The sequence below is a fragment of the Enterococcus sp. LJL90 genome, from assembly GCF_056924355.1.
This window is the reverse complement of the sequence record NZ_JBXPBQ010000001.1, coordinates 403,700-865,072: the sequence shown is the minus strand read 5'-3', so window position 1 is coordinate 865,072 and position 461,373 is coordinate 403,700. Positions and strand designations below refer to the sequence as shown.

Annotated in this window: 414 protein-coding genes, 1 other RNA gene, 4 pseudogenes, 2 riboswitches and 3 other annotated features (2 of these 424 only partly in view); of the genes and pseudogenes, 102 read left to right on the top strand and 317 right to left on the bottom strand. The window is 40.5% G+C overall.

Annotated features, from left to right (window positions below; all coding sequences use genetic code 11):
• The 7 genes from AC1Z3S_RS03955 to AC1Z3S_RS03925 all read right to left on the bottom strand — a co-directional run.
• A protein-coding gene (locus AC1Z3S_RS03955) for a WxL domain-containing protein (protein WP_461739255.1) crosses the window boundary here: on the bottom strand, positions 1-200 show its beginning. Its footprint begins 607 nt before the window's first position; only the first 200 of its 807 coding nucleotides appear in the window; it begins with the start codon at positions 198-200; its stop codon lies off the left edge, out of view.
• A gap of 18 nt (positions 201-218) precedes the next feature.
• Positions 219-1,031 carry a WxL domain-containing protein gene (locus AC1Z3S_RS03950; RefSeq protein WP_461739254.1) on the bottom strand — a complete coding sequence of 271 codons (813 nt, stop codon included), beginning with the start codon at positions 1,029-1,031 and terminating at the stop codon, positions 219-221.
• Positions 1,032-1,118: 87 nt separating this feature from the next.
• Positions 1,119-1,922, bottom strand: a complete 804-nt coding sequence (locus AC1Z3S_RS03945) for a WxL domain-containing protein (protein WP_461739253.1) — start codon at positions 1,920-1,922, stop codon at positions 1,119-1,121.
• A gap of 29 nt (positions 1,923-1,951) precedes the next feature.
• Complete coding sequence (locus tag AC1Z3S_RS03940; RefSeq protein WP_461739252.1) at positions 1,952-2,662, bottom strand: WxL domain-containing protein; 711 nt, start codon at positions 2,660-2,662, stop codon at positions 1,952-1,954.
• Positions 2,662-2,916: an LPXTG cell wall anchor domain-containing protein gene (locus tag AC1Z3S_RS03935; RefSeq protein ID WP_461739251.1), complete on the bottom strand. Its 255-nt coding sequence runs from the start codon at positions 2,914-2,916 to the stop codon at positions 2,662-2,664. Before AC1Z3S_RS03935 ends, AC1Z3S_RS03940 begins: the two co-directional genes overlap by 1 nt.
• A gap of 13 nt (positions 2,917-2,929) precedes the next feature.
• Positions 2,930-6,868 (bottom strand): pectate lyase-like adhesive domain-containing protein, encoded by a 3,939-nt coding sequence (locus AC1Z3S_RS03930; protein WP_461739424.1) that lies wholly within the window; start codon positions 6,866-6,868, stop codon positions 2,930-2,932.
• A 34-nt stretch (positions 6,869-6,902) separates the two neighbouring features.
• A complete protein-coding gene (locus AC1Z3S_RS03925; protein WP_461739250.1) occupies positions 6,903-7,667 on the bottom strand; it encodes a winged helix-turn-helix domain-containing protein in 765 nt (254 codons plus the stop codon).
• Positions 7,668-8,848: 1,181 nt separating this feature from the next.
• Between AC1Z3S_RS03925 and AC1Z3S_RS03920 the strand changes: the two genes are divergently transcribed.
• A complete protein-coding gene (locus AC1Z3S_RS03920) occupies positions 8,849-10,375 on the top strand; it encodes an AcpB/EbpR/MafR family transcriptional regulator (RefSeq protein ID WP_461739249.1) in 1,527 nt (508 codons plus the stop codon).
• Between the two features lie 101 nt (positions 10,376-10,476).
• On the opposite strand, the gene lepB (AC1Z3S_RS03915) is transcribed toward AC1Z3S_RS03920, so the two are convergent.
• The 7 genes from lepB (AC1Z3S_RS03915) to AC1Z3S_RS03885 all read right to left on the bottom strand — a co-directional run bounded on the left by lepB (AC1Z3S_RS03915) (position 10,477) and on the right by AC1Z3S_RS03885 (position 15,454).
• Positions 10,477-11,400 carry a signal peptidase I gene (lepB, locus tag AC1Z3S_RS03915; protein WP_461739248.1) on the bottom strand — a complete coding sequence of 308 codons (924 nt, stop codon included), beginning with the start codon at positions 11,398-11,400 and terminating at the stop codon, positions 10,477-10,479.
• A gap of 287 nt (positions 11,401-11,687) precedes the next feature.
• On the bottom strand, positions 11,688-12,299 hold the full coding sequence (locus AC1Z3S_RS03910) for a hypothetical protein (protein WP_461739247.1): 612 nt from the start codon (positions 12,297-12,299) through the stop codon (positions 11,688-11,690).
• A gap of 54 nt (positions 12,300-12,353) precedes the next feature.
• The gene (locus tag AC1Z3S_RS03905) at positions 12,354-13,094 is read right to left on the bottom strand and encodes an HAD family hydrolase (protein ID WP_461739246.1); all 741 of its coding nucleotides are present in this window, start codon (positions 13,092-13,094) and stop codon (positions 12,354-12,356) included.
• 109 nt (positions 13,095-13,203) lie between these two features.
• Positions 13,204-13,743, bottom strand: a complete 540-nt coding sequence (locus AC1Z3S_RS03900) for a cysteine hydrolase family protein (protein WP_461739245.1) — start codon at positions 13,741-13,743, stop codon at positions 13,204-13,206.
• Positions 13,744-13,797: 54 nt separating this feature from the next.
• Entirely contained in the window at positions 13,798-14,490 is a 693-nt protein-coding gene (locus AC1Z3S_RS03895) for a 5'-methylthioadenosine/adenosylhomocysteine nucleosidase (RefSeq protein ID WP_461739244.1), read from the bottom strand.
• Positions 14,491-14,539: 49 nt separating this feature from the next.
• The gene (macP, locus tag AC1Z3S_RS03890; protein WP_265455838.1) at positions 14,540-14,857 is read right to left on the bottom strand and encodes a cell wall synthase accessory phosphoprotein MacP; all 318 of its coding nucleotides are present in this window, start codon (positions 14,855-14,857) and stop codon (positions 14,540-14,542) included.
• Positions 14,858-14,881: 24 nt separating this feature from the next.
• Entirely contained in the window at positions 14,882-15,454 is a 573-nt protein-coding gene (locus AC1Z3S_RS03885; protein WP_461739243.1) for an NUDIX domain-containing protein, read from the bottom strand.
• 234 nt (positions 15,455-15,688) lie between these two features.
• Between AC1Z3S_RS03885 and AC1Z3S_RS03880 the strand changes: the two genes are divergently transcribed.
• On the top strand, positions 15,689-16,360 hold the full coding sequence (locus AC1Z3S_RS03880; protein WP_461739242.1) for a 5-bromo-4-chloroindolyl phosphate hydrolysis family protein: 672 nt from the start codon (positions 15,689-15,691) through the stop codon (positions 16,358-16,360).
• Positions 16,361-16,480: 120 nt separating this feature from the next.
• A complete protein-coding gene (locus AC1Z3S_RS03875; protein WP_461735367.1) occupies positions 16,481-17,671 on the top strand; it encodes a toxic anion resistance protein in 1,191 nt (396 codons plus the stop codon).
• Positions 17,672-17,741: 70 nt separating this feature from the next.
• Here the strand turns inward: AC1Z3S_RS03875 and AC1Z3S_RS03870 are convergent, their stop codons facing one another.
• A complete protein-coding gene (locus tag AC1Z3S_RS03870) occupies positions 17,742-19,022 on the bottom strand; it encodes a hypothetical protein (protein ID WP_461739241.1) in 1,281 nt (426 codons plus the stop codon).
• Complete coding sequence (locus AC1Z3S_RS03865; RefSeq protein WP_461739240.1) at positions 19,023-19,508, bottom strand: RNA polymerase sigma factor; 486 nt, start codon at positions 19,506-19,508, stop codon at positions 19,023-19,025.
• A 134-nt stretch (positions 19,509-19,642) separates the two neighbouring features.
• Between AC1Z3S_RS03865 and AC1Z3S_RS03860 the strand changes: the two genes are divergently transcribed.
• Positions 19,643-20,128 (top strand): cupin domain-containing protein, encoded by a 486-nt coding sequence (locus AC1Z3S_RS03860; RefSeq protein WP_461739239.1) that lies wholly within the window; start codon positions 19,643-19,645, stop codon positions 20,126-20,128.
• A 91-nt stretch (positions 20,129-20,219) separates the two neighbouring features.
• Here the strand turns inward: AC1Z3S_RS03860 and AC1Z3S_RS03855 are convergent, their stop codons facing one another.
• From AC1Z3S_RS03855 to AC1Z3S_RS03810, 10 genes are all read right to left on the bottom strand, one after another.
• Positions 20,220-21,617: an amino acid permease gene (locus AC1Z3S_RS03855; protein WP_461739238.1), complete on the bottom strand. Its 1,398-nt coding sequence runs from the start codon at positions 21,615-21,617 to the stop codon at positions 20,220-20,222.
• 16 nt (positions 21,618-21,633) lie between these two features.
• Complete coding sequence (locus AC1Z3S_RS03850; protein WP_461739237.1) at positions 21,634-22,497, bottom strand: GRP family sugar transporter; 864 nt, start codon at positions 22,495-22,497, stop codon at positions 21,634-21,636.
• Positions 22,498-22,611: 114 nt separating this feature from the next.
• Positions 22,612-23,760 carry a glycerate kinase gene (locus tag AC1Z3S_RS03845; RefSeq protein ID WP_461739236.1) on the bottom strand — a complete coding sequence of 383 codons (1,149 nt, stop codon included), beginning with the start codon at positions 23,758-23,760 and terminating at the stop codon, positions 22,612-22,614.
• 111 nt (positions 23,761-23,871) lie between these two features.
• On the bottom strand, positions 23,872-24,900 hold the full coding sequence (sapS, locus tag AC1Z3S_RS03840; RefSeq protein WP_461739235.1) for a two-component system sensor histidine kinase SapS: 1,029 nt from the start codon (positions 24,898-24,900) through the stop codon (positions 23,872-23,874).
• Between the two features lie 40 nt (positions 24,901-24,940).
• Positions 24,941-25,615 (bottom strand): two-component system response regulator SapR, encoded by a 675-nt coding sequence (sapR, locus tag AC1Z3S_RS03835; RefSeq protein ID WP_461735359.1) that lies wholly within the window; start codon positions 25,613-25,615, stop codon positions 24,941-24,943.
• A gap of 352 nt (positions 25,616-25,967) precedes the next feature.
• Positions 25,968-26,174 carry a hypothetical protein gene (locus AC1Z3S_RS03830; RefSeq protein WP_265455859.1) on the bottom strand — a complete coding sequence of 69 codons (207 nt, stop codon included), beginning with the start codon at positions 26,172-26,174 and terminating at the stop codon, positions 25,968-25,970.
• 17 nt (positions 26,175-26,191) lie between these two features.
• Positions 26,192-27,703, bottom strand: a complete 1,512-nt coding sequence (locus AC1Z3S_RS03825) for a phosphohexomutase domain-containing protein (protein ID WP_461739234.1) — start codon at positions 27,701-27,703, stop codon at positions 26,192-26,194.
• 22 nt (positions 27,704-27,725) lie between these two features.
• Entirely contained in the window at positions 27,726-28,178 is a 453-nt protein-coding gene (argR, locus tag AC1Z3S_RS03820; RefSeq protein ID WP_461739233.1) for an arginine repressor, read from the bottom strand.
• Between the two features lie 338 nt (positions 28,179-28,516).
• Positions 28,517-29,275 carry an ABC transporter permease gene (locus AC1Z3S_RS03815; RefSeq protein WP_461739232.1) on the bottom strand — a complete coding sequence of 253 codons (759 nt, stop codon included), beginning with the start codon at positions 29,273-29,275 and terminating at the stop codon, positions 28,517-28,519.
• Complete coding sequence (locus AC1Z3S_RS03810; RefSeq protein WP_461739231.1) at positions 29,256-29,900, bottom strand: ABC transporter ATP-binding protein; 645 nt, start codon at positions 29,898-29,900, stop codon at positions 29,256-29,258. Before AC1Z3S_RS03810 ends, AC1Z3S_RS03815 begins: the two co-directional genes overlap by 20 nt.
• A 144-nt stretch (positions 29,901-30,044) precedes the next feature.
• Here AC1Z3S_RS03810 and AC1Z3S_RS03805 point away from each other — a divergent pair, with 144 nt between their 5' ends.
• From AC1Z3S_RS03805 to AC1Z3S_RS03795, 3 genes are read left to right on the top strand one after another with little or no spacing between them, the layout of a single operon-like run.
• A complete protein-coding gene (locus AC1Z3S_RS03805) occupies positions 30,045-31,076 on the top strand; it encodes a GtrA family protein (RefSeq protein WP_461739230.1) in 1,032 nt (343 codons plus the stop codon).
• 33 nt (positions 31,077-31,109) lie between these two features.
• Positions 31,110-32,069 (top strand): phosphodiester glycosidase family protein, encoded by a 960-nt coding sequence (locus AC1Z3S_RS03800; RefSeq protein ID WP_461739229.1) that lies wholly within the window; start codon positions 31,110-31,112, stop codon positions 32,067-32,069.
• 19 nt (positions 32,070-32,088) lie between these two features.
• On the top strand, positions 32,089-32,463 hold the full coding sequence (locus tag AC1Z3S_RS03795) for a hypothetical protein (RefSeq protein WP_461739228.1): 375 nt from the start codon (positions 32,089-32,091) through the stop codon (positions 32,461-32,463).
• A gap of 55 nt (positions 32,464-32,518) precedes the next feature.
• Here the strand turns inward: AC1Z3S_RS03795 and truA are convergent, their stop codons facing one another.
• The 33 genes from truA to rpsJ form a co-directional block, all read right to left on the bottom strand.
• Positions 32,519-33,265, bottom strand: a complete 747-nt coding sequence (gene truA / locus AC1Z3S_RS03790; RefSeq protein WP_461739227.1) for a tRNA pseudouridine(38-40) synthase TruA — start codon at positions 33,263-33,265, stop codon at positions 32,519-32,521.
• 142 nt (positions 33,266-33,407) lie between these two features.
• Entirely contained in the window at positions 33,408-34,205 is a 798-nt protein-coding gene (locus tag AC1Z3S_RS03785; RefSeq protein ID WP_461739226.1) for an energy-coupling factor transporter transmembrane component T family protein, read from the bottom strand.
• Positions 34,195-35,064: an energy-coupling factor ABC transporter ATP-binding protein gene (locus AC1Z3S_RS03780; protein ID WP_461739423.1), complete on the bottom strand. Its 870-nt coding sequence runs from the start codon at positions 35,062-35,064 to the stop codon at positions 34,195-34,197. The genes AC1Z3S_RS03785 and AC1Z3S_RS03780 overlap by 11 nt, the downstream gene beginning before the upstream one ends.
• Entirely contained in the window at positions 35,040-35,879 is an 840-nt protein-coding gene (locus AC1Z3S_RS03775) for an energy-coupling factor ABC transporter ATP-binding protein (RefSeq protein WP_461739225.1), read from the bottom strand. Before AC1Z3S_RS03775 ends, AC1Z3S_RS03780 begins: the two co-directional genes overlap by 25 nt.
• A 355-nt stretch (positions 35,880-36,234) precedes the next feature.
• On the bottom strand, positions 36,235-36,615 hold the full coding sequence (gene rplQ, locus AC1Z3S_RS03770; RefSeq protein ID WP_461739224.1) for a 50S ribosomal protein L17: 381 nt from the start codon (positions 36,613-36,615) through the stop codon (positions 36,235-36,237).
• 21 nt (positions 36,616-36,636) lie between these two features.
• Positions 36,637-37,575 (bottom strand): DNA-directed RNA polymerase subunit alpha, encoded by a 939-nt coding sequence (locus AC1Z3S_RS03765; protein ID WP_265455880.1) that lies wholly within the window; start codon positions 37,573-37,575, stop codon positions 36,637-36,639.
• A 79-nt stretch (positions 37,576-37,654) separates the two neighbouring features.
• A complete protein-coding gene (gene rpsK, locus AC1Z3S_RS03760; protein ID WP_265455882.1) occupies positions 37,655-38,044 on the bottom strand; it encodes a 30S ribosomal protein S11 in 390 nt (129 codons plus the stop codon).
• 27 nt (positions 38,045-38,071) lie between these two features.
• On the bottom strand, positions 38,072-38,437 hold the full coding sequence (rpsM, locus tag AC1Z3S_RS03755; RefSeq protein WP_265455884.1) for a 30S ribosomal protein S13: 366 nt from the start codon (positions 38,435-38,437) through the stop codon (positions 38,072-38,074).
• A gap of 17 nt (positions 38,438-38,454) precedes the next feature.
• Positions 38,455-38,571 (bottom strand): 50S ribosomal protein L36, encoded by a 117-nt coding sequence (gene rpmJ, locus AC1Z3S_RS03750; protein WP_013773089.1) that lies wholly within the window; start codon positions 38,569-38,571, stop codon positions 38,455-38,457.
• 32 nt (positions 38,572-38,603) lie between these two features.
• Positions 38,604-38,822, bottom strand: a complete 219-nt coding sequence (gene infA / locus AC1Z3S_RS03745; RefSeq protein WP_010756460.1) for a translation initiation factor IF-1 — start codon at positions 38,820-38,822, stop codon at positions 38,604-38,606.
• A 182-nt stretch (positions 38,823-39,004) separates the two neighbouring features.
• Positions 39,005-39,652: an adenylate kinase gene (locus AC1Z3S_RS03740; protein WP_461735348.1), complete on the bottom strand. Its 648-nt coding sequence runs from the start codon at positions 39,650-39,652 to the stop codon at positions 39,005-39,007.
• A 153-nt stretch (positions 39,653-39,805) separates the two neighbouring features.
• The gene (secY, locus tag AC1Z3S_RS03735) at positions 39,806-41,101 is read right to left on the bottom strand and encodes a preprotein translocase subunit SecY (RefSeq protein WP_461739223.1); all 1,296 of its coding nucleotides are present in this window, start codon (positions 41,099-41,101) and stop codon (positions 39,806-39,808) included.
• Position 41,102: 1 nt separating this feature from the next.
• A complete protein-coding gene (rplO, locus tag AC1Z3S_RS03730) occupies positions 41,103-41,543 on the bottom strand; it encodes a 50S ribosomal protein L15 (protein WP_265455895.1) in 441 nt (146 codons plus the stop codon).
• 32 nt (positions 41,544-41,575) lie between these two features.
• Entirely contained in the window at positions 41,576-41,755 is a 180-nt protein-coding gene (gene rpmD / locus AC1Z3S_RS03725) for a 50S ribosomal protein L30 (protein WP_265455896.1), read from the bottom strand.
• A 13-nt stretch (positions 41,756-41,768) separates the two neighbouring features.
• A complete protein-coding gene (gene rpsE, locus AC1Z3S_RS03720) occupies positions 41,769-42,269 on the bottom strand; it encodes a 30S ribosomal protein S5 (protein ID WP_265455898.1) in 501 nt (166 codons plus the stop codon).
• A 21-nt stretch (positions 42,270-42,290) separates the two neighbouring features.
• Positions 42,291-42,647 carry a 50S ribosomal protein L18 gene (gene rplR, locus AC1Z3S_RS03715; protein WP_265455899.1) on the bottom strand — a complete coding sequence of 119 codons (357 nt, stop codon included), beginning with the start codon at positions 42,645-42,647 and terminating at the stop codon, positions 42,291-42,293.
• Between the two features lie 100 nt (positions 42,648-42,747).
• A complete protein-coding gene (gene rplF, locus AC1Z3S_RS03710) occupies positions 42,748-43,284 on the bottom strand; it encodes a 50S ribosomal protein L6 (RefSeq protein WP_265455901.1) in 537 nt (178 codons plus the stop codon).
• Positions 43,285-43,314: 30 nt separating this feature from the next.
• Complete coding sequence (rpsH, locus tag AC1Z3S_RS03705) at positions 43,315-43,713, bottom strand: 30S ribosomal protein S8 (RefSeq protein ID WP_265455903.1); 399 nt, start codon at positions 43,711-43,713, stop codon at positions 43,315-43,317.
• A 39-nt stretch (positions 43,714-43,752) separates the two neighbouring features.
• Positions 43,753-43,938, bottom strand: coding sequence for a type Z 30S ribosomal protein S14 (locus tag AC1Z3S_RS03700; RefSeq protein WP_002288673.1), 186 nt, complete (start codon positions 43,936-43,938; stop codon positions 43,753-43,755).
• 18 nt (positions 43,939-43,956) lie between these two features.
• A complete protein-coding gene (rplE, locus tag AC1Z3S_RS03695; protein WP_265455905.1) occupies positions 43,957-44,496 on the bottom strand; it encodes a 50S ribosomal protein L5 in 540 nt (179 codons plus the stop codon).
• Between the two features lie 25 nt (positions 44,497-44,521).
• The gene (gene rplX / locus AC1Z3S_RS03690) at positions 44,522-44,827 is read right to left on the bottom strand and encodes a 50S ribosomal protein L24 (RefSeq protein ID WP_461735347.1); all 306 of its coding nucleotides are present in this window, start codon (positions 44,825-44,827) and stop codon (positions 44,522-44,524) included.
• A 35-nt stretch (positions 44,828-44,862) separates the two neighbouring features.
• Positions 44,863-45,231 (bottom strand): 50S ribosomal protein L14, encoded by a 369-nt coding sequence (gene rplN / locus AC1Z3S_RS03685; protein WP_461735346.1) that lies wholly within the window; start codon positions 45,229-45,231, stop codon positions 44,863-44,865.
• A gap of 69 nt (positions 45,232-45,300) precedes the next feature.
• Complete coding sequence (rpsQ, locus tag AC1Z3S_RS03680) at positions 45,301-45,564, bottom strand: 30S ribosomal protein S17 (RefSeq protein ID WP_265455910.1); 264 nt, start codon at positions 45,562-45,564, stop codon at positions 45,301-45,303.
• 23 nt (positions 45,565-45,587) lie between these two features.
• Positions 45,588-45,776, bottom strand: a complete 189-nt coding sequence (rpmC, locus tag AC1Z3S_RS03675; protein WP_265455911.1) for a 50S ribosomal protein L29 — start codon at positions 45,774-45,776, stop codon at positions 45,588-45,590.
• Complete coding sequence (gene rplP / locus AC1Z3S_RS03670) at positions 45,766-46,200, bottom strand: 50S ribosomal protein L16 (RefSeq protein WP_461735345.1); 435 nt, start codon at positions 46,198-46,200, stop codon at positions 45,766-45,768. Before rplP ends, rpmC begins: the two co-directional genes overlap by 11 nt.
• A 2-nt stretch (positions 46,201-46,202) precedes the next feature.
• The gene (gene rpsC / locus AC1Z3S_RS03665) at positions 46,203-46,859 is read right to left on the bottom strand and encodes a 30S ribosomal protein S3 (protein WP_265455914.1); all 657 of its coding nucleotides are present in this window, start codon (positions 46,857-46,859) and stop codon (positions 46,203-46,205) included.
• Between the two features lie 13 nt (positions 46,860-46,872).
• Positions 46,873-47,220 (bottom strand): 50S ribosomal protein L22, encoded by a 348-nt coding sequence (rplV, locus tag AC1Z3S_RS03660; RefSeq protein WP_265455916.1) that lies wholly within the window; start codon positions 47,218-47,220, stop codon positions 46,873-46,875.
• A gap of 23 nt (positions 47,221-47,243) precedes the next feature.
• A complete protein-coding gene (rpsS, locus tag AC1Z3S_RS03655; RefSeq protein ID WP_265455917.1) occupies positions 47,244-47,522 on the bottom strand; it encodes a 30S ribosomal protein S19 in 279 nt (92 codons plus the stop codon).
• Positions 47,523-47,564: 42 nt separating this feature from the next.
• Positions 47,565-48,398, bottom strand: a complete 834-nt coding sequence (rplB, locus tag AC1Z3S_RS03650; protein WP_265455919.1) for a 50S ribosomal protein L2 — start codon at positions 48,396-48,398, stop codon at positions 47,565-47,567.
• Between the two features lie 38 nt (positions 48,399-48,436).
• Entirely contained in the window at positions 48,437-48,727 is a 291-nt protein-coding gene (locus AC1Z3S_RS03645) for a 50S ribosomal protein L23 (protein ID WP_265455920.1), read from the bottom strand.
• Complete coding sequence (gene rplD, locus AC1Z3S_RS03640) at positions 48,727-49,350, bottom strand: 50S ribosomal protein L4 (protein WP_265455921.1); 624 nt, start codon at positions 49,348-49,350, stop codon at positions 48,727-48,729. The genes AC1Z3S_RS03645 and rplD overlap by 1 nt, the downstream gene beginning before the upstream one ends.
• 28 nt (positions 49,351-49,378) lie before the next feature.
• A complete protein-coding gene (gene rplC / locus AC1Z3S_RS03635) occupies positions 49,379-50,008 on the bottom strand; it encodes a 50S ribosomal protein L3 (RefSeq protein ID WP_461739222.1) in 630 nt (209 codons plus the stop codon).
• 27 nt (positions 50,009-50,035) lie between these two features.
• Positions 50,036-50,344, bottom strand: a complete 309-nt coding sequence (gene rpsJ / locus AC1Z3S_RS03630) for a 30S ribosomal protein S10 (protein WP_005880808.1) — start codon at positions 50,342-50,344, stop codon at positions 50,036-50,038.
• Between the two features lie 514 nt (positions 50,345-50,858).
• Between rpsJ and AC1Z3S_RS03625 the strand changes: the two genes are divergently transcribed.
• Entirely contained in the window at positions 50,859-51,098 is a 240-nt protein-coding gene (locus AC1Z3S_RS03625) for a DUF3977 family protein (protein WP_461739221.1), read from the top strand.
• Positions 51,099-51,125: 27 nt separating this feature from the next.
• Here AC1Z3S_RS03625 and AC1Z3S_RS03620 read toward each other — a convergent pair whose 3' ends face one another.
• Positions 51,126-51,695 (bottom strand): histidine phosphatase family protein, encoded by a 570-nt coding sequence (locus AC1Z3S_RS03620; protein WP_461739220.1) that lies wholly within the window; start codon positions 51,693-51,695, stop codon positions 51,126-51,128.
• Positions 51,696-52,266: 571 nt separating this feature from the next.
• Positions 52,267-53,286, bottom strand: coding sequence for an ornithine carbamoyltransferase (gene argF, locus AC1Z3S_RS03615; RefSeq protein WP_461739219.1), 1,020 nt, complete (start codon positions 53,284-53,286; stop codon positions 52,267-52,269).
• A gap of 167 nt (positions 53,287-53,453) precedes the next feature.
• Between argF and AC1Z3S_RS03610 the strand changes: the two are divergent.
• A pseudogene (locus AC1Z3S_RS03610) lies at positions 53,454-54,130 on the top strand (response regulator transcription factor).
• A gap of 33 nt (positions 54,131-54,163) precedes the next feature.
• Positions 54,164-55,054, top strand: a complete 891-nt coding sequence (locus AC1Z3S_RS03605; RefSeq protein WP_461739218.1) for a sensor histidine kinase — start codon at positions 54,164-54,166, stop codon at positions 55,052-55,054.
• 39 nt (positions 55,055-55,093) lie between these two features.
• Here the strand turns inward: AC1Z3S_RS03605 and AC1Z3S_RS03600 are convergent, their stop codons facing one another.
• The 7 genes from AC1Z3S_RS03600 to rpsL all read right to left on the bottom strand — a co-directional run bounded on the left by AC1Z3S_RS03600 (position 55,094) and on the right by rpsL (position 62,203).
• Positions 55,094-55,861 (bottom strand): ABC transporter permease, encoded by a 768-nt coding sequence (locus AC1Z3S_RS03600; RefSeq protein ID WP_461739217.1) that lies wholly within the window; start codon positions 55,859-55,861, stop codon positions 55,094-55,096.
• 13 nt (positions 55,862-55,874) lie between these two features.
• The gene (locus AC1Z3S_RS03595; protein WP_461739216.1) at positions 55,875-56,780 is read right to left on the bottom strand and encodes an ABC transporter ATP-binding protein; all 906 of its coding nucleotides are present in this window, start codon (positions 56,778-56,780) and stop codon (positions 55,875-55,877) included.
• A 389-nt stretch (positions 56,781-57,169) separates the two neighbouring features.
• On the bottom strand, positions 57,170-57,673 hold the full coding sequence (locus AC1Z3S_RS03590) for a GNAT family N-acetyltransferase (protein WP_461739215.1): 504 nt from the start codon (positions 57,671-57,673) through the stop codon (positions 57,170-57,172).
• A 110-nt stretch (positions 57,674-57,783) separates the two neighbouring features.
• The gene (gene tuf / locus AC1Z3S_RS03585) at positions 57,784-58,971 is read right to left on the bottom strand and encodes an elongation factor Tu (RefSeq protein WP_265455940.1); all 1,188 of its coding nucleotides are present in this window, start codon (positions 58,969-58,971) and stop codon (positions 57,784-57,786) included.
• A 133-nt stretch (positions 58,972-59,104) separates the two neighbouring features.
• Positions 59,105-61,189 (bottom strand): elongation factor G, encoded by a 2,085-nt coding sequence (gene fusA, locus AC1Z3S_RS03580; protein WP_265455941.1) that lies wholly within the window; start codon positions 61,187-61,189, stop codon positions 59,105-59,107.
• A gap of 63 nt (positions 61,190-61,252) precedes the next feature.
• Positions 61,253-61,723, bottom strand: a complete 471-nt coding sequence (gene rpsG, locus AC1Z3S_RS03575; RefSeq protein WP_265455942.1) for a 30S ribosomal protein S7 — start codon at positions 61,721-61,723, stop codon at positions 61,253-61,255.
• Positions 61,724-61,789: 66 nt separating this feature from the next.
• Positions 61,790-62,203, bottom strand: a complete 414-nt coding sequence (rpsL, locus tag AC1Z3S_RS03570) for a 30S ribosomal protein S12 (protein ID WP_265455944.1) — start codon at positions 62,201-62,203, stop codon at positions 61,790-61,792.
• A 377-nt stretch (positions 62,204-62,580) separates the two neighbouring features.
• Between rpsL and rpiA the strand changes: the two genes are divergently transcribed.
• Both rpiA and gpmA read left to right on the top strand, forming a co-directional pair.
• Positions 62,581-63,255, top strand: coding sequence for a ribose-5-phosphate isomerase RpiA (gene rpiA / locus AC1Z3S_RS03565; RefSeq protein WP_461739214.1), 675 nt, complete (start codon positions 62,581-62,583; stop codon positions 63,253-63,255).
• Positions 63,256-63,373: 118 nt separating this feature from the next.
• On the top strand, positions 63,374-64,060 hold the full coding sequence (gpmA, locus tag AC1Z3S_RS03560; protein WP_461735334.1) for a 2,3-diphosphoglycerate-dependent phosphoglycerate mutase: 687 nt from the start codon (positions 63,374-63,376) through the stop codon (positions 64,058-64,060).
• 247 nt (positions 64,061-64,307) lie between these two features.
• On the opposite strand, the gene lepB (AC1Z3S_RS03555) is transcribed toward gpmA, so the two are convergent.
• The 24 genes from lepB (AC1Z3S_RS03555) to AC1Z3S_RS03440 all read right to left on the bottom strand — a co-directional run bounded on the left by lepB (AC1Z3S_RS03555) (position 64,308) and on the right by AC1Z3S_RS03440 (position 93,443).
• On the bottom strand, positions 64,308-64,814 hold the full coding sequence (lepB, locus tag AC1Z3S_RS03555) for a signal peptidase I (RefSeq protein WP_461739213.1): 507 nt from the start codon (positions 64,812-64,814) through the stop codon (positions 64,308-64,310).
• Between the two features lie 650 nt (positions 64,815-65,464).
• Positions 65,465-66,592: a WxLIP family cell surface protein gene (locus AC1Z3S_RS03550; RefSeq protein ID WP_461739212.1), complete on the bottom strand. Its 1,128-nt coding sequence runs from the start codon at positions 66,590-66,592 to the stop codon at positions 65,465-65,467.
• A gap of 80 nt (positions 66,593-66,672) precedes the next feature.
• Positions 66,673-67,359 carry a hypothetical protein gene (locus AC1Z3S_RS03545; protein ID WP_461739211.1) on the bottom strand — a complete coding sequence of 229 codons (687 nt, stop codon included), beginning with the start codon at positions 67,357-67,359 and terminating at the stop codon, positions 66,673-66,675.
• Between the two features lie 23 nt (positions 67,360-67,382).
• Positions 67,383-68,477 carry a WxLIP family cell surface protein gene (locus AC1Z3S_RS03540; protein ID WP_461739210.1) on the bottom strand — a complete coding sequence of 365 codons (1,095 nt, stop codon included), beginning with the start codon at positions 68,475-68,477 and terminating at the stop codon, positions 67,383-67,385.
• A 173-nt stretch (positions 68,478-68,650) separates the two neighbouring features.
• On the bottom strand, positions 68,651-69,469 hold the full coding sequence (locus AC1Z3S_RS03535; RefSeq protein ID WP_461739209.1) for a WxL domain-containing protein: 819 nt from the start codon (positions 69,467-69,469) through the stop codon (positions 68,651-68,653).
• Between the two features lie 71 nt (positions 69,470-69,540).
• Positions 69,541-70,356 (bottom strand): WxL domain-containing protein, encoded by an 816-nt coding sequence (locus tag AC1Z3S_RS03530; protein ID WP_461739208.1) that lies wholly within the window; start codon positions 70,354-70,356, stop codon positions 69,541-69,543.
• The gene (locus AC1Z3S_RS03525; protein ID WP_461739207.1) at positions 70,353-70,670 is read right to left on the bottom strand and encodes an EF2685/EF0750 family sortase-dependent surface protein; all 318 of its coding nucleotides are present in this window, start codon (positions 70,668-70,670) and stop codon (positions 70,353-70,355) included. The genes AC1Z3S_RS03530 and AC1Z3S_RS03525 overlap by 4 nt, the downstream gene beginning before the upstream one ends.
• A 14-nt stretch (positions 70,671-70,684) precedes the next feature.
• A complete protein-coding gene (locus AC1Z3S_RS03520) occupies positions 70,685-75,418 on the bottom strand; it encodes a pectate lyase-like adhesive domain-containing protein (RefSeq protein ID WP_461739422.1) in 4,734 nt (1,577 codons plus the stop codon).
• Between the two features lie 272 nt (positions 75,419-75,690).
• A complete protein-coding gene (locus tag AC1Z3S_RS03515; protein WP_461739206.1) occupies positions 75,691-76,416 on the bottom strand; it encodes a winged helix-turn-helix domain-containing protein in 726 nt (241 codons plus the stop codon).
• A 398-nt stretch (positions 76,417-76,814) separates the two neighbouring features.
• Complete coding sequence (locus AC1Z3S_RS03510; RefSeq protein ID WP_461739205.1) at positions 76,815-77,927, bottom strand: tyrosine-type recombinase/integrase; 1,113 nt, start codon at positions 77,925-77,927, stop codon at positions 76,815-76,817.
• Positions 77,928-78,770: 843 nt separating this feature from the next.
• Positions 78,771-79,949, bottom strand: a complete 1,179-nt coding sequence (locus AC1Z3S_RS03505; protein WP_461739204.1) for an iron-containing alcohol dehydrogenase — start codon at positions 79,947-79,949, stop codon at positions 78,771-78,773.
• 79 nt (positions 79,950-80,028) lie between these two features.
• Positions 80,029-80,733 (bottom strand): purine-nucleoside phosphorylase, encoded by a 705-nt coding sequence (gene deoD, locus AC1Z3S_RS03500; RefSeq protein ID WP_461735322.1) that lies wholly within the window; start codon positions 80,731-80,733, stop codon positions 80,029-80,031.
• Positions 80,734-80,754: 21 nt separating this feature from the next.
• The gene (locus AC1Z3S_RS03495; RefSeq protein WP_461739203.1) at positions 80,755-81,573 is read right to left on the bottom strand and encodes a purine-nucleoside phosphorylase; all 819 of its coding nucleotides are present in this window, start codon (positions 81,571-81,573) and stop codon (positions 80,755-80,757) included.
• A gap of 234 nt (positions 81,574-81,807) precedes the next feature.
• Complete coding sequence (gene deoB, locus AC1Z3S_RS03490) at positions 81,808-82,974, bottom strand: phosphopentomutase (protein WP_461739202.1); 1,167 nt, start codon at positions 82,972-82,974, stop codon at positions 81,808-81,810.
• Between the two features lie 102 nt (positions 82,975-83,076).
• Positions 83,077-84,030: an ABC transporter permease gene (locus AC1Z3S_RS03485; protein ID WP_265455966.1), complete on the bottom strand. Its 954-nt coding sequence runs from the start codon at positions 84,028-84,030 to the stop codon at positions 83,077-83,079.
• Entirely contained in the window at positions 84,030-85,190 is a 1,161-nt protein-coding gene (locus AC1Z3S_RS03480; protein WP_461735318.1) for an ABC transporter permease, read from the bottom strand. Before AC1Z3S_RS03480 ends, AC1Z3S_RS03485 begins: the two co-directional genes overlap by 1 nt.
• A complete protein-coding gene (locus AC1Z3S_RS03475; protein ID WP_461735317.1) occupies positions 85,183-86,751 on the bottom strand; it encodes an ABC transporter ATP-binding protein in 1,569 nt (522 codons plus the stop codon). Before AC1Z3S_RS03475 ends, AC1Z3S_RS03480 begins: the two co-directional genes overlap by 8 nt.
• Before the next feature lie 318 nt (positions 86,752-87,069).
• On the bottom strand, positions 87,070-88,182 hold the full coding sequence (locus AC1Z3S_RS03470) for a BMP family lipoprotein (protein ID WP_461739201.1): 1,113 nt from the start codon (positions 88,180-88,182) through the stop codon (positions 87,070-87,072).
• Positions 88,183-88,246: 64 nt separating this feature from the next.
• Complete coding sequence (locus AC1Z3S_RS03465; RefSeq protein WP_461735315.1) at positions 88,247-88,645, bottom strand: cytidine deaminase; 399 nt, start codon at positions 88,643-88,645, stop codon at positions 88,247-88,249.
• A gap of 1 nt (position 88,646) precedes the next feature.
• Positions 88,647-89,309 (bottom strand): deoxyribose-phosphate aldolase, encoded by a 663-nt coding sequence (gene deoC, locus AC1Z3S_RS03460; RefSeq protein WP_461735314.1) that lies wholly within the window; start codon positions 89,307-89,309, stop codon positions 88,647-88,649.
• A gap of 11 nt (positions 89,310-89,320) precedes the next feature.
• Complete coding sequence (locus AC1Z3S_RS03455) at positions 89,321-90,622, bottom strand: pyrimidine-nucleoside phosphorylase (protein WP_461739200.1); 1,302 nt, start codon at positions 90,620-90,622, stop codon at positions 89,321-89,323.
• A 116-nt stretch (positions 90,623-90,738) separates the two neighbouring features.
• Positions 90,739-91,776, bottom strand: a complete 1,038-nt coding sequence (locus AC1Z3S_RS03450) for a LacI family DNA-binding transcriptional regulator (RefSeq protein ID WP_461735312.1) — start codon at positions 91,774-91,776, stop codon at positions 90,739-90,741.
• A 478-nt stretch (positions 91,777-92,254) separates the two neighbouring features.
• A complete protein-coding gene (locus tag AC1Z3S_RS03445; protein ID WP_461739199.1) occupies positions 92,255-92,857 on the bottom strand; it encodes a class I SAM-dependent methyltransferase in 603 nt (200 codons plus the stop codon).
• Positions 92,858-92,867: 10 nt separating this feature from the next.
• A complete protein-coding gene (locus tag AC1Z3S_RS03440; RefSeq protein WP_461739198.1) occupies positions 92,868-93,443 on the bottom strand; it encodes an SGNH/GDSL hydrolase family protein in 576 nt (191 codons plus the stop codon).
• A 262-nt stretch (positions 93,444-93,705) separates the two neighbouring features.
• On the opposite strand from AC1Z3S_RS03440, the gene coaA reads away from it, so the two are divergent.
• The gene (gene coaA, locus AC1Z3S_RS03435) at positions 93,706-94,629 is read left to right on the top strand and encodes a type I pantothenate kinase (RefSeq protein WP_461739197.1); all 924 of its coding nucleotides are present in this window, start codon (positions 93,706-93,708) and stop codon (positions 94,627-94,629) included.
• 81 nt (positions 94,630-94,710) lie between these two features.
• The gene (gene guaA, locus AC1Z3S_RS03430; protein WP_461739196.1) at positions 94,711-96,264 is read left to right on the top strand and encodes a glutamine-hydrolyzing GMP synthase; all 1,554 of its coding nucleotides are present in this window, start codon (positions 94,711-94,713) and stop codon (positions 96,262-96,264) included.
• Positions 96,265-96,664: 400 nt separating this feature from the next.
• Here the strand turns inward: guaA and AC1Z3S_RS03425 are convergent, their stop codons facing one another.
• Positions 96,665-97,780: a PDDEXK family nuclease gene (locus AC1Z3S_RS03425; RefSeq protein ID WP_461739195.1), complete on the bottom strand. Its 1,116-nt coding sequence runs from the start codon at positions 97,778-97,780 to the stop codon at positions 96,665-96,667.
• 68 nt (positions 97,781-97,848) lie between these two features.
• Between AC1Z3S_RS03425 and AC1Z3S_RS03420 the strand changes: the two genes are divergently transcribed.
• A complete protein-coding gene (locus AC1Z3S_RS03420) occupies positions 97,849-98,280 on the top strand; it encodes a very short patch repair endonuclease (protein WP_461739194.1) in 432 nt (143 codons plus the stop codon).
• A gap of 1 nt (position 98,281) precedes the next feature.
• On the opposite strand, the gene AC1Z3S_RS03415 is transcribed toward AC1Z3S_RS03420, so the two are convergent.
• A complete protein-coding gene (locus AC1Z3S_RS03415) occupies positions 98,282-98,989 on the bottom strand; it encodes a hypothetical protein (protein WP_461739193.1) in 708 nt (235 codons plus the stop codon).
• Between the two features lie 10 nt (positions 98,990-98,999).
• Positions 99,000-100,460, bottom strand: coding sequence for a Sau3AI family type II restriction endonuclease (locus AC1Z3S_RS03410; RefSeq protein ID WP_461739192.1), 1,461 nt, complete (start codon positions 100,458-100,460; stop codon positions 99,000-99,002).
• A 214-nt stretch (positions 100,461-100,674) separates the two neighbouring features.
• Here AC1Z3S_RS03410 and dcm point away from each other — a divergent pair, with 214 nt between their 5' ends.
• Complete coding sequence (gene dcm, locus AC1Z3S_RS03405) at positions 100,675-101,973, top strand: DNA (cytosine-5-)-methyltransferase (protein WP_461739191.1); 1,299 nt, start codon at positions 100,675-100,677, stop codon at positions 101,971-101,973.
• Positions 101,974-102,074: 101 nt separating this feature from the next.
• Here dcm and AC1Z3S_RS03400 read toward each other — a convergent pair whose 3' ends face one another.
• A complete protein-coding gene (locus AC1Z3S_RS03400) occupies positions 102,075-103,604 on the bottom strand; it encodes a MucBP domain-containing protein (protein WP_461739190.1) in 1,530 nt (509 codons plus the stop codon).
• A 182-nt stretch (positions 103,605-103,786) separates the two neighbouring features.
• Between AC1Z3S_RS03400 and AC1Z3S_RS03395 the strand changes: the two genes are divergently transcribed.
• The 7 genes from AC1Z3S_RS03395 (at position 103,787) to AC1Z3S_RS03365 (ending at position 109,919) form a co-directional block, all read left to right on the top strand.
• Positions 103,787-104,110, top strand: coding sequence for a helix-turn-helix domain-containing protein (locus AC1Z3S_RS03395; RefSeq protein WP_461739189.1), 324 nt, complete (start codon positions 103,787-103,789; stop codon positions 104,108-104,110).
• Between the two features lie 908 nt (positions 104,111-105,018).
• Complete coding sequence (locus AC1Z3S_RS03390; protein ID WP_461739188.1) at positions 105,019-105,576, top strand: hypothetical protein; 558 nt, start codon at positions 105,019-105,021, stop codon at positions 105,574-105,576.
• On the top strand, positions 105,569-106,309 hold the full coding sequence (locus AC1Z3S_RS03385; RefSeq protein WP_461739187.1) for a hypothetical protein: 741 nt from the start codon (positions 105,569-105,571) through the stop codon (positions 106,307-106,309). The genes AC1Z3S_RS03390 and AC1Z3S_RS03385 overlap by 8 nt, the downstream gene beginning before the upstream one ends.
• Before the next feature lie 316 nt (positions 106,310-106,625).
• Positions 106,626-106,970 (top strand): hypothetical protein, encoded by a 345-nt coding sequence (locus AC1Z3S_RS03380; RefSeq protein WP_461739186.1) that lies wholly within the window; start codon positions 106,626-106,628, stop codon positions 106,968-106,970.
• A gap of 160 nt (positions 106,971-107,130) precedes the next feature.
• Entirely contained in the window at positions 107,131-108,435 is a 1,305-nt protein-coding gene (locus AC1Z3S_RS03375) for a Rep family protein (RefSeq protein ID WP_461739185.1), read from the top strand.
• Positions 108,416-108,628, top strand: coding sequence for a DUF3173 domain-containing protein (locus tag AC1Z3S_RS03370; protein ID WP_461739184.1), 213 nt, complete (start codon positions 108,416-108,418; stop codon positions 108,626-108,628). Before AC1Z3S_RS03375 ends, AC1Z3S_RS03370 begins: the two co-directional genes overlap by 20 nt.
• A complete protein-coding gene (locus AC1Z3S_RS03365; protein WP_461739183.1) occupies positions 108,615-109,919 on the top strand; it encodes a tyrosine-type recombinase/integrase in 1,305 nt (434 codons plus the stop codon). Before AC1Z3S_RS03370 ends, AC1Z3S_RS03365 begins: the two co-directional genes overlap by 14 nt.
• A 177-nt stretch (positions 109,920-110,096) precedes the next feature.
• On the opposite strand, the gene AC1Z3S_RS03360 is transcribed toward AC1Z3S_RS03365, so the two are convergent.
• Entirely contained in the window at positions 110,097-112,277 is a 2,181-nt protein-coding gene (locus tag AC1Z3S_RS03360; RefSeq protein ID WP_461739182.1) for a bacterial Ig-like domain-containing protein, read from the bottom strand.
• Positions 112,278-112,860: 583 nt separating this feature from the next.
• On the opposite strand from AC1Z3S_RS03360, the gene AC1Z3S_RS03355 reads away from it, so the two are divergent.
• Together AC1Z3S_RS03355 and AC1Z3S_RS03350 are read left to right on the top strand one after the other, a co-directional pair.
• On the top strand, positions 112,861-113,340 hold the full coding sequence (locus AC1Z3S_RS03355; protein WP_461739181.1) for a hypothetical protein: 480 nt from the start codon (positions 112,861-112,863) through the stop codon (positions 113,338-113,340).
• A gap of 497 nt (positions 113,341-113,837) precedes the next feature.
• Positions 113,838-114,860, top strand: coding sequence for an LLM class flavin-dependent oxidoreductase (locus AC1Z3S_RS03350; protein ID WP_461739180.1), 1,023 nt, complete (start codon positions 113,838-113,840; stop codon positions 114,858-114,860).
• A 40-nt stretch (positions 114,861-114,900) separates the two neighbouring features.
• On the opposite strand, the gene AC1Z3S_RS03345 is transcribed toward AC1Z3S_RS03350, so the two are convergent.
• Entirely contained in the window at positions 114,901-115,692 is a 792-nt protein-coding gene (locus AC1Z3S_RS03345; RefSeq protein ID WP_461739179.1) for a MerR family transcriptional regulator, read from the bottom strand.
• A 68-nt stretch (positions 115,693-115,760) separates the two neighbouring features.
• Between AC1Z3S_RS03345 and AC1Z3S_RS03340 the strand changes: the two genes are divergently transcribed.
• A complete protein-coding gene (locus tag AC1Z3S_RS03340; protein WP_461739178.1) occupies positions 115,761-117,728 on the top strand; it encodes a HelD family protein in 1,968 nt (655 codons plus the stop codon).
• A gap of 86 nt (positions 117,729-117,814) precedes the next feature.
• Here the strand turns inward: AC1Z3S_RS03340 and AC1Z3S_RS03335 are convergent, their stop codons facing one another.
• Positions 117,815-118,240, bottom strand: coding sequence for an SRPBCC family protein (locus AC1Z3S_RS03335; protein WP_461739177.1), 426 nt, complete (start codon positions 118,238-118,240; stop codon positions 117,815-117,817).
• A gap of 215 nt (positions 118,241-118,455) precedes the next feature.
• On the opposite strand from AC1Z3S_RS03335, the gene AC1Z3S_RS03330 reads away from it, so the two are divergent.
• Entirely contained in the window at positions 118,456-119,073 is a 618-nt protein-coding gene (locus AC1Z3S_RS03330) for a histidine phosphatase family protein (RefSeq protein ID WP_461739176.1), read from the top strand.
• A gap of 30 nt (positions 119,074-119,103) precedes the next feature.
• On the opposite strand, the gene AC1Z3S_RS03325 is transcribed toward AC1Z3S_RS03330, so the two are convergent.
• The 10 genes from AC1Z3S_RS03325 to AC1Z3S_RS03280 all read right to left on the bottom strand — a co-directional run bounded on the left by AC1Z3S_RS03325 (position 119,104) and on the right by AC1Z3S_RS03280 (position 130,674).
• Entirely contained in the window at positions 119,104-121,860 is a 2,757-nt protein-coding gene (locus AC1Z3S_RS03325; RefSeq protein ID WP_461739175.1) for a hypothetical protein, read from the bottom strand.
• Positions 121,861-121,975: 115 nt separating this feature from the next.
• On the bottom strand, positions 121,976-122,320 hold the full coding sequence (locus AC1Z3S_RS03320) for an LPXTG cell wall anchor domain-containing protein (protein WP_461739174.1): 345 nt from the start codon (positions 122,318-122,320) through the stop codon (positions 121,976-121,978).
• 66 nt (positions 122,321-122,386) lie between these two features.
• Positions 122,387-123,523, bottom strand: a complete 1,137-nt coding sequence (locus AC1Z3S_RS03315; RefSeq protein ID WP_461739173.1) for a WxLIP family cell surface protein — start codon at positions 123,521-123,523, stop codon at positions 122,387-122,389.
• Positions 123,524-123,545: 22 nt separating this feature from the next.
• Complete coding sequence (locus AC1Z3S_RS03310; RefSeq protein ID WP_461739172.1) at positions 123,546-124,256, bottom strand: WxL domain-containing protein; 711 nt, start codon at positions 124,254-124,256, stop codon at positions 123,546-123,548.
• A gap of 19 nt (positions 124,257-124,275) precedes the next feature.
• Positions 124,276-125,016 (bottom strand): WxL domain-containing protein, encoded by a 741-nt coding sequence (locus AC1Z3S_RS03305; protein ID WP_461739171.1) that lies wholly within the window; start codon positions 125,014-125,016, stop codon positions 124,276-124,278.
• Between the two features lie 875 nt (positions 125,017-125,891).
• Positions 125,892-126,956: a WxLIP family cell surface protein gene (locus AC1Z3S_RS03300; protein ID WP_461739170.1), complete on the bottom strand. Its 1,065-nt coding sequence runs from the start codon at positions 126,954-126,956 to the stop codon at positions 125,892-125,894.
• 93 nt (positions 126,957-127,049) lie between these two features.
• Positions 127,050-127,604, bottom strand: coding sequence for a hypothetical protein (locus tag AC1Z3S_RS03295; protein ID WP_461739169.1), 555 nt, complete (start codon positions 127,602-127,604; stop codon positions 127,050-127,052).
• Positions 127,605-127,653: 49 nt separating this feature from the next.
• Positions 127,654-128,202 carry a hypothetical protein gene (locus tag AC1Z3S_RS03290; RefSeq protein WP_461739168.1) on the bottom strand — a complete coding sequence of 183 codons (549 nt, stop codon included), beginning with the start codon at positions 128,200-128,202 and terminating at the stop codon, positions 127,654-127,656.
• The gene (locus tag AC1Z3S_RS03285) at positions 128,186-128,461 is read right to left on the bottom strand and encodes an LPXTG cell wall anchor domain-containing protein (protein ID WP_461739167.1); all 276 of its coding nucleotides are present in this window, start codon (positions 128,459-128,461) and stop codon (positions 128,186-128,188) included. Before AC1Z3S_RS03285 ends, AC1Z3S_RS03290 begins: the two co-directional genes overlap by 17 nt.
• A gap of 11 nt (positions 128,462-128,472) precedes the next feature.
• Positions 128,473-130,674, bottom strand: coding sequence for a lectin-like domain-containing protein (locus AC1Z3S_RS03280; protein WP_461739166.1), 2,202 nt, complete (start codon positions 130,672-130,674; stop codon positions 128,473-128,475).
• A 637-nt stretch (positions 130,675-131,311) separates the two neighbouring features.
• Between AC1Z3S_RS03280 and AC1Z3S_RS03275 the strand changes: the two genes are divergently transcribed.
• Positions 131,312-132,055 carry a TraX family protein gene (locus tag AC1Z3S_RS03275; protein ID WP_461739165.1) on the top strand — a complete coding sequence of 248 codons (744 nt, stop codon included), beginning with the start codon at positions 131,312-131,314 and terminating at the stop codon, positions 132,053-132,055.
• Between the two features lie 140 nt (positions 132,056-132,195).
• Here AC1Z3S_RS03275 and AC1Z3S_RS03270 read toward each other — a convergent pair whose 3' ends face one another.
• The 20 genes from AC1Z3S_RS03270 to AC1Z3S_RS03175 form a co-directional block, all read right to left on the bottom strand.
• Positions 132,196-132,882 (bottom strand): hypothetical protein, encoded by a 687-nt coding sequence (locus AC1Z3S_RS03270; RefSeq protein WP_461739164.1) that lies wholly within the window; start codon positions 132,880-132,882, stop codon positions 132,196-132,198.
• An 18-nt stretch (positions 132,883-132,900) separates the two neighbouring features.
• The gene (locus AC1Z3S_RS03265) at positions 132,901-133,941 is read right to left on the bottom strand and encodes a WxLIP family cell surface protein (protein ID WP_461739163.1); all 1,041 of its coding nucleotides are present in this window, start codon (positions 133,939-133,941) and stop codon (positions 132,901-132,903) included.
• Positions 133,942-134,173: 232 nt separating this feature from the next.
• Positions 134,174-135,082 carry a WxL domain-containing protein gene (locus AC1Z3S_RS03260; RefSeq protein ID WP_461739162.1) on the bottom strand — a complete coding sequence of 303 codons (909 nt, stop codon included), beginning with the start codon at positions 135,080-135,082 and terminating at the stop codon, positions 134,174-134,176.
• A gap of 73 nt (positions 135,083-135,155) precedes the next feature.
• Complete coding sequence (locus AC1Z3S_RS03255; protein ID WP_461739161.1) at positions 135,156-135,980, bottom strand: WxL domain-containing protein; 825 nt, start codon at positions 135,978-135,980, stop codon at positions 135,156-135,158.
• Positions 135,977-136,327 carry an LPXTG cell wall anchor domain-containing protein gene (locus AC1Z3S_RS03250; protein ID WP_461739421.1) on the bottom strand — a complete coding sequence of 117 codons (351 nt, stop codon included), beginning with the start codon at positions 136,325-136,327 and terminating at the stop codon, positions 135,977-135,979. Before AC1Z3S_RS03250 ends, AC1Z3S_RS03255 begins: the two co-directional genes overlap by 4 nt.
• Positions 136,328-136,714: 387 nt before the next feature.
• Positions 136,715-139,204, bottom strand: coding sequence for a WxL domain-containing protein (locus tag AC1Z3S_RS03245; protein ID WP_461739160.1), 2,490 nt, complete (start codon positions 139,202-139,204; stop codon positions 136,715-136,717).
• A gap of 123 nt (positions 139,205-139,327) precedes the next feature.
• Positions 139,328-142,108: a beta strand repeat-containing protein gene (locus AC1Z3S_RS03240; protein WP_461739159.1), complete on the bottom strand. Its 2,781-nt coding sequence runs from the start codon at positions 142,106-142,108 to the stop codon at positions 139,328-139,330.
• Positions 142,109-142,156: 48 nt separating this feature from the next.
• Positions 142,157-143,257, bottom strand: a complete 1,101-nt coding sequence (locus tag AC1Z3S_RS03235) for a DUF916 domain-containing protein (RefSeq protein WP_461739158.1) — start codon at positions 143,255-143,257, stop codon at positions 142,157-142,159.
• 27 nt (positions 143,258-143,284) lie between these two features.
• Entirely contained in the window at positions 143,285-144,160 is an 876-nt protein-coding gene (gene lepB / locus AC1Z3S_RS03230; RefSeq protein ID WP_461739157.1) for a signal peptidase I, read from the bottom strand.
• A 976-nt stretch (positions 144,161-145,136) separates the two neighbouring features.
• The gene (locus AC1Z3S_RS03225; protein WP_461739156.1) at positions 145,137-145,829 is read right to left on the bottom strand and encodes a hypothetical protein; all 693 of its coding nucleotides are present in this window, start codon (positions 145,827-145,829) and stop codon (positions 145,137-145,139) included.
• 22 nt (positions 145,830-145,851) lie between these two features.
• Positions 145,852-146,949, bottom strand: a complete 1,098-nt coding sequence (locus tag AC1Z3S_RS03220; RefSeq protein ID WP_461739155.1) for a WxLIP family cell surface protein — start codon at positions 146,947-146,949, stop codon at positions 145,852-145,854.
• 265 nt (positions 146,950-147,214) lie between these two features.
• Entirely contained in the window at positions 147,215-148,066 is an 852-nt protein-coding gene (locus AC1Z3S_RS03215) for a WxL domain-containing protein (protein ID WP_461739154.1), read from the bottom strand.
• A gap of 109 nt (positions 148,067-148,175) precedes the next feature.
• Entirely contained in the window at positions 148,176-149,000 is an 825-nt protein-coding gene (locus AC1Z3S_RS03210) for a WxL domain-containing protein (RefSeq protein WP_461739153.1), read from the bottom strand.
• On the bottom strand, positions 148,997-149,341 hold the full coding sequence (locus AC1Z3S_RS03205; protein WP_461739152.1) for an EF2685/EF0750 family sortase-dependent surface protein: 345 nt from the start codon (positions 149,339-149,341) through the stop codon (positions 148,997-148,999). Before AC1Z3S_RS03205 ends, AC1Z3S_RS03210 begins: the two co-directional genes overlap by 4 nt.
• Positions 149,342-149,694: 353 nt before the next feature.
• Complete coding sequence (locus tag AC1Z3S_RS03200) at positions 149,695-155,187, bottom strand: WxL domain-containing protein (protein ID WP_461739151.1); 5,493 nt, start codon at positions 155,185-155,187, stop codon at positions 149,695-149,697.
• A gap of 48 nt (positions 155,188-155,235) precedes the next feature.
• The gene (locus AC1Z3S_RS03195; protein WP_461739150.1) at positions 155,236-156,372 is read right to left on the bottom strand and encodes a DUF916 domain-containing protein; all 1,137 of its coding nucleotides are present in this window, start codon (positions 156,370-156,372) and stop codon (positions 155,236-155,238) included.
• A gap of 27 nt (positions 156,373-156,399) precedes the next feature.
• Complete coding sequence (gene lepB, locus AC1Z3S_RS03190) at positions 156,400-157,356, bottom strand: signal peptidase I (RefSeq protein WP_461739149.1); 957 nt, start codon at positions 157,354-157,356, stop codon at positions 156,400-156,402.
• 921 nt (positions 157,357-158,277) lie between these two features.
• Positions 158,278-159,264, bottom strand: coding sequence for an ROK family protein (locus tag AC1Z3S_RS03185; RefSeq protein ID WP_461739148.1), 987 nt, complete (start codon positions 159,262-159,264; stop codon positions 158,278-158,280).
• A 49-nt stretch (positions 159,265-159,313) separates the two neighbouring features.
• Positions 159,314-159,937, bottom strand: coding sequence for a sugar O-acetyltransferase (locus AC1Z3S_RS03180; RefSeq protein ID WP_461739147.1), 624 nt, complete (start codon positions 159,935-159,937; stop codon positions 159,314-159,316).
• A gap of 88 nt (positions 159,938-160,025) precedes the next feature.
• A complete protein-coding gene (locus AC1Z3S_RS03175) occupies positions 160,026-160,403 on the bottom strand; it encodes a VOC family protein (RefSeq protein ID WP_461739146.1) in 378 nt (125 codons plus the stop codon).
• A gap of 772 nt (positions 160,404-161,175) precedes the next feature.
• Here AC1Z3S_RS03175 and AC1Z3S_RS03170 point away from each other — a divergent pair.
• Both AC1Z3S_RS03170 and AC1Z3S_RS03165 read left to right on the top strand, forming a co-directional pair.
• A complete protein-coding gene (locus AC1Z3S_RS03170; protein WP_461735242.1) occupies positions 161,176-161,742 on the top strand; it encodes an NADPH-dependent FMN reductase in 567 nt (188 codons plus the stop codon).
• Between the two features lie 197 nt (positions 161,743-161,939).
• Positions 161,940-162,341 (top strand): pyridoxamine 5'-phosphate oxidase family protein, encoded by a 402-nt coding sequence (locus tag AC1Z3S_RS03165; protein WP_461739145.1) that lies wholly within the window; start codon positions 161,940-161,942, stop codon positions 162,339-162,341.
• A gap of 117 nt (positions 162,342-162,458) precedes the next feature.
• On the opposite strand, the gene lepB (AC1Z3S_RS03160) is transcribed toward AC1Z3S_RS03165, so the two are convergent.
• From lepB (AC1Z3S_RS03160) to AC1Z3S_RS03145, 4 genes are all read right to left on the bottom strand, one after another.
• On the bottom strand, positions 162,459-163,412 hold the full coding sequence (gene lepB / locus AC1Z3S_RS03160; protein ID WP_461739144.1) for a signal peptidase I: 954 nt from the start codon (positions 163,410-163,412) through the stop codon (positions 162,459-162,461).
• Positions 163,413-163,543: 131 nt separating this feature from the next.
• Positions 163,544-164,710 (bottom strand): WxLIP family cell surface protein, encoded by a 1,167-nt coding sequence (locus AC1Z3S_RS03155; RefSeq protein ID WP_461739143.1) that lies wholly within the window; start codon positions 164,708-164,710, stop codon positions 163,544-163,546.
• 330 nt (positions 164,711-165,040) lie between these two features.
• The gene (locus AC1Z3S_RS03150; RefSeq protein ID WP_461739142.1) at positions 165,041-165,391 is read right to left on the bottom strand and encodes a hypothetical protein; all 351 of its coding nucleotides are present in this window, start codon (positions 165,389-165,391) and stop codon (positions 165,041-165,043) included.
• Between the two features lie 294 nt (positions 165,392-165,685).
• Entirely contained in the window at positions 165,686-166,096 is a 411-nt protein-coding gene (locus AC1Z3S_RS03145) for an Ohr family peroxiredoxin (RefSeq protein ID WP_461739141.1), read from the bottom strand.
• A gap of 178 nt (positions 166,097-166,274) precedes the next feature.
• Between AC1Z3S_RS03145 and AC1Z3S_RS03140 the strand changes: the two genes are divergently transcribed.
• Positions 166,275-166,829, top strand: a complete 555-nt coding sequence (locus AC1Z3S_RS03140; protein WP_461735238.1) for a GNAT family N-acetyltransferase — start codon at positions 166,275-166,277, stop codon at positions 166,827-166,829.
• Between the two features lie 207 nt (positions 166,830-167,036).
• Here AC1Z3S_RS03140 and AC1Z3S_RS03135 read toward each other — a convergent pair whose 3' ends face one another.
• From AC1Z3S_RS03135 to AC1Z3S_RS03115, 5 genes are all read right to left on the bottom strand, one after another.
• A complete protein-coding gene (locus tag AC1Z3S_RS03135) occupies positions 167,037-167,249 on the bottom strand; it encodes a helix-turn-helix domain-containing protein (protein ID WP_265456038.1) in 213 nt (70 codons plus the stop codon).
• Positions 167,250-167,262: 13 nt separating this feature from the next.
• Positions 167,263-167,817, bottom strand: a complete 555-nt coding sequence (locus AC1Z3S_RS03130) for a hypothetical protein (protein WP_461739140.1) — start codon at positions 167,815-167,817, stop codon at positions 167,263-167,265.
• A 47-nt stretch (positions 167,818-167,864) separates the two neighbouring features.
• Positions 167,865-167,993: a hypothetical protein gene (locus tag AC1Z3S_RS03125; RefSeq protein ID WP_461739139.1), complete on the bottom strand. Its 129-nt coding sequence runs from the start codon at positions 167,991-167,993 to the stop codon at positions 167,865-167,867.
• A gap of 2 nt (positions 167,994-167,995) precedes the next feature.
• Positions 167,996-168,412: a hypothetical protein gene (locus AC1Z3S_RS03120; protein ID WP_461739138.1), complete on the bottom strand. Its 417-nt coding sequence runs from the start codon at positions 168,410-168,412 to the stop codon at positions 167,996-167,998.
• A gap of 497 nt (positions 168,413-168,909) precedes the next feature.
• Positions 168,910-169,821, bottom strand: coding sequence for a metallophosphoesterase (locus tag AC1Z3S_RS03115; RefSeq protein ID WP_461739137.1), 912 nt, complete (start codon positions 169,819-169,821; stop codon positions 168,910-168,912).
• 184 nt (positions 169,822-170,005) lie between these two features.
• On the opposite strand from AC1Z3S_RS03115, the gene AC1Z3S_RS03110 reads away from it, so the two are divergent.
• Complete coding sequence (locus tag AC1Z3S_RS03110) at positions 170,006-170,242, top strand: hypothetical protein (RefSeq protein ID WP_461739136.1); 237 nt, start codon at positions 170,006-170,008, stop codon at positions 170,240-170,242.
• Positions 170,243-170,468: 226 nt separating this feature from the next.
• Here the strand turns inward: AC1Z3S_RS03110 and lepB (AC1Z3S_RS03105) are convergent, their stop codons facing one another.
• The 11 genes from lepB (AC1Z3S_RS03105) to AC1Z3S_RS03055 all read right to left on the bottom strand — a co-directional run bounded on the left by lepB (AC1Z3S_RS03105) (position 170,469) and on the right by AC1Z3S_RS03055 (position 183,855).
• The gene (gene lepB / locus AC1Z3S_RS03105) at positions 170,469-171,536 is read right to left on the bottom strand and encodes a signal peptidase I (RefSeq protein WP_461739135.1); all 1,068 of its coding nucleotides are present in this window, start codon (positions 171,534-171,536) and stop codon (positions 170,469-170,471) included.
• Positions 171,529-172,212 (bottom strand): hypothetical protein, encoded by a 684-nt coding sequence (locus AC1Z3S_RS03100; protein WP_461739134.1) that lies wholly within the window; start codon positions 172,210-172,212, stop codon positions 171,529-171,531. Before AC1Z3S_RS03100 ends, lepB (AC1Z3S_RS03105) begins: the two co-directional genes overlap by 8 nt.
• 36 nt (positions 172,213-172,248) lie before the next feature.
• Complete coding sequence (locus AC1Z3S_RS03095; protein WP_461739133.1) at positions 172,249-173,334, bottom strand: WxLIP family cell surface protein; 1,086 nt, start codon at positions 173,332-173,334, stop codon at positions 172,249-172,251.
• 160 nt (positions 173,335-173,494) lie between these two features.
• Positions 173,495-174,343: a WxL domain-containing protein gene (locus AC1Z3S_RS03090; RefSeq protein ID WP_461739132.1), complete on the bottom strand. Its 849-nt coding sequence runs from the start codon at positions 174,341-174,343 to the stop codon at positions 173,495-173,497.
• Between the two features lie 69 nt (positions 174,344-174,412).
• On the bottom strand, positions 174,413-175,222 hold the full coding sequence (locus AC1Z3S_RS03085; protein ID WP_461739131.1) for a WxL domain-containing protein: 810 nt from the start codon (positions 175,220-175,222) through the stop codon (positions 174,413-174,415).
• A complete protein-coding gene (locus AC1Z3S_RS03080) occupies positions 175,222-175,533 on the bottom strand; it encodes an EF2685/EF0750 family sortase-dependent surface protein (protein ID WP_461735227.1) in 312 nt (103 codons plus the stop codon). Before AC1Z3S_RS03080 ends, AC1Z3S_RS03085 begins: the two co-directional genes overlap by 1 nt.
• 14 nt (positions 175,534-175,547) lie before the next feature.
• Entirely contained in the window at positions 175,548-179,150 is a 3,603-nt protein-coding gene (locus AC1Z3S_RS03075; protein ID WP_461739130.1) for a mucin-binding protein, read from the bottom strand.
• Between the two features lie 140 nt (positions 179,151-179,290).
• Entirely contained in the window at positions 179,291-180,007 is a 717-nt protein-coding gene (locus AC1Z3S_RS03070) for a winged helix-turn-helix domain-containing protein (RefSeq protein ID WP_461739129.1), read from the bottom strand.
• 267 nt (positions 180,008-180,274) lie between these two features.
• The gene (locus AC1Z3S_RS03065) at positions 180,275-181,384 is read right to left on the bottom strand and encodes a tyrosine-type recombinase/integrase (RefSeq protein ID WP_461739128.1); all 1,110 of its coding nucleotides are present in this window, start codon (positions 181,382-181,384) and stop codon (positions 180,275-180,277) included.
• Between the two features lie 553 nt (positions 181,385-181,937).
• Positions 181,938-183,218 (bottom strand): helix-turn-helix domain-containing protein, encoded by a 1,281-nt coding sequence (locus tag AC1Z3S_RS03060; RefSeq protein WP_461739127.1) that lies wholly within the window; start codon positions 183,216-183,218, stop codon positions 181,938-181,940.
• A gap of 376 nt (positions 183,219-183,594) precedes the next feature.
• On the bottom strand, positions 183,595-183,855 hold the full coding sequence (locus AC1Z3S_RS03055) for a hypothetical protein (RefSeq protein WP_461739126.1): 261 nt from the start codon (positions 183,853-183,855) through the stop codon (positions 183,595-183,597).
• A 408-nt stretch (positions 183,856-184,263) separates the two neighbouring features.
• Between AC1Z3S_RS03055 and AC1Z3S_RS03050 the strand changes: the two genes are divergently transcribed.
• Positions 184,264-184,725, top strand: coding sequence for a GNAT family N-acetyltransferase (locus AC1Z3S_RS03050; RefSeq protein WP_461739125.1), 462 nt, complete (start codon positions 184,264-184,266; stop codon positions 184,723-184,725).
• 89 nt (positions 184,726-184,814) lie between these two features.
• Here AC1Z3S_RS03050 and AC1Z3S_RS03045 read toward each other — a convergent pair whose 3' ends face one another.
• From AC1Z3S_RS03045 to AC1Z3S_RS02970, 16 genes are all read right to left on the bottom strand, one after another.
• Positions 184,815-185,381: a GNAT family N-acetyltransferase gene (locus tag AC1Z3S_RS03045; RefSeq protein ID WP_461739124.1), complete on the bottom strand. Its 567-nt coding sequence runs from the start codon at positions 185,379-185,381 to the stop codon at positions 184,815-184,817.
• A 47-nt stretch (positions 185,382-185,428) separates the two neighbouring features.
• Positions 185,429-186,193 (bottom strand): tryptophan synthase subunit alpha, encoded by a 765-nt coding sequence (gene trpA / locus AC1Z3S_RS03040; protein WP_461739123.1) that lies wholly within the window; start codon positions 186,191-186,193, stop codon positions 185,429-185,431.
• The gene (trpB, locus tag AC1Z3S_RS03035) at positions 186,190-187,383 is read right to left on the bottom strand and encodes a tryptophan synthase subunit beta (protein ID WP_461739122.1); all 1,194 of its coding nucleotides are present in this window, start codon (positions 187,381-187,383) and stop codon (positions 186,190-186,192) included. Before trpB ends, trpA begins: the two co-directional genes overlap by 4 nt.
• An 11-nt stretch (positions 187,384-187,394) precedes the next feature.
• Positions 187,395-188,018, bottom strand: a complete 624-nt coding sequence (locus AC1Z3S_RS03030) for a phosphoribosylanthranilate isomerase (protein ID WP_461739121.1) — start codon at positions 188,016-188,018, stop codon at positions 187,395-187,397.
• A complete protein-coding gene (trpC, locus tag AC1Z3S_RS03025; RefSeq protein ID WP_461739120.1) occupies positions 188,018-188,788 on the bottom strand; it encodes an indole-3-glycerol phosphate synthase TrpC in 771 nt (256 codons plus the stop codon). Before trpC ends, AC1Z3S_RS03030 begins: the two co-directional genes overlap by 1 nt.
• On the bottom strand, positions 188,789-189,802 hold the full coding sequence (trpD, locus tag AC1Z3S_RS03020; RefSeq protein ID WP_461739119.1) for an anthranilate phosphoribosyltransferase: 1,014 nt from the start codon (positions 189,800-189,802) through the stop codon (positions 188,789-188,791). It lies immediately after the preceding gene.
• Positions 189,786-190,373 (bottom strand): anthranilate synthase component II, encoded by a 588-nt coding sequence (locus AC1Z3S_RS03015; protein ID WP_461739118.1) that lies wholly within the window; start codon positions 190,371-190,373, stop codon positions 189,786-189,788. Before AC1Z3S_RS03015 ends, trpD begins: the two co-directional genes overlap by 17 nt.
• A complete protein-coding gene (gene trpE / locus AC1Z3S_RS03010; protein ID WP_461739117.1) occupies positions 190,370-191,734 on the bottom strand; it encodes an anthranilate synthase component I in 1,365 nt (454 codons plus the stop codon). The genes AC1Z3S_RS03015 and trpE overlap by 4 nt, the downstream gene beginning before the upstream one ends.
• 217 nt (positions 191,735-191,951) lie before the next feature.
• Positions 191,952-192,178: a binding site (T-box leader), on the bottom strand.
• Positions 192,179-192,234: 56 nt separating this feature from the next.
• Positions 192,235-192,984: an ATP-binding cassette domain-containing protein gene (locus tag AC1Z3S_RS03005; RefSeq protein ID WP_461739116.1), complete on the bottom strand. Its 750-nt coding sequence runs from the start codon at positions 192,982-192,984 to the stop codon at positions 192,235-192,237.
• A gap of 404 nt (positions 192,985-193,388) precedes the next feature.
• A complete protein-coding gene (locus AC1Z3S_RS03000) occupies positions 193,389-193,823 on the bottom strand; it encodes a DUF3788 domain-containing protein (RefSeq protein ID WP_461739115.1) in 435 nt (144 codons plus the stop codon).
• A 139-nt stretch (positions 193,824-193,962) separates the two neighbouring features.
• Entirely contained in the window at positions 193,963-194,331 is a 369-nt protein-coding gene (locus AC1Z3S_RS02995) for a VOC family protein (RefSeq protein ID WP_461739114.1), read from the bottom strand.
• A gap of 816 nt (positions 194,332-195,147) precedes the next feature.
• On the bottom strand, positions 195,148-195,777 hold the full coding sequence (locus AC1Z3S_RS02990) for a helix-turn-helix domain-containing protein (protein ID WP_461739113.1): 630 nt from the start codon (positions 195,775-195,777) through the stop codon (positions 195,148-195,150).
• A 166-nt stretch (positions 195,778-195,943) separates the two neighbouring features.
• Positions 195,944-196,714 (bottom strand): Fic family protein, encoded by a 771-nt coding sequence (locus tag AC1Z3S_RS02985; RefSeq protein WP_461739112.1) that lies wholly within the window; start codon positions 196,712-196,714, stop codon positions 195,944-195,946.
• The gene (locus tag AC1Z3S_RS02980; RefSeq protein ID WP_461739111.1) at positions 196,714-197,319 is read right to left on the bottom strand and encodes a recombinase family protein; all 606 of its coding nucleotides are present in this window, start codon (positions 197,317-197,319) and stop codon (positions 196,714-196,716) included. Before AC1Z3S_RS02980 ends, AC1Z3S_RS02985 begins: the two co-directional genes overlap by 1 nt.
• 112 nt (positions 197,320-197,431) lie before the next feature.
• Complete coding sequence (locus tag AC1Z3S_RS02975; protein WP_461739110.1) at positions 197,432-198,148, bottom strand: hypothetical protein; 717 nt, start codon at positions 198,146-198,148, stop codon at positions 197,432-197,434.
• 492 nt (positions 198,149-198,640) lie between these two features.
• Entirely contained in the window at positions 198,641-199,597 is a 957-nt protein-coding gene (locus AC1Z3S_RS02970; protein WP_461739109.1) for a LacI family DNA-binding transcriptional regulator, read from the bottom strand.
• Between the two features lie 94 nt (positions 199,598-199,691).
• Here AC1Z3S_RS02970 and AC1Z3S_RS02965 point away from each other — a divergent pair, with 94 nt between their 5' ends.
• Together AC1Z3S_RS02965 and AC1Z3S_RS02960 are read left to right on the top strand one after the other, a co-directional pair.
• Positions 199,692-200,069, top strand: coding sequence for a VOC family protein (locus AC1Z3S_RS02965; RefSeq protein WP_461738133.1), 378 nt, complete (start codon positions 199,692-199,694; stop codon positions 200,067-200,069).
• Positions 200,070-200,167: 98 nt separating this feature from the next.
• Positions 200,168-200,794, top strand: coding sequence for a sugar O-acetyltransferase (locus AC1Z3S_RS02960; RefSeq protein WP_461739420.1), 627 nt, complete (start codon positions 200,168-200,170; stop codon positions 200,792-200,794).
• Between the two features lie 100 nt (positions 200,795-200,894).
• On the opposite strand, the gene AC1Z3S_RS02955 is transcribed toward AC1Z3S_RS02960, so the two are convergent.
• Entirely contained in the window at positions 200,895-201,674 is a 780-nt protein-coding gene (locus tag AC1Z3S_RS02955) for a CPBP family intramembrane glutamic endopeptidase (protein ID WP_461739108.1), read from the bottom strand.
• A 272-nt stretch (positions 201,675-201,946) separates the two neighbouring features.
• Between AC1Z3S_RS02955 and AC1Z3S_RS02950 the strand changes: the two genes are divergently transcribed.
• The gene (locus AC1Z3S_RS02950; RefSeq protein WP_461739107.1) at positions 201,947-202,927 is read left to right on the top strand and encodes a trypsin-like serine peptidase; all 981 of its coding nucleotides are present in this window, start codon (positions 201,947-201,949) and stop codon (positions 202,925-202,927) included.
• A gap of 718 nt (positions 202,928-203,645) precedes the next feature.
• Positions 203,646-204,017 (top strand): nuclear transport factor 2 family protein, encoded by a 372-nt coding sequence (locus AC1Z3S_RS02945; RefSeq protein WP_461739106.1) that lies wholly within the window; start codon positions 203,646-203,648, stop codon positions 204,015-204,017.
• Between the two features lie 506 nt (positions 204,018-204,523).
• Here AC1Z3S_RS02945 and AC1Z3S_RS02940 read toward each other — a convergent pair.
• The 5 genes from AC1Z3S_RS02940 to AC1Z3S_RS02920 all read right to left on the bottom strand — a co-directional run bounded on the left by AC1Z3S_RS02940 (position 204,524) and on the right by AC1Z3S_RS02920 (position 210,067).
• Positions 204,524-205,411, bottom strand: a complete 888-nt coding sequence (locus tag AC1Z3S_RS02940; protein WP_461739105.1) for a hypothetical protein — start codon at positions 205,409-205,411, stop codon at positions 204,524-204,526.
• Between the two features lie 967 nt (positions 205,412-206,378).
• Positions 206,379-207,344, bottom strand: coding sequence for a siderophore ABC transporter substrate-binding protein (locus AC1Z3S_RS02935; RefSeq protein ID WP_461739104.1), 966 nt, complete (start codon positions 207,342-207,344; stop codon positions 206,379-206,381).
• Between the two features lie 14 nt (positions 207,345-207,358).
• Positions 207,359-208,117: an iron ABC transporter ATP-binding protein gene (locus AC1Z3S_RS02930; RefSeq protein WP_461739103.1), complete on the bottom strand. Its 759-nt coding sequence runs from the start codon at positions 208,115-208,117 to the stop codon at positions 207,359-207,361.
• A gap of 22 nt (positions 208,118-208,139) precedes the next feature.
• A complete protein-coding gene (fitB, locus tag AC1Z3S_RS02925) occupies positions 208,140-209,108 on the bottom strand; it encodes an iron chelate uptake ABC transporter family permease subunit FitB (RefSeq protein WP_461739102.1) in 969 nt (322 codons plus the stop codon).
• Positions 209,105-210,067, bottom strand: a complete 963-nt coding sequence (locus tag AC1Z3S_RS02920; protein ID WP_461739101.1) for an ABC transporter permease — start codon at positions 210,065-210,067, stop codon at positions 209,105-209,107. The genes fitB and AC1Z3S_RS02920 overlap by 4 nt, the downstream gene beginning before the upstream one ends.
• 150 nt (positions 210,068-210,217) lie before the next feature.
• Between AC1Z3S_RS02920 and AC1Z3S_RS02915 the strand changes: the two genes are divergently transcribed.
• On the top strand, positions 210,218-210,664 hold the full coding sequence (locus AC1Z3S_RS02915; protein ID WP_461739100.1) for a YueI family protein: 447 nt from the start codon (positions 210,218-210,220) through the stop codon (positions 210,662-210,664).
• Between the two features lie 176 nt (positions 210,665-210,840).
• Positions 210,841-211,248, top strand: a complete 408-nt coding sequence (locus tag AC1Z3S_RS02910) for a hypothetical protein (protein WP_265456155.1) — start codon at positions 210,841-210,843, stop codon at positions 211,246-211,248.
• Positions 211,249-211,369: 121 nt separating this feature from the next.
• Here AC1Z3S_RS02910 and gshAB read toward each other — a convergent pair whose 3' ends face one another.
• Both gshAB and AC1Z3S_RS02900 read right to left on the bottom strand, forming a co-directional pair.
• Positions 211,370-213,652, bottom strand: a complete 2,283-nt coding sequence (gshAB, locus tag AC1Z3S_RS02905; protein ID WP_461739419.1) for a bifunctional glutamate--cysteine ligase GshA/glutathione synthetase GshB — start codon at positions 213,650-213,652, stop codon at positions 211,370-211,372.
• Positions 213,653-213,725: 73 nt separating this feature from the next.
• The gene (locus AC1Z3S_RS02900; protein ID WP_461739099.1) at positions 213,726-214,520 is read right to left on the bottom strand and encodes a MerR family transcriptional regulator; all 795 of its coding nucleotides are present in this window, start codon (positions 214,518-214,520) and stop codon (positions 213,726-213,728) included.
• 78 nt (positions 214,521-214,598) lie between these two features.
• Here AC1Z3S_RS02900 and AC1Z3S_RS02895 point away from each other — a divergent pair, with 78 nt between their 5' ends.
• Positions 214,599-215,951 carry an MATE family efflux transporter gene (locus AC1Z3S_RS02895; protein ID WP_461739098.1) on the top strand — a complete coding sequence of 451 codons (1,353 nt, stop codon included), beginning with the start codon at positions 214,599-214,601 and terminating at the stop codon, positions 215,949-215,951.
• Between the two features lie 100 nt (positions 215,952-216,051).
• Here the strand turns inward: AC1Z3S_RS02895 and AC1Z3S_RS02890 are convergent, their stop codons facing one another.
• From AC1Z3S_RS02890 to AC1Z3S_RS02845, 10 genes are all read right to left on the bottom strand, one after another.
• Positions 216,052-216,339, bottom strand: coding sequence for a hypothetical protein (locus AC1Z3S_RS02890; RefSeq protein ID WP_461739097.1), 288 nt, complete (start codon positions 216,337-216,339; stop codon positions 216,052-216,054).
• 152 nt (positions 216,340-216,491) lie between these two features.
• On the bottom strand, positions 216,492-217,502 hold the full coding sequence (gene ftsY, locus AC1Z3S_RS02885; protein WP_265456165.1) for a signal recognition particle-docking protein FtsY: 1,011 nt from the start codon (positions 217,500-217,502) through the stop codon (positions 216,492-216,494).
• 410 nt (positions 217,503-217,912) lie between these two features.
• Positions 217,913-218,728 carry a Cof-type HAD-IIB family hydrolase gene (locus AC1Z3S_RS02880; protein ID WP_461739096.1) on the bottom strand — a complete coding sequence of 272 codons (816 nt, stop codon included), beginning with the start codon at positions 218,726-218,728 and terminating at the stop codon, positions 217,913-217,915.
• Between the two features lie 110 nt (positions 218,729-218,838).
• Positions 218,839-222,420 (bottom strand): chromosome segregation protein SMC, encoded by a 3,582-nt coding sequence (smc, locus tag AC1Z3S_RS02875; protein ID WP_461739095.1) that lies wholly within the window; start codon positions 222,418-222,420, stop codon positions 218,839-218,841.
• Positions 222,421-222,430: 10 nt separating this feature from the next.
• A complete protein-coding gene (gene rnc, locus AC1Z3S_RS02870; RefSeq protein WP_265456170.1) occupies positions 222,431-223,135 on the bottom strand; it encodes a ribonuclease III in 705 nt (234 codons plus the stop codon).
• Between the two features lie 265 nt (positions 223,136-223,400).
• A complete protein-coding gene (acpP, locus tag AC1Z3S_RS02865; protein WP_265456172.1) occupies positions 223,401-223,640 on the bottom strand; it encodes an acyl carrier protein in 240 nt (79 codons plus the stop codon).
• An 89-nt stretch (positions 223,641-223,729) separates the two neighbouring features.
• A complete protein-coding gene (gene plsX, locus AC1Z3S_RS02860; RefSeq protein WP_461739094.1) occupies positions 223,730-224,761 on the bottom strand; it encodes a phosphate acyltransferase PlsX in 1,032 nt (343 codons plus the stop codon).
• Positions 224,762-224,801: 40 nt separating this feature from the next.
• Positions 224,802-226,835, bottom strand: coding sequence for an ATP-dependent DNA helicase RecG (recG, locus tag AC1Z3S_RS02855; RefSeq protein WP_461739093.1), 2,034 nt, complete (start codon positions 226,833-226,835; stop codon positions 224,802-224,804).
• A gap of 78 nt (positions 226,836-226,913) precedes the next feature.
• Entirely contained in the window at positions 226,914-228,596 is a 1,683-nt protein-coding gene (locus AC1Z3S_RS02850) for a DAK2 domain-containing protein (protein ID WP_461739092.1), read from the bottom strand.
• Positions 228,597-228,632: 36 nt separating this feature from the next.
• Positions 228,633-228,995: an Asp23/Gls24 family envelope stress response protein gene (locus AC1Z3S_RS02845; RefSeq protein WP_265456180.1), complete on the bottom strand. Its 363-nt coding sequence runs from the start codon at positions 228,993-228,995 to the stop codon at positions 228,633-228,635.
• Positions 228,996-229,376: 381 nt separating this feature from the next.
• Here AC1Z3S_RS02845 and rpmB point away from each other — a divergent pair, with 381 nt between their 5' ends.
• On the top strand, positions 229,377-229,565 hold the full coding sequence (gene rpmB, locus AC1Z3S_RS02840) for a 50S ribosomal protein L28 (protein WP_071861708.1): 189 nt from the start codon (positions 229,377-229,379) through the stop codon (positions 229,563-229,565).
• 332 nt (positions 229,566-229,897) lie between these two features.
• A complete protein-coding gene (locus tag AC1Z3S_RS02835; protein ID WP_461739418.1) occupies positions 229,898-232,531 on the top strand; it encodes a YfhO family protein in 2,634 nt (877 codons plus the stop codon).
• A gap of 280 nt (positions 232,532-232,811) precedes the next feature.
• Here AC1Z3S_RS02835 and AC1Z3S_RS02830 read toward each other — a convergent pair whose 3' ends face one another.
• From AC1Z3S_RS02830 to AC1Z3S_RS02785, 10 genes and pseudogenes are all read right to left on the bottom strand, one after another.
• Positions 232,812-233,282, bottom strand: a complete 471-nt coding sequence (locus tag AC1Z3S_RS02830; RefSeq protein WP_461739091.1) for a YbaK/EbsC family protein — start codon at positions 233,280-233,282, stop codon at positions 232,812-232,814.
• A 132-nt stretch (positions 233,283-233,414) separates the two neighbouring features.
• Positions 233,415-235,232, bottom strand: coding sequence for an oligoendopeptidase F (pepF, locus tag AC1Z3S_RS02825; protein ID WP_461739090.1), 1,818 nt, complete (start codon positions 235,230-235,232; stop codon positions 233,415-233,417).
• Positions 235,233-235,315: 83 nt separating this feature from the next.
• A complete protein-coding gene (locus AC1Z3S_RS02820; RefSeq protein WP_461739089.1) occupies positions 235,316-236,368 on the bottom strand; it encodes a competence protein CoiA in 1,053 nt (350 codons plus the stop codon).
• Positions 236,369-236,438: 70 nt separating this feature from the next.
• Entirely contained in the window at positions 236,439-237,077 is a 639-nt protein-coding gene (locus AC1Z3S_RS02815; protein WP_461736966.1) for an adaptor protein MecA, read from the bottom strand.
• A 378-nt stretch (positions 237,078-237,455) separates the two neighbouring features.
• On the bottom strand, positions 237,456-237,854 hold the full coding sequence (gene spxA, locus AC1Z3S_RS02810) for a transcriptional regulator SpxA (protein WP_265456197.1): 399 nt from the start codon (positions 237,852-237,854) through the stop codon (positions 237,456-237,458).
• A gap of 646 nt (positions 237,855-238,500) precedes the next feature.
• Positions 238,501-240,225: an ABC transporter ATP-binding protein gene (locus AC1Z3S_RS02805; RefSeq protein WP_461739088.1), complete on the bottom strand. Its 1,725-nt coding sequence runs from the start codon at positions 240,223-240,225 to the stop codon at positions 238,501-238,503.
• A gap of 399 nt (positions 240,226-240,624) precedes the next feature.
• The gene (locus tag AC1Z3S_RS02800) at positions 240,625-243,798 is read right to left on the bottom strand and encodes a DEAD/DEAH box helicase (RefSeq protein WP_461739087.1); all 3,174 of its coding nucleotides are present in this window, start codon (positions 243,796-243,798) and stop codon (positions 240,625-240,627) included.
• A gap of 46 nt (positions 243,799-243,844) precedes the next feature.
• Positions 243,845-244,378 (bottom strand): annotated as a pseudogene (locus AC1Z3S_RS02795) (SbcC/MukB-like Walker B domain-containing protein); the annotation flags it as partial.
• Positions 244,379-246,247: 1,869 nt separating this feature from the next.
• Positions 246,248-246,958: pseudogene (locus tag AC1Z3S_RS02790) on the bottom strand (AAA family ATPase); the annotation flags it as partial.
• Positions 246,955-248,079 (bottom strand): exonuclease SbcCD subunit D, encoded by a 1,125-nt coding sequence (locus AC1Z3S_RS02785; protein ID WP_461739086.1) that lies wholly within the window; start codon positions 248,077-248,079, stop codon positions 246,955-246,957. The gene AC1Z3S_RS02785 and the pseudogene AC1Z3S_RS02790, both read right to left, overlap by 4 nt.
• A 261-nt stretch (positions 248,080-248,340) precedes the next feature.
• On the opposite strand from AC1Z3S_RS02785, the gene AC1Z3S_RS02780 reads away from it, so the two are divergent.
• Positions 248,341-249,030: a hypothetical protein gene (locus tag AC1Z3S_RS02780; RefSeq protein ID WP_461739085.1), complete on the top strand. Its 690-nt coding sequence runs from the start codon at positions 248,341-248,343 to the stop codon at positions 249,028-249,030.
• Positions 249,031-249,143: 113 nt separating this feature from the next.
• Here the strand turns inward: AC1Z3S_RS02780 and AC1Z3S_RS02775 are convergent, their stop codons facing one another.
• Positions 249,144-249,773, bottom strand: a complete 630-nt coding sequence (locus AC1Z3S_RS02775) for a lysophospholipid acyltransferase family protein (RefSeq protein ID WP_265456208.1) — start codon at positions 249,771-249,773, stop codon at positions 249,144-249,146.
• A 190-nt stretch (positions 249,774-249,963) separates the two neighbouring features.
• Here AC1Z3S_RS02775 and AC1Z3S_RS02770 point away from each other — a divergent pair, with 190 nt between their 5' ends.
• The 5 genes from AC1Z3S_RS02770 to AC1Z3S_RS02750 all read left to right on the top strand — a co-directional run bounded on the left by AC1Z3S_RS02770 (position 249,964) and on the right by AC1Z3S_RS02750 (position 252,823).
• Positions 249,964-250,707, top strand: coding sequence for a tRNA1(Val) (adenine(37)-N6)-methyltransferase (locus tag AC1Z3S_RS02770; RefSeq protein ID WP_461739084.1), 744 nt, complete (start codon positions 249,964-249,966; stop codon positions 250,705-250,707).
• The gene (locus tag AC1Z3S_RS02765) at positions 250,697-250,981 is read left to right on the top strand and encodes a GIY-YIG nuclease family protein (protein WP_461739083.1); all 285 of its coding nucleotides are present in this window, start codon (positions 250,697-250,699) and stop codon (positions 250,979-250,981) included. The genes AC1Z3S_RS02770 and AC1Z3S_RS02765 overlap by 11 nt, the downstream gene beginning before the upstream one ends.
• Positions 250,982-251,023: 42 nt before the next feature.
• Positions 251,024-251,548, top strand: a complete 525-nt coding sequence (locus tag AC1Z3S_RS02760) for a GNAT family N-acetyltransferase (protein ID WP_461739082.1) — start codon at positions 251,024-251,026, stop codon at positions 251,546-251,548.
• 3 nt (positions 251,549-251,551) lie between these two features.
• Positions 251,552-251,908 carry an MmcQ/YjbR family DNA-binding protein gene (locus tag AC1Z3S_RS02755; protein WP_461739081.1) on the top strand — a complete coding sequence of 119 codons (357 nt, stop codon included), beginning with the start codon at positions 251,552-251,554 and terminating at the stop codon, positions 251,906-251,908.
• A 144-nt stretch (positions 251,909-252,052) separates the two neighbouring features.
• Entirely contained in the window at positions 252,053-252,823 is a 771-nt protein-coding gene (locus tag AC1Z3S_RS02750) for a methyltransferase domain-containing protein (RefSeq protein ID WP_461739080.1), read from the top strand.
• Between the two features lie 65 nt (positions 252,824-252,888).
• On the opposite strand, the gene AC1Z3S_RS02745 is transcribed toward AC1Z3S_RS02750, so the two are convergent.
• From AC1Z3S_RS02745 to hisS, 5 genes are all read right to left on the bottom strand, one after another.
• Positions 252,889-254,754 carry an acyltransferase family protein gene (locus AC1Z3S_RS02745; protein ID WP_461739079.1) on the bottom strand — a complete coding sequence of 622 codons (1,866 nt, stop codon included), beginning with the start codon at positions 254,752-254,754 and terminating at the stop codon, positions 252,889-252,891.
• 413 nt (positions 254,755-255,167) lie between these two features.
• On the bottom strand, positions 255,168-256,268 hold the full coding sequence (locus tag AC1Z3S_RS02740) for a hypothetical protein (RefSeq protein ID WP_461739078.1): 1,101 nt from the start codon (positions 256,266-256,268) through the stop codon (positions 255,168-255,170).
• A 135-nt stretch (positions 256,269-256,403) separates the two neighbouring features.
• Positions 256,404-257,282 (bottom strand): YitT family protein, encoded by an 879-nt coding sequence (locus AC1Z3S_RS02735; RefSeq protein ID WP_461739077.1) that lies wholly within the window; start codon positions 257,280-257,282, stop codon positions 256,404-256,406.
• A gap of 162 nt (positions 257,283-257,444) precedes the next feature.
• Positions 257,445-259,214, bottom strand: coding sequence for an aspartate--tRNA ligase (gene aspS / locus AC1Z3S_RS02730; protein ID WP_461739076.1), 1,770 nt, complete (start codon positions 259,212-259,214; stop codon positions 257,445-257,447).
• A 172-nt stretch (positions 259,215-259,386) separates the two neighbouring features.
• Complete coding sequence (hisS, locus tag AC1Z3S_RS02725; protein ID WP_461739075.1) at positions 259,387-260,685, bottom strand: histidine--tRNA ligase; 1,299 nt, start codon at positions 260,683-260,685, stop codon at positions 259,387-259,389.
• 82 nt (positions 260,686-260,767) lie between these two features.
• Positions 260,768-260,973: a binding site (T-box leader), on the bottom strand.
• A gap of 172 nt (positions 260,974-261,145) precedes the next feature.
• Between hisS and AC1Z3S_RS02720 the strand changes: the two genes are divergently transcribed.
• Positions 261,146-262,072, top strand: coding sequence for an aldo/keto reductase (locus AC1Z3S_RS02720; RefSeq protein WP_461739074.1), 927 nt, complete (start codon positions 261,146-261,148; stop codon positions 262,070-262,072).
• A 148-nt stretch (positions 262,073-262,220) separates the two neighbouring features.
• Here the strand turns inward: AC1Z3S_RS02720 and AC1Z3S_RS02715 are convergent, their stop codons facing one another.
• Positions 262,221-262,730 (bottom strand): GNAT family N-acetyltransferase, encoded by a 510-nt coding sequence (locus AC1Z3S_RS02715; RefSeq protein ID WP_461739073.1) that lies wholly within the window; start codon positions 262,728-262,730, stop codon positions 262,221-262,223.
• A gap of 131 nt (positions 262,731-262,861) precedes the next feature.
• On the opposite strand from AC1Z3S_RS02715, the gene AC1Z3S_RS02710 reads away from it, so the two are divergent.
• On the top strand, positions 262,862-263,059 hold the full coding sequence (locus tag AC1Z3S_RS02710; protein WP_461739072.1) for a hypothetical protein: 198 nt from the start codon (positions 262,862-262,864) through the stop codon (positions 263,057-263,059).
• 222 nt (positions 263,060-263,281) lie between these two features.
• On the opposite strand, the gene AC1Z3S_RS02705 is transcribed toward AC1Z3S_RS02710, so the two are convergent.
• Entirely contained in the window at positions 263,282-263,653 is a 372-nt protein-coding gene (locus AC1Z3S_RS02705; RefSeq protein ID WP_461739071.1) for a carboxymuconolactone decarboxylase family protein, read from the bottom strand.
• 279 nt (positions 263,654-263,932) lie between these two features.
• Between AC1Z3S_RS02705 and AC1Z3S_RS02700 the strand changes: the two genes are divergently transcribed.
• The 4 genes from AC1Z3S_RS02700 (at position 263,933) to AC1Z3S_RS02685 (ending at position 267,705) form a co-directional block, all read left to right on the top strand.
• Positions 263,933-264,637 (top strand): response regulator, encoded by a 705-nt coding sequence (locus AC1Z3S_RS02700; RefSeq protein ID WP_461739070.1) that lies wholly within the window; start codon positions 263,933-263,935, stop codon positions 264,635-264,637.
• Entirely contained in the window at positions 264,630-265,997 is a 1,368-nt protein-coding gene (locus AC1Z3S_RS02695) for a sensor histidine kinase (protein ID WP_461739069.1), read from the top strand. Before AC1Z3S_RS02700 ends, AC1Z3S_RS02695 begins: the two co-directional genes overlap by 8 nt.
• A gap of 186 nt (positions 265,998-266,183) precedes the next feature.
• Positions 266,184-266,882 carry a PepSY domain-containing protein gene (locus tag AC1Z3S_RS02690; protein WP_461739068.1) on the top strand — a complete coding sequence of 233 codons (699 nt, stop codon included), beginning with the start codon at positions 266,184-266,186 and terminating at the stop codon, positions 266,880-266,882.
• Between the two features lie 193 nt (positions 266,883-267,075).
• Entirely contained in the window at positions 267,076-267,705 is a 630-nt protein-coding gene (locus AC1Z3S_RS02685; RefSeq protein ID WP_461739067.1) for a PepSY domain-containing protein, read from the top strand.
• 239 nt (positions 267,706-267,944) lie between these two features.
• On the opposite strand, the gene AC1Z3S_RS02680 is transcribed toward AC1Z3S_RS02685, so the two are convergent.
• From AC1Z3S_RS02680 to AC1Z3S_RS02645, 8 genes are all read right to left on the bottom strand, one after another.
• Positions 267,945-269,444 carry an AcpB/EbpR/MafR family transcriptional regulator gene (locus tag AC1Z3S_RS02680; protein ID WP_461739066.1) on the bottom strand — a complete coding sequence of 500 codons (1,500 nt, stop codon included), beginning with the start codon at positions 269,442-269,444 and terminating at the stop codon, positions 267,945-267,947.
• A gap of 383 nt (positions 269,445-269,827) precedes the next feature.
• Positions 269,828-270,274, bottom strand: a complete 447-nt coding sequence (dtd, locus tag AC1Z3S_RS02675) for a D-aminoacyl-tRNA deacylase (RefSeq protein WP_461739065.1) — start codon at positions 270,272-270,274, stop codon at positions 269,828-269,830.
• A gap of 252 nt (positions 270,275-270,526) precedes the next feature.
• Complete coding sequence (locus AC1Z3S_RS02670; protein WP_265456241.1) at positions 270,527-272,740, bottom strand: RelA/SpoT family protein; 2,214 nt, start codon at positions 272,738-272,740, stop codon at positions 270,527-270,529.
• A gap of 265 nt (positions 272,741-273,005) precedes the next feature.
• A complete protein-coding gene (locus AC1Z3S_RS02665; RefSeq protein ID WP_461736995.1) occupies positions 273,006-273,674 on the bottom strand; it encodes a hypothetical protein in 669 nt (222 codons plus the stop codon).
• A gap of 2 nt (positions 273,675-273,676) precedes the next feature.
• Entirely contained in the window at positions 273,677-274,426 is a 750-nt protein-coding gene (locus tag AC1Z3S_RS02660; RefSeq protein WP_461739064.1) for a 16S rRNA (uracil(1498)-N(3))-methyltransferase, read from the bottom strand.
• Positions 274,427-274,429: 3 nt separating this feature from the next.
• Positions 274,430-275,374: a 50S ribosomal protein L11 methyltransferase gene (gene prmA, locus AC1Z3S_RS02655; RefSeq protein WP_461739063.1), complete on the bottom strand. Its 945-nt coding sequence runs from the start codon at positions 275,372-275,374 to the stop codon at positions 274,430-274,432.
• 20 nt (positions 275,375-275,394) lie between these two features.
• The gene (locus AC1Z3S_RS02650) at positions 275,395-275,868 is read right to left on the bottom strand and encodes a DUF3013 family protein (protein ID WP_461739062.1); all 474 of its coding nucleotides are present in this window, start codon (positions 275,866-275,868) and stop codon (positions 275,395-275,397) included.
• Positions 275,865-276,494, bottom strand: a complete 630-nt coding sequence (locus AC1Z3S_RS02645) for a DNA-3-methyladenine glycosylase (protein WP_461739061.1) — start codon at positions 276,492-276,494, stop codon at positions 275,865-275,867. Before AC1Z3S_RS02645 ends, AC1Z3S_RS02650 begins: the two co-directional genes overlap by 4 nt.
• A 148-nt stretch (positions 276,495-276,642) precedes the next feature.
• Between AC1Z3S_RS02645 and AC1Z3S_RS02640 the strand changes: the two genes are divergently transcribed.
• From AC1Z3S_RS02640 to AC1Z3S_RS02625, 4 genes are all read left to right on the top strand, one after another.
• Entirely contained in the window at positions 276,643-277,926 is a 1,284-nt protein-coding gene (locus tag AC1Z3S_RS02640) for a replication-associated recombination protein A (RefSeq protein ID WP_461739060.1), read from the top strand.
• A gap of 76 nt (positions 277,927-278,002) precedes the next feature.
• Positions 278,003-278,196: non-coding RNA, 6S RNA (gene ssrS, locus AC1Z3S_RS02635), on the top strand.
• 71 nt (positions 278,197-278,267) lie between these two features.
• Positions 278,268-278,549 (top strand): hypothetical protein, encoded by a 282-nt coding sequence (locus tag AC1Z3S_RS02630; RefSeq protein WP_461739059.1) that lies wholly within the window; start codon positions 278,268-278,270, stop codon positions 278,547-278,549.
• A 178-nt stretch (positions 278,550-278,727) separates the two neighbouring features.
• Positions 278,728-279,201: a universal stress protein gene (locus AC1Z3S_RS02625; RefSeq protein WP_461737002.1), complete on the top strand. Its 474-nt coding sequence runs from the start codon at positions 278,728-278,730 to the stop codon at positions 279,199-279,201.
• Positions 279,202-279,306: 105 nt separating this feature from the next.
• Here the strand turns inward: AC1Z3S_RS02625 and add are convergent, their stop codons facing one another.
• The 14 genes from add to AC1Z3S_RS02555 all read right to left on the bottom strand — a co-directional run bounded on the left by add (position 279,307) and on the right by AC1Z3S_RS02555 (position 290,530).
• Complete coding sequence (gene add / locus AC1Z3S_RS02620; RefSeq protein WP_461739058.1) at positions 279,307-280,305, bottom strand: adenosine deaminase; 999 nt, start codon at positions 280,303-280,305, stop codon at positions 279,307-279,309.
• A gap of 144 nt (positions 280,306-280,449) precedes the next feature.
• Positions 280,450-281,634, bottom strand: a complete 1,185-nt coding sequence (locus AC1Z3S_RS02615) for an acetate/propionate family kinase (RefSeq protein ID WP_461739057.1) — start codon at positions 281,632-281,634, stop codon at positions 280,450-280,452.
• Between the two features lie 19 nt (positions 281,635-281,653).
• Complete coding sequence (locus AC1Z3S_RS02610) at positions 281,654-282,652, bottom strand: class I SAM-dependent methyltransferase (protein WP_461739056.1); 999 nt, start codon at positions 282,650-282,652, stop codon at positions 281,654-281,656.
• Positions 282,653-282,808: 156 nt separating this feature from the next.
• Positions 282,809-283,156: a competence type IV pilus minor pilin ComGG gene (gene comGG, locus AC1Z3S_RS02605; RefSeq protein WP_461739055.1), complete on the bottom strand. Its 348-nt coding sequence runs from the start codon at positions 283,154-283,156 to the stop codon at positions 282,809-282,811.
• A complete protein-coding gene (gene comGF, locus AC1Z3S_RS02600) occupies positions 283,125-283,604 on the bottom strand; it encodes a competence type IV pilus minor pilin ComGF (RefSeq protein ID WP_461739054.1) in 480 nt (159 codons plus the stop codon). Before comGF ends, comGG begins: the two co-directional genes overlap by 32 nt.
• A complete protein-coding gene (locus AC1Z3S_RS02595) occupies positions 283,570-283,881 on the bottom strand; it encodes a hypothetical protein (RefSeq protein WP_461739053.1) in 312 nt (103 codons plus the stop codon). Before AC1Z3S_RS02595 ends, comGF begins: the two co-directional genes overlap by 35 nt.
• On the bottom strand, positions 283,862-284,320 hold the full coding sequence (gene comGD, locus AC1Z3S_RS02590; RefSeq protein WP_461739052.1) for a competence type IV pilus minor pilin ComGD: 459 nt from the start codon (positions 284,318-284,320) through the stop codon (positions 283,862-283,864). Before comGD ends, AC1Z3S_RS02595 begins: the two co-directional genes overlap by 20 nt.
• The gene (comGC, locus tag AC1Z3S_RS02585) at positions 284,307-284,609 is read right to left on the bottom strand and encodes a competence type IV pilus major pilin ComGC (protein ID WP_461739051.1); all 303 of its coding nucleotides are present in this window, start codon (positions 284,607-284,609) and stop codon (positions 284,307-284,309) included. Before comGC ends, comGD begins: the two co-directional genes overlap by 14 nt.
• Positions 284,606-285,619: a competence type IV pilus assembly protein ComGB gene (comGB, locus tag AC1Z3S_RS02580; protein WP_461739050.1), complete on the bottom strand. Its 1,014-nt coding sequence runs from the start codon at positions 285,617-285,619 to the stop codon at positions 284,606-284,608. Before comGB ends, comGC begins: the two co-directional genes overlap by 4 nt.
• Complete coding sequence (comGA, locus tag AC1Z3S_RS02575; RefSeq protein ID WP_461739049.1) at positions 285,616-286,581, bottom strand: competence type IV pilus ATPase ComGA; 966 nt, start codon at positions 286,579-286,581, stop codon at positions 285,616-285,618. Before comGA ends, comGB begins: the two co-directional genes overlap by 4 nt.
• 48 nt (positions 286,582-286,629) lie before the next feature.
• The gene (gene trmB, locus AC1Z3S_RS02570) at positions 286,630-287,274 is read right to left on the bottom strand and encodes a tRNA (guanosine(46)-N7)-methyltransferase TrmB (protein WP_461739048.1); all 645 of its coding nucleotides are present in this window, start codon (positions 287,272-287,274) and stop codon (positions 286,630-286,632) included.
• Between the two features lie 254 nt (positions 287,275-287,528).
• A complete protein-coding gene (locus AC1Z3S_RS02565) occupies positions 287,529-288,326 on the bottom strand; it encodes a phosphotransferase family protein (RefSeq protein WP_461739047.1) in 798 nt (265 codons plus the stop codon).
• Positions 288,327-288,547: 221 nt separating this feature from the next.
• Positions 288,548-289,765: an ABC transporter permease gene (locus AC1Z3S_RS02560; protein ID WP_461739046.1), complete on the bottom strand. Its 1,218-nt coding sequence runs from the start codon at positions 289,763-289,765 to the stop codon at positions 288,548-288,550.
• Positions 289,766-289,780: 15 nt separating this feature from the next.
• Positions 289,781-290,530, bottom strand: coding sequence for an ABC transporter ATP-binding protein (locus AC1Z3S_RS02555; RefSeq protein ID WP_461739045.1), 750 nt, complete (start codon positions 290,528-290,530; stop codon positions 289,781-289,783).
• 166 nt (positions 290,531-290,696) lie between these two features.
• Between AC1Z3S_RS02555 and AC1Z3S_RS02550 the strand changes: the two genes are divergently transcribed.
• From AC1Z3S_RS02550 to AC1Z3S_RS02540, 3 genes are all read left to right on the top strand, one after another.
• Positions 290,697-291,122, top strand: a complete 426-nt coding sequence (locus AC1Z3S_RS02550; RefSeq protein ID WP_265456279.1) for an HIT family protein — start codon at positions 290,697-290,699, stop codon at positions 291,120-291,122.
• Complete coding sequence (locus AC1Z3S_RS02545; protein ID WP_461739044.1) at positions 291,123-291,503, top strand: YtxH domain-containing protein; 381 nt, start codon at positions 291,123-291,125, stop codon at positions 291,501-291,503. It begins immediately after the preceding gene.
• Between the two features lie 210 nt (positions 291,504-291,713).
• A complete protein-coding gene (locus AC1Z3S_RS02540) occupies positions 291,714-292,751 on the top strand; it encodes a peptidylprolyl isomerase (RefSeq protein WP_461739043.1) in 1,038 nt (345 codons plus the stop codon).
• A gap of 137 nt (positions 292,752-292,888) precedes the next feature.
• Here the strand turns inward: AC1Z3S_RS02540 and AC1Z3S_RS02535 are convergent, their stop codons facing one another.
• From AC1Z3S_RS02535 to gnd, 14 genes are all read right to left on the bottom strand, one after another.
• Positions 292,889-293,833 carry a 3'-5' exoribonuclease YhaM family protein gene (locus AC1Z3S_RS02535; RefSeq protein ID WP_461739042.1) on the bottom strand — a complete coding sequence of 315 codons (945 nt, stop codon included), beginning with the start codon at positions 293,831-293,833 and terminating at the stop codon, positions 292,889-292,891.
• Positions 293,820-296,522, bottom strand: coding sequence for an ATP-binding protein (locus AC1Z3S_RS02530; protein WP_461739041.1), 2,703 nt, complete (start codon positions 296,520-296,522; stop codon positions 293,820-293,822). The genes AC1Z3S_RS02535 and AC1Z3S_RS02530 overlap by 14 nt, the downstream gene beginning before the upstream one ends.
• A gap of 48 nt (positions 296,523-296,570) precedes the next feature.
• Entirely contained in the window at positions 296,571-297,749 is a 1,179-nt protein-coding gene (locus AC1Z3S_RS02525; RefSeq protein WP_461739040.1) for a metallophosphoesterase family protein, read from the bottom strand.
• Positions 297,750-297,983: 234 nt separating this feature from the next.
• Positions 297,984-298,706 (bottom strand): HAD family hydrolase, encoded by a 723-nt coding sequence (locus AC1Z3S_RS02520; RefSeq protein ID WP_461739039.1) that lies wholly within the window; start codon positions 298,704-298,706, stop codon positions 297,984-297,986.
• A gap of 138 nt (positions 298,707-298,844) precedes the next feature.
• Positions 298,845-299,486: a bifunctional 4-hydroxy-2-oxoglutarate aldolase/2-dehydro-3-deoxy-phosphogluconate aldolase gene (locus AC1Z3S_RS02515; RefSeq protein ID WP_461739038.1), complete on the bottom strand. Its 642-nt coding sequence runs from the start codon at positions 299,484-299,486 to the stop codon at positions 298,845-298,847.
• A 25-nt stretch (positions 299,487-299,511) separates the two neighbouring features.
• Positions 299,512-300,576 carry a mannonate dehydratase gene (gene uxuA / locus AC1Z3S_RS02510; RefSeq protein ID WP_461737024.1) on the bottom strand — a complete coding sequence of 355 codons (1,065 nt, stop codon included), beginning with the start codon at positions 300,574-300,576 and terminating at the stop codon, positions 299,512-299,514.
• A gap of 15 nt (positions 300,577-300,591) precedes the next feature.
• Positions 300,592-301,038 (bottom strand): PTS sugar transporter subunit IIA, encoded by a 447-nt coding sequence (locus AC1Z3S_RS02505; protein ID WP_461739037.1) that lies wholly within the window; start codon positions 301,036-301,038, stop codon positions 300,592-300,594.
• Between the two features lie 26 nt (positions 301,039-301,064).
• Positions 301,065-301,952 (bottom strand): hypothetical protein, encoded by an 888-nt coding sequence (locus AC1Z3S_RS02500; protein WP_461739036.1) that lies wholly within the window; start codon positions 301,950-301,952, stop codon positions 301,065-301,067.
• A 95-nt stretch (positions 301,953-302,047) separates the two neighbouring features.
• Positions 302,048-302,554 carry a PTS sugar transporter subunit IIB gene (locus AC1Z3S_RS02495; protein WP_461737027.1) on the bottom strand — a complete coding sequence of 169 codons (507 nt, stop codon included), beginning with the start codon at positions 302,552-302,554 and terminating at the stop codon, positions 302,048-302,050.
• 22 nt (positions 302,555-302,576) lie between these two features.
• On the bottom strand, positions 302,577-303,437 hold the full coding sequence (locus tag AC1Z3S_RS02490) for a PTS system mannose/fructose/sorbose family transporter subunit IID (RefSeq protein ID WP_461737028.1): 861 nt from the start codon (positions 303,435-303,437) through the stop codon (positions 302,577-302,579).
• Between the two features lie 21 nt (positions 303,438-303,458).
• Complete coding sequence (locus tag AC1Z3S_RS02485) at positions 303,459-304,307, bottom strand: PTS mannose/fructose/sorbose/N-acetylgalactosamine transporter subunit IIC (RefSeq protein ID WP_461739035.1); 849 nt, start codon at positions 304,305-304,307, stop codon at positions 303,459-303,461.
• A gap of 18 nt (positions 304,308-304,325) precedes the next feature.
• Positions 304,326-305,423 carry an iron-containing alcohol dehydrogenase family protein gene (locus AC1Z3S_RS02480; RefSeq protein WP_461739034.1) on the bottom strand — a complete coding sequence of 366 codons (1,098 nt, stop codon included), beginning with the start codon at positions 305,421-305,423 and terminating at the stop codon, positions 304,326-304,328.
• A 15-nt stretch (positions 305,424-305,438) separates the two neighbouring features.
• On the bottom strand, positions 305,439-306,437 hold the full coding sequence (locus AC1Z3S_RS02475) for a D-isomer specific 2-hydroxyacid dehydrogenase family protein (protein WP_461739033.1): 999 nt from the start codon (positions 306,435-306,437) through the stop codon (positions 305,439-305,441).
• A gap of 11 nt (positions 306,438-306,448) precedes the next feature.
• A complete protein-coding gene (gene gnd, locus AC1Z3S_RS02470) occupies positions 306,449-307,348 on the bottom strand; it encodes a phosphogluconate dehydrogenase (NAD(+)-dependent, decarboxylating) (RefSeq protein WP_461739032.1) in 900 nt (299 codons plus the stop codon).
• A 154-nt stretch (positions 307,349-307,502) separates the two neighbouring features.
• Between gnd and AC1Z3S_RS02465 the strand changes: the two genes are divergently transcribed.
• The 3 genes from AC1Z3S_RS02465 (at position 307,503) to AC1Z3S_RS02455 (ending at position 310,400) form a co-directional block, all read left to right on the top strand.
• Entirely contained in the window at positions 307,503-308,354 is an 852-nt protein-coding gene (locus AC1Z3S_RS02465) for a MurR/RpiR family transcriptional regulator (protein ID WP_461737033.1), read from the top strand.
• A gap of 163 nt (positions 308,355-308,517) precedes the next feature.
• Positions 308,518-308,949, top strand: a complete 432-nt coding sequence (gene psiE, locus AC1Z3S_RS02460; RefSeq protein WP_461739031.1) for a phosphate-starvation-inducible protein PsiE — start codon at positions 308,518-308,520, stop codon at positions 308,947-308,949.
• A gap of 413 nt (positions 308,950-309,362) precedes the next feature.
• Entirely contained in the window at positions 309,363-310,400 is a 1,038-nt protein-coding gene (locus AC1Z3S_RS02455) for an immunoglobulin-like domain-containing protein (RefSeq protein ID WP_461739030.1), read from the top strand.
• A 225-nt stretch (positions 310,401-310,625) separates the two neighbouring features.
• Here the strand turns inward: AC1Z3S_RS02455 and AC1Z3S_RS02450 are convergent, their stop codons facing one another.
• Both AC1Z3S_RS02450 and AC1Z3S_RS02445 read right to left on the bottom strand, forming a co-directional pair.
• On the bottom strand, positions 310,626-310,967 hold the full coding sequence (locus tag AC1Z3S_RS02450; protein WP_461737036.1) for a YlbF/YmcA family competence regulator: 342 nt from the start codon (positions 310,965-310,967) through the stop codon (positions 310,626-310,628).
• A gap of 65 nt (positions 310,968-311,032) precedes the next feature.
• Positions 311,033-313,207: a PBP1A family penicillin-binding protein gene (locus AC1Z3S_RS02445; RefSeq protein ID WP_461739029.1), complete on the bottom strand. Its 2,175-nt coding sequence runs from the start codon at positions 313,205-313,207 to the stop codon at positions 311,033-311,035.
• A 162-nt stretch (positions 313,208-313,369) separates the two neighbouring features.
• Between AC1Z3S_RS02445 and AC1Z3S_RS02440 the strand changes: the two genes are divergently transcribed.
• The 3 genes from AC1Z3S_RS02440 to AC1Z3S_RS02430 all read left to right on the top strand — a co-directional run bounded on the left by AC1Z3S_RS02440 (position 313,370) and on the right by AC1Z3S_RS02430 (position 315,773).
• Positions 313,370-314,224: an RluA family pseudouridine synthase gene (locus AC1Z3S_RS02440; protein ID WP_461739028.1), complete on the top strand. Its 855-nt coding sequence runs from the start codon at positions 313,370-313,372 to the stop codon at positions 314,222-314,224.
• 60 nt (positions 314,225-314,284) lie between these two features.
• Positions 314,285-314,520 (top strand) — a binding site (T-box leader).
• 50 nt (positions 314,521-314,570) lie between these two features.
• The gene (tyrS, locus tag AC1Z3S_RS02435; protein ID WP_461739027.1) at positions 314,571-315,572 is read left to right on the top strand and encodes a tyrosine--tRNA ligase; all 1,002 of its coding nucleotides are present in this window, start codon (positions 314,571-314,573) and stop codon (positions 315,570-315,572) included.
• Between the two features lie 12 nt (positions 315,573-315,584).
• Positions 315,585-315,773 (top strand): hypothetical protein, encoded by a 189-nt coding sequence (locus AC1Z3S_RS02430; protein ID WP_461739026.1) that lies wholly within the window; start codon positions 315,585-315,587, stop codon positions 315,771-315,773.
• 139 nt (positions 315,774-315,912) lie between these two features.
• Here AC1Z3S_RS02430 and pnp read toward each other — a convergent pair whose 3' ends face one another.
• Entirely contained in the window at positions 315,913-318,045 is a 2,133-nt protein-coding gene (gene pnp / locus AC1Z3S_RS02425; protein ID WP_461739025.1) for a polyribonucleotide nucleotidyltransferase, read from the bottom strand.
• 190 nt (positions 318,046-318,235) lie between these two features.
• Entirely contained in the window at positions 318,236-318,505 is a 270-nt protein-coding gene (rpsO, locus tag AC1Z3S_RS02420) for a 30S ribosomal protein S15 (protein ID WP_265456304.1), read from the bottom strand.
• Positions 318,506-318,892: 387 nt separating this feature from the next.
• On the opposite strand from rpsO, the gene def reads away from it, so the two are divergent.
• On the top strand, positions 318,893-319,456 hold the full coding sequence (def, locus tag AC1Z3S_RS02415; protein ID WP_461737040.1) for a peptide deformylase: 564 nt from the start codon (positions 318,893-318,895) through the stop codon (positions 319,454-319,456).
• Between the two features lie 92 nt (positions 319,457-319,548).
• On the opposite strand, the gene AC1Z3S_RS02410 is transcribed toward def, so the two are convergent.
• From AC1Z3S_RS02410 to AC1Z3S_RS02400, 3 genes are read right to left on the bottom strand one after another with little or no spacing between them, the layout of a single operon-like run.
• A complete protein-coding gene (locus AC1Z3S_RS02410; protein WP_461739024.1) occupies positions 319,549-320,067 on the bottom strand; it encodes a transcription repressor NadR in 519 nt (172 codons plus the stop codon).
• 2 nt (positions 320,068-320,069) lie between these two features.
• On the bottom strand, positions 320,070-320,348 hold the full coding sequence (locus AC1Z3S_RS02405; RefSeq protein WP_461739023.1) for a chorismate mutase: 279 nt from the start codon (positions 320,346-320,348) through the stop codon (positions 320,070-320,072).
• A 19-nt stretch (positions 320,349-320,367) separates the two neighbouring features.
• Entirely contained in the window at positions 320,368-321,066 is a 699-nt protein-coding gene (locus tag AC1Z3S_RS02400; RefSeq protein WP_461739022.1) for an NAD-dependent protein deacylase, read from the bottom strand.
• Between the two features lie 158 nt (positions 321,067-321,224).
• On the opposite strand from AC1Z3S_RS02400, the gene AC1Z3S_RS02395 reads away from it, so the two are divergent.
• The 5 genes from AC1Z3S_RS02395 to AC1Z3S_RS02375 all read left to right on the top strand — a co-directional run bounded on the left by AC1Z3S_RS02395 (position 321,225) and on the right by AC1Z3S_RS02375 (position 327,471).
• The gene (locus tag AC1Z3S_RS02395; protein ID WP_461737044.1) at positions 321,225-321,533 is read left to right on the top strand and encodes a hypothetical protein; all 309 of its coding nucleotides are present in this window, start codon (positions 321,225-321,227) and stop codon (positions 321,531-321,533) included.
• A 157-nt stretch (positions 321,534-321,690) separates the two neighbouring features.
• A riboswitch (Lysine riboswitch) is annotated at positions 321,691-321,864 on the top strand.
• A gap of 81 nt (positions 321,865-321,945) precedes the next feature.
• Positions 321,946-323,547, top strand: a complete 1,602-nt coding sequence (locus AC1Z3S_RS02390; RefSeq protein ID WP_461739021.1) for an ABC transporter permease subunit — start codon at positions 321,946-321,948, stop codon at positions 323,545-323,547.
• 48 nt (positions 323,548-323,595) lie between these two features.
• A complete protein-coding gene (locus AC1Z3S_RS02385) occupies positions 323,596-324,333 on the top strand; it encodes an amino acid ABC transporter ATP-binding protein (protein ID WP_461739020.1) in 738 nt (245 codons plus the stop codon).
• Between the two features lie 177 nt (positions 324,334-324,510).
• Positions 324,511-325,866, top strand: a complete 1,356-nt coding sequence (gene brnQ, locus AC1Z3S_RS02380; RefSeq protein ID WP_461739019.1) for a branched-chain amino acid transport system II carrier protein — start codon at positions 324,511-324,513, stop codon at positions 325,864-325,866.
• Positions 325,867-325,935: 69 nt separating this feature from the next.
• Positions 325,936-327,471: a helix-turn-helix domain-containing protein gene (locus tag AC1Z3S_RS02375; protein WP_265456319.1), complete on the top strand. Its 1,536-nt coding sequence runs from the start codon at positions 325,936-325,938 to the stop codon at positions 327,469-327,471.
• Positions 327,472-327,518: 47 nt separating this feature from the next.
• Here the strand turns inward: AC1Z3S_RS02375 and AC1Z3S_RS02370 are convergent, their stop codons facing one another.
• Both AC1Z3S_RS02370 and thiD read right to left on the bottom strand, forming a co-directional pair.
• Complete coding sequence (locus tag AC1Z3S_RS02370; RefSeq protein WP_461739018.1) at positions 327,519-328,406, bottom strand: cation diffusion facilitator family transporter; 888 nt, start codon at positions 328,404-328,406, stop codon at positions 327,519-327,521.
• A gap of 153 nt (positions 328,407-328,559) precedes the next feature.
• Positions 328,560-329,375: a bifunctional hydroxymethylpyrimidine kinase/phosphomethylpyrimidine kinase gene (gene thiD, locus AC1Z3S_RS02365; RefSeq protein ID WP_461739017.1), complete on the bottom strand. Its 816-nt coding sequence runs from the start codon at positions 329,373-329,375 to the stop codon at positions 328,560-328,562.
• Positions 329,376-329,613: 238 nt separating this feature from the next.
• Between thiD and AC1Z3S_RS02360 the strand changes: the two genes are divergently transcribed.
• From AC1Z3S_RS02360 to AC1Z3S_RS02350, 3 genes are all read left to right on the top strand, one after another.
• A complete protein-coding gene (locus AC1Z3S_RS02360) occupies positions 329,614-330,534 on the top strand; it encodes an SDR family oxidoreductase (protein ID WP_461739016.1) in 921 nt (306 codons plus the stop codon).
• 184 nt (positions 330,535-330,718) lie between these two features.
• Positions 330,719-331,597 carry an alpha/beta hydrolase gene (locus AC1Z3S_RS02355; RefSeq protein ID WP_461739015.1) on the top strand — a complete coding sequence of 293 codons (879 nt, stop codon included), beginning with the start codon at positions 330,719-330,721 and terminating at the stop codon, positions 331,595-331,597.
• 264 nt (positions 331,598-331,861) lie between these two features.
• The gene (locus AC1Z3S_RS02350) at positions 331,862-333,103 is read left to right on the top strand and encodes a multidrug efflux MFS transporter (protein WP_461739014.1); all 1,242 of its coding nucleotides are present in this window, start codon (positions 331,862-331,864) and stop codon (positions 333,101-333,103) included.
• 118 nt (positions 333,104-333,221) lie between these two features.
• Here AC1Z3S_RS02350 and AC1Z3S_RS02345 read toward each other — a convergent pair whose 3' ends face one another.
• The 4 genes from AC1Z3S_RS02345 to AC1Z3S_RS02330 form a co-directional block, all read right to left on the bottom strand.
• Complete coding sequence (locus tag AC1Z3S_RS02345) at positions 333,222-334,679, bottom strand: glycoside hydrolase family 1 protein (RefSeq protein ID WP_461739013.1); 1,458 nt, start codon at positions 334,677-334,679, stop codon at positions 333,222-333,224.
• 12 nt (positions 334,680-334,691) lie between these two features.
• A complete protein-coding gene (locus AC1Z3S_RS02340; protein ID WP_461739012.1) occupies positions 334,692-336,527 on the bottom strand; it encodes a beta-glucoside-specific PTS transporter subunit IIABC in 1,836 nt (611 codons plus the stop codon).
• A 113-nt stretch (positions 336,528-336,640) separates the two neighbouring features.
• On the bottom strand, positions 336,641-338,395 hold the full coding sequence (locus AC1Z3S_RS02335; protein WP_461739011.1) for a helix-turn-helix domain-containing protein: 1,755 nt from the start codon (positions 338,393-338,395) through the stop codon (positions 336,641-336,643).
• Positions 338,396-338,581: 186 nt separating this feature from the next.
• Positions 338,582-340,072 (bottom strand): glycoside hydrolase family 1 protein, encoded by a 1,491-nt coding sequence (locus tag AC1Z3S_RS02330; protein ID WP_461739010.1) that lies wholly within the window; start codon positions 340,070-340,072, stop codon positions 338,582-338,584.
• A gap of 421 nt (positions 340,073-340,493) precedes the next feature.
• On the opposite strand from AC1Z3S_RS02330, the gene AC1Z3S_RS02325 reads away from it, so the two are divergent.
• From AC1Z3S_RS02325 to AC1Z3S_RS02315, 3 genes are all read left to right on the top strand, one after another.
• Complete coding sequence (locus AC1Z3S_RS02325) at positions 340,494-341,339, top strand: PRD domain-containing protein (protein WP_461739009.1); 846 nt, start codon at positions 340,494-340,496, stop codon at positions 341,337-341,339.
• A 179-nt stretch (positions 341,340-341,518) separates the two neighbouring features.
• Positions 341,519-343,399, top strand: coding sequence for a beta-glucoside-specific PTS transporter subunit IIABC (locus AC1Z3S_RS02320; protein WP_461739008.1), 1,881 nt, complete (start codon positions 341,519-341,521; stop codon positions 343,397-343,399).
• A 25-nt stretch (positions 343,400-343,424) separates the two neighbouring features.
• Positions 343,425-344,873 (top strand): glycoside hydrolase family 1 protein, encoded by a 1,449-nt coding sequence (locus AC1Z3S_RS02315; protein ID WP_461739007.1) that lies wholly within the window; start codon positions 343,425-343,427, stop codon positions 344,871-344,873.
• A 184-nt stretch (positions 344,874-345,057) separates the two neighbouring features.
• On the opposite strand, the gene AC1Z3S_RS02310 is transcribed toward AC1Z3S_RS02315, so the two are convergent.
• From AC1Z3S_RS02310 to AC1Z3S_RS02270, 9 genes are all read right to left on the bottom strand, one after another.
• A complete protein-coding gene (locus AC1Z3S_RS02310) occupies positions 345,058-345,417 on the bottom strand; it encodes a hypothetical protein (protein WP_461737060.1) in 360 nt (119 codons plus the stop codon).
• 109 nt (positions 345,418-345,526) lie between these two features.
• Entirely contained in the window at positions 345,527-345,988 is a 462-nt protein-coding gene (locus AC1Z3S_RS02305) for a low molecular weight protein-tyrosine-phosphatase (protein WP_461739006.1), read from the bottom strand.
• Positions 345,985-346,569, bottom strand: coding sequence for a TetR/AcrR family transcriptional regulator (locus AC1Z3S_RS02300; RefSeq protein WP_461739005.1), 585 nt, complete (start codon positions 346,567-346,569; stop codon positions 345,985-345,987). Before AC1Z3S_RS02300 ends, AC1Z3S_RS02305 begins: the two co-directional genes overlap by 4 nt.
• 15 nt (positions 346,570-346,584) lie before the next feature.
• Entirely contained in the window at positions 346,585-347,583 is a 999-nt protein-coding gene (gene ruvB / locus AC1Z3S_RS02295; protein ID WP_461739004.1) for a Holliday junction branch migration DNA helicase RuvB, read from the bottom strand.
• Positions 347,584-347,602: 19 nt separating this feature from the next.
• Positions 347,603-348,205, bottom strand: coding sequence for a Holliday junction branch migration protein RuvA (gene ruvA, locus AC1Z3S_RS02290; RefSeq protein ID WP_461739003.1), 603 nt, complete (start codon positions 348,203-348,205; stop codon positions 347,603-347,605).
• Positions 348,206-348,370: 165 nt separating this feature from the next.
• On the bottom strand, positions 348,371-348,814 hold the full coding sequence (msrB, locus tag AC1Z3S_RS02285; protein ID WP_265456354.1) for a peptide-methionine (R)-S-oxide reductase MsrB: 444 nt from the start codon (positions 348,812-348,814) through the stop codon (positions 348,371-348,373).
• Between the two features lie 74 nt (positions 348,815-348,888).
• A complete protein-coding gene (treR, locus tag AC1Z3S_RS02280) occupies positions 348,889-349,602 on the bottom strand; it encodes a trehalose operon repressor (protein ID WP_265456356.1) in 714 nt (237 codons plus the stop codon).
• 17 nt (positions 349,603-349,619) lie between these two features.
• Positions 349,620-350,270 carry a beta-phosphoglucomutase gene (gene pgmB / locus AC1Z3S_RS02275; RefSeq protein ID WP_461739002.1) on the bottom strand — a complete coding sequence of 217 codons (651 nt, stop codon included), beginning with the start codon at positions 350,268-350,270 and terminating at the stop codon, positions 349,620-349,622.
• A 16-nt stretch (positions 350,271-350,286) separates the two neighbouring features.
• Complete coding sequence (locus AC1Z3S_RS02270) at positions 350,287-352,905, bottom strand: glycoside hydrolase family 65 protein (protein ID WP_461739001.1); 2,619 nt, start codon at positions 352,903-352,905, stop codon at positions 350,287-350,289.
• 336 nt (positions 352,906-353,241) lie between these two features.
• On the opposite strand from AC1Z3S_RS02270, the gene treP reads away from it, so the two are divergent.
• Entirely contained in the window at positions 353,242-355,254 is a 2,013-nt protein-coding gene (gene treP, locus AC1Z3S_RS02265) for a PTS system trehalose-specific EIIBC component (RefSeq protein ID WP_461739000.1), read from the top strand.
• A 46-nt stretch (positions 355,255-355,300) separates the two neighbouring features.
• On the opposite strand, the gene AC1Z3S_RS02260 is transcribed toward treP, so the two are convergent.
• The 11 genes from AC1Z3S_RS02260 to AC1Z3S_RS02210 form a co-directional block, all read right to left on the bottom strand.
• Positions 355,301-355,855 (bottom strand): Maf family protein, encoded by a 555-nt coding sequence (locus AC1Z3S_RS02260; RefSeq protein WP_461738999.1) that lies wholly within the window; start codon positions 355,853-355,855, stop codon positions 355,301-355,303.
• 14 nt (positions 355,856-355,869) lie between these two features.
• Positions 355,870-358,023 (bottom strand): DNA mismatch repair endonuclease MutL, encoded by a 2,154-nt coding sequence (gene mutL / locus AC1Z3S_RS02255; protein WP_461738998.1) that lies wholly within the window; start codon positions 358,021-358,023, stop codon positions 355,870-355,872.
• Between the two features lie 195 nt (positions 358,024-358,218).
• A complete protein-coding gene (gene mutS, locus AC1Z3S_RS02250; RefSeq protein ID WP_461738997.1) occupies positions 358,219-360,783 on the bottom strand; it encodes a DNA mismatch repair protein MutS in 2,565 nt (854 codons plus the stop codon).
• A gap of 25 nt (positions 360,784-360,808) precedes the next feature.
• Positions 360,809-361,171 (bottom strand): YlbF family regulator, encoded by a 363-nt coding sequence (locus AC1Z3S_RS02245; RefSeq protein ID WP_461738996.1) that lies wholly within the window; start codon positions 361,169-361,171, stop codon positions 360,809-360,811.
• Positions 361,172-361,190: 19 nt separating this feature from the next.
• Positions 361,191-361,988 (bottom strand): TIGR00282 family metallophosphoesterase, encoded by a 798-nt coding sequence (locus tag AC1Z3S_RS02240; protein ID WP_461737072.1) that lies wholly within the window; start codon positions 361,986-361,988, stop codon positions 361,191-361,193.
• 185 nt (positions 361,989-362,173) lie between these two features.
• Positions 362,174-362,377, bottom strand: coding sequence for a helix-turn-helix domain-containing protein (locus tag AC1Z3S_RS02235; RefSeq protein ID WP_461737073.1), 204 nt, complete (start codon positions 362,375-362,377; stop codon positions 362,174-362,176).
• A 10-nt stretch (positions 362,378-362,387) separates the two neighbouring features.
• Positions 362,388-362,858, bottom strand: a complete 471-nt coding sequence (locus AC1Z3S_RS02230; protein WP_461738995.1) for a DUF2975 domain-containing protein — start codon at positions 362,856-362,858, stop codon at positions 362,388-362,390.
• A 162-nt stretch (positions 362,859-363,020) separates the two neighbouring features.
• Entirely contained in the window at positions 363,021-363,797 is a 777-nt protein-coding gene (locus AC1Z3S_RS02225; protein WP_461738994.1) for an HAD family hydrolase, read from the bottom strand.
• 31 nt (positions 363,798-363,828) lie between these two features.
• Positions 363,829-364,470, bottom strand: a complete 642-nt coding sequence (locus AC1Z3S_RS02220; RefSeq protein WP_461738993.1) for a DNA alkylation repair protein — start codon at positions 364,468-364,470, stop codon at positions 363,829-363,831.
• Between the two features lie 82 nt (positions 364,471-364,552).
• Positions 364,553-365,350, bottom strand: coding sequence for a formate/nitrite transporter family protein (locus AC1Z3S_RS02215; protein WP_265456376.1), 798 nt, complete (start codon positions 365,348-365,350; stop codon positions 364,553-364,555).
• Positions 365,351-365,569: 219 nt separating this feature from the next.
• Positions 365,570-366,076 (bottom strand): DNA-3-methyladenine glycosylase I, encoded by a 507-nt coding sequence (locus AC1Z3S_RS02210; protein ID WP_461738992.1) that lies wholly within the window; start codon positions 366,074-366,076, stop codon positions 365,570-365,572.
• Between the two features lie 522 nt (positions 366,077-366,598).
• On the opposite strand from AC1Z3S_RS02210, the gene rpsD reads away from it, so the two are divergent.
• The 4 genes from rpsD (at position 366,599) to AC1Z3S_RS02190 (ending at position 370,676) form a co-directional block, all read left to right on the top strand.
• Positions 366,599-367,210 carry a 30S ribosomal protein S4 gene (gene rpsD, locus AC1Z3S_RS02205; RefSeq protein WP_265456380.1) on the top strand — a complete coding sequence of 204 codons (612 nt, stop codon included), beginning with the start codon at positions 366,599-366,601 and terminating at the stop codon, positions 367,208-367,210.
• 231 nt (positions 367,211-367,441) lie between these two features.
• Positions 367,442-367,915 carry a GNAT family N-acetyltransferase gene (locus AC1Z3S_RS02200; RefSeq protein WP_461738991.1) on the top strand — a complete coding sequence of 158 codons (474 nt, stop codon included), beginning with the start codon at positions 367,442-367,444 and terminating at the stop codon, positions 367,913-367,915.
• Between the two features lie 81 nt (positions 367,916-367,996).
• Positions 367,997-368,845: an aldo/keto reductase gene (locus AC1Z3S_RS02195; protein WP_461738990.1), complete on the top strand. Its 849-nt coding sequence runs from the start codon at positions 367,997-367,999 to the stop codon at positions 368,843-368,845.
• Between the two features lie 310 nt (positions 368,846-369,155).
• A complete protein-coding gene (locus AC1Z3S_RS02190) occupies positions 369,156-370,676 on the top strand; it encodes an ABC-F family ATP-binding cassette domain-containing protein (RefSeq protein WP_461738989.1) in 1,521 nt (506 codons plus the stop codon).
• 199 nt (positions 370,677-370,875) lie between these two features.
• On the opposite strand, the gene AC1Z3S_RS02185 is transcribed toward AC1Z3S_RS02190, so the two are convergent.
• Positions 370,876-371,667: a serine hydrolase gene (locus AC1Z3S_RS02185; protein ID WP_461738988.1), complete on the bottom strand. Its 792-nt coding sequence runs from the start codon at positions 371,665-371,667 to the stop codon at positions 370,876-370,878.
• A 9-nt stretch (positions 371,668-371,676) separates the two neighbouring features.
• Positions 371,677-372,732: a DmpA family aminopeptidase gene (locus AC1Z3S_RS02180; protein WP_461738987.1), complete on the bottom strand. Its 1,056-nt coding sequence runs from the start codon at positions 372,730-372,732 to the stop codon at positions 371,677-371,679.
• 161 nt (positions 372,733-372,893) lie between these two features.
• On the opposite strand from AC1Z3S_RS02180, the gene AC1Z3S_RS02175 reads away from it, so the two are divergent.
• The gene (locus AC1Z3S_RS02175; RefSeq protein WP_461738986.1) at positions 372,894-373,700 is read left to right on the top strand and encodes an endonuclease/exonuclease/phosphatase family protein; all 807 of its coding nucleotides are present in this window, start codon (positions 372,894-372,896) and stop codon (positions 373,698-373,700) included.
• Between the two features lie 97 nt (positions 373,701-373,797).
• Here AC1Z3S_RS02175 and AC1Z3S_RS02170 read toward each other — a convergent pair whose 3' ends face one another.
• From AC1Z3S_RS02170 to AC1Z3S_RS02160, 3 genes are all read right to left on the bottom strand, one after another.
• Positions 373,798-375,009, bottom strand: a complete 1,212-nt coding sequence (locus AC1Z3S_RS02170) for a dicarboxylate/amino acid:cation symporter (RefSeq protein ID WP_461738985.1) — start codon at positions 375,007-375,009, stop codon at positions 373,798-373,800.
• Between the two features lie 15 nt (positions 375,010-375,024).
• On the bottom strand, positions 375,025-376,353 hold the full coding sequence (locus tag AC1Z3S_RS02165) for an MFS transporter (protein WP_461738984.1): 1,329 nt from the start codon (positions 376,351-376,353) through the stop codon (positions 375,025-375,027).
• A gap of 82 nt (positions 376,354-376,435) precedes the next feature.
• The gene (locus AC1Z3S_RS02160) at positions 376,436-377,656 is read right to left on the bottom strand and encodes a pyridoxal-phosphate-dependent aminotransferase family protein (protein ID WP_461738983.1); all 1,221 of its coding nucleotides are present in this window, start codon (positions 377,654-377,656) and stop codon (positions 376,436-376,438) included.
• A gap of 196 nt (positions 377,657-377,852) precedes the next feature.
• On the opposite strand from AC1Z3S_RS02160, the gene AC1Z3S_RS02155 reads away from it, so the two are divergent.
• Positions 377,853-379,505, top strand: coding sequence for a PucR family transcriptional regulator (locus AC1Z3S_RS02155; protein WP_461738982.1), 1,653 nt, complete (start codon positions 377,853-377,855; stop codon positions 379,503-379,505).
• 164 nt (positions 379,506-379,669) lie between these two features.
• Here AC1Z3S_RS02155 and arcC read toward each other — a convergent pair whose 3' ends face one another.
• The 10 genes from arcC to AC1Z3S_RS02105 all read right to left on the bottom strand — a co-directional run bounded on the left by arcC (position 379,670) and on the right by AC1Z3S_RS02105 (position 391,384).
• On the bottom strand, positions 379,670-380,608 hold the full coding sequence (arcC, locus tag AC1Z3S_RS02150; RefSeq protein WP_461738981.1) for a carbamate kinase: 939 nt from the start codon (positions 380,606-380,608) through the stop codon (positions 379,670-379,672).
• Between the two features lie 176 nt (positions 380,609-380,784).
• The gene (locus AC1Z3S_RS02145; RefSeq protein ID WP_461737089.1) at positions 380,785-382,050 is read right to left on the bottom strand and encodes a YlbE family protein; all 1,266 of its coding nucleotides are present in this window, start codon (positions 382,048-382,050) and stop codon (positions 380,785-380,787) included.
• A 2-nt stretch (positions 382,051-382,052) separates the two neighbouring features.
• The gene (gene fdrA / locus AC1Z3S_RS02140) at positions 382,053-383,816 is read right to left on the bottom strand and encodes an acyl-CoA synthetase FdrA (protein WP_461739417.1); all 1,764 of its coding nucleotides are present in this window, start codon (positions 383,814-383,816) and stop codon (positions 382,053-382,055) included.
• 24 nt (positions 383,817-383,840) lie between these two features.
• The gene (allD, locus tag AC1Z3S_RS02135) at positions 383,841-384,917 is read right to left on the bottom strand and encodes an ureidoglycolate dehydrogenase (protein ID WP_461738980.1); all 1,077 of its coding nucleotides are present in this window, start codon (positions 384,915-384,917) and stop codon (positions 383,841-383,843) included.
• A 32-nt stretch (positions 384,918-384,949) separates the two neighbouring features.
• Positions 384,950-385,735 carry a (S)-ureidoglycine aminohydrolase gene (gene allE / locus AC1Z3S_RS02130; protein WP_461738979.1) on the bottom strand — a complete coding sequence of 262 codons (786 nt, stop codon included), beginning with the start codon at positions 385,733-385,735 and terminating at the stop codon, positions 384,950-384,952.
• Between the two features lie 31 nt (positions 385,736-385,766).
• Positions 385,767-386,984 carry an allantoate deiminase gene (allC, locus tag AC1Z3S_RS02125; protein ID WP_461738978.1) on the bottom strand — a complete coding sequence of 406 codons (1,218 nt, stop codon included), beginning with the start codon at positions 386,982-386,984 and terminating at the stop codon, positions 385,767-385,769.
• 405 nt (positions 386,985-387,389) lie between these two features.
• Positions 387,390-388,067: an ABC transporter ATP-binding protein gene (locus AC1Z3S_RS02120; RefSeq protein ID WP_265456394.1), complete on the bottom strand. Its 678-nt coding sequence runs from the start codon at positions 388,065-388,067 to the stop codon at positions 387,390-387,392.
• Positions 388,068-388,089: 22 nt separating this feature from the next.
• Positions 388,090-389,619, bottom strand: a complete 1,530-nt coding sequence (locus AC1Z3S_RS02115) for an ABC transporter permease (RefSeq protein ID WP_461738977.1) — start codon at positions 389,617-389,619, stop codon at positions 388,090-388,092.
• Positions 389,620-389,899: 280 nt separating this feature from the next.
• Positions 389,900-390,406, bottom strand: a complete 507-nt coding sequence (locus AC1Z3S_RS02110) for an acyl-CoA thioesterase (protein WP_461738976.1) — start codon at positions 390,404-390,406, stop codon at positions 389,900-389,902.
• Positions 390,407-390,688: 282 nt separating this feature from the next.
• Positions 390,689-391,384, bottom strand: a complete 696-nt coding sequence (locus AC1Z3S_RS02105; RefSeq protein WP_461738975.1) for a winged helix-turn-helix domain-containing protein — start codon at positions 391,382-391,384, stop codon at positions 390,689-390,691.
• Positions 391,385-391,634: 250 nt separating this feature from the next.
• Between AC1Z3S_RS02105 and AC1Z3S_RS02100 the strand changes: the two genes are divergently transcribed.
• A complete protein-coding gene (locus tag AC1Z3S_RS02100; RefSeq protein ID WP_461738974.1) occupies positions 391,635-393,143 on the top strand; it encodes a helix-turn-helix domain-containing protein in 1,509 nt (502 codons plus the stop codon).
• A 304-nt stretch (positions 393,144-393,447) separates the two neighbouring features.
• Here AC1Z3S_RS02100 and AC1Z3S_RS02095 read toward each other — a convergent pair whose 3' ends face one another.
• The 7 genes from AC1Z3S_RS02095 to AC1Z3S_RS02065 all read right to left on the bottom strand — a co-directional run bounded on the left by AC1Z3S_RS02095 (position 393,448) and on the right by AC1Z3S_RS02065 (position 412,549).
• Positions 393,448-395,115, bottom strand: coding sequence for a poly alpha-glucosyltransferase (locus AC1Z3S_RS02095; protein ID WP_461738973.1), 1,668 nt, complete (start codon positions 395,113-395,115; stop codon positions 393,448-393,450).
• Positions 395,116-395,130: 15 nt separating this feature from the next.
• On the bottom strand, positions 395,131-395,394 hold the full coding sequence (locus tag AC1Z3S_RS02090) for a hypothetical protein (RefSeq protein WP_461738972.1): 264 nt from the start codon (positions 395,392-395,394) through the stop codon (positions 395,131-395,133).
• Positions 395,387-396,535: a hypothetical protein gene (locus AC1Z3S_RS02085; RefSeq protein WP_461738971.1), complete on the bottom strand. Its 1,149-nt coding sequence runs from the start codon at positions 396,533-396,535 to the stop codon at positions 395,387-395,389. Before AC1Z3S_RS02085 ends, AC1Z3S_RS02090 begins: the two co-directional genes overlap by 8 nt.
• 154 nt (positions 396,536-396,689) lie before the next feature.
• On the bottom strand, positions 396,690-408,713 hold the full coding sequence (locus tag AC1Z3S_RS02080) for an LPXTG cell wall anchor domain-containing protein (protein WP_461738970.1): 12,024 nt from the start codon (positions 408,711-408,713) through the stop codon (positions 396,690-396,692).
• Positions 408,714-408,890: 177 nt separating this feature from the next.
• Positions 408,891-410,357, bottom strand: a complete 1,467-nt coding sequence (locus AC1Z3S_RS02075) for an AcpB/EbpR/MafR family transcriptional regulator (RefSeq protein ID WP_461738969.1) — start codon at positions 410,355-410,357, stop codon at positions 408,891-408,893.
• 37 nt (positions 410,358-410,394) lie between these two features.
• Positions 410,395-411,099: a winged helix-turn-helix domain-containing protein gene (locus tag AC1Z3S_RS02070; RefSeq protein WP_461738968.1), complete on the bottom strand. Its 705-nt coding sequence runs from the start codon at positions 411,097-411,099 to the stop codon at positions 410,395-410,397.
• Between the two features lie 334 nt (positions 411,100-411,433).
• Positions 411,434-412,549, bottom strand: coding sequence for a tyrosine-type recombinase/integrase (locus AC1Z3S_RS02065; RefSeq protein WP_461738967.1), 1,116 nt, complete (start codon positions 412,547-412,549; stop codon positions 411,434-411,436).
• Positions 412,550-413,121: 572 nt separating this feature from the next.
• Between AC1Z3S_RS02065 and AC1Z3S_RS02060 the strand changes: the two genes are divergently transcribed.
• Positions 413,122-414,648: a helix-turn-helix domain-containing protein gene (locus tag AC1Z3S_RS02060; protein WP_461738966.1), complete on the top strand. Its 1,527-nt coding sequence runs from the start codon at positions 413,122-413,124 to the stop codon at positions 414,646-414,648.
• Between the two features lie 76 nt (positions 414,649-414,724).
• Here AC1Z3S_RS02060 and AC1Z3S_RS02055 read toward each other — a convergent pair whose 3' ends face one another.
• The 6 genes from AC1Z3S_RS02055 to AC1Z3S_RS02030 all read right to left on the bottom strand — a co-directional run bounded on the left by AC1Z3S_RS02055 (position 414,725) and on the right by AC1Z3S_RS02030 (position 421,942).
• Entirely contained in the window at positions 414,725-415,141 is a 417-nt protein-coding gene (locus AC1Z3S_RS02055; protein ID WP_461738965.1) for a hypothetical protein, read from the bottom strand.
• Positions 415,142-415,604: 463 nt separating this feature from the next.
• On the bottom strand, positions 415,605-417,389 hold the full coding sequence (locus tag AC1Z3S_RS02050; RefSeq protein ID WP_461738964.1) for a hypothetical protein: 1,785 nt from the start codon (positions 417,387-417,389) through the stop codon (positions 415,605-415,607).
• 16 nt (positions 417,390-417,405) lie between these two features.
• Positions 417,406-419,160: a CapA family protein gene (locus AC1Z3S_RS02045; protein WP_461738963.1), complete on the bottom strand. Its 1,755-nt coding sequence runs from the start codon at positions 419,158-419,160 to the stop codon at positions 417,406-417,408.
• A complete protein-coding gene (locus tag AC1Z3S_RS02040) occupies positions 419,161-419,901 on the bottom strand; it encodes a sugar phosphate nucleotidyltransferase (RefSeq protein WP_461738962.1) in 741 nt (246 codons plus the stop codon).
• Complete coding sequence (locus AC1Z3S_RS02035; RefSeq protein WP_461738961.1) at positions 419,898-421,571, bottom strand: protein kinase family protein; 1,674 nt, start codon at positions 421,569-421,571, stop codon at positions 419,898-419,900. The genes AC1Z3S_RS02040 and AC1Z3S_RS02035 overlap by 4 nt, the downstream gene beginning before the upstream one ends.
• Positions 421,562-421,942 (bottom strand): HAD family hydrolase, encoded by a 381-nt coding sequence (locus AC1Z3S_RS02030; protein WP_461738960.1) that lies wholly within the window; start codon positions 421,940-421,942, stop codon positions 421,562-421,564. The genes AC1Z3S_RS02035 and AC1Z3S_RS02030 overlap by 10 nt, the downstream gene beginning before the upstream one ends.
• Before the next feature lie 904 nt (positions 421,943-422,846).
• On the opposite strand from AC1Z3S_RS02030, the pseudogene AC1Z3S_RS02025 reads away from it, so the two are divergent.
• Positions 422,847-423,053 (top strand): annotated as a pseudogene (locus tag AC1Z3S_RS02025) (DapH/DapD/GlmU-related protein); the annotation flags it as partial.
• 667 nt (positions 423,054-423,720) lie between these two features.
• Here AC1Z3S_RS02025 and AC1Z3S_RS02020 read toward each other — a convergent pair.
• Entirely contained in the window at positions 423,721-424,374 is a 654-nt protein-coding gene (locus AC1Z3S_RS02020; protein ID WP_461739416.1) for a 2,3-bisphosphoglycerate-dependent phosphoglycerate mutase, read from the bottom strand.
• 36 nt (positions 424,375-424,410) lie between these two features.
• Complete coding sequence (gene eno, locus AC1Z3S_RS02015; RefSeq protein WP_461738959.1) at positions 424,411-425,682, bottom strand: phosphopyruvate hydratase; 1,272 nt, start codon at positions 425,680-425,682, stop codon at positions 424,411-424,413.
• A gap of 90 nt (positions 425,683-425,772) precedes the next feature.
• A riboswitch (Fluoride riboswitch) is annotated at positions 425,773-425,836 on the bottom strand.
• Between the two features lie 423 nt (positions 425,837-426,259).
• Between eno and AC1Z3S_RS02010 the strand changes: the two genes are divergently transcribed.
• The 7 genes from AC1Z3S_RS02010 to AC1Z3S_RS01980 all read left to right on the top strand — a co-directional run bounded on the left by AC1Z3S_RS02010 (position 426,260) and on the right by AC1Z3S_RS01980 (position 435,758).
• The gene (locus tag AC1Z3S_RS02010; protein WP_461738958.1) at positions 426,260-426,451 is read left to right on the top strand and encodes a hypothetical protein; all 192 of its coding nucleotides are present in this window, start codon (positions 426,260-426,262) and stop codon (positions 426,449-426,451) included.
• Positions 426,452-426,541: 90 nt separating this feature from the next.
• The gene (locus AC1Z3S_RS02005) at positions 426,542-428,986 is read left to right on the top strand and encodes a prealbumin-like fold domain-containing protein (protein ID WP_461738957.1); all 2,445 of its coding nucleotides are present in this window, start codon (positions 426,542-426,544) and stop codon (positions 428,984-428,986) included.
• Positions 428,905-430,047, top strand: coding sequence for a hypothetical protein (locus AC1Z3S_RS02000; RefSeq protein ID WP_461738956.1), 1,143 nt, complete (start codon positions 428,905-428,907; stop codon positions 430,045-430,047). The genes AC1Z3S_RS02005 and AC1Z3S_RS02000 overlap by 82 nt, the downstream gene beginning before the upstream one ends.
• The gene (locus AC1Z3S_RS01995; RefSeq protein WP_461738955.1) at positions 430,047-431,696 is read left to right on the top strand and encodes a pilin N-terminal domain-containing protein; all 1,650 of its coding nucleotides are present in this window, start codon (positions 430,047-430,049) and stop codon (positions 431,694-431,696) included. Before AC1Z3S_RS02000 ends, AC1Z3S_RS01995 begins: the two co-directional genes overlap by 1 nt.
• Positions 431,689-433,344, top strand: a complete 1,656-nt coding sequence (locus tag AC1Z3S_RS01990) for a SpaH/EbpB family LPXTG-anchored major pilin (protein ID WP_461738954.1) — start codon at positions 431,689-431,691, stop codon at positions 433,342-433,344. Before AC1Z3S_RS01995 ends, AC1Z3S_RS01990 begins: the two co-directional genes overlap by 8 nt.
• Positions 433,345-433,373: 29 nt before the next feature.
• Positions 433,374-434,546: a class C sortase gene (locus AC1Z3S_RS01985; RefSeq protein WP_461738953.1), complete on the top strand. Its 1,173-nt coding sequence runs from the start codon at positions 433,374-433,376 to the stop codon at positions 434,544-434,546.
• 228 nt (positions 434,547-434,774) lie between these two features.
• Positions 434,775-435,758 (top strand): alpha/beta hydrolase fold domain-containing protein, encoded by a 984-nt coding sequence (locus AC1Z3S_RS01980; RefSeq protein ID WP_461738952.1) that lies wholly within the window; start codon positions 434,775-434,777, stop codon positions 435,756-435,758.
• Positions 435,759-435,824: 66 nt separating this feature from the next.
• Here the strand turns inward: AC1Z3S_RS01980 and AC1Z3S_RS01975 are convergent, their stop codons facing one another.
• Positions 435,825-436,628 carry an HAD-IIB family hydrolase gene (locus tag AC1Z3S_RS01975; protein WP_461738951.1) on the bottom strand — a complete coding sequence of 268 codons (804 nt, stop codon included), beginning with the start codon at positions 436,626-436,628 and terminating at the stop codon, positions 435,825-435,827.
• 138 nt (positions 436,629-436,766) lie between these two features.
• Here AC1Z3S_RS01975 and AC1Z3S_RS01970 point away from each other — a divergent pair, with 138 nt between their 5' ends.
• The 3 genes from AC1Z3S_RS01970 to AC1Z3S_RS01960 all read left to right on the top strand — a co-directional run bounded on the left by AC1Z3S_RS01970 (position 436,767) and on the right by AC1Z3S_RS01960 (position 439,406).
• Positions 436,767-437,774, top strand: coding sequence for an ROK family protein (locus AC1Z3S_RS01970; protein WP_461738950.1), 1,008 nt, complete (start codon positions 436,767-436,769; stop codon positions 437,772-437,774).
• A 111-nt stretch (positions 437,775-437,885) separates the two neighbouring features.
• A complete protein-coding gene (locus AC1Z3S_RS01965; RefSeq protein WP_461738949.1) occupies positions 437,886-438,161 on the top strand; it encodes a hypothetical protein in 276 nt (91 codons plus the stop codon).
• A gap of 75 nt (positions 438,162-438,236) precedes the next feature.
• Positions 438,237-439,406, top strand: coding sequence for an MFS transporter (locus AC1Z3S_RS01960; RefSeq protein ID WP_461738948.1), 1,170 nt, complete (start codon positions 438,237-438,239; stop codon positions 439,404-439,406).
• 64 nt (positions 439,407-439,470) lie between these two features.
• Here the strand turns inward: AC1Z3S_RS01960 and AC1Z3S_RS01955 are convergent, their stop codons facing one another.
• The 8 genes from AC1Z3S_RS01955 to AC1Z3S_RS01920 all read right to left on the bottom strand — a co-directional run bounded on the left by AC1Z3S_RS01955 (position 439,471) and on the right by AC1Z3S_RS01920 (position 449,251).
• A complete protein-coding gene (locus tag AC1Z3S_RS01955) occupies positions 439,471-440,184 on the bottom strand; it encodes a glucosamine-6-phosphate deaminase (RefSeq protein WP_461738947.1) in 714 nt (237 codons plus the stop codon).
• A 227-nt stretch (positions 440,185-440,411) separates the two neighbouring features.
• A complete protein-coding gene (gene melA, locus AC1Z3S_RS01950) occupies positions 440,412-441,722 on the bottom strand; it encodes an alpha-glucosidase/alpha-galactosidase (RefSeq protein ID WP_265456419.1) in 1,311 nt (436 codons plus the stop codon).
• 270 nt (positions 441,723-441,992) lie between these two features.
• A complete protein-coding gene (locus AC1Z3S_RS01945) occupies positions 441,993-442,823 on the bottom strand; it encodes an AraC family transcriptional regulator (RefSeq protein ID WP_461738946.1) in 831 nt (276 codons plus the stop codon).
• 277 nt (positions 442,824-443,100) lie between these two features.
• Positions 443,101-443,892 (bottom strand): M55 family metallopeptidase, encoded by a 792-nt coding sequence (locus AC1Z3S_RS01940; protein ID WP_461738945.1) that lies wholly within the window; start codon positions 443,890-443,892, stop codon positions 443,101-443,103.
• Between the two features lie 18 nt (positions 443,893-443,910).
• A complete protein-coding gene (locus tag AC1Z3S_RS01935; RefSeq protein WP_461738944.1) occupies positions 443,911-444,807 on the bottom strand; it encodes a C40 family peptidase in 897 nt (298 codons plus the stop codon).
• Positions 444,808-444,827: 20 nt separating this feature from the next.
• Entirely contained in the window at positions 444,828-445,901 is a 1,074-nt protein-coding gene (locus tag AC1Z3S_RS01930) for a dipeptide epimerase (RefSeq protein WP_461738943.1), read from the bottom strand.
• Positions 445,902-446,081: 180 nt separating this feature from the next.
• Complete coding sequence (locus AC1Z3S_RS01925) at positions 446,082-447,770, bottom strand: ABC transporter substrate-binding protein (RefSeq protein WP_461738942.1); 1,689 nt, start codon at positions 447,768-447,770, stop codon at positions 446,082-446,084.
• A gap of 326 nt (positions 447,771-448,096) precedes the next feature.
• Complete coding sequence (locus tag AC1Z3S_RS01920; RefSeq protein WP_461738941.1) at positions 448,097-449,251, bottom strand: hydroxymethylglutaryl-CoA synthase; 1,155 nt, start codon at positions 449,249-449,251, stop codon at positions 448,097-448,099.
• Positions 449,252-449,461: 210 nt separating this feature from the next.
• Here AC1Z3S_RS01920 and AC1Z3S_RS01915 point away from each other — a divergent pair, with 210 nt between their 5' ends.
• Both AC1Z3S_RS01915 and AC1Z3S_RS01910 read left to right on the top strand, forming a co-directional pair.
• A complete protein-coding gene (locus AC1Z3S_RS01915; protein WP_461738940.1) occupies positions 449,462-451,897 on the top strand; it encodes a hydroxymethylglutaryl-CoA reductase, degradative in 2,436 nt (811 codons plus the stop codon).
• A gap of 214 nt (positions 451,898-452,111) precedes the next feature.
• The gene (locus AC1Z3S_RS01910; RefSeq protein WP_461738939.1) at positions 452,112-452,843 is read left to right on the top strand and encodes a class I SAM-dependent methyltransferase; all 732 of its coding nucleotides are present in this window, start codon (positions 452,112-452,114) and stop codon (positions 452,841-452,843) included.
• A 171-nt stretch (positions 452,844-453,014) separates the two neighbouring features.
• Here the strand turns inward: AC1Z3S_RS01910 and AC1Z3S_RS01905 are convergent, their stop codons facing one another.
• Positions 453,015-453,425: a MerR family transcriptional regulator gene (locus AC1Z3S_RS01905; protein WP_461738938.1), complete on the bottom strand. Its 411-nt coding sequence runs from the start codon at positions 453,423-453,425 to the stop codon at positions 453,015-453,017.
• A 105-nt stretch (positions 453,426-453,530) separates the two neighbouring features.
• Between AC1Z3S_RS01905 and mgrA the strand changes: the two genes are divergently transcribed.
• Positions 453,531-454,514: an L-glyceraldehyde 3-phosphate reductase gene (gene mgrA / locus AC1Z3S_RS01900; protein WP_461738937.1), complete on the top strand. Its 984-nt coding sequence runs from the start codon at positions 453,531-453,533 to the stop codon at positions 454,512-454,514.
• 82 nt (positions 454,515-454,596) lie between these two features.
• Here mgrA and ndk read toward each other — a convergent pair whose 3' ends face one another.
• From ndk to AC1Z3S_RS01865, 7 genes are all read right to left on the bottom strand, one after another.
• Entirely contained in the window at positions 454,597-454,998 is a 402-nt protein-coding gene (gene ndk / locus AC1Z3S_RS01895; RefSeq protein WP_265456437.1) for a nucleoside-diphosphate kinase, read from the bottom strand.
• Between the two features lie 161 nt (positions 454,999-455,159).
• Positions 455,160-456,467, bottom strand: coding sequence for a PTS sugar transporter subunit IIC (locus tag AC1Z3S_RS01890; RefSeq protein WP_461738936.1), 1,308 nt, complete (start codon positions 456,465-456,467; stop codon positions 455,160-455,162).
• A 3-nt stretch (positions 456,468-456,470) separates the two neighbouring features.
• Positions 456,471-457,754, bottom strand: a complete 1,284-nt coding sequence (locus AC1Z3S_RS01885; protein WP_461738935.1) for a glycoside hydrolase family 140 protein — start codon at positions 457,752-457,754, stop codon at positions 456,471-456,473.
• 12 nt (positions 457,755-457,766) lie between these two features.
• Positions 457,767-458,627: an alpha/beta hydrolase gene (locus tag AC1Z3S_RS01880; protein WP_461738934.1), complete on the bottom strand. Its 861-nt coding sequence runs from the start codon at positions 458,625-458,627 to the stop codon at positions 457,767-457,769.
• A 35-nt stretch (positions 458,628-458,662) separates the two neighbouring features.
• Entirely contained in the window at positions 458,663-460,099 is a 1,437-nt protein-coding gene (locus AC1Z3S_RS01875) for an FGGY family carbohydrate kinase (protein ID WP_461738933.1), read from the bottom strand.
• 12 nt (positions 460,100-460,111) lie between these two features.
• On the bottom strand, positions 460,112-461,038 hold the full coding sequence (locus AC1Z3S_RS01870; RefSeq protein WP_461738932.1) for a transketolase family protein: 927 nt from the start codon (positions 461,036-461,038) through the stop codon (positions 460,112-460,114).
• A protein-coding gene (locus AC1Z3S_RS01865; RefSeq protein WP_461738931.1) for a transketolase crosses the window boundary here: on the bottom strand, positions 461,035-461,373 show its end. The gene runs 492 nt beyond the window's last position; 339 of the gene's 831 nt are visible here — the last part of the coding sequence; its start codon lies off the right edge, out of view — the gene reads right to left on this strand; its stop codon occupies positions 461,035-461,037. The genes AC1Z3S_RS01870 and AC1Z3S_RS01865 overlap by 4 nt, the downstream gene beginning before the upstream one ends.

The following is a 461,373-nucleotide window of genomic DNA, read 5'->3' as shown; positions in this document are numbered from 1 at the left end:
TAAGTTGCGTCCATAGCAATTTTATCGTTGTAAGTTCCTGGTTTAATAAACCCTTCAAATGTTGGGTCAGTACCGGCAGTGATGGTCACTTTACCGTCTGTTGTTTGGCTGTCAGTTGAAGCAGCCAAAGCGCTTGGTGCAAAAGCGACAACGCCCAGTACACCTAAAGTTAAGCCTGTAATAATTTTATTTGCTTTCATTTTTTCATTTCCCCTTTTTTATAATGCGTCTGCTAATGTCCATGTGAAGGTTGCAGTGTATTCTTCAGCGTAGGCTACATCTGTTCCTGGCACAAATAATTTCAAACCTTCATTGTCTGTTCCAGTAACAGCATATCCGTTTGCACCACTTGGATTGTACTGTGATGTGCTTGAGAAAACTAAACTAGAGTCAGAACCGTTTGTGTTAGCACCTGTCATAATTGTCAAATCTTCTCCCAAAGTAGCTGAGACAGTTGTATAACCTGTTGAGCCAATTGTTAAAGCTGTTGCTGTCGCTGTTGAACTCGTGTTAGCTTTTAATGAGTTATAAGCAGTGGCTGCGTAAATTTGTACGCGAGTGTTTGCTAAGTCTGGTGCTGTACTTGCTGTATCAGATGGTGAAAAAGCAGTCGTTTGTTGTAATGATAAGGTCCAGCTGTTGGTTGCTTGGGCCGTTTCATCTCTGACTTGGGCAAAGACAGGAATGTTGGTGCTTGTACCACCGTCAACAGTTCCAGTATTCCAAAGTGAATTGTAATATTTATCCTTTGTGCTGACTTCTTGCGTACCAAAATGTAACGTCGGCACAGATTCAATTCTCAATGGCCCGTTAGTATGACTGTTTTCACCTGAATCTGGTGTAACTGTATTGCCGCCATCTTTATCATCTGGAGCAGTTGGATTGCCCCCTTCTGTACCGCTATCGGCGCCTTTAAAAGTAACGTCGCCTTCTGTCGTTGTTTTGCCGACTTCTGCTGCTGCAGCTGGTAAGGCAAAGCTAACTGCCATCAATAAAGCAGCTGAAGCTGTGACCCAATGTTTGATTTTCATTCTTCTTCCTCCGATTGATTTATTGTTAGACAGGAGAGCTAAACCTCCTGTGTTACCTTGAAGTTTAGCCGCCCTGATTAACGCCGCTTAAAGTGTGTCGTTAATTGCCCAGTTCAAAGTAGTTTCATATTTACCATTTGAAATAACTTGGTTAGCTGGGATAAACAATTTAACTCCTGGATTGGTTTCATCGGTATTTTTGTTTGCATAGGTTCCTAAAAGAACGTTATAACTACCTGCCCCGCTGCCAGAAGGTGCACTAACTAAAGTTGTTGCTGAGCTAGTCAAATCTGTATAAGCAGTTGTTCCTGTGTTAGCTAAAGTGATTGCAGATGTGCTGAAGCCTTCAGTGTTAGTTACAAACATGTTTTGGATGGAAAAGACCACGTTTAATTGGTCAGCACTGTTTGTTGCATTGGTTAATTTTTGATTGTTAGAAACAGTCACATTCCAACCTTGTGTGCCCCCACGCAAATCACGCACTACAAAGAAGCTTGGACGAGTGTGAGTAACTGTGGTATTGGCACCACTTGCATCTTGTTCTGTCACTGTTTGGTATTTAGCGTAGTAAGTGTTACCTGCGCTGCTATAGCTAATCGTGTGGCTACCAAAATCAAAATCTGGCACATAAGCTAAACGCAAAGCGCCGGTTGTTGAACCGCCATCGCCGCCTCCAGGGTTACCTGGATCCACTGGTTTTTCACTACCACCATCGCCATCCCCTGGGTCACCAGGTTCAGTGGTGCCGCCACCGCCGCCGCTAGTGTCTGCGTTGAATTCAACAAAACCATTTGTTGTTGTACTACCAGCTGCTGCTGCTGAGGCATTCACGCCACCAGCTAATGTCAAAAGACTCACTACGGCAAGCCCGCCTAAAACTTTTTTCTTCATGTAAATCTCCCCTTAACTTTTCTAAAATCTTATAAAGCTGCTTCAAAATTCCAAGTTAAACTTGTCGAATAACTGCCCGCTTGAATTTTATCCGTATTTGGAATGAACAGGCTGACACTTTGAGCTGCCTCTGAAACAGACCTACCAAAGGTAATAATCCAAAAACCGGCTGTCTTTCCTTCGGCATCTTTAGCAATCGTGGCACTTTCTTGAGTATCGGCAGCAATGGTCACTTGCTGTCCTAAAGTAATCGCCTCTTCGCTAAAGCCACCAGTAGAATTGGCTTGGATATTTTTGAAGGTCATCGTAGCACCCGCAATTTTATTGCCGCTTTGACTAGCAAGCGACTGGCTAAACTTAGCTGTTAAATGCCAACCATTTTTGCTGCCGCTGCGGTCTAAAACTTCTACAAAATTCGGTACTTCATTAGTTGTGCCATCTACTCGAGTGACCGTTGGATTTTTGGCATAATAAGTCACATCACCTGAGGCAATTTCATGACTACCAAATTGAAAATCGCTGGCATAAATAATGCTGTAATCGCCGCTGGTTGCTGCTTTGTCAGTTTGAATCGGCAAATCTGGAAAGAGCGGATCAACAGCCGTAACATTGTCAGTTGCGCCAGTCGTAAATTCGATAAATCCATCAGTCGTTGTTTCATTAGTAGCCGGTGCTGGTGTGGCTGCCACTAAAAATGGCAGTCCCGCAATTAGAGAAAGCACTAGATATCTTTTTTTCATCATGCACTCCTCCTCTTACACCAGCGGTACAAGACAAAGGCAACCAAAGCTAATCCAATCAAAAATAATAATGATAAGGTGACTTCTCCGGTATTCGGCAATTTACCACCGGTACCTGGCAATACTTTTCCAGGAGAGGTAAAAGTAATGCCGATATTGCTGTCCATACTTGTGGCACTGGCAGTTAGCGGCAATTGGAAAATGCCGCAAAAGATTGCTGCCAAAGCCGATAATTTAGCAAACCGCTTTTTCATTTACACTCCCCCTTTAATAAGTATCGTTCAAGCCCCATTGAATCGTGCCTTGGTAATCACCAGTTGTTGTCGTGCCAGTTGGTAATAATAACCGTAGGCCAATTGCACCACTAGCCGACCAATTAATTGCTGTCGTCACCGGTACAGTACCTTCAGAAGGATTCGTCTGGGTAAAAATCGTCGTATCATTCGTGCTGTCAATCGCTATTGGACTGCCAGAAGCCCCTTGATAATACAAAATATTTTTCAAGGTATTGCTGCCATTGGTAAAGTCGCTGGACATTTTAGCCGTAATACTCCAATTGCCCCCTTGTGCGGTTGTTCCCGCTGCTCGGGTATCGACAATTCCCATATCAAAATCATCTTCTGGTAAAACCGTCTGATCAATAAAGGAGATGCGAGTATCTTCAAATTTCAAAGCAGATGTCACATCACCAAATTTCAAGACTCCTTGGAAAGCAAACGTCGCTGTTAAATCCGTAAAATTAATTGTCCCCGCCTGCCAATTTTCATCGGCTAACTGATAATAACCGGTGGCAATAATCGCTTGGATAAAACTCACCAAGTCAGCATCGTCACTAATTTTCAGAGATGTATCATCCTCTGGCACAGTAGCTGTGTAGGTTGTTGCTTGATTTGGTACTAAGTCTGCATTAATTGTCGCACCCGCTTCATTAACCATCGAAATCACGATGTCTTTGGAATAATTCTTAACCGTTAACGTCGTTGCATAAGTGGTCGTATTTCCGGCAGGATCTGTCAAATTAATTCCGACAGCATATTCGCCTTTTGTTAAGGTGCCTGTCCCATTGGTCAACCAAGTGTATGCATCCGCATTAGTAGTTGCCTGGTCAAAACTAATTGTAATGTCCGTTGGCAAGGTTAAAGTTGGATTCGTATCTGCTATCGAAGCTGAATCGACAAAGGCTGACGCTGCAATAGGCACATCATTGTAAGTGGTTTGCGCTGAAACCGTTCCAGTCGGAGGCGTCTTGTCTAGAACAACTGCCGTGACTTCTTCAGATTTCAAATTACTAAAAGCGTAGACATGAATAATATTCTCTGCAGTGAAGGTTTTATCAATGCCCAACGGTGTCAAATCTACAGACCAATCTCCGTTTGAATCAGCGATAGTCGTATAATTTGCTCTAGTTGTAGCTGGCATTGTCGTATCTTCAACTGGCGAAGCAACATTATCAGCAGTCCCATTAGCTTTCGCTGAAGTGGTACCATTTAAGGCTTCTTCCCACACTCTGATATACGTTCCCGGAATTGCATAACCGCTCACCGTATGAGAATCAGCACTAGTCGGATTATCATTTGGTTCATTGTGGATGGCTACGCTAGGATCTAAAATCCGTGTAAACAAAACCCGCTGCTGCCCTCTAGTTGTAAAATTAGTTTTAAAACTATTTAACGTTGCCGTTGTCATTGAGTTGGCTGCGGTAATCGTTGGCGTAATTCCAGAGTAAGATAAATTCATACTGGACATCGGCTCATAGCCGTAAGTGTAGCCGCCATCGCCAGTCGTACCACTCGTCCTATTTCCCAAAGCCCACTGATAAACGTTTTGAACAGATACCCCTAAGTTACCACCAGAATAAATTAATCCGTTATTCGTAGCGGTGGCTGACGTCATAGTCGAAGTTTTTTGCAAATTGACTCTCTTTGCATCCGTAAACTGGAATGTTGATGCTGAACCTGCCATATACAGCAAATATTGTGAAGCTGAAGTACTATCACTCTGAACATCAAAAGATCCTCCAGAGGCGATAACAAATGAAACATTATTGTTTCCATATAGTAGACTCGTTGCAGAGGCTCCCATATTCGTTCCTTTTATTGAAAAGTTACCGGAAATATTTATTGACCCACTATACAGATAAACTGGATTGTATTGCAGGGCACCATTTGTTGAGCCACTGTAATTATCGACAACTACATTTAAATTCGCATCTTCTGCTACTGTCAGTTTGGCAGTTGTAGAATATAGTTGTAACGCTGCTCCGTATGTTCCACTATGGTTAGTTAAATTAACTGTTGAACTCTTACCAATTGTTACCGCTCCTCGAATATCTAAGTTAACGGCATATCCCTCAGTAGTATTAATCTCTGAGCCACGAATTATATCGACCGTTGCATTTTCGCCAACTGTAAAATTACCACCATTATTTACTGTGATAACATTCGTTCCCCGTGACTCGATGTGAACATTTGCATTATCTTCAATGGTCATATTTGATACATTAAGGTTTTGTTGGTACTGATTGTTCAATGCCCAAGTCCGAATGGAAGTGCCATCTTTTTTCTTTGATGTCCAATTATTTTGTTGGGTCATTGAAACAGTATTCTTCATAACAACATTTGCATTTGTAGACTCTAAAAATTGGTTTCCAATGCCGACATAATTGTCAAAACGCATCGTTCCACCATTTGCGCCATTACTGAAAATCATAGTGCCATAATAATTTCCATGATAGACATTCATATTGCTATACGTTAGATCCCAATTGACACTGCCGTAATTATTGTAGGCAGTAAAATCAAAACAGATAGCTCCAAAATCAATCGTATAGCCTTGCCCATCAATAGCCACTGTTCTGGCATTTCCTTGTAGGTAGAAATACACATGCGTTTCACCACCGCTAGTATTCCCGTATGAGGTTGCATTAGAAACATTTGCTGCCGCCTTTGTATACGGTGAATAGATATAGTAATTTGAAGAGTAAGTGGTAGTGGAAGCAATTAAGTCGCTAGTCAAACGGACGTTACTAACAGAAAAATCATTAATCGCAATCGAATATCCTAAGAAATCAGATACTAATCTCGTATTAGTTGTTGAAGTTTTATCATACGAAATCGCTGCATTCGTTCTTGGCGCTCCTGTCAAACCTTCTGCCGCAACTTCTGCTCCCGTATGAGATGTGAGACTAAACGGTCCAGAATAATTTGAAGAGACAAAATTGATATTCGCAAATGACAAATTCCAATAGCCAGCTACTGTCCCTGAAGAGCCGGAAACATAACTAGAGGAGTTCAAAAAGCCAATTGCTAAATTACCAAAATCAAAGGTATAACCATTACCATTAATGGCTAGCGTTCGAGCAACCCCATTTTTGCTAACATACAAGTAACTATTTTGCGCTGAGTCAAGGTTAATCGAATCAACACTGAACAAGCTGCTGTAGTTGGCTAATGTCCCTGATAAACTAATATCATTAGCCAAATTAATCTGGCTAACAGAAGGAGTAGCCAACGCTGTTACAAATTCTTGCCAATTTGTCACATTGGTTCCTGTATCAGCCAAAACTGCTGCAGATCTAAGAACATTAGTGCTTTCTTCATCACCCTCTGTACTTTCTTCTGAAGCTTGTCCGTCTGCCTTCGCCTCACCAACCTCGACAGTCACCGCTTCTGAACTTTCAGTCAAATTAGCATCTTTGACCTGCAGTTGATAGCTGCCAGCTGCCGTAGCTGTTAAACGAATGCCTACTTCTGTTGCGGAGGCATCAACGGAAATTTTCAGCTCGCGGCTGTCTTCGTCAAAGGAAAATTCTGGCAATGCCCCGGTGTAATCCGTTTCAGTCTGCCATTCATTTTGAATGGTTTGATCAAAACTGATACCCTCTGGTAAAACCATCGTATATTCCCGCTTGATGGAAACCTCACTTGAGCTGGTTTCTGTTAAGGACTGAGATTGATCAACATATGGAAGGTCGGTATTTTCAGTGGTTACAATCTCACTGATTGACCGCTGATCGCTGATTTTTACTGTAAATTGCTCGTCGGCAGCTAGTTCTTCAGAATCAAATTCAGTCGTTAAAGACAATGACTGCTCTTGGGCAAAAATCCCGCTGATTCCAAAGGCTAATTGATAGCCGATGACAGACACAATTGACATCAGCGCCAGCAATTTGACTAACAGAAAAGCTTTCTTATTTTTATTCTTCATTTCATTCACTCTTCCCTCCTTTTAAAACACAGCATTAGGGAAATATTTCCAAATAGTTGCTGCCGCTACTTGGTGCTGCTTGATTGTTTTGGCTTAAATACCCCAACATTTCATCGGAAATCCGATAGCCTTTTTTCCAATGGGTTTCGATGCAGCCGCTTGGAAAACCAGCTGCATGAATTTTTAGGCGAATCCGGCTCACTAATTGGGATAGCTGGGCTAAATGTGATTCGGTCGGACCGCTTTGCCATAGACGAGCGGCGACTTCCTTCCGTGTCAGAAACTGACCTTTTTCTTGATACAGCAATTTGAAAAGTTTTCGTTCACGACTAGAGAGAGTGTCTTGAATGGCCTCAATTGACGTTTCAAAAGTCGCCCCTTGAGACAAATCATTGCGACCATTAACTCCCGACAGCTCCGGCGAACAACGCTGTGCCTTTAAGACCTCAGACAAGGCTTCCCGCATTTCCTTTAAAGAACTGTCGGGTTTTAGCCAAGCATCGACGCCTCTTTCCTGCCAATAACGAGTCGTTTCTTCTGAAGGAACCTCAGAATCAATCCTAAAAATTATTTTTTCAGCAACTTCCCGATGAGCCAATGCAGCACTTAATGTTTCATCTGCAATTGATTCACTGAAGAAAACTAAATTGACGAGATTTAAAAAGCGAAAATCATTTTGATAGAGGATTTGATGCAAGATATCGGTCGAACACAGCACCTCGTAACCCAAAGTCGTCAAATTTTCCCGCAATTCTTGGTTGATCATGTAATTTTGCGTCAAAATTATTATTTGTTTCACTCGTTAACGCCACCTGTTCTGTAATTTATTGGTGAGACTGTAACAGTAGTCTGTTAAACAGATGAAATCCCAAACTATCTTGCATACGTCGCTATGGTTCAGGGTTTACGAGATAGGAAATGCGTGTTTCTGCAATCCAGTCGGTCCTGTTCCCAAAGTGACAATATTTAGTAGTTCTTATTAAATACTGTTCGGAAATTTCGATTTTGTCTTAACTAATGAAATAGCCTCAGAATTTCTATTGCGAGCGTGATGGTTGTGCAAAAGTCATGATAAAAAATATTGAAAAACGGGAAATTAAACAAATAGTTTTCATTAGCTGCTGCCGAAAAAAAATTTTAGCCAGCAAATTAACGCTCTTTTTGAGGAACACCTCGCTTTTCCTATTTTAAATAGGAGGTTGTGCCCAAAATAATTAAAACAGAAGCAAACTCCTCGATTAATATGCAGCAAGCAAAGTGGAATACAGCAACTAAAGAATGATAAGTAGTCACATCCTTAAAGTATTCCTATTATCGTAAAGTTTTTTCTGTAAGAATTCTAGCGGCACAGCCGATAATCCAACAACTCCCCTCCTTTCAAGTCAAAAAATAATTATGTAAAATGCAGTTTTTTTTAAATTCATTTAATTTCGAAAGTAAATATGCTTTTTTTGAAATTTCATGAAAATAGAAATTAAACTCTTTTCAGCTCCCTAAACTTTGCAGCATTTCTTATTTCGCTCAAAATAAAAAAACTAATATCAGGAAAAAATTGTTAACTTTATGCACAAACTAAAAAATCCCATCCCTTATTTTTTAATTTTATTAACTTCCTCCGTCTATTTTTATTCTAATTGAATTTTTTCTGAATTTTTTTCATAAAAGGGCAGATTAGCTGACCTTAAATGGAAGAAATAAGGTGCCTTACCTAACTTATTATGGAAAGTAGCTGAAAATTTACTAATTATCTATGAGAAATTCTTTAAAAGTGAGGATTTACCATTTTCTTCTGACAAATAATAAGCCGTTACCAACTTTATTTTAAGGAGAGCAGAAAATTGATAAATTTTTTGTCAACTTATAGCCATTGCCCCAATTGAATGGCTAGTTTTTTTATGGAGGGAGGGGTAGACTATCCTACTGAGTACTTTTACTAAAAGCAGTCAAGTAATCAAAAAATTCTTTTTGGGAGGGATTCCAATGGAGTTAACGCAAATTTTAAAGGTGCGTGACTTTGAGTTGATGCGCTTATTGGAATATTTGGAGCAGCAGGATGGTGCTGTGAAGAAAAAGGATGTCTGCGAGGCCCTGGATATTTCAACTAAGAGCTTGCGCAACTTGATTCAGATGATTCAAGAGGATTTCAGCGGTGATATTATCTGTGTCAATCAATTGCAGGAGCTGCAGGTTCTTTATCAGCCGGACTCTTCTTTTTTAGCCTTAAAACAAAAAATTTTCCAACATTCCGTCAGCCATCAAATTCTACTGGCGATGCTGCTGGATCCAAAACTGACGATTGAAAAATTAAATCAGCAGCTTTTTTTAAGCACCTCTAGTATTAATCGGCGCTTAACGAAGCTAAGAGGTTTGTTGGCGGATTATAAATTATCATTAAAGCATTTGAAGATTGTCGGACCGGAGTTACAAATTCGCTTATTCTATCTGGCTTATTTTGAAGAGATTTATAGTCCGACAGCTACGATTTTTCCCCATAACCAGCAGGTCGTGAATTTTCGCCAAGGGATTGCCGATTTATATGAGCGTCAGGATAAAATGAAATTAAGTACCTATAATCAATATCGCTTAGAGTTAATTTTATATATTTCCTATTACCGTTCCTTTTTCCAACAGAAAGAGGAGCAGGATTATCAAGAGTTGGTCGATTTACCTTATCCTGAGCACTCGCCTTATTTACGGAAAATCTTGTTGGCAAATAAGGATAAGTTTCCGGCAAAATTGATGACCCAGCACGAATTGGGCTTGTTGCTGCAGTTTGCCTTTTGTCTGCCGCTCGTTTCCCATGATGGCCGCTTATATCAAAAATTTGTTCGTCATCAATCCCACAAGGACACCCTGCTCTATCAGGTTTACCAATATTCTTTAAAAATATTGGCGCCGCTTTTTCAAACAGTGACAGATATTGATTACCGCAAACGGCTCCACAACATGCTCTTTAGCATTCTTAATACGGGGCTTTTATTTTCCAGTAAACTGACGGTGCAAAATAATATCGAAGGCACCTTAGAGGACATCCAAGATAATGGCGCTTTGCCGCTGATGAAATTTTTAACCGTGAGTATTCACCAAATTAACCAATTTGTTGCCAGTAAAGGACTCCATCCGATTAATTTACTGTATTTACGGGAAAAATTAGGGATTTTAATTTTCCAAGCGGACATGTATACCAATACTCAAATTAAGGTGGGCTTGTTCTTCGGTAGAGATATTTATTACGCTCAAGTCAGCTTTGACTTTTTAAAGAGTCGCTTGAAGATTAATCCGGGGCTGCAGTTTTATAATCTGCTGCAGGAGGAACATGCTTGCGATTATCTCGTTACAAATGATGCCCTTTTTGCAGAGGAAAATCGCCATAAATTTAAAGATTGCTTTATCATTGACATTCAAAACACCATGCCAGACACTGAAAAAATCTGCGAATGGCTCTATGAAATCTTGATTGAAGAGCATAATAAGCGCTATTTAGCATTAGGTTATGGCGAGATGTAGATTTGGACAAAAAAATAAGACTGAGATTCAGATACGAAGCAGAAAAGTCCTCAGCAGGAAACTTGTTGAGGACTTTTCTGAAGTATGAATCTCAGTCTTTTTTATTCGATTTTTCCAAAGCGGTCAAAGGGGAATAAAATCCATTCAACTTTGCCGACGATGTTGTCAGCGGGAACTAGACCAAATTGGCGGCTGTCGACAGCCATCGTGCGGTTGTCCCCTAAAACTAAATAGTAATCTGCTGGGATAATCTCAGCGGCATTGCTATTGGCTAAACTTGGTGTCGCTTCAATAATCTCGCTCATCGTGAAATCATTTTCCGGCGCTAGATAAAAACTACTGTTCACGCCTTCGTAGAAATCCTCTGTTACCCACTGATTGTCAACGTAGAGTCGACCATTTTCATAACGGACGGTTTCTCCCGGCAGACCAATCACCCGCTTCATGCCAATCTGCGAGGTATCTTCTGGACTTTGCAGAAGGACAATATCAAAGCGCTCTAGACCTAAGCTGTTGGTTTCGTCCGTTTCATCGGCAGTCAATTTGCGGTAGATAATCGACTCTTGATTGTTCAAGGTCGGATTCATATCGTCACCGGCAATTTCGCCCCGGCCAAAGAAAATCATAAAGATAATCGAACCGGCAATCAAAATCAAAAAGAACAGGGTAGAAAAAATCGATAAGATAATTTTCCACCAGCTGCGGCGTTTTTTCCGCGGAGCTGGGCGCCGTTTTTTAGTTTTTCTTGGCTTTTTCTTAATATTTTGGTCCCTAGCTGAATTTTTAGCGTTTGGTTTTTTAGTTTTTTTTGAAGACTGTGTTTCAACAGCCGTCGAAGTTGGCCGTTTTTTTGATTTAGCCGTTGCAGGTCTGCCTGATTGGCTGCTGGTTTGCTTTCCAGAACTTTTTTTTGAATTCGGCTTTTTCTTTTTTGAAGCAGTTGGCTTTTGACCCGCTTTTTTTTCTCTTGGCTCAGCCGTGTTAGCAGCTGGGCGCTTTTTCTTCGATGATTGATTTTCAGACATCCATTTGCCGCCTTTTCTATCTGCATAGATTTATTCTTACTCTCATTATGCCCTAGATGAAGGAAAAATGGCAAGTCCGCCTTAATCTTCAAAAAGGCTGCCATTGCTGAAATCTTCAATCAATCAGCAGGCTTGTACCAAAAAAAATTTCAAATTGCTACTTTTTGAAAATTGACGTGATGAAATTAAGGACTTAACGAATAAAATAGCGGCCTCAAAAGTTAGCGAAGTTGTCTAACCTTTGAGGCCGCTATAAATTTATTTTGACTTTCTTACCAAAAAGCTACCTAGTCCTTCAGCATTGCTTCATACTGATAAGGCTGCAGGTTTAAGCTTTTTTTGAATTGTTCAGTCAGCTGTTTGAAGTTTTGATAGAGTTGTTTTTCAAGGGCTGTTTCTTGAATTTCAGTGTGAATCTTTGCTAACAATTCTTGCCGTTGGCTGACGCGGGATAAAACATGTATCACCATCAAATTAGCTGCATATTCACTTAAATAATTATCATATAACAACACTTGAATCGGTAACCCTTGTTTGACCACTTCACCAAGGGTTTGTTTCATGCCAGTTAAAACTGGCGCTGTCGCTTTTTCATCCACCGTAAAATGATCCAATTCCTCTAGCAAAAATTGTTCGCTGACCTCATCATATTGACCATCTTTTATTCGCTGTACAAAACGGTTAATTAAAATCACGCCGCCATTCATGACGCCCAAGAGTTCTTTACTGACATAGTCCAGCTGTGCTTCGGCACTTGGATATTTTTCAGGAATTGCCTGCGTATCTTTGGCAATCGCCTGAGCTAAAGGCTGCATAATTTCCGGGCGGGTATAGATTTCTTCTGCATATTGGGTGGCTAAATTTTCGCCAATTACTTCTAGTTCATCAACTGCGTTCATCTTCTGAACCCCTTTCATTTCGCTAATTATAAGTTACTTTGGCATTTTTTACGACTATTTATGCTTTGTAGTCTCTACCGCTAATAATTCTTTGATGAGGGGCAGTAAGTCTGCGACATCTGTTACAGTAAAATCTGCTGAAACCTTGAGAGTTGCTGGTTGCCGACGGCGGTGATTGAGCCAAATCACCCGCCAGCCAGCAGCCTTGGCGCCGATGACATCATTGTCAAATGAATCACCAATGTAAATCGTTTCAGCGGCTCGGATGTTTAGCCTCGCTTCGGCGTATTTGAAAATTCGTCGGTCAGGCTTGGCCAGTTTGACTTCACCGGAAATGAAACAGTTTTTAGCTGGAATATAACGAGTTAGCCCCAGCTGTTTTATTTTAGCCTGCTGCCGTTCACTGGGGCCATTGGTAATTACCCCCATGGTCAGCTGCCGATTTTTTCCCAATTGTAAGACTTGGCGAATTGTCGGCGCTAATTGGATATGCTGTAAAAATTGGCTGTAACTTTGTTCAAAGGCCAGCGCCTGCTTTTCAGAAATCGGCTGCTGAATGGCAGCCATTGTTTCTGTGATGCGATAGACCCGCATCTCCCAGAGACCCAATCGACCTTTTTCAAAGTCTTCAAAGACGACATCACTAAAATGTCGATGCAGTTTATACAATTTTTCTAAGCTGGCATTATTCGTTTGCGCTGCCAGTGCTGGAAAATTTTTCTCAAAGGCCAAACGAAAAGGGTCCAGCTGGTCATAGGCCGTATCATCAATATCAAAAACTAAATTTATACTCATCTAAACATCCTTCTGCTGTGAAATAGACAGAGACTGCCCCATTTTTAATAGCGCCACAATTTTTTTCTTTTGCGGGAGCTATTATTTATGTTGCAGTCTCTATTTTTTATTATACTAAGTCTGCTCCAAGCGTTCCTTTGAAATGTTTCAACGCCCACTCATGACCAACTGGATCGAAACTGGCCACGGCATTTTGATGAATCACAAGCTGGTAGCCTAGATTATAGGCATCGACTGCCGTATGGAGCACGCAAATATCTGTGCAAACACCTACTAGATGCAGCTCAGTAATTCCCCGCTCCCGTAGACGAATATCCAAGTCAGTTCCGCTAAAAGCCGAGTAGTGACGCTTGTCTGTCCAATAAATTTTGTCTTGCTGCTCATTGTAAACCTCCTGCAAACGACCGAACAGTTCCCGCCCCTTGGTACCAGCTAAGTTATGAGGTGGAAATAATTTCATCTCAGGATGGTAGGAATCACCGATATCATGTCGATCGACCGCCATCACCACAAAATCACCTTGAGCGATAAAATCTTCGGTTACTTTAACAAGTGCCGGTTCTATCGCTTGTCCCGCCGCTCCGGTGGTCAAAGCGCCATCGTCGGCAACAAAATCATAGGTATAATCAATGACTACTAAACCCTTCATAAAAAATCCTCCTATTATAAATCTATTAAAATTTAAACAATCAAGTGAACATTTTTAGACAATCGTGTGGACAAATTTTAAGACCATTTCCGCCGAGCGCTTACCTGCCTCTAAAATAAATTCATCGAAGCTTTGCGTGGCTGCTTGGTCGGCCGTATCGGAAATCGCTCGCAATACTAAAAAGGGAATCTTAAATTGAGCGGCCGCTTGAGCAATCGCCGCCCCTTCCATCTCGCAGGCTAGCGCATCGGGAAAGTCAGCTAAAATCTGTTTAATTTTAGCAGTATCATCGATAAAACTATCACCTGTCACAATCAGACCCGTTTTGACATTTAGCTGAGTCGCATTGGCAGCCTTCGTCATTTCTTCTATTAAATACTTGCTGGCTTCATAATATAAAGGCATCCCTGGCAGCTGCCCTTTTTGATAACCAAAGCCGGTGACGTCAACATCGTAATAGGCAACTTTATCTGAAATCACTAAGTCGCCAACGGCAAGACCTTGGCCGATGCCACCGGCCGAACCGGAATTAATCACCATATTGACGCCATATTGCTGAATCAATAAAACAGTAGTGACTGCCGCCAGCACCTTGCCGATGCCTGAGCGGACAACAATTACTTCATGCTGACCGATTGAACCGGAAATAAACAACGCTCCGCCTCTTTCCCATGAAATCGGCCGTTCAATATTTTCTCGCAATACTTTAATTTCTTCTTCCATCGCACAGATAATTCCTATTTTCATCGTGAATCTCCTATCTTGTATAAGTCGTTTTTTCAGCTAAACAGTCAACCTAAACCAAAAAGACAAAGGCCATAACAATCACCAATAAAATAAAGACGATGACAATCGCTTTATTTAAAAAATGATTGCGTTCACGGGACTTGGCTTTCTCGCCGCTGCGGGTTTTCGTAATCGGTTGATTTTTTTTGCTTTCCTTGCGGTAAAACTTTTTAATCTGCTTTTCTTCCCGCTGATATTCTTTAGCCGCCGTTTTGCGAACCTGCTGCTGTTGTTGTTGCGCGGCCTGCTGACGTGCTTCGGCCGCCTGCTGTTCTAACTCCCGCCGCTTGCGCAGTTCACTGCGGGTAATAAGTGGTTCTTTGGCCACAGCCAGACCTCCTTCATTGATAGTTTAAGCGTGCTGCTTTTTTAGTAATTGTAATTCGTAATAAGTGACCGCGTAAATCGTTTTGGCGTCATAAATTGCGCCGCTTTTTACAGCGGCTTTTAACTCTGCTAGCGTCATCGCCACTAATTCAATCACTTCATCTTCATCTTGGGGGAGCGGATTTTCTACTTTAACTAAGTCTTCTGCTAAATAGATATGTAAGACTTCATTCGCAAAACCTGGCGACAAAGCCATTTCCGCTAACTTTTGCCAACTGTGGGCCCGAAATCCCGTCTCCTCTTCCAATTCCCTTTTAGCCGTTTCATCGGGATGACGACCTTCATTTTTCTCAATTTTTCCAGCCGGAATTTCCAGCATAATCCGTTCTAAGGGCTTACGGAACTGGCGCACTAAGAGCATGCGACCGTCTTCTAAAATGGGAATCACAGCAACACCGCCGGGATGGAACACCAGCTCCCGCTTTGCTGTATCGCCATTGGGTACTTTGACTGTATCTAAGTATAAATCAATAATCGCTCCGTGATAAATTTCTTTTCGCTCCAGCGTCTTTTCTTCAAAATCCTGATAGTTTAACACAAGCTGTCACCTGTCCTTTTCAAATCTTTTCTCATTGACCATAGTTTACCACAGAAAATTGTTATAAATTTCCTAAATCCCAAAAATCAACCTTTAGACTGATACTATTTCTTAAGCTATCTATGCTAAAATATAATCATTAAAGGGAATCATTGCCATGACTTTTTCATGACAATTACGTGAAATAAAAGTAGTTTTACGATTCCCACAGGCAGAATAAAGGAGGGGATTCTATTGAAAAAATTTGGAACTTTCAGGCTCATTCTAATATTAATCGTCTTTGTGCCACTAGTGGCTATCTTCCAAGATGAATTGTTTGGCCTCATCTTTTCCGGCGTCATCATCTTAGCTGTTTTATACTGGATTGGGACCCGGCTTGGCAATAAAGGAAAACGAAAACCAGAGGAAATGCCAATCATGACCAAGGAAAAAGAAGATCGCTATGAACAATTAGGCATGACCACTAGCGAAATCGAATTGTTCCGGTCAACGATGAACGTTGCCAAAGGACAAATTGATCGGGTTCAAAGAAACACCGCCCAGTCGTCGAAATTAAAAGCCATTGATTTGCGTCATGATACGGTTAAAGCCGCCAAAGCTTTATTTAAAGAATTGGTGAAGGAACCAACACGCCTGCATGATGCCAGTCATTTCCTTTATACCCATTTGCCGAATATGGCAGATTTGACTGACAAGTATTTGGAAATCAATCAGCATGAAGTCAAAAGTAAAGAGGCCTTTGCAAAACTTGAAGAAAGTGCTCAAGTGATTGATCAACTGTCGCTTTTAATCGTCCAAGACTATCAACAATTTGTCGCTGATGATTTAGAAGAGCTAGATGTTGAAATTTCCATTGCAAAACAAAGTCTAAACAGGGATAATAAGTTGAAGAGCGAGTTAAAGTAGACCTGCTGAAATAATTAAGCTAGCTTTTCGGAGCTAGCTTTTTCTTTCAATCAGGCTTGATTTTCAAAAGCAACCTGCACCAACTTAAATATAAATTGAAGAAACACGGAGGAAAATGATATGGCAGATGACAAGTTACCAACTTCGCAACCGACAAATACTTTAGAGGATTTATTAAACAATCCTTTTTCAGCGCCGGTGGTCAACGAATTGACCGACCACCAAAAACAAGAGATCAACATGCTGCAGGAGCAAAAAATTGCTCCCCGCTTAATTGATAAATTATCACCGGAGTATCAGCATCAGGCCCAAGAATTAGCCAATAAAATTGATGTCAATGATTCACAGGCGGTCATCACTTATGGCTCAGCAGCGCAAACCAAATTAGGTGAATTTTCTGAATCGATGCTCAACCATGTGCAAGCCAATGATATTGGCCCCGTTGGCGATTCCTTAACTGAATTAATGTACCGCTTAAACGAAGCCAATCCAGATGAATTACGGGCTGGCGAAGGCAACTTTTTCCAAAAAATGTTTGGCAAGGTGAAGCAATCGATTTATGAAGTGACCGCCAAATATCAAAAAATTGGTGCCCAAATTGATAAGATTGCCGTCAAACTAAACAAAGAAAAAGATGGCTTAATCAAAGATAATCTAATGTTAGAACAGCTTTATACTAAAAACAAAGATTATTTTGATGCCTTAAACATCTATATTGCTGCTGGCGAATTGAAGATGGAGGAATTGCAGACTAAAACAATTCCTGAAGCGATGACCAAAGCCAATGAAACCGGCGACCAGATGGATGTCCAAATCGCCAATGACTACAGTCAGTTTTTAGACCGCTTAGACAAGCGGACCCATGACTTGCGGATTGCTCGGGAAATTACCATCCAACAGGCACCACAAATTCGCCTGATTCAAAATACCAATCAGGCATTGGCGGAAAAAATCCAAGCTTCGATTAATACGGCGATTCCTTTATGGAAAAACCAAGTGGTCATTGCCCTGACCCTCTTGCGTCAAAAAGATGCGGTTACAGCGCAACGTCAAGTCTCTGAAACGACCAACGAACTCTTGAAGAAAAATTCAGAGATGCTGAAAATTTCCGCTATCGAAACCGCCAAAGAAAACGAGCGGGGCATCGTCGATATCGAAACACTGCAAAAAACCCAAAACGATTTGGTGGAAACCATCCAAGAAACCTTACGTATCCAACAAGAAGGCAAGCTGAAACGCCGCAATGCCGAAACCGAACTCGTTCAAATGGAAGAAGATTTGAAACAAAAACTGATGGAATTGACACAGTAAAACATAAAATTCCCCGCAAGTTCATTGAAGAGCTTGCAGGGGTTTTTTAATTTTTTCCCTATATATATTCTTAATAGCGGAACATTAAAACATCCACTAGATTCGCTGTATAAAAATTATCACCATTGACAAAGTCGGCATACAAATCCTTTGGTATAGCAATCAACAGACTATCAAATCTCAAATCATCTGTTTCAACCGCTTCAATCAAGTTATCATAATAATCCTTATCACTGGCTGCTTGGTCAAAATCTTCTCCGTATAACTCTTCATAGAAATCCGAAGCTGGATAGCGATAAGTATCCAGACTGTCCTCTTGATGATCGACTAAATACTGCAGATTTGAACTGAGATATTGTCGCAATTCTTCTTCCGTTTGATGTGCGCCAAACTCTCCATTCAGCCGAAATAATTTAGGATAGTCCTCCTCCAGCTTATTTTGATATTCCGAATTGTAAATTTGACTTTGAACATAAAGGTTCCCCACAGTCTCGACTGTTGACTGGGGTCGGCCAAAACGGACACCAACATTAAAAGAAGACGGCATATATTCACCACTATTGACACTAGGCTCGACAATCTTGCCGGAATAAAACGTAATTTCCGGGTGATTGTTAATCAGTTCTGAAACTGCTGCCCAGCTTTGAGACTTTGGTCTGACTTCTAATTTGACCCAAGCCGAATCCGGCAAGTCCGCAATCCTTGAAGCCAAATCATCTGCGCCGGAAAATTCAGTGTCTCCTGTCAAATTTACCTCGGCTAAAACACCACCGTAATAATTAGCATCACTACTGCCGTAATTTGTTTCATCCTGTAATTGATTACGGTTCAAAGTATACATTCTAGGAAAATAAGACTGAGTAAAGTCGTCGATAAAACTTTGTGAAATTTGATAAGTCCCCGCTCCACTATGATAAGCATATGTCGACACTAACCGATTTTCAGAAACATTCACTTGATTTAAGACCCTCTGATACACTTCAAAATCACTCGGCTGATAACGCTCATAAGAAGAGCCTTCAACTTGCCCTTCAGCCGGATTATAATAATAACTGTCAATTGCTTTTGGAATAAAATAGATTCCACCACCAACTATCAGCGAAACCACAACAATGACCAGTGCCACCATCTTGAGATAACGGCGGCGAATTTTTTTCTTGACATCTTTTTCCTGTTGAACCTGCTCCTGTTGATTTTTTTCGTAGTCTTCTAGGGCTGCCAGCTCCTCTTTTTCTAGCAAATCATCAAAAAGACTCGCGGCATCCGCCATTTCCTGTTCAAACGCTTGGGCTTCTTCTGGTGACATTTGATAATTCCGATATTTTTCTAAACGCTCCCGATAATCTTTCATTTATAACCGCTCCTTTAACTGTTTTCTCCCACGATGCAACAAGACTTTGACATTATTGGGCTTGAGCTGCAAAAATTCAGCGATCGTCTGAATCGGCATCTCCAAAAAGTAATAAGATAACAAAATTTCTTGATAAGGGTTTTTTAACTGCTGAATTTTTTGAAAAAGGGCTTCCCGTTCATCAGACTGAATAAATTCCTCCAAGAGGTCAGCTGTGGTTCCTTGATATTCCTTTTTTAAATACTTAACTAATTTTTTCTTGTTTTTTTCCTTGCGCTGGCCGTCATAAAAATAGTTGCGCATCACTCGAAACAGCCAGCCACGATAATTATCACTGCTTAAGGAATCATAAATCAATAGGAAGCGGTAAAAAGCTTCCTGCACTAAATCCTCCGCTTCAAAGCGAGAATGTGTCAATGAAATCCCATAAAGCAGCAGAGCCGGATACTCTTTTTCAAAGAGCTCCTCAATCCACTTTTCACCCATTTACTCCCCCCTTATCCCTTATTTTCCCCTTTTCACAGTAACAACGTTTGAGTTGCCAGATGGTTACAAATTTTTGTGATTATTTTAAAAAAATCTGTACATGGTATAATTATAGCGAATATGGGAGGGCAAACATGAATTTTTCAGCAGATTATCAAAAAAGCTCCACAGCCATTACTGTTCAAAAAGAAAATGGCACGCTAGTAGACTACTATTTACGGCAAAATTTTGAAGTCCATTTTAATACTTTGCCAAAAAAGTTGACCCAAGAATGGCACGCCCATCAATATTTGCAGGAAATTGTTTTCGTCTTAACAGGTGGATTAGCTGTTGAAATTTTTGAAAGGAATCAGACGATAAAAAGGATTGAACTAGCCCCTCATGATTTAATTACGATGAATAACAGCTTGCATCGGGTGATAAATCCCTTCGAGGAGGCCTGCCAGTTTATTGTCTTTCGTTTTATTCCCGGACCAGCTGACTACGGCAGAGATATTACCAAAGACAAGCTGTGGTTTTCTGATGAGGAAATCGCCAAACTAAGTCAGCCCAGTTTTAAGCTTGAGGAACTTCAAGAATCCGAAAAGAAGCACTATCTAAAAACTCTTTTTCAAAGCTAAAAAAACTCAAAAATCAATTGGTCTGTCTGAATCCCGAAAGTTAGCTTTTGGGTCGCTTCATCAATACAGCCTTTGATTTTTGAGTTTTCTTTTACTTATTATTCGTTTTCTTCTGTTCTAAACCTAAAGCGCTATGCTGGTAGCCATAGCCAAAATAAATGATTAAGCCGATGACGATGGCAATGCCATAGACAATCCAAGTAATTGCTTGAAAGCGCAGCATCAATACAATTGAAAAAATAATGGACAGTATCGGTAAAACTGGACCAAACGGCACTTTAAATTCGCCGGGTTTGGCAGGTCCAATGACTTTATTTAGGCGCAAAATACCAAAGGCCATTAACAATAAATGACTTAGAGCAGCGATATTTGTCAGCTCCGCTAAAATAGACAAAGGAAAAATACCTGCAAAAAACATTGCCACTACGCCGGCGGCAATGGTCGCATTTTTCGGAGTTCGATGCTTTGAATCAATCAGCCCCATTTTTTTCGGCAGCAGACCATCTTTACTGATGGCAAACAGGAGTCGTGCCAGTGAGTACATCATTGCAATCGTCACTGATAGCAGTGTTAAAATGGCCCCCACCGAAATAATGGAACCCACCACGCCGTGACCGACATAACGCATCGCAAAGGCTACTGGATCTTGAACACCCAATTCAGTGAACGGCACAATTCCTGTTAAAATCAATGTCACGACAATATAGAGAACTGTCGCAATCGCAATTGACCCGATAATTCCCCGAGGAATATCTTTTTGCGGATTTTTAACTTCTTCGGCGGCCATTGCCACCGCATCGAAGCCTAAAAAAGCAAAAAAGACTAGGGCCGCACCGTCAATCACACCAGAAACACCCATCGGCATAAAGGGCACCCAGTTTTCTGGTTTTACAAAGAAAACACCTAAAACTATAAATAAAGCAATAATTGCAAATTTTACATAGACCATTAGATTATTCAACCGCAGGGCCTTTTTTGCCTCCAAAGAGACCCACCAGGTGACAAAAATCAAAACCAAGACGGCGATTAAATCGACATAAGTTCCATTTTGCGGATTATAGGCGCCGCTTAAAAATTGCGGCAGCTGAATGTCCAGACTGGTCAAAAAGCCCCGCACATAACCGGACCAACCAGAAGCTACTGAAGAGACAGCCAGCATAAATTCTAATATCAAAAACCAGCCGGCTAACCAAGCGATAAATTCCCCAAAGACGATATACATATATGCGTACGGACCGCCCAACGCCGGCACCCGCGAAGCAAATTCCGCAAAACACAAACCAGACAAAACCACTACAACGGCCGCCAATAAAAAGGATAAACTTAAAGCGGGTCCAGCGTAGGCTTGGGCCGCTTCACCGGTGACAACAAAAATTCCGGTCCCGATGATGGCGCCGATACCCAAAAAGATCAGGTCCTTGGTCTTTAATTCTTTTTTCATGCCACTAGTACCTGTGGGCATGATTGCTTTTTTTCTAAATAAATCCATCTCTACATTTTTCTCCTTACGCCCGCATATAGCCTAATAAAATTCCGCCAGCGATGATTGATAAGCAGCCAAAGATTACAAACAGCAGCTCTTTTTTAGTTTTACGTTCATGCAAAATAAAAATTCCACCTAATGTCGAAATAATGATTCCCATTTGCGACAAGGAGAACGAAACCGCTAGTCCTAAAGTTTGGACTGTCACTAGCAAACAAACATTTCCCAAGCCCCACATTAGACCGCTAATCATATTTTTCCAGACGTATTGATTAAGCGTCAGCTTTTTGGCGGCAAAGGAAATTGCGCCGATATTCATCCCGATACTCATCGGTAAAATAATCGCCAAGGCATCCAAATTAGCCCAAGTAACAATAATTGTATAGGCGCCATAGCCGAGGGTCGAATAAACCAATGCCCGCAAGCCCTTGCCAAAATCCAGCATTTTATCAGGTGTTCGTGGTTGACTTTGATCATCCTGACGAGCGGTTAAATACGCACCTATGACTAATAAAAGCAAGGCGGCAATGCCCAGCACAAAATCTTTTGTACGGGTCCATTCATGAAATAAAACGGCGCCGGCAATTGTATTTAACACCAACTGCATGCCGGTTGACATCGGCAGACCGACTGAAACACCTAGATGCTTCATCGCATGAAACTGACCGTTCTGTCCAGCCGACCAGCAGATGCCCACCACAATACCGATGATAATTGTCCACCAGGTTAAAACCGGCCGCACAATAATAAAAACAACTGACGCAAAAAGCAGCGCCCCTAGAGTCATCCCCAATGTCTGTTGATTGGCTGTGCCGCCGATTTTACCGCTGACTAAGCCAACACTACCCCACATCACCATCGGTACTAACGCAATTAAAAAGTCCATTTTTATTCCTTTCAAAAAAGCCGTCGCCCTTTTGAAACCGGCGGCTGTCTGCTTTTACTCACTTTGGCAGTTTACCAGATAGCGGGAGGCGGGACAAGGGGTTTTCCTGAAACCCTAAGAATCCCGTTGAATGCCGCTAAATAAATAGCTGCGAATCGCTGTTTCACCTGCAGCCGCTAGATTCTCTGCCACAGATTCGAGCGCTTCAGTTAAAGTCTGGGGCCGATGAACCGCAGCAATAACTAAATCTATGCCCATTGGATAAACTCCCGAAATATCTCCTTGATAACTGCCGACAATTGCAACAACTGGCAGCTGGAATTTTTTTGCCGAGCGAGCCACACCCAACGGCGCTTTGCCTTCAAGGGATTGGCTGTCCAACCGGCCTTCACCAGTTATCACAAAGGCGGCATCCTTAATTGCTTCTTCAAAATTTAACAAATCTAAAATTTCTGTGATGCCTTGCGTGACCTCTGCCCCTGCAAAGGCTAACAAGCCTGCCCCTAAACCGCCAGCCGCTCCGCTGCCTGGTATATCAGCAACTTTTAAACCTGTTGTCTGGAAAATTAATTGACCATAGTGTTCTAGCCATTGATCAACTTTGGCGATGTCATTTTTTTGAATGCCTTTTTGCGGACCATAGACAGCGGTTGCGCCATTTGCACCAGTTAAAGGATTAGCCACATCTGCCAAAATTTTAATCGTAGTCTTTTCGATAGCCGGATGAAGACCGCTACTATCAATTTCCGCTAAATTTTCCAAGCCTTTTGCTCCCGGAAAAATTTCGTTACCCATCGCATCTTTAAAGGAAACACCTAAAGCTTGGGCCATCCCGACGCCGCCATCATTGGTGCCACTGCCGCCCAGTCCTAAATAAATAGTTTTCGCACCAGCTTCAATTGCCGCTAACAGCAATTCTCCTACACCATAGGTACTGGCCTGAAAAACATCGTCACTTTGGGGATTAATCAAAGCCAAGCCGCTTGCCTCTGCCATTTCAATCACAGCTTGCCGATTGGGCAATAGGCCGTAACGGGCAGTCACTTTTTTTCCTAGCGGCCCCCGCACAACGACTTCTTTAATTTGTCCCTGCAGCCCTTGGACCAAGGCTGCCACAGTTCCTTCCCCGCCATCGGCTATCGGAATTTCTTGAATTTCAAGTTGCTGATTAACCCGTCGAATTCCTTGAGCAACCCAAGAAGCTACTTGACTGCTGGTACCGCTCCCCTTAAATGAATCCATCGCAATAATAATTTTTTTCACTTGTCTGACCTCCAAAATAAAAAACTTATGACCTAAAGCTGCTTCAACAAAAAGAATCAAGCTGACTCCCTTTCATTGAAGAAAAAATTGCTTGTGTCATAAGTTTCGCAATTACCGTTCCTCCTGATAATACCGCAGCTTAGGAAAAGCTAGCGTCATGGTGGTGCCTTGACCGACTGTCGATTGGACCGACAGTTTTACGTTTAGCTTTTCTGCTAAGTTATAGGCCAAGTACAAGCCTAACCCCGTTGAATGCTGTTCGCTACGACGGCCATTTTCACCTGTGAAGCCCTTATCGAAAATCCGTTTCACATCTTCGCTGGGAATTCCGATGCCGTTGTCTTTGACAGATAATTGAATGCCGTCAGGGGTGTTCTCCATTAAAATCTGAACTTCGCCATTGACTGGCGTATATTTTATTGCATTAGACAGTAGCTGCCGAAAAATATAGCTAAGCCATTTGGCATCCGTCAGCACTTGATAATCTTCTCCGAAAATTTCCAATTTCAAATTCTTTTGGATAAAATGATTGACTTGACTGCGGACCACCGGCTGAACTAATTCTTTTAATGAATACTCTTGAATCAGATAATCCTTAGAAAATGTATCTAGGCGGGCGTAATACAGCACTTGCTCAACGTATTCATCAATTTGAGCAATTTCATCCTCTAACAGCAGGTATTTTTCATCAGAAATATCATCTTCAATGCTGCGGAGAATCAAGCCGGCTGCCGCCAATGGCACTTTGATTTCATGCACCCAGGAATCGATATAATCCTTTTGATCTTGCTGCTTCTCCACCAAGTCCTGCATGGTCTGCTGATGCTCCACTAGCAGATGGTTGATATAATTTTCGACTAAAATTTCTTCATTGTTTTGACCGTCATCAAAAAATTCCTGCAGGACATCTTCAGCCTCCTCAGTCATTTTGAGACGGCGCCACCAATGCCGGCGGGCTAAATAATAGCCACCCAGAAAAATCAGCAATAAAAAGCCCTCTAATAACGCCAGATAGCCAATGATTGACCAATCCACATACAGACTAGGCGTCAGCCACATTAAAAAAATCGTCAAGACGACAAACAGCAGCCAGCCGATGATAATCAGCCAGCGGTCCTTGAGATATTGCCAAAAACTCATTCGATTCCCGCCTCTTTCACTTGTTGCCCATTTTTTTCAATCAAGGTACTAAATACCCTTGACCAACTTTTGTTTCAATATAGCCCTTCATGCCGGCTTCCTCGATTTTTTTCCGCAGACGATTGATATTGACCGTCAGCGTATTGTCATCGACAAAGCGCTCATCCTCCCACAAGGCCCGCAACAATTTTTCCCGGCTGAGAATCTTGCCATGTTTTTTCATTAAAATATACAATAGCCGGTATTCATTCTTGCTGAGGTCGACAATTTGACCGTTGATTTCCATGCTAGAATTATCAATATTTAGAGTTAAGCCGTTATGGGCCAACGTTTCAGCACTGCCTTCAGAATAATCATAAGAGCGCCGCAAAAGCGCATTGATTTTCGCTACTAGCACATCAATTTGAAAGGGTTTAGTGATAAAATCGTCTGCCCCCATATTCATCGCCATAATCATATCCATATTGGTGGAACGGCTGGAAATAAAAATAATCGGCACCTTGGAGACATCGCGGATTTTTTGGCACCAATAATAACCGTCAAACACCGGTAAATTGATATCTAGTAAAACCAATTGAGGCTCTTCCCGTTCAAAATCCAGCAATACATCATGAAAGTCCGTTGTGCCAAAGGTAGTAAACTCCCATTTCTCCAACTCCTCCATCACCAAGTTGCGAATGACCGCTTCATCTTCTACAATCATTATTTTCGCCATCTCAATTGCCTCCTGTTTCTATTAAGACCTGTCTGGAATCCATGTCACTGCCAGTTAGTCAAAAAATTTATCCTCATCAATAAATAACTTGTTTTAGACAAGCTGTCCAATCGATTAGTTTGTTGACTTGCTTTTACTGCAAATTTCGATTGGCTTCTTCAGTATTTCTTTAGACAAAATAAATTTCCTGCAACGGTCCTGAATTTCTCACATTTCACTTTATTTCTACACCTATCATAGTATCAAAATTTTCGCTATTTCGCTAATAGACCGCTGTTTTCTGCAAAAAAAGAGTCCTGCTCTTTACTAACTTTTAAATAACTGGCAAAAGTTAGTCAGCAGAACTCATTTTTTAAAATGCCGGCAGAAAGCCGACCTCAGCTAAGCGCATCACGACGATGACAATTAAGCCAATTAGAATCAGACTCATGTTGACACCAAAACAGATGGCAATTTTTTCACTGGTTTGCCGTTGTTTGCCAAATTTCATCGTCAAAGCCACGATAAAATTCGTGCCGTATAAAAGTAGCGTTAAAGGTAATAAAATTGCTTTGACCAACTCCATCACTTCCTTTTTTACTGCAAATATGCAGTCAAGTTTTCTGAGTTGACCTTGTCGATTGGCGCAAAGAAAGCTTCTAATACGGCTAAAACTTTGCGGTTGCTGCCGTCAATGTCATTTTCAACTTGTAAAACGAGTAACGGCTCATGCAGGCTCATCCGTAGCAAGAACCAGCCGCTGCCATATTCTCCACTAACACTAAAGCGGACACCTTCATCATTTTCTGGATCCAAGGTGAAACCGGCTTTTGCGGCTAAATATGCCGGTAGGTCGGCAATCACCTTTTCTCCGATTGGGCGATAATCATTGGCCTCCAATTTAAAACGAAATTCAATCGTTTCAGCTGGTTGCTTTAATTCGGCAATCAACTGATCAATCGTGCGACCCTCTGCCTTTAATTTCGGCAAGAGCATCAAAATTTTAGCAATTACATAGGCGCCATCATCCAAGAAATAATTTTCCTTGAAGGCTGCGTGTCCGCTGGTTTCAATCGCCAGCTGGCAATCGACGCCGGACTCGTTTAACTCAATCGCTTTATTAATCACATTACGGTAACCGGAAATATAGCGGACTTGAATCCCGCCTTTAGCTTCGATAAAGTCCTTCAAGTGATTGGTTGTCGGTGAATTGGTGACAATCCGGGTCCCCGGATGTTCCGCTAAAACGATGGTGGCCAAGACCGCAATTAAATTATTGCGGTTAATCACCTCGCCGTTTTTCGCCACCACAGCCGAGCGATCGACATCGGTATCAAAGATAACACCTAAGTCCGCCTGCTGATCCAAAACTGCCTGTTGAATACTAGCCATCGCTTCTTTATTATCCGGATTTGGAATATGATTTGGAAAATTACCATCTGGTTCTAAAAATTGCGAACCCTTCGTGTCAGCCCCCAACGGTGCCAAAACTTTTTCAGCAAAATAGCCACCAGCACCATTGCCGGCATCCACAATAATTTTCATACCAGCAAGCGGCTGCTCTTCAGTGGTCTGCATCCCTTGCCGAATTTTGGTCACCAAATCAGCCGCATAAGGCGTTAACAAATCAGCCTCTGTAACAGAGCCCGTCTGGCCATTTTTATTTTCTTTAATATGGGTCAAGATAAAACGAATATCGCTTTTTTCAGCACCGCCGGCCGGACTAAAAATCTTGATGCCGTTAAAATAAAACGGCAGATGGCTAGCCGTCAACATCACGCTCGCATCACATTGAAATTGGTCAAACTGGGTCGCCATAAACATTGCCGGTGTTGTCGCCAAATGAAAATCAATCACATTGATGCCCTGTTCGACTAAGCTATCAATTAAGGCCTGCTTTAAAGCAGGGCCGCTTAAGCGACTGTCGTGGCCGATACCGATTTTTAATTGACCGGCTTGATAATCTGCTTCTCTAGTTTCCCGCAGCCAGCTGACTAAACCTTTGGCAATCTCAGTTACCGCAGCCGGTGTCAAATTCGCCGTTTCCTCTGCTGTCGTAATCGCAATTCCCCGAATATCTGAACCATTTTGTAACGCTTCCAAATTCATACTGTAAGCCTCCAAATTTTTTTTAGCGCATTGCGGATAAACGAGCCGCTACCTGCGCTGCTTCTTCATTATTGTGACAAATAATTAAAATTGTATCGACACCGGCAATCGTTCCGGCAATTTCCGGATAATTGACTTCATCCAGCCAATTAGACACCACATCAGCACTGCGTAAATTCGTTTTTAAAATCAGTGTAAATTGAATTTGTTCTAAACTCAGCATTTCCTCTTTGATGGAGGCCGCCAGTTTTTCCTCCATGCCCGTCTCAGTCGGCTGATTGAAAATGCCATAACGCACATTGCCGCTATTGTCATGGTCTTTGACAATTCTCAATTCCCGAATATCCCGGGAAATAGTCGCCTGCGTTGCGTCGACGCCAGCTTTTTTCAAAAGCTGAATAAGTTCCTCCTGCGACCCCACATTTTGTTGGGTAATAATTTGTTTGATTAAGGTATGACGGTCACTTTTTTTCATAAACTTCTCCCTGTTCCTTAGAATAGTTAGATTTTGCAGCTTAGTCTGCTTTTTTTAAGAGGCTGTGACATTAGTTAGAACAAAGCCGAACTTTAGAACGATATTTAGTAAAAACAACTAGATATTGTTAATTTGCGATTCGGACCTACTGGACCGCAGGAACAAATATAATTTAGTTCGGGATTTCACCTGCTAAGCTGACTAATGTCACAGGCTTTTTTTACTTGCGTTATGCAGCCTAATTAGTTAAGACTGTCCCGCTTGAAATAATCAAAACAGCCTGAGCTTTCTCAGATATTATATCAAAAAAGCTCAGACTATTGGTACTTTTTACTGAATTAAATTTTTAGTTGCTGGCGACTATTAAAATAGTCGCGGTACGCTAGATAGCCCGCAATAAACGAACCTAAGCCGGTGGCCGATAAAAGCATAAAGACTACCATAATTTGATATTTAATTGCCTGAACTGGATCGACACCGGCAAAGATTAAGCCGCTCATCATCCCCGGCAAGCTGACAATCCCCATGGTTTTAGCCGAATCAATTGTCGGCTGCATCGCTGTTTTAATGCTGCCTCGTAAAATCGGCAGCGAAGCCAGCTTTACCTCAGCGCCTAATGCTAATTTTTCTAAAACCTGTTGCCGCTGGTCGTGATACTGGGTTTCCATCGAGCGGTAACATAAGCCGATTGCCACCATCGAATTACTGGCAATCATCCCTGAGATGGGCACCATTTGAGAGGGAATAAAATTAATTGCCCCCGCCAAAACTAACATGCCAAGAGTAATGCCAGTACTGGCAAAAATTGCCCCAAAGGAATAGGCAAAGCCGTACTCTAATTGTGGATTGCGTTTGCCGGCATTCCACGCCGCATTGAAAACAATCACTAAAATCATTGCTGCCGTTAAGAGAACGTTATCGACTTTAAAAATATATTGCAGCACATAGCCGACAACAATCAATTGAATAATCGCCCGCAGCACACTAATTAAAATATCTTTCGTCAGCCCCAGCTTTTCTTTGCTGCTGATAAATAATGAAACACAAACCAGCAGTGCCGCTGTCGCCAAGGCAAAATTAGAAACGTTTAAGTTCACTGATTTTTCCCCCTTCAATTGTCAGTAGCTGTTTGGCTGCTGCGATTTCCTGACGGTCATGGGTCACTTGCAAAATCGTAATGCCCTCTTGATTGCTATCAGAAATCAACTGCCAAACGATTTGCTGACTCACCTCATCTAAGCCAGTCGTCACCTCGTCTAATAACAAAACTTTTGGCGGAAACATCAGATTGCGGATTAATGCCACCCGCTGTTTCTCCCCACCGGAAATTTCATTGATGGATTTTTGCAGGTAGCTTTTGTCTAAAGCTACTCGGTCCAATAATTCAACTGCCCGGCCTTCATCATAAGTTTCTCCCCTGATTTCAAAAGGAAAGCGCAAGTTATCCGCCACCGTTTCCCCAAATAAGGCCGGCTGCTGAAAACAATAGGAAACTTCCCGTCGATAAGTTACCGGATTAAGCTCCGCTAAATCTCGGTCCTCAAAAAGAATCTTGCCGCTGGTGGCGGTCAGTAAACTCGCCACAATTTTTAAAAGCGTACTCTTACCGCCGCCAGAAGGTCCCGAAATCGTTAAAAAATCGCCTTTGGTCACCGCAAAAGAAATATCTGCTAAAATTGTCTCTCCGCCGGCTACAAAGCCGACTTTTTCAAGTTGTATCATCTGTTTACTGATCCTTTCTGCTTCAAAGTCTCTTCAAGTATACCGAATTTTAAACCTTTCAGCGACCTTAACCTTTAAGTCCCTTTTAAGTTAGATGTTTATACTAAACACTATGCTAAAGGAAAATTTTCAGGAGGTGACGTGATGCCAGCTATTTTATTAATTCCGATTTATCAACCGACCGCCAAGACTTTGGCGTTTATGCAGGAGCTGAGCCAGCAAATTGCGCCGATTGTCGTGGTGGACGACGGCAGTGGGCCCGCTTATCAAGCGGCCTTTCAGAAAATCGAGTCTCTAGGTGTTGAGGTCTTGACTTATCCTGACAATCTCGGCAAAGGACACGCTTTAAAAGCCGGCTTCAAATTTATCCAAGAAAATTATCCCGCTAGAAGCGTCGTCACCGCTGATGGTGATGGGCAACATACTATTTCGGATATTCTCCAAATGCTCCAACGAACCGAAAGCTTACGGGAGCTCCAATTTCTTTTAGGTGTCCGTAGTTTTTCAAAAGCCACCACACCTACGCGGAGTCTATTTGGTAACCGGATGACCTCACTGATTTATTATCTGAGCTCTGGAATTCGTTTAGAAGATACCCAAACGGGACTAAGAGGATTTCCCAGCGCTAGTCTGCCGGATTTATTATTAATCAAAGGTCAGCGTTTTGAATATGAGATGAATCAGCTTTTAGAATTACCGCAGGCCGACTATCAAATAGAAACCTTGCCGATAGCCACCGTCTATGAAGAAAAAAATCATCTTTCTCATTTTCGAACTATCCAAGATTCTTTTTTAGTCTATCGCCCACTCGTTTCCTTTTTGCTGTCGTCTTTGTCTTCGGCTTTAGTTGATGTGAGCCTATTTGTTTTAATTGCTGCAATTTTTGGGCAGCAGGCGCAAATGCTGCTGGTGGCCACCGTCACCGCCCGCGTTTTATCGGGAATATTCAATTATCAGGTTAATCGCAAACTAGTTTTCCAAAATAAAACCAACATCAAGCAGTCTTTTTGGAAATACAGTTTGCTGTTTGGCAGCCAATTGCTATTGAGCTGGTTGGGAGTCACTCTCCTCAGCTCTGTGATTCAATCCATTCTTATCAGTAAACTAGTGATTGATTTCATCTTATTCTTTTTCAGTTTCTCCATTCAAAAACGGGTTGTCTTTACGCCCCGTTAGTCCATTTATTCCTGTAAATTTAAGAGGTGTCCTATGAAAAAAAAGTTTTTTAAACGAAAATATCTCTCGGCCAGTTTAGCCTGTTTGCTGATTGCCGGTGGTGACGGCTTTGTACTGTTAAAGGCATTTGTCTTACCTGAAGCTGGTGTTTCAGTCGCCGAAGCTGAAGCGGCTGCGGCAACCACAACCGCTGATACTACCAGCACCAGTTCCACAACGACTGACAGCTCGACTGATTCCAGTAGCTCCTCAGCGGCAACCATCACTGATACCAGCTACAGTGATGACAATATCCAAATAGCTATCACTGAAGAAGTTGTCGATAACACGACTGTCTATGTCGTCGATATTCAAGTTAGCGACGCTAGCTATTTGCAAACAGCTTTAGCACAGGGAACTTACGGCCGCAATATTACCGAAACGACTTCCGCTATTGCCGAGGATAACGATGCCATCTTAGCCATCAACGGTGATTATTACGGCTTCCGTTCCACCGGTTATGTGATCCGCAATGGCGTTTTATATCGCGATACCGCCGGCGACAGTGACCAAGAGGATTTAGTGATTGACAGCGATGGCAATTTTTCAATTGTCAATGAATCTGAAACTAGCGCCACCGATTTACTCGCAGCTGGCGCTCAACAAGTGTTGTCATTTGGCCCGACATTAATTGAAGACAGCACTATCGCTGTTAGCGAATCCAGTGAAGTCGGTCAATCCATGCAAAGTAATCCCCGCACCGCCATTGGTCAAATCAGTGAAAACCATTATGTGATTGTCGTTTCAGAAGGCCGCACCGACGATAGTGAAGGCTTAAGCCTCTATCAATTAGCCGAAGTCTTTGAAGGTCTCGGTGCAACCACCGCCTATAATTTAGACGGCGGCGGTTCAACAACACTTTATTTCAATGGTGAAGTCGTCAATCAAACTGTTGGCGGCAGCGGCGGCTCCAGCGAACGAGCCGTCAGCGACATTTTATATTTCGGCTATTAGCCTAGAAGGGAAGATTTACATGAAACTAAAACGCACAATTATCGGTTACCTAAGTATTACAGCCTTTCTTTTTGTCTTTCAACTCATCTATCATAGCTTTAGTCATGGCGTCACCTCAATCGGCTTAGAGTATGTCTGGGTGATTCCTTTAATCGGCGGGCTGCTGATTATTCTTTTAAATGGCCCTTTAAAAACCCTCAATAATCGGTTAGCTTTTAATCTCTACAATATCGCTTTAGCAGTCTGTATTAATGCCGTGATTATTCAAGGAATTCTTGATATTGCCGGCAGTGACACACCTTATTTAAGATATTATTACTTTATCGCCTTACCGATGCTAGCGTTAAGTTTAGTTTTCTTTGTTGGTGACCGCTTGTTTGTGAAGGTGAAATAAAAAAAGCCAATCTACAACTCATTGTTAAACAATGGTTGTAGATTGGCTTTTTCCGTTACTCATACTTCACTTCTTTTAAATACAATCCCTCTGGATGCGCCGTTGGACCGGCTGCATTTCGATCCTTGGCGGCGATAATTTTTGGTAAACTGTCGACAGCCAGCCGCCCATTGCCGATTTTTAGTAAGGTGCCGACTAAAATACGAATCATTTTGTATAAAAAGCCATCTCCGCGAAAAGTGAAAAGCAGTTCATCGCCAGCGGCATTAACGGTCATCTCGGCTTGATAAATCGTCCGCACTTTTTCTTCAACGGAACTACCAGTTGCACAAAAGGAAGTAAAGTCATGGGTTCCCAATAAATCCGGCAATGCTTGCTGGATTTTATCCAAGTCAAGCGGATAAGGATAAAAGCTCGCGTAAAAACGGCGGAAGGGACTGCGGGGCTTGCCGATGTCAACCCGAAATTCATAGGTCTTTTCGATAACATGATAACGGGCGTGGAAATCATCTTTGACAATTGCTACTTCCCGGCAAGCAATATCCTCTGGCGTTTGTGTGTCTAAAGCATAGCGCATTCGCTCCAAAGGGCGCTCCTCAGGATAATCAAAATGAATCACCTGACCGATGGCATGGACTCCCGCATCTGTTCGTCCTGAGCCAAAAATGGTAATTCCTTGTCCGTTATTCATCATCTTTAAAGTTTTCTCTATTTCCCCTTGGACAGTCCGACCATTGGGCTGGTTTTGAAAGCCGTTAAAATTTGTGCCATCATAAGCAATAATTGCTTTGTATCGTACCATTTTGTTCATTCCTTTATTGATTTATAAAATAAAAAATCCGAAGCCATCCAAGATTTCACAGGTGATGATAACCTGGCGGCAAAATGTTAACAATGCCTTCCCTCTCAGATGGTTCGGATAACTTGTTGACTAAAAATCTTTTTTAATAGCGTAGGAAAAGTAAAGCACAGGTCAGCGCTGTAAACACGAAAACCACGATTGTATCTCGTCCATGCCAATGAAGCACACGATATTTTGTTCGGCCTTCGCCGCCTTGATAACCACGAGCCTCCATCGCCGTCGCTAAATCATCGGCTCGTTTAAAGCTGGAGACAAAGAGCGGAATCAGTAACGGCACGACTGCCTTCATTTTATCAATCAGATTGCCCTCGCCGAAATCGACACCACGGGCCCGCTGAGCGTTCATAATTTTTTCCGTTTCATCCATCAAGGTTGGCACAAAACGCAGAGCAATCGACAGCATCAAAGAAATTTCATGGACTGGAAAACGCACCACTCGCAACGGACGCAAAATATATTCAATTGCGTCAGATAATTCTAAAGGCTGCGTTGTTAACGTCAACAAAGTAGACATAAAGATAATCAAAACGAAGCGGCAGAAAATCATCACCCCGTTGACTACACCGAGATAAGTTAAACTGAAAATGCCCCAGCTCCAATAGACCTCACCGCCACGGGTGAAAAAGATCTGCAATGCAACGGTAAAAAGCATTAGAAAGAGCAGCGGACGTACGCCACGAATGAAAAAGCGCAGGTCAATCTTTGAAAGTAAAATAGCAAAGATGGTGAAACTCCCCATCAACAAATAAGTTTGCCAATTATTTGCTAGAAAGATAATGCCGATAAAATAAAAACTTGCTAGTAATTTAGCCCGCGGATCTAAACGGTGAATCAGTGAATCCCCCGGAATAAAGCGGCCTAAAATCAATTTATTCATCATGGGCGTCACCTCCAGCCAGCGCAACAATGTCACGGGCTAGTTCGTCAGCGGTTAGCGGCAATTCAGCAAATTGAATACCTTTGGCTGCTAATCGTTGGGCAAATTCAGAAGCCGTTGGGACGCCTAATTGTTTGGCCTTCAGCCATTCGATATCCGCAAAGACTTCTCTTGGCGTGCCGTTTTTCACAATTCGGCCCTTTTCCAGAACATAAACATAATCAGCAAAATCAGCGACATCATTCATTAAATGGGTCACGAGGACAATCGTCAAGTTTTTCTTTAGATGCAGCTCATTAAACATCTGCATCATTTCACGGCGCCCCTGTGGGTCAAGACCGGCAGTCGGCTCATCTAAGACTAATACTTCCGGTTCCATTGCTAAGACGCCAGCAATCGCCACCCGTCGCATTTGTCCCCCAGATAAGTCAAAGGGTGACCGTTCCATATAGGTTTCGTCTAATCCAACTAGTTCTAGCATTTCTTTCGCCAAAACCTTACCCTCTTCTTCACTGACACCAAAGTTTTTGGGACCAAAGGCGATATCTTTGGCAACCGTTTCTTCGAATAATTGAGCTTCTGGAAATTGAAAGACAATCCCGACTTTTTTGCGAATCGGTTTTAAATTTTTATTATCTGTAGTAGCGATAATCTCTCTTTCACCAATCCAAACTTTGCCTTTGGTTGGTTTAACAAGCGCATTTAAGTGCTGCAGTAAAGTCGATTTGCCACTGCCGGTATGACCGACAATCGCCGTATAAGAGCCCTCTTTAATTTCTAAATCTAAATCAAATAGCGCGGCTTGTTCAAAGGGCGTATTAGGTTGATACGTAAAGCTTACTTCTTCAAAACGGATGTCCATAGCCACTCAACCATCCCTTCTTCAGTTAAATACTCTTGGGGAACGGCAATTCCTTGTTCCTTCAAGGCAATTTTTAGTTTTTCGGGAAATGGCAGGTCCAAGCCCAACTCAATTAATTCAGGTCCCGCAGAAAAAATTTCTTCCGGTGAACCTTCTTTAATCAGTTCCCCCTGACGCATGACAAAAACCCGATTGGCATTTGCCGCTTCGTCAATATCATGGGTGATTGAAATCACCGTCAAATTGCTTTCATCCTTAATTTCTTTAATAGTTTTGATAACCTCTTCTCGGCCTTCAGGATCTAACATACTCGTCGCTTCATCTAAAATAATAATATCTGGACGCAACGCAACCACACCAGCAATCGCAACCCGCTGCTTTTGACCGCCGGACAGTCGAGCAGGTTCTCTGGCAGCAAAATCGCTCATGCGAACCTTTTGCAAAGCGTCTTTAACTCTAAGTAGCATGTCTTCTCGAGGAACGCCTTGATTTTCCATACCAAAGGCGACATCATCCTCCACTGTGGCCCCAACAAATTGATTGTCGGGATTTTGGAAGACCATGCCGACCATTTTTCGAAGACTCCAAATGTTTTCTTCTGATAAAATATAGTCGCCGACTTTGACAGAACCAGATTCTGGCAGCAATAAGCCGTTGATTGTCTTAGCTAAAGTTGATTTACCAGAGCCATTGTGACCGATAATCGCCACCCATTCTCCCCGGTTTATTTCGATGCTCACGTCATTTAAGGCGTAGCTTGAATCGTCTTCTTGATATTTAAAACGAATATTCTCAAGTTGAATAATCGGATCCATTAGACTTCCTCCGTCCACAAATTTTCCTGTTATTATTTCATCATAAACTGTGGAATATAGCAATCTTTTGTTCTTACAAAATAAAATAAAGTGCTTTTTTACACCTAACTGTCATGACAGGTTTGCTAGGTATAAAAAAACACTTTATGATGAGTGCCAAGAGGCTGTGACGCTGCCTCAAACTATTTCCTTCTCCGTGTTTGCTGTAAAAAACAAACTTACCAAGATACTAGCAATTGGATAATCAAGCTTGAGACAATTTGGTCACAGACTCTGGCGCCGAGCTAGACTCGGAGTAAAACTCCAACATCATAACACTCTATGCTCACATCTATAAAGTGACAGCAGTGTGATTTTAAACTAGTTCTAAAACAACCATTGGGGCGCCGTCGCCGCGTCTTGGTTCAGTCTTCAAGATACGAGTGTAGCCGCCTTGGCGTTCAGCATAACGAGGTGCAATATCGTTAAACAACTTTTGTAAAGCTGTTTCCACAACGATTTTTTCATCTTCTTCACGTACGCTGGCAACTTCGTTACGAACGAATGTAGCTGCTTGACGACGAGCATGAAGATCTCCACGTTTGCCTAAAGTAATCATTTTTTCCGTTGTTGAGCGAACTTCTTTCGCACGAGCTTCAGTCGTTACGATACGTTCGTTGATCAACAAATCGGTAGTTAAATCACGCAACATTGCTTTACGCTGACTAGATGTGCGTCCTAATTTACGATAACTCACGGGGATTATCCTCCTTTGGGATTAGTCTTCTTTACGTAAACCTAAGCCTAAGTCCATCAATTTTGCTTTGACTTCCTCTAATGATTTGCGGCCCAAATTACGAACTTTAATCATTTCTGGTTCAGATTTATTAGTTAATTCTTGTACAGTGTTGATTCCGGCACGTTTCAGACAGTTATATGAACGAACAGATAAGTCTAATTCTTCAATTGTCATTTCCAACATTTTTTCTTTTTGAGTTTCTTCTTTTTCAACCATGATTTCAGCGTTTTTCGCTTCGTCAGTTAGGTTAACAAAGATGTCTAAATGTTCAGTCATGATCTTTGCAGCTAAACTCATTGCTTCTAATGGTTCAATTGAGCCATCAGTCCAAATTTCCATCGTCAATTTATCAAAATCATCACGACGGCCGACACGTGTATTTTCAACTTGGTAGTTGACACGGTTTACCGGGGTGTAAATAGAATCAACTGGAAGCATACCAATTGGCATATCTTCACGTTTGTTTTCATCTGCTTGGACATAGCCCCGTCCTGGTTTAACCGTTAAACGAGCATGGAAGGTCGAGCCTTCAGCTACTTCACAGATAAATAAATCTTTGTTTAGGATTTCAACATCGCTGTCCACGAGAATATCGCCGGCAGTGACGGTTGCTGGTCCTGTGATATCAATTTCAAGGGTTTTTTCTTCTTGGGTGTAAAGCTTTAACGCTAAGCCTTTGATGTTCAGAATGATTTGTGTCACATCTTCTCTCACACCTTTAACAGTTGAGAACTCATGCAATACGCCATCAATTTGAATATTGGTAATAGCGGCACCCGGTAAAGAAGATAATAAAATACGACGTAGGGAATTCCCTAAAGTAGTTCCATAACCTCTTTCCAGAGGTTCAACGATGAACTTTCCGTAATCCTTTTTCTCATCAATCTTGGCAATTCTAGGTTTTTCAAATTCAATCATTCTTATCTTTACCCCTTTCAAAACGAAACGTCATTAGTTCAATGATGTTATTGCAAGCACTCAAAATGAGCTGCACCTATTAAACACGACGGCGTTTTGGAGGGCGGGCACCATTATGAGGAACTGGTGTAACGTCACGAATTGCTGTTACTTCTAGTCCAGTTGCTTGTAGTGAACGAATAGCTGCTTCACGTCCTGAACCAGGTCCTTTAACTGTTACTTCAACGGTTTTTAAGCCGTGTTCCATCGCTGCTTTGGTAGCAGTTTCGGCTGCCATTTGAGCTGCAAAAGGAGTTGATTTCTTGCTTCCTTTGAAGCCTAATGAGCCAGCTGATGACCAAGCGATTGCGTTACCGTGAACATCAGTGATCATAATAATAGTATTGTTGAATGTTGAGTGGATATGTGCAATCCCAGCTTCAATATTCTTTTTGACACGACGTTTACGATTTACTTTCTTTGCTGCCATGAAGTGTTGGCCTCCTTTACTTAAGAATTATTTTTTCTTACCTGCTACTGTACGAGCTGGGCCTTTACGAGTACGTGCATTATTTTTCGTGTTTTGTCCACGAGTTGGTAATCCACGACGGTGACGAATCCCACGGTAAGAACCGATTTCCATCAATCGTTTGATGTTTAAGTTCACTTCACGACGAAGATCACCTTCAACTTTTAATTTATCAACTTCTGCACGGATAGCATCTGTTTGTTCGTTAGTTAAATCTCTAACGCGAACGTCTTCAGAAACACCAGCATTAGCCAATACTTTTTTCGCAGTAGTGTTACCAATCCCAAAAATATAAGTAAGGGAAATTACTACGCGTTTATCACGAGGAATATCTACTCCTGCAATACGAGCCATACTTTATGACACCTCCATTATCCTTGACGTTGTTTGTGTTTTGGATTTGCTGAGCAAATCACCATAACCCGTCCATTACGACGAATTACTTTACAATGTTCACACATCGGTTTTACTGATGGTCTTACTTTCATGATAATACCTCCTGTGGTTTTACGGAGTACAATTATTTGAAGCGGTAGGTAATCCGGCCACGACTCAGATCATAAGGAGACAATTCAACTGTCACCTTGTCACCGGGTAAAATACGAATGTAGTGCATTCGAATTTTGCCTGATACGTGAGCGAGTACTTCGTGTCCATTTTCCAATTCCACTTTAAACATTGCATTCGGCAAAGTTTCGACGACTGTACCTTCGATTTCAATCATATCATCTTTTGCCACGCATAGTACCTCCTTGTACTTGTTTCGTGATTTACACGATAAAACGGCGGAAACAGCTGCTCCCACCTACATTTTCAACTTGACTACTTCTATTTGACTAGAAGTCGGACTGACATATTCTATCATAGACCGCTACATTTGACAAGAGAAACCAAACGCAAGTCGGTTGCGGGCTAGCTGGGCTATTTGTCAATGATATGTTTGACATCTGCAAATACGTCATCAATTGGACGGTTCCCATCAATTGTTTGTAATAAGCCTAGCTCTTGATAGTAAGCCAAGATTGGTGCGCTACTTTCAATATTAACAGCTAAGCGGTTCTTAACAGTTTCAGGTTTGTCGTCTTCCCGTTGGAAAAACTCATGCCCACCGCATCGATCGCAGGTATCTTCGACTTTTGTCGGGTTAAAAATCTTATGATAAGTCGCCCCACAATTACGACAGATATAGCGACCTGCTAAACGTTCAACTAAAATATCTTCTGCGACATGAATTTCAATGACGCCGTCGATTTTTTTGTTTAAGTCTTTTAGCATTTGATCTAATGCTTTTGCTTGGTCGATAGTCCGGGGAAAGCCATCTAAAAGGAAACCATTTTTGGTATCATCTTCAGCTAAACGTTCTTTGACAATGCCGTTGGTTACTTCATCAGGAACCAAATCGCCTTTGTCCATAAACGCTTTTGCCTGTAATCCAAGAGTTGTTTCATTTTTGATTGCAGCTCGGAACATATCGCCAGTCGAGATTTGCGGAATCCCATAAGCATCAATAATTTTTTCAGCCTGAGTTCCTTTACCAGCTCCAGGCAGTCCCATTAAAATGAGATTCATCAGTGCTCCTCCTTCATTCCTTTGACTGATTGTTTAAACAATCAGCAAAGTCTCTGCAGTGAATGTCTTGGCCTTCAACTAACCTCCGCAACACCCTCTGGGAGAAGATTCTCCCATCATGTGTTTAGGCAGCGAGAAATTCTCGGTAACTGATTAGTTGATAAAGCCGACGTACTTGCGTTTCAACAATAAACCTTCTAATTGTTTAGCACTATCTAACGCAACTCCGATAATGATTAGTAAACTTGTTCCCCCAAGTCCAATCGATGAAGGAAGATCCCACAACATCGAAGCAATGATTGGCAACAAGGCCACTAAGCCTAAGAAGACTGAGCCGACCGTACTTAAACGCATTAACAAACTAGATACATATTCTTCGGTACCTTTACCAGGTCGCACGCTTGGAATATAGCTGCCTTGTTTTTGCAAGTTTTCAGCTAATTTTTCAGGGTTGACTTGGACAAATGCATAGAAGAATGTAAAGGCAACAATCAATACTGTGTAAAGAATGGCGCCGGGTACCGTTTGATAATTGAAGATTTGTGAAACGATATCGTACCAGCCAGCATCGCTAAAGGAATTTCCGAACGCTTGTAAAAGCGTACCAGGTAAAGTCACAAATGAACTGGCGAAGATTACTGGGATAACGCCGGCAGCATTTACTTTTAATGGTAAATAACTGCTGGTTGGTGCTCCAGCAACCCGTTTGGTATATTGAATTGGAATTTTATATTCCGCTTGCTGTACATAGGTTACGATGGTCACGATAATTAACACGGCAACTAAAATCAAGGCGATAAAAATCGCGCTTTGCCAGATTTTTGATTGGTCGATATTTACAAAGTATTCATTGTAAATTTCTTTAATACTCTCTGGCAAACGTGAGATAATTCCCGCAAAGATAATCATCGATACGCCATTACCAATACCTTTTTCGGTGATTTGTTCCCCCATCCAAGTGACAAACATTGTACCAGCAGTCAGGATTAACCCGATTGTGACATATGTTTCCCAATTGGTTGATGTGGTAACGCCAAATGACGTCAACGAGTTCAAACCGATGGTCAAGGTCAGCGATTGCGCAAAACCAATAATTAACGTTAGATAGCGGGTCATCTGATTTAATTTACGACGACCGACTTCCCCTTGCTTGGACCATTCCACAAATTTGGGAACAATGTCCATCTGCAATAATTGAATAACGATTGATGAAGTGATGTATGGGGAAACACCCATTGCGAAGATTGAATATTGTTGCAACGCACCACCACTAGTCAAACTTAACATACTCAAGAAGGGTAGATCAGCAATTTCCTGTAAACGACTAGCGTTGACACCAGGAACGGTAATATGGGCTCCAATTCGAAATACGATTAGAATAAATAAAGTAAAGAATATTTTGTTGCGAATATCTTTAACTTTAAATCCGTCTCTCAAGAGTTTGATCATATTAGATCACCTCGATAGAACCACCAGCAGCTTCAATTGCTTGTTTAGCTGCTTCAGAGAATTTAGCTGCTTTAACAGTAAGTTTTTTAGTTAATTCACCATTAGCTAAGACTTTAATGCCGGCTTTTTCGTTTTTCACGATTCCAGCTTCCACCAAAGCAACTGGTGTAACTTCAGCACCATCCTCAAAGCGGTTTAACACATCTAAGTTAATAACTGCATATTCCTTACGATTAACATTAGTAAATCCACGTTTTGGTAAACGACGGAATAAAGGAGTTTGTCCCCCTTCAAAACCAAGTCTCACACCGCCACCTGAACGAGCTTTTTGCCCTTTTTGTCCACGGCCGGCAGTTTTACCATTACCTGATGAAGTTCCGCGACCAACACGGTTACGCACTTTACGAGAACCTTCTGCAGGTTGTAATTCATGAAGTTTCATTAATTGGCACCTCCTTAATCATCTAAATATTTTTAGACTTCTTCAACGTCCACTAAATGTGAAACAGTATTTACCATGCCTTTGATAGCATCGTTAGCTGGTTTAACAACCGTGCTGTTGATTTTACCTAAGCCTAAAGCTTTCACTGTATCACGTTGGTTTTGAGGACGTCCGATAACACTGCGTTTTAATGTAATTTTTAATTCAGCCATTACTTTGTCCTCCTTAACCGATTAATTCCTCAACAGATTTGCCACGCAATTGCGCAACTTCTTCTGCCCGTTTTAATTGTTTTAAACCATCAATTGTTGCGCGAACAACGTTGATTGGTGTGTTAGAACCTAATGATTTAGATGTGATATCTGCTACCCCAGCTAACTCAAGGACGGCACGAACTGGTCCACCAGCTGCCACTCCAGAACCTTCTACAGCAGGCTTCATTAAAATGCGGCCGCCGCCGAAGACACCGATAACTTCGTGAGGGATAGTTGAACCAACCATAGGTACTTCAACTAAGTTTTTCTTCGCGTCTTCAATTGCTTTACGGATAGCTTCAGGAACTTCTTGAGCTTTACCAGTACCAAAGCCAACATGTCCGTTTTTATCTCCGACAACAACTAAAGCAGCAAAACGTAAACGACGTCCACCTTTAACAACTTTAGTTACGCGGTTAATCGCAACTACGCGGTCTTCTAATTCCAAATGTTTTGGATCGATATAAACCATGAATGGTATTCCTCCTTCTTCCTAAAATTCTAGTCCATTTTCGCGAGCTGCTTCAGCTAAAGCTGCTACACGGCCATGGTAAAGGTATCCACCACGGTCAAAGACTACTTGTTTTACACCTTTGGCAGCAGCACGTTCAGCAACTAATTTGCCGACTGCAGCCGCTTGTTCAGTTTTAGTATCACCTGAAATTTCTTTTTCTAAGGCTGAGGCACTTGCTAGCGTCACACCCGCTACGTCATCAATTACTTGCGCGTAGATGTTTTTGTTAGAACGGAAAACGTTCAAGCGTGGGCACTCAGCAGTACCAGAAATTTTGTTGCGGACACGTTGATGTCTCTTTTGACGTGTTTTATTCTTGTCTGGTTTTGTAATCACAATTTTCACCTCTTGAAATAAGCTAGCCTAAGCCGCTTTGGGTAGCCTCTGAAAGCTGACAAGCTTCAGAAGACTCCCGCAGTTTATTAATAAACTGCTATTATTTACCAGTTTTACCTTCTTTACGACGAACATATTCGCCAACATAACGAATACCTTTGCCTTTATAAGGTTCTGGTGGACGAACGCCACGAATGTTTGCAGCTAATTCGCCAACATCTTCTTTATTAATGCCTTTCACAATAACTTGTGTGTTGGCAGGTACTTCAACTGTCACGCCAGCAGGTGGAGTGATTTCAACAGGATGAGAGTAACCAACGTTCAAGACAAGTTTTGTTCCTTGCAATTGAGCACGGTAACCAACCCCGATTAATTCAAGGGCTTTTTGGAAGCCTTCGGAAACACCAACAACCATGTTATTGAAGTTTGCACGGCTTGTACCGTGAATAGTTTTCATTTCTTTGCTATCGTTTGGACGAGTAAATGTAACTTCGCTGCCTTCGATATTCATTGTAATATCAGAAGAAAATGGACGAGTTAATTCACCTTTAGGTCCTTTAACAGTGACGTCATTACCTTTTTGAGTTACTTCAACTCCAGCAGGCAAGACTACTACTTTATTACCAATACGGCTCACTTAGGGCACCTCCTTGTTTGTAAAATTAAATTACCATACGTAAGCTAAAACTTCGCCGCCAATATTTTTGGCTCTAGCTTCTTTATCAGTGATAACACCTTCAGAAGTCGATAGGATTGCGATTCCTAAGCCGTTTAAGACTTTTGGTACTTCGTTAGATTTAACGTAAGCACGCAAACCTGGTTTTGAGATACGTTTCAAGTTAGTGATAACCCGTTCGTCGTTTCTACCATATTTAAGAAATACGCGGATCACGCCTTGTTTGTCATCTTCAATATATTCCACATCGCGGATGAAACCTTCGTTTTTCAAGATTTCAGCGATATCATGTTTAATTTTTGATGCAGGTACTTCTAATGATTCGTGTTTTACCATGTTGGCATTACGAATGCGAGTTAAGAAATCTGCAATTGGATCTGTCATGACCATTGAGTGATTTACCTCCTTCTTGCGAGTTGTAAGTTGTTTTTACCAGCTAGCTTTCTTCACGCCGGGAATTTGTCCTTTATAGGCAAGTTCGCGGAAGCAAATACGACATAGGTGGAATTTACGATAAACAGAATGTGGACGTCCGCAACGTTCGCAACGAGTGTATGCTTGAGTTGAGAATTTTGCAGGGCGTTTGTTTTTTGCAATCATTGATTTTTTAGCCATGTAGTTCGCCTCCTATAATTATTTTTGGAATGGCATGCCTAATTGTGTTAACAACTCACGAGATTCTTCATCTGTGTTAGCTGTTGTTACAATAACGATGTCCATACCGCGTACTTTATCTACTAAATCATAATCAACTTCTGGGAAGATTAATTGTTCTTTAATACCTAAAGTATAATTTCCCCGGCCGTCAAAGGCTTTATTACTGATACCGTGGAAGTCACGAACCCGTGGTAATGCTACGGAAACCAATTTATCTAGGAATTCGTACATTCTTTCGCCACGTAGGGTAACTTTGGCACCGATTGGCATTCCTTCACGTAAACGGAAGCCAGCGATTGATTTCTTCGCTTTCGTGATCAAAGGTTTTTGACCAGAAATTAAAGTTAATTCTTCCACTGCTTTATCAAGATTTTTAGCGTTTGATACCGCATCACCAACCCCCATGTTGATGACGATTTTTTCAACTTTAGGTGTTTGCATAACTGAGCTGTAGCTAAATTTTTCCATCAAAGATGGTGTTACTTCTTTAAGATACTTTTCTTTAAGGCGGTTCATTCCTTAGAGCCCTCCTTTCCTATGATTATTTATCTAATACTTCACCGGTTTTTTTAGAAACACGGACTTTTTTGCCATCAACGTCTTGGTAGCCAACACGGCCAGCAACGCCATTAGCGTCTAAGACCATTACGTTGGAAACATGAATCGGTGCTTCCGTTTCAATGATCCCACCTGCAACAGCTTGAGAAGGTTTTTGATGTTTTTTAACAACATTGACGCCTTCAACGATGACTTTATCTTTTTTAGGAAAAGCTTCTAAAACGACGCCTTCCTTATTTTTGTCTTTACCAGTGATAATTTTAACCTTATCGCCTTTTTTAACAAACATGTTAGATTCGCACCTCCTTATGGTTAAACTTCAGATTATAATACTTCTGGTGCAAGGGAAACGATCTTCATGAAGTTGTTTTCCCGCAATTCACGAGCAACTGGTCCGAAGATACGAGTTCCACGAGGGCTTTTATCATCACGGATGATAACTGCAGCATTTTCGTCAAATTTAATATAAGAACCATCAGCACGACGAGCGCCTGATTTAGTCCGAACGATTACGGCTTTAACGACTTCACCTTTTTTGACAACACCACCTGGCGTTGCTTGTTTAACTGTAGCAACAATCACGTCACCGATATTTGCAGTTTTGCGTCCTGAACCGCCTAACACTTTAATAGTTAGAATTTCACGAGCGCCTGAATTATCAGCAACCTTTAAACGGCTTTCTTGTTGGATCACGGTTGAATCCTCCTTTCTCATTCAAGGAAATAAGTTTTTGAAAAACTTAATATAGGAAATTCGTGGTTATTAGATAATAACTGCTTCTTCGACAACTTCTAACAAACGGAAGCGTTTGGTAGCTGACAATGGACGAGTTTCCATAATACGCACGATGTCGCCAACTTTTGCAGTGTTGTTTTCATCATGTACTTTGTATTTTTTAGAGTAATTCATGCGTTTGCCGTAGATTGGGTGATTCTTCTTAGTTTCGACAGCAACTGTAATAGTTTTGTCCATCTTATCAGATACCACGCGTCCTTGGTAAACTTTGCGTTGATTTCTTTCAGTCATACGAGTAATGGCCTCCTTCCGAATTAGTTAGCTTGTTCACGCAAAACAGTTTTGATGCGTGCAATCGATTTACGTACTTCTTGAATACGTGCAGTGTTTTCTAATTGACCTGTTGCTAGTTGGAATCTTAGATTAAACAATTCTTCTTTTAATTGTTTTTCTTGATCAAGCATTTCGGCAGTGGTTAACTCTCTGATTTCTTTAACCTTCATTCGATTCACCACCCATTTCCTCACGTTTTACGATCTTAGTTTTAACTGGTAATTTGTGAGAAGCAAGACGTAATGCTTCACGAGCAACATCTTCAGGTACGCCAGCGATTTCAAACATGATTTTGCCACGTTTAACTGGTGATACCCAACCTTCAGGTGCCCCTTTACCAGAACCCATACGTACCCCAATAGCTTTGGCAGTATAAGATTTGTGAGGGAAAATTTTAATCCATACTTTCCCACCACGTTTCATGTAACGAGTCATTGCAATACGGGCTGCTTCAATTTGGCGGTTAGTGATCCAGTGAGATTCTACAGCTTGTAAGCCGAATTCACCAAATGATACTTCTTTACCACCTTTAGCTTCCCCACGCATTTTTCCGCGGAATTCACGACGGTGTTTTACACGTTTAGGTACTAACATGATTAATTCCCTCCTTTCTCAGTGTTCTTTTTAACTGGCAAGATTTCGCCACGGTAGATCCACACTTTAACTCCTAGTTTTCCGTATGTTGTGTCTGCTTCTTCCCAAGCATAATCGATATCGGCACGAAGAGTGTGCAATGGAACTGTTCCTTCTGAATAGCCTTCACTACGAGCGATATCTGCGCCGTTCAAACGACCAGAAACTTGAGTTTTGATCCCTTTAGCACCAGAACGCATAGTTCTTTGAATCGCTTGTTTTTGGGCACGACGGAATGCTACCCGGCTTTCAAGTTGACGGGCAATGCCTTCGCCGACTAATTTTGCATCTAAATCAGGTTTTTTGATTTCAATGATGTTGATATGAACTCTTTTACCTGTTAATGTGTTTAATTCTTTTCTTAGGTTTTCGACTTCAGATCCGCCTTTACCGATAACCATTCCTGGCTTAGCTGTGTGGATTGAAATGTTTACGCGATTTGCAGCGCGTTCGATTTCAACGGTTGACACAGCGGCATCAGCAAGTTTAGTAGCGATAAATTTACGGATTCTTAAATCTTCGTGTAAGAACTCAGCATACTCTTTTTCAGCATACCATTTTGCATCCCAATCACGGATGATGCCTACACGCATTCCAATTGGATGTACTTTTTGACCCACTGATTATCCCTCCTTATTTTTCGGATACAACAACTGTAATATGACTTGTACGTTTGTTGATTGGTGATGCTGAACCTTTGGCACGTGGACGGAACCGTTTCATAGTTGCGCCTTCGTTGACAAATGCTTCAGATACCACTAAGTTTTCGACATCTAAGTCGAAGTTATTTTCTGCGTTAGCAACTGCGGACATCAAAACTTTTTCGATGATTCCCGCTGATTTGTTAGGGGTGAATTTCAAAATTGAAATTGCATCCGCTACGCTTTTCCCTCTGATAAGGTCAATTACTAGACGTGCTTTACGAGGTGAAGTGCGAACTGTTTTAGCAGTTGCTTTTGCTGATGTGATTTGTTCTGCCATTAGACTGTTTCCTCCCCTCAAAATTAGCGTCTAGTTTTCTTATCGTCAGCCGCGTGACCGCGATAAGTTCTAGTTGGTGCAAATTCACCTAATTTATGTCCTACCATGTCTTCTTGGATGTAAACTGGTACGTGTTTACGTCCATCATAAACAGCGATAGTGTAGCCTACAAAACTTGGAAAAATTGTTGAACGACGAGACCAAGTTCTAATAACTTTTTTCTTTTCAGCACCTGCTTGAGCTTCAACTTTCTTCATTAAATGCTCATCAGCGAAAGGTCCTTTTTTCAAACTACGACCCATGGTGAACCTCCTCTCAAAATTTGAAACACATGGTCAAATAGATTATTTAGCTTTGCGACGACGAACGATAAGTTTGTCAGAAGCAGCTTTTTTATTACGGGTTTTGTAACCAAGAGCTGGTTGGCCCCAAGGCGAAACTGGTGCTTTACGTCCGATTGGCGCTTTACCTTCACCACCACCGTGTGGGTGATCGTTAGGGTTCATTACGCTACCACGTACAGTTGGACGTTTACGCATCCAACGAGAGCGACCCGCTTTACCGATATTGATTAATTCATGTTGTTCGTTACCGACAGAACCAATTGTTGCTCTAGCTGCTGCCAAGATCATGCGAACTTCACCAGAGTTCAAACGGATTAATACGTATTTGCCTTCTTTACCAAGTACTTGAGCACTTGTTCCAGCTGAACGAATCAATTGTCCGCCTTTACCAGGTTTCATTTCAATGTTGTGAATCACAGTACCCACTGGGATATTTTCTAATGGAAGTGCGTTTCCTACTTTGATATCGGCTTCTGGTCCAGATACCACAGTCATGCCCACTTCTAATCCTTTAGGTGCTAAGATGTATGCTTTCACTCCATCTTCGTAATGAACTAACGCGATGTTAGCAGAACGATTTGGATCATACTCGATTGTTTTAACATGTGCGACAACGTTATCTTTATTACGTTTGAAGTCGATCATGCGGTATTGGCGCTTATGGCCGCCACCTTGATGACGAACAGTAATACGTCCGTTGTTGTTACGACCGGCATTGTTTTTCAAAGGCTGTAACAATGTTTTTTCAGGTGTTGAAGTTGTGATTTCAGCAAAATCAGAACCTGTCATGTTACGACGGCCGTTTGTCGTAGGTTTGTACTTTTTAATCGCCACGTCTTATTCCCTCCTATATAGTTAATTAGTCAATCAGCTTATTCAGCTTCGAAAATTTGGATTTCTTTTGAATCAGCAGTTAAAGTAATGACTGCTTTCCGACGTTTTCTAGTATAACCAGCGTATTTGCCCATCCGTTTGAATTTAGGATGCACGTTGATAATGTTCACGTTGGCAACTTTTACTCCGTCAAAGGCAGCTTCAACAGCTTGTTTCACTAAAGTTTTGTTAGCGCGGGTATCCACTTCAAAAGTGTATTTCTTTTCGTCCATGGCAAGCATAGATTTTTCAGTGATAACCGGGCGTTTGATTACGTCTAATAAGTTCATTATGCAAGCACCTCCTCAATTTGAGTAAGAGCAGTTTGCGTTGCTAACATTTTATCGCTAGAGACTACATCTAAAACGCTAATGTTGTCAGAGAAGACAACAGAAACATTTGGTAAGTTACGAGCTGATAAAGCAGCAAAGTCATTGTCAGTTTCAACAACTACCAATACTTTAGAGTCAATAGCTAATTTAGCTAATACTTCTTTGAATTCTTTAGTTTTTGGTGCTTCGAAGGCTAACCCTTCAACTGCTACCAAATTATTTGCAGCAACTTTTTCTGATAATACAGATTTCATTGCTAAACGACGAACTTTTTTAGGAAGTTTGTAGCTGTAAGAACGTGGTGTTGGTCCGAAGACTACGCCACCTCCACGCCATTGTGGTGAACGGATTGAACCTTGACGAGCACGGCCAGTTCCTTTTTGACGCCATGGTTTGCGACCACCGCCACGAACGGCACTGCGATTTTTAACAGCGTGTGTTCCTTGTCTTAATGAAGCGCGTTGCATGATGATGGCATCGTAGACAACACTTTCATTAGGTTCGATTCCGAAGATTTCTTCATTTAATGTGATTTCGCCATTTTGGCTACCATCTTGTTTGAATAATGCTACATTCGGCATTCCTTAGTTCCTCCTTCCTCTACTTAAATTATTTAGCTTTCACAGCTTGTTTGATTGTGATTAAAGATTTTTTAGCTCCTGGGACATTTCCTTTAATAAGGATAACGTTACGGTCTAAGTCAACGCGGACAATTTCCAAGTTTTGGATTGTAATGCGTTGGCCGCCCATCCGACCAGCAAGCTTTTTATTTTTGAATACACGGTTAGGTGCAACTGGACCCATTGACCCAGGACGACGATGGTAACGAGAACCGTGAGCCATTGGTCCGCGGCTTTGGCCGTGGCGTTTAATAGCACCTTGGAATCCTTTACCTTTTGACGTACCTGTCACATCAACGATATCTCCTGCTTGGAAAATATCTACCTTAACTTCTTTTCCTACTTCACATTCTCCTAGCTCAACATCTTTGAATTCTCGAATGAAGCGCTTAGGAGCCGTGTTTGCTTTTGCAACATGACCTTTCGCAGGTTTGTTTGCCAATACTTCACGTAAATCTTGGTAACCAACTTGAACAGCTTCGTAGCCGTCATTTTCCATTGTCTTCAGTTGTAATACAACGTTAGGCGTAGCTTCCACTACAGTTACTGGAATAAGTTCACCAGATTCGGTAAAGATTTGGGTCATCCCCACTTTTTTCCCTAAGATTCCTTTGGTCATGAGTACACCTCCATCTTAATTAGATTTTTATAGTTTGATTTCAATGTTTACACCAGATGGTAAGTCAAGCTTCATTAAAGCATCGACAGTTTTTGGTGTAGGATTCACAATGTCAATCAGACGCTTGTGAGTACGCATTTCGAATTGTTCGCGTGAATCTTTGTATTTATGAGTCGCACGAATAACTGTGTAAAGACTGCGTTCAGTTGGTAATGGAATTGGACCAGACACGCTAGCTCCAGTTCTTTTTGCAGTTTCCACGATTTTATCCGCTGATTGGTCTAAAATACGGTGTTCATACGCTTTTAAACGGATACGAATTTTTTGTTTTGCCATCTTGTTCCCTCCTTCGCCTATTTTGAAAAGTAGACATAGCTCCACGAAAATCTCCGACAAGCACGTTCGTGGCAAAGCGCCCGGGCGTGTCGCAACCTCTCGTTTCAAAGCCGGCAGAATTATTTTTATTCTGCCAGTGCTGAGTACATACCTGTAAACAGCGCCTTTGTCATTATATTATAGAAAAAGCTTCAAAGCAAGTATTTTTTTCAGAAAAACTCAGGATTTACAAGCATTTTCAAAACCTTGGATTTTCTTTAGTACATCATGAATATATATAATAGGAGAAACAATTTTTCAACTTGCATGAACACTTTTAAAATAGTCTTTTAATTAAACTTCGTGCTGTCTCAAAAAATACACATCTGTATAAATGAGTTTTTATTCGTTTGTAGAGAAAAAAATCCTCAGTGATTTTTGCGCTGAATAGCGATATTCTCTATTATAATAGAAGAAACTTGTTTATGAAGAGGACAAACCAGAATACCTTTTTGTGATGAGAAGGGGTTGACAGATGAAAAAATATTATGAAATTGGCTTTGGTAATACTTGGTGGTGCCGGACAGAAATCGAGCAGGCTGACGGCAGCGAAGAGGAAATGAAGGGCTTTGTCGGTGAATTAAAATTTGTTTCCTGCTATCTCAGAATTTGGCTAGGGAAAAAGGTCGTAATTCTTGATTCAAAAGAAGGCCTAAAAATTTCCACAAAATCCCGACGATCTGTCAAATTAATTTTGGGGATACAGTCACTTTAAGACCCGCTAGGATTACCAAATTTTTGCTTATTTTGGTAACCCATTCGCTAACAAACTAGCGGAAAAATTGAGCAATTTTCCTGTATCTGAGAACTCCCCTAAAAAGACATCAGGCATCTGTAGCTGCTTAAAATCTTGATAGCCAAATTTTCCGCCGGTGATTTCTTTAAACAAACAGGCTAAAGCAGTCCCATGTCCAGCTATTATAATATTACCAGAAGAAGCCGCCAGAATTTCTGAAAAAATCTGGCTCATGCGCAGAGTCACTTCAGCCAAAGATTCCCCTCCAGCTAATTTATAGGAAAAGTCTTGCCATTGGGCAGCAGTAAAGCTATCAAAATCAGCCAACCAAGAGCCGATTGCTCGTTCCCGCAAGGCTGTAGTTTCAGTGACTGGCAGATTGTAAAAGGCTGCCAGCGGTCGAACTGTGGCTTGCGCCCGTTCATAGGGACTTGCATAAATGTGCTGAATGGCAACTTCAGAAAAGAGTGGTACTAGCTTATCAGCCAGTTTAGCCCCCTCTTTTGTCAAAGGGGCATTTTCAGAATGCACCCGGCTATCACGAATAGAATGTCGGATAAAATATACTTGCCGCATTACTTATCACCTCGCTATTAATATCTCGCTGATATCTATAGTTTCATTGCTTTGATTATACTACAAAGCTCTCATTCAATTTAACTCTATGATGCATTGAAATCTTACGTTAATTGAGCTACCTTCCCTATGGATCGTTGAAAAGTGGGGGAAACTATGCTATATTTATGTTGCGACGTGTAAAAACTAATGAGCACAACATGAAAGCCCTACTCCTCCACGAGTAGGGCTTTACTTTTCACCAGTGGCGACACTACTGGCGCATGGGTTAATCCAGCAACTGCTTAGTCATCTTTACGATTAGTTAACCAATAATCGAATAGTGAATTCACTATTCCGACGATAACACCTGTTACAATCGGACAGAGGACCAGTGTAAAAACTAATTTCAACACACAACACCTCCTTACGGGGCAGTTGCCTGTGAATTAGCTTTTCCATTATAAATTACGCAGCAACGCCTTTTAACCCATGAATGTCTCAATAAAAAGCTGTTTCCTATTTAGAAATCCTTTTACCAACAACAAAGGTTATTGGTAAGTGATTCAATAGGAAACAGCTTTTTTAGTTTTTAAACTTTTGGAATAAATAAATTTCCTAAGGTCGCCGCCATAATCGCTTTAATCGAATGCATCCGATTTTCAGCCTGTTCAAACTGTTTAGCAAAAGGACTGTTGAAGACCTCATCAGTGATCTCCATCTCAGTCAAGCCAAAATCTTTAAAAATTTTCTGGCCATACTCAGTTTGCGTATCATGGAAGGCTGGCAGACAATGCAAAATAATCAATTTGCCTCCTTGATTGCCAGTTGCCGCCACCATCTCACTGTTAATTTGATAAGGCTGCAGTGCTTCAATCCGTTCAGCGAATTTATCCTCTTCCCCCATTGACACCCAAACATCAGTATATAAAACATTGGCCCCTTTGACACCCGCTTGAATATCGTCAGTAATCAACAGCTGGGCCCCAGAATCTTTTGCAAACCCTTGAGCTAGTTCAACAATTTCTTTAGCTGGTTGGAGGGATTGTGGTGAAACAATCCGCATGTGAACACCTAAAATGGCGCCAGTCACTAAAAGACTATTTGCCATATTGTTACGCCCGTCTCCGACATAAGTAAAAGTAATATCAGCTAGACTACCAAAATTTTCCTTCACCGTCATAAAGTCAGCAATCATCTGAGTCGGATGCCACAGATCAGTTAGGCCATTCCAGACGGGCACTCCAGAATATTTCGCCAAGTCCTCGACAACTTGCTGGCTGAAGCCGCGAAACTCAATCCCATCAAACATGCTACCTAAAACCTGAGCGGTGTCGGCAACGGATTCTTTTTTACCTAGTTGAATATCCTGTGCGCCTAAAAATTCCGGATGGGCGCCTAAGTCATTGGCTGCAACCGTAAAAGCGGCCCGGGTTCGTGTTGATGTTTTTTCAAATAATAATGCAATATTTTTCCCTGCTAAATATTGGTGGGGAATATTTTTTTGTTTCAACTCTTTTAAATGCAGCCCAAAATCAATCAAGTACAACAATTCCGCTTGGCTAAAATCTTTTTCAGCTAAAAAACTTTTTCCTTGAAAAATCGAATTCATAATCTCTACCTCTTTATTTGTTTATACATTATTATACATAAAAAAACTTAGATTTCCAGTTTTTTTAAATAATTATTCAAATAGAGGGAATTTCACTCTTTAGAATATGGTATTGGCTCATTTCATGCTAAAATGTTAATCAAAATGGTTAAAAAAGGTTGGCGCAAATGAAAAAAATACTAGTGATTGAAGACAATAATGAATTAAATGAAATGCTGGCTACGATTTTAGCGGATGATTACCATGTTCAACCGGCCTACTCAGGGACTGAAGGCTTGCTGTATTTTCAACAAGATGAGTTTGATTTAGTTTTGCTAGATCGGATGCTGCCGGGAAAAGACGGCAGCGAAGTCTTGGCAGAGATTCGCAATCATTCTCAAATACCGGTTATTTTCCTGACGGCCTTAACAAATCAGCAGGAAATCTCTCAACTTTTACTGGCTGGGCCAATGATTATCTGACTAAGCCTTTTAATATTGATGAGTTGAAGGCTAGAATCATCGTGCAATTGCGAAATCAAGTGGCTGCCCCTGCAGAAGAAACTGAAACTAGCCACTGCTACAAAAATTTAACCCTGTTACCAGATACCTTTGAACTGAAAAAAGACGAAACAGTCGTGGCCCTTAAAAAGAAAGAATTTGAAATTTTCACCCTCTTATTGAATCATCCAAAAAAAGTTTACACGAAAGAAATGCTCTATGAAGAGATTTGGGGCGAAGCCTATTATGGGGATGAAAATACCATCAATGTCCACATCAGCAATCTGCGAAAAAAAATTAAGCAATTGGATGATGCTGAGCCCTATATTGCAACTGTTTGGGGCATTGGTGTCAAACTTGCCTAGTCCTTTAAAAAACTTCAAAAAGGGGGAAATTCGATGCTGTGGTTGATGACAGCAATTGCCCTAATCTTATTGGCGATTCTAGCAGTAGTCTTATCAGAATTAAAAAATTACCGTGATCAATTGGCCATCATTACTGAAAATGAGACCAATTTGGAATTAAAAACCCATTCTCGTCTGCGCTCTTTTCAGCAGATTGTTTTATTAAACAATCAAATGATTCGCAATCATAAACAAGCACACCATCAGCTGGTCAACGAGACAAAACAGTTAGAACAAGCAATCCATAATATTTCCCATGACCTGCGAACCCCTTTGACGGTGGCGGGAGGCTATGTGCAGCTCTTGGAAAAGGATGCTCAGGCAACAGAAAAGCAACAGGAGCTGCTGAGAAAAATCTCAACAAATTTAGGCACAGTAGAGCAACATTTAGAACAGCTCCTCAATTATCAACGGCTCATTGAAGATCAAATCCAGCCGACATTTGCCGAAGTGAATGTTTCTCGTTTATTGCAAGAAGAACTACTGAATCTCTACCAATCCTTTGTGGAGGTAGATATTGAGATGACCGTTGATATTCAGCCTGAGCTTAACTTAATTACTGATAGTAAGCTATTGCGGCGGATTTTTCAAAATATTTTAGGAAATATTTTAAATCACGGGACTGAGGCTGCCTCACTACAGCTAAAAGAAAGCGGAAATCAACTAATGTTAACTGCAGAAAATCATTTAGCCACGCCAATTCTTCATCCTGAAAAATTAACAGAACGCTTTTACACAGAGGATTTGTCCCGTCAAAGCCAAAACTCTGGGCTTGGTCTTTTTATTGTGAAGGAACTGGTAGTACGCTTATCAGGAAAAATGACCCTTCAAGCACAGGCTGAAAGCTTTAAAGTTACGATTGTTTTTCCCAAAAAAGCCCAATAAAAATGGCGAGAACAATGATTCGTTCTCGCCATTTTTATTTTATAAATCCTGCTTATTGAAAATTCGATTTGAAAGAATTAAGCATAGCACCATCGTAATAATTGAACCTGCAAAAGCTGGCAGCATATCATTAAAATTACTCAAAGTTCCGCTGACCAAGTTATCCATTCCCCCTTGGAAGTCGATAAAATCCAAGATTTTCCAGTCTTGTTTAAAGATATGGACCGTATTGATAATCGTTGGCAAAATGATTGCTAGAATAATACAGACAGCCGTGTTCTTTGTTAGGTAAAGAACGATAATGATTAAAGAAGAGATGGCTGCTAACATTAACAAAAGTCCAAACATGTAGTAGACAAGCGTCGCAACTTGTTCGCCATTTTCAAAGCCGGTTCCACCAACAATGGTACCGACAACAAAGCTGACAGTCATAATTCCTAAAATTTGAGCGAATAAAACCGTCATAAAGCTGATAAATTTCCCAAAGAAGAAGCTAGTGCGGGAAACCCCGACAGTCACGATGTTTTTTAGCGTCCCTTTAGAATACTCACTGCCCAATACTAAAATGATCAAAGGAAGCATGAAGTAAAGTAACATTGAAGTCAGACTCAATTGAATTGCCGTAAAGCCGGTAATACTTGAAACAGAGTTCCCGCTAGTCGCAGATTCGCCGTTGACCGTGACCATTGTGACAGTCGACATTGAAAAAATAGCGATTAAAGTAAAAACAAAGACCACTGCTTCAGTAATCCAAAAACTCTTAGTGTGCAACAACCGATAAAAATCCCCACGAATAAAATTAAACATATTTTCCACTCTCCTAATTCATCACTAATTCTTTAAAGTAAGTTTCTAAGCTCTCCCCCTCAAGGGAAATACCATCAATTGCCAAGTCCGCCATCGTTAATTCCCGCACGATTTGGCGAATCGGTGTTTCCAGTTGATAAACATTAATCTGATGTTGTCCGACAACCTTACAATCTTCAATCGCCATTTGTCCCAAAGTCTGCAAGGCTTTTTTAACATTGTCAACTTCAATTTTAATAAAGGCTTGGGCCTTCAAATCAAATTCGTCTTTGGTCATCTCCTGCACAAGCAGGCCATCTTTGATAAAGCCAAAACGGGTAGCCACTTGATACAATTCATCTAGGATATGACTAGAAATCAAAATCGTCATGCCTTCTTCTCGGTTGAGCTTTAGTAAAAGCTCCCGAAACTCGACAATCGCCACTGGGTCCAAACCATTAATTGGTTCATCCAAAATCAGAAAATCTGGTTTATTTAATAGGGCAATTGCTAGACCCAGCTTTTGCTTCATCCCTAGAGAGAAGTTTTTATATTTCTTTTTGCCGGTATCCTCTAAGTCAACGAATTTCAGCGCTTTGGCAACCGCATCTTTTTCAATAACCCCGTTAATTTTGCAGTAATATTTCAAATTTTGCTCGGCCGTCAGCTGGTCATAGGCGACTGGTGTTTCAATAATATTCCCTACCCGCTTCAGCTCTTTGATATACTCTTTTTCGTTTTGATTACCAAACAATTGAATGTTGCCACTACTCGGCTGAATCATCCGCACGATGGTCTTAAGCAAGGTCGTCTTCCCCGCACCATTACGACCAACCAAGCCATAAATATCCCCTTTACGAATTGTCATAGTGATATCCTGCAGAGCCTGCTGCTTGCCAAAATTTTTATTTACACCTGATAGATTTAAGATAGTTTCCATTTTTAACTCCTCCTTGTTTACAAGAACATCATATCAAGTCTTCCTAAATCAGCTCTTAACTAAATGTTAATTGATTCTTAACTGCAAAAAAATAAATCTTAATTTATTGTATGCAAAAAAGACCACACTATAAGTTCTACAGAATCTTTCAGCAATCTTCCATTTATGCCGGCAGTTTCCAGCGTCTGCACAAAGTGTGATTTATAGCTGCCTTTAAGAGCAGCTTATTAAGCATTTTGATTCTATTAGAACTGATAATCCAGTCTGATTTAGTTTTATTAATTAAGTTTCAACAAAGTGGGGCTTATATAAAAAAACAACCGGCGGGTAAAAAAGATTCTATAAAACCTTTCACGGCATCCATATGCACCCAGTCAGGTTGTCAATTATTAAATCATTTTCTCGAAATAGACGAAGAAGACTTCCTCATCCAAAAATAAAAATGTTTCAGAATCTCGATGAGTAAGTTGAAAGCCAGTTTTAGTTAAAACTTTTTGTGAGACAAGATTATTATTGGTAGTATAAGCTAGGATTTTTTTCAATCCTAAAGTCTGCGCCTCTATTGTAATTAATTCAACTGCCTGCGTTGCCATGCCTTTTCCAAGGCTGGCTTCACCAATTCGATACCCTAGTTCAGCACTTTGCTGCTGCCAATTGCAATCTGTTAAATTTATTCTCCCAATTACCTGTTCAGCTTCATTTAAAATTAAGTAGAAGAAAGATTGCCGATTATCTTGTTCCATCAGCAATGCTTCATTTCGTCGTTGAAATGCTTCTGCTAAAAAATAGTCATCCCCACGGTCTGGGATATGCTGACGAAAAAAATTTCGATTTTCTTTTTCAAACGCCAGTAGTTCTGGAAATTTTTCGCTCGTTAATGGAACCAGTCGCATCTTCATTCCCTCCTTTTACTATAAAAAAAGCGCCAGAATCTATCACGAGGATAAATTCTGACGCATACGTCCGATCACAATGTTGCTTTAAAGGTTCAACTTAAAATGAATTAAGCTTTGATTGTAGTTACAACGCCTGAACCAACAGTCCGTCCGCCTTCACGAATAGAGAAACGAGTTCCGTCTTCGATAGCGATTGGGTGGATTAATTCAACTTCCATAGTTACGTTATCACCAGGCATTACCATTTCAGTACCTTCTGGCAATTCAACTACACCAGTTACGTCAGTTGTACGGAAGTAGAACTGAGGACGGTAGTTAGTGAAGAATGGAGTGTGACGTCCGCCTTCTTCTTTTGATAAAACGTAAACTTCAGCAGAGAATTTTGTATGAGGTGTGATTGTACCAGATTTAGCTAATACTTGACCACGTTGGATGTCTTCACGAGCAACCCCACGTAATAATGCACCAATGTTGTCGCCAGCTTCAGCGTAATCCAACAATTTACGGAACATTTCAACACCTGTTACAGTAGTTTTAGCTGTTTCTTCAGCAATACCAACGATTTCAACTTCGTCACCAACGCGAACTTGTCCACGTTCAACACGACCAGTTGCAACAGTTCCACGACCAGTGATTGAGAATACATCTTCGACTGGCATCATGAAAGGTTTGTCAGTATCACGAACTGGAGTTGGGATGTATTCGTCAACTGCAGCCATTAATTCTAAGATTTTTTCTTCGTAAGAAGCGTCGCCTTCTAAAGCTTTCAAAGCAGAACCAGCAACAACTGGAGTGTCATCGCCTGGGAAGTCGTATTCAGACAATAAGTCACGAACTTCCATTTCAACTAATTCTAATAACTCTTCGTCATCAACCATATCAACTTTGTTTAAGAAAACAACGATGTAAGGTACACCAACGTTACGAGATAACAAGATGTGTTCACGAGTTTGAGGCATAGGACCATCAGCAGCAGATACTACTAAGATCGCGCCGTCCATTTGTGCAGCACCAGTAATCATGTTTTTAACGTAGTCCGCGTGTCCTGGGCAGTCAACGTGAGCATAGTGACGTGCGTCAGTTTCGTATTCAACGTGAGCAGTTGAGATAGTGATTCCGCGTTCGCGTTCTTCAGGAGCGCCATCGATTTGATCGTAAGCCATCGCTTCTGCTCCGCCTTTTTTAGCTAAAACAGTTGTGATTGCTGCTGTAAGAGTTGTTTTACCATGGTCAACGTGTCCGATAGTACCAATGTTAACGTGTGGTTTAGAACGGTCGAATTTTTCTTTTGCCATTTTAATTTGTTCCCCCTAGGTTTTTAAGTTAATATTTTTTGATAGGTAGAACCGTCCTGGCAAGGACAGCTCTCCCTCTATCGCAATTTTAGAATGATTGTCAAAATGTGACAACCAAGCTTAAAAGCTGGTATTACTCAGATTTGCCGCCGTTTTTCTTGATGATTTCTTCTTGAACAGACTTAGGCACATCTTCGTAATGGTCAAAGGTCATTGTAAATGTACCACGACCTTGAGTTGCTGAACGTAAAGTAGTTGCATAACCAAACATTTCAGCCAATGGAACCATCGCACGAACTACTTGAGAGTTTCCGCGAGCTTCCATACCTTCAACACGACCACGACGAGCAGTTACGTGACCCATAATATCACCTAAGTAATCTTCTGGGATAACAACTTCAACGCCCATGATTGGTTCAAGGATAACTGGATTAGCTTTCTTAGCAGCCGCACGCAATGCCATTGAAGCGGCAACACGGAAGGCTGTTTCATTTGAATCGACATCGTGGTAAGAACCGTCGTAAAGTTTTGCTTTGATATCAACCATTGGATAACCGGCTAAGACACCGTTCTCCATAGAATCCTTCAAACCAGCTTCAACGGCTGGGATGTATTCACGAGGAACCACACCACCGACGATAGCATTTTCAAATTCAAAGCCAGCGCCTTCTTCATTCGGAGTAAATTCAATCCATACGTGACCGTATTGACCTTTACCACCAGATTGGCGAACGAATTTACCTTCCGCTTGAGTAGAAGCACGAAATGTTTCACGATAAGATACTTGAGGAGCACCTACGTTAGCTTCCACCTTGAACTCGCGACGCATACGGTCAACGATGATGTCCAAGTGAAGTTCGCCCATACCAGCGATAATTGTTTCGCCAGTTTCCGGATTAGTTTCAGCCCGGAAGGTCGGATCTTCTTCAGAAAGTTTTTGTAGCGCTGTACCCATTTTATCTTGGTCAGCTTTTGATTTAGGTTCAATCGCAACTTGGATAACGGGTTCAGGGAATTCCATTGATTCAAGAATAACTAAATTCTTTTCATCAGATAAAGTATCCCCAGTTGTTGTATCCTTCAAACCAACTGCCGCAGCGATATCTCCAGCGTACACTTCAGAGATTTCAGAACGAGAGTTTGCGTGCATTTGTAGGATCCGTCCAACACGTTCACGTTTACCTTTTGTTGCGTTTTGGATGTATGATCCTGATTGTAAGACACCAGAATACACACGGAAGAAAGTTAAACGACCTACGAATGGGTCAGTCATAACTTTAAAGGCTAAAGCAGAGAAAGGAGCGCTGTCGTCAGCTGGACGTTCAACTTCTTCATCTGTCTTAGGATCGATACCTTTGATTGCTTCGATATCTAATGGCGAAGGTAAGTAATCTAACACAGCATCCAATAATAATTGAACCCCTTTGTTCTTGAAGGCAGAACCACAAAGGACTGGGTAAAATTCAACGTTAACGGTTGCTTTACGGATACCTTCTTTTAGTTCAGCTTCAGTGATTTCTTCGCCTTCTAAATATTTCATGGTTAAATCTTCGTCTGTTTCAGCAACAGCTTCGATTAACTTTTCACGCCATTCAGTTGCTAATTCTAAGTAATCAGCAGGAATGTCGGTTTCTTCAATTTCAGTACCCAAGTCGTTGACGTACATTTCAGCTTTCATTTTGACTAAGTCAATAATTCCAGTGAAATCATCTTCAGCGCCGATTGGGATTTGAATTGGATGAGCATTTGCTTGTAAACGATCGTGTAAAGTTGTTACAGAGTATAAGAAATCTGCCCCAATTTTATCCATTTTGTTTGCAAATACAATCCGGGGAACACCATAAGTAGTCGCTTGACGCCAAACAGTTTCGGTTTGTGGTTCAACCCCAGACTGAGCATCAAGAACTGTTACAGCACCATCAAGAACCCGCAATGAACGTTCTACTTCAACTGTGAAGTCCACGTGTCCAGGAGTGTCAATGATGTTGATACGATGACCTTTCCATTGTGCAGTCGTCGCAGCTGATGTGATAGTGATACCACGTTCTTGTTCTTGTTCCATCCAGTCCATTTGAGAAGCTCCTTCATGAGTTTCACCAATTTTATGGATTTTACCAGTATAGTACAAGATCCGTTCAGTCGCAGTTGTTTTACCGGCGTCAATATGGGCCATGATACCGATGTTACGAGTGTTTTCTAACGAAAATTCTCTGGCCATTCTACTTTTTTCTCCTCTCTGTATATCGAGTGTATAGATAAGATTTTCTTGAAAAAGAAAATCTTACCAACGATAATGTGCAAATGCACGGTTGGCATCAGCCATTTTATGTGTGTCTTCACGTTTCTTAACTGAAGCACCAGTGTTGTTAGCGGCATCCATGATTTCTTTAGCTAAACGTTCTTCCATAGTGTGTTCACCACGAAGACGCGCATAGTTAACAATCCAACGAAGACCTAAAGTTGTACGACGTTCTGGACGTACTTCAACTGGGACTTGGTAGTTTGAACCCCCAACACGACGTGCTTTAACTTCTAGCACGGGCATAACATTTTTCATAGCTTGTTCAAAGACTTCTAATGGATCATTACCAGTAGATTCTTTGATGTTGTTAAAAGCGTTATAAATGATATTAGCAGCTGTTCCGCGTTTTCCGTCAACCATTACACGGTTGATTAAGCGAGTTACTAATTTTGAGTTATACATTGGATCTGGTAAAACATCACGTTTTGCAACAGGACCTTTACGAGGCATCCGTAACTCCTCCTTCCGAAATAATCTCTTCTATTATAATATTGTTAGTTTCACTAATAATTGAAATTAAGCTTTAGGTCGTTTAGTACCATATTTAGAACGACTTTGTTTCCGATCGTTAACACCGGCAGTATCCAAAGCGCCACGAACGATATGGTAACGTACCCCTGGTAAATCTTTAACCCGTCCACCACGCATCAAGACAACACTATGTTCTTGAAGATTGTGGCCGATACCTGGGATATAAGCAGTAACTTCGATTAAGTTAGACAAACGAACACGAGCATATTTACGTAAAGCTGAGTTCGGTTTTTTAGGTGTCATAGTTCCCACACGAGTTGCTACCCCACGTTTTTGAGGTGAATTGATATCTGTTTGGACCTTCTTAAAACTGTTATATCCTTTGTTCAAAGCTGGTGAATTAGATTTTTTCACCTTTGACTTACGAGGTTTACGTACTAATTGATTAATTGTAGGCATTCCTTGTTTTCCTCCTTCCTCGATTCGCTCACTAGACCCACACATCCAGGTGGTTCTTTTATGGCGATAAAAAATAATGCATTCTCTGCATTCTTCATCAAGCGTGTACTTTAACACAGTCAGCACGTCTCAATAGAGAGACCTGTAAACAAAGCACCTTTGATAGAATATCATGGTTTTTTTATGCTGTCAACGACTCTTTAAGATTTTTTGCGATTCCTCAGAAACTTTTTATTCTTATAGGACTTATTTCCCTCAGCTACCCTTTTTTTCCACGGAAAAATATGGAGAATATCTACTTTTGATACTGTTTTTTCATCTGGAAAACGCTACAATAGACTGGAGTCTTATATAAATTATTTGAAGGGTGTGCACAGATGAATTTAAAAGAGATGGTAGGCATTGAAGCCGCTAAGTATGTAACTGATGGCATGATTGTTGGTTTGGGAACCGGCTCGACAGCCTATTATATGGTAGAAGAAATTGGTCGGCGAATGAAGGAAGAAGGCTTGAAGATTACTGGAGTGACTACTTCTAAAGCCACTGAAAAACAGGCGTTAGGCTTGGGAATCCCTTTGAAAAGCATTGATGAAGTAACCCATGTTGATTTAACAATCGACGGCGCTGATGAAGTGGATCCCGATTTTTCCGGCATTAAAGGCGGAGGCGCCGCTCTCTTGTTTGAAAAAGTCGTTGCAACCTATTCCCGGCAAAATATTTGGATTGTCGATGAATCCAAAATGGTGGCAAAATTAGGGAAATTCCCTTTACCTGTTGAAGTTGTGCCTTATGGTCATCAGCAGCTTGTTACTTTATTTGACCAAAAGGGCTATGAACCAAAGTTACGCAAAAATGATGCTGGTCAAGTCCTAGTCACTGATGGCGGCCATTACATCATCGATTTGCATTTGCAGCAAATTAATGACGTCCCTGCCCTCGCTCAGGAATTAGACACAACAGTGGGAGTCATCGAACATGGTCTTTTCATTGGTTTAACCGGCAAAGTCATCGTTGGTTATCCAGAAGGTCCCAAAACTCTCGAAAAAAGATAGTTAAAAATTTCTCAAAGTCGTGATTTTGCCGATTTTTCAATGGTAAAATCAGCAAAAGTTTTGTACAATAGATAAGGAATTGAAATTTTCAGAAAAAATTTTAAAGGAGATTTATCACATGCCAAAATTAGTTTTTTCTCGTCATGGTCTTAGCGAATGGAATGCTTTGAATCAATTTACCGGTTGGGTTGACGTTGACCTAGCTCCAGAAGGTGTTGAAGAAGCCAAAGAAGGCGGCCGTAAAATTAAAGAAGCCGGCATCGAATTCGACGTAGCCTACACTTCAGTTTTAACGCGTGCCATCAAAACTTGTAACTACATCTTAGAATATTCTGACCAACTTTGGGTGCCAACTGTTAAATCTTGGCGCTTAAACGAACGCCACTATGGAAAATTACAAGGCTTAAACAAAAAAGAAACTGCTGAAAAATACGGTGACGAACAAGTTCACATCTGGCGTCGTTCTTATGACACTTTACCTCCACTTTTAGAAGCAACTGATGAAGGCTCTGCTGCTAAAGATCGCCGCTACTCCATGTTAGACCCTCGCGACGTTCCTGGAGGCGAAAACTTAAAAGTTACTCTAGAACGTGCGTTACCTTTCTGGCAAGATCAAATTGCCCCAGCTTTATTAGACAATAAAACTGTCTTAGTAGCAGCTCACGGTAATTCTTTACGTGCTTTAGCTAAACATATCGAAGGCATCTCTGATGATGATATCATGGACCTTGAAATCCCAACAGGCCAACCATTAGTTTATGAATTAAACGATGATTTAACTGTTGCGAAGAAATACTATTTGTAAGATTAATATGAAATAAAAAAGTTCGCCGGAGAAGGGATTCTTCGGCGAATTTTTTAGTTCTTAAGTGTTTGAGAGTGCTGTATTACCTAAACTCTCAAATGGCACCATCATTTGAAGCACATGAATCAAGTCTTTTTAGAGTATTCATAATACAGAGAAAAGCTAGCCTCTAAAACTAATCAACAATTTTCAACAGAGAAAAATTGCCACTCTCATAATAAAATCTTCCTTTAATTTAGCTGTAAAATCAAAAGAACCTTACGCCTGTAAAAGGCAGAATCCTCATTGAGACCACGCCGACCAGCTGCTCTTTGGTAATCAAACCGTAGCTGCGACTATCTGCCGCATAAGGACGGTTGTCCCCAAGCACGAGATAGCAATCCTCCGGAATAGTGGGCAGCTTAATTAAAGTCTGTAAAGTAAAATCCTGCGTATATTGGCTGCCATTTTTTTGGGTTTCATTAATCTCATCAATAATGAAGGGCTCATTTTTTAATTCGCCGTTGATACGTAATTCATCATCTTGATAAGTCACAGTGTCTCCAGGTTTGCCAATAACTCTGCGAATTTGCAAGCTATTGCCCTGCTGAAAGGCCACCAGGTCCATCGTGTTGATTTCTTTGGTTCGGCGAATAATCACTGTATCACCATTGTGCAAAGTGGGCATCATACCATACCCCTTCATGCTGCCAATAGTAAGTAAAAAAGAACCAATAAGAAAAAAAATCAGAGCTGTTCCTATAAAAACTAACACAAAATCACGAATTAAGGTTGTTGAGTTCTTTCTCTGTTTTTGCCTTGTGCTATTCTTTCTTTTTTTTCCAAGCTTTTGTGAAGTAGAAGTAGTTATTTTAGGCCGTTTCTTTTTTGGATTTTTTTTTCTAGGATACTTCTGATTTAGATTTGTTTTATTAGACGACTTTTTTTTAGGGAGCTTTTTATCTGTCGTTTTTTCAGCGTTTTTTTGTCTGTCCGCTCTTGATTTTTTTTCTTAGGCCTTAAAGGATCATTTAGTTCTTCAGTGGAGATATGTTGGTTCCCACGTTTCTTTTCTTTTGGAAATTTATTCTTTTGCCTATTCACGCTTGATTGACTCGTGCACTTTTTTCTTTTAGAAGTAATCTGCTTAACTGCATTTTTAGCAGTAGCGTTGGAGATTTTCTTTCTTTTTTTAGCAGTTTTCGGAGGCTTCGTTTTCTTCTTTGAAGCGACCGGCTGTTGCTCGATTTTAGCAGCAGTTTTACTCTTTTTTGGGCTTTGAACTAAGGGCTCTTTCTTACCTCGTCTCATCTATTTTGCCTCCCCTCTTCTGCCAAATAATTCCGCAATATTTTTATTACGGTAACTGTTCAAAAACAGCCTACAAAAATAGTAGTCCACAACAATCGTCATAAATAGAAAAATTCAATGAGAGTTTCGTTTTTTCCTTCTATTTTTGTTTTTCTGTGCAGCTGTTTTTCTCAAATATCTAACAAAGAAAAATACACCAACCACAATCAACACAAAACCCAGTAACAGTCCGACTATCACCTGCCAATTTTGTTCATTGCCATCAAGTAGACCAACTGTTCGTTCGTTGTATTGATTGGCATCCCCGTCTGTAATAGCGAAGGACTCCTGCCATTCCCAGCTTAATTCACCGGCTGTAATTTGAATATTGGCAACATACTCACCGGCTTGCATCGTTCCTTCTTCAATCGGTACAGGAAATTCGATTAAGGAATTAGGAGCCATCCGCATTTGCGTTTTCTTGGTTTCATAAAGCACAGCTTGACTGTCAGCAGCCGCAATTTGAACTGCCACCGTCATGTCATTAACAAAGGTTGCGGCTACATTAGAAAAATTAATAAAGACAACATTTTGACCGCTGCTTTGTCCGCCATAGGCTTGATTAAACTGCAGGTCCGGTGGGATTACTTCAGTGTTTTGCTGTAAAACAATCGGAATTAAGTAGGCATATTGATTGAATATTTGTGAAGTCGCTTGGCTATCGGTCGTTTCATCAGCGACTTGATTTTGCCGCATCAATTGTAAGCCCCCTACAATGACACCCGTCAATTTTTCTGGCACCATCTGAATTTCAAGTTCCAAAGTTTTTGTCTCTCCTGCCGCAAGAGTTAGGTTGTTAGGTCCGCTGACCAGCTCTTCAAAGCTATATTTCAAAGAATCATCCTTCGGAAGATCATTTTTGCTATACTCAATATTGCCGCTGCGATTCGTTTTCGCACCATTTAAAGCAACTGCAATATCAATACTTTCAGCGCCAGGATTTGTTAAAACAATTGAGACAGTCTGTTTTTCCTCAGGCGTTAAAACTAGATCATAATAACCGAGCGTTTGATCCGTTTGATTTTCAGGGTAGACCATCGTAAAGGTGAAGCCCATCGCATTGGCTATATCTTGCGAGGCCGCTGCTGAATTCTCGGTATTGGTAGCCAAAGCCTTGATGGGAACAAAACCAATCCATAAAAACAAACTGCAGCACAGGCTGATAAGCAGTTTTTGAAAAATTTTATGCCGAAAACAATTCATGTTCTCCTCCTTAGAAAATTTCCTTTAAGAAAAAACAGCAAAACAGCTCAAGTGAGTTGTCTGCTGTTCGTTATCTTGCATTACTGGCTTTGTTGGGCAGTAATCTCTTGGTCTAACATATCCTGATCGACCTCATAATAGCTGAAGGCAGCCTCCTCTAAACTGGCAATACGTTCCAAACTGCTAGTGTAGGTTGCGGCTAAATCCGGATTGCCATAGAATTCGCTGACCTGCCGACTGGCATTAATACCCAGTTCACCAATTGCAGCATAATAGCGATTCAAGACACTCTGCCCCTCAACAGTATTTAAGCTGCTGGCATTTTTGCTGCCATAACTGGCTAAACTAGTTGCCAAATACTGCAAATTGCGGGTCACTGCATCTTCCTCCCCTTCACCGTTTGCCGCTTCTGTCAGCTGCGTTTCAAAGGTGTGCACCAAAAAATAAGACTGAACCACCGCCTCGGCATCGTCTGAGGAAAGATTTGTGGACTGATAGTACATGCCATACGCTGTTCCACCGCCGAAAATAAAGGTGATAACTAGAAAAATTATCAAAGACCGCAAAGCCCTATTTTTTTGACGAAGATAACGCTGGCGCATTTTTTCCCAACGGCGGCGACGCTTTTTACTTTTAGGCGGTCGTTTGCTGAGCTTTGATACTTTTTTTTGACGACTAATTGTTAAATAAAGAAAAATTAGAGTAAAAATGCAGGCAATAATCGCTACTGCGATGCCAATAATAATCAGCCATTCTAAAATTGTCATGTCTATCCCCTAACTCTTCTGTGTCATTTTCTACGTGGTTGGCCCTTTTTGATAACTTTCCTTTTACTGGCTTTTTTATTTTTTCTGATTTGGTGAATCACTAATACTGCCAATAAAATGACAGCTAGCACCCCGCCGACAATTGCTGCCACTATACGCCAGTCCAAGCCACGATCTTGGGACAGTCCCACATCTAATGCATTAAAACGATCTGCTTCATCCTCGGTGATTTCAAAATCCTCGGTCCATTCCCATGACAAATCACCAGCGTAGGCTTTAACATGAGCCGTATACATGCCGGCAACCATCCGTTCCCCATTCATGCTGATTGGAAAAGCAATTGAACTGTTTGGCGCCATCCGCATTGCTGTTTTGCGGGATTCCCACAGGATTGTTTCGCTGCCCTGTTCACTAATTTGAGCGTCAATTGTTAAATTATTCGTATAAGTTGCAATCACATTCGACAGGCTGACAAAAATCGTATTGCGGAAATTTTGCTGTTCCGCGTAGGCCCGATTAAATTGCAAATCCGGCTGTAATTCTGTCGCGTTTTCTCGTAATAAGACGGATATCGAATAGGAGTAGCGATTATTCACAACCCCACCACTACCTGAACTAGCTGTTGCTTCAGAGGTGCTCGGCGTTAAAGTCACACCCCCCGCAATAACACCGTCGTAAGCGACTTCCGGCATCTGCAAAGCTAAATCTAGTGAGACCGTAGAATTTCCTGGTATCTCCAATGTTTCCGGCCCAGTAATTAATTTGACAAAATCATATTGCAAAGACAGATCGTTTTCAATGTTGGTTGTGCCATATTGAATATTACCTTGACTACTAGTTTTGGCACCATTATAAGCTAAATCCACCGTCACGCTTTCACTGGAACCATTGGTCACCTGAATTGAAATTGTCTGCTGCTGATTAGGCGTCATCATCAAATCAAAATAACTTAGGCGCGTATCCGTTTGATTATCAGGATAGACTGGTTCAATGCCCAAGCTCGGTCCATTTACTTCACTTTCAGAGGCCACAGTAGCCAGCGGTAGAGAAAAGACTACCGTCAAGAATCCCAAAATACTGAAAAGAATCAGTCCTAATATGCGTTGTTTATTTTTCATTTTTCGTCCTCGAGTATCTGTAAAATTATTAAAAAGCCAATTGCTTTATGTACAAATTTGAAAAGACAAACCTGAAACAATTTCTCTTAAAAATTGTTTCAGGTCAGCTGAGATTTTTTAAGCTTTATAAAAAGCTACGTAATCGTTAAACAAAGCTTTTATCTTCAAATAGATTAAGCGTTGTAGCCTAATGTCCAAGTGATTTCAGCAGTATAAGTGTCTTCTACTAAACCAGCACCAGTTGGAACATATAGGCTAACGGAGTTGCCAGAGGTATCAGCAGAGCCATTAGTAGAGCCCCATGCCAATGTCCAAGAACCACGACCTGTCAAATCACCAGTCGTTGCTTCTTCTGCTACAACGATTGGTGTGGCAGTGCCTTGTGCGTCATAACTTAAGTTAAATGTTGCTGCTGAAACATTCGGTGCAGGCGTTGCCGCATTGTTATCCAAAGTTCCAACGATTGGATTTGTATAACGAATTTCTGCTGCTGACATCACTTTAGAGTTTGTTGTAGATGAAGAAGTAAATGGACTAGTCATCTGAGCGCTAATTGTGTAGCCGGCATTCCCTGATGCCCGGATATCACTCCAAGTAATGAAGTTACCCCGGGTTACTGGAGTCCCAGCGTCTGTGTTGTCTTCACGATTCATCAAAGTTCCTGTAAAAGCAGGCGCATTAACAGATTGTGCTTTATTGCCAGTGTTGATTTCAGGGAAACGTAGTTGAGTAGCCCCAACCATCCCGATTGTTTGATCGGTCGCTACTGTTGATAACACTAACTCTGTTGCATCAGGAAAGATTGCATTTGCTGGTACTTCTGGATCGGGAATGGCATCCGTAGTAGGATCGATTGTTCCTTGTTTAACATCAACCGTTCCTTCTGATGTTACATCATGTGTTTGCGCTGTTGCCCCTGTTGCCAATGGTGCTACTGTCATTGCCCCAATTGCTGCTATTAAAGCAGCTGCACTTAACCGTTTAAATTTCATTTTTTGTTCCTCCTATTTTATGGTTTTTTATTTACAAATGGAGAGTTTCTCCAGTTTGTCTAAAGTTAGTTTTATTCAGTCGGTCCTGCAATTAAACTCCAAGTCAAGGTGGTTTTGTAATTGACTGGATAAATCTTCGTACCTGAGGGAATAAATAGTTTGATTGCTGAATTGCTATAAGTCTGTTTGTTGTAGGTGTCATCCATAACTGCAGTTCCATCTGCATCTGTTAAAGCTGTCAACGTATTAGTTTGACCGCTTGTATTTTCAGCTGATGCCCCAAAAGCAATGGTATAAACCCCTTCACCTTGGGTAGTGCTGGCAGTTGCAACAGTATAGCCCACATTAAATTCAGAAATTTTAATCGTGTCTCGCGTCACCCCTGGTAGTCCTTTTCCGTCAGCACTGTTTGCCCAGCCGTTATCAAAAGAAAGATAAGCTCCGGCTAATTCCTGCTCTGAAAGAGTTTGAATGACTCGATTATTGAACTGACTATCTTGGGCCACCTGCAGCTCCCAACCTGAACTGTCTTTTCGCTGATCGGTCACCTGCACATAATAACCACGGGGTCCAGTCTCACTATGAAATAGTTGCGCCAGTGAATGAAATTCCTTATCCCCATCTGTCAACTCTACAAGCCCGAAATTAAGACTTGAAACAAAATCAAATCTTAGCGGACCTTTAGTAGATGGGCCTTCTCCGGGGTCAACATTTACTCCGGGATTTTCGGGATCAACCGGAATCGTTACCCCAGTATCCAAAACATCAACAGTGCCGTTTCCAGATAAATTACTTTCAGAAGCTGCCCTCACTGGCTGTCCTGTATAAAACAGAGCTAGCAATGAAAGGCTACCAAGTAAAACAGTAATAAAACGTTTGAATTTCATCGCTGCTCCTCCCTTCCTTTTTTTCTGCGATAGAAAAGGAAAAGCAAGAGTAAAATTAAAACACCGGCACCAGCGATACCATAATTTCTGATGACTTCACCAGTCTGGGGAAGCTTACCTCCTGTTGAAGGTAGCGACCCAGTTGTTGAACTGCTAGAGCTTGTCGAAGGTGTTGTCGACTCTTCATAAAACGTAATGCCACCTTCAACAGTCACTTGTCCAGCTCCGGTGGCAGCTTGATTTTCGCTAGCAGCTCCGAACGCTCCCCAGAAAACCACCATCAGGCTTAGGAGAACTAATACTTTATTTTTCATACGCCCCCGCCCTTCTATGGTGTGCCTGTTGTAATCGTCCAAGTGATAACCCCCCTGTAACTACCAAGTTTAGAGCCATCACTACCTGCCTGCATATAAACCGGATCAGCCATCAGTTTCAAACCAGGTGCTGTTTGTGGAGTAGTTCCTGATGTACGCCAGCCATCTGAAAGATTCAGCGTTCCACCGCTGCTGTTACTGGTAATAATTTGAGCTCCCGTATCAGTATCTAAAGTATGCTCAGTGCCATCAGTATTCCGATAAATTAAAGCCCGTTTCATTACCGCATTCGTCACATCGTTGGTTAAATCCGTAGTAACTTCTGCCGAAAGACTCCAACCAGCCGTCTTATTTGCCCGGGTATCCGTGACAATTAAATCATTGCCGGAAATCACCGGTGTATCGAGCCGCTGTGGTTGCGCATTGAAAGCCAAATCACCAAAGGCAAAGGAAGTCGGTACCGATTTAATAATTAGTTGACCCTGAGCCGTATAGGTAATCTCTTGATCCACATCTCCAATATAAAAATTTCCCTCATCCGTTCCGTTTGGCAGTGTCACTGAGGCATAGCCTGCCGCAAGTAACGCAGCTTTTTGCGCCCGAACTTTAGCAAACGTATCCGAAGTCAAATCAAGATAATCGCCAACAAAAATATCTGTGACAATATCGCTTGTCGGATCTTTACTGGCCGTCAAGGTGTAATTATCTAACACTTGACCTGATTCGTCGGCGAATAAAATGGTGAGTGTGGAATTCATATTGATGATATAAACCGTCGTCACATCGCTTACTCCAGTCAACCCAGTTGCAGCTTTAGGCATAATCGTCACAGGGTATGGCGTGTTCATCGCTAAATTCCCACGATCTGTCAAATTACCTAAATCCGTCACATCAAAATCTGTGTAGTCTGTCCATGTTTCCTTGACACCATCAGAAATTTTATATGCCTCTAGTGTGACATTTTGTAAAATATAATCTGCTAAAGCAGCATCATCCAAGCCCCGAACTGTAGAATATTCTATATTCAAAGGAGAACTAACCGTTATGCCTGCTGATTCTGGATAGACCACCAAAATAGCCGCAATCGTTCCTTCGTTTAGTGCGTTATCATAAACATAGATTGGAACTTCAATTCCAGAATCATCGGTACCAGCCTGCAAAGCATTCTCTGCCGAAGGTCGGTCTGCATAATCATAAGTAAAAGTTTGCGGCAAAGGATTCGTATCTGTAATCGAAGTGGTATCCACAAAATCACTAGCGTCTGGTAAAATCTCTCCAACATAGCTGTAATAGGTTAGCCCTGTACCTTGTGGGGCCGTCTTATCCAATACATCCTTTTCGACTTCTTCTGACTTAAGATTATAAAAGCCATACACATGAATTTTATTTTCTGCAGTGAAGGTCTCACTAATTCCTAAATCTTCCAAGTCAATTGTCCAATTACCATCAGAATCTGCCGGAACTTGATACGTATAATTCGCACGAGTTTCTGGATCCATATTGGTATCTTGGACTGGTGTTAAAACATTATTGGCTTGGTCTACTGTTTTAGCAGAATTTGTACCATTTAACGCTTCCTCCCAGACCCGCAGATAAGTTCCCGGCCTTGCGTATCCGCTAATCGTATGAGAATCCGTTTGCGCTGGATTATCATTTGGCGAATTGTGGATAGCAACTTCCGGATTAGGAATCTGTGTAAACAGAATCCTTTGCTGTCCTCTTGTCGAAAAATTATTATAAAAATTTTGCAAAGTGGTCGTGTACATCGAGTTTGCCGATGTAATACTTGAGGTATAGCTGCTAAAACGAATATTCATGTTTGACATCGGCTCATATTGGTAAGTAGAGCCACCGTCAATATCACCATCAGCACCAATATTTCTGTTACCTAATGTCCATTGATAGACATTTTGGACAGAAACATTCAACGTTCCAGAATAATAAATCAAGCCATTATTTGTGGCTGTTGCAGAACTCAGGGTGCTAGTTCGCTGTAAATTCACCCTTTTAGCATCAGAAAACTGGAAGGTTGACCCACCACCAAAGCGTATCAGATACTGACTGATTGAAGTACTATCACTCTGAACATCCAAACTACCATTCTTTCCAATAACAAACCTAACACTGCCAGATGAATAAATCATATTAGTGGAAGAAGAAGCCATGCCTGTTCCAAAAATATTTAGTGAACCATTCACATTAATGGACCCACTGCTATTCATATAAATTGGATTACTAGTATTATCATTTCCACTATTGGTGCTGCCAGTTCGATATAAGTTCATCGTTGCCCCCTCAGCAATATCAATTGATGCTGAGGCAGCATTCATGCTGAGAATGCCATTTTGAGATGAGGTATTAGTTGTCGTCAAATTAACAACTGAACCAGTTCCAATTCTAACGCTTCCCCCTCTAAGACTAAAAACTGCACCATAACCATCACCAGAAGTATCACTACCTTCACGAGTCGCATTCAGTGTGACATTTTCACCGATGGTTAGTCCGCTTCCGCCTTCATAAAGATCAAGGGCAGGTCCTCCTAAAGAAGTTAAGGTTACATTGGCATTATCTTCGATGGTTGTAGTCCAAACACCTAAAGTTTGATTTCTAATATCGTTGGAACGCCACCAAGATGAGTCGTAGCCAGAAACAGTCCCATCTGTCCTCAAAGGAGTTCCTTCGCTATCGACTGCTTGATAATACTGGCGCTGCTGCAAATCAACTTCACCAGCAAGATAGAGCACTGATGATTGGGCTTGTAAAAATTGAGCCCCTCGATCCGAAATATCGACGAATCGTTGCCAGCATTCTTTTTCATAGCTATCACTTAAATCTTGTATCTCAATTGGCCCCCAGTAATTTCCATGGAAGAAATTGATATTTTGTATAGTTTGATACCAGCGCAAGTAATAACTACTGTCGTAATTCCGCAAGCTTTCATCATAGGTACACAGCGTTATCGCTCCAAAATCCATGCTGTAGCGTTTATCACCTTCTTTTTTGCCATCAATGGTGACTGCTCTAGCCGCACCACGAATATTAACGTAAATAAAGACTGCATCCCCAGGTGAATTGGATCGTAAAGTTGGGGTATAAATATCGCGGGCTGCATTACCTTCTGTACTAGCCAGCTGATAATTAATGGAGGAAGTTCCCGCTGGGAAAACAATATCGGTTGTTAGTTGAATCTTCGTCACACTTCGATTCGCATAGGCAATCAAAAATTCTCCCATATTCTTTACATATTTTGTATGGGTATAATCAGAACCATTTAAATCTGTACTGCTAGTTGAAATACCATAATAGAGCCGAGCTCGGCTCAATCCAGTACTAGTTAAGCCATTCGTTCCAGCAGTATATCTTAAGACTGGATAATAAAATGGCGCATAAGGATTGGTGGATTCAACGTGAATGTTTTGCAATTTAATATTCCAATAACCATTTGTTGATCCCGTTGCATCTGAAGCATCTAAAAATCCAATAGCAATATTGCCAAAATTAAACGTATTGCCTAGTCCTTCAATCACTAAATTGCGGGAAGAATCTTGTTGGACGTAAAAGTACTCATAGACTGTTGGATCATAGCCTCGTAAATTTGAAGGAATAGTATCGCTAGAACCTACTCCGGCTGCCTGATTACTGAAGACACCTGAGACATTCGTGGTGTTCTCAGCGGCAAGATTATTCGCCAAAGAAATCTGGGTAATACTGCGATTGCCTAACGCTGTGACAAATTCATCCCAATTAGTGACAATCGCTGTTGAAGCGGATACAGCATTGACTGTTACATTTAAGTCAGCAGACTGCTGGTCATTTATCGCATCAATTACCGACAGAGCGAAAGTACCAGCCGCTGTAGCCATTAAATTTAGTCCCAAGACTACTTCACCACTAGTCGTAGGTGTCACTGTAATACTTAATTGATTTGCTATTGAATCATAGGTGTACGCTACCGAAGTAATATTAGTCCGACTCACACTGCTTTGAAAATTTTCGTTAAAAGTCAACCCCGATGGTAGTTTAATTTCCCAAGTAAAGGTTTCAGTCAATCCCCTAAGATCATTAATCTGTAGATTAAAGAGATTATAAGCGGTCAACTCATTTGCATCACTCCGTGTTACTATTAATTGCTCATCAACTGCTAAAGGCTTAACTCCCGCTTTGCCCTCCTCCGCTTCACCCACAACCACTGCTAATTTTTCTGAATCCGTCAGCATAATGTTTTTATCGGCGACGCTTAATTCGTATTCACCGGCAGTTTCAGCGGTCAAACTTAGAGCCAGCTTGGTTATCGAAGCGTTGACTGTGATATCCAAAATGCGGGTCTCTTGGTCAAAATGAAAGACCGGTGTAATACCTGAAGCAGTGGCGGCTGTCAGCGTAGCTTTTTCAGCCGTTTCATCAAAGGTAATCCCCTCTGGCAAAGTCATGCGCCATTGCCGACTAACTGAGGCTGAATTCGCTGCATTTTCAGCATCTGTAATATCGCCTGATTTGTTGACAAAGGGTACTTCTGTATTTTCAGTTGTTGCGATGTCGCTTTCATCGCGACTATCGGAAATCGTTACGACGAACTCATCTCCAGCCTTTAACTGCGTTAAGGCTTCCTCTGTAGATAAGCTCAACTCCTTTGGTGCCGCAAAAATTTCCATTGCTCCGGAAGAAAGCTGAACAATAGTTACCGCAATCAACGAAAATACCGCAATAAAATTGATTAAGAGTAACCAATGTTTTTTTCTATTTTTCATTTCATTCACTCTTCCCTCCTATCTTTTTTTGTTTCCGTGAAAGCATCACACTCCCCAAGAAATTAGCAGCCCACTAGATAGAATTGCAGCTGCTTAGTAACCAACAACGCCCCCTTTCCGCTTAACATGTAAATTATCCCTATCACCAATAGAGAAATTTTATTTTTAAACATGACCTGCATGTCTAAAAGCAGATTGAATAAATGTCATTTAAATAAAATAAACAGCCTAGTTATGACTGACGCCACAATATAGTTTCTTGTCCTTTTCCCTTAAATGGATTTCATGGCGGCATAATTGGAAATGCTCTTGCAAAATTGATCTTTAAAGGCATATCCCTTATTCCAATGGGTTTCAATTAGGCTCTCATTTAGGCCCAGTTTATGCATTTTCTTTTTCAAGCGGCCGACAATTTGCGATAATTGGGTCAAAGAAGAATTAGATACCCCTTGCGTCCACAGTAATTTGCTTAGTTCGATTCTGGTAACAAACCCCCCATTGTGTTCATATAAAATATCAAAAAGTTCCCGCTCTTTTTTTGACATCGCTGAAATCAAAGCTGTCACTGAATGGATTGAAATCTCTTCTTGGGGCTCTTCGCTCCGTTGTGGATAAACGGTTGCAAAAATTTTAATTGCTTTCGTGTCCGCTAAGGCCTCCCGTAATTCATTTAAACTCATTTGTGAATTAAGAAATTTTACCGCCCCATGGTCAGTGGGCCCTTCGATAGTCTCATCAGCAATCTGCTGCTCGTCGATTCGATAAAAACTCAAGCGATCAGAAGCTGCAAATTCAAGAACGCTAGCTACCTCCTCATTGGAAATACTTTCACTGAAAATGACTGTCTTAAAAAAATCAAAAACAGATGCTTCTTGTTTTAAAAGAAAACTTTCTAATAGCTGATTTGAACAAAAGACTTCGTAGCCAAGTTGCTGAATTTTATTTTGCCAAGCAATGTCGATAAAAATATTTTTGGTTAGTAAAAGAATTTGTTTCATTGGAATCCCTCCGTAATGTAACTTACTGTGAAGATTTATAATCAATTTTCAAAATTAAAAAGTCTAGATACTTTTTATTCAAAAACCTGCGAAAAACCTTTATAAATCAAGCCTTTTCTTCTTATAACTATGTATTATAGGAAGTATTGGTCATACCAACTAAAACAAGAACTTCAAAGAAAGCAAAGACGGCTGAAATGACGGTTTAAACCACCGATATTTCAGCGCAATTTTTTACCAGCACAAAAAAACCGTGACAAGCGCCACGGCTAAAATACCCATAACTCCATAAAAACTATGGAGATTTTTTTCTACCAAAAACCAACATCAAATCTCGTATTATAAAATAATGCCATAGAAACAAAAACCATTTCAAAAACCAAAATTTCTGCGCTTACTCAATTTCTTTCTTTAAAAATGAAATTGATTTTCTGCATCTCCTTAATCCGTTGCTCCATCAAAGAATCGCTATAAGTATCTAAGGTTAATTTGATTGATTGATGCCCTAAGATTTTGCTCAAGCTAGCAATATCCATCCCTTGCTCCAAGCATCTAGTCGCAAATGTGTGTCGCAATACATGAAAATGAATATCTGAAAAATCCGTTTCGGCAATCAGGTTTTTAAAGCGCAGGCCGATAATTCTCGGCTCTGCAATCCCATTAACCGTCGACACGACCATCTCATGATCTGGTTTTCGATACGGCAGCAAGTATTCCTTCAAAGTATCCGCTAGCGGAACTAACCGTCTTGAATATGTAGTTTTTGGCGAATCGATAATCAGTTTGGTTTTTAATTTTTCGGCTGCATCATTTTTTATCCGAATCACAGTTTTATCCACTTTAATCATCTGCTCGGTAAAATTGATATCCTCCCATTTCAAGCCACTGATTTCGCCAATCCTAAGGCCAGTATACAAAGAAATCATAATCGGCAAGCCATGACGACTATTTCTTGCCAACTGCTCCAGCTCCTGCTGTTGGGCTAGACTCAACGCCGAAATATTACGTTTCTCTTGTTTAGGCAAAACGACTTTATTAGCAATTTCCTGGTGTAGATAATCCCGCTTAACAGCTTCCTTCAAGGATTGTTTAACCAAGCTGAAAATCAATTGAATACTACTACCGCTCAAACCTTTATCAGATAAGCCATTCACAAAATTTTGCAAGACAAATTCATCCAACTCAACAAAAGAAATGTGTCCTAGCACTGGTAAAATATGAACTTGTGCAATTCGTGTATAACTGGAATCGGTTGAAGTTTTTATACGCTTTTTTAATAACGGATAAAATTCATTTGAAAACCAGTCTCCGTAAGTTCGCTTGTGAAAAGGTGTTTTCTTCTTGGTAAATGCGTTGACCTTCAACACTAACAAATTATCCTTGACTTCATCATATTTTTTTCCGTAGACATAACCGTATACGATTTTATTTTCAGCGGTACGACCTTTTATATAGCGTCCTTCCCACCGGCCATCTTTTCTTTTATAAATATTTTCTCCACGCTTTACCATAATAATTTCCCTTTCTTTCTTGACGATTCTCTTGACGGCTTAAAGCTCTACTTGTCATTTAATTTCATCATGATATCAATAGAATCCTATACATAATAACAAATTTTACGCAACAATGTTCAATAAAAATCGAAAAAAAAGGTATTTTAACCAATTGACAAAAAATTCATCACACTTTCAATAAATTGAAAAAATTTATTCAAAAATCACAATATTTTATACGAAATAAGATTGACAATAAAATTAATTACATTTAGAATTAAATTAACGGAATTAGAAACGGAATATTTTATTATATTTCCTATAATACATAGTTATAAGAAGTATTTTATAACTACTTAAATAAAATAAATATCAATGGTATTTATTTTATTTCTTAAAAAAATTACCCTTCTTACTATTCACCTTAGTTTCTCTTCTAGATTTCGCCGCAAACTATTATGTACTCAAACACTTTTAAACTAGCATTTCTGATTCTTTCATCCATAATAAATTCCAAAAAAATGTCGTTTCCTATTATTGGAAATCCTTTACATTTAAAAGAAGTAAGTCCTCTATTAAAAATTTCGCCTTTTTAACCAAAATACATGATATAAGCTGATTGCTATTCGTCGCTATTTTAAAACTACTTTTATTGGAAAATTTTCGATTACTTCATTTTGAATTTTTCTGATTTTTTTGAGTTTGATCGGACAAGAATTTTGGAATGGGTTTGTGACCAATTACTGATGGATATGTCGTGGAATTTTTGCTTATATTTATTATACAAGCTCTTATTTCTTTAATAAACAGCACAAAAAAGCCCATGGAAATAATTAAGAGATTTCCACGGGCTTTCAATTTTTACAAATAGTTAGATGGTGTTAGACAGTCTTCGTAAATCGCTTGTACATCAGCCGCTGTTAGTGGCACGTAAGCATTTTTTTCAATGCTACTGTGGGCCACAGCTCCTTGGGCCATCTCAGTAAATTTTTCTTCATTAATGCCAACCTCAGGTAAAGTCATCGGAATCCCGCAAGCAACAAAGTAATCATATAATTTTTGAATGCCTTCAAGTGCTGCTAGGTGGTTAACACTTTCCTGCACATCCCAAACATTACGAGCGAATTGTGCAAATTTCGCTTCAGTATCAGCGTTTAGGGCAAACTTCATCCAGCGAGGCGTCAAAATAGCTAAGCCAACGCCATGGGTAATGTCATAATAGGCACTTAACTCGTGCTCCATTGGATGACAGGACCAGCTACCGCCTTTGCCGCCTCCAGTTAAACCATTTAAAGCCCAAGTGCTGGCCCACATTAAATTTGCTCTGGCATCATAATCATCAGGAGTGTCTAAGGCAATCGGGCAATTCTTAATTACAGCCCGCATCAAACCTTCAGCAGTAAAATCTTGCACATCTGCACCAGTAGTTTCACTGAAATAATTTTCAATCAAGTGACTCATAATATCCGCAGAACCTGCCGCCGTTTGATATTTAGAAACTGAAAACGTCAAACTCGGATCTAAAAAGGAAGCTTTTGGTAAAAAATTCCAGCCGTGAACCCCTAATTTTTCATTGGTGGTCATATTTGTAATGACCGCCCCACGGTTCATCTCACTACCAGTCGCTGCCAGAGTCAAAATATCTACCAGTGGAATGGTTGGCCCTTTATAATTGCGGGCTTTAACAAAGTCCCATGTTTCCAAATCAGAAAGAGCAGCCCCTGAAATAACCTTGGCACAGTCGATGGTTGAGCCACCGCCGACTGCCAAAATGACGTCAATATCATGTTCTTGACATAATTTTGCGCCTTTAGCGACAGTTTCCACTCGGGGATTAGGCTCGACTCCAGCCAATTCTGTGACGGTAAATTCCTTTAAGACAGTTTGCAGTTTGTCATAAAGACCATTTTTCTTAATACTGCCACCACCATATACTAATAAAACATTTTGACCAAATTGACTTAAAACTTCTGGCAGCTCGTCTAAACGATCTTTGCCAAAACGGACATCGGTTGCTACATCAAAACGAAAATTATTCATCTTTGCATTCCTCCATTTCCATTTAATGATAACGAAAAAATAGACAGTTGAAAAGCATTTCAACTGTCTATATCCATATTTAACTAATCGCTACTTCTAAACCGACTTCAATCATTTCATTGAAGGTCATCTGCCGTTCTTCGGCTGTGGTTTCTTCGCCGGTGATGATGTGATCTGAAACGGTCATGATACCTAATGTTTCTACATTGAATTTTGCGCCAAGGTAATACAAGGCGGCCGCTTCCATTTCAACACCTAAAACACCTAATTCAGCGAGTTGCATCGTTTCTGCCATATCATCTTTGTAGAAGGTGTCTTCTGAAAGCACATTGCCGACATGGATGTTAAAGCCTTTTGCTTTTGCGACTTCATAGGCCTTCATCAATAAATTGAAATCAGCAATCGGTGGAAAATGGAACATTTGGAAATTTTTTTCAATCATGGAGGAGCTAGTGGCGGCAGCTTGCGCTAAAATCAAATCCCTCACATGGACATCTTTTTGCAATCCACCGCAAGTACCGACGCGAATTAGCCGTTTAACTCCGTATGAATTAATTAATTCATGGGCATAAATTGTTGCAGATGGCATACCCATGCCGGTTCCTTGGACAGAAACCCGCTCGCCTTTGTAGGTTCCGGTATAGCCTAACATGCCCCGCACATTATTGTATAAAACCGGCTCAGTTAAAAAGGTTTCAGCAATATATTTGGCCCGCAATGGATCACCGGGCAGTAAAATTTTATCAGCAATTTCGCCTGCTTTGGCTTCAATATGAACGCTCATTCACTTGATTCTCCTTAAATTTTATAAGACAGCTAAAGTTTCTTTGACTAATGCTTTAAATTCTTCTTTTACTCTCTCAGTCGTTTCCACTACTTCGGCATGGTTCAAGTTTGCCTGCATTCCTGCGGCCAAATTGGTGATGCAAGAAATTCCCAGCACTTTTAACCCAGCGTGAACTGCCACGATGACCTCAGGGACTGTTGACATGCCGACTGCATCACCGCCAATTGTGCGAACAAAACGGATTTCTGCTGGTGTTTCATAAGTCGGACCAGAAAAGCCGACATAAACGCCTTCTTTAATGTGCAAATTGCGGGCTTCCGCCACTTCTTTCGCCTTCATGCGGTATTCATGATTGTAGGCTTGGCTCATATCAGGGAAGCGAGGGCCTAAGTTTTCATCGTTTGGTCCGATTAGTGGATTGTTGCCCATGTAATTAATATGGTCGGTGATTAGCATTAAATCCCCGGGCGCAAAGTTTTGATTGACGCCACCACAAGCATTGGTGACCACCATCGAATGGGCGCCTAATTCTTTCATGACCCGCACTGGATAGGTGACAGTCTGCATTGAATGGCCTTCATAATAATGAAAACGTCCCTGCATGGCTAAAACGAACTTGCCAGATAATTTGCCGTATACCAATTGGCCAGCATGACCAACCACCGTTGAGATTGGAAAGTGGGGAATTTCCTCATAGGGAATTACGATGGCATCTTCAATCTCCTCAGCCAGTTCACCTAACCCTGAACCTAGAATTAAGCCGAAGTCCACCTCGCCAACACCTAAATGACGAATAAACGCCGCCGTTTCCTGCAATTTTTTTTGTAAGTTTTCCATGAATACCCTCCCATTTTTATTTCAATCAAACATGGTTGTGAGATAGTTTGGACCAGAATTATATCTAGTGAAGTCGCAATCAAAAAAACTAAAAATGTTTTTCACTAATAATTAGCATTTACTAAGTAGCGACAATCCTTGTACTTTGTCTCAGTGACTGATTACATCACTAAGACAAAGACAAGTTAATTCGGATAATATATCTGGAAAAACTATATTACAGCCATATATTTTCTATTTTAAATCAGCTAAAAAACTTTGACCATTTTCGGTTGCTGGTACAGCGAAGTTTTCGGCAATCGTTGCAGAAATATCCGCATAATGGCCCTGTGGTAAAGCTCCTTGACCCTTGAATTGTTTGCTAAATACTAAAAGAGGCACATATTCCCGTGTGTGATCAGTTCCCGGGAAGGTTGGATCGTTGCCGTGGTCAGCTGTAATCATCAGCAAGTCGTCTTCTTTCATTGCGGCAATGATTTCCGGTAAGCGCGCATCAAAGTCATCAATGGCTTGTCCATAGCCGACAACATCCCGCCGATGGCCAAACAATGCATCGAAGTCAACTAAGTTGGTGAAGCTTAGCCCAGTGAAATCTTGAGCCATCACCTTCAATAATTGATCGACACCGTCCATATTACTTTTCGTCCGAACAGATTCTGTAATCCCTTGACCATTAAAAATATCGTTAATTTTCCCAACTGCGATAACATCTTTGCCGGCTTCTTTTAAGGAATCCAAAACAGTATGACCAAAAGGATCAAGCGCATAGTCATGACGATTAGCAGTTCTGGTAAAATTACCGGGCTCGCCAACATAAGGCCGAGCAATAATTCGGCCAATCATGTAAGGATCGTCCTTCGTGATATCTCTGACGTATTGGCAGATGCGATACAATTCTTCTAAGGGAATAATATCTTCGTGGGCGGCAATTTGCAGCACTGGATCAGCAGATGTATAAACGATTAAATCGCCAGTTTTCATTTGGTGTTCGCCGTAATCATTAATTACGGCAGTCCCACTGTATGGTTTATTACAGACCACTTTGCGGCCGGAAAAATCTTCAATTTGTTTTAGTAATTCATCAGGAAAACCATTTGGGAAAACTCTGAAAGGCGTTTTGATATTTAAGCCCATAATTTCCCAGTGGCCAGTCATGGTATCTTTGCCGACTGAAACTTCTTCTAATTTTGTTGCATAGCCTTGATGATTTTTTACATCCGCCACGCCTTTTAAAGGACGAATCGTGCCTAGGCCTAGCTGTTCCATATTGGGAATGGTTAAACCGGCAACTTCTGCGATATGGCCTAAAGTATCTGAGCCGACATCGCCAAATTTATCAGCATCTGGCGCTTCACCGATACCTACAGAATCCATGACTACTAAATGTACACGTTTAAACATTTGTTTTCTTCCTTTCACTTTTCAAATATTGGTCCCTTTAGCCAAATAAAAGGGCGTAACTAAGAAACATGTCCCTTAGTCCCACCCTTATATCATAAACAATTATTTAGATTTAATATAGTTTTTACCACCGGCTTTAGGTCCAGACGCCTTGCCTAAGAATAAGACGAGAACTAAAATCGTCAAGACATATGGTGCCGCCTGCAGATAGACTGCTGGAATCGATGAAATAATTGGTAAATTGGAACCAGCGATACTGATGTTTTGGGCAAAGCCGAAGAAAATCGCAGCCCCCATTGCACCCAGCGGATTCCATTTTCCGAAAATCATAGCAGCCATCGAGATGAAACCTTGACCGGAAATCGTAGTTGCAGCGAAGCGACCGGCAATTGATTGAGCAAAAATTGCCCCACCCATACCGCCGAGGAAGCCAGAAATTAACACGCCTGAATAACGCATTGCGTATACATTAATCCCTAAAGTGTCAGCTGCCTGCGGATTTTCACCAACAGACCGCAGCCGCAAACCAAATTTTGTTTTAAAAATGACAAACCAAGCAATGATTGCCACAAGAATCGCAAAATATGCCGGTAGTGAAGTCGAACGGAAGAAAATATCGCCAATCACCGGAATATCACTTAAAACTGGGAAGGTAAAGTAACCAAAACGTTGGCTGATACTATCTGTTTGACCTTTTCCGTATAAAACTTTCACCAAGAATACAGCTAACGCAGGGGCCATCAGATTAACCACGGTCCCGCTAATGATATGGTCAGCCCGCAGATTAATTGTCGCTACTGCATGAAGCAGTGAGAAAATCATTCCGATAAAACCGCCGAAGAGCATCGCTAGCCATGGTGTCCACGCACCAAAGGACGAGGCAAATTCGATATTAAAGACAGTGGCACTAAAAGCACCCATTACCATGATACCTTCCAGACCGACATTGACAATCCCGCTGCGCTCAGAGAAGGTCCCGCCCAAGGCCGTCAAAATTAACGGCGTGGCATAAATCAAAGTTTGGGTAAAAATTGAAGCAATCGTTGAAATATCCATTAGAGGGTCCCTCCTTCTTGACTTTCGTCATCAGGTTTACTTTCAATTTCGGTAACAATTTCGACTTCTTTTTTATTGCGGCTAGTCTTCGCCAATAAGAAGCGAATCAAGTAACTGATGGCAATAAAGAAGATAATTGAAGCAATCACGACATCGACTAATTCAGTTGGAATGCCAGCAAATTGCATGCCTTGTCCACCTAGTTTTAAGATACTGAATAAAATTGCTGATAATAAAATTCCGATTGAGCTACCGCCGCCTAAGAGGGAAACGGCCATCCCATCAAAACCGATACTCAATGAAGCGCTTTGGGTGAAGAAGTATTCGTAGGTACCTAAACCAAGAACGACACCACCTAAACCGGCTAGCGCACCGGAGATCACCATTGATACAACGATTGTTCGTTTGCTGCTCATCCCAGCATATTCAGAGGCAAAAGGATTCAACCCAACAGAACGAATCTCATAACCTAGAGTTGTTTTCTTCATTAAGAACCAGACAACAATCAAGAAAATAAAGGCCAAGATAATCCCTAGATTCAAGCGGGAACCGTTGGTCAATTCTGATAACCAGCTGGCTCTTAAAGAACCGTTAGAACCAATCTTTGTTAAAGTCTGTGTCACACCTTTATTACTCATCAAATTTTCGCCCATAACACTATTGGCTAAATAATTTCCTGTATACAAGAAAACATAGTTCAGCATGATGGTGACGATAACTTCACTGGTTCCAAAGAAAGCCCGCAAAAGACCTGGAATTGCTGCCGCCGCCGCCCCTGCTAGAGCTCCAACAATTACTGCTAGTGGTAAAATCACTAACCGTGGCAAATCACCAAAGGCTAGCGCAACCCACATACTCGCTACCCAGCCGCATAGTGCTTGACCAGAAAGCCCGATATTGAAGAAGCCGGCAGAACTAGCTACTGCAAATCCAAGCGCGGTGAAAATCAAGGGACCGGCGGAAACAAAAATCTCGCCGATACTTTTTGGATTTAAAGCACCTGTGCTCTGATCTAAAAAGGCTGTCGAAAACATCGTCTGATAGCCGGCGATTGGATCATAGCCAAAAATTGCCATGATAATGGCGCCTAGAATAAAACCTAAGATAACAGATAAAATCGGCACCAGTATATTTCTGATTTTTTCAGCACGATCATTCACCTGAGCCACCTACTTCCACTTTTGCTAATTCTTGGCGTGCTTCTTCTAAAGAATATCCCGCCATCATCAAGCCTAATTCATTTTCTGAAGTTTCTGAGGCGTTGACAATTCCGACAATTTGACCGGCATGAATTACCGCAATCCGGTCAGAGACATTTAAAATTTCATCTAATTCAAAACTAACTAATAAAACCGCCTTGTCTTTATTTCGCTGTTCAATCAAGCGTTTATGAATATACTCAATCGCCCCAACATCTAAACCACGAGTTGGTTGAGCGACAATCAAGAGGTCCGGATCGCGATCCATTTCCCGAGCAATGATTGCCTTTTGCTGATTTCCCCCGGACAATGCTTTAGCTGGAACAATTTCGTTAACGGTCCGTACGTCATATTCTTCAATTAATTCTCTGGCATGCTCATTTAAATTGCCATAATTCAAAATACCGTTTTTACTATTTGGTTCTTGGTAATACGTTTGCAACGCCATATTTTCGGCCAGTGTCATCTCTAAAACTAATCCGTATTTGTGACGGTCTTCTGGTACATGACCGACACCTTCTTCCGTGACTTTGCGGGGTTTAAAATTGGTCATGTTTTCCCCTTTGATGGTCACCGTGCCGCTCTCGACTTTTCGTAAACCGGTAATTGCTTGCACCAATTCTGATTGACCATTGCCATCAATTCCGGCAATGCCCAGCACTTCGCCAGCTCTTACCTCAAGACTGAGATTTTTAACCGCCTCTAACCCACGATTTTCCTTAACTGTCAACCCCTCAACCGCTAAGACAACTTCTTTTGGTTTAGCTGGTTGCTTTTCTGTCTTGAAGGAAACGCTCCGACCCACCATCATATCCGCTAATTGTTGAGAAGAAACATCCTTGACATTCACAGTCTCAATACTCTTACCACGGCGGATAACGGTACAGCGGTCTGCTACTTTTTTGATTTCATCCAACTTATGGGTGATTAAAATAATCGATTTACCTTCTTTAATCAAACCGTGCATGATTTCAATTAATTCATCAATTTCCTGCGGCGTCAAAACAGCGGTCGGTTCGTCAAAGATTAAAATATCCGCACCCCGATATAGGGTTTTTAAGATTTCTACCCGTTGTTGCATCCCCACTGAAATATCTCTAACATAGGCTTTCGGATCAACCGCTAAATTATAGTGTTCTGATACTTTTTCAATCTCACCGATGGCGGATTTTTGGTTTAAAATCCCCACTTTGGTAGGCTCGCTGCCGAGAATGATATTTTCTGCAACAGTAAAGGCGTCAACCAGCATAAAGTGCTGATGGACCATCCCGATGCCCAGACGATTAGCTGCAGTCGGACCATTAATGACAACCTTTTGGCCATTCAAAAGAATATCGCCAGAAGTTGGTTCCAACAAGCCGGATAGAATATTCATCAGCGTTGACTTACCCGCACCATTTTCCCCTAGCAAAGCATGAATTTCGCCTTTTTTCACCTGAAGATTGATGTTGTCATTGGCTTTGAACTCGCCAAAAGCCTTTGTGATGTGGCGCATTTCAATCACATAGTTTTCTTGAGGCAATTTTTTCACTTCCTAACAATTTTTTTCCCGAGAAACAAACAGTAATTTTAGGTCTTGATAAAAAATCAATAATTGCAAAATGACCTGCTAAGGAATTTACCCTTACCAAAAAAGATTTAGCTAAGTAAATCTTTTTTGGTAAAGGAGGTTGTCCCTTCATCTCCTTAAAAATTGAAGGCTCTGCCAAAATGTATCAGCGGTTAGTATAATGATAGGTTACTGCTGCGGATTTTTATGAACCGCAGCAGCAACTACATTATTCGTTAAGCCTTTATTTCAAAAAATAGAAACTTCAACCTCTTTTTATACCAGTAAAAATTATTCTGCAGGTGTTTCAGAAACAGTTACATCTCCATCAATGATTGCTTGTTTAGCAGTATTGATTGCTGTCATAGCTTCATCAGAAAGGTTGCCTTCAGTGATATCAACACCACCATCAGCTAAACCATAGTATAAGTGTTCGCCTCCAGGGAAATCATCGTCTAACGCACGGTTAGCCAAATCTTCTACGGCAGCTCCTACACCTTTAAGTGTTGAAGTCAATGTTAAGTTCGCAGCATTACCGTCAGCATCAGTATAGTCACCATCTGCTTCTTGGTCACGGTCAACACCGATAACCCAAACTTTATCGCCTTCACCGGCTTCGTTCAAAGCAATTGCTTCTTCAAAGACCCCAGCACCAGTACCACCTGAAGCATGATAAATTACATCTACGCCACTGTTGTACATAGAAGCAGCGATAGCTTTACCTTTGGCAGGATCACCAAATGAAGCAGCATATTCAACTTTTACTTCAATATCTTTGCCTAATTCTTCAGCAGCAGCCGCAACGCCTTCTTCAAAACCAGCTTGGAATCGGTCAATTACGACACCTTCTTCACCACCGATAAAACCAACTTGGTTAGTTAAAGTAGTGTAAGCAGCTCCATAACCTGCTAAGTAAGCTGCTTCATTATCTCTAAAGGTTGCTGAAGCGACATTGTCCATGTCGTCGATGATACTATCGACAATAACAAAGTTTGTATCAGGATTTGCTGCAGCTCCCGTACTGACGGCATCTTCTAATAGATAGCCAATCCCGAAAATTGTTTTAAATCCTTGCGAAACAGCCGAGTCAACGTTTGTTGTGTATTCAGATGCGTCATTTGATTGAATATAAGCGTAACCGCCAGTACCTTCTGATAAGCCGTGTTCTTCGCCCCAAGCAGTCAAACCTTCCCAAGCAGATTGGTTAAAGGATTTGTCATCAACTCCACCGATATCTGTGATAACAACTGCACTGTGTTCTGCATCAGTTGTGCCACCACTTGATGCAGTACCGCCTGATGAGTCAGTTGTGCCACTTGAGTTGTTTCCTCCGCCACAAGCTGCTAGCGTCAACGTTAATGCCAAAGTTGCTGCGCCAAGACCAAATAATTTCGCTTTCTTCATTACTGTAAAGCCCCCTAAATAAGTTTTTTTATTTTCAACAGTCAAAGACTGATTGAATACTGAATTATAAATCCTTATCCGTAAATGCATAAGGCAGCAGTTGCCCCACTGTTGTCTCTTTTATACTATCATTATCCCCTAAGAGTGTCACCGGCATATCCGGTGAACAAAATTCCGCCATCACTTGCCGGCAGGCACCGCAAGGAGAAATTGCTTCCGGTGTATGCCCGGCAACCACCAGATGTTTAAACTCCCGCTTGCCTTCTGAAACAGCTTTGAAAAAAGCTGTTCGTTCCGCACAGTTGCTTAAACCAAATGAGGCATTTTCGATATTAATTCCTTGGTAGATTTCATCTTCCGTTGTTACAAGACAAGCACCTACTGGAAAATGGGAATAAGGAACATAGGCATGATCCAAGGCTGCTAAAGCAACATCTAGCCATTCTTGTTTTGCTGTGGTCATCTTAATACCCCACACCAGTTTGTCCGGCCATAATAGCAACGCCGGCACTGGTTCCAATCCGAGTCGCGCCAGCTTCCACCATTGCTAAAGCTTCGGCTTCATTGTGAATACCCCCAGAAGCTTTGACTCCCATATCTGGGCCAACTGTTTCTCTCATCAAACGAACATCTTCGACTTTGGCTCCGCCAGTTGAAAAGCCAGTCGACGTTTTCACAAAATCAGCGCCAGCTGCTTTGGCTAATTCGCAGGCTTTAATAATTTCGTCCTTTTCTAAAAGGGCCGTTTCAATGATTACCTTGACTAAAGCTCGGTCTTTGGCCGCTTCAACGACAGCTTCAATATCCTTTTGAACCTTGTTGAAGTGTTCTGATTTTAAAGCACCGATATTAATCACCATATCGACTTCATCCGCCCCATTTTGAATGGCGTTGGTTGTTTCATAGGCCTTCACCTCAGAAGTATTAGCCCCTAAAGGAAATCCAATAACGGTACAAACAGCAACAGGTGCCCCTTGTAATTTTTCTTTTGCTAGAGCTACCCAAGTTGGGTTAATACATACTGAGTAAAAGGAATACTCCTTGGCTTCTTCAATAATTCGTAAAACGTCCGCCTCAGTGGCATCTGCTTTTAAAATTGTGTGATCGATTAAACGATTCAATTCCATGTTGTTCACTCCTAATCTGTGATAATGCCGTGCAGTAACGGCGGTTCTTCAGTTGGTCCGCCAATCGTCACGTTTTGATACAATAATTCTTTGACATCCGCAATGTCTTCTGTATTGCTGTAAATCGTCATCAAAGATTCGCCGGCTGTGACCTGATCGCCGACTTTTTTATGGAGCATTAAGCCTACGCTGTGATCAATCTCGTCTTCCTTCGTCTTGCGGCCAGCTCCCAACATCATTGCAGCAATGCCGATTTCATTGGCAACTAAACGGTTGACATAACCGTCTTTCAAAGCGGGCAATTCAATTTGATACTGTGCTGTCAATAATTTTTCCGGCTGTTCAATCACGCTGACATCGCCGCCTTGATTTTGAACCATCTCTTTGAATTTTTCAAAAGCCTTGCCACTGTTCAACGCTTCCTCCAGCATTTCCCGAGCAGCTTCTAACGTATCAGCTTTTTCAGCCAAAACAACCATTTGGCTACCCAAGGCATAACACATTTCAACTAAATCTGCTGGGCCATGACCCTTCAAGGTATTAATGGCTTCGACAACTTCTAAACTGTTGCCAATCGCTTCTCCTAATGGCTGAGACATATCTGAAATGACCGCCATGGTATTGCGGCCAGCTAATTTTCCAATCCGCACCATGGTATGAGCAAGTCGTTTGGCATCATCAATATTTTTCATGAAGGCCCCATCACCGGTCGTCACATCTAACACAATTGCATCTGCGCCGGCGGCAATTTTTTTACTCATAATCGAACTGGCGATTAAAGGAATCGAATCAACCGTGGCCGTCACATCCCGCAAAGCATAAAGTTTTTTATCGGCTGGCGCTAAATCACCGGACTGGCCAATGACCGCCACATGGCTTTCATTAACAATTCGGACAAAATCTTCATCGCTGATTTCAACTTTAAAACCAGGAATCGCTTCTAATTTATCTAAGGTACCTCCAGTATAACCTAAACCGCGGCCGGACATTTTAGCCACCGTGGCTCCCACACTGGCAACTAAAGGCGCCAAAATTAAGGTAGTTGTGTCTCCCACCCCACCTGTTGAATGTTTATCCACTTTAATCCCGTGCAATTTGGAAAGATCGATTACATCACCAGAATTTGCCATCGCCAAGGTCATTTCGGTAATTTCCTCATCCGTCATATCCTGATAATAAACCGCCATTAAAAAAGCACTCATTTGATAATCGGGAATTGTACCATTCGTGTAGTTTTCGATAATGAAAAGAATTTCAGCTTTACTTAATTCATGGCCGTTTCGTTTCTTTTCAATCAAATCTACCATTCGCATAAAACTCTGCCCCCTAACTTCAAAAATATTATACACAAAAAATCTAAAAGGTAAACCACTTTAGTAAAACATTTTACTAAAGTCCCAAAAAGAAAACTGAAAAGAATTGTTTTCACTCAGATAGTAGTCTCTTTTGGAACCGCTGTCAATGGTTTTATGCTTTCCCGAATGATAAACTCCGTGTCAAAAATCTTATTTGGTACCCGACTATGAGGAAAATCTATTTTATCAACCAAGAATTTTGCCCCATAAAAGCCGATATCAAAGCTTGGCTGCAAAATTGTCGTGAGAGAAGGCACTAAATAATTAGAAATTTCTAATCCATCAAATCCAATCACCGAAAAATCTTCCGGAATCTTTTTACCAATCTCATGAATTGCTTGGTAACAGCCAATTGCCATTTCGTCATTGCCGCAGAAAATAGCGGTCAATTCAGGATTTTCAGCTAATAAATTCTTAGCCGCTTGATAGCCGCCTTCGATTGATAGACTGCCGTTTGACAAATAATTTTTCCTAAAGGGAATCTCGTGGTCCTTCAAAGCATGCTGGTAGGCTGTCTGCCGTTCAATCAGCTGATAATAGCCCTCTTCTTCCTTCAACATGCCAATATGCCGATGACCATACTCGATTAGCTTGCTGATAGCCCGATAAGCCCCCTCGTACTCTTTCACAATCAAGCGGCCACCCTTGCGCTCATTAATCCCCCGGTCAATCAAAACCAGTGGTGTCTTCGCAAAAAAACCGCTGTCTAAAGCCTTTCCTTCAGGCAAAACATTGGGTGTCGCCAGTAAAATCCCATCCACAGAACGATGAACTAGCTCCTCAATGTATTTTTCTTCTCGGGCTTTACTGTTCTTACTATTGCAGAGCAAAATCATATAACCTAGCGGATTTAAATAGCTTTCGACCCCTTCAATAACTTTTGAGAAAAAGAAATCCGTGACATCTGGCACAATCATGCCAATTGTTTTAGAATGACGCTTAATCAAATTGGAGGCAAAATAATCTGGCTTATATTGATATTTTTCAACAATATCCAGCACCTTTTTACGGGTTTCCGGACTAAAGCGGGCCCCTTTATTATTTAAAATTTGTGAAACTGTAGTAATCGAAACCCCCGCCATCTCGGCGATTTCTTTAATCGTCAGTTTCATTGCCAACTCCCCCTGTTTCCTTTTGATTAGGTGTGATAAATTTTAAAACCATTCCAACCGCAAAAGCAACTTTCCACTAATCAAGCCAATTTATTAAACTGATTGCAATTTTCTGATTACAACTTTTTACAACTTTGGCTGCAATCACAATTTCCAATGGGTAACTGAATAAGATTTTTTATTCGGCTAAGCCTGTACCTAAAGCAGTCAATTTGCAATTCAGAAAATTCTGGGTATGCTGAAAATAAAATTGACTGTCTTTTATCCGCTTTCAGTTTATCAAATTTAAAAAAAATTACTAGAGTCAGTTTTCTAATTTTCATGACGAATCGCTAAAAAATTGAGATTACTTGATGTATTTGCTTTTGATTCTGCGCTTAGTTTCATATATGTGTATGTGCTAAAAAATTTTAACAAGTATTCTCCTAAAAAGTAAAATCCCTCAAAAGTTGGCCAACTTTTGAGGGATTTTAGCACACTATTCTTTATAACTTTTCAAAATGTAGTAGCCTTTATCTTTGGTGACAATTTCTACGTTACCGAAGACCTCTGCCATTTTTTTCTCAGAGCTGGGTGCGCCTTGCTTTTTTTGAATCACGATTGTCAGTGTGCCGCCAGTTTTTAATAATGGCTCAGCCTCGCTAAGGATTTCATGGACTACTTTTTTTCCAGCACGAATTGGTGGATTACTAATAATTGCTGCATAGTTAGTTTGGTGCAGCGTTTCATAAATATTCGAAGTGTGGATATCCACATTGTCCAGCTGGTTGGCCGCTGCATTTTTTTCAGCCAGCTCAACAGCCCGCTGATTGATATCGACCATTTCAACGGTTTTCCCACTGGCTTTGGCCAATGCTAAACCAATTGGTCCATAGCCACAGCCGACATCCAACAAAGTCCCATCAGGTAACTCCTGCCAGTCAAAGGCCTCCAGCAAAACCCGGGAACCGTAATCGACAGTATTGCGGGAAAACACGCCACTGTCGGTTGTAAATTGAAACTCATGGCCGAGAAGTGCAAAGCGCCAAGTTTCTAACTGATGCGCTGTCTCCGGATTTTCAGAAAAATAATGATTTGCCATATGCTACCCCTTAATTTGCTTGCTGTGCTAGTAAATATTCTTTGATGTCCCGTGCCACTAACGCGGTGAAAAAGTCATAGCCCTCTTCAGAAAAATGAAGACCATCCTCCGCTAAAAATTGATCACGTCCGGGATAAGCCGCCATATAGTGATTCAAATCGATGAAGGACAAAGCTTTTTCGCCAACGGCTTTGGCTGCCGCCACGTATTGTGCTAACACAGCTTCCGATACAGTTTTAACATAGCTCGGGCCAACCAACAAGACTTTTTTAGCGGCACCAAGTTCAGCCACCATTTTTTCCAAATTGGCCTGATAATCAGCCACTGCGACTTTTTGGTTCGTCAAATCATTGTCTCCGAAAAAAACCATGACGAAGTCAGCATCTTCAGCGGCTTTTTTTACTTCAGCCAACCGAGCAACACCATCAACTGACGTATCCCCATTGACCCCGTAATTTTCAAATACATAACCGGGAAAACCCATGTCGCCTAGATGTTTGGCTGCTAATTTTTCAACAATATCCGTATTTTGATTATCTAAATAGCCTGCGGTGATGCTATCACCAAATAATACAACTTTTTTCATAAGAAAAATCCTCCTCAGGTGAATAAATATTTTTATTTTTTGTGGGCAAATAAGCAGTAGCTTCATGCAATTAATGGTTAAACTAACTCTTTCAAACCGACAAAATTTTACCTGTCAAAAGTCAGCCGACTGCTCTACCTTATTTCTTGTTAATCATATCACGCAGAAGACTTTTCACAAAACAAAAGTATTCTAATTAAACATGGGAGAATGGCGAATTTTATGGTAAAATACAGCAGTATAACCGAATTTGGAGGGTCCCATGGACAAACGGATGAATTATTACAGAATTGGACGGGGAGAATGGCAGGATTTCTACGTCAACGGCAAAGTGCCGCTCACCGCAGAAGAGCTAGAAAATATCAAGAGTTTCAACGACCAGATTTCCATTCAAGACGTTGAGGATATCTATGTGCCGCTGACCCACTTGATTCAATTGTACAGAAAAGAATACGAATCATTGACCTTAAGTAAAGGTCTCTTTTTGCACAGATACCTGCGGGTGCCGCCGTTTATCATCGGAATTGCCGGCAGTGTCGCAGTCGGTAAAAGTACCACTGCCCGTCTGCTGCAGACGATTTTATCCCGCACCTTTAGACGCCGCAATGTTGAACTAATCACCACTGATGGTTTCTTATATCCCAATAAAGTTTTAGCCGAAAAAGATATTATGGACCGCAAAGGCTTTCCCGAAAGTTATGATATGGAAAATCTAATCAGTGTGTTAAATCGGGTCAAAAGTGGTGAGGAAAACATTGAACTTCCCCTGTACTCCCACTCTGTCTATGATATTATCGATGGTGAATATGAGTACATCAACTCACCTGATATTTTAATTGTTGAAGGAATCAATACGTTGCAGCTGCCTGCTAACCAACAAATTTATGTCAGCGACTTTTTCGATTTTTCGATTTTTGTCGATGCCGATTCTAGCGTCATTGAAAAATGGTATCTGGATCGCTTTGAAGCTCTGTTGGATTCCGCCTTTTTAGACCCGTCAAATTACTATTATCAATATGCCATCGGCAAACGAGAAGACGCTCTCGATATGGCCAAAGGCGTTTGGAAAAATGTGAATTTGAAAAATTTAGAAGAATATATCTTGCCTACTCGTGAGCGGGCCGATATAATTCTTCATAAATCTGAACACCACATCATTGATGAAATCTATCTGAAACGTTATTAAATTAAAATTTCTTTCAACTGATGTTGCAACTAGCTTTAAAAGGTTCGCCTTTTGAAATAAATAGGAAATGGAGTAGATAGTGTGACCCAAGTCGATATGACCAGCGTTGAAAAAATAATCGTGCTAGATTATGGCAGCCAGTACAACCAATTAATTACCCGCCGCATCCGGGAGTTCGGGGTTTTCTCAGAATTATTAAGCCACCGTATCACCGCCGATGAAGTCCGTAAAATGAACCCCAAAGGAATTATTCTTTCCGGCGGCCCCAATAGCGTTTATGATGAAAATGCATTTCGCATTGATCCAGAAATTTTAGAATTAGGCATTCCCGTTTTAGGTATTTGTTATGGTATGCAATTGATTACCTATACGTTAGACGGCAAAGTCGAACCTGCTAAAAACCGTGAGTACGGCAAAGCTGAATTGGAAATCATCGCTGACGATGCTGTTCTTTTTGCCAGCACCCCTAAAAAACAAACTGTCTGGATGAGCCATGGTGATTTGGTCACTGAAATTCCGACTGGTTTTGAAGTTGTCGGCACCAGCAAAGACTGTCCTATCGCATCTATCCAAGATACAAATCGTAATTTCTATGGCGTCCAATTTCACCCAGAGGTACGCCATTCAGAATATGGCAATGATTTATTACGTCATTTTGCCTTTGATGTCTGCCATTGCACTGGCGACTGGAGCATGGGTAATTTCATCGATATGGAAATTGCCAAAGTCCGTGAAAAAGTCGGCGATCGCAACGTCTTGTTAGCCTTGTCCGGCGGTGTCGATTCTAGCGTAGTTGGTGTCCTTTTACAAAAAGCTATCGGCGATCAGCTGACCTGTATCTTCGTTGATCACGGCTTGTTACGCAAAGACGAAGCCGAACAAGTGATGGAAAGTCTCGGTGGCAAATTCGGCTTGAATATCATCAAAGTCAATGCCCAACGCCGTTTCCTAGATAAATTAGCCGGCGTGTCTGACCCAGAACAAAAACGCAAAATTATCGGTAACGAATTTATCTATGTTTTCGACGATGAAGCTTCAAAACTACAGGGCATTGACTTCTTAGCCCAAGGCACATTGTACACTGATGTCATCGAAAGCGGCACAGAAACAGCCCAAACGATTAAATCCCATCACAATGTCGGCGGCTTGCCAGAAGACATGCAATTTGAATTAATTGAACCCTTAAATACTTTGTTTAAAGATGAAGTCCGGGCTTTAGGAACTGAACTTGGCATGCCTGATTCCATCGTTTGGCGCCAGCCCTTTCCTGGTCCTGGCCTGGCGATTCGTGTCCTCGGTGAAGTCACCGGAGAAAAATTAACAATTGTCAGAGATTCCGACGCCATTTTAAGAGAAGAAATCGCCAACGCCGGCCTTGACCGTGACATTTGGCAATACTTCACCGTCCTACCCGGCATGAAATCAGTCGGCGTCATGGGCGACGGCCGCACCTATGATTACACCATCGGCATCCGGGCCGTCACCTCAATCGACGGCATGACCGCCGATTTCGCCCGCATCCCATGGGATATTTTACAAAAAATCTCCGTACGGATTGTCAACGAAGTCGATAATGTCAATCGAATTGTGTACGATATTACGAGTAAGCCACCAGCTACGGTGGAGTGGGAATAGCCTACAAACATTAATTGGCATGTTTACGCTGATTTAATGGCTTTCTTATTGTTATAAATGGGATGAAATTTATTTAAAATAATATAGTTCCCCGCCAAAAACCCCGCCAAGAATATTCTTAGCGGGGTTAGCTATTTGTTATGATATTGCATTGTGTTCATTCACATAGTTGTATTTTTTTGTACTTATTTCATGAACTACCTTTAGCACAGCTTCTAAACATGTTGTTTTTCCATCACCATCATTCCTTAACAACACATTATAAGTACTTTCCTTTTTCTTTTTTTGAACTTGTATCGGAAAAATCCACCTCAATAATTTCACCATTAACTGTAGAAAAATTTGTCTTTGAAATATGCAATATAAAAAAGACACAGTATGCTAGTTTTTCTCCATCAATTTAACCTAAATAAAAAACTTCATTTAAAAACAAAGTATTATCTTCTTCAATTTCATATTTGAAAACTCTTAAGTTCCTCCATATTTTATTTATGGCTGGCTTATTTTTTGAGTATGACCTAACTCCAACTTCATTAATATATTCGAAAATATCATTTTCAAAAGTATTTGCAATTATAAACGCTTCAATCATATCAAAATCACCATGCGAATATTCATCATTTACCCAATCAACATACTTCATGATTTGGTCTACTACTTCTTTACCTGCTTTCTCTTTCTTCAATTCCATAACTAAATAGCCGTTTATAGTTTTATAATTGGGTACTTGCTTATAACCAAAAATATCGATTTTATCCATATAATCTATAGGCTTGAATGGTGACGCAACCACTTGATGGCTTAAGTAATCCCATTTCCCAAAACTTTGATGATTTTCCATTAGATATGAAATCATAGCACACTCAAGTCCCATTTCTCTTTGAAATAAGTTTCCATTTCGAGAATATTGGATTATTTTGGAAGCAGTGAGCTCATGACTATTCGAATCTAATCTCTCTATTTTTTGATGAAGAACTCTGTCAATCAATATTTTCTCGGAACTACTTTCCAAAGATCTAAAATTTTCTCTTAAAATGATATCAAATAATGCTTTATCTTCTACATCGTCAATTTTTATGAAAGAAAGTTTCCAAAAGGCTCTAAGCATTTTAAATGCTATTGGATTTGACTGTAATACATAATCCATATCAAGACCATTCGTAAAAAAAGCAGGTGAAGCTTTGAACGTACAGATAAATCTTATTGATGAATCAGGAATAATCATTTCAGAATTATCGACTTCATCAATACCTGGAACATCAGCATTCTCATAATTTAGTAATTTACAATCATAATTTCCAATACCTGTTAACTCTCCAATACCATATAGTTTTCTTTTTCGGAAAAAATAAATATGGTCTCCTGTTTCCATTGAGAAGTAATCTGCCAAAGTCCCTTCAACCGGAGCAGTCCAAGTCTCTTTTATATTTAACTTCGTCCCGTATACACCTTTTGAAATTAATTCAAAAAGCTCGTTTTCATTACTTGTATTTAAAGAAATCACATATCCAGGCATATTCTCACATCCATTCAATAAAATAATTTATAATAAATGAAACTATACGATTTGAGGTGGTATTAAAGATGAAGCACCCAAAGCTTGAAACCACCCCTTCTGTTTCAAGAAGAATGGCTAATGTCAAATTGAAAGGAGGAAAGGCAGAAACTATTCTAGCAAAATCTCTTTGGCATAATAATGTTAGATATAGAAAAAATTATAAAAAACTTCCAGGCTCTCCTGATATTGCTATTACAAAATATAAAATAGCCATTTTTGTAGATGGTGAATTTTGGCATGGTGAGAATTGGGAAGCAAGAAAGAAAAACTTAAAAAGAAATCGTGACTATTGGATAGAAAAAATTGAAGAAAACATATCTCGAGATAAAAGAAATGATTTACTTCTAAATGATTTAGGTTGGACTCCTCTACATTTTTGGGAAAAAGAAGTTTTAAAAAGAACTGACTTTTGTCTTGATGTAATCAATAGAGTGATAAATGAAAAAAAGATAGAATAAATCAATCAATTTTGACGTTGTCTTTCCCAATACATATCCTTTTAACTGCTAATTTTTCTAAATCATTTTGATGAATAACAACGTTCACGGGCTTTTCTGCTAATTGTGGACTATAGTGAACTCTCGGAAACTTAAAGTTATCGTCTAAAGATTTTTTATTCTCTTTTATGATTGACTTATTTCGAATTCTCTCGGAAACTATACGATAATTTCGACTTGTAACTTTAAATTTTTTCAAGTAGTCTTGGATATCCTCTTTTTTAATGAGCAGGCATTTTGCTTTCGTTAATGAGTCGTAGGTAATTTCTGTCACATCAATATCTTTTTTTTGTCCTTTTTCTCCACTGTAATTACCTGCCCAAAGCCAATTTATAAGATAGTATTCTGTTTCTTTAAATTGATTTCCGAAAAGCCATCCATCATTTCGTTTTCCATTTACCCCTTGATAATCAAGTTCAAACGCAAACGTTGGCATGTTTCTTTCCATATCATTAATTTTAATATAATTACTTGCAGATTTCTCATCAATTACATGTCTAGCATTATCTCCAAAAAGAACATGGCTATGTAAAACCAAATCCATTCCTTTTTTTTGAGATTCTATATCCGTTATATATTCAAAATCACCTTGATATTCATTTGTACTAAAAAAATAATCTCTGATCCACTGAGAAATAATTGCTTCATTTGCTAGATCCTTTTCAAACATAGCTCCCTCCTTATAACTGCTCCAAGATATAATCCTTATTTAACCAAAAACACTGCTTTGTCATCATATTACCATTAGGTAATGTATCTGCATCACTTTTCAAGCTACCGCTACCATACTTCACCCCACCAATTAAATATGCTGCTTTTGCTGAATGTGGGCGCAAATGAAAAATTTTCGTTTCTGACATATTTGGAAAATTATTGCTAATAGTTTTTCCTTTTGGAACCAATTTGACACCATCTTTTACAATTTTTTGAACTATAAGCCATTCTTCTTTTCCAATACTTTCTAGGTCTGACATTGGCATGTTCCAAAATTTAGCATCTTGCAATACATACTCAGTACCATTGTTTTTATAAACAACAAAAAGAAATCTTTTCTGAGTAAAGAAGTTATATACATATGATTCTTCCCACTCCTCTGTTAAAAACTCATTAAATTTTATAGTGGGAAATGACATACTTTCCTTGATTTTTCCATTTTTTTCAATCCTTATGGCTTTTACCAATGTATCTGACTTCAAAAACTCTTCTGCATTATTAGACTTTATACCTAGCATTGCAAAAGCAAGATGACTAAAGATATCTTTACTGGTGTCTCGTACCATATTGAATTCTTGTCTTAATACACTTTCAGATTTTCCTTTATTCTGTAAAATTTTTCTTAAAACCATTTGTTCAAATTCTTGTTTTGTTACATTTTTCTCTTGGGATATTGATTCATATGTATCAACATCCCCTAAAATATATTTATTCAAAATGAAAGTCATATACCCTTGCTTTAATGAAAAAGCCCGTCTCTTAGCAGGAATACTCACGTTATAATATTGAGATTGGAGACTTTTGCTTGCTGTTGCTCCTTTAGTACAAGCACCCAAGTACATAGTATCAGATTCAGATAATTCATGTGCACGACCCTCAATAACTTTGTTTGAAATTATCTCATAGTCAGATTTAATTATCTCAAGGTCTTCTTTACATGTTTCACCTAAAATAGAAAAAAGTTTAGAATATTCTATTGTATAAGTTATTCTTTCTTTACTTTTATCCCGTAAATACAATATTAGTAAAACCAATCGAAGTTTATCAAGTACATGTGAATCCTCAAAATTGTTATTTATAGGAGTCTCATTCGGTATCATACCTATAACTAATCTTTCCCCTGCTCTATACTTATCATTCTTCATTTTCTCAAAGGGAGTCACTTTTAATTCTACCCCTGCTTCTGCAAAATCAGGTTCTGGATTACTATTAGGTTCATAGAAAAAAAAGAATTTTTCAATCAGGTTTCCTAACCCACCTTTTGAACGAGGATTATTATAATACTCACGCAATCTATAAAACTCATCATCTGAATTAGAATATTCTTTCAACACATCTTCAAAAGTTTTGCTGATTAATTGTTTAGAATATTTTTCAATGCTTAAAGGATCTGCCTTGTCATATAGAATGTCATCATAGATTTTCATTTCATCCCGCCTTTAGACATAAAGTAATGCTTACTTTTTATTTCTACAACATTAAGTATAACAATTTGCAAATAATAATTCATGTTTTTTTTTGCTTACTGAATGCTTAAAACCTTGCTGTAAAAGTATTAGCTAAAAAACTTGATCATTTTGACAAAATGAGCTATAATAAATCTACTTTACGAAAATACGTTCGATAAGGAGTACTTTTTCAATGAAAATTTTTTCAATGTTTGACGGAGTTGGAGGTTTCATAGTGGGATTGAACAATTCAGATCCGAATTTTTTTCACACAACTTATTCTAACCAATTCGAGCCTTCAAAAAAATCCCAAGATGCTTTTGAAGTGGGATTATACCAATTTCCTGAGATGTCTCATATAAATACAGATGTAGAATTAATTCCAGACGAGAAATTTGAGGAAATGAAGAGCAATGGAGTTGATATGATTGTTGGAGGCTTCCCATGTCAAGATTATTCAGTTGCTCGAAGCAAGAAACACGAATTGGGTATAGAGGGGAAAAAAGGAGTATTATTTTGGCAAATAATTAGAGCCGTAAATCATATTAATCCAAAATACTTAATTTTGGAGAATGTTGACAGGCTTTTGAAGTCTCCCTCTAAACAGCGTGGACGAGATTTCGCAATAATGCTTGCCGCATTTAATGAGTTGGGTTATTCGGTAGAATGGAGAGTAATCAATGCTGCGGAGTATGGCAGGGCTCAAAGAAGAAGAAGAGTATTTTTTTTCGTGTACAGAAATGACACTCGTTGGGCTAAACATCTCGACATTATGTATGAAAACTCACGACCAATTGATAATTTATTAGATAACGAAGATCCTCATAAATATGATGAGTACATTTTTAAAACAGGCCTATTTGCTCGACAATTTCCTATTGTTAATTTCCCTTATAAAAGTCGTCACTCTTTTAGCAGCTTATCTGCTGATGTTGTTGAAGTATCAGATTATTTTACTGGAAAAATTTGGAATACTGGTGTTATGAGACATGGGAAGTACTACACCATTGATACTAAACCTACAATGGAAGAAATCCCTATCAATTTAAAAGATATTATTTTGCCTGAAAGTGAAATCCCTAAAAATTACTATATATCTGGAGAAAAACTTGAAAAATTCAAATATTTACGAGGTGCAAAAAGAGTCAATCGCACATCTGCTGACGGTCATGAATATATATATTCTGAAGGTGGTATGAGTCCATATGATTCACTAGATTTACCTGGAAGAACAATGTTAACTTCGGAAGGAACTATTAACCGCTCTACCCATTTACTCTTCATAAACGGAAAATACCGACTCATTACTCCTATAGAAGCTGAAAGGTTGCAAGATTTCCCTGATGATTGGACGAAATATAAAATTAATACTGTTGGTGAAATTTCCGAAGTTTCTGATCGAATGAGAATGTTTTTTATGGGAAATGCTCTCGTTACAGGAATCGTAACAAGAATTGGTAACGAACTAAAAGCAATTGATCAAGAGTATTAGAATAATTATTTAGTTATATCCGAATCAATTAGTGCTTAAAAAATAGTAGAATTACCCCGCTATGAAAATATTTTAGCGGGGTAATTTCATTTAAATTAGTTTCAAAGTAAAGTATCAACAGTAATTACATAATAGTATTCACCTTCTACACCAGCCCAATAGCCAGTTACTAAGAAACCATTTTGCATTCCGAACTCAGTCCAACGGTCAATCGCTTCCCACATTTCAGTGTCTACATCAGTTGTAGTTTGGAAACCAGTTTTACGTTCCAATTCTTGTCCTACAGTGTATTCTGGTGGCGTTACTTCATCTTTTTTGTAAACAAATTGGATGTACTGTACTTCACCACTGATAGTTTTGCTTACACTAGTTGGAGATTGAGCAGTGTAACCACTAATTGCTGGTGCAATAGCCGTTACAATATCACCAACGTTACCGGTCAATTGAGTATTAGCTTTAAGAGTATTACCCGCTGTATCAACATAACTTACGATTACAGGTTGTGCTTCAATTGTTGGTTCATTATCTTTACTATAGTAGAAGTTAATGGTCTGTAATGTAGAACTAATGTATAAAGTATGCGTTATATCACCTTGAACAGTGTAGCCGTCAATTGTTGGAGCATTTACAATTACTTCTTCATCAATTTTCCCGACTACTGTATCAGAGCCCTTAATAGAGTTACCGCTTAAATCCATGTAATTAATTACAATAGGTTTTGCCACAACTTCTGGGTTTTCAACATCTGATTTTTGATAAGTAAACGTGATAGTTTGGCCTGTTGCAGAAATAAATACTTCTTGCAATTTATCTCCAACTAAAGTGTAACCCTCAATTTCTAAAGCAGTAGCAGACACCATGTCGCCAATTTCGCCTTCTACAGTCTTAGAATCAGCAATTTCAGTACCATCTGTGTTGATGTAGCGAATTATTACAGGCTTCGCAGTTTCTTCATCTTCCCCCCCTGGTTGCTCTGGGTCAGTAGGATTACTAGGGTCTGTGGGGTTAGTTGGTGCTTCTGGAGTAGTACCCCCATTTTCAGAGCCAGCATTGTTAGAACCACCGTTGTTCGTATTTCCGTTGTTACTTGAGTTACTGTTTGTGTTAGTAGCATTTTCGCCTCCATCTGTGCTTGTACCACTCGGGTTTGAAGTAGTTCCGCCATTAGATATAGTTGGATTTTGTGAAGCTTCAACAATGTTGTAGCCGTAGTCCTTAGTTTCGTCTACTTTTGAAGCATTTTGTTTTTCACCAACTACAGTTCCGTTAGAGTCAGTAGCAGTTAAAGCACCGTCTTGAGTGATTTTAATTGCTCGACCAACAGGTAAGCTGTATTGTTCCCCCGCTTGCAAATCAATTCCATTAACTTCGGCTAAATCAACGTGACTTACATTGATTTTCATACCGATTGCCCAAAGAGTATCGCCTAAGTTCATAGTGTACTCCGTAGCACCGTCAGCAATTACAATTTGCTCTGGCGTGTTAGCAGTCCATTCCGCAGCTTGGACTTCATGAGTCATCCCTAAAGTTACCGCACAAATTAACCCCATCGAAGAAATACCAAAAGCTTTAGACAACTTTCTTTTTTTGCTTTTTGCCACTCTCTTCTTATACTCAACTCTTTTTTCCATTTTTACTCCTCCAATGTATTATTCAGTTTAAATAGCTACTATTTGAACATATTACAAGAATAATTTTACCATCATGTTTTCTATTAGTAAAGTTTTGATACTAATAAAATACTTTTGTTTATATAAAAAAGCAAACGGAGTATTTACAATTGTATAAACGCAAGCAAAAAGGAAGTGAAACAATGAGGAAAGATATTATGTATTCCTTAGGGAGCGATATTAGAGAATTGCGAATATCAAAAAAAATGACTCAACAAGAACTTGCTGAAAGTAGTGAATTAAGTCTCCCTTTTATCAATCTAATTGAAAATAACAAGAGAAATGTTTCATTAGACACACTGATAAAGATACTCTCTGCTCTTGAAGTTTCTTTAAGTGATTTTTTTCTTCCTTTTTCACAAGTAGATGAAGATATGTCAACTTTCTTGACGCTACTTCAACAATCGCCAAAAAAAGCCCAATATATTGAGTTGTTTACTCAAACATTGAGGCTTTCAAATGAATAAAGCTTGTTGCTGCTAAAAATAAATTTAGCCACAACAAGCTTTAATTCTGTCCTTCTGCAATAGTTTTTGAAAAAAATATAACTGTTGGAAGGTCCCATTATGAACCGCTAATTACAGAACTATCCCACCATATATCACATATCCTTCACTCTATGGAAAATATTTATGTCAAATTTGTATTTTTAAGACCTCATACAACTCTTCAGATTTCATCGCTCCTTTAGTAATCGCCATATTTTCTTTTTTTGAATTATGAGTCATAGTTATACATCCCCTTACATGTCCAACAAATGGACCATTTTCCCCACTTACTTTGCAATGCTAATTTCAATGGTCTTGTGATATTTTCTAATAAATATAGAAACCTCCCTCTTGAACTCTTCACGATAAAACCATCTAAACTTCCGTCATGCTTCGATTTATTTAGCATTTTAATTCTTTATTACAAAAAATATAGCCGTCAACATTGTTGTAACAAGTGATAATGAGCTACGTTGTGAATAAAAACGAAAAAAGTATAATCAGTGAAAAAATTGCTGTATCAACCTTTCCAGCCTCTTCTTATTCATTTTTTTTAATTCACTAAAAAAAAGACTTGACACGCATTTTTTACGTTTTTTAACTCTAAGCTGAAATATTTCAATCTTGCCTTGCTTTTTTTCATCTACAGTTCTGATAAACATTAGTTAAAAGCAAATAGGCTAGTTCTCTTTGAAATATCCCGATTTGATATAATAGATTTTGTAAGAAACAGGCGCCGTTCTTACAATTTTGCTAGCAAAAAATGGTATGCATACCACTTCATGTCAATAAAAAAGGAGTGAATTACAATAAAAACAATTTTAGATTTTATTAAAAGCTGGAAGAAATCCAAACCAAAATTCTCACACGTATTAGTAGTATTACTATTGATTATTGTTTGTGCAGTTGCGATGATAATTTTAGCAAAATGGCTACTACCTTTCTTGATTTTTGCTCTGTTGACTTATGTTTTCTTAGGTAATCCGGAGGATTTGCTTAACCAATTAGCTCGGCAAAAAGAAGAAAAAAATGCTAAAAAACAGCCATTACCGTTGTGGAATTTCGGAGAGTTCGTTTATTATCTGCTTGATTATTTGAACGGTAATGATTATATAAAATTTCAAATTGATTATGATGAGTTTTATACGCAAGTCATGACTAATTCAGTCGCTCAGGATTTAGGAGCAACAGTTGTAATATCATTGAGAAAGACTCTTAATGCAGAATTAATTGATTCTGAACAACTCTCGTTTATCTCGAAGCAATTCTTAAGAAACCAACAGCAAACTCCACTTGGGCTTCAAAACAAGGTACTACAGCGAATTTTGTTTGAGACAGTCGATATTGATGATAATTTTGTAAATTTTAAACTTCATGATAAACAATTTTATCTGCCGCTTAACAATTCAAATGATACTAACTTAGATGATGATTTTTATGCTTAAATCAAAAGAAAATATTTATGTTTTTAAGCAATTGGACAAAAATAGCGGGAGAATCTTTCCCGCTTCCGCTTTAAATCTATTCAAAAACACTATTTTCACCAGTGTTGTTGGACCCAGTAATTCTGGTAAGACCATAGCTGTCAAACTCATCATCGCTTCCATTATCCGCAACTCCAATTATCAGGACTCTGATATAGTACTAATTGATCCAAAAAACTTTGAATATAAAGAATTTTCTGGACGCAAAGGAGTCTATCTTGGTGATAATGCAGTAGAAGGTCTGGAATATGTTTATGAGGAATTTGAAAAGCGACTTCTCAATAACGAAGAAAAAGCACCTCTTTTGATTTTCTTTATAGAAGAATTCTCAGCTTTAATTATGTCGCTCGCGCATGATAAAAAAAAGCAAGAAGAGGTACAAACTCGGCTTAATCGCTTATTAAGTATGTCGAGAGCACTCAATGTAAGGGGATTCTTTATCATGCAGAGATTTGACAGCCTTTACTTTGGAAAAGGTGGTTCCAGAGACAACATAACAACTCGTTTAGCCTTTGGCAGAATCTCTAAAGAAGCACAGAAAATGCTATTCCCCGATGAAGGTGTGAAGTCATTGCCAATTCGTCATGGATATATGCTGCAAGATGGTAAAGAACTAGAGCAAATAGTAGTCCCTACAGTCAGAAAATTTAAAAAACTAGATTCTGACATAAAAGATTTCTTGGATAGAAAGTAATAAGCTACAATTTGCTTTTTATCTATCATGCAAGAACTAGCTTTAAAAAAAAGCTAATTCATTGTGCAGTCAACGGTACCGGAACAATCGAACTCTGATTGTGAGGATAAGGAGTTGACGGCTAAACCACTAATTTTCACGCTTACTCTTGCTCAAACATTTTGTTTGAGCTGCCCCCCACAGGGCGACTGTGAAAGTTTAGATGCAACCTTTTTAAAGGTTGCGATTTATAACATGTTTCAATCTAAGACAAAAAAATGAATAGAATATTGCTGCGCTAACCTAGCAATATTCTATTCTAATAATGGAGGACAATATGAAAAAATTAAATAAATTTGTAAAATTTGATATTGATGAATTTCTTGAGAATATAGAACTTATTGTTATGAAATCAGATATTCTTGTTGATTTCGAGACAAAAAAGGTTCTTGGTGCAAAGTACTCTATAATTGTTTGGAGTGATACCCATAATTACGGGGGAGATACTAATGGCGTGAATAATGTTGGAGAAACATTTACAGTTAAAGTCTTGGGTAAAAAGCCAATGGCAATTCCTTCACCTTGTAAAGTGGATTTGATTAATCCAAATGGAAACGTATATGGAGAATTTCGGAACAATTTGTCAGTAACAGCGGAAGATGTCACGCTACTCGAAGCATAGCTACATGTATCATTTCTATTCGAACGAGAGCGTAGCTCGGAGTTTGGATAGAAATGAATACTTAAAAAAAGTGTCATAGCTTATACAAATGCTGTCATACCTGCAGCTTTTGGGCTTGTTGCTGCAGGTGTCAGTGTTGCTAAACAAGGAGGACGAAAAGATGATGAAAGCAAAAAATATGATGTATATGCAATATATGGAGTACCTACCATTCAAATCCATGGATGCCCTGATAATTCATATTAAGATGACCTTAAAACCACTTAAATACGCTGCTATTCTTCATGATAAAGATACAAATGAGGAAGGCTCTTTAAAAAAAACGCATATTCATGTAATGCTGCAATTTGAAAATGCTAGAAGTATAAATAGTATTGCTAAACTTCTTAATGAAAAGCCACAATATATTGAAAAATGGGATGGCGATTCTAATATCGGTTATGCTTATTTAGTTCATGCCACGGCATCAGCTAGTAGTCAGTACCAATATTCATCCGAAGAAGTGATTGCTAATTTTGATTTTCAAAATTTGATAGAAAGTATAAAAAAGCATACTAACCTTAATTCAAAAATATTAGAACGAATTACTGATATATATCTTGATTTGCTTTATGTAGGTAAAATGACTCGTGAAGAAATTGAACAAGAATTAACTGGCTCCCAATATGCTAAGCTTCGCACAAAAATAGACAGTGTTTATCAAAAATTTGTGGAACGAAAAGCTAATATGTGGAGAGAAAAGATGAAAGAAAACAATCAAGAAGTCGAAGTTATTTGGATTCATGGTGATTCTGGAAAGGGTAAAACTCGTTTGGCTAAAAGCTATGGAGATTCCCTTACGAACAAAGTATATATATCAGGTTCTAGCCGTGATCCTTTTCAACGGTACCAATTAGAAAGTGTAATCATCCTTGATGAACTTAGGTCTGATACATTTGAGTATGCTGATTTATTGAAAATGCTTGACCCTTTTAATGATGAAGCAATGGGAGCTAGTCGGTATTTTGATAAGCCCTTACTAGCAGAAACCATTATTATTACGTCACCTTATTCTCCACAAAGTTTTTATAGCAAGCTCTGTAAAGAAAATAAGCGAATTGACAGTAATATTGATTCCTTTCAACAGTTAGCGAGAAGACTTGGATTAGTAATGAAGTTGACAACTCAATATCTTGATGTTGAGTTTTATAATGAAAAAGAACAAAAATTTATTATTGATAAATCATCTAGAGAACCGAACCCTTATCTAAATGAACAATTCAACACCAATAAGTCTTCAAACAATCGAACTGAAAAACTTTTAAAAAATGTAATTGACTCACTTTCAAAAGAAGAAAAACCCGCCATCGAGCCGACCAAAGCAAACGATGACGAGTTATCAACAGCCAAACAACTGTCTTTAGAATTATCTCACGAGAAGAAAGAAAAAGAAAGCAGTGGAAATAATGAACAAGACAATTTGTAAAAACGATTTAGTTTCATTAGGTTACCCACCTCATACCGCTGCAAACTTGATTAGACAATCTAAAACAATTATGGTACAAAAAGGATATCCCTTCTATAACAATAAGCGGTTGGGGCGAGTCCCAAAAGAAGCCGTTGAATCCATTTTAGGCGTGGAACTTAAATTGGAGTTGTTAGAAAATGGCAAAAACTAAATATCCTGGTGTAAGAATTGATTCTCAAGGTAAATTTTTTTATGAAACAGAACTCGGCACAGATAGAATTAATGGTAAGCGTATTAGAAAAAAAGGTAGAACCACACAAAACGGTACTCCCTTTTCCTCCGCTCATGAAGCTTATAAAGAACTCACTCGTATCAGAAATGAGTATCACCAAGCTCAAGGCTATGCTAATTATAATATGACTTACCAGCAGTATATGGATAATGTGTATATCCCCTACTATAAAACTGATGTTGAAGAAAGTACCTTTTCTGTTCGTAAAAAAACCCTTGAAAAAATCCGTGACCGCTTCGCTACGACCGCCTTACGTTCAATTTCAATTGAATCCGTACAGAACTTTAGAACATGGTTACTTACCTCTCAAGAAGATGGTGGAGCTGGGTATGCACAATCATATGCTAGTCTTGTCTTTGGAATGTTTCGCAAAAGCCTTGATAAAGCTGTTGAACTGCAGTATCTAGAACATAACATCTCAAAAAGAGTAAAATCCATACCTAAAGGAAAATCTATTGTTCCTTATTGGACAAAAGACGATTTTGAAAAAGTAGTCAGTCAAATCTATCTTGGTGACTTCTATGAACATTTAAATTTTGTTATGCTTTGGGTTTATTACATGACAGGAATACGTGTTAACGAGGGAGCTGCCCTTTTCTGGGAAGATGTAGATTTTTCCAAAAAGCGGATGCGTGTGCATCATATGCTAGTTTTGAAAAGAAAAAGTGATTGGAAAAGAAATGCCTACACTAAAACCGAGGATGGAAAAAGAACCATTGCATTAGATGATGATACCATCTCTATTTTAAAAAAATGGAAAAACCGACAACAAACAATGGGGCTTGGTAATGAAAATAGCTTCATTTTCTCTTATGATGGGCTTCCGATGGTTAAGTCAACTACGTCTAGAATCATCGCTCGCTATGCTAAACTTGCTGGAGTCAAAAAAATTCAAGCTAAAGGACTGCGTCATAGTCATGCTTCATACTTGATAAATGAGTTTAACGTATCGGTTTTAGTATTATCACAAAGAATGGGGCACTCTTCACCAGAAATCACTTTAAAGCATTATGCCCATATGTGGTCAGGTGCTGATGTTGCTATTGCAGAAGAAATGTCTGGAAACATTAATGTTCAAACTGCTAAACAGTCAAAAATACAGTTTTTAGGTAATCAAGCCGTTACACAAGGAATTAAAAACAGCGCCCCGCCAAAGACCCCGCCAAAATGGTATGTAGACCCTAAAAAGTCAGTTGTATCAAGGGTTTGAACTAGACCTGTGGCATTGGAGTGGGAATAGTAGTAGGAGAGCTTGAACACCCTGTCTACCAAAGATTCCATCCCACCCGACAATAATTATCTTTTAATGTTTATCAAAAACCCCCAAGTAAAATCTAATAGATTTTACTTGGGGGTTTCAAATTTCTACGGTATCATTGAGTCTTGCTTAAAATAAGTTAAACTCGTCTTCTCTTTTTTTCTTCATAAAGTAAACACTGGCTAATAATGTCAACCCTAATACCGTTGCCATCATACTGCTTTCTTTTTCACCAGTAGCCGGTAAAGGTTTTTTGCCGCTAGTTACTGTTTTGGTGGTTGTGTTTGTTTTATTATCTACTGGAGTAGTAACCGTAGCATTTTCTTTCTCTTTAACAGTTAAGGTCATTGTTGTTTCAGCTGTTTGTTCATACTCAGTTCCCATACCAGAATAAGCCGTAAACTTAATTTGGTATTCTCCAGCTTCAACTAATGTGTTAGTTGCCGGATCATAAGGAATGCCGTCACCAATAATTTCAAAAGAAATATACTCAGCATTGGTAGTTTCAGCCCAGCCAAGAACCATTTCTTCAGTGATAGTGTCCCCTATATACATTACTCTGTCTTCAACTGTAATTGTTGGAGCTGGTAATTCTGCAACAGTCACAGTGATTGTTTTAGTTGCCTCGTTTCCAGCAGAGTTTGTATAGGTGTAGATGACAGTATAGGTACTACCCGGAACAGAAGTGTCAATCGTTTCTCCGCCAACAACTGTATATTCAGTCACTGGTAAATTATCACCATCGACAACATCACTGGCAGTTGCCCAACCTAAAATAGTTTCGTCATCGACAATATCTCCAATGCCGACTACTTGGTCTGTAGCATTAATTGTTGCAACACGTTCAGCCACAGTCACGGTGATAGATTCAGTCGCAACTTCTCCAGCTGTGTTCGTTACAGTATATTCAACAGTGTAAGCAGCACCTACTGTTGTAGTATCAATCGAGCCCGCGCGCATGACGCTAATCGGGGTAATAGTGTATGACTTAGTCAAATCTTCCGCTGAATCTACAGGATCTGAAATTGTAGCCCAGCTCCAGATTGTTGCATCATCAATCACTTGATCTTGATAAACTGTTTGGTCAGCGACAATGATGGTTGGTACTCTTTTTTCTACAGTAATATTAACTGTCTTAGACTCAATAACCCCCGCAGAATTTTTTGCACTGTAGGTTACTGGATAAACTCCTGCTGTTGTTGTATCTACATTACCTGTGTACGAAATTCCTGTATCAGTATTTCCATCATAAGCTCCTAGTGTAACTGTTGAGCCATCTTTCCTAATTTCAGTTGCAGTAACGTTGGCCATTGGCTCAAAAGTTTGGCCTACATATAATGTTTGATTAGTCGCATTTAAATTCAAACCTTTTATCACATTAATCGTAACAACCGTCTCCGTCAAGGTATTGTATTTTGTCGAATGAACCAATACGGTAACTTGATAACTCCCAGGCTCTCCAGCATAAATCCCTCCAACAAATCTCAGCACATAATCACTGCTTGGAGCGACATTTCCGTAAGGATCTAATACAACAATGTTTTCGGTAATTTCTTGTTGATAATCCCCGCCCTGTGCCACTGTTACACTAAAAGGTGAGACACTCAGAAAACCAACATTTTCTGGTGCAACAAGAACTTCAACAGTTGCTGTAGTCGTTTTTCCTGCGGCGTTGGTTACTGAATAAACTACTTGATAAGGAGCATCGTCTTCGCCAGTCGGAACGTTAGTATCAACCGTATTCGAAATGACTTTGATTTGACTAGTAAGATCTGTCCCATCAGCATCTATTGCAAATACACCCTCCAATGGATTAAATACACTCTTATACTCTAAAGTTTTTTGTGGTGCTACCTTAATCATTGGCGAATCAGCGTCCTCACCGGTCACTGGTGGGATTGGTAAAGCTGGTGCAGGTGTAGGAGTCTCCTCCGTTTCAGTTGGAACAACCACTTCCGCTGAAGCATCAGTTGAAGAATTGTTTTCAGCTGGTGTTTCTGCAGATGGTGTGGTTTCTGCTACCTCTTCTTCAACTGAAGGAGTTGTTTCTTCAACAACTGGTGGCACTGTCTCTTCAGTAGAAGGTGTTGTTACTGTTGTGTCCGGTGTTGGTTCAGTTTGTGCTACTTCTGGTGTGGCTTGAGGTGTTTCAGCCGCCACGGCCGCCGAAGTTGTATCTGTCACTGGTGCTGTGGTTACTTCCTCCGGTTGTGCAACTTCTGCTGAATCGGCAAAAGCCACATGAGCATTTAAAAAAGTCGGTGCCAATAGTGTTACTAGAGTTAACCCAATCATCTTTTTACTTTTCATAAAAAATCCCCTATCCTTTTTTTGTTTTACCAATTATAACTTTAACATCTTTTCATTTTGATGGAAAGTAAATTTCAAAAATAAAAATCTTTTTGCGTTAAATAGATAATATTTTACTGAATCATTTAAATTATTGTATCTATACGATTTATAGATAATCTTTTTAATTTTTTCCAAAATATATTGCCGTTTCACTCGTACTTGGTTTAACTCACGAACATATACTTCCCGTATATCCCTAACTGTTATTGATAATTCCTAAATCGTTTCATCATAGTCCCTTATTACCTATTTTGTTTTAAAAAGTTTTGCATCTGTCCTGTAAGGATTTTATTGCCAAAAGTAACAGCCTTAAAAGCCCTACAGATTTATCCGTTTTGCTTTAATGTCTAATTTAAAATAGGCTCCTTCGTGACCCTAATGCTCGATTGAGCCTATCATGACTAAACTTTTTTCTGCTTCCATATCCGAACTGGATTAAATCTCCTAATTATTCTCATTTAAGAATATGTGCCTCTCTTCCATAAGATTCAATGCTATACTGAAATCAAACCAACTCAGACAAAACCTTAGGAGGTCACATTTGAAAAAGCCAATTTCACTGTTGCTCTTAGCGAGTTTAGTTCTAACAGGTTGCAAAAACACATTAGAACCAACAGAAAATACTACTTCGACTAGAAAAAGTAATTACGATTTGATTACAGATTCGAGTGAAACGGCACCTCAGCTCAGTCTTGTTTTCGAAAAAAATTCGACAAATATGTTTGCAGGTAGTATTTTCATATCAAATAGTTCAGAGGAAAATATCGACATCATATTATCTGATACAGAAGAATTATACTTACAAGAGCAACAATGGCAACCCATTTTTATGGGCAAAAGTGCCATCTACTTACTAACCACAATTCAGCCAGGTGAAAGCTTTCAAAATAATTTTGACTTTTCAGAAGCTAGCACCAGCCAAGCCTTTACCCCTGAAACGCAGTTCAAAATGATTTTCCATTTTAAAAGCCCTAGTAACCAGAAGGGCTTCCAAAAAGAAATTGAGTTTCAATTAAAGTAAAGTTAGCTATTCTCATGATGTATCCCCATGTAAAGCTTTGGTTTAGTCCATAATTTTACGTCTAAACCAAAGCTATCTCCTCATCAGTTTCTCTCACACCAACCTTGAATGGAGGCTCTCCCGGTAAAATTTAACTAGTATGTCCTCAGTAAACGCATTGTATTAATATTTTTTTCCCAATCATGTAAATTCTAACTTCGTTCAGATGATCAATTTTTTGCAATATTTTATCATCTGCGATTTCAATTATTTGAAAATCTTAGAGAATGAATCAGTTCTCACCCCCAAAACATTCCTACAATTTTTCTTATTTAATCAAAAAAAATAAACATAAAATCTAAAATTTTACCATTCATCTCCTTCTTTATTACAAATGAATTCCCTTTAAAACCACCAATATCCACCCCCGAGAACAATTATTCGTTTTTTTCTTAGAATAGTAGTAAGATGGGCTCAAGTTATTTAAAGATGCGTTGAAAATAAAGGAGGTCACACAGATGAAAAAAATTGGTTTCTTAAGTTTTGGCCATTGGATGGATCAAGGTTCTTTGGTTAAGACGGCAAGCGATGCTTATCTACAATCAATTGAACTGGCAGTTGAAGCCGAAAAAATCGGCATTGACGGTGCTTGGTATCGGGTCCATCATTTTGCACCGCAAATTGGTTCACCGTTTCCATTGCTTTCTGCGATTGGCGCTAAAACTAGTAAGATTGAAATTGGTACCGGTTTGATTGACATGCGCTACGAAAATCCTTATTACATGGCAGAAAATGCCGGCTTAACGGATGTTATTACTCAAGGTCGCGTGGAGTTGGGCGTTGGCCGTGGTTCACCTGAACAAGTTTTAGATGGCTGGCAATATTTCGGTTATGATTATTCTGAGGAAGAGATCAAAGAAATCGCTCGGCAAAGAACTTTGGAATTTTTGGACTTAATTGAAGGTAAGCCTTTCGCTGAGCCTAATCCTATGCCGATGTTTCCTCAAGCTCCTGGAAAACTGCGGATTGAACCCTATTCAGAAGGACTGCGTCAACGGATTTGGTGGGGCGCTGGTTCCACAGAAACTGCCATTTGGGCGGCGCAACAAGGGATGAATTTGCAATCTTCAACCCTAGTGAACAATGAAACTAATGAGCCCTTCCATATTCAACAAGCCAAACAGTTGCGAGCCTATAAAGAAGCGTGGAAAAAAGCTGGTCATAATTTTGAACCTAGAACTTTAGTAACTCGTTCAATTCAGCCAATTACAACTGACTTGGATTTACGCTTGTTTGGTCAAGAGGATGATTCCCAGTATGATCAAGTCGGCTTTCTAGCTTATCATCGCAATCCAACTATTTTTGGGCGCACCTTTGCTGGTGAACCAGACAAATTGGTGAAGGAATTAGCTGAAGATGAAGCTATTAAAGAAGCAGATACGGTGCTGATTACCATTCCAAATACTTTAGGCGTCGAATACAACATGCATTTGCTTGAAACCATCATTAAAGATGTGGCACCGGGCTTAGGCTGGCGTTAAAAATTTATATAATAACAAACAAAAACCCAAGCAGCTCGCTTTAATGAGCAGCTTGGGTTCTTTTTGAAGAATTTTCATTTTCCGCTTTTAGCACAGCTAATTTTCCCATCAAGTCCTTTATCACCTCAGAGTTAGATTGAGCTTGATCTAATGAAATCAATAAGGTATCACAAACAGAATGAATATATTCTTGTTCACTCAGCTGGTTCAGTGTCTGGGTGATTTCCTGAGAGTTCATCTCACCATTGTCTTTGATAGCCTGCATAAGACGTAAAATCCCACTAAGGGAATAATTAGCATTCCGCAGTGTGCGAATTATTTTAAGTTGCTTCATCACCGCCGCATTATAGCTCCGATAGCCGTTCTTTTGACGAGGGACTTCTACAAGACCGTTCAGCTCCCAATTTCGCAGAGTATCAATGGTTATTTCTAAATAATCCGCCGCTTGCTTTCTTGAAAAGGTTACTTGTTTTTCTTGAGTTTGCTCCTGTAAATTATCGGAGATCAAATTAATGGCTTCCTGCGCCTTGATTTTTTCGTTACTTAACAAAACAAAATACTCATCAAGCTTTTTTTCCGCTTCAGTAAAATCATAGTCCGCTAAATTTTGGATAACTTCAGTTACTTTTCTGCGTAAATTGCCATGGATAATTTCCACGCTGTATCCAATACGAATCAGCCGAATCAAGGTCAAATGATATTCTGTATAAACTCGATAACCATTTGCTTGACGCTTAGGTGGTGGCAACAGTTGCCATTCCTCGTATTTTCTGACCGTGTTCGGATGCAACTCAACAGCTTGGGCTATCTGCATCGTTGTATAGGTTCTCATTTTCTTAACCCTCCACTTATCCACCAGAGTTCTCTTCTCATGATACCATAACCGTTGGAGGGATGAAGATGACACTTTCAACTGAAAAAAAATATTTAAAAACCGTTGTGCAAACCATCGAAAAGAAAATCGGGAATTTAGAATTATCCCTGCTACAAAACGAGGCTGATTACCGCAGTATTAAAAAATATACGGTAGATTATCGTCATGAACTCGATAAATATGAAGTTTATCATCAGCAGCAAAATCTAAAATTACTGGATTCCCGCAGCATTCTAGAGACGAAACAAACAGAAAAGCTTCATTACCAAAAACAAACGCCTTATTTTGCCAAAGTCGTGTTTCGTTTTTCAGATGAAGCCGAAGCTGACAATTTTTACATTGGTCGTTACGGTCTTTCAGATGATTTTGATCAGCAATACATCTATGATTGGCGGGCACCTATTTCCGCATTATATTATGATTTTGGAACAGGAGACAGCCACTACCAAGTCAATGGCATCAGCTTTACAGGTGAAAATTTAGAAAAAATCCAATTTGATATACAAGCCGGCCAACTGCTAAAAATGTATCCTGTGAAAGAGGGTCTCAGCGATCTTTTTCTAAACGAGACCCTCAACAAAGCTAGCAACCAGCAAATGAAAACAATTATCCAGACGATTCAAAAAGAACAAAATCAGATTATTCGCCAGGCTCCCACCACTGACATCATCATCCAAGGAGTGGCCGGTTCTGGAAAAACGGCCATTGCCCTGCATCGCTTGGCCTATCTACTCTATCAAGAGAGGGAAAATTTAAAATCAGAAAATGTTCTGATTTTATCACCCAATAAAGTGTTTGCTAATTATATTTCTAGCGTCTTACCTGAGCTTGGCGAACACGATTTGCGCCAGCTCTCCTTTGAGGAGCTAGCACTAAAAAACTGCAATCTGACTGTCCATCAGTCATTGCAACAAGAGCTTAGTCAGGTTCTAAATGACCCAGATAGCTCAGAAAGTCAGGTCTACCGTTATAAGCAGTCTGAAAAATTTGCCCTAAGCCTAGAAATTTTTTTAGATAATCAGCGCTCAAAATTGTGGGAAGCACCCCTGATTACCTCTGAATTGACAGCTCCAATTGTCGAATTGCAAAACATATTCTCAGAAGAGGTTCCCCTCTTACGGCTCATTCAAAAAGCCAGCCGTCTATTAACCAAAGACTTCACTGGTAAAAAAAGGCTTCAGCAACAACAGATTATTCAAAAAGAATTCACTAAACGATTAGCCTATTCAGATTCATTGACAAGCTATCAAAAGTTTCTAGCTACGCTGGATAAGAACTTTCATCTCAAGACTAAAATTGTGAAAAGCAGCGACTTATACCCGCTACTCTTCATCGAACATTACTTTACTGGACTTACAGTGGACAAATCAGTTAAATATTTAGTTGTCGATGAGATGCAAGATTATTCGCTGCTACAGTTTAAAATTCTCCAACGATTATTTACTGCCCGCAAAATTTACTGTGGTGACACTCAGCAAACTTTAATTCCTAAAGAACAAGATTTTTTACAACAATTAGCTGGGCTCTTAGATCAACCTAAGCTTTTCTTTTTAAAGAAAAGCTATCGCTCGACTTTTGAAATCATTCAATTTGCTCAAAATTTTCTCCCGCCAAACATGCTTGAACCTCTTGATCGTCACGGAAAACCCGTTTCTCGCCTGCAAAGCTCACAGCCACTTCATCTGCAAATTAAAGAGCAGCTGCGACACTTTGAAAAAGGGCCCTGGCAAACTTGTGGCATTATTTGCCAAAATGCCAATCAAGTCCAAGAGCTAGCCACACAAATAGCTGATAATACTGTTCAGATTGTTACCGAGGATTCTCGTGCAATCACACAACCAATCGTATTATCTAGTCAACAATTTGCAAAAGGTTTAGAATTTGACATGGTTATCTTACCCATGACTCAAGCCAATAATAGCGATTCGCATTTTCTCTATATTGCCGCAACACGGGCTTTACACGAATTAGTGGTACTGGAGGAAAGAAAATAAGGAATCTGCTACTGTTTGTGTACTATTGAAAGTTCACCGTCAGATAGATATTGCCCGGGCATAAATCAGCACAGCCCCGTCGCTAATTATAACTCATCTAGTAGATAACGGCGGGCTTGTTGATAACGCTCGACACGTACAAAATCTTGTGTGGTGAAGTCTTTTGTGTGGGCTGCTTCGATACGCAAAGCAATGCTGGCTAGCGTAATAACCATCGCCAAGTTATTCTTTTTTATCCGCTCTAAATACTCAAAAAGCGTCTCGTCTTCTTTTCTAGTTAGGACTACGACGGCATCAATGACTTTCTGAGGAATAGCTGAAGCTTTCAAGTCAGCGGTTGTCAAAGAAGTATATTCCAAAATATCATGCAGATAAGCTACCGCTTTTTCATTCGGCTTGCTGCATAAGGTCGCCACCGCCTTCGTATGGATAAAATACGGATACCCCTGATTGTCTACTTGATTGTGGTAGGCTTCTTTGGCAATTCTTTCTGCGACTTCAACAAAATCCACTTAAAACTCCTCCTTCATAAATTTAGGTATTTGAAAAATCAAACTAGATATTTATAAACACTTTCATTAAGACATTAATAAAGTTCTGGATGTTCCCACTGACAATCAATTCTATAGTTCTTTTGAAAAAAATAAACTGCTAGCATTTCTAAAAAAGACTAGTAAAATTATCAGTATATGTAACTTGCTTAATTAAAAACTAGGAGGTTTCAGAAATGAAAAAAACATTTTACTTAATGCGCCACGCTCAGACGCTTTTTAATGTACGGAAAAAAATCCAAGGGTGGTGTGATGCACCTTTAACTGAACTGGGTCGAGAACAAGCAACCTTAGCTGGTGAATATATCAAAAAAGCCAACCTAAATTTTGATAAATTATACAGCTCTACATCTGAAAGAGCCTGTGACACACTGGAAATTATCACCAATCAGCCCTATACACGCCTTAAAGGTCTAAAAGAATGGAATTTTGGACTTTTTGAAGGCGAAAGCGAAGACTTAAATCCCCCATTACCTTATCGTGATTTTTTTGCAAACTACGGCGGCGAAGAGGAAAAAGAATTCCAACAGCGAACTGTCCAAACCTGTGAACAACTAATGAGTGATCCTGATGTCACGACAGTTTTAGCCATGAGCCATGGTGCTTTTTGCGGTCAGTTCAGGAAATACTGGGACGACCACAGTATTCCCGAACTGCGCAGAGACGCTGACATTCCCTTCAATAAAAAAAGGATTGGCAACTGTGCCATCTTTAAATATGACTATGAGGATGGAATTTTTTCTTTAAGCGCCATTATCAACGATGAAGCCCAAACTTTATTCCTAAATCAATAGAGTGAGCTCTCCTCTACAACCGACACTTATTTAATTGACTTCGGTGACAAAAGTCCAGTTTAGCGTGGCTGTATAGTTGCCATGCTGACTGGCCCCGAAGGTGTTGATTGTGAAACCATTCCGCTGATTGGTTGGCGTAGTTGATAACTTATCTGCTAATGTCCAACTATCAGAAATCGTGATTCCAGCACTTGCATCACCATCTGCCGCTCCATTGAAAACCGTAAAGGAAGCAGCGCTGATACCATTAGCTTGACCTTCTTTGTAATAATTCAAGGCTCCCTTTAGCGTTTTCCCCTGTTGAGCATCTTCTAAATCAGTTCCCTGTACCTTTAATGCCCAGTCAGTCATATTGGTATTATTTCTGACTGACAGCTTACCATCGACGGCTTCGGGAAAATAGACCTGCTCTTGAAATTTGGTCTTTTGGATACCAAAACCAATCCCCTTAGGAATTTCAAACTCTGGTGTAATCGCTAAGTAATGATAGTTAATATCAGTTTGACCGGCAATAAGTTTATTTAGACTGAAGACGACTGTTTCCTGCAATGAGAACTGTTCTAGGTCATCGTTCACTGTTACATATTCAAACAGCCAACTAGCATTGTTAAGGGCATAGTCCTTCAGACTAATACTATAACTATTTGCCGTTAAATTAGTATCCTTAATTGTGATTTCTTGTGCCTTATGGATTGGGCTTAAGTTATTATCCAAATAATTCATTCTGATTTTATATTCGTTTGGAGCTACTGAAATTATTTGGCTAACAACCTCTGACTCCAATTGAAATTCATCAATTGCCTTAATCGAAATGGTATGCTCACCGATTTCATCGACAGAATCAAAGACTAAATCAGGATAAGCAAACGGAATTTCCTCTCCTAAAATTGGATTCTCGATTGTCGCAAATTTTTGGTAGGCCCCATTATCTAAAGAATAATACAAGTCAAGCGTAGCGGATTCAACTGAATGAACCGTTCCAGTCAATTGACCAACTTCTCGTAGTTTTAGGTTTGTTGAGTTATCGTCAGCAAGTTTAATGAGAGGCGGTTCAAATTTTTGGAGGACATTTAGAGTTGCTGAGTTAATAGTCCCAACACCACCGCCAGCTTCGGTTGACGCTGTAGCGGTGCCGTTAAAGTAGACCGGCCAGTCTTCATTCAGATGATTCATCAGCTCATCCAAAGGCACTTCATTCCCATCATCATCCTTTGTTGTTTGCTCAATCGTCAATTGTCGATTCTCATCATGGGTGATATCTGATTTTTTAAAAAAGTCAATCACTCGGACAAAGCGGTTATCTTGTCCTCCCTTTAGACTATGGGTTGAATCATTTAATTCACCATAGGTCATCAATAAGTCTTTGTGAACCAATGTCAAATCCCGTTCCTTAAAATCTGAGCCAGGTAAAACCTGAGTATAAGTTTCACCTAAATTTTCTTGAAATTCTGTAGTTAAATATTTCCCTGTGCTATCTAATTGAGACTTCGTATTAAAACTTTTTAATGGGTCAATATTCCACCCTTGAAGTGAGACCTCTGATGAGACTTCGTGATTGCGATCAATTGGGGAAAAATAGGTACTCCAAGTGGTAAGCTGATTATTGGGTACTGGATTTTTATCCATCATTGAGCGTAAAAAATAAGCATCCTGCATCTGATACTTGGAACGTCCAAGTGTCGTCTCCGGTGAAAGCATCACGTCTCGATCCAAATAGTAAAACGTCCAGTTCAGCTTATTACTCGGCTCTGGCGGGAAAGTTCCTCTGGTCAAGACTTTCTCAGGACTGTCATCAGCACCAATAAAGAGAGTGGGATCATCTTGGCGCTCTATGTTTAAGTCCTTAATTTCTTGAGTCGTCAGATTTCCTTTGTAACGATCCATGTTAATCTCAGCATAGGAGGCAGCATGTCCTTGAATATTTCCCAACTGATTGTGGCCCAAGGCAACTGCTAAATTAAGACCGGTAACTTGCAAATCAAAAGCAGCTTTGTCGTTTGAGTTCATGCTAGTATAAGCTTCAGTCGTTTTAAAATAGTTAATATCTAATCCGCGAATTAAAATGTAAAAAGCGTTTGGATCTTCCTTACTCCAGCGAGTATACTCCGGTGCCCAAGTAAGGGGGAAATGCGCTTCAACAAATGGAAGAGCCCCCACAGAGATACCGAACGCATTGACATCAAACTTTGAACTAGCCCCTGAATTTACCCAATTGATTGCTAATGCCATCGAACGAGCATCGACACCAATCGGAAATTCAACCCGCACATACGCACCATAATTTCCTGTCATAAAATCATTTGCAGCATCTGTGGTTGGGTCAACTATCCCTCTCCTATTTATGGTAGCAGTCAAGGGAACAATCCCAGTCCCTCGCCACACTCCGCCTTTAAAGGGTTCTGCCGGATTTGCTGGTTGATAATCCGTCCGAAAATTAGCGGCCGGGTCATTTATCCAACCAGGAGTTCGTTTGACAATATTCATGGCTGAGATATTGTTATAGCTATTAGATCTACTTAACCAATAATCATTGCCGTCTTTCTCTGTATACTTAGTCTCCATTAGGCTGGTCAAGTAAATCCCAATCAGGTTTCCATCCTCATCATATTCCTCTTCTAATTTACCAACATCAGGATTTTTGCTTCTTTGCCCTAAAGTCAAATCAGGTGGGAATTCGGTGCCTAAATTATATTTTTGATACTCTTCGGCGGCAGCTGTTGACAATGGAAAAGCTGCCATGAAGATTGAAATACAAGCAGCAATCAACAATTTATATTTTCTTTCCATTTATCCCTTCCTTTACTTTTTTAAACATTGTTTTGTAACTTTATTCCCTTCACACATGATTCAAAGTAATCCGCGTTGAAAATTGTCAAGCTCATCTTCAACACCCACTTGCTGTTCATTCTCGGAAGCTTTCCTCAAAGTCTCGTTTTCTCGCTACAATCAGATAAAGCAAAATCCCTGTTAGTATCACGACACCAAATACTGTGAGGCGAATCATGACCTGTTCACCGGTTTTCGGCAATTTACCACTTTCTGATGTCTGATTTGTTGTTATTTGTCTAACAGGAGTTGGATTTCCCTGTGGTCCTTCCGGCTCATTAGGCTGGGGAGCTTGAATATCTGCAAATTCAGTAAACTTAATTGAACCCGAAGTTGTGGTAGCTGACACAGCTAGTGGCTGAAGGAACCCACACATAACTATGAATAGTAGTGGGCAACACAGGATAAAAAATCTCTTCAACACTCGGCACCTCCTTATTTCGGATTTAAAGGCAACGTCTTTCGGCAGGAACCCTTTTCCCTACTGTCAAGTACTCTTAAGCTTGCGAGCTGATTTATTTTTTGTTTTTTGTTTCATCTGCAATCTTTTTTTGCGCAGCTTTTCTTTTCTTTTTTTGCGGTGATACAGAATAATCAACAGAATAATCAGCAATAGTATCAAAATGGCAAGAAGAAAAATCAACAACCAATTTAAGCTCTCCTCTGGCGACTGCGGATCATTTATTGCCCCTGCCGTGAGAGCTCGAACTTCATTTTCTGTAATAGTGAAGTTCTCTGTCCATTCCCATGTTTTTTCTGGCCATTTTTGATCTGTAGTGGTGGCAATAATATGCATGGAATATTTGCCGGCTGTCATCGGCAAATCATTGTAAAAAATCGGAAACGAATAGTTAGAATTTGGTGCCATGATCAAATTGCTGATTTCATTTTCATATAAAATTTCAAATTGATCGCGCTTCATAACCTCTGCTTTCACATTTAGGTTGGATAAGACAGCCGGCTGGTCATTTTGAAGATTAGCGTTAATTACTTTGCGATGATTGTTTAAGTCAGTCGTGATATTGAGCAAATTTAAATTTGGTTCGGCTATCTCCTGATTAACTGTCAGCTTAATGGCCAGTGCATAACTGTACATATTATTGATTGAGATACCCTCACCACTAGATTCTGTTACTTCTTGCCCCTCTTTTACAAAGTACCACGAGCCTAAATAGACACCATCGGGAATATCTTCGGGAACCTGAATCATAACAGTTACTTCCTTTGAGCCTTGAGGTGGAATCACAGCATCAATATCTGATGCTACTATTTCAGTGAAATCACTTACCATAAAATTCAAGCTCTTGTCATACTCTTCAGCCTGATCGGTATAACTGATTTCACCATTAGCATTTGTGTACGTTGTAAAAATATCAGAATGGACTGTGATTTCTGCTGATTCAGAATTTTGGATTCGCGCCTGAATACTGCGAGTTTCCCCCGGTGTCACTAGAAGATCATAATAAGAACTTGATTCTGAAACCTGCGCCCCTTCTGGATTGATTTTCTGGACGCTGTAGCCTACGCTCTGCTCTTTAGAGGTGGCTGTTACTGTTACAAATGGAAAAAAGCAACAACAGATTAAGATTAGCAACTGAAGTATTCCAAAATTCTGTTTTCGCATACTCAAAACTCCTTATAGGTAATCAGCTATAGACATTAGCCGTTAAAGTCCAAGTAATCGTTGAAGTATAGGCCAGCTTTCTCGCAGTCCCTGCAGGAACACTCAACTTCACATCTTGAGCATTCCAAGTATTGACAGAAGTTGCTTTGCCTAAGTTTTCGGCGGCAGCTACGCCAAATACTGTTAAGCTTGCTGCACCATTTTTATCTGAGCCATCAGTCGTCAACGTACCACCTCTTGTAGAGATATTGTCTACCTCTGCGGGGCCAGTATTACTGTTGCGAGGTGTCCCTGATGGCAAAATCAATGTTGCCCCCTCCAAAACATTTGTCCCACCATCTGTAAAAGGGGCCGCTTTGACACTGACACTCCAGCCGTTTACATCAATTCGATTATCTGTTACCTGTAAATAATTGTACTTATTCACACTTTTAGGTTGATTGTTATACGTCTGTATAAAAGATGAAATTTTTTGAGTTCCAAAATCAAATTGCCGTGGTACAACGTCCAATGATAAAGGCCCTTTATTGCCAGTCTCTTTATTATCCTCGCTGTTATCTCCAGGATCTGGAAGACTTGGATCTGTTGGATCAACAGGATCTGTCGGATCCGTATTTTCAGCAAAAGTGATGTCCCCAGCCGTACTCCCTAAGGAACTTGCTGATACTGGCACAGCTAACCCCACACTCAATGCCCCAATGAGCACAAAACTGACTGCTTTTCTATATTTCATATTTTTCTCCCCTTTTCCTTTAAATTGTCGGTCCGGCTGTTAAGGACCACTCTACATTGTTCGTATAATCGCCAGTTTTAGCCACTCCAGCTGGAATGGTTAATGCTACCTCACTAGCTTTCCAAAGCATCGTTGAAGTCCCTTTCCCTTTACTGAAAGTCGTAGTATCAGGAGCGAAAATCGTCAGAGCAGCATTGGTAATCTCTACCCCCGTAGCGCCAACTACTGTGTAGCTACTGTCAACAGCACTTGAATCAACATTCAGACTGTTGCGGGCTGCCGCTTGAGGCAATTTAATCCGAGCCCCGGTAAGTTCATGACCACCAGCAGAAATCAGATCATGGTCTTGCTTTACAGTAACATTCCAGCCTCTATCTGATCCGCCATCCACCGCTTCTCGATTGTCAGTAACCTGTACGTATTGCTGATTTCGCTTCTGAGGGTCGGTCGTCACCACTCCTGTGTAGGTATGTGTATCTTGGTACATTTTTTGGGTACCAAAATCAAAAGCACGGGGAGCGACATCTAATGACAATGGTCCGGCATTCCCTGTCCCTGGATTATCTGGATCTTCAGGTTCAATCGGTTCTTTTGGATCAGTTGGATCTTTCGGCTCAGTTGGATCATCATTCTCTTCCAGTACGATACTCCCTTCCGTGTTTTTAACGGAGGGTAGCGACGATGCATATGCCGGAACCGCCATCATTAATACCATTCCACTCAATAAAACTCCTGCAACCATCTTCTTTGACATTTTCATATACCAGTTCTCCTTTTAATTTTTTTATATCTGCTGAATAAAAATTCAGAAAATACCAACAAAATCCTTTTTTAAGAATAAATATGAAATTCACCATTTTAAAATAGACATTTCAAAGATTTAAGAAAGCGGATACATAAATTACCAACATAAGTTGCTTCAAAACAAAAAAAATGTTAACTGTTTTACGTGAATATACATATACTTTTTTGGATAAAATAATTATTTTTTATTTTTATATAACATATTTTATGATATAATAATTAAAACAACTTATTAGATTCCTCATTTATAGCTTACAACAATTATCAAAAAAATCAAACAAATACTAAATTAGAAAGAGTTATACAAAAATACCTCCTACCATTATTTTTTTTCATTTCACTTGATTCAAAATAATTAGATAACTAAAATATTAAATAAAAATACAACGATAATAATAATAGACATGACTGAGTCAGATCGAATTATAAAACTCAATGAAATTTTTTCGACAAAAGGAGGGAATTTCACTTTTAAGAAAAACTTTAATTTTTCTTTATAATTCATGTTTTTTTTAAATAAAAAAGAAGATTAATGTTCGTGAACAACAGATTTAACAAATTTTTTTATACATTTTTAATATCTCTTCTAGAATTTTTCTTATTTCGACAAATTAGCTAGCAAATCCATTTATATGTTTCCATCGATAGTGCTCTACCAACTTCAACCTAAAAAAAAATCAAAAAAAGACTGTGAAAACTTGATAGTAGTTTCACAGTCTTGATTTTTCTATAGAGAAAGTTAAGTTTGAACTTTTTAGATGAAGAAACTCAACTTATATTTATTTGTAACAAAGATTTTTCAATTGAAGCTCTTATATAATTCATCGTTCTCTACCGTTGATCACTCTCGTCTTTTTTTCGCCGTTTTGCCAAAATCAGCCAGATGATAAAGAGCAAAACAATCGCTGTCATTGCCCCTATGACAATGAAGACCCAGATAGGCAATCTTTGGGTATTTACTTCATCAACAGTGACTGAATTAATCTCTTGTGCCTGTTGTTCAGTAATCGTGAACGCCTCATCAAACTCCCAGACGTTTCCCTTGGCATCGCCAACAGTCAAAGCCAAACGATAGTCGCCAGCCTCAAGGGCTTGATTGTCCCAGTCAATTGCAAATCCGTAAGTGGAATTCGGTGCCATTTGCATATTATTATCGTAATCAACACTGCGAACAATTTCATTATCAGCAAGATTGTAAACATCCGCATGATAAACCAAATGACCAAATGCATCCATTGTAGGATTTTGAAGAGTAGCAACAACGCTGGTATTGCCAAAGGAAATCGCTGGCTCCACCGATAGCAAGTTAAGTTCTCGAGTTACTGCTTGATCATTTTCCGTTAATTTCAATCCTAAAATATATCCGTAGCTATTGCTAATCCCACTGGAGTCATCATCCTGCTCTTTTATTACTTGGATTGCAGCCAAAATTTGACCGGCGTATTCTTCCGCTGGCATTTTTAACTCAATTGGGACGGTTGCTGAACTATTGGCCGCTACAGTTACAGAATTATCAACAGTTGCTATGTCAGAAATCGCATATTTTAAGGAATCATCCAATTGCGCATCAGCATCAGAGTAATCAATAAATCCCTGAGTATTCGTGTAGGCTTGGTTAATAGATAGCGCAAAAGTTGTTTCTTCAGAAGAAGTGTTATTGATAACAAATTGAATGGTTTGCTCTTGACTTGGTTCCATCCGTAGGTTGAAAAAAGAATCCTGATCATTTACTTGATTTTCCGGGAGAATGGCTTGGATATTATAGCCTACTTCAGTTGTATTCTGAGCGCTACTCGTATCAGTAGACACATCGCTTGAAGCTGCCATCACAAATGTGGGCAGGCTCAACGCAAACAATAAACTAGCCCCCAGAAAAATTTTTTTTAATTGGTTCATTTTTTACTACTCCTTAATATGTACATAAAACTGTGATACAACAAAAAAATGGGTTTCTGCTGTATCACAGATAGCTGCTGAACTAGCCGGTGATTATTCAGCAGTCGAGGTATTGACTAAGCTATAGTTAACCGTGCCGCTTAATTGGTCGCCAACTTCCAAAAGATTGGTGCCATCTGAAAATGAAATGCCCAAACCAGTAACAGCTTCGGAAATTTCACCGGTGCTACTACCGTCTCCAGACATCACTACTCCATCAACACCAGTTACAATATCTGTTCCATTAATTGTGAAGGATCTAACTTTAAAATCGCCTTTAGAATTGGTAATCTTATTATCTACCAACGAGGCTTTGACACTCCAGCTTTGTGTGGTTGAACCGTTTAAAACGACGATTTCCCCTGCATCTGAGACTAGATTAGTCGTTGTCAGTACATAAGTTTGATTCTGTAGTGTGGTTTTAAAATTGTAGTTTTCTGGTACTGATTTCAAAACTAGTAGAGGGTTTTCGGTGGTATCATCAATGATTTCAACTGCTGTCCCTGTTTGACCTGATTGGACCATGGTACTAGCATTTGCTGAAACCGCTCCAATTGAAAAAGTTACTGCTCCTGCTAAAACTGTTCCAAATAATACTTTCTTATTCATTTTTCTTCCTCCAAATGTTTTTTTCTATAATAAAGGTTATTTATTATCACTATTGTGGTTCTGAAATATTGACTAGATTAATAGTTTGAACACCATGGTACTCACCAATAGGGAGTCCTCCAGGCAATACCAACTGAATCGCCTCTTTTGAAATTCGATATTGATACTCCTCAGTGTTGGTTGAATATACTTCCACTAACGTACCTTTTTGATTTTCTAAAAGACTTGTACCATAACTTTCATAGGTTAGACCTTCAGCTAGATCACTGGTCAACTGCCCTTCTCCCAAATTAATTTGCAAGCCGTATTCAGTTTGATTAGTAAAAGCTGTTAGCTGATATTGGATACTCCAAGGAGTGTCTCGATTCAGGCGGGTATCCTTAACCTTGATAATCAAATCTCCCGTTGCCGTAACCAATCGTTCATCTGAACTTTTAATATAGCTGCCAAAAGTCGGCGGAATAACTTCGGTCAAAGTTAAAGGGTTCTCAACAATCGTGATAGTCAAATCACTACTGGCCTCGGCTTCTTCTCCTAAAGAAAGTATGCCCATTATTACAAGGCTAAACAAGCAAGCGAATTTATAATTTCTTAGCATGTCGTCGCCTCCTATTTAAAACCAATATCAACCATAGTCCTAATGTAAAAATTCCTAAAAATACTAATACTCCTGATAACAATTCATTAGTAGAAGGCAGTTGAAAATGCCCGCCAGTGGATTCTTCTATTATCTGAAAAGTAATTTCCTGTTGATTACTAGCGGCAATCTCTTGTCCAAGAGCTGCGGCTTTTTCTGGAATAAAAAATAAGCAGACTAGCACTAAAAGACATGCTCCCTTGATAATTATTTTTTTCATTTGGCCACTCCTTATTCCGGGCTGGCAGTATCATATAGCTGCCATAGAACTTTTAGCTGCCCACTGTAATCGCCAACTGATAGATAGTCATCACTTTGCAACAGAATTCCAGTAGTATTTTGCCAACTTTCTGAATAAGTGTAGCCCTCGCTATCTTTATTAGCAGAAGTGTTATCCATCACCAAGGTCGTTTTGTCGCTGAGGGGGGTTGCCATATCCGTTGCTTGATTTTTCCAGACTAAGGTAAATAAATCCCCTGAACTGCCACTTACAGTTGCACCGACTGACCAATCATGCCCTGCTTGCCGGCTGTCTAACACTCTTAAAGTCAAAGAATTGTCAGCATCTCGTATTAGTTCGCCCTTTGATAAGGCTACCGTCCTGTTGGTCCAGCTTAGAAGCTCTGGTGCTTCAAGCAAACTCAGCCGACCTGTCACAGAAATAGTCAAATTCAAGCTGGCTCTTTGCAGCTGATACTGTTGGGTCTTTGTATCAAATCGATAGACTGTTAAGGTAAAATTGTTAGTCCCATAATCAAGATTTTCTGCCGGGATTGTTAGGCTGTTTTCCATAAACTCTTGATTTCCAGTCGTCTGGGCTGTTGTTACAGCGATTACTGTTTCATTTTGCAGTAAACGAAACTGGAGCTGGTCGGCGACATCATCATCTTGCCAATAAAAGAGTTGTTCCAAACCATCATTGATATTTGACATATCCTCCTCAAGACTCAGGCTTTCCTGTAGCGTCTCTGCCTGCCAAGATAATTGAGTTGGACTATCGGCCTTCACTATCCAAAAATATGTTGCTGACCCTTGAAAGGTTAACGCCGCAGTCTTTCCTACTTCAGTTGCGATTACATTGCTGTTGACTTCAACTTGGTGTTCATCCGTAATTTCTTTTGTCGCAACTTGAAAACTCAAGCGTATTTCACTATTACTTCGTACTTGTAAATTAGGAAACTGGACAATAATACTGCCAGTTTCAGAGTTGACCTCAGCTGTTCCAGCAGTTTCTACCTGCGTGCTTATGTCCGTTGCTGTAATATTCATCACAGACTGATTTCCAGTTAAATCAATCACTGCGGGATCTAATACAACATTCCAAGAGTTTAAAGTAACTGAGGCTTCACCAGTTACTGCAAAATCAGAGACAATCTTGACCGTTTCACCGGCAGTAACATTTTTTTCTGCTGAAGCAGCAGCTTGTGCCACGCTGATTGACTCCTGAGCATCATTCAAAACATCATTAGTCACAGAGCCTTGCAATTCAACTGGTGGTTGGGTGAAAACAAATTGAGTTTTTCCAGAAGCTGCGCCGTTTGCAGCAGTAAATCCCCAATAAGCAGTGTAATCATTTTCCTCCAGATTTAACTCCTCCACCAAATCCTGCCATGGAATCTGTGTGACAGCCGTCTTGATTTCTGTCACTGGATTTTCTAGATAATAACTAAAAATATTCGTTTCTTTGTCAAAAGCATAACGAAACTCGTACCATGTATTATCCCGTACATTGGTACTAATGGTTCCATTTAAAGCAATTAAACTATTGTGCTTTGTAGCGACTCTATGGGGATCACCACCACCGAAGATTGGCGTCAAAACAAACCAGTTATCAGTTGTTTCTCCCAGAGTACCAATCGGCTGATAACCTTTACTGCTACTCCCAGGAAAAGTGTATGCCATATGGGGTGTTTGATTCGAATTCAGCTGAATATCATAGGCTGCTGGTCGGCCGTTGTTATAATTTAAATCAAATTCAATAGCTACTGAGTTTTGAATCGCCCGATAATCTGGTGTGCGAGTAACCCAATTTGGAAAAAGCGAGCTACTGATGTTTTCTCGATAGGCATTTGTTGATCCATAAACTCCTAAATTTTGACCATCTGCTGCTGGATTATCTGCAGAAGTTAATGCTGTCGTACCGCTTGAATCATTATGCATCACAAAAGCAAATCCATCGGCAGCCTGATTGGCATCCCCAAAATTAACGTATGTACGTCCTTCAAAGGATTGATTGAAGTTTAATTTATAATCATCATCTGACCAAATAGAGGTAAAGTTCTCACTACCGCTTAAAGAAATAATCGAATAGGGCAAGCCGTTGTTATCTGTCGGTTCAGTTACTGTTTCAACAATTGCACCAATGCCACTACTGGCATTAGGGGAGGCAAAAAGTCCATCGATTGTAATAGCCCCTTTAGGAATTTCTGTCATACCCGCTCCTGAAGCTTGAGTACTCACACTAGAATTTTGCGAGCTTGTTGATACTCCTGAGATAATTTGGCTGTCTAATTCCGCAGCATTAGTTGAAGAGAGAGGTAGTAAGCACAGCAAGCAAAAAAGAAAAAGCCTTAAGCTGGCTTTTTTTATTTTTTTGAAAAAATTACACACTATAATCACCAGCCCAATCATTTTCGTCGAAGCAAACAGAATAATACATCATTTTAGATAAAAATGATGTATTTTGAAGCAACAAAAAGAATTTTCTAATTTTTTGATTTAAAAACATATTTTTGTATCAAACGATTAATTAAAATGGATAAAAATAAGTTATTTGATTTCGTTACAATCACCGGCTCGATATAAAAATGAACATTATTTCAATCATCAATATTTTGTCATTTTCGACAGCCTTTTCTAAATCATGTTAAATAAGTGCATTTCACTATCAAAATATTTAACAATCAGAAAATCTTCACTTAGATTAAAAATTTCTAATAAATTTAGTTCCAAAAATTTATAATCCAAATTTGAATTCACTCCAAAAAATCAAAAATAATATCTGTATCACCATGAAAATTTCAGTTTTCATGGTTTCATTTATGCTAAAATATTACTGGGAGGACGAAGAATGAAAAAAATTAATGGTTTTACTCTGAAAATAATTGCAATTATTGCTATGTTAATTAATCACATCGGCGGTGGTTTTGCCCCGTGGATTATTCCCCAGTCTGTGGGCTTGTACGAGGCAACACTCTGGATTGGCCGCTTGACCTTTCCCATCATGGCCTTTATGGTGGCAGAAGGGTTCCATTACACCCGTAACAAGTGGAAATACCTCGGTAGGATGGCGCTATTCTGGGGAATTTCTATTTATCCCTTTTATCTGCTATTCCATTCCACTTCAAGGGAATTCCAACTTGTTGATTTAGTTAATAACATCTTTTTCACTTTGATGATTGGACTTTTACTGATAATCATTTGTGATATGGTCCAGCTGCTTTGGCTAGAGATTCCTTTAGCCTTCGTATTTGCCCTGTTGACTTATTTTTCTGATTGGGGCTTTATGGGGGTTCTGACTATCTACGGCTTTTATCGGATTAAAAATGACCTGCTGCGAAAAACGGTGCCAATCATTTATACATGCGCTATTTTCTTTTATCAGATGTACACTGAGCTGTATTTGGTCAATCCCCTCGGCTATCCGATGGGCATCATCATGACTGCATGGGGCGGTCTATTAGTTATCCCACTACTGCTGATGTACAATGGCAAACGCGGTTATTCTCCTGCTTGGATGAAATGGGGCTTTTACTTGTTTTATCCGGTACATTTAATTGTGTTGGTAGTTATCCGCAATATCTTTTTCTTGTAAACAATTGCATTTCTGAAAAATTACGACACTGACAGTTGCTAGGTCAGTGTCGTTTTTTGATAAAGCAAAAAAGGTTGCAAACAAAATCATTTTCGACTTTGTTTGCAACCTATGTTTTAGAAAACAGATGTACTAATTTGTTACTCTTGTTCTTGTTCGCTAATTTGATTATCAATAGCTGCTTGGTCCACTTGATAATAACTATAAGCAGCTTCTTCTAATGCTTTAATTTTTTCAATATCATTTTCGTATGTAGCTACTAGTTCCGTGTTACCATAGAAGGAATCAATCTCTCGACTGGCATTCATGCCTAACTCGCCTACCGCTGCATAATATTTGTTCAACACAGTTTGTCCCTCAACTGTGTTTGCGGTATTTGCCATCTTACTGCCATATGTTGCTAAGCTTGTGGTCAAATAACGTATGTTTCTTGAAACAGCATCTTGCTCAGCAGACTCATTCCCAGAGGCCTGTATTTGTGTTTCAAAATCCCTCAATAGTAAATAAGATTGAACAACTAGTTCAGAGTCTGTTTCTGATAAATTCGTTGATTGATAGTAGGTAGCGTAAGCTGTTCCCCCACCTGTTAAACTAGCTAATACTAGAAAGATAATTAAAAACTTTAACGAGGATTTACGACCTGCTATTAATTCTTTGCGCCTTTTCATTAAAAGCCGTCGTTTTTTTTTATTTTTAGGTCCTTTAGTAGGCAAGTTACGCAATTTTTTTCGGCGTATAAAAAATTGAATCAAGTTGAAGACAACTAGTATACCAAAAATAATAGTAATGGCAATGCCTATAAGTACCCCCCACTCTAACAATGTCATAGCTATCCTCCGTTTACCTTACTCGCCACTCTTTTTTTTCTTACGTTTCTTAGCTTTTTCAGCATCTTCCTTTTTCTTATTATTTTTCTTAATTTGTCTGATGACTAAGAAAGCTAATCCTAGAAGAACAACCACTCCACCAACAATCGCTACAATTAACCGCCAATCAACGCCACGGTCCTGTACTAAACCGACATCTAATTGGTTATACTCATCTGCCTCTTCCTCAGTAATCTCAAAATCCTCTGTAAACTCCCAAGTTTGCCCACCTGCATAAGCAGTCACATGAGCTGTGTATAATCCAGCGACCATCCGATCTCCATTCATGCTCACTGGATAATTAATGTAGCTATTGGGCGCCATACTCATCGCCGTGCTACGAGACTCCCACAGAACCTCCTCGCTATCAGATTGAGTAATTTGCGCATCAATTGTTAAACCAGCAACATAGGTAGCAATTACATTAGACAAGCTTACGTAAATTGTATTGCGGTAATTTTGTGTTGATGCGTAGGCTGTTCGAAACTGTAAATCAGGTTGTAACTCAACTTCATTTTCACGCAGTAAAAAAGATATCGCATAAGCATAAGCGTTCTCTACTTGGCTGCCACCTTCTTCTAATGTGCTGCTATCTGTTGTTTGCTCAACTTGCGGTGTCAATGTCAAGCCACCAGCAACAACTCCATCATAAGCAGCTTCTGGCATTTGAATAGAAATTTCCAATTGTGTTACTCCACCACCAGGAACTTCAATTGATTCTGGTCCTGTGACAATATCCACAAAATCATTGACCAAGGAAGCATCATTTTCAATATTATAATTCCCATATTCGATGCCACCACTACGATTAGTTTTAGCTGAATTATACGATAAATCAAGTATAACGGAATTTTCATTTTTGTTTTCAATATTAATTGAAACAGTCTGCTGCTGATTCGGAGTCATCATTAAATCAAAATAACTAATTCCGGTGTTTAGTTGATTATCTGGAAATACTGGTGAAATTTGAATGCTACTAGGATTTGACTGACCACTGCTACTTGTTGTCGCCTCGGCCACTAAATTATTCCCTAATAAAAAAAATAAACTAAATAAAAAAAAAAAAACTAAATCCCCCAAAAAAACTTATCTTTTTTTGTTTCATCATATTTTTACCTGCCATTTTATTATTATAATATTATTTTATCAATATAATATCTGTATTTCAAACGTTTTATGTACTTTTTTCATGATAAATAGCGAAACTGATGGAGAAAACTCCACCAGTTTCAAAATTTAAATGAATTTTTTATTAAGGAGCTGTTGGAGTGTAAGTGTAGTTCATTGTCCATGTAATTTGAGCTACATAATCACCAATGGCCATTTTTGCAGACGTAGCTGCCGGGATATTTAAGATTACAGAGTTAGCAGCTGTTCCCGCGACACCACCAGTACCAGTGTAAGCATCACTTTGTCCAAATTCTAAAGTAAAGTTACCACCACCTTGACCAGCAGCAGCCGTTACGATAGTTTGAGAATCTGCAATAGATGTACCAGCAGAGTCCCCATCAATTCCTAAAGTAAAGGTAGATACTGGAGTTAAACCACCTGTAGTAGAACCGGTGTCTGCATCAGGACGAGTTGCAATCAATGGGTTAGTGTAAGTCAGTGTTGACCCAGTTAAAGCTACTGCATCTGCTCCCGTACCTTGAGTAAATTGTTGAGTTAATTTAGCTGAAATAGTATAACCTGCGTCAGCACCAGTTAAATCTCCCCAGGTAACTAGATGTCCCCGAGTAACTTCAGTTGCTGTAGGTTGCCAGATATACTCATCACCACTTGTAGGATCAGTTGGATCATAAGCAGGGTTCAAAACATATTCAGTTGTATTTCCTACAAAAGCTGCAGCAGGAATTTTTTGTGCTGAACTAGAAACTTTGATTGTTCCAAATTTTAATTTAGAAACATTCGTTAATCCGATACTTCCTGGATCAACAGTTGGTTTTTCTAAATCTGGATTATTTGGATCGATACTTTTATCTGGATCTTCCGGGTCAACCACTGGATCAGTATCTGGATCAAGAATACCTGCCTCAACAGTTACTGTACCGCTATTTTCGATAGAATGTGATCCACCTGATGCACTTGCTGCAACTGGTGCAACTGTTGCTACTCCCAATACTGCTAATAAAGCAGCCGCACTTAATGTTCTTACTTTCATTTTTCTTCCTCCTAAAAAAATTGTTTTTTTATTTACAAATGGGTTGCCCCAAAATGCCAAAATTTAAATTTTGTTACGATGGCCCAGCAACCAATGTCCATCTAAGGGTTGTCGTATACTGAACCGGATAAACTTTTGTATTGTTTGGTACATTCAACTGAATTGCTGAGTTGCTGAAAGCTTGTTTACTATAGGTCGAATCCATAACAGGTTGCTCGTCAGCACTCACTAAAGGAGATAAAGTGCCGTTGGTATCATTGCTTGAATAACCTGCTGAACCACCAAAAGCAATTGTCCAGACACCTTTCCCCTCACCTTCTCCAGCAATAGCTACTGTGTAGTTTGCACCAATTTCGAGAATCTCAATCGCTTCATTCGTAATCTCAATATTTCCAGGATCTTCATTACTATTGGTATTAGCCCATCCCTTTGTGAAAGATAGAGTCGCTCCTAGTAATTCTTGTTCCTGAGGATTTTGAATAACGCTATTGTAAAATTGGTTTTCTTGTTTAACTTGCAGTTGCCAACCTGATACATCCTCACGGTAGTCGCTAATCTGAACGTAATATCCGCGAGGTTCAGTTTCAGAATGGAAAAGTTGCGCTAAAGAGTTATAAGTTCTGTCGGTAACACTAATCTTTTCCAATCCAAATGCCAGGTCGGAAATAAAATCAATTCTTAACGGTCCTGATGTCGAATAACCCGCTCCTGGATCAACATTATCAGTTGGATTTTCAGGATCAATTAAATCGGATGCTTCCGGCCCAATAACCTTAACAGATCCGCTATTACCCAAACTGTGTGAAGCTGCTGTAGCCTGTACTGAAGTTCCACCAATCACAAATGACGAAAGTATCACAAGTGTCACGACAGTCAAACGTTTACTTAATTTCTTCATGATTGGCCCTCCTCTTCTTTATCTTTGTCTTTTTTCCTGCGATAAAGGAAAAGAAGTAAGACTGCCAGTATTACTACACCGCCAATAAAGCTAAAGTTGCGAACCATTTCACCAGTTTGCGGAAGCTTTCCGCCACCCGTTGAAGGTAACTCATTTGAACTACTTTCTGAAGTACTGGACGATGATGAAGCCACTGGCTCACTCGAGTCTTCATAAAATGTAATACCACCTTGAACAGTTACTTGGCCACCAGCCCCATCTGATGCTAATACTTTTTGTACCTCTCCACAGAAACCAAGCAACAAAACAAATAATCCAATGAAGAGGACTAATTTTTTACTTTTCATTTCATCCACTCTTCCCTCCCAACCTTACTGTTCCCTTAAGACATCACTTCCTGCAGCAGTTAATGGAAAATTCATTTTTGTGTTCCTGCAGAAGTCAGACAACCAACAAGCAGCCTCCCTTCAATGAAATGATGAGCCTCTCTAGTTACATAAGAGTTGTATATTAAGTGTGAATAAACACACTTGATAACTTTATAAGCTTATATTATTTATATCTACATATACATTTTAACTTATTTGGTTATTTTTTTAAACAAAAAGCGTAAAAAAAATTAGGCAGAATGATTCAAAAACAAAAATAACGTTATATTCATACCTTTTTCATCACAATCCATTTTTGCAGACTCCTGAGGAAGGAGGCCCCCCTCAGGGTTTACAAGTAGGAAATTAAGGAGTATAGGTCAAGGTCCATTCTAGCGTACCGCTGTATGAACCTGTCCGTTGAGCATCACTAGGCAGAGTCAGCTGAATCCCTTTTTCACCGTTTGTCCAATCAGAAGTCACATCATAATTTTCAGTATAATCAGCCGTGCCAGACAAACCATTACTAGCAGTTAAAATAGAAATTCCTGTCGCAGTAATTGCTTCTGGTGTGGTTGTGGCAGAATTTTGATAGTAAATCATTTCAGATAACGTACGATTGCTAGTAGTATCCGTCAAAGGCGTTATTTCTTTAACAGATAAGTCCCAGGTCAGATTATCTCCCCGAGTATCCGTGACAACAATATCTGTCGAACCAGGCGCTGTCCATTCAGGATCTGCCGGCGTTTCGCTAGCATCGTAGACCCTTCTAGTTGGCCAATAGGTTTGCGTAGTCCCTGTCACTTCTTGGTTACCAAAATCAAAGACATCGGTAACTTGAGAAAGATACAGGTATCCCATTACTCGAACTGTTACTGGTTTAGTCAAAGTCCGTTCGGTAAATTCACCTGTGTAAGTCGCCGTATAGCTGACGGGGACGTCGGCTGGTCCAGTGACACTACTAACATCGGTAATATATTGCGGATCCATGGTCGCTTCAGTTTCAAGGCCATCGCTGGCTAAAATTGTAAATGGATTAGTTACTGCATCAATTTCTGATCTATCAGTAACTGCTTGAGCTTCTGCCAGAGTCATCTGTCCGTCATGGGCATAGATAGCAAAGTCCAATTCATCAGCAATCACTGCACTATCAGGCACAACGACTATATTCCACGTACCGCTATCCTCGTTAACTGGGTTGGACTCATGATCTTGAATGTGATACCCAACTGGTATCGTCATGCTATAGGTGTCCTCTGCTAAACCAGCCTGGAGTGCATCTAAATCAGCTTGACTCAAAGTAGTAGTTAAGAATGGCCGGCCAAAAATAGATTGAATACTTTGAACAGCTGCTTCATCAGTTAGAGTAGCTGCTTGCGTTTCGGTGACAATGACATTACGTCCTGTCAGCTCAAGCTGATTAGAAAACACAATATCAATGGCATAGCTGTATTCATTGGCATCTGTACCCGTATTAGCGCCCATTGTCCACGTGACTGAATCGCTAGTTAGCTGCTCATCAATCGTTTCATCATACAGCGGTTCTGCTACTTTGGTTGAATCTATCGTTCCAAGTCTTAGCCATGAACCCGTTGGATCATCTGGATTAAAGGTCAACGTTGGATAAATCGCAGCAGAATTTAAAATCGGAATAATCAATCGACCTGTTGAGGCTTCGACACCAGCCGCCACTGTCGCAATTGCTCGAATATCACCAGTTGGAGCAATATCACTGGCCAGCACTGCCTCGGTCACATCATGACTAATCAAACCGGTACCGGCACTGAGCACAGCTGGTGTTCCCGCCGGATCTGGATTGTTATCTGGCGACACGTCATAATCAATGACTGAGCCTGGAATCATAATCCCAAATTCTCGATGACTAGAAGCAGTAGAACTGGCGTTGGTGACCAAATCATTATCCCCAACGAAGGTTTTCCCTGTAGCGTCATCAGAACCGACGAAGTTCAACGGAGTAATATCACTGGCCACACCCGTTCGTGGTGTTGTGCCATCAGCCTCGGTCGACGTAAAGGTCAACACTTGATAAGCGTTGGCAGAACCAAAGTAACTACCTGTAGAAGCAACTGTACCGGAACCGCCCGATTGCATGTGCCAGGTCAGCCTATCTGTATCATTTGTCATTGCTACACTCGAGAGATTAATCTTCCCATTACCGGCAGGAGGATAGATATTACCCTCGCCAGTAACGGTCAAATCACCTGATGATATGAAGGCACTAGAGGATGTAACCCCTATACCAGAGCCATCTTCAATCGTGACATCGCCAAATTTATCGTATTGATTGTAGTGTAGATTTGCCGTGGCATTGACACCATTTTTAATACTTCCGTAACCCGCTAAGGCTGTAAAGCCATTTTGCACGGCTAGACTGGTAAAGTTGACTAAACCAGTAGAATTACTAGAAGTCCCAAAAGAAATATCTTTTTGGGCTTCATCAGTAACGTCAGCAGGTTTAACAGCGTATCCAGTCAACGGATTTTCTGGTAATTCAGTCCCTAATTTGACATCGACATAACGAGAGATAGTGCCACTGTTATAGGAAATTGTATTATTGATACTGTCGGCAGCGTTTCCTCCTGATAAAGCACCGATTGATCCAGCTCGTAGCACATTGATATCGACATTTTTTTGAAGATAGTTGTAATTATTAACATTTCGGTATTGTGATGCATAAAGATTCCCAATTGAAGAATCCGGCGCATCAATGTTCATCACGATATTTTCTACTCTGGAATTAGTGCTTCCAGCTACTGTCGCAGGTCCACCATCACCGTACAGGCTAGCGCCATTGAGCAAGTCACTACCCGCTTTAGTATAAACATTTAAGGTCACTGTACTAGACCCATCAGCTTTCCCGATGGTATTGACAGTCGTACTTGTCCAACTAGTACTGCTACTAAAAGCACGTCCCCCAGTGATATTGGTCGTATTAGGCAGAGCAAAATTTTCGGCCTCTCATAAGTCTAGTGTGAGCGACACATCACCATAGATATGCCCACTATGTGTTGCCCCACCGGAAAAGCCTGTATATCCATGACTTGGATAGCCATCAAAGCGCCCATCCGTTACAACTGTGTTGGTATTGCCAAAGATATAGTGACTCGTTGCACTGTCTTGATAACCATAAGTACCACCAATCGCACAGTTAATCACACCGCCATTTGAAATAGCATACACGTCGCCAAACATCGCCCAGTCACCCCAACCGCCGCCAGAGAAGAAGAAATTAATTTCTCCGTTATTCATGACAGCTGTTGAATTCCCATAATGGCGTACCATGCGGTAGCCGGAGCCTTCAAGAGTATCGACTAAACCACCGTTTAATGTGATGGTACTATTCCCTTCATGAACACCCCCAAAGTTTGAGCCATACGTCCAGCGAGCTAAAACATTGTTGTGGGTTAAGCTGGAATCGCCATAGAGGTAGGAGCCGTATCTTTCACCTTCAGCCTCGCCGGTTCCGCCAACAATATCAAAGGCCCCATAGCTGTAGGTCCTTAGACTAGTACGCCCACCACCACTACCAGATACTAAATAGGCGAAATTTTGCATTATGTTGTTGGCTGCATTATCGTAATAACTAATATCCGTTGTTTGGTTGCGTACGAAGTTGTAGCCACCAGCCCTCGCATCTTGCCCCGCTCCGTAGATAATGCCGGTCGAAATCGAGGTATCTCCCTCAATATAACCACCATAGCCACCAGCTCTCATGTAACCTGTTTGATCGGCAGCATTTGACATACTGCCACCGAGGGCATGAGAAGTCACATTACCATATACTCGATTTGTAGCATTTGATTCAGCTATGGCACGTCTTTGCTCGGCAGAATAGCCATCGTATGTCGTCGCATACACACCATTATCCACATCCGTAGAGTTCAAGTTAGTATCTTGACCAACTCCAGCTGCTCCCAGACCCGTCTGATTCAAAGTCGAAGACAAGGTGGCGCTAGTTCCGTTGTAGCCTGTAATAGATCCATTATTATAGCGGCCGGCCCGAGTTACATTTAGGATGTCTGCATAGACTACACCTCTCACTCGATTGACTCCACTGTAATAAAAATTCCCGTCTGTATATAACGAGGTATCCAAAATTGTCGTAACTTGCCGACGATTGGTGCTCGAACCGACATTCGCAGAGTTCCCGACGCCTGAAAACTGGGTATTTGAATACTGCCCGTACCCAGCGATTAAAGTGCTAATATCACCATTGATCGTACCTGTTGCAGAACCACCGAAAAACCCTTGGGTGGTAGTATTTGTTCCAGTAATATCAAAGCTAGATGAGGTAGAACGGATAAAGTTGGAGACATTCCCATTAACGGTACCGCTCTGTGTTCCACCAAATATACTTTGTACATTTCTTAGGCTATAGATTTTCAGACTGGTATTTCCGGTAATTGTGGCTCCTGGTTGACCACCATAAATTGAGCCTGAAATATTGCCACCAATATTATGTATAGCTATATTGGTATTACCGACAACATCATAAGAATCATTCCCGCCTTTGATATTAGCGACTGCTCCGCTTGTGTTGTAAATTGTTACATTGGTATTTCCGGTGAAGGTATTTGCTCCTGATCCGCCGGTTACGTTATTGATGGCACCACTGGTATTGTTAATGGTCAAATAGGAATTTCCGGTAAAGTCACCCCAGTTATTCCCGCCATATAAATTCCACGTACCTGAGCCAGTCGAAGAAACTGTTACAGCTACATCATCAGTTGCCGTGATAGCTGTGCCATCACTTGTACCACCAAAGACATATGCCGCTCTGTCTCCCCAAGAACCACCACCCAGATATAAGCTGTTCCCATTGGCAGCAAGATTTGTCACTCCGCCATACCAAATATTTCTAATTTCAACATTAGTCCCGAAGTTTAACGTCGTACCCGCAGTGAATGTAAGTCGATTACTTACAGAAGTTGCCGGTGCTGAAGTCGCCGGTGTATCGGTAACATTATCTGCTGTATTCCCCGTAATCGTTAAACTACCTATCTTATTTTGCAGTGAATAGAAAGACACGTCAGCATAGGAAGTTGCCGTTGTTGTTCTATTCCCTACAGAGGAAGGCACAGTTCCTGTCGCTCCCCCAACATACAAAACATAGTCTACATCTGGGCTTCCATTTGCATAAAGATCATACAGAGCCTGCCGAAAGTTATCTGCAGAAACGGTATACCTGTTAAATTCTGTATATGAACTACCGTCATAGCCGTAGACAATTAGATTACCCGAAGTAGGCGAAGCCGTCGAAATTGATGGCACACGACTTGTTGACCCTGTCGTTTGGCCATATTCATACATATCCGTTGAACCCTCAGCCCCTTGAGCTGCGGTCACTGCCGTAAAGACCGCTTCATCCCCTGCATAAAATCCTTGTCTTAACAATGTCGCAGGTGAGTACGTGGTACCCACAACTAGTTCATTAGGATGCAAAGTAGTTAAAGCATCAAATCTCGAAGTTAAGTTCCAACCGACAAAACTTGCGCTGTCGGTACTTTCAAATAACGGCAATTCCATAGTCTCGATTGCCTCTAAATCTACTTGGACTACTCTTTCAGTCGTCCCATCATCAAAAGGATAGTCTGCTGTCGTCCGGAAAGTCACAGTTGCAAAATCATCTCCATTAGCAGCCTCGGTTACCTCCGTCTCTTGAAATACATTGGCAATGCCTAACCCACCAACGGCCAGCATGATTGCCAAAAAACCAACGATAATTCTTTTCAGTTTCATTATTAACCCCCCGTACACATTTTCTTCAATATTTCCTCACAGTCATGCTTAACCTGCGCCTAATTTTTTGTGTTGCAGATAAAATGCCATCCCGGCAAAAGATGCTGCAAGTCCGACAAAGCCCGTCCAATAAATCCAATTATGATTTTTAGGAATAAAAGAACCCGTGTCACTGTTACCTTGAACAATCCTTTCTTCAAGGGTAAAAGTTTGGCTTAATTCCCAACGTAAGTTATAGGTTGTGCCGTCGCTTGCTTCGTATGCGCCATCTTCTGCTGCCTCTGAGTACACGACCGTCTCAACGAGATAGTCGCCAGCTGGTAAATCTGAGTCAACCTCAACTGGATAATTAAAGGTTGAGGCTGGAGCAATTTTCATGCCTGACTGCTCAGAAGTGAAGGATACATCCCCTCCTTCTAGTGAAATGTTCGCCTCTACTCGGACATCTTGAGCATATGCGTTTGCTTCATTATTTAGTTCTAGTGCAATCACATCTTGATTCTTGATGTTTTTGAGTGCCATCCCTCCTAAAGTAATCTCCGGTGCAACCTCTGACTCATTTTCATTAAGCAGCAGGGCAATCACGTAGCTATACGTGTTGGTGACAACCGATTCTCTGGATTCTTCATCGACTGAAGAATCCGCGGTAGCCTCCTCCGATTCTTCTGTTGCTTCAGTGTCTTCGGTAATTTCCCGAATTTTCAAGCCGCCTGCGACGACCCCATCAAAATCGACATTCGGCATCTTGATTGTGACCGGTACATCGATGGTTTCATTGGCCTTTAATTCAATCTCCTGCTCCACCTCGACAGCGTCGCGAATATCAAAGGGTACCAAATCTTCATTTGGGTCAGCCTTTTCGTACTCCACCATTCCGTTGTAATTGGTGGTGGCGGGATTCACTTGAATGGAAATCACTCGATCTTGGTCCGTTGGATTGTTCATCACCACGGTAACCGTTTGTTCCTCGCCTTTTTCTAATAACAAATCAAAGTAATTCACGCCTGTCGTAATTTGATTGTCAGGCAATAATGGGGAAACCAATAAATTCAGTCCCGCTGAAGTGGCAAAAACCCGTTGGCCAGTGCCTAGCAAGCCGCATAAGACAATCGCCGCCAGCAAAGCCCGTGACCAAAACTTTTTCTTCACTCCACATTCCCCCTCTCATTTCAACTTTTAAATATCGCCTAATTCTGTCAACGGCCAGATTCGATAGGTGACGACACCTTGGATATTACGGGCATTGACCAATCCGTAATCCCGACTGTCACCGCCATCATCTTCTGTCGTGTCGGATAAAACTAAATAACTCTCTGATGGGATATTGCTGAAGCCCTGCAGCTCTTCAATCACATTTTGATTAGTCGTTGTGAAAGAATATGTCCCTGACGGTAATTGACTGGCATAAGTCTGGGGTCTGAGGGAAATCATCTCGTCTAGTGCACCATTGATAAAAATGGTTTGATTTTCCACCCAGATGCTATCCCCTGGCATGCCAATCACCCGTCGTATGTACTCTCCTGAAAACTCTGAAGAAGATAAATGGAAAGCCAACAAATCATAGCGCTGAATGCGAACTTGTGAATCTACTGCAACTTTTTGGTTTTCTTCGACTGGTACCATTGCATTGTCAGCGACCGTGACTATGTCATAGCGAATCGTTGTCGCCACAATCAACATGATGATTCCAGCTAGTAAAATGCAAGAAAAAATCGTTAAAACAAAGCGCTTGTCGATTGGAATTACGAGTTTGCCAATCGTAATCTTGGCACCTTCCCCCCCCATCTGCTTGCTTTGACTACGCTGAGGCTGGTGAGAACGAGCTGCTTTTTTTGTAGTGGGCTTCGCCCTTGTTTTTCTTTGTTTAGCTAACGCAGCCTTCCCTTTCGATGCTTTAGTTAACGGCGTTGAAACAGCTGCCTTTTTTGAAGAAGCAGCTTTTGATTGTTGATCTTTTATTTTTGGTTTAGCTTTTTGCGATGGTTTCTTTTTAACAACGCTTACTTCTCTTGCTGTTGGTTTTAAATCGTTTGCTTTTTTTTCAACAAGCATTTGTTTTCTTACTGCTATCGACGGATTCAGGCTAGTGTCAGAAGGTTTTTTCCTTTGATTTTTTTTTTTAGGACTTTCTACTCTTTTAGCCTTTTTTGACATTTTTTGCCCCATCATGGCACCCGCCTTACTCGGTATCATTATTGTCTTTTTTTATCACTCCTTAGCTTGATCCTCACTCAATTCAAAAATGAGTAAAATATCACAATAACAGTTTTTCTGTTACTTAAATTAGTTTTTTTGAGTAAAAACTAATACAAAATACCAATCCAAACATTTATAATCTTTTATAAGAGTATTTTTATAAATTAAATCACTTATATTTATAATATAGAACTTACGTTTTAGAGTGTCAAGTCAAAAAAGAAGATTTTTTTTACTATATAGGAAAAATAACAAAAAAAACAATTATATTTAGTTATATTTCATAGAAAGTATCCCCTACAGTCTGTTCTTGTCCACTTTTTAGAAATAGCTGGTTAAAGATAACCGTCATTATAATTTACAAAACAGGAAATTGATTTGCGATTTCACAAATTTCTAATTTTTCGAGAGGGAGATTCTTCCAAATATAGAATGGCGGAAAAAATTGATAACTCATCCAGATGTCGAATCTAGATCATAGCTTTCCAAAAATCAGGAGAGACAATTATCATTTCCTCTTGCATATCATCATAGAAAAATATTTGATTTTTTTTTTTTAGATAAAGTGTAGTGGTGATATTATATTTAAATAAATCAGTGAGAGTTATATATACTTTTACACTTTCAATTACGAAAAAAATGATTGCCATAAAGCGCATATAGTTACAAAGTAATCAAGATACTGCCTAACAATTATCCTAAACACAAAAAAAAGAAGCGGATTTCTCCACTCCTTAAAATTCAATATTTTAAAGTATGTATCACTTTGTATATGCCATATAGCACTTATGACATTCTTTTCCAACCGTTCGTTCTATCTTAATTTCATTTCCTACTCTTGACCCTGTTCCTGCTCAGTAATTTGGCTATCAATCGCCGCCTGATCCACCTGATAATAGCTATAGGCCGCTTCTTCTAGCGCTTTAATCTTCTCAATATCACTTTCATAGGTGACAACTAGTTCTGGATTGCCATAAAACTCATTGATTTCTCGGCTGGCGTTCATCCCCAGCTCCCCAACTGCTGCGTAATATTTATTTAAAACGGTTTGCCCATCTACTGTGTTGGCCGTACTAGCCAATTTACTGCCATAAGTGGCTAAGCTAGTAGTGAGGTAGCGAATATTTCTTGAAACAGCATCCTGCTCCGCTGATTCACTACCAGATGCTTGAATTTGCGTTTCAAAATCTCGTAACAGCAGATAAGATTGAACAACCAATTCAGAATCTGTTTCTGATAAATTGGTGGATTGATAGTGGGTGGCATACGCTGTACCACCGCCGGCAACTCCAGTGAGTATGATAAAAATTAGCATAAATTTCAAGGCTGATTTTTTGCCAGTAGTCAGTTCTTTACGCATCTGCAGCAAATGACGACGCTTCTTCTTACTTTTTGGTTCTTTTTTAGGTAAACTACGCAGCTTTTTTCTTCTGACAATCAATTGCACTAAATTAAAGACCACTAATATACCAAAAATAATAGTGACGACGATGCCTATAAGTATTCCCCATTCTAATAACGTCATCGGCTATCCCCCATTTTTCTTGCTAGCTGCGCTTTTTCTGCTTTAAAGACTTTTTATCGTTTGTTTGTTTCTTTTTATTTTTCTTAATTCGTTTGAATACTAGGAAAGCAAGCCCTAAGAGCACCACGACACCTGCTACAATAGCGGCAACCAAGCGCCAATCAAGGCCACGGTCTTGGACCAAACCAACATCAAGGGCGTTGTATTCTTCTGCTTCTTCTTCTGTGATTTCGAAGTCCTCGGTAAACTCCCAGGTCTGCCCACCCGCATAGGCAGTCGCGTGGGCGGTATACATTCCAGGCTCCATCCGATCACCGTTCATGCTGCCAGGATAATTGATATAACTATTCGGTGCCATCCGCATTGCTGTACTTCGAGATTCCCACAACACATCTTCGCTGCCAGATTGGGTGATTTGAGCATCAATTGTTAATCCTTCCATGTAAGTAGCGATAACATTGGATAAACTGACATAAACTGTATTGCGATAATTTTGTGTGGCGGCATAGGCCATTCTAAATTGCATGTCCGGTTGCAGTTCTGTGTCATTTTCTCGCAGCAAAACCGACATTGCATAGGAATAGGCATTTTTAACTGTACTTCCTGAGGTTTGACTTTCCTCCGTTTCCTCCACTCGAGGCGTCAAGGTAATGCCGCCAGCAATCACTCCATCATAAGGCGTTTCTGGCATCTGGATAGCAAGCTCTAGTTGAATTGTCTCGCCGCCAGACACTTCAATGGACTCGGGACCGGTAACGATGTCAACAAAATCATTAACCAACGAGGCATCATTTTCAATATTGTATTGTCCGTATTCAATGCCGCCACTCCGATTGGTTTTAGCTGAATTATAGGTTAAATCCAAGATGACCGGATCTGTCTGCCCATTGGTGATATCAATCGTGATAGTTTGTTGCTGGCTGGGAGACATCATTAAATCAAAATAACTCAGTCCTGTATCCGTCTGATTCTCCGGAAAGACAGGTAATATTGAAAAATTACTGCTAGACTGCGCCTCACTTTCTGTGGTCGCTTGCACTTTCTTAATACTTCCAAAAGAAAATAATAAGAGAAGGAGGAATGCCAATACAATGAGTTTATTTTGTTTGTTTGTTTTCATATTATTTCTCCATTTTTCTTATGATATGAACGAAGACCAAATCATTTGCTTGCTTTATGTACTATTTTTCAAAATAAAGAAGAGACTATGAGATAAGTTTTACAGCCGATTTCCCGTGTTACATTATATTTTCTCCTGCGATCTAATAAATCCTCGTCGCAAATTCACAATATATAGTAGCATTTGCCAGATATTCTTCGGAAATTTCAGTTCTGTTTTGACTTACATCACAATCTCTTCTCATTTTTTCATTTGGGAAAGTAGCTTATGCTACCCAGTTCATGGTCCATGTAATTACAGCTTCATAAGTACCGGTTGACATACTTTGAGAAGTTGCTTGTGGAATAGTTAAAGTAATAGCTTTTGCTGCCGTTCCCGCTGTTCCACCTGTACCAGTATAGCCTGCACTTTGACCAAATTCTAAAGTGAAATGGCCTCCGCCAAAATCTTTTGCTGCGGTAACAATTACTTGAGAATCGGCAATAGTCTTATCTGCAGCTGTCGCACCAATACTGGTAGCAGTTGCTTTTGCTTCGCCGTCAATCCCTAAAGTGAAATTATTAGCTGGTGTCAAGCCACCCGTTGTATCGCCAGTACTTTCATCAGGACGAGTCGCAAGTAAAGCATTGTTATAAGTCAAAGTTGAGCCTGTAAGAGCTTTGCCTGTATCTGTTGCGTGGGTAAATTGTTGTGTCATTTTTGCTGTAACTGTGTAACCAGCATCTGTACCACGCATGTCGCCCCAAGTAACAATGTTTCCCCGCTCAACTTTATCTGCATCACTAGTCCAATCTGTGACTACTGATGAGCCATCTGCAGCTAATGGGCCAGCCATATAAGCAGCTGCCGTTGCTGTTTGTGTCGTGCTTTTAACCTTTAACTCGCCAAAATCAAGGGGAGAAGCTAACAACATACCGATTTGTCCTGGCGGTGTATCTGGTTTTTCTAAATCTGGATCGCTCGGATCAATACTTTCTTTTGGTTTTTCTGGATCGACAACTGGGTCAGTGTCGGGATTCAATTCACCTGCTTTGATGATTACTTTTCCTGTGTTATTTACTGAATGTGTTTCTGCAGTTGCACCTGCTGCAACTGGCGCTACTGTCGCTACTCCCAATACTGCTAATAAAGCAGCCGCACTTAATCTTCTTACTTCATTTTTCTTCCTCCTAGAGTTTTTTTATTTACAAATGGGGTTGCCCCAAAATGCCAAAAATTAAATTGTCTTACGCTGGTCCAGCAACCAAAGTCCATCTTAATTGCGTAGTGTACTGTAATGGATGAATTTTGGTATTCGTAGGTACACTCAGCTGGACTGCTGAATTTCCGTAAGCTTGTTTGTTATATGTTGTATCCATTAGAGGTTTCTCCTCTGATGTTATCAGTGGTACTAACGTGCCGTTTGGATCATTTTGCTGATATCCGGCTGAACCGCCAAATGCGATTGTCCAGACACCTTTGCCTTCTCCTTCTCCAGCAACAGCTACCGTATAATTTGCGCCTATCTCAGAAATACTAATTGCTTCATTGGTTACTTCAATATTTCCAGGATTTTCATCGCCATTCGTATTAGCCCAACCCTTTGTAAAGGACAATGTCGCTCCCAGCAACTCCTGCTCCTGGATGTTTTGAATGACACTATTTCTAAATTGAGACTCTTGACTTACCTGGAGCTGCCAACCTGAAACATCTTCGCGGTAATCGCTAATTTGTACATAATAGCCCCGTGGTTCAGTGTCTGAATGGAACAGTTGTGCCAAGGAACTATAGGTACGTTCAGAGGCGGTGATTCTTTCAAGACCAAAGCCTAGGTCGGAAATAAAGTCAATTCTTAGCGGTCCTGTCGTTGAGTAACCTTCACCTGGATCAACAATGACTTCAGGATTTTCCGGATCAATTAAGTCGGATACATCTGGTCCGACAACAGTAACGGATCCTTTGTTTCCTATGCTATGCGAAGCTGACGTTGCTTGGACTGATATCCCGCCAACCATCGTTGACGAAAGCAATAATAGGGTCAAGACTGTCAATCGTTTGCTTAAGCTTTTCATGATTGGCCCTCCTCTTTATCTTTTTCCTTTTTCCTGCGATAAAGTAGAAGTAAAAACAATGCTAAAATGACGACACCACTGATGAGACTGACATTGCGAACTATTTCGCCAGTTTGCGGCAACTTACCGCCACCAGCTGAAGGCAATTCAGTTGAGCTACTTTCAGAGGTGCTAGCTGAGGATGCCACCGGCTCGCTGGACTCTTCATAAAACGTGATACCACCTTCAACTGTTACCTGACCGCCAACTCCTTCTGATGCGATTCCTGCTTGTACCCCTCCAAAAACCCCAAGCAACAAAACAAATAATCCGACGAGGAGGACTAATTTTCTATTTTTCATTTCATCCACTCTTCCCTCCCAACCTTATTGTTCCCATAAGACATCACTTCCTGCAGACAACAAAAGTCAATTTTGTATGTTGCAGAAGTTAGACAACCAACAAGTAGTCCACCTCCCCATAAAATGATGAATCTCTTTAGTTAAATAAGAGTTGTATATTAAGTGTGAATCATCACACTAGATATTGATGTAACTTTTACTAATTAGCTTCACACCAGATAACTAACTTGGTTAAATCAAAAATCATTTTGCAGTTAACTTTATTCCGGTTAAAGATACCCATTAGATCAATTTCTAAAGTTTTTGGAGGTTTTGGGGAAAATTTTTCTTTCCCCAAAAGTCCCTCCAACATTTTAAGGAGTAAAGCTCAAGGTCCATTCGAGTTTCCCACTATATGAGCCAGTCCGTTGTGCACTACTTGGCAGAGTCAATTGAACGCCTTTTTCACCCGCCACCCAATCCGAGGTGACTTCATAGTTCTCGATATACTCAGGTTTGCCATACTCACCATTGCTTGCGCTTAAGACATCAATAGCAAGTTGAGTAATCGGTTTTGGCGTTGCAACAGCCGAATCCTGATAGTAAATCATTTCTGGCAAGGTACGTTGATTGAGTTCGTCCTTCAACGGTACTAATTCTTTTACGGATAAATTCCAAGGCAAATTATCTCCTCGAGTGTCTGAGACAACAATATCTGTCCAACCCCGCTTGCCATCTGGATCTTCAGTAGCATCATAAGGTTTGCGAGTTGGCCAATAGGTCTGCTCGCTACCCGTGACTTTTTGCGCACCGAAGTCAAAGATGTCTGTGACTTCAGATAGATAGAGGTAGCCCATGACACGGACTGTGACGTCTTTTGTTAAGGTTCGATCCCCAAATTCACCATCACCGTAGGTCGCTGTATAGGAGACTGGTACATCTTTTGGACCTGAAATATTTTGAAAAGCGTCTATATACTTCTTGTCTAAGTTAGCTTCAAGACCAGTTGGATTTTCTACACCATCTATAGCTTTAATGGTAAAAACTTTAGTGACTGCATCAATCGGCACTCTATCTGTTACTGCACCCGCCTCAGCCAAAGTCATCTGCCCATCCTTCGCATAAAGGGCAAAGTCGAGTTCGGCAGCAATCACCGCCCCATCCGGCACAATAACAATATTCCAAGTCTCACTTTTTTGATCTTTAGCTTCCGTTTCAGCATTTCGAATCTGATAGGTGATTGGTATTGTCTTACTGTTTGTTCCCTCGTCTAATCCAGCCTGTAAAGAGTCCAAATCAGCCTGACTCAAACTCGTTGTTAGGAATGGTCGGCCAAATATTTCTTGAAGATTTCGTACTGCCGCTTCATCTGCTAGAGCTTTAGCTTGAGGCTCTGTAACGATGACATTTCGACCGGTCAGCTCAAGCTCATTTGAAAAGATGATATCGATGGTATAGCTATACTCATTAGCATCGGTTGCTGTATTGGCACCCATCGTCCAATCTACAGATTTCCAGCGCTTCACCGGATTATCCGGATCAGTTTCATCAAGATACATATCTGCATCTAAGTCATCTTGTTCAGAAATTATTTCATCATAGCTTGGGTCACTAACTTTCGTTGAATCAATAGTACCCTTCCTCAGCCATGAACCAGTTGGATTATCTGGATTAAAGGTTAAGGTTGGATAGATTGGATTCGAACCAAGTATAGGTATAACCAAACGACCAGAAGTCTTCTCAACTCCAGCTGCCCAAGTAGCAATCGCTCTTAAATCTCCAGTTGGTGTCACTTCATCAAAGCTCTTAGCTAGAGTGACATCGTGACTAATCAATCCTGTCCCACCGCTAAAGATTGTTTTTAAGTCATCTGGATCAACATCTTCACTAACGTTATAGTCAATAACAGATCCAGGAATCATAATCCCAAACTCTCGATGATTGGCCGCCGTCGCGCTAGCACTTGTTGTCAAGTCATTATCACCGACAAAAGTTTTTCCACTAGAGTCATCTATACCCATAAAGTTTAATGGTGTAATATCACTTGCCATACCTGTTTTTGGAGTTGTGCCATTGGCTTCCGTTGCTGTAAATGTTAATACTTGATATGCATTTGCAGCACCAAAGTAACTACCAGTTGAGGACACTGTGTTTGCTCCACCAGATTGCATATGCCAAGTTAAACGGTCTTTCTGGTCAGGCATAGCTATACCTGCTAGGTTAATTTTTCCATTACCGGCAGGAGAATAGATGTGTCCTTCACCATTAACAGTTAAATCGCCGATTGAGATAAATGAGCTAGCTGACGTAACGCCTAATCCCGAGCCATCCTCAATTGTGACATCACCAAACTTGTCGTACTGATTGTAGTGATTTCTGTCATCAGCACTCACACCATTTTTTATGTTTCCGTAGCCTGCTAGTGCTGTAAAGGCATTTTCAACAGATAGATTAGTGAAGTTAACCAATCCGGTTGTATTAGTAGAAGTCCCGAAGGAGATATCTTTTTGAGCGTCTTCGATTGTCGAAACATCGATATCGTAACCGGTTAGTGGATTTGCATCTAATTGTGTCCCTAGTTTTACATTGACCTCTCGAGCAGTTCCGAGAGCTGCCGCTGAACTATTATAGGCCACGCTATTATTCATCGTGTCGTTGGCATTTCCCCCAGATAAGGAACCAATTTGCCCAGCCCTTAAAACATTGATATCAACTGATTTTCTTAAGGTATTTGCGCTGGAAGTTGGATTCGTTACGTTGGCTGTAGGAATATTTCGATACTGGGTCGCATAGAGATTCCCTATGGTTGAGTCCGGGGCATCAATATTCATGATAATTCTTCCCGCTCGGGAACCATTCCCGCCGTTATTATTATTTGGACCACCATCGCCATATAGGCTTGTCCCATTTAATAAATCACTTCCAGGTTTAGTGTAAATGTTCAATGCAACTTTACTTGATCCATCTGCTTTTCCGATTGTGTTAACATCAGTGTTTTCCCAACTGGAGCTGTTACTAAAAGAACGCCCTCCTGTAATATTTGTCTTGCTTGGCAAAGCAAAATTTCTGGCTTCTCGTAAGTCTAAAGTAAGGGACACATCTCCATAAATATGTCCACTACGTGTAGCACCACCAGAGAACCCGGCATACCCGTAACTTGGATAACCGTCGAACCGTCCATCCTTTACAATTGTAGTAGCATTACCAAAGACATAATGACTTGTTGGAGAACTAGTGTCACCATAGGTCCCCCCAATTGCACAATTTACAATCCCACCATTACAAATGGCAAATACATCACCAAACATTGCCCAATCTTTCCAACCTCCACCAGAGAAGAAGTAATTAATTTCACCATTGTTTATGATTGCAGTAGAATCACCATAGTGACGAACCATTGTGTAACCCGAGCCCTCTAGCGTGTCTACTAAACCTCCATTTAGCGTAATCGTACTATTCCCTTCATGAACACCGCCAAAGTTTGAGCCATAGGTCCAACGAGCTAAAATATTGTTATGAGTTAAATTGGAATCCCCGTAAAGATAAGAACCATATCTTTCACCTTCAGCCTCACCAGTCCCACCAACAATGTCAAAAGCACCATAACCACGAGTTCTTCTACTCGTCCAACTTTCTCCTGAATCTCCTGAAACTAGATATTTGAAATCTTTCATAACATTGCTTGCAGCATTATCATAGTATGAATCATCAGTTGTTTGATTCCGAACAAAATTGTATCCGCCAGCCTTCTCATCTTGACCTACACCGTAAATAATTCCAGTAGTAAGCGATGTATTTCCTTCGATATATCCTCCATAACCGCCTGCTCGCATATAGCCAGTTTGATCAGCTGCGTTAGACATACTTCCGCCTAAAGCATGGGATGTAACACTCCCATAGACTCGATTGGTCGCCGCTGCTTCCGCTCTTGAACGCCGTCCTTCGGCTCCATAACCATCATAGGTTGTTGCGTAGACTCCATTGTCTACATCAGTCGAATTCAAATTATTATTATAAATAATTCCACTTGCCCCAAGACCACTTTGTGTCAATTTTGATGATTCTGTCGCACTTGTGCCGTTATAACCTTGAATCGATCCTTTGTTATACCTACCTGCCCTAGTGACATTCAAAATGTCCGCATAGACGACACCACTTACACGATTGACACCGCTATAGTAGAAATTTCCAGATGAGTATAGGGAAGTATCTAAAATAGTCGTGACTTGACGTCTATTGATGTTTGAACCAACATTTGAGGTATAACCAACTCCAGCAAATTGACCATCACTATAACCTCCATACCCTGCAATTAACGTATTTATGTCCCCATTAATTGTGCCGCTATAAGAGCCTCCAAAAAAAGCCGTACCGATATTAAACGATGAGGACGTACTTCTGATGAAATTCGAAACATTTCCTCCAACTGTCCCGTTATAAGCACCACCATAGATATTAGTTACTGTTCTTGCGGAATATAGTTTTAGGCTCGTATTACCAGTGACGGTTGCTCCATATTGACCTCCATAAACATTAGTGATATTTCCACCGACATTGTGAATAGTCACATTGGTATTCCCATTAACATCATAAGAATCATTCCCGCCTTTGATATTTGTGACTGTTGATCTAGTGTTATAAACCGTCACGTAGGTATTACCATTAAAGCCATTTGCACCAGAGCCACCAGTAATATTATTTACCGCATTACTGGTATTATTAACGGTTAAATAGGCATCTCCTGTGAATTCGCCTGTGTTATTGCCACCGTACAAATTCCAAGTACCTCTACCAGTTGAAGAAATAGTAACAGACCCATCTGCTGCGGTCCGAGTATCACCTGTTCCAGGATTTGGAACTAATGTACCATCGCTAGAACCACCAAACACATAAGCTGTTCGGTTACCCCAAGAGCCGCCACCGAGATACAAGTTGTATCCATTGGCCGCTAAGTTCGTCACATTGGAGTACCAAATATTTCTTATTTCTACATCTGTCCCAAAATTTAAAACTGTATTACTAGTAAAGGTCAACCGATTACACACTGAGGTGTTAGGTTCGGACGTAGCTGGAGTATCATTCACATTATCCGCTGTATTCCCAGTAATCGTTAAGCTACCGATTTTATTTTGTAGTGAATAAAAACTAGCTTCTGATGCGGTTGTTGGGGCAGTTGTTCTTGCCCCGATTGAAGTCGGCAGCGTTGCAACTGCTCCTCCCACATATAAAACATAGTCTAATTTAGCATCTCCATTTTCATAAAGGTCAAATAAAGCTTGTTGGAAATTTGCTACAGAAACAGTATACGAATTTTCTTTCTTATAAGAATTGCCGTCGTAACTATACACAATCAAATTCCCTGAACTTGGTGCATCAGCAGCCGTTGAAATGGAAGGGACTCGAGTCATCGACTTGGTCGTTTGACCATACTCATACATATCTGTCGACCCCTCTGCCCCCTGTGTGGCAGTAACCACTGTAAAAACTGCTTCATCCCCGGCATAAAATCCTTGCCGTAAGAGTGTTGCCGGTGAATAAGTTTCTTTTTCAACTAATTCATTGGGATGTAAAGTAGTTGCGGCAACAAATTTGGAATCTAGAGTCCAGCCGACAAAACTTAAGTTGTCGTTATTCTTAAATAAGGGCAACTCCATGGTCTCAATTGCCTCCAAATCCACTTGAACGACTCTTTCAGTCGTGCCGTCATCAAAGGGATACTCAGCAGTGGTCCGAAACGTTACTGTTGCCACATTTTCTCCATCAGCCGCTTCGGTTACTTCTGTCTCTTGAAATACATTGGCAATACCTAACCCACCTACGGCTAGTAAAATTGCCAAAAAACCAACGATAATTCTTTTTAGTTTCATTATTAACCCCCCATACACATTTTCTTCCATATTTCTTCGCAGCCATGGTTAACCAGTGCCTAGTTTTTTATGTTGCAGATAAAAGGCTACCCCGGCAAAAGATCCTGCTAGACTGACAAAGCCCACCCAATAAATCCAATGATGATTTTTAGGAATGAAGGACCCGGCATCACTATTTCCTTGGATGACACGTTCTTCAAGGGTAAAGGTCTGACTCAACTCAAAACGATAGCTATAGCGTTGTCCATCGCTTGCTTCGTATGCGCTATCCTCTGCTTTCTCTGAGTAGACGACTGTCTCGACAAGATAATCCCCAGCAGGTAAATCCGACTCCACTTCAACTGGATAATTGAAGATGGAGGCTGGGGCTATTTTCATATTTGACTGCTCAGAAGCGAAGGATTCATCCCCTCCTTCTAGTGAAATAGTCGCCTCCACTCGAACATCTTGAGCGTAGGCATTTGCTTCATTCACTAATTCTAGTGAAATCGCGTCTTGATTATTAACGTTTTTAAGAGACATCCCTCCTAACGTAATCTCTGGTGCGACTGCTGCCTTATTTTCACTAAGCAACAGGGCAATCACATAGGTATATCTATTCGTAACCACGGATTCACGGGATTCAACAGCGAGTGTGGATTCTGTGGTAGAGTCTGCTGTTGTGTCATCCGTTGATTTTTCCGCCGAATCCACTGATGTTTCTGATTTTGCTGTCTCTTCGGTGATTTCTCGAAGCTTCAGCCCACCGGCTACCATACCGTCAAAGGTGACATCCGGCATTTTGATTGTGACTGGCACATCGGTGGTTTGATTGGCCGGTAATTCAATTCGTTCCTCCACCTCAACAGCGTCACGAATATTGAAGGGAACCAAGTCTTCATTGGGCTCCTTATCCTCATATTCAACTGTTCCATTATAGGTGGTCGTAGCTGGATTGATCTCGATGGCAACCACCCGGTCTTGATCCGTTGGATTATTTAGCACTACCGTGACCGTCTGTTCGGCACCTTTTTCTAGCAATAAATCAAAATAATTCACACCTGAAGTCAGTTGATTGTCAGGTAAAAGTGGGGAAACTAATAAATTCAATCCCGATGAAGTGGCAAAAACCCGTTGGCTGCTAACTACCAAACTGCAACACAGCAGCAAGGTTAGAAAAATCCAGCGCCAAATTTTTTTCTTCACTCCACATTCCCCCTCTCACTTTATTTTTTAGATGTCCCCCAGCTGGCTTAAAGGCCAGAGTCGATAGGTCACTACGCCTTGAATATTACGCTGGTTAACCAAACCATACTCACGACTGTCCGCGTCCTCACCAGCTGTGCTGTCCGTTAACACCAAGTAACTTTCTGATGGGATATTGCTAAATCCCTGCAGTTCTTCAATCACGCTTTGGGTACTCGTCGTAAATGAATACGTCCCTGACGGCAATTGACTGGCATAAGTCTGGGGTCTAAGAGAAATCATTTCCTCAAGTGAACCATTTACAAAAATCGTTTGATTCTCCACCCAAATACTATCTCCCGGAAGACCGACCACCCGCCGTATGTATTCCCCTGAAAATTCGTTAGAGGATAAATGAAAAGCAACTAAGTCATACCGCTGAATGCGGCTTGTGGTATCAACTGCCACCTGCTGATTTTTTTGTACCGTTGGTGCCATCAAATTGTCCTGCACCTCTATTGCTCGATAACGTATCAGTCCTGAAATGATAAGCATCATCATACCAGCTAAACAAACACAGAAAAAAATCGTCAGACCAAAGCGCTTGTCAATTGCGATACTAATTTTGCCAATGGTAATCTTGGCACTTTTTTTCCCTTGCCGCATTTTTAAACCGGGCTGCGGCTGGTGAGAACGAGCTGTCTTTGTTGCAGTAGCTTTTGTTTTAGTTTTGATTTGTTTAGCTAGCACACCTTTTGCCTTCGGTGTATTAGCAATTTTTGTGGAAACATCGGCTTTTTTAGAAGATAAATCATTTATTTTTCTATTTTTTTGCTGTTTCCTTCTTTTGCCGTTTCCTGAGGTTTTTGTTTCTGCAAAATGCTGAATTTGTTCTTGGCTTGCTATTCTTGAAGACTCAAGGGGTCTGCCACTACTTTTTTGCTTTCGATTCCTTTTTTCGGGACGTTTAGTCTGCTTAAAATCCTCTAACTTTCTTTGCCCCATTATTTTGCACCTGCTTTACTTGTTATCATCCTTGCTCTGGTTTATCACTCCTCTAACTACCTTTTCCTTTTTTATGTACTGAACCCAATCTCAACAACAACCTTTTCAACAACCAAAACCTTTTGTCTTTCAATCCTTTTCCGCTAAACCATTTTTTTCCATTAACAACCCTCCTTTTCTAAAAAATGTCGGAGCTTCTATTGAGAAGGAGTTTGCAAAATAAACAGATGAACTTGCACCATTTTTTGGTACTTTTCTAAAAGCGTATACTTTTACAATATATGTTTTTTTATTTTTGGTTTTTTCTGAAACTAACTAAAAACACACCATAAAATAACGAAAATTAAGTAAAATTCAACGATTTTATAATAACCTCTGTTACTAATTACACCCTTATAATAAATCGATAAAATAGATTTGTCAATCATTTTTAATCAAAAATTAGTTTTATTTCGACTAAAAATAGTTAAACGATATTACAATTAGACTATCCTTTTAATTTTATATATAACATATTATCATTTTTTATATTTATCATTTCATTGTCAATTAATAGTCAAATTATTTTATGTTGTTTTTTTATCTGTTGATGTATTCATCATTTGGCAACAAAAAAAGCCTGCGAAATAATAAAAATTTCGCAGGTTTTTTTATATCTGAATAAAGATATTTTTTACTTTTATTTTTTTCTGAATTTCAGACTAGTATTTTTCTAATAAAAAAATTTTTATAATTTGCTGAAATTATTGAAAAAAGGAGTAGTCCGCAGTTACTCGAAAAATTGTATAAATAGCTTAAAAAATAGTGTTCCATCAACATAATGAACTCGTTGCACGCAAAATCATGACTAATAAGGTTTTTGACTTATTTTTTGTAAAAATCTCCGCATGATAATTTTGTATCATAACAAATCCCTAAAATCTAATCTTGCTGCTTCCGTAACTTGGCTAGCCCTAATTGTAGTAGGCCCGCAAAATAATCTTTTTGAAAAGTTTCTGCTAATAAAATTGTAGGTAGCGCAAAATAAGGGAATACGTTTGTTAGTTTTTGTTCTATCAGGGTTAAATCAGCTTGGCTAAAAGCTGATTGATTGAGATAGAGAATAATTTTTGCGGGATCATAGACGCTGATGACCGTCTGAAGTGTTTCTGAAATCTGACCTTTCAATTGTGAGCGGCTAACAGGAAATTGTGCCCGCTGAACAAAGGGCAGATGTTTGATTTCACCGCTTAAGCCATGAGTGCCATGAAAAATTTGGCCATTGATGACCACTGCGGCCCCTGGTGGAAAATTCTTCGGATAGTAAAGCGCCACGGTAATCGTCTGTGACTGGGACTGGCTTAAAGCCGCCGCATTGATATCATTTTCGATGAGGACATCGACGGCAAAGGTTTCTGTTACTAGCTGGCGCAAATTTATATCCTGTAGTGGTGCAAAGTCCATAATTTTTAGTTTACCGGCGATTTCGGCGCCGGTGATACCAAAAACAATCAGTTGAATTTTAGGAAAGCTTTCCAGCAGCTGTTGGATATTTTCTAATAGTTTTTGTGGATGTAGCTCATCAGAGGTTAGGCGCTTTTGCTGCAAGTTCTCGCCAAATAAATTGACCACTGCTAGATTGGCAACAATCGCACTTGCTTCTTCGACAAATTGAAAAATCAGCAATAATCGCCGCTCAGGATTGTACTGATATAAAGTGGCCTTGCGTCCGCCAGTTGTTTGGGGCGTCTCTTGGATGCTGATTTCGCCGGTTTCAATCAATTCAGCGACAAGCTTATTGATACTGACCACGCTGAGACCCGTTTTTTCTGACAATTGACGGGCAGACAGTCCTGCGCCGCTGATTAAAAGCTGGCGCAAAAGGCCTAAATTATGCTCTTTGACACTGCTGGGCTTGAAGGATTCCACAACTTTGCCTTCTTTCTGATTAGTTTTACCATTAACTTTTGCTACTATATTACAGGCTGATTTTAAATTCGTTTTCGTAGGCAGCTTGGCGCTCTTGCCAGGCCAAGCTCTCTGCTGAAGAAATCGGTCGCAGCACACGACAGGGATTGCCCAAAGCGATGACATCAGCGGGAATATCTTTGGTGACAACCGAGCCTGAGCCGATGACGACATTATTGCCGATGGTGACCCCGGGATTGACAACTGTATTGCCACCAATCCAAACATTGTCGCCAATCTTAATTTTATTGCCGAACTCTAAACCAGTATTTCTGACGGCGGCATCAATGGGGTGTCCAGCGCTATACAGGCCGACCCGTGGGCCAAACATAACGTTATCGCCGATTTCAATCGGCGCCACATCCAGCATAATACAATCATAATTGGCATAGAAATTTTCACCAATGGAAATATTTTCGCCATAGTCACAGTGAAAGGGTGCCACAAGGGTTACATGCTCTCCACTGGTTCCCAAAAGCTCCCGGCGAATTTCTGTCCTTCGCTCTTTTTGCTCATAGGTCAGCCGATTGTATTCATCCAACAGTTTTTGACAGCGGGTAAATTTTGCCGACAGCTCTGAGTCTCTTGCTAAGTATAACTCACCAGCAATCATGCGTTCAAATTGATTTTCCATTGACAAACTCCTTATACATTTTTAGTCACACGGTGTCTTCTGGACTAAATTAATAGAAGAAGACTTTTGGAATTATTTTATGCTCAAGCTACACGGTCAGCTCAATTAGATTGCCTTCAGGATCTTGAATGACTGCTTCATAATAGCCGTCGCCAGTCGTCCGAGGACCATTCAATAACGGAAAGCCGTCTGCTAAAAAACGCTCCACTAAAGTATCAACCGCTGCTTTACTGCCAAGGGAAATGGCCAGATGGGCATAGCCCAAACTATCCGGCACTCGTCCAGCCAAGTGTTTTTTCGTCGTGAGTTCAAGACGACTGCCGGAAGCAAATTCTAGAAAATAGGATTGAAAGCCGGTTTTCTGATTGTGATAGAGCTGATTACTGGTAGCCTTAAAATAATTCACATAAAAATCTTTCATTTTTTCAAGGTCGCTAGTTGCTAACGCAATATGTTCAATATGCATGGTTTGTCTCCTCCTAATAGCCTTTAAAATAGGTTCTCTTATCATACCACTCTTTTTAAACTTTGTTAATAAAGTTTCTTGAAAAAATTTTTAAATCTAAAATTTTTTTTAAGCTGATTTCCGTCTTGGCTTTAACAAATTTAACTTAATTTTTACACAAGGGCAAACTGACGAAATGTCTATTGAAAAACTTGATTTACAGGTGGTTCCCGTTGATTTTAAGCAACTAGCTGGGATTAGACTGGCAACTATTTTTATCCCACACGCTTCAGTTGCAGTAGTCAGCTGCAACCTATCGCCAAAAGAAAGCGATTTATTAACTCTTTAAATAAAAATGATTCTTATGATAAAAGCATTTTATTTAACTAAAATTGACAAAGTTGATATAATTTTTTTGTAAAGATATTTTTTAAGGTTTTTAGCTGAAAAATTGACGAAAATTGAGACCCTTGATTTTTAGTCTTTTGCTTTTAAAGTGCCCCTCTGTTGGTTGCAGATTTGGCTTTTAGCGGATGCCTCAAAAATGAATATTTCCCAAAGGTGATTTTGACATCAGGTTGACAGTTTAATAGCCGCCCTTTCCGGTAAAGATTGCCGCGCTTGACAAAGCTGACAGCAAGAGCAATTCGGTTTGCTCCGGGATGATTCTCCAACAGTCATCTGGCTACCCAGCAAGGCTTGCAAAGAGCTTGGCCATTTAACTCTATGTTGATTGATGTTTCAGTCTTCAGAACACGCTACTAGGAAATTCACGAAAAAAAGGATGAGCAGAATGAAAATTGTACTATTATCAGCGTCAAATTTTGGCAACAGAGCCAAGCTAGCCATTGATCAAGTCCAAAGTGAACTGATGGTCAAGCATCCCCAAAATGAAGTGACGGTTTGCGACCTGCAAAAGTTGAAATTAGTTTTTAGTGATGGCCGTAATTACCAAGAGTATAGCGGGGACACTAAGGCTTTGATTAATACTCTGATGGAGTGTGATATCTTAGTGATTGCCACCTCCATCTGCCAAGCGTCGATTCCCGGAAGTTTGAAAAATGTTTTTGATTTGCTGCCCCGTAACGCTCTGTTGCGGAAAACCGTTAGCTTGATTGTTTCTGCCGATTCTGCTAGACATTATTTAGTAGCTGAAACCCAGTTGAAGCCCATCTTGAATTATATGAAAGCCAATCTGCTGCCGAGCTATGTCTTTATTGAAAAGGCGGATGTGATTGGGACGACGATTGTCAATGATGATATTCTCTTTAGAATTGACAAGCTCGTTGAAGATACCATGGTCTTGGCGGAAACCCAAGAGCATGTCTGGACACCCCATGAAGTAATATTTGACTATTAAAAAATTGCCGCAAACAAGCCATTTTATGCGAAAAAAACAAAAAGTTACTCAATAAATAACTTTTTGTTTTTCTGCTAGCAGCTATGTTTGGCGGCTTTTTTTGTTTCTTCTATATTAATAGTAAAACAGGACACTTTCTTTTGTCTATTTTTCAAAAAGTGCTACACTTATCTCACATTAAGAAAGAAGACGATAATATGGCAACTTTAACGCAAGCAATGAAAGATATGATTGTAGCTCAATTAAGTTTTTTGGCAACCGCCGATAAAAACGGCTATCCACAAGTTGGACCCAAAGGCACGATGCGGGTTTTAGACGACAATCATTTGATTTACAACGAACACACTGGTAAGCAAGCTTGGCAAAATGTTCAAGATACTCACCTGGCAGTCGTGGCCACCGTTGATCACCCTGCCTTTAAAGGCTTCCGCTTTGAAGGTCCGGTTGAAATCCATCAAGGGGATGAAATTTATGAAGCGGCTAAAGAATTTGCAGCGGCCCATAAATTACCGGTGCCAGTTGCGGCCAATGTGATTGCAATTGAAAAAATCTACAAACTTGATGCGGGTCCTGAAGCCGGTAACTTGATTGAAGGTTAATCAAATAAAAAAGCGGAGCTAGCAATTTTGCTGAGCTGCTCTTAGCTGGGAAGTTGAAACAATAACTCCTAGTTAGAGGCAGCCGCACATTTTGCTAGCTCCGCTTTTTATGTTGTTTTAATGGACAAAGCCGAATTTATCAAAGGGATAAAAACGGAAGCTGACAACTCCTTCAATCTGCTCACGGTCAATTAAACCGAGGGCGCGACTGTCGCGAGAATTGCTGCGGTTGTCCCCCATTACAAAAAACTGATCAGCAGGAACTTCCTTTAAACCGGCCATTTCCTCAGCCACCGCATCATCAATCGTGACAATCTGGGTGCTGTCTGGCAGCTGTGCTGAATAAATAATTCCCGGAATATTTTCGGCATCCACTTCACCGGCAAAAATATAAAGACTGTTGCCCATCACATAAATACTGTCGCCGGGCAAAGCCACCACCCGTTTCAAATAGGTTTCAGAAGACTCTCCTGGGAAAAAAGTAATAATGTCATAGCGCTCAACTTCAGTATTTTTATTGGTAAAGAGGCGGTCACCGGTGGCAAAAGTCGGTGACATTGACTCGCCGTTGACAAAGTGAGCCCGGATATTGACGGTAAACCAGATACAAAAGACCACGACCGCCAAGGTGAATAAAATTTCAGCACCATATTGCAGATAACGAATGGCTTGATAGCCCTTCGTTTGGGTGAGGCGCTTGGCTTTTCCCTGTGGACGCTTTTTCTTAGTCGCGGCTTTTTTGCCCGCCGCAGAATTCTTAGACGGCGCTTGGACAGGCTTGCGGGGGCGCTTTTTCCCTGCAGAGCTGCTGGTTGACTGCTGTCTGGCGACTTTTCTGTCAGTTGTTTCCCGTTGGCTAACCTCAGAGCGCTGATTTTTCAGCTGGCGTTGTTTTTCTTTTGCGCCTTCATTGGTCGCCGCCTTACTAACTGCTTTTTGCGAGGTTTTTTGCAGAGTTCTCTCTGGTTGCTGGCGTTTTTGCTCTGTGTCTTTGCCGGCAGTCGGTGGCCGTTTCTTCGCAGTGCGCTCTTTAGGAGGAGTGTGCTTTTTTGATCCTTTAGCTTTCTCCATCTTGTCCTCCTCTTTTTTCGGTAATGATTTAAGTATTGCCCTTTCAAAAATTAAAGTCAAGGGACTCTAGCCGAATTCTCGCAAAAAAAATCACAGCTTTTTTGCGACTTTCCGAAACGGGCTTGAGCAAGTTACTTTTTCTTTGCTTTAGCTGCAGATTTTCCCTGAGACTTTTGCTGCTGTTGTTTATTTTGCTGCTGTTTAGCTTGCCGTCTCGCTGCTGCCAATTTTTTACGGCGACGACGTTTATAGGCTTGAATGCCCAAGGTTAAAAGTAAGGCTAGACCGATACCGGTAAAAATAAAGCCCCAAATCGGCAGTCCTGAAGCTTGGCTGGTGACCAAGGTCATGCCGTTAATCTCATCGGCCTGCTCTTGGGAGATACTGAACTCCTGTTCAAATTCCCAGTCGCTGTCGGTATTATCTGAGACCGTCAAAACCAAGCGGTAGTCGCCGGCCATCAACGGCTCCTGCTCCCAATCAATTACAAAATCAAAGGTCGAGCTGGGGGCCATTTGTAAATTGGCGTCGCTATCGCTGCTGCGGACTAACTCACCAGTACTGGCATCATAAATTTCCCCGTGATAGCTCAGCTGACTATAGCTAGCCATCGTCGGATTTTCCAGCGTCGCCACGACACTCGGCCGATTATTGGCAGCGGCCGGCACAATATCAATTAAATTCAACTCATGCACGACTGGATTGTCATTTTCTGTCAAACGCAGCCCTAATGCATAGCCTTGATCAGCAGAGCCTTCTTGTGACTGGGTAATCTGAATCGCCGCCAAGATTTCCCCGTCAAATTCTTCCGCTGGCATCGTGATGGTCAGCGGAAAATCAACTGTTTCATTGGCAGGCACCGTGACTTCATTCTCAAAATCAACGATTTCACCAATCGGATAAGGATAGTCATTGCGGGCACTATCGGCAGCCTGCGTGTAATCAATTAACCCACGAGTGTTGGTGTAGGCCTGATTGACTGAGACCTGATACGTCATTTCCCGATTGGAATGATTGGTCACTCCGACAGAAATTGTCTGCTGCTCACCAGCCGCCAGTCGCAGATTAAAAAATTCATCCTGAGTATTGATCTGATTTTCCGGCAAATGTCCCACCACTGAAAAACTGATTTGACCAGATTCGCTACTGTCCTCAGTGCTTGATGCCGTCGTTTCTGTGCTAGCTTGACTGCTTGAATCCGCCGTCTCGCCCGAGCTTGCTGCCAGTGGAACAGCTGGACTAGCCAAAAACAGACCAAAAATAATCGCCCAACCAACAAAATACTTAAATCGCTTCATTTTTTTCTCCCTAAATACAATTAAAATCACCATGTTTGATATTTTCATTCTCAATTATTATAACATATCAATTTATTTTAGTTGTGGGGGAGTGCTGGGTTTCTGCTGGTTTTTTAATGGCAAAAAATTGGTATGAACTACGACTGATTTTTATCCCGGATTGCCAGTGTAACCATGTTGACGACCAAGTAAGTTTGTTGAACTGAGCCAAATTCCCTTGCTTTGCAGTAAAGTCCTTTTGTGAAGATGGAGTGCCTTAGCTGCTGATGTAAAACAGCAACTCAAATAAGTAGCCTTGGCTAATTTTTTTATACTACCAGCATTTTGACATCAAGGCGCTAAGGCCCAAGCGCCTGAAGAAAATTGCTGTAAATAAACCAACTTTTCGCTTTCTTTTGCCCCAATAAAAAGCCGCTCAAAAGTTTGTCTCAATTGCAGTAAGACTTCCTGTACTTGTACTGACCATTGACTGATTTTGAGAAGAACTCCGTCTGGCTCTTCAAGCAAAATTTCCGGTGCAGTCGCTGTCTGATGCGACTGCTGCGTTCTTGCTGCTTCTTTTCGGGAAAAGTCATCAAATAGCCACGTCACCTTCGTCTCCACATACTTTGCCCCGATAATTTCTGTATAAAGCTGCACGCCGTTGCGCTCAAAAAGTTTCAGGGCAATCAAATCCGCCATTGCTTGCCGCACAATTTCAGGAGTCAGATTTTGATGGCAAAAGCTGAATAATAATGGTTTTGCGGCTGCCGTCCACATTTCTAAATTGTAAATGTAGTTTGCGCATGATGTTTACTCCTTTTTCGAAAAAATAAAAAGCCTTCACTATATACACAACTTTAGCGGTGAAAAAATCAACAGGCAGTGAGAAAAAATTTTTCTTTCTATATAAATAGAAATCGGCATCAATAATTTTGGGCAAAATAAAAAACCTGAGACAGCTGCCTCAGGTTTGAATATTAAACTTTTAAAAAATTATTCTGCGTCGACGGTTAGTTTAACATTGCCTTCAATTGCTTTTGAATAAGGGCAGATGCCTTCTGTTTCCTTCATGTATTTCAAGGTTTCTTCCTTTGAAAGGCCATCGATTTTACCGATTAAAGTGACTTCCAAGTGCAAGCTGTTGAAATCAGGCAAGTCGCCAAATAACGCTACTTCTGCCCGCACGCTGCGGTGTAGGTCGCCGTGGCCATCTCTTTCTAATGGGAAAACCATTGCGCCGTTGAAGCATGCAGCAAATCCTGCGGCAAATAATTCTTCTGGATTGGTATAGCCTTCTTTTTTCGTTCCAGTTGTTTTGACATCCAAGAAACCAGTGACTGACTTGCTTTCACCTTCGCGGCCGCCCTCATTAATTACCGTTGAAACTGACATTTTTTTTGACATTCAAAATCATCCTTTCTTGATTTGCTTACTCTATTAGTCTAACACTTTTGATTAGCAGCCAAAAACAATCTGCCCGCTTGAATAAAAAAATTTATCTTTCTTGTGAAAATAGTTCAATTTTGCTTAAAGGAAAACTTTTTTCGTGCTAAAATTAAAGAAAAAAAGAAAGAAGACCTATATGGAATTAAAAACTTTAGATGGTGAAATCGAAATTATTGGCTTTCCCTTGGAACGCTTAAAAGAAATCTGGAGCATCGCCTTTGGCCCGGAGGCGGATTTGGAATGGATGAAATTTAACGGTCCGTATTTTCACGACCCCGTTGAAACGTGGCAGGATTTTTCCAGCGGCTTTGGCTGGGATTCAGTCGGCAATCCCCATCGGGCAGTCATTGTTTATCGAGGAAAAATAATCGGGCTGCTAACTGCTCAATGGCAAGATGGCGGGTTGCAGCGCTGGTTGGAATTTGGGATTGTCCTCTACGACGGCAGTCTTTGGGGTAAAGGTATCGGCAAGCGGGCCGTGCCAATCTGGTTGGATTATCTTTTTGATTTGCATCCTGAAATTGAACACATTGGCTGCACAACTTGGTCTGGCAATCCAGGTATGATGAATTTAGCCTTGAAATCCGGCTTAAAATTAGAAGCTCAGATTCCCAAAGTTCGTTATTATCAGGGAGAGTTTTTTGATTCAGTGAAATACGGTGTGCTGCGGGAGGATTGGCGAAAGGTCTAGCCTCTTGTAAAACTGCTTGATAATTTTTGCCAGAATCTTATTTGATGCTGTCAAGAGAATTCCATTTTTTAGACAGCGACTTTGATGGAGCTGGACCAGAATCAAATTTTTCAGGTTATCAGCGAATAATCAAATAAAATCCCATATAAAAAGCTGAACTGTTGAAATTGCGGACATCCCTCCTGCAAATTTCAGCAACTCAGCTTTTTAATTTTCCTCAGGTTGATATTCCAATAAATCTCCCGGCTGGCAATCCAATGCCCTGCAGATGGCCTCCAACGTTGAAAAACGAATCGCCACTGCCTTGCCGGTTTTCAATTTGGAGAGATTGACATTGGTGATGCCGACCTCATCCGCCAAATCCTTCAAAGAAATTTTGCGATCAGCCATCACTCGATCTAGACGAATCACTATTGCCAAGCGGCTCCCCTCCTTACACTGTATCTTCGGCCAGCTTTTGCAGCTCGATGCCATAATGAATCACCCCGGCCACCACATATAAAATCAAGCCATAAATCAGGCCGCTATCCAAGCCGTATTGAATATCATAATCTTGATCAAAGAGATTTTGCAAGAATTTTGTCACAAAAGGATGAACAAAACCGGCAAACAAACCTGAACCGATTAAAGTAAAACTAATCAGCTTTAGCTTATGCAAGTATTGCTTTGAAAACGGGGATTCCCCTTTGGCCAGCCCTTGAAAAATGATTCCGCCTTGATAAAAAATACAACTATTCGCTAAAAACAAATATAGCCCAGTGGTACCATCAATCCAATGCTGCAGCTCAGCTCCACTGCCGCCCAGTCTCATCCCAGCACCCTCTGAACGCAGAATCATGAAAAACTGTGGATTAAAATCAAAAGAAACATCCCCTACGTGAAAAAGATTTAAAACAAGCAGAAGGACAAAAATAATTTGCATACCACAGACAAACCAGAAAATTCGGCCTAACCAACGGGCAATCCTCTGAAATTTTTTCACTCCCATAATTTTCTCCCCTTTTAAACTAATTTTAAATTACAGCTAGCTTCGTTTTAAATTACGTCGTCAGATAGTTTTTGCAGCTCGATGCCATATTGAATAATCCCGGCTACTGCGTACATAATCAGGCCGATAAAAAGACTCGGCCCCACGCCCAAGGTAATTAAATAGCCATTTGGCATTGCTAAACTTTGTAAAAGTGAATAAAGTACGCCAGCATACAAACCTTCAAGCACCAATAAAAACTGATGTTGCGGATTTTCCGTACAAACCAGGGACTAAAAGGTGTTTCCCCCAGAGACAAGCTATAAAAAATTTCCGAACCAAGATAACAAGAGGTAATCAAGGCAAAGTTTGATAAGAAAATACTGCAGAGGTCGATGATCTTCATCGCTAAATTATCCTGTAGTAACGAATTAACATCAGCAGTGAATAACGTGTAAGTTGCCGGTTCGTAAAGGTAGGCGCCACCTTCGTCAAGAAACATGAAAATAATTCCCGTCAGTGTTAGAAAAACTAGCGGCACAAGTTTCACTAAATACGTAATCAGAAAAAACCAATAAAGAATCCGAGCCACCTTTTGAAATCCCTTGATCCCCATCTCGCTCCCCTCCTCAACTCTAATTATACTAAAGTGATTTATCCAAAACAATAACTAATTATCGTTTTTCGATAATTTCATTTTTAAACAAGGTTCCATACTGCTGATAATTTTTGCCAATTTTTCCTTATGCTAAGAAATTTTAGTGAATTGCCATTGTGCTTTTTTGTCGTGGTATTTATCCGGCAAATTTTAAAAATTATTTTTCGGTTAGAAATCGCTTTTCACTAAAAAGAAGGTTTTTGGAAAAAAGTTTACTAACTAAATCGTCATGGAACAAGAAGCACCCTCTAAAAAGCACAAGTAAATAGAATCGTAGAAAATTTCAAGCTAGCTGAATCAATCAGTAAAAATTATTATCAGCGAGCTTCCTTTGAAAAATGTTCATACTAAAAAAGCAATGAAAACAAGCTAATGCAGTGAACCTAAAAAGTCAGACCAAAAATCTAACTTTCGGGGTCACTACATTAGCTGGCGATTTTCTTAGTGCTCGTTGATTATTCATTTGTTGAGTAATCCCATAAGGTTAACGCCCGACGGAACTCTTCTTTTAAGTGTAAACGCCGGTAGCGGGTAAACTCAGTTTGGTTATCCTTTAGAATTTTCCGCAGCTTCATCGGATTGAATTCCGGCATCAAGTTATTTTTCATCACAAACTGGCGGGTAATCTGCCACTCGAAATAATAACCAAAAGGCTGACAAGAATAGAGGGTGCCATTGATTTCCTGTTGGGGAAAACGGCGATGAGTATGGCCAAAGACCACCAATTCAAGATTGCTGTATTGGTCAAACAGCGCGCCGGTTGCTTCGCTGCCTAAAAAGCCATTAAAACTATTCCAGCGCTCATAAGGCTTTTGTTGATAGACAATAAATTCTTTTTTCGGTACAAAATGGGTCGCAATGATTACTTCTTTTTGCTGTTGAGCTAAGTCATCCAGAACCGATTTCAGTTTGCGTAAAATTTCTCGATTGATAGTCGGATCATCGGCCTCCCGATGGATAAATCGGTCGTACCAATAAAGATTTTTAGTAGCCAGATTTTTAACCGGGTCCTTTTCCACCGAAAAAGAATAGTCATACCAACCATTAAAGGCCAGCAAAACCAGTTTGTCATTTAAATTCTGATAGTCTAAATTCAAAAAATGCCGGTCCGGATAATCCTCAATCTGCCCAGCCACATCCGGCATTTCATGATTTCCAAAATTAAAGGTTACTGTAATTCCGTGCTGCTCGATAAAGGCCACCATCTGCAAAACCTTTTGAACTTTATTCGCCGTGTCCCCCGCCAAATGTAAATGAGTCACCCCCGACTCCTGCAGTACATCCGCCAGCATCGTCAAATCCACCTCATCCAGCTGATTAATATCCATATGTAAATCCGAAAGAATTGCCAATCTGCTTGTTGTCATAGAAAAAGCCTCCGTGATAAGTATAGCTTAGAGTTGGGGAAAATAACAAAGGCTTGGTTCTAAGAATTTTCTAGCGTTTTCCTGCTCGATGATTCTAGCTGTTGCTCGTTTTTACAAAGGCAGTATAATTAATCATGAGAAGCCTGAAGAAAAGGACTCTTAACCACCGAGAAAGGAGCAGCAAATGGATTTAAAAGTTATTGCTGTAGCTGGTCTGATCACCTTTGCCAGCTTTATCGGCTATGGGCTCTTTTTAAAATGGACTGACGGGCTTTTTTGGTCGCTATTTTTCAGCCTGCTCTTTATCAATAACCGTCAACAAGAACAGAAAATCGGTCAGCAAATTGCCCAACAAATCTGGAAATTTGCACCACCAGCCTTCATCGCTTTTCTGATTTTAACTGTGATAGCTTTTTGGTGAGGGCTGGTAACTTTAAAATTAGACGTGCGTCAGGCGAAAACCAATGAACTCTTTGAAAAAATGTGCCCGCCAAGAAAATAGATAACTAGACACGTTGAAGCCAAGTCATCGATGTAAGGCAGTGGTTGGCATGTTGATTTTTGGAATAAAAAAGCCCATTACTCACCTCAAAACAAAGGTCGAGTAATAGACTTCATATAAACAATTATTAACAAGTCAAAATAAATCAAAACGAAGCCAAACCATTAATCGGAAACAATCGCATCTTTACAACTCCGATGATTTGATCTGTATCAATTAATCCATATTGGCGACTGTCGCTGGCAAAGGAGCGATTATCGCCTAAAACCAAGTAACAATTATCAGGAATTCTATTTTCGCCAGTAATCTCAGCCAGCCGAAAATTTGCTGTATAATTTCCGCCGTTAGCCAGAGACTCGTTGATTTCATCGATGATAAAGGGCTCGCTGATGATGCTGTCATTGACATAAAGCTCATCGTCAACATACGCAATATCCTCACCAGGCAGTCCAATCACCCGTCTAACTTGTTGGGTATTCCCCCGCTGAATCACTACCAAATCCATTCGCCTCACGCTAGTCGTTTTACGGACGACAACAGTATCGCCATCCCGTAAAGTTGGAATCATGCTGAAGCCATTTACCTTGGTGATAGTGATAAAAAAGGAACCAATCATCACAAAAATCAATAAAGTCCCTGCAGAAATAAGCAACAACTCTTTAAAATGAATAATAAATCTAATCAGCTGAGGCTGTTTTTTATTTTGCTGATTTTTTTGTTTCTGAGTTCTCTTTTTAGCAGTCGTTTTTTTGACAGCCAATGGGGTTGCGGAATTCTTTTGCTGATTAGGCTTTTTTTCGATTCTAGTGGGGGCGGAATCTTTTTTAGTTAGCGCTGCTTTTCCAGCAGCGCTTTGCTGTTTCGCTAACTTTGCCGCTTCTTCTCTAGTTTTCACTAGACTTTTTTTAGAGCCAGCTTTTTTAGCTTCTGTTTGTCTTACCTTAGCCTTACTAGCTTTGGCTGTTACTTGATTTTTAATTTGCGGCTTTTTTGTAACTCTAGCTTGGCCCTTGACCGGAACTGCTTTTTTTATTTTTACTGGGTCCTTGCCTTGAGTATTTTTTTTAGCTTTTGTTTGCCCCGCTTTTAAAGTATCCTTTTGAGAGATTGCTTTGCCATTCCCCTTAACAGCTCTTTTAACTTGTTCACGCGTAGCCGACTTTCTTTTAGGGTGATTCTTGGATTGACTCGTTGTTTTTTTCGCCTTACTCATTGCCTCCACTCATTTCGGTTTCCAAGGCATCTTTATTTACTTGGAAGTAGTCGAAAGCCGCATCTTCCAGAGTAATCACTCGTTCGATGTCACTAGAATACTGAGCGACTAGTTCAGGATTGCCATAAAAATCAGCTGCTTGACGAGTCAAGTTAAGACCCAATTCCCCGAGTGAAGCGTAATATCGGTTCAAAACTGTTTGTCCGTCTACTGTATTTAAAGAATTAGCTACCTTGCTTCCATAACTTGCTAGACTAGTTGATAAATATCGGATATTGCGATTGATAGCATCTTCCTCCTCCTCTTGATTCTCGGCTGATAAAAGTTGCTCCTGAACTTCCCTAACTAATGAATAAGAACGGGCAACTAAATCTGCATCATCAGACGAAAGATTGGTTGACTGATAGAACATCCCGTAAGCTGTCCCACTACCGAAAATCAAGGCTGCAAAAAAGAGTATCACTACTTTTCGAAGACTAGCTTTTTTTTGTTGCTGAATTTTTTTTTGAGCTCTTAAAAACCTCATGCGCTTTTTTTTATTTTTGGGTAATCGCTGGGGTAATTTTTTTAGCTTACTTTTTTTCAAAAGAAACTGCAGGATAAAATAGAACATAAAAATAATCAAGATAATCGTGGCAGCAATGCCAATCATTATCACCCATTCCAGAATTGTCATTGCTTCCCCCCTGTATCTTTAAGTGGCATATAATCATTATTTATGCTTACCTTTTTTATTTTTTTTATTTTGTTTGCGGATTCTTCTCACTACTAAAAAGCCTAGCAGTACAACAGCTAAAAAGCCGCCAACTATCATAGCAATGATCTGCCAGTCAAATCCTCGGTCTTGTACCAAGCCGACATCTCGCTCATTGAACTCATCGGCCTCTTCCTGAGTAATTTCAAACTCCTCGGTCCATTCCCAACTTTGATTGCCAACATAAGCATTTACATGAGCTGTATAAGTTCCCGGTGTCATGCGATCTCCATTCATACTAATCGGAAAGTTCATAAAGCTATTAGGGGCCATTCGCATCCCCGTTTTACGAGATTCCCACAGCACCTGACTACTGCCACTCTCTGAAATTTGAGCTTGAACTGTTAAGCCATTTACATATGTAGCGGCGATATTTGAATAATTTACAAAAATAGTATTCCGATAATTTTGCTGTTCAGCAAACGCTTCATTGAATGACAACTCTGGGGCAACCTCTACATCGCTTTCTCGCAATAAAATGGACACAGCATAACGGTAGCGGTTACCCACACGAGAACCACCACTGGCATCATCTGATTGAGCGGCTTCTTCTTCTGGCCGTTGCATAACGAGTCCTCCCGCAATGACTCCATCGAATGAAGCTTCCGGCATTTGAATCGTTAATTCTAGTTGCTTAGTTTCACCAGCTGCTAGTTCGACTGAATCAGGACCTGAGACAATTTCCGTAAAATCATAGGCCAAAGAAGGGTCATTTTCAATACTATTGGTAGCGTATTCTATGACACCATTACTATTAGTTTTTGCACCATTTAAATCCAAATTAACTGTTACAGATTCCTCACTGGGGTTACTCAAAGTCAAGGTAATCGTTTGTTGTTGCCCAGGTGTCATCATCAAATCATAATAGCCGAGACTTGTATCAGTCTGGTTTTCTGGAAAATCAACTTGATAGTTGAAACCAGTTGCTGTGCCACTATTTTCTTCTGTCGTTGCCAATCCATTTAGAGGCAAAGCGAGCAACAAAAATATGCTAGTTAAAAAAAATTTGACGAAACTGATTTTTCCATGTTCTTTTTTTTTCATCTTAGTCACCATCATCCACTATATGTATTTCCTAGTTGATAGGAATATGTACCACTTTTTTGAATTAACAAAGAGCAAGTGGCTGCGTCACAAGTCTATTACTGTATTGACTCATATCACAACCACTTACTAAAATTTCAACTCAAACCTGGGCTTCGTATTATGCCAATGAAGCGATTGTCCAAGTAACTAATGCTTTATAATTTGCTGCAGTCATACTTGAAGCAGTTGCAATCGGAACATTTAAGACAACGGCTTTATCAGCTGTGTCTGCTACCCCACCAACCGCAATATTTGCATCCGTTTGAGAGTAACTAGCACTTTGACCGAATTCAAGCGTGTATTCACCAGCACCAGTTCCATTTGTTGCTCTGACAACTTCCACTGCACCACCAGTTCCTGCCACAGTATCTTCCATAGATAATTCAAAAGCAGTATTTGTCATGGTTCCAGCAGTTGCTGGATTATCAAAATCTGTTTCTAAAATCCCATTGTTAAATGAAATAGAAGCTCCATCTAATGTCGCAGTTCCTAATACTTCTGCACCTGTTCCGTCAGTAGTATAACTAGTAAATTGTTGCGTTAACTCTGCTTGAACGGTATAGCCAGCATTGGTACCTCGGATGTCACCAAAGACGACCATTGCCCCACGAGTCACTTCTACAGGAGTCCCATTCGCCACTAATTGATTGACTGTTTGCGCAGCGGCAGGTTTATTAATTTGAGCACGACCAGTTTTGATTTCACCAAAATTCAAATCCGAAACATTTTTAATCCCTAATTGGCCTGGATCAACACCCGGAACTAAACCGCCAGGGTCAATTTCTTCACCAGGTTTTTCCGGATCGACAATTGGCAAAGTAGGATCTAAGGTACCAGCAGATACAATAACACGGCCAGTTGAATCTAGTGAATGAGTCGTACCTGCTGCACTTACTCCCACTGGTGCCAAAAGTGTTGCCCCGATAGCTGCTACCATTGCAGTAGCACATAAACTTCTTAATTTCATTTTGTTTCCTCCTATAGTTTCCTTTTTATTTACAAATGGGTTTCCCCAAATTGTCAAAGATAAGTGGTATTAGTTTGTCGGACCTGCTGTTAATGTCCATGTCAAACTTGTACTGTATTGCACTGGATAAATTCGTGTACTCTCAGGAACTCGCAGTTGAATCGCTGAGTTTGTATAAACTGGCTTATTGAACGTTGCGTCCATAACGCTTTGTCCTGTTTCATCAAGAACAGCAGTGAGCGTATTAGCAAGACCCTCTTGATTTTCCTCAGAAGCTCCAAATTCAATGGTCCAAGTTCCTTTGCCTTGAGTGGAAGAAGCGCTCGCTACCGTGTATGCTGAGCCGATTTCTTGAATCTCAATCGTATCTCTTGTCACAGACGGCTCGTCACTTATACCTCCTGAATTTGCCCAGCCTTTATCAAAGGACAAAACAGCCCCATTTAGACTTTGCTCATCCATTTCTTGAATGACCCCATTGTTAAATTGAGTATCTTGCGAGAGTTGTAATTCCCAGCCAGTTGCTGCTGCTCGAACGTCAGTAATCTGCACATAATATCCCCTTGCTTTTGTCTCGCTATGAAACAATTGGGCTAATGAGTTATATAGACGATCTTCTGTAGTCAGCTCATGTTGGCCAAAACCTAGACTTGAAATGAAATCAAATCTAAGTGCACCATCAGTTGATGGTCCCGGTCCTGGATCGACATCATCCCCTGGAAATTCCGGGTCAACAGGATTTGTTACTCCAGAATCCTGAACCTCCAGTGAGCCATTTTGATTAACGCTATGACTTGCAGCTTCTGCTCTATCAATACCTATACTCATTCCAAGGAGAAGAACCAGACTGCTTAAAGCAATACGTGATTTAACTGTCATCAGTCCGCCTCCTTCTCTTTTTTGCGCCGGTAATAGAGTAGCAGCAGTATGGCCAAAATAACCCCGCCGCCAATTAGGCTGTAATTGCGGACGACTTCGCCAGTCTGAGGTAATTTGCCACCAGTGTCTGGCAAAACTTCACTTGAAGATGTCGCTGGTGCTTCTGTCGAAGTTTCATAAAATGTAATTTTTCCATCAACTGTCGCTTGTCCTCCAACAGCATCTGTAGCCAACCCAGTCACTCCACCACTTAGACAACCCACAAACAGGATCACCAGACTAAGGAGAAACTTTGAACCTATTTTTTTCATTTTCCCCTTCCTTTCTATGGTCCTGCTGTGACGGTCCAAGTAATCTGGCCGTTATAACTGCCCAAATTTGAAAAAGTGGTTTCGCTAGGATCCGCAATCAGCTTCAAGCCTTCACTATCAGCTGTGGTTCCCCAGCTGTCGGTAATCACTTGATTCCCGCCTGTTGCATTCACAGCAATGGTTTGTTCTTCATCCGACAAAGGAACTTCTTTTAAGTTTGCATCAACGTAAACTAACGCATTAGACATGACAGACTTTGTTTGATCATTGGTCATCTCTTTTGTAAGAGTCGCTGTTAACGTCCATCCACCATCAACCTTTGCGCGATTATCGCTGATCACTAATTTTTCTCCGTTTAAGTTAGGATTGTCTCGTCTTTGAACTGTTGCATCAAAGACAATCGTGCCAAAATCAATTGAGCTTGGCGCTGATTCAATCGCTAAAATACCTGAGAAGAGATAGTTAACTGACTGTGTCGTCTCCGTAAAGGTCACCGTCTCTGGATTTGGTCGGCCAGTTGTTTCCAACGTATAGCCGTGATTGGTCACTGAGGAAATCTTCGCCAGCACTTCGGTATTTGTTGCTAAATTGATTGGCTCAGTTGGTCTGCCTGCAATTTGAATAGCAGTCTCCAGAACCTTGTTATCGCCATCAATAAAGTTCACCGTAATCCGGTTGTCATAGACCGTAATCGTGACATTCACGGTCGCCGAATTGCCCGCTTCATCCGTCAGACGAACTTGAATCGTTTTGTCACCTGTTGTCGCAACAATTGTTTCAAAATCTGGTGTGCCAACAAATTCCACTATCACATCATCTGGTGCTGACACATTATCTTGAATATTGGTCACAAAATCTCTTGGATCCATCGCTTCTAAATCAGCTGCATTTAAAATGTTGATGCTTTGATTTGCTGGATCAGCCGTTGGAGCCTGATCATCACCAAAAGTAATCGTAACTTCTCTAGAGACCGTTCTGCCATCAACCGTCAGCGTTAACGTAATTGTTTGAGCAATATTGGTCATTGAACTGCTAGCAACAACTCCGCTAGTATCGATAGTAAATTTTGACTCATCCGCTTTGACATCAGAATCTGGTGTCAAATTAGTTAAGTCCGCTGTCATATCCAATTCCCAAGCCTTCATGTCATACTTTGTGAGTAAATAATCCCGCAGTGTGTTATTAGTCACTTGAGTATTCCATTCAGCGATGTTGCCAGTGGCTGCTAAATCCGACTCAATTGCTAAAGAAGCCGTCACATCAATGCTGGCATCATCTAGAACAATTAGCGGAACATAAATATCTTCCGAGACGTTCCCCGCTGCATCTTCTAACGAAATCAGTGAGTACTTATCCTGGTAACGCCCGATGGTTTGGAGTTGTGCCTGTAAATCTGCATTAGAGATAGATTGGCTAGCCGTAATCGCATCGGCTGCACTGGTTTCGTCACTATAGCTTAGTAGAAAACCTTTTTGCCAATCACTGTTAGTAGCATTTGACGTAAAGAAATCTGCCCCACCAACATTGGCAAAAGCCCAGCGTCCAGTTCCGATTGGTGGTGTTACATCAGTAATTGTCAAATCAAAGGTTGTTGTTACCTTTTCACCGACATTAATGGCTGCATTGACATCAGAAGCCACTGTGATTGTGTAAGTTCCTGCTCCGGAAGTCTTGCTAAAGCCGCCATAATCTTCAATACTGAAATATTCAGGATTCGTTGCATAGTCATAATTGGTAGTCGTACCTTGATAGGTCACCGCTAATTCCGGATTTCCTTTGCCTAAAATATAAGCATCAAAAGCCGCATCTGATAAATTTTGACCGTAGTAATCATCGGTTCGTCCGGTATTATCAGTTGCCGTCAACGTAGCCGTATTAGCACCAACTAGAACAGGTACAGCAACCGTTCTTTCTACACCACGAGCAGTTGTCAATGTTAAATTGACAGTAATCGTCCCTTCAGTTGCTGTGCTTGGCAATGGTGTTTCAAAAGTGACCGTGACAGGTTCATCAAATGAATCATTGTTAGTATCAACTGCTAAATTATCCAACATGCTTGTGCCAGGATTTGCAAAAACCGTTTCGATATCGCCATTAGGTTCAATTGTCAATCCGGATTTCGGTGTTGCAGAAGGAATCCCTTCATATAAAGTTTTTGCTTGGCTAGCATTGCCATCAACGATAGAATCATAAACTTTTTCACCAAAAGCATCGGTTTCATAAGTTAAGGTCGTTTGCGTTGCATCCAAATCAAAGACCATATACCCGTTATCAACACTAGCTTGATTATTGACATAACCATTTTGAGCATTTAGGACATCAAAGCTGCTGTTTGGTGTGCCATAAACATCAATTGTAAAAGTATTACCATTGAACTCATCTGATGTTGGATCTTTTGGTGAGACGCTTAAGTTTTGACCAGAACCAGATATGTCGAAGTCAGAGGTAACATCTACACCAGAAATTTCATTGGTTACCGTGATACGACTCAAATCAACATCAAAATCAGTTGATGGTAAGGTTGTGTCGATGACGAAGCTGTTGTCACGGAACCTAGCTTCATTATTGGAAACAGATTGGACAATTTGATAGTGTAAATCTCGATAGCCAGATTCTGTGTGAGTAGCATTGTTGGTAACACCCTTGACAGCTGGTTGTGAGTGGCCGACGCGACTAATTGCGCGGGAATCATAATAGACACCTAGCGCACCATAGTTCTCATTTTCCTGAAGCGGTCCTTTAGTAAAGCTTTGACTTAATGTAGTCCCTTCAAAAGCATAAGAAAAAGTATGAAGCAATTCGTACTGATCAGTCCCTAAACCAGTTGTTTTCAAAATACCATCGTTTAATGTATACCCGACTCGGCTATTATCTGGAACGTAAAAATTAGAAAAATCATTATCAGTCTTCTCCATTGAGAAAGTTTTTATGACGTTGATATTCCTAGCATTCCATAACCCTTTATAATTCAAAGGCTGTTGGGTTTCAGAATCATAAAACTCCCAATGATAATCAGTTGTATTATTCGGCTGCATCGCACCAGCCCACTTACCTTTTCCTTGCGTTGTCTGCAAAAATGACATAAATAAGTTGCCAAATGTAAAGTCAGTTACTGATCCTTCAATAAATAAATAACTTACATCTTTATCTTTGTCTTTATATAAAGGTCCATGAAATGTCATCCTATAGCCAGTAACTCTATCTACTACTAATTTTACGTCAACTGCTCTACCTTGATAAAACCCGGCATTACGTATAGTAACAGAGCGTTCCACGTTAGAAGGATAATTGGATGCTGAAAACACATAACTATGAGACTCTCCTGGTGTTGGAGTCCAACTCGCCATATTTTCAAAATCATAAACAGTAACATTTAAAGGTTCATAACTGGTATCCTTATTTAACTGAAAATATGCTCCATATTCTGGTGGTAATTCGTCATCAGCCAACCCGGTCGTACTATTAATCAAGTTAACCCCGGGTGCCTTTTCCAACGCCAAATACCCATCAGGTGTTGGCGCAGCCTTCGTATCCGTCGTCTGCGCTAAAATAATTCCCCCAACGATTGCTGCTATTAAAACGGGCAATAACAACAACCCAATTTTTTTCTTTTTCACTCGTTTCAACTCCTTTCGTTAGTGCTAGGGGAGTAGCACTAGAATTATTTAAAAACCCTTTTATTTAGAGATACTTAACAGCAGACATGAAAATTGTTCTGCCGTTCCCAACAACAGCACCCCCTTTCAAATGTTTCCGTCTAGTCTGAACTCTGACTAATCTCCAAATTTTCATCAAATAAAGTTTCTGACAAAGCGTAGCCATCCCGCCAATTGGACATAAAAAGGTCAGGGTCAATGCCGCTTTTTTTCATTTTGAATTTGACCTTTTTCACAAGCTGAGACAATTGGGAAAAAGTCGAATTGTCCCCTTCCCGCTGCCAGATATATTCGCTTAAATCATTGCGATTAATGAAGTTGCCCGGTTGTTCTTTGAGAATTTCATATAGCTGCTTTTCTTTCGGCGAAAGCCGATTCTCAAAGGAAAAACGAATAACCGTGTCAATCGGCTCTTGTTCGTGAATGCTCCGTTCTGACTGCAGCACAACGGTAATTGGTTCGGCAAGTTTTTCCCGCAAATCACTTAGGGAAATCTCTGAGTGCAACCAATTTTTTAAACCAAGTTTCTGCCACTGGGCAAACTCCTCCTCTGTCGGTAAGCTCGTATCGCACCGGAAAAAGCGAGTCCGGTCGAATTGCCGCTGCCGCAAAATCTGTTCAATCTCTTTGTCTGGCACTGTTTCACTGAAAATGATTAACGGAAAAAGTTCAAAAAAGCGCTGTGACTCTTTACTTCTTTTCAACAGTAAATCAAGAATTTCAATCGAAAAAAAAACTTCATAGCCTAATTTTTTTAATTTCACATCGATTTGGCTATCAATGGTGCTACTCCTGCTGAGAACTGCAGCACGACTCATGCAATCACCTCCACTTCTGGATTTTCTAAAAAAAGATTAAACTCATTTAACTGCCTTGAATATTTAAGATAATTTTCACCGAACTACTCTAAACTAGCTTGTAACGGCAAGCTTTCCAGCAATTTATTGAGTCAGAAAAATATCTTGTAACAATCAGTTATAAGATAATGTGCTGAAACCCTTTCTGGAAGCAGGTTTGACAAGCCATGATGGTAATATTGACGACAAAAAAACCAGTCAAATTTTCTTTTGACTGGTTTTTTACTGTTATTTATTTATCTGATAAAGCTTATCCAATTTGCGAATTTCCTTCACTCTTTGCTCCATCAGAGACTCACTGTAGGTGTCCAGTGTCAGCTTGATGGACTGGTGGCCCAAAATCCGACTCAGACTGGCGACATCCATCCCGCTTTCTAAACAGCGGGTAGCAAAGGTATGCCGCAAAATATGAAAATGAATGTCCTTCAATGAAGTCTCAGCCAGCATTTTTTTAAAGCGGTAATTGATAATCCGCGGTTCAGTTAAGCCATGTTTACAAAAAATGACATGATTAGATTGGCTACTGATTCTTTCTTTTAGCAAGAGCTTCCGTAAAATCTTCGGCATTGGCACAAGGCGTCTGGAAAATTCAGTCTTTGGCGCTGTAATTATTACTTTTGTTTTCTTTTTGGAGTCATCCGTGTTGTGAATTCGATTGACGGTTTTACTGACACTGATTAGATTGCTTTTAAAATCAATATCCTCCCATGTCAGGCCGCTGATTTCACCAATTCGCAGACCCGAATACAAAGAAATCAAGACAGCTAGTCCGTGAGTGGATTGACTGCTGATTTTTTCAAGCTCCCCTTGTTCAGCACGACTTAATGGCTGGTTTTTTTTATATTTCTTTTTCGGCAACTCAATTTCAGTGATAGGATTTACCTGCAGCCAACCGTTTTTCTCTGCCAGTGTAAAACTTTGTTTGACAACGCTGAAAATCAATTTGATGGTTGCTGGACTCAGCTTTTGACTGACTAAATCGGCAACGAAATCCTGCAATTGCTCTTTGGTTAATTGATAAAAAGTAAAATTTCCCAGATAAGGAGCAATATATGTATGAATTATTCGTGAGTAAGTATAGTAAGTGGATTCTTTAATCGAATGAGCGACCGAATCCAAATAAATTTTTTCCAAAAATTCGCCATAAATACCTAAGTAACCAGTTGTCTCCTCAATTAGCTGCTGATTTTGTTTAATACGAGTCAGCTTTTCCTTTACTTCCAAATATTTCTTCCCATAGACTGATCCATAATAAGCTTTTTGGCCCAAGCGATACTTTAAATAGCGGCCCTCCCATCGACCGTCTTTTCTTTTGTAAATATTTTCTCCACGTCGCATCATTATCACCTTTCTTTTGACCAGAATCTTGACGGCATTTACTCCCAGCAATTATTAATTCTCATTTTTTTAGCAAATAAAACAAAAACATTCCTCCAAAATAAATTTGACTGCCAACTCTTTTTTTCTCCTAGCTAAACCCCTTATTTATCACAGAAACATCTTTTATTTAAAAAAAGTTTTTTTGGAATAAAATCACTAAAGAATCAACTTTTATTCAAAATATATTAATTTTATATTATTTTAAGATTGACAGTTAAATAAATCGGATTTAATATTTATATATAGAGTTTATTTTAGAGAAAATACATTTATCTTATAACTGATTGTTATAAGATAAAACTAATATTATCTGAATGTATAACGATGCCATTCTCCGAGGCATTATATTTTTTCAAGGTCGAATTTCAGAATGTCTATTTAAGCAGCTTCTTCTCAGAATCTAACTTATATATTCATTTTACTGAAAAAATTGCTTTTTTCGCTTTTTTGAAAATTATTACCAAAAAAAATGAACGAGTTTAAAAAAACTCGTTTATTTTTCATTTTCAAGTTAGATGAAACTTCGAAATCGTAAATACCTATTAAATATTTGTATGACTAAGTTTCCTAGAATAGATGCTTTCTTGTACATTTTTTTTGACTGATAGTACTCCATCAACCGATTAGAGACATCTATTGCCTGATAGGGATTTGAGGCAATATTTTTTTCATTTTCCAAATAGCTTTCACATAATTCCACAAACAACATATAGTTGCCTTCGTGATAATGTAACAATATAGTAAAATAATCCTTATTGGTTTGAACTTTGGAAGGGTAAATGTCTAGATTTCTAATCATCTGCAATACTTCAATTAGATTGTTTTCTTCGTTTTGTTGAAGTAAAGTTGTTGCAAATATGTACAGTGATGGAATAAGATCGAAAGATATTTTTTTTCTTTTTGTTAACTTCTTGATTGCGACAATAATTTCAGTTTTATTTATTAGCAAAGAATCCGTATAAGAGTGCAATAAGATTTTTGTGACTAAGATAAGTTCAGGAAAAACAGTTATTGTACCTTTACTTTGGATAATGATTTTTTCAAAAATATGAGTTGCTTCTTTGGTAAACCCATAATAAAGGAGACATCTTCCGTACATAAAATTCCAAATTTCATTCAAATATGCTCTCTGAAACACGGAAGAAAACTCTTCTTTGATTTTTGGCAGCTTTGTTGAAAGCTCTGCTTGCTTTCCTAACTCCCACTCAATTAAGCATTCTTGTAACTTCATAACAGCAAGTTCTTCAAGATTTTCGGCATGAATATATTGAATATATATGTCGGCCCATGCTAATGCTTCAACATAATTGGATTCATTAAAATCAACTGACCATAAAAAAAAGAGACAGGACTGTATTAAAATTTTTTGCTTCTCATTTTTACTATCACACTCTAGAATAACAGTTTTACAAATTTCTTTTAAAGCATCTACGTTGGAACATTGATTCAACTCCCCTGCTGCCTTAAATATCTCTAGTGAAAAATGGAGAGAGGATGTCATAGTTAGTTTGGACAAATCTTTGAATACCGTACCAATTTTTTCTTCATTTCTTTGAAAAGCTAAAAACTTAAATTTTTCAACTTTTCGCCTTTTTGACGAACATTCGATATCAGTAAATTTGTCTGAAAAGTCTAACATTCGGCTAAGTGAGTATAGAAGTTCTGGGCTTGGTTTTCTCCTCCCACTTTCAATGTTTGATAAATGTGATCTAGTGATGAACACTTGTTTGATAACCTCTGATGCAGACAATCCTTTTCGTAACCTCTTCCATTTTACGATTCTCCCAATCATAAAAAGCACCTCTACTCTTTCTTGCTATTTAATCAATATTTTAAGTTGCAATCGTAAAAAATAACAATAGAAAAATATAAAAAGCTGTTTAACTTTCCCGATTAATATCTTCTAAGAAAAATAAGTTTACAATGAAAATATCTTCAAAATTAGCAAGTCATATTTTTTAAGGATTAGCAACTATCTCTTTTTCGTCAATTGAATAATCTTCAATTGACAAGCAATAATAATTATCTTATGAATTACCTATTTTATTATTGATTAAGCACTCTGATTAATTGGAAATCAAAAAAAGTCGAAACTTATTAGGTTCCGACTGATTTCATACTTATAATATTGTAAATTCATCTGTTCTGTTTTGAACATGCCCGATTTATCAAATCATTCCCAACAAAACCATACCCAAAATAATCACCAGTGCAATGGCAATCGGGGAAATAATTTTAAAAATCAAGGCGGAAGCACCAGTGCCGACATTTCGTTCCAGTTGATATTTCGGATCATTGCGGTCCCGTTGAAATTGATTCAACGTCCGGGACCAGAACAGGCCTCCCGTTGCCCGCATCACAAGGGCCAACCCAATTAACACAGCGCACATAAATAAAAGCACCAGTACAATTGACAATTTTGCTGCCATCTTCAAGCCTCCTTCACGCTAAAACACCTTCATTCAGTCCATTTACCAAAAAAATTCCACACCACTAATTTATTAATATCCAGCAAAATTATATGAAACCAGCTCAATATAATTTAAAAACGTTTATCTCGGTTGGCATCTTGAATCCCGTGTTTAACCGCCAAACGAATCAGAAAATAGAAAATGACTGCCCCAATTGCATAATAAAATAAAGCAAAAATTGTTCCCAACATAAGCTGCACCCCTTTTGTTTTAATTATACCATATGAATCCCCTTACAAAACGTTGCAACGCTGTATATGACGGCGAGCTGTTTAATAATTTCAAGTTTTTTATAACAGCTGAATACTATTTTCAAATAGTGTATGCTTAACTTAGAAGAACTTTCAGGATGGGAGATAAAATAGGATGATAAAAAAGCTAACAGCAGAAGCTGACATCAAAGCCGGTTTAAAACTTGTCACAGAGGTCTTTAATACCTTTCAGGCGCCGGATTATGGAGCGGCTGGCATTGCCAGTTTTAAAAACTTTATTGACTTTCAGCAGCTATATCCTCAAATTATTAGCGACAAAATCAGTTTGTACGGTTATTTTATCGACCAACAAATAGTTGGTCTACTAGGTATTAGAAACCCTAATCATATCTGCCTACTTTTTGTGGCGAAGACTTATCATCGCAAAGGGATTGCCAGAAAACTTTTTGCTAATTGGCTAAAGGAACGTTCAGCCAATCCTGCAATAGTCACTGTCAACTCTAGTCCTTATGCGCTGGCCGCCTATCAAAAACTAGGTTTTAAAGGTGATACTGCTGTTATTGAATCAGATGGCATCAAATTTATTCCCCTGACATTAACTTTGAACAAACATTAATTGAAGCAAGCTCTAATACAGTGAACTCAAAAAGGCCTCGGATAAGAACATGCTAATCGTATGTTCATCATCTAAGGCCTTGCTTCATTTTAATGGGTAGCTCGCCATTCTTCTCTGGTAATCGCCCACTCTAAATAATTGACCGGTACTCCGCGGAAAATCCGATAATTTTTGAAATAGCCCGCCTGGTTCATGCCGATTTTTTGCATAACGCCACCGGAAGCCGGATTTTTTTCGTTATACAAGGCATTGACCCGAATCAGCTTGAGTTGCTCAAAGGCTAGATACAATAGCGCAATGCTGGCTTCAGAGGTATAGCCTTGATTCCAATACTGGCGATTCAAGACATAGCCCAATTCGCCGGTGACTTTTTGTTCATCCACCCGCAAATCAATCGTGCCAATCAAGCGCTTGGTTGCCTTCAAAACAATGCCGTATTTGCCAAAGGGCTCCTTCATAAAATAATTGGCAATTACCTGCTGGGTATCCTGCAGCGAGTCGTGCTTCTCATAAATAAATAAAGTCGTTTCATCATCGCTGGCAAAAATATGCATATCACTGGCGTCCATCAGCGACACGGGGCGTAAAATCAAGCGTTCTGTTTCAATCCGCTGATTTTCAGCAAAAATCAAATTGTAATTGACGAACTCTTCCATCTGGTCACCTGCTTTTATTTATTTATAAAAGCATACCACAGATTTGATTAAGCTAATAATTTTTCCACAAAATGTGTGACTTCACTCAAGGGCTCTTCTGCCAGCAGCCGCACAATTTTACTACCGATAACCACCCCATCACAGCTTTGGCGGAAACGTTCGACATGCTCCTTTTCCGATACACCAAAACCGGCTAAAACCGGAATCTCACTGATTTCATGGATATATTTTAAATGGGCATCCAAATCAGCCCGATAATTTCTGCCAGTGCCGGTGACGCCGTTGACAGTCACCGCATAAATGAAGCCTTCACCAGAGGCCACCAAGGTCGCAATCCGTTCCTTTGTACTGGTGAGAGTCACTAGCGGCACGAGGGCAACGTCGCTCTCATCTAAATAAATCGTCACTAAGTCCCGATGCTCATAAGGCAAGTCTGGTATGATTAAACCTTTAACATCCGTGTTTGCTAGTTGCGCAATAAATTTTTCTAAGCCATAGGCGTAAAAGGGATTGAAGTAGCCCATTAAAATCAGAGGGACCGGTGAATTGAAATTTTTTAAGACTTCCAAAATTTCTGCGAGGCTCACTTGCTGAGCCAAGGCTCGCAAACCGGCCTCTTGAATCACCGGTCCATCAGCAACGGGATCAGAAAAAGGGATACCGACTTCGATCGCTGCCGCCCCGCCTTTTGCCAAGGCGGTAATTTCAGCTGGTAACTGTTGCAAACTGCTGGCCCCCGCCATTAAATAGGGAACTAAAATCGTTTCACCAGTGGCTTGTTTTCTTTTTAAAATAGTCGTTAATGATTTCATTCTTGGGCCTCCAAACGTTCTTTTATTTGATTGACATCCTTGTCGCCTCTCCCGGAAAGGCAGACAATCATCACTTCATCCGGCTGCATTTTGGCCGCTTCTTTAACGGCATAAGCAATCGCATGGGCACTTTCCAAAGCCGGAATAATACCTTCTTTGCGGGATAATAATTGAAAAGCGGCGACTGCTTCGTCGTCAGTAATCGAAACATATTCGGCCCGTTTAATATCATGCAGATAAGAATGCTCCGGTCCGACACCGGGATAATCTAAGCCAGCGGAAATCGAAAAGGCTTCTTTAATCTGTCCGGCATTATCTTGAAGCAGATGCATTTTGGCGCCATGCAAAACGCCAACTGAACCCACTGTGATTGGTGCCGCATGGTCTCCGGTTTCAATGCCTAAACCAGCAGCCTCAACACCAATCATCCGCACGTTTTCATCCTCAATAAAAGGATAGAACATGCCGATGGAATTACTGCCGCCACCGATACAGGCCATCACTACCTCTGGCAATTTACCTTCCGCGGCTAAAATCTGTCGGCGGGATTCGCTGCCAATCACACTTTGATAATCCCGGACAATCGCTGGAAAAGGATGGGGACCTAAAGCTGAACCCATCACATAATGAGTGTCCTCCACATTTGCCACCCAATAGCGCAAGGCTTCATTGACCGCATCTTTTAAAGTTTTACTGCCGGACTGGACGCTCTCGACTGTTGCGCCTAACAATTCCATCCGAAAAACGTTAAGGGCCTGGCGTTTGACGTCGACTTCTCCCATAAAAATCACACATTCCATCCCGAACAAGGCAGCGACGGTCGCTGTCGCCACGCCGTGCTGACCGGCGCCGGTTTCCGCAACAATTTTATTTTTACCCATTTTTTTGGCTAATAGCACTTGGCCTAGTGCATTATTAATTTTATGAGCACCGGTGTGATTTAAATCTTCTCGTTTCAAATAAATTTTGGCCCCGCCGGCGTAGTCGCTCAAGCGCTCAGCAAAATACAAAGGATTTTCCCGGCCAACATATTGTTTTAAGTAGTAAGCTAATTCAGCTTGAAAAGCCTCATCTGTTTTTGAGGCTTCATAGACCTCTATTAGTTCTTTGACAGCATACATTAAAGTTTCTGGGATAAATTGGCCGCCGTATTCGCCGTAAAAACCCTTCTCATCTGGTTGTTGATACATAATAATTGCTCCTATTCTTGACTGGCTGCTTGAGCCTGTTGTAAAAATTTTTGAATTTTTGTTAAATCCTTAACCCCGTTCGTCTCAACTCCGCTGGAAACATCCACCGCAAAGGGGTGAAAATATTTTTTAGCTCCTTGAACATTATCAGCGTTTAAACCACCGGCAATAAAGAGCGGCTTAGCTGGTAAGTCAGCGAGTTGAACCGCCGACCAATCGAAGACTGCCCCGTTGCCGCCGACAAATTCTTTGGCGGGGGCGTCTAACAATAAATAATCATATTCTTCTTGATAAGCTCCACTAGGTAATTTTCCAGCAGCTACACTGAAGGCCCGAATGATTGGCAAAGGAAAACTTTCTCGTTTTTCTGCTAGTTCCTGTGGCAGTTGACCATGGATTTGTACGACGTCCAAGCCGGCAGTCTGGCTGATTTCCTGTAATTCAGCCAAACTCGGAGAGACAAAGACGCCGACTTTTTTGATAGATTCTGGCAGATTTTTCGTTAATTCTGCCGCTTGTTCTGGTGTCACTCGCCGTTTGCTTTTAGCAAAGACAAAGCCAATGAAACTGGCGCCGTTTACGATAGCGGCGTCAATCGCTTCTGGCGTTTGTAAGCCGCAAATTTTCACCTGCATCAGACCTGCACTCCTTTACGCGCCACTTGCAGCTCTTGAACTTTAGCTTGGGGATTTTGGGCCCGCATCAAAGTTTCACCGACTAAGACTGCTTGATAATTGTCGGCAATTTCTTTGACATCCTCGCTCGTCTTAAAGCCAGACTCGCTGACAAAAATCTGTTGATGTGCCGTGTTACCTAAAACGACACTGGTCGACAGGCTGACTTCAAAGGTTTTCAAGTTGCGATTGTTGACACCGATAATCGCCTCGGGCAAGGTCAGCGCAACCGCCAATTCCGCTTCATCATGGGTTTCAACTAAAACTTCCAAATCCAAGTCTAATGCTTGTTGGTACAACTCCCGCAATTTTTCTTCAGAAAGGGCTGCAACAATTAACAACACCAGACTGGCGCCGGCATTTTTAGCACGAATTAACTGCTTTTGGTCAATGATAAAATCTTTACAGAGGATTGGCACCTCAACAACTGCGGCAATTTGTTTCAAATCAGCGATTGTTCCTTTGAAGAAAACCGGATCTGTCAAAACGGAAATAGCTGCCACGCCGGCTTTTTGATAAGCCTGCGCCTGAGCCAAAATATCAACATCCATATTGATATCCCCTTTTGAAGGGGAGGCCCGTTTGACCTCACCGATGACCTGCACATTTTCTGGATGAGCTTTCACATAAGCCTTAAAGGATAGTCGCTGTGGTTGCGGCTGTAACATTTCCAACGGCATTTGTTCAACTTCCAAAACTTTTTCGGCTAATATTTTTTCTAAAAAATCCATTTAAGCGACCTCCCTTTGACTACCAACTAGCTGGCGCAATTTATCATAGGCGGCGCCGCTGGCAACGATTTGTCTAGCTAATTGAATGCCGGCCGGCAAATCTGCCACCAAGCCGCTAGCCACTAAGCCGAGGCCAGCGTTTAAAATAGCGGTGTCGGTGTAAACTGAAGCGGTATTTTTTAAGACACTTTCCAAAATCGCAGCATTTTCTAAAGGACCTGACCCTTGAATGGCGGCGATTGGTGCCCGCTGAAAGCCAACTTCTTCTGGTGTAAATGTATATTCAGTGACCTGATTTTTTTGATAAAAGGCATAATGGTTCTCGCCGGATAAATTGGCTTCGTCCATCCCACCGGCACCGTTGACGACAATCCCTTGGCGCCGACCGAGTTTGCCAAAGGTTTCAGCCGTGGCTGCCACCAAATCCCGTCGGTACGTGCCTAAAAGTTGTGTGTCCAGTTGAACAGGATTAGTTAACGGCCCAATTAAATTTAAAATTGTTGGCGTGCCCAACTCTTTACGAACCTTCATGACGTGGCTCATCTTCGGATGCATCGCCGGTGCAAAAAGAAAAGCGATACCGACTTCATTTAAGAGATAGCTGATTTTTTCTGGTGTAATCGCCAGTTGAATGCCTAAAATCTCTAAGACATCGGCACTACCAGAACGACTAGAAATGCTGCGGTTGCCATGTTTCGCCATAGGAATCCCCGCCGCCGCTAAAATAAAAGCGGACGTGGTTGAGATATTAAAACTATTGGAACGATCGCCGCCAGTGCCGCAATTGTCCATAGCGGCTAGCGGTGTCTGTTTAATCTGCAGCGCTTTTTTCTGAATCGTCTCAGCTAAGCCCGCCATTTCCTCTGGCGTTTCACCTTTGATTTTCAGACTGGTGAGAAATGCCGATAGCTGGGCTTCACTTAATTGACCTTCAAAAATCAGGTTGGCAACTTGAGCCATCTCTTGGCGGGTTAAATTTTCCTGACGATATAATTTTTCAAAAATTGTTTGCATAATCCAATGCCTCCATCTCTGTCCGTTTTAAAAATTGGTCAATCATGCCTTGACCGCTTGCAGTGCCGATTGATTCGGGATGAAACTGCAAGCCGTATATCGGTAGGCTCTGATGTTCCAAAGCCATAATCGTTTGATCGTCGGTTGCTCGGGCGGTAATTTTCAACTGACTAGGAAAGCTACTTTCTTCGGCAATTAATGAATGATACCGCATCACGCTGGCATCTCTTAAGTCATTAAACAATCCCGCCTTTTCAAAAGTTAGCTGACTGATTTTCCCGTGGCGAATCTGCGGCGCCCCCACTACTTGACCGCCAAAGAGTTGCACGATGGCTTGATGCCCTAAGCAGATACCTAAAATCGGTTTGAGCTGATAAAATTTTTGCAAAAGTGTCGGCATCAGACCAGCCTCTTCTGGTCGGCCGGGCCCGGGGGATAAAATAATGCCATCCGCCCTGGCTGCCGTTTCTAAGAGTTGCGGGTGGTCATTACGCAGGACCACCACCTCTCCACTGACTTGATGAACGAGGTTATAAGTAAAGGAATCATAATTATCAACGATTAAAATCATCGGCGTACCTCCAATAAAGCTTTAGCTTTTTGCAGCGTTTCAAAATATTCACTGGTCGGGTCGGAATCATAAACAATCCCTGCTCCAGCTTGCACATAGGCTTTCTTTTGATGGACCACCATTGTGCGAATCGCAATGGCAAAGTCCCCTTGATCATCTTGGGAAAAATAACCCACCGCTCCAGCGTAAATTCCCCGCCGCACCGGTTCAAATTCATAAATTCGCTGCATCGCGCGAATTTTCGGCGCTCCGCTGACGGTCCCTGCCGGTAAAGTAGCCTTCAAGGCATCCATCGTTGTTTTTCCAGCAGCTAATTTTCCAGTGACTAATGAGACGATGTGCATCACATAGCGGTATTTTTCAATAACCATCAGCACCGGCACTGTCACCGAACCCACCTCAGAGACACGACTTAAATCATTGCGTCCCAAGTCAATCAGCATCATATGCTCGGCCCGCTCCTTCTCATCTGCCAGCAATTCCTCAGCTAAACGTTGATCCTCAGCTTTATCTGCTCCCCGTTTACGAGTTCCGGCAATGGGATTGGTGGTAACAATATCTTCTTTGACACTCACCAAGCTCTCCGGCGAAGACCCGATAACTTTGGTGTCGCCAAAGTCTAAATAATAAAGATAGGCTGAAGGGTTGCTAATTCGCAGATGGCGATAATAATCAAAGGGCGGAATCTTAAAATCTGTCGTCAGTCGCTGGGAGGGGACCATCTGAAAAATGTCCCCCGCTTTGATGTAATCTTTGACCTTATTGACGGTTGTTTCAAATTCTTCTTGTGTGAAATTACTGGTAAAATCAAAATGAAAGTCCTGCAAATAGCTCAATTCCGTCGGAGCAATTACTCGCAAATCCTGTTGAACTTTTTCTAGAGCATTGCTCAGGTCGGCTGACTCCCGTTGCGAATAGCAATTGTCCTCCACTAAAATAATTTCTTCTTTAGCATGGTCAAAAATTAAAAATGATTCATAGAGATAAAAATGCAAGTCTGCTATGCCCAATTCGTCATGGGGCAGTTGACCAATATCTTCATAAGCCGCAATCACATCATAACCGGCATAGCCAATAACGCCTCCTTGAAAGGGCAATTCTTCTGTCAAACCTTGCTGGGTGATGACTATTTTTTCCAATTCCTTTAAAGGGTCAGCTGTCGCAAAAATCTCTTGATTAATCTGCATCAGGCCATCTTTATAAGAAATATCTTTGACTGGATTCCAAGCAATCACCGAATAGCGACTTTTTGACTGGTCGCGGGGAATACTCTCCAACAAAGCTTTATGTTGCCCTTGAATGCGTAGGTAAGCACTGATGACGGTTAAATTATCGGCGGGAATACGTTCTAGTTTTCTCATAAGTTTTGCTCCTGATTGTTAAAATTTAATTTAGCGATTGTCTATTTATCAGTTTTAATTTGTGAGAGGTGTTCTTTTAAACAAAAAAGCCCTCAGACCCACCAAAAAATGGTAAGTCTGAGGGCGAATAGCTCACGGTGCCACCTCAATTAAGCGAGTCTTTTCTCATAAACTAGCAGTGAAAATAAAAAAACCCTCAGCTCAACAAAATCGTTGAACTGAGGGCGAAGATTCACGGTGCCACCTCATGTGGTGAAAGACAAGCTTTCCTTTATCGATTGTCAAACAACAATCTTACTCTGTAACGGGAGTTCCCGAAATCACCTACTTGCTTCAATGATTTGCTCGAAAGTCCATTCACCAAACGCCACCTGCTGATTTCCACCGCCATCAGCTCTCTGAAAAGTTTATTGTCTGGCTACTTCTCTCTCTTAACGCGTCTATCAAATTAAATATTGACGTAAGTTTACCGCTTAAAATGAGAGTTGTCAAATCCTTTTTTAATAAATACAAAATCTTTTACCGGCTAACTCGCAGACTTTTATCTCCATCCCGTATAAACCAGCTAAAACCTCCGGCTGAATAATCTCGGCCGCCGTTCCGCTCGCATGGATTTGCCCCGCTTTAATCGCCACGATATTTTCCGCATAGGTCGCTGCCACATTAATATCCTGCAGCACTAAGACAATCGTCTTGCCAAAGTCCCTGACTAATTTTTGCAGAGTTTCCATCAAGTGCTTGCTCTGGGCAATATCTAAATTATTTAAAGGCTCATCTAATAAAATATATTCTGAATTTTGTGCCAGCAGCATCGCAATGTAGACCCGCTGCAGCTGCCCACCAGATAATAAATGAATCCGGGTGTCGGCTAAATCATTCAAATCCAAGGCTGCCATCGCTTGATCGATTAATTTTTCATCCTCATCGGTAAACCAAATTTTACAATATGGCAGCCGCCCATAACTGACTAAATCTCGAGTCGTCAGCTTCAAAGAGGCCCCTTTATTTTCCTTTAACAAGGCTAACTTACGGGCTAGTTTATTCGATTTCCACGCACGAACTTCACTGTGGTCCAAATAAATTTCCCCAACATCTTCTTTTAAAAGACGATTCATCATCGTCATAAAGCGGGTCTTGCCAGCGCCATTTGGTCCAATCAAAGCGGTCAGTTTGCCGGCTTCAATCGGCAAAATCACTTCTGACGTCACTTGACGATGCCCCTGCTGCAAATTTTTACTAATTTCAATCATGGGATGCTTCCTCCCTGCTTAATTGAGAATCATTTTCAACATTTGCTTTTAGTTTAGGAGAAATCCGAACAAATTGCAAGGCTTTTCAAGAATTATTTTTTAACTGCTTGATAAAAACTTTCAGCTAATAATCAGAATTAAGCAACTGTTGTTCTTATTTATTAAACAAAAAAAACCGAGGCTGTGACATTAGTTAGAACAGAGCCGAACTTTACGAACAGTATCTAGTGAAAACCACTAAATATTGTTAATTTGCGATTCGGACCTACTGAACCGCAGGAGCAAATATGATATAGTTCGGGATTTCATCTGTTAAAAAGACTAATGTCACAGGCTCGATGGAAGATTTGTTTTCTGTTTTTTAGGAGATGGAATTTGTTGTTTGTCTAATAAATTTTGAGATTCTACTCATGAACTCTCAAGGAAACAATTTGTTTAATATCTTTGACTGTACTTTCATTTCGAACTTTTAACGGCAATGATTTTCCATTATGACCAACCTTAGCATTTTTATAGATTTCTTGAGTTTCATTGGAAAGTGTTGGTAAAAGTGTCTCTACTTCTGCTAACTCCTTATGATTTAAAGGTAGCAAAGCTAAAACATATCCGTCTTGAGGATAGAGGGTACAAATAGAACGGCCTTTTTTCTGATATTTAATATTCCAGCCTTTCCAAATCCCCTGATCCATAGAACAACCACTGTAAGCTTTTTTCGCTTTTATTTTATAGGTCTCTTGTAAATAGTGGTCTAATTCTTCAAACATCGGATTATTGATAAAATCCTTGACTTGCTGTGGGGTTGGTTCAACATCTTTGGTATATTTTTCACTCCATAGCATTTACATCTGTCCTCTCTTTATCCTAAATTACTCAACAGCATCACACGTTCGACTAAGTTTCTCTATACCCCAATTTTACCAGATTTTTATTTTAGTTGGTTATTTATCAGTGCTTTTTTGTAGGGGGGATTTGGAAAGCTTATGTCTTCAAAAATTCTACAATCACTATCTCGTTATTATCCGGATCTTTTAGACGCAGCTCATATGTCCCCCATTCGAATTTCTTTGGTGGAGCAAAGACAAGACCTTTTTGTTTTAAGTTCCTGCACGTATTTTCGAGGCTGTCACATTCAAACACAAATGACATGCTTCCGCTTGGACAAACATTCCAAACTGTGGCATCCCAAATACAAATTGATGGTGCTTCCTTTATGAAGCCAAAATAAACACCATCGTCCTCATCAGAATCTGTCCTTAACACTGGTATTTCAAGTATTTCTCGGTAAAAATATATCAGTTCTTTAGCGTTCCGAGAAAAAATATTAGTACATACAAAACTAGTTATCATCTGATTATCTTCCCATTCGTATATAAAATGTAGCGAGTTTTTTTAATAGCTTCCGTAAAAGCGCTTACTATCAGTGTATCATAATGTGACAATTGAATCTTTTTTACACGCTATTCTTTCTGAGAGAGAGTCTAAAAAGATTTTAGCAGATCTCAGGTGGCTTTCTCCCTTTCCAATCATATTTGAGCTAAGTTTTCTTGACTTGTTTTCATCTGAATCTTGATTTAACATAGTTCTATTTTAGGCCTATATATCAGCGTTTTTTTCAGAAAATTTGTAGTGCTTACAGCACACAGACCTGATTGAGGACACTAAACCCCTAAGTTAATCCACTAAGATACTTCAGTTAAAGCTATCAAAATTTAAAATCATAAACAGTGTAACAACAGTCGGATTAATTATAAAAAAAATCCATCAAAAATTTGGATGGAGAAACTTAAAATTATTATTCTTAACGTAACCGGTCTAATACTTTTTTGCTCTCGCTGTTCCTTAAAAATAACTTGCTACAAAATGTAGCTATGAAAAGTGCTGATTTCACCTAAAGAGTATTTGATTTTTTCTGCTGCATTCAGTCTTTCCAAGAATCAGTATTTTATAGGTCGATACAGACAGGGATATTTTGGTTATGTGCTTCACGAAGCAGAATGTGCAGGTACTATTGGGTTTTCTCACTCAATTCAATATTCATCATCAGGATGGAAGCATTTTTATAGCGGAACTATTGGTTCTAGACAATCATATAAAGTACCCTGAATTGGTAATAAGTAACTTGATACATATTAAAAAAAACCGTCCAAATCAAGGACAGTTTTTTTACTCAACTTGGTAGGTTTCAAAATAATAGCTTTCCTTAGATTTATTATCATCTGTGTACAACTCTACAGCCTCTATATTACTTGAAAACTCACTAATATCTATTTTCAGACTATCTTCTTTGAATAGCGTTCCTTTTTGAATTACATGGACCTGTAAAATCCCATCTGCCTCACTAACGTTCATCAGTTTAAGTTTACGAAATTCTTGGGGTACCACTTTGATTTCTACAAATTCACCAACTTTTTCAACTCGTTCAATGTTAGTAATAGGCATTGAATAGACCCTTTCTATTGAAGGATCAAATTGAGGAAAAATATAGAAAAAAATACTAATTGCAATCCATAAGAGAAAAAGAATCAACAACACCAAGAACAATCTTTTGTACCTTTTGCTAGCACTCACTTCTTTAGAAATATTTTTAACCATTTTAACATCCTCCCTTAGCAATTGGTCAAGAGAGACTTCAAAATAATCACTCAAAGATACAATAATATCGAGATTCGGGTAAGTTCTACCTACTTCCCAAGATGAAATGGTTCCTCTTGAAACATGGATAACATTTGCAAGTTCTTCTTGGGTTAAGTTATTATCGACCCTTAACTTTTTAAGCTTTTCTCCGAATAACATTTGCAAGCCCCTCCTTTACTTATATCTTTATCCATTTGCTAAGGAAACTCAAGCAACAAAATGTAGCATCTTAGGTTTGTTTGTCTTTTTATCCCAGGAGTAATGATACAAATATTTACTCTTGAGAAATAGTCCGCAATTTGTGCTGCTGTAATCTTTCAGAATATCATTTAGTCTTAAAATCTTCAGACCTAAATTGGGGTTTCATTTTCCTAGTTTGAACTTCAAGCACTGACTCTTCGTTAATAGGCTTATGCAACTCAACAATCCTATCAGTCTTGCTTGGTAAAGTCTCCATCATTCTGTCAAAGGCTACATCCTCACCAGATTCATCCGTCGCTTGGTAGTAGCGCATTAAGTTAATCGTAAATTCCGCACGGTCTAAATCATTAAAGGGTAACACCAGATAGTTTTCGGATTTAAATGTGCCATAAGCAGCGTTGGCCGCAATCAAAGCTGTGCGTTTATTGCCATCTTGAAAAGCTTGCAATTTCGATAACTTTGCAAATACTCGCCAAGCGTCTTCTTCTTGGTGATTCGATTCTTGATATTGCGTCACAATTCCATCGAGATTGTTTCTCGTGATAACATCTTTTGGTATGTATCGTGATTGACTACTTTCATCTAAAATAATTGCAATTCTATCATCTTCATTATATAAGCCATTTCTCAAGTGTCCTGGCCAATTTGGTTGTTCGTCTGAAGGGGAATCAAATTGCTTGTTGATTGCGATAATACCATCTGTGCTAAATCCAGTTTCTTTGATGGCTGCAGTTCCTTTTAATGCATCTGTAAAAATGACTGGATCTTCACTATTTTGCTTTAACGGTTTAGTTGAATTTTCATCTAAAGCCTTTTTAGTTTGTAAAACTGTGCTTCCATAGCCATTTAAACTTCCTAAAGAAGCAATAAACTTGGCTAGTGCCGTATTATCCATCAAACTTCCTTCCTTTCTCGTTTAATCTTATAAATTGTCGGCCGTGAAACGCCGGTTTCTTCCGCTATGATTTTGATAGGTTTTCCTTCTGCCAACATTTCCACGATTTTAGCATAAGCTAACTTCTTTTGTGGATTTTTAGTGTTTTCTGAATAACTGATTGGCCGGCCCTTATACACGCCTTTTTCTTTCGCAATCTGGACACCTTGCCGTTGTCTTTCCCGAATGGCTCGACGCTCGCTTTCAGCTTGATATTTATAGAGTTCTAGTATCAAATTATTTAAGAGCTGTCGCAAGTTCTCATCTTGAATATCACGAAAGGATGGCAAATTTAAGATTTCAATCGTCACACCTTTATTTTTCAAGATATCCATTGTTTCAGTTAGTTCTTTATTATTTCTCCCAAGCCGATCTAATTCAGAGACGACAACAATATCCCCTTTACGAATGTATTGAAGGAGTTCTTGAAATTTTGGTCGGTTGGTATCCTTGCCAGAAAGTTTATCTTCAAAAACCAATTCCACTTGTTCAGCTTTCAATTTCTCATGTTGCCGGTCGTATTTTTGATCTTTAGAGGAAACTCTGACATAGCCAATTTTTGTCATCAAATTCGCCCCCTTTTCAAATTATTTATTTTACACTTAAAATTTACACTAAAAAAGGCGATATATCAATACCGCCAAAAGTAAATTTTGGGTATACCCTATTTTTACAAAATTAATTGGCTAACATAGTCCAAGTTGTGACATGTCCTTCTGTTGTAGTAGTCCATGTCCCAAAGGTAATTACATTGTCAGCATAACTATAGGGAATTGTGTCCTGATTAATTAGTAAGCTGTCCTCTGATAACGTATAGCTAGTATCATAATCAGGTCGGTAAGTTCCAGCGAGCTCAATTCTTACAGTTGATTCATCTAAAAAAATTAAAGTCCGAACACCATCATGAAACAAACTTTGCGGTGCACGGTATTCAATCATTGCTTGTTCTGCGTCCTCACCATCATATAAAAGAGGTTTTATTACATAGCTTTTCCCAATTAAGTATGCACTTGCAGCTTCTAACTTAGCTGCTTGTTCTTCACGGGCTCTTTCCTCTGCTTCTCTCGCTTCTTGTTCTGCCCTTGCTTGTTCTGCAGCTTCCTCTGCTTCTTTAGCTGCCTGTTCTTCCTTTGCTTTTTCCGCTGCTTCTTTAGCTGCCTGTTCAGAACTCTCTTTAAGCTCGGCTTCCGCTTCTTCTTTGGCTTTTTGTTCAGCTTCTGTAACTCTTTGATCTATTACTTGATTGATCCAGATAGCTCCAGTAAAAAAAAACGAAACAATCATGATTATAGCGGAAAATATGATTAAGCTTTTTTTTCTAAATTTTGGTGTTACGGAAAATATAACCAGACAAACCAACGCAATCAGAAAAATTGCTCCCCAAAAGATAATCATTTTTAATCCCTCCAATATTCTTTTAAGTTTATTATAACTTATTCAATTTTTTAAACTCCAAGAAATTTGTTACTGGATGAAAGAATAGAGCCTATTTCCTTTAAACTCTGAGTTTATCTACTCAAGAATTAGACTTTCTTTCGCAGATTCAGGATAATTAAATTACAGCAAAGAATCGAGTGTATATTTTATTTCACTAACTATTGTTATCTATAAAAGCAGTTATACCAGGCATTTGCTATTTAGACCAATGAATCAAGCGTCTAAATAGCAAACACCCGCCAAACGTTGGTCTGGCGGGCTAGTGGATCTAATGGTCATTATGTGAACTTGACGTTAAATAACAAAATTGTTTATTCAATACTCATTCGAATATCCAGATTCTTCTTTTGATTAGTACCTGCTTTCGAAAGATGATAATCAATGATTCAACTCCACATAACAGCATTGTCAGTATTGGTGTTTTTACATTGAAAATACACACTAACACTCTCACAAATGACTTCGAAAAATTACTTCTGGTTGATAAGCAGTATTTACAACTTCTTGTTCAGACAGCATAAAATCAACTACAGCTTTACCAATTTTATTTAACTGAAAATCAAGAGAAGAAAATCCCATACTTTGGCTATATGGAGTGTTGCCCTCACCAACTAGTTGATAATCTTGCGTATGATAGATATTTTGTTCCTGCAATGCTTTTGCAATTCCAGCTGCTATTTGATCTGCTGTTGTGTAAATAACTTGAGGCACTTGTCTTGTTCGAAAAAGTTGTTTAGCCCAAGTATAGCCGTCATCATAACTTTTCAATCCAATAAAATAATCTTGATTCTCCACCGGCGTTTCAAAGTATTCTTTGAAGACTTGAATTTTATTTCGAGAGCTTCTACTCAGTGTAGGCTCTCTTTCAATAGTAAAAATAACTTCTGACAAGTTCTTACTCTTTATTTCTCTAAAAACAGCTTGATAACCTGCTTTTCTATCAGGATATATCATTGGAATAGCTGAATCTTTGAGTTTTTCAACTGAGATTACTTTACCATAGTCTTTTAGATTGTTGAGTATTTTCTCTGGCGTATTCGTTGAAGTGAGAACCAGACCGTCAACAATTTTTTTCTTAAATAATTCAAAATAGGATTCCTCTGCTATGGTTTCATAATAAGTTGGTAAAAGCATTATACGATAATTTTTTTCTTTAGCATGGTGTAAGATCGAGTTGACCAATTCATCGTAGCAATAATCATTAACTGGTAAAATAATTCCCAACATATTGGTCTTACCGGTACTAAGATTAATCGCATTTCCATTGGGGATATAACCTAGCTGATCTGCAACGGTTCGAACTCTCTCTTGTAATTCAAGAGAGACATATTTTTTGGAATTCAACACTCGAGATACCGTAGTTTTAGAAACTCCAGCAATTTTCGCAATATCTGAAATAGTGGGCATGGTTTTGTTTTCACTCCTTGACAAGAAACGCGTTCCAGCATTTATACTTACTTCATGATACCGATTTATTAAAGAAAAAGGAAGGTAATTGAGTATGGAAATTGAACACATTGGCCTTTGGGTAAAAGATTTAGAAAAAATGAAAAATTTTTATTGTGAGTATTTTAAAGCAAGTGCATCTGAACTTTACCATAATCCTAAAACAGGATTTCGCTCTTATTTTCTAAGCTTCTCAAACGGTGCTAGATTAGAAATCCAAAACAAATCCGGTTTATCCGAGTTAAATAATTTTGCTTATGGTTTTGCTCATCTAGCAATTAAAGTTGGCCCACCAGCCGTTGTGGATGAAATGGCGAAACAATTTCTATCAGATGGTTTTGAAATAACGAATGGACCCCGTTGGACTGGTGACGGTTATTACGAAGCTGTGGTAAGTGATCCCGAAGGGAACTTAATAGAGTTGACTGCATAAGCTCAACAAGTGTTAAGTTTTCAATATAGAATTATAGGTACCTTACTTAATATTTAAACTGCCAGAAACATAATAAGATTTGAAATGGTGTGATTAAAATAGAAAAAGACTTTGATTATGAACAAATGCTTGCAGGCGAACTTTATAATGCTTACGGGATTCTTCCTGAAAATAATTCATCCTTAGGTAAAAAATTAGCTCAAGAGATTAATTCTTTGCCTATCGGTAACTATGAAGAAATAGTAACTCTTGAAAAAAAATTATTTGGTAAAACCGGAGCTTCAATCTATGTCAATCCGCCACTATATGTTGATTATGGACGACATATCGAAATTGGAAATAATTTTTATGCAAATATGGACTGTATTTTTCTAGATGTTAATAAAATTATCATCGGTGATAATGTATTAGTCGGTCCACGTGTCAGTTTCTATACAGCAGGACACCCGACTGACCCTGAAATTCGAGCAACGGATCTTGAATTTGGCTTACCCATAATCATCGAGGATAATGTTTGGATTGGTGGAAATTCAGTAATTTTACCTGGAATTACTATTGGCAAAAATTCAATCGTTGCTGGCGGCTCTGTAGTTACTAAAAATGTTCCAGCCGATTCTATTGTTGGTGGCAATCCGGCTAAACTTATCCGATTGATTGATCAACGAGATAAAGATAAATGGCAGAAAAAAATGTGTGAGTATAATTCAGGTAAAAATCAAAAATGAAGAAACAACAAATCTTAATGATCCGAAAAAGCTGTCCAGATTTTTTTGGCCAGCTTTTTACTTGGTCTAATGGTCATTATGTGAACTAATCATTTAATAACTATTTAAATGGTATTATACCGACAAAAACAAAGAAAATGTTAACTATTCCGTGCATCAGAAAAGTGGGTAGTAGTCCTTTAGAAAAGTACGTAATACCAGACATAAAGTATCCACCTATAGCGTAAACCAAACATACAGTTAGTGGAAATCCTAGTGACAGATGGAATATTCCGAACAAAAGCGCATTAGAGACCAGCAAAGATTGCTTAGAATAGAGCATGCTTAAATGATTCAAAATGAAGTATCTCCAAAGAATTTCCTCTAGGATGGAGTTCACAAAGCTAAAAGAAATTGCAAAAAGGATTATTCCAAAATCTAGCTTAACGAAGAATAGGGTACTAAAAATTGCTAATGAGAAGGAACTCAAATAAATCATTAAGAATCTGCTTATTTTCTCATTTCGACTTCCAGAAAAAAAGAAAGGCATTTGTACACTAGTTTTAACGTTAGCTAATAAAGAAAAAGGTGTATCCGTCTTAAACTTCTTTGTAAAAACATAGAAAGCTATTAGGTAGCCAGCTAATCCCAATCGTTGTAGGATTGTAAATTGGTTTTGACTAATATAATCTAAATCTAAAATTAGTTTTAAACTCTCAAATATAGCTAACCACAAAACATGTCCTATCGATAATGCAAAGAGAAAACCAACTAACCTTGTCCTTTTTTTAAAAAACAATATAGCAATCATACTTAGTACTATTAAATTAATACTCATTGGTACTTCTTGGATGGTAAAAAAGAAAATGACCAGCAGCATTATTTGTAATCTATCTTTCAAATGAGCCTCCGACGTTTACTAGAATTATAGCATGCTCGACTCATCAATCATATTTTTCTTTAAAGACTGAGTATTTCACATAAATTCATGGAATTTTAATCTTGAATAATTTACTTGATATAAGGAGGATTATGTCAAATGAAACATAATCTAAGGTATAACAAAAAAAAATGAAACAATAAAAAAATTAATAAATAAATATTTAAATATTTTTTCTTTAAATGTATAATTTAGTTGTGATTTATCATATTATTATAAAGGAGGGCTACAAAATGAAAAAAATCAAATTGAAATATTTATTGGTTGGATTGTTGTTTGTGCTATTTTTATTTGTTGGGGGAATTTATTCAAATGCAGAGGAACAAATTGTCAGTAACAATGGTGAAGTAACTATATTGGAGGAATCAAATCCTAATTCAAGAACAGTTCAAAGCTCAGAGGCATTTGTTGTTGAGGATGATCCGGCTTTGTTTAGATCAGGAAAAACAGAATTACCTGATGATATAGGATTTCCTCGAACAGCAGAAGGATTTGATTATTCGTTTGAAACCTTACAGCCCAATGATGATTTAAACAGCAGATTTACCCCGGCAATTCACAACAGGTATAGAGTTTCCAACCCTAATACATTTCCGTATAGAGCCTCTGTTTTAATAATCTGCGATTATAAAACTAAGAATGGGGGCACAGTCAGAGGTCATGGTTCTGGAAGCATTATTGCTCCTAACAAAGTAGTAACAGCGGCACATGTTATTTATGATAGGGAATATGGCTGGGCTCAAACAGTAAGAGTCTATCCAGCTGTAAAAAATAATTACACTGATTTTAATATGGCATACGGAGGCACTCTGTATACGTTTGCTGGATATATTCAGTCAAGTGGAACTTCATTAATAGCTCAACAAAGAGATGTTGGCGTGATAAAATTAAATAGAAATCTTGGGAATGAAACAGGTTGGTTTGGATATACAACAGCAAGAAGTAGTCATTTAAGACAAAATGGATATGATGGTGATATAGACGGTGGCCGTACATTAGTAACTCGATATGGAACAAATACTTGGATTGATAATGGAATTTTAAAATATCGATGGGTAGCAACTGGCGGTTCTAGTGGAGGAGGGGTATATAATCCTATTACTAATCAATTAGAAGCAAATCATGCTTATGGATACTATGTAGGTAAGGTACAAACAGCTGGAGGGGGAGCCAAAATCAACAACACCATTTTTGATTTTATGTCTAAGTATTAAGTGAGGAGTAAAATTGCTGAAAAAAAAACTATAATTATAAGTGTAAGTGTAATCATCCTAGCTATATTCGCTATCTCAGCTTTGTTTTCTAAGAGTGAACAACGAAAATTTGATACACCGACAATTAATAGTAATAATGAAAATAAAACAGAGCGAGTTTCAGATCATTTTAGATCTACATTTTCCAGTGTTTATGATGAATATGAACCAAACATAGAATGTGAAAGAACTAAATAAAATAGCGCTTTCTAAATAATCCTTATGTTATAAAAAATTTAGTTTGACAGAATCTAGATTAATAAAGTAGCGTCTGTATTAACCGATACAGACGCTCTTTTTTGAAATACGATTGATATAGGTAATCACCTCTTTGTTGTTCTAACAATATGTTGACGTTTCCTTTTTTATATAATTTTTAATCTCCATTTTTTACTTGGTATAACGTGATTTATGTGAACTTACCTTCAAAAGAAATTTTTTAGACAATCAAAAAAAGGCGATAAATCAATACCGCCAAAAGGAAAATCTGAGTATATCCTAATTTTACACATTATTCGCAATAATAAAATAATCACTAGCAGTCGGAGCAATTGGTAGTGATAGCAATTGGATTCCATATTTGAGTCCCTGAACTCCGTCATTTATTGACTAATAATTTTTTGTTATTAATGTGATTAGTTCCCATGATATAATTTATCTATAAAAAAGGAGATAGACTATGGATAAAACACAAATTGTAAAAGCATACTTTGATTGCTGGGTTAAAAGAGATTTCTCAAAAATTACTGATTATTTTCATCCAGATATTATTTATAGAGAGTGCTACGGAGCAGTTTATTCTGGATTATCCGAGATAAAATTATGGATTAAGAATATGCTAAAAAAACAAACAGTAATTGAATGGAACATCTATAGAATATTAGTCGTTTCTAACGATATATTAGTTGTAGAATGGTTTTTTCATGCACAAGAAGAAGGTGATTATTGTTTTGATGGTGTTTCAATAATTGAATTTTCAAATAATCAGATTAAAAAAATTTCTGAATTTGAATCCAAGCAGAATACTTTTCGACCCTATGAACAGACTTAACTACTATGACAGGACTTAATAGAGTACTTTTACTGTTCAGTAATAATATTCATTTTTCTTATAGATTAGTTTGTAATCTCTCCCATTTATAACATTTCTTGTCTACAAACCTGGATTCACTAACTCCCCTCCTAGATCAATTCAATGCCTAACAAAAATTAAAATACAATGGAAAGTTTAACAGAACAATTATCTCACCAAAAACTTTTTCCTACCAAACAACCCCCTCAGTTACTTACTAACTAAATAAATAGGTTTTCGCAAATAAACAGCCGCCAAATCTTAGTCTGGCGGCCCCTTGCTAATACTTTATCTGACGTAATTTTCTATTTCATTTATTTTCTCTTTTAACCACATTAAATTATCTGATTCTATTAAAAATTCTCCTAAATTAAGAGCTTCGCCTTTAAATGAAATAACCTCGTCAATCAACTTGAGTGATTTTTTTATGTCTCCATCATAAAAATATGCTTTGACAGCCAGTACGCGTTTATTACTAAATGTTTTTATTCTAAATACCTATTCAATTGCTTATCTTTGATTAACTCAGCTAATCTTTCATCTTCAGGTCTTCTGATTAGTAAATAGGAAAGCATCTCTTTTTTTAATTCTAATTGATAGGGTAAAACTAAGTCCTCTTTGTCCTGCCATAACCCTTCTAGAGCTAGGATAACCTCAGCCCAGTCTCTCTTTTCCATGTCTCTTCCAAAAATCAAAAACTTTTGATAATCGTTGAAATAACTATGTTCAGGATTCTCAGCAATTAACTTAAAGTAAGCATTAGGTAAATCCCGATACTTTTTACCTAGGGTCATTTGCGCATTACTATCAAGCTGTAAAAAAAGTAAATCTTGATTTTCTACGGAAGAATTAGCTATTTTAAATGTGCTTCCGTCATTAAATCCTGATGGAATCAAGTTCATTAAACCGAATACACAACCGATTCCAAAAAAAATACTCGAAAATATTGGAAAAATTGGTACCAAACTAATCATCAATAAACTAGCCAAAAAGTTAAAGAGCACTCCACCTGATAGATACAACTTGTAAACAAAATTCTCTTTTTTTGGTGGTATCAATAAACATTGTCCCAGTGTACCTGGAATTTTTTGTCTTGATAAAATCATATTATTATTGTGCTTCACTAAACGCCATGAAAAAATTCTAAAGCTCAAAAATTTGTATCCTGTTAAAAGTCCCATTGTAAGATGTCCTGCTTCATGAATAATTATATGAAGTACAATACTTACCATAAAAAATACTCCGGCCAATAAAAAATCAATTGGTGTTATTTCTCCGTCTCCAGTCATCATTCCAATGAAAATCCCTAATAAAACACCGACTATCACATAGCAGATAATAAAGAGAATTGATTCCATATTTATTTTTTTCATGCCCCATCCCCCTCTATCTAGTTTAACATAATGTAAACCCTAGTTTTTCTAAAGGGAATAGTTCGCTTTTTTCACTTGGGATAAGGTGGCTTACGTTGATAGCTGAGTCCATAAATTTTTAGAGTTTATCTACTTACGCCTTAGACTGTTTTTAGTTGATTTAGCATAATCGAATTATATCTGGTTATCTAGTGGAAATTCTATTTCACTAACTACTTTTGTCTATAAAGTCGGAATTTCAATATTTTAGTTATACCAATGGATAATTGATTTTTACAAGGAATAGCTGCTAGACGTTGGTCTGGTGGGTTATCTTGTCTAATCAACTTTTTTCAAACTAAAGATTAAATAACTATATATACAATTTCTACAATTTTATTTTTATTTTTTAATGTGCTCAAAGACAAAGAAAACTGTTCTCATCAATACAATTACAAGTAAAATTAAATAGGCTATTTATATCCTAGAATATAATTTGGGACCGAAAAAATTCTCAACTTTTTTTTGATAGGTTTTGTTATACCCTACGACAATAGCTAAAATAATTCACTTCTTAATCCTTAGTTGAACTGTATGCATCCCGTTGTACTTGAAAAAAAGTTATTTTTTTCTCAAAATAAAAGGGAACCCGCCAGCAGGGACTGGCGGGTTAGGAGTAAAAAATGAAAAAGTGTTTTATTAAGTTTGTTTTATTGGGATGAATTTATAATAACCTGAAATTATGAATTTTTTTGGGTTTAGTGTTCTATAATTTTGAAAAATTGCGGGTGATTCTATGAACCCCGTCGTCAATGAGCCACCTCCCCCACCCATCTACTCTACTTCCCAACTTTTTGCAAAAAAGAAAACACTAGAAAAGCCCAGTCCAACCAGCTTTCTCAAAGAAATTTTCAAGCAAAGTAACTAGAAAATTTCTGAAGTAGCTGATTAAAACCAGACTTTTTAAAGGCTTATTAAAAGTTAAAAATTACTGAAAAGCTTGTTTGACGTCATCAATCATCAATTGGACTGATTCCAGACCGCCACCGCTGAGGTACCAAACTTCTGGATCTAACATAATCACCAGATTATTTTGGCCAGCTGTCGTTTGTTGCACGAGTTCATTTTCGGCAACATTGTTTTGGCTGTCATCACCGCCGATGGCTTGGGTCCGGTCAACGACAAAGATGATGTCAGGGTTTGTTTCCAACACATATTCAAAGGAAACACTTTGACCGTGAGTGGAAGCTTCGATGGCGTCATCGGCTTCTGAAAAACCAAATGTGTCGTGGATAATGCCGAAACGGGAACCAGCACCATAGGCCGATAATTCTCCTTCATTGGCTAGTAAAACTAAAGCATTTTTTCCATCATCGGTTGCCTGTGTGTGGACTTCGTCAATTTGCGTTTGCAGCTCAGCCAGTTGGCTTTCAGCCTCGTCTTCCTTGTCGAAAATTTGACCCAGGGTTTTGACATTGTCTTGAATTGAGTCCCAAGTATTTTCGTAGTCAATGCCCAGATAAATCGTTGGTGCAATAGCTGATAATTGATCCAAATAGTCTGCTTGACGTCCAGAAATAATAATTAAATCAGGAGCCATTGCATTAATTGCTTCAATATCCGGCTCTTTGATGCCACCGGCTGACTCGACGTCGGCATAAGCATCTAAATAAGCTGGCAAATTGCTGACAGCTGTTCCGACGACCGCATCGCCAGCTCCTAAAGCATCAATTGTGTCTAAGGAACCCATATCAAATACCACAACTTTTTCTGGATTTTGCGGAACCTCAACTGTGCCGTTAGTATCGGTCACTTCAATTGTCCCCGCTGCTGTACTGCTACTTGTTGAAGAAGCAGTCTCACTGCTATCAGTTGTGCCGCTGGTGGTGTTGCCACACGCAGCCAAAACACCTAAACTCAACACAATTCCGACACTTAACAAAAACTTTTTCATTCTTTTTCCTCCATTTAGTTAAAATACATACAAAAGCGCTTGCCCTCAATTTCACACACTTTAATTTCCATCCCGTATAAAGGGTTTAATATTTCATTTTGAATCATTTCGTCGGTGGGACCGTTGGCAAAGAGTTCGCCGTTTTTCATGGCAACAATTTGATCGGCATAGGTAGCCGCAAAATTAATATCATGCAAAACGACCAACACAGTCTTGCCCAGCTCATCGACTAATTTACGTAAAATTTGCATCATCTGTACCGCATAATTCATATCTAAATTATTTAACGGCTCATCCAATAAAATATAATCTGTGTCCTGAGCTAAAATCATCGCAATGTAAGCCCGCTGCAGCTGACCGCCAGACAATGTATCGATGTAATCGTCTGTCATCTCGGTTAGCCCTAAATTTTCTAAAGCTTCCTCGACTAGTCGATGATCTTCTGCTTGCAAACGGCCTTTACTGTAGGGAAAGCGGCCGAAATTGACCAAGTCCCGCACGGTAATCCGCAGGGCAATATGATTTTGTTGTTTCAAAATCGCTAGCTTCTTGGCCAGCTCCTTTGACTTCCAAGCTTTAATTTCATTATGGTCCAAATAAATTTCGCCGGTATCTTGAGGAATCAAGCGACTGATAATCGACAGCAAAGTGCTTTTACCGGCACCGTTTGGCCCGATAAAGGCTGTCAATTTTTGCTTTTCTAAAGGTAGCTCGATGCCCGAGACCACCACCTTATCCCCGTAAGACTTTGAAATTTGCTTGATATCAATCATCTTGCCTGCCTCCTTTAGCCTGCTAGTTTATCTGTTTGCGGGTCAAACGATTGGCCCAGAGTAACTTGCCGATAAAATACGTGCCACCAACAAATTCAATCACGACACTTAAGGTTGTGTTCAACTGAAAAACTTGTTCCACTAAAAACTGACCGCCGATTAAAAAAATTATTCCTAATAAACTAGCGGCAGCAAACAGCCACCGATGGCGATAAGTCGCCATCAATTGATAACTGATATTGCTGACGATAAAACCTAAAAAAGTTACCGGCCCTACTAAAGCCGTGGCCGTTCCAGTCAACAAGCTGATTGCCAGCAACAATAGCAGCTGAACTTGAGTAACATTTAAGCCTAAATTAATTCCCTGCTCCCGTCCTAGATGCAGCACATCTAAATAATGACTGGCTTTTAATAAGAGCAAGGCTGTCACGCCAATCAAGACTGCTGCCCACAGCAGATGATAGCTATTGACGTTGTTGAAGCTGGCAAATAACCGTCCCTGCAACAAATCATATTCATTGGGGTCCATCAGCACTTGTAAAAAAGTGCTGAGACTGCTGAAAAGTGTGCCTAAAATCATGCCAATCATCAGCAGTAAAAATAAATTATTTTGACTATGTTTCAATAAAATATTGCTTAAGAGTAGACTGGCTAGCATGGTGATGGCGATATTAGCTAAAAAGAGGCCGGTTCCCTCCTGCGAGAGCATGCTGACGCCGCCGACTGCAAAAAATAGCAGCGTTTGAACAGCTACATATAATGAATCCAAACCCAAAATATTGGGAGTCAGAAAATGATTCTGGGTCATCGTTTGAAAACTGATGGTGGCAAAGCTGGTCGCAATTGCCACTAAGATAAAGGCGGCTATTTTTTTGCCACGAATCTGCAGGGCAAACTCGAAATTCCCGTGGGTATTATATGTCAAATACAACAAACACATCACCAGAGCCGCCGCTGTCAAAAAACTGATTTTCAGCATCATTTTTTTCATGCGTTACTCCTTTGGGGCTGATTTTTTTTCGTCAAGAGATAGATAAAAATCAGACTGCCTAAAATTCCCGTAATCACACTGACGGGAATTTCATACGGAGGAATAACACAGCGGGCGATAATATCACAGGCAATCAAAAAGATGCTGCCGCCTAATGCGGTTAACGGCAGTGTTTGTCTGAGGTTATCCCCGAACATCAAGGAGATAACATTGGGCACAATCACCCCTAAAAAGGGAATCGACCCCACCATAATTAAAGTGACGGCACTAGCCACTGCCACCAAGAAAACTCCTAGTAAACGATAGAGAGAATAATTTAAACCTAAATTTTCCGCTAAGTCTTCCCCTAAGCCGATAATCGTAAAGGCGTAAGAAAAGAAATAGACGCAAAGAAAAACCGGTATCGTCAAATACAATAACTCATAGCCACCTCTAGTAATCGTTGAAAAATTCCCCTGCAGCCAAGCGGACATATTTTGCACTACTTGATATTGATAGGCAAAAAAAGTCGCTACAGAACCGATAATATTTCCAAACATCACACCAACTAAAGGCAGCATGACTTGATTTTTTCCCGGTAGAATTCGACTTAAGGCTAAAAAAACTAAAGTTCCTAAAAAAGCAAAGAGAAACGCCACAAGACTGCGGGTGAAGATGGAGGCGGTCGGCAGCACTAGCATCACAAAGACAATTCCTAAACGGGCACTGTCCATTGTTCCGGCAGTTGTGGGTGAAACAAATTTATTTTGGGTCAAATGCTGCATCACCAAACCGCAGATGCTCATGGTGGCGCCAGCCAAGAGCAAACTGATTGTCCGGGGAATGCGTGTGCTGAAAAAAATCAGCCGTTGCTGACCCTCATCAAAAAGCAAACCAGACAGCGACAAGTCATTGACTCCAACAAAAAATGAAATAAAAATTAGTAAGAGTAGCAGACCGACCATTAAACTTTTTTTCAAAAAGAATCCTCCTACCCTTTCTAACTGAGAATGATTTTCATTCTTACGATTAGTTTAGAGAAATTTAAATTTTTTTGCAAGCCTTTTTCTAAATTTTTCTCCAATAAATTTATGCTATAATAAATTTAGCATAACAACGAGGTGATTTTTTTGGCGGATGAACTGCAAAAGCATTTAGATAAAGGGATTTATGGCGCCCCACTGGTCAATCCTGATGAACAGCACAAGTATTTGGGAACTTTTAGAGAGCGCTGTCATTTGACAATGACCCTTGAAGAAATGCCTAAAAAAGCTAACCAGGATAGCCTCTTAAAAGAATTTGCGCTGCATCCCGACAGCAGCCTCTTGCTAAATGGCAAAGTCGAACAATCTGTTGAGTCCATTTATTTTCAGCTGGCCAGCAAACAAAATATTCGCTTTACGATTGTGAATGATTTTGTCGGGGATCAGCCGACAGATATCGGTCTGGTTTTCGCAGCTAAAACGGCTGTTAATGAGGAAGTGGTAGATGTTGAAGCCAAATATCCGTTGACTCCTGAAACTTCTACAGCAGAGCCAGAGAAAAAAAGCGGCTTTTGGCATAATTTATTTAAATAGGTCTGCCACAATTCATTTTTGACTGATAAGATTGTCTAACTTTCACTGAGTGACTGAGAAAAAGTCGGCTTCAACAAGAAGTTGTTGAAAAACTTCTTTTCAGCATTTCAGTGACAAATTTCGTCATGCAATCTTACTGCTATACACTAAAACATTTGAGAGATGGAGGAAGGAAGATGGAGTTATATCCTGAATTACGGCAGGAGCTGTTCAATGCCCTTGACCGCCACATTGATATTTTGCGGGATGTGGAATTAATTGAAAATGAAAGTTTGGATGGCGTGGTCTTTATGATGCGCAGCTTCGGCTTTATTTTTGACCGGGCGCCAATGGTTTTATCTGGCAGCGATGAGCTGGAAATGAACTATATGATGTTCCAGTATTACAGCCTACTGACAGAATTAAAATACAATCTGGCCTTAAATTATCCCTATGCAAAATTGCAGGGCCGGCCAATCATTGAGATTGTTGAAGAGTTCCCCACAACTTATGAAAAAGAAATGAAGCAATGGTGGGAGCAACACACTGGCTTGGATGTCCAAGAAACCAAACAAACAATTGAAATTAAAGATTTTGAATATTAAAAAAAGGTTGTCGCCAGCTAAAATGCTGCGACAGCCTTTTTTACTCTAAAATTTTTAAAAAGTGTTAACTCACAGCAAATTTTGTTAACTTTACATTGTAAGTTTTAGCTCAATGCCGCTATTAACAATTCTCCATTTCTTCAAAAACTTCGGGATAAAGCAGTTGCAGCACGTCCATCGTTAATCTTTGACCAGCGCCGGCAAAAGGATAAATGTGCATATGCATTGCCGGATTAAAATTGGCCTCGATAATGCCATACGCTGTCGATTCTTGCGTCGGCTCCACTTTTAAATCCGGAATAATCAAATCAATTCCACTGATTACAGCCCCTAAAGCTTCCACTGCATCGGCGGCAATTTTTTTATAAGCCGCTGGCATCTCGTCGGTGAAATCAATCGAGTCGCCGCCGGTACTGATATTGGAATTTTCCCGCAGATAGACAATTTGGCCATCAACTGGCACACTTTCAACTGTGTAGCCCTGCTCCTTCAGCATTAATTTTTCCAAATCCCCCAGTTGAATTAACTCTAATGGCGAACGGTGGTTGGTTCCTCTTAACGGATCAAGATTTTTTTCGGCCACCAGCTCTTCAATACTGCGGCGACCATCGCCGACAATATTAGCAGGAATTCTTAAGAGCACTGCCTTAACCTCGCCGTCTAAAACGAAGAAGCGGTATTCTGTCCCCGGTAAAAATTCCTCGACTAAAACGTCGCTGTCTTCTTTAAAAGCGATGGCTAAACCGGCTTGATAATCTTCAAAGGTGGCTCCTTCTTTAAAAATGGTAATGCCGATGCCATAATTTGTCGACTTAGGCTTAATGACAAAAGCCCGCTGCGCAAATTCGCCGAAAGCCGCTTCGGCACTAGCTAAACTGCTAAATTCTGAACCCTTTGGTACGTGAAAACCGGCTTTGTCCAAAACTTTTTTCGTCACGGTTTTATTTTCCATCATCAATGGCACAATAAAGACATCCTTGGCTGTCATATTAGCATTTTTGACATACTCTACATGCTTTTTAAAATGCAGCTTTAAAAATTGATCGTTCTCATCTAAAACTTCCAAGCTGATGCCCTTTTGAATGGCATCAAACATTAAAATCTGCGTGGACAATTCCATTTCCCGATAACCCGCTAGCTGGTAAGGTCGCTCATGGGCCGCTTGATAATAAGTTGTCGCCAGCTCTGTTGCCAAGGTTGCTTGACTGGTTTTTTCAGCGGCCGTTAACCAACGGGCTGCCAATGTTTCAGCAGGATTTTCGATAATCTTCTGGAAACCGGCAATAAATTCAGCTGCCTCGGCTAACTTGAATTCAGCCAGCATCTTACTCATCTCAGCAATCAACCATTGACCTTCTGCCTTCGCAATCGTTGCAGCTAACGGTGCTTCTTCCGCCACTTGATTGCTTAATTGATCACCGGCTGCCACCCATTGATCAGCCGCAGCATCTTCTTCAGTCCATAATAAAAACAACATAAAATAATGGATAAAACGGACTTGATCATGGCTGATGCCGATTCTTTCAAAGGGATTTAAATCAATGTTGCGCAACTCGACATACCGAATACCTTTTTTAGGCAGCTCCGACATCTTTTTGCCGCCCCGCAAACGAATCGGCGCATAAAATTCTTTTTCCTCTGAAAGCTTGCCGCTGTTAACCATTTCAGCGATATCAGCAAGATAATTTTCTAAAGAACTGTAGGAAACTTGGACATCTGCATGGTTGGTGTAGCCAAAACGACTGTTCCGCAAACTGCGCATCGGCTCTTGCGGCGCTTCATCGGTAAAATAATTGGCTTCGCTTAAAGGCGCCGCCCCAAACAAATAGGTCAGTAACCAACGATAGCGCAAAAAATTACGAGCTACTTTCATATACAATTTAGTTTTAAATTCCTCTGGACTGCTACACTCATTTTGCTTTTCATAGAGGCTAGTCACTAGTTCAGGGGCGTACTCAAAATTAAAATGAATTCCGCTGACCATCTGCTTGCGCTTACCATACGCCCGTGCTAAATAGCGGCGGTATAAAACATCTTCAAAGCGGGCTAGCTTCGCAATTTGAATCTCACCGTCTTTTTCCGGCAAACGCGGCGGCATACTTAAAGGCCACATCATTTCATTGTCATTCATCGAGCGCAGGGCTACATCGTGAATCGCCGCTAGCTCCCGCAAGACTTCCGTTTCAGTTTCCTTTACGCCGGTAATTAATTCCAGCTGGGTTTCGCTAAAGTCCGTTTGAATATAAGGATGGAAGCTGCGACAGCCCAAAACGGAGGGATGATCCGTTTGCGCCAGCTCCCCCTCTAAAGTGACCCGCTGGCTTTCTTTTTCTAGACCGAAGCGGGCCTTTTCAAGATAAGGCAAGACGCTAGTTGCTTGCATTAATGCTTTAAAATTCATGATTTCACCTTTCTGTTAGAGAATCTGCTCCGTATATTATAGCGGATTCTTTGGAAATAACGTACTAAACCGCTTATTATTTTTGCAGTTTTCGGGAAAGCTTTATGATAAATTCGTCAGAAAGGCTGGCTAGCTCGCTACAATAGTCCTCATGAAAGAGGGACCCTGTCGTCGGATAGTCTTCAATTGCCTTTAAAAAACGGGGCACACAGCTGGTCATCTCGCCATTTTTTAAAAGATAAATAATGCTGACATACTCACCAGCAGACTTTTGAAAATTGCTGGGCTCTTGTGACCGCTGAAAAATTGCACTCGCATGGGGCAGCTTAACCGCTGCTAGTTGATTTTTTTGAAAACTGGTCTGACCCGTTACCTGCTGAATTTCTTTTTCTGGAAAAATAATCCCGTATTGATAACCAAAATTTAAATAATTGACCGAAATTTCATCTTGGGGCTTGAGGGGAGTCAGCAAATAATTCTCCGCCACTGATAAGTCATCAAGATAAAGTCGATCTACCCCAATCTTTTGAAAATGTTGAAAGCGTCGATTTAGAAAATCGATGCCGGCGCTAATTTGTTGCAGCTCCTGCATTTTTTCTGTTAATTTGCTTTGCTGGGCCTGCAGCATCTGACTTTTCCCTTTGAAATCAGCCGCCTGAAAATAATGCTGGATTTCTTTGAGGGACAAGCCGATTTCTTGAAACAGACGAATCGTGCTCAAGCGATCCGTTTGATACAAATTGTAATAGCGGTAACCCTTCTCATCCACTCGCACTGGCTTCAGCAAATCAATCTCGTCATAATAAAACAATGTTCGCTTAGAAATGCGGCACAGCTTGGCAAAAGCACCGGTCGTCAATTCATTTTTCATTTTTTTCAACTCCTGCTTGACTATAACCTAACGTGATAGTTTATAAATAAAGTATAGCAAATAATTGAGGTGAAAATCATGGAACACGTTTCGAATAGAAAATTATTTTTCTTTTCTCTGCCCTTGATTGGCAGTTTGCTGACGCAACAGCTCTATAGTGCCGTCAGCATGATTATCGTCGGACAAACATTAGGTGCCAATGAGCTGGCCGCTATCGGCAACGCCAGTAATCTATTGATGCTGTTCATCGTTATTTCTGGTGGTATCGAGCTGGCTGTAGAAATTATTTTTTCCCGTTTTATCGGCAAGCAGCAGTTTAAAAAACTTTCTCAAAGTATCGGAAATATTTTAGTACTGGCCATTCTCGCCGGCTTAATTCTGACTGTCATTGGGATGCTTCTACTACCAGCCGCTTTGACTTGGATGCAGGTACCAGAAAATCTGATGGCTGATACCCTGACTTACAGCCGCATTTATTTACTTGGGGTGCCCTGCATTTATCTCTATGATATTTCCCGAGCGATGCTCTTGACCTTTGGCGAAGCCCGCAAAAGTTTTCTGTTAGTTTTAAGCTCGTCTCTCTTAAATATTCTTTTAAATTTAATTTTTATTCTGGTCTTTAACTGGGGAATTGCTGGCGCTGCCTTGGGAACGGTCTTTGCTCAGGCTGCCTTGATGGTGGTCAGCCTATTATCCCTCCATAAAAAAGCCCAGAGCTTCCCAGATTTCTCACTGAAAATACGCATGTCGTGGCAATTATTAAAGGAATTGGCCCACATTGCTCTGCCGTCAATGTTTCAGCAATTTGTGATTACCTTTGCCTCTGTTTTACTGCAGGCTCTGGTCAATCCATTAGGCAACGATATTATTATCGGCTACGTTGCCATCACACGGGTCTTAAATATTAGCCGAATTGTCATCTCTGGATTTTCCCAGACTCTGTCGATTTATTCTGCGCGGGCTTTTGCGGCAGAAGCCAGCGCCGCCTTGAAACAATTTTATCGCTTTTTAGTTAAAATTTCTGTTATCTACGGGGTAATTGTCAGTCTCCTGTTGGTGATTTTTGCTCGCACGCTCTGCAATCTTTTTTTCGATTCCAGCAGCCATCCAGCGGCCTATAACTTTTTTTTCAGTTATCTTTTGTTTAGCAGTTTGATTACGCTATTAACAGTCTTTAAATTTATGAATGAAAGCCTCCTGCGTAGCAGCCTTTCCATGCGCAATTATCTGATTTGTAATGTTGGTGACCTAGTGATTCGAATTGCAGCAACCTCGCTTTTAATTCCGCTAGTCGGGGCCCATGCTTTTTGGCTAGGTGAATTAATCGGACGCAGCTTCTCCTTCTTAGCTTCCTTTGGCTTTATCAAAGGTTTGAAGCAACGGCTACAACAAGCATGGCTTCCAAATAATAATAAAAAAGTCCTCTCATAAAAAGAAGTCTACAAAAATTATTCTATTAACTGTAATGCCCCAGAAGTTAGGACAAAAATCTAACTTCTGGGGGCATTATTTTTATGCGAGCATTTCCAGATTAGAGAGCTGTCCAAATAACCAGTTTGGCATTTTTTCCACCGCCGCTGTATTCATAAACGGCAATTTGCTGGTCATCAGCGGCCACGCCATAGCAAAATTCAGAATCTTTTTTTACAATTTCTGCGGCCAAATATTGTTTCTTATTATCCAAAATATTACTGATTCTCCCGTTTGGTAGCAGACAGGTCAGATTAATGTAATCACCATTCATTGTTTTCAGCTCAGTAACCTCTTTCAGTTCAGGAATGCCCAAACTATACAACCGCTCCAGAATTTTCTCAGTCATTTTTCTGCTCCTCTCCTTTTACAATGCGATATTTTAATTATATCACAGGATAGAAAACGTTATCAAAAAAGTGTCATAAAGTTATTCTTTTGTTAGGAAAAATGAAAAACACTGGAGTCTGACTAAATCGGACTTCAGTGTTTCCATAAAATCTATTCTTCCTTCAACAAGCCTTTAAACAGACCAATCACAAAATCATTTGGCTCAAATGGTTCTAGGTCATCGATGCCTTCGCCTAAGCCGACTAATTTCACCGGCAAATGTAGCTCATTGCGAATTGCTAACACAATCCCCCCTTTAGCGGTTCCGTCTAATTTAGTTAAGACTAAACCAGTGACATCGGTTGTTTCCTTAAATTGTTTCGCCTGGACCATTGCATTTTGTCCAGTCGTCGCATCCACCACCAATAGCACTTCATGGGGCGCATCTGGCACTTCCCGCTGAATGACGCGCTTGATTTTTTCCAATTCGTTCATCAAGTTGACTTTGTTTTGCAAACGGCCAGCAGTATCCACTAATAAAATATCTGCCTGCTGTTCTTGCGCCTTAGCCACCGCATCATAAACGACAGCCGCAGGGTCGCCGCCAGCTTTGCCACGAACGACTTCGACTTGGGCCCGCTCACCCCAGACAACTAATTGATCAATCGCGCCTGCCCGAAAAGTATCCGCCGCCGCTAAAAGCACTTTTTTGCCAGCCTCACGGTATTGATTCGCCAATTTGCCGATACTCGTAGTTTTACCAACCCCGTTGACTCCGACAAACAGCATAATTGTTAATCCTTCAGGCTGAACATTTAGAGCATTGACCTCATCAACCCCTTCAGATTCATAAAGGTCGACTAATTTTTCAATGATAACATTTTGAACTTCCTGCGGCTTTTTGACATTTTGCAGCTTCACTTCCTGACGCAAAGCCTCAGTGATTTTTATCGCTGTATCAAAGCCGACATCAGCTCCGATTAAAGTTTCCTCCAACTCTTCAAAAAAGTCTTCATCAACCGTTCGGAAATTCGCAAATAATTCATTCATTCGCTCGCCAAAAGTTTTACGAGTCTTTTCTAAACCCTGCTCGTATTTCTGTTGGACCTCGACTTCCTCCGGCGTTTGAACCTCTTCCGTCTCGCCGGTAAAAGCCTTTTTGATTTTATCAAAAAATCCCATGGAATTTCCTCCTTGCTCATTTTAAGGTATTAAATTTCTTTGTAGAAATTTAGTTTTATTTTCGTACGTATATCATTCCACTAAACTACAGGGACTTTGTCTACTGCAAAAAGTGGAACTGACATCCTAACTCATTTTAAGGTAATAAATTCCTTGGCTGAAATTTAGTTTTATTGCGAGTTCGACTTAGTCCAATAAATCCAACTAGTCGAATCGTATGCGTACTGACAATTTTAGATTTCATACTAGGAACTCCAAAGAAATCTTTTCCTCTCTGTCAGTGGCTTCGTACGTATATCATTCCACTAAACTGCAGGGACTTTATATACTGCTAAAAATGGAACTGACATCCTTGCTCAGTTTAAGGTATTAAATTTATCCTTGTAGCAGTTTAGTTTGATTAGCACAGCTTACTCACCAACAAAAACAAACTTCTCGATAACAGCGGCCACACCATCTTCATCATTACTAGTGGTCACATAATCAGCAATGGCTTTGACATCAGGTACCGCATTGGCCATAGCGACACCGATGCCGGCGTATTCAATCATCGGCAAATCATTCTCTTCATCACCGATTGCCATGACTTCTGCGGCGGTTATTTTTAAGTAATCCGCCAACAAAGAAATTCCATAAGCCTTCGTCACACCCTTAGGCATAAATTCTAGCAGATTAGCCCGACTTTTTATAATTTCATATCTTGTATACAAATCCTGCGGAATATCCGGAATTTTTTGATCCAAAATAGCCGCACTATAAGCCATAACAGCCTTATTATATGTTCCTTCATCATTGATTGCTTCGATTTCTGTCGGAATAAAATTCAGCAAATCATTTAAGCTTTGATAGATTGAATTATGTCCGGGTGCCGTCGTTAGCTGCAGGACATCATCATCAGCCAAAACGTCCACTGGCAGTTCAAGTTGCTTGCCTAGCTGATAAATTTCTCGAACATTGGCTGTTGTTAAAGCTTTTTTGGCTAAAATTTCACCGGTATCATTTTTTTGAACCAAGCCGCCATTGAAGGTGATGCTGTAATCACCGGCTTCTTCTAGACCCAATTCCTCCAAATAAACTTCAATCCCTCTTAAAGGTCGGCCAGTACACAGCACAATTTTTACTCCGGCATCTTTGGCGCTTTGCAAGGCCAATTTATTTGCCTCGGAGATTTTCTTTTCGCTATTTAATAAAGTGCCGTCCAAATCAATTGCAATTAGTTTAATCATGAAACGCTCCTTTATGCTATCTGGAAACTTTTGCAGCCACTACAAACCAGTCGATACTAGCTTAGGCCCCTATTTATTTCAACTTAATCATTATAAAGACAGAATTTTCCTTACTGCGCCTCCGCCGAAATCCTGCCACCTTCAGTGACATCCTCAAGACGTACCGAAACAATTTTAGACACGCCGGATTCCTGCATAGTGACACCATATAAAACATTGGCGGCTTCCATCGTACCTTTTCTGTGAGTCACAACAATAAATTGCGTATCACTTTGGAATTGGCTGAGGTAATGGCCAAAGCGTGAAACATTGGCCTCATCTAAGGCAGCCTCCACCTCGTCTAAAATACAAAACGGGACTGTCCGCACTTGGATAATCGAAAACAGCAGAGCGATAGCTGTTAAAGCCCGCTCGCCTCCTGATAATAGACTCAAACTTTGCAGCCGTTTACCCGGCGGCTGAGCCTCAATTTCGATTCCGGTATTTAATAAATCTGTCGGGTTAGTCAAGAATAATTCCGCCCGACCGCCGCCAAACATTTTTGGAAAGACGGCTTTAAATTTATTGCGGATGGCATCAAAGGTTTCACTGAAACGCAGTTTGACCTCTTCGTCCATTTCCGCCATCGTGGTAAATAATTGTTCTTTGGCGGATAATAAATCATCCCGTTGGCTAACTAAGAATTGATGACGCTCATCCACTTGTTCAAACTGCTCGATGGCGTTTAAATTGACAGGACCGAGTCGCTCGATGTCGGCTTTTAATTGGCGCACTTCTTTTTTAGCGGCCGCTAAGTCAGCCGTTTCTTGATACTGCCAGACAGCCGCTTCATAGGTCATGCTGTATTCTTCCTGCAAGTATGCCAAGAAATTATCCAATTGTAGCTCCCGCCGATTTTTTTGAACCTCTAAATTGGTTTGGGTCGCCATCAGATTTTTTTGTTGCTGATTGGCTTCCGTCAATTGGCTGTCCAATTGGTCGACTTGTTCCTGTAAAGCCTGCCGCTGTTCTTTTGCGGCAGATAATTTCTCTTTGATTTCCGCGAGGGCCCGGCCCAATTCTTCCCCTTGGGCCACTAAACTTTCTTCCGTCATTTCAAAATCAGAAGAAGCATTGCTTAAAGCGGCAATTTGGCTGACTAAGTTATCCCGTCGATTAGCAGTGTCCCGCTCTTGTTCCACCAGATTTTGGAGCTGGCTTTCCAGATGAGTTTTCTGCTCCTTGGCAATCGCCAACTTGGCCGTTTGCTGGTTTTTTTCCTCCTGCAAACGTTGGCGGGTTTCCTCCACCAATTCGCTTTCTTGACTGATGGATTTAATTTCTTGATCAATGTCGGTCAATTGTGTCGCTAGGGTGGTTTGTCTATCCGTTAGCTCGGCTTTTTCCTGCTGATATTCGCCGATGAAACGCTGCAGCTCTGTGGACTCCATTTGGAAAATTTGTAATTCTTTTTGAGCTCGCTCTAATTCATTTTCTTTATTAGCAAGCTGATTTAAAATTTCTTGTTCTTCTAAACGAGTCGCTTCCCCGTGACTGCGAAGGGCCTCTAAGTCGACCTCTTGTTTTTTCACAACAGCTTCCAACTGTTGAACCTGTTGTTCCTTAGCAAATTGCTGAGCTTCAATTCGTTCCAATTCTTGACTGAGGTGCTGCAATTCTTGGCCTTGACTAAAGAGACTGCCTTGATTGCCTTTTTTACTGGCACCACCGGTCATCGAACCGCCGGCATTCATCACGTCTCCTTCGAGGGAAACAATCCGCACCTGGTAATTCAGCGCCTTCGCCAGTTGGTTAGCACTGGTCAAGTCTTTGGCAATCACAATATGCCCTAATAAATTCTCAGCAATATTAGCAATTTTGTCATCATAGCTGATTAATTGGCTAGCAATTCCTAAAAAGCCTAACACATCTTGGGCTTTTTTTACTTGAGAACTGTTTAAGGAACGAGGCTTAATCGTTGTCAGCGGTAGAAACGTTCCACGGCCGCCTTTGCGTTCCTTCAAAAAAGTAATCCCATTGCGGGCATCTTTTTCTGTTTCCACAACAATATTTTGCGCTGCGCCCCCTAAAGCCGTTTCAATTGCGAGGGTGTAATCTTCTGGCACTGTTAATAATTCCGCCACGGCGCCGACGATACCGCCAAGCTGCTCTTGGTTTTGCAAAATCAAACGGACACCATGATAAAACCCAGTGTAATTATCTTGAATATCCTGCAGGCTTTTATGGCGAGCTTTAACCTGTTGCAGCCGATTCATCAGCTGATACATTTCCTGCTGCGCCTCTTTAAAACGAGCGCTCCCCTGCTGTAATTCCTGTTGGGTCTTTTGATAATCCTTTAATTGTCTAGCAATTTGGCCTTGGACAGTCGCTTTTTTCTCAGTTAAATCAGCCACTTGCTCAACCAAGGTCGCCTGTTGCGTTTCCAACTGCTGATTTTTAGTCAGCGCCTGCTGATTTTTGGCCATCTCCTGCTGATAAGTCCGCTCCAAATGTTTTAATTCATTGTTGGTGCTGGCTTGCTCTTGCATCAGCTCAACATATTGGCTGCGCAAATCTTCAATAATTTCCTTAGAGGATTTTTGATATTTGATTAATTCACTTTCAGTGGCGGCAATTTCATTGCTTAAAAGAGTCATCTCTTCTTCTTTTGTTAATAAATTGCGTCGCAAATCAGTTAGTTGTTGACTAAACTCGGCTAATTTCGCTTCGGCTTCTTCCACAGAGGCTTGATATTCTTGGGCATTTTTCAAGGTGTTTTGCGAGCGTTCCTTTAAAACATCCTTTTGCCCTTCAGCTTGTTTCAAGGCTTCAGTCAATTGCAGTTGCTGTTGATTGAATTGGTCAATTTGCTGGTCGGTTTGGCTGCGGGTTTGCCGCAAATCAAACAATTTACTTTCAGCGTATTGAATCGCTTCGCTGACCTCTGTCAATTGCTCCGCTAAGACAGCCAGTTCTGTTTTTTTAGTTTCCCAATCGGCTTTGGTGCTGCTAACTTCAGTAATGACAGCACTGATATCGATTGCCGTTAATTTTTCTTTTAAAGTCAAAAATTCTTTAGCAGCTGCACTCTGGGCCTTTAAAGGTTCCAGCTGGTCTTCCAGCTCATAAATAATATCTTGAACCCGGCTTAAATTGTCTTCTGTCTCAAATAATTTCTGCTCAGCTTTTTTCTTCCGCTGCTTATATTTTAAAACACCGGCTGCCTCTTCAAAAATTCCGCGACGGTCCTCAGGCTTACTGGAGAAAATCGCTTCGACCTTCCCTTGAGAAATAATCGAAAAAGATTCCTTGCCTAAACCAGAATCCATAAATAAATCTTGAATGTCTTTTAGACGGCAGGCTTGTTTATTAATGAAAAAGTCACTTTCACCAGTCCGACGTAAACGACGGGTCACGCTGATTTCACTAAAATCCAGCGGCAGATAGTTGTCGCTGTTATCTAAGACAATCGTCACTTCGGCAATGTTCAAAGGTTTGCGGGATTCAGAGCCGGCAAAAATAATGTCCGGCATCTTGCCACCCCGCAAACTTTTAGCGGACTGCTCCCCTAAAACCCAACGAATCGCTTCGGTGATATTACTTTTGCCGCTGCCGTTTGGACCCACGACGGCGGTTAATTTATTTTCAAAATCAATCACCGTGCGATCAGCAAAGGACTTGAAGCCGGCTATTTCTACTTTCTTTAAATACACAAAATCGCTCCTAATTTGTTTCGGATTCAGCTAATTGCTTCAGGGCATTTTCCGCTGCAGCTTGTTCTGAAAGCTTTTTGGATTTCCCGTGGCCATCGCCGATTTCGCGACCATCCAATAAAACTTTGGTCCAAAATTCCCGTTCATGGGCAGGACCTTCTTCTTTAATTAATTGATAGTCGATTTTAACATCGCCATTTTTTTGTAAAACTTCTTGTAAACGGGTCTTAAAATCCATCTCATGTGAAAAAGCACCATTGGTTACTTGGGGAAAGATAACTTTGCTAATAAACGCCAAAACAGCGTCTAATCCTTGATCTAAATACAAAGCCCCTAAAAAGGCTTCAAATAAATCACACAATAAGGCGGGGCGCATCCGGCCGCCGGAGTTTTCTTCGCCTTTTCCTAGTAACACATACTGGTCAAATTGACATTCCTTCGCAAATTTTGAAAGACTGTCCTCTCTGACAATTGCTGAACGCAGCTTCGTTAAACGACCTTCAGGTAAATCCGTGAAGGTGTCATATAAAAATCGGGAAACTAATAATTCCAAAACAGCGTCCCCTAAAAATTCTAAGCGTTCATTGTCAGATAAATGCAAGTTGCGATGCTCATTCACATAGGATGAATGGGTGAAGGCCTGTTCGAGTAAATCGACATGATGAAAAACAATTTGATAGTTCTCCTGTAGCAATTTGGTCAACTGGTGATTCATGTTCCCATTCCTTTCCAACTTGGTTGCAGATACTGTTCTATTATACTGGTTTTTCTCTTCTTTTGAAACTTTAAGGAGATAAAAAAAGAGGTTATCACATAAGTTCTTTCACAGACAAAATTTCTAAACTAAAGGGTGAATTGTTGTGTCAGGAGCCAAATGGTCCGACTGGCAAATTTACCCCCACTGTCAGCTGTTACTGACGATGGTTTAGCTATTTTAAATCTGTTTTGAGCTTATGTCACAACCTCGAGAAAATCAATGATTATTGATTGTTCATAATATAGTCAACTGCGCCGCCAACTGTTTCAATTTTTTCTGCTTCTTCATCAGAAATCTCAGTCCCAAATTCGTCTTCTAATTCCAAGACAAATTCCATCACTGAAATTGAATCAGCATTCAAATCATCTTTAATACTGATTTGATCGGTAATTTTATCCGGCTCAACTTCAAAATGTTTGGCGATAATATTCGCTACTTTGCTAAATACTTCTTCCCGCGTCAATTCGCTTCACCCCCGTTTTCCTTGCCCTCAGTCTGCAAGCTTCATTTTACTGATAAAAAAATTGTTTGTCTACCTTTTTCAGCGAATTTCTATTCCGCTGGTGTCGTTGCTTCAGACTCTGCTGCTTCCTCTTGGGCAAAATGGTCCACCAATTGAGTGACGACCTGAGTTTCTAACATCCGGTGAATCTGGCGAATGGTATACTTTACAGCCTCTGGTCCAGTTGCTCCGTGGGTTTTAATCACGGGTGCCTTTAAGCCAAACAAGACTGCTCCACCATGTTTAGAATAATCCATTTCATTTTTCAAACCCCGCAAGCTGTCTTTTAATAATAATGCCCCCAGCTTGCCTGTGATGCCTGCTTCTGAAATCGAATTTTTCAATAGCGACATAATGCTGATGGCAGTCCCTTCAATTGTCTTTAAGACGGCATTTCCAGTAAAGCCGTCGGTGACAACTACATCAGCGACACCGCTCAATAAATCACGGGCTTCAACGTTGCCGATAAAATTCAAATCAGGTGCTTCACTTAGCAACTCATATGCTTTTTTCGTCAGCTCACTACCTTTGCTAGCTTCCGTACCATTGTTTAAAAGTCCAACACGGGGATTTTCAATTCCCCGAACATTTTTAGCATAAAAGGCTCCTAAGACACCAAATTGCAATAAATGTTCTGGCCGGTTATCGGCATTCGCCCCTAAGTCCAGCATATCAAAGCCTTTATCCGATTGCCCAACCACTGGCAAAGTGGTCATCAAACCTGGCCGTTCCACTTGTTTAATGCGCCCGACGATAAATAAGCCAGCTGCTAATAAAGCTCCGGTATTACCGGCAGAAAAAATCGCATCGGCGCGACCTTCTTTGACCGCTTGGGCCGCCAGCACCATTGACGCTGTTTTTTTACGACGAATCGCTTTAACGGGTTCATCATCACTCATAATTTTTTCATCGGTGTGGATGATCTCTACATTTTTTTCATCGGTTACGTACTTTTTAATTTCCGTTTCTTTTCCAAATAAAAGAAACTCCATCTCAGGGTATTCCGCTTTAGCTAGCATAATTCCTTCGACAATGGCTTGAGGGGCGTTGTCGCCGCCCATCGCATCTACTGCAATTTTCATTTTTTTATTTTCCTCCAGTTTAGTTCAAGCAACTTGCGCTTTAATCAAAAAATTGTTCTTCATCAGCTATTTTTAAAGTCTCCACTAGACTACTATATTCTGCTTGATGTTGCCAGTCGGAATCCCGCCAAATCTTTTTGGCTTCACTGCGGGCCACTTCCAGAATATTAAAATCATTGACGATATCCCCCACAATAAATTGCGGAATTCCTGATTGCCGAAAGCCAAAGACTTCGCCCGGCCCCCGCAGCTCCAAATCTTTTTCGCTGACGACAAAGCCGTTAGTGGTTTCTGTCATGATTTTCATGCGCTCCACACCCATTTCATTTTTCGGGTCCGCCACTAAAATACAATAGGAGGCATCGCCGCCCCGGCCAACCCGGCCCCGCAGTTGATGGAGCTGGGCCAAACCAAAACGGTCGGCATCCATAATCAACATCACTGTGGCATTGGGAACATTGACCCCGACTTCAATCACGGTGGTGGAAACTAAAATCTGACTTTTTTGATCTTTAAAATTTTCCATGATTTGATCTTTTTCTTGGTTTTTCATTTTGCCGTGGAGCAAAGCTACTTGATAGGTGTCGCCATAATAAGTTTGCAGGCGTTCATAAATCTCAGTGGCATTTTTGACATCCAAAGCCTCTGATTCTTCAATCAGCGGACAGATAACGTACATCTGATGTCCCTTTGAAAGTTCTTTTAAGCTCCACTCCAAGACGCTATCCAATTGTGGATGACGAATCCAGCGAGTTTCCACAGGAATTCGGCCGGCCGGTAATTCATCAATCACGGAAACATCCATTTCCCCATAAGCAGTAATCGCTAAAGTTCGAGGAATCGGCGTCGCCGTCATAAATAAGACATCCGGTCGCAAGCCCTTCTCCCGCAAAATTTTCCGCTGGTTCACGCCAAAGCGATGCTGTTCATCGGTAATCACGAGACCGAGATTGGCGAAGAAAACATCTTTTTGAATCAAAGCGTGGGTGCCGACAAGAATATCCAATTCGCCGTTGGCTAATTGGGTGAGAATTTCCCGCCGTTCTTTTGTTTTAGTCGAACCAGTTAAAACTGCCACCCGCACTTCCAAAGGATCAAAGAGCTGGCTCAAGCTTTCCAAATGCTGCTGGGCCAAAATTTCCGTTGGCACCATCAAGGCTCCTTGAAAACCGGCTGTCATGGCGGCATATAAAACAATTGCCGCCACCACCGTTTTCCCGCTGCCGACATCCCCTTGCAAAAGCCGCTGCATATGTTGCGGACTGCGCAAATCTCGACAGATTTCATTAGTGACCCGCTTTTGAGCATTCGTCAGCTCAAAGGGCAGCGTCTCGACAAATTTTTTCAAACGGGGCACATCGTATAAAATCGAAATTCCGTTGACTTCGGCTTTGTCCCGCGCTTTTAAGCCCTGCATCCGCATTTGAAAGAGGAAAAATTCTTCAAAGACGACTCGCCGTTTGGCCTGCTGACTTTCCTGATGATTTTTAGGAAAGTGCATGGCAATAATCGCTGACTTGCGATCCATTAAGCGATATTTTTCAATCAGAGAGGCCGGCAGATTTTCAAAAATCTGCTCTTGATAGAGTTCCAATGCTAGCTTGATTAATTCAATCAGGGTGCTCTGGCGGACCGCTTTTGAGACATGGTAAATCGGGGCAAAATCTTCTGGTGATTTGCTGCCTAAAATTTTCATGCCGTTTAAAGCTTTGCGCTTAGCATCCCATTTGCCATAAACGGCGATTTCTTCTCCTAAAATCACTTTATCCTTTAGATAAGGTTGATTAAAAAAAGAGACGCTGAAAACATCATGGTCTTGCATCATGCGAAATTGCAGGCGATTTTTTTTATAGCCATAACGGGCTAAGACCGCTTCAGAAACGACAGTCCCCTTCAGCGTGACTTTTTCTTGATCGCCGATTTCGTTGAGATTTTTTTCTTGAATATCCTCATAGCGAAATGGAAAATAAGTAATCAAATCCTCAATCGTCACTATGCCGAGGCTGGCTAAATTTTCTTGACGCTTAGGACCCACGCCGGCTAAAACGGCGACACTATCTGTCAATGCTGTCATCTGTCGACCTCCCTTCAAGAAAGAAGCCTGAAAAACCAATCTAAGATTAGTGCTTCAGGCTTACAAGTGTTTAATTTTTTATTCAGCAGAGAACAAGTAAGGGTAAACCGGTTGATCCCCTTGATGAATCTCCAACTCTAAATCAGGATATTTTTCTGAAAGAGTTTTAACAAGGTCTTCTGCGGCTTTTTGGCTGCCGCCTTCACCGACGATAATCGTGACAATTTCCGTATCGGCTGCAATCATCTTCTCCAGAGTCGTCAAGGCAACATCTTTAATATCCTTTTCAGATACGACAATCTTACCGTCAACCATTCCGAGATAATCGCCTTCTGTGATAGTGACACCATCAATCGCTGTGTCGCGAATCGCATTGGTGATTTGTCCGCTGACCACACTTTCGCTTAACTCTGTCATCGAAGTTTTATTTTCATCTAAATCAGCTTGGTCGTTAAAGGCCAACATCGCCGTCATCCCTTGGGAAATGGTTTTAGTCGGCACCACAGCCACTGGCACTTCTGCCACTTCAGCCGCTTGGTCAGCTGCCATAAAGATATTTTTATTATTCGGCAGGATAATTACTTGGTCGGCATTGACCTCCTCCACAGCTTTTAAAATATCCTCTGTGCTAGGATTCATCGTTTGGCCGCCGCTAATCACAAAGTTAACGCCTAAGCTCTTAAATAATTCCTGCACGCCTTCACCGGCAGCAATCGCAATTACGCCATAAGGTTTGTGGGCTTGAGTGATATCTAAGTCTTCGTGGATATGTTCATCATGCTCTAAAATCGTTTCATGTTGCATCCGCATATTGTCGACTTTGACTTTCACTAACGAACCAAATTTTTGCCCGTAATTCATGACTTCGCCGGGATGTTCCGTGTGGACGTGAACTTTGATAATTTCATCGTCATTGACTACTAATAATGAATCCCCTAGTCCGTCTAAATAATTACGGAAGGTTTCATAATCAAACTTGCTATCAACCGTTGGGCCTTCGCCGATGTTGACCATGATTTCTGTACAGTAGCCGAATTTAATATCGGCTGTGGCCAATTGTCCTTGGACACTACGGTGATGTTCTGCATTGACCATTTCATCCATCGCTGCTGGTGATGGTTCATAAGCGATATCCGCTTCGAACTTGCCGGTTAAGGCATTTAAAAAGCCTTCATAAATAAAGACTAAGCCTTGGCCGCCGCTATCGACAACGCCGACTTCTTTTAAGACTGGTAATAAATCAGGTGTTTTCGCCAACGCCCGTTTACCACCGCTTAAAACAGCCTCCATCACTTCAATCACATCGTCTGTTTTTTGAGCCTTGCGTTCGCCGGCTTTAGCTGCTTCCCGGGCAACGGTTAAAATCGTGCCCTCCACAGGTTTCATCACGGCTTTATAAGCTGTTTCAACTCCATGGGTAAAAGCTGCTGCTAAATCTTTAGCATTTAAGTTCACGACATCGGGAATATGTTTGGAAAAGCCTCGGAACAACTGAGACAAAATAACGCCGGAATTGCCCCGCGCCCCCATTAAAAGACCTTTTGATAAAATATTTGCCAATTCACCGACTTTTTGTGATGGTGAATCAACAACGGCTTTCGCTCCGCTGGTCATCGACAAATTCATATTGGTACCCGTATCACCATCTGGCACGGGAAATACATTTAAAGAATTGACAAATTCCGCATTTACATTTAAGCGCTTTGCCCCCGCCTGAACCATTTCTTGAAACTGGCTGGCGCTGATTTCTGTTACACTCACTAAAATATCCTCCTTATTGATGCTAAGCACCTGTGCCTAGTCAGGCAATACCCGCACACCCTGCACAAAGACATTCACTGAATTTGCGCTCACGCCCAGTAAAGTTTCCAAATTGTATTTGACACTTTCTTGAACATTGCGGGATACTTCAGAAATTTTGGTGCCATAACTGATGATGGTATACACATCCACCGCCACACCATTTTCTTCTTGCCGAACTACCACACCGCGGGAATAATTTTCTTTTCTTAAAATTTCGTTAATATTATCTTTAATCTGGCTTTTGCTGGCCATGCCAACGATGCCAAACACGTCGGTTGCTGCTCCGCCGACGACTGTTGCAATCACTTCATTGGAGATTTCAATCGTACCGGCAGCCGTTTTAATTTTTACAGCCATTTGTATGCCTCCCTACAAATTTTTTGTCAAATTCACTCTGTATTTTATCATAGCCCCCTAGTAAATAAAAGAAAGCCAGCTAATAATCTGACGACAAAAACGGGCTTTTGTCATAACAAGCCCACCATAACTCTGTATAATTTACACGTTTTCACAGGACTTGTCAATTCTCTTCAAAAAATCAGCTTGCTAAATGGAGCAACCTATGATAAATTATTACGGTATGAGCTGAAGAATTCGCTTCAAGATTTTGCAATCGACAGCAAGTTCTTCTTGACTCAGGAGCTTGTATTTTCTTCTATAGTAATAGAAGTTTCTAGGAGCTCAGGCAGAAGAATGCATGCAGATTGAATTGCATCATAAGATGAAGGAGGAAATATCATGGCTAAAGTTTGTTATTTTACCGGTCGTAAAACTAGCAGCGGCAACAACCGTTCTCACGCATTAAATGCTACTAAACGGACTGTCAAACCTAACTTGCAAAAAGTTCGTGTGCTAATCGACGGCAAACCTAAAAAAGTATGGGTTTCAACTCGCGCGTTGAAATCTGGAAAAGTTGAACGTGTTTAATCACAACAACTAGTATTCCCAACCGTCTCCTTTAAAAAGGAGACGGTTTTTTTGTGTCTCAGCTAAGAAGTTAAGCTTGTCTAAAATAGCTGCAACCAATAGTTTTCACCTCTGGAAAATTTCTTCGCCCTCCTCAAAGCATTTTTCCCCAGACATTTTAATTTTCGAGGTGAAAAATTCTGCCTCGACTTTCTTCCTATGGTACACTATCCTTAATGACTTTATAGAAATTTGGTGAACCTTTTTTGAAACGACAGACAGCTCATAAAAAATCTTCTTTTAAAATAAAAAATCCTTTTACTACCCCTTACTTTAAGGAAAATCGCTGGTTTATGTTAGCCAGTTTTTTACTGCCTTTTTTAATTTTAGCAGGGGTCTATCTCAGTATCGGCATTTATCCCGGCAGCTCCCGCAGCATTCTGGCAAGTGATGCTTTTTCGCAATCTTCCAATTTCTATGCCAGCTTTAATAATTTTCTACACGGCGAGCAGAGCTTTTTCTACACTTGGAATACCTCATTAGGATTGAACTATCTTTCCCTTGTTTCCTATTATTTAGGCGGGATTTTCACCTTTTTGGTTTATTTCTTCCCAAATCAATTAGTGCCTGATGCCCTCTATCTGATTACCCTCATAAAAATCGGTGCAGCCGGCTTAAGCTTTTGGTTTTTGGCAAATCACAGTTTTAAATTGCCAAAATGGAACAAGGTCTCTTTGGCTGTTGCCTATGCCTTAATGTCTTTTGCCACGGCTCATTCGGAATTAATCATGTGGTCCGATGCTTTTGTCTATCTACCGCTGGTCATCTTAGGCATCCATAAAGTGATGGATGAGAAAAAACCGCTGCTTTTATTTGTCAGCTATTTGTTGCTCTTTTTATCCGGATTTTACATGGGCTTTATGATTGCCATTTTTTCTGGGCTGTATTTTATCGCCCGACTTTTGACCAAACCCAAGACTTATCTCAAAACGATTGTTCCCTATGGTCTGACCGCGGCTTTAGCCACCGGTGCTTCACTGATTATGATTTTACCGGCTGTCTTGGATTTGCGGACCAATGGCGAATCCCTCTCCACAATTAATCAGTTGAAAACGGAGGCAACCGGCTGGTGGGACATCTTGATGAAAAATATGATTGGCGTTTACGATACCACCCGTTATGGTTCGATTCCATTCATTTATGTCGGCTTAGTACCATTAGTTTTCTGTGTCTTCTATTTTGTGACCCGTAAAATTTCTTGGAAAAATAAAGTGGCTTTCGGCAGTTTATTGGCGATTTTAATCGCAAGCTTTTACCTTGTGCCGTTAAACCTTTTCTGGCACGGGATGCACGCGCCGAACATGTTTTTATTCCGCTACGCCTATTTATTTTCTTTTTTAGTCGTGCTACTTGCCGGCTACGGCTGGGAGCAGTTTACAAAAAAAGATAGCTACCTTGTTATGGGTCTCAGCCTGTTGATTGCCGCCCTCTTTTGTATCGGCTTCGGTCTGGAAACCAATAACTACCCTTACGTCAGCTTATTTTCACTGATTATCAGCGTGGCCTTTTTACTTTTTTATACGTTAGGCATTGCGCTATTTCAGTCAGATAAACTCAACCTAAAACGCCTCAGTATTATCTTTTTAATCTTGATGAGCGGCGAGGCTCTACTGAATACTAACGGCATGATTCACGGAATTTTAGATGATTGGAATTACGCTTCCAGAAGTTTGTACACCAGTCCTTATCCAGCAATCAAGTCCCTCGTCTCTGAATCAGAGGACTTGAATGACAATTTTTATCGGCTGGAAAATTTGGACGCTGTCTCCTCCAACGACAGTCTGAATTATGGGTACAGCGGCATCAGCATGTTTTCTTCTATCCGCAATCGGAATTCATCCAGCTTTTTGGATGAACTCGGTTTTCGTTCCCGGGGGACTAATTTAAATATTCGTTACAATAATAATACCCTCTTGATGGATAGCCTTTTTGGGATAAAATATAATCTCAGCAAAACCACCCTCAATAAATTCGGCTTTTCTGCTATCGAGTCAGCGGGAGATTATACCTTATATGAAAATCAGAATGCTCTGCCGTTAGCCTTCACAACGGATGAAAGTATTTACAACGTGGAGAGTTTGGTTTCTGACAATTTGGGAACCCAGACAAATTTGGTCAATGCTTTATCCGGGCAAAATTTAAATTATTTTACCTTTTACAATCCAATTGTCACCTCTACGGAAAATACGGACGTGACTGAAAATGGCAACACTGTGACCTATAGTGAACAGACTAATAATGTCGCGAAGGTCATTAATTATCAAGTGACCGTCCCTGCCAACACTCAAGCCTATATCAGTTTGTTTCCAACTGACTTTAACCAGATCGGTAGCTCCACCGCCGAAGTTTTTGTTAATGGTGAAAGTCGCAAGTCCCAGATTAATATTACCGGACAGTATTATGATTTAGGTTATTATGCGGAGCAGACAACTGTTAATTTTTCGGTTAGCTTTTACGGAACTGATGCGATTAGTTTACTTAATCCACAGGTTTTAGGTATGGATACGACTGCTTACACGACAGCGATGAACGCCATTCAAGCTAACGGAGTTGAATTAACCACTGATGGCCGGACCGCCAGCGGAAATGTTACCGTTGATAGCGACCAAGTTTTAATGACGACCATCCCCTTTGATGAAGGTTGGAAAGCTTATGTCGACGGCGAGGAAGTTGAAATTACCGCCTATGAAGATGCACTAGTTGCTATTAATCTTCCAGCCGGCAGTCACGAAATTGTCTTTAAATATCTGCCACAAGGCTTTAGTTTAGGTGCTATTTCCTTTGTCGTTTGTATTCTCTTATTCGCTGTTTACCTATTTTGGTTAAGAAGACGTCGCCAGCAGCAAATACTAAACACCCCTTCACAGCTTGAAGAAATGGAAACTTCAACGAGCCAACTTGAAGAACCAACTCCCCCTGCTGAATAAAATTTAAACAGCCTGTAAATATTAGCTTTTGTAGTGACCCCAAAGGTTAGACCAAAAATCTAACCTTATGGGATCGATATATTTTAACTGCTAACTTTTACAGGCGTTTTTTTAATTGGGAAAATTTTTTATTTCTTGAGATTCTAATAATCAAAGCTTGTTAAAGATACTTTACTGACCTTTGTACTGACTCTTGGAGCGTGATTATCCCAAGAATCGTTAGTTTAGCTAAAGCAAAAGAGCCTGAGAAAATTCTCAGGCTCTTTAAAGTTGTCAGTTTTTAGTATTTGCACACATCAATCCATTGGCGGAAGTTACTGTAAGTTTCCAACTCTGGAATTGTCAACTTGATGGCGCTATTACCACTGCCACAGGCGGGATAAACAAAGTCAAAGCGTTTCAAGGAATCATCTAAATAAACCGCTACGTCTGAGTTCACGGCAAAGGGACAAACGCCACCGACTGGATGGCCGATTTTTTGATCGACTTCGTCTGCTTTAAGCATCAAAGCCTTCTCTTGAAAGAATTCTTTGTATTTTTGATTGTCAATTTTTGTATCACCGGCTGCCACAACTAAGATGGCTTCAGCACTAGCTTTCTTTTTAAAAGATAAGCTTTTGGCAATCTGCGCAGGCTGTGTCCTTAGCGCTTGCGCCGCCAAAGCGACTGTTGCTGAGGACTCTTCAAGAACAATAATTTGATCGGCCATGTTTAAATTGGCAAAATATTCTTGGACACTCGCTAGAGACATCGAATCCCTCCTTCTTTATTTAAAGTCTGAAAATGAGCCAGTCTTTAGGGTAAGCTGACAGCAGCTTGCAAACGCCGGACTCTCCTCCTTGCATTTAACAAGCTGCTGCGCTTTTTGTAGACTGCCTGTTAATTAAGCAGTTAAAGATTCAACCAATTCTTCTAATTCAGTTAAGCGAGTTTCAAAAACCTTCATGGCATCACGGATATAATCCGCTTTAGTCATGTCAACACCGGCCCGCTTCATGACTTCAATTGGGAAGTCGCTGCTGCCGGATTTTAAATAATTTAAGTAATGATCTAAGGCACCCGGCTCTTGATCGACAATCTTTTGCGCCAAGGCCGAAGCTGCTGAAAAACCAGTCGCATATTGATACACATAGTAATTGTAGTAAAAATGAGGAATCCGCGACCACTCTAGTTTAATTTCAGGATCTTCAGTCACGTCTGAACCATAATATTTACTATTTAATTCACCATAGCTCTCACTCAAATATTCTGCAGTCAAAGGCGTGCCTTTGGCGTCTTCTTCATGCATAAAATGCTCAAACTCTGCAAATTGCGTTTGCCGGAAAATCGTACCTTTAAAGCCATCTAAATAATGATTTAAGATGTAGGCTCTGATTTTAGGATCTGTTTCAGTTTCCAATAGATATTCCGTCAAAATATTTTCATTGGTAGTGGAAGCAATCTCAGCTAAGAAAATTGAATAATCGCCGTAGACATAAGGCTGATTGCTGCGGGTGAAATAGCTGTGGACGCTGTGTCCCATCTCATGGACCAAAGTAAATAATTGGTCCAGGGTATCGTGCCAATTCATTAAGATATAAGGCTTTGTATCATAGGCTCCAGAAGAATACGCTCCACTACGCTTGCCTTGATTTTCTACCACATCAATCCAGCGCTTGCTGAAAGCTTCATCCACAACTTTTAAATATTCTGCTCCTAGTGGTTGCAATGCTTCTTGTGCTTTCGCCTTGGCATCTTCATACGTGTATTTAATCGACGCTTCTCCTAAAATCGGCGTATACATATCGTACATATGCAACTCATCTAAGTTCAATAGCCGTTTGCGCAATTTTACATAGCGATGTAGCAACGGCAGATTTTCATTGACAACTGCCACCAAAGTATCATATACACTTTCAGGAATATGATTGTTGCTCAAAGAAGCTGCCCGAGCAGAATCATATTTCCGAACCTTCGCACTGTAATTATGGCTCTTAATATGGGTTGATAACGTGCTGGCGAAGGTATTGCGGAACTGTTCATAGACACTGTATAAGCCTTTAAACGCTTGTTCCCGCACACTACGGTCAACATTTTCCATCAATTGTCCATAGACTCCGTGGGACAATTCAATCTTTTCACCTTTCTCATTTTCAATCACTGGAAATTTTAAATCCGCATTGTTTAAAACAGAAAAAGTATTGCTGGAAGCGCCAAAAATTTCGCTGGCGCCAGCCAAGAGTGCTTCTTGGTCAGCGGTAAGAATATGAGCGCGATTATCAATCATTTGATTCACGAAATGACGATAGACTTCTAATTTTGGTTCTTCTGAAAAGTAGCTCCAGATTTTTTCATCCGGCAAACTCAAAACTTCTGGTTCAAACCAAGCCAGTGCTTGAGAAACTTGCGCATATAAATTGCTAGCTCTGGCATATAAACCTTGATAGGTAGTGTTGGTGGTATCTTGATCATTTTTCAAATGGGAATACACATAAATCGTTTCAGTTTTCCGATAAACAGCTAATAAAAAGTCAATAGCCTTTAAGAAAGCTTCCGGACCATTCGCCAAGGTCCCTTGGAAATCGCCAGCTTTCGCTACTTCAGCATTTAACGCTGTAATTGCTGCATCAAAGGCCGCATCATCTGGAAAAATAGTAGTTAGATCCCAAGTTAAATCTACTGGCACTTCATCTCTTTTTGGTAATTGTTTTGCTTCTGACATGAAAATCGCTCCTTTATCAATAGAAATCTCACGAAAATATTAGCCTGCGCCAATATTTATCCTGTAGTAATCTTATCATATTTTCATAAAGAGTCTGCAAAAAAGACTTTTAAATTTGTTTTTTTCTGTTGATAGGCTTGAATTAGTCGGCAGCTTTCTGTGAAAAAAGCGGCTGAAATGACCGCTGGCTCAACTAAAGGAAACTTTTTCTGCAGCTCGAATGTCTGCAAAAAGCGTTGCGTCAGTTGAAAACTAAATTCCTGCAAATCAACATCTGAACAGCTCAAACTTTTTTGAAAAAAGCTAAAACGCAAAAAATACAGCCAATCACCAAAAAAGGGTGCTGCCATACTCGGTGCAAATAAAATTTCCGGCAGTTGCAGCAGGTGACTACCGCGGCGATACAAGGCCTGCTGGATTTGCAAAATCTCCGGTAGACAATAGTAAAGTTTCTTTTGGATGGTTAATTTTTGCTGCTGCCAATCTTTTTTGTTCGTATAGACAATCGAGGGTGCTGAGTTACTGTCAACAATAATTTGCGATAATGGTCGCTCTTTAAAATCAAAAACTTGCCGTGTGAAAGATTTTTGTTTGGAAATCGTTAAAAGCTGGGTATACAACTCGATACTCTTTTTTGAGGTATTTAAATGCCAAAAATGCACTCCAAGCGCTTGATTAAACAAGCAAAAATGCGAGCTGCCTTGACGTAAGACGCTTTCCTTGAGTCGCTCACCAATTAGCCACCACTGTTGTAAGTTTAGTTTTTTATAACCAGCTACCCGCTTTGCCAATTCATCTGCTGGCAAGGGTGAGCATTGAAATTCCAGCGCTAGCTGCGGCAACAAAACATCCGCTCGCTGTCCAATGCTCGCTAATGGCACCTCCAATTGAGCCTCTTGATCCCAGTTAAACAACAGAGCCTTGCCAGCGAGATGTTCGGCAGTCTCTCCTTCACTAAAACTTTCACAGGCTTTCTTAGCACAATGGGCAAAGTGACGCTGCTTTATGTTACCAGCCTTTAAAATCAATTTTTGCTGACAAGCTGGACAATAATAGTTTTCTTTTACCAAAGGCTGATTTTTTTCGATTTGCAAAAGATTAACTAAAACGCCACGACTATTTTTCGCTATATACATCTGTTTCACCCTCAAAAAGATACGCAAAAAAAGCTCACCGACCGCAGTCGATAAGCTTCTTTAAAACTTTTTAATGAAAGTGATACCGTAGTAATTCCAGAGCATTGCGCTCCATCAATAGCTGTCCGTGTTCTGCCAAAATTTCACTGGTAATCGGTGATAAGTTAGCAAATTCCAAAACTTGAGAAATCATATCTTCTTTATCCATAACATTCAAATCATCCTGTAAGAAAGTGATTTGCAGGTAATAGCCTTCTTTGTAGCGATAAAGATTAGTCCAAGCAGAATCAAGATAAACCTCAGCAGCTAATTGAACTAAATCTTCAAAATCAGCAACCTCAAAGACCAAGCTGCTTAAATTTTCTAAACTTAAGTCGCTTTCAGCATCTTCAGTAAATTGATTTTTCAAATACTCTGCCACATCATCACGAAATTCCTCGTTATTTTCTAAGCCTTCCATGTCTTCTGGCGTAATATTTTTGCTGATAAAAAGTTCTAGACCATCACCCTTTGGTAAAACTTGAAAGGTGATTGCTTCACTGCCGCGGAATTCGTCTTCTATATCAACTTCCTCCAAAATAGAGTAAAAGAAGTTTTCAATTTCCCGATGATTTCCGAGTAAATCTAAAAAAGTAATCCCCCGTTGAACCAAATCATCATTGTGGATGACTACGCGAATCGTATTGTCATTAATATGTTCCATTTCCATTATCAAACACCTCGCTTTTGAAAAGAAATAGAGCTTTCTTTCTTTTATTGTAGCGGAATGAGTCTAAATGTAAAGAGATTAACTCGAATTTTAGAAATTTTAGGTGTTTTATTTAATTGAAAGTATCGAGAACCTTTTTTACTAAGAGCATCCCAAGTCAAATCCTTCAAAGAACCTACACTCATATCTTCATTTTTGAAGTAAGGAATCTACAGAGATTTTCAAATAATACTAAACTGTTTCATAAAAAAATCACTTCTTATAATTTCAAATTATCAACAGCTAATGCGATTCTCTTCGTTAATACCTAGATTGGATTTATAAGTACTAAAAAGGACACACCACTGTAGACGGCATGCCCTTTAATAACTATTCTTTTTACAAGCCAGCCATCAATTGGGCTTGGCGTAATTCTAATTGGCGAACACCACGGGGTAAGAAACGGCGAATTTCATCTTCATTAAAACCAACTTGTAATCTCTTTTCGTCTACCATAATTGGTCTTCTCAACAAGCCAGGATTCGTTTGCACCAGTTCTAATAGTTCCTGTAGAGACAATTCGTCTAAATCAGTGTTCAGCTTTTGGAATACTTTTGAGCGAGTCGAAATAATTTCTTCCGTGCCATCCTCAGTCATTTCTAAAATGTGCTTTAACTCTGAAATATTTAATGGTTCAGAGAAAATATTCCGTTCTACAAATGGAATCTCGTGTTCTTGTAACCAAGCTCGAGCTTTCCGACAAGAGGTACAACTAGGAGATGTGTATAAAGTCAACATTGATTCTCACTCCTTTTTGATGATATTCATCACATTTTTATAACAGAAGCTATTCTGTTTCTTTCTTATGCAATTATTATATCGAATTTCTTCAAAAAAAGCTAGACTTGCTAGAAATTAAATGTTTATGCATTCGTAATTTTTCACATGGAAAGCCTATAAAATTCAGCTTTCTTTCATAATTTGCACAAATTAAAACATTTTTGAATGATTGACTTATTTTTCTATTAAACTATATAACAGTAAATAAAAACTGTTATAATTTAGAAAAAATTACAAACTTTTTTTAGAAATATTTTCCCCAGTATTGTTTTTTTATAAAGCCTAAATATTTCTTGCCAACTTTTTCAAAAAAACTTAAAGTCTATTCATTTCGACTACAAACAATGCTAAATTAACTTATTGCAGTCAATAAATAATGTTATGGATGTTATTTTATTTTAAATTCCAATTTGGCACCTTTTAGAATAAGTCTAAAAAAGGTTATTATCCCGGTTATTTTTCTGTTTCATTTGGTCATGATTTATTTTTTTTCAAAGATAAATAGCATAAATTTTCTCGAAAATACAAACAAAAAAGGAAGAATGAAACACATTTTCATTCTTCTTGGAAGTTTCAGAAAACAGATAAAAATTATTAAGAAATTCTAAAGGCTATTTTTTCTAAACTGTGCATCGTATAATTTTCGATAATTGCCATTTTTATTCATTAATTCTGCGTGGCTACCTTCTTCGACAATGCCCTCTTCACTAACGACAATGATTCTAGTTGCATGTTTAATCGTCGCTAAGCGATGGGCGATAATCAATGTCGTGCGGCCGCTAGCTAAGGAATTTAGCGATTCTTGAATAACCTGTTCCGTTTCCGTATCCAGGGCAGAGGTGGCCTCATCTAAAATTAAAATCGGCGGATTTTTTAAAAACATCCGGGCAATCGCTACCCGCTGCTTTTGCCCGCCAGAGAGTTTGACTCCCCGTTCGCCAATATTGGTTTGTAAACCATCTGACATTTGATCAACCACTTTATCTAAATGGGCCAAAGAAACCGCCTGCTGAATTTCAGCATCTGTCGCGTCTAATTTACCATAGGCGATATTTTCACGAATTGTTCCTGGAAATAAAAAGACATCCTGTTGAACAATCCCGATTTGTTGACGCAGTGACGCTAAGGTAATGTCACGAATATCAATGCCATCAATTGCCACACGCCCCTCGCTGACTTCATAAAAGCGGGGCAGCAAATTGGAAATCGTCGTTTTACCAGAACCGCTTTGACCGACAAAAGCCACCGTTTCCCCGGGTTTAATTTCTAAATTTAAATGATGGAGGACACTTTTTCCGTCTGCATATTTAAAAGAAACATTCTCATAGGTAATATCACCTTTGAGATTGTCAACATTACGGGCATTAGGCCGGTCAACAATCGTCGAAGGTCGGTCCAGCTCTTCGGTGAGCCGCTTAAAGCCAGCTATTCCCTTTGGATAGCTTTCAATCATCGTATTGACTTTTTCAATCGGTCGCACAAAAACGTTCGCCAGCAGGATAAAAGCCACAAACTGACCATTTGTAATATCGCCATTAATGACATAATAAGCCCCAAAAATCAGCGTAAATAAATTAATCAAGCGCATCAAAAAATAATTATAAGATGAGCTGACCGCCATCACTTTATAAAAAACAATTTTAGATTTGCGATAGGCCTGATTCAATTTTTCAAAGCGCTGTTGCTCAAATTTTTCATTGGCAAAAGATTGAGTGACCCGCACACCACTGACAGCCGCTTCAATCCCTGAATTGAACTCACCTAGATTCTCATAAATTTGCGTGTTGACCTTGGTCATTTTTTTATTGAAAAATAGCAGCGCAATTGTAATAAAAGGCAGCAGGACAAAAGTTGCCAGAGCTAATTGCACATGAATCTGCATCATCAAAATAAAGGAACCCACCAGAGTCATGACGGTGATAAAAACATCCTCCGGTCCGTGGTGAGCGACTTCAGAAATTTCAAATAAATCAGTGGTCAGGCGACTGATTAGCCGGCCGGTTTTTTGATTGTCATAATATTCAAAGGGCTGAGTTTGCAAATGCTGGTATAATTCTCGCCGCATATCGGTTTCAATATTAACGCCTAATTTATGACCGAAAAAGACGACAATATATTGAAAGGCGGTATTCACTAGATAAAAGAACAGCAAACCTATCGCCGCCAGTGCAATCATCCGAAAATTTTGTTGAGGCATAATTTGGTCGATCACCTGATTGACCACCACCGGAAAAGCCAATTCCAATCCACCAGCCAAAACGGCACAGGTAAAATCTAAAATAAATAATTTCTTGTAAGGCTTGTAATAACTAAAAAAACGTTTAAACATGATTTCTCCTTTTAATTCTCTTTGAAAAATGATCAACCGATTGTGCTATTTTTTCAAAGCATCCCATAACTATTTTCGCTAGCTTTTAACAAGCTAGATTTTCTTTGATTAATTGGCCGCTCCCTTTAGCCACCAATGCTACTATTATAAGGAATATCTGCTCTCGGTGCAAAGTTAAGTGGCAGCTCCAGCAAACTTTTCGCATTCTTGACACAAACTTTACGGGAAATTCATCTTATTTTAGTATGCTGAAGTTACCAAAAGCACACACTCTATTTTTTTGATAAGCTGTCAAATCTCAAAAATTGACAGCCTCGTAAAAAACTAGCTGGACCAGTAGCTCAGGCACCGTCAATTTTTTGACAACTGCCTTTGCTTCTGGCCCAGCTAGTCTTTTAGTTAAGCCTCGCCAACACTTAAAATCATGCGAATATCTTCTTCTGTTAAGCGGGCCAATTGTTCTTGGTCCCCTTCAATGACTTGCTGGAATAATTCCTTTTTACCTTTTTGTAGTAGGTCCATGCGTTCTTCGATGGTCCCTTCAGCAATCATGCGCCAAACTTCCACAACATTTTTTTGACCGATGCGATGAGCTCTGCCGGCTGCTTGTTCTTCAACCGCTGGATTCCACCATAAGTCATACAAAATCACCGTATCAGCCCCGGTTAAATTCAATCCGGTGCCACCCGCCTTTAGAGAAATCAAAAAGACATCCTTTTCACCTTCGTTAAAAGCATTCACCATATCCAAACGATCCTTCGCTTTGGTGCTGCCCCGCAAATAAAAAGTTTCTAAACCTAAATCGTGGAACTCTGTTTCGATAATCGACAACATGGAAGTGAACTGGGAGAAGAGTAATATCCGCCGATTGTTTTCTTTGGCATTTAAGACTAATTCCTTCACTTGCTCTAGCTTACCAGAGCCGCCGTTATAATCTTCAATAAAGAGCCGCGGGTCACAGCAGATTTGCCGTAGCCGGGTCAAACCGGCTAAAATACCAATCCGATTTTTATTAAAGGTGCCTGGGTCCATCGCGTTGACGCTATCTTGCATTTGCTTCAAATTCGCTAGGTAAACAGTTTTTTGTTCTTCTGTTAGAGCACTGTAAAGATTGGTCTCGATTTTTTCTGGTAAATCCTGCAGCACTGTCTTTTTATCCCGTCGTAAAACAAAAGGTTTAATCATCTGGGCGATTAATTTTTTATCCAAGCTGCGGAATTTGGTTTTCCCGGGGAAAAAGCCCGGCATAATAATTTGAAATAGTGACCACAGCTCCTCCAAATTATTTTCAATCGGCGTGCCACTCAGAGCAAAGACATGGGGCACGGGTAGTTCCCGTAGTGCCTGCGCCGTTTTAGTGACGCTATTTTTTACCATCTGCGCTTCATCTAAAAATAAATATTGAATCTGTTGATTTTGATACAGCTCACCATCTTGTCGCATCCCGGCATAGGACGTGATATAAATATCACTGGCTTGGGCCAACTGCGCCTCCCGCTCCTCTTTGGGGCCTGCTACAACACAAGAGGTTAAGCTCGGGGCAAATTTACGAATTTCTGCCTGCCAGTTATAAATCAAACTAGCAGGTGCAACAATCACGGCCCGAATCTCACCATTTTCTTGCTTCTCAGACAGTAGATAGGTGATTGCCTGAATCGTTTTCCCTAAGCCCATCTCGTCGGCTAAGATGCCGCCAAAATGATAGTGACTCAACATTTTAAACCAGCGGAAGCCGATTTTTTGATAGTTGCGCAATTCCGCCTGTAAATCCGCTGGTAATTTAGCTGGAAAATCTTCCGGATGCAGCAAATCTTTGGTTAAAGTTTCAAAGGAGGCTGTTAGCTCCACTTCGACACCGGCTTTTTCCTTTACCAATAGACTTTTACTTTTTGGCAAATGTAAAATGCCATCTTCCGTCTGCAAGCTACCGCGAATTTCTGCTAGAAATTGGCTGGCTTGGTAAAATTCCTCCGAGTCTAGGGCCAACACTTGGCCGTTTTCCAAAGTATAAAAGGGTTGGTTTTGCATTAAGCTCTGCAAAACTTGATCCACTTCATGGTCAGAAATACCGGAAATGTCAAAGTGGACATCCAACCAAGAATCAGATTCTGTCACGGTGACTTTAGGCTGAAAATGCTGGGCGTCTAAATACAAGCTCCGCAATTTTTTGCCCATTTTAACCGTGCCTAGTTTACGAAATGCCGGCAGCTCTTCAGCAAAAAATTGATACAAAGCCGCCCCCTGTGGTAATTTTCTTTCAAAGCCTTCTGCGGTCACCTGAAAGCCAAAATCTTCAAAGCGCTTTTTAATCAGCGCTTCATGGCGATAATCCCGCAGCACAATTTTTTCTTCTGCCAGCTGTTGATCTTTCGGATTGGTGGAGTAAACATTGTCGCCATAATTGAAATTGACTTGGCTGACAATTTGTTTAGATTTGCTTTTTAATTTAAAAATGATGTCGGCTGCTAAGGGATATTCTGCAATCTCAGCGGTAACCTCTGGACTGACGTAGACTTCACCTATTTCCCGTAAAAAGGGCAGCACTCCTTTAAATAAGTCCGGCAGCTCCTGCATTTGATAGGCCACCTGTTGATTTTTATAGCGTTTAAGGAGCTGCTCCAAGGTCAATAAAATTTCCTGCTGACGATGAGATAAAGGATAAAAATAGCCTTCATAAAAGCCCCACTGATAATAACTAAAATAGCGGGTAAACAGCTGACTAACTGCTAATTGATAGTGGTCAGCTTCCTTTAAAATAGAAAATTTCAACGGTGGCAAGTCGTCGCTAAAAGCAATCTGCTGCCAATTTTTTTCGTCTACTTTAAAGTGCAGTTGCCGCAACTGATTAATTTTCAGCAGCAGATTTTGACCGTACTCTACCGGCAATAAAATCCGCCGCTTGTCCACTTTGCCATTAATTTGCAGGCCGCGGGTACCAAGTAGTTGCTGAGACTGATTAATACCGTATAAAATTTGCAAAATTTCATTGGTGGCTTCGTCAAAGGCCCCACGACTGAGAGTCAAATTTTGCTTGTTGACTTCAAAGCTTTTTTCCTCCTGCCAAGCCGACAAGAAGTCATTGATATTTTTCACCACGTAAAAGCGATTTAAGGCGAGATAGCCCACGCGCAATTGCAGCCCTAAAGCAGCCAGCTCAGGATGATAAGGATTGGTTTCCATAATTTCCAGATAAAATTCAATCGCCAAAGGGGGAACCTTATCCGCTTGCTTTAAGGAAATCCGTGAAAATCCTTTGGTAAACATTTCTGATTGGGAAACACTGACAGCAGCCGGTGCATCGCTGGCTTTAATTATGCGGTTCAGTCCTTCCTTGCGCAAATATAATTCCACTGCAACCGTGTGCTTGCAATAATGATGGTCCTGCCAATAAGGACATTGGCAGATGTCTTCTTCTTTGGTGGTCCCGTCCAAAGTCACATGGTACGTCTCTGATCCGAGAACTTCACCGTGCCATACACGATTGACATAATCTGGTTCAACGGACAACACTCGGCCCGCTTCCAGATATTCTCGGCCACGTTTGATTACTTTTTCAGGTATACTCCATTTCACGGGATTTTCTCCTCCTTAACTTGGCAAGCGGCACTTGCTGAAACCTTTAACGATAGGCAATTTTGCTTTGCCCATTGCCAGAACTATCAACTAACACTTGCTGGGGAATTCTTTCTTTTAATTCTTTGACATGACTGATAATGCCAATCATTCTGCCGCGGCTTTCAATCGTTTCTAAAGCCTCCATCGCCATCTCCAGCGACTCTTCATCTAAGGAACCAAATCCTTCATCGATAAAGAGGGCCTCAATTGAAATGCCGCCAGCTTGATTTTGGATGACTTCAGCTAGAGATAGGGCCAACGCTAAAGCGGCAATAAAACTTTCGCCGCCAGATAACGTATGGGCGCTGCGTCTTTGACCGACTGTGTCATCGTAGACATTGATTTCTAAACCGGTTTGGCTGCGGAAGGAACCGACAGCCGTCGATAATTCAAACTGATAGCGGTCATGGGTTAAGCTTTGCAGCCGCTGATTGGCCACCAGCAAAACTTCTTTTAAATAAGTCTGTAAAATAAATCGTTCCAAACTCGTTTTACGAACATTATTTCCGTTAATCGTATCTGCTAATTGCTGTAATTCCTGCAGTTTAACTAATTGCTGGCGATTTTTCTGGTATAGCTTTTTAAAATCAGTCAGAATTTTTTGATTGCTGGCTAGCTGATACTGCAGCTGACTGACCTCTTCGTGAAAGAGCTCTTGTTCTCTATGGGCTAGCTGATAAGCAGTTTCTAAATCGGTTAAATCTGGCTGGTCTTTTGTGGATAAAGCTTGGTTCAGTCGCTTTAAATTTTCTTGATTTAAAGCAATCTGCGTATGATAATCACCGATTGTTTTCCGCAATTGCGGCAGCTGCAACGTGTGAGTTAACAGCTCCCGCAGCTCATCTACTGTCGCTACGGGTGCTTTTTTTAGTAGCGCAGCTAGCTCAGCATTTTGTTCAGTTAAGCTCTTGCTCGTTTCAGCAAAGCTGTCGTGGTTTTGTCGAATCTGTTCCGTCAAGCGAATCTCCGCCTGTTGATTAGCCTGAACCAGTTCAGCTATCTCAGTTACTTGCTGCTGATAGCTTTTTAGCTGATCGGTTATTTCAGAAATTTCCGCTTCAATAGTTTGCGGGTCTTCTGATAAGCCCTGTGATTCAAGGGCTGTCACTTGACCCTTTAATAAATTTTGCTCTTCAGAAAGCTGACGCTTCAGCTCTTGAAGTGCTTGCAGCTGTGGAGTCAGTTTTTCTTGTTCCGCCTGCAAGTCTTTGGCTTTCAAACCAGCCGCTTGACTGGCGCTGATTTCAGTGTTTAATCGCTTATTTTCAGCCTCGAAAAAATGAATGACTGCTGATAAGTCCAAAAGGCTTGTTTGATAATCTGCTGCCATTTTTTCAACAAAAGTGACGGCCTTGGCAGCAGCTGCTGATTCACCTTTTTCAAGGGCACTGGCCGCCTGCTGATTTTCCTCGACAGAAATCTGCCAGCGGGTTTCCAGCTCCGCTAATTTTTGCTGTTGTTCGTTTAAAGCAGCTTCTGCGGTAACTAATGCTGTTTCTGCTGCTTGAATTTCCTGTTGGCTCACCGGCTGTTCCTGCACGAGACCGGGATGTTCAAACGAGCCGCAGACCGGACAAGGCTCTCCCGGTAATAAATCCAAACTCAAACGAGCAATTTGCAGAGCAGCTGACTGGCTTTTCTTCAAATGAAAATCAGCTTGTAATTCTGCTACGTTATCTTGCATTTTGATTAATGCCGTCTCAGTTTTTTCAGCTGCCAGTTGATTGGCCTGCAAAATTTCCCGTTGCTGCTGATTTTCTGTCAGCAGCTCTTGAATTTCACGGCTTTGATAAGTATTTTCGGTCAGCTCAGCTAATTGCTGCTGCAAGTCCGCAATCGCCAATTGCTGTTTTTGCAACGCTTTTAGCTGCTCGCTATTTTCAGCTTGGCGACTGCTAAGCTGAGCTTCATCTACCTCTGTCTGTGTCAGTTTTTTTACTGACTGTTGAAGTTTTTCTTGTAGTTGATTAAATGCTTGAAGCTGCGGTAATTTATCCTGCAGCTGCTGCAGCCGTTTCTTTTTTTCTTCATAAGTTGGCGCTTGTTTTTCCAGCTCAGCCTGCTGCTGTTGGCTGCTGCTGAGAATCTGCTTCAAGCCGGCGCTTTTTTCTAAAAGCGCCTCTTTTTGATCAGCCAAAGTTTCGGCTTTTTCAGTGAGCTCATCAATCTTAACTAATTTATTCCGTTGTGTTTCTGCCCATTCCAAGTGCTGCAATTCTCTTTCTAATGCTGCAATTTCATTGGCTTGGGCTGATAATTCTACCTGTCGTTTCTCAGCTGTTGCTAATTCTGTGAATAATTTGCTCAGCTCTTGCGCTGCGAAAAGTTCTTTTTGCGCAGTCTGTTCTTTTGAAAGCAGCTCAGCCAGCTGTTTTTGCGCAGTTTTTAAATGCTGCGCTTCCTCCAGCAAATAGCTTTCGCCGTTAGTCAAAAATTCCTGATCTGATAAAGCTGTCTGCTCCCACTGAAACTGCTTTTGAATCAGGGCCAATTCCGCAGTATCTGATTCCTGTAGTTTTTTTGCTCGTTTCAGGCGTTCCTGCAGCTCGCTGGCAAATTTTTGATAGATACCAGTGCCGAATAAATTCCGTAACACCGCTTCTTTGTCTTCACTTTTAGCCACTAGAAAATTCCGAAATTCTCCTTGAGGCAAGAGCACAATCTGATTGAATTGTTTAGCATTTAGATGGAGCAGCTCTTCAATTTCTTTGCGGACCTCGCCATCTTTACTATATTGGCGAATTTCAGTGCCATCTGGCTGACAGATGGTCAACTCGACTTTAGCATTTTGTTCCTTCGTACCGCTGCCTTTTTTCTTTTGTAGGGTTTGCTTTGGGCGACGTTCAATTTGATATAATAATCCTTGATGTTCAAAAACAAAGGTGACAATTGTTTCTTCTGTCGGCGCTGCAAAGGAAGAGCGCATTTCACTGGCGCCCCTTAAGCCTCCAGAGGTTTCACCAAACAAAGCAAAGGTCATGCCGTCAAAAATAGTGGTCTTGCCGGAACCAGTCTTGCCGCTAATTAAAAACAGCGGCGCTTCTGCCAAGCGGTCAAAGTCAAGGGTCTCTTCGATAAAGGGACCAAAATTTTTCAAAGTTAACGAAACAGGCTTCACGCGTCAGTCACCTCCTGTGTGCTCAAGACATCAGCAACCAGTTCGGTTTGGTCAGCCGTCATGGTTTCACCGGTCACCTCTTGGAAAAAATTATCTACTAATTTTTCCGGCGCTAGCCTGCGGACTGCTTTAAAATCTGTCTGCAATTCCGCCGATTCACGACCATTGAGTCGGCTGACCCCTAAAATCCGGGGGTAAACCTGCCGCAGCTGGTTCATCATATTGGGGATAATTCCCCGGTCTGTCAATAAAATGTCTAAATAATCCTCCCGCTCAACGCTTTGATAAAAAATCGGTGACAACAGCTCCTCAAAGCTCGCTTCAATTTGCTGGAGATTGTGCAGCGGCCTTAATTCCTTAAACTCCAAGTGTAAATCCGGCAGCTCCACTAGCCAGCCGCCTTTTTTTTGCTCTAATTCTGATAGAGAAAATTTTAACGGCGAACCGCTGTAGCGTATTTTTTGATGCTGAAGAGCATTTTTATTATGCAAATGCCCCAAAGCCACATAGTCAAAGCTTTCCAGTAGGTAGCTTGGCACACTGTCGAGGCCGCCGACTTCAATCTTGGTTTCCGAATCACTTTTTTCACTTCCCGCGACAAAAAAATGGGCGACTAGAACCTGCTGGAGCTCCGGCTTAAATTGTTTTTCCATTTCAGGAACGACCCGCTCCATCGCTTGAGTAATCGTGCGAATCTCATCATCTTGAAAATACAAACGGGCGCTGATTGGCTCAAAATAGGGCAGCAGAAAAAATTGCGTTCCTTGAAATTCAATTGGCGTGAAGGCTTGTTCTAAACGGGTATGCAGATAAAAATCAGTCTGCTGATACCACGGCGCCCCGGCCTCCAGACGAACTCCGCTGTCATGGTTTCCCGATATCGCAAAGACGGGAAACTGATTCTCAATATTCAGCTCTTGAATAAACTGATTAAAAATCTCGATGGCCTCAACCGGTGGCACCGAACGATCATACAAATCCCCCGCCAGCACCACAGCATCCACTTCTTCAGTTTTTGCCAGCTGAATAATATCTGCTAAATTTTTCTTTTGATCCAGCAATAAGTCATAGCCATGAAGCTTTTTGCCGATATGTAAATCCCCCACATGTAAAAAACGCATGTCTCTTCCTCCAAAAATGGTCTTCCCACTATTATACCACTTTTCCAGTCCTCAAGCAGTTGCCAGCCTCAGAAGATATGGGAGAAAAAAATAATTTTAAACAGACTGACTGTTTTTCAAATTATGCTAAGCAGACTGCGATTTAAAAAGAATCCAGTAAAACTTTTTTAATTTCAAAAAAAAATTCCTCCAAACACTTTCTTCAGCCTTTTTCCTGTTAAAATAAATGAAAACCATTTGAATTATTTTGGAGGGAAAAAGATGGGGAATCGGGCTTATCTATTGGCAGGAACTGACTGCCAACTTTTTGAAGCAAACAATAGCTTGCCGCTTTTTTGGCTATTAGGGACACTGCCGCAACTGCCCGCAAAACAGCAGCAGATTGCCAGTTTAACAGCTCCGCAATTAGAAAACTTTGCGGGGGAGGAAGCTTATGAAGAAGCTTATGAAGAGGCTTTTAGTACGTGGTTTACAGAAAATCTGGTCGGCGAAATCCAGCTTGCTAGCGACAGTTATTTAAATAACCTTGAGGAAAATCGTTCCTATATCGATTCCCTCTATCCTTTACTGAGTCCAGTTTATGAGGATTTTATCCATGTCATCCAGCAGCAAAGAGCAACGGATGCGACTGTTCAAATTATTATTGATTACACGGAAACCATCAATTTCTACTCCGATTATCTAGAATTTTACGATGATTTAATCGCTTTGTGCAGCCACGTCGCCAATCAGCAACAAACAAATTGGTTGTATCCAAAAGATCCCTTGGGTTCAGCCATTGGGACTGATCAATATGCCAATCATGCTGGTCAGCCCATGTTTTCAAACGATAGCTATCAGCAACTCAACAGCCAGCTAATCACCGCCTTTAACGCTGCTGAAAAAACAGCTGACAGCCTGCAGCAACCTTCTTTATTCCAAAAATTTCGCCAATGGTGGTCAACGAGTTAATGGAATTGATAAAGTAATCAAAAAAAACAGCTACCCATTCAGTCAATATCCCTCTTAAAAGTTAGACCAAAAAGCTAACATTTTAAGAGTCGATACAATGGGCAGCTGCTTTTTTAAGATTTTTTCTCGGAAGCGACATACTTGTAATTTGGATTGACCTCTTTATCCAATTGATCGAAAGCCGTTTGAATGCGGCGTTCCACCTCATCCATGCCAGCTTTATCCATTTTTTTTATATCGCTGATATCAATCGGTTCTCCGAAACGGACATCAATCCGCTTGCGTTTGAGTAAACCGCTAAAACTGGTCGGGCCTTGATAAACGGATGGCACGATGCGTACCTTAGCTAGCTTGGCAATCAAGGCCATGCCGCCTTTTAATTCGGTAGAATGGCGGGTGCCACTGGGAAACATAATCAAACTCAAATCCGTTGACTTTAATAATTTTACCGGCGTCTTCACTGTACTTGGTCCAGGATTGGTGCGCTTAACGGGAAAAGCATTAGCATGAACCAGAATATAACGCAAAATCGGATTTTTAAATAGTTCTTCTTTGGCCATAAAACTAAAGGATTTTGGACGAGCGCCAATCGCCAAATAAATCGGGTCCCACCAGGTACGATGGGGAGCGACTAAGATATAATTTTCATTTTGCGGCAGGGCTTCACGATTTTGATAATGGGCGTTGCCATTCAACACAAAAACTACAAAGCGAGCTACCATTCGAATAAAACGGAAAAACATGTTCCTCTTCCTTTCTGACTAGGAGAAAGCTCTGACTTCTCTGAATCATAGTATGCCGAAATTTATTTTACTTATCAAGTATTTTTTTGCTGGAAGTAAATGTCTAAGGTATAATACCAGTATTCTATTCATTGAACCTAAAAAAAAGCTGCAAGGCTTAAGAAATTATAAAGAAAGAAGCTGTGCGTAGGTGACTGTCCCTTTAAAAACCGGTGAGCGAATTGACCAGCTTTTCGCTGAAGGTATTCAAATTATTCAAAGCAAAGAGGTCTTCTCTTTTTCTCTAGATGCTGTCTTATTAGCAAATTTTCCAAGGATTCCCCAAAAGGGTCAGATTGTCGATCTCTGTGCCGGCAATGGCGCCGTAGGTCTTTTTGTCAGCGGTAAAACCGATGCGCCGATTACCCAAATTGAAATCCAGCCGCGCCTTGCCGACATGGGGCAGCGGAGTATTTTGCTGAATCACTTGGAGGAACAAGTGACTATGGTGGCCGGTGACATTGAAGACTGCTTTAATTATTTACAGCCTGACTCGATTGATTTAGTTTTGTGCAATCCGCCTTATTTCAAGGAGCTGCCGACCAGTCGCAAAAATCCCAATCCCCATTTAGCGATTGCCCGTCATGAAATCGAAACGAATCTTGACGAGGTCATTCGGATTGCCAGCGGCCTGTTGAAAACCAATGGCCATTTTGCGATGGTCCATCGACCGGATCGTTTTTTGGATATCATCGATACTTTAAGAAAATATGATATCGCTCCAAAACGATTGCAGTTTGTTTATCCGAAGGCCGGTAAGGAGGCCAATATTTTATTGATTGAAGGGATTCGTAACGGCAAAGAAGCTGGTCTTAAAATATTGCCCCCTCTTCTTACTACCGATGAAAATGGCGATTATACACCAGAGATTCGAGGCATGCTCTATGAAAAGTGACGAACATTTTTTCTACGTACTGCTGTGTCATGATCAAACTTTTTACGGTGGCTATACAACCGATTTAAGCCGCCGCCTGGCTGAACACAACAGCGGTAACGGCGCGAAATATACTCATCCCAACAGCCGCCGCCCTGTTCAAATGATTCATGCGGAAAGTTTTGCCAGCCGCAGTGAAGCTACCAAAGCCGAGTCAGCCTTTAAAAAGCTGACTCGTAGACAAAAAGAAACCTATTTACAGACAGCTAAAACCAATAGCGTTTTAGTTGGCTAAAAAGGCCTATTACACAAGCGATAATTTAAAGGAGCCCAAGACATGATTGAAATTAAACCTCTGACAAAAGAAAATGCCAAGGAACTCGAGGCTATTAGCCGCGAGACTTATTTTGATACCTTCGCTACTGACAACACCGAAGAAAATATGGATGCCTACTTAGACGAAGCCTACAATCTTGAAAAGCTTGAAAGAGAGCTTGCTAATCCCCTCTCAGAATTTTATTTTATCTTTAGCGACGATGTTTTAGCTGGCTATTTAAAATTAAATTATGGTCCCGCCCAAACGGAACCTGTTGATGCTGAAGGCCTTGAGATTGAACGGATTTATGTCCGTAAACAATTTAAACGCCAAGGGCTAGGCAATCGCCTGTTCCAAAAAGCGTTGCAACGGGCAGATGAGTTGCAAAAGCAATCGATTTGGCTAGGAGTTTGGGAATACAATCAGCCGGCTTTAGCCTTTTATAAAAAAATTGGCTTTCAGCGGGTCGGCCAACATGATTTTGTCATGGGGGACGACGTGCAAACCGATTATTTGATGCAAAAGAAATTGACACCAGAGGCCTGATCTATGAGTACAGAAGCAGAGGTTATCGATTACATTTTTCAGCGTTATCAGATTCAACCGGACCGGCCCTTTGTTAAAAACAATAGCAGCGTCTTTCGTCATCGCCGCAATCAAAAGTGGTTTGCGTTGCTGATGAGCGTCACGGGAGACAAGCTGGATTTGCCCACTAGTGATGAGTTGACCATCTTAAATTTAAAAATCGAACCAGAATTAGGCAGTATTTTACAGGAGCAGGCTGGTTTTTTCCCAGCCTATCATATGAATAAAAGCCACTGGATTACCGTTGATTTACGGCAATTTGCCGATTTTTCTGAGCTGGCTGGCTTGATTGATGCCAGCTATTCTTTGACATTGACTTAATTTTTGAAGGGTGTGAGATGATGAGAATCAAACTAAAACGAGGTAACTGCTTGATATAGCTCATGATAGCGACTATCTCAAGCTTGTTTTCTGCTATCACGGGCGGTATCAATTTCTCGCTGACTAAATTTAAGGAGAATGTTTATGCCCACAACAATCAATCCGGCCTGGCTAAAGGCGCAGGCTAAACAAAAAAATTTCAGCGGCTGGGATTTTTCAGCCATTGAAGCAGAGTACACGCAAGAAGCGAACCCTTGGAATTACCAAGAAATTGTTCGAAAATTTTTACAGCCAGAACTTCAGCTTTTGGACATGGGAACAGGCGGCGGCGAACTTTTAAAAAGCTTTAATCACCCGCCGAAGAATACGGCGGTGACGGAGGGCTGGCCGAAGAATTATCAGCTACTTTTAGAAAAATTAGCCCCTCAGGGTGTCGCTGTTAAATTTGTAAAAGAGGATGACAAATTAAACTTTCCCGACCAGCATTTTGATTTGGTGATCAATTCCCATGAGTCTTTTGACACAAAAGAAGTCAAGCGGATCTTAAAACACGGTGGAATTTTTATTTCACAGCAGGTCGGCGATTTAAATGGCTTGACCCTTACTTCCCGGTTGATTCCTAATTTTCAAAAAAAGCAATTTGACTGGCATTTGGCAACCGTCAAAGAACAGCTTAAAGGCGAAAATTTTCAACTACTTTTTGCTGATGAAGCCTATCCTTGGCAAAAATTTTATACGATGGAGGCCCTCATCTATTACGCATTGACTATTTCTTGGGAGTTTCCGAATTTTTCAGTGGAAAATAATTTGCAGGAGCTGCTATATTTGGAAGAAGAGTTGAACCAAAAAGGCTTTATCGCTAACCTAGAACATCGCTTTATCTTTGTTGCCGTCAAACCAAATGCAAATGAATAAGAGCAAAAAAAAGACTGCAGATGCAGCCACTCCAATTACTTGGGGCTGGCTGCTCTGCAGTTTTTTTATTCAGCTAAAATTGCTTGCGCCACTAAACGGGTGTATTCAACTGCCCCCGCTGCGTTGGGGTGCACGTTGTCATTAAAGAACCACTCCGGATGGTCGGTACTATAGGTATGCCAATCAATCAAAGTTAAGTTGTCATACTTTACATCCATCGCGGCTAGCATATCGTTGACTTGCGTTTCCCAGCGACGGGTCGGCAAATGCAAATTAATCCAGTAGACTTGCCGTTCCCCTATAACGGTCATAATTTCAGCGAATTGTTCTTCACTGAAGGGCCCGTTTGTCCCTAAGCTCATAATCACCGTATCCGCCAGCTCACCTTTTTCAGCCATTGCGCTTAAAGCCTCGGCGCTATTGTATAATTGCCGGCCAACTTCGCCATCAATCACAATTTGCGGGAAGACACTTTGAAAATCCGTCACCATATCCAAAACAATTGAATCGCCAAAGGCTGAAATCGGCAAAGCCTGGGCGGCCGCAATTTGCGTTTCCGATAGGCCATAGGGATTGGCCTCCGTCGGAACTTCTGACTGAGCAGTCGAATCTGTTGAACTTTCTGTTGAGCTGTCAGTCGAACTAGTCGTGCCATCTTTCGTCGCTTCCGCCAGGCGGCTGTTCTCCGTTAGATGGGCTTCAAACTCATCCTGCTCAGCATTCGCTGCATCTGTCGGTGCAATCAACAACCCGAATACCGTAATAGCTAGCAACAAAATACTGCTACTATAAAACAAGGTCTGTTTAACACTTTTGCGGCTTTTTAAAAAATTGGTGATTTGCTGCTTCAAGTGTCCATAATCTAGCTTTCTAAAAGGTGTTTCGATAAAGCGATAGGATAATTCGCTGACAAGTAAAATCAGCACAATTTCGATGATAATATGCAGCCATAATAAATTATTTATATTGGTAATTTTCGCTTCATAAAAAATCATCACTGGATATTGATAGAGATAAATTCCATAACTTCTTTTTCCCAACCAATTAAAAATTGGATTGGTCAACCAACGATTCCATGAGGAACCAGGATGAGCCGTCACGGCAACTAAGATGGCACAGAAAATACTGTAAAGATACATCCCGCCCCAATAGACAAAATTGGACTGGTCGTCTAATTTTACTAAGCCAATCAATAAAATAATCAGAGAGATTAGCCCGATAACATTTAAATTCCAAGTTGCTTTGCGGGAAATATTTTTCTTCAAGCGGCGGCTAGGCCAGACAAAGGACAAGGCGCTCCCAATCAAAACCGAAAACAGACGAGTATCGGTTCCATAATAAACGCGGGTTGGATCACCGCCGGGAGTATATAAAATAACCATTAACAGAGCTGAGACGATACTTGCTCCCATTAAAATATAAAACATTCGTCCACGGCTTTTGATAAATTTCAGCATCAGCAACACAACAATCGGCCAAATTAAATAATTTTGGCCTTCAACGGCTAAAGACCAGATATGCGTAAAAGGGGACTCATTAGCAAAACGATCAAAATAAGAAAAGCCCCGGGAAATCTGCCACCAGTTGTTGACATATAGCAAACTACTGACTACAATCTGGCGAATATTTTCTAAAAGATTTTGCTGAAATAAAGTAATATATGTAATGGCCGTCAAAAACATGCCCACCATCGCTGGATACAGACGTTTCATCCGCCTTTTATAAAAGGCCCAGATGTCAATTTTTTTATTGTCATCAAATTCCTGTAGCAATAAATCGGTAATCAGATAGCCTGAGACCACAAAAAAAATGGGGACCCCTAGATAGCCCCCCGCCAAGCTTGTCGGCAGCAGGTGGTACAGGATGACTCCAATAACGGCAATTGAACGGATGCCGTCAAAACCGGTAATATAACGTTTCTCTCTCTTCATTCGACCCCAACCAAATCCTTTTGTAATATAACTTTAAGAGTACGACCTTTTAATATGAAAAGCAAGAAAAAGTTATTAAGTATTAGGAAGACTTTAATAACTTAAAGTTATCTCTTTTTACTCATTAATTTGAGCTGATTGTAGCTAATCCCTTTGCTTTGAGATGAAAAATTATTTTTTTCTAATTTCAGCGCATCAAAACTAATTTTTGAAGTCCCTTACAAGTTGTTAACTGCTTAAAAAATTAAAGATTGCACTTAGTTAGCTTTTCATTTCGCTGGACTACACCTAGATTTTTAATTTCTCATTTTCTTATTGCCATCTACTAAAGCTTGCACTTTCCCTATGCAAACTAAAAAAAGTATCTGATCCTTTTGATTTCCAGATCAGATACTTCCATTTAAATTACTAACTTACACCGCCGGGTACAAAGCTTCAATCTGAGCAATTTGGTCATCTGAGAAGGTGATACCTTCTGCTTCAAACATTTCGATGATTTCATCTTTGGTGTAATAATCTTGAGCCCCTTCAATGCTAGTTAAAAGCTCGTTGAACTCATCTTCGCTTAATTGATAAGTGGCACTTTCTGTTAACATGGTGTCCAGCTGATCTTCCGTCACTACTTGATCACCAGATGGCACGGTCACCGTTTCATCACTTGAAGTCGGTGCAAGGCTACCGGTGAAGCCCATCGTCATCGTGCCGTCAGCATCGTCATTGGTCATTGTGCAGGAGAATTCTGCACTATTATTGCTAGTGTCCAAAGTCACCATCAATTCAAAATCAGTAATGTCGGCAGAATCAAATTCTCCCAGCTCTTCGATATCTTCATCTGTGCCATTTTCCTGCACAAAATCATAATAGCCTTCGATTTCTTCAAGGGTATAGGTATGAGAAATTTTATCGCCGTCTTGTTCAAAAGTACTTTCGTCTAAGGTACGTGTGTATTCAGCTAGGTAGGTCGTCTGCGCTGAATCATCCACCTCCAGTAAATCAGTCAAATCACTCGTACTAAAGGTATCGCCGAAATCATCTGGATTCGCTTCGACATATTTCCCACTTATTTGATCGGTGATGCCAGAAAAATCAACACCCGTTTCATAAAGGGAACTCATCAATGTCAAGATTTGAACATAGGCGTCACCAGAAATATAAGTCTCGTCACCGGCCATAATCATTTCAAATGGAAACTCATTGTCCATGAAATTCAAGTTGAAGTTATATTCAACTGCTTCATTTTCTTGGTCAATTAAAACATTGCCGCCAATGCCCATTCCTTGAAGACTTGACATCAGCGAATCAAAGATGCCGCTAAAATCATACTCGTCACTGCTACTGGTTGTGCCACCATCCATGGTCAGCTCATCAACAGTCAATGAAAAATCAATTGCATTGTACTGACTAAAGTCATTGACTTCATCCCAAGTGTCAGCAAAATCATCCCGTGCCGAACTGCCACAACCTCCTAAAATAAACATCCCTGTAACTAGTAAACCACCCAAAACTTTTTTCATTTTCCCACTTCCTTTTTTTCATTTCCTCATAAGTGTAACATTCTAGCTTACGTTACGCTCGTCTTTTTTTGCAAAATGCTCCAAAAAAATAAGAGAATCAGCCCAGCGCCAATTCCCTTTTAATTATTATTCAACTTATTGTAAACTTTCTTCATAAAAATGACCGAGAATTTTTACATTATCTGAAATACTGACAAAGGCTTGCGGGTCAGCTTTTTTCATCGCTGTTTCCAAAAGAGGCAGCTCAAAGCGCGTCACAATCGTTAATAAAACCGTTTGTTTATCGTGTTTGAAGGCACCTTCTGCTTCGTGGATAATGGTAATCCCTCTGCGCATATTCCCTTGAATATTTTCAATCACTTCATCCGGACATTTGGTGACAATCATCACCTGCATTTTCTTTTGCTTAGTGAAGACGGCATCTGTCACTTTGCCGCTGACAAAAATCGACAAGGCGCTGTAAAACATATATTGCCAGCCAAATAGCACACCTGCCAATAAGACAATCACGGCATTAAAATAAATGGAAATCGAGCCGATTGTGCGGCCGGTTTTTTTTCGTATTGTGATACTGATAATGTCCAGACCACCAGAGGATAACCCATTTTTCAAGGCAAAACCAACGCCAAAGCCCATAATACCGCCGCCAAAAATTGCACAGATAATCGGATCGGTAGTTAATTCCGTCTGGGGAATAATTTGAATAAACAAAGATGCTAAGGTCACAGTGATAATCGTAAAAATGGTAAACTTCTTGCCAATTTTACGCCAGGCAACCAAAAACAAAGGAATATTCAGCAGATATAAAGTCACCGAGACCGGCAAGCCAACCCCAATGCTATCTTTAGACAGAGTGGTAATTACTTGAGCCAGTCCGGTAATCCCGCTGGAATAAATATGACCTGGTTGATAGAAAAAATTAATGGCAATAGACGACAACAGTGCATAGACAATTGCTACCGATAGTTTGGCGGTAAAATCATGATAGGGCCAACTATCAACTATTTTTTTCATTGAAAAAGCCTCGCTTTGTTTTAATCAGTTACAGTATACCCTTTTTATAACAAAGAAAAAAGAACAACCGGTTAAAGTTGTTCTAATTTTTCCTAACGATTCCCTTAAGAAAGTCTTTTATTTCTGCAAGTTTCTGAAAAAAGGGCTTAAGACCGCGACTTGCTATTCTTCAATCGCTGTCACGTCAATATTTAATTCAAATAATTGTAAAGGTGAAACTAAGCTTGGGGCTTCGGTCATCACGTCGGCGGCTTTTCCGTTTTTAGGGAAGGTAATCACCTCACGAATATTATCTTCACCAGCTAAAAGCATCACTAAGCGGTCTAAACCTAAGGCAATACCGCCATGTGGTGGGAAGCCGTATTCTAAAGCGTCCAATAAGAAACCAAATTGTTCCACTGCACTTTCTTTGGTGAAGCCTAATGTTTCAAACATTTTTTCTTGTAATTCTCTTGTATGAATCCGCAATGAACCTCCGCCTAATTCATAACCATTTAAGACAATATCATAGGCTTCTGCGTAGACCTTCGCCGGATCGGTTGCCAAGAGCGGAATATCAGTTTCTTTTGGCAGGGTGAAGGGATGGTGCGCCGAAACATAGCGTTTCGCTTCTTCATCGTATTCAAACAACGGCCAGTCAACAATCCACAAGAAATTAAATTTACTTTCATCAATCAAGCCTAATTCTTTCCCCATACGGGTGCGGATAGCGCCGAGGGCTGCGGCTACTACTGAAAATTTATCGGCACCAAACATCAGTAAGTCACCGACTTCAGCGTTAGCAGCTGCGATAATTTTTTCGGCAGCGTCTCCCATAAATTTAGCGATTGGTCCTTTTAGTCCGTCGTCTTCAACCTTCAGCCAAGCTAATCCTTTTGCTCCAAATTGACCAACATAAGTCCCTAAGTTGTCCATGTCTTTACGGGAATATTTATCGGCAGCACCTTTAACATTTAAAACCTTGACGACGCCACCATTTTCTAAAGCACTTTGGAACACTTTAAACTCCACATCTTTAACAACTTCGCTTAAATCAACCAGCTCCATTGCAAAACGAGTATCCGGCTTGTCACTGCCGTAACGGTTCATCGCTTCGTCCCAGCTCATCCGAGGAAAAGGTAAAGTGACCTCAAGACCTTTTGTTTCCTTCATTACTTGGGCAATCATGCCTTCGGTTAAAGTTTGAATTTCCTCTGGCGTTAAGAAAGTCGTCTCTAAGTCAATTTGAGTAAATTCCGGCTGACGGTCTCCCCGTAAGTCTTCATCCCGGAAACAGCGTACGATTTGATAGTAACGGTCAAAGCCTGCCCCCATCAACAACTGTTTTAAAATTTGCGGTGATTGCGGTAGCGCATAGAAATGCCCTGCATGGACCCGTGAAGGTACCAAATAATCCCGTGCGCCTTCTGGTGTTGATTTTGCTAAATAAGGCGTTTCAATATCTAGAAAATCATGGTTATCTAAAAAGTGGCGGGCCGCTTTGGTCACTTGGTGGCGCAATTTAAAATTATTGGTCATTTTCGGCCGACGCAAGTCTAAGTAACGATATTTCAAACGAGTTTCGTCGTTAACATTTTGATCGTCTTCAATCACAAATGGCGGTGTCTTCGCCGTATTTAAAATTGTAATTTGGTCAATCATGACTTCAAATTGACCGGTTTTCATTTTAGGATTAATGGCTTCTGGCGCCCGGTTAATCACTTCCCCGGTCACTTCAATCACATATTCGCTGCGGCAAGAGTCCGCAATCTGCCATGCTTCTTTGGATAATTCTGGATTGAACACCACTTGGACGATTCCTTCTCTGTCCCGTAAGTCAATAAAAATCACACCGCCTAAATCCCGGCGTTTTTGGACCCAACCCTTTAAGGTAATTCTTTTGCCTAGTTGATCTTTTGAAACTAGACCGCAATACACTGTTCGTTCTGCCATTTTATTTTTTGCTCCTTTTTTAATAGATAAATTTTAAGTTGATTTTCATTCCTACAGGCTCAATTAGCTGAGAATTGGCCAAGTTGGAACATTTAGTTGGAAATTGAGTCCAGCTGGAATATTTTCTAATTACATCAGACCTAAGCTAGTCTGCCAAAATTTTTCATAAATTTTAGTCAAACATTTTGGTCGTCATCTCATCAAAAATTTCTGGGAAATCTTCGTAAACTTCCTCTAAACGAAATTCTTGTTCTTTACTGGTGGCCATCGACTTAACCTTCACTAGACCCTTAAGCAATTCTTCTTCGCCGATGGTTAGAACTAATTTAGCACCGAGTTTGTCGGCGGATTTGAACTGGGCTTTTGGTTTACGGTGCATAAAATCACGATCAGCCGAAAAGCCAAAATTGCGGACAGCCTGTACTAATTTCAGCGCTTCAAGATTAGTGCCATCATCAATCGCCACAACATAAGCATCTAATTCATTGATTGCCGGAATCACAATTTCCTCCATCGCTAAAGTCATCAAGACCCGCTCAATCCCCATTGCAAAACCAAAGCCGGGGGTTTCGGGTCCGCCGAGCTCTTCCACCAAGCCATCATAACGGCCGCCGGCACAAATTGTCGATTGGGCCCCCATGCCTTTGGCGTCACTCATGATTTCAAAAATCGTATCCGTGTAATAATCCAGACCCCGCACCATATTGCTGTCAATCTCATATGGAATTTCTAATGCCTCCAGCATCTTCAAAACATCGTCAAAATGTTTTTGTGAAGCTGGTGTTAAAAATTCTAAAATTGAAGGAGCTTCAGCAACAAACTGTTTGTCCTTCGGGTCTTTACTATCCAAGACCCGCAGCGGATTTTCATGCAGGCGCCGTTGGGAATCTGCGCTTAGCTCTTCTAAATGTGGTTCCAAATAATCAATCAGCGCTTGGCGATAATTTTTGCGGGTTTCTTTGTCCCCAAGGGAATTGATAACCAGACGAATTTGCTGAATGCCCAATTGTTTGAAGAAATCCAAGGCCATCGCCATCGTTTCAACATCTGTCGCCGGATTGCTAGAGCCAAACGCTTCAACGCCGATTTGATGAAATTGCCGCAAACGGCCTTTTTGTGGACGCTCATAGCGAAACATCGGCCCCGTATAAAAAACTTTATAAGGCTTTGCGTATTCCGGTCCAAATAATTTATTTTCAACGAAGGCCCGCACAATCGGCGCCGTATTTTCCGGACGCAGGGTGACATGGCGGTCGCCTTTGTCATAGAAGTCATACATTTCCTTCGAGACGATATCCGTAGTGTCCCCAACGCTGCGGGAAATTGTTTCAAAATGCTCAAAAAGCGGCGTGCGGATTTCTTGAAATTGATAGTCTCTAAAAATTAAACGGGCGGTCTCTTCGACAAACTGCCACTTTTCTGATTCTCCCGGCAAAATGTCGGCGGTGCCTTTAGGGCGTTGGTAATTCATATGATTCGCTCCTTGTTAAATGTGATTTAAAATTCCTGAGGGGCGGTCTGCGGCAATAAAAAAAGTCCCTGTTCATTAACTGAACAAGGACGAATGATTGTCATACGCGGTACCACCTAAATTTGAAAGATTGCTCTTTCCTCAACCGATTAACGCTCGCACACGGAACAGCTTTTCCTCTGTTCTTCTAAGAAATGTCTTTCTTCTGTTTCAAGTAAACTGCTTGCAGCCACGGCAGCTCTCTCTGGAAAATTGAAAACAAAATACTCGTTCCCTCATGGAATTTTAAGATATTACACATAAAATACTAGAGAAACTAGCGAAAGTCAAGCTGAAACCATGATAATTTTCAAATTTTTTCATGAGCTATTTTCTTTTCGACCCAACAGCAGTTCTTTTTATTACCCCTTTTGACAAACTTAGGCTACACTGAAAGCAACTATTAAGGAGGGATTTCCCTATGGAAGAAAAACGCTTTGGCCATTCGCAAGTCTATGCTTATGAACTAGGATTAGGCACTAACGCCGTCGGTGGTCACAATTTATTTCCCAATTTAGATGACGAAACCGGTAAAAAAATTGTTCGGGCTGCTCTAGACAGCGGCATCAATTTATTAGATACGGCTTATGCTTACGGACTAGGCCGTTCAGAGGAATTAATCGGTGAGGTCTTAAAGGATTACGACCGGGCTAGAGTGGTGGTTGCCACCAAGGCCGCCCATGATAAAGACGGCTCCTTTAACAATACCCCTGAATTTTTAACCAATGCTGTTGAAGAATCTTTAAAGCGGCTGCAAACTGATTATCTAGATATTTTCTATATTCATTTTCCTGATGAAACGACTCCAAAAGCCGAAGCGGTCGGTGCTTTACATGATTTAAAATTGGCTGGCAAAATTCGCGCTGTCGGAGTCTCCAATTTTTCCCTTGACCAATTAAAAGAGGCCAATCAACATGGTCACATTGATGTTGTCGAAGAAAATTATTCCCTCTTACATCGGGAGGCGGAAAAAGATTTATTCCCATATTTGAAGCAACAAGGCATCAGCTTTGTCCCTTATTTCCCATTGGCCTCTGGTTTGTTAACCGGCAAATACGCCTTAGATACTAAATTTGCCGCCGATGACCGTCGCTTGAAAAATCCGAATTTCCAAGGGGAACGTTACAAGGAAATTGTTCGCACAGTGGATAGTTTGAAACCTCTGGCAAAAGCCAACGATGCGACGATTGCTCAATTGCTTTTGGCTTGGTATATGAAAAATCCAAATGTGACCGTCGTCATTCCAGGTGCTAAACAGCCTGAGCAAGTTTTAGATAACGCCAAAGCTATGGATGTCCGTTTATCCAATGATGATTATGCTTTGATTGACCAAGCCTTTAAGTTTTAAAAGGCTTTAACAAAAAAATGAGCCAAACTAACTAGGAGCTGTCCTCTCATACCGTATGAGAGAAACACTGTTGAAAAGGTTAGTTTGGCTTTTTTGTTTTCGGAATTTTTGGCTGATTTTTGATTTTTTTTTAGCTATCATAGCAGGGCTAGATTTTTAACTGCATAACGGCGGTGGAACGTAAATTTCCCAGCTGGTCAGTCCAGTTGTCGGTAATTTTTTCGGTGATAACAAAGCCCAGCGTTTCGTACAAAACAATCGCTTTGAGATTGTCAGCTGCTACTTGAATTTCCAGCAATTTCAAGGCTGGATTGGTTTGAATCATGGCCAGCCCTTTTAAAAGAGCGGCTTTGCCATAGCCTTTTCCCTGACTTCCATAATCGCCGATTTTTATCCCAAAGGTTGTGGAATTTTCACTGACTTGGCGATAATGAAATTCGCCAATCGGTCGCTGAGCTTCATCCAAAATAATTAAAAAATCAGAAAAATCAGCGGCTTGGTGTTTAGCAATCGAAGCCAGCACTTCTGCCTCACTAGCCTTTAAGCCATTGGGAAAGCCGACAGCTGTCATCACACGACTATCTGCCCACCATTTTCTGATTAATTTAATGTCAGAGGCTTTGACAGCCCGCAAACTGACTGCTTTTATTTGTGTCATTGTACTTCACCTACCTGCATTAAGCATACCAAAAAATATGACTGAGAAGTGGTAAACCGAGTTAACTTTCTAGTTCGCTCAATAATGACGTGTGTTATAATTTTAAAAAAAGGGAAGTACGAGGTGACCTCATGATTGCATCCACGAAAGATCGAGTTGCTATTACTAACAATTTTTTAAGCTCTCTTTTAATCTTACTCATTACAATTATCACCCATCAGATTGCAATTGGTTTGGCTCTGGCCCTTTTTGGCCGACCCATTTTGAAAAGAATTTCTGCTGCGCTTCATCAGTACAGAATCAACAGCCTGCAAAATAGAAATCAGTAACATTTGCTTTTAAATCCAGCTCAATACTCCGCCAGTTTCAAAAGCTGGCGGGGTATTTGTTTGAATAATAATTGGTACAAGCTAAATTTTTTGCAAATAGCACCGACCTTTGCAAGAGCCCACTTCAAAAAAATTGCGAAACTGTGGAAAGTTTCACTTCAAGGCTCTAGCCGTAAAACAAAAAGCCAGCCAAACCTTATCACATTTTTTAGCCAATTTTGTTTAGTCCGCTTTTTCAGCAAAGAAATCCTTTGCGACAGTTAGGGCATTCATCACCTTGGGAAAACCAACATAAGGTAAGCATTGGACAAAGGTTTCAATGATTTCGGCCTTTGATAAGCCGACATTCAAGGCCCCTTGGAGATGAATTTTCAACTGGGGTGCTGTGTCTCCTTGAGTCAACAGCGTAGTCAGCACAATCAGTTCCCGCTGTTTCAAATCTAAGGTCTCATCTGCCTTCATTTGGCCAAAAGTCAGCTTGATGTAATCATCCATAACTGGGGAAATATCCTTAAGGGTTTGCGTCACCATCTCACTCGCCGCTTGGCCGATAATTTCTTCCCGGGCTTTTAAACCACTTGCGTATTTATCCATCTGTAAATCTCCTCCATTCGCTATTGGTAACGATACTCCCAAGCCAATTCGATAGCAAACCAAACGTCTCCGACAATTTGAAAAACTTTTATTGTAAAAGGTTAACCCTCAAAATAATTGAATAACTCGAACTATCGCAGTTAAGACAACCCTTTACTATAACTCTCCAAAAAAACCTGCTCCATGCCTTTATGAAGAATTTTTCATCTTAAAATGATTGCTTCTTTGGGCAACTGTCGGTAATCTTAGGATAAGAAAAACCTGTTGAGGAGGAAGCCGATGGAAAAGCCTGTCATTTTATTAGTCGAAGATGAAGAAAGTTTGGCCAGCTTTATTCAAGAGGAGCTGCAATTTGAAGATTATCAAGTAATTTATGCCAAGGATGGAGCAGAGGCCTTGGATTTATTTACCGCCCATGAGCAGGAAATTGATTTAATTTTGCTGGATTGGATGCTGCCAAAGGTTGATGGATTGACCGTTGGCCGGCGGATTCGCCGCCATAGTTTTGTACCGATTATCATGATGACCGCCCGTGATCAGATTTCTGATAAAGTCTCCGGCTTAGACGCTGGAGCGGACGATTATATCACCAAGCCCTTTGAAATTGAAGAATTATTGGCCCGCATTCGCGTGATTCTACGAAGAGAAGAGCGCATCACCCAATTGAAGGAAACCGGCCTGACCTATCAATATGCTGATTTAGTTTTAGATGTCGCCAAACGGCAAGTACTCAGAGAGCAGACGGAAATTTTTTTAACTAAAAAAGAGTTCGACTTGCTTTACGAATTGATCAAACGGCCAGAAGAGGTCATCAGCCGCGACGATTTATTAAATACCGTCTGGGGCTACGATTATTTCGGGCAAACCAACACAGTGGATGTTTACGTGCGGGCTTTGCGAAATAAGTTGGATGAAGATGGCCGGCCCCGCTTAATTCAAACGGTCCGGGGCGTCGGTTACGTTTTGAGGCAAGAAAATGAATAGCCTGAAGCAGTGGTATCAGAAAAATCAAAATACCCTGCAATTTAAATTAGTCACTCGTTTTACCGCCATCACCCTCTCTGTTATTTTTTTATTAGGGACGAGCTTTCTTTTAGCCACTGGTTATCGGTTATATGAATCAACGGAGCAAGAAACCGCCGCTATTGAAGATGCTCTGTCGCAAGTTGATACCCAAACCAATGACGAGTGGCGTGAAACACTGCGGCTATATATTGCGGCTGATGATCCCCGCTACTTTATCCGGGTGGCCCTCAGTGATGGCAATTCCGTTTATTCTAGTGATGCCTATTCGTTATTTTCTCAATTTAACGAATTAGGCCAGCTATTCTTTTTACAAGATATCCTGTGGGAGGACAGCACGCCGTATTATTTCAATCAATTCACTGTAGATGGAACGAGCGTTGCCATCTTAACTGATATGGAGGATAATTTTGAGATTCTGGTGACCTTAGCCCAGTGGATTTTTATTCTCTCTGGTTTCATTTTGATTTTTGGGATTTTCTTTATCCTGCGGTTTTCCAAAAAAATCAGCGCGCCTTTATTAAAAATGAATCAGGAGATTAAAGAAATTGCTCCGGAGATCACGGAGCAGACGCCTTTAAGCGAGCCTACCAGTCCTCAAGAGGCGCAGAATTTGGCGAAGTCCTTTAATCACTTACTCACTCGTCAGCAGGAGGCCATGTTGCGGGAGCAGCAATTTATTACCGATGCATCCCATGAATTAAAAACACCTTTAGCAGCTATTCGCGGTCATGTCGGTTTGATTCGCCGCCGCGGCACTGAGCATCCGGAAATTATTCCTAAATCCTTGAATTTTATCGACAAGGAATCAAAACGGATGGAGGTTTTGACTCAACAATTACTGTTGTTGGGCAGAGAAAAAAATATCAACCATTATACAGCCGTTGATTTAACCGATTTAGTCGAACAAATTTTAGAGGAGTTAGCTACCGAAATCTCACAGGAGGTAACTTTTTCGTTGGCTCCCCATGTGATTTTAGACGGGGACAAGCAGCAGTTTTATCAAATTTTCCGCAATATCATTGAAAATGCTGTTAAGTACACTCCTGCTAATCAAAAGATTATGATTCAATTGGAACCGATTGGCCCGACTGTTCAATTTAGCGTCAGCAATACTGGCGTGACGATTTCTGAAAGCAATAAAAAGAAAATTTTCGAACGCTTTTATCGAGTGGATGAATCCCGCTCCAGTGAAATCGCCGGCAGCGGCATCGGCCTCTCCATCGTCAAACAATTAGTTGAGCTTTATCAAGGGGAAATTGTCGTTTTAGATTATCAAGACAATGGCGTCACCTTCCAAGTGATCCTGCCCAAAAATTAAAAATAGGCAACTCATAATAAGCTGTCAAATCCCATTAAAGATTTGACAGCTTATTTGCTGGATTTGCTTAAATCAAAATGAAGAATTCTTCATTTTGTCTTCATAGTTTTTTGGTTTGGAAAAAACTCTTTTTCGCTATACTAAGTTTATAGAAAAGAACAGGAGAAATTAAGGGGGAGTTTTAAAATGAAAAAAATAATGTTTACGGGGATTAGCGGGTTAGCACTTTTATTTTTAGGGGCTTGTTCCCCAAATCAGGCGCAATTAAATCAGCCGGCGCCAGCAAACAATGCCAATAACACTCAGCAGACAGCACCAGCTAGTCCAACAGCACCTGAGGATAGCAGTTCCGTTGCAGCCGCTGAGCAAACAACACCTAGTGTCGATACAACGACTAGTCCATCGGTTCGCAGCGGCAGCTCTGCCGATGTCAGCACCGCTACAATCACGCTTTCAGTCAGTGATGCAATCGGCATTTTTCAAGAACAATATGCCAGTACAGATATCACTGAGTTGAAGCTCAAGACCCATCACGGCATTTATTATTATGAAGTCGAAGGCATGGATGACGATGTGGAATACGACGTTTGGATTTCAGCAACAGACGGCAGCTTATCCAATCAAAAGCAAAAGAATCTAGATGCCGATGAACGAGGCGGCATTGAACGCCGCCAAAGCGCTTTAAATCTGGACAATTTAAAAAATCTTGAAGAAATCAGCAGTATCGCAGAAGGCGAAATCAACAGCGGCTCCGCTTATGAGTGGCAGCTGGAGCGGGAATTAAACACGACCTATTGGGAGGTTCACGTAAAAACCTCCGGCCGCCACGCTGAAGTCTTAGTGGACGCCCAGTCTGGTCAAGTATTAGAAGTGGATTATGATTAAAAACTTTGGAAAGCAGCTAGTGTGAACTGGCTGTTTTTTTTTTGCATTTCCCTCGTTTTCTGGCAAAAAATCATCTAAAATAGAAGTATCATGAAGAATTTTTCATTTTCGTTTCACGTCACTTATGTTTTCTTTCCGCTAGCACCGGCTATACTATATATATCAACTAGAAAAAATCTTGGAGGAATTACACATGAAAAAAATCACTTTATTTTTAACAGCGGCAGGTCTTTTAACGTTGGCTGGTTGTTCAGCCAATCAAACAAATTTAGATAGCACAGGAACGAATAACAACACTAGCACCTCTTCGCAGGCAGCTACCACTAGCAATTCCAGCAGCGCCAGCGGAACAACTAACAGCGGCACTACTAATCTTGACGGTGTAACGATTACTCTTGAAGAAGCAATTCAAGCTTATCAAGAGCTGCATCCTGACACTGATATTACCAATATCGAATTGGACACAACTTTAGGCAGTTATTACTACACTGTTGAAGGTGTTGATGATACCAACGAATACGATGTTAAGATTTCAGCCAGCGATGGTAGCGTTGCAGAAGATAAAACCGAAACCCTTGATCGTGATGAACAAAATGGCGTTGCCCGTGAGGAAGCCCTGAACTTGGACAACTTATTGCCAATTTCTACCATCAGTGACACCGCCTTAGCGGAAGCCGGCAGCGGCACCATCACCGAATGGAATTTAGAAAAAGAATTAAGCACCACTTATTGGGAAGTAACCGTGGAAATCAATAATCGGGAAACCTCCGTTTCAATTGACGCCCAAACCGGCGATGTTTTAGAAGTCGACGTCGACGATTAATTATAAAAAGCCCTAGCTGTTCTACAGTCAAAGAATCCTTTTTAGATTCAATGACTGAAAACTTCCAGCTAGGGCTTTTTTTATTGAGAAAATCCTGACCCATCTTGCATTTGCACTTTCAGTCCACTAGGTCCTCGATGCAAATTTACAAATAGTCAGCGTTCTCGTTTCATGTTGATTATAAAATTCAATTCTGTTTTACTAATGCCACAGCCTTACTAAACAGTAGCTGGGCTTTTTTAATGTTTTTTTTCCTGTAAATAAGGAATATCCTTCGGCAAGACTAGGCGGCTCTTTTCAATTAACTGTCGCAGGTCATTGAGATTTTTGAAGGAAGGAATATCTTCAATCACAAATAATTTTTCCGCCGGCACATCAGGCATCGTATAATTCGCCACATAAATTTCATAATTGGCAAGCTTTGTCTCCGCCAAGCCATAATGGGAAACATCCTGCAGATTTAAATTAATTTTATCTCCGTATGAGCGGGCCAACATAGCCCCCACCGCATTGACATGATCGACCCCTAAGTCGCTAAAGACGCCAACTTGAACTTGATGCCGCAACTGATCCATTTTATTAGCTAAGTCCTGCCAATAAACCATCATACCGCACAGCATATCATCGTAATACACCGAATACCAAGGAACTTTAGTTTTAGCCTCCAGCTCCTGTAAAGCTTTTGCGACAATTTTACTGAAGACCACCAAGTGCTGCTGAACAATGTAACTGCTGAACCAACGGCGGTTATAAATAATGTAACGCTTGTAGGGATAAACTTTATATTTACCATAGGTCCGCAGAAACAGCCGCAGAATTTTTTGATGGCTCTCCTGGTCGAGACTGACCCCCAGAGCATCCACCACAGTTTTAATAAAGACTTCCCCTTGCTCCGTAATCCGGACTTCTTCTTGAGGATTGTCCCAAGCAAATTCCCACCAGTAAATAGTCGATGAAAAATCATCGTACCAATTATCCGGTAAATGGACCTTCAATGGCTCAACAATTCGTTCAATATCCAAACGGTATTGTTGCAATTTAGTCTGCACTTCTTCACGGTTGTTCATGACCCGGGCATCTTGATTGACAAGATTGCCTTGGCGCTCACGAATAATGGTGACCGCAATTCCAAAGGCAAAATCTACCAGTTGCAAATCATTAAAGCCCAAGTTGAAATCTTGATTTAAGCGATTGACTAAATCAAACACTAGCTGCCGGTCTAAAGGAAACGGCCAGCCGTGAATCCCATAGGCCTCTAAGAAATAGCCGCGGAAAAAAGTACGGATTTTCCGTTCGTCGTTTCCTTCAATCCGAAACGGTGTCCGATTAAGCTGCATCTCCCGCTTATTCAGCGAGCCCTCCAGCTTAATAGCGAGACGATAGAGACTGGAATTACTGAGATAAAATTTATTTTCCCAATATTCTCCATTTTCGTAAGGATTGAAGAAAATCGCTTCCAATAATGCAAAAGCGTTAGACTCCCGCAAGATTTCGGTATAGATATCGTGAATGGAATGATTTTGGGTTTCCAAAAGGCGAATGCTGTTATTATTTTGATATTCAAATGAGATAATCTCAGGCCAGCGATCTTCAATATACTGGACATCCGTCAAAATGGTTTTTTTAGAGGCATCCAATTTCTCTGCCAATTCGTCCAAGGAAATCCAGTTGGTTGTTAAATGCAATGAATTTAATAAGTTGATTCGGCGATGCATTGCTGTCGGCAAGACATTTTCCATGTTACGCCCTCCTTAATTTTTCTTTCCTTATTAGTATAACAGATGAGACCGATTTTTTTCGTCAAGAAGGCCTATACTGATTTGAAATTTCTGGCGAAAAATAAAGTGATTTTTTTCTTTACAATTAATCAATCAAACAACATTCATAGATAATTAATAACAGACTTTAAAAAGGCTCTTTCTTCACAGAGAAAACCATTATTTTCATGAAGGAAAGTAACTAGGGAAATAAAGAAAATAAAAATAACAGCTCCCACAGGCAAATAAAAAAAGAATTTCTTTTATTCAATAGGACTTCTGCAAAATTTTCAAAAATAAATAAATTTATGCCGACCATTTTTTCAACCATAGTTTCAAAACTATTTTAGAAATACACGAAAAAATTATTTTTCCCTCGTGTCAATAATGATTGTAACAGGACCATCATTGGTCAGGCTGACCTGCATATCAGCGCCAAATTCACCAGTTGCTACTGGAATGCCAAGCTCCCGCAGTCCCTGATTAAACGCTTCGTATAGCGGAATCGCCAGCTCTGACCGGGCCGCTTTGACAAAGCTAGGTCGATTGCCTTTTTTCGTATCTCCATACAACGTAAATTGCGAAATGCTCAAGACAGCTCCGCCAATATCTTGAATACTGAGATTTAACTTGCCCTGATCATCAGAAAAAATTCGCAACTGGCTGATTTTTCTTAACAGATAGCCCACGTCATCCTTCGTATCCTCTTCATGAATTCCCAATAAAACCAGCAAACCCTGTTGAATTTCGCCGACCATCTGTTGCTGGATTTCCACCTTAGCTTGACTAACTCTTTGAATTACTGCCTTCATCTTTTCACCTGCTTTTTTATTTTTTCCTAATAAAAAAACTGCGACATAAGTTAAAACAGGCGGGAAATTTGCAAGCCCTCAGCTTTAAAGGCTGATTACTATCAGACATTTGTGTTTGAGCCTCTGCTGATAGACAGGAATCCTAACGCAATAAGCCTACAGACTCAGGTAGTCCTAAATAGCTATAATAAAGTTTGCAAATTTCGACTGTTAAATTCTTATGTCACAGTACTGTTGTGATACCTACTGATTTTAGCCGTTCGTCCGGCGCACGCTGTACACATCTGGTACGGTTTTAATTTTATCGACAATTGATTTCAGATGACTCAGATTTTGAATGGCAATCGTCAAATGGATAATCGCCATCTTATCTTTAGTCGGCTTCGCTTCGACGCTGACTAATTTTTTCGTCATTGAGCTGACGGTTTGTAAGACATCGTTTAACAGACCATCCCGGTTGTAGCCGTAAATTTCTAAATCAGCATCATAATCTTTAGTAAGATTACTAGTATCTTCCCACTCAACTTCAATTAGTCGTTCGACAAAATCGTCTTTGCTTTTCACATTGGAACAATCCGCTCGATGAATCGAAATGCCGCGACCTTTGGTGATATAGCCGACAATTTCATCGCCGGGAACGGGATTACAGCAGCGGCTGATACGAATCAAGAGATTTTCCACCCCTTGAATAACAATCCCGCCTTCGTGACGAACCTTCATTTTTTCCGGTTCTTTTTTAGTTGGCTGATTGATTAACTCTTCAACCTCTTGCCGTTGTTTTTCTTTTTCCTTTTCCCGCCGCTCTTTTTCCGTCAGGCGATTGGTCAAGGTCATGGCACTGACTTCACCATAGCCGACAGCGGCATATAAATCATCTTCACTTTGGAAATTAAAGCGTTCCAAGGCCTCCGACATTTTGGCCTTCGAGAGAAAATCTTTTGGCTGGAAGCCTAAATCATTCAGGCAACGATAGACCGCATCGTGGCCTTTGGTAATATTTTCTTCCCTATCTTGGGTTTTAAAGAAGCGTTTAATCTTATTTTTGGCCTTGCTAGTGGCCACCATTTTCATCCAGTCACGGCTTGGGCCAAAGGAATTCGGTGAAGTTAAAATTTCAATGATGTCGCCATTTTTCAATTTATAATCCAGCTGAACCATTTTGCCATTAACCTTGGCACCGGTTGTTTTATTACCGACATCCGTATGAATGCTGTAGGCAAAATCCAACGGACCCGAGCCTTTCGGCAGCTCGGTAACATCGCCTTTTGGTGTAAAGACATAGACCTTATCACTGAAGATGTCTCCTTTAACTCCCTCCATAAAGTCAGAGGCGTCATAGCTTTCATCCTGCAGCTCAATTAATTCATGGAACCAGCTCAATTGCTTAGACATATTATCCGGCTCAACTTGGTCAGTCTTACCTTCTTTATAAGCCCAGTGAGCGGCGACCCCGAATTCGGCAATTTCGTGCATTTCCTGCGTCCGAATTTGAATTTCAATCGGATTGCCTTTAGGACCGATAACCGTCGTGTGCAGGGATTGATACATGTTGGCTTTCGGCATCGCAATATAATCTTTAAAGCGGCCGGGCATCGGCGTCCATTGGGTATGAATCGCTCCTAAGACGGCGTAACAGCTCTTAATCGAATCGACAATCACCCGAATAGCTAATAGGTCATAAATTTCATCAAATTGTTTCTTCTGGTCCTTCATCTTGCGGTAAATCGAATAAATATGTTTGGGACGGCCGTAAATCTGGCCGTAAATTTCCAATTCCTCTGTCGCTTTGCGGATTTCTTCCACAGTATCAGCAACATAGGCTTCCCGCTCTTCCCGTTTCGATTGCATCAAATTAACAATTCGATAATACTGCTTAGGATTTAAATAGCGTAAAGCGGTATCCTCTAGTTCCCATTTGATGGTGCTAATCCCCAAACGGTGAGCTAGAGGCGCGTAAATTTCTAAAGTTTCTTGGGCAATGCGCCGCTGTTTATCTTCCCGCAAATGTTTCAAAGTCCGCATATTATGCAGACGGTCAGCTAGTTTCACCATGATAACCCGCAAATCTTGGGCCATTGCCATCAGCATTTTCCGGTGATTTTCCGCCAGCTGCTCTTCGTGGGATTTGTATTTTATTTTACCGAGTTTAGTCACGCCATCGACTAGCATAGCCACATCGGCGCCGAATTCTTCGGTTAAATCCTCTAGAGTAACCTCGGTGTCCTCCACCACGTCATGCAAAAAACCCGTGGCTACGGTATGAGGATCCATATGTAATTCCGCCAATAAGCCGGCGACTTGAATCGGATGAATAATATAGGGCTCACCTGATTTGCGAATCTGACCTTCATGGGCCTTGGTCGCATAATCACACGCCTTTTGAATAAAGGCCACATGCTCATCAGACATGTAGCTGGCTACTAATTTAACAACGCCAGGCCCCGTCATAATTTCTTCTTTTGGCATCGTGATTCCCCCTTGATAAAATTAAAAGTGGGGCTGTGACATAAGCATCTACTGAACCAATATTTCCGAACAATTTCCTCTTAAACTACCTGAGAAAAAAACTTTTATCGCAACAGCTCTTAAAACCACCGTTGCAAAATAATTAAAGTTCGGAATTTTGGTAAATGACTTATGTCACAGCCTCACTTCACTAGCAAACATTATACAAACTTTCTGTCTTTTTTTCAAGAATCCCCGGCTAAAGCAGAAGATTCATGATAACTTCTTAATCTAACTCTTCTTCAAAGGTAATCGCTTCTTGTAAATCAATTTTGTCAAAGTGATTGACACCGATATGATTGACACCATTATGAAGCATCATTTTAATTTGCCCGGTAGTCGGATTTTCCAAATTAACCTGCAGATGCAGGGCCGCATTGGCGCTTAAATTCCAAATATTGGCATCCAGATTGGCCTCTTCAGTTTCTAAGCCTTTTCCCAAAGAAAAATGATACTGATGGTGTTCTCTGATAAATTCCATCAGCGTAATTTTTTCCTCGACCTGATATTGCTGGCTGTCAATTTGAAATAAAATATCCCCCCAGCCAGCAGCTAAGTCTGTCAGTTCCTTCAGATACTCAGAAACCCGATTAAAAGGATTTAACAGGCCAGTTGGATTTAAGCTGACTTCGACAAAGTCAGCCCCTTTTTGAAAGCTATCCGCAATTTCAAAGGAGACTTTGGCATCGGTCCCTTGCGCTAACGGATAATCAACGACCGCCCCAACAGCAATCCCCGAGCCGGTTAAAAGCTGCGCCGCCCGATTAACCTGCCAAGGCAACACCAAAATTTTTTTCAAAGGGGTTCGCTCCAAATACAGCAGTCTTTCCACCAGCTGCTGGTCAGTTTGGACAGCATCCAATAAACGCACCGTGATAAAATCAGCTAAATCCATCTTTACTCCCCTTTCAATTCAAAATAAAAGCTGGCAGCGCTCAGTAGATAAAGCGGCGCTGTTTCCGTGCGTAATATCCGGGGGCCTAAGCCGCAAAGAATTCCGCCGGCCGCGGTAAATTTTTCAATTTCCGCGGGTGCCAAGCCGCCTTCTGGTCCAAAGATGGCCAGCACCTTTTGGCCAGCCACAGCTTGTTGAAAAGCCTGAACTAAATGACTTTGCTCCCCCTTTTTGGCGCTTTCTTCATAGGCGATCAAAATCAAATCATAGTCACCTAAACGCTTAAAAATGTCCTCCGCTTTTGAAAACAGCTGAATCTCAGGGACGATTTGCCGCTGTGCTTGTTCTGCTGCTTCTTGGGCAATTTTAGTCAGCCGCTGCTGCTTTTTAACGATTTTTTTTTCGTCCCATTTGACCACCGAAGCCTTCGCTGGAAAGCCGATAAACTGCGCTGCCCCCAACTCCGTGCCCTTTTGGACAATCCATTCCAGCTTATCGCCTTTTGGATAGCCACTGGCAATCGTAATGTCAATTGGCAGTTCTTTAGCCTGTTCTTCTTTATATAATTCTTTTGCCAGCACTTGATTTTCAGTTATCTCGACAATTTCGGCTACCACACTGATACCGTCACTGAAGACCACAAAAATTTTCTCTGGTGACTTCATCCGCATCACGTGGACAATATGATGATAGGCCTCACCGGTTAAACTTACGGTTGGTTGATAGGTTGCTTCTACAAAATAACGCTGCATACTCTAATCCTCAGTCTTTTTAATAATCATAGCGTACCAATCTTTTTGCTGGAAGACTTGATCGACGACAAAGCCCACCTCTGCTAAAGCAGCAAAAATCAACGCTTTTTTATCTTCAATGATGCCAGAAATAATCAAGGTACCACTAGGCTTCAATAAACGAAAAGCATCCGGCAGCATCAAGACGATAATGTCCGCCAAAATATTAGCCACAATAACATCTGCTGAAATTTCAACATCTTTTAATAAATCATTGGCAGATACTTTGACATCAACAGCGATTGGATTCATGTCCATATTTTCTTGAGCCGCTCGAACTGCCACCTCATCCAAATCATAGGCGTAAACTTTTTCTGCCCCTAAATATTTACTAGCAATACTTAAAACCCCTGAGCCAGTGCCAACATCTAACACCATTTCGCCGCCTCTTAAAACCGTTTCTAACGCTTCTAGAGTCAGACGAGTTGTCGGATGCGTTCCTGTGCCAAAGGCCATGCCAGGATCCAAGGTAATAATTTTTTCCTCAGGATGGCTGGCTTGATATTGCTCCCAGCTGGGAACAATCGTCAAATAGCGGCTAATGCGGACTGGATGATAATACTTTTTCCAAGCAGTCGCCCAATCACTTTCGGCCACCTCATTGACGGAAAGTACATTTTTTCCGATTGCCAAACCAAATTCGGGTAATTTTTCGATGCTGTCTTTAATAAACGGCAGAATTTCCGGTAAAAAGGTTGTCTCAGGAAAATAGGCCATTACCAGCGCCCCCTCCGTCAAATCCGTGAAATTTTCCCGTTCAACAATTTCGCCGTAGGGATCTCCTTGATAAAAATCGGCATCGAGAGCATCCTCAATCGCTACTCCACTGGCACCGGCCTCCATCATAATATTTGAAATTGCTTCCACCGCTTCACTAGCGGTTTCAACTTTGACTTCATTCCACTTCATAATTTTGCTCCTCGCAGTTTTTAGTAACTTGGATACGGCAGGAAGGTTGCCAATTCTTTGGCATATTTTTCAACTTCCTCAGAAAAAGCCTGTTCATTCCAGTGCAGCTCAAAGACCTCTGCTTCACCAGCTAAAAAGTCGAGCAGTTCGCCTTGCCCCTCATCTAAAATAATTTGCAGATAATCCACTAGGCCGTTTAAAAAGGCAATACTCAAGCCTTTTTTGCCTTCATAGGGAAAAGCTTTCAGATAATCCTCTGCTTGATAGCGGCTTTTCTCAGGATTAAATAATAAAATGCCATCTTCAAATTCAATGACCTCTTCTTCTGAAACGACTCCATCGGCATCATCAATTGCCTGACCCTCAGTATTTTCAGCATATAAGCGGAACAAAATCTCAATCGTATGATTTTTAGTATCCCAATCTAAAGCGACTTCGTAATCGCTAATTGTTTCCAACCGTTCATCTAAATAATGTAAAAAATCTTTTTTCATGTTTCTTTCCTCCAGCCAAAATCTTCAGCGACTTCGCTTTTCTTTTGTTTCGTAATATAAGGATTGCCTTTGACTACATAGCGCAAGGGCAGCTCGGTCCAAATCCCTTTATTTGGTATCCCAATCCGGGGTAAAGAAATAATCTCTTTAGGAATTTTTTGTTTTTCAGCATCTAAATACAGGGAACTGGTAAATAAATTTTTACCGTATAATTCCTTCTGAATGCCTAGCGCCTGCACTAATTTTCCCGGACCATTAGTTAAATCCGGACCATTGACACCGTGGCGCTTTTCAATCATCAGCGGTAGTCCGACCACTGGCTGCAACCCCCGAATCATGACCCCTTGGGGAATTCCCTCCGCTTGAGTAATGATATTTAAAATTAAATGGGTGTGCATCGTATATAAATAGATGCTACCGGCGGCTTGATACATCGCCTGGACTCTTGGCGTTTGTCGCATACCAAAGCTGTGGGCCGCTTGGTCATCCGGTCCCAAATAAGCCTCCACATCGACTAAGTAGCCCGCTAAAATTCCTTGGGGCGTTTCGTGTACCAGATATTGACCCAATAATTTTTGGGCAATTTCCTCTGTGCTTCCTTGAAAAAAATCTGCTGTTATCCTCATCTGTCTCACCCTTTCTATCATACACAAAAGCAGCCGGGGTTGCCATTTATTCCGCTGATTCTTTTTACGTTAATTTCAATGAAGCATTCATGAACAAAAAGCTTGGGCGTGCTATACTGGTTTTAGCAACACGTCAGGAGGAATACTTATGCAACAGCCCCTTGCCTATCGCATGCGGCCCCGCAATTTAGATGAAGTGGTCGGTCAGCAGCACTTGGTTGGACCCGGGAAAATTATTCGCCGCATGGTGGAGGCCGAAATGCTTTCTTCGATGATTTTATACGGTCCCCCCGGCACTGGAAAAACTAGTATCGCCAGTGCGATTGCCGGCTCGACACAATATGCCTTTCGCATTTTAAATGCTGCAACAGATACCAAAAAAGATTTGCAGATTGTCGCTGAAGAAGCCCGCATGAGCGGCACCGTCATTTTATTATTGGATGAAGTCCATCGCTTAGATAAAACCAAACAAGATTTTTTGCTGCCCCATTTAGAGAGTGGTCGCATTATTTTAATCGGCGCCACCACCGAAAATCCTTATATTACAATTAATCCGGCGATTCGCAGCCGGACGCAGATTTTTGAAGTTAAACCACTTCAAGAAGACGATATTCAAAAAGCCATCCGCCTAGCCTTGGCAGATAAAGAACGGGGTCTGGGGGAGTATCCAGTTGAGCTGGATGAAAATGCCCTGCTCCATCTATCAAGAGGCACCAATGGCGATTTGCGCAGTTCATTAAATGCCCTAGAACTGGCGACCCGTTCGACACCGAAATCTGAGGATGGCATGATTCATTTGACCTTAGAAATTATTGAAGAATGCCTACAAAGAAAAGCTCTAACCCACGATAAAGATGGCGATGCCCATTATGATGTGATTTCCGCCTTTCAAAAATCCATTCGCGGCAGCGATGTCGATGCTGCTTTACATTATCTAGGCCGGCTGGTGGAAGCCGGCGACCTGCCGATTATCTGTCGCCGCTTGATGGTAATTGGTTACGAAGATATCGGACTCGCCAATCCTGCCGCTGCGGCCCGCACCGTCAACGCTGTCTTAGCAGCCGAACGACTGGGCCTGCCGGAAGCCCGCATTCCACTTGCGGATACCGTAGTTGATTTATGCTTGTCACCAAAATCAAATTCAGCCTATGTTGCTTTAGACGCCGCCATCGGTGACATTCGAGAAAATGGCGCCGGCGATGTCCCCGACCATTTAAGAGACAGCCATTACAAAGGCGCTAAAAGCTTAGGGCGGGGCATTGATTACCAATATCCCCACAATTTTGAAAATGCGTGGGTCGATCAAGAATACTTACCAGAACAATTCAGACAGGCACAGTACTACCAACCAAAGAGCACCGGCAAATATGAACAAGCGCTAGGTCAACAATACCAGCGTATTCAAAATTGGAAAAAGACCGGCAAAAAATAATGATAAAGCGCTTCAAAAAATCTAAACAGTTTGATTGCACTTTTAATTTTCCTATGCTACTATATATCCATAGATAGGAAATCTGTGATGTTCGAATTATCCTTTTTGTGTGTTGACCGAACATTTTTATTGATATTTCGGGATCCTTCTTGTGTCGAAGTTGGTAACATGCCTTCTCTTTTGGTAGTTCGAGACCTAGACCGTGGAACCCACCTGCTTAGATTGCGGGATCAATACTACAGGATGAACAACGGCATCGACGGATCTAACCTAAGAATAAAGCAATTTGCTTCGGCAAGTTGCTTTTTCTATTTCTCAAAAAAATTTAGCGAGGCTCTTTCATGATTCTGATTTTATTAGGCATAGTTGCCGCATTTTTATTATTGATGGCATTCTTTTTAATCAAAAAAAACCGTAGCTTTTTAGCGCTGATTGGCGACTCCAGTGCCAGTTTGGCTTTTCTCAAACAAAGCGGTCTGATTTTTATTATTTTAGCGGCCGGCAGTCTAGCTATTGGGTTTTTAAACAGTAAATTTTGGGCAATCCTTTACTTAGCTGTGATAATTTTTTATTCTGGCATTTTTAGTTTAAGCCTCTCAAAAAAAATCAAAGACAAGCCGTAAATTTTAATGCCCTTTCAATTGTCGGAAAAGCCAATTTGGTCTAAAATAGAAGTGTCAGGAGAGTTATTTTTAGAGCTTGCCCAGCTGTCTAGCTTTTCTAATTTTCTAGTCAACAGTAATCTGGCAAATTTTTTCAAGAACTCAACCGCAGAAAATAAAAATGAAGAGGAGTGATTCCATGTTACAGCAATATAGTAAAATTATGGTGGCCATCGACGGATCGTCAGAAGCCGAACTAGCCTTCAAAAAGGCTGTCAACGTAGCGAAACGAAATCAGGCCAAATTATTATTGGCCCATGTCATTGATACCCGTTCCTTCCAAACTGTTTCATCTTTTGACGGATTATTGGCGGAGCAAGCCACTGAAATGGCTAAACAAACCCTGCAGGATTACAAAAATGAAGCCAATAAAAATGGTATCACTGAGGTTGAAACGGTAATCGAATACGGTTCGCCAAAACCGATTATTGCCAAGCAAATTCCAGAAGACCACGCTGTCGATTTAATTATGCTAGGTGCTACCGGCTTAAACGCCGTGGAAAGGCTATTCATCGGCTCTGTCTCTGAGTATGTTATCCGCACTGCATCCTGTGATGTTTTAATTGTCCGCACTGATTTGGCCAATAAACTACCTGAAGACACAGAAAAATAATTTTTAACAAATAAAGAACTAGCTAAAATCGGCCTTGGACAGATTTTAGCTAGTTCTTTTATTCTGGAGTTTTAATCTAAAAAAATTAATTGCGACAATTAAAAATTATACCTGATAGCCCTTGGTAATTTTTTCAGCCAATTCTTTTTTCACAGCTTCAGCGGCAAAGCTGTGGGTCAAGGCCTGCAGGTTCAATTGCTGCATCTCAGCCTGCGTTAAAGCGAAATGCTCGACTAAAAATTGATATTCCTGCGTCAAATTAGTCTGGGAGACACCACGGTTGTCGGTGTTGATGGAGCAAAGCAGACCACTGTCAAAAAATTGCCGAAAAGGATACTCGGCAATACTGGCAACCGCTTTGGTCTGCAAATTACTGGTGGGACATAGCTCGATTAAAACCTGTTGTTCACGACAAAAATCCTGAGCTGCTACATCATCTTTAATTGCCACCCCGTGACCAATTCTTTTAGCACCTAATTGAATACTCTCCACCACGTTGCGGGGACAACCGCATTCACCGGCATGCAAGGTAATCTGCAAATTATGCTGTTTGGCAAAGGCTAAAAAATCACCAAATTCCGCCGGCGGATAATTGGCCTCATCACCAGCGAAATCCACCCCGACGACTTTTTCTTTAACGCTATCTGCCGCCGCTTGAAACACCGCTTGATTGACCGCTGTTTCATGATGACGCATGCCACAAATTAATAAATTGACGTGGATATCAAACAGCGCCTCCCCCTGTTTTACTCCAGCAGCGACTGCTGTAATAACCTCGGCTAGCGATAATCCTTTTTCCCGATGCAATTCCGGTGCAAAACGAATTTCTAAATAGCAAATATTTTCACTAGCGGCTTGCTCAATGACATCGATTGCTGCTAATGTTAGATTTTCGGCCGTCTGCAAAAGAGGCAAAACAACATCAAAGCAACGAAGATAGTCGGCTAAGCTCTCGCAGTTTTCCGGTACCACAGCTTCTTTTACGAGAGCTTGCGGCAGGCCCGCTTGCTCGGCTAATTTTTGCAGCAGCTTTTGACTTAAGGACCCATCTAAATGACAATGCAGCTCAACTTTTGGTAATTGTTGCAAAATTTCTCTTTCCACGGCCAGCCTCCTGATAAATGTTTTCTAAATTTTTATCATAATTTCTAAGCAGAGGCAACAATTTTGACTGATTTTTAATTAAAGACAAACAAAAAAGCTGAAGCCGCTCATTACAAGTCGGCCTCAGCTTAAAATTTCTAATGATTATTTTCTTAAACGTTCAACATCACGGGCAATCATTAATTCTTCGTCTGTTGGAATCAAGAGCACTTTCACTTTTGATTCAGGCGTTGAAATAACTAATTCTTCGCCGCGTTTAGCATTTTGTTCAGGGTCGATTTCAGCACCAAACCAGCTCATACCATTGATTACTTCTGCACGAACATGGGCATCATTTTCACCGATACCGGCAGTGAAGACAATCGCATCAACGCCGTTCATGGTTGTCACATAGCCACCGATATATTTACGAATACGGTCAGTGAAAACATCATAAGCTACTTGCACTTCTTCTTTATCAATGTTTGCTTCTAAATCACGCATGTCACTAGACAAGCCTGTCAAACCAAGTAAACCTGATTTTTTATTTAAGACATCGACCATTTCATTGATGTCGATATTTAATTTGCTCATCAAGTAAGGTAAAATTGCTGGATCTAAATCACCAGAACGCGTTCCCATCGTTACGCCAGCTAGTGGTGTGAAGCCCATTGATGTGTCAACAGATTTTCCGCCATCGACAGCCGTAATAGAAGCACCATTACCAAGGTGAGCCGTGATAATTTTTAGTTCTTCGATTGGTTTACCTAACATTTCAGCCGCCCGCTCAGAAACATAGCGATGACTAGTTCCGTGGAAACCATATTTACGGACTTTAAAGTCGTTGTAATATTCCATTGGTAAGCTGTATAGGTAATTGTGTTTTGGCATAGTTGCATGGAAAGCCGTATCAAACACTGCCACTGAAATAATTTCTGGCAAAATTTTCTTGAAGGCTTGAATTCCCATTAAGTTAGCGGGATTGTGCAACGGTGCAAATTCAGATAATTCTTGAATGTTTTTAATGACTTCATCATCAATCACAACAGAATCGCTGTACATTTCGCCCCCGTGAACCACGCGATGGCCAACTCCGGTAATTTCATCGTAGGCCCCTAAAATGTTTAATTCGATTAATTTGTCCAATAACATTTTGACTGCGACTTCATGATCGTTGATATCAGTGATTTCTTCGTACTTTTCACCTTCACCGTATTTGATAGTAAAGATTGAATCGTTTAAACCAATTCTTTCAACAATTCCTTTTGCGACGACTTCTTCAGTTGGCATTTGGTATAATTGCCATTTCAAACTTGAACTTCCAGCGTTAATTGCGATTGTTTTAGACATTGTACTCTCCTTATGTTGTTTATAAATTTAAAGACTCCCAGTCTTTGAATTTCTCAATAAATTCGGTCATGCTTTCAGCATTTTTTAGTGAACCAAGATTCGCCAGTAAAACTTCTGCTTGCTTGGCCCCTGTTCCCCGTTTTTGCAAAATAACAATACTCTTACGGGAATTAGCACTGGTAAATAAGTCTGCCGGCAACTGAATCATGCCCTGCAGATAGACCTCGTTTGCCAGCCAATTTTTCAGCTGCGGTCCTTGTTCTGTTTCTAAAAAGTTGGTCGGTAATAAAAACAGGCCAAAGCCAGCTTCTCTGACATATTTCATGCTTTGCTCTAACAAAAGATGATGGGCAAAGGTATGACCTTCTTTAACACCGACAGTAAATTCCTGCGCCTTTTGATCGTTAGGATAATAGCCGATTGGCAAATCGCCAAAAACAGCATCGACGGGATCAACTAGTAAATCCTGCAGTGCATCTTGATGGAAATAAGCGACAGATTTTTTTAAAAAATCTGTATTGGCAGCGGCTACACTTAAGAGCGTTTCATCAATATCGACACCAAAAACCGTAATCTTTTTGCCTGCTGTTTCAAGATTTGACACCACGGTTAATAAAAGATTGCCTAAACCAGAGGCGATATCCAACAGTCGCAGATTTTCTTGGGGCAAGAGCTGCTGCACTAAAAAGACAAATAAAAAGCCAATGCTGTCTGGCGTCAGTTGATGATTCGCCTGAAGCGGTTCTTTTTGCAAGCCTTTTAATAAAACCAGTTGGAAAACTTGCCGCCATTCCTCAGCGCTTAAATCCAGTTTCTTAAGATTTGCATAAGCTGTCTCTAAAATAGCCACGACTTCCGGTGAAGGCTGGTTATCAATCACCCGAACTTGAAAATTATCGTTAAAATTTTCAACCGTTTCGCTATAGGCTTCGAGGAAACTGAGCTCCAGATTTTCCGCCAAAGCGCTAACTGCCGCCTCCATTTGATTAAAAGCCGTTTCAATTTTTTCAAGTTCCAAAATGACGACCTCATTTCTTGATTATAACACCTTGTTTACCTGTACAATTTTAGACAAAATTTGTGAAATAATCAATCCTTTTGTTAAAAAGGTTTTTTGTGAATTTCCGCACAAAAAAAGAAGCGAATAGTTCCTGCAACTCGCTTCGCTTCTGTATTAATTTTTGATAAAATCTGTATCTCTTAAAGCCTCTTTAAAATCATAGCGATATTTTTTTACCCGAACCGTTAATTCCAATTGTTGCCCCTCTTTAAACTGGACTGTCCCACAATTATAGACCACGGGATTTTCAGAAAAATCCACTCCCTCATAATATTCATACAAAAAAAGTTCTTTCATGGTTCTCGCTGTATAAAAACTGCGGATATTTTGAAAATCTGCTATTGTGGTCTGATAATCGGCAGTTAACCACAGCAAGCAACTGGAAAAAAGAAATGCTAGCAACATCGTGCTTAAGAAGACACCGCCGTGATTAACTGACTTGCTGATATTTTTTAAGTACATAACTGCCTTGGCTCTCTTTACCATCTTGGAACAACACCTTAAATTCGATTTCTCCTTCTAATACCGTCATTGTCAACTGCTTGACGCTTGTCAGCAGTGGTTGTGTGCCTTGGTTTTTCTTTGTTTTGTCAATCCGCTCATTTCGGTAAGAAATAGTGAAGCTGGGGTCTTTGTCATAATTTCCCGGTAAAGGATCTGAAAAAGATAGCTGATGATTGCTTAAAGTCAGAGTCTGCAGAGGAGCGGCCTCTTGCTCCAGCTGAAATAAAAAAGTATAAAACTCCTGTTGATGATTGGTGGGAAACTGTTGGGATACCCCTTGACTCACACCAACTAGCAGTGAAAATAGCCAGCAAATACCGCTGGTAATCAGTAAAGCAATCAGACACTCCAACAAGGTAAAGCCTTTAGAATTAAAATTTTCGAAAAATTTCAATTTTTTGGCCATAGCCCTCCACCTCAGCTTTAATTTGGTTTCCTTGTTTAGCAATCTGATAGACAACTTGCTCTTTTTCTAAGACAGTTGGCACCTGTTCTAAGCGGCAATTCCGAGCAGTTTCGCTATCTAAAACTTGATAAAGTTCGACCGATTGGTTAATTGTCTGCGTTTTTTCAAATAAAAAAACGACTTGCGGCAAAAGAGTAAAGATAATCAACCCCATCACCAGTAAACTAATGAGGGCCTCAAATAGGATGTAGCCTTGATTAGCTGATTTTTTTAACATATTTGCCGCTCCCTAGTTGGAATTGATAGGTTATCACTGTCGACCGTCCGGAAAGTTGAAAGGAGAATTTCAACATATCGGTATTATTGCCAGTCGCCTCCTTAAACAGCATGCCTTTTGTCGAGACACCAGCCTTTGGTATAACACTATCAGGAATCGTCAGTACCTTTTTGACTTCCAAAGAGCCTTTGTCCATATTTTTATGCCAAAAATAAAATTCCGCCTGGGCCACATCTTCTGTAATCTTCGTTGGACTATTTTGGGTAATTGCCGCCTGCTGAGTAGAGGTTATCAATCGTTCAAATCGTTGGAAAAAAATCTTCTCTTCGACATTTCGCTGCCATTCAGCCAAACTCAAACTGGGCAAGAGAACAAAAGCCGTGACAACGATTAGTGCAATCAGACTTTCAATCAAGGTAAACCCTTTATTTATCGCCACCTTTTGTGATCACCTCTTGATATTTATCCCATTGCTTTTGTGTTAGATAATCCGGCACCATCTCTTGCTCATTGGGAGTCACCCCGTCATTATTCAGCTTGTACAATTCAATTTGCGTCTTGACCACCTCAACAATTGCTTCATCGCCACGACTTGTTATATCTTTGCTATGATTACTTAAATTCGGTGCAAAAAGCAGAATTAACACGCCAATGACAAACATCACAATGAGCATTTCTATTAGCGTAAAACCTTGATTCCACTGACTAATTTTCCTCACTTGGTTCACAACATTCCACCTCCTAGATTGCCATAAATTGGCAGTAATAATGCAGCGTAAAAAATAATGATTAGGACAGCAACAAATAAATATATGAGGGGTTGAAGCCAGACAAAGAGTTTTTCAACGTCTTGGAAAAACTTTTGCCACAGCCACTCGCTATAGACGATTAATTCAGCTCCTAGGTTGCCCTTGAGGCTGCCCCGCTGCAAAATGCTACTGAGTTCAGCTGTAAAAAAGGGCAGAGTTTGAAGCGGTAGTAAATAGCCCTGACCTTTTTTCATCTGCTTTTCCAAGAAGGCAGCTAAATCCTGCATCAGATTTTTTTCTTCAGCACTTTTCATGCAATCGATAATTTGCCGCATTTCTAGTCCATCACGAAAAAGCTTGCCCCATTCCAAGGCAAAAAAACTGGTGATATACAGGCGATAATATTTTTTAACAAAGGGCAATTTAGCCATAAATTTTGCTTTTGTTATGGCTGACTTATTCTGAAAATAACGGCGGACTCCCAAAAAAATACTCAAACTCACTAGCAGCAGACCCAACAATCCAAAGGGGAAATAATTCAAAAAAAGAATGGCAAAATCTTCACTAGCAACCAGACCGCTATCCTTCAATTGAGGTAAAATCACTTGTCGAAAGGCAAGCAGAATAAGCAGTAAAAAACTTAATAAAATACTAGGATAGGTTAATGTTTTTCGCAGCTTTTGCTGTTGTTGCTCCAGCATAGTCAGCTGGTTGGCGATATTTTTAAAGGTGCTGGTCAAGGTGCCCGATTTATTGGCGAGGCGAATTTGCAGGACGATTTCCTCTGAAAAACCATTTTGCCGAAAAATTTCATGAATCGCGGTTCCCCGCCGCAGTCGCTTTTGAAACGCTTGAATAAAACTCTTTTCAAAAAAAGCCCCCTTTTTCATAAAAGCGAGGGCTTCATTGATGGAAAAGCCCTGAGCCAACAAATCCGCCAGCAGCGCCACAAATTTTTGTCTTTGTCGCTTATGGGACTTTGCTTTCATTTCCCCCACTCCTTATGATAGTCAGCAAGTGCTTTTTCAAAAGGATAATCTAGCGTTATTTGCTGCTGTTTGTAAAATTGATAGCCGCATACAACCGCCGGCTCTCCTTGCTGGAGGTACATTTCTTGGTAGCTGATTCCCTGCAGACACTCCTTTAGGTCAAAGGGATTTCCACTCAGCTCATTCATTCTGGTTGAAATATTGGTCAGGCTGCGGGCATGAAGCGTGGCAAAGACAAAGTGGCCCGTCAGCGCAGCCCGAATAGCTGCTTGGGCTGTTATTTGATTGCGGATTTCCCCGATAATCAGTAAGTCAGGGTGATGCCGCAGAGATAGTTCAATTAAAGCATCATAATCTTGATCGATTTTTTGATTGATTTGCAGTTGTAAAAAGCGAGGCTCCTCAATTTCTACTGGGTCTTCAATGGTAATCACCTGACCGCTAAAGCTACTAGCGATTTCATACATCAAGGTCGTTTTGCCACTGCCAACCGGACCGCAAAAAAGATATAAGCCTCTTTCACAGATAGCCTGCTTCAGTATCTGGGGCAGTTCTTTTTGAGCATACCGGCTAACTTGATGTCCTTTACGGAAAAGCAGGCGGATTGCCAAACTTTCCCGTTGCCGGTAATCTCCCATTGTCGTTAAACGCAAACGTTGACGAAAATCCTCCAGCTGATAAGTGAAACTACCTAATTGGCCCCGCCGCTCTTCGCCGACATCCATCTTCCCCAAATATTTAAAACGGCTAATCACTTTACTACCGTCAGAAAAGGCAACCTTTTTAAACAACGTGCTTTGATTGGCTTTTCGATATATTATTTTGTAGCGGTTTTCCTCGGGATAGAAACTAATATCCTGCCAACCCTGCGCTTGGGCTAAGCGAATCAGTTCGCCGGAAAATTTGGCGACATCCATCTTCTTCACCTCAATAAAACATACGCTGGAAAGATTTTTTGCCACGAAAAAAACCTGCTGTTAAGAAAATTTCTCAACAGCAGGTCCTTATTCTTATTTTTCAGGAAAATGAGCTTCCACGCGATATATCCGCTGACCGCGACTTGAAAATTTCTCTTCATACTCGGTCATAATATTGTCAGCAAAATCACTTTGATGCAAATCCAACCAGACTTGATCGATAATCATGCCAAATTGGGAAAAACTGGCGAGGGAATATTCAAAGAGCCCTTGATTATCGGTTTTAAAATGAATTGACCCGCCGGATTTTAAAATTTCTTGATCTACGGCTAGAAAGGTCTTAAAGGTCAGGCGTCGCTTTTCATGGCGTTTTTTTGGCCAAGGATCTGAGAAGTTTAAATAAATCTGATCCACTTCTCCGTCAGCAAAATATTCCGTCAAAGCGGAGCCATCGACATGCAGCAGCTGCAAATTCGGCAAGGGTTCGGCTAAAAGCTTATCCAAAGCAATCGAAACAACACTGACCTGCATTTCAATGCCAATATAATTGATTTCTGGATGCGCCTGAGCCATTCCATAAATAAATTGGCCCTTACCGGTACCAATTTCAATCTGGATTGGCTGATCATTGCCAAAGCGTTCATGCCAGCGGCCCTTCCATTCTGTTGGATTAGCCGGCACAAATTCCGGGGCGTTGGCCACCATTTCACTAGCGCCCGTCCGATGTCTTACTCTCATTTGTTTCCTCCATTAAAAAATCTCTTTAAATAGTTTTCAAATTCTCAAAATTTGCCGTCAAGCAAGCTGTTATTTGGTAAGTGTTAAAATTAAAATTTGTTTACGAGCAAATTTTTGCAGCAAAAAAGCTGTGACGCTGAAAGTACCTGCCAGCTCTATACATCCGATTGACCTCAAGACATTCGGATGTTCAGATAGCTGGCCGCTTCAGCCATTCAATCACAGCTAACTCTAGCAGACTTATGTCAAAATGTTCAGCGGTTAAGCTCACAATCACCGCTAAAAAATCGTTTCAATTGTAAAATGACTTCTCGAGATCGCTGTTCTTGTCCCTGTAGTACAAGGCGCTTTATCTCATTCATCGCGCTGAGGGAAGCGTACCAGTGAATTTTCTCTAAATTTTCATCGTTAGCCTGTAAGCCATAGGTTAACAGCCACTGGGTCCATTTAGTAAAGGGCACATATTGTCCTAAAATGGTGCCGATATCCAGCGCAGCATCGGAAAACATCACAGAATCCCAATCCACCAAATATAAATAATTACGGCAGACAAGCCAGTTGCGGTGATTGACATCGCCGTGAACAACTGTAATATCCTTGCGGCGAAACGCCGGAATATTTTGTTCTAAATAGCTTTTAACCTGCTTTAAAAAAGGATTGGTGTAAAAAACTGCTGGTAATTCTTCTTCAAATTCCCAGAGCAATTCTTGGGAGCTTTTGACTTGGCCGCCGATTTTTTTTAGCATCGACTTTAATGATTTTGATTGGTGCAAATGATACAACACATCAATCACATCATTGCGGGCGCCAATTTCCTCAGCTGAAAGCATGTGGCCATCCAGCCATTCCTGCGCAGTCAAAACATCCCCCGAGCCGGTCCGCTTAGTCCAAACTAATTTCGGAGTGATGCCTTCTTTGGACAAGGCAGCTAACATCGGCGTGGTGTTACGCTTAATGAATATTCGATTTTCTTGATTGATACCCACATACGTTTCACCGGTTGCCCCTTTAATCGGCAACATCGACCAACCAGGCTCTAGCTGAAATTCCATGCCTCTACCCCTACTTCGTTCAACATTTTTAAACCAAAAAATTCCCGACAAACAGTTTTTGTCGCGTACCCATTATTTTAATTCCATCAGATAGCGCCGTCAAGCACATGTATGTTCGTTTTTATAATTTTCACAGAAAAGCAAAGGGAACCCAGTGACTTCCCCAAACGAGCGACCATCACTAAGTTCCCTATTTTTACAAAAATTGACGCTGAATTGTCTTAATCCTGCATCTTCTTAATTCGACTTGGAATATAAAATTTCACAAACAAGAGGACCTCTGCTAACAACAAGACAAAAGCTAGCAAACTGTCTAAAGAAATTCCTAGTACAATAAAATTAATCCCCCCAAAGACGATGGCGGCAAACAATAATAAGCCGAAAATTAATTTTTCTAAGGCGCTTTGCTGCTGTTTTTTCGACACAGGATACAGATGAGTCAAAATCATATATTTAAACTGATTGTACAGAGGAATCATCTGAAACCCAATCAGATAAATAAACAACAGGGCGACTCCGGTAGAAAAATAGAAATCATCTAAAAAGGCTAATAAGATGCCCCCAATCACTACTAGACGCAGATACAATCCGCTAAATTCAGATCCCCGCATCATCCGTCTAGCATACAGATAAATATAAGTATTGCCATGGGTTTTGCTGATTTTATTTAAAATTGGATCGAGATATTTGCGGCGTTTAACCGTCCCGGTAATCTCCGGCACATCGGTAAAGAGATTGATAAACTGATAAATTCGGTGGACACGATTTTTTTCGGTGAGCACCATTTTTTCCCAGTCCAATGGTTCTAGATTACGGCTAAAATACAAATGCCAAAAAGCCATAACACCTAACCCGGCGCAGATGACTGCTAACCAAGGGGTAACAAAAATCCCCAGAAAAATACTGATTAAACTTAAGGTCAGCCAAATCAGATTGACATTAAAATTCGTCCTTTGGTCATGTTGAAACAAGCGGTAATACTGCAAAATTAACTGACAGATTTTTAAGAGCCACAGTGCAAGCAGATACCAAATGAAATTACCCAAACCTCGCTGAGTACTGATGACCAACAGCGGCATCGTAAAGCCGGAAATAAAGAGCAGCAGGATAAAAGGTAAGATACAAGAATAACGCAGACTGCGAACAAAATAACTTTTTAACGCCCGTTCTTTGGGCAAGAGAAAGACCATATCGGCTTCTTGAGCCAGCGTTGCCAAGCTGCCAAAGTGCAAACTTGCCAGCCATAGAATTCCCACAAAAACAGAAACTAGCCACGAGCCCTGCGGCACACTGCCTAAAATCTGTGAGTAGTACAAGGATAAACCGCCTAATAAAAAGAGCAACACAATCGTAAAATGATCATTAAAAACATAGCGTAAATAGCGAAGCATCCGCTTTTGATGCCGCCCTAAACGGACTGAAAAAAATTCTCCCATCATAAATTTAAGCCCCCATTAAACGCCAGCGCTAGGCTGCGCTGCTTCTTTGGTTAAAGCGACATAAATTTCATCAAGAGAAGAATCCGGCAGATTAAATTCCTGCCGCAGTTCCGCCATTGTTCCCAAGGCGCGAATTTCGCCATTGTGGAGGACGACAAACCGGTCACAATATTTTTCAGCCGTTGCCAAAATATGCGTTGACATCAAAATCGCCGCTCCGTCATTACGCATTTGATCCATTAATTCTAAGAGGGCATTAATCGCCAACGGGTCAAGACCTAAAAAGGGTTCATCAATAATATACAAGCTGGGCTCAATTAAAAAAGCACAGAGCACCATCACTTTTTGCTTCATACCTTTGGAAAAATTAGCTGGAAACCAGTCTAATTTATTTTCTAAACGAAAAGTTGCCAATAATTTTTCTGCTCTGGTAAAGGCCACATCTTGAGGAATATCATAGGCCATTGCCGTTACTTCAATATGTTCCCGCAAGGTCAATTCTTCATAGAGAGACGGAGTTTCAGGAATATAGCCGATTTTTTTACGATAATCCTCCGGTTGTTCTCTTAAGGTCAAGCCGTCGATTTCAATTTTACCTTTAGTCGGCGTTAACAAGCCGATAATATTTTTAATTGTGGTACTCTTACCGGCTCCGTTAAGACCGATTAAGCCAATCATTTCACCATTATTTACTTCAAAACTAATATCTTTTAATACAGGAATCGGGCCGTAGCCGCCTGTTAAGTCTGTAATCTTTAACGTCATTTCTTTTGCCTCCAATTTTCTTATTCCCATTATACATGATGAAGTTCCTTTCGGGAAAAAGGAATTTTTCAATTGCCGCGATTTATGATAAAGTTATGGCAATCAGTTTTTTAAAAAGCTGCTGCCCCAATCTTTGCGGCCAGCAATTTGAAGGAGGAGTTTTACGATGGAAAATTGTATTTTTTGTAAAATCGTCAATCAGGAAATTCCCAGCTATAAAGTCTATGAAGATGATCAGGTCTATGCATTTTTAGATATTACCCAAGTAACTAAAGGCCATACTTTGGTCGTGCCTAAACAACATGTGAATGACTTATTTGAATATGACGAGGCTTTGGCAGCTGCTGTGTTTTCCCGTCTACCTAAAATTGCCCGGGCAATCGAGCAGGCCTTCCCTGAAATGCAGGGCCTAAATTTAATCAATAATAATAAGGAACTGGCTTATCAGTCGGTTTTTCATTCCCATGTTCATTTGATTCCCCGCTATAGCAAGCAGGATGATTTTTCAATTCACTTTGGCAACAATCAAGATAACTATACTTCTGAAGAAATGGCAAAAATTGCCCAAACTATTCAAGAGCAGGTGAACTAAATGTTAAAAAATTTTGCAAAAGGCTTATTGTTCGGCGCAGCAGCCGGCGCAGTTGGCGGTTTACTGCTAGCCCCCAACAGCGGCAATGAAACCCGTCGAAAAGTCCGCGACAGCTTAGATGAGATGACTGATTTGACGATGGAGGTCAATGATAGCTTAAATAATTTTAAAGACGCCTTAGCCACCACCATCGCCACTGCTGAAGAAATAATTCCAGCTGTCCAAAGCGGCATTGAAAAAGATGTGCGGCAATTTCAATTTCAAGCTGAACCGCGGGTGGCGCAAATTATGGAGCAGCTGGAAAAAATCCAAAAAGGAATGCCCCAAGACTCTGCTTCTTCTATTAAAACAGTCAAGAAAGCAGAAGTTATTAATGATTAACGATTAAAATAAGAAGATTTACTAACTTGTGAGCAATATAAGCGGAAAGGCTATTTCAAGCCTTTTCCGCCTTTTTTTGTTGACATAACAGCGCCTTCTAAAAAAATTCATATATTATTTTTTTGTGAATGATATTTTCCTTTTTAGTAATTGTGGTATAGTAGTAGTTGTGCAAACGCAAAAAAACTATTATAGGAGTGCAATTATTTAATGAAAAAGAAAATTTTGTTTACTACATTAGCCGCTGTTGGTTTGTTAGCTTTAGGGGCTTGTTCTAGCAGCAGCGAAAGCATGAGCGACGAAATCGCTACGTATAAAGGCGGTTCGATTACAGTCGAAGATTACTACGATGAAATCAAATTGAGCAGCACAAATACTAGCACATTACAAAACTTAATCATTTTTACCGTTTTTGAAGAAGTATACGGCGATGATGTCTCTGACGATGATGTGCAAGACCGTTATGACGAAATTGCTGCCAGCTATAGCGATTTTGATTCACAATTAGAAACTTACGGCTACACCGAAGAAACTTATAAGGCTGCTTTAAAACAAAACTTAGCTTTTGAAGCTGGTTTGAAGGCCAATGCTGAAGTAACTGACGAAGATTTAGAAACCGCTTGGGAAAGCTTCCACCCAGAAGTTGAAGCACAAATTATTTCTGTCACTGATGAAGACACTGCCAACAACATCGTGGACCAATTAAACAATGGTGGCGACTTTGAAGAATTAGCTACTGCCAATTCAACTAATAGCACTATTGATTTCACCTTTGATTCTACTTCAACTGATGTGCCTGATGAAGTGAAAACAGCGGCCTTTGAATTAGCCAATGACCAAGTATCTAGCGTAATTTCTGTAACTGATTCTTCTACTTACACAACTTACTACTATATCGTGAAAATGATTGCGACTTCTGATAAGGGCGATGATATGAGCGAATACGAAGATACTTTGAAGGAAGTTGCCTTAGATACGATTACGGCTGACCAAACTTTCCGGACTGAAACCATTGCGAAGGTTTTACAAGATGCTAATGTAACAATTAAAGACGACGACTTCTCAAGTCTATTATCAAGCTACTTAACAACAACTAGCTCATCAACAAGTGGTTCTGCTGCAACAAGTTCAAGTTCTGAAGCAACTTCAGATTCTTCAACCGCAGAATCTTCAACTGTTGAGTCTTCTACAACTGAATCATCAACTACAGAATCTTCTACAACTGAATCTAGTAGTGCAGCTGAATAATTAAAAATTGACCAGCCTTAGCTTTCAAACTAAGGCTGGTTTTTTAGTTTGAAAAAATTCATCTGCCATAACTAATAAAAGCGACCCTCAGAAATTAGCTTAAAAAACTAATTTTTAGAGGTCGCTTGATTTTTCTGTTATTCAGTTTTTGGTACATAAAAACTACGATTATCCATGCCGAAAATTCTTTCGGTGTATTGTCCCGGTTCCGTTTGTCGGATTGCTGAAAGCATCATTTGCATGGAAGCATCTAAATTATCAATTTGATGCAAAATTTCCGCCTCCATAATCCGCGGCCGAACAGGTGAACCGTATTCCAATAAGCCGTGATGCGCCAAGACCATATGCCGCAGCACAATCACATCCTCCGCCTTTTCGTCAATTTTTAACTGACCGCAGGCCTTGACGATTTCTTCGTCCACCATGACCAAATGGCCGACTAAATTTCCTTCAATTGTATATTCCGTGGCAACTGGTCCCGTCAATTCCATAACCTTACCTAGGTCATGGAGCAAAATCCCCGCATATAACAAAGAAGCATTTAGTTCTGGATATTCTTTAGCGATGCTTTTACCCAAATGCAGCATCGTCAATGTATGATAGGCTAAGCCACCGGCAAAGGCGTGGTGATTGCGTTTGGCCGCTGGAAACTCAAAAAATTCCTTTTGAAATTTATTCAATAAGAAACGGACAATCCGATTCCAATGGGCATTGGTGATTTCAAAAATCGTCTGGTTGATTTCCTCTTCCATCGCTTCCCGCTTAAGGGGCGCTCTTTCCATATACAAACTTGGATCAGCGGGCTCCTCTGGTTTCGCTAAGCGCAGATGCAAAATTTTAACCTGGGGATTTCCCTGATAAACTTCCCGCTTGCCAGTTAGCGAAACAACCTTTCCAGCTGTATAACGATTAATTTCTTCTTCAGAGGCATCCCAGTATTTTCCATCGATGGTCCCAGAAGTATCTTGGAAGGTAAAAGCGATAAATTTCTTTTTATTTTTAGCCAAACGGACATCGGCACCTTTAATCAAGACAAAAGATTCAAATTCTTCATCCAAGGTGAGCTGTTTAATTTTTTTCAAGGGAATTTCCTCCTAAATAATTTACCGATTGTTGAAACTCTTGATAATAGCTTAACATTTCCCGGTCAGAAGAGAAACAGATGATTTGCTGTTCTTTGCCAAATTCAGCCAAAAGTTTGGCTAATTGCTGCTTACGACGATAATCATAATGAAGCCAGCCGTCATCAATCATAATCGGAGCCAACTGTCGATTTTTTTCTAAAGCTAAAAAGCCAAAACGAATCGCCATCATTACCTGATCTCGGGTGCCGGTGGACAATTCAAATAAAGAAAACGTCTGCCGTTGAGCTCGTAAGATCAAATCCTCTTGGTACTCAATGCTCTGATAGCGCCCTTCTGTCAAAATCTCGATAAAGTGGCTGGCCTTACTCAACAAAGCTGGCAATTGGACATTGGAAAGTTCAGTCGATAAATCCCCCAAAAGATTTTCGGCAATCTTGTACTGGCTCCACTCAAGTGCTAACTGCTGAACCTCTGTTTCCAGCCCCGCCAGCTGAGCATATAGCTCATCTAAACGGCCATCTGCTTCCATCTGCTGAATTTCTGCCGTCAATCGCTGTTCTTCCTGCAAAATCCTTTGAGAGTGTTGATTGGTGGCGTCAATTTCCTTGCGTAAAGCCGTCTGCCCATATTGAAACTCAGTTTTTGTCAGTTCCATCGGGAAAAACTCGGCAATCACTGGCTCTAACTCCATTAATCGCTTTTCTGCGGCCCGCAGCTGATTTTCGGCTTCAATAAAGGACACCAAATCAGAGGGCTGCTTTAATTTGAACCGCTCCATAAAAGGCTGCAGCTGAGTCAAACTTTCCCGCTGCAATTTCGTCTGCTGCAAAAAATCCTGTTGAATAAATAAAATCTGCTGTTGACTTTGGCTAGCTTTGACCATCTGCATCTGGTGGGCAAAATCTTTAATCTGCTGGAAAATTTCTGGAATGCTGCTGTCTTTTAATGGCAGCCAAGGACTTAAAAACTGAATCTCGTTGAAAAATTGCTGCGCCTCTTGTTGGGCAGTTTCAAACACTGCCTGATCTTCAGAAAAATCCGCCAGCACCTTCAGATAATAAGTTAGATCCTGAAGGCCCTCAGAAAAATTCTCCAATGTCAGATTGCCTAAATGGTGACTGCGAATCTCCTCTGAAAAGTTTTGCTGCAATTGCTTAAGGCTCATTTCAGTAGTCTTTAGCTGCTCTTCATAGTCAAAAATTGCCCCTTGAACCTGATCCAACTGAACTAATTTTTCCTGCCACAGCTTTCTTTGACCAGTCTGTGGGCCAGTTGCTTTCTGTTGGCTTTGCTTATTGAAAAAGGTGAGATACCCGCCACTAATTAGTAGTAAGCCGGCTAAAAGGAAACCTAAGCCTCTAGCAACACCATTTAAACCTAAAAAACTAAAAATCCCTGCAACAAGACCACTGCCAAACAAAACTAGCGGCAGTGTTTTAGTAGATGTTGCAGCTGGGCGTTGCAGATTGTCATCTGCTTCTAAAAGCTCTACCTCTTGATCTAGTTGCGCCCGTTGTTCATCAGCTAATTGCAGGCGCAGATGCAGTTGCTGTTCTTCTGATAACAACTGTTGATAGTCATTTCGAAAGCGCTCCTGTTCGGCCGTTGATAAGGCCTGTGGTGGAAACTGCGGGCTCCAGCCCCAAACCGCTTGATAATTTTCTAAAAAATCTTGATCCTTTTGATTGCCCCGTTGATTTAAGCGCTCCAAAATCACTCGCAGCTGTGGTTCTTTTTGCAGAACCTGCTGAATTTGTTCTTCATTTTCTAAATAAAAATAAAAATCATTACCTAAATTGCTAGTGTCCTGCGCTTTTTCCCGCTGTTCTGCCAACTCTTCAATCCGTTTGGCCAGCTGCTGATATTTTTGATATTCCTCATTTAAAAATGCCAATTCCTGATCAGAAATTTGCGGGTGTGCCTGCTGCAGTCGTTGCCACTCCTCATATTGCGGCCAATGAGCTTCCTGTTGGGCAAAGGTCAGATTATCCTCTTGCAATTTGGCATTTTTTTGGGCCAGCTGGTTTAACTCCTGCTGCAATTTTTCCCGTTGCTGAATCAAACGGCCAAAACTTTCCTCTTGATCTTGTTTGTCTCGAACTTTTTTTTGTAACTGCTGCAATTGCCTCAGCTTCTCGTTTAGTGGCTGCCGCAGTCCCCGCCGTTTATAAATACTCTGGGCCTGATTATCAAAACGCTGACGCGTTTGAAAAATATCAGCACTGCCGACAGCGCCAAGGGAGGTCAACAGCTCATGCAATTCATTTTCCTGCAGCTGATTCAAATCCGTCAACTGCTCTTGGTTTAAAGTAAAGACTTTGCGAAAACTATCTTCTGTCAAAGGGCTTAAAACCTTCGTCAAATAGTCCTCATCAAAGCGATTGCCCTCTTTAAAAACCGTCGCTTTGCCGCGATTTTTTCCCCGGAAACGTTCAATCAGCAAGCTGCCATAAACAGGATGCAAAATCCACAGCCGTCCACCAAAGCTAGCACCGTCTGCCGGCTCGTAACTGCGCCGACGCTTGCCTTTATTAGGAAAGCCAAAGAGCATCACAATAATAAATTGATACAAAGTTGACTTGCCCTCTTCGTTCAAGCCAAAAAACAGCTGATTTCCTTTAACAAAATCAAAATTTGTTTGCTGCCATTTGCCAAAGCCGGCAATTTCTGCTTTGATTAATTCCATCTTGTCCTCGTTTCTATCACTAACCATAAATACTCTGTTAGTCTATGTTTACTCCTGCAGCTTAATTAATTTTTGCGTCGCCCTTAGCACCTGCTCTTGAAAATCATCAGCCAAAATCCCCCGCAAATCTGGATTAGCCGTTAAATCCTTGAGGGCATTATTAAAAATTTCCTGATCCTGATATAACGCCAGCCCTTGATTTAATAATTCTTCAGAAATCGGCAGTCCGCTTTCGCTTGCGACAGACTCTAAATTAATCTCAGTCACAACAATCGGCTCATGAACCTGTTGCAGCTGTTGGTTTAATAAGCTTAAGGCTTCTCCTGACTGAACACGTTTGATAAATTCATTTCCCAATTGGTCATAATCTTGTAAACTTAGTCGTAAAAAAGTCTGCTGCTGAGTCGCTAGCGCCGCCTTGATTTTCCCCACTAAAGTTGCTCCCAATTGACCGATTTCTTTCAAGTCTTTTAGGGAAATCTGCTGCGTCTGCCAGTCGACTTCAGCTACGGAAACAGCTTCAACTGAAAGATCACTGCCCTTAATATCAACTAATAAAACGCCAGTCCCACTATTTTCTTTTTGATTATGTCCTTGAGGCGTGCCAGCATAATAGCCCCGCTCAAAAACCTGTTGGCCTTTATGAATGTGCCCCAAAGCCCAATAATCATAACCTTTTTCTGCCAACTGACCGACTTGAAACGGCGCATAGCGATTTTGATTGCCGATTTCCCCATGATAAACGCCAATATGATAATCGACCCGCTCCCGCAGTGGAAATTCCAAAGCCTTTTCCTCTATAATCCACGGCTTAGTAAAACTAAAACCAGAAAAAGCCACGGTTTCACCATTGGCTAAAGGGATAATTTTTGTGCTGACCTTTTCTTCTGTAAAAACGATTGCCTCTTCGGGAAAATGAAACCAAAATTTATTTTCTTGATAGTAATCATGGTTGCCAAAAATCACCACAATTTGAATGTTTGCCTGCGCCAATTGCTGCAAGCCATCAAAAAAAAGCCGCTGCATTTTTAAAGAGGACTGTACCTGATGAAACGTATCTCCAGCTAAAATTACTGCGTCTACTTGTCGCTTTAAGGCAATATCCAGTGTGTTCTGCCAAACTTGTTGATTGATTCCCTCTAAACTCGTAAAATCAATTCCTTGATTTTGCGGCAGACCTTCAAAGGCCCGATCAAAATGAAAATCCGCTATATGTAAAAGTCGCATAAGGCCCTCCTTTTTTACTTTTGTTAATTTTATCATTCTTTGCTGGCAAATTCAGCAAAAAGGCGAAAATTTGTTCCCATAAAAAAACTGCCCCTTCAATTGATTAGCAAACAAAGTTTTGAAAAAAGACTGTTTTAGACGACCGCTTAATAAGCGGGGTATTGTCTTAAAAAGAAATTCGATAGCTTTTTTCAAATTTTTTATTTTACTAAACTGAAGTTGCAGTTAATTTGGCTAGTTGAGTTCTAGGTTTTTTTCTGCTAAAAAATTTTTGGCTGCCAGTAAATCGGTAAACTGAAAATCGGCAGTTGTCGGACTTTCTCGAAATTGACTCAAGTCTTTTATCAGAGGTGTGCCGTTTTTGCGCACCGGCAAATCCGTAATATCATCTTCAACCAGGATCACAGAAATCCCCGCATTATTGGCAGCTTGAATCCCCGCCCGGGAGTCTTCAAAAATAATCGCTTGCTTTTTTTCTACCCCTGCCCTTTGAACCGCCGCTAAAAATATTTCCGGATCTGGTTTCCCCTGGCTGACATCGTCACCAGTGATGATAAAATCAACATATTTTTCAACATCCTCTAATGCTAAATAGGTCCGAATTTTTTCCTCCGTATTAGAAGAGGCGACCGCTAGCAAAATTTGCTGTTCTTTGGCAAATTCCATCAATTCCACTAATCCTTTTTTCTTGAATACCCGCTGTTCGGCAGCAAAAATCTGGTCCTTATAATGCCCCATTGCCTCCCGCCAGCTATCTGTTGGCTGCTCTTCACCATAAAGCTCCTTCATACCTGCAAAAATAGCCGCCTCTGTTTTCCCCGTTAAATAATAGTACACATTATGCGTCATCTCATAATCAAATTCCCCCGCAGATTTCAAATACGCTCGGTATGCTAAGCGCCCAGTCTCAAACATCAGACCATCCATATCAAAAATAAACAATATTAATTTAGCCAAGTTGTTGCCCCCTTAATAAAAAAATCCCATAGGCCCATGCAGAATCTCCGCCTGACTATGTGCTGTCTTCTATAAAAAGAAAACAGCTAAAATCAAAACTTAATTCCTTCGTGAACTTATGGGATATCTCATAAATTTTTATTGCTTAATGCCCTTTACTAAGTCTGCCAGCACTTTGTTTGCACTGACGCCATTGTCTTTTTTGATGGCTTCCTCTGAAATAATAAAGGAGCCGCCCACAGCAATGATGCCTTCAGTTGCTAAATATTCCAAGTAATTGGTATCATTGATACCGCCTGTCGGTAAAAATTCCACATCGTAAAATGGCCCCCGCAATGCTTTGATGGCCTTTAAGCCGCCGTAAATATCGGCTGGGAAGAATTTCACGACTTTAATGCCATACTCAGTTGCCCGCTGAATATCACCGGGAGTAGCAGTGCCTGGAAAAATGGGAATGCCTTGTTGGATGCTGTACTCAATCACTGCTGGCACAACTGCCGGCGAAACGATAAATTGAGCACCATTTTCAACTGCCTGCTGGGCCTGCTCCAATGTCCGCACCGTGCCGGCTCCGACAATTAATTTTCCGGAAGCCGCCAATTTTTCAATTGCGGCAGCAGCCAAGCTACTGCGGAAGGTCACTTCGATAAATTTGATATCATTGGCAACTAAAATTTCTTCTAATTTATCTAAATAAGATAAATCTGTTGCTGTGTACAATGGCAATAATTTAGTTTCAGCAATTTGCTGATACAGTTGGTGATTCATATCTGCTAACATCAGAAAAGCCTCTTTTCTCGCAAATTTATTTTGAACTTTTGCTAACTGCTTCGTGTAGTCCTTGCATGTAAGTGATGCCCATTGCTCGGTCGTAAAGTCCATACCCCGGCATTGCGACCTCGCCCCAGACTGTGCGGCCGTGGTCTGGCCGAATCACGCCATCAAAGCCGACATCCACTAAAGCCTTCATCAGCGCATACATATCCAAAGAACCCTCTGTTGAAAGATGAGCTGATTCTTCAAATTTACGCTCCCCTAAGAATTTTACATTCCGGAAGTGGACAAAATTAATCCGCTGACCGACTTCGTGAATCATTTCAACTAAATCATTATCAGGATCAGCCCCCAACGAACCGGTACACATGGTAATTCCGTTGTAAGGTGAATCGACGATGCTCAAGATTTTCTTCAAATCGGTGAGGTTTTTGGTAATCCGTGGAAAATCAAAAATTTCCCATGGTGGATCATCCGGATGAATCGCCATTTTGACGTCCATCTCCTCGCAAACCGGAATGATTTTCTTTAAGAAATAAGCAAGGTTGTCAAATAAAATTTCTTCAGTAACGCCTTCGTAAATCTCCACCAAGCTGTTGAACTTATTCAAGCGTTCTTCTTCCCAGCCCGGTAGTTTGAAGCCTCGAGATTGGCTGTGAATCAATTGATACATTTCACTTGGCTGCATATTGTCTACAACTGATTGATCGTACATCAAAGAAAAACTGCCATCTTCATTTTCGTAGAACAAATTAGTTTTAGCCCAGCCAAAAATTGGCTTGAAGCTGTAACAAATCATATGAACATCACATTTAGACAAATTTTTAATCGTTTGAATATAATTGTCGATGTATTTATCCCGTTCATCTGTGCCTGCTTTGATAGCATCGTGAATTGCAACACTCTCAATACCTAATAATTCCAAATTCCCAGCCTCAATCGAATCTTTTAAAGCCTGAATTTCACTTACTTCCCAGACATCTCCTGGCATTTTATTGAGTAGCGTGCCAACAATGCCATTAATTCCCGGAATTTGTCTTACATTGGCTAAAGGAATGGAATCTCCTTCACCGTACCATCTAAATCCCCATTTCATCTGCTGTCCTCCTTTTTAAAAATCATCGTCCTCGTCGTCATCATCGGCCACTTGTGAGACATGCCACAAGTTTAAGCCGGCTGTCCCTTGATCTAGAACCGCTTGTCCAACTTCTGCAATATCCGTTCCCAGCAATTGATGATTAATCGTTTCAATCAACATCGGTAAATTCACTCCGCCGATAATATACACAGCATCCTGCAATTCCGTATCCAAACCACTCGCAATTAAAACGGATTGGTTGTACGGACTGGCACTTACTAAATCGGTCAAAATAATGACCCCATCTCCTTGATTCACTGACAGAACCGCCGCTTTAATTTTTTCTCCTAAAGCTTGCACATCATCGCCTTGGTTTAGATTGACAGTCGCGATGTTATTAGTCGCGCCAATAATGACTTCTGCTGAATCCTTCAGTCCATCGCTTAACGTGCCGTGGGTGGCAATTACAATTCCTAACATTGAACATCCTCCTCATATACTAGGTCTTACTTATCTGCTAACAATTTCCTAACTTTTTCTAGATTTTCTACGTTTAAGGTTTTCTGATTCAATTTTTCTGGAGACAGCTGATATTCCGCTGGCTCTCCGTCAGCAGCAAAGATGTAATTCACCTGACTGCTCTTCATTTCATAAGCAATTTGGGCGGCTTCCAATGTTTTTTGCGATATATTTTGACCGATAAAATGCAATGGCGCCGAAGCTCCAATACAATCTAGGTAGAAAAGTTGTGCCCGGGGACTGCTACTTTGCCGCAAGACCTCTAACCCGACTTCCCCATAACTACCTTCGTCAATAAAAGCGAAAGCTGTCTTCTTATCAGTCATCTCCTTGGCCATGGACAACAAAAACAAGACCGACGAAGTATTCCGAATCAAATTATTTCGTCGTGAAAGCCCTTGGGTCACTTTGCCAAGACCATAAAAATAAATTCCAAAAATCACAATAGCCAATAATGTTATTGGTGAAGAAATATCAAAGGGGCTGGTGACCATATTCATATAAAGTAGCGTACCGCCAATGCCGACTGCCACCATCAATAAAGTCGAGGCAAGGATAAACTGCAACGTCTTTTTCCCTTGCTGTTGTGAATTAAAGAAACGATAGCCACCAAAGCTTTGCGGCGGTGTATCATAATAGCTGCAAATTATTTTATCGGCCTTTTCAATATCTCCAACATAAATATTGCGGGAAGCATTTTTCTTTGTTGCATTGTACTCCACCACTTGAATATCTTGGCGAAATTTGGCGACATCTGCCACCAAAGCAGAAATAAACCGTTTTTTACTGCGGTCAGTCCGCCTAACCCGCATCACATATTGGTAACGAAATAACCAATCCTTAAATTCTTCACCTGTAAACATGTTATCACCCATCATTTCCACTCTTTAAAGAGAAGGCTGTGACATCCCCTGCCGATTTGCATTATCAGCAAATCTGCTTAGTCAATGGCACAGCCAAGTTTATTTTCCTATAAATTAAATTGTTTCAAAACATCTTGCAGACTGGATTTTGGTGCTGAAGGTGTTGCTTGGAAATAGATATCTTTAACGCCGTAATTTTCATTCAAATCCTTCAAGCGTTCTGCATCCTCTTTATTCAGATAAACTGATTTGGTCACTAATAAGTCTTTGTCCGGGTCCTTTTGGGCAATCCCGCCAATATTTAATTCCTCCATTGGAATACCATGTTTCACCAAATCATAAATTGTGCTGACCGTTTTCACAATCAAGATACAATTATAATCTTTGAATTCATATTCATCCCAATAGAATTTGGCTTTTTCGGGGGTGATGACAATTGTTTTTTGTCCAGTTCGACTACCGGCATTTTTATACAAGTCCCGCATAAATTTATCTTTCGCAACTACTTCATCCACAACGAAGATTGAATTGACACCGCTTTTTTGTGAAAGAGTCACCATCACTTGACCATGAATTAAACGTTCATCGACCCGTGCTAAATTAATTTTTCCCATTTTAGAACCACTTCCTTAATTTTTATAGTATTCCGATACCAGCCAAGACAATTAATATTGCTGTCAGCCATAACAGGGCTTTCGTTACATTGAGACCTTTTTTCGTGTAATACCAGTATACACCCATTACGACTGCCAGTGGTAAAATCCCAGGGACAATCTGATCGAGAATATCCTGAACAATAAACTCTCGGCCTGAAATCGCAAACTGTAATGTCGATGAAACTTTGACATAGTTACCAGCTAAGACTCCCATCATAAACAAACCAAGTACAGAAAGAGTTTCAATCGCTGTTTGAACGCCGGTACTTTGCATCAATCCTGAAGCATTGCGACCCATACTGAAGGCCTGCCGTGCAAAGAAAACACCTAAAACTGCTTGATAAATCGCAAAACAGACAAACGGGAAGAGTGCACCTAGAGCACTTCCTTGTTGAGCCCAAGGGACAGCAATAGCGATAAAGATATATTGGACTGTTCCTGAGTCAATCGCATCCCCAATACCAGCTAAAGCGCCCATCAGACCAGCTTTGGTATTGTACATTAAATCATCTTGCATCATGACTTCTTTTTCTTCGTATTCCTCTTCAGCCCGTTGTTGTTCCATCGATGACATCAGACCGGTGATAACGCCCCCACCCCAACTCAGCTGAGTATTGAAGAACAATAGCTGCCGTTTATAAGCGGCCTTTAGTGAATCATCATTTTTATAGAGTTTTCTTAAAATCGGCATCATCGCGTAAAGTAGAGATGGTGCTAGATAGCGTTCGAATGAATGAGGAATTTCATTGGCGAAATGCCATCTTAAGTAGGCTTTCGTCACATCTTTTTTAGTTATATCCTCTGGTGCTAAATTAGTTTTAGTCGTTACTTCTTCTGCCATGTTTTTCGCTCCTCCTTTGGTTTAGAACCCGTCATCGTAATCATCGTCGTCATCAAAATCACTACTTGATCCGCCATTTTCGCTGCTGGTACTAGCTACGGCTTTATTTTTACCGCCCTTTTGCGATTGGACAAAGATTAAGGCAATTAAAACGCCGAAAATTGCATAAGTTACCATCGTGATTTCTAATGAAGCCAAGACAACACTCATAAAGTATGCCAAGAAGAAGAACACCATAAAGTCTTTACGACCGATAACATAAACAGTTGTCGCAATCCCGATAGCAGCTAAACCACCACCGACTACTTCTAAAATGTGAATCACAACGGTTCCTTCTAAAGCATTGATAACATCGGCAATAACTGGTGCGCCAAAGTACAAAGCAATAAAGACTAAAGGTACAAACAGAATAAAGGAAGCAATCGTCGGATACCAGATGATAGAACGAGCAATTGCTTTTGGATTTAAATCTTCCACTGCTTTATCCGTATACTTACCTAAGAAAGTATTGATAAAGAAACGGAATTGATACAAATAGCTTCCTAACAAACCAACTGGAACGGCAACAGCAATCGCTGCCTCCGGTTGTAAATCCCCTAAAAGAGCTACCGGTACGGCAATCGCTGCGGCAATTGACGGCTCTGCCGGCATCGAACCCCCTGGTGAGAAAACTCCCATATAAATCATCTGTAAAGCGGCAGTAACAATCATCGCCTGTGCGACATCTCCCATAATAATCCCTACGACCAAACCGGTCATTAAAGGTGAGAAACGCAGGGTTAAAGTCGCCCCACCACCTAGCCATCTTGACATGACAGCGGCAACCCATAGGGCAATCAGTAAACTTTGAACTACAGTTAATGTATTCATTTTATCCTCCTCTAAACCTTATTTAAAATAATCTTCTAATTGATAAATCGCATCCCGTAATAAGTCCTTGGTAATTGGAATCGGAATCAAGTGGACTTTTTCTTTTGAATCAATAAAATCAACAATTTCAGTAATCACTTGAGGATCCTCTGGAAAGATTTCCATTTGATGTAGAGAAATCGGCAAGTTTAACTCTCGATAAAATGGCATTAAATCATCAATTTCTGACCACTTGTTTTCCAGTGCCATCTGATAAAAAATTCCGTAAGCCACTTTTTCCCCATGGAGAAAGTGATGACTTTTTGGCAGATATTTACTGATAGCATCATGCATTGCATGAGCAGCGGCATTGCGGGCGTATTTATCACCTAAGCCCCCCACCAAACCAGCGACAGCAAAAACAATTTCTGAAAGATGGACAAATTCTTCTGAGACGATACCTGACTGCATATCTGCTATGGCTTTAGCGCCATCTTCCATGATTGCTTCTTTACACAGTTGCGCCACATAACCAGCAACTTGTAAGAAAGGTTCCTTTTGCAATTCTGGTTGAGCCAAAATACTGACAGATTCATACCACTTTGCAATCGTATCAGCTAACCCGGCGATAAAATATTCAACCGGTGCATCAATCACTAATTCTGGATCAGTAATCAAAAAATTCGCTTGTCTAAGATAATGCTCCGACTTGCCTTCTGACTCACCGCTTTCTTTATACATGACGGACAGTGGCGTCCATGGTGCACAATTACTAGCTAGAGTTGGAATCACTCCAAAATTCACATTTAATTGATGGGCAGAAAAGCCAACTAAATCGGCCAGTTTCCCACCGCCAACACCAACGATAAAATCAATTTTCTGCGCTACCACCAATTCAGCAATCAAGTCTGCTCCATAATAGCTACACTCACCAGTATAGCGATGATAGAAAAATTGATAATTTGGATTTTGTAAAAAATCCAAGCGTGGTCGTGCTTTTTCCCAAGAAACATTCCCGTGTACCACAAGGATTCGCTGAGCTTGGAACTCATCTAAGACCGTTGGCACAAAATCTAGCGCTCCTTGATGATAGCGATAAAATTGTGGTCCAACCTTGACCTTTAAATCTGTTAGCACCCTACAACACCCCTTTTAAAAAAGATACTTACTCACAGCTTGTACCGCCCGTTCCGGCAATCTCTGTTTTGACACATCAATAACATCCCGCACGCATTTATTACCCATTTCCTCTAAACATTCCATTGTATAGGCCGAGGTATGGGGCGTGATGACGACATTTTCAAATGCTAGATAAGGATGATCCTTTCTGCCAGGCTCTTCTTCTAACACATCAGTTGCAAAGCCGGCAATCTTACCAGAAGTTAAGCCAGCAACAATGGCCGCTTCACTGACTAAAGCACCGCGAGCACTGTTAGAAATATACACATGCTCCTTCATCTGAGCAATTTCAGTAGTATCAATCATATGATAATTTTCTTCGGTTAGGTTAGCACAGAGGCAAATAATATCTGATTTCGCTAAAAGCTCAGCAAACTCAACTTTTTTCCCACCGTAACTTTGAATATGCAGATGGGATTTATAAGGATCATAGGCTAAGACCTCGCAACGGAATCCATTACGCAATATTTCAACAACGCAGCTACCCGTATTGCCGACACCAATTACACCGACTGTCTTATTGAAAAGAGTACGACCAACAAAATCGGCCCGCTTCTCCCACTGATCTTTGCGAACAGCATTTTGAGCTTCAACAGTGCAACGGAGCAATGCTAATAAATTGGTGACATTATTTTCTGCGACAGCATCCCGCTCTACTAATGCTGGGATAATGGTGACGATGGTATTATGTTTTTTTGCTGCCTCTAGGTCTACATTGTTATACCCGATGCCATGCCGAGTTATTAAAATAAGTTCATCTTTATAATCAAAAAATTCCTGAGTAAAAAATGGCGTGACACTAGCAATAATAATATTGTAACCTTGTAAAATCTCAGCAAGCTCCTTGCCACCAATCTCACCGTCGACATTAAAAAATTCTACCGGTCCAATCTTCTCTAATTCAGCAATATGCTGGGAAAAGACTTTTCCAAAACTGCTGGAATTAACAATAGCAATTGAATAGTTTGACACCCTACGCCCTCCTAATCCTTTTTCACGACTGCATGACCACCAAATCCATTACGTAAAGCTGAAACAACTTTTGCTGAAAAACTATCTTCTTCCTGCGACAAGTTCCGCATAAACAAACTTAAAGCAATTGTCGGTACTGGCACCTCCATTTCAAGGGCCGTTTCTACCGTCCATTTGGCTTCACCTGAGGCCGCAACTACTCCACGGTAATCTGCCAGTTTAGGGCTCTCTCTAAATTGCGCTTCAGCAATTTCCATTAGCCAGCTACGAACAACTGAACCATGATTCCACACCTTGGCAACATCGGCTAAATCAAAATTGTAATCACTTTGCTCTACCAATTGAAAGCCTTCGCCAATCGCTTGCATCATACCGTATTCAATCCCGTTATGGACCATTTTTAGAAAATGGCCACTGCCTGAAGCACCAGCATATAAATAGCCCTTCTCCACCGCCAAATCTTGAAAAATTTGTTCAATAGACGAAAAAACTTCCTGGTCTCCGCCAATCATCAAACAAGCATCTTGACGGGCACCAGAAATCCCACCTGAGGTCCCGCAGTCAAAGTAGCTGATGTGTTTTTCGGCAAATTTGGCAGCTCGTCTAATTGAATCTTTGTAATTCGAATTGCCGCCTTCGATTACGATATCGTTTTCATTTAACAATGGAAAGAAAACATCTAAAACATTTTCGGTAATCTCTCCAGCTGGCAACATCAACCAGATAATCCGTCGTTCATTAAAGGATGCAACCAAATCTTCCGCTTCAGAGAAAATAGTAATTCCTTTCTCTTTTGCTGCTTTCACCGCTTCAACCGAAACATCCATCCCTTTGACATCATAACCATGATCTTTTAAGTTGTAAGCAAGATTTAAGCCCATCTTTCCCAAACCGACAACCCCAACTTCCATGTTAGCGCCTCCAATCTTTATAATTTCATTATACAAAAAAATATTTTTTTGTAAAGGCAAAAATAAAAAATATTTTTTGTTGATTTTTTTTTGCAAACGCTGTATCTTTACTTTAGAAACAACTGAACCCGAAAAACGTAAAGGAGGGTACCAGATGACTGTCTCCATTCGTTTACAAATTAAGACAATGTACGATAGTTTTAGTCCCAAAGAACAAAGGATAGCCGATTTTATTTTAGAAAATCCCCTGCAGGTCAGCCACAGTTCTATTAGTGATATTGCCAATCAGCTGGCGATTGCTGACTCGACTTTTTTTCAGTTTACAAAAAAGCTCGGTTATAATGGCTTCAAAGATTTCAAAATGGCTCTTTTAACTCAAGAAAAAGATTTTCCGGCCATCTCTATCCACGAAAATATTCAAAAAGACGATAGCAATCTGACAAAGGCGCAAAAAGTCTTTGACTCCAATATCTCAACACTAACAGACACGAGAAAGCTCCTAACTGAGGAGGATTTGGATAAGGCTGTCAGCTATATCAACAATGCCCAACGTTTATACTTTTTTGGTGTGGGGGGCTCAGAAATTGTCGCCACTGATGCCTATCATAAGTTTCTACGTTCGCCGGCAACAGTCTTCCACAGCACAGATTATCACATTCAATTAATGGAAGCTTCTTTGATGACAAAAGATGATTGTGCCATTTTGATTTCACATACTGGAAAATCAAAGGAAACCATTCGCATTGCAAAACTAATTAAAGAAACTGGCGCCAAAATCATCGTATTGACCAGCTATGCCCGCTCACCCTTAGCGGCCTTTGGTGATGTCGTCTTTATCGCAATCTCTGAGGAAACTGAATTCCGCTCTGAGGCATTGGCTTCGCGGATTTCTCAGCTGAGTATCATGGACTCGCTTTATGTCATCTTGATGTTTTCCAAGACAGAAGCAGCCCAAGAATCTATTTCTAAGGTTCGCAAAGCTATTTCTTCCATTAAAGATATGTAAAATTGCCGGCTTTTACTACCCCATTCCCCACCCCAAAAGGACAGCAACCCATCTCTTCTAGAGAAAGTTGCTGTCCTTTTTATGTCCTTTTGGCGGCAAAAAAGATAAATCCAAAAACAAAAAGTTTTTCTTATGGTAAAATTAAACAAAAGGAGCCGAAAATATGAATGAAACCCGTTACCATGAATTAAAGAAAATTCTAAATATTATTTTAGATGTTGTTTTAGGAATCTTAGCCGTTATCGTTTTAATCTTTATGGCCCGCTATCTGCTAGATTTGTGGCGTTTTATCTTTGAACCTGTCAATTCAGACAACTTTACAATTATCATGTCGGAGATTACTTCCTTCTTTATGTTGTTTGAATTTGTGATGATGATTGTCCGCTATATTCAAGAAGGTCATCACATTCCGATTCGCTATTTGATTTTAATCAGCTTGACTGCGATTTTAAGGCAGCTGCTGGTAATCCATGGAGAAGCCGAGCAAACTCTGCTCTTATCGATTTCAATTCTCCTATTAGTGATTGTCCTTTACATTTTAAACAAAGTCAGCACTTCATTTCATAACCATCATCATGACCAAGAAAATCCTTAACCAAAAATTGCCTGCGAAATAAATTTCGTGACAGTTATTTAATTCTTCAAATTTTTCTAAATTTAGAAAAATTTGAAGAATTTTTTTGTGCTATTTTTTCATTTTCAAAAAAAAATGAAAATGTTTTTATAGGTTCCAAAAACCCTTGTCAAGTCATACGACTCAAGGAATCATTCATTTTTTACCCCTTAAAAAAACTCTGAGAACGTTATTTTATCTGTCTTTTTTTATATATGCAGAAAAATTCTTGAAATTGAACGGGAAACCCTTGAGAGCCATAAGGTTTTTCACTTTTGTTATTTCAAAACCGATTCCGGAACTACAGCTTTTAACTGAATCGGCTCTATACTATGGGTGTAGATTTGATTTATCGATAAATGGAATCCGCCAATAAAAATTTGGAGGACCCAAAAATGAAAGATACGAATAAAAAGTTGATGGTTGTAGGAATTTTAGTTGCTGGTGCGGTATTTGTCTCAGGTGGTGCCTTGGCATACCAATCACTAACTCCTGCAGACGTTGCAGATGCAGAAACTTTAAGCAGTGTTGACTTAGCTAATCAACTGGCTGCTGACAGTACAGAAGATTCAATTCAATTAATCGAAAATGTTCCCGAAGCTGGTGATTCTCTCACAGATAATGTTGCACCGGTAATTACGACGGAAGATGTGACAATTGATGAAGGAACCGATTTAAATATTTTAGATGGTGTAACCGCCAAAGATAATGTTGATAAGGATGTAACAGATCAAATTCAAACAGATGGTACAGATGGTACAGTTGATACCCAAACACCTGGCACTTATGAAGTTAAATTGAGTGTCACTGATAAAGCTGGTAATACTGGAACGGCTACTAAAACTGTTACAGTCAATGAAGTTGTTCAACCTGAAGCAGTTGCGCAAACTGTCAGCCAAGATACAACGGCTGCAAGCTCTTCTACTACAACTGCTGATAATTCATCAGCAGCGAGCGATTCTAGTAGTGCTGCTCAAAGCAGTAGCACATCGACCAATGTTTCAGCAACTTCATCATATTCAGCAATGACCATGTACCTTGCCGGCACAGCCATCCCTTACCAAAATGGCGGCCAAGGTAGCGGTCAAAACATTATTGACAGCAATCCCAATGGAACGATTTCTACTTGGGGAGGTGCAGCTGTTCAATCTGGTACAGATGGCTTAAACACACACTTTATTGGCCATAACCCTGGTATTTTCTCAGCAATTTTCAGTTTAGGTTCTGGCAGCCAGATTGTTGTCACTGACAGCAATGGCACACCAACCACTTATACAGTCTCTTCAATTTTCCAAGTCAATGATTCTGCTGTCGGTATTAGCGACGGTGTTAACTACTGGAGCACCATTACCGGAAGCGGTGGCGGTGAAAGAATTACATTGCAGGCTTGTGTCAATGATACTGTTAATTTAATTGTCGTAGCCTACGCTTAACCGTAGCCTTCCTATCAATTGCAAATAAATAAAACCGAAGCTCTCACTAGTCGGCCTTTAGCAAATTGTTCATTTTTAGCAATCTGCACTTGGTTTTCTTAGAGAGCTTCGGTTTTTTCATTTTCCAAAATACAAAAAAGAGCCTCCACCGCGACTGAAAACTCTAAAGGTCAATTACTTACCTCTATAATTTTATCGCGGAGAAGCTCTTTAGTTTTAACTTAATTATCCTTGATACATTTCCCGTACTGGCGTCATGATGATGCGGTTTAAGTCATTCATAATTGTGCTGAAGGCTTGTTCCTTTTCCATCATAGTATTAATTAATGGTGCAGCTTGAACTTTCGCTGCCATTTCCTGTGCGTTAGTAGCATCTTCATCGGTGATTTCTTGACCTTGCATGCTTTTTTCTTGTAATTGCATTTGCAATGCTTGGAAATCTTGGAACACTTGATACGCTTCACTGTCAGCTTTAACTGCTTCAAAAGCTTCCTGTAGGGCTTTAAATTCAGGTAAAGTTCTGATTTCTTGTTCGATTTGATTGGCACTATCGTAAATATTAGACATTTGGATAAGCTCCTTTTCTTGATATCTTTTATTGTAACATGAAATCCGCCTTTTGATAGGCAAAATTAATCTCCGGTAATTGAATTCCACCAGTCGCTGGCACCGCCGACAAGGTTGTCAAAGCCATCTTTAATCTGACCACCAATTTCCTTCAAGCTGTCGCCAACACCACTCAATGAATCTGACCAGCTACTATTGTTATCAGAGCTGGAATCACTGCTGCCACTTGTATCATTGTAATCCTCTGTAGAAACAACTTGACCATCTGTCAAATAGGCGTCAACAACATCAAAGCTGGCCGATTCCACATAAGGTAAAATAGCCTCCGTCTGCGCCTTGAAGACCGGCGCGACTCCAGTACTGCTGGAGCCTTCAAGATAATGACTTTCATCCGTCGTCGGAAAACCAATCCAAGTTGCGACAACAATATTAGGCGTATAGCCGACAATCCATTGGTCACTATTGGCTGTATCAGAGAAACTGGCTTCTTGAGTACCAGTTTTCCCTGCCAGCGTATACCCGCTAGGATTGGCTCTTGAACCTGTCCCATTTGAAAAGACTCCTAATAGCATACTCGTCATAGCATCCGTGACATCACTGCTGGTCACTTTCGAGCCACTTTGATCCGTGTTGTCAACAATCACGGCGCCGCTAGAATCCACAATTCTAGTAACTAGATGAGTGTCATACAAGGTGCCGCCATTGGCAAAGACCGCATAAGCTTCAGCCATCTGCTGCGGAGACACACCCTTTTCCAAGCCACCCAGGGCGAGACCATAATAAGCATCTGATTCTGCCAGTGGAATGCCAAATTTTTGCGTTTCGGCATAGCCGACATCGACACCAATTTCATTTAGCAGCCAGACAGCCGGACTATTTAAACTTTGGGCAACCGCCTGATACATTGGGACTTCACCGGAATAGGTGCCATCATAGTTCTTAACATCATAATAATCCAGTGCCGTATCCTGTAAAATACTGCTTGGCGTGTAACCCGCCTCTAAGGCAGCCGTATAAACACTAATTGGTTTTAAAGTGGAGCCTGGTGCGCGTTGTGTCTGAGTGGCATAGTTAAAGCCCCTCAGGGTATAATCGCCTCTGCCCCCCACCAAGGCTGTCACACCACCGGTATTAGGGTCAACGGCAACTGAGCCGGATTGAACGATTTGCCCATCTGCTGCCGCATCCGGGAAGAGATAATCATTTTCATAAACTGTTTGCATGGCGGTTTGCTGATTTTGATCTAAGGCTGTATAAATCTGATAACCATCCTGTAACAAATCTTCTTCATTAATGCCATATTCATTGGTGATTTCATTGATAACTGCATCAAAATAATACGGATAGCTGTAGTCATCTTTGGCTTCATAATTATCATAAAGCAATGTTGTAATATCGACGCTGTTTTCAGCATCATATTGCTCTTGAGTAATAACGGCATCCTCCAGCATCAAAGACAGCACCGTGCTTTTCCGATTGTTGGCATTTTCTGGATTGTCGATTGGATTATAAATACTTGGTCCCTTCAGCATGCCAGCCAGCATGGCCGCTTCACTGATGGTGACTTCACTAGCGCTAACGCCAAAATATTTCTGAGCTGCATCTTCAACGCCCCAAACACCATTTCCAAAATAACCATTATTCAGATACATTTCTAAAATTTGATCCTTTGAGTATTTCTTCTCAATTTCAATCGCCATAAATAATTCTTTGGCTTTCCGGGTTAAGGTTTGATCTTGAGTTAAAAAGGCATTTTTGGCTAATTGCTGGGTGATGGTACTCCCACCACCGGCAATCGAACCCGATCGCAGCGAGTTAAAGGCCGCCCGTAAAATCCCCTTAATACTGAAGCCATTATGACTATAAAAGGTTTTATCCTCTGTGGCAATCACCGCCTGTTGAATATAAGTTGAAATATTCGCCAAATCCGTGTAGGTACCCTTTTGACCGAAAGTTCCTGTCAAAGAGCCCGCTTCTTCCCCATCTTTGTCATAAACTACGGTGGAGGCCCGCAAATTTGATTCCAAATCGGCTACATCGACTGATTTAGCAACTGTATATAGATAAATGCTAGTAACTAAAACTGCTACTAAGGATAATAAAATAATAATTTTATTGATGTGATATTTTTTCCAAATCCGCTTACGGGCTTGATGAAATCTTGATAGATATGGCTTAAGCCAGTGCCAAAACTTTTTGAACCCTTCGCCGATTTTTTTTAAAATTCCTTGAAAATCCATTTAAGGCTACTCCGTTTCCAATAAAAATTGTAAAATATGCTATATAGTTTACCATAAGTCTAACTGTTCTAAAATTTTAGGATAGCCCTCTGATTATAGAGGATAAATGTAAGGAATATCCTACAAAACTATTAAATATCTGATAAATTTTAAGGAGCTCCCATGGAATATACAATCAACTTACCGGAAAATCATCCGGAAATCACGTTGCGCCAGCTTTTGGAAGAAGAATGGCTGGTCCCACGAAAAGTCCGCCATTTTTTACGAACTCGTAAAAATGTTGCGGTCAACAAGCAGACTGCTATGTTTCACCAAATTGTTCACGGCGGCGATCAGATTACGCTAGTCTTGGAGGCTGACGATTATCAGCATCAAGCAATTGCACTGGGCAATCCCGTATTGGTTAACGTTCTCTTTGAAGACGAGCATATTATCATTGTCAATAAACCGGCTGGTATTAAAACTCATCCCAATCAGCCGACGGAAAATGATACTTTATTAAATCACTTGGCCGCCTATCTAAAACCAACAGGAACTCAGCCGTTTGTCGTGCATCGTTTGGACAAAGAAACTAGCGGCTGTATCGTTTTTGCCAAAAACCCGTTGGTGCTGCCGATTTTAGGTCGTCTCTTGGAAAGTAAGCAAATTCAGCGGTTTTATCAAGCAATCGTTGAAGGTCAGCTGAAAGAGGATCTGACGATAGCAAAAAAAATCGGCCGTGACCGTCATGACCGCCGTAAACGGATCATCGATTCTAAAAATGGCCAAGCAGCCATCACCCATGTGCATGTCGTCAAAAGCGGTGCAACCTCTAAGATAATTTGTCAGCTGGAAACTGGTCGCACCCATCAGATTCGTGTGCATTTATTAAGTATCGGTCATCCACTGGTCGGCGATCCTTTGTATAATCCCGGTAGTCGTAAGCAGCGGCTAGCTCTTCACGCCTATCAGCTTAAAATGCCCCACCCGTTTTCTAAAGAAGAAATTTTGGTCACAGCCGAGCCGGGATTATGGTAGAAACCTCCAAGAAAGCTTGACAAGCTGAAAGCACAAATGCTACACTGCTGATAATTTCATACATAAGTGTTGAGAAGAACGAGTACTTTAAGTGGTATTTTACAGAAAGCTGCCGGCTGATGAGAGGCGCAAAGAAAACTTTTAGGAATACATCTTTGAGCTGTCACCTGAATTTTAGTAGGGGAATCGGGCTTGCGTCCGTTAAAAACGCACAAGTATCAGAGGTACTTGTTGAGGGAAATTGTCTGAGCAATTTCTGAATTTAGGTGGTAACACGTCTGTTGGACGTCCTTTAGCTGAATAAGCTGAAGGGCGTTTTTTTTTATTTTAAAAAGGAGTGGGTAAAATGCAAGCAGAAGAACAATTGGTCATAATTAAAAAAGGTGCGCAGGAAATTATTTCAGAAGCGGATTTATTAAAAAAACTACAAAGCTCTATTGCCACCAAAACACCATTGATTATCAAACTAGGGCTAGACCCTTCTGCCCCAGATATTCATTTAGGGCATGCCGTAGTTTTACGGAAGATGAAACAGCTGCAAGACTTGGGCCATCATGTTGTCTTAATCATTGGCGATTTCACCGGCCAAATCGGCGACCCGACTGGAAAAGCTCAAGGGCGCCAGCAATTATCAGCCCAGCAGGTTCAAGCAAATGCCGAAACCTACGTTACGCAGCTCACTAAGATTTTAGATCCGCAAAAAACCTCCGTCTGTTTTAACAGTGAGTGGCTGGCTAAAATGAATTTCGCCGAGGTACTGCGTTTGGCTAGCAGCACAACCATTTCCCGCATGTTAGAACGGGATGATTTTCAAACCCGCTACCGCAACCAAGTGTCGATTGGGTTGCATGAATTTTTCTACCCCTTGATGCAGGCTCAAGATTCTGTGGCCATTTCAGCTGATATTGAATTAGGCGGCACCGATCAAACTTTTAATATTTTGATGGGACGGCAATTGCAGCAACAACAAAATTTAGCGAAACAGGTCGCCATTTTTATGCCGCTATTAGAAGGTTTAGATGGTGTTAATAAGATGAGCAAAAGTTTAAATAATTACATCGGCGTCAACGAAGCCCCGCGGATTATGTTCAAAAAAGTCATGGAGGTGCCAGATAATTTAATCATCAAATACTTTGAATTAGCGACAGATCTGCATCCTCAGCAGATAAGTGAACTATCTCAAAGGCTGGCAGCTGGTGAAAATCCTCGGGATATTAAGCTGGAATTGGCTCTTGAAATTACCACCTTATACCACGGCCGCTCTCTAGCAGATGCGGCGGCTCAAGAATTCAAAAAAGTTTTTCAGCAGGGAGCTATGCCAGAAGATATGCCGCTGATTAAGCTTTAGCAGGCGACAACTTTGGAAAATTTACTACCACTATTAATTGAAAAGAAAATTATTGCCAGTAAAAGTGCCTTTCGTCGCCTACTGCAGCAAAAAGGCGTTCATTTGAATCAACGCTTATTAAATCTTGAAGATTTATCTTTGACTATCAAGGCTGGCGATATTTTAAAAATCGGTAAGAAGAATTTTTACCGTTTTGATTGAAATGATTGTAGCAGCTGAGCCAGTATTTTTACTGTCACTAAGCAGCGAGGACCCAGTTTGATAAATAATACATTCTGTTTCAAACCAAAAAACTGCTGCAAATCAGTTTTCACCGACTTGCAGCAGTCTTGTAAGGTAATTATTTTGTTTCGTCGTTTTTCTCGTCTTTTAACATGGCTTTGCGGGAAGCATTAACCCGGCCTTGTCTGTCGATTTCCGTTACTTTCACCAGCACTTCATCGCCAAGTTTCACCACGTCTTCAACTTTGTTAACCCGTTCGTTAGCCAACTGCGAGATATGCACTAATGCATCTTTGCCCTTGATTAAATTCACGAAGGCGCCAAATTTTTCAATGCGGACCACTTTACCTAAGTAAACTTCGCCAACTTGAATTTCTTTGGTTAAGTCTTGGATGATCTTGACGGCTTTTTGGATCATTTCCGCATCCGCAGAAGCGATGCTGACGTTACCTTCTTGATCGATATCAATTTTAACGCCGGTTTCGTCGATGATACCATTAATGGTTTCGCCGCCTTTACCGATGACATCTTTGATTTTGGCTGGTTCAATTTTAATCATTTCAATCTTAGGTGCATACTTGCTTAATTCTTTCCGTGGTTCTGCTAAGGTTGAAGTTAATTCAGCTAAAATTTCCATCCGCGCTTTTTTGGCTTGTGTCAAAGCTTCAGATAGAATTTGTTCAGTGATTCCTTGGATTTTAATATCCATTTGTAAAGCGGTGATACCGTCTTTAGTCCCAGCCACTTTAAAGTCCATGTCGCCTAAGTGGTCTTCTAAGCCTTGAATATCTGTTAAGATGGTGTAATTTTCCCCATCAGATACCAGACCCATCGCAATTCCGGCAACCGGTGCTTTAATCGGCACACCAGCATCCATCAAAGCTAAGGTGCCGGCACAGATACTTGCTTGAGAAGAAGAACCGTTCGATTCTAAAACTTCGGCTACTAAACGAATTGTGTAAGGGAAGTCTTGTTCACTTGGAATCACTTGAGCTAAGGCCCGTTCACCTAGCGCTCCGTGACCAATTTCCCGACGACCTGGTGAACCGGCACGGCCAGTTGAACCAACTGAAAATTGTGGAAAATTATAATGATGGATAAAGCGTTTTGAATCCTCCACGCCTAAGCCGTCAATAATTTGATGTTCCCCAAGGGGTGCTAAAGTTGCCGCTGACAATGCTTGTGTTTGTCCCCGTGTGAATAAACCTGAACCATGGACCCGTGGTAAGATACCGACTTCTGAAGACAATGAACGAATTTCGTCTAATTTACGGCCATCAGGACGGATTTTATCAATGGTAATTAATTCCCGAACGACATCTTTTTCTAAGTCTTCGGCAATTTGTTTGATTTCTTTGGTGATTTGTACTTGGTCAATGTCTTCTAATTCAACATTGGCATATTTTTCACCGTAAACTTCTTTAACTTTTTCTTTGACGGCTTCAATATTGTCTTCCCGAGCCAATTTTTCTTCGGTTAAGACCGCTTCCTTCATGACAGGATAATATTCAGCAAAGATTTCTTTTTTCAAGTCTGGATTGACTTCTAATAAAGTCACAGTCATTTTTTCTTTGCCGACTGCTGCAACGATTTCTTCTTGGAAAGCCACTAATTCTTGGATAGCTGCAAAACCAAAGAGCAAAGCGCCTAGCATATCTTCTTCAGAAACTTCTTTGGCACCAGATTCCACCATGTTGATAGCTTTTTTAGTACCAGCAACCGTTAATGAAATATCGGTTTGTTCGGCTTGTTCAACAGTTGGGTTTAAGACATACTCGCCATTGACCCGACCGACATCCACACCAGCAATTGGACCATCAAAAGGAATATCTGAGATAGCTAAAGCCAATGATGAACCAAACATTGCCGCCATTGAAGGTGAGCAATCTTGTTCGACACTCATGACGATATTGGTTACTTGGACTTCATTTCTGAAACCATCAGCAAACATTGGTCGAATCGGACGGTCGATTAAACGAGCCGTTAAGGTCGCATCGGTGCTTGGACGGCCTTCCCGTTTGATGAAACCGCCGGGGATTTTACCGACAGCATACATTTTTTCTTCGTAATTAATGGTTAATGGGAAGAAATCAGTATCCTTAGCTTCTTTTGAGGCTACAGCTGCACTTAGTACAACTGTGTCGCCATAACGAACCAAAACAGCTCCATTGGCTTGTTTGGCCATTTGTCCGATTTCAACTTCCAGCGGGCGTCCGCCCCAGTTTGTTTTAAAAACTTGTTTTTCTGACATATTCTGCTCCTTTTTTCCAACTTGCCCTGACACGCTACTAAACAAATGAAAATCAAAAAAAATTTCAGACTTTCATTTGGTTAGTAGAAGGTCTCTTGGCGGTTGGAGGGGTTTATTTTTGCGCCTTAAAACAGGCGGTAGATCCTACAGAAAAAAAGTGAGATCCCCTTGGAACCCCACTTTCCTTTGATTAACGACGTAAGCCTAAGCGTTGGATTAATTCGCGGTAACGTTGAACGTCAGTTTTACGTAAGTAAGCTAACAAGTTACGACGGTGACCAACTTTTTTCATTAGTCCACGGTAAGAATGGTGATCTTTTTTGTGAACTCGTGCATGCTCATTCAGGTGATTGATTTCTTCCGTTAATACAGCGATTTGTACTTCTGGTGAACCAGTATCTCCTTCATGGCGAGCGTAATCAGCGATGATTTCGTTTTTGCGTTCTTTTGAAATTGCCATGTTTTCCACCTCTTTCTAAAATATTCTCCCCATGACTGAGTAAGACGTTGGTGATTCGTCAAACCAAGTGATAGGCGGTGCCTTAGCACAGAGTATACTTTACTTGAATTTGTTAAAAAAAGCAATAGTCCGACCTGGGAAAGCCGGCTTTTTTTAGGGAATTTTTAGGGAATCTCAGAAATTGCTTTCAGTTGCTGTCCTCAGACAAAACAGCGAGCTGCCAGTGATAATTTTCTTAAGAAAAGTTTTCGCTGAAAAAGCTATCAATTAACAACTCTATACCATTGCTAAAAATTTGTGTTAAACTTAGTTCACGAGAATCAATTAAAGAACAGCTGACCAGCTTTTTCAGGTCCATCTTTAATTGAAGGAAGGGGATTTAGAATTTTGATTACCATGGAAAATATTATCCGCGAAGGCCATCCAACCCTGCGGGAAGTCGCTAAAGAAGTCAGCTTGCCACTCTCTGATGAGGATGTGCAGTTGGGTAAAGATATGCTGGAATTTTTAATCAACAGCCAAGACCCCGTCAAGGCTGAGGAATTGCAACTAAGGGGAGGCGTTGGTCTGGCGGCTCCGCAATTAGATATTTCTAAAAGAATTATCGCCGTCCATGTACCCAGTGACGATCCGGAAAAACCAGAGCCCCAGTTAAGTGCGGTCATGTACAATCCAAAAATTGCCAGCCATTCTGTTCAAGATGCCTGCCTTGGTGAAGGCGAAGGCTGTTTATCAGTTGACCGGGAAGTGCCCGGCTATGTTGTTCGTCACGCACGGGTGACGGTCACTTATACTGACGCAACAGGGCAACAGCAAAAAATTCGCTTGAAAAATTATCAAGCGATTGTCGTTCAGCATGAAATTGATCATTTAAACGGTGTGATGTTCTATGACCACATCGATGCTGAAAATCCATACGCCTTAAAAGATGGCGTCTTAGTTTTAGAATAAACCATAATACCAGTTCCTGACTTAATCGAAGGCCACCAAAACCGAAATTTTTGGCGCTTTCCCTTAGAGTTTAAGTCAAGGAACTGGTATTTTTATTTTTCCTGATATAGAATCTGCTGCTCCTGTAAGGCTTGTTTGATTTTGACTAAATCAGCCTCTGTCTGAAAGCGAATCGTGTGCAGATGAATCCCCTCCGTCAATTCTGACAGCAAAGTGGCTTCAGCTTTTTGATAGTCTGCAATAAAGCGACGAACATCTGCAAAGGTTTTGATTTGCAAATTCCCCTGCAGTTCCCCATATAAAGGATGTTCGACAATCACATCTAAAATTTCGCCGCCATTTGCTACAATTATATTCAGCTCTTCCTCCGTTTGATCCGGACCATGCTGGACGGCAATTTTTGCGGTGATGCCGCTCTCGTCACCGGCTAATAAATAACCTCTGGCGGTGGCCATAATCTGTTGACCGCTAGCTCGCAATAAAGCCACGTCACCAACGATAATTTGGCGGCTCACCCCTAGTTCCTTGGCAAATTTTTGGGCACTGATTGGTTTTTCAGCCTCTTTTAAAGCGGCGATAATCGTTTCTTTTCTTCTTTGTCCATCATTCATTGTCAACCCTGCTTTAATTGTTGATTTTGGTAATTGCGGGAGTGTTTCATCACGTCTTTAAAAGTCTCTTGAATTGTCATTTGATAGTCTTTTTGCTGAACCAGCTCCGCCACCTGCTCCAAAACCACCGCTTCTCTGGCGGGATCGTAGACAACCTGGCTGTCGCCTTTAATGGCGGCGATTTGGCTGACCACTGCCATTCTCTTTTCCAATAAAGCGACAATTTCTTGATCGATAGCATCAATTTTTTGCCGCTGTTCCCGTAGTTCTTCTGCCTTCATTTAGTGATTCCTCTCTTTTTCAGACTTGTTTAAATAATTCTTCGGCTGCTCCTTGATAAAAATAATCAATCAAAGGATGCCCTAAAGGCGTTTGATTAATCGCCAAAACCTTTTGCTGCGTCTTGCCGTTGATTAAATCACAAAATGGATGCACTTGAAAAGTCGTGCCCACAATCACAATTAAATCTGCTGTCGCCACAGCCTGCAAGGCATTTTCAATGACAGCCTCTTGAAAACCTTCTTCATATAAGACAACTTCTGGTCGGATTTGCCCGCCGCAATTTTCATGAACATCGCTAATAAGATACTCTTGCCATGGTACAGGTAAGCGACATTTGCGGCAATGGCAGTGATACAAACTGCCATGAAACTCAACTAATTGTTGGCTGCCAGCTTTACTATGGAGACCGTCAATATTTTGAGTGACAATCCACGTCGGTTTGCGCTTTTCAAAGGCCGCCATTTTTTGGTGAATCACATTAGGCTTGGCATCTGGATGATACAATAATTGAACAAATTCATAAAACTTTTCCGGCTCTTGGAGTAAAGCCGTGTGACTTAATAAATACTCTGGTGCGGCCATTCCCTGATAGACCCCCTGCAGCGAACGATAATCTGGAATTCCCGAAGGTGTGGAAACTCCAGCGCCGGTGAGAAAAGTTATGTTTTCCGCCTGTCGCATCAACTCAATGCTTTCCTTGATTGTCATCGTTTTCATCTCATCACCTCATCTTTCCTTAGTATAGCTTAATTTTTCGGAAAAGTGATATTCTGCTGAGAATTCTTACAAAGTTTTCTCTTTGTTTATTTTTTCACCATGACAATCTCAAGGGAACGTGATAAACTATTTACGGAATATAAAGTGAGGTGAATCAAATGGTAGCATTGGCATACATTATTTATTGGGGTCTAATCCTTGTAAACATGGCTTGGATCGCATTAAGTTTATTCTTCGGTATTTTTTATTTATCCCGCAAAGAAAATGGAAATCTTTGGGTTTTCGCCTTTTTAAATGTTGTTTCCGTTATTGCATTGGGCGTGACGATGTTTGTTTTCCGTACTTGGCGGTCATACTTCGCTATTGTTCAATATTCAAGCTTAATCTGGGTGCTAATCGGTATCCTCTTAGTCATTGCTTTGGCTTACGCAATCTTAGGCCGGGAACCAAAAGAAGCAACAGCTTAATGAAAAAACAAAGACAAGAATTCCTTCATTGGAATTCTTGTTTTTTTGTCTTGAAAATCGTTGACCACAGCAGGATTCTCAGAGAAATTTAAAAAACCATTGACATTTTTCTGAATTCACCATACACTTGCCCATAACAATTAAATATGACACACCTTATTAAGGTAGAGGTCGCGGACTTGATTAATCCTGTCGAGAAATGAGTTTTTCTATGAAGCAGAGCTAGGCAAGGCCGCCGAAATATCATCTTGACTCATCAAGCTGATGTTGGGGCGCAAATGAATAATTTGCGAACTGTCTTAGCAAATTGCTAAGTTGTGCTATGGATGTCGGTTCATGAAGATGTATACAGCCTAGTCAATTTAGCTAGGCTGTTTTTTTGTCGTGAGGAATTAAGGGAAGGAAACTACTTATGAAAAAATTTTATTTACTGCTGACGGCGCTGCTGTGTTTGATAATTTTGCCGCAAGCTGCCAATGCCACCACCTCCACAAGTGAGACTGCAACGACAAACGGTGAGTTTCGGGTGGGCATGGAGGCAGGCTATGCCCCGTTTAACTGGACCCAGCAAACCGATGCCAACGGTGCTGTGCCGATTTCTGGCGACAGCTCTTATGCTGGCGGCTATGACGTCGAAATCGCCAAGAAAATTGCCGCTGGTTTAGGCAAAGAGCTGGTGATTGTCAAAACTGAGTGGGACGGTTTATTGCCATCGTTACAATCTGGTGTGATTGATGCGATTATTGCCGGCATGTCGCCGACTGAAGAACGGCGCCAGGAAATTGATTTCACTGACGCCTATTATGAATCAAATCTAGTTATTGTCACCCGCAACGATACCCGCTACGCCACAGCTACCTCTTTAGCGGATTTTGCCGGCGCTAGAATTACTGCTCAGCTGAGCACTTTTCATTATGATGTGATTGATCAAATTCCAGATGTTGAAAAACTGACGGCCTATGATAATTTTGCCGCGATGCGGGTCGCCTTAGAGTCTGGCACCATTGACGGCTATGTCAGCGAACGACCAGAAGGCGTTACCGCACAAGAAGTTAATCCTGATTTAAAAATGGTGGAGTTTGCGGATGGCGAAGGCTTCAATGTGAATCCAGAAGATGTCCAAGTCTCGGTGGGATTACAAAAAAATTCTCCTTACCTAGCGGAGATTAATCAAATCTTAGCGGGCATCTCAGAAGATGAACGGATTGACATTATGGACAACGCGATTGAAACGCAACCGGCCACCGCTGAAGATAATAGCACAGACGGAACCAGCGAAAATGCTTTTGTGCGGATTATTCGCCAAAACGGCACCCTCTTTTTACAAGGGGCCGGCATGACACTTTTTCTAGCAATTATCGGCACCTTTGTCGGCACCTTTATCGGTCTTTTAGTCGGTGTGTATCGGACAACTCCTTTAGCAGCTAATAAAATTAAACGCGGTCTGCAAAAATTCTTTGGCTGGGTATTGTCGGCTTATATTGAAATTTTCCGGGGAACTCCGATGATTGTACAAGCGGCTGTTTTTTATTATGGAATGGCTTTAGCCTTTAATTTAGATATGAATCGAACTGTTGCTGCTTTAATCATTGTTTCCGTAAACACGGGAGCTTATATGTCGGAAATCGTTCGTGGCGGTATTTTCTCGGTCGACAAAGGCCAATTTGAAGCCGCTCAGGCAATCGGCATGACCCATCGTCAAACGATGCTGAAGGTTGTCTTACCTCAAGTGATGCGCAATATTTTACCGGCTACCGGCAATGAATTTGTTATCAACATTAAAGATACTTCTGTCTTGAGTATTATTTCTGTGACGGAATTATTTTTCCAAGGAAAATCTGCTGCCGGAACAAATTACATGTTCTTCCAAACTTATGCCATTATCTGCGTGATTTATTTTGTCTTGACCTTTACCATTACCCGGATTTTACGAGTGGTGGAAAAACGTATGGATGGCCCCGACAGCTATGAAGCTGCTGAAAACACTGATGTCTTAATTGAAGCAGATAAATAAGGGCTTTGATAACTGCTGATAGATTTTTTTCCTAAGAAGGAGTAAGCTATGGAAAATATTATTGAAATTAATCATTTAAAAAAAGACTTCGGTAAAAATGAAGTCTTAAAGGATATTCACTTAGATATTCAAAAAGGAGAAGTCGTGACAATTATCGGCTCCTCCGGCTCAGGTAAGTCGACGCTTTTACGCTGTATCAATTTGTTAGAAATTCCTACTAGTGGTGAAATTTTATTTCACGGAGAAAATGTTTTAACTCCTGGTTATGACTTGCCGAAATATCGGACCCATTTAGGAATGGTTTTCCAGCAATTTAACTTATTCAACAATATGAATGTCCTGGACAACTGTACTTCTGGTCAAATTTCTGTCTTGAGGCGTCCTAAAGCTGAGGCAGAAAAAATTGCTTTAGAAAATTTAGATAAAGTCGGCATGGCTCGCTTTGTTAAAGCGAAGCCTAGTCAGCTCTCCGGTGGTCAAAAGCAACGGGTAGCCATTGCCCGAGCGCTTTCTATGAATCCTGATGTGCTATTGTTTGACGAACCGACTTCAGCCCTTGACCCAGAGATGGTGGGAGAAGTTCTAAAAACTATGAAGGCTTTGGCCCACACCGGCTTGACAATGGTAATTGTCACCCACGAAATGGCTTTTGCAAAAGATGTTTCCGACCGGGTAATCTTTATGGACCAAGGAATTATCGCAGAAGAAGGCACTCCTGAGGATATTTTTGTCACCCCCCGTCACGAGCGGACGAAGGCTTTCCTACAGCGGATTCTTGAGGATTAAACATTGATAAAAAGATATGTTAAGCCATATCTTTTTATTTTTTTGCTAAAAAATGATATACTTCCAAAGCAATCAAGGTTAAAAGTAACAGTTAATTTCTAATTATATTTTTATTGAATATTTTTGATTGTTTTGTTATTTTTGTCTTTAGTATTTTAAAAATTAAGGAGAATATATGTGGAACACAAGTTATCCTTTAGGGAAAAGCTTTTTATCGGCTCGATGCTCTTTGGTCTTTTCTTCGGTGCTGGTAATCTAATTTTTCCGATTCATTTAGGACAAGAGGCTGGCGCCAATGTTTTTAGTGCCAACCTGGGATTTCTCGTGACAGGAATCGGTCTGCCGTTTCTGGGAATCATCGCTTTGGCAATTAGTGGCAGCGGCAATGTCTATGACTTAGCCAGCAAAGTTAATCAGCGTTATGCAAAAATTTTCACCGTTCTGCTTTATCTAGTTATCGGTCCCTTCTTTGCATTACCCCGTTTAGCAACAACTTCATTTGAAATTGGAATCGCCCCATTTATCAATGCCCAGCAACAACCTTTAGTATTAGCTTTATTTAGCGTCATTTTTTTCTTGATTGCCTGGGGGTTTGCCCGCAAGCCCACCAAAATTTTAGTGTACGTTGGCAAATTTTTAAATCCGATTTTTTTGATTCTGTTAGGTTTTTTACTGCTGTTAGCCTTTATAAATCCTTTCGGCAGCATAAGTGATGCCGCTGTTCAAGGCAGCTATCAAAGCGAAGCCTTCTCAACCGGCTTCACACAGGGCTATAATACTTTAGATGCTTTAGCAGCCTTAGCCTTTGGGATTGTGATTATCTCGACCGTCAAAAATTTAGGCGTTAAAAAGGAAGCAACAATTGCGAAGTACACGATTCAATCAGGGGCCATCAGCATTATTTTGATGGGCGTTATCTACACCCTATTAGCCTACTTGGGAACGATGAGCTTAGGCAGCTTTGCCGTCAGTGAAAATGGCGGAATTGCACTGGCTCAAGTGGCTAATTATTATTTAGGGGGCTTAGGCAGTTTTATTTTAGCGCTGATTGTCATTACAGCCTGTCTTAAAACCGCTATCGGTCTAATCACCTCGTTTTCTGAAACATTTGCCGATTTATTTCCTAAGAGGTCTTACAACTTTTACATTTTAGTTGTCAGCTTCCTGCCCTGTCTTTTCGCAAATGTCGGCCTGACGAAAATTATTGAATTTTCGACACCAGTTTTGATGTTTCTTTATCCTTTGGCAATTGTTTTAATCTTACTGCCATTGCTGGAACCCTTAATTGGTTACCGCCGCTTGGTCTACCAAGTGACCACTTATTTTACGTTGTTCGCTGCTATTATCGACGGCTTAAACGCCGCACCTGCTTGGATTTCAAATTGGTCATTTATAAAAGAAATTATAAATTTTGGTAGTAATTATTTACCTTTCTTTAATATTGGTATGGGTTGGATAATCCCAGCTGTTATTGGATTTATAATTAGTTTTATATTAGACTTAAACTTTAACAAAAGAATAAAAAAAACATAGAAAATACCTGATAACTGACTTTTTTATCAGATTCTATTAAAATGAAAGTGAATTAAAGGAGGAACTGACATGCTATATGAAGAAATAATGTTTGACTCATCTACCTTAATCCGTTACCGAATTTTCCGTTACCTAATGCAAATCAGTCGTGAAAGCTATGCCATTTCCCAATTGGCTGAGGATATGAACTTAAACTATCAACAGGCCGTGATTGACCTAACTGAAATTGACGAAGAATTATTGGAATTGAACCCGCAGCACAAAAGTATTTTACTAGGCGCTGGTAAGGTCAATTGCTTCAATCTTTCTTCAACTGTCGACGAGTATCGCTACTATCTATTGAAAAAAAGTGTTCCCTTCCAGTTCATCATTTACTTTTTGAATGAAGAACATCCAAATGTTGTCGATTTTTGTGATACCTACTCTGTCAGCCGCTCGACTGTTTCCCGTAAAATGGAAAAATTAAAAGCCTATTTGAAACAGTATAATCTGCGTTTAACTTATACTGAAGCGAATTTAGTCGGCGACGAACGCCTTGTGCGGGTGATGCTGTTTAACTTAATCTGGTTAGGCACACGGGGAATTGAAATTCCCTTTAACACGGACTTAGACCGGGTGGAAGAATTAGTGGATGGCGTTTCAGAATTTTTCCCATTGAGCCTTAGCTACTTTGGCCAAATGGAAATTCGCTATTTTGCCGCCTTGTATTTAGCACGTATCCAAAAAGGTAATTTTGTAAAATACGATAAGCGCTATGACTTCTTGATGAAGAAAAATTCTTATTATGATTTCGATCAGATTGACGCTTTATCAGAAGACCTTAATATTAAAATGACGCCAAAACAAAGAAAAGCCGAAACTAGCTTTGTCTTCTTCTTAGCCCATTATGTTCCTTTCTATACAATGGAAAACGAAGCTACTCTGCAACAAACGATTTATGATTTTTCAACTCGGCCAAATCCGATTTACAGCTTGAATCAAGAGTTTTTAAACTTTATCAAGGAAGATTTATTTAAAAATCAGCCAAATGTTTTGGATAGCCCACTAGTTATTGGAAACTTATTAAATATTGGCTTTACCTTCTATGTGACAGAGCAGCCGATTCCAAATATCCAAACTTTGGTCGTACCTGCTAAAGAGCAAGAACATGCTGAATATTTATTGGAACAAAAAATTGATGAATTTTTCACCCATGCAGAAGATAAGGATCAATACGCATTTGTTAAAAAGGTAAAACCTTATATGGTGAAATCTTATAAAAATATTCTTTTACCGTATTACAACTCCTTGGAATTCTCCCACAAAATTAAGATTGGTTTAGCAATGGAGCACAACTTTGTCTTAGTCAAATGGGTTTACCAATTCTTGGATGATTTGCGCTTTGTCGAAACAGAAACTTACCAGTCTGGCAACCGCTATGACTATGATTTGATTTTGAGTTCTTCTTTACTCTTAAAACAAAAACATCCGCAATTACCAGTTTACTTCTGGGATCATTCCGGCGGTGAAGACCAGTTGATGCAGCTTTATCAATATCTGCGTCGCATTTACAATGAGAAGAATTTGCAGATTCATTTTGAAAACGCCGAAGCTTCTAAAGACTAAGCATTACAAAAGAGAACCCACTAGCCATCACGGTTAGTGGGTTCTTTTTAAATACTATGGCTAACAGATTCATCGGCAATTTTGCCTAGCTCGACTTGAATTGTAATATGATTTAAAGGAAATTTTTTTACTAATCGATGATCGAGCTCTGCCAAAAATTGATTGTTCTCTGCCAAGGTCGAACGACAGACATGGACCGTCAGCGCATTTTCTGTTGTCGAAATTGCCCAGACATGTAAATCATGCAAATCGACGACTGTCGGCTGCTGTAAAATAAATTTCTCCACCGCCGCTAAATCAATTTCTTTTGGAACAGCATCAAGGGATAGGTTTAAAGATTCCTTTAGCAAGCCCCAAGTGCCGCTAAAAATTACCAGCGCGATGATTAAACTCATCACTGGATCCAACCAAAACCAATTGGTCAATTTTATTATTAGCGCAGCAATCACTACGCCGACAGAGACTAAAGTATCGGCGGCCATGTGTAAAAAGGCTCCTTTGACATTTAAATCCCGCTGTTGGCCCTTCATAAAGAGCAAGGCTGTCCCGCCATTGATTAAAATTCCGATAAAAGCCACTAGCATGACAGCATTTTCTGCCACAGGTTGTGGATTGCCGAAACGCTGCAGGGCCTCCAAAATAATGCCGCCAACTGCCACTAATAAGATGACAGCATTAAACAATGCCGCCAAAATCGAACTGCGTTTATAACCATAAGTGCGAAATTTATCCCGTTGCCGCTGACTCAGCAGTAAAGCAATCCAAGAAACCAATAGTCCTAAGACATCGCTGAGATTATGACCAGCATCGGCAATCAGCGATAAAGAATTCGCTGTAAAGCCAAAAGCTGCCTCCACTGCTACAAAAATTAAATTAATCACGATTCCAATTTTAAACGCGCGCTTGATTTGCTGCGGTTGTTGTCCATCTGTCATCTAATTTGCCTCTTTTATATGAATTTATTTTCATGTTTAATTGATGATAGCACTTCCCAGTTTTAACTGCAAGTAATTACGGATATCGTCGTAATAGTTTATGAAAAAAACCTTCAACTACTTTTCCATAAAAATAGTTGAAGGTCTTTTAGTTTATTGAACTTTTTTAGCGGCGAGCCAATGATTGATTGGGCCATATTTATGCCCAACAAAAATTTCTTGGCTGATAGCGGCGTTAACGAAATCTTTGGCAATGCGGATAGCTGGTTCAATTTCAGTCCCTTTAGCCAATTCAGCGGCAATACAGGCGGACAAAGAATCCCCTGTGCCGTTAATCCGATCGGTAGCATGGTATTCCGCCGACAGCCAAAAATCACGGCCAGACTCTAATAAAACGTAGTCTAAAACTTCTTCTTGCTGCGGATCATCGTGGCGCCCTTTAATGATGACATTTTTAGCGCCTAATTTTTGAATTTCTTTGGCGGCTAAAACAAAATCTTCAGCAGCTGTTAAGCTGCGGCCTGTTAGTTTTTCGGCTTCATAAAAATTAGGCGTGATGACTGTTGCAAGCGGAATTAATTTTTCTTTTAAAGCGATTAGCGCAGATTCTTCTAATAAAAGATTGCCATGTTTAGTGACAATCACAGGATCGACAACTAAGGGCCCAAAGTCATACTGTTGATAATTTTTTACAACGGTTTCAATCAGTTCACTATTTGCAAGCATGCCAGTCTTGCTGGCCCGAATTTGATAATCCTCTGCTAACAATTCAAATTCTTTGTCGATAAAATCTGATGGCAGATTGATACTGGCGGCAATCCCATATGAATTGCCCGCAACACAGGCGGTTAAGACCGATGCGCCATAAACCTCCCGTGCGAAAAAGGTATGTAAGTCTGCCTGCATGCCTGCACTGCCATCACTATCTGACCCCGCAATGGTCAATGCTTGGGGATATTGGATTTCCATAAATTGCCTCCTAAAGTTTTCTAAATCCCATTATACCGGAATTTGACTAAAAAGCCGGTGAAACGCTCAGCGGGCAATCGTTTTTGTTAGAAAGAGCAGTTATTTATTAATCTTCATTAAGAATCCAGTCAATTTATTTTACATTCTGCAAAATTCACCATATAATTTGCTTGTTTTCAAAAAGTATTTTTAAAAGGGAAAAATTGAAAAAGCGAAAAATAGAAAGAAGCGAAGACGCATGAAAATTACCATGTTAGGTTCTTTAGGAACTATTAATAGTTTAGTCATTCCCCAATTAATTGCCGAAAAGCATGATGTTACTGTCATTACCTCCAACGAAGACCGCCTACCAGCGATTGCTGCGCTGGGAGCTCACGGTTTGGTCGGTGATTTATTAGATGAAAAATTTTTAAGCGGAGCGTTTGTCGGAGCAGACGTAGTCTATTTGATGATTGCCGGGGGTCCTCATGGAGACAACTTCCTTGAGCAGGCAAAGCTGCAAGGAAAAATTTTCCGTGATGCACTTGCCGATAGTGGTGTTAAAAAGGTTGTCAACCTCAGCAGTGTTGGCGCTGATGCCGGTAGCGAAGCTGGGGCTCTGTATGCCTACAACTTAATTGAATCTGAATTACAGCAGTTAACCGATGTTTCGATTGCTTTTGTGCGACCTGTTGGATTTTATCAAAATCTCTACCGCCATCTGCCAAGTATTATTGAACGTCAGGCACTGTTTTCTAACATTCCAGCAGATGTAAAACAAAACTGGGTAGCTCCTCAAGATATTGCAGCTGAAATTTCTCACCTGCTTTTAGAGCTACCTGCAGGAAAAACTGTGCATTATGTTGTCAGTGACAACTTCTCTGGTGCAGAATTTGCCGAAGCTTTGAAAACAGAATTACATTTGCCCCGCCTGCATTACTTGGTTATTTCCGATCAGCAGGTCAAAGAAGGTCTATTGAAAAATGGCTTATCAGAAGAGTTTAGTGAAGCCTTGATTCAAATGAATGACTATCAACGCCAACCAGAAAAAATTTATGCTGACTTAAAAGCCCATCCAGATGAAATCACCGAAGGGCAAGTTAAGCTGGCTGATTTTGTTAAAGAGTTCGCTGAAGAATATCGCTCTGCCACTCGACCAGCGGCATACAGCCACAACTAAATTGGATTTAGTAAAACCCGGAAGAATTTTTCCTGTCAAAATTAGTTTTTTCTGAATTTTGGCCGAGGGAAATACCTCATCCGGGTTTTTCTTCGTGATTTTCAAAGTTTTTTTTAATAAATCGTCAGTCATTTAAAGGGCTTTGTTATACAATAGAAGTATCAAATTAATTGGAGGCGCTGTTATGAGTGAAGTAAAAATTAACCCGTTAGAATTAATTCCTTTAATGAAAGAATCCGATGCTAAGCGTGACGCTGGCTTAGTAGAGCCAGATTCCTTAGTCAAAGTTAAAGATTTATCCTATGGCCCTTATGGTGTTGAGAATACCTTTGATATTTATTATCCAAAGGGCACGACAAATCTGCTGCCGACAATTGTCTCCATTCATGGTGGCGGTTTTGTTTACGGCGACAAAGAATTGTATCGTTTTTATGCGATGTATTTAGCGACACAGGGCTTTACAGTGGTTAATTTTAATTATCGGTTGGCTCCGGCCAGTCAATATCCCGCTCCGATTGAAGATATTAACAACTTAATGAATTGGCTTTTGGTAAATGGTTTAGATTACCATTTGGATATGCAGCAATTATTTATCTTAGGGGACAGTGCTGGTGCACAATTAGTTGAACAATATACGACCTTTGCCACCAATCCAGAGTACGCCAAGCTATTTAATTTTGCAGCAGCAGAAGTTAAGCCTAAAGCTGTTGCCTTAAACTGCGGCGTTTATTTCTTAGGGGGACAAGAACCTTTAACAGCTCAGTTCCCATTTTATTATGGAGATGAACCGACAGCGGCAATTTTACAGCAATTTCCGATAGAACCCTTTATCAATAAAAATTTCCCGCCGGCTTATATTATGTCAGCCTCCCATGATTTCCTAAAAGATTTGGTCCAACCATTAGCGGCTGTTCTTAACGCTCAAGGAGTGACGACGGAAACTAAAATTTATGAAAATCCAGATGGCTCGGAATTAGGTCACGTCTTTCATATTGATCAAAAAAGCGCCATTGCGAAGCTTTGCAATGACGATGAGCTGACCTTCTTTAAAGAATATTTATAGCTAGTGTCAGACAGCGGAGAGCAGCAACTTCCGCTGTCTTTAGCGTGTCCAACCGCTTAGCTCAACTCAAGCGAACCGTTATCCTTTTCCGCTAGATTATTTGGGATTATCCTTAATTGAACAGTATTTTGTCAGTTTTGGCTGATTGCGTGGCTTCTAAACCATTTGCTAGTTTAAGTCACTGACCAGCTCCATCTACTCAGCTACTGGCGACATTTCACAACAACTTTACACAATTTATTTCTCAGAAAGAAGGCCACTTTTTTGTTAAAATCAGTCAAAAGAAAAATCTTTCGTAAACGCCCGCCTTGGTTAAAAAACTTAATTGTTTTATGGTTCGGGACTTTTATGGCGGGAATTGCCTTCAGCTTAGTCATGCCCTTTATGGCTTTATATATTGATACTTTAGGGGATTATTCTGCAGCTCAGTTGAATTTTTGGAGCGGAATTACCTTCTCTGCAACCTTCTTAGTGACAGCGATTGTTTCGCCATTTTGGGGGCGTTTAGCTGACCAAAAAGGCCGTAAGCTAATGCTTTTGCGGACCTCTTTAGGCATGGCTATCGTCATTGGCTTGATGGGCTTAGTGACCAATGTCTATCAGTTGATTGCGCTGCGTTTATTGCAGGGGATTTTTTCCGGTTATATCAGCAATGCGACAGCTTTGATTGCGACGGGAACTCCGCGGGAAAAAAGTGGTCAAGTTTTGGGTACTTTGACTACGGGTCAAGTTTCTGGAACTTTATTGGGTCCTTTAATTGGGGGCGTCATCGCTTCGATTGTCGGCTACCGCTATACTTTTTTCATCACGGGCACAATTTTATTTTTAGTCTTTATTTTAAGCTTGGTCTTTGTCCATGAAAAATTTACTCCTGTCAAAAAAGACAATATGCTGCCGGCAAAACAAATTTTTAAAGAATTAAAATATCCCCATCTAATTATCGGAATGTTTATTACCACGATGATTATCCAGGCCTCCAATAATTCCATCAGTCCGATTATCAGCTTATATATTCGACAGCTGTTGGGCGGCGGCAATGTGACTTTGGTCAGTGGGATTATCGCTTCGATTCCCGGGATTGCCACCTTGATTGCCGCCCCCCGCTTTGGCCGCTTAGGGGATCGCATCGGCAGTGAGAAAATTTTAGGGATTGGTTTAATCTTTGCCATGCTGGTCTACCTGCCGATGGCCATCGTGCAAAATGTTTGGCAATTAGGCTTCCTACGATTTCTCGTAGGTATTTCCGACGCCTGTCTATTGCCAGCAGTTCAGTCTTTGATTACCAAATATTCACCCCATGAAGCTGCCGGCCGGATTTTCAGTTACAATCAATCCTTTCAGGCTAGCGGCAATGTGATTGGTCCGATGCTAGGCTCCAGTGTCTCCTCTGTTTTCGGCTATCGAGGTGTCTTTATTTCAACCTCTCTTTTAGTTTTTGTCAATTATGTTTTAGTGCGGCGCAACACTAAAGAAATTGGCAAGGATGATTCTTTTCATCATGGTTAGATGCAAACGGAAAACTTCGCCTATTTATTTCTAAACAATTTAAATGACCTCACTTCAACTAAAACAACTAGTTGAGGTGAGGTCAATTTTTTAACATATTTTGGTTCCTGTGGGAATTCTATAAATTTTCACCATTCGAGGCAATCACTTCTTTGTACCAATCAAAAGATTTTTTCTTACTTCTTTTTTTAGTGCCGTTGCCTTCATCATCTTGATCGACATAGATATAGCCATAGCGTTTTGACATCTGAGAAGTTGAGGCGCTGACAATATCAATACAGCCCCACGAAGTATAGCCGAATAAATCGACGCCATCATGAATCGCCTCTTGCATCTGCTCAATGTGCTGTCTGAGATAATCAATGCGGTAATCGTCTTGAATACTGCCATCTGCTTGAACTTCATCAATCGCCCCTAAGCCATTTTCAGCAATGAATAAAGGCTTTTGATAGCGATCATATAATTGATTCAAAGCAATCCGCAACCCCTTAGGATCAACCTGCCAGCCCCATTCACTGCTAGGCAGATACGGATTTTTAATTCCGCCGGTAATCAAGTTCCCTTCTGCGTGTTCTAATTTTTCCGGATGGGCGGACACTGCCGAAGACATGTAATAGCTAAAGGAAATAAAATCAACCGGATACTGACATAAAATTTCTTCATCGCCAACTTCGACTGCCAGTTCGACCCCTTTTTCTTCAAACATCCGTTTTGTATAAGCCGGATAATATCCTCGAGCCTGTACATCGGAGAAAAAGAGGGAGGTGCGCTGACTTTCAACAGTTTTTTGCACATCGTCTGGGTCGCAGGAATAAGGCACCAACAATTGAAAACTAATCATACAGCCGACTTTTGAATCAGGAATAATCTCATGGCAGGCTTTAGTTGCTAAGGCACTCGCCACGAATTGATGATGAGCTCCCTGATATTTGGCCTGTTCTAAATTCGGGTGATTTTCTTCAATCACCCCAACGCTGACATAGGGATGATGCTTCACGCAATTGATTTCGTTGAAGGTCAGCCAGTATTTCACTTTGTTTTTATAGCGTTCAAAAACGGCTGTCGCAAAATTTAGATAAAAATCAATTACTTTGCGATTAGGCCAACCGCCATATTCAGTAACTAAATATAGAGGCATTTCATAATGGGACAATGAGACTACCGGTTCAATACCGTGTTTTAATAATTCATCAAACATCTCATCATAAAATTTTAAGCCCGCCTCATTAGGTGCTGTTTCATCCCCATGGGGAAAAATCCGAGTCCAAGCAATTGACGTGCGGTAACATTTGAAGCCCATGTCCGCAAAGAGGGCAATGTCTTCTTTAAAATGATGATAAAAATCATTGCCGTGGCGTTTCGGATAATATTTTTTACTGTGGGGATCTTGTGCTTCAGCAACTTGTTGATGCGTCATCAGATGCCATTGATCTGTCCAGTGCTCTTTAGGTAGTGTGCTGTCAAAGGTGTATACATCAGAAACAGATAAACCTTTACCACCTTCATCAAAGCCACCCTCAACTTGATGGGCGGCGGTAGCGCCGCCCCATAGAAAATCTTTTGGAAATTTTGTCATGTCTTTTGCTCCTTATACTAAAAGTTCGCCAAAATCAGCACCGATTACAACACTTTGATTTTCATCGACAAATTCGATGGTTTCAAAGTCAGCACTATTGGTAACCATCACCATAATTGTTGGGTCATAGCCATTTTCTTTGATTTTTTCTAAATCAAAGGTGACCAATAATTCTCCAGCCCGCACCTGCATATTTTCTGTGACCGCTGTTTCAAAATATTTACCAGCTAAATTCACTGTATCAATTCCGATATGAAGTAAAATTTCAGCCCCTTGGGGAGTCGTGATGCCGATGGCGTGCTTACTTGGAAAAATTGAGGTAATCCTTCCGGCTGCTGGGCTATAGACTTCGCCTCTTGATGGGATAACAGCAAAGCCTTCTCCCATTGCACCGCTTGAAAAGGTTGGATCGTTCACTTCTGATAGAGCAATTGTTTGACCTTGAGCTGGTTTTTCTAAAACTAGTGTTTGTTCACTATCTAAAATCATTTTTTCTTCTTCAACAGCTGCTTCGTCTTTATAACCAAAGAGGAAGGTTAAGACGCAGGCTGCTAGCATTGCTAAGAAATAACTGGCAACTAGCCAGACAAAGCCTTGACCAATATAAATTGGGAAAGACAAAATACTGCGGGTAGCAACTGCTAAAGCGCCAGCACCGGCTGCTCCTGCCACACCACCGAAGATTGCACCGACAATACAAGCGATGTAAAAAGGTTTTTTGTATTTCAAAGTAATTCCGTAAACGGCCGGTTCGGTAATTCCAAAGAGAGCACTGATAAAAGAAGAAAGGGCTAAACTTTTTACTTTTTTATCTTTGGCTTTTAAGAAAACGCCTAGGACAGCTCCGGCTTGTGCTGCGACGGCTGTCATACAGCCAGGTCCCAATGTGTCTCGACCGTAAAAAGCAATATTGTTAGTCATAACTGGCACCATCCCCCAGTGTAAACCAAAAATGACTAAGACTTGCCAAAAGCCACCGATAACAGCTCCAGATAAAATTGGACTAAAATTATAAACGGCTAAGTAACCGTTTGCGATTAACTCGCTGGCAGAATTAGCGATTGGACCCACGACCATCAATGTCAGTGGCACCATGATAATCAAACAAATAAACGGCGTTAATAAATCCCGCACGCTTTCGTGTAATCGCTTGCGGGTGAAGCGTTCTAAATGAGACAAGACATACACGGCTAAAATAGCTGGAATTACGGTGCTGGAATATCTAGCCAGAGAAACCGGTAGACCTAAAAAGCTGATAGCCGCACCATCTGTATAGGCGGCGGTAATTGTTGGATAAACCAAAGCGGCCGCTAAAACCATCGCAATAAAAATATCGGTTTTGAATTTTTTGGCTGCTGTATAGGCTAAGAAAATTGGCAAGAAGTAGAAGAAGGCGTCTGCTGCCGCATTTAATACAACGTAGGTACCGCTATCTGTTGCTAGCCAACCAACACTTGTCAGTAAAGCCAAAACCCCTTTGATTAATCCACTGCCGGCAAGCACGCCTAAAGTTGGTGCAAAGACAGCGGCAATCATATCAATAAATGAGTTCAACAAATTTTTCTTTTCTTTAGGCGCCTCTTCTTCGGTACTGGCTGCTCCTAAATTTGATATCTTAGTAATTGCTTCATAGACATCATTAACTGTATTGCCAATAACAACTTGAAACATCCCGCCGGCTTCAACAACTGTAATCACACCGTCAAGATTTTCAATCGCTTGTTTTTTGGCTTGCTTTTGATCCTTTAAGGTAAAGCGCAATCTCGTTGCACAGTGGTAAAGATTACTAACATTTTCCTCTCCGCCGACATTTTTCAAGATATCATTTGCTAATGCTTCATATCCCATTTTTGTTTCCTCCTCGATAACTTGTATCCGTTTTCTATATTGCTAGTATAAGGAGGAACCGCACTTTCCGCCATTCAAGATAAATCGCCACTAAAAAGGAAATTGCTTGAACGCTAGAGGTCGCTTAGCAATTCACTGATGGCGGAAAATTCCGGCAGCATCAAGGAATTTTTGACATAGGAAACATGGATAATCGTCTGAATCTTCCGCTGCTGATAGACGATTGCCTCCTGCAGTTGGTATTGTCGAATCTGAGTCGTACCGCTATCTTTGATTTCACAGGCAAACAAGACTTTTGCCGTAATTGGCAGGGTAATTAAATCCTTTGTCGCCGGCACTAGCTGCTGTAAATCCGCGACTTTTTTCTTAACGACAATCTGGCTTTCCTGATTATAATACTTCGCTAGAAAATCCTGTTTAAAGGCTTCTTCTTTTTCATTTATTTGCTGATATAACTCATTGCTCAGCTCGTTCAACTCATTTTCCGTCAGAACACTGGGAATAAAATTGAAGCCGGGATAATTAAAGACGATTTCTTGTTCTGTGGTCAGGGCTAAACTAAATTGCTGTTGCTCTTTTAAGCGGGCTTCAAAGAGATATACCGGTTCAATCTGAACTTGGCGAACTTTCCGCTGCAAAGCGTCCTCTAAATTCCGTTTTAACGCATTTAAAATACTAAAGGATTGATTGCTAACCACCAGCAGCGTTTCCCCGCTGCGATAGCTTTCCAAACTCTCTGCTAAATACAAAACTAAATAGGAAAGCTCAGCTAAATTCGGCCGTAAATCAAAATATATCGGGAAAAACCGCCGGACTAAATAGGCTTCTAAAGGATAATTCGCCAATGTCTTTTGGGCGAAATGATTTAAAACATTATGGCCGGCTGTCATTCGTAATTCCATCTGTTGGATATGCATCACCAAGGCATCGCTGCGGACAAATAATTTTTCCGTTGGCAATGCTAAAAAATCAATGATTGCCCCCTCAAATTTCAATAGTTTTTGGGCAATCACTAAATTTTCTTGATTATCTAAAAAGAGGTAATTGAGTTCCAATAGCCGATTGCCTAAAGCACGGTGTTCATCCACAGTTACTTGATAGCCGCATTCAGTGGCAATCGCTGCTACGATTTTTTCAACAACCGGAACCAACAATGTATTGACTGGAAACACTTCTAAAGAATATTGGCGTCGGCCTCTGGCAATGGTCAACGCAAGATAGCGGGCATACCGCAAAAAATCTTCACCGGAAATAATGTAATTGGCTTCAATCAAAATTTCCTGTAAAAAATTTTGAATGAGAGGAATCAACGCCAACACTTCTTCAATAAAATCTGCGGGCAATCGGCTTTCTAATAACACCGATTGCGTTCCCACCATCGAAGCAAAAATTCGCCGCATATCTTCTGTGACATGAATCTTCAAGCCTTTTTGGTTGGAGACTTCTAGCTCCAGATTAGGATTGCGATTGACCCAGCGCTGAATCGTTTTGACTTCATTAGAAACAGCCGTCTTAGAAAGAAAAAACGTATCTGCCAGCTGCTGCATACTGACATACTCCTCTTGAAAAATTAAATAAATAATCATCGTTGAAGCCCGGAAATTCATACTGGAATACATCTTGTGCTTTTTGACTTCCATAACAATTTGCGTCTGCAATTCTGGTGCTAAATACACCAGATGATAGCCTTTGCGTTTATTACTTTCAATTTGGATTTCTTCAGGATGGCTATCCAACATATCTTTAATTTCTGCTTGAACTGTCTTTTTAGTTGTGTGGATCTGTTCAGCTAGTTTTTCACTAGTCAGCCATAGATTGGTGTTGGCTAAATACACCAACAGCTCCAATTGGCGACGGGTTAAATTCATCGAGACCACTCCTCTCGTTGTCATTTTAGTCAAATTCCGCTGGGAAATAAATAGGCTGCCGCAAAAAGACCTGAACTACCACAGAAAAATTTTCTTTATTGAGCTGATTGATATGAAGTAATCAGCTGCTCAGTAGGAAAATTTAAGGATAGTTCAGGTCCTATATATCATCTTTTTGACAGTTCTCTAAAAATTAATGGTTAAATCCAGTCCGTTGGTATCAATGATTTGTTTGTAATAATCAAAGCTGGCCTTCTTCAAACGGTCAAAGCTACCAGAGCCATCATTGTGACGGTCGACATAGATAAAGCCGTAGCGTTTTTTCATTTCACCGGTGCCAGCCGAAACAATATCAATCGGGCCCCACCATAAATAACCAATCACATCACAGCCGTCTTGAATCGCCTCCGCCATTTCTTCAATATGCATTTTTAGATAGCGGGCTCTTTCCGTGTCTAAAATTTGACCATTTTCATCCGGGCCTTCATCAATGCCCAAGCCATTTTCAACAATAAATAATGGCAGCTCATAGCGGTCAGTTAACTCGTTCATCACATAACGCAAACCTAAAGGATCAATTGGCCAGTTCCATGGTTCAGGCGCTTTTTCCTTTAAGAAGGGATTGTCAAAGCCCTTGGCACCGCCAGTATCCACCCGCATTTCTGCATCGACACTGAAAACCGTACTCCGGTAATAACTAAAGGCAATATAATCCGATGTATAATCCGCTAACAACGCTAAATCGCCATCAGCAATTTCTGGTGCGCAATCTTCCTCACGCCAAATCCGTTTAACGTAACCAGGATAATGACCGCGACACATAACGTCGGAAAATAAATAGGAATTGCGTTTAAATTCTAAGGCACCGAAGACATTGGCAGGATTGCAGTCAATCGGATAGGTTGCCAGTGAAGAAAAACTGCACATCACGCCCATCAACGCATCTGGGTCAGTTGCTTGCATACACTTCGTTGCTAAAGCATTGGCAACAAACAGATGGTGGACAGCTTGATAGATTTCTTTTTTAGTTAAGGTTGTAATTGGCTCATTAGGATCAGTTGCCGGAAATTTAATCACGCCAGCAGCTGCGTAAGGCATTCTAAAGGCATTATTAATTTCGTTAAAGGTCATCCAATATTTCACTTTTCCCTTGTAACGATCAAAAATAATGCTGGCATAGCGATCAAAGAACTCGATTAATTGACGGTTTTGCCAGCCGCCATACTCAGCCAGTAAAGCAAAAGGAGTTTCATAGTGACTAAGGGTAATCACAGGCTCCATCTGATATTTTAATAAGGTGTCAATCAAACGGTCATAAAAATCCAAGCCCGCTTCGTTTGGAGTTTCTTCATCGCCTCGAGGGAAAATTCGTCCCCAAGAAATACTCGTGCGAAAAGCCTTTAAGCCCATCTCGCTCATTAATTTGATATCTGCTTCAAAGCGGTGATAAAAATCAACGGCCTCGTGGGATAAAAAGGCCCGGTCTTTTTCTAAATTTAATTCCCAAATTCCTTGTTCTTCATTCCAAGCAATGCTGGGCTTGGTGTTCATAATACCAATCAAGGTATCCGTGACGTTTGGCAGCTTACCGTCTTCAAGCCAAGCACCCTCCACTTGGTTAGCTGCTACGGCGCCCCCCCATAAAAAATTCTCCGGAAATACATTTGTCGTTGTCATCTTGTTCCTCCTCGATTTAGAAATCGTTTTCTTACTCTTATTTTATTAAGAATAGTGCCTTCTTTCCATACTCTTTTTTTCTTTTGTATAAAAGAAATTTTGTGAACAAGTCGCTGGCCTTCCGAAAATATGGATGCTTGCTAACCGGCTTAATGCAAGCTTAGTCCTTTCTGGTTAGGCCATTTTAAATTATCAGTTTAGCTAATTAAAAGCTAGTCGATAATAAACTTCGCCACTGTCGCCGCTAAAAAATCCCGGTCAAATAATTTCAGCAAAACTATTGACATCGGTTTCAAAAGGGTTTATATTATTTTTATTGTTTTAAAAATAATTCTGGATTGTTACTGATTCGATCAGGCATAACCTAAATGGACTATCAAAGCGCATAGTTTATTTAGGCATTTTTTTTGGGGAGAACTTTATGAGATATCTAAAAAAGATCAATAATAATGTCGCCCTCGTGGAAGATGACAATCATAAAGAGTATATTATCTTAGGCAATGGCATCGGCTTTAATAAAAAAGCCGGCGATGCGGTTGATGAAAGTTTGATTGAGAAAAAATTTATCGCTGATCAAGAACCTGGAGCCAGCTATACAGCAATCGCTCAGGCTGTAAACGAAATTGACCCTAAGATTTTAGCGGTCACGACTAAAATTACCGGTTTAGCGGATCAGGAAATGGGGACAACCTTCCCCACCACTAATTTTTTCGCTTTAGCAGACCATCTGCAATATGCTATTGTTCGAGGTGCTACGGTGGCCGACGCTGAAGATTTCACCAGAATTGAAATCAAGAAATTTTATCCTAAGGAATACCAGTTGGCCAAAGAAACGATTGCCTTAGTCAAGGCCGAGACCGGCGTTCAATTACCGCCGGCCGAAGAAGTCTATCTGACGTATCATTTTTTAAACGCCAGCAGCAACTTTGCCAAAGCCGACGAAGCCGCCAATATGACGGCGATTATTCAGCGGATTTTAGATATTATCAGCTATCATTTGCATCTAGAATTGAAGGAAGATTCGTTGAGCTACTCCCGCTTTATCACCCACCTGCGTTATTTCATTTTGCGAAAGATTAATCATGAGGAAAATGATGTCCTGCAGGCCAGCGGAATTTTAGATGTAGTCAAGGAAAAATATAAAAAATCTTATCAAGCAGCCCTAAAGGTCAGCCAGTATCTGGCGGCTGAAAAGAGCTGGCAGCTTTCTGAAGATGAAATGCTGTATCTGACTCTGCACATTCAAAGAGTCATTCAGGAAAACTAAATATATCTTATTTTATTAAGGATTGTTACTGATTCAATCAGGCATTACCCAAATAAAATTGTTACTGCACAAGCTTAGGCTGTCAGTCTCAATTTATTTGGGTATTTTTTTATTCAAAAACGAGTAATAAGGGCGCGCGCCTTTTACTATATAAAGTCATGTTTAAAGGAGAAAAGATAATGGCAGTAAATTATCAAGATTTAGCAAAAGATGTAATTAAAAATGTCGGCGGCAAAGAAAATGTTGCCACTGCTTGGAACTGCGTTACCCGTTTGCGTTTCAACTTAAACGACAAAGATGCAGTCAAAATTGATGAAATCAAAAAAATCGACGGCGTCATGGGGGCGCAATTTTCCGGCGACCAATTTCAAGTTGTTATTGGCAATCGAGTTGGCGATGCCTTTGAAGAAGTCGATAAAATTGTCGGCGGCGGTTCTGGCGACGGAGCCAAATCCGGTCAAAAACAGGGTATTTTATCTTTAGTGATGGATACCATGTCTGGTATTTTCACACCGATTATTCCAGCTTTAGCGGGTGCTGGTTTATTGAAAGGTTTCACTTCACTGTTTGTCGTTTTAGGTTGGTTGTCTGATACTAGTGAAACCTATTCAGTTTTGTATGCCATTGGCGACGGCGTCTTTTTCTTCCTGCCATTTTTCTTAGCGGTGACAGCTGCCCGCAAACTGAAAACTAGTGAATTTTTGGCTCTTGCGATTGCCGGTGCCATGATGTATCCGACTTTCTTAGATGCTGCACGAGGAATTACTGAAGCGGCTAGCTTTGATTTCTTTGGCATTGCTTTACCGGTCGTTAATTATTCCTCTAGTGTTATCCCAATTATTTTAGCAGTTATTCTATTGAAATATGTCCATCAGGGCGTCAAGAAAATTATGCCTGATACCTTAACTTTTATGTTTACACCGATGATTACGCTATTAATCACGGTTCCTATCACTCTTTGGGTTGTGGGACCATTAGGCACTAACGTTGGTCAAGTCATCGCCAACTTCTTCGTTTGGTTGTTTAACGTGGCTGGTCCGTTAGCTGGTGCTTTACTGGCTGGATTTATGCCGTTAATTATTATGACTGGGATGCATTACGCCTTTACACCAGTTGTCGTTCAAAGTATTTCTTCTTTTGGTTTCGATTCAATGGTGCAACCAGCAATGTTAATCAGTAACGCTGCACAAGGCGGCGCTGCTTTTGCCGTTGGGATTCGCACAAAAAATAAAGCCTTCCGTCAATTAGCTTTTTCTGCTGGTCTTTCCGCAATTTTTGGGATTACTGAACCGGCGATGTACGGGATTAATATGAAGGTTAAAAAACCATTTTATTTTGCGATGATTTCTGCCGCCATTCTAGGCGGTGTTGGCGGCTACTTCACGTTAAGTGCTTTTGGACTTTCTGGAATTATCGGTCTCTTCGCTCTTCCGGTCTTCTCTGATAGCTCAAGCTTAACCAATTTAATTGTTGCCATCAGCTGCTTTGCTTTGGCAATTGTTTTACCATTTGTTTTAACTCTTGTCTTTGGCTTTGAAGATGTCAAAGATGAAGATGGTGTTACAACTGAACCAGCTGCTAAAACAGCGACTGAATTAGCCGATGATTTATTTATCGTTGCGCCTTTAAAAGGCAATATCGTGCCATTAGAAACGGTACCTGATCAAACTTTTTCATCTGGGATTATGGGTAAGGGAATTGCGATTGAACCTAGTGAAGGCAAAGTTGTTGCGCCAGTTGCTGGTGAAATTACCGTGTTACCTGATTCTAAACATGCCATTGGGATTGTTGCTGATGATGGCGCTGAAATTTTAATTCACGTTGGGATTGATACTGTAACCCTTGGCGGCAAATACTTTGAGGCAGCCGTTAAAGTCGGCGACCACGTTGAAGCTGGCGATTTATTAGTGACTTTTGATCAAGATAAAATTTCCGAAAGTGGCTTAAATACTGTTACAATGGTGATAGTCACAAACTCGGCGGATTATTTAGATGTTGTCCAATCTAAAACCACCGGCGATATCGATTTTGGGGACCAATTACTGTTTACAGTAAAATAAATATAAAGAATTGGAGTGTCAATCAATGTCAAAATTTCCAGAGAATTTCCTATGGGGCGGCGCAACGGCTGCCAATCAATTAGAAGGCGCGTTTGACCGCGACGGCAAAGGCTTATCTGTTGCTGACGCAATGCCTGGGGGCAAAGAGCGTTTAGCCATCTTAGCCAGCGACGACTTTGACTGGAGTATCGACGAAAGCAAATATACTTATCCCAACCATCGGGGTATTGACCACTATGATCGTTTTAAAGAAGATATCGCTTTGTTTGCGGAAATGGGCTTCAAATGCTACCGTTTCTCTATCGCTTGGTCACGAATTTTTCCTCAAGGGGATGAGATGGAGCCAAACGAAGCTGGTTTGAAATTTTACGATGAATTAATCGACGAATGTTTGAAATACAACATCGAACCGGTTATCACAATTTCCCATTATGAAATGCCTTTAAACTTAGCGACGACTTACGGCGGCTGGAAAAATCGCCAATTGATTGATTTTTACGGAAGATATGCTAACACTGTTTTAACTCGTTTCCACAGCAAAGTGAAATACTGGATGACCTTCAATGAAATTAATTCTTCTTTCCACGCTCCTGTTTTAAGCCAAGGCTTGATTAATAAAACCGGCGCCAAAGATTTCAAGAGCATCATCCAAGGCTGGCACAATCAATTTGTTGCCAGTGCCAAAGCAGTTAAAATTGGCCATGAATTAAATCCTGATTTGCAAATCGGCTGTATGATTATCTACGCAACTACTTACAGTATGGATTCAAATCCAATTAACCAAATGGCAACGATTAAACAAAATCAAGAATTTAACTTCTACTGTGCGGACGTGCAAGTCCGAGGTAAATATTCAGCCTTCACCAATCGTTTCTTTAAAGAACATGGCATCACTTGGGCTGATTTAGAAGTCGAAGATCAAGACTTTGCTTTGATTAAAGAACATACTGTTGATTATGTTGGCTTTAGCTATTACATGTCAGCTGTTGTCGATATCGTTTCTGAAGACAACGCTCAGGTTGCCGGCAATCTTTTAGGCGGCGTGAAAAATCCTTTCTTGGAAGCCAGCGACTGGGGTTGGCAAATTGACCCTGAAGGCATGCGCATTGCTTTAAATGAAATTTATAATCGCTACCAAGTTCCTTGCTTTATCGTTGAAAATGGCTTGGGCGCTTATGATAAAATCGAAGCAGACGGCTCAATCGTTGACGATTACCGGATTGACTACTTGCAACGTCATATCGCAGCCATGGCTGAAGCGATTGAAGACGGTGTTGATTTAATCGGTTACACTCCTTGGGGCTGTATTGACTTAGTCAGTGCTTCCACAGGGGAAATGAGCAAACGCTATGGCTTTGTCTATGTTGATTTAGATGATGAAGGCCAAGGCACACTGGACCGCTCTAAGAAAAAATCCTTTGACTGGTACCAAAAAGTCATCGCTACAAATGGTGACGATTTAAGTAATAACTAATCAAAAAAATTTCCGCTAAGTCAGGTTGCTAAAGCCATGCTTGGCGGTTTTTTTAGCAGTTTTTTAGAAAATAAAAAGCAAGTTGCCTCAGAAGAATTTATCCATTCTAGGCAAAAAAAGTGTTGCTGAAAGTCTCTTTTAAAGAGCTTCTAGCAACACTTGTTTTTAAACCAAATTACCTATTTCATTTTGACGCTTTATGCCGCTCACCATTCGGGGAGAGCATGCTGATTTTTTTGATATGGGGAATCGGAATCATCCGAATCTGCTGCTGATCGCCAGCAACTTTTAACATCACATGTTCTTTTCCGACAGTTTTGCTGGCCACCCACCCAGAGACCGTTTCAAAAATGTCAGAGTTATCCTCTTGCAAGCGCAGCACCACGGTACTTTTTTGTGAAGCCGCCAATTGTAATTGGCGCACAATGTTTTCCTGGGCTACTTCTTGTTCAGCTTGACTGACTGACTCATCTAAAAAAGCGCTCAGCTTACTTTTAGACAAGAGCATGGCTAATTTCTTTTTCGGTTTTTCTTTATTGGCCATCAAAACAACCTCCTTAAACAAAGGCAACACTCTTATATTTTACCAAAAAAAATGCATATTTTCAATATTCACTATTTATTTTTGGGTTAAAGCCCCATTAAAACGCTTTTTATAATTGTTTTTGGATTTTTTCCAACCACTTTTCACTGGCTTCTTCAATTAACTGGTAAGTCAGTTGGAAATTTCCAGTATAATAAGGATCGGCAATCGCTTGTCTTTCCTTTCCGGGAACAACACTCAGCATCGCAAAGATTTTATCTTGAAACTTTGGCTGACTCAACTCAGCCAAATCCGCCAAATTCATGTCATCCATGCCGATGATAAAATCAGCCTCAGCAAAGTCAGCGGCTGTGATTTTACGAGAGACAATCCCTAAATAATCAATCCCGTGTTTTTGCAATTCCTTTTGCGTGCCAGAATGCGGCCTGTTACCGGCCTCCCAGCTGCTAGTAGCTGCTGAATCAATTTCAATTTTATCTTCTAAGCCCGCTTCTACCACCTTTTGTCGAAAAACAGCCTCGGCCATCGGTGAACGGCAGATATTGCCGAGACAGACAAAAATTACTTTCATATAGACCCCCACTTTTCATCAGATTGTTCTTTGGCATACAGTCGATAGGAGAAAAATTCAGTATCCTTAGCCAAACGAAACAGCTGCACAGAAATTTCTAACGGCGTTTCCTGAAAGCCTTCTAAAATCCAGCTAGTCAAAATACCGGAACAGCCATAGGAGAAAAACCGGGCATAAAACTGCTTGTCTTCAGCAGACAGCTCATGTTCGACATCCATGTTTTCAAAAAGTTTAATAAAGAGCTGATGAATCACGGTGATAAATTCCTGCACCAAAATCTCAGCATTATCTTTGACAGTATGCTGATAAAAATTTTGATTGCTGTTCATCGCTGTCAGCATCTTTAACGCTTGTTCTTCCCAATTATCAATATTCACCTCAGTGGCATCTAAAAAATGCAGCGAGTCCTCTTGATAGACCCAGCGCAGCAGCTGATTCTTATCAGAGAAATGGTAATAAAAGGTTTGCCGGTTAATCCCGGCAGCCTCAGTTAATTTTTGGACACTAATTTTTTTAAAGGGTTCTGCTTGGGCTAATTTTAATAATGCCTTGGCCAAGTCTTGTTTCGTCGCAGTCGCCATAAAGCCTCCTAAGTTTTAAGAATTGGCCTGCAAGCCAAAATGCAGATAAGCAAAATCCGTTACGACTCGACCTCGAGGCGTGCGGCGTAAAAAACCTTTTTGAATCAAGAAGGGCTCATACATATCTTCAACGGTTTCCATTTCCTCGCCGATATTCACCGCCAACGTGCTTAGCCCCACCGGACCACCGCCATATAATTCTATCATGGTTTTTAATAATTTCTGGTCAACATAATCCAAGCCCGCTTGATCCACCTGTAAAAGGGTTAGTGCTTGATCAGCAATATTCCGATGAATAACACCGTCACCTTGCACCTGAGCAAAGTCCCGCACTCGTTTTAGTAAACGGTTGGCAATCCGCGGGGTGCCACGGGAGCGGCGGGCAATTTCATAGGCGCCCTCTTCGACAATTTCTGTTTGAAAAATATCAGCCGAACGCAGGACAATTTCTTTTAGGTCTGCATCTTCATAATATTCCATATGACAAATAATTCCGAAGCGATCCCGCAAAGGTGCTGACAACATGCCAGCCCGTGTGGTCGCACCGATTAAAGTAAACGGTGGCAGCGGAAAATGCACGGGATGAGCCGTCGTACCTTGCCCCACCATAATATCCACGTAAAAATCCTCCATCGCAGAATAAAGCATTTCTTCTGCAACTCGAGGCAGACGATGAATTTCATCGATAAATAAAACATCCCCCGGCTGCAATTCATTTAAAATTGCAATTAAATCTCCAGGGCGTTCAATTGCCGGCCCGCTGGTGGTGCGAATATTCACAGCCATTTCATTGGCAATCACCATGGCCATCGTAGTTTTCCCTAATCCCGGCGGACCATATAGCAACACATGATCTAAGGCCTCTTCGCGATTTTTCGCCGCTTCAATGTAAATCGTCAATTCCTGCTTCACTTTATCTTGGCCGATATACTGGGCTAAAAATTGCGGCCGCAGGGATTTTTCAATGATTTCTTCATTATCATTTGTACTTGGCGAAACAATTCGTTCATCCATCTATGCCGCTCCCTTCCATTTATTTTTTCATAAGTAATTTCAAAGCTTCTCGTAGATAATGGTCAGTGGTTTGTCCGGCAGTCTCTGGCAATAATTTCGCTATTCGTTTAACCTCTTTTTCGCTATAGCCCAATGCCGCCAAAGCCTCTAACGCCTCCGCTAAAGCAGAATCGGCTGCATGAACGGCTGTCGGGACTTTTTCAACCGGAAAATCAGCAACTAACTCTCCAAGCTTGCCCTTCAAATCTAAAATCATTTGCTGAGCAGTCTTCTTACCAACGCCAGGAAACTTCGTCAGATAAGTCACGTCGTCAGCTTCAATCGCTTGAATCAAGCCACTGTGATTATCATTGGCTAAAATAGCCAGCGCACTTTTCGGACCAATACCAGAGACGCTAATCAATTTTAAAAACAGCTGCTTTTCTTCCAGATTTTCAAAGCCATATAATAACTGAGCATCCTCTCTAATCACCTGGTGCAGATAAATCTTCACCTGATTATCCAGCTGACTACTATAACGATAAGGATTACCCATCGCAATCTGATAACCGATTCCTTGATTTTCCACAACTAAATACAGCGGGCTGATATACGTCACCACACCATTTAAATATTCGTACATATTTTTCCCTTCCTGCTGCTAACTAAATTTTCATTTGCTAGTACATACGTTCGCTTTTTATTGTAGCATAAAACGCAGTGAGTTTGGAGTGGGTTATCAAGTCAGGAAAATTACCTATTTTTGCAAAAAAACTGCCAGAGAATGTGTCTCTGACAGTTTAACACCTTATCCAACTAAATCTAAATACTCACCGTAGCCTTCTGCCGCCATTTTGTCAGCAGGAATAAATTTCAAGGCTGCGGAATTGATGCAATAGCGCAAACCGCCTTGATCAACTGGACCATCATTAAAGACGTGACCCAAATGGGAGTCGCCTTCTTGGCTGCGGACTTCTACACGATGCATACCATGGGTGAAGTCAGCCTTTTCTTTGACGCCTTTTTTGACAATCGGCTTGCTGAAGGCTGGCCAGCCGCAACCAGCATCGTATTTATCGGTTGAACTAAATAGGGGTTCACCGCTGACGATGTCGACGTAGATGCCTTTTTCGTAAAAGTCATCATATTGACCAGTGAATGGTCGTTCCGTTGCGTTTTCTTGGGTGACCGCATAAGAAATATCTGATAGTTCTTCTTTAAGTTTCGCTTGGTCTAATTCTTCTTTTTTCATTTTAATCATCTCTTTCTGGAAGCCTTAGATGGGCTTATCATAATGCCAATCAGAAAAAATTGCGAACCATATGCTCAGCCCTTGCGGCGTCTGGCAAATTCGACAAAACGAAACTTATCTAAACGGTGAATCGACTCGGTATATTCAAAACAGCGAGTGTCCTCTAAGAAAACTAAACTGCGGACAATCACCACATGGGTATCCTCACCTAAATCCATCAGCTCCTGCATTTCTTCATTGGCAGGCTCAACGGTGATTTCTTTTTGGGCATAAGCAATGTCCAAATTCAATTCATTTTCAAAATATTCATAAATTGAATCCTGCGCCCGTTCCTTCGGCAATTGTGGGATTGCTTCTTTTAAAAGAAAATCCCGGTCTAAAATAACTGCTTCTCCGCCGATTTTTCTTTGGCGAATTAATTTCCACGCCTCAGCTCCCTTGGGCCAGCCAGTCACATCTGCCAATTTTTGGCGAACTAATACCTCGCCTAACTCCACGACAATCGTTTCATTGGGGATGTGTTGGCTTTCCTGCAGCTCTTTAAAGCTGGTCAGACCGGAAATCGGAAAATCAAAGCGATTCATATCTAAGACAATCGAACCCTTGCCCTGCTTTTTTTGAATATAACCGGCGTTGGTTAACAGGGTCAGCGCCTTACGAATCGTTTCACGGGAGACGCCATAGATTTTAATCAGCTGATTTTCACTAGGGAGCAGGCTTTGTGGGGGATAATCGCCGGCTAAAATCTTTTTTTCCAAGTCTAAAAATATTTCATTGAACTTATTCATCCCCGCAGCTCCTTTCCCTATTTTTTCAGCAAGTCTGGAATTGATAATTCATCTAAACGGTGCACAGTAATATCTGCACCCGCCAAAGGTTCACTAGCCAATACACCGACAGCAAACATGCCGGCTTTTTTAATTCCTTCAATACCAGCCGGAGCATCTTCAAAGCCAATCGCTTCTTCAGGCTGAATATTTAAAATTTCAGCCGCCCGGATAAAGATTTCTGGATCTGGTTTGCCTTTTTTCAAAGTGTTTGGGTCCACGATGCCCACAAAATCAGCGGCAACGCCTAATTTTTCTAAAATAAATGGCGCATTTTTAGAAGCCGAAGCAATCGCACTCGGCACCTTTAATTTTTGAGCCTCCGCTAAAAATTCAGCCACTCCCGGCAGCAAATCTTTTTCGGTTAAGCCTTGTAATAATTCAACGTACTCGGTATTTTTTTCTGCTGCTAGTTCGGCTTTTTCCGCTTCTGTAAACTCATTTTCTTTGCCGCCATGAGCCAAAATCCGATTTAAAGAATCCATGCGGCTGATACCCTTCAATTGTTCATTGAACTCTAAGTCAATGGAAATACCAATTTTATCCGCCAAATTTTTCCAAGCGATGTAATGGTACTTGGCCGTATCAGTAATCACGCCGTCTAAATCAAATACAAAACCTTTTTTCACGAGTATTCCTCCAATATTAATTAGTCATTGCTAGACAATCAAGGGTTGTCGCTTGATTGCCGGTTAAGAAAATTTGTTTCCCGTTGAACTCAATTTCAACGTCCTGGTCAGCTAAAATTGTCGTGGTCTCTTTGCGGATGGCGATACTGAAATGAATCCCCCGCCGTTTAACTTTGAATTGTAGTTCTTGCCAACCCTTTGGTAATTTTGGTTGCAGGATTAATTTATCTTGGCGAATATCCAGTCCCGCAAAGGTGGTTAACGTGATATACAAAGTCGCCGCCATTACACCGGCGTGAATTCCTTCAGCCGTGGTGCCCCCTTGAATATCCCGATAATCCGAATACAAAGCCTCCTGGTATAGCTGCCAAGCTAAATCTTGATTATCAATTATTTCCGCCAGTTGCGCATGGACTACCCGCGACAAGGTCGAGCCGTGGGAGGTGCGGGCTAAATAATAATCCAGATTTTTTTCTAAGTAATCCTCTGGTAAATTATACCCTAAATCCGCTAAGATTTGATCAATTCGTTCCTTACTAAAATTATAAAAGGTCATCAAAGTGTCCGCCTGTTTGGCTACTTGATAATCATCAGCTGATTCCCCTTCAGCCCGCAAAATTCGGTCCATTCGATAAATATTGCCGTATTTCTCCCGGTAATAATCCCAATCGACTTCCTTTAGCTCAAAATAATTCGCAAATTGAGCGATAATCCCGGCTTCGTTAATTTCTAAATTCAAGCCGTGACAAATTTCTTCCATTTGCTTACTGTCTGCAGCTGAAAAATCAGTTTTCTGGCGAATCTCCGCCACTGCTACAGCTGGCATTTCTGCAAAAAGTTTTGCGATTTCTTCAAAAAGCCAGACCACCGTCATGTTGGTGTAAGCATTATTGTTTAGACCACCAGTTTCTTGATTTGGATAAGCCTCATGAAATTCATCTGGCCCCATCACGCCATTAATATTATAGCGGCCATCATAATCTTTTTCGGCAATCTTCAGCCAGAATTTCGCAATTTCCAGCAGCATCTCAAGACCCATTTCTGTCATAAATTCTTGGTCCAGCGTATTTTGATAATACAACCAAAAATTATAGGCCACGGCTAGAGAAACATGCCGCTGCAAGCGACTGTGATCTTCATCCCAATCACCGCTGACTGGATTTAAATGAATTTCCTGTGATTGCTCATCACCGGTTAAACCAGACTGCCACGGGAACATCGCTCCTTGATAGCCGGCCTGTTCCGCCAATTTTTTAGCTTCTGGTAAACGGTCATACCGGTATTGCAGCAATTGTTTTGCAGCATTTGGAAAATGCATAATATAAAACGGCAAAATAAATAATTCATCCCAAAAAATATGGCCGCGATAAGCTTCACCGTGTAAGCCACGAGCAGTCACCGAGGCGTCAATTTCCTTGGCAGAGAGCGGCGAAGCAGAAGCCAGTAGATGGAAGGTGTGCAGCCGCAATAGTTTTTGCGACATATAGTCGCTCGCCACTTTGATATCGGCTTGCTCCCATAATTTTTCCCAAGCTTTTTTTGAAGCTTGGAAGACCTCAGAAAAGTTAGGGAATTCTGTTGGCTGCTGAATTTTTTTTGCGGTCGAAATTTCGACAAAAACTGTTTTCTCAACAGTCACGGTTTCCCCTTGAGCTGCTGTGAATTTGGCAGTCTGCTGGATTTTCTTTTCTGAAATAGCCGTCTCCCATGTTGTCTCAGGATAACTTTGCAATTTACTTTCTTGGTTAATTGCAATATTAGAATCACTAGTGTGAGCAATAATTTTTGCGTTAGTCCCTATCCCGCTAATCTCGTCAATTTCTAAGTGCTGTTGATTCAAACTGCGGTAACGGGCCACATTGTAATTAAAAATAGCGCCATTGCCTTCAGCAAAAATCGTAATTTCGCCAGAAAAATTAAGCGGTGTGACTTGATAGCGCAGGCTATAGAGATTACGCTGCGCCATGCTGACAATTTTTTCAGTGGTGACTAAAGCTTGCTGACCCTTTTGATTTTCATAAATCATGCGGCTGGTGAATAGACCGCTGTTTAATGCCAGCGTGCGCTCCATTTCCAAAATTTGTCCCTGACTAAAATTAAAAACTTCTCCATCAATTGCAAAGGACAAGCCCTGCATGCTTTGGACATTCACCAAATCTTCATTAGTGATTTCTTGACCCTCGACAACTGATTTCGTTTCATTATAAACGCCAGCTAAATAAGTCGCTGGATAAAAATCATCACTGATGGTCATCTCCGGCGTCGTCCCCCGCAGCCCGATAAAACCATTGCCGACAGTCAGCATTGATTCGATTGAGTATTCTTCTTTCCCTTGTTTCAAATCATAATAGTTAAACTGCCAGACATCATCTGTTTCCTCTTGCTGACTGACAAAAACTAACGGAACATTTAAGGTTTCTGATAATTCCTTAGCTAATGATTTAGCTTTGGTTTGGAGTGTCCCCGACTTATTTGTTAAATCAAGATGAATCACTTCTATTGCTGAAGTTATCTGTGAATCTTTTATAGAAGCAAGAATATCGCTTGCTGTACTATCAGTTGAAAAAACATATTTTTCTGTCGCCAGTGTCAAAATAAATTGCTCGTCGATTTCTGTGATGGTTAAGTTTTTCATTTTATCACCTTCCATGTATATACAAGTTAATTCGATTATAAATTGAAATGTAAACTTTTTCAAGGGGAGCAGTTAAATTTTATCAAAAACACTTGTTAGGCTTTTTTTTCTAAAATTTCGTGATTAAAACATTTTTTGAAACCGCTTAACATTTTATTCAATTAACAATTGAATAGCTTTTTTAATATAAGTAACGTTATTTAGAAGTGTCAGTAGCGAATTTTAACCGCAAAAACAATTTTGCAGAAAACGCTTGCTTATTCTCTTTTCGGATGCTATTATAAATCCATCAAGACAACTTGCTTATACAAGCTATTTTTGAAAGGAGCCAAGAACATGGGAAAGTATCAAGTAGATGCTGAGAAGTTGCTAAAGGAAGTCGGAGGGAAAGAAAACATTGCCGCTGTCACCCATTGCGCAACCCGGATGCGTTTTGTTTTAAACGATACTGCCAAGGCAGACAAAGACGCCATTGAAGAAATTGACTCAGTTAAAGGGATGTTCACCAACGCTGGACAATTCCAAGTAATTATCGGAAATGATGTTTCCGTTTTCTACAATGATTTTAAAGAAATTTCTGGTATCGAAGGGGTTTCTAAAGAACAAGGAAAAGTTGCTGCTAAACAAAATTTAAATCCGGTCCAGCGGGCAATTAGTGTGTTGGCAGAAATTTTCACACCAATTATTCCTGCAATTATCGTCGGGGGGCTAATTTTAGGTTTCCGGAATGTTTTAGAAGGAATTTCTTTTGATTCTTTAGGCGGTACGATTGTCGAGCACTCCCAATTTTGGGCGGGTGTCAATGGTTTCTTATGGTTACCAGGGGAAGCCATTTTCCACTTCTTGCCTGTTGGTATCACATGGAGTATCGCTAAGAAGATGGGCACCACGCAAATCTTAGGAATTGTTTTAGGGATTACTTTAGTTTCACCGCAATTATTAAATGCTTATTCTGTTGCCAGCACAGCTGCGGCTGATATTCCTGTTTGGGATTTCGGTTTTGCCCAAATTCAAATGATTGGCTATCAAGCACAAGTTATTCCGGCAATGCTCGCTGGGTTCCTCTTAGCTTATCTGGAAATTTTCTTTAGAAAACATATTCCACAGGCGATTTCGATGATTTTTGTACCGTTGCTTTCATTGCTCCCAACTATTTTGGCGGCCCACGTTATTTTAGGGCCAATCGGTTGGACAATTGGTTCATGGATTTCAAGTATCGTCAACGCTGGCCTGACTTCTTCATTGAATTGGCTTTTCGGAGCAGTCTTTGGTTTCTTATATGCACCGTTAGTTATCACTGGTTTGCATCACATGACCAATGCGATCGATATGCAATTAGTAGCTGATTTTGGCACGACCAATCTCTGGCCAATGATTGCTTTATCAAATATTGCACAAGGTTCTGCGGTCTTAGCGATTATTTTCGCTCACCGGGGCAATAAAAAAGAAGAACAAATTTCAATTCCAGCAACAATTTCTTGTTATCTAGGAGTAACTGAACCAGCAATGTTTGGGATTAACTTGAAATACGTTTATCCATTTGTCGCTGCCATGACAGGTTCTGCTTTAGCGGGAATGTTTGCGACTTTAATGGGCGTCCGGGCCAACTCTATCGGTGTCGGCGGTCTACCAGGAATTTTGGCAATCAATACAACGGAAGGCGGCGGAATGATTGCCTTTGCCATCGCAATGCTGATTGCCGTTGTTGTTCCAATTGCTCTGACACTCTTCTTCCGTCGTCAAGGAATCTTCAATAAACTTGATCCTGTCGATGAAAAAACTGGTGAGCTGTATGTCGATGAATTAGCAACGGCTGGCGCTGGTGCAAACGGCAGCAATCCAAATGCTGCCAACTTTACCGCTAGCATGCCTACCAACGCTGAAACAGCAACGGAAATTCTTTATGCGCCAGCTTCTGGTAAAATTATTCCGATGGCCGAAGTTGCTGACCCTGTCTTTGGACAAAAAATGATGGGGGATGGTTATGCCATTCAACCAACTGATGACGATGTATACGCTCCAGTCAACGGGAAAATTACTTCTATCTTTGGCACAAAACACGCCATTGGTATTTTAACTGAAACCGGCGCCGAAATTTTACTGCACATGGGCTTAGACACCGTTGAATTAAACGGCGAACCCTTTGAAATTTTAGTAGCTGAGGGCGACACTGTCACCCCAACAACAAAAGTCGCAGTTATGAATCGGGCGGCTGTTGAAGCGGCCGGTAAGAAAACTGAAATTGTCGTTGCCTTAACCAATGCTGAAAAAATTGATCGTTTAGTCTTAACCGAAGTCGGTACTGTCACAGCCGGCGAAGAATTAGGCGAAGCAGAAATCAATAGTTAAAGATAAAAATGGCTCGTTGCGCAAATCCCGCAACGAGCCATTTTTTTTAGTTAAATTGATTAAGCATTTTCTGGACAACACCAATTGGAAAACCGACGATGCTGTAATAATCACCATCAATTTTTTGAACAAAAGTTCCCGCTAAGCTTTGAATACCATAGGCACCTGCCTTATCTGCATAGTCACCAGTGTCCAAATAGCGATTGATTTCTTGATCTGTTAATTCATAAAAAGTAACTTTGGCAGTCGCTAATTCATGAAAAATTTTATCGCCTTGGCGCATAGTCACCGCTGTATACACATCGTGAGTCCGACCGCTTAATTGTCTCAGCATAGCAAAGCCAGCCGCCCGGTCAACGGGTTTGCCTAAAATCTGATTGTCGATTACCACAATCGTGTCACTGGCAATCACTAAGGCATCAGAATGTTCTGACGCAATTACCGCAGCTTTATCCGCTGCCATTTTTTTTACATAGTCGACCGGTGCATATTGATCTTTGACTTCTTCATCAATGTCAGCCGGCATCACTGAAAAAGCCGGCACTAGCCAAGCTAATAATTCTCTTCGCCGGGGAGATTGGGATGCTAATATAATATCCATAGTAAAACTCCTTATTAATGGGGATCTTGAATGCGTTTAAACATCCGCTCCATATCTGAATTTGTAAAATGAATTAAAACTGGTCGACCATGGGGACAATTATAAGGATTTTGACATTCTGCTAAATCCCGTAATAAGACCCGTGCTTGGGCCTCGTTTAAATAGTGGTTGGCTTTGATTGATCTTTTACAGCTCATCATAATAGCTGTCGCCTCCCGAAACTTTTTGACACTGACTGACCCTGTTAATAAAAGCATGTCAATCATTTCTCTGATAATGCTTTCTTCTTCACCGGCGGGATACCAAGTCGGATGAGCCCGCACGATAAAACTATTTTGGCCAAACTCTTCCAACTCAATGCCTACATCGGCTAAGACAGCCAGCTTTTCTTTTAGTTTGAGGGCATCACTATTGGGATAATCTAAAACAAAAGGAATCAACAATTCCTGCTGGTCATTAGACACCTCACCAATTTTTTCCCGATAATATTCATATTTAATTCGTTCTTGGGCGGCGTGCTGATCAATGATGTAAAGGCCGGCCTTGCTTTGGGCAAACAGATAGGTACCGTGCATCTGACCAAAATATTCCAGCATCGGAAAGCCGCTTGCCAAGGTTTCTTCTTTTTCCAACCGTTGAATCGTTTGGTCCAACAGACGACTGCTGTCCTGCTGAGCAAAATCAAATTCAGGATGCAGCTTCAAATCCTCTTCATACACTTCTTCATCAACTTGGGCTGCAGATTCATCTGCTGTCAATTTATCATCAGCATTAATGCTAGCTTGTTCTTCTTGCGGCAGCGGTTGTTCAGCAGAATTTTCAAAGTGGCCTTCATCTGAGGTTGGCACTTCCCCACCAGTCTCCTGCGTCACGCCGTTATCGAAAATTTGATAATCTGATGGCGGATAATTTTCAGCAATTTCCGGTGACTGCCGATATGCTTTAGAGCTTTCACTAGAAGCTTCACTAGGATTTTCGCTAGAGCTTTCCGCGAATTCTGCAGGCGCAGGTTGTTTAACATAAAAGCTGCCCGTCGCCGGGTCATAGGCCAAAGAACTTGGTTTACGATTGGGACGGCTGTCGAGGGATGCCGATAGCTCCATCTCAATTTGTTCTGATTTTGGCTGGTCCGTTACTTTTTTCTTGAAGCGCAGATTGTCAGCTGCGCTGGGAATTAAATTAACCTCCTGCAGCGCTTCTCTAATGGCTCCAGAAATTAAATCGGTCAATTCCTTTTCTTTAGACAGCCGCACCTCTTGTTTGGTGGGGTGGACATTGACATCGACTAACAAAGGGTCCATCGTCACTTCGATAACAGCAATCGGAAAACGCCCCACCATTAATTTCGAACCATAACCATTAACGATGGCTTTATTTAGAGCGTAATTGCGAATGTAGCGACCGTTAATAATCGTCGACAAATAATTTCGGCCGGCTCTGGTGACTTCCGGCAGCGAAACAAAGCCCTTCACTTGAAAATCTAAATCTTCCGCTTCGATGGCTAACATTTTACGGGCTGTTGTCATGCCATAAATACCAGCTATCGCTTGTTTTAAATCACCGTTGCCAGTGGTTGCCAGCATTTTATTGCCGTCATGGACTAGGCGAAAGGCAATCTGCGGATGGCTTAAGGCTAGACGATTGACGATGTCGCCGATGTTAGCTAATTCCGTCTGCAGGGATTTAACATATTTTAATCGGGCGGGTGTATTAAAAAATAAATTGCTGACTGAAATTTTGGTCCCCTGCCGCAGAGGTGCTGGCCGGTGTTCTTCAATCCGGCCGCCTTTTAATTTTACAAAACTGCCTTCTGGGCTATCCGAAACGGCCGTTTCAATCGTCAACTCAGAAACAGAGGCGATACTCGGCAATGCCTCGCCGCGAAAACCTAGCGTACGGATGCGAAATAAATCATCACGGCTATGAATTTTACTGGTGGCGTGACGCTTAAAAGCATTCTCCACATCTTCATCGGCAATCCCCTCGCCGTTATCGGTGATTTGAATTAATTTCAAGCCAGCTTCCTCCACCAAAATATCAATTTGGCTGCTGCCGGCGTCAATCGCATTTTCCATCAATTCCTTGACGACTGAAGCCGGTCGTTCCACCACTTCGCCAGCCGCAATTTGATTTGCTAAGCTTTCCGAAAGTTCTTGAATCTTAGCCATCGCAATTCCTCTTTTCTTAATAGGAGAGCCTGTGACAATAGTCTTTTTAACAGATGAAATCTCGAACTATATTTTATTTGCTCCTGCGGTCCAGTAGGTCCGAATCGCAAATTAACAATATTTAGTGGTTTTCACTAGATACCGTTCGAAAAATCCGGCTCTGTTTTAACTAATGTCACAGCCTCCTCTGTAAATTTAAATTCTTTTTTGCAGCTCAAATAATTTATTGAGGGCTTCCATCGGGGTCATTTCCAACAGATTGATTTTTTTCAGACTATCTAGAACACCTAATTCTTCTGTAGAAACTTCACTGAATAAATCCATCTGAACCGGACCGTCCTCTGCCGCCTTAACTGGCGCAATCGTCGGCTTTTCCTCTGACTCCAAAGCCGTCAAAATGGTCGCCGCTCGACTCAATAATTCTTGAGGCATCCCGGCAATTTTAGCCACATGAATCCCGTAACTTTTATCAGCGGGACCGTCCATCATCTTATGCAAGAAGACGACATCGCCATCTTTTTCCACCGCCCCGACATGGACATTTTTCAGTTGCGGTAATTTTTCATCCAAAGCGGTCAACTCATGATAATGGGTTGAAAATAAAGTTTTCGCCCGTACATTTTTATGAATATATTCGATGATGGCTTGGGCCAACGCCATCCCGTCATAGGTCGCCGTTCCCCGTCCCAACTCGTCAAATAAAATTAAACTATTTGGCGTGGCATGGCGCAACGCTTGATTGGCCTCCATCATTTCCACCATAAAGGTACTCTGGCCGGCGATTAAATCATCGCTGGCACCAATCCGGGTGAAAATCCGGTCGAAAATCGGCAGCTCAGCTGATTCCGCCGGCACAAAGCAGCCCATCTGCGCCATGATTACAGTCAATGCTAGTTGTCGCATATAGGTACTTTTACCGGACATATTAGGTCCAGTAATTAATAAAATCATTTCCTCGGGATTCATCAAGACGCTATTTGGAATATATTCTTGATGCCCTAAAACTTTTTCGACCACTGGATGGCGACCATCGACAATCGCAACTTTTTGCGAAGCACTCTTTAAAGTAGGGCGTACATATTGATAGCGCTCTGAGATGGTCGCAAAACTTTGCAGCACATCTACTGAACTAACAGCTTTGGCTAGCTTTTGTAGGCGCTGAATTTCTTTTTTGACTTCTTCTCTGACGGCGGTAAAAATTTGATATTCTAAATCCGTTGATTTTTCTTCGGCTTCTAAAATAATCGTTTCTAACCGTTTCAGTTCCGGCGTGATAAAGCGTTCAGCATTGGCCAAGGTCTGTTTGCGGTCGTATTTGCCCTCTTCTAAATTGGCTAAATTCGACTTGGTAATTTCAATATAATACCCAAAGACCCGATTGAAGCCGATTTTCAAATTTTTAATGCCGGTTTCTTGTCGTTCTTTTGCCTCTAATTCTGCCAGCCAAGTTTTGCCATTAGTCATCGCTTCCCGATATTGATCTAATTGCTCGTTAAAGCCATCTTTAATAATATTTCCTTCGGTAATCTGTAGCGGTGCATCTTCATTGATAGCTTGATCAATCAAGTCCACCAAATCATCCATCGGGGTCAACGAAACTAACAAATCATTCCATTCCCCTTGGTTGATGCCTTCTAGCAGCAGGCGAACTTTAGGAATTTGTTCCAATGAAGTTTTTAGTTGCAATAAATCACGCCCATTCACACTGCCAAAGGCGACTCTGCCGGCTAAGCGCTCTAAATCATAAACCTTTGTCAGAGCTTGTTGCAAATCAGCCCGTTCGAAAAAGGCGCTAATTAACGACTGAACCATTTCTTGGCGGCTGAAAATTTGTTTCTCTTGAATCAAGGGCCGATCCAGCCATTGCTTTAAGAGCCGCCCCCCCATAGCGGTTTTCGTTTCATCCAGCAGCCAGAGTAAGGTCCCTTGTTTTTTGCCGCTGCGAATAGCTTGGCTTAATTCCAAATTAAATTTAGAGTAAAAATCCATTTTTAAATAATGATCCGGCTGATATTCTACTGCTTTTTGTAAATGCCCTAAACTGCGCTTTTGCGTTAAAGACAGATAGGTCAGCAATTTACCCGTCACCTCTTTTTCTAAGGCTTGAGTTAAATCTGCTGTTAAAAAAGATAATTCAGCATTGTCGACAGTCTCTAATTGCTTTGAAAAAATCAGATTCAATCGATTGGTTAAATCCTGCTCTAATTTTTCCGGAATTTCTGAGCCTAGAACAATTTCTTTGGTTTGCAATGCACTGGCTTCATTGATAACACTTTCCTCATCTTTTAGAAAAGCGGTTTTTAATTCTCCTGTAGTTAAATCTGCATAAGCAAAGCCATAACCGCTGGCCGCTTCATAAATGACGGCCGTTAGAAAATTATTTTCTTTGGCATTTAATTCCTTGCTGTCCATGACTGTTCCCGGTGTAATCAGTTGCACGACTTCCCGTTTGACCATGCCTTTAGCTTCTTTAGGGTCCTCCATCTGTTCACAGATGGCAACTTTATAACCTTGAGCCACTAAAGTATCAATATAGCCTTGGGCCGAGTGATAAGGCACACCGCACATGGGGATTGGGTCATCGGCATTGCGATTGCGGCTAGTCAGGGTTAATTCCAAAATCTGGGCACCTTTAACGGCATCTTCGTAAAACATTTCGTAAAAATCTCCTAAACGGTAGAACAAAAAAGCATCCTGGTATTGAGCCTTGATGCTTAAGTATTGTTCCATCATCGGAGTATTTTTCGTTTTTTGAGGCATTCAAAAAACTCCTTCATTTCTATTTTTATTCCGCTGACTCCTCAAGAGCATCATTAACGGATTTTTGAATTTTATGGGTTAAGTGCTGCAATAAATCATTCGCCTCCACCAATTGCTCCCGGTAGGCAATCACCAGGGGATGATTGTCAAACTCCGCTGTTAGCTGATCGGCTAAAGCGAGCGCCTGTCTTTTGGCTTCTGGCTTGTCATAGTGTTCATATTGAACGGCAGCTTTTTGCGCTTCTTTAATCTCTTCCACCAGCTTGGCTAGCTGCTGGTTATCATTGACCCGTTTTTCAATTTGACGAAAGCGAATGATAATTTCGTTTTCCTCAATCAGGGTCGTTAACTTATCTAACTCTACTTGCAGGGCTTTGTCTTCTAACATTTAAACTTCTTTCTCTCCATTATTCTGTAAAAGGATGGTCCTCAGAAATTTGGATTGGGGTAATTTTTTTCGCTTTACCGGTGTTGTCATCTAAATCAATCACACAACAGCCCATTATGCTGCGGCCCTCTTCAACTACTTCAAAACGTTGCGGTAGAGCCGTCAGAAATTTTTCAATAATTGGTTCTTTTTTCATGCCTAAAATGGCATCATAAGGACCGGTCATGCCGACATCACTCAAGAAGGCTGTGCCTTTTGGTAAAATACGGGCATCATTGGTTTGCACATGGGTGTGGGTTCCAACTAACGCAGAAATTTTGCCATCTAAAAACCAGCCCATCGCTTGTTTTTCACTGGTCGTTTCCCCGTGGAAATCAAGAAAAATCAAGGAGGTCCGTTTGCGGGCTTCTGCGACTAATTCCTGAGCCTTTTTAAAAGGGTCATCTAAATCCACCATAAAAGAACGGGCCTGCAAATTCATAACGGCTAATTCCACGCCGTTGACATTGACAAACACCATCCCCATACCGGGCACCGCTTCAGGAAAATTGGCTGGTCGCACCATCTTTTTAGCACTATCAATGAATTCAAAAATATTTTTATTGTCCCAAGTGTGATTACCCAAAGTCACCACATCGACGCCGTCTTGTAAAAATTTTTTATAAATTTTTTCCGTAATGCCCCGACCTGACGCCGCATTTTCTCCATTGGCAATCGTTACCTGCGGATGATATTTTTGTTTTAATTTGGGTAGATAGGTGGTTAACGTCTGACGACCAAGTGCGCCGACGACATCACCAATAAATAAGATTCGCAAAATGCTTCCCCTTCTCCTTCAAACGAAATGCTTCATAAAAAATAGCGAAACTATCCTCATTTGATGATTGAAAAAAGAACTGCTGTCCCTTTTTCACCTTTTCCTATTATAGTAGTTTTTGCGGATAAAAGAAAGATTTTGGTAAAATCTACAGCCACGGTGAAAACTCGCCAACGTCGCAAGAGTCACTTGTTGTATTCCAACAAATCCCCCGGCTGACACTCTAAAACTTCACATAACTTTTCTAAGGTGCTGAAACGAATCGCCTTAGCTTTGCCATTTTTCAAAATAGAAAGATTGGCCATCGTTATTCCCACCGCTTCTGATAATTCCGTGACACTCATTTTTCTCTTCGCCAACATTACATCGAGGTTTACTTGAATTGCCATGTCAGTCACCTCATATCGTGAAGTCTTGCTCTGTCTTCAAGCTCAAAGCCTTTAAAAACAATTCTTCAGCAATGGCAGAAAACAGATAAATGACAAAGGGAATCGCTGCTATGCCAACGCCAATCAGTACAAGGCTTGGTGCATCTTCACTTTGCGCTGCTTGGTAGAAAAAAGGCAGGCTGCCTAAAAACAGGCAGCTGACAGTCAAAATCCCCCGCCGAATTTTTTGAACCAACGGAATAATTTTTTCTGTAAAAGCCGCATCAGCTTGAATCAGCTGCAGGACTTGATGCAGCTTGATTAGAACATAGAGGCCAGCAAAAAAACTGAGATACAGGCTAACTAGCAGTAAGCCGGTTGAAACAGGAGCTTGAATTGCGCCGCCAGTAAATACTTGCACAGACAACAGCCCACAAAAAAGTGCCGCCACTGTTCCTACTAAGACCAAAGCTAAATTTAAAACTAGATATTTGAATTTCATTTACTCACCTCAATTAAATTGTAAAGGCAGTTTATCATGATTTTCAATATTTATTTATCGTTTTTCGATATGTTTAAACTTTTTTAAACAAAAAAATGCCACTTGAGTCAAAATTTCTCAAGTAGCATTTCTATTTTATTGAAAGTTTCTAGCAGTGATGTTTTATAGTAACGCTAAAGTTTTCAACGCTTTAGCAATGCCGTCGTCATCATTTGTTGCCGTCACCAAATCAGCTACCGCCTGTACATCATCATCGGCATTTCCCATCGCCACGCCAACGCCAGCGGCCTTTAACATTTCTTTGTCGTTATTGCCGTCGCCAAAGGCAATCACATCAGCCGGAGCAATCCCTAAACGCTCCGCCATGTAAGCAATCGTTTGCGCCTTCGAGCCAGTCTTCGGCACGATGTCGACACTATAAGGATGCCAACGGACAAAGCGAAATTCTGGAAATAATGCGTCAAATTCGCCGTCCCGAGCCGTTTCATAAAAAGCTAAGGCTTGATATATTTCGCCATTTTTTAAATAATCCGGCGCAAGTTCCGGTGTCGTCGAGCCAAAGGAATTCATCGCAGCTTCCATTTCAGTTGGATTGAAGATTTGGTAGCTGCGGCTTTCGTCCAAGCCGACAAAGGAAGTGCCGATTTCTTTTTCCGACATAAATTGGACTAAACGCTCCAACGCCTCTTGATCCAGCAGATGTTTGTAAATCTGTTGATGATCTAAAAAGGCGCCAGCGCCATTGCAGATAATATAATTCGTGAAGCCTAAATCACGAATCACATTTTGAGCCAAATAGCGGCTGCGGCCAGTGGCAACCAAAACCAAGTGGCCTTGGCGGCGCAGTTCAGCTAAGGCTTCTCTGGTGCTGTCGAGGGGTTGTTTTTGGCTGTTAAGCAAGGTGCCGTCAATATCAAATGCAAAAAGTTTTCGTGTCACGGAAATATGTTCTCCTTTTATGTCTCAAATTTTATTTTAAGTATTTGCTGCCTTCTCGGACAGCCAAGGGACTCAATTGCTGTTCGGTCAAAAAATTGCGGACCCACTGAGGATTGGTCTTACTGAGATCCCGCAAGGACCAGCCAATCGCTTTTTGGATAAAAAATTCATCCGTTGCTTGATCCGCTAGTATCGCCTGCGTTAATAAAGTTAAGTTTGTTTGCTCCTTATACAGCAGCTGTAGGTTAATCCCCACTCGACGATACCAGAAATTTTCATGTTTGTAAAACCAGCTAAAAATCAGCTCTAGCTCAGCAAGATTGGCTTTGCCCCAATCTCCATAGACTTTCCGCCAAGCATCGATGCTGTCCCACCAAGTTTTTTCAGCTAGTAAGGGCAGCAGCGTTTTTAAATCAGCAACTGTCAGTCGCTTCAGATTAGCTAAAGCTAAATCAATGGCATAATACTGATATTCCCGCTCCTCTTGTCGGTATGTTTCAGCAATCAGTATCAGCAATTCTTGATTAGTCAATTTTTTACTGGCTTTTAAAAAAGGCCCTTCCAGCTTTTTTCGTTTCGGCGCAGCCACACCGGCAAAAGGGAATAAATTTTTCATATACTTAGCCATCGGTAAGGCTTGTGCCTCGTCTGTTTCAAAAACAAGTTTTTCCAATAAAATTGCCTCCTTAAGATGTCAAAAAGTCAACAGAGTGAACGAAAAAAAGACTTGGGGCAAGCTCCAAGTCTTAACTAAATTAATCTAAATAATTGGTTTTTGATTTATTCAACCAGGCAAAGCCTAAGCCCATCACCAATCCGCCACCGATATAATTACCGATTAAAGCGAAAATCAGGTTGTGGAGCACATTAACCACTGAAAGGTTTTCTAAAACACCGCCGGAAGTGAAGATAGCCAAGCTAAAGGCCGGGAAATTGGCGATAACGTGCTCATAGCCTAAATAAGCAAAGATGAAGATAATAAAGATGATGGCGCCTAATTTGCCGGCGTCGTCCTTCATCCGCATACTGATTAACACGGCTGTGTTTACGACGATATTCGCAAAAATTCCTTCTACAATAATTTGAATCGTTTCTTTGCCTAATTTAGATGAAATTGAATGGAAGAAATAGCTGTCGCTGGCTAAATGTTGGAAGGGTCCTGTTTGCGCCACTAAAAAGCCGACGATTACACCGCCAATCAGATTAAAGAAAATACAAGTAAAGAGAATTTTCAATGCCAATGAAGCAGAAATCTTTTTACGAAAGACTCCAACTGTCATATACAGCATGTTGGAGGTGCCCAGCTCAGCATTCATATATAAAATCATTACCAACGACCAGCTGAACATAAAGGCATACAGCATTTTGCCAAGTCCTGGGGCGATGGCTTCACCGTTCATTGCAATGTAAAATGCCACAGCAGTTCCTAAACCTAAAAAGAGACAGGCAAAGACTGCACGCAAGCAATAACGGGCAAAATCATTTTGAAATAAATCAACTTTTTTTTCGATGGAAGAATCAATCTTCTCAAAGAGGGGTGATACGGGGTTCATATTTTTTCTCCTTATACAGTTGGCCTTCAGGCACTGCTGAAATCCAATGCTTTTTATGGGTTATCCAAGAGTGACGCTGCAAAAATTCAATTTGAGCTTTCAAAACATCCTTTCACATTTTAATCGGTGACCGCTCGTTTGTAAAGGGTTAATGAAAGGTTTTGAAAATTTCATTCAGTTCCTCTAATAAAATTATCAGATTTGACCTCGTCAGCTTTTTCACCCGCTGACCTCATCTTGAATAAAGCCCCCTGCCTTTAAAAACATACAGGTTAAAATCGGTCCGACAAATTGAAAGCCCCGCCGCTTCATATCTTTGGCAATTTTCGTTGCCAAAGGATGGGTATTGGGAATTTTATCAATTGCCCGATAGCTTTCAATCACTGGCTCACCATCGGTAAAATGCCAAAGATAGTCTTGAAAGCTGGTAAATTCAGACCGCAGCGCCAAAATAGCTCGTGCGTTAGCAATCACGGCGCGAATTTTGCGGGGATTATGAATCATTTCTGAATCACCCATGATTTTTTCAAGATCCTCCGGAAAAAAGCCGGCGACTTTTTGAATATCCATCTGGGCAAAATTCCGCAAAAAAGCCTCCCGCTTCCCCGCCGCTGCCTGCCAAGAAAGGCCCGCTTGAAAGACGCCGACTGTCAGCAATAAAAAAAGTTCCTCATCATCTTTAGCCGGTTGACCGAAGCGCTTTGAATACCATGCGTATTTTTCCATCACGTTTCTCCTTAAAAAACCTGTTTCCTTATTCTAATTCATTTTTTAATGAAAGAAAATCTTTTCCACAAAAGGAAAGCCAAAGCCTGACCAAAAAGAAAAAAGGCGTCCCCTTCAATCAAAAAAAGGTTACCCCTTTAGATAAGGTGCTGAATCTGACTAAAGATAGATCTAAAAAACAATGCTAATCCTTATCTCGTAGCACCTTATACCATGACTAATTATATAAATAGCTGAGGAGTTTACTGGCATCTTCTTTAATCAGGAAGAATATTTAATAAACAGCTGTCATTTGCTGAATTTTTGATTGACTTTAGCGTTGAAATTAAGCTATACTAGACTTTGTGTAAAATAAGCAGCAGAGAATTAGTACCTCGTCCCCAGTTTGTTGCCCCGACAAAAGTCCATGGGTTCAATTGTGTAACCGCGGCTGCAAAAGGCGAAGATTGAAGAACAAACTGCACGAATGCGAAGTCCTCAGATTATTTTACTCCAACACTAAATTTTTGGAGGAATTTATTAATGTCTCGTTATACTGGACCATCTTGGAAATTATCTCGCCGTTTAGGCATCTCTTTATCAGGTTCTGGTAAAGAATTAGCACGTCGCCCGTATGCACCAGGTCAACACGGACCAAACAGCCGTGGCAAAAAATCTGAATACGGCATGCAATTAACTGAAAAACAAAAACTACGTCATATGTATGGCATGAACGAACGCCAATTCCGTACGTTGTTTATCAAAGCTAGCAAAATCAAAGAAGGTAAACATGGGGTTAACTTCATGATCTTACTTGAACAACGTTTAGACAATGTTGTTTTCCGTCTTGGTTTAGCAACTACTCGTCGTCAAGCACGTCAATTAGTCAACCATGGCCACGTTTTAGTTGATGGCAAACGCGTTGATATCCCTTCATACCACGTTGAAGTGGGTCAAGTGATTTCAATCCGTGAAAAATCTCAAAAATTAACAGTTATCGCTGAAGCTGTTGAAGCGACTTTAGGCCGTCCAGCTTTCGTAACTTTCGATGCAGATACTTTAACTGGTTCATTCATGCGTTTACCAGAACGTGACGAATTAACTCCTGAAGTTGACGAATCACTAGTCGTTGAATACTACAACCAAAAATTATAATTTCTGGTTCTATTCAATTCAAGCACAATCATTTCGATGGTTGTGCTTTTTTATTTAACTCGGCTCGCAAATAGGACTCCGATAGAATACTGCTGAACCTAATCTGATTAAAGCTAGTTTCGCGAAGACAATCTAGCACACCTCACAGCTAGCTTCAGCAGCTTTAAACTTGAATCTGCGAGAGCTAACTCCCATAATTTGCTTAAAAAAATAAACCTAAAGGAGCTTCCCATGAAATTAATCGCATATAATCCAGCTTTAGTGCCGACAGAAAAAATTGCCGACTATCACCTGCCCCCTGAACAATTAATTTTCTCAGGTCTACCTTTAGATGCCATTGAAAAAGCGGCTGCTGACGATAGCCGTCTGCCTGTTTTTTTAGAAGATCAAGGAAATTTTCCGACGTTTATGATTTTGCATGGCTGGCCTGGCCCGCAAATTTACACCGATAATCAGCATGCTGTTTTATTGCGAAGCTATTCCACTGACAGCCGTTTTCAAGGACAAGGTTATGCAGATGCTAGCCTAAAACTTTTACCAGCCTTCACCAAAGAACATTTTCCTACAGCTGAAGAACTAATCTTGGGAGTTAATTCTAAAAACAGTAAGGCCATTAAGCTTTATCAAAAACATGGCTTCACTGAAACCCTCCCACCGTTAACCACAGAATACGGTCAGCTTTTATTAATGACATTGCCTTTATAATTTTCAGGCTAAGACAAGTTGCTGTCAAAGCCGGCTCACCCTTTGATACACTAAAAACAGCAACCATAAGGAGGAAAGAGAATGCAAAATTTGACACTTAATCAGCGAACTTTACCGGCAATCGGCATGGGGACGTGGCACATGGGAGATGATTTCAAACGGCGCCAAACTGAACTGGCCGCTTTACGTAGTGGGATAGAAAGTGGCGCCGCAGTGATTGACACGGCTGAAATGTACGGAGAAGGAAATTCGGAACGCTTAGTCGGTGAAGCCCTGCAAAATTTCCCTCGAGAAGAAGTCTACCTAATCTCAAAGGCTTACCCTTGGAACGCCTCACTGACGAATCTACCGAAAAGTTTGGACCAGAGCTTAGACCGCCTAGAGACAGATTATCTAGATTTATACCTGCTCCATTGGCGGGGCACGATTCCTTTAGCCGAAACAGTGGCCGCCATGGAAGCTGCTAAGCAAGCCGGAAAAATTAAGGCTTGGGGCGTTTCCAATTTCGACACGGCGGATATGGAGGAATTATGGCAGGTCCCCGGCGGTCAAAATTGTGCGGCGAATCAAGTTTTGTACAACTTAGGTGAACGAGGCATTGAGTTTGATTTACTACCGTGGATGCGAAAGCAAAACGTGCCATTGATTGCCTACTCTCCAATTGCCCAAGGAGATTCTTTAGGCAACCAGTTTACTCAGCAGCCGCAATTGCAAAAAATTGCGGAGCAGCACCAAGCGTCAATTTTTCAAATTCTATTAGCTTGGGTGATTCGCGATGGCACTTCCTTAGCGATTCCCCAATCCAGCAATGAAATGCATGTCAAAGCCAATCTAGCGGCAAGCGCCGTCAAGTTAGCGGCGGCAGAACTCGCTATCCTGGATGAACTCTTTCCGAAACCGACCCAAAAACAACCTTTAGCTATGCTCTAAAGAAATTTTTTTCAAATTTTCATAACTTTTTTTCATTTACTTTGACCATTTATTTTCTCCGTGTTATAATTTCCCAGAGAAATGAGGAATAACTATGAAACACTATTACTTTAAATTCGTGAGAAAAACAGCTCTTAACAACTGAAAGATGAAGCATTGTTAAGAGCGAAAAGTCCTTCTTCATCGAAGCCTGGCTAGAGGTTTATTTGTTTTGCCAGCCTTTCGATGACGAAATATATACTTTAAAAGCTGTAGACAATGACTGTCTGCAGCTTTTTTGCGAGAAAAAAATGAAAGCAGGAAATAAAAAATGTTAAAACTAGTGGATATTACCCAACAATTCGGGGATAAAGTCTTATATGAAAAAATAAACGGGCAGATTAATCGCGGGGAACACGTCGGTCTAGTGGGCCGTAACGGTGTAGGTAAGAGTACTCTGATCAAAATTATCACCGGCGAACAATTGCCGGATGACGGGCAGGTTGTCCTCCAAAAGAAAGCCCGCCTTGGCTATTTGGACCAATATGTTGAAGTTGATGAGCAGCTGACAATCAAAGAATTTTTACAGCTGGCTTATGCCGAGGATTTTAAAAAAGAAGCTAAGATTGCTGAACTTTACGCTACTTATGCGGAAAGCCTTGAGGATGATTTGCTCAATCAAGCCGGCAAGCTGCAAAACGAATTGGATCAAGGGGAATTTTATCAGATGGATCTCTTGATCGATGAGTTGGCCAATGGCTTAGGCTTGCAGGTATTGGGCATGGATACCCAATTAAAAAATCTCAGTGGCGGTCAGCGTTCTAAATTAATTTTGGCGAAAATGCTTTTGGAAAAACCAGAGATTTTGATTTTAGATGAGCCCACTAACCACTTGGACGATGACCATGTGGCTTGGCTGACAGAATTTTTGAAAAATTTTGACGGCACCTTTCTCGTGGTTTCCCATGATCGACATTTTCTCAATGAAATCACCACGCATATTTTTGATATTGAGTTTGGCAAGCTCTCCAAATATACCGGCAATCTTGAACAAGCGCTAAAACAAAAAGAATTGCAGCAACAAACGTATTTACGACAATATGAAGCCCAACAGGATCATATCAAAAAAACGGAGGCTTACATCCGCAAGTATAAAGCCGGCTCCCGTTCCACGATGGCCAAGAGCCGCGAAAAACAATTGGCCAAAATAGAGCGCTTAACACCACCGAGTGATTCGCCGAAACCTCATATCGAGTTTCCTTATCAGCCGATTGTCACAACATTGGCTTTAGAAACCGATGAGCTGGAAATCGGCTATCAAAAGCCCTTGTTGCCACCGATTAATTTAACGATTCGCTATGGTGAAAAAATTGCTTTAAGGGGCTTTAACGGTATTGGTAAATCAACGCTGATTAAAACTTTACTGGGTCAAATCAAACCCTTAAAGGGGGAATTTCAATTTCCTCAACATACGGAAATTGATTATTTCGCTCAAGATTTAGCGTGGGAAAATCCATTGGAAACCCCGCTGCAATATCTCAGCAACCTCTATCCAAAAGCCACCACCAAAGACTTGCGGCGGCAGTTATCCCGGGCTGGACTAGCCAACGAGTTAGCGATGCAGGGCTTAAAATTTCTCAGCGGCGGCGAGCAGACAAAAGTTAAAATCGCTGAAATGACGATGATTAAAAGTAATTTCTTAATGCTAGATGAGCCCACCAATCACATCGATCAAGAAACTAAGGTCAATCTGATGGAGGCTTTGGAAAAATATGCCGGCACGCTGATTGTCGTCTCCCACGAAAGTCAATTTTATGAAGACTTCGTTGACCGAATTATTGATTTAGGCTAATAGTAGTCTCTTAGATTGTGTCATAAACAGTTCACATTTCTCCGCTAAGATATACGTATCCCAAAAACATGAGCAGCTTGACGCTTCCCAAAATGCTGTATCGTCAAGCTGCCGGTCAGTGAAGCCTAATTGTTCGCTGACTTCCATTCACTCCTTAGCCCATCAGTCCCCGCTGATGGGCTTTTTGTTGCAGTAAAAGCTATTTGGATTTATCAATAAAATAGTTTTTAAAGACAAGCTCTCCTAGCTGCCGCAAAAATATAACTCCTTGACCCCGTCCCGTTAAATCGCGGGTAAAGGCTGAGATAAACACTGGCTGCCCTTGATAGTCAAAGCAGGCGGCGTCATGTTCGATTCTATCTAAACGACCGGTTTTATTGTAAATATTGAGGCCAACAATTTCCTGCTCGTCCAATAATCCCGGCAGCCCTTCTCGAAATTGCTGCTTTAAGAAAGGCTGGAGGTCGCCTGCTTGCTGCGCTTGATCATCAGAGAATTGATAAATTCGCCGCAGCATTTGGCCAGCTGCCGTTGCCGTCATGCGATTTTCTTTTCCGGGAAGTGGCCGCATCAAAAAACGTTGCAATTGGATGCCGGAAAATGCTTGCAGCCAAGTTTGCATTGATTCTAGTCCGGCGCTTTCCAATAAAAGATTCGTTGCCGTATTATCCGAAACAGCAATCATGGCTGTCATTAATTCCTGTAGCTGCCAAATTTTTTTGTTTGGCAGCAGTTGCAGATAGCCGGCACCGCCGACAATTTTTTCTGCCTCAACTAAAATTTCTTTTTCGGGACTCAACTCACCGTCCCGAAAAGCTTCCAGATAACGCAAATAAATAGGTAGCTTAATCATGCTGGCGGCTGAAAAAAATTTCTCTCCTTGAAAATCATAGATTGTCCCAGAAGTATCCCCCAACCAAAGACCAATTTCCAGCTCTGTTTGATATGTTGCAATTAAGTTAGCAATTGCTGTCTGCAACGCTTTTTCCATTGTCATCACCTATTTCAATTGATTTAATTTATTTATCAGTGGGAGTCTGGCTGTTGAAAAATCAGCCTTCTGCAGCTCTTCAATCGCTTCTATTAGATTCCAAACAGGTACACCTTGGCGATCCACCATCGTTTCTCCATGAATTAACGAGCGTAGCACGGCTTCCTCCACCACATCAGCAACTGCTTCAAACACGCTATCCAAATAATTTTCATTAAAAGCGCTTCTTGTTATCAGCGCAGCTTTTTCAAAGTGCTGCAGCCGATGAGCTGTCGAAAAGCTGCAGACCACTTCACCACTGCCATTTCCGATAAACGAGCCGCTGCGGGTAATACCGACTGAGGCTCGCTTACTAATCCTTTTCAGCTGGCGACTGCTTAACGGCAGGTCAGTTGCTAAAATTACAATCACACTGCCCTTTTCTGCCTGCTGTTGTGCTTCAAAAAAAGCTGCCAACTCTTGACCAATTGGATAATGTTCCACCACTAAATTTTTCATCTGGCCAAAATTAGTTAAAACCAGACAGCCAAGAATGAACTCCTGCCCATCAATCATTAACGCTTGGGACGCAGAACCAATGCCCCCCTTCAAGCCATAGCAGGTCATCCCGGTGCCTGCTCCTTTAGCACCTAAACAAAAATCACTGTTCGCTTTTGATAAGGCTTTTGTGACATCCTCTTCTTCAATCACCAAGCCCCGCAAATTATTGAGGACACTGTCATTACATTCAAAAACCAACGGATTAAAACTGCCGGTGCCCTCGCCAATCTCTGGATTTTCTGCTAAAGCTCGGCGAATCAAAGCATTTATACTAGTGCCGACGCCAAAAGTATTTGTCAAAATAAGCGGCGATTCCAAAACGCCCATTTCTGCCACCTGCAACAATCCCGCACTTTTGCCAAAGCCATTGATCACATGAACTGCCGCCGGTAATTTTTCTAAAAAAAGATTGTCTGTATGGGGCAAAATTGCTGTGACGCCCGTTTTGAATTGTGAATTCAAAATCGTTTGATGGCCCACTTTTACCCCCGGCACATCAGTAATTAAATTGTTTAATGGCTTCATATGATTTCCTTCTTTAAAAAAAATTTTAGGCGCAGACTAGCTTAGAATATGATTTTCAAAAAAAATCAGCTCTCACGAATGCAAAGTCGCTGCAAATTTCAAAATTCTTTTCTTCTGACATTTGGTATAATTAGTGTAACCCATTATTTCGGAGGAAATCAATGAAATTACTGACATTAAACACCCACAGCTGGTTGGAGGAAAATCAGCTGGAAAAGCTGACCTATTTAGCAGAGAAAATCGCTACTGAAGCCTATGACCTTATTGCTTTGCAGGAAGTCAATCAGCTGTGGACAAACGATAATGAGACTACAGAGTTGAAGGCCGATAATTTTGGCGGGCTTTTAGTTAAAGCCCTCGCTGAAAAAGAGCTTTTCTATGAGTATCACTGGGTGCCAGTGCATTTAGGTTTTAATAAATATGATGAAGGTCTGGCCATTCTTTCCCGCCAGCCGGTGAATCAAACAAAAGAAATTTTAATTTCCAACAACTATCCCTTTGCTGACCATCGCCGGCGCAAAGCCCTCGGTGTCGAGTTAATAATCAACGGGCGCTCCCATTGGTTTTACTCGTTGCATTTTTCTTGGTGGCAACAAAATCCTAATGAAGGTTTTCTAAAGGAATGGCAGACTTTGACAGCTCATCTGCAGGACTTAAAGCACCAACAAACTGGTGAAGCCCTCATTTTTTTACTGGGGGATTTTAACAATCCCGCCCAAGAAAAGGAACAAGGCTATCAATTAATCCATGCAGATGGTTGGTATGATACTTTTTTCTTAGCTGAAAAAACTTCTGGCAGCGCCACAGTCGAGGCTGAAATCACCGGCTGGGAAAACAATCAGCAGGGAATTCGCATTGATTATATTTTTGTCTCTGAAAAAATCCCTGTCCGCTCCTCAAAGGTCTGCTTTGATGGGCAGAATGCTCCCGTTGTCTCTGATCATTACGGGGTGGAGATTGTTTTTTAAGGCTGCTACAAAGTATTAAATCATAAAAAAAAACGTCATGATTCCATTGGACCATGACGTTTTTTTGAGCAGCAAGTATTTTTTTCAGTGCCGACTCTTATTGATATTTTGAATAATCCAACTCACCTTCGTCTTTGGCAATAATCAAGGCGACGGTTGTATCCGCATCAACATTTAGCAGGGTTCTAAACATACCCGAAAACCAGTCAATGCCGGCTAAAATGGCAATGCTTTCTGTCGGCAGACCTAGCATCGGCATGACCGTAGCCAAGGCGACTAACCCGCCTCCCGGTACAACGACTGTTCCCAAACAAGCGAGAGTCGATAAAATCACCGCTTGAATCAAGTCTGGCAATGCTAATTCAATGCCGTAAAACTGAGCGAAAGTAATGATTGAAATACTTAAAAACAAGGCTAAACCATTGCTGTTTAAGGTCATTCCTAAAGGCATCACCAATTTAGAAATCCGATCACTGATTCCCAACTTTTCTTCGCTGTCTTCAATTTGGATAGGTAAGGTGACCGCCGAAGAAGTGGTGGTGAACGCTACCACCGACATCCGCCACATTTTTTGACACAACTGCTTAAAAGGTACTTTGCAGTAAACCGCCGTCAGCATTAACCAAATCAACATGAACAAAAGGGAACTAGCGCCGAGGGTCAATAAAAATTTAGTTAGCGTCAGTAGGATTTCAATGCCGACGGAGCCAACCATTGGCGCTACTAGACAAAAAATTCCAATAGGTGCCAGCTTCATAACTAAGGTCACCATTTTTAAAATGACATGATTAAAACTTGCGACAAAATCTAAAATCGGCTGGGTCTTTTTGCGATCTGCCAAGCTTAACGTTAAACCAAACAGTAATGCAAAAACAATGACTTGAATCATATTCGCATTCGCCATCGCTTCAACAATATTACTTGGGAAAAATTCTAAAATCATCTCAGACAGCGTTCCGCTACTGGTGGCAATGCTATCTAATTCCACATTAGCAATCGTGACATCTGCACCTGGCTGCACAATTAGTCCAACAACAACGCCAATGGCTGCCGCTAAAATTGTCGAGCCGATAAACCAGAGCATTACCTTTAAGCCAATTTTCCCTAAAACTTTAGCCTCCAGACTACCCACAGCTTCAATCACGGCCCCCATAATTAAGATGACCACTGACATCTGGATTAATCGTAAAAAGACATCACCGATAACTTTGATAAAAGCTATTTTATCATGAAGGATCAGACCGCAGACAATGCCTAAGACTGTCGCGAATAAAATTTGATTGGTTAAACTTTTCAACATCTTGGGCATTAGGCATTGGCCTCCTTAATGACTGGCTTTTTTCTTCATGTTTGCAAAGAGGAAGAGCACTGTGCCGACAACTAGCAAAATGACAGAAATGTAAAAGCCCATCTCCTTTGAACCAGTCGTATCGGAAATTGTTCCTGTCAAAGTTGGAGCAATCACTGATGACATCATCCCGAAGAAGTTAAAGACGCCTAATGTGGTCCCAACACCAACCTGCGGCGCATTTTCACCGAGCCAAGAGATGATAATCGGTTCCACCGCTAACTTACCTAAAAATCCATACAAAATCAATGAAATTAATAAAAAGGTTGAATTCGTTGCCTGTACGGTTAATAGCAGCATAGCCGCCGCCAGCAATTCTAAGACAATGATAAAGCTAACTTTTTTATGCATAAATCTGTCCGCTAATTTACTGAAGAACAATGCTCCTGGAATAGAAGCAAAGGCTACTAAAGATGAGGAAAACCCAATTGCCGCTCCTTCAAAGCCCCGTTCTGTTCCTAAGAAATTCGGCAACCAAGTCACGGTCATATAATAAGCGTAACAAGTGGCAAAGTATAACAGATAAGTAAATAACATTTTCGGTGCGAAAAGCTTTGAAATCGACACTTTGCTGGCAGGTTCAGCTGGTGTGCTTGCAGCTGCTTCCTCTGAAACCGCGGCAGCTTCTTGCTGCTGCAAAGCTGCTACATCATCTTTATTGCTACGAATAATAGCTTGAAACGCAAAAATCATACAAATAATCATCACAACGGAAATATACATCATCGTTTGCCAAGGTAAACCTTGTTGAGCTACTAAAAAACTAGATAAAATCATTCCCAAACCTGAACCGACAGCTGATCCGCTATTAACGATGGCAGTGGAAAAACTTTTTTTATCTTTGGGGATATTTTGTGATGTCAGCGAGTAGGCTGATCCGTAAAAAGAGCCACAACCTAAACCGGCCAATAAACTTCCGGCGTAAATCATACCTAAGCTTTGAGCTTGGGAAATTAATAGCGCCGCTACTGCAAAGACCGCAAAGCCGGGAATCAAGACCTTCTTCTTCCCGATTTTATCAACGAGGAAGCCTGCTGGTATCTGCATGGCCACATAACCTAGAAAATAAAAACTTGAAATTGAACCGAGGGCCGTATCTGAAACATTCCCCCCTAGTGATTCCCTAATCTGTGGATAAACTGGTGAAAGGGCCGAGCGGTAAATCCAGATTGTCACCCAACCAGCACACAGCAGGATAACAATTTTTTTCCAATAGGCAAAACCCACATTACTTTTTGTCTGATTCGCTTCCATTTTAGACCTCCAACTAAAAAATTTTTCTGCTTTGGGATTCTTCCCTGACAACCCAATTGTAACCGTTTCCCAAAACAAAAAAATCAGTGAGTTTTCACAAACTCACAAACTTTTTTGTTTACTCTGCACAACTTTATCCATTCATTTGGTCTTGATATTCCTTCAAGGCATAAATACTACCGGCGCCAGCGGGAAACTCATGTCCAAAAGACCGTAGAACAGTCTCAAAAGCACTTAAAAGCAAGAGCACATTAGCCTTTTGACTGCTATACCCCATATTGCCAACTCGCCAAACTTTCCCCTGCAATGAACCAAATGACGAGGCAATCTCGATTCCATATTGACTGGCCAAAGTTTGACGTAAAGCTTCTCCGTCAATCCCTTCTGGAATCATAATTGGTAAAACCGTAGGCATCATAGTCGCTAAATTCCCAAAAAATTCCAGATTCATTTTAGCCAAGCTATCCCGTAAAATTTCAAAATTTTGTTGGTGACGGTGAAAAACATTCTCCATGCCTTCTGCCAGCAATAAACGCAGACCTTCATGTAAGCCGTAAATCATAACGGTTGCTTCTGTGTGATGGTTGATCGGTTGCGGGCTCCAATATTTTTCCAACTGAGACAGGTCTAAATAATTACTGCTGATAAAATGATCGCTCCGTTGGTCATCCCCTAAGCCGAGCTCTTTTTGATAGCGCTCTGCCAAAACAGCCTCGACCCGTTTGTTATACGTAATCAACGACAGACCAGAAGGGACACTTAAACATTTCTGCGTTCCGGCAATGGCAATGTCCACTTGCCAATCGTCAACTTTTAATTCCACGCCTCCATAAGTTGCCACCATGTCAACCACAAAGAAAATATCCTGCTGACGGCAAAATTCACCAATTTTTGCCAACGGCTGCATTTGACCATTCGCCGTCTCACCGTGAATCATAGCAACAATTTTTGGCTGGACTTTGGCAATCGCTTCGATAACATCCTTCTCTTCAAAGGGTGCTTCCCAATCCTTTTCCAACCAAATGATTTCCGCCTGTGCCCGTTGACAGATTTCCCCCAGCAAATAAGCGAAACGTCCAAAGGCCGGAATTAATACCTTATCCCCTGGTTCAATTAAGGCAATCAAAGCCGCCTCAATGCCTGCACGAGAGGTGCCATCAATGGCGAAAGCCTGCTCATTTTTTGTGCCGAAGGGAACCTTAATCATCTCTTTGACTTCCGCCATGATCTGTAAAAAATCAGGATCAAACTGGCCTAAAATGGTTTGGCTCATTTGCCGTAAAACCGACGGCTGCGCCTCGACGGGTCCGGGGGTCATTATAATTCGTTTGCCAACATTAGTTTGTTGATACATCTTCATCAGTCCTTTACTTTTTTTTCAGCATACGAAAAAAAGCGACAAAATTCATTGACCAAATTACCTAATGAGCCAGTATCTTTGTGCAAAACGGCTAAGAAGATTCTTTGCAAATGTTGTCGCTTTCAACTAAAATAAAGGGAAGAATTGGCACATCTGCCAAAAATTATTTGTTATAAAGGAGGGCGACTGCTTGGCAACTTTAGAAGACCTGCTGCAGATACCCCGTTTTTCTGATTTAATTATTCGTTCGGCCCACAAAAATCATCATCACGAAATCGCCAGTGTCGAAATCACCGAGACTCCCGACATCGCCAATTTTATTCCTGAGCATACCTTTATTTTGACTACAGCGATGGCCTATCAGGATAATCAAGCTGGTCTAAAAAAAATGATTGCCTCCTTGAAGGAGAAAAAAAGTGCCGGCTTAGGAATAAAAGTCGGTCGTTTCCACGAAGAAATTGACCCAGCAATCATCGCTTATGGTACCGAGCTGGACTTGCCGATTGTCGAAATTCCTAGCACACAGCCGTTAGGACAGCTGCTTCATAAAATGCTCAGCTATTTATGGGATTCAAAAACCGAGCAGCTAACCTATGCCTTAGATATTCAAAAGCGATTTACTAACCTGCTAATTCATGATGTCAGCAACGCTCGTTTTATTGCTGATTTAGGGAAGATTATTAATGCTCCAACAATTTTGCTGAATCCCTGGAAGGAGGTCTTCGCCCATTCCAGTCACTTTTCCCAAGGAGATAGTGCCACTAGCTTTTTTACCCAGCAGATTACCACTAGCCATTACCGCCGGATAGATAGTGGAAAAACTTCTTTTCTTGTGAAAAATACCAATGGGCGAATGATTCAAATTGCCGGCTTTCCCATCAAAATCGATACCTATTTCCCTTATTATTTATTGATTTTAAATCCTGAGCAGATTCCCTACCCAATTTCCGAATTTGCCATTGATCAGGCAGTGTTAGTTTTAACCTTTATGCTGTTTAAAAATCAAAAAATTCAGGAGTCGATGGATAGCTTAAAAAGCGATTACCTTAATCAATTAATCACTTCACAAAATTTAGAAAAAAACGAGGGACGGGATTGGTTGGATTTGGGACGGTCTTTTGGCATTGTAGACAGCCGTTTTTATCAAGTAAATATCGCTACCTGTTTTGTAAAACCAGCAGATGCCACCAAGCTGCGCTATCAAGCAGAGGCCTCGCAGATTGCAATGGCTTGGCTGCAGGAACAGCTGCCTAGACGGGTCAAAAACACGCTGGTCTTTCCTATCAAAGGCAGCCATGATATTGCACTGCTTTTTCAAGAACAAAATCCTCAGCTGGAACAAATTTTTCAAGATTTGGCAAAGGAGCTGGCAGAAGTCTTGCCAATTAGTCTGCATTTTACTTTGGGAAATGCCTATGAAGTGATTGAAGAGGTCGCTAGTTCCTACGTTGAAGCCAAGATTTCCATGGAGGAATTAAAGCAACTGGCTGAGCCACCTGTCTTTCAGTATTATCATGCCAAGGGACTCTTTGCTTTATTTGAGCAAACTAACACGGAGGATATTCGCTATTTCTGTACGAAAACCTTAAAGGATTTAGCTTATCCCACGGATCCGGCTTTGATTGAGCTCAGGAAAACCTTAAAGTATTATCTAGATTTTAATTGTGAAATTTCAAAAACGGCCAGCCTTCTCTTTTTGCACCGCAATACGATTAAATATCGGATTAATCAATGTGAAGAACTATTAGGTGAGACCATTCAAAATCCCCAAACTAGCTTAAACCTGCGGATGGCAATTGAATTGTCTGAGTCAGCCAATCAAGTTACAATTGCCAAAAAATAGAAAACGCGGCTGCGACACAAGCTAATCCAGTCTGTTTTTCCGAATCCTATTTTGTAATATCTACTAAATAGAGCAAATTTGCGCCAGCCTTGTTGGACCTTTGAACAAATTTACAATGATTCGGATTTGACAGCTGTAAGAACTTGCGTCAAAGCCACGTTTTTTTATCCGTAAATTCTAGTACCGGCTTTCCCTTGTAAAGCCATATCTGCTTCATCCAAGGCACAGATGATAGCTTGGCGCCCCTCTTTGGCAAAGGCGATTGCCGCTTCCATCTTAGGACCCATGCTGCCATCAGCAAAATGGCCAGCAGCCATATACTCTTCAGCCTCTGCGACAGATAATTTTTCTAATTTTTTTTGATTTGGTTGACCGTAATTAATATAGACGTTTGGAACATCCGTCAGCATCATAAAAATATCGGCATTCACCTGCTCAGCCATTTTCTTACCGGTCCGATCTTTATCAATCACGGCCTCTAAGCCATGCAGCATCCCTTCTTCATCTCGAAACACTGGTATGCCGCCACCACCGCCAGCAATTACAATAATATTTTGCGAAAGCAGATGGGAAATTGCATCCATGCCATGAATCAATAGAGGCATCGGTGAAGGGACAACCCGCCGGTAACCGCGACCAGCGTCCTCCATCATCGACCATTTGTTTTCCCTCATCAAGCGCTGAGCTTCGTTTTCCTCATAAAAAATGCCTATTGGCTTATTGGGATGGGTGAAGGCTGTATCGTTGCGGTCTACCTCTGTTTGTGTATGTAAAGTGACAACATTTGCTGTGGAATTGTTTTTCTTCAAAGCATTTTTTATGCTTTGCTCCATCATATAACCGATAAAACCCTGTGATTCAGCATTACAGACTTGTAGCGGAGCAGGAGGCACGATATCTTTTGCAACTTCATTTTGCCGTAAAATATTGCCCACCTGCGGACCATTTCCATGGGTCAATACCACTTCATAATTTAATTTTTCAATGCGGGCAATTTGCTCGGCACTAGTTTCTAGATTTTTTAATTGAATTTCCACGGTCGCTTCTTGCTTCGGTCTTAAAATAGCATTTCCCCCAAGAGCGATTACAACACGATGAGCCATCTGATTTCCCTCCAAATATTTCTTAGCTAAACACGAATTATCCTCGTAAATAAATTTCAAACACAATCAATTTTTTCTTACCAAAAATACTTTAACAAAAACAAAGACTAGTCAGCTGAGTCAACTACTTCCATAATTCAAAACGCTGGACCAGTCCTTGCACTATTTATTTTTTACTATCCTTCAAAACCTAATTTCTTAGCATAGGCTAAGACTGCTTTTTCAAAGCAGTCAATTGGTGGTGTTACTGTACCTGCACCAATCTGCCCTAGGCCAGCCTTTTTATTGGCAATCCCCGTATTAATCACGGGTAAAATACCAGTTTCGACTACCTTGCGGGCATCGATTCCCGTTGTAATCCCTTGGAAATCCCATGTTGGTACTGAGAAATTAGGGTTGTGGGCCAAGGTAATCTCTGTCATTTCTTCACTAGTGTTCAAGGCATCTTGAAATCCGCCGGAACCGACAAAGCGTGTTACTGCCGGAGCAGCAATCATCGCCATGCCGCCAACGCCGAAGGTTTCTGTAATTGCGCTGTCCCCCATATCAGGAGCCGCATCCGCTTCAGAAAAACCTGAAAAATACAAGCCCTTTGGTGTATTTACTGGGCCAGTAAACCACTGATCTCCCATGCCAGCAATGCGAATACCAAACTCATAGCCATTGCGGCACATAGCGGTGACAACTGTGCCTGCTTGAATTGTGCGGGCACCATCCATCACAGATTTGGCAGAGGCCATCATCACATTTAGGAAAAACTGATCGGTATCTGCTAAAAATTGGATGACCGCTTCTTTATCCTCTTGACTGACATCCTCCAAGGAAACAATTGTCGGTGCAACTTCCTTTAAGAAGGCTAAGGATGCAGCAATATTCCGCTGATGAAATTCATCCCCCATCGCTATCGCTTTGGCAATTAAAACATTGATATTCATCGGACCTTTTTTAGCTAAGGCCTTGCTTAAAGTTGGGCCTAGAACATCCTTCATCCAATGCAGACGAGTGATAACCTCCTCAGAATAGGCCCCAAAGCGCAGAACAGCACCAATACCTTCATTCATTGTGCAGTATGCCCGATTATTTTCATCCCGATTTTCTACAACTAAGACCGCCATATTGCCTGAAGTAATGCCCCCCATCGGTCCCACTGCATCAACATGGTGGCAAGGCATTAAGCTGACTTCGCCACTTTCTAACAACTGGCGGGCAGCGGCCTCATCTTGAGCCCAGCCTTCAAAAAGGACTGCTCCAACACAGGCACCTTGAATGGGATCAACCATTTTATCATAGGTAATTGGCGGGCCGGCATGGAGTAACACTTTGCCTTTTTGTAAAGGCGCAATCACTTCTTTAGCAGGAACCACATCTAATAAGAAGGGGGAACCTGCGATAATTTTGGCAACAACTGCTTGATTTGCTTCATCAATTGTGTGATAAACCATCTTTATACCTCAACTTTCAGGGACGCTTTTTTTAAAAACTGCAGCGCTTTTTGTAATTCGAGATTACCGCCGGCTACGGGTTGCCAATCATATTGAACAACTCGACCGCCATAATCAGTAATTGCTTTAGTGAAGCTGCTAAGGCCAATGTTAATAAATTTCTCCGCCTGTAATAATTTGCTTAATGTCACCGGCACTTTAGGAATGATGGCTGTTGTTTCAGCCTTCTTTTGGACAGCTTTTTTAGTTTCTTTCAAAGGTCGCTTAACAAGCGCTAAAGCCGTTTTAACTGCTTGGGCATTACTTTGGCACAAGATTACGCCGGCATCTGTTAAAATTTCTTGTTGAGCAAAGAAATTTTGCGGATCTTCATCGGTTCCCACAATCGTCGCAATCACTGGCAAATTGCGGCCAGCCGCAGCCGCCTCCTCTTGAATTTTTATAATTGTTGGAGCAAGCTCACTGGCCATGTTGTCATGGGCGCCGTAGCCTAACACAATATCTAAAAGCACAGCTGCCGTAGCAGGATCTTGACCAGCCGCCTCCAGCATTTCTTTGCGTTTTGTCGGATCAATCATAGGATGCGGTTTACCGTTTGTATAGATGTCATCGCCAAGGTCAATAATTTCATGACCATCCGCCTGCAAAATAAAGCCTTCCACTCCATTGTCAGCTTGCAATGCAAAAGCTTCTTTAATCAACATGGCGGCTTCATAAGCTAAGGTTCCGCCAGAATAGAATCCTTTGATTGTTTTTTGCGTATCAGCTAATTTGATTTCTGGCACTAGCGTCATTTTTTCAACAAGAGTTGTAGGGTCTTCACCATTTAAAAGCGCCACTGCAATTTCTGCAGTTTCTTCTAAAGTATGAGCATGATATAAGCCGGCTTCATGATAGGTCGGATTTTCACCTAAAAAAATTGTAACAACTGGTTTTTTACTGGCCCGTAATAAAGCTAAGACCTCATCACGAATGGCTTTTGCCGGTGGTTTAGAGATTGCCACAATCACAGCAACATCAGGATCTTGTTCCAATAAAGCAATGCTGTCTTTAAAAGTAGTCCCGCCGATGGCTTCCTTTAAATCCCGGCCACCTGTTCCTAAAGCATGCGTCACTCCTGCTCCCAGTCGATGAATAATCGTCGTCACTTCTTGAATGCCCGTTCCAGAAGCACCAATGACGCCAATTTTACCTTTACGAACCGCATTGGTGAAGGCAATCGGAACCCCATTGATAATACCGGTCCCACAGTCTGGTCCCATCAGTAACAAGCCCTGCTCATGGGCTTGTAATTTTAAGCGGCGTTCATCTTCAATTGAGACATTGTCACTAAAACAAAATACATGTTTGCCAGCATCCAAGGCTTTCTCAATTTCCAAAGCTGCGTGAGTACCGGGAATGGATAAAATCGCAACGGCTGCATCTTCGCCTAGACTGTAAGCCTTGTCCCAAGTTTTTACACGTTCTTCAGAAGTGTCCCGTTGGTTTTTTCCCGCTTGCTCAGCTAAATAATTCTTGGCTTCGGCTACTAAGTCTTCGATGACCTCACCGTTTTCGACATCTGCCACAATCACCATGTCATTCGGTGTGGCTTCAGCTAGTTCCTCTGTGTAAAGGCCCCCCGTTTTAAAAATATCCTTATTGGCGGGTGTCCCCATCATGACAGAAATACTAGTCACTCCTGTCATCGATTCTAAGTGATTGGTTAAAAGCATCAAGACAATCGAGTCTTGGTAGCTGTTCTTTTCAATAATTGTGTGCAGCATTGCTGGATTCACTCGCTTTCTTTTTTATTCGGCGAAGGCACTTTTTCCGCCATACTGATTAAAATGAACGGTATCGCTAATTAAGTAATCATAAATCGGTGCGGCAATTGGAATCCCGTTTTCCATATAATCATCGTAGCGAGCCTGACTCAGCTCACCAGGATAATAGACTTGGTCGAATCCCGCGGCCGGTTTGATTTCATGCAATTCAGCCACCATCTGATCGATATTTTTTTTGAAGGTTGCCGGATCAGTGAAGCGGGCCGGGTCGATAATTAGATAAAGCTGCCCCAAGTTACGTTTTTCTGTTAAATCAGAATACATCGAAGACACATGTTTGCCATAGGGCAGTCCCAATAATGTGCCAGCTAAAATATCGACCATCATCATCAAGCCATAGCCTTTAGGTCCTGCAATCGGCAAAAGCCCATTAACACTATGGGGATTCGTTGTTGGATTCCCCTCAGCGTCAACAGCCCAAGTATTCGGAATCTCTTTGTTTTTTGAGCGAGCATCCAAAATTTTGCCCCAAGCCTGAACCGTCGTTGCCATATCAAAAACAATTGGCTGATGATTTTCCCGTGGAGCCGAAAAAGCGATGGGATTAGTGCCAAAATAGTTTTCGCTGCCGCCGTAAGGTACGACCATCGGATCTGATTGGCACATCGCTAAAGCCAGATAGCCTTGTTGAGCTGCTTTTTTGACGTAATAGGATAAGGCCCCGCTATGACTAGTGCGGGAAACACCGACTAAAGCCAAGCCTGATTCAGCTGCCAAGTCAATGGCATATTTTAATGCTTCATCACAGACATATTGACCTACACCGTTATCACCGTGGACGATACCGGTTGAAGGGCCAGTTTTTTCAAAAGTAATTTTAGGGTCAATAGTGACGCCGCCCTTAGCAATCCGCTCTGCATAATAATCTACTCGAACGGCTCCGTGGGAATGAATTCCACAGGCATCAGCAAAAACTAAATGCTTGGCAGTTTCCTCCGCCTGCTCGTCTTGAAGTCCGGCAGCCAGCAATTTATTTTTAATCAGCCGATGCAAATCGGCTGCTGCAACCGTCACGATTTCTGTTTCTTTCGTTTCAATCATAATGTTTTCTCCTCATGTGAAGGGTCCTTTGTTTAAAGCTGCGGGTCACGGTTGCAATCTTTTGAATAGACATAGGCTAAAGGTTCACCCCGCCCAACAGCATAAGCCGCTTGCTGTACATAAGCACTCATAAAAATGTAATCCCCTTTTTCCACGGGATACCATTGATTGTCGAGATTATACATCCCTTGTCCGCTGATTAAGTAGGCGCCATGCTCTTGAACATGGGTTTCGATGTATCCATGACTAGCGCCAGGTTCAAAGGATAGAATGTGCATGTTCATATCAAAGCCTAAATCCTTTGGCAGAAAATCCCACAATAAAACATCCTTCATCCCTTCATACTCTGTTGGTTCTTGGTCATGAATACTACCGATAACTTTGTAAGCTTCATGGCCTTCAATTGCTTCGTACCGTTTTTTATATAGGAACACTTCGGTATCCTCATTGTGGCCGTTCTCCATAAACATTTTGACGCCTGCTGGAAAATAAGCATAGCCCCCAGCTGCTAAACTGTGTTCTTCCGTGCCATCGGTCACTTTTAATTTACCGGAAATAACATAGACTAAGGTCTGGATGCCTTCGCCACCAAAACCAGTTTCATGGCCGCCATTTTCATGAAAAGTAATAATATAATCTACAAAGCCAGCTCCTAATTTTGGCGAGCCAAGAATAGATAAATCACAGTTTTTAAACCCGGGTATCGTATTTTTAACCAAGCCGTCATGGGGAATCAAAGCAAAATTGTCTTTTTTGATAACGCCCCTTGATTGCAATAAATTATCTGAATAGCCCATTCGTTCATTTTTATAACCCATTTTTTCTTCCTCGATTCCTTTGCTTTATCAGTTAATATGCTAGTTCATGCAACGTGTCGGCTAAAAGCTTAACGCCCTCCACTAAATCAGCGAATTCAGTGGCCTCTGCAGGATTATGACTAATTCCTGCAATGCTCGGCACAAAAATCATTGCGGTTGGAAAATGTGGAGCGATTACCTGCGAGTCGTGCCCCGCTCCGCTATGCATCATCCGATAGCGATAGCCGCCTTTTTTAGCCTGCTCTTCAATTGTTGCAACAATTTTTTCATCCATCGGTACTGGCGCTTCATCCATCCATAAATCGATGTCAGCTGTTAACCCCAACTCTGCTGAAATTTCTGCAATCCTTTTTTCTAAGTTTGTCGTGAACTCAATTAGTTCGTTGGCGTCTGTGTGGCGGCAATCAATTGTAAATAAAACTTCCGCAGGGACAACATTCACCGTATTGGGTTTTGGTTCCACTTTTCCGAAAGTTAATACTAATGGGTCACCGACAGCCTTGGCTTTTTCAATTGCTTCGTTGCAGATTTTAGCGAAGCCATAGACCGCATCATGGCGATAGCCCATCGGAGTCGTTCCGGCATGATTCGCCTGTCCTTTTAAAATGACCGTATAGCGTCTTTGTCCAGCAATATTATTAACAACGCCGATTTGTAATTCTTCATTTTCTAAAACATTGCCTTGTTCAATGTGAATCTCAACAAAAGCATCGATATCTTCACGACGTGTCTGTGCCTTTTTAAAATCAAAGCCTTGTCGCTGCATTTCAGCTACAAAACTAGCTCCACTTGAGTCTGCAATTGCTTCAACATCTGTTCTAACTGCCTCACCAACAAAATTTTTGCTGCCCCAAAAAACCGTCGGGAAGCGGCTGCCTTCTTCTTCCGCCATAGAAATCACTTCGAAAGCTTTTTTAGGCTGTCCATATTTATCTAACAGATATTCCATTGCAGTCATGGCAGCAATTACCCCGTACTGACCATCTAAAGTCCCACCGTTAACGACTGTATCAATATGAGAACCTGACATCACCGTCCGCTGCGTTTCAGAACCGACTGTCCGTCCGAATAAATTGCCGACTTCATCGAATTCAGTGGTCATGCCAAAAGATTCCAGTTCATCCACTACCCAGTTTTGTGCATCTTTCCATGAATCAGTGTAAAGCAAGCGGGTCATCCCACCAGTCGGGTCGCTGCCGATTGCTGAAAGTTCTTTAATTCTTCTTTGTAAGGTTGCTGCTAAATCCATCTGATATCCTCCGTTCTTAATCACATTTACATTGTAAGCGTTTGCCGCTATTTTTATCATTGTTCACGATTAACAAAAATCATGTCTTCATTGTAAGTTTGTGACATAAATCAGTGATAAACGATGGGAAATATTGCTAAGAGGCTTGTAATAGCGGGCTTCTTTACATATTAGCAAAATTCCATTTCACAAATTTTTATCTTTGTAATGATCCTTTTCATTATAAATTTTCTCTTCCTTAGCAACAATCACAGAAGGATAATTAACAGGCAAGAGCCTAGCTAGATTAAACACTGACTTGAAAATCTCCAAGGCACAAAAAAAGAGTGGATTGCTCCACTCAAAAAATTTGTCTTTTATTGAATTCATTCTTTTGCTTTTTTCAACTCACATTAAACCTGAAGCTCAAGCAGGTTCCAATTCTAAAAATTTCTCAGTAAATACTTTTTGTTTTAGTTCGTAGACTTGATCGCAGGCTTTGGCTACTTCAATCTCATGGGTTACGATGATGATGCATTTCCGCTCCTCATGGGCAATTTGTTTGAAAAGCTGGACAATTCCTCGAGAGGTCTCTTCATCTAGATTACCAGTGGGCTCATCGGCCACGATTAAGTTATGGTCACAGCAGATGGCGCGGATAATAGCCACCCGTTGCTGCTGGCCGCCGGAAAGTAACGGTACTTTTTTCTTGGCTAACTCTTCATCAATGCCAACTCTAGCCAAACTATCCAACGCATATTGCTTCTTGTTTTCTCTTTTAGAACCAGAGATCTCCATAGCTGTTAAGACATTATCCAAAGCCGACAAGTACGGCAGCAAATTATAGGCCTGAAAGACAATTGAGACATCTTTTTTGCGATAATTTCGCAAACCGATTTTTTGAATCGGTTCTTCATTGTACAAAATGGAACCAGTCTTGGGTGTATCTAATCCGGAAATTAAAGAAAGAAATGTCGTTTTGCCAGAGCCGCTTGTGCCTAAAATGGCGTAGACCTGCCCGTCATTGAATTCAAGGTCAACCTCTTTAAATAAATAATCTGCTTCATTTTGGTACCAAAAGCCTAAATCCTTGGTTTTTAACATGGTACGCCCTCCTTTTGCTAACTTAACTAATCAGTATTTTTTTCGGATTCAATCGTAAAATGCCGATTGAGGACAGCATAATCGATAAGAAACTAATCGCTAAACCAAGACCAGCCAAAGCGGCAATCGTGGTTGGTTCGACTGTAACATTTAATTCTGAAACAGCTTCTGAACCAGAAATAGCGTTAGAAATATCGCCAAAGGCTCCGCTTGGACCACCGCCACCCATCTCGCCGCCAGGACCATTCTGATTATTGTTGACTTCTTCGGTTGTCGTTTCAGATTGTTGCGACAACAGTTGGTTGCCGACGACATTGCCAACAATATTGCCACTAAAAGTCGCAATCACTAACGCTACCACCATCGCAATAAAAATTTCACTGAAAAATTGTAGTATCACTTTGAAGCGAGATTCTCCCATTGATAAGAGGACGCCGATTTCATAACGGCGTTCGCGAATCGTCAGCATGACAATCAACGTCAAAATAATAATTCCAGCCACCGCCACTAAGATGACAATGTTTTTCGCAAAGCTCGCAACATTGTTTAATGGTTCTAGCATTTGTTGATACAATTGGTCATTGGTGGTCAAAGCATAAGAATCTGTGTCAATCAACGCTTCTGCTTCACTGACAAACTCATCCATTGCCGCCGGGTCAGCCAAAGTATAAACAGCTTCATCCACTGTCGCTGAATCTGCATCTCCGTTTAAAGCATTGGCAAACGTATAATAGCTGTAAATTGTATTAACGGGATTCAACATGCTAATTTGTGCTGAAATCCCAGAAGCCGTTGCTGAGGTTTCATAAATGCCTTTGACTGTGACGGTATAGCTAGTGTCTTCATCACTATTTTGCAATGTAAAAGTATCGCCAACCGCTAAGCCATTAGCTTCAGCTAGCGTCGTTTCAATCACAACATTATTCGTGTCGGCATCGGCAGCAGTAATTCCTTCACCGTCAATAATTTCGGCGGTCCCATCGCTAAAATCGCTAGCAAGGGCGGTTTCAGAAACCCCCGATACTTGGAAGTCGCCGGACATGCCGCCGCCTTGACCACCTGCCATCATGCCGCCACCCATACCACCGCCCATATCGCCAGCTGCTGCGGTATCTGTTTCTGTCGAGCTCTCTGTACTGCTAGAATCAGAGCTAGTAATAGCGGAGACATCGTCGCCGGCCACCGCCGTTGAAGAAGACTCCAATGAATAGGACGCCACATTGTCTAATTCAGCAATCGCTTCAGCATCGCTAACATTAACCGGCGTTGCTGTAAAACCGCCGGGATCAATTTGTCCCGCTGTCTCACTGTCGCTACTGTCTGTGGCATCCCCACTAGGGGCACCGCCGCCAAATTGAGCTTCCCGGCTAGCTGCAAGTGTCACCGTGGCACCGGTATCATTCTGGGCATTAGTAATTGCCTGATTTGCCGCACTTTGAATCGTCAGACCAGCTAAGACGAATACTAAAATTGCCGAAAAAACAGCGCACAGCAAAATCGTGCGCCCTTTTTTTGACCAGCTGCTGGCCAGAGCACGTTTTAAAAAATTCATTTCAAACCTCCTAAATATGATTGTGACTTAAGAGTAGAGAGCACAGCTTAAAGGAAACTTAAAAAAATTCGAAGAACTTATGACTTTTTTAGGCATTTTTTTACCGTTGAACATTGCGGCATTTACACACAAAAAAAAGAGCTACCCCGTAAGAGAGAACTGAATTGACACCTATCAGTTTTCTCTATTGAGGCAGCTCCGCTATAAGATTTGAGCTAAGACCAGTTGGCTTTCAAAAAATGAAAGCTATGTTCCACAATTCAAATTTTTTTCTTGATGTTTAATCCTTTAAAATCAGACCATCCAGTTGCATATGTTTTGCTAGTTCCAAATTACCTGCTAAATCAGCTTTTCGTTTTTGGCGACGGGCATCATAGCCGCCGCAGATAAATATTTCCTCCTGCGTTTCCGGTTGGATTTGCGGCAGCACTATCTCTTTGTCCAAAACAACAAAGGTCATAAAGCAAGTATTCGCTAAATAGCGCTCACCAGTCAGCAAATTTTCACCGATGGCTTTACAAAAAACCTCTAATGAACGTTTGCCGGCACCAGAAACGTAGCTTTCGATGCAGACCATTTCACTATGGGCTAAAGAATGCAAAAAATCTAAATGGTCTAACGAAGCCGTTACCAACGGTCTTCGTGCCAGACGAACTGCTGAAATCCCCCCAGATTCATCGAGCCAAGACATCAATTGTCCGCCAAATAGGGTTTTGTGTTCATTCAAGTAGGGATATGTAATCAAATGGGCCTGCGTTGCTTTCGTTTGTTGACATGTAAGAATCATAACTAAAACTCCCTTTTTAAGTGTTGGTGGCATTACGCCAATTATCCCACAGCTTTTGAATGCCGCCAATTAGAAACTAGAAAATTTAGTTTTTTATAATGAAACTGAATCCTAGTTTTCTTCCATTACTAAAGGAAGCTTGCTCAAACCATCAGCACAGCTACAGTAACTAGGGCCCTCACTCTGGAAAATCACCTTGTAAAATTACCTCGCACAATTTCACTCAGAAAAATTGACCCGTAAAATTATATTCTTACATTATATAACTTTATAACTCTCGCATTAAACAGTTAAATCTTGTTTTTCAACAAAATCATGGGTCAACGCATAGCCTTCTCGCCAATGGCTACGCAATGACTCGCCATCCAACTGATGACTAATCATCTTTTTACGAATCCGAAATAACAGCTGAGACAATTGAGCTAAACTGGAATTTGAAGCCTCTTTTTGCCAAAGCAGCTCGCTTAAGTCGGCCCGTTTAATATACTGGCCATCTGCCGCATAGAGAATATCAAATAATTTTTTCTCATTTACAGAAAGACTGTGGATAAAATTCATGAAGTTGGAATCCAAATAATTCGCACCAGCGTGGGGCTCCTCTTGATACTCCACCGGCATGCTCTCAAACACCTGAGCCAATTTTTCCCGCAAATCATTTAAGTTAGTATCGTTCCTCAGATAAAATGGCGTATTTTGGGCCATTGCTTCATCAATACTACTTTCCTTAGTGCTGTCCATTCTGAACATTCTGACCGGTTCCTTGACTAATTGCTCAACAACTCTTTCAATCTCAAAATCGCTAATCGTTTCGCTGAAAATAACAGTTTTAAATACTTGAAAAAGTGACTTGCCTTCACCGGCCATCAACATTTCTAATAAATGATTGGAAACAAATACTTCGTATCCTAGAAGCTGTAATTTTTTTTGCAGGTCTTCCTCCGCCATAATTGTTTTTGTTAAAATACAAATTTTTTCCATTTTCAATTCCTCACTTTACTAAACCAACCTGACAATCCTTTCATTTAATAAGTACGTCGTATTTATAAATATTTTTATTATTTTATTAATTTTTCTCATTTAGTTTATCCTAATAATGACTGCAAAAAGTATCAGATTTTGTAAAGCAGATTGCCTTTTTTAGTTTTTTCCCCTAAAATAAAGCTAGTTGGGCAATCTATTTTATTTGTTATTTTTAGAATTGCGATAATTAGGAGTTGAGAACAAAAAAATGCTGGAAATAGAAAGTATTTTAGGCTCAAATGAGCAAGATGTCCTGAAGCTATTAAAATTTTTTGAACTAAGGGGTGGTCAGGCTACAAAAGGTGATATTTGTGACCAATTGGGAATTTCTTTGAAAAGTTTACGCTCGCAGATTCAATTACTGCAAAATAACTATACAGATTTTCTCGACTGCTTGAATCTTCCTAGAGAAATTATTGTCACTTATCGCAGCGGCAATTCCTATTTGATATTTAAAAACTATCTCTACCGCCAATCGACTGCCCATAAAATTATTCTTAGCCTTTTGATGGAGAAGGAACTAACCTATACAAAATTACAAAAACAATTATTTTTAAGCACTGCTACTGTCAATCGCAACATTCGGAAAATCAAAGAGCTTTTCCAAAAAAATGGCTTGGACCTAAAAAAATTGACGATTCAAGGTCCTGAAGAAGATATCCGCTTCTTCTTTCAAGTCTATCTGGAAACAACCTATAACCTCACTGAAAATCCCTTCCCTTTAAATTCTCAAGTTGAGCGCTATTTCAGCTTACTGGTCAGTGCCATTCAGAAAAATGATTCCCTTGGTATTTCGACCTTTAATCGCCATCGATTACAGCGAGTTTTATATATTGCCTACTATCGATCTCTCAAACCAAACGTTACAGAGGCTTATTATAAAAAAGCCGTCCAATTACCCGACAGCAGCGAATTTATCCTTTTTAAAGAAGTGATGGCTGACAAATCCAGCTTACCGACTTCCTTATTAACTCCAAGGGAATTAGATTTACTTTTACATTTTCTATTGGACTTACCACTTATTATGTATGATGGACAATTATATGAATCCTTTTTTTTACTGCAAAAACAGCACCACACATTAGCCTATAAATTATTTGAGTTTTCCCGGGAGCTGCTAAAGCCGGCCTTTTTGTTTATTGACACGCCGGAAAGCATAAAAAAACTGGAGTATCTCCTGTTCAGCATCAATGTCAATGGGCTTTTTTTCTCCACCCAAAAAAATATTTCCGAAATTATCGGCAATCTGGTCAATGACAGTAACCACAACTTAAGTGAACCGTCAATTAATTACGCAATTGACGTTGTCGAAAAGATTAATATTTTTTTGACAGAGCATGGTCTGCAACCAATTGAGCGAAATTATCTCGTCGATCATTACGGATTTTTGATTATTGAGAGCTCCCTACACTCAATCAGACGTATAAAAATCGGTCTCTTTTTGGCCAATGATCCTTTTCAAACGAGAATCTCCTTTGACTATTTAAAAAATAGTCTGCAATTTCATCCCAGCTTTTCTTTTTTCAACCTGCTGGATGAAACCCAGGATTGCGACTACCTGATTACCAATGATTTATATTTCGCTGAAACCAACAAACACAAATTCAACGACATTTTAATTGTCGCCCTGCAAAAAATTACATTGGATACTCAAAAAATCAGCTATTGGCTGTTCGATAAGCTTATGGATACTTTGAATCAGCCTTATGAGGTGTGAGGAACTTAGAATTTTAGCTTTGAAGGACAGACATCCTTTTCAAAAAAAGAATACAATAATTTAAAGATTAAATTAGCTTATTACCAACCTTAATTTAAATAATATAGCATCAAGCTCAGTACTGATATCCGAATATTTTATCTAACTTAAGTCAAAAAAAAGAAGCTATCTAAATTAATGAACATAGTTTAGGTAGCTTCATAATTTTTACCAAAAATTCACGTTTTCTCTTAACATACTGAACAGAAAGCAACTAAGTCTTTTCGATTTCTTCTGAGAATCAAGCTAATATTTGTAGTGCCAGTTACTTAACGTAGACTGGTAGCTGACTAGAAGCTACCTCGGCTTGTCTATATGCTGCAAAATTGATAAAACCAGACAAGAAATGCTCTGCATCGTCAATTCGGCTGCGGAAACGATCATGACGACAGTAAAAGCCACCTTCCATGATATCCGGTCGTTTGAAATACATAGCAACTTCTGGGAAAAATGTGCCCCTTTCTAGTTGCCGCTGACAGCGTTTCTCCATCACATCTGCAATCTTATAAGCCTTTGGGTATTCATTTAGTAAATAGGCATACTGACTAGTAGCTATTTTATCTACCATTTTCTGCGCCGCTACTAATAACTCTAACATAGTAGGATATGCAGTATCTCTTTTTTCAATAAAATTTAGATGCTCGACAACATTTCGCAAGCCGAATCGATAAAGTTCTTCACTCGGCCAAAAAAGTGAAATTTCATTTACAGCATAAGCCAGCCAATGATCATGATATTTATAATAATTTTTTTCAATCAAACGATTAGCAATACTATGAATCAATTTTTCGACATGTTCATCCTGCGTTAACGAGTAAAAACGCGCTAGTGCAAAAAGAATTTCTCCATCATAATAAACAATTCTAAATTTTTCTAATGTTTCCAAGTTTTCATCAAGAACATGAATCGTAGAAAGATCATCTTCCACCATATGATGACGCACACCATTAATTATTTTCGTCAACAATTCACGGTATTGCGAACTGCCGGTGACTTCCTCATATTTTGATAAAGCTAAAATAATCATAGCATTGGCGCCTAGACGTATTTCTGCTCGTCCAGTATAACGATCCACTACAAAAGCATCCTCGCCCTTTTCAACTACTAAATTTGCAATCCCCCAATCAATTGCTGCGTTAATCTGATTAAAATTCTCATTATGCAAGTATTCAAATCCTTCTAGCAACGCATAAATCGAGGAAAAATGACGAATAACATTGTAGCTGGTTAACTGATGATTAAAAGCCGGAAAATAACCGTAGATATATTTGCCATCTTTTTGAATCTGCTCTTCTAAATAAGGTACACCTTTTTCGATGGCAGTATTACAAGTAGAAAGTAGCGTTTTATCTGTAATTTTACGCACACCATTTTCTAGATCAAAATATTCTCCGCTATCAAAGAAGAAACTTTTAGTAGTGAATAGACATACATGACTGTCTTTGCTTAAGTCAATTCTTAAACTAGTTGTATAACGTTGCTTCATATAAGCATTAACATTTTGAAAGTCAAAATTTAGATGCGGCCTATTTTGTCCTACAACGTGATCTTTATCGGGTTTTAAAAATGCATTCCCATTAATTTCTTCCTCCAAAAAAGCAGCCTTAAAAGTCGGATCAAAGGCAATTCCCTTTCGAAAATAATTATTACGCTCTACTAAATCGATTTCAGCAAGTAACTGCTGAAAAGTCATATCTTGATTAGAGTCTAAAACGTCAATCTTCAACCACTTAGGCATCATTTTGTTTTTTGATAAATATTTGTCAATACTTGGCCACAGATCAGCTAGTGTACCAATCTTAGTGTTCCAAACTTTCGCACGACCAACTCCATTTGACATTGATAAAAAAATGACCGTCTGATCCTGTTCATTAGCTAGTCGACTTGTTATCTCATATTTAACTTTCTCTAAAAAATTCGGAGTTATCCGCATAACTTTCCCTCCATCTCACCATCTGCCTCTTCTTGGCTTATCAATTTTTACCGGTCGAGCATCTGAAGCTACCCTTTTCGGACTATCATCTTGATCAACTTCCCACGGATATAGTCCATCCTGATTTTTAGAATAATTGGCTAAGTCTTCATCGCTTTCATCAATTTTTTTCTGTTTTTTTCGATTTGCAAAATATAGGATGGCCATCAAACCAAGCACAATTAAAATGGTAATTTTACGAAATCCAATCTCATTTAAAACTGACAACAACTTATCCAAATGATTCAACCTCCTTTGGTAGAACAATTACTGTCGAATCCTCTTGAGTATTCAAAGCTGGTAGCCAAAAATACAAACAATCCTCCTGTAAATAGTCCTCAACTTCAGACTCGTTTACCTCCTCACAAATTCCTAACCATAATCTTTCATTAGTTGTTGCCATTCTAGCCTGATTTTCCCTTCTAACAATAAAAATGAAATTGCTACATAAGATAGGATTGTCAAGCAAATAATCTGTAATCCAATTCCCTAAATCAACTACAAAAATACTTTCAGTATGAAGTGCCATTTGATAGATTTTTTGAACTACTTTGAGATTCTCTGTAAGACCATCTTTAATTGCATCAGAATCATTCTTGATAATTTCTGCTACTTCTGACAATAAGATTTGGCTCACGTTGATATTTTTTAAAAGAAAATACTTGCTTAAGCGTTGAAAAATAGTCTGATCAACTTCCGTTCCAGAACTGATGAACTCATATTTTTTCCCAAGAACCGGAGCTTGGTAAATCATTTGCGGTTGACTTACCCCGATCTGACTACCGTATTCTTTAAGCTCCATTAATTTATGTTCAATCTCAGTTACTTGTTCAACGAAAGGTGTTTGTATTTTTTGGTTAACTTCAGCAATATGTTCCAGATTAGCTTGATACTTCGCAATTTCTTGACTAAAAAAAAGTTCTACTGCAGCTGCTGATGCGGCCTTTTCTTCTTCCAATTCAATCAATTGCTGACTTTTTGCTATTTCAGTTTTTAGATAAGGAGCATTTTCATTTTCTCGTCTAATTTTTCTTCTAAGTAACATCAAATAAGTCTCTAATTTTTTAATTTCAATCTTTATAAGATTTTTTTCAATTCTCTTTAGTTGAGCATTCTTTTTAAATTCGGTAATGCTTTCTGATACTTCTGTCACAAGTTCTCTTTCTCGAAGTCGATAAGTAATTTCGACAAACTCATCTACAGTTGTTACACTCCTATGTAAATTCAAAATACTCTGATAAATTCCTGTCTTCTGTTCCTTAAACTCTTCTTGAAGAACTCTTTCTGCCTCTTGGATTTGCTTTTGCAAGTCCAAATATTTTTCAAAAAGCGTTTTTTCTTCTTCAATAATTTTCGGTTCTTTTTTTAAAAAATTCAGCACCGAACTCATCCCTTTCCGAAAAATTCCCTAATTCTATCCTAGCTTAGAATCTTATTCTGTTTATGTTGAAAATTGTCATTCAATGGCTATTTTATGATGATAAAAAAGCGGATGTCCTTTCAAAGAACATCCGCTCAAAGTTATTTTTGATTATCTATTTTCCTTCTTCTGTTTCCTCTTCCTCATCCTTTCTGCGTTTCTTACCTACTACAAATGCACCGAATGCTGCTAGTGCTCCTAACCCTACAATCATATCGTTTGTATTCACTTCTTCACCTGTTTTCGGTAATGTCTTGCCAGAGTTACTAGATTCACCAGAATTACTACCGGTATTGTTACCTCCAGTGTTTGGTAAGACTGTTTGGTCATTTGTTTTTTCTGTATCATCAGTATCTCTTGCTTTCACTACCGTACTAATCACGTCAGAAGCTTTAGACTCACGTCCTTCTTGATGACCATAGATGATGATTGAGATAATATCTCCCTCTTCCAAAGTACGACCAGTCATTCTGAACAACATTCTTGATAGAGTATCCATGTCATAGACAAAGTCTTCCCCAGGAGTGACTGGAATATCAACCGCTATAAGCTCACCGTTAACCCAAATGTTCATTGTGTAAGTTCTATTATAGTCCTTACTTTGCCCATTAGCATTACCAGTAATCGTTGAGTCGCCAACATAAGCTGGATTCAAAATTGGATTGTAGATTTCCCAGTTATCATAATCGATATCTGCATCACTGTCGCTATCTGAGTCACTGTCGGAATCGGAGTCACTGTCGCTATCGGAATCACTGTCGGAGTCTGAGTCGCTGTCGGAATCACTATCGCTATCTGAGTCGCTGTCGGAATCACTATCGCTATCTGAGTCGCTGTCGGAATCGCTATCGCTATCGGAGTCACTGTCGCTATCGGAATCACTGTCGGAATCTGAGTCACTATCGCTATCTGAATCACTGTCGGAATCGGAGTCACTGTCGCTATCTGAGTCACTGTCGGAGTCTGAGTCGCTATCGCTATCTGAATCACTGTCGGAATCTGAGTCACTATCGCTATCGGAATCACTGTCGGAATCTGAGTCACTATCGCTATCGGAATCGGAATCGGAATCGCTATCGCTATCGGAGTCGCTGTCGGAATCGGAATCACTATCGCTATCTGAGTCACTATCGGAATCGGAGTCGCTATCGCTATCTGAGTCACTGTCGGAGTCTGAGTCGCTATCGCTATCTGAATCACTGTCGGAATCGGAATCGCTATCTGAGTCACTGTCGCTATCGGAATCACTGTCGGAATCTGAGTCGCTATCGCTATCAGAATCACTATCGGAGTCTGAGTCGCTATCGCTATCGGAATCACTGTCGCTATCTGAGTCACTGTCGGAATCGGAATCGCTGTCGGAGTCGGAATCACTATCGCTATCGGAATCGCTGTCGGAATCTGAATCACTATCGCTATCGGAATCTGAATCACTGTCGCTATCTGAATCGCTGTCGGAGTCGGAATCGCTATCGCTATCGGAATCACTGTCGCTATCGGAATCTGAGTCACTATCGCTATCTGAATCACTGTCGGAGTCTGAGTCGCTATCGCTATCTGAGTCACTGTCGGAGTCTGAGTCGCTATCTGAATCACTGTCGGAATCGGAGTCGCTATCGCTATCAGAATCGCTGTCGGAGTCGGAATCACTGTCGCTATCTGAGTCACTGTCGGAATCGGAGTCACTATCGCTATCAGAATCGCTGTCGGAATCGGAGTCACTATCGCTATCGGAGTCACTGTCGGAGTCTGAGTCGCTATCGCTATCTGAATCACTATCAGAATCGGAATCACTGTCGGAATCGGAGTCACTATCGCTATCGGAGTCACTGTCGGAGTCGGAATCACTGTCGCTATCGGAATCACTGTCGGAATCACTATCGCTATCTGAGTCGCTGTCGGAGTCGCTGTCGCTGTCGGAATCGGAGTCGCTATCGGAATCACTGTCGCTATCTGAGTCACTGTCGGAGTCGGAGTCACTGTCGCTATCTGAGTCACTGTCGGAATCGGAGTCGCTATCGGAATCGGAATCACTGTCGCTATCTGAGTCGCTATCGCTATCTGAATCACTGTCGGAGTCTGAGTCGCTGTCGCTATCGGAATCACTATCGGAGTCGGAATCACTGTCGCTATCTGAGTCGCTGTCGGAATCTGAATCGCTGTCGCTATCTGAATCACTGTCGGAGTCGGAGTCGCTGTCGCTATCTGAATCGGAATCGCTGTCGGAGTCGGAATCACTATCGCTATCTGAATCACTGTCTGAGTCTGAGTCGCTATCGCTATCGGAATCGCTGTCGGAATCTGAGTCACTATCGGAGTCTGAGTCACTGTCGGAATCTGAATCACTATCAGAGTCTGAGTCGCTATCGCTATCGGAATCACTGTCGGAATCTGAGTCGCTATCGCTGTCTGAGTCTGAGTCACTATCACTATCTGAATCACTGTCGGAGTCAGTTTCTGGATCATCCACTTCAACTAATTTCGAAATTATATCATTTAAAGAAGCGGTTAGGTCGTCAGCTTTTTCTTGAGTCAAGCTTCCTTCATTGGCTAAATCAGCCACAGCTTTATCATAGATTTCTATAAAGTCTTGGTAAGAATCTTCAGTATACTTAATTCCACTTTCTGGATCCTCTTGGTTATCAATTCGAACATTACCATTAGCGATTGCCTCATTTAGTGGGCGAATATCTACCAATCCATAGATACCAGCATATAAATTATCATAGTACTCATTAATTAGAGATTGAACAGTCGCCTTATCTTCACCATCAATTAAAGTTAAGCGGTTGTTTTCATCAATCCTACCCGCATCTCTCATTTGTTGGATATAGTCAGCTACTTCATCCGAGATTCCCTGATAAGCAGAAACACTAGAATTTGTAAATGAACCATCAAGAAGGACATCATCTAATGTTAAGCCTTCTGGAATTGTTAACCCATAGTGTGTAAGAATCATTGACTCTTGATTATCATTTAGTTCTACCAGTCTAGAAATATCGACTTGTGTTGCACTAACACGGACTAAGGCGTTAATCGCATCTCGCAGCTCGTTAAATGCATTATTTACATCCTCTTGGGTCGCTTCTGGATCATCGTAAACTGCCTGAGCTTTTGCTACTTCAGCCGGGAATGGTAACCATGAGTTATAGGTGTAATCAGACTCGTTCAACCCATTTGCTGTTTCTAATAACAATCTAAGAGGTTCTTTATCTACTCCTTCAGAAGCAATAACATGCATTTCGACTGTCTGACTTTGTTTATCAGGATAGCCATCGTATGAACCATAAATTGTCACGGCAACCTTATCACCTACAGATAGAACACTCGTGTCAAAATTGAAGCTCCCATCTGAATTTAATGGAACCGTTATAGTCGTTGAAGAATCATTGATACTCAATTCAGCTCGATAACTGGTGTTTCCACTAGCACTAGGAATGTTATTACTTGTTCCAGAAACTTCCATTTGACCAGCATAAGCCTGATTCAAGACAGGGTTGTTCACATTAAAGTCGACATATCCTCTTTCATCATTTACGATAACAGTCGTGTAATCTGAGTATTTAGCTTCAGAAATTTGGTCTTGATATCCGACTACCCGCACTTCAACTTCTTGATCTTTAGTCAATGGTGTATCTAGCGAAATACTAAAGCTACCATCTCCTGAAAGTTTAGCCTGTTCTTCAGTCAAGGCTAATGGTTGTCCATCAACTAAGACTTCAAGACTGTAAGATCGACCATACGCAGTATCCAATGCAGCTCGTCCAGAAATCATTTGATCTCCAGCAAATAAATCTCCTACAGCCGGTGCTTCAATTTTCCAAAGATCCCAAGCTTCATTTGCAGCAGCCACCACTTGATAAGCAATATTGGAGTATGCCAAAAGCTCATGATTTTCTGTAACTAATGGTTGATAATTTTCATTGGTAGCTATCACCTGAGCGGTAATTTGGTCTCCTACAGCAAAGGCAGGATCGATATTATCAATATAGAAGCTGCCATCTGCATTCAATGGTACATCCCAACTATTTATGCCACCTGTTGCAGTCATTACTCCAACACGAACAATATAGTAGGTTCCCGGAATGTTTTCTTGAACAGCATACCCACTTACAGAGGTATCATCGACAGCTACAGTATTCATAACTGGATCATTAATCTTCCAGCCGACTGTTGCTACCGCTACATCAGATTCAATTGCCGTTAATTGCATTGTATCTTGCTGTAGTTCACCATCTTCAGTTCGCATCCCTCTATAAACAAAGGCTTGAACTTCGACCTTGTCTTGATATTCTAAAAGACCATTTAAAGTGTAAGAATAGGTTCCGGTTGCAGGATCCACAGGAATTTCAATAGTTTCTTTCGTTTTACCATTGCGGTCATACCAGAAAATCTTAACCGTGTAATAATTCAGATCATTTGGATCATATGCCGTGGAATTACCATTAGCATCTTGTAAAGATGAAATCGAACCCGTTACCACCTGTCCATTTAAAATTAATGGATCAATTGTAACAGTTGGCGCAGTCGCTTCTTCAACAGTTCGAGTCATTTCTTCAGAAACTGTTTCATAGCCATAAATATCATTTAAACGATATGTTTTACCAGTAATCTTATCGCCAGCTTCAAGCCATTGCCCCAAAGTATTTCCGGTAGCAGTTGTTTCTTGGTAGTTCATCTGGTAAGAGCCATCTTCATTCACTGGCACACGACCAATTAAAACTGGTATTTCTGTATCTTTTTTCGTCACATATAACTCAACTTCATAGCGGTCACCAGCAATATCTAAGCTCTTATCTTGTGGAATATGTCCATTTATGGAGTTAACACCCTTAACAAGAACTGTGTCAATCACCGGTTCTGCGACGGTTCGTTCAGCATAAGCCTTTTCTTGGACCGTACCAGTTGCCGAACCTGTACCTTGTTCAATAGTCCCTTCACCAAACAACCCATTTTGCGTCATATTTGTCGAGACAGCAAAATTATTTTGTTCTTGGTAAGGAATACCGATGCTTGTATCTTGACTCCAACTAGCAAAATCAAAGTTGAATGTGTAGTTTAATCTAAAGTTATTCGCAGGTGCAAGATCTCCAACAAAACCAAGGAAGTCAAAATTCATCGGTCTAGATTTCACTACAAGCTGATAGGAGCCGTTATTGTTTTCAAGGGTTACACTAACATCATCAGATGAATTAGCTAAATTAGTCGTCCCATTGAAACTATCAAGGTTAAAGATTGTCAATCTAATTCTTCCATCATAGTTCAACGTGACATATTGTTGCCAATTCTCTGTTTCGAAGAAAGGTTTCATTGAATCAGGTATATCAATTGTTGTGACAAACGTTGGATTCCAAGCTAGCCAAGATCTCGTAGGGAATGCCAAATTATTCCAGTCCTGCGAATTTGTAGCTAATGTAAAACCAGTATCAGTAAATTCAGCTGTGTTGACACTTGAACGTGTGTCCGTTGCAGCCAAATCAATACCTGACGGCGCTTCTATTAACAATCCCCGCAGCCTTGCTTCTTCGGCAGTTAACTCTTCTAACTCTTGAAGTGTAAGGCCTTTATTAGAAGAAATCGTATTGTCTAGTGCTTCCATAAAGATACTGTAATCGGTATAACCAGCATCATAAGATAATGGATCCATTGTTCGATAAGTATCTAATCTATCTTTCAACGCAGCTAATAGTTGATTAGACTCATCGCTAGAATAGGTCAAATCATTTAAACTAGTAAGCAAACTTTCTCGTAGAGCATTCAAAGCACTGGCATCTTTGCTGATATCATTCAAAGCAGATTCAGCACTTCTGAGTCCTCTTTGCACATCAGCGGCCTGAGTCTCATTGTAAACGCCTGTCGGAATGCTAGAAGCAGTGATACCTGTTGTCTTCGCTAAAGCAATCGCCTCTCGTAATGCTTGTGCCGCTTCTGCTCGTGATGAAACTAAATTATCCAGAGCGTTTTGCAGATTAGTAGCAGCCGTGTTCACATCATCGACTGATGGACTAGCGGTTGCTCTGATTTCCTTGGCAGCATTGAGTGCGACTACCATTTCATTGTATGATTGATTGGTTATTCCATTAAGAGTATAGTCTTCTAAATAAACATTATCCCCTTGTTCAATAAGAACATCTAACATACCAAACAAATCTTCCAGTTTCACCAAACCATTCAAGGCATCATTCAACCGGTCATAACTATTGGAAATATTCTCTGGTGTTGCTGCCGCATTGTTCAACAAGTTTTTACTATCGGTCAGCTTATTCTGCAACTCTGTCCAAGTACCACTAGTAAAGTAACTTTCTTCTATGGCTCCAGATTTAATATCACTTTCAATTTGATTAATCAAAGCCAGCAAAGCAGAAGCAGAACTAGAGGCCACTAGATTATTCAAAGCCGTTTCAACTGCTTGATTCGCTGCTAAAATTTGATCTGCCGTTGAGTTTCCATCTGCTAGAATACTATTTAAAGAATTACGTGCGCTATCTAGAGTTTTGTAACTGCTGGCAGTATATGTCCCTACCAACTGTTCTTGATCAATCTGTGAAACCTGAGAAAGCAATAGATTAGCATCATTTCTCAATGATGGTCGATCAACTAACTGAGCAAAGGCATCATCTAGATTTTTCTTCGCTACTGACAAATCATCTGTCGACGAACTATTATCATTGGCAACCGCTTTTGCTTCTGCTAATGCTGTTTCAAAAATAGTAAAGGTTGGCGAAGTGTACTCATCTGGATTAAGATTATCTAGCTCTGCAATCCGGTCATTTAAAGCAGTCAAGCCTTCTTGTCCGATTGGTAATTTCGGAACCAAATTATTCATTTGGTCTCGTAAATAATTATAGGCAGATCGAATTGCTGATGATGGAGCACCTGTGCTCAACGTGATTACGCGGTCTGCTCTTTGCATACCATAGACTAAATTTGCATAGCTTTCGTCGGTATAATCAGAAGCAACAATTGCGGCTGCTTCAGCTCTAAGGGCAACCAGCATTTCCATAGAAACTGCAGTCGGATCAGAAGTAGTCGGAACGCCTAAATTTTTAATAGCCGTTTGTAAATCAATAATATCTGCGATAACCTCGTCATTGGTTTTATTATCAATCTCTGCCAAGGTTGCCTTCGCAAGTGTTAATTCATCTTGTAGTTTGTTCCAAGTAGACGTACTAACATCTGCTGGATTAATTGCTTCCGCCTCAGCAATGGTTGCTTCTAACAACGCAATCGTTTCAGCGGTAGGTTTTGTACTTTCGACTGTGACTAAACCGTTAATCGCTGCCACAATTGAGTTAACTGCACCATTGACTTCGATTTGGGTAGCATCAGGGTTATCATAAACATAGCTGGCCTGGCTCAGAGCTAATTCTAATGCAGCAAAAGAATCTTCAGTATAATCACCATATTCATTGGTATAAAGCTGACCCAACTGAATAGTTCTTTCCAATGTGGATTTATCAACTTCTTCTGTCGAACTAGCCACAACAACAGTCGTTGCTGAATTAGTTTTTTCCACCATTCCATCAGAACCAACGATAATAACTTCAACTACTTCGCCAGTCGTAAAGGCATCAGTAAATTCTGTCGAAAATTTCCCATTTGTTACCGGCACGATGATTTCTACTGGGCTTGCTCCACTAGGATTTCTGACAATTTTAGCTGTATAGGTACGATTATTCGTCGTATCGTTATACGCTGTACCAGAAACCACCTTCGTACCAGCTTCAATTGTTTCAATCACAGGTGCGTTAACTACCCAATCTTCTACCGACCCTTCAGAAATATCAACAGTCACTGGACTAGAAGACTTACTTTCATCTGGATGGTCAGGTTGAGTACCAACAATAGTCACAGTTAAGGTATCTGTTGCTGCTAAGGTTGTGCCTTCTGGCAGTTCAAAGTAAATTTCACCAGTATCAGGTAAATCAATTGTTGTCTCAGTTCCATTGATATCAATTTTTGCTTGATATTTACGACCTAAACTTAAGTCTAAGTTAGCTGTTCCTGATAGGTAACCATCTCCAACATAGGCTTGATTCATCACTGGTGAAGCGATTTCCCACTCATCCCATGCTTGATCTGAGCCAACAACAGTTGCTGTCGTTGCATCAGAAGATAATGCGATTGTCTGGCCATCAGCCAAATAACCATCAATAGACAATGAAATTTCTTGATCTGTAATCAATTCACCCACTGGAACACTAAACGTCCCATCGTTATTGACATAACCATTATAAGTTTGTCCGTTAGTTTCAACGACAACACGATAATCAGCATTTCCAGCCGGTACTGAAACGGAACCTAATGAACCAGAAACAGTTTTGTCTCCAGTGATAGCTTGATTGACAAAAGGTGCCTCAATCGACCAATTAATTGGAATTTGGTCAACTGTCGTATTGATTGACGTAAGTTGTTGTCCGCTATTGGTGATTTCACCATTTGGATGTAAAATCCCTTGGTACACAAATACTTGCGCTTCTACTCGACCACCATATTCTAATGGTACAACCGTATTAGTTGTAAAGTTCCCGCTATTGTCTACGTTAACTTCTCCCAGTGAAACAGGTATTGAATTGTTTGGCGGGAAATAAGTCAACTTAACTGTATAGCGATTTAAATCGGCATCATTGAAGCCAACATTTTCTCCTGTAATTCCTTGTAATGTTGTAATGCTTCCAGAAATGGAACGCGTATTATGCTGCAATTCATTAACAGTTAACTGCGGTGGCAATGATTCAGCTACCGTTGTGGAATAAACAATATCGGTAGTCGTGGTAATATTGAAGCGATCATTTTTACGGTAGATAGTCACTTCAACTTTATCACCTGAAGTAAAATTGCGTCCTTCTTCTACACCCAAATCTTCATTCGCTACAGTATAACGGAAATTAAAAGTATCATCATCGTTGACTGGAGTCTCACCGATAACAGACCCATTTAGTTTTACTTCCGCAACATAATAATCGTCCGCAAGATCCCGTGAACGATCTTGTTTAGCTGTACCACTAATCATATTCATCCCATCAACGATACCATTTGGAACGCTGGCGCCGCCAACTGTAGTTTGGACGTAGGATTTATCCGGAGTTAAACCATCAAACCCAGTAATATTACCGCTGCCTTGTCCGATTGATCCAAAAATGCCCTCCTGAGTTACTCTAGTTGCTGATGTTACGTTTGCACTATCATCAGCTTCTTGAATTGGTAGATAGTTGCCCTCTGTGGCGGCCCAATTACCTAGCTCAAATTCAAAATAGTACTGTGCATCAAAATTAGTAACAATCCAACCTCCCAAAAGATTGGGTACAAAATTTTGAGTTATCATTTGTAAATAGAGGGTTCCCTCCGGCAAGATACTATTTCCATCTGAAACTGTTCCATCTGAAACATGCACGGATAGACTAACACCATTGCTGGCAGTCATTTCACTAACATTTTTTAGATTAAGCCAAGGTTGCCATGTAGGTGGAAACCAACCTTCAGTGGCATCTCCAGATTGAACTGTTCCGATATTTTGTCCACCCAAAGCTCCTTGATATGCCTGAATCCGATAACCAACTTGACTATGCTGCATCCAATTATCAGAAGCAAAAAACGGCTTCAAATTTTCTGGAATAGCCACAATGGTATCAAAACCAGTTTGACCAGTAGCAAAGACAAGCCCAGATTTCTGAGATTTTGTATTTAATACCAGCTTGTCTCCTTCTAAACGGGTGTTTGATTCAACCGAACTTGAGGTATCTGCGATAAGTGAGGTCCCATCATCTGGTTTAGGAGCTAAATAACCTGTTAATTCAGCCAATCTATCAATATGTCCTTGTAATGTCTCTGCACTGACATTCAAGTTTGAATCTAAAAGCGACTGGGCCTCCTGAGCCGCAGCTTGTAACTCATCTAGTCCAGAAATATAGTCGTCTGGACTAAGACCCATTGCGGTATTGATTGCCGTTTGCAACTGGTCTTTTAAGGTTTGGCGACCATCGGCATCAGCAAATTTCAACTCATTTATTTTATTTTGAAGGTCCCTACGATAACTATCTAATAACGAAGGTTGTAATACTTCTGAGCCATTTACATATGCTTCAGCGTTATTAAGTGAGGTGCTAAAAGCATTCCAGGTTGCTGCTGTATACATGTTGGAATCGCCGACTGTGTACGCGATAGCAAGCACTTCATTCATTAAGCGCATCTGCTCATCGTAACGCAATTCTAAATTATCCATCGCAACTACTAGCTGATCAACAACGGCTTGGATATCATCTAAAGGTGCTGTTGAAATATTGTTGGCAATATTTTGAGCTGCCAATAAAGCAGCATCGTAGGCAGCTTTAGTTGTTTCGGTATAAAGTTCTGCTCCAGATGCGTCAGTAAAACTATAGCCCTCAGCTCTAATAAGAGCTGCTTGCAGACTACGGCTTAAAGTATCACGACTGACAATAGATTCAATGGCGTCTTTCAAGCCATTTGTAGCATTTGCTATTTGATCAGAGCTAGATTTAGCTGCACCTAGAACAGCATCGCCAACTTTGATAGCTGCTTGTAAAGCATTCCAGGAATCCGTAGAGAAATAATCCTGTCCTTGACCAACTAGGCGTTTTGCTTCCGTTAAGTAATTTTTTAATTCAGCATTGCTAGATCCGGGAATTAGTCCATCCAGAGCAGCTTGAATTGCTGAAATGGCCGTTTCAATATCTGCAGGGACACTGTCACTTGCTAGACCTCCATAGTTATCTAAAGCAGTTTGAACGGCTAAAATTGTTACATTCGTATAGCTGTCATTTACATTGTAATCTGTAACAGCTTGGTTGGCTTTTGAAACAAGCTCTTGATAATTCTCGAATAAAACCTCACGACTAACTAAGCTGTTCATTGCGTCATCTAATTTTTTATAAGCAGCGGAAATTAAATTAATTCCTGTGTTGTTATTTGATTCTACCGTCTTAGCGTTTTCCAATTGAGTGCTAAATTCTGCATAGCTTTCAGTAGAATAGTCAGTTGCTTCAAGCTTACTAGCAGACTCAATTAGTGCTGTTAACTCAGCACGATTGACCAGCTTTTCTAAGTTGCCGATTCGCATCACAATTTCTTGATAAGCATATGAAATTTGCCCAGCAGTCGCATCCGGATTTGCCAGCACTGCATTTCCGTTAGTCACCGCATTTTGCAAGTAGTTAAAGCTTTGGGTTGAATAGTCAGACTGACGATACTCAGGAAAGGAAGCAATAATTTCTTGCAGGTCTTCTCTGGTCACTGCAGCCGAATCCATTGCATTGCGTAAAGCACTGTCGGCCGTATTAATTTGAGATTGTGTTGCTGCCACATTGTCATAAACAGTTTGCGCGTTTGTCAAAGCTTCAGCAATCATCTCATAACGTTCTGGAAGATAGTCCTCAGGGAATAATTGGAGTGCTTCCAAAATTGTTGCTGCTAATGAGTTTTTATCAATTGTAAAGTTATTCAAAGCAGTAGTTATGGCCGCTGTTGCATCGTCTATTTCAATTTGAGTCGCATTTAGATTGTTATAAGTAGCTTCACCAGCTTCTTTCGCAGCTGTCAAAGCCGTTACTTTTTCTGAATCATAACTACCCTGATTAATCAAAGCAATTCTGGCATTGTTAATTGCAATAATCAAAGCAGACTTGCTAATAGTTAATGCTTGATTTTGCTCTTGAACTAGATTCAAATCGTTTAAGATTTCAAGCTCATCAGTATATAATGAGCCTTCCAATTTGGCAAAGACAGTATTATAAACTCCCTGTGCTACTGTCACTTTGTCTTCTGAGTAAAGTCCACTATTAATTTTTTCAAGTAGCGTACCCAGCGCATTTTCCAAATTTGTTGTGTCTAACTGACTACGTATAGCTTGTCCAAGAAAAGCTTTTGCTTCAGAACGGTCATAATCGTCTTCTTCGACAACATTGATTCCAATGTAGGGAAGTGTTGTCGTAGCGTTCGTTTTTTGGGATCCTTTTTTCTGACTATCATCTGAATCATCAGGTGTTGCAGCATCAGCTGTGACATTGAGTCCAACCATGGAAATCCCAGTTGCCGACATTGTCGTTAAAACAAACTTGAAGGCTTTTCTACGAGCATCATTCTTGTTCTTGAGGCTTTTCTTGTAGTTAAACCTCTTTTTCATGTTTTTCCCCCTTTATAAATAAGAATTTTAAAAAAATACGTTATTCCCCATACATAATCATAAAAAAAATATCTATTCATTTTTCTTCTTTTATTTTTACTCAAATGATGTATTTTGATTCTTTTAAGAGTTCTGTATATAAAAACCCATCTATTTAAAATAGATGGGCCGGCCTTTTCATATTTCCACAGCAAGAACTGCTTGCTGCTGAAAATGGTTGATTAAATTTTTAATCTCATTGAAATCAAACTTATTAGGATAATCACTGATTACATAAATGTATTTACCCAATCGATTCAATTGATTATTACTAATTTTCACATTGGAAACAATCACATCGTAGCTTTCACCTAACTGCAATTCCTCACAAGTTACATTTCTTAAGGAGCTAAGACTTCTTTTTAAGCTATTCATCATTTTCTTTCTTATTAATGTTTCCTCTTCTATATAAAGTCCGACTTGAATTTGACTTGGACCAAAAGTCAGTAGGCTGATGAACAAATAATTATAATTACAATCCAGATACTGCCAGTCGCGGACTTCGATTAATCTTTTACTCAATTCTTCCCTCATTTTTTGGGGAACTAAAAAAAGCTGCGCTGGATATTCCTCTAACTCGATAAGCTTCCTTGATTGACAAGTGTCCTCCAAAAAACCAGCATAATAGAGACTGTGGAGGTGAATCTGTTGCAGATAGAGCTCCAAATCACAAGGCATCTCCTGATCTGAATTAAGTTCAGAAAAGCTATCTATAAAGATTTGATTCATCTGAAAAATAAGATTTTCTTCTTTTAAATTAAGATCACGTACTTCTTGATTGAAGTATGAAGTCACCGGAACAATTTGATTTGCAACTAAAAAAACAAATACTCCGTAAGCCTCGTTTTGATTGATAGTAAAATTGGCAATTCTCAATTGTCGTTCTAAAATATCCTCTAAGTCGTTTAAAATTCGCTTTGGAGCAAAATTAACTTCAGAAAAGCTCACTTGATTGTTACGGTCTAGACTCAGTCGCTTAAAACAGATATCGAAAAACAAAAGGAGTTTTTTTTTATTGTAGTCTGTCAAAGTTAAATTAAAAGTCGCTTCAATATCCTGTAAAATCCGCCGATTGACATCAAAAAAACTTTCATATTGAAAACTCTTATTTTGGAATTCAAAAAAGAGAAAAAACTGATAATAAAAATTTCGTCTGTCAATCTCACTACCTTCAAGACAACCATTTTTAATTTGGAGGTTGAATTTCATCAGGACTTCATTAATGTCCTTAATCTTTCTGAATAATGATGAATCACTGATGCTGAACTTTAAGGCTAAATCTACAGGATAAAATAAGCCATGTTCATATAACTCCATGATTATTTTTGTCTTGATAGACTGTTTACTATATAGTTTATAGATTGTATTCAAAGACTCTGTATTTTTTAATGTCAAGGCCACGTGATTGCGAGACTTTTGAATCTCAAAACTTTTATTGGTCTTTTCAGAAAAGTGAATCAGTTCTTCCACGCGGTTGCGTAAGGTCTGTCGGGATAAATCAAAGTGATCAATTATCGCTTTTTTAGTTACACGTCCGCCATTATAAAATATATAGCCAAGAATTTTATATTGAATAGCATCATATTTCTCTAAAAAATTATCCATTACGACTCCCCCTCTTGACAAGTTGCCTCTGAAATCCTTACATTGCTATATCTTCTTTAAAAAAATCTTTTGACAGAGCATATCCTTCACGCCAATTGGTTTGCAGTGAATTTCCCTCTAACCCGACTTTTAGCATTTTTTTTCGAATACGATAAATCAGTTGAGATAGTTGAGTCAGAGTAGAGTTAGATACCCCTTTGCCCCATACTTGTTCACTCAAATCTTTTCGCTGCACATAATTACCATTGGCCTCAAGTAAAATATCAAAGAGTTTCTTTTCATTGTGGGAAAGACTATTGATAAATCCCATAAACCGATAATCTTGGTAAGAAAAATCATGGGACTTCTCGGAATCTTCTATCACATCCGGCATGGTCTCTCTAATCTGAGGACGAGACAACTCTTCCCTCAAAGCATTTAGACTAATTTTAGCGGGTAGTCTTACAGGCATCTCATTTTCGATAATTGTTGTGTCTAAATATTCTGCTTCATTTCCATCCATTCTAAAAACTCGGATGCGATAACGTGAAATAGTTTGAAAAATTTTTTGTACCTCTTGATCACAAACAGTTTCGCTGAAAATAATTGTTTTAAATATTTTCAAGCTTTCGATACCAATATCGTCTAAAAACAATTCCAATAATTGACTAGATACAAAAACCTCATATCCCAAAACCTGTAACTTGTTTTGTAATTCTGCTTCAGCCATGATTGTTTTTGTTAAGATGCAAACTCTCTCCATTCTCACTACTCCTCTCAATTCGTTTTATTCGATTTTCAAAAATATTTTTTTAAAAATAATTTTCGAAATACCTTTTTTAAAATCATCATTTATAATATAGTTACTAAGGTTTATATTCTTTCCCAAATACCCGTATTTTTTTCTGGTAACTACTTATTACCAGAAAGACCTAAAGAAGCCTGTCCCTAAGCTGTTCAAAGTGGCCTTGACGGCTTTGTTGACGACTTATTCATTTTTTATACAAAAAATCTCCAACAATAAGCATCTGGGATTATTACTTTTTTAAAACACCAAGTAATAATTCTTAATTGCTAATTGTTGGAGATTTATTTTTCTATTTGGAAATTTCTAATTGATAAATATGGTCTATTTTTTTAATTTCTTTCATTCTTTGTTCCATCAACGAATCACTATAAGTATCCAAAGTGAGCTTGGTGGATTGGTGTCCCATCATTTTACTCAAGCTAACAATATCTACCCCCTGTTCCAAGCATCGTGTAGCAAAAGTATGTCGCAATATATGAAAATGAATAGTAGCAAAGTCTGTTTCACGAATTAATTTCTTAAACCGGTAATTGATAACTCTAGGCTCGGATAAGCCACCTCGAGACGCAACAACATAAGCTGACTCACTTTTATTTCTGGCAATTTGTAGATATTCCTTCAGCTTATCTGAAATAGGAACGAACCGATTGGAGACTGCTGATTTCGGTGAATCTACAACGATTTGTGTTTTCTTTTCCCCCTCATAGATGTTGGTTAGTCGTGAGACTGTTTTGTTAACACAAATTAAATTCTGTTTAAAATCAATATCTTCCCACATTAAGCCAGAAATTTCACCAATTCTTAACCCTGAATACAATGAAATCAAAATTGGTAGCCCGTTATCATCTTGTACTGCTAGCTTTTCGAGTAAATATTGTTGACTGACAGATAAGGCTTGGACTTTTTGTTTAAATTCTCTAGGAAATTTCAAACTTACGGTAGGATTTTTCTGTATCAAATTTAGTCTTAAAGCTTCTTTCATGGACTGCTTTATTAGACTGAAAACTAAACGGATACTACTGGGGCTTAAGCCTTTTTTTGTTAAATCTGATATAAAATCTTGAAATAGACCCTCATTAAGTTCCGAAAAAGATTTATTGCCTAAGTGAGGTAAAATATAATTTTTCTGCAACTTTAAATAATTGGAGTAGGTCGAAAATTTAATCCTTTGCTCGATTAAAGGTAAGAAATAATTATTTAGCCACTCACCATAGCTGTCTTTTATGTAAAATCCCTGACTAATATTTTGTGCTTTATAAACTGTCAATTTGTCTTTTACTTCGGAATATTTTTTACCGTATACATAGCCATAAATAATTTTATTCTCTGAAGTCCTATTCTTTATGTAACGACCTTCCCAGCGTCCATCTTTTCTACGATAAATATTTTCACCCTTTTTTGCCATCGAATTCCTTCTTTCTTTTGACGATTTTTTTGACGGCTTATTATAATTCCCTATACAACAGCATAATATTTGAATATTAGTCACTAAATCATTTCGCTCTAAAATTCCATTTAAAAAAATAAGTCTTAGAATAGAAAAACAGAAAAAAATGCATTTTAAAAATTTAATTTCTGGAAAAATCGAAAAAAATAATAATTTTTTTATTGACATATAAAAAAAAAGAATCTAAAATTTATATATATCTAATTATCTAAATTTTTCTAATAATAAGTAGTTACCAGAAAAAAATATATCATTCTTCTCTAAAACTCACTGTCTAAAGTGAGTTTTTTTGTTATTTTACAGCTAACTTCCCTTAAAAAATTTTATCTACTCTAAAGCGATATACGCAAAAGATTTCTGTACTAACTTGCCTTACTAAGTTTATCGCAAATTTATTTGAAAAAAGGTCCATCATCTGTCACCTAACTTGCCTTTAAAAAGACTTTTATTTAAAATGATATATAATTTGATAATTTATATAAAATGCCAAATGTTATTTAATATAAAAGTTTGCTTTTAGGAGGCTTCCCATGAACTTAGAAATTCTTCTTGCTGCAAACGAGCAAGAACTATTAAAACTCTTGACCTACATGGAAAACCATGGTGGTCATGCTAGTAAACAAGAATTGTGTGCCAATCTTGATATATCGCTAAAAAGTTTGCGTTCACAAATTAAATATATTCAGCAAATATATATAACAGAGATTACTTGTGTAAACCAGACTAGAAAAATAATTCTTACTTACGAGCCTCATAGCTCTTTTTTATTATTGAAAAAAAAGCTATTTCAAGAATCACCAGCCCATAAAATTTTATTAACACTACTAACAGAAGGAAAATTAACTTATCCTAAGCTGCAAAAACAACTTTTTTTGAGCCCTTCCACAGTTAAGCGCTATACATATAAACTAAGAGAGCTCTTGAAACTTGATGGATTGGACTTGAAAAATTTAAAAATTATTGGACCCGAAGAGAAAATTCGGACTTTTTATTTAGCTTATATTTATGAAACTTATATGATGACTGAAGACCCCTTTTCCCGCTGCCCTCTAATAGAAAATTATCTCAACTTGATTGTGGATTACATTGCAAAAGAGGACTCTTACAAAATCTCACGATTCAATGTATATCGACTGCGGCGAGTCTTATACATTTCTTATTTCCGCTCTTTAATTAAAAATGATGTACCGAACACATTTGATGATTGTCTAGTGCTGCCACCTATTAAAGATTCTTTACTCTTTAAAAAAATCTTGCAAAACAAGCAATCTTTCCCCATTTCGTTGATTACTGAAAAAGAGTTTAAACTATTGCAACATTTCCTTTTTAACTTACCCATTCTCATGTATGATGGAGATTTTTATGGTCATTTTATTCAACTTCAAAAGGAATCAAACACCCTTGTTTATCAACTTTATAAGTTATCTGAACAAATCTTTAAACCAGTATTCTTACACATCGATAGTCCTGAAAATCTAAAAAAATTAAGACATTTGCTCTTTAGCATCAATGTAAATGGTCTGTTTTTTTCAATTAATCAAGACTCCTCTGAGATTATTGGTAATCGAGTCTCTAATGATCAATCTCCCTACAATCTTAATGAGCCTTCAATTGAATATCTCACCAAAATTTCCGAAAAAATAAACGATTTCTTAAAGGAACGCACACCGCTGACGATAAAAAATAACTATCTAATCAATAATTATGGCTTCGTCATCATTCAAAGTTCACTTTATTCCACTCAAAAAATTAAAATTGGGCTTTTCTTAGTTCATGGTCCTTTCCAGATGCGTATTGCCTTCGATTACCTAAAAAGCAGCCTCCAGCTACATCCAATCTTGGTTTTCTATAATTTATTGGAAGAAGATATAGATTGTGATTTTTTAATTACAAATGATGTTTGCTATTTTGAGAAGACCTCCCAAAACTATGAAGATCGTCTATTAGTCACTTTACAAAATATTGCTATGGATACCCAAAAAGTCAACAATTGGCTTTTAACTATCTTAATGGAAAAATTTAATAGTCCATATCAAAAAGCTCTAGATACTTTTTAACTCTTCAATAAAAGACTTTGATCAAACCAGTGGATGATTCAAAGTCTTTTGATATCTTTTCAAATAATCCAACAAATTAACTCACAATCGATAAATCAGAATACTCCAACAAGCGGTACAGCAGAGAGGCTTCTATTTCCTTCTTATCAATATAACTAAACCTTTCAATATATGCTTTCGTAGCTTCCTTCTGAAGTTCTGACAATAATTCTGGAAATTCTTTTTCATCAAATAATTCATCAACCGTTAAGTACATGTAAATGCTCTGAAATAAGGCATCTATATAGAACAACTGAGCTACGTTATCAATAAACTGTTTTGAGCTGCTATTATCAATTTTATTTACCAATTGACTTAACTTTTCTTGACCAAAAATAATAACCTCATTCTTCCAGATTTTATCTAAGGGTTTCGTCTGAAATTTATGACACCTCTCTTTTAGGTATTCTTCCAAAGAAGTACAGTCATCCAATATAAGTTGGTAAGTGTTCACAATTTTTCCCCCTTGCTCCTTGCACCTAAATGCTCTCCGAAAGGCAGTCGGACTTTTACTCCTACAAAAAATTATAATAGTTCTCCATTGTTGTTGTTATCATCTTTGTTCACTTGAACATAGGAATTTGACACTTCTCTAATTTAATTGTTTTTGAAGTCGTGTAATTCCATTTTTTTTACGAATTTTTTATACTCATTTCATACATTTATACAACTATGAAAAAATACAACACTGATTATTTGGCTTTCTATTAACTTTTTCCTAACAAAATTCAAGTTAAAAACCAAGAACATAGTTCCATTTTTCTTATAAAGGAGAATTCCAACCATGATTTGCTTAAAAAATAAACACGTTTCATTATTAAAAATTTCTTAATATATATTGAATTTTACTCAGTATTGGTTTGGGGAGTTATTATGTGCTTTAAGTAAGTCTATTAAAGAAAAATTAACTTTACTGTTTATTTTAAAAATAGGACAGCCTTTTGTGATAATACTGTATTTTTTTTATCACCGATGTCCGAATACTTCATAAGCAACAAATTCAAATTCTCTTCTGTTAAATCAAATTCTGTTGCCAATTCTAAGAGTCTTAAAGATCGATTTAATCTACCTATTCGTTCATAGAAACCAGACAAATCTTTTAAGTATGCCACCAGTTTTGATAATGAAAGTTTATTCTCAGTTACATAAAGAAATTCTTTTTTTTCAAGATAACGATCCAGAATTATTCTAACCTGGGTGTTACTATATAAATCTGCAATGTTTTTATTTTTTAGATTTACGATTATTAAATTAATCATTAATTGGCAAGATTTAATATTAAATGTATTTCTTTGTCGTTGTGCTTCGAAAGTCCCTTCAATAATTCGTATAATACTCGTTTGATCAAGAGTGCTTTTTATTTTATTTAGTCTTAAAAGTCTAGATAATATCAAAATGGGTTCTTGTACACGAGTTCTAGCTAATGGAAATACCATTTGCATTGCTGATTCTGCGCCTAAATAAGATCGATTAAACCAATATTGGTAAAGATAACGATCTACACTCTCTTGATTTTTCAATTCAATCAAAAGCTCAGCATTTTCTTGATCAGATAATTCAGCAAATTTGTAGCTTAAAAAAATTCCACTGTATTCTCTTTTTTGTTTTTTTGGCACATCTCGCCAGTTCCTAGCTCTCAACCATTTTCTTACGCTTAACCAATCTCTACTATCTCTAAATTGAACTAATTCTGCAAATTCAACGTCTGTTAACTTATCATATAGACTTTCTGAGTTTAGGTGTTCAACAAATAACTTATCCATTTCATTTTCTGATTTTCCATCTATTTCTAAAAAATTTTTAACAACCTGATCATTAAGTAGAATAGTTCCCAGCGGAGTATGCACTAACCCTTTATCCTTCGCATCTGCAAATAAATCTACAAAATGTGTCGTTCCTACCGGTTCTTTATGCAACATATCTACTATTCGGAAATAATGATTCAAAATAATCAAGTAGCAACCATATACTCGATAAAAAAAGTGCGGTAACGGTACTGGCTTATCCACTCTTTCTAGATATTGCCGCATTCCAGGTATTAAAGGTCGAAAATTAATTGTACAAAAATATTCCCTTAGAACAGGAAATTCTCTTAGAAAAGGATAGATAAACCATTGTGTATTTGCAACTAAATCACGGCCAAAGTAAAATTCAGAAATATCAAAATTCATTAGTTTTCGAACATCATTGGCATAGGCAAGGAAGACAAAATCACTAAAGTTAAAAATTCTTTGAGTTTTGGCATTTAGAACGACCATCTGATACTCAAAAATTTTTGGCAACTTTTTATTAAAGTAAGTCTTTTCCTCTATTCTAGCTGTCCCTTCAAAGTCTTTTAAATAAGGCTTAATTAAGTTTAAGTGATGAATAGCTCTATCTGTTCGAGCTTTTAGGATTACACAGTCTTTTGGTAATTTATCAAGTGCTGCCTGCATTTGCAATGATTGCCGAAAATAATTTAGTGAATTTGTATTATCAACCACTACTCCTCTCTTTTCCAATGGCATTATTTCAATAATGTCAACATCGTTTTGTAATAACTCTTCTTTTAAATTCTTAAAATTATCGAATTCATTTTCCCATGTACTTATAATTATACCTTGAATAAGGTTCTCTTTACGCATAACTAAAAGTTCATCCATTGTTAACCTTAGTTCTAGTTCATCTCGAACAGCACCACATACTATCGCCCAAGTCTCCATCTATAAGTCTCCTCAATTACCAAATTTCTTTTTCTATCGTCAACTTTTTTGAATCTATAGACCAATTACTTTCTTCTATTTTTGATTTGTTCCATTTATTGATTATTTCTGTAAAAGCTATTTCATCAATCTTTTTTGGTTGCCATAAGGTTTTTTTGTTTTCAGCTTCAATAAACTGTAACTTCAATGTTGCATGTTCATCACGAAGTAAAAGATGACTAACTATTCCGTATGGGAGTGCTTTAGGAAAAGCAGCGAATTCACCATTACTATTAAAAATAAAGTTTCCCAAGCTATATAAAATATTTTCATTTTTGTTGAAGCTCATCGGCTGGATAGTGTGCGGTCCGTGTCCTATTATTAGATCAACACCTGCTTCTAAAAGATGAGTGGCGACAGTTTGTTGATAATTGTCAATCTCTTGAAAATCAACACCCCAATGACAAATAACAAAAATTTTCATTTTAGGATATTCCTTTTTAGCTGTAACAATTCGCTTTATGAAATCACTGTTTATTGCAGCGCCTCCTAGATGGTTACCATATGCATATAAATCATTATTAAGAAATTGATTTTTTCGATACCAATAACCATTAAAAATAAGAATTTCCTGTTTTGTTGTAGTTAATTTGAAAGGTGATGTCGCCTTCTGGAAGTCGCCACCTCCAAGGGTAAAAATACCATTTTTTTCAAATTCTTTGATTGTTTTTTCCATACCAGATTGTCCGTAATCGCCACAATGATTTGTAGCTAATGTAACTAAATCCATATTTTCTGACTTTAAAATATTAATAGTAGGTTGTGTTAGTGCTCCTAAAATATAATTTTTCTTTCTCTTGAGAGGTGAAATAGCTAAATCATCTGTTAAGACAGCCTCGAAATTGATTATTCTAAAATCAGATTTTTCGTATAACTCTCTAAGTTTTTCAAATGAATACTTATATCCTTTCTCATTTAAAGGATCCCATTGCTTCTTTCTCACACGTTTTTTTGAATACCATTCTCCAAGGTAAGTATCTCCTGCAATAAACACATCAACATCCGCTTTTGCAAATTTTTTTGATTGAAGTTCCAACAGATTTCCCTTGTAAAAAAATATTTGGCTATCTTCTGTTAGCCGCTGATCTCTAATCAATTCGCTTTCAGCGTTTGCAATAATTTTAATGGTCTCATCATCAAAACAAATAACATGATTTCTCCAATATAGAATATACTCTTGTGAGGTTTTTCCATAATTACTAAAGATTTGATATATTTTTTTTTGGAAGGAATATTCTCTAATTAGTAAATAATGTTTTACTTCTTTCTTCAGACAAGAAAAAGCTAGTCCAATTTTTTGTAAATCATTTATTGTAAAATTTTGTTCATCATTTCTTTTCTTTCGACCTGAAATATTTTTACAACAATTTGCAGTTAGATTGTTGCTCTCAACAAAAAAATCCATCGCAGCTTGAGCACTTTTCCGAGTTTTTTCACGAAATAGTTTTGCTAACAATAATGAAACATCTGCAACAGGATTAACAATTTGTAAAGGTAATAATTCTGCTAAACTATATTCTGTACATTCAGAAAATCCAATTGATCCTTGTTCATTGGATTCTTTAGCAATAGTACTATCAACTTTAACGGTGTCTGCTAACAACAGATCTCCAGACTCAATATTTTGTAAAATTATTAGTAATATCAGAATATTCCCCAATCCATAATCTCCATAGAGAATAGGATTATCATAATCCTTTATATTGCTAAACTGATTCATTAAGAATTCCAATTACTCAGTCCCCCCAAAGCTGTCCAATTTTTCTTTAGTAAAAAAGTTTAGTTCCTTTGGAGTTCCGAGGGCAGCAAAGCTCTCATTCGGTAAAAAGACAGGAACTATTTTTTTACCAGATTGAATTAAGTAGTTATACATAGGTGCAATATAGAACTCCCCATAATACTGGATTATTTCATCCTCTGTTACTTCAAAAGCATCAAAAAAATCCTTTACCTGATTAAAATAATACAACCCGACCGAACCCCACTGAGAAATTCTTTCTTTCTCTGCTACCTTCACGATTTCCGTTCTGTCTGGTGAAAGTTGCGCAAAGGACCAATGCTCTCCCTCTGCTGCAAAAAGAGGAATGCTACCATCTTTAACAGCAATCGCTTCTCTCTTTAAAGATTTGGGCTTTATGGCGGTGTCAATATTATAAATTAACAGTTGATCATCAAGCTGTAGAAAGTCCTTCGCCTGCATCACTGTATCCGCCTGCCCTTTGGTTAAATCTTGGATTACCTTTATCCGATATTTTTTTATTCCAAGTTGTTGAATGTCTTTTATTAATGCTTCGTTGCTAAAATTACCAACTCTGACAATAAAAATGAATTCTTCATCATAGAAATTCTGAAGCGAGCCAATGGCCCATTGAAACAGATTTTTTTTTCCAGCCATTATTTCATGTTTAGGTACTGTATAACCTGCTTTTTTGAAACGGCTTCCGCAGCCCGCCATTGTGATGACAACTTTCATACCTCACCTCCAAAATATGGCATTAATAATCTCATCGCTTGGGCGAACATTACTTTTTGCCGCTGTGGGAAATCGGCATGTAAAGGAATCATGCTAAAAAATAGTAGACCTTCTATTAAACGGACTTTTTTCAAGTTGGCTATTTGAGCGATTTGATTGTTAGCTAATTCAGTAATTTTTTCTTGCAAAAATGTTTTGTTTATTTCGACAGTGTAACTGTTTGAGTCAATATCAGTAAGCGTAAAATTATCTGTAATAATATGATCATAACTTCCATCAAAACTATGCATGATTTTTGCTAAATCATAAAGCTCATCTCCATAAATATCATAGCTACCAAATTTACCGCGTGGATCAATCAACTTGATTAACTTGCTATCTACATCCATTAAAATATTACTTAAGCACAAATCACCATGAATAAGCCGAGCATTTTTTTCTTGAAGAACACCTTCTCTATTTAAAACATCAGGTAAATCTTTGAGGATTTCTGAAACTGAAAGATATTCTTGACCATTAATTACAGCACCTTTTTTATAAAAAACCTCAAACTCTGAATCCTGCATTAATTTTTCAACTCTATCAATCGTTTTTATTAGGTACATGTCTTTCAGATCAACTTCAGTCAGCCTTTGCTCTTCTTTGAGTTTAAAACTACTCATTTCTTGTCGGACAAATAGCAGTTTAGTAATATTTTTTTCCCATTCATAAAGATCTAAATTTCCATAAATGTACAAGTTGTGTAAAGTTTCATATGGGTAATACTCCATTGCTACATAAGGCATATCTAGTTGAAGATTATAATCATATATCCTCGGAATAAAATATTGTAAGCTTTTTGGCATTTTTAGATACCACTCTACTTCGCCGATAAACTTATCTTTATTTTCACTTTTTTTTGTTAAGATACCACGTTGATTATCAATTGAGATAGAATTAAAAAATCTTGCCTGAACAATCTTTTTGGTCTCTAGGTATTCCTCTTCATGCCCCAAATCTAACCATTGATCGCCATGGATTAAAGCAATGGTGTTCATTTTTTTATCGTAGTCTGCAATAGCCTCATAAAAAGAATTTCCCCCATCTGGTAAAAAGGGTTTTTTGTTTATAGTAGACTGCTCCGTAATTCTTTGACATGACTCAAAAAAACCTTGCGCTGTAGAAAAACCGAATACTCCAGCAACAAGCTCATCAGTTTTTGCACAGGTATCGCTAGTATCACGATTGATAAATTTTAAGCCTTCTTTTTCTCGAATTACACTTGTAAAGGCTACTTTTCGGCCCCTCAGACCTGTCACCAAGTAATCTTTATTATCAGCTAAATTTAAATCTTTAATAACTGTATCACTAAAATTAATTGTTAGGTTGAAGTCATGGGCTAGCTCGTTAAAAATTTGACTAAGTGAATGCCAGATTACTTGAAGAAGAGTCTGACTATTCTCAGGGCTCAATTCTATTTCTTTAACTCTCTCCCCAGCTTCGTGTATTTTTTTTAAAGGGTTTCCTGTCTCATTTATTATGTAAATGAAATCTTGGGTCTGATATTTTTGAAGTAGGTAATCACCGACAGTTCCATTCTCAAAAGGCATATCCAAAGGGTAAATTCCGCCAAAGCGATTTTGTAAATCCATAGCAATTTTCTTCGTATTTAAAATTAGTGTTATTTCCATGGTTCCCCCTCAATTCTTTCTAAAATTTCCGATTCTGATAATTTCAAAAATTCACTAGGTCGAATCGCCCGATCGTCAATATAAAAACCGTTTTTGCCACACCACGGTTTTCCAACATGAATTTCGTCATAAGGGATTTTCCATTTGTCTAACCATTTTATTAAAGTCGGTAATGTGTGTTTATTAATTTCACCAATGTTTTTGTTATAAGTACGCATCTGCCGTGCTGTACTCAAGATAATTCGATAGCCTTTTTCCTGATAAGTGTGCATCATTTTCACTACTTCTGGATAAGGTTTAAGATCCTGATACTCTTTATCACCTTTCTTTTCACAAATTGTGTTATCAACATCCATTACAATTGCTCTCATTTTCAACCACCCCTCCATCATAAATAGCTTAATAAATAAATTTCCCCACTTTTAATGGTAAAACTAAAATTCACCTAATTAACATCAAAAACAGTTAATAAAGCGTAAAAAAAAGACTATAAAAAATTCAAAAGTTATGAATCTTTTATAGATAATTTTTATTTTGTGGAAATTTTTTATTTTTGAGGGTATTTAAATAAAATCAAATCACAAATTTTACAGCTAATACTACATAAACTTCCTGACAATATTTATCTTCACGATTACAATTTAACAGCTAGCAAAATGACAGTTCAATATAAAAATCTGACAATTAAAGTCTAGTACGTTCTTTATAATAAAGTTAACCTGATTAAAATTATTTAACAAACATATATATAAAAGTTACTTATAAAATCTTTCAATTCAGAAAAATATAAGGAGAAATTAAATGGAAACAAAAATACAAGGTATCTCATTTTTCCAAGAAGGCATTTATTTGCAAAAAAGCCATCAAAGGAAAAAAGTGCTTTATAATAAAAAAATTAATGAACTTCTTGAAAAAAAACGGGTATATAGTTACATTACAATTAAAGGGAGTCGTTTCAAAATAGACAAAGATTATATTGAAGTTAGTGAGAATGCACATATTGAACCGTATACAGCATTCAGAGTCGGCAACAGATTTCACACTATGGGAGCTTTTAGTTATTCAAGAAGTAATTTACCCACAAATACAATCGTTGGAAGATATTCTTCAATTGCCACTAATGTAAGTAGAATACAAGAGAGTCACCCATTAACTCATTTTACTACTTCAAATATAACTTATGAAAAAAACGATGTGGCTATTAATCAGTTTTTAGCTGATTACAACGCAACATATCCTATTGCGCCAAAAAAAGAGGCAGATAATCTTCCAGTAATTATTGGTAATGATGTTTGGATTGGACAAGATGTTCGTTTCGGATCCCGAGGAATTGCCGTAGGAGATGGAGCCGTAGTTGCTGCAGGAGCTCTTGTTACGAGAGACGTTCCTCCCTATGCTATAGTTGCTGGTATTCCAGCAAAGATAATCAAGTTTCGATTTGATAGTCATATCATACAAAGATTACTAAATTTGAAATGGTGGCAATATAGCTATCTTGATTTTAAACAAACAAGCGTGGATGAAGAAATCGAAGTCTTTTTAGATCGGATTGAGTCATTAGTAGCAGACAATCAAATAACACCTTTTCAATTAAACCCTGTAACAATAAAAGACTTTATTGATTAAAGCCAGTTTAATAAGAGTTGTTCAGCAGCATCTAATGAAAACCCTTTTCTGGAATAAAGACATTTTTTGCAAAGAATTTAATTTTTCATGAGTTAAATAGAAATATAAAAAATGCGTGACATACAAAATGGAACGCATTTTTCTATTTTCAAAAATAAAAAATTTCAGACAAGAAATTCGCTTCCTGTTAGAAAACCTATAATTACTTAAGACTTTCGGACAATTCTTGAAATCAACAAAAAAACTGTTTTCTACTCTTAAAAGAGAGTAATGATGCGTTTGCAATACTCTAGCTCATCAAACATACCCCACATCAAAAATTGGTGGGGATTTGTCAAATTCAATTAGAGATATTTACTTATGTTGAAACTCATTATAAGTTAAAACTGCTTTAGATTAACAACCATCAAAACAACTTTATGAGCTATACTTTTAGTTTCTTATAATTTAAATTCTAATTTTGATTGACGTTTCTATCTAGTGCTATTATTTCAGTCAATCCCTATAGTCAACTATCTTTTCCTCACACTCCCCACCGACTCTTCACTTCCAAGCCCTCCCCAAACTCATACCAAATCGCATCGCCAGTTGCCACACTGATTTTTTCTATCGCTTCATCTGAAATACTTTCGATATATTTCACCAAGGCTCGCATCGTATTGCCATGAGTGACAATCAGGACATTTTTGTCAGCTAAAAGCAGCGGTGCAATCTGATCTTGCCATAGAGGCAGCACACGAACAAGCGTGTCTGCCAGACTTTCCGTCAGCGGAACGATGTCTTGGCCTGCGTTTTGATAACGCCGGTCACTTAACTTAGTTGTAGCGGCTGGTGGTGCAATTTTGAAACTGCGGCGGCGCTTTTCTAATTCTTCTACGCCATAGATGGCTGCCAGCTCAGCTTTGTTTAGCCCTTGCCAAGCTCCGTAATGGCGCTCATTTAAACGCCAACTTTTTGTAACCGGGATAGCCAGTTGATGCAATTCTTCTAAAACAATAGTTGTCGAAAGAATCCCGCGACTTAAAACAGAGGTAAAGGCCGCATCAAAGTGAATATTCTCCTGTAGAAGTAGCTTGCCGACACGGTGAGCCTGTTTGACGCCGACTTTTGTCAGTGGAAAATCAAGCCAGCCAGTAAAAATATTTTGATAATTGGCTTCACTTTGGCCATGTCTCATTAGAATTAAGGTCACGGGAATTCCTCCAGAATCTCTTTATTTTTTAGGGAAACGGGCTAAGCCGACATTTTCACCTAGTTCTTCTTCAATGCGTAAAAATTGATTGTATTTTTCCACTCGTTCACTGCGGGCCATCGAACCGGTTTTGATTTGACCGGCATTTAAAGCGACCGCAAAATCGGCGATGAAGGTATCGCCAGTTTCACCGGAACGGTGAGAAATCATCGTATTATAGCCATTGGCTCGGGCAATCTTGATAGCTTCAATCGATTCGGAAACGGTACCGATTTGATTTAGTTTAATCAAAATCGCATTTGCGACACCCTTGGTGATACCTTCTTTGAAAATCTTCGGATTGGTGACAAAAATATCATCCCCTACCAATTGGATTTCTTGACCCATCACATCCGTTTGCCGCTTGAAGCCGTCCCAATCATGTTCAGAAAAGCCATCTTCAATTGAGATTAAAGCTGGATATTTTTTCACTAATTCTTGGTAGTAGGCTAGCAATTCAGCTGAGGTTAATTCTTTGCCTTCAAAATGATATTTGTGGGTTTCATCTGAATAAAATTCGCTAGAGGCAGGGTCAATGGCGATAGCAATTTCAGCTCCTGGTGTATAGCCCGCTTCAGTGATAGCTTGATATAGCATTTCTATTGCTGCTTCTGTGTTCGCTAATTTTGGTGCGAAGCCGCCTTCGTCTCCTACTGCTGTTTCATAGCCATCTTTGGCTAAAACAGATTTTAGTGTATGATAGATGTTGGCCACTTTTTCGACGCCATCGCGAAAGCTAGTCCGTTTGACTGGAGTAAGCAAAAATTCCTGCACATCAATTCCAGAATCTGCGTGGACCCCACCGTTGATGACATTGAAAAAAGGTTGCGGTAATTCTAGGTCAACACCGCCTAAATAACGATATAAAGGAATTTTTTTGCTGGCAGCAGCGGCCCGGGCAACAGCCATTGAGACCCCTAAGATGGCATTGGCGCCAAGTCGACTTTTATTGGGTGTCCCATCCAAATCAATCATAATTTTATCTAAACCCGCTTGATCAAAGGGTGACTTGCCAATCAAGGCGGCTTTGATTTCTGTGTTGACATTTTCAACAGCTTGTAAAACGCCTTTCCCCTGCAAACGAGTTCCACCATCTCTCAATTCTACCGCTTCTCGATCGCCAGTGGAAGCCCCAGACGGCACTTCTGCTCGCCCCATTGTTCCATCAGACAAAATGACGTCGGCCTCCACCGTTGGATTTCCTCTTGAATCAAAAATTTCTCTCGCCTTAATGTTTTCGATTGTTACTGTCATGATTGTTTCCTCCTTAAGATAAAAAATGTAAAACAAAAAACGCCTGTCTATAATTACTTTACTCAATGCTTGCGCACTCAAATAAACTAACTATAGACAGGCGTCATCAGCCATTTTCATGGCACTTATAGGGAACACCATCCCTGATTGACCAAAGTATAATCCTAAAAAAAAATTTTAGCAATTAATTTGAACCAATCATTCTTTTTTTATTCTTAAGCAAATTTTTTTATAGTTTCTCGCTACGAATTATAAAAGAATCTATTTTAAACTTCGACCTAACTATGCCATCAAAACTAACAAAAAAACAATTAAATAACTATGATTATTAAATTAATTTTGCGATATCAGAAAAACCACATATTCGTTATCTTTAAAACCAAATTCCATTATCCTGCCAATTTTCCCAAAAAAATTATTTATCTTTATAACGGTTGTTTTTTATCAAAAAAGATGATAATGTCCAATTGTAATTAATATTTTTAGTTAAAATAAATTAAAAATTAGTTTATTCGTCAGAATTATTCGTTTTTAACAAAAAGGTAGACAATAAAAACAAAAGGAAGGAGGATTCTTTTTGAAAAGGAAATTTGTTTTTTTATGGGCGGTCATTTTGCTTGTCCTTCAAGGTGTTTTCTTGTTTGCCAAAAGCTCTCAAACAGATGCATTTGAAAAAAATCCAGCAGTCCATCCTCAAGAGGAAAGAGTCGCTTTACAGCAGCTGAAAAAGCAGCCCAGCTCTTTGGCCGAGACAGCTACAGGCTCGTAAAAAACGATTCACCCGAGTACAAATTCTGAAACTGAAGTTAGTCCAACTGCCAGTGAATCTATTCGTTCTACTAATAATCTGACTTTTCCAATGCTAGATGTTGAAAGCGGCTTGGCTGCAACGGGAACTCAAAAAAGTTACCCGACAAATTACACCAGTAACTACCTGACAGGTCAGGGGGCTGCCTCAAAAACAGTCGCTCCTTTAGGAAATCTGGATAGTCTGGTGCCGGAACTAAGTGGCTTTTATCCCCATGAGCAGTTTGACAAGCAAATTACTACTACAAAAAGCCATATTTTGAACAATGATTTCACCCAAGGTACTCAAGTTTTCACTAACAATCAACCTGATGATGTCGCTAATATCAGCAATTACTTCTATGATTATGGCGACTTTTATCTGCGGAAATGGGCTGCCCCTTCGGTAATGGCAGCTGCCTCAGCCAATAACTACGAGGTTTACATTGATATTATCAATAAACTGCAGGAGGAGTCTCCTTCAAAACTAGTAGACTTGGTGATTATTAGAAATAATTTCAATCCATTTCCAACTGGTAATTTTGAACCAACTGGAAAAAATGAAAGTATGCTGGCTCATAATAATCTGATGTTTCAAGCTCAATCTGAAATATTGAGCACTTATCGCAACGACAAGAATGTTCGAATCGGCTATGTCCGCAATGATAATTGGCAGCCGACTGAATGTATCTGGCTGGACCAAAACAATCAAAATGCTGATACAACCAATGTCGGTGGCTATTGGAGTCTCGTCAAAGAATTGCAGGCCGCCGTCAAAGGACTGGAGAGCGCTCGTCCCAATGCTCGAAAGGCGATTTTGTATATCGATAATCTCTATGGACCGTTGACGATTACTGGTAGCTCGAGTACCAATGACCTTAGCTACACGGGCGGAGCTGCCGTTGATTTTTACCAGCGGCAAAATAATTTCTATTTTAAACAAATGCTGCCGGAAATCAAAAAAATCGCTCTCGAAGATATCCATATCTCAACTGCTGTTTATGGAATTAACGCTGATGAGGCTGTCAATAATCCTTACTTTACAAATTTAGTCTCCCTGATGGACACAGTTAGCAGCGATAATTGGACTCAATTAATTCCCTTCGGCAGTGACCAAGCCACTATCAATCAATTGCTTGAAGAAGTGGTGGGTAACATTTTCGTACCACAGCCAAAGACCTTTGCCATTGAAGAGGAAACCGGTGAGTATCTTTCTAGCGTCGGTCATTTAGGCGGCTTAGGGAACACGACGAATGCTACATATAATAATATTTCGACCTATCCAATTGATACAGCTGCCAACACTGTTGATTGGACCAAGCCGACAGCCCTACCAGTCGAGCACGCCGAGATCACCGGACATTTGTCTGCTACCGGCAATCAAACGTTTTCGATTAAAAATTTGAATGTTTCACCCAAGCAATTGGTCCGACTGCACTACACGTTGCAACTAAATCAAGGAACTCGCAATGGTCTTTTCCGTCAAGTCAGCGGAAATGATTCTGAAATCAGTTTTAATGAAAAAACTTATCAAAATTTACCGAATGCTTCTGTCCGCAATTTCGGTGGTGGTCATACGATTCAAGTTACAAAAACTGATGAATTAGGCAATCCAGTACCAAACGTGCCCTATGCTTTATATGAAAAACAAATTGATCAAAATGGCGTAGAAAAAGAGGTGCTTCTTTACACCGCTCCAACTATTCTACAAACCATTAATCCGGGAACCGCTAATGAGCGGCAGGTAGCGATAGCAGAATTTCCCGAAAATATTTTACACATTTCTCATAATTATTCTGGACTTGAAGGTAATCCGCCAGACTTTTGGGAAGCAAATATGATTGGTTGGAGCAATCAATATATCGTTAGGGAAGTGACCGACAGCAGCCTGTATCCTTTTCCGGAAAGTATTTTGCCTTATGAGAACGATATAGTTTTCAGAGGTGGTTCTTATCAAGTTGGCAATGAGGCACCTAAAGTTCGGCTTATCGAAAAAAATGGTCAGACTTCAGCCAATATTAGTAATCGACTCACAATGAAGCTCACTTCTGAAAATGATTTTTACCTAGTAAATATTGATTTGATTAACGACCTCTCGCCTCTCTCGCTTGAGCTAAAGAAATTTGTTGGTTATTCCGACACAAATCTTGTCAATAAAGATACTGCATTGGCTGGCGCTGAGTTCCGCTTTTTTAAAGTCGATGGTACGCAGGAAGTTGAGCAGGCATCAGGCACTTCTCAAAGTGATGGCACCGTTGCTTTTTCCAACAACCAGCAACCTTTTGAAATAACAGAGCCTGGTACTTACCGGATTCGCGAAACTACTACACCGAAGGGTTACCGAGACAGCTTTTTGATGCTACTGGTAGCGGTTCTGCCTATTGGGAATTTTCTTATACTGGGCAACGGACAGGTACCATTCAGCTGGATTATCACTTGGAAAATTCTGTCAAAAGTATTTGCCTCACTTCTAGATTCCATAGTGATTCTAGCGATGGCAAGCAAACCCAATACTTAACCTTTGCTCTTCCAAATATTGCGTTGCAGCCGCCATTGACCATCGCTAAAACCAATGACGATGGTTCGGTTCCAATTGATGGCGTCTGGTTTTCGCTTCAACCAATTGAAGCGGACGGCAAATACGGCAGACTGCGGTATATTTCCTACACCGGCTTTGATCAAGTTTCAGGAATTGATGACCAAGGTTCCGGAAGAGGGCAATTTTATCGTTTAGACATCCGCTATTCCCTTGGCTTGCAAATTGGCCAGGCTGATCCTTGGATTATGCAAGACGGCCTTTATGTCGTCAAAGAGTTAACCAATCATGAGAAATCACTGACTAACCTCTATGATATTTTTTCTCCCTACCGACCACGAGGCTATTTAGAAAATAAGCAGGAATACAAAGTGGAAATCATCAACGGTCAAGCCTATCAGTTGTTGCCCGATAACACTAAAAACTCGCTGGAAAATAATCAGCTGACAATTACTAACGAACTACAAAGTTTTTCCTTAGATATGCTGGCGTTTAATACAGTCACTGGCCCGTCTAGCGTCATTGATGGTGCAAGCTTTACAGTCTTTAATGAAGATCGCAGCATTTATCAAGAAAATGTGACTTCTCTTGTGAATTTACCTACAAATAAGACTTATTATTTACAACAAACATCTACAAAAACTATGGAAGATTACTATACTTTGCCGGGAGAATACAAATTAGAAATTCGACCTTTTACAACAGAAGATGCCAACTCTTCCACCGTTTTTTCCAGCACCTCCAGCCGCGGACAAATGCTGGTGAGCTTAACCTATTATCCGACAAAAGGCAGTAGCAGCGATGCTGTGATTATCGCTGAAACAGCGGAAGCCAATGTGACGGAGTTTTCCGTCGATTGGGATGATCAAGCAGGCCAAACTGCCAAAATCACTGTCGGCTTTCCCAATGAACCTTGGGGAAGTTTACCTGAAACAGGTGGGAATCATTGGCAGCTTTTAGGAAAAGTTGGCATGATTTTACTGACAGCTGCAGCCGTTCTTTTTCTTTCCCTTAAGTGGCGCACCAGAAAGCGGGTGATGTGATGAAGCTGAAAAAATGCCTGCCCTTACTCGTCTTTTTCCTATTTTTTCCGGTAGCTACTCAGGCCCAATCTAAAACTGAAATAATTTTACACCCACGGCTCTTTGAAACATCCGATATGAATGCTCAGTTAACAAATGATGGTCTTGAGTTAGCTGCTGGCGACGAACTGTTAACCAGCTCAAAGCCATTGATTGGAGCGACCTTTACCGTTTATGACGCTACTACGAATTATCACGAGTTGCTTCAGGGGCAATCGCCGCAGGAGGTACCCGAGATTTTAGCCCAGACAGCCGTCTCGGAATTTGAAAAAGTTATCGAGTTGACTTCTGATGCTAATGGAGAGGCCCGCACAATGGTCAATACAGGAAGTCCAGCCCAACCCAAAGTCTACGTGATTGTCTTAACCAGTTTACCTGATGGCATCAGTCAGCAGATGGCACCCTTAGTTCTTGGGCTGCCGATTCGTTCACCAACCAGCGACGAATGGCTGTCAGAGCTGCATCTGTATCCCAAATTTTCCCATTTGGGAACAATCGATTTTACTGTTGCTCTTGATTTATCAGCAGAGGCCACTCGTTCCTTTTCAATTGGTGCTTGGGTGCCGTATCTGTATCAGATAAATTTTCCAGCCGAGTTCAAGCTAACTGACAATCAAGAAATCAAAATTCTACAGATTTTTGATGAAAACTTATTGGCAAGGTACGACACATTGAAGGTGGAACTGGCAAATCGTGAAAATGCTACCGAGGACTTAATCGCAGAATGCTATCCGGCAACTACCGAAGAAATGGCGGCTTTTACTCAAGGCGAAGCCACCAGCAAACAAGGACTTTGGCTCGTCTTTAACCGCCAAAAATTATTGGCATTCTTAGCTGTTGCACCAGATTCAGTCTTAGCTCTGCGGCAGTCAATGATTTTAAATGCTGCCTTACCAGATACGGCTTTGACCAATGAAGCCTACTTAATTATTGAAGAAAGTAGCCCGGCAAAAATAGTCGCAGCCTCCAATCAAGTCCTCTATGCTGCAGCGGAAGACGTCTATACATATGGACATCAATTTAAAAAGCTTGACTTGGCTACTCAGCACCCCTTAGCAGATGCCCAATTTTTATTGGGCAATCAACAGGGAACTAATTTTTTTGCCGGCTATCTGCTGGTAACTGAAAAACTTGCTGAGCAGACCCTGACCTATCCTTATCCAGTCTGGCTGTCAGCGTCGGAAAAGAATCAGCTCACTGCTGAGTCGCAAACGGCAGCAGAGACAAATACCCGCTTAGAAGCTTTTGTCAGAAAAAAAGCGCAAACTGCTGGTTTAACTGCTCAAGGCGCTTTTACCTCCGGACTGCGAGTTAGTCAAGGAGACGGCCTGTTTCATTTTAACGGCTTCGCTGCGGGAACCTATCAACTGCAGGAAATTGCACCGCCGCCAAATTATCTTGGCAATCAAACAGGAATCAAGGTTGTTTATGGCAAAAACACTGCCGAGACAATTTTGGATATTTTTAATAAAAAACAATCGGTATCTTCAAATGAAGCGCTGCCCAAAGCCGGCGAAAATACGCAACCTAAGATAATTTTTTTCGGCCTGCTGCTGATTGCTTTTGCACTTCTTTGGGCATACCATACTAGGAGGAAAACACATGAATAAGATTGGGAAAATTGTTTTAAGTTTATTATTAATCTTCGGGAGTTTCTTCGGCTGCGGACAGCTAGCACAAGCCGCTGAACCTGATGATTCGACATTGGTGAATATCACAGTCCATAAACGGCTCTTTGATAGAACTCAGCTGGGAAATACTCTTTACGAAAATACTGGTATGCTGACAGACAATTTTGGCGGGGCGCCACAGGGGGGGGCCGAATTTACCCTCTTTGATGTCAGTGCAGAATATTATGCAAATTTGGCAGATCAACAAGTTTCCGATGCAACTGATGTTAAGCTCTACGTTAACACTAGTGGAGACGGCATTGCAAAAATCACTACTGAAGCTGTTAACGGAACCGGCGTTTTTAACAACATCCCTAGCCGTTCAAGACAGGACCACAACAAATACGCTGCCTATCTGATTCGGGAAACAGGTGTTCCTAGCAGCTCACAGGCTGTTTCACAAGATATTTTACTCGTGTTGCCAGTACCAACTTACTCTGAAGTCGCAGGTCAGCAAGAACCTGATTTTGAAACCGTCAATCGTGATATCCACCTCTACCCAAAAAATACTGCTGTCTACGACCAGGTTATTTCCAAAAAACTTGTGGATGCAACAGGCGCCGAAATCACTGACACGAATAAAGCCAATCAATATTTCGGCATTGGTGAAACCATCACTTATCAAGTGACCATGGGCTTAGATTATTTAAAATCCGTGAATGCGGATCAAATGAAAATTTTTGGCTTCACCGATACACCAGATGCTGCGATTACCTTAGACACTGTCACTGCCAACCTCACGTATAATAATGGCACAGCTGATTTAGATTTGAGCAGCTATTTTACTCTGCCAACTGCCAACAATGGCTCTTACACAATTACTTCGAGTGAGTCAGGTTTAATGAACTCATTAGTTGCAACAGGTGCTGAACAAGTCGTCTTTACCCTAACTGGTCATTTAGCTGCCAGTGCTGATTTATTGGCTGACTTCCGTTATTATAATACGGCCAAGTCCTTTGTAGAGTATAACGAAAAGGACTCCGTTAAAGTTGAAGCCCTGCAAAAACCAGCTGTTTATACCGGCGGAAAGGTCTTCAGTAAAGCCGATGCAGACGATTATAAGTTATTTCTAGGCGGTGCGCAATTCTATTTATATCGTTTAGATAAAGATGGTAACAAAGAATACTTTGTAACGCAGCCGGTCAATGGCTCTTATTGGACCGCTGGCACAAAAGGCTCTGACGTTGCAAATGCTTGGACCGCCACCTCTAGTTCTGACCAAAGTACCCGCGGTGAGTTTGAAGTTATCGGCTTACCGATTAGTTCGAACAACTATTATCTAGAAGAATTTGCTAATCCGGCTAACTATGTTAAACCTGCTTCTGATTTTAGTTTTACGGTAGCTTTAGACACTTACGCAAAAGAATACACTGAAACCACTGATGGAGAAGGCCAACCTTCCTTGACGACAGTTTACGCCGACCGTGATACCGTTCCGAATATTAAAGAGGACCAAGGAAAACTGATTGGTTTCTTACCTTCCACGGGGGGAACAGGTTTTTACCTGATTTTATTGGCAGGTCTGGCAGTTTTAGCAACAGCTTTACTTACTTTGAAAAAATTACGAAACCATAAGCAGGAAGTTTAAGATTTATCTTTAAGAAAAGAGGAGCAGCAATGAAAAAAAGTTCAGTTAGCTATATTCTGATCTATCTTTTTCTGCTGTTCCTTATTTTAATTGGCGGACTTTTAGTTAGCTACCCGTTATACCGGGAAGCGCTGGGCCAGTTTTTCGACCAGCAGATACTGCAGGAATATCAAGACCAGGCTTATCAGCAGAACCAGCAAAAGGTAGCAACGCTTCAGGAAAAAGAAAAGGAAAACCGTGAGCTAGCGTTAAATGGCAATTTGCCGGGATTTTCAGGTGACCCCTTCTCCGAAGAGCGGAGCGGCCCAAATCCAGTTGAGCGCAGTTATTTGCTGGAGCACTTAATTGGGCGGGTCTATCTGCCTAGTATTCAAGCTGAAACGCTTTTGTTTGATACGACAAATGATACCCTCTTAGATCGAGGAGCCACTCTTTTAGAAGGAACTTCCTTTCCGATTGGCGGAAAAAGTACCCATACAGCAATCTCAGCCCATCGTGGTTTAGCAGAAAAGAAATTATTTACCGACCTGCCGGATTTAACGATTGGCGATCAATTTATTATTGAAGTCTATGGTGAAAAGCGGGCGTATCAAGTCGACCAGATAAAAACCGTTTTACCAGATGACATCAAAGACTTGCTCATCTCACCGGTCGAGGATTTGGCAACACTGATTACCTGTACGCCTTATCTAATTAACTCCCATCGCTTACTGGTGCGGGGCCATCGAATTCCTTATTCCGAGGCATTGGCAAAATCTATTTCAGACAGTAGCCGCATGGTTGCACAGAAAAGCTGGTTAATCTTAGGTGGTCTCATCGGATTTCTGTTGCTGCTCCTTTATTTAATCTGGCGCAGCCTTCGAATTTTTCTATTGCGGCGGCAACAGTGTCGGATTGAATTTTGTTTATTAACTGGAAATAAACGACCTCGGCAAAAAATTGTTTTTGAGGTCTTGGACACCAAGCAGCGGCCCTTTTATCGTAAGGGTCATGTTCTAAAAATTAGAACGGACCAAAAAGGGTTAGCTTCTATAATAATACCAAAGGATAAATATATTTTGCGGGAAGTTAAAAGCGGCAAACTGTTTCGCGTCAACAGCCGTAAAAAAGCTGCTGCGAAACACTATTTGCAGACAAAGGATTATCAGCTTCAACTGCGAAAAATTCCCTGCCTGCTCTCACTAAAGAAAGACCAGGTCTAAATACCTATCCTCAAAAATTGAATTTTCTTATTAAAAATGGACTACATCACGACGGCCTTCACCCCCGACTGATGTAGTCCATTTGTCTTTAATTTTTGGAAAAAGGCTGCCTATGAAGGCCGATAGTTGGGGCTTAGCTTTTTTCTTGTTATAATCAGATGAATAGATTACAGGTGACTATCAAAGTCCCCTAATCAATGCTGAAACTAATTAACGAGGAGAATTCCCATGAAAAAGAAACTCATCACTAGTTTATCTGTCATCGGCGGAGTATCGGCCGGTCTTTATGCCTATAGCCATCTGATTGAAAAGCGCTCCCTTGCAAGCTTTTCTTTGGAGAAAAGCCTGGGTCTGCTTAATTTCCCAAGAAAACGCAAAAATCAAGCCAGCTTCATGACTCATCTGCTAGATCACGCAGCTGAAGTCAATCAGCTGCCAGTTAAAAATCCGAAAAAGTATTTATCTGGTCCTGTTACTGAATTTTATTTTAAGGGGATGCAGGTTTTTTCTTGGAATGATTTAGCCAACCCTCGGCAAAAGGTCATTTTCTATTTGCATGGCGGAGCTTATGTCGCTCAGCCCTCCGCTTTTCATTTTAAGGCAGTGGACCGCATCGCCAAAGAAACCGGTGCACGCGTTATTTTCCCAATTTATCCCAAGCTGCCGGCTGCTGATTTCCAGGTGGCTTATCCAAAAATTGAAGCCTTGTATCAAGAGGTTTTACTATCAGTTTTTTCAGCTCGACAAATCACATTGATGGGGGATTCGGCTGGCGGTGGTCTAGCTTTAGGCTTAGCGCTTTTACTAAAGCAAAACGAACTGCCGCAACCAAAAAATATTATTTTGCTCTCCCCTTGGCTTGATATTGATACCAGCAACCCGGTGACGCAAAAGTTTGCGGCGACTGACCCGCTGCTTTCAGTTGAGCAGCTGAGTATTTTAGGAAAACTTTGGGGGACTGGACAATTAAAGAATCCATTAGTCAGCCCTTTATATGGTGACTTCACAGGCTTAGGACAGATTTCCCTTTTCATTGGCACCCATGAATTATTTTATCCGTCGGCGCTGGTCTTGCGGCAAAAGCTGCAGGAGCTAGAGCTGCCCCATCATTTTGTGATTGGCGAAAAAATGAATCATGTCTATCCGATTTTGCCGATTCCAGAAGCTAAAAAAGCCCAGCAAAAAATTGCTGAGCTGATCTTAGCCAATTAAATCACGCTTGATCGTCGTAGGAAGAGTTGCTAAAACAGCAAAGCTTCCTGCGATAATTTTTTTAGTTTATTTTTGCAGTGAAAGAATTTTTTCGATAGTATTTAGAACGCCATTTTCATCATTTGATTTTGTGATGAAGGCCGCTGCTTCTTTGGTTTGATCGAAGCCATTGCTCATGGCAAAGCTATACTCGCCTCTTGCCATCAATTCGATATCATTCAGACCATCGCCGAAAACCATTGTTTCCGCTGGGGTGACGTTGAGAATTTTTTGTAATTCAGCCACTGTTGTACCTTTGTGCACGCCGTGATTGGAAATATCAATCCAGGCTGCTTCAGAGGCAACAATATAGGCTTGCTCTTCAAAATCAGTCAATTCTTTGACCGTTTCAAAGCACCGTAGCTGATTGTCATAAACGGTAATTTTAACGAAATCTTCTGTCAGATTATCAAAGCTTGGGACAACCTCCACGACTTCATAAGAACCCCGCACCATTCTAACATCGTTAACAGGCAGCGTATCTAAAACAAAGGCTGCCGTCGGTGTGCAGGCGATAATCACATAATCGTTATGAATTTCCATTAATTTTTTGATTAACGCCATGCCGATTTTATTTGGCAACAGCGATTCAAAGACATACTCACCTTGGTGTTTAATTCTGGTAGCACTGTCGCCGAGAATCCATAAGTCATTGGCAAATTCTTCGCCAAATAATTTCTCGACACGTTCACACTGTTTGCCGGTACAAGCGGAAAAGGCAATCCCCTGTTCCTTCATCATGTTGTTCACCCGACGAAAATAATCCTTGTCAAATAAGCTCTGACTATTCAAAAAAGTTCCGTCTAAATCACTAATCACTAATTTAATCATTTTAGTAGCCAACTTTCTATTTAATTAAACTTCTTAATTAAGTTTATTTATTTTTATAGCGCTTGTCAAGCAGTTTTTGATTTACAAGTTGGCTTTTTTCTCTTATAGTTAATTAAGCTAGTTAATTAAGGAGACCTTATGAGTTCAAATAAAAATCTAATTCGCGATAAAAATCTGCAAACCCTCAAAGTTTATCTGTTTCAAAAGGGCCAGGCCTTGAAGGCAGAGATGGCCAAAGATACCGGCCTGAGCGTGGTGACAATTAATGCGTTGGTTAAAGAATTGCTGGCGCAAAATATTTTTTCAGAAGGCGAGCTGGTGCAGCCGCCGTTGGGCCGGCCGGCGATTAATTATTATTTCAATTACGATCAAAGCCATTTTCTTTTGCTGAGCATTCAACAGGAACAGGTTGCTGGGCAGCGAAAGTTAATTTTTGACGGCCGTGTAGTCAACTTAAAGGGCACCCAAAAAATGCAGAAACGGCTGGACTTCACGCCGATTTCTTTAGAAAATTTTACCAGTGTAATTCAACAATACTTACAAGCAGCGGAAGAATTTACAATTGAAAAAATTGGCCTTTCGCTACCGGGAAAAATTTATCAGGGAAAAATTCTTTCCAGCTGGGAGACGCTCTTTGATGGCTGGGAACCGGCCGCTGCCTTAGAAAAAATCACGGATATTCCGCTAGTGATGCAAAATGATGCCCACTTGTTAACGGTGGGCTATGCCAAAAAGCATCAGTTGCCGACTGTTGAAAGTATTGTCGGCATCTATTATCCCGAAAACAGTATGCCGGGCATTACTATTTATGATAAGGGCGCACTGATTGAAGGGGGCCATAATCTGGCTGGTGAAGCCAAGTACCTGCCCCATTTGATTGATGGGAGCATTCCGACATCACCGGCGGAATTATTGACGAATTTAACGCAAATTTTAGCGATTTACAACGCTGTGATTGCCCCGGATACGTTTATTATTTCTGCTGAATCTGTTCAGGCGCAGGCCGTTCAAGAGACGATTGCCGCTTCCGATATTTTAAGCAAACAGATGAATCAGCCGGCTTATTTATTTGATGAAAACTTTCAACAATCCTTAACAGTCGGCCTTTTATGGCTGGTTACTTTAGAGACAATTTATCATTTTTAAAAAGTGAACCATTTTTCTGAGGGAAAAGTGTTTCACTTTTTTCTTTACAAATCTCCTTTTTGTTAATATACTTAATTAAAGATATTAATTAAGTTGAAGGAAGGACTTAAAATGGAAAATAAAAAAATCGAACGGATAATTTTTATCGATGATTCTGGTCTGCCAGCTGCCCTAGTCAAAATTATGGTTAAAAATTTACTATTGATGGCAGGTAGAGAGTGTAGTTTAAAAGTAATTAAATTGGCAAATATTCTGAGTTACCCTTTGCAAAACGGTCAGACAATTTTAGTTGGTCCGCATATTTCTTTGGCGGACCGCAACTTGAAACAAGCTTTGCCGCAGCGCACTCGTTTAGAAAAATTTACGCCGACAAATTTTGCCATTTAATTCTCTTTCAAACTGTGGTATTTTTACTAAAGTAGCGAAATTTTAAAAAATAAATGATTTTATTGGAGAAAAATTATGTATTCCTTGTTACTTGTAATTATTTATGTGGCGTTTATCAGTTTGGGGCTGCCGGATTCTTTGATTGGCTCGGCTTGGCCGGTGATGCAGCAGGACTTGAATGTACCGGTGTCTTATGCTGGCTTTATCACCATGACAATTGCTGCGGGTACGATTGTTTCTAGTGTTTTTTCAGACAAGCTGACTAAAAAATTGGGCACGAGTTTGGTGACCCTCTTCAGTGTCTTGACGACGGCGATTGCACTTTTTGGTTTCTCCTTTTCCCATAGTTTTTGGGCGCTGATTCTCTGGGCGATTCCTTACGGTTTGGGGGCTGGTGCGGTCGATGCGGCGTTGAATAACTACGTGGCCCTTCATTATAATTCTCGTCATATGAACTGGCTTCATTGCTTTTGGGGTGTTGGAGCGGCGATTAGTCCCTACATCATGAGTTACTATTTAACGGCCGGTGAAGCTTGGAATAACGGCTATCGCACTGTGGGGATTTTGCAGCTGATTTTAACAGTTATTTTGTTTATCAGCCTGCCTCTGTGGAAGCAGCATCGAACGGTCGTTGAAACTTCTGAAACATCGACAAAAGGGCTCTCTTTAAAGGAAGTATTCGGGTTAAGAGGGATTTGGTTTATCTTGATTGCCTTTTTAGGCTATTCGGCAGTTGAACAGACAACTGGTCTGTGGGCTAGTACTTTCTTAGTGGAAACCCGCAATGTCGCGCCAGATGTGGCCGCCCAGTTTGCCTCTTATTTCTTTTTGGGCATCACCTTTGGCCGCTTTTTATCAGGAATTATCGCAAACCACTTTGGCGATCGCCAGTTAATTTGCATGGGCATCGGCATTTTGACAGTCGGCGCTCTGCTGATTTTAATCCCAGCTGAGACAACCATCTTTGCGCTAGCCGGATTAATCATCGTCGGTTTAGGCTGTGCCCCGATTTATCCGTCGATTATTCATTCGACGCCGGCCAATTTTGGTAAGGAAAATTCTCAATCAGTGATTGGGATTCAAATGGCAGCAGCCTATGTTGGCACAACTTTTATGCCGCCTTTATTCGGCTTTTTAGCTTCGGCGATTTCGATTCAGCTCTACCCGGTTTATTTATTACTCTTCGCCTTTTTATTGTTCTTCTGTACCGAAAAATTAAACCGCACTTTAAAAAAAGCGGCCTAACTAAAAACAACATTTCACCACTTGCCTTCATGTGAAGACTAGTGGGAAATGTTGTTTTTTTTCTTTATTTACTTAATTCTTGAGCGGCCTCTTGATCAAGAATCACCGTCAAATTAGGATGTGTGGTTAAAATGCTGGCGGGAATTTCTTCGGTAACTGGTCCCTCCAAAACAGCTTTAACAATTTGGGCTTTGGCTGTGCCGTTGACAATCAGCAGCAGTTGCTTGGCCGCCATAATCGTTTTCGGACCAAAGGTGACCGCCTTAGCGCCCGGCTCCTTGCCAAGAGCGGCTTTTAATTGCTCCCACATGTCATCGCCGGGACCCATTTCAATCGGGTAAATGCCTCGATTAAACTTTGTTAAGCCGGGCATATTGGCACAAAAATGCCCATCATTGCCTAGTCCCATCACCACCAAATCAAGACCGCCATCCATCAACAGTTTTTCTTCAAATTCTTGGTAATTTTTCTCATTGAATTCTTGAATATTTTCCGGGGCAATCTGGGCCGGCTGATAAAAAGTTTCATTCAAGGCCGCCATCGTCAAGCCGTAGCGTTCCCCCACAATCGGCACTTCATCAAAATTATAATAATAAACTTGCTCTGACTGATAATGCATTTTTGCTAAACGCTCCAACAAAATTTCGTACATGCGTGTTGGCGAATTGCCGGTAGTCAGCGACAGATTTACCCGTCCCTCCTCGGCAATTTTACTTAACACCATGCCGGCAGCCAGTTCACTTAAGGTTTCATAATCTTCTGTGATAATTAAATTCATTGGGCAACACTCCTTCATTTATCCGCTTTCATTTTAGTGTAACGAAAAACGGCGTCTTTGTCATCAAGAGAAATGCTTTAGCGCAGAAATTTTGTGAAAAACTTATTTTGCGGGAGTTTTAAAACAACGGATTAAATTTTGAACTCAAGGGTGAGCATTTTTCCAACAGCCAAAAAGCCCCTGCCAGCTCAAAAGAAGCTGAGTCAAGGGCTAAACTGTTTTAATTTTTAATGATAAGTTGGCAGATAATCGCCGTGGGCTTCAATTAATTCATCCACCATCCCGCGAATTTGATCGATACTCAGTTCAGAATTGGTATGGGGATCTAACAGAGCAGCTTGGTAAATTTTATCTTTTTCTAAGGTCATCGCCGCTTCAACGGTCAATTCCTGCACATTGATATTGGTCCGGTTCAAGGCAGCTAATTGTGTTGGCAAGTCTCCGACAACTGTTGGCTGGACACCATTTTTATCAACTAAACAAGGCACTTCCACGCAGCTGTCTGCTGGTAAATTGGTAATCAACCCTTTGTTCATCACATTACCGGCAATCACGGTTGGATTGCCAGTGGTGATAGCGTCCATGATATAAGAAGCGTATTCACGACTGCGGACATGCTCTAAGCTACCGTTGTGGACAATTTCATCCCGCTGACTTTCCCAATCTTCAATCTGCTGGATGCAGCGTCTGATATATTCATCAATCGGAATTTGGAATTGGTCGATCAGCTCTGGATAGCGTTCTTTGATAAAATACGGATGGTATTCTGCATTGTGCTCGCTAGATTCTGTTACGTAATAGCCGAAGTTCCGCATTAATTCAAAGCGGACGGAATCCTTATGAGGGTTAGGAATCTGACTAGCCAGCCGTTTGATTTCTGGATAGAAATCTTCACCATTTTTTTCAATCTCCAAAAGCCACGCCATGTGATTGATGCCGGCGATTTTCCATTTGAAATCATTTAAATCGTACTTATCTTGAATGCCCAGATAGCCGAATAATTCCGGAACACAGACCTGCACGCTGTGGCAGAGGCCGACTGTTTTAACATTCGTCGCTTTTAGCATGCCCATTGTCAAAATTGCCATCGGATTCGTGTAATTTAAGAGCCACGCATCCGGACAAACTTCTTCCATTTCTTTAGCAAAATCAAACATCACCGGCAAGGTTCGCAAGCCCCGGAAAATCCCGCCGATTCCCAATGTATCGGCAATCGTTTGTTTGAGACCGTATTTTTTAGGAATTTCAAAATCGATGACGGTACTTGGTTTATAACCGCCGACTTGAATGGCATTGACAACAAAATCTGCCCCCCGTAAAGCTTCTTTGCGGTCAGTAAAGGCGGTGATGGTTGCCCGTGATTGATTGGAATTTTTGTTGATGGTGTTGAGCATCAGCTCAGATTCCTTCAACCGCTTAGCATCAATATCAAATAAATTAATTTGCGCCTCCTGCAGACTTGGCGTCAGCATCGCATCTCCTAAAACATTCTTGGCAAAAATGGTACTGCCGGCACCGATAAACGTAATCTTAACCATTAAACTTCCTCCTAATGTGTTTAAAATCAATTTTTATATGAGGTTTTATTCAGAAGAGACAACTGCTTTTTGTCGCTGTCCTTTAGCAAGCAAAAATCTAAGCCTTTGCTGCCAAAAAATTGCATCAACTTATTTCACAGCAATTTCTGAATTTTACAGCTAAACTTTTAATCGTTACTGATAGCAAAGTTATTAGCTTGTCTCAAGTATAGAAAATTTAATGGCGGTTGACTATTTCACCAGTATATTTAAAGGGTACATAATTTAAGATTATGTTAACGCTTTAAATTCCGAAGGCGAAGTCCCATGATAGGTCTTAAAGGCCCTTGAAAAAGAGTGACGATTATCATAGCCTATCAGCTCAGCAATTTCATCAATCGAACTATCAGAAGTCTTTAATAAAAAGCGTGCCTGCTCCATTCGATAGGAAATCAAGTATTGCTGCGGAGTCACCCCCAATTCCGCTTTAATCACCTGGCTGAAATAAGCCGGATGAAGGTACATGGATTTGGCAATTTCCTGCACACTCAACTCACTGCGGTAGTAATTACTCTGGATATACAATAAAAATGAATCCCGATAGCGGCTTTGCTTGGCAATTTTTTCAGGAAAAAGCGGCAGCCGGTTCAGCTTAAATTGGCTCAACAACTCTAAAAATAAAGCCTGTGTCCGCAGTCGTTGACCATTATCAAATAAATCCAAGTCCAACAGCTCCTGAAATTTAGCCGTCGTCCCTGCCAAATCAAGAACCTTGCCTAAATAATCCAGTTCGCCAAAACCGTTAAGCCGCAGTAAGTTAGCAACCTCTGTCCCTACGAAGCCAATCCAATAATATTCCCAAGGATTTGTGGCACCCGCTTGATACTTGGTCAGCTCTTGAGGCTTGATGATAAAAAAATCCCCCGCCTGCAATTGGTAGGTGATACGTTCATTTTGATAGGTTCCCTGTCCCTTAACCACCAGATGAATTAAATAATAAGCTCTAGCTGCCGGACCAAACCGATGGCTCGGACTGCAGATTTCATGGCCGATATTAAAAAAATTGATATCTTTAAAATAATCATCTCGAAAAAAAACATCTTGAAAGCTTTTATTTGCCATTGAGTCAGCCTCCTTTTACAGCTTAAGAGTAGCATGTTTTTTACAGAATGCCAAAAATAGCCGCAGAATGTACCACCCCCCAAAGTTAGACCAAAAATCTAACGTTTTGGGGGCCACTACAAGATAAGAGAAAGCCAGTGTAAAATTTTTAACTGGCTCAGCTTAATCTGCGGCTGCAAGTTGCTTATTTTTTAAGCAAAAATTTTTTCAAATTTATTTGTTAGCTTAAAGCACAGACGGACCAACTTGGCTTAGAAAAATTTCCTCCGCCAAACTTTTATCCGACAAAGGTGTAAAAGCGCAAAAATTCAAAATACTCGCCTGTTTCAAATTGGACAGTATAGGGATCAATTAGCTTGGCTCCTGGGAACAAAGCCGCTTTGCGGGCCCGATTTTGTTCCTGATAGGTAATTTTCACATCGAAGTATTCAGGTAATTCAGGAACATAGTATTTATTTAAGGTGACGGCTTGACGCACCCCTTCTTTGATTTTTTCATAGGCAACCTCAGGGTGAACGCTAGTAGTCGAGCCGCCTCGCCCCTGCAACGTGGCAAAGGTCGAAATTCCCGGGTCTGTGGCCCGCACCTCGTCCACAATGCCTTGGTCACCGCTGAGAAAAATCACCGGCACCTGATGAAGCGCCGCAATGTAACGATTAATCATAAACTCGCTAGCAAGCTGACCATTGATTTCAAATTTGCGAATATAGTTTTCGCTGGTGTGGGACAAGGGATTGGCGTCTGAATAGGAAGCAGCATGATAACCAATCATCACCACAAAATCGACATCATCCTGGACACCGGACATCATGCCGTATCCGTCTCCGCTCCAGCCGCGATTTAAAACGGCTTCTTTTGGCAGCATATCAGGATAGATATTACAAGCCGTGTGGTGGCCGTCCTTCACATAAATTTCGGTAGCGCCGGCAGCCAAGGCGCCTTCACAGGCAGCCGCTACTTCCCGACTCATTTCTTTAGAAAAATAATCGTACCAAGGACCGCTTTCTGTTTCGTTCCACTGGCCGATACCGGCGACCCCTTCAATATCTGCGGAAATAAAAATTTTCATCTAGGTTAGCGCCCTTCTCTATTTATTTTTTTCATCCATCCAATAGCGGGCGACAACTGTTAATTCTGGTTCATATTTAGAGCCGGCAATTTTTGTTTTCATCACCTTTGAACCAGGAGTTTGGGAATGAATCATTTCGTCATTGCCGAGATACATGCCAACATGATGGACTTCGCCTTTGCCTTCTTCATAAGCAAAAAGTAATAAATCCCCCGGCAGAGCATCTTTATAGGCAACGTGCTGACCACCTTCAGCTTGTTCTGGTGTATCACGAGGGATTAAAACGCCATTGGCCCGATGCAGACTGTAGACAAAGCCTGAGCAGTCAAAGCCGCTACCGCTAGTGCCGGCCCAAATATAAGGCAAATCAAGAAATTGTTCGGCTAATTGAATCATCCGTTGCGTCAGTGAGTCTTGATAAGCGGTAATTTTTTGACTGTCTGCCTTTGAAATTGTTCCCGGACCTTCCGGCGTATTCACTAGATAATCGGTCGCCGTTTCTGACGATAAATCTAAAACCGCACCAAAAGGAATTGGGCGAGTATGGTCCTTAAGCTTCAAATCCGCTTGCGGAACAATCACGGAAATTTTTTCCGCAGCTTTTCCATAATCTGCGGAAACTTTGGTTAAATCCGCAGTTGGGATAAAACCGGGATAGCCCTTTTCATTTTGATGGCTGGCTTGGTCCAGCACAATAACCTCTGACCAGCCGTCTTTTTCAGCAACGACTTCAACGAGGGTTCCGTAAATTACCTCTGAATCAACTAAGCGGTCATTGAATAATTCCATCGTATCGGCGCCCGTTAAAAAGGTGTGGAGTACTTCTTTTGGTGCTGCGTGAATTTTTGTTAACACCGGATTGTTCTCCGGTTTTTTCCATAAAAAACTTGAACTGCGACTAACCGCTTTTAACATATTTAGTTGGCCTCCTGCATCTAATCTGTAATCCCCAAGCCTGGGGTCCTTTGCAATTTTAATTTACCGGCAGAAATTGTCATGCCGCTCGTTTGAACATCTAAATTTTTCGTCTCCCACATAAAGGGCACGTCTAAATCGTAAAAACGAATGCCCGGCTGGCTGGCAGCAAAATGAGCGGCAGCAGCCATACCGGCATAGCCTTCAATCATTGAACCCACCATGCAGTCGATGCCGTGAGCTGCCGCTAAGCGATAAATTTTCAAGCCTTCTTTAATGCCGCCGCTCTTCATCAATTTGATATTCAGTAAGTCACAACATTGATTGGTGATTAATCTTTCAGCATCCGCCAAACCAAATAGGCTTTCATCCGCCATAATTGGAATTTTGGTGTGTTCGGTGACATATTTCAAGCCCTCAAAATCAGCCGCTGGCACCGGCTGTTCGACAAAATCAATCGGGATGTCCTGCCATTCATTTAAAATCGCCACCGCTTCTTCTTTGCTCCAGCCTTGATTGGCATCAATCCGAAAAGGAATTTTTCCTGCCAAGGCTTGATTAATGCTGCGGATTTTGGCAACTTCTTCGGCGACATCGTCTAAGCCTAATTTGATTTTTAGCGATTGGAAACCGTTGGCGACCTTGGCCTTGGCATCAGCCACCATTTTTTCCCGGGGACCGACACTGATGGTAAAATCAGTCTCCAGCTCAGACTTGCTACCGCCTAAAAACTGAAACAACGGCTGCTGATGGGCCTTAGCCAAGGCATCATGCAGCGCAATATCAATGGCCGCCTTCGGACTGGTGTTATGGGGTAATAAATTTTGCAGATCGTCTAAGAGACTCAATTCTTCATCCACTTCCCGCTGCAATAAAAACGGCGTAAACGTTTCATTAATCGCCTGCAAAATACTATCCTCAGTATCACCGGTGATTACTTTAGTGGGGGCTGCTTCGCCGATGCCCACCAAGCCGTTATCAAAATGAAGCAATACCCGCACCACATCCACCGACTGCACTTCCCGCAAAGCTGTCTTAAAGGGGGCGTTTAACTGAATCGGAATAATTTTAGTTTGAACCTGCACGATTTTCATAGCTCACCTGCTTATTTTCAAAATAATCTTACGCCTATTATATACCGGAAAAATAAAAAGAAAAGAGGCGTAGCTTGTTGCCGCTAAAAAAGAAAAAATTTGCGCCGCCAAACTTAGCGGTCAGCGGCGCAAATCTATTTGTTGTCAAAATTTTTCTATTATTTTTAGCAATTTGTTGCGTTATTCAACAATATAAACATCTTTATAATCGTATTGGGCTCCCACGCTGTGAACGACTAAACCTTTGATTTTGTCAGAGCGCAGATGCGCTTCCGCATTTTGGAATAGCGGTACGATACCTAAACTATCGGTAATCACCTGCTCTGCTTCCACCATGTCATTCCAACGGGCTTCTGGATCATTGACATCTGTCGTGCTGGCAGCCTCCACCAGACTGTCATAGTCATCATTCAACCATTTGCCTCGGTTGTAAGAACTATCTGTTGTAAATAATTCTAAGAAGTTAATTGGGTCAGCGTAATCGCCAATCCAGTTGTTCATAACCATTTCAAAGTCGCCATTGTTTGAGCGTTCTAAACGGACAGAGAAAGGTACAGTTTGCAAGGTTACAGTGACACCTTCTAAGGTCTGCTGCAACGCACCTTGAACATATTCCCCTAATTTTTTCGACTGATCGGTATCAGAAGTCATTAAAGAGAAGGAAATCGTATCAACACCCAGCTCAGACTTAGCCGTTTCCCAATACTCTTTGGCTTGGGCCTCATCATATTCTAAAGTCCGGTCTGCGTCTTCAACAAAATCGACGTTGGTTTCTGGATTATATGCCAAATCCTGCGGCACTAAGCCGTTAGCCACTAAAGAGCCATTACCTAAAATACTATCGACAATCTGCTGGCGATCCATTGCATAGCTAATCGCTTTTCTAAAGTTTTCATTTCTAAAAGGTGAATCTTCTGGTGCTTGATTCATTTCTAAATATTGTGTCGTCGCTCCCGGTTGGGTAACATAATTTTCGTGGTTGGCATTTTGAATCGCCAACTCGCCGGACAAGACGACGTCATCTGCTTCGCCGGTATCAAATAAATTCAAACCTGTTGAAGATTCTTTAACCACACTGATATTTACTGCTTCAATCGTGACTGCATCTGCATCCCAGTAGTCATTATTTTTGGCAAAGGTCCACGCATCATCCACCCCTGGTCCATCAAAGCCTTCTAAAACAAAAGGTCCATTGTAGACTGCGGCTTCACTGGTCAAGGCATAATCACTGCCATATTCCTCGACAACCGCTTGATTTTGTGGGAAGAAGGTTGGAAAAGCTAATAAAGATTCAAAATAAGGTGTGGCCTGTTCTAAAGTAATTGTAACTTCGTATTCGCCAGTCGCTTCGATGCCAAGAGTCGCCACATCGGCTTCGCCTTCACTAATGGCGGTGGCATTTTTGACCGGCGCCATCATGTAAGCATAGCCGGAAGCCGTCTCTGGATCAACGGTCCGCTGCCAAGAATAAACATAATCAGCCGCTGTCACGGAATCGCCGTTTGACCAAGTCGCATCTTCCCGCAGTTTGACTGTATAAGTCAGACCGTCATCACTGACTACCGCATCTTCAGCGGCGCCGGCAATCACCGGCATATTGGTTTCATCTAAACGATACATGCCTTCATAAACATTGTTTAAAGCTGTGAAGCTGTAAGAATCTGTTGCCAGGGAAATATCTGCACTACCCATTTCTGCCGGCACAACCACTTCCATCGTCTGGTCGGCAGCTAAAGTTTCGCCGCTGCTGTTTGTCCCCTGGGAACTTTGCGTATCCGTTGTTGAATCGTTTGAATTGGAACAACCTGCGAGGACCAGTCCGCTCACTGCCACTAAGCCCAATAAACTTTTTTTCGTAACACTTTTCATAAAAATCTCCTTCCCTAAGACACTCTCTTAACAAACTATAGTCAAAGTTTAGATAACAAATGTCTCCTTGTCAATTTCTCTTCAAAATTCATAACAAAATTATAAAGAAAGGGCTTTCAAATTTATTAAAAAAAGAAACGCCAGCATTCCTCAATAAAAGCCACACATCGATGAAAAAAAGGCGCAACCTCTAGCAGTTTGCGCCCTCCCATTCTCCATCTAATGTCCAAAGCTGTCAATTGGATTTAACCTTTCAAGCCGGAGAAAAATTCACTTTACTTTCATGTAGCTAACATCAATCAATGATTGTCGTAGTTTTAAAAAAATTATTGATTATAATAACGAATCCCTTGAGCCAATTTGCCAATCGCATAGGGTGTTGGATCAGAAAAATCAGTTTCTACATCGTCTGCCGGCAGGCTTTCAGCAAACATCGCTTCGTATTCTGCTACATTCAGCTGCTGCCGTTCGGCTAAGGCTGCTTCATCTTTTGCCGGTTGCAATTGTTCTTTGAAGCCCTCGACTAAGCGACCTGAGAAAAATTCGCTGATAGCCCCTGAACCATAGCTGAACAAGCCGATGCGGTCGCCAGCTTTTAAACTAGTTGAATTTTCCAATAATGAAATCAGCCCTAAGTATAAAGAACCGGTATACAGATTGCCAACTTGGCGACTGTAAAGAATACTTTCTTCATAACGCTCCATTAGGCGACTTTGTTCTCCTTCAGAGATTTCAGGAAAAATACTCTGTAATGCTTTGCGGCCCATTTTGGTATAAGGCAGATGAAAGGTTAGCGCTGCATAATCTTTTTCGCTGCGTTGATGCCGCTGATTGCTTTCATGCCAGACCCGCTTAAAGCCCTCGATATAAATATCATTGGATAAATGACCGTCCACCAATGGATAATCATGCCCATTTGGCCGCCAGAAATCATAGACGTTTTCTGAATAAAAAACATTGTCATCGCTTAATTCTAAAATCCGTGGATTGCTGGTAACTAACATCGCCACAGCGCCAGCCCCCTGCGTCGGCTCGCCACCGGAATTTAAGCCGTATTTTGAAATATCGGTGGCAATCACCAACACTTTTCGATCTGGATGATTCAGCACATATTCCTTCGCCTGTTGTAGGCCGGCCGTGCCGCCATAGCAAGCATGTTTCAATTCATAGGAACGGACAAAGGGAGAAATATCTAACAGCTGTTGAATCACAACCGCCGCTGATTTGGAATAATCAATGCCGGTTTCTGTGCCGACCAAGACCATATCAATTTCCTTTTTATCTGCTGCTGTCAAAATTTTCGCTGCCGCACTGGCGCCCAAAGTAATGATGTCTTGCGTTTTAGGAATCACCGCCATCTTATCTTGACCGATTCCAATTAAAAATTTATTGGGGTCCACCCCGCGAGCAACTGCTAATTCTGCCATGTCTACAAAATAATCGGGCACATGAAAAGCAATTTTGTCGATACCGACTGTCATAAAAATCCCCTCTCTAAATTAAACCACTATATTTGTACTAACTTGTCTAAAATTTAAAGCCCACAATACTATATCACGATTTCAAAAAACTGGAAGCAGTTTTTACCCGCTCTTTATAAAAATAAAATTTTTGTGATTTTATTAATTCCGCCAGACAAAGGCGCCGCTTGTTGTGATTTAATGTTATATTTCTTTTTGGAGGTGCTTTACGTGGAAAAAGTTGTAATTTTAAGCGGGACTCGTTCCCCTATTGGAAAATATAAAGGTGCTTTAAAGGAATTTTCAGCGGTTGAATTGGGCACGAAAATTGCGCAGGCGGCCATCAAAAAAGCCGGCATATCACCAAAGGACATCGACCAAAGTATTATCGGCAATGTCTTAGGCAGCGGCAATGGTCAAAATATTGCCCGCCAAATTGCCATCAAAAGCGGCTTACCGGAAAGCAGTCCGGCAATGACCCTCAATGAAGTCTGCGGTTCTGGTTTAAAGGCGGTTATTTTAGGCATGCAACAGATTCAATTAGGTGAAGCTCAAGTTATTTTAACCGGCGGCACTGAAAGCATGAGCCAAGCGCCGCTGCTGCAAAAATATCAGGCTGAAAGCGACAGTTATGCAGAACCGATTTCCAGCATGGTTCATGACGGATTAACTGACGCCTTTAGCCAAAAGCACATGGGCCTGACTGCTGAAAAAGTGGCCGAAACTTTTTCAATCAGCCGCAGCCAGCAAGATGCCTTTGCCCTCCAATCACAAACAAAAGCGGCCGCTGCCCAAAAGGCCGGGAAATTTACCCAAGAAATTACAGCTATCACTCTAGCTGATGGTCAGCTTTTTCAAGAAGATGAAGGCATCCGGGCTAATACCAACCTTGAAAGGCTAGCTACTTTAAAAACTGTTTTCAAAGCAGACGGCAGTGTTACTGCCGGCAATGCTTCGACTTTAAATGACGGAGCAGCAATGTTGGTCTTGGCCAGCGAGAGCTATGCTAAAGCCCATGGATTAAATTATTTGGCGACGATTGAAGGCTATAGCGAAATTGGGATTGACCCAAGTATTATGGGGATTTCCCCAATCAAGGCGCTGCAACGCCTCAGCGAAAAAACCGGCCGTTCACTGGCTGAAATTGACCTTTTTGAAATCAATGAAGCTTTTGCTGCCTCTTCCCTAGTTGTCCAAAATGAATTAAATCTGTCGCCAGAAAAAGTGAACATTTACGGCGGCGGCATTTCATTAGGGCATCCGATTGGCGCCAGCGGAGCACGGCTTTTAGTTACACTGTTAGCTGAATTATTTCAGGAAGAAAAAAGTCTCGGAGCTGCCTCCTTATGTGTCGGCGGCGGCTTAGGTCTGGCCATGCTCATCAAAAAAGAAACGCCAAAGACTCCTGATGCGCCGGCCAAAAAATTCTATCAACAAACTCGGCCAGAGCGTTTAGCTAAATTGACCGCTGACGGCATTCTCTCGCAAAATGCCGCTGACGTGTTACTAAAGGAACAGCTGTTAGATGCTGATATCGCCAACAATATGATTGAAAATCAAATCGGTGAAGCTGAGCTACCCTTAGGCGTGGCCCAAAACTTTTTGATTAATAATGAAGAAGTTGTTGTGCCGATGGTCACGGAAGAACCTTCTGTGATTGCCGCTGCCAGTAACGCCGCCAAAATCATTGCTCAAAGTGGCGGTTTCACAACCGCCACAACGGAAAGGGTGATGCGAGGGCAAATTGTTTTCCAAAAAGTCCAGCAGCCGCAAAAACTTACAGCTACTTTAGCGGAGAAAAAAGCTGAGCTGCAACATTTAGCAGCAGAGGTCTATCCTTCGATTGTCCTTCGAGGCGGTGGCGTCAGAGCTATTAAAATTCGTCAACTGGAGGATTTTGTCAGCTTGGATGTTTTGGTGGATACGCAAGATGCGATGGGGGCAAATATGATCAATACAATTTTAGAAGGCCTAGCTCAGCAATTGCGCAGCTGGTTTCCTGAAGAAGAAATTCTGTTCAGCATCTTAAGCAATTATCCAACAGAGGCGTTGAGCCAAGCTAGCTGCAGAATTCCTTTTGATTTATTAACAACAAAAAATTTTGCCGGTGAACTGGTCGCTGAAAAAATTATTCTAGCCAGCCAATTTGCTAAATTAGACGCCTATCGAGGGGCGACCCACAACAAAGGCATTATGAACGGCATCGATGCCGTAGTCTTGGCAACCGGTAATGATACTCGGGCCGTCGCAGCTGGCATTCATACCTTCGCCAGTCGCAACGGCAGCTATCAAGGCTTAACTGATTGGCAAATTGAAGGCAATAGCTTAGTCGGCAAGCTGGAAATTCCTGTCGCCGTTGGAACTGTCGGCGGCGCTACCAAAGTGTTACCGAAAGCCCAAATTGCAATGGAAATTTTAAATTTTCCTACTGCGGCTAAATTGGCGGAGATTATCACGGCGGTCGGCTTAGGCCAAAACTTGGCAGCTATTAAAGCCCTCGTCACTGATGGCATTCAAAAAGGCCACATGAACTTGCATATGCGGCAATTAGCCATTGCCGCTGGCGCAGTCGGTAGCGAAATCGCTACGTTGACCAAGCTGTTACAGGCCGAAACTACTCGCAATTCAGCTGTGGCCCAAAAATTGCTAGCTGAATTACGTAATTAATTTTTTTATTTAGTCTGGTTGGCGGAAACTTCTTGTTTGTTTCCGCCAACCTTTTTATTTCAAAATCAGCGGGCTTTCACCTTCACTAGTTGACTTTTAGTGAAAACCGTTGCAAGATATTAATTAAGGAGAGTGATGGTTATGATAGCTCATAAAAGAACAGGTCTCCATACAATTTAGCAGACAACAAAAAAATTGTATGGAGGACAAACCCATGAAAGAAAATCATTATGATAACCCGGAATTTTTTGAAAAATATTCCCAAATGAATCGCAGTACCCAAGGCTTGCAAGGAGCCGGCGAATGGCAAACACTGGAAAAATTATTACCCGCCTTCGAGGATAAAACCGTATTAGATTTAGGCTGCGGCTATGGCTGGCATTGTATTTATGCCGCCGAACACGGAGCAAAAGCGGTCGTCGGTGTGGATTTATCAGAAAAAATGCTGGCAGTTGCTCGCAGTAAAACCCATTTTGCCAATGTGCGTTATGAACAAAACAGTATTGAAGCGGCTGATTTCTCTGAAAACACCTTTGATGTGGTCCTCAGCTCGTTAGCCTTCCATTATGTTGAAAATTTTGCGGCGGTCGCAAAAAATGTCCATCACTATTTGAAGCCTGGCGGTGAATTTATTTTTTCCGTGGAGCATCCAATTTTCACGGCTTATGGTACACAGGATTGGTACTACGATGAAGCTGGCAAAATTTTACATTTTCCGGTGGATAATTATTTTTATGAAGGCCAGCGTACAGCGAACTTTCTAGGAGAAGACATCACTAAATTTCATAAGACCTTAACCACTTATTTAGACGGCTTATTGACCAACGGCTTTCAGATTGAACGGCTAGTTGAGCCGATGCCGCCAGAGGATATGCTGACGGTTCCCGGCATGCAAGACGAAATGCGCCGGCCAATGATGCTGATTGTCAAAGCGGTTAATCAATAAAAAATGTAAAAAGCTGATTAGCTTGGACTGTTTTTGCAGTCATGGGCTGATCAGCTTTTTGTTCTACGCCAAATTGGACTATTGAAAAAAGATTTCCTTTTTTTCAAGTAAGGAATCTTGTAGGATTCATTTTTTGGGGAAGAAGCTTTGACAGAGTTATTTTTTAACGAATCAACTAAACTCATCCCACTGAGGCACTACTTTCTCCTCTGCTAACGCTTTTTTCTTCGCTTGATAAAAGGCTAATTTTTGTTGAATGTGCAGCTGATTTTCCTGTAATGCCAACAGCTGTTGCTGAATTTCAGCACAATGAGATTCCAGCAGAGCAACAATTTGCTGGTAGTCCTGCGTTTGGTCTTCATAATAAAAAAACTCACGAATCTGCTTAATGGTCATTCCAGTTTGCTTAAAACACTGGATAGCTTCTAAACGACCGATATGCGACTCGTCAAAAATCCGATGCTTGCCATCCCGCTGAACATCACATAACAGGCCAACTTCCTCATAATAACGCAGCGTTGAGGGCGACAATGCAAATTTTTGTGACAGCTCGCTGATGGTAAATTTTTCCTGTACCTGCATAAAATCCAACTTTCTTTTTGAAAAGGCTTTACTTCAAGTGTACTTGAGGTGCTATGATATGTAAAGAAACAATCGGCAAACAATTTTGAAAGGGAGGAACCCTCCATGTATCTTGCAAATGAAAACAGATATGAAAAAATGCTCTATAAAAGAGTTGGCAAATCCGGTTTAAAGCTGCCGGCCATCTCTTTAGGCTTGTGGCATAACTTTGGTGATGTCGACAAGCTCAGCAATCAGCGGGCCATTTTACGGGCCGCCTTTGACAATGGCATCACCCACTTTGACTTGGCCAATAATTATGGCCCACCGGCTGGCTCTGCGGAAACCAATTTTGGCCGTCTCTTTAAAGAGGATTTTAGCAGCTATCGGGATGAAATTATAATTTCTTCTAAAGCCGGCTATTATATGTGGCCTGGGCCTTATGGCGAATGGGGCTCTAAGAAAAATATTATCGCCAGCTGCGATCAAAGCCTACAACGGATGCAACTGGATTACGTCGATATTTTTTATCATCATCGGCCAGATCCTGACACTCCATTGGAAGAAACGGCCCACGCTTTAGATTTGCTAGTTAAACAAGGCAAAGCTCTATACGTCGGCGTTTCAAATTATTCCCCTGAACAAACTGCGGCGATTGCGAAATTATTTAAACAATGGCACACGCCTTTTATCATTCATCAACCCCAGTACAATATGTTTAATCGCAGTATTGAAGAAGGCTTGACGGATGTTTTAGCCAAAGAAGGTCTAGGGGCAATTGTCTTTAGCCCCTTGGCACAAGGCTTGTTAACAAATCGCTACCTCAACGGTGTGCCGGAAGATTCGCGGGCTCATCGCTCAGATAGTCCATTTCTCTCTGAAGATCGTGTGGAGGCTACTTTAACTAAAGTTCGGCGCCTAAATGATGTAGCCAGCGCCCGCAATCAAACACTTGCGGAAATGGCTTTAGCGTGGAATCTCCGCCTACCAGAAATTGCCAGTGTTCTGATTGGCACTTCACGGGTCAGCCAGCTGGAGGATAATTTGAAAGCTTTGGACAATTTAGCTTTCACAACCGCTGAACTTGCGGAAATTGATCAGATTTTATAATAATTTTTAAATCATCGTCGACCAAAAAACGACCTGTCGGAGTTTTGCTTTTTGCATTAACTCCGACAGGTCGTTTTGTATTTTATGCTGGGAAAAAGCGGGCAATTTCCGTCAAGGCGGCCCTTTCAGAGTCCGAAGCATGAACCAAATTCTCGGTTTTCGATAAACCAAAGTCTCCCCGCAAAGTCCCGACCGCCGCTTCAAAAGGGTCAGTAGCCCCAACCAATTTGCGGACATTCTTCACAACATTTTCCCCTTCAAGAATCATCAACACTACCGGACCACTCGTCATGTAGGCCACCAGCTCAGGAAAAAAAGGTTTATTGACCAAATGACTGTAATGCTCCTTTAGCACTTCTTCAGTTAAAACTTCGTATTTTAACTTTTGCAGAGCCAAGCCTTTCTCCTCAAAACGTTGGATAACACGGCCAATCAGCTTCCGCTTGACCCCATCCGGTTTAATAATAACTAAAGTCGATTCCATGATGATTCCTCCCTTGAAAGCAAAATAAAAATTGCTGATTATCCTTTTATTTTACCTTATTTTTGGAAAAGAGATCATCTAAATTTTTTTGAGAGTAGCAAACTCTTTTAATAACTTGAAAAGAGACACTACAAAATATATCTGCAGTGTCTCACCAGAACTTATTCAGCAATAATTTGAGCCTGTTGTTTTTCTTGTTCCGCTAGTTCAGCAGCTTTCTCGTTTTTAACATTCTCTTTATCTAAAACTTTCACAAATGGGATATAAATTAAGCAACCTACTATTACACAAATAACTTGTAGTGCGGCAACCTTCCAGCCGCCGGCAAGAAATCCGTTTAAAAGAATAGGAGTCCCAAATGGTACTTGAACACCATTCAAGCGAGGAAATAGGCCACTCAAAATTGCAAAATAAGCAATGGCTGTTTGAACTAACGGCGTTAAAATAAAAGGGATGGCCATGATTGGGTTCAAAATTAAAGGTAATCCAAAAATAATGGGTTCATTAATTGTAAATAAACCAGGTACTGCGCTCAAATTAGCGACTGTTCTAGCTTGTTTCGACTTTGCCATCAATAGAATTACAATAATTAATGATAGTGTTCCACCAGCACCACCAATTCCTGAAAATAGGCTATAGAAAGTTTTACCTAGGATATTGGGTAATTCAGAAGTTGCTACTCCGCTAGCAAGCGCATCCATATTTTGCACATCCATCGGTAAGTATAAGGCTGTGACGAAACTTCCGACAACTAGTGAACCATGAATTCCAAAAAACCAAAGCGCCATTTGGATAAAAACAATGAAAAGCAATGAACCAACGCTCGATGATAAGTTTTGTAAAGGTGTAGCGAGTATAGAATAGATAAAATCTGAAAAAGAACCATAAGAAGTAAAGCTAAACAGCCAACTAACAATTATCGCAAAAAAACCAGTAATAATTGCTGGAACTAAACTAGCAAATGTATCCGTAACAAAAGGTGGTACACCTGCAGGCATTTTAATCGTAACATTCTTTTCTAAGATTAAACAGTACAGTCTCGAGAAGACCAGACCACAAATCATTGCAGTAAATAGCCCCTGAGCTCCTAATTTACTAATATCCAAAGTCGTTGTTTCTTCTAACGTAATTAATGGTGTTAGCACTAAAAAAGCAAAAAGTGAGATAATACCAGCTTGAACTCCTGACTGTTTGAATTCTTTAGCTAATCGATAACCTACTAAGTAAGCAGAGTACAATGAAATAACTCCAACCGTCACATTATATCCAACCATAAGATAAGGTTTTATATTAATATTCACAATAAACTCTTGCCAAAAATCAATTGGTAGCACAGCTAATAATAAAGCAACTGATCCAATAATATTCACTGGTAATGTTGCCATCAAGCCATTTGATATTGCCTTCAAGTATTTATTGTTAGAGATTTTGTCTGCAAATACTAATACATTGTCCATATATTTTTCCATAATTTATTTCCCCTCTTTCTTACCAACAATCAAGACATCTTCTTCACAACTATGAGTGGGAATGAGCGTTTGACCTTGGCTTATCTGAAAACTTGGTTTAAAAATATTTTTAGTTTTCAGATCAATTAAGCTTACATCATAATTACTTAGGTCCAAAGCCAATTTCAACTTGGTATTGCTTGGCAAGTAGATTAAGAAATACTCTTCCTCAGCGGTAGCAGCCATCCGTATTTGTTCATTAGCATCAATCAAGAACTCGTTTTTAGGAATTAAGTTTTCAATTTGAATCAGTTGTAACAATTGTTTTAAGTAACCGTAATCATTGGCACCTGGTAGTTGCAGGGCATCTTGCCACAGCAGTGGACTATCAAAAGCTTCTCCCAAATCTCCATGAAATTTAGAAGCCATCCCTTGCCAACTCCAAATACCATGGGCCCCATAAGTAATTCCGGCGCAGGCGCCTGAAAGTATAGATTGCCAGGCGGCTTTTCTAACATCTCGTTGACTAAAGCGACCATATACTTTTCTGGCATAGCCCATTTGTTCATAACAAGGTTCTGAATTAATAATCGGTAATTGCGGATTATCAGCATAAAATTTTTCAGCTAAACTATAGGGCATATCTGGAAAACTACTATTGTGACCAGATTGATATAAATAAATATCTAAATGTTGAATAATTTCAGATGGAATTTCAGAAAAACGACCTTTTATATGAATCGTTTTTAAAGTTTCTGGTGAATGTTTTTCAAAATAGTCAAAGCCTTTTAGGTAGGTTTCAACAGTTTCTGTCTTCGGAAAATCAGTATCCCCTCCGATAAAATATAGGGGCGAAAAATCATCAAAATACTGAATAACCTTGGCAAAATAATTCTCTAACAAGTGGTCAGGAAAAACATTTTTTTCTTCATCTAATTGACTGGCCCAAGTACCTTTTACATAATTTGACCAAAGTACAACTAATGCTAAACTAAAACCTTGGTCAGTAGCAATTTGACAAAGTCTTTGCGCCCGTTTGAAATAGTCTTCATCTATATTTGAAAAATCAAAACGACCATCAGTCAGTTGAAAAGGTAGCTGATCAAAATCACTAACACTACGATCCCATTGAGGAAGAATATTAATTTGCAGTGTATTAAATCCTTGAGTTTTGCGTTTTTCCAAATAGTAAAGCCATTCTTCTTCTCTAATACTTGAAAAAGCGCTCCAGCAAGTATCTGCAAGATAAAAGAAATGCTGCCCATTCCTTAGTAAAGTACGCTTGTTTTTGCTAACTGTTAATTTCAAAATAATTTCCTCCTAAATGTCGATATATGGACTTAACCATTCTTGACACATTTCAAACCAACGGTAAACATGCGTGTTAAGATGGCTTGCTTTTCTAGCGGTGGTCCGATCGGCTAAAGCGAGACCGTGTTCGCCTTTTTCAAAAATCATCATTTCAAAGGGGATTTTGTATTTTCTAAGCTCTACACCCAATAAAAGTGAATGGTTAACATCTACTAAAACATCTTCTGTATTATGCCAGATAAACATTGGTGGTGTATCCTGGTTTACAAAATTTAGCAAATTAAAGTTATCAATATCTTTTTGGGTAGGAGATTTCGTACCAAACCAACGTTCATTTGCAGTCAATGGTTTTTCAATTAAGGTTGCTGCAAAACCATATTCATCTTCTGGAAATGCTTTATTTTGATAGACTGCTGGATATCCCAAGATTGCTAGGTTTACTTTGATTTCTTCATTTGTCGCATTAACATCAGCTGCTAATTGCGGATCATTCCATTTCGTGGCCATCTGCAAAGCCAAATGACCACCCGCTGAAAATCCACAAACTATTATGTTATCTGTGTCAACCAACCATTCTTTAGCATGTTTTCTGACATATTTTACTGTTAAAGCCAGTTCCTTTAGCGCATTACTAGGAATAGCTGATACCTTATCACCTGTCGTATACCAAAGCACTAAACTATTTAGTCCGATACTATTGAACTTTAAAGCAATCGGTTCAGCTTCACGATCACTAGTAAAGGCATATCCCCCGCCAGGACAAACAATAACTAAAGGACGTTTCTTACCAACATTGTATTCCTTTGAATTATTCAATAAATACGTCTCAAAGTAAGCATGTTCATTGAGCTCAATTGTTTCGTGTAACATGTTTTCTCCTCCCTATTTAAATTAATTTTAAAGTGTTAACCCTGTATAGCAACCGCTTGATTCCGCTCCACAATCCCCAACCATTTCTGATACTCTGCTTCAAATTCACCAACAGGCTCAAACTTATGATTGATTGCAGCGTTTTGCATGGTTTCGCCAATAATTGCCAAAGTGCCGACAGCGGAAATTTCTTCCACTTCGCCGCTGATGATAGTCTTTTGGGTGATATCTGATAATAATTGCATAAGCAATGGATTTTTGCTGGCACCGCCGTCAACGTGTAGCTCAGCTAATGTGACGCCGCAGCTTTCTTCAAAGGCGTCGATGACTGCGCGAATTTGAAAGAGCATCGCTTCAAAGCTGGCGCGTATTAAATGTTTTTTTGTAGTATTGCGGGAAATCCCTTCAAAGGCCGCTTCTCGGCCGGGTTCCCAAAAGGGTGCGCCTAAACCTTCTAGCGCTGGCACAAAGTAAACGCCGCCATTATCCTTCAGCGCTAACGCTTCTTCAGAGGCTGTTTGCACATCATCAAATAAATGCAAGGTATCCTGCTCCCAATTTAAAATGTCGCCAAAGGAACGTATCACGCCTTCTAAAGCATAAGTGGTGACACTACTTTCCCGCCAAGCAATCGTTGTTAAAATTTTTTCATTGACCTGTTTCACCTCTGACCCAATATTCATCAAGACAGAACAGCCGGTACCTAAAGTGGCTTTGGCTTTTCCGAGGGTATTGCATTGATGACCATAGAGGGCGGCTTGTGAATCCGCCACAATTGAAACAATCGGAATATCCAAGTAGCTGCCAAAATCATAGACCGAATCGACAACTTCCGGTAAAACATTTTGCGGAACATTGAATAAGCTTAACAAATCGGCATCCCAGCTTTGCTCAAAAATATTGAACAATAAAGTTCGGCAGGCGTTGCTGACATCACTTAAGTAGCTACGACCTTCTGTAAGATTCCACACTAGCCAAGTATCGATGGTGCCGATAGCCAAATTTTTCAATTGCAGCTCATTTAACTGATGGCTGTCAAAAAACCATTTTAGTTTAGAGGCTGAAAAGTACGGGTCAATCGTCAAACCTGTTTTCTGATTAACGAGGCGATTGTAACCAGCCTGCTGTAATCGATTACAAATTTCTAAACCCCGGTTACACTGCCACACCATCACATTGGTATGCAGTTCGCCGGTGCGTTTATCCCAAATCACAACCGATTCCCGCTGATTGGTGATGGATAAACTTTTAATTTGATCGGGGCGTAAATTATTTTTCAGCAGTGTTTTTTCAATCAGTTCTTTAACATTACTGATAATTTCGATTGGATCGTGCTCCACCCAGCCCTTTTGCGGATAGAGCTGGCGGTGGGGCAAATCCAAACGACTTAAAATTTGAACTGTTTCTGCTGTATTGACTAATAAGGCTTTCGTTCCAGATGTACTCTGATCTATAACAATTCGATATTCCATCAGCGTCATCTCCTAAAATTTTTGAACTGCTTCAGCAATCTTGCTGCCAGTGAGTCCGTAATATTCAAAGACTTCCTTTGAATCTCCGGTGATTAATTCTTCATCCGGTAAAGCAATAATTTTTTGTCTAATATCGGTTAATTCACACAACGTTTCCGCTACGGCTGAACCAAGGCCACCATATGGACTGTGTTCCTCTACTGTGATAATTTTTTTCGTTTTGCTAGCGGATTGAATGATAGTTGCGGCATCAAAAGGTTTTAATGAATGCACATTGATGACCTCAGCAGCAATCCCGGCCGCTGCTAAAATTTCAGCGGCGTCTAATACTTGGCGGACTGTTTCACCGATGCCCACCAAAGTGACGTCTTGGCCTTCACGCATTACCACCGCTTTGCCAATCTCAAAGCCATAATCATCTGATGTATAGCAATCAGCAACTGGATTGCGGCCAATTCGAATATAGGCCGGTTGATGACTTTTAGCGAGAGCTTTCATCATAGCTGCCGTTTCAAAACGGTCAGCCGGCGCTAATACTTGTAAATTAGGAATCGCCCGTGTCACGGCGAAATCTTGTAGCGAATGATGGCTCATGCCTAGAGCGCCGTAACTGACGCCGCCGCTGATGCCAACTAATTTGACATTGGTATCAGAATACGCCACGTCAACTTTGACCTGCTCGATGCTGCGCATACTGAGGAATGCAGCCGGTGATGTGACAAATGGTCGTTTGCCAGAATGAGCTAAGCCTGCTGCAATGCCGACAATATTTTGTTCGGCAATACCCACTTCAACTAATTGCTCAGGCAATTGATTGGCAAATTCAGTCATTGAAGCAGACCCTCGTGAGTCGCTCGTCAACACCACTAAATCAGGATTTTTTTTACCTTCTTCAATTAAAACATCACACATCGCTTGGCGATTGGGAATTGTATTCATTTTAACGCCTCCAATTGCTGATCAAATTCGGCCATCGCCTGTTGATATTGCTCGTCAGTCGGCACTTTGTGATGCCAGCCGGCTTGATTTTCTGCAAAGGACACGCCCTTACCTTTAATCGTGTTGGCGATAATCATTTTCGGTTTGTCGCCATTTTCATCAGAGTCAAAGGCGGCTAATAATTCCGCCATATTATTACCATCAACTTCAATCACATGCCAGCCAAATGCCTGCCATTTTTCTTTCAGAGGTTCTGAGTTCATAACATCAACGGTCTTACCAGAAATTTGCAAGCCGTTGTGGTCAATGATGGCCGTCAAATTTTTCAATTTGTA

Bases quoted from the DNA above. Each gene is read 5' to 3' on its own strand.
- AC1Z3S_RS03950 (WP_461739254.1), bottom strand. From the start codon at position 1,031: ATGAAAATCAAACATTGGGTCACAGCTTCAGCTGCTTTATTGATGGCA.
- AC1Z3S_RS03945 (WP_461739253.1), bottom strand. From the start codon at position 1,922: ATGAAGAAAAAAGTTTTAGGCGGGCTTGCCGTAGTGAGTCTTTTGACA.
- AC1Z3S_RS03940 (WP_461739252.1), bottom strand. From the start codon at position 2,662: ATGAAAAAAAGATATCTAGTGCTTTCTCTAATTGCGGGACTGCCATTT.
- AC1Z3S_RS03935 (WP_461739251.1), bottom strand. From the start codon at position 2,916: ATGAAAAAGCGGTTTGCTAAATTATCGGCTTTGGCAGCAATCTTTTGC.
- AC1Z3S_RS03930 (WP_461739424.1), bottom strand. From the start codon at position 6,868: ATGAAGAATAAAAATAAGAAAGCTTTTCTGTTAGTCAAATTGCTGGCG.
- AC1Z3S_RS03920 (WP_461739249.1), top strand. From the start codon at position 8,849: ATGGAGTTAACGCAAATTTTAAAGGTGCGTGACTTTGAGTTGATGCGC.
- lepB (WP_461739248.1), bottom strand. From the start codon at position 11,400: ATGTCTGAAAATCAATCATCGAAGAAAAAGCGCCCAGCTGCTAACACG.
- AC1Z3S_RS03910 (WP_461739247.1), bottom strand. From the start codon at position 12,299: ATGAACGCAGTTGATGAACTAGAAGTAATTGGCGAAAATTTAGCCACC.
- AC1Z3S_RS03905 (WP_461739246.1), bottom strand. From the start codon at position 13,094: ATGAGTATAAATTTAGTTTTTGATATTGATGATACGGCCTATGACCAG.
- AC1Z3S_RS03900 (WP_461739245.1), bottom strand. From the start codon at position 13,743: ATGAAGGGTTTAGTAGTCATTGATTATACCTATGATTTTGTTGCCGAC.
- AC1Z3S_RS03895 (WP_461739244.1), bottom strand. From the start codon at position 14,490: ATGAAAATAGGAATTATCTGTGCGATGGAAGAAGAAATTAAAGTATTG.
- AC1Z3S_RS03875 (WP_461735367.1), top strand. From the start codon at position 16,481: ATGGCAGATGACAAGTTACCAACTTCGCAACCGACAAATACTTTAGAG.
- AC1Z3S_RS03870 (WP_461739241.1), bottom strand. From the start codon at position 19,022: ATGAAAGATTATCGGGAGCGTTTAGAAAAATATCGGAATTATCAAATG.
- AC1Z3S_RS03865 (WP_461739240.1), bottom strand. From the start codon at position 19,508: ATGGGTGAAAAGTGGATTGAGGAGCTCTTTGAAAAAGAGTATCCGGCT.
- AC1Z3S_RS03860 (WP_461739239.1), top strand. From the start codon at position 19,643: ATGAATTTTTCAGCAGATTATCAAAAAAGCTCCACAGCCATTACTGTT.
- AC1Z3S_RS03855 (WP_461739238.1), bottom strand. From the start codon at position 21,617: ATGGATTTATTTAGAAAAAAAGCAATCATGCCCACAGGTACTAGTGGC.
- AC1Z3S_RS03850 (WP_461739237.1), bottom strand. From the start codon at position 22,497: ATGGACTTTTTAATTGCGTTAGTACCGATGGTGATGTGGGGTAGTGTT.
- sapS (WP_461739235.1), bottom strand. From the start codon at position 24,900: ATGAGTTTTTGGCAATATCTCAAGGACCGCTGGCTGATTATCATCGGC.
- sapR (WP_461735359.1), bottom strand. From the start codon at position 25,615: ATGGCGAAAATAATGATTGTAGAAGATGAAGCGGTCATTCGCAACTTG.
- AC1Z3S_RS03825 (WP_461739234.1), bottom strand. From the start codon at position 27,703: ATGAATTTGGAAGCGTTACAAAATGGTTCAGATATTCGGGGAATTGCG.
- argR (WP_461739233.1), bottom strand. From the start codon at position 28,178: ATGAAAAAAAGTGACCGTCATACCTTAATCAAACAAATTATTACCCAA.
- AC1Z3S_RS03810 (WP_461739231.1), bottom strand. From the start codon at position 29,900: ATGATACAACTTGAAAAAGTCGGCTTTGTAGCCGGCGGAGAGACAATT.
- AC1Z3S_RS03805 (WP_461739230.1), top strand. From the start codon at position 30,045: ATGCCAGCTATTTTATTAATTCCGATTTATCAACCGACCGCCAAGACT.
- AC1Z3S_RS03800 (WP_461739229.1), top strand. From the start codon at position 31,110: ATGAAAAAAAAGTTTTTTAAACGAAAATATCTCTCGGCCAGTTTAGCC.
- AC1Z3S_RS03795 (WP_461739228.1), top strand. From the start codon at position 32,089: ATGAAACTAAAACGCACAATTATCGGTTACCTAAGTATTACAGCCTTT.
- truA (WP_461739227.1), bottom strand. From the start codon at position 33,265: ATGGTACGATACAAAGCAATTATTGCTTATGATGGCACAAATTTTAAC.
- AC1Z3S_RS03785 (WP_461739226.1), bottom strand. From the start codon at position 34,205: ATGATGAATAAATTGATTTTAGGCCGCTTTATTCCGGGGGATTCACTG.
- AC1Z3S_RS03780 (WP_461739423.1), bottom strand. From the start codon at position 35,064: ATGGACATCCGTTTTGAAGAAGTAAGCTTTACGTATCAACCTAATACG.
- AC1Z3S_RS03775 (WP_461739225.1), bottom strand. From the start codon at position 35,879: ATGGATCCGATTATTCAACTTGAGAATATTCGTTTTAAATATCAAGAA.
- AC1Z3S_RS03765 (WP_265455880.1), bottom strand. From the start codon at position 37,575: ATGATTGAATTTGAAAAACCTAGAATTGCCAAGATTGATGAGAAAAAG.
- rpsK (WP_265455882.1), bottom strand. From the start codon at position 38,044: ATGGCAGCAAAGAAAGTAAATCGTAAACGTCGTGTCAAAAAGAATATT.
- rpsM (WP_265455884.1), bottom strand. From the start codon at position 38,437: ATGGCTCGTATTGCAGGAGTAGATATTCCTCGTGATAAACGCGTAGTA.
- rpmJ (WP_013773089.1), bottom strand. From the start codon at position 38,571: ATGAAAGTAAGACCATCAGTAAAACCGATGTGTGAACATTGTAAAGTA.
- AC1Z3S_RS03740 (WP_461735348.1), bottom strand. From the start codon at position 39,652: ATGAATCTCATTTTAATGGGACTGCCTGGAGCTGGTAAAGGAACTCAG.
- secY (WP_461739223.1), bottom strand. From the start codon at position 41,101: ATGATCAAACTCTTGAGAGACGGATTTAAAGTTAAAGATATTCGCAAC.
- rplO (WP_265455895.1), bottom strand. From the start codon at position 41,543: ATGAAACTTCATGAATTACAACCTGCAGAAGGTTCTCGTAAAGTGCGT.
- rpmD (WP_265455896.1), bottom strand. From the start codon at position 41,755: ATGGCTGAATTAAAAATTACATTAAAACGCAGTGTTATCGGACGTCCT.
- rpsE (WP_265455898.1), bottom strand. From the start codon at position 42,269: ATGGTTTATATCGATCCAAAACATTTGGAATTAGAAGACCGCGTAGTT.
- rpsH (WP_265455903.1), bottom strand. From the start codon at position 43,713: ATGGTCATGACAGATCCAATTGCAGATTTCTTAACTCGCATTCGTAAT.
- AC1Z3S_RS03700 (WP_002288673.1), bottom strand. From the start codon at position 43,938: ATGGCTAAAAAATCAATGATTGCAAAAAACAAACGCCCTGCAAAATTC.
- rplE (WP_265455905.1), bottom strand. From the start codon at position 44,496: ATGAACCGCCTTAAAGAAAAGTATCTTAAAGAAGTAACACCATCTTTG.
- rplX (WP_461735347.1), bottom strand. From the start codon at position 44,827: ATGTTTGTTAAAAAAGGCGATAAGGTTAAAATTATCACTGGTAAAGAC.
- rpsQ (WP_265455910.1), bottom strand. From the start codon at position 45,564: ATGACTGAAAGAAATCAACGCAAAGTTTACCAAGGACGCGTGGTATCT.
- rpmC (WP_265455911.1), bottom strand. From the start codon at position 45,776: ATGAAGGTTAAAGAAATCAGAGAGTTAACCACTGCCGAAATGCTTGAT.
- rplP (WP_461735345.1), bottom strand. From the start codon at position 46,200: ATGTTAGTACCTAAACGTGTAAAACACCGTCGTGAATTCCGCGGAAAA.
- rplV (WP_265455916.1), bottom strand. From the start codon at position 47,220: ATGGCAGAACAAATCACATCAGCAAAAGCAACTGCTAAAACAGTTCGC.
- rpsS (WP_265455917.1), bottom strand. From the start codon at position 47,522: ATGGGTCGTAGTTTGAAAAAAGGACCTTTCGCTGATGAGCATTTAATG.
- AC1Z3S_RS03645 (WP_265455920.1), bottom strand. From the start codon at position 48,727: ATGAACTTATTAGACGTAATCAAACGCCCGGTTATCACTGAAAAATCT.
- rplD (WP_265455921.1), bottom strand. From the start codon at position 49,350: ATGCCGAATGTAGCATTATTCAAACAAGATGGTAGCCAAAATGGCGAA.
- rplC (WP_461739222.1), bottom strand. From the start codon at position 50,008: ATGACCAAAGGAATCTTAGGGAAAAAAGTGGGGATGACCCAAATCTTT.
- rpsJ (WP_005880808.1), bottom strand. From the start codon at position 50,344: ATGGCAAAACAAAAAATTCGTATCCGTTTAAAAGCGTATGAACACCGT.
- AC1Z3S_RS03625 (WP_461739221.1), top strand. From the start codon at position 50,859: ATGAAAAAATATTATGAAATTGGCTTTGGTAATACTTGGTGGTGCCGG.
- AC1Z3S_RS03620 (WP_461739220.1), bottom strand. From the start codon at position 51,695: ATGCGGCAAGTATATTTTATCCGACATTCTATTCGTGATAGCCGGGTG.
- argF (WP_461739219.1), bottom strand. From the start codon at position 53,286: ATGAATTCGATTTTTCAAGGAAAAAGTTTTTTAGCTGAAAAAGATTTT.
- AC1Z3S_RS03605 (WP_461739218.1), top strand. From the start codon at position 54,164: ATGCTGTGGTTGATGACAGCAATTGCCCTAATCTTATTGGCGATTCTA.
- AC1Z3S_RS03600 (WP_461739217.1), bottom strand. From the start codon at position 55,861: ATGTTTAATTTTATTCGTGGGGATTTTTATCGGTTGTTGCACACTAAG.
- AC1Z3S_RS03595 (WP_461739216.1), bottom strand. From the start codon at position 56,780: ATGGAAACTATCTTAAATCTATCAGGTGTAAATAAAAATTTTGGCAAG.
- AC1Z3S_RS03590 (WP_461739215.1), bottom strand. From the start codon at position 57,673: ATGCGACTGGTTCCATTAACGAGCGAAAAATTTCCAGAACTACTGGCG.
- tuf (WP_265455940.1), bottom strand. From the start codon at position 58,971: ATGGCAAAAGAAAAATTCGACCGTTCTAAACCACACGTTAACATTGGT.
- fusA (WP_265455941.1), bottom strand. From the start codon at position 61,189: ATGGCCAGAGAATTTTCGTTAGAAAACACTCGTAACATCGGTATCATG.
- rpsG (WP_265455942.1), bottom strand. From the start codon at position 61,723: ATGCCTCGTAAAGGTCCTGTTGCAAAACGTGATGTTTTACCAGATCCA.
- rpsL (WP_265455944.1), bottom strand. From the start codon at position 62,203: ATGCCTACAATTAATCAATTAGTACGTAAACCTCGTAAGTCAAAGGTG.
- rpiA (WP_461739214.1), top strand. From the start codon at position 62,581: ATGAATTTAAAAGAGATGGTAGGCATTGAAGCCGCTAAGTATGTAACT.
- gpmA (WP_461735334.1), top strand. From the start codon at position 63,374: ATGCCAAAATTAGTTTTTTCTCGTCATGGTCTTAGCGAATGGAATGCT.
- AC1Z3S_RS03550 (WP_461739212.1), bottom strand. From the start codon at position 66,592: ATGAATTGTTTTCGGCATAAAATTTTTCAAAAACTGCTTATCAGCCTG.
- AC1Z3S_RS03545 (WP_461739211.1), bottom strand. From the start codon at position 67,359: ATGACAATTTTAGAATGGCTGATTATTATTGGCATCGCAGTAGCGATT.
- AC1Z3S_RS03540 (WP_461739210.1), bottom strand. From the start codon at position 68,477: ATGAAAAATAAACAACGCATATTAGGACTGATTCTTTTCAGTATTTTG.
- AC1Z3S_RS03535 (WP_461739209.1), bottom strand. From the start codon at position 69,469: ATGAAATTTAAACGGTTAAGTGCAGCTGCTTTAATAGCAGCAATTGGG.
- AC1Z3S_RS03530 (WP_461739208.1), bottom strand. From the start codon at position 70,356: ATGAAATTCAAACGTTTTATTACTGTTTTACTTGGTAGCCTTTCATTG.
- AC1Z3S_RS03525 (WP_461739207.1), bottom strand. From the start codon at position 70,670: ATGAAAAATAAAGTATTAGTTCTCCTAAGCCTGATGGTGGTTTTCTGG.
- AC1Z3S_RS03520 (WP_461739422.1), bottom strand. From the start codon at position 75,418: ATGAAAAATAGAAAAAAACATTGGTTACTCTTAATCAATTTTATTGCG.
- AC1Z3S_RS03515 (WP_461739206.1), bottom strand. From the start codon at position 76,416: ATGAAACAAATTCTTTTACTAACCAAAAATATTTTTATCGACATTGCT.
- AC1Z3S_RS03510 (WP_461739205.1), bottom strand. From the start codon at position 77,927: ATGGTAAAGCGTGGAGAAAATATTTATAAAAGAAAAGATGGCCGGTGG.
- AC1Z3S_RS03505 (WP_461739204.1), bottom strand. From the start codon at position 79,949: ATGAATAATTTTCGTTTTGATGTAGCAACCGATGTCCGTTTTGGCAAA.
- deoD (WP_461735322.1), bottom strand. From the start codon at position 80,733: ATGAGCGTTCATATTGAAGCCAAAGCAGGCGAAATTGCTGATAAAATT.
- AC1Z3S_RS03495 (WP_461739203.1), bottom strand. From the start codon at position 81,573: ATGGAAAACTTACAAAAAAAATTGCAGGAAACGGCGGCGTTTATTCGT.
- deoB (WP_461739202.1), bottom strand. From the start codon at position 82,974: ATGTTTAAACGTGTACATTTAGTAGTCATGGATTCTGTAGGTATCGGT.
- AC1Z3S_RS03485 (WP_265455966.1), bottom strand. From the start codon at position 84,030: ATGGATATTTCAACGATTGCTTCAATTTTTACCCAAACTTTGATTTAT.
- AC1Z3S_RS03470 (WP_461739201.1), bottom strand. From the start codon at position 88,182: ATGAAGAAAGCGAAATTATTTGGTCTTGGCGCAGCAACTTTGGCATTA.
- AC1Z3S_RS03465 (WP_461735315.1), bottom strand. From the start codon at position 88,645: ATGACCACAGCAAAACAAGAATGGCTAGATGTTGCTTTAGCAGCCTTG.
- deoC (WP_461735314.1), bottom strand. From the start codon at position 89,309: ATGGAATTGAATCGTTTAATCGATCACACAATTTTAAAAGCAGATGCC.
- AC1Z3S_RS03455 (WP_461739200.1), bottom strand. From the start codon at position 90,622: ATGCGAATGGTAGATTTGATTGAAAAGAAACGAAACGGCCATGAATTA.
- AC1Z3S_RS03450 (WP_461735312.1), bottom strand. From the start codon at position 91,776: ATGAAACTGACGATTAAAGAAATCGCCGAGATGGCGGGGGTTTCGATT.
- AC1Z3S_RS03445 (WP_461739199.1), bottom strand. From the start codon at position 92,857: ATGGCAAATCATTATTTTTCTGAAAATCCGGAGACAGCGCATCAGTTA.
- AC1Z3S_RS03440 (WP_461739198.1), bottom strand. From the start codon at position 93,443: ATGAAAAAAGTTGTATTATTTGGTGATAGCATCACCGCAGGCTATTTA.
- coaA (WP_461739197.1), top strand. From the start codon at position 93,706: ATGGACAAACGGATGAATTATTACAGAATTGGACGGGGAGAATGGCAG.
- AC1Z3S_RS03425 (WP_461739195.1), bottom strand. From the start codon at position 97,780: ATGCCTGGATATGTGATTTCTTTAAATACAAGTAATGAAAACGAGCTT.
- AC1Z3S_RS03420 (WP_461739194.1), top strand. From the start codon at position 97,849: ATGAAGCACCCAAAGCTTGAAACCACCCCTTCTGTTTCAAGAAGAATG.
- AC1Z3S_RS03415 (WP_461739193.1), bottom strand. From the start codon at position 98,989: ATGTTTGAAAAGGATCTAGCAAATGAAGCAATTATTTCTCAGTGGATC.
- AC1Z3S_RS03410 (WP_461739192.1), bottom strand. From the start codon at position 100,460: ATGAAAATCTATGATGACATTCTATATGACAAGGCAGATCCTTTAAGC.
- dcm (WP_461739191.1), top strand. From the start codon at position 100,675: ATGAAAATTTTTTCAATGTTTGACGGAGTTGGAGGTTTCATAGTGGGA.
- AC1Z3S_RS03400 (WP_461739190.1), bottom strand. From the start codon at position 103,604: ATGGAAAAAAGAGTTGAGTATAAGAAGAGAGTGGCAAAAAGCAAAAAA.
- AC1Z3S_RS03395 (WP_461739189.1), top strand. From the start codon at position 103,787: ATGAGGAAAGATATTATGTATTCCTTAGGGAGCGATATTAGAGAATTG.
- AC1Z3S_RS03385 (WP_461739187.1), top strand. From the start codon at position 105,569: ATGCTTAAATCAAAAGAAAATATTTATGTTTTTAAGCAATTGGACAAA.
- AC1Z3S_RS03380 (WP_461739186.1), top strand. From the start codon at position 106,626: ATGAAAAAATTAAATAAATTTGTAAAATTTGATATTGATGAATTTCTT.
- AC1Z3S_RS03375 (WP_461739185.1), top strand. From the start codon at position 107,131: ATGATGAAAGCAAAAAATATGATGTATATGCAATATATGGAGTACCTA.
- AC1Z3S_RS03370 (WP_461739184.1), top strand. From the start codon at position 108,416: ATGAACAAGACAATTTGTAAAAACGATTTAGTTTCATTAGGTTACCCA.
- AC1Z3S_RS03365 (WP_461739183.1), top strand. From the start codon at position 108,615: ATGGCAAAAACTAAATATCCTGGTGTAAGAATTGATTCTCAAGGTAAA.
- AC1Z3S_RS03360 (WP_461739182.1), bottom strand. From the start codon at position 112,277: ATGAAAAGTAAAAAGATGATTGGGTTAACTCTAGTAACACTATTGGCA.
- AC1Z3S_RS03350 (WP_461739180.1), top strand. From the start codon at position 113,838: ATGAAAAAAATTGGTTTCTTAAGTTTTGGCCATTGGATGGATCAAGGT.
- AC1Z3S_RS03345 (WP_461739179.1), bottom strand. From the start codon at position 115,692: ATGAGAACCTATACAACGATGCAGATAGCCCAAGCTGTTGAGTTGCAT.
- AC1Z3S_RS03340 (WP_461739178.1), top strand. From the start codon at position 115,761: ATGACACTTTCAACTGAAAAAAAATATTTAAAAACCGTTGTGCAAACC.
- AC1Z3S_RS03330 (WP_461739176.1), top strand. From the start codon at position 118,456: ATGAAAAAAACATTTTACTTAATGCGCCACGCTCAGACGCTTTTTAAT.
- AC1Z3S_RS03325 (WP_461739175.1), bottom strand. From the start codon at position 121,860: ATGGAAAGAAAATATAAATTGTTGATTGCTGCTTGTATTTCAATCTTC.
- AC1Z3S_RS03315 (WP_461739173.1), bottom strand. From the start codon at position 123,523: ATGCGAAAACAGAATTTTGGAATACTTCAGTTGCTAATCTTAATCTGT.
- AC1Z3S_RS03310 (WP_461739172.1), bottom strand. From the start codon at position 124,256: ATGAAATATAGAAAAGCAGTCAGTTTTGTGCTCATTGGGGCATTGAGT.
- AC1Z3S_RS03305 (WP_461739171.1), bottom strand. From the start codon at position 125,016: ATGAAAATGTCAAAGAAGATGGTTGCAGGAGTTTTATTGAGTGGAATG.
- AC1Z3S_RS03300 (WP_461739170.1), bottom strand. From the start codon at position 126,956: ATGAACCAATTAAAAAAAATTTTTCTGGGGGCTAGTTTATTGTTTGCG.
- AC1Z3S_RS03295 (WP_461739169.1), bottom strand. From the start codon at position 127,604: ATGAATAAGAAAGTATTATTTGGAACAGTTTTAGCAGGAGCAGTAACT.
- AC1Z3S_RS03290 (WP_461739168.1), bottom strand. From the start codon at position 128,202: ATGCTAAGAAATTATAAATTCGCTTGCTTGTTTAGCCTTGTAATAATG.
- AC1Z3S_RS03285 (WP_461739167.1), bottom strand. From the start codon at position 128,461: ATGAAAAAAATAATTATCAAGGGAGCATGTCTTTTAGTGCTAGTCTGC.
- AC1Z3S_RS03280 (WP_461739166.1), bottom strand. From the start codon at position 130,674: ATGACAGAAATTCCTAAAGGGGCTATTACAATCGATGGACTTTTTGCC.
- AC1Z3S_RS03275 (WP_461739165.1), top strand. From the start codon at position 131,312: ATGAAAAAAATTAATGGTTTTACTCTGAAAATAATTGCAATTATTGCT.
- AC1Z3S_RS03270 (WP_461739164.1), bottom strand. From the start codon at position 132,882: ATGACATTGTTAGAGTGGGGGGTACTTATAGGCATTGCCATTACTATT.
- AC1Z3S_RS03260 (WP_461739162.1), bottom strand. From the start codon at position 135,082: ATGAAAGTAAGAACATTAAGTGCGGCTGCTTTATTAGCAGTATTGGGA.
- AC1Z3S_RS03255 (WP_461739161.1), bottom strand. From the start codon at position 135,980: ATGAAGAAATTAAGTAAACGTTTGACTGTCGTGACACTTGTGATACTT.
- AC1Z3S_RS03250 (WP_461739421.1), bottom strand. From the start codon at position 136,327: ATGAAAAGTAAAAAATTAGTCCTCTTCATTGGATTATTTGTTTTGTTG.
- AC1Z3S_RS03240 (WP_461739159.1), bottom strand. From the start codon at position 142,108: ATGAAACTGAAAAGAATTATCGTTGGTTTTTTGGCAATCATGCTGGCC.
- lepB (WP_461739157.1), bottom strand. From the start codon at position 144,160: ATGCTTGTTGAAAAAAAAGCAAACGATTTAAAACCAACAGCAAGAGAA.
- AC1Z3S_RS03225 (WP_461739156.1), bottom strand. From the start codon at position 145,829: ATGACGTTATTAGAATGGGGAATACTTATAGGCATCGTCGTCACTATT.
- AC1Z3S_RS03220 (WP_461739155.1), bottom strand. From the start codon at position 146,949: ATGAAAACAAACAAACAAAATAAACTCATTGTATTGGCATTCCTCCTT.
- AC1Z3S_RS03210 (WP_461739153.1), bottom strand. From the start codon at position 149,000: ATGAAAAGCTTAAGCAAACGATTGACAGTCTTGACCCTATTATTGCTT.
- AC1Z3S_RS03205 (WP_461739152.1), bottom strand. From the start codon at position 149,341: ATGAAAAATAGAAAATTAGTCCTCCTCGTCGGATTATTTGTTTTGTTG.
- AC1Z3S_RS03200 (WP_461739151.1), bottom strand. From the start codon at position 155,187: ATGAAACTAAAAAGAATTATCGTTGGTTTTTTGGCAATTTTACTAGCC.
- lepB (WP_461739149.1), bottom strand. From the start codon at position 157,356: ATGGGGCAAAGAAAGTTAGAGGATTTTAAGCAGACTAAACGTCCCGAA.
- AC1Z3S_RS03180 (WP_461739147.1), bottom strand. From the start codon at position 159,937: ATGGAAAATCAATTTGAACGCATGATTGCTGGTGAGTTATACTTAGCA.
- AC1Z3S_RS03175 (WP_461739146.1), bottom strand. From the start codon at position 160,403: ATGCATATTGAACATATTGCGTTAGCAACTAGCGACCTTGAAAAAATG.
- AC1Z3S_RS03170 (WP_461735242.1), top strand. From the start codon at position 161,176: ATGAAAATTGTACTATTATCAGCGTCAAATTTTGGCAACAGAGCCAAG.
- AC1Z3S_RS03165 (WP_461739145.1), top strand. From the start codon at position 161,940: ATGGCAACTTTAACGCAAGCAATGAAAGATATGATTGTAGCTCAATTA.
- lepB (WP_461739144.1), bottom strand. From the start codon at position 163,412: ATGGAGAAAGCTAAAGGATCAAAAAAGCACACTCCTCCTAAAGAGCGC.
- AC1Z3S_RS03155 (WP_461739143.1), bottom strand. From the start codon at position 164,710: ATGAAGCGATTTAAGTATTTTGTTGGTTGGGCGATTATTTTTGGTCTG.
- AC1Z3S_RS03150 (WP_461739142.1), bottom strand. From the start codon at position 165,391: ATGGCGGATTTGATTGCCCTGAAACTTTTTGAGCGCAACGGCGTGCAG.
- AC1Z3S_RS03145 (WP_461739141.1), bottom strand. From the start codon at position 166,096: ATGTCAAAAAAAATGTCAGTTTCAACGGTAATTAATGAGGGCGGCCGC.
- AC1Z3S_RS03140 (WP_461735238.1), top strand. From the start codon at position 166,275: ATGGAATTAAAAACTTTAGATGGTGAAATCGAAATTATTGGCTTTCCC.
- AC1Z3S_RS03130 (WP_461739140.1), bottom strand. From the start codon at position 167,817: ATGGGAGTGAAAAAATTTCAGAGGATTGCCCGTTGGTTAGGCCGAATT.
- AC1Z3S_RS03125 (WP_461739139.1), bottom strand. From the start codon at position 167,993: ATGCCAAATGGCTATTTAATTACCTTGGGCGTGGGGCCGAGTCTTTTT.
- AC1Z3S_RS03120 (WP_461739138.1), bottom strand. From the start codon at position 168,412: ATGGGGATCAAGGGATTTCAAAAGGTGGCTCGGATTCTTTATTGGTTT.
- AC1Z3S_RS03115 (WP_461739137.1), bottom strand. From the start codon at position 169,821: ATGACAACAAGCAGATTGGCAATTCTTTCGGATTTACATATGGATATT.
- AC1Z3S_RS03110 (WP_461739136.1), top strand. From the start codon at position 170,006: ATGGATTTAAAAGTTATTGCTGTAGCTGGTCTGATCACCTTTGCCAGC.
- lepB (WP_461739135.1), bottom strand. From the start codon at position 171,536: ATGAGTAAGGCGAAAAAAACAACGAGTCAATCCAAGAATCACCCTAAA.
- AC1Z3S_RS03100 (WP_461739134.1), bottom strand. From the start codon at position 172,212: ATGACAATTCTGGAATGGGTGATAATGATTGGCATTGCTGCCACGATT.
- AC1Z3S_RS03095 (WP_461739133.1), bottom strand. From the start codon at position 173,334: ATGAAAAAAAAAGAACATGGAAAAATCAGTTTCGTCAAATTTTTTTTA.
- AC1Z3S_RS03090 (WP_461739132.1), bottom strand. From the start codon at position 174,343: ATGAAATTAAGAAGTTTATGTGCTACTGCAATGGTAGCAGCTATCGGG.
- AC1Z3S_RS03085 (WP_461739131.1), bottom strand. From the start codon at position 175,222: ATGACAGTTAAATCACGTATTGCTTTAAGCAGTCTGGTTCTTCTCCTT.
- AC1Z3S_RS03080 (WP_461735227.1), bottom strand. From the start codon at position 175,533: ATGAAAAAAATAGGTTCAAAGTTTCTCCTTAGTCTGGTGATCCTGTTT.
- AC1Z3S_RS03070 (WP_461739129.1), bottom strand. From the start codon at position 180,007: ATGAGTCGTGCTGCAGTTCTCAGCAGGAGTAGCACCATTGATAGCCAA.
- AC1Z3S_RS03065 (WP_461739128.1), bottom strand. From the start codon at position 181,384: ATGCGACGTGGAGAAAATATTTACAAAAGAAAAGACGGTCGATGGGAG.
- AC1Z3S_RS03060 (WP_461739127.1), bottom strand. From the start codon at position 183,218: ATGATTGGGAGAATCGTAAAATGGAAGAGGTTACGAAAAGGATTGTCT.
- AC1Z3S_RS03055 (WP_461739126.1), bottom strand. From the start codon at position 183,855: ATGGCAGCAAAATTGTCAATTGTACTGGTGCTTTTATTTATGTGCGCT.
- AC1Z3S_RS03050 (WP_461739125.1), top strand. From the start codon at position 184,264: ATGATAAAAAAGCTAACAGCAGAAGCTGACATCAAAGCCGGTTTAAAA.
- AC1Z3S_RS03045 (WP_461739124.1), bottom strand. From the start codon at position 185,381: ATGGAAGAGTTCGTCAATTACAATTTGATTTTTGCTGAAAATCAGCGG.
- trpA (WP_461739123.1), bottom strand. From the start codon at position 186,193: ATGAAATCATTAACGACTATTTTAAAAAGAAAACAAGCCACTGGTGAA.
- trpB (WP_461739122.1), bottom strand. From the start codon at position 187,383: ATGTATCAACAACCAGATGAGAAGGGTTTTTACGGCGAATACGGCGGC.
- AC1Z3S_RS03030 (WP_461739121.1), bottom strand. From the start codon at position 188,018: ATGCAGGTGAAAATTTGCGGCTTACAAACGCCAGAAGCGATTGACGCC.
- trpC (WP_461739120.1), bottom strand. From the start codon at position 188,788: ATGGATTTTTTAGAAAAAATATTAGCCGAAAAAGTTTTGGAAGTTGAA.
- trpD (WP_461739119.1), bottom strand. From the start codon at position 189,802: ATGCAAACAATTTTTGAAAAATTATATCGTCAGGAAAATTTAACCCGC.
- AC1Z3S_RS03015 (WP_461739118.1), bottom strand. From the start codon at position 190,373: ATGATTTTAATCGTTGATAATTATGATTCCTTTACTTATAACCTCGTT.
- trpE (WP_461739117.1), bottom strand. From the start codon at position 191,734: ATGAGAAAACTAGAACGTATTCCCGCCGATAATTTAACCGTCATCAGT.
- AC1Z3S_RS03005 (WP_461739116.1), bottom strand. From the start codon at position 192,984: ATGATTGAAATTAGTAAAAATTTGCAGCAGGGGCATCGTCAAGTGACG.
- AC1Z3S_RS03000 (WP_461739115.1), bottom strand. From the start codon at position 193,823: ATGCTATGGAGTGAAAAATATACCAAAGATGTTGAACCAACCCCACAG.
- AC1Z3S_RS02995 (WP_461739114.1), bottom strand. From the start codon at position 194,331: ATGATAACTAGTTTTGTATGTACTAATATTTTTTCTCGGAACGCTAAA.
- AC1Z3S_RS02990 (WP_461739113.1), bottom strand. From the start codon at position 195,777: ATGTTATTCGGAGAAAAGCTTAAAAAGTTAAGGGTCGATAATAACTTA.
- AC1Z3S_RS02985 (WP_461739112.1), bottom strand. From the start codon at position 196,714: ATGGATAATACGGCACTAGCCAAGTTTATTGCTTCTTTAGGAAGTTTA.
- AC1Z3S_RS02980 (WP_461739111.1), bottom strand. From the start codon at position 197,319: ATGACAAAAATTGGCTATGTCAGAGTTTCCTCTAAAGATCAAAAATAC.
- AC1Z3S_RS02975 (WP_461739110.1), bottom strand. From the start codon at position 198,148: ATGATTATCTTTTGGGGAGCAATTTTTCTGATTGCGTTGGTTTGTCTG.
- AC1Z3S_RS02970 (WP_461739109.1), bottom strand. From the start codon at position 199,597: ATGCCCACTATTTCAGATATTGCGAAAATTGCTGGAGTTTCTAAAACT.
- AC1Z3S_RS02965 (WP_461738133.1), top strand. From the start codon at position 199,692: ATGGAAATTGAACACATTGGCCTTTGGGTAAAAGATTTAGAAAAAATG.
- AC1Z3S_RS02950 (WP_461739107.1), top strand. From the start codon at position 201,947: ATGAAAAAAATCAAATTGAAATATTTATTGGTTGGATTGTTGTTTGTG.
- AC1Z3S_RS02945 (WP_461739106.1), top strand. From the start codon at position 203,646: ATGGATAAAACACAAATTGTAAAAGCATACTTTGATTGCTGGGTTAAA.
- AC1Z3S_RS02940 (WP_461739105.1), bottom strand. From the start codon at position 205,411: ATGAAAAAAATAAATATGGAATCAATTCTCTTTATTATCTGCTATGTG.
- AC1Z3S_RS02935 (WP_461739104.1), bottom strand. From the start codon at position 207,344: ATGAAAAAGTTTTTGTTAAGTGTCGGAATTGTGTTGAGTTTAGGTGTT.
- AC1Z3S_RS02930 (WP_461739103.1), bottom strand. From the start codon at position 208,117: ATGATTGATATCAAGCAAATTTCAAAGTCTTACGGGGATAAGGTGGTG.
- fitB (WP_461739102.1), bottom strand. From the start codon at position 209,108: ATGAAAAAAATGATGCTGAAAATCAGTTTTTTGACAGCGGCGGCTCTG.
- AC1Z3S_RS02910 (WP_265456155.1), top strand. From the start codon at position 210,841: ATGGAGTTATATCCTGAATTACGGCAGGAGCTGTTCAATGCCCTTGAC.
- AC1Z3S_RS02900 (WP_461739099.1), bottom strand. From the start codon at position 214,520: ATGAAAAATGAATTGACGACCGGTGCTTTTGCCAAGCTGTGCCGCATT.
- AC1Z3S_RS02895 (WP_461739098.1), top strand. From the start codon at position 214,599: ATGGAACACGTTTCGAATAGAAAATTATTTTTCTTTTCTCTGCCCTTG.
- AC1Z3S_RS02890 (WP_461739097.1), bottom strand. From the start codon at position 216,339: ATGACTGAGAAAATTCTGGAGCGGTTGTATAGTTTGGGCATTCCTGAA.
- ftsY (WP_265456165.1), bottom strand. From the start codon at position 217,502: ATGGGATTTTTTGATAAAATCAAAAAGGCTTTTACCGGCGAGACGGAA.
- AC1Z3S_RS02880 (WP_461739096.1), bottom strand. From the start codon at position 218,728: ATGATTAAACTAATTGCAATTGATTTGGACGGCACTTTATTAAATAGC.
- rnc (WP_265456170.1), bottom strand. From the start codon at position 223,135: ATGAATCACCAGTTGACCAAATTGCTACAGGAGAACTATCAAATTGTT.
- plsX (WP_461739094.1), bottom strand. From the start codon at position 224,761: ATGAAAATTGCAGTAGATGCGATGGGCGGCGACAACGCCCCTCAAGCC.
- recG (WP_461739093.1), bottom strand. From the start codon at position 226,835: ATGACAGCATTGACAGATAGTGTCGCCGTTTTAGCCGGCGTGGGTCCT.
- AC1Z3S_RS02845 (WP_265456180.1), bottom strand. From the start codon at position 228,995: ATGGCTGTAAAAATTAAAACGGCTGCCGGTACGATTGAAATCTCCAAT.
- rpmB (WP_071861708.1), top strand. From the start codon at position 229,377: ATGGCTAAAGTTTGTTATTTTACCGGTCGTAAAACTAGCAGCGGCAAC.
- AC1Z3S_RS02835 (WP_461739418.1), top strand. From the start codon at position 229,898: ATGTTAGCCAGTTTTTTACTGCCTTTTTTAATTTTAGCAGGGGTCTAT.
- AC1Z3S_RS02830 (WP_461739091.1), bottom strand. From the start codon at position 233,282: ATGTCTCTAGCGAGTGTCCAAGAATATTTTGCCAATTTAAACATGGCC.
- pepF (WP_461739090.1), bottom strand. From the start codon at position 235,232: ATGTCAGAAGCAAAACAATTACCAAAAAGAGATGAAGTGCCAGTAGAT.
- AC1Z3S_RS02820 (WP_461739089.1), bottom strand. From the start codon at position 236,368: ATGTATATAGCGAAAAATAGTCGTGGCGTTTTAGTTAATCTTTTGCAA.
- AC1Z3S_RS02815 (WP_461736966.1), bottom strand. From the start codon at position 237,077: ATGGAAATGGAACATATTAATGACAATACGATTCGCGTAGTCATCCAC.
- spxA (WP_265456197.1), bottom strand. From the start codon at position 237,854: ATGTTGACTTTATACACATCTCCTAGTTGTACCTCTTGTCGGAAAGCT.
- AC1Z3S_RS02805 (WP_461739088.1), bottom strand. From the start codon at position 240,225: ATGTTTAAACGTTTTTTTAGTTATTACAAGCCTTACAAGAAATTATTT.
- AC1Z3S_RS02785 (WP_461739086.1), bottom strand. From the start codon at position 248,079: ATGCGTTTTTTACATGTGGGGGATTTACATATCGGCAAAAAGCTTCAT.
- AC1Z3S_RS02780 (WP_461739085.1), top strand. From the start codon at position 248,341: ATGGGGAATCGGGCTTATCTATTGGCAGGAACTGACTGCCAACTTTTT.
- AC1Z3S_RS02775 (WP_265456208.1), bottom strand. From the start codon at position 249,773: ATGTTTTTCCGTTTTATTCGAATGGTAGCTCGCTTTGTAGTTTTTGTG.
- AC1Z3S_RS02765 (WP_461739083.1), top strand. From the start codon at position 250,697: ATGAAAAGTGACGAACATTTTTTCTACGTACTGCTGTGTCATGATCAA.
- AC1Z3S_RS02760 (WP_461739082.1), top strand. From the start codon at position 251,024: ATGATTGAAATTAAACCTCTGACAAAAGAAAATGCCAAGGAACTCGAG.
- AC1Z3S_RS02755 (WP_461739081.1), top strand. From the start codon at position 251,552: ATGAGTACAGAAGCAGAGGTTATCGATTACATTTTTCAGCGTTATCAG.
- AC1Z3S_RS02750 (WP_461739080.1), top strand. From the start codon at position 252,053: ATGCCCACAACAATCAATCCGGCCTGGCTAAAGGCGCAGGCTAAACAA.
- AC1Z3S_RS02745 (WP_461739079.1), bottom strand. From the start codon at position 254,754: ATGAAGAGAGAGAAACGTTATATTACCGGTTTTGACGGCATCCGTTCA.
- AC1Z3S_RS02740 (WP_461739078.1), bottom strand. From the start codon at position 256,268: ATGAAAAAAGTTTTGGGTGGTTTACTAGTTACAGGGATGTTTATTTTA.
- AC1Z3S_RS02735 (WP_461739077.1), bottom strand. From the start codon at position 257,282: ATGAAAAAAATAGTTGATAGTTGGCCCTATCATGATTTTACCGCCAAA.
- aspS (WP_461739076.1), bottom strand. From the start codon at position 259,214: ATGGCAGAACGAACAGTGTATTGCGGTCTAGTTTCAAAAGATCAACTA.
- hisS (WP_461739075.1), bottom strand. From the start codon at position 260,685: ATGAATTACCAACGCCCTAAAGGCACCGCCGACATTTTGCCGGGAGAA.
- AC1Z3S_RS02720 (WP_461739074.1), top strand. From the start codon at position 261,146: ATGGAAGAAAAACGCTTTGGCCATTCGCAAGTCTATGCTTATGAACTA.
- AC1Z3S_RS02715 (WP_461739073.1), bottom strand. From the start codon at position 262,730: ATGACACAAATAAAAGCAGTCAGTTTGCGGGCTGTCAAAGCCTCTGAC.
- AC1Z3S_RS02710 (WP_461739072.1), top strand. From the start codon at position 262,862: ATGATTGCATCCACGAAAGATCGAGTTGCTATTACTAACAATTTTTTA.
- AC1Z3S_RS02705 (WP_461739071.1), bottom strand. From the start codon at position 263,653: ATGGATAAATACGCAAGTGGTTTAAAAGCCCGGGAAGAAATTATCGGC.
- AC1Z3S_RS02700 (WP_461739070.1), top strand. From the start codon at position 263,933: ATGGAAAAGCCTGTCATTTTATTAGTCGAAGATGAAGAAAGTTTGGCC.
- AC1Z3S_RS02695 (WP_461739069.1), top strand. From the start codon at position 264,630: ATGAATAGCCTGAAGCAGTGGTATCAGAAAAATCAAAATACCCTGCAA.
- AC1Z3S_RS02690 (WP_461739068.1), top strand. From the start codon at position 266,184: ATGAAAAAAATAATGTTTACGGGGATTAGCGGGTTAGCACTTTTATTT.
- AC1Z3S_RS02685 (WP_461739067.1), top strand. From the start codon at position 267,076: ATGAAAAAAATCACTTTATTTTTAACAGCGGCAGGTCTTTTAACGTTG.
- AC1Z3S_RS02680 (WP_461739066.1), bottom strand. From the start codon at position 269,444: ATGGAAAATGTCTTGCCGACAGCAATGCATCGCCGAATCAACTTATTA.
- dtd (WP_461739065.1), bottom strand. From the start codon at position 270,274: ATGAAGGCAGTAATTCAAAGAGTTAGTCAAGCTAAGGTGGAAATCCAG.
- AC1Z3S_RS02670 (WP_265456241.1), bottom strand. From the start codon at position 272,740: ATGCCAAAAGAAGAAATTATGACGGGGCCTGGCGTTGTTAAATTAGTA.
- AC1Z3S_RS02665 (WP_461736995.1), bottom strand. From the start codon at position 273,674: ATGGATTTAGCTGATTTTATCACGGTGCGTTTATTGGATGCTGTCCAA.
- AC1Z3S_RS02660 (WP_461739064.1), bottom strand. From the start codon at position 274,426: ATGCAGCGTTATTTTGTAGAAGCAACCTATCAACCAACCGTAAGTTTA.
- prmA (WP_461739063.1), bottom strand. From the start codon at position 275,374: ATGAAGTGGAATGAAGTCAAAGTTGAAACCGCTAGTGAAGCGGTGGAA.
- AC1Z3S_RS02650 (WP_461739062.1), bottom strand. From the start codon at position 275,868: ATGAAAAAAGATTTTTTACATTATTTAGATGAACGGTTGGAAACAATT.
- AC1Z3S_RS02645 (WP_461739061.1), bottom strand. From the start codon at position 276,494: ATGAGGATAACAGCAGATTTTTTTCAAGGAAGCACAGAGGAAATTGCC.
- AC1Z3S_RS02640 (WP_461739060.1), top strand. From the start codon at position 276,643: ATGCAACAGCCCCTTGCCTATCGCATGCGGCCCCGCAATTTAGATGAA.
- AC1Z3S_RS02630 (WP_461739059.1), top strand. From the start codon at position 278,268: ATGATTCTGATTTTATTAGGCATAGTTGCCGCATTTTTATTATTGATG.
- AC1Z3S_RS02625 (WP_461737002.1), top strand. From the start codon at position 278,728: ATGTTACAGCAATATAGTAAAATTATGGTGGCCATCGACGGATCGTCA.
- AC1Z3S_RS02615 (WP_461739057.1), bottom strand. From the start codon at position 281,634: ATGTCTAAAACAATCGCAATTAACGCTGGAAGTTCAAGTTTGAAATGG.
- comGG (WP_461739055.1), bottom strand. From the start codon at position 283,156: ATGTACTTAAAAAATATCAGCAAGTCAGTTAATCACGGCGGTGTCTTC.
- comGF (WP_461739054.1), bottom strand. From the start codon at position 283,604: ATGGCCAAAAAATTGAAATTTTTCGAAAATTTTAATTCTAAAGGCTTT.
- AC1Z3S_RS02595 (WP_461739053.1), bottom strand. From the start codon at position 283,881: ATGTTAAAAAAATCAGCTAATCAAGGCTACATCCTATTTGAGGCCCTC.
- comGB (WP_461739050.1), bottom strand. From the start codon at position 285,619: ATGAAAGCAAAGTCCCATAAGCGACAAAGACAAAAATTTGTGGCGCTG.
- trmB (WP_461739048.1), bottom strand. From the start codon at position 287,274: ATGAGAGTAAGACATCGGACGGGCGCTAGTGAAATGGTGGCCAACGCC.
- AC1Z3S_RS02565 (WP_461739047.1), bottom strand. From the start codon at position 288,326: ATGGAATTTCAGCTAGAGCCTGGTTGGTCGATGTTGCCGATTAAAGGG.
- AC1Z3S_RS02560 (WP_461739046.1), bottom strand. From the start codon at position 289,765: ATGATGGGAGAATTTTTTTCAGTCCGTTTAGGGCGGCATCAAAAGCGG.
- AC1Z3S_RS02555 (WP_461739045.1), bottom strand. From the start codon at position 290,530: ATGACGTTAAAGATTACAGACTTAACAGGCGGCTACGGCCCGATTCCT.
- AC1Z3S_RS02550 (WP_265456279.1), top strand. From the start codon at position 290,697: ATGGAAAATTGTATTTTTTGTAAAATCGTCAATCAGGAAATTCCCAGC.
- AC1Z3S_RS02545 (WP_461739044.1), top strand. From the start codon at position 291,123: ATGTTAAAAAATTTTGCAAAAGGCTTATTGTTCGGCGCAGCAGCCGGC.
- AC1Z3S_RS02540 (WP_461739043.1), top strand. From the start codon at position 291,714: ATGAAAAAGAAAATTTTGTTTACTACATTAGCCGCTGTTGGTTTGTTA.
- AC1Z3S_RS02530 (WP_461739041.1), bottom strand. From the start codon at position 296,522: ATGGAATTAATCAAAGCAGAAATTGCCGGCTTTGGCAAATGGCAGCAA.
- AC1Z3S_RS02525 (WP_461739040.1), bottom strand. From the start codon at position 297,749: ATGCGACTTTTACATATAGCGGATTTTCATTTTGATCGGGCCTTTGAA.
- AC1Z3S_RS02515 (WP_461739038.1), bottom strand. From the start codon at position 299,486: ATGTTAGCAGATATGAATCACCAACTGTATCAGCAAATTGCTGAAACT.
- uxuA (WP_461737024.1), bottom strand. From the start codon at position 300,576: ATGAAATGGGGATTTAGATGGTACGGTGAAGGAGATTCCATTCCTTTA.
- AC1Z3S_RS02505 (WP_461739037.1), bottom strand. From the start codon at position 301,038: ATGTTAGGAATTGTAATTGCCACCCACGGCACGTTAAGCGATGGACTG.
- AC1Z3S_RS02500 (WP_461739036.1), bottom strand. From the start codon at position 301,952: ATGGGTGATAACATGTTTACAGGTGAAGAATTTAAGGATTGGTTATTT.
- AC1Z3S_RS02495 (WP_461737027.1), bottom strand. From the start codon at position 302,554: ATGGGAAAAATTAATTTAGCACGGGTCGATGAACGTTTAATTCATGGT.
- AC1Z3S_RS02490 (WP_461737028.1), bottom strand. From the start codon at position 303,437: ATGGCAGAAGAAGTAACGACTAAAACTAATTTAGCACCAGAGGATATA.
- AC1Z3S_RS02485 (WP_461739035.1), bottom strand. From the start codon at position 304,307: ATGAATACATTAACTGTAGTTCAAAGTTTACTGATTGCCCTATGGGTT.
- gnd (WP_461739032.1), bottom strand. From the start codon at position 307,348: ATGGAAGTTGGGGTTGTCGGTTTGGGAAAGATGGGCTTAAATCTTGCT.
- AC1Z3S_RS02465 (WP_461737033.1), top strand. From the start codon at position 307,503: ATGACTGTCTCCATTCGTTTACAAATTAAGACAATGTACGATAGTTTT.
- psiE (WP_461739031.1), top strand. From the start codon at position 308,518: ATGAATGAAACCCGTTACCATGAATTAAAGAAAATTCTAAATATTATT.
- AC1Z3S_RS02455 (WP_461739030.1), top strand. From the start codon at position 309,363: ATGAAAGATACGAATAAAAAGTTGATGGTTGTAGGAATTTTAGTTGCT.
- AC1Z3S_RS02450 (WP_461737036.1), bottom strand. From the start codon at position 310,967: ATGTCTAATATTTACGATAGTGCCAATCAAATCGAACAAGAAATCAGA.
- AC1Z3S_RS02445 (WP_461739029.1), bottom strand. From the start codon at position 313,207: ATGGATTTTCAAGGAATTTTAAAAAAAATCGGCGAAGGGTTCAAAAAG.
- AC1Z3S_RS02440 (WP_461739028.1), top strand. From the start codon at position 313,370: ATGGAATATACAATCAACTTACCGGAAAATCATCCGGAAATCACGTTG.
- tyrS (WP_461739027.1), top strand. From the start codon at position 314,571: ATGCAAGCAGAAGAACAATTGGTCATAATTAAAAAAGGTGCGCAGGAA.
- pnp (WP_461739025.1), bottom strand. From the start codon at position 318,045: ATGTCAGAAAAACAAGTTTTTAAAACAAACTGGGGCGGACGCCCGCTG.
- rpsO (WP_265456304.1), bottom strand. From the start codon at position 318,505: ATGGCAATTTCAAAAGAACGCAAAAACGAAATCATCGCTGATTACGCT.
- AC1Z3S_RS02410 (WP_461739024.1), bottom strand. From the start codon at position 320,067: ATGAATGATGGACAAAGAAGAAAAGAAACGATTATCGCCGCTTTAAAA.
- AC1Z3S_RS02405 (WP_461739023.1), bottom strand. From the start codon at position 320,348: ATGAAGGCAGAAGAACTACGGGAACAGCGGCAAAAAATTGATGCTATC.
- AC1Z3S_RS02400 (WP_461739022.1), bottom strand. From the start codon at position 321,066: ATGAAAACGATGACAATCAAGGAAAGCATTGAGTTGATGCGACAGGCG.
- AC1Z3S_RS02395 (WP_461737044.1), top strand. From the start codon at position 321,225: ATGGTAGCATTGGCATACATTATTTATTGGGGTCTAATCCTTGTAAAC.
- AC1Z3S_RS02390 (WP_461739021.1), top strand. From the start codon at position 321,946: ATGAAAAAATTTTATTTACTGCTGACGGCGCTGCTGTGTTTGATAATT.
- AC1Z3S_RS02385 (WP_461739020.1), top strand. From the start codon at position 323,596: ATGGAAAATATTATTGAAATTAATCATTTAAAAAAAGACTTCGGTAAA.
- AC1Z3S_RS02375 (WP_265456319.1), top strand. From the start codon at position 325,936: ATGCTATATGAAGAAATAATGTTTGACTCATCTACCTTAATCCGTTAC.
- AC1Z3S_RS02370 (WP_461739018.1), bottom strand. From the start codon at position 328,406: ATGACAGATGGACAACAACCGCAGCAAATCAAGCGCGCGTTTAAAATT.
- thiD (WP_461739017.1), bottom strand. From the start codon at position 329,375: ATGGAAATCCAATATCCCCAAGCATTGACCATTGCGGGGTCAGATAGT.
- AC1Z3S_RS02360 (WP_461739016.1), top strand. From the start codon at position 329,614: ATGAAAATTACCATGTTAGGTTCTTTAGGAACTATTAATAGTTTAGTC.
- AC1Z3S_RS02355 (WP_461739015.1), top strand. From the start codon at position 330,719: ATGAGTGAAGTAAAAATTAACCCGTTAGAATTAATTCCTTTAATGAAA.
- AC1Z3S_RS02345 (WP_461739013.1), bottom strand. From the start codon at position 334,679: ATGACAAAATTTCCAAAAGATTTTCTATGGGGCGGCGCTACCGCCGCC.
- AC1Z3S_RS02340 (WP_461739012.1), bottom strand. From the start codon at position 336,527: ATGGGATATGAAGCATTAGCAAATGATATCTTGAAAAATGTCGGCGGA.
- AC1Z3S_RS02335 (WP_461739011.1), bottom strand. From the start codon at position 338,395: ATGAATTTAACCCGTCGCCAATTGGAGCTGTTGGTGTATTTAGCCAAC.
- AC1Z3S_RS02330 (WP_461739010.1), bottom strand. From the start codon at position 340,072: ATGACAACGACAAATGTATTTCCGGAGAATTTTTTATGGGGGGGCGCC.
- AC1Z3S_RS02325 (WP_461739009.1), top strand. From the start codon at position 340,494: ATGAGATATCTAAAAAAGATCAATAATAATGTCGCCCTCGTGGAAGAT.
- AC1Z3S_RS02320 (WP_461739008.1), top strand. From the start codon at position 341,519: ATGGCAGTAAATTATCAAGATTTAGCAAAAGATGTAATTAAAAATGTC.
- AC1Z3S_RS02315 (WP_461739007.1), top strand. From the start codon at position 343,425: ATGTCAAAATTTCCAGAGAATTTCCTATGGGGCGGCGCAACGGCTGCC.
- AC1Z3S_RS02310 (WP_461737060.1), bottom strand. From the start codon at position 345,417: ATGGCCAATAAAGAAAAACCGAAAAAGAAATTAGCCATGCTCTTGTCT.
- AC1Z3S_RS02305 (WP_461739006.1), bottom strand. From the start codon at position 345,988: ATGAAAGTAATTTTTGTCTGTCTCGGCAATATCTGCCGTTCACCGATG.
- AC1Z3S_RS02300 (WP_461739005.1), bottom strand. From the start codon at position 346,569: ATGGCGACTGCGACGAAACAAGACTTGGCCAAGGCATTATTAAAATTA.
- ruvB (WP_461739004.1), bottom strand. From the start codon at position 347,583: ATGGATGAACGAATTGTTTCGCCAAGTACAAATGATAATGAAGAAATC.
- ruvA (WP_461739003.1), bottom strand. From the start codon at position 348,205: ATGTACGAATATTTAAATGGTGTGGTGACGTATATCAGCCCGCTGTAT.
- msrB (WP_265456354.1), bottom strand. From the start codon at position 348,814: ATGAAAAAAGAAGAATTAGACCAAGCGAAACTTAAAGAAGAACTATCA.
- treR (WP_265456356.1), bottom strand. From the start codon at position 349,602: ATGAATAAGTTCAATGAAATATTTTTAGACTTGGAAAAAAAGATTTTA.
- AC1Z3S_RS02270 (WP_461739001.1), bottom strand. From the start codon at position 352,905: ATGAAAAACTTAACCATCACAGAAATCGACGAGCAATTTATTTTGACA.
- treP (WP_461739000.1), top strand. From the start codon at position 353,242: ATGGGAAAGTATCAAGTAGATGCTGAGAAGTTGCTAAAGGAAGTCGGA.
- AC1Z3S_RS02260 (WP_461738999.1), bottom strand. From the start codon at position 355,855: ATGGATATTATATTAGCATCCCAATCTCCCCGGCGAAGAGAATTATTA.
- mutL (WP_461738998.1), bottom strand. From the start codon at position 358,023: ATGGCTAAGATTCAAGAACTTTCGGAAAGCTTAGCAAATCAAATTGCG.
- mutS (WP_461738997.1), bottom strand. From the start codon at position 360,783: ATGCCTCAAAAAACGAAAAATACTCCGATGATGGAACAATACTTAAGC.
- AC1Z3S_RS02245 (WP_461738996.1), bottom strand. From the start codon at position 361,171: ATGTTAGAAGACAAAGCCCTGCAAGTAGAGTTAGATAAGTTAACGACC.
- AC1Z3S_RS02235 (WP_461737073.1), bottom strand. From the start codon at position 362,377: ATGGCAATTCAAGTAAACCTCGATGTAATGTTGGCGAAGAGAAAAATG.
- AC1Z3S_RS02230 (WP_461738995.1), bottom strand. From the start codon at position 362,858: ATGAAATTCAAATATCTAGTTTTAAATTTAGCTTTGGTCTTAGTAGGA.
- AC1Z3S_RS02215 (WP_265456376.1), bottom strand. From the start codon at position 365,350: ATGAACCCCGTATCACCCCTCTTTGAGAAGATTGATTCTTCCATCGAA.
- AC1Z3S_RS02210 (WP_461738992.1), bottom strand. From the start codon at position 366,076: ATGGAAAAATACGCATGGTATTCAAAGCGCTTCGGTCAACCGGCTAAA.
- rpsD (WP_265456380.1), top strand. From the start codon at position 366,599: ATGTCTCGTTATACTGGACCATCTTGGAAATTATCTCGCCGTTTAGGC.
- AC1Z3S_RS02200 (WP_461738991.1), top strand. From the start codon at position 367,442: ATGAAATTAATCGCATATAATCCAGCTTTAGTGCCGACAGAAAAAATT.
- AC1Z3S_RS02195 (WP_461738990.1), top strand. From the start codon at position 367,997: ATGCAAAATTTGACACTTAATCAGCGAACTTTACCGGCAATCGGCATG.
- AC1Z3S_RS02190 (WP_461738989.1), top strand. From the start codon at position 369,156: ATGTTAAAACTAGTGGATATTACCCAACAATTCGGGGATAAAGTCTTA.
- AC1Z3S_RS02185 (WP_461738988.1), bottom strand. From the start codon at position 371,667: ATGGAAAAAGCGTTGCAGACAGCAATTGCTAACTTAATTGCAACATAT.
- AC1Z3S_RS02180 (WP_461738987.1), bottom strand. From the start codon at position 372,732: ATGAAGCCATTAAACAATTTAATTACTGATGTGCCGGGGGTAAAAGTG.
- AC1Z3S_RS02175 (WP_461738986.1), top strand. From the start codon at position 372,894: ATGAAATTACTGACATTAAACACCCACAGCTGGTTGGAGGAAAATCAG.
- AC1Z3S_RS02170 (WP_461738985.1), bottom strand. From the start codon at position 375,009: ATGCCCAAGATGTTGAAAAGTTTAACCAATCAAATTTTATTCGCGACA.
- AC1Z3S_RS02160 (WP_461738983.1), bottom strand. From the start codon at position 377,656: ATGTATCAACAAACTAATGTTGGCAAACGAATTATAATGACCCCCGGA.
- arcC (WP_461738981.1), bottom strand. From the start codon at position 380,608: ATGGCTCATCGTGTTGTAATCGCTCTTGGGGGAAATGCTATTTTAAGA.
- AC1Z3S_RS02145 (WP_461737089.1), bottom strand. From the start codon at position 382,050: ATGGTTTATCACACAATTGATGAAGCAAATCAAGCAGTTGTTGCCAAA.
- fdrA (WP_461739417.1), bottom strand. From the start codon at position 383,816: ATGCTGCACACAATTATTGAAAAGAACAGCTACCAAGACTCGATTGTC.
- allD (WP_461738980.1), bottom strand. From the start codon at position 384,917: ATGATTGAAACGAAAGAAACAGAAATCGTGACGGTTGCAGCAGCCGAT.
- allE (WP_461738979.1), bottom strand. From the start codon at position 385,735: ATGGGTTATAAAAATGAACGAATGGGCTATTCAGATAATTTATTGCAA.
- allC (WP_461738978.1), bottom strand. From the start codon at position 386,984: ATGGATTTAGCAGCAACCTTACAAAGAAGAATTAAAGAACTTTCAGCA.
- AC1Z3S_RS02120 (WP_265456394.1), bottom strand. From the start codon at position 388,067: ATGTTAAAAACCAAGGATTTAGGCTTTTGGTACCAAAATGAAGCAGAT.
- AC1Z3S_RS02115 (WP_461738977.1), bottom strand. From the start codon at position 389,619: ATGAATTTTTTAAAACGTGCTCTGGCCAGCAGCTGGTCAAAAAAAGGG.
- AC1Z3S_RS02110 (WP_461738976.1), bottom strand. From the start codon at position 390,406: ATGATTCTTACATGTCAACAAACGAAAGCAACGCAGGCCCATTTGATT.
- AC1Z3S_RS02105 (WP_461738975.1), bottom strand. From the start codon at position 391,384: ATGGAAAAAATTTGTATTTTAACAAAAACAATTATGGCGGAGGAAGAC.
- AC1Z3S_RS02100 (WP_461738974.1), top strand. From the start codon at position 391,635: ATGCTGGAAATAGAAAGTATTTTAGGCTCAAATGAGCAAGATGTCCTG.
- AC1Z3S_RS02095 (WP_461738973.1), bottom strand. From the start codon at position 395,115: ATGCGGATAACTCCGAATTTTTTAGAGAAAGTTAAATATGAGATAACA.
- AC1Z3S_RS02080 (WP_461738970.1), bottom strand. From the start codon at position 408,713: ATGAAAAAGAGGTTTAACTACAAGAAAAGCCTCAAGAACAAGAATGAT.
- AC1Z3S_RS02075 (WP_461738969.1), bottom strand. From the start codon at position 410,357: ATGGATAATTTTTTAGAGAAATATGATGCTATTCAATATAAAATTCTT.
- AC1Z3S_RS02070 (WP_461738968.1), bottom strand. From the start codon at position 411,099: ATGGAGAGAGTTTGCATCTTAACAAAAACAATCATGGCTGAAGCAGAA.
- AC1Z3S_RS02065 (WP_461738967.1), bottom strand. From the start codon at position 412,549: ATGGCAAAAAAGGGTGAAAATATTTATCGTAGAAAAGATGGACGCTGG.
- AC1Z3S_RS02060 (WP_461738966.1), top strand. From the start codon at position 413,122: ATGAACTTAGAAATTCTTCTTGCTGCAAACGAGCAAGAACTATTAAAA.
- AC1Z3S_RS02050 (WP_461738964.1), bottom strand. From the start codon at position 417,389: ATGGAGACTTGGGCGATAGTATGTGGTGCTGTTCGAGATGAACTAGAA.
- AC1Z3S_RS02040 (WP_461738962.1), bottom strand. From the start codon at position 419,901: ATGAAAGTTGTCATCACAATGGCGGGCTGCGGAAGCCGTTTCAAAAAA.
- AC1Z3S_RS02035 (WP_461738961.1), bottom strand. From the start codon at position 421,571: ATGGAAATAACACTAATTTTAAATACGAAGAAAATTGCTATGGATTTA.
- AC1Z3S_RS02030 (WP_461738960.1), bottom strand. From the start codon at position 421,942: ATGAGAGCAATTGTAATGGATGTTGATAACACAATTTGTGAAAAGAAA.
- AC1Z3S_RS02020 (WP_461739416.1), bottom strand. From the start codon at position 424,374: ATGAGACATGGCCAAAGTGAAGCCAATTATCAAAATATTTTTACTGGC.
- eno (WP_461738959.1), bottom strand. From the start codon at position 425,682: ATGACAGTAACAATCGAAAACATTAAGGCGAGAGAAATTTTTGATTCA.
- AC1Z3S_RS02005 (WP_461738957.1), top strand. From the start codon at position 426,542: ATGCTAGATGTTGAAAGCGGCTTGGCTGCAACGGGAACTCAAAAAAGT.
- AC1Z3S_RS01995 (WP_461738955.1), top strand. From the start codon at position 430,047: ATGAAGCTGAAAAAATGCCTGCCCTTACTCGTCTTTTTCCTATTTTTT.
- AC1Z3S_RS01990 (WP_461738954.1), top strand. From the start codon at position 431,689: ATGAATAAGATTGGGAAAATTGTTTTAAGTTTATTATTAATCTTCGGG.
- AC1Z3S_RS01985 (WP_461738953.1), top strand. From the start codon at position 433,374: ATGAAAAAAAGTTCAGTTAGCTATATTCTGATCTATCTTTTTCTGCTG.
- AC1Z3S_RS01980 (WP_461738952.1), top strand. From the start codon at position 434,775: ATGAAAAAGAAACTCATCACTAGTTTATCTGTCATCGGCGGAGTATCG.
- AC1Z3S_RS01975 (WP_461738951.1), bottom strand. From the start codon at position 436,628: ATGATTAAATTAGTGATTAGTGATTTAGACGGAACTTTTTTGAATAGT.
- AC1Z3S_RS01970 (WP_461738950.1), top strand. From the start codon at position 436,767: ATGAGTTCAAATAAAAATCTAATTCGCGATAAAAATCTGCAAACCCTC.
- AC1Z3S_RS01965 (WP_461738949.1), top strand. From the start codon at position 437,886: ATGGAAAATAAAAAAATCGAACGGATAATTTTTATCGATGATTCTGGT.
- AC1Z3S_RS01960 (WP_461738948.1), top strand. From the start codon at position 438,237: ATGTATTCCTTGTTACTTGTAATTATTTATGTGGCGTTTATCAGTTTG.
- AC1Z3S_RS01955 (WP_461738947.1), bottom strand. From the start codon at position 440,184: ATGAATTTAATTATCACAGAAGATTATGAAACCTTAAGTGAACTGGCT.
- melA (WP_265456419.1), bottom strand. From the start codon at position 441,722: ATGGTTAAGATTACGTTTATCGGTGCCGGCAGTACCATTTTTGCCAAG.
- AC1Z3S_RS01945 (WP_461738946.1), bottom strand. From the start codon at position 442,823: ATGGCAAATAAAAGCTTTCAAGATGTTTTTTTTCGAGATGATTATTTT.
- AC1Z3S_RS01940 (WP_461738945.1), bottom strand. From the start codon at position 443,892: ATGAAAATTTTTATTTCCGCAGATATTGAAGGGGTCGCCGGTATCGGC.
- AC1Z3S_RS01935 (WP_461738944.1), bottom strand. From the start codon at position 444,807: ATGTTAAAAGCGGTTAGTCGCAGTTCAAGTTTTTTATGGAAAAAACCG.
- AC1Z3S_RS01930 (WP_461738943.1), bottom strand. From the start codon at position 445,901: ATGAAAATCGTGCAGGTTCAAACTAAAATTATTCCGATTCAGTTAAAC.
- AC1Z3S_RS01925 (WP_461738942.1), bottom strand. From the start codon at position 447,770: ATGAAAAGTGTTACGAAAAAAAGTTTATTGGGCTTAGTGGCAGTGAGC.
- AC1Z3S_RS01920 (WP_461738941.1), bottom strand. From the start codon at position 449,251: ATGACAGTCGGTATCGACAAAATTGCTTTTCATGTGCCCGATTATTTT.
- AC1Z3S_RS01910 (WP_461738939.1), top strand. From the start codon at position 452,112: ATGAAAGAAAATCATTATGATAACCCGGAATTTTTTGAAAAATATTCC.
- AC1Z3S_RS01905 (WP_461738938.1), bottom strand. From the start codon at position 453,425: ATGCAGGTACAGGAAAAATTTACCATCAGCGAGCTGTCACAAAAATTT.
- mgrA (WP_461738937.1), top strand. From the start codon at position 453,531: ATGTATCTTGCAAATGAAAACAGATATGAAAAAATGCTCTATAAAAGA.
- ndk (WP_265456437.1), bottom strand. From the start codon at position 454,998: ATGGAATCGACTTTAGTTATTATTAAACCGGATGGGGTCAAGCGGAAG.
- AC1Z3S_RS01890 (WP_461738936.1), bottom strand. From the start codon at position 456,467: ATGGAAAAATATATGGACAATGTATTAGTATTTGCAGACAAAATCTCT.
- AC1Z3S_RS01880 (WP_461738934.1), bottom strand. From the start codon at position 458,627: ATGTTACACGAAACAATTGAGCTCAATGAACATGCTTACTTTGAGACG.
- AC1Z3S_RS01875 (WP_461738933.1), bottom strand. From the start codon at position 460,099: ATGGAATATCGAATTGTTATAGATCAGAGTACATCTGGAACGAAAGCC.
- AC1Z3S_RS01870 (WP_461738932.1), bottom strand. From the start codon at position 461,038: ATGAATACAATTCCCAATCGCCAAGCGATGTGTGATGTTTTAATTGAA.